402 protein-coding genes, 5 tRNA genes, 3 rRNA genes, 6 pseudogenes, 3 riboswitches and 1 other annotated feature (2 of these 420 only partly in view) are annotated in these 452,172 nt (G+C 67.3%); of the genes and pseudogenes, 193 read left to right on the plus strand and 223 right to left on the minus strand.

What is annotated here, in order from left to right; translation table 11 throughout:
- On the plus strand, window positions 1-1,253 hold the 3' portion of the coding sequence (locus AK36_RS12610; RefSeq protein WP_045578600.1) for an MFS transporter. It extends 31 nt beyond the left edge of the window; 1,253 of the gene's 1,284 nt are visible here — the last part of the coding sequence; its start codon lies beyond the left edge, outside the window; its stop codon occupies window positions 1,251-1,253.
- A gap of 81 nt (window positions 1,254-1,334) precedes the next feature.
- On the opposite strand, the gene AK36_RS12615 is transcribed toward AK36_RS12610, so the two are convergent.
- From AK36_RS12615 to AK36_RS12625, 3 genes are all read right to left on the minus strand, one after another.
- Complete coding sequence (locus tag AK36_RS12615) at window positions 1,335-1,970, minus strand: LysE family translocator (protein ID WP_014722261.1); 636 nt, start codon at window positions 1,968-1,970, stop codon at window positions 1,335-1,337.
- Between the two features lie 70 nt (window positions 1,971-2,040).
- A complete protein-coding gene (locus AK36_RS12620) occupies window positions 2,041-2,910 on the minus strand; it encodes an NAD(P)-dependent oxidoreductase (RefSeq protein WP_011882972.1) in 870 nt (289 codons plus the stop codon).
- A gap of 230 nt (window positions 2,911-3,140) precedes the next feature.
- Window positions 3,141-3,374 carry a hypothetical protein gene (locus AK36_RS12625; RefSeq protein WP_014722260.1) on the minus strand — a complete coding sequence of 78 codons (234 nt, stop codon included), beginning with the start codon at window positions 3,372-3,374 and terminating at the stop codon, window positions 3,141-3,143.
- Between the two features lie 364 nt (window positions 3,375-3,738).
- On the opposite strand from AK36_RS12625, the gene AK36_RS12630 reads away from it, so the two are divergent.
- The 4 genes from AK36_RS12630 to AK36_RS12645 are packed head-to-tail and all read left to right on the plus strand — an operon-like array spanning window position 3,739 to window position 7,997.
- Window positions 3,739-4,944, plus strand: a complete 1,206-nt coding sequence (locus AK36_RS12630) for an efflux RND transporter periplasmic adaptor subunit (RefSeq protein WP_011882970.1) — start codon at window positions 3,739-3,741, stop codon at window positions 4,942-4,944.
- Window positions 4,945-4,954: 10 nt separating this feature from the next.
- Window positions 4,955-5,653 (plus strand): ABC transporter ATP-binding protein, encoded by a 699-nt coding sequence (locus tag AK36_RS12635; protein WP_014722258.1) that lies wholly within the window; start codon window positions 4,955-4,957, stop codon window positions 5,651-5,653.
- A gap of 18 nt (window positions 5,654-5,671) precedes the next feature.
- On the plus strand, window positions 5,672-6,826 hold the full coding sequence (locus AK36_RS12640; protein ID WP_014722257.1) for an ABC transporter permease: 1,155 nt from the start codon (window positions 5,672-5,674) through the stop codon (window positions 6,824-6,826).
- 4 nt (window positions 6,827-6,830) lie between these two features.
- Window positions 6,831-7,997, plus strand: coding sequence for an ABC transporter permease (locus AK36_RS12645; RefSeq protein ID WP_045578601.1), 1,167 nt, complete (start codon window positions 6,831-6,833; stop codon window positions 7,995-7,997).
- 24 nt (window positions 7,998-8,021) lie between these two features.
- Here the strand turns inward: AK36_RS12645 and AK36_RS12650 are convergent, their stop codons facing one another.
- Together AK36_RS12650 and AK36_RS12655 are read right to left on the minus strand one after the other, a co-directional pair.
- A complete protein-coding gene (locus AK36_RS12650) occupies window positions 8,022-9,353 on the minus strand; it encodes a carotenoid oxygenase family protein (protein ID WP_045579417.1) in 1,332 nt (443 codons plus the stop codon).
- Between the two features lie 16 nt (window positions 9,354-9,369).
- A complete protein-coding gene (locus AK36_RS12655) occupies window positions 9,370-9,999 on the minus strand; it encodes a DUF2239 family protein (protein ID WP_011882965.1) in 630 nt (209 codons plus the stop codon).
- A 249-nt stretch (window positions 10,000-10,248) separates the two neighbouring features.
- On the opposite strand from AK36_RS12655, the gene AK36_RS12660 reads away from it, so the two are divergent.
- The gene (locus AK36_RS12660) at window positions 10,249-11,589 is read left to right on the plus strand and encodes an MFS transporter (RefSeq protein ID WP_011882964.1); all 1,341 of its coding nucleotides are present in this window, start codon (window positions 10,249-10,251) and stop codon (window positions 11,587-11,589) included.
- Between the two features lie 67 nt (window positions 11,590-11,656).
- The gene (locus tag AK36_RS12665) at window positions 11,657-13,051 is read left to right on the plus strand and encodes an enolase C-terminal domain-like protein (RefSeq protein WP_011882963.1); all 1,395 of its coding nucleotides are present in this window, start codon (window positions 11,657-11,659) and stop codon (window positions 13,049-13,051) included.
- A 74-nt stretch (window positions 13,052-13,125) separates the two neighbouring features.
- Here AK36_RS12665 and AK36_RS12670 read toward each other — a convergent pair.
- The 5 genes from AK36_RS12670 to AK36_RS12690 all read right to left on the minus strand — a co-directional run bounded on the left by AK36_RS12670 (window position 13,126) and on the right by AK36_RS12690 (window position 15,559).
- A tRNA-Ala gene (locus AK36_RS12670) sits at window positions 13,126-13,201 on the minus strand.
- Window positions 13,202-13,266: 65 nt separating this feature from the next.
- Window positions 13,267-13,623: a c-type cytochrome gene (locus AK36_RS12675; RefSeq protein WP_011882941.1), complete on the minus strand. Its 357-nt coding sequence runs from the start codon at window positions 13,621-13,623 to the stop codon at window positions 13,267-13,269.
- Window positions 13,620-14,402 (minus strand): BON domain-containing protein, encoded by a 783-nt coding sequence (locus AK36_RS12680; protein ID WP_045578602.1) that lies wholly within the window; start codon window positions 14,400-14,402, stop codon window positions 13,620-13,622. Before AK36_RS12680 ends, AK36_RS12675 begins: the two co-directional genes overlap by 4 nt.
- Window positions 14,403-14,419: 17 nt before the next feature.
- On the minus strand, window positions 14,420-15,004 hold the full coding sequence (locus AK36_RS12685; protein ID WP_011882939.1) for an SIS domain-containing protein: 585 nt from the start codon (window positions 15,002-15,004) through the stop codon (window positions 14,420-14,422).
- Between the two features lie 126 nt (window positions 15,005-15,130).
- Window positions 15,131-15,559 (minus strand): YraN family protein, encoded by a 429-nt coding sequence (locus AK36_RS12690; protein WP_011882938.1) that lies wholly within the window; start codon window positions 15,557-15,559, stop codon window positions 15,131-15,133.
- Window positions 15,560-15,605: 46 nt separating this feature from the next.
- Between AK36_RS12690 and rsmI the strand changes: the two genes are divergently transcribed.
- On the plus strand, window positions 15,606-16,484 hold the full coding sequence (gene rsmI / locus AK36_RS12695; RefSeq protein ID WP_011882937.1) for a 16S rRNA (cytidine(1402)-2'-O)-methyltransferase: 879 nt from the start codon (window positions 15,606-15,608) through the stop codon (window positions 16,482-16,484).
- 121 nt (window positions 16,485-16,605) lie between these two features.
- Here the strand turns inward: rsmI and AK36_RS12700 are convergent, their stop codons facing one another.
- A complete protein-coding gene (locus AK36_RS12700; protein WP_014722250.1) occupies window positions 16,606-17,217 on the minus strand; it encodes a septal ring lytic transglycosylase RlpA family protein in 612 nt (203 codons plus the stop codon).
- Between the two features lie 657 nt (window positions 17,218-17,874).
- Here AK36_RS12700 and AK36_RS12705 point away from each other — a divergent pair.
- The 3 genes from AK36_RS12705 to AK36_RS12715 all read left to right on the plus strand — a co-directional run bounded on the left by AK36_RS12705 (window position 17,875) and on the right by AK36_RS12715 (window position 19,725).
- Window positions 17,875-18,519: an MBL fold metallo-hydrolase gene (locus tag AK36_RS12705; protein ID WP_011882935.1), complete on the plus strand. Its 645-nt coding sequence runs from the start codon at window positions 17,875-17,877 to the stop codon at window positions 18,517-18,519.
- Window positions 18,516-19,175: a 3'-5' exonuclease family protein gene (locus AK36_RS12710; protein WP_011882934.1), complete on the plus strand. Its 660-nt coding sequence runs from the start codon at window positions 18,516-18,518 to the stop codon at window positions 19,173-19,175. The genes AK36_RS12705 and AK36_RS12710 overlap by 4 nt, the downstream gene beginning before the upstream one ends.
- A gap of 79 nt (window positions 19,176-19,254) precedes the next feature.
- Window positions 19,255-19,725 (plus strand): Lrp/AsnC family transcriptional regulator, encoded by a 471-nt coding sequence (locus AK36_RS12715; RefSeq protein ID WP_011882933.1) that lies wholly within the window; start codon window positions 19,255-19,257, stop codon window positions 19,723-19,725.
- A gap of 27 nt (window positions 19,726-19,752) precedes the next feature.
- Here AK36_RS12715 and AK36_RS12720 read toward each other — a convergent pair whose 3' ends face one another.
- From AK36_RS12720 to AK36_RS12730, 3 genes are all read right to left on the minus strand, one after another.
- The gene (locus AK36_RS12720; RefSeq protein WP_043290652.1) at window positions 19,753-20,910 is read right to left on the minus strand and encodes a cation diffusion facilitator family transporter; all 1,158 of its coding nucleotides are present in this window, start codon (window positions 20,908-20,910) and stop codon (window positions 19,753-19,755) included.
- A gap of 236 nt (window positions 20,911-21,146) precedes the next feature.
- Window positions 21,147-21,440: an H-NS histone family protein gene (locus tag AK36_RS12725; protein WP_011882931.1), complete on the minus strand. Its 294-nt coding sequence runs from the start codon at window positions 21,438-21,440 to the stop codon at window positions 21,147-21,149.
- A gap of 347 nt (window positions 21,441-21,787) precedes the next feature.
- Entirely contained in the window at window positions 21,788-22,465 is a 678-nt protein-coding gene (locus AK36_RS12730) for a HugZ family pyridoxamine 5'-phosphate oxidase (RefSeq protein ID WP_045578603.1), read from the minus strand.
- Window positions 22,466-22,780: 315 nt separating this feature from the next.
- On the opposite strand from AK36_RS12730, the gene AK36_RS12735 reads away from it, so the two are divergent.
- Entirely contained in the window at window positions 22,781-23,995 is a 1,215-nt protein-coding gene (locus tag AK36_RS12735; protein ID WP_045578604.1) for an MFS transporter, read from the plus strand.
- Between the two features lie 84 nt (window positions 23,996-24,079).
- Here the strand turns inward: AK36_RS12735 and AK36_RS12740 are convergent, their stop codons facing one another.
- Both AK36_RS12740 and AK36_RS12745 read right to left on the minus strand, forming a co-directional pair.
- Complete coding sequence (locus tag AK36_RS12740; protein ID WP_011882928.1) at window positions 24,080-25,222, minus strand: branched-chain amino acid ABC transporter substrate-binding protein; 1,143 nt, start codon at window positions 25,220-25,222, stop codon at window positions 24,080-24,082.
- 490 nt (window positions 25,223-25,712) lie between these two features.
- Complete coding sequence (locus AK36_RS12745) at window positions 25,713-26,792, minus strand: NAD(P)H-dependent flavin oxidoreductase (protein WP_045579418.1); 1,080 nt, start codon at window positions 26,790-26,792, stop codon at window positions 25,713-25,715.
- Between the two features lie 367 nt (window positions 26,793-27,159).
- Here AK36_RS12745 and AK36_RS12750 point away from each other — a divergent pair, with 367 nt between their 5' ends.
- Together AK36_RS12750 and AK36_RS12755 are read left to right on the plus strand one after the other, a co-directional pair.
- Window positions 27,160-27,852: a dienelactone hydrolase family protein gene (locus AK36_RS12750; RefSeq protein ID WP_034192931.1), complete on the plus strand. Its 693-nt coding sequence runs from the start codon at window positions 27,160-27,162 to the stop codon at window positions 27,850-27,852.
- Window positions 27,853-27,930: 78 nt separating this feature from the next.
- Window positions 27,931-29,403, plus strand: coding sequence for an amidase (locus AK36_RS12755; protein WP_045578605.1), 1,473 nt, complete (start codon window positions 27,931-27,933; stop codon window positions 29,401-29,403).
- Window positions 29,404-29,499: 96 nt separating this feature from the next.
- Here the strand turns inward: AK36_RS12755 and metF are convergent, their stop codons facing one another.
- The 25 genes from metF to flhD form a co-directional block, all read right to left on the minus strand.
- Window positions 29,500-30,330, minus strand: a complete 831-nt coding sequence (metF, locus tag AK36_RS12760; protein ID WP_011882924.1) for a methylenetetrahydrofolate reductase [NAD(P)H] — start codon at window positions 30,328-30,330, stop codon at window positions 29,500-29,502.
- A gap of 24 nt (window positions 30,331-30,354) precedes the next feature.
- Window positions 30,355-30,708 carry a phage holin family protein gene (locus AK36_RS12765; protein ID WP_011882923.1) on the minus strand — a complete coding sequence of 118 codons (354 nt, stop codon included), beginning with the start codon at window positions 30,706-30,708 and terminating at the stop codon, window positions 30,355-30,357.
- Between the two features lie 167 nt (window positions 30,709-30,875).
- Entirely contained in the window at window positions 30,876-32,294 is a 1,419-nt protein-coding gene (gene ahcY / locus AK36_RS12770) for an adenosylhomocysteinase (RefSeq protein WP_011882922.1), read from the minus strand.
- A 34-nt stretch (window positions 32,295-32,328) separates the two neighbouring features.
- Window positions 32,329-32,444, minus strand: a riboswitch (S-adenosyl-L-homocysteine riboswitch).
- Window positions 32,445-32,538: 94 nt separating this feature from the next.
- Complete coding sequence (locus tag AK36_RS12775; protein WP_011882921.1) at window positions 32,539-33,273, minus strand: RNA polymerase sigma factor FliA; 735 nt, start codon at window positions 33,271-33,273, stop codon at window positions 32,539-32,541.
- A 22-nt stretch (window positions 33,274-33,295) separates the two neighbouring features.
- Entirely contained in the window at window positions 33,296-34,114 is an 819-nt protein-coding gene (locus tag AK36_RS12780) for a MinD/ParA family ATP-binding protein (protein WP_011882920.1), read from the minus strand.
- Window positions 34,107-35,897 (minus strand): flagellar biosynthesis GTPase FlhF, encoded by a 1,791-nt coding sequence (gene flhF, locus AK36_RS12785; protein WP_045578606.1) that lies wholly within the window; start codon window positions 35,895-35,897, stop codon window positions 34,107-34,109. Before flhF ends, AK36_RS12780 begins: the two co-directional genes overlap by 8 nt.
- Complete coding sequence (gene flhA / locus AK36_RS12790) at window positions 35,894-37,996, minus strand: flagellar biosynthesis protein FlhA (protein WP_034192934.1); 2,103 nt, start codon at window positions 37,994-37,996, stop codon at window positions 35,894-35,896. The genes flhF and flhA overlap by 4 nt, the downstream gene beginning before the upstream one ends.
- Window positions 37,993-39,192 carry a flagellar biosynthesis protein FlhB gene (gene flhB, locus AK36_RS12795; RefSeq protein ID WP_011882917.1) on the minus strand — a complete coding sequence of 400 codons (1,200 nt, stop codon included), beginning with the start codon at window positions 39,190-39,192 and terminating at the stop codon, window positions 37,993-37,995. Before flhB ends, flhA begins: the two co-directional genes overlap by 4 nt.
- A gap of 468 nt (window positions 39,193-39,660) precedes the next feature.
- Window positions 39,661-40,152, minus strand: coding sequence for a DUF805 domain-containing protein (locus AK36_RS12805; RefSeq protein ID WP_346268761.1), 492 nt, complete (start codon window positions 40,150-40,152; stop codon window positions 39,661-39,663).
- Between the two features lie 238 nt (window positions 40,153-40,390).
- Window positions 40,391-40,888: a VOC family protein gene (locus AK36_RS12810; protein ID WP_011882915.1), complete on the minus strand. Its 498-nt coding sequence runs from the start codon at window positions 40,886-40,888 to the stop codon at window positions 40,391-40,393.
- Window positions 40,889-41,051: 163 nt separating this feature from the next.
- Window positions 41,052-42,314 (minus strand): DUF3443 domain-containing protein, encoded by a 1,263-nt coding sequence (locus AK36_RS12815; RefSeq protein ID WP_045578608.1) that lies wholly within the window; start codon window positions 42,312-42,314, stop codon window positions 41,052-41,054.
- A 16-nt stretch (window positions 42,315-42,330) separates the two neighbouring features.
- Window positions 42,331-42,837, minus strand: coding sequence for a DUF2844 domain-containing protein (locus AK36_RS12820; RefSeq protein ID WP_011882913.1), 507 nt, complete (start codon window positions 42,835-42,837; stop codon window positions 42,331-42,333).
- Between the two features lie 292 nt (window positions 42,838-43,129).
- Entirely contained in the window at window positions 43,130-43,861 is a 732-nt protein-coding gene (gene cheZ / locus AK36_RS12825) for a protein phosphatase CheZ (RefSeq protein WP_011882912.1), read from the minus strand.
- A gap of 1 nt (window position 43,862) precedes the next feature.
- A complete protein-coding gene (cheY, locus tag AK36_RS12830) occupies window positions 43,863-44,258 on the minus strand; it encodes a chemotaxis response regulator CheY (RefSeq protein WP_006754880.1) in 396 nt (131 codons plus the stop codon).
- 67 nt (window positions 44,259-44,325) lie between these two features.
- Window positions 44,326-45,417: a protein-glutamate methylesterase/protein-glutamine glutaminase gene (locus tag AK36_RS12835; RefSeq protein ID WP_011882911.1), complete on the minus strand. Its 1,092-nt coding sequence runs from the start codon at window positions 45,415-45,417 to the stop codon at window positions 44,326-44,328.
- 5 nt (window positions 45,418-45,422) lie between these two features.
- A complete protein-coding gene (gene cheD, locus AK36_RS12840) occupies window positions 45,423-46,163 on the minus strand; it encodes a chemoreceptor glutamine deamidase CheD (protein ID WP_011882910.1) in 741 nt (246 codons plus the stop codon).
- Window positions 46,163-47,143 carry a CheR family methyltransferase gene (locus AK36_RS12845; RefSeq protein WP_011882909.1) on the minus strand — a complete coding sequence of 327 codons (981 nt, stop codon included), beginning with the start codon at window positions 47,141-47,143 and terminating at the stop codon, window positions 46,163-46,165. The genes cheD and AK36_RS12845 overlap by 1 nt, the downstream gene beginning before the upstream one ends.
- A gap of 3 nt (window positions 47,144-47,146) precedes the next feature.
- Window positions 47,147-49,099, minus strand: a complete 1,953-nt coding sequence (locus AK36_RS12850) for a methyl-accepting chemotaxis protein (protein WP_045578609.1) — start codon at window positions 49,097-49,099, stop codon at window positions 47,147-47,149.
- A 37-nt stretch (window positions 49,100-49,136) separates the two neighbouring features.
- Window positions 49,137-49,652 carry a chemotaxis protein CheW gene (gene cheW / locus AK36_RS12855; RefSeq protein ID WP_011882907.1) on the minus strand — a complete coding sequence of 172 codons (516 nt, stop codon included), beginning with the start codon at window positions 49,650-49,652 and terminating at the stop codon, window positions 49,137-49,139.
- 48 nt (window positions 49,653-49,700) lie between these two features.
- Window positions 49,701-52,019 (minus strand): chemotaxis protein CheA, encoded by a 2,319-nt coding sequence (gene cheA, locus AK36_RS12860; RefSeq protein ID WP_045578610.1) that lies wholly within the window; start codon window positions 52,017-52,019, stop codon window positions 49,701-49,703.
- Window positions 52,020-52,052: 33 nt separating this feature from the next.
- Complete coding sequence (locus AK36_RS12865; protein ID WP_011882905.1) at window positions 52,053-52,430, minus strand: response regulator; 378 nt, start codon at window positions 52,428-52,430, stop codon at window positions 52,053-52,055.
- A gap of 23 nt (window positions 52,431-52,453) precedes the next feature.
- A complete protein-coding gene (gene motB, locus AK36_RS12870) occupies window positions 52,454-53,470 on the minus strand; it encodes a flagellar motor protein MotB (protein WP_011882904.1) in 1,017 nt (338 codons plus the stop codon).
- A 13-nt stretch (window positions 53,471-53,483) separates the two neighbouring features.
- A complete protein-coding gene (gene motA, locus AK36_RS12875; protein ID WP_011882903.1) occupies window positions 53,484-54,344 on the minus strand; it encodes a flagellar motor stator protein MotA in 861 nt (286 codons plus the stop codon).
- A 179-nt stretch (window positions 54,345-54,523) separates the two neighbouring features.
- The gene (gene flhC / locus AK36_RS12880) at window positions 54,524-55,078 is read right to left on the minus strand and encodes a flagellar transcriptional regulator FlhC (RefSeq protein WP_011882902.1); all 555 of its coding nucleotides are present in this window, start codon (window positions 55,076-55,078) and stop codon (window positions 54,524-54,526) included.
- A gap of 94 nt (window positions 55,079-55,172) precedes the next feature.
- Window positions 55,173-55,493, minus strand: a complete 321-nt coding sequence (gene flhD, locus AK36_RS12885; RefSeq protein ID WP_034193026.1) for a flagellar transcriptional regulator FlhD — start codon at window positions 55,491-55,493, stop codon at window positions 55,173-55,175.
- Between the two features lie 650 nt (window positions 55,494-56,143).
- Between flhD and AK36_RS12890 the strand changes: the two genes are divergently transcribed.
- A complete protein-coding gene (locus AK36_RS12890; protein ID WP_045578611.1) occupies window positions 56,144-57,208 on the plus strand; it encodes a glycosyltransferase family 4 protein in 1,065 nt (354 codons plus the stop codon).
- A 143-nt stretch (window positions 57,209-57,351) separates the two neighbouring features.
- Here AK36_RS12890 and AK36_RS12895 read toward each other — a convergent pair whose 3' ends face one another.
- Window positions 57,352-57,648, minus strand: coding sequence for an H-NS histone family protein (locus AK36_RS12895; protein ID WP_011882898.1), 297 nt, complete (start codon window positions 57,646-57,648; stop codon window positions 57,352-57,354).
- 295 nt (window positions 57,649-57,943) lie between these two features.
- Here AK36_RS12895 and aqpZ point away from each other — a divergent pair, with 295 nt between their 5' ends.
- Window positions 57,944-58,681 (plus strand): aquaporin Z, encoded by a 738-nt coding sequence (aqpZ, locus tag AK36_RS12900; protein ID WP_034192943.1) that lies wholly within the window; start codon window positions 57,944-57,946, stop codon window positions 58,679-58,681.
- Window positions 58,682-58,786: 105 nt separating this feature from the next.
- Here the strand turns inward: aqpZ and AK36_RS12905 are convergent, their stop codons facing one another.
- Together AK36_RS12905 and AK36_RS12910 are read right to left on the minus strand one after the other, a co-directional pair.
- Window positions 58,787-59,620: a Cof-type HAD-IIB family hydrolase gene (locus AK36_RS12905; RefSeq protein WP_045578612.1), complete on the minus strand. Its 834-nt coding sequence runs from the start codon at window positions 59,618-59,620 to the stop codon at window positions 58,787-58,789.
- Window positions 59,621-59,739: 119 nt separating this feature from the next.
- A complete protein-coding gene (locus AK36_RS12910; RefSeq protein ID WP_034192945.1) occupies window positions 59,740-60,621 on the minus strand; it encodes a glucosamine kinase nucleotide-binding domain-containing protein in 882 nt (293 codons plus the stop codon).
- A gap of 141 nt (window positions 60,622-60,762) precedes the next feature.
- On the opposite strand from AK36_RS12910, the gene AK36_RS12915 reads away from it, so the two are divergent.
- Entirely contained in the window at window positions 60,763-61,365 is a 603-nt protein-coding gene (locus AK36_RS12915; RefSeq protein ID WP_045578613.1) for a DNA-3-methyladenine glycosylase I, read from the plus strand.
- Window positions 61,366-61,607: 242 nt separating this feature from the next.
- Here the strand turns inward: AK36_RS12915 and rpsU are convergent, their stop codons facing one another.
- Window positions 61,608-61,820 carry a 30S ribosomal protein S21 gene (gene rpsU, locus AK36_RS12920; protein ID WP_006401410.1) on the minus strand — a complete coding sequence of 71 codons (213 nt, stop codon included), beginning with the start codon at window positions 61,818-61,820 and terminating at the stop codon, window positions 61,608-61,610.
- Between the two features lie 541 nt (window positions 61,821-62,361).
- Between rpsU and AK36_RS12925 the strand changes: the two genes are divergently transcribed.
- The 3 genes from AK36_RS12925 to AK36_RS12935 all read left to right on the plus strand — a co-directional run bounded on the left by AK36_RS12925 (window position 62,362) and on the right by AK36_RS12935 (window position 65,108).
- On the plus strand, window positions 62,362-63,180 hold the full coding sequence (locus tag AK36_RS12925) for a flagellin domain-containing protein (protein WP_045578614.1): 819 nt from the start codon (window positions 62,362-62,364) through the stop codon (window positions 63,178-63,180).
- 189 nt (window positions 63,181-63,369) lie between these two features.
- On the plus strand, window positions 63,370-64,788 hold the full coding sequence (gene fliD / locus AK36_RS12930) for a flagellar filament capping protein FliD (RefSeq protein ID WP_045578615.1): 1,419 nt from the start codon (window positions 63,370-63,372) through the stop codon (window positions 64,786-64,788).
- 23 nt (window positions 64,789-64,811) lie between these two features.
- The gene (locus tag AK36_RS12935; protein ID WP_034192949.1) at window positions 64,812-65,108 is read left to right on the plus strand and encodes a flagellar protein FliT; all 297 of its coding nucleotides are present in this window, start codon (window positions 64,812-64,814) and stop codon (window positions 65,106-65,108) included.
- Between the two features lie 222 nt (window positions 65,109-65,330).
- Here the strand turns inward: AK36_RS12935 and AK36_RS12940 are convergent, their stop codons facing one another.
- The 6 genes from AK36_RS12940 to AK36_RS12970 form a co-directional block, all read right to left on the minus strand.
- Window positions 65,331-67,817, minus strand: coding sequence for a tetratricopeptide repeat protein (locus AK36_RS12940; protein ID WP_045578616.1), 2,487 nt, complete (start codon window positions 67,815-67,817; stop codon window positions 65,331-65,333).
- Window positions 67,814-70,015, minus strand: coding sequence for an O-linked N-acetylglucosamine transferase family protein (locus AK36_RS12945; protein WP_045578617.1), 2,202 nt, complete (start codon window positions 70,013-70,015; stop codon window positions 67,814-67,816). Before AK36_RS12945 ends, AK36_RS12940 begins: the two co-directional genes overlap by 4 nt.
- Entirely contained in the window at window positions 70,012-71,832 is a 1,821-nt protein-coding gene (locus tag AK36_RS12950) for an O-linked N-acetylglucosamine transferase, SPINDLY family protein (protein ID WP_045578618.1), read from the minus strand. Before AK36_RS12950 ends, AK36_RS12945 begins: the two co-directional genes overlap by 4 nt.
- A 1,312-nt stretch (window positions 71,833-73,144) precedes the next feature.
- The gene (locus tag AK36_RS12960; RefSeq protein WP_080938662.1) at window positions 73,145-74,068 is read right to left on the minus strand and encodes a class I SAM-dependent methyltransferase; all 924 of its coding nucleotides are present in this window, start codon (window positions 74,066-74,068) and stop codon (window positions 73,145-73,147) included.
- A 79-nt stretch (window positions 74,069-74,147) separates the two neighbouring features.
- Window positions 74,148-74,825 (minus strand): class I SAM-dependent methyltransferase, encoded by a 678-nt coding sequence (locus AK36_RS12965; RefSeq protein ID WP_045578621.1) that lies wholly within the window; start codon window positions 74,823-74,825, stop codon window positions 74,148-74,150.
- On the minus strand, window positions 74,822-75,463 hold the full coding sequence (locus tag AK36_RS12970; RefSeq protein WP_045578622.1) for a glycosyltransferase family 32 protein: 642 nt from the start codon (window positions 75,461-75,463) through the stop codon (window positions 74,822-74,824). Before AK36_RS12970 ends, AK36_RS12965 begins: the two co-directional genes overlap by 4 nt.
- A 917-nt stretch (window positions 75,464-76,380) precedes the next feature.
- On the opposite strand from AK36_RS12970, the gene AK36_RS12980 reads away from it, so the two are divergent.
- A protein-coding gene (locus AK36_RS12980; RefSeq protein WP_106919311.1) for an IS3 family transposase occupies window positions 76,381-77,618 on the plus strand; the annotation gives its coding sequence in 2 pieces (ribosomal slippage) (window positions 76,381-76,672 and window positions 76,672-77,618; 1,239 coding nt in all).
- Window positions 76,662-76,778, plus strand: a sequence feature (AL1L pseudoknot). (Overlaps the previous gene by 117 nt.)
- On the opposite strand, the gene AK36_RS31045 is transcribed toward AK36_RS12980, so the two are convergent.
- The 3 genes and pseudogenes from AK36_RS31045 to AK36_RS12990 all read right to left on the minus strand — a co-directional run bounded on the left by AK36_RS31045 (window position 77,610) and on the right by AK36_RS12990 (window position 79,644).
- The gene (locus AK36_RS31045) at window positions 77,610-78,236 is read right to left on the minus strand and encodes an ImmA/IrrE family metallo-endopeptidase (protein ID WP_224383369.1); all 627 of its coding nucleotides are present in this window, start codon (window positions 78,234-78,236) and stop codon (window positions 77,610-77,612) included. The two genes, AK36_RS12980 and AK36_RS31045, sit on opposite strands and share 9 nt — an antisense overlap.
- Before the next feature lie 231 nt (window positions 78,237-78,467).
- A pseudogene (locus AK36_RS31050) lies at window positions 78,468-78,617 on the minus strand (helix-turn-helix domain-containing protein); the annotation flags it as partial.
- A gap of 951 nt (window positions 78,618-79,568) precedes the next feature.
- Window positions 79,569-79,644, minus strand: a tRNA-Arg gene (locus AK36_RS12990).
- 258 nt (window positions 79,645-79,902) lie between these two features.
- Between AK36_RS12990 and AK36_RS12995 the strand changes: the two genes are divergently transcribed.
- Window positions 79,903-80,787, plus strand: a complete 885-nt coding sequence (locus AK36_RS12995) for a c-type cytochrome (protein WP_011882857.1) — start codon at window positions 79,903-79,905, stop codon at window positions 80,785-80,787.
- 114 nt (window positions 80,788-80,901) lie between these two features.
- On the opposite strand, the gene AK36_RS13000 is transcribed toward AK36_RS12995, so the two are convergent.
- Window positions 80,902-82,989, minus strand: coding sequence for a UvrD-helicase domain-containing protein (locus AK36_RS13000; RefSeq protein ID WP_011882856.1), 2,088 nt, complete (start codon window positions 82,987-82,989; stop codon window positions 80,902-80,904).
- A 298-nt stretch (window positions 82,990-83,287) separates the two neighbouring features.
- On the opposite strand from AK36_RS13000, the gene AK36_RS30285 reads away from it, so the two are divergent.
- The 8 genes from AK36_RS30285 (at window position 83,288) to AK36_RS13040 (ending at window position 94,592) form a co-directional block, all read left to right on the plus strand.
- A complete protein-coding gene (locus AK36_RS30285; RefSeq protein ID WP_106919316.1) occupies window positions 83,288-84,787 on the plus strand; it encodes a tetratricopeptide repeat protein in 1,500 nt (499 codons plus the stop codon).
- A 382-nt stretch (window positions 84,788-85,169) separates the two neighbouring features.
- A complete protein-coding gene (locus tag AK36_RS13010; protein ID WP_011882854.1) occupies window positions 85,170-86,222 on the plus strand; it encodes an oxidoreductase in 1,053 nt (350 codons plus the stop codon).
- 218 nt (window positions 86,223-86,440) lie between these two features.
- The gene (locus tag AK36_RS13015) at window positions 86,441-86,809 is read left to right on the plus strand and encodes a hypothetical protein (RefSeq protein WP_011882853.1); all 369 of its coding nucleotides are present in this window, start codon (window positions 86,441-86,443) and stop codon (window positions 86,807-86,809) included.
- 111 nt (window positions 86,810-86,920) lie between these two features.
- A riboswitch (glycine riboswitch) is annotated at window positions 86,921-87,023 on the plus strand.
- A 33-nt stretch (window positions 87,024-87,056) separates the two neighbouring features.
- Window positions 87,057-87,189, plus strand: a riboswitch (glycine riboswitch).
- A gap of 85 nt (window positions 87,190-87,274) precedes the next feature.
- Window positions 87,275-88,393: a glycine cleavage system aminomethyltransferase GcvT gene (gene gcvT, locus AK36_RS13020; protein ID WP_011882852.1), complete on the plus strand. Its 1,119-nt coding sequence runs from the start codon at window positions 87,275-87,277 to the stop codon at window positions 88,391-88,393.
- A gap of 123 nt (window positions 88,394-88,516) precedes the next feature.
- On the plus strand, window positions 88,517-88,897 hold the full coding sequence (gene gcvH, locus AK36_RS13025; protein ID WP_011882851.1) for a glycine cleavage system protein GcvH: 381 nt from the start codon (window positions 88,517-88,519) through the stop codon (window positions 88,895-88,897).
- 60 nt (window positions 88,898-88,957) lie between these two features.
- Window positions 88,958-91,885: an aminomethyl-transferring glycine dehydrogenase gene (gene gcvP, locus AK36_RS13030; RefSeq protein WP_011882850.1), complete on the plus strand. Its 2,928-nt coding sequence runs from the start codon at window positions 88,958-88,960 to the stop codon at window positions 91,883-91,885.
- A 151-nt stretch (window positions 91,886-92,036) separates the two neighbouring features.
- Window positions 92,037-93,173 carry an alginate lyase family protein gene (locus AK36_RS13035; RefSeq protein WP_045578623.1) on the plus strand — a complete coding sequence of 379 codons (1,137 nt, stop codon included), beginning with the start codon at window positions 92,037-92,039 and terminating at the stop codon, window positions 93,171-93,173.
- A 30-nt stretch (window positions 93,174-93,203) separates the two neighbouring features.
- A complete protein-coding gene (locus AK36_RS13040) occupies window positions 93,204-94,592 on the plus strand; it encodes an L-serine ammonia-lyase (protein WP_014722202.1) in 1,389 nt (462 codons plus the stop codon).
- A 67-nt stretch (window positions 94,593-94,659) separates the two neighbouring features.
- Here AK36_RS13040 and AK36_RS13045 read toward each other — a convergent pair whose 3' ends face one another.
- Complete coding sequence (locus AK36_RS13045; protein WP_034192973.1) at window positions 94,660-95,061, minus strand: type II toxin-antitoxin system VapC family toxin; 402 nt, start codon at window positions 95,059-95,061, stop codon at window positions 94,660-94,662.
- Window positions 95,061-95,297, minus strand: a complete 237-nt coding sequence (vapB, locus tag AK36_RS13050; RefSeq protein WP_045578624.1) for a type II toxin-antitoxin system VapB family antitoxin — start codon at window positions 95,295-95,297, stop codon at window positions 95,061-95,063. The genes AK36_RS13045 and vapB overlap by 1 nt, the downstream gene beginning before the upstream one ends.
- A 278-nt stretch (window positions 95,298-95,575) precedes the next feature.
- Here vapB and AK36_RS13055 point away from each other — a divergent pair, with 278 nt between their 5' ends.
- Window positions 95,576-97,279, plus strand: a complete 1,704-nt coding sequence (locus tag AK36_RS13055) for a thiamine pyrophosphate-binding protein (protein ID WP_045578625.1) — start codon at window positions 95,576-95,578, stop codon at window positions 97,277-97,279.
- Window positions 97,276-98,397 carry a glycosyltransferase family protein gene (locus tag AK36_RS13060; RefSeq protein WP_045578626.1) on the plus strand — a complete coding sequence of 374 codons (1,122 nt, stop codon included), beginning with the start codon at window positions 97,276-97,278 and terminating at the stop codon, window positions 98,395-98,397. Before AK36_RS13055 ends, AK36_RS13060 begins: the two co-directional genes overlap by 4 nt.
- A gap of 124 nt (window positions 98,398-98,521) precedes the next feature.
- On the opposite strand, the gene AK36_RS13065 is transcribed toward AK36_RS13060, so the two are convergent.
- From AK36_RS13065 to exaC, 3 genes are all read right to left on the minus strand, one after another.
- Window positions 98,522-99,556 (minus strand): helix-turn-helix domain-containing protein, encoded by a 1,035-nt coding sequence (locus tag AK36_RS13065; RefSeq protein ID WP_034192975.1) that lies wholly within the window; start codon window positions 99,554-99,556, stop codon window positions 98,522-98,524.
- A 205-nt stretch (window positions 99,557-99,761) separates the two neighbouring features.
- Window positions 99,762-100,298, minus strand: a complete 537-nt coding sequence (locus AK36_RS13070) for a hypothetical protein (protein WP_011882842.1) — start codon at window positions 100,296-100,298, stop codon at window positions 99,762-99,764.
- A 445-nt stretch (window positions 100,299-100,743) separates the two neighbouring features.
- A complete protein-coding gene (exaC, locus tag AK36_RS13075) occupies window positions 100,744-102,270 on the minus strand; it encodes an acetaldehyde dehydrogenase ExaC (RefSeq protein ID WP_011882841.1) in 1,527 nt (508 codons plus the stop codon).
- A gap of 314 nt (window positions 102,271-102,584) precedes the next feature.
- Between exaC and AK36_RS13080 the strand changes: the two genes are divergently transcribed.
- A complete protein-coding gene (locus AK36_RS13080) occupies window positions 102,585-103,013 on the plus strand; it encodes a pyridoxamine 5'-phosphate oxidase family protein (RefSeq protein WP_045578627.1) in 429 nt (142 codons plus the stop codon).
- Window positions 103,014-103,053: 40 nt separating this feature from the next.
- On the opposite strand, the gene AK36_RS13085 is transcribed toward AK36_RS13080, so the two are convergent.
- Entirely contained in the window at window positions 103,054-104,658 is a 1,605-nt protein-coding gene (locus tag AK36_RS13085; RefSeq protein WP_045578628.1) for an MFS transporter, read from the minus strand.
- A 146-nt stretch (window positions 104,659-104,804) separates the two neighbouring features.
- Between AK36_RS13085 and AK36_RS13090 the strand changes: the two genes are divergently transcribed.
- The gene (locus AK36_RS13090; protein WP_045578629.1) at window positions 104,805-105,689 is read left to right on the plus strand and encodes a LysR family transcriptional regulator; all 885 of its coding nucleotides are present in this window, start codon (window positions 104,805-104,807) and stop codon (window positions 105,687-105,689) included.
- Window positions 105,690-105,743: 54 nt separating this feature from the next.
- On the opposite strand, the gene eutC is transcribed toward AK36_RS13090, so the two are convergent.
- From eutC to AK36_RS13115, 6 genes are all read right to left on the minus strand, one after another.
- Window positions 105,744-106,535, minus strand: a complete 792-nt coding sequence (gene eutC / locus AK36_RS13095) for an ethanolamine ammonia-lyase subunit EutC (protein WP_011882837.1) — start codon at window positions 106,533-106,535, stop codon at window positions 105,744-105,746.
- Entirely contained in the window at window positions 106,532-107,929 is a 1,398-nt protein-coding gene (locus AK36_RS13100; protein WP_011882836.1) for an ethanolamine ammonia-lyase subunit EutB, read from the minus strand. The genes eutC and AK36_RS13100 overlap by 4 nt, the downstream gene beginning before the upstream one ends.
- Window positions 107,930-108,131: 202 nt before the next feature.
- Entirely contained in the window at window positions 108,132-109,544 is a 1,413-nt protein-coding gene (gene eat, locus AK36_RS13105; RefSeq protein ID WP_011882835.1) for an ethanolamine permease, read from the minus strand.
- Window positions 109,545-109,834: 290 nt separating this feature from the next.
- A complete protein-coding gene (locus AK36_RS13110; protein ID WP_045578630.1) occupies window positions 109,835-111,298 on the minus strand; it encodes a mechanosensitive ion channel in 1,464 nt (487 codons plus the stop codon).
- A 566-nt stretch (window positions 111,299-111,864) separates the two neighbouring features.
- Window positions 111,865-112,317: a zinc ribbon domain-containing protein gene (locus tag AK36_RS31070; RefSeq protein WP_414629666.1), complete on the minus strand. Its 453-nt coding sequence runs from the start codon at window positions 112,315-112,317 to the stop codon at window positions 111,865-111,867.
- Window positions 112,318-112,345: 28 nt separating this feature from the next.
- The gene (locus tag AK36_RS13115; protein WP_045578631.1) at window positions 112,346-114,910 is read right to left on the minus strand and encodes a heavy metal translocating P-type ATPase; all 2,565 of its coding nucleotides are present in this window, start codon (window positions 114,908-114,910) and stop codon (window positions 112,346-112,348) included.
- Between the two features lie 81 nt (window positions 114,911-114,991).
- On the opposite strand from AK36_RS13115, the gene cadR reads away from it, so the two are divergent.
- Together cadR and AK36_RS13125 are read left to right on the plus strand one after the other, a co-directional pair.
- Window positions 114,992-115,423: a Cd(II)/Pb(II)-responsive transcriptional regulator gene (gene cadR, locus AK36_RS13120; RefSeq protein WP_011882831.1), complete on the plus strand. Its 432-nt coding sequence runs from the start codon at window positions 114,992-114,994 to the stop codon at window positions 115,421-115,423.
- Between the two features lie 68 nt (window positions 115,424-115,491).
- Window positions 115,492-116,064, plus strand: coding sequence for a PadR family transcriptional regulator (locus AK36_RS13125; protein ID WP_011882830.1), 573 nt, complete (start codon window positions 115,492-115,494; stop codon window positions 116,062-116,064).
- A 23-nt stretch (window positions 116,065-116,087) separates the two neighbouring features.
- Here AK36_RS13125 and AK36_RS13130 read toward each other — a convergent pair whose 3' ends face one another.
- From AK36_RS13130 to AK36_RS13145, 4 genes are all read right to left on the minus strand, one after another.
- Window positions 116,088-117,530 (minus strand): FAD-binding oxidoreductase, encoded by a 1,443-nt coding sequence (locus tag AK36_RS13130; RefSeq protein ID WP_045578632.1) that lies wholly within the window; start codon window positions 117,528-117,530, stop codon window positions 116,088-116,090.
- Between the two features lie 12 nt (window positions 117,531-117,542).
- Complete coding sequence (locus tag AK36_RS13135; protein ID WP_045578633.1) at window positions 117,543-118,331, minus strand: ABC transporter substrate-binding protein; 789 nt, start codon at window positions 118,329-118,331, stop codon at window positions 117,543-117,545.
- 115 nt (window positions 118,332-118,446) lie between these two features.
- Window positions 118,447-119,601 carry a pyridoxal phosphate-dependent aminotransferase gene (locus tag AK36_RS13140; RefSeq protein ID WP_045578634.1) on the minus strand — a complete coding sequence of 385 codons (1,155 nt, stop codon included), beginning with the start codon at window positions 119,599-119,601 and terminating at the stop codon, window positions 118,447-118,449.
- Between the two features lie 227 nt (window positions 119,602-119,828).
- The gene (locus tag AK36_RS13145) at window positions 119,829-120,497 is read right to left on the minus strand and encodes a TetR/AcrR family transcriptional regulator (protein WP_014722181.1); all 669 of its coding nucleotides are present in this window, start codon (window positions 120,495-120,497) and stop codon (window positions 119,829-119,831) included.
- A gap of 88 nt (window positions 120,498-120,585) precedes the next feature.
- Here AK36_RS13145 and AK36_RS13150 point away from each other — a divergent pair, with 88 nt between their 5' ends.
- Window positions 120,586-122,238: an acyl-CoA dehydrogenase family protein gene (locus AK36_RS13150; protein ID WP_034192982.1), complete on the plus strand. Its 1,653-nt coding sequence runs from the start codon at window positions 120,586-120,588 to the stop codon at window positions 122,236-122,238.
- A gap of 120 nt (window positions 122,239-122,358) precedes the next feature.
- On the opposite strand, the gene AK36_RS13155 is transcribed toward AK36_RS13150, so the two are convergent.
- The 4 genes from AK36_RS13155 to hemE form a co-directional block, all read right to left on the minus strand.
- Window positions 122,359-123,498 carry a branched-chain amino acid ABC transporter substrate-binding protein gene (locus AK36_RS13155; RefSeq protein WP_011882824.1) on the minus strand — a complete coding sequence of 380 codons (1,140 nt, stop codon included), beginning with the start codon at window positions 123,496-123,498 and terminating at the stop codon, window positions 122,359-122,361.
- A gap of 84 nt (window positions 123,499-123,582) precedes the next feature.
- Window positions 123,583-127,512: a trifunctional transcriptional regulator/proline dehydrogenase/L-glutamate gamma-semialdehyde dehydrogenase gene (gene putA, locus AK36_RS13160; protein WP_011882823.1), complete on the minus strand. Its 3,930-nt coding sequence runs from the start codon at window positions 127,510-127,512 to the stop codon at window positions 123,583-123,585.
- 339 nt (window positions 127,513-127,851) lie between these two features.
- Window positions 127,852-130,113, minus strand: a complete 2,262-nt coding sequence (locus AK36_RS13165; protein ID WP_045578635.1) for a primosomal protein N' — start codon at window positions 130,111-130,113, stop codon at window positions 127,852-127,854.
- A gap of 445 nt (window positions 130,114-130,558) precedes the next feature.
- Window positions 130,559-131,653 carry a uroporphyrinogen decarboxylase gene (gene hemE / locus AK36_RS13170; protein WP_045578636.1) on the minus strand — a complete coding sequence of 365 codons (1,095 nt, stop codon included), beginning with the start codon at window positions 131,651-131,653 and terminating at the stop codon, window positions 130,559-130,561.
- A 146-nt stretch (window positions 131,654-131,799) separates the two neighbouring features.
- Here hemE and AK36_RS13175 point away from each other — a divergent pair, with 146 nt between their 5' ends.
- Entirely contained in the window at window positions 131,800-132,597 is a 798-nt protein-coding gene (locus tag AK36_RS13175; protein ID WP_045578637.1) for a transporter substrate-binding domain-containing protein, read from the plus strand.
- Between the two features lie 175 nt (window positions 132,598-132,772).
- Here AK36_RS13175 and AK36_RS34280 read toward each other — a convergent pair whose 3' ends face one another.
- The 26 genes from AK36_RS34280 to AK36_RS13300 form a co-directional block, all read right to left on the minus strand.
- The gene (locus AK36_RS34280; RefSeq protein WP_164715973.1) at window positions 132,773-133,009 is read right to left on the minus strand and encodes a hypothetical protein; all 237 of its coding nucleotides are present in this window, start codon (window positions 133,007-133,009) and stop codon (window positions 132,773-132,775) included.
- A 194-nt stretch (window positions 133,010-133,203) separates the two neighbouring features.
- Window positions 133,204-134,931, minus strand: coding sequence for an AMP-binding protein (locus AK36_RS13180; protein ID WP_045578638.1), 1,728 nt, complete (start codon window positions 134,929-134,931; stop codon window positions 133,204-133,206).
- A 257-nt stretch (window positions 134,932-135,188) separates the two neighbouring features.
- Window positions 135,189-135,614 carry a F0F1 ATP synthase subunit epsilon gene (locus AK36_RS13185; RefSeq protein WP_011882817.1) on the minus strand — a complete coding sequence of 142 codons (426 nt, stop codon included), beginning with the start codon at window positions 135,612-135,614 and terminating at the stop codon, window positions 135,189-135,191.
- Between the two features lie 160 nt (window positions 135,615-135,774).
- Complete coding sequence (atpD, locus tag AK36_RS13190) at window positions 135,775-137,169, minus strand: F0F1 ATP synthase subunit beta (protein ID WP_011882816.1); 1,395 nt, start codon at window positions 137,167-137,169, stop codon at window positions 135,775-135,777.
- A gap of 65 nt (window positions 137,170-137,234) precedes the next feature.
- A complete protein-coding gene (gene atpG / locus AK36_RS13195) occupies window positions 137,235-138,110 on the minus strand; it encodes a F0F1 ATP synthase subunit gamma (RefSeq protein WP_011882815.1) in 876 nt (291 codons plus the stop codon).
- 69 nt (window positions 138,111-138,179) lie between these two features.
- A complete protein-coding gene (gene atpA, locus AK36_RS13200; RefSeq protein ID WP_011882814.1) occupies window positions 138,180-139,721 on the minus strand; it encodes a F0F1 ATP synthase subunit alpha in 1,542 nt (513 codons plus the stop codon).
- 44 nt (window positions 139,722-139,765) lie between these two features.
- Window positions 139,766-140,305, minus strand: coding sequence for a F0F1 ATP synthase subunit delta (locus AK36_RS13205; RefSeq protein ID WP_011882813.1), 540 nt, complete (start codon window positions 140,303-140,305; stop codon window positions 139,766-139,768).
- 2 nt (window positions 140,306-140,307) lie between these two features.
- Window positions 140,308-140,778 carry a F0F1 ATP synthase subunit B gene (locus AK36_RS13210; protein ID WP_011882812.1) on the minus strand — a complete coding sequence of 157 codons (471 nt, stop codon included), beginning with the start codon at window positions 140,776-140,778 and terminating at the stop codon, window positions 140,308-140,310.
- A 129-nt stretch (window positions 140,779-140,907) separates the two neighbouring features.
- Window positions 140,908-141,177 carry a F0F1 ATP synthase subunit C gene (gene atpE, locus AK36_RS13215; protein ID WP_006482730.1) on the minus strand — a complete coding sequence of 90 codons (270 nt, stop codon included), beginning with the start codon at window positions 141,175-141,177 and terminating at the stop codon, window positions 140,908-140,910.
- A gap of 75 nt (window positions 141,178-141,252) precedes the next feature.
- The gene (atpB, locus tag AK36_RS13220) at window positions 141,253-142,104 is read right to left on the minus strand and encodes a F0F1 ATP synthase subunit A (protein ID WP_011882811.1); all 852 of its coding nucleotides are present in this window, start codon (window positions 142,102-142,104) and stop codon (window positions 141,253-141,255) included.
- 110 nt (window positions 142,105-142,214) lie between these two features.
- Entirely contained in the window at window positions 142,215-142,742 is a 528-nt protein-coding gene (locus AK36_RS13225; protein ID WP_014722172.1) for an ATP synthase subunit I, read from the minus strand.
- 584 nt (window positions 142,743-143,326) lie between these two features.
- The gene (locus AK36_RS13230) at window positions 143,327-144,457 is read right to left on the minus strand and encodes an SLC13 family permease (RefSeq protein WP_174479791.1); all 1,131 of its coding nucleotides are present in this window, start codon (window positions 144,455-144,457) and stop codon (window positions 143,327-143,329) included.
- A 13-nt stretch (window positions 144,458-144,470) separates the two neighbouring features.
- Entirely contained in the window at window positions 144,471-145,364 is an 894-nt protein-coding gene (locus AK36_RS13235; RefSeq protein WP_011882807.1) for a ParB/RepB/Spo0J family partition protein, read from the minus strand.
- 31 nt (window positions 145,365-145,395) lie between these two features.
- Window positions 145,396-146,175 carry a ParA family protein gene (locus tag AK36_RS13240; protein WP_011882806.1) on the minus strand — a complete coding sequence of 260 codons (780 nt, stop codon included), beginning with the start codon at window positions 146,173-146,175 and terminating at the stop codon, window positions 145,396-145,398.
- A 50-nt stretch (window positions 146,176-146,225) separates the two neighbouring features.
- A complete protein-coding gene (gene rsmG / locus AK36_RS13245; protein WP_045578640.1) occupies window positions 146,226-146,912 on the minus strand; it encodes a 16S rRNA (guanine(527)-N(7))-methyltransferase RsmG in 687 nt (228 codons plus the stop codon).
- On the minus strand, window positions 146,909-148,879 hold the full coding sequence (gene mnmG, locus AK36_RS13250; RefSeq protein WP_011882804.1) for a tRNA uridine-5-carboxymethylaminomethyl(34) synthesis enzyme MnmG: 1,971 nt from the start codon (window positions 148,877-148,879) through the stop codon (window positions 146,909-146,911). Before mnmG ends, rsmG begins: the two co-directional genes overlap by 4 nt.
- Before the next feature lie 470 nt (window positions 148,880-149,349).
- Window positions 149,350-150,105: an ABC transporter ATP-binding protein gene (locus AK36_RS13255; RefSeq protein ID WP_045578641.1), complete on the minus strand. Its 756-nt coding sequence runs from the start codon at window positions 150,103-150,105 to the stop codon at window positions 149,350-149,352.
- Window positions 150,105-151,889, minus strand: a complete 1,785-nt coding sequence (locus tag AK36_RS13260; RefSeq protein ID WP_011882802.1) for a branched-chain amino acid ABC transporter ATP-binding protein/permease — start codon at window positions 151,887-151,889, stop codon at window positions 150,105-150,107. The genes AK36_RS13255 and AK36_RS13260 overlap by 1 nt, the downstream gene beginning before the upstream one ends.
- Before the next feature lie 4 nt (window positions 151,890-151,893).
- Window positions 151,894-152,949 (minus strand): branched-chain amino acid ABC transporter permease, encoded by a 1,056-nt coding sequence (locus AK36_RS13265; RefSeq protein WP_014722167.1) that lies wholly within the window; start codon window positions 152,947-152,949, stop codon window positions 151,894-151,896.
- 162 nt (window positions 152,950-153,111) lie between these two features.
- Window positions 153,112-154,269: an ABC transporter substrate-binding protein gene (locus tag AK36_RS13270; RefSeq protein ID WP_045578642.1), complete on the minus strand. Its 1,158-nt coding sequence runs from the start codon at window positions 154,267-154,269 to the stop codon at window positions 153,112-153,114.
- Between the two features lie 1,072 nt (window positions 154,270-155,341).
- Window positions 155,342-156,316 (minus strand): branched-chain amino acid ABC transporter permease, encoded by a 975-nt coding sequence (locus AK36_RS13275; RefSeq protein WP_011882799.1) that lies wholly within the window; start codon window positions 156,314-156,316, stop codon window positions 155,342-155,344.
- Window positions 156,316-157,200, minus strand: a complete 885-nt coding sequence (locus AK36_RS13280; RefSeq protein ID WP_014722163.1) for a branched-chain amino acid ABC transporter permease — start codon at window positions 157,198-157,200, stop codon at window positions 156,316-156,318. Before AK36_RS13280 ends, AK36_RS13275 begins: the two co-directional genes overlap by 1 nt.
- 119 nt (window positions 157,201-157,319) lie before the next feature.
- Complete coding sequence (locus tag AK36_RS13285; protein WP_011882797.1) at window positions 157,320-158,519, minus strand: ABC transporter substrate-binding protein; 1,200 nt, start codon at window positions 158,517-158,519, stop codon at window positions 157,320-157,322.
- Window positions 158,520-158,596: 77 nt separating this feature from the next.
- On the minus strand, window positions 158,597-159,352 hold the full coding sequence (locus AK36_RS13290) for an ABC transporter ATP-binding protein (protein ID WP_011882796.1): 756 nt from the start codon (window positions 159,350-159,352) through the stop codon (window positions 158,597-158,599).
- The gene (locus AK36_RS13295; RefSeq protein WP_011882795.1) at window positions 159,349-160,128 is read right to left on the minus strand and encodes an ABC transporter ATP-binding protein; all 780 of its coding nucleotides are present in this window, start codon (window positions 160,126-160,128) and stop codon (window positions 159,349-159,351) included. Before AK36_RS13295 ends, AK36_RS13290 begins: the two co-directional genes overlap by 4 nt.
- Window positions 160,129-160,581: 453 nt before the next feature.
- Window positions 160,582-162,267, minus strand: coding sequence for a GMC family oxidoreductase (locus tag AK36_RS13300; RefSeq protein ID WP_011882794.1), 1,686 nt, complete (start codon window positions 162,265-162,267; stop codon window positions 160,582-160,584).
- Window positions 162,268-162,431: 164 nt separating this feature from the next.
- On the opposite strand from AK36_RS13300, the gene AK36_RS13305 reads away from it, so the two are divergent.
- Window positions 162,432-163,331: a LysR family transcriptional regulator gene (locus AK36_RS13305; protein ID WP_034192994.1), complete on the plus strand. Its 900-nt coding sequence runs from the start codon at window positions 162,432-162,434 to the stop codon at window positions 163,329-163,331.
- A gap of 87 nt (window positions 163,332-163,418) precedes the next feature.
- The gene (locus tag AK36_RS13310; RefSeq protein WP_014722157.1) at window positions 163,419-163,952 is read left to right on the plus strand and encodes a class IV adenylate cyclase; all 534 of its coding nucleotides are present in this window, start codon (window positions 163,419-163,421) and stop codon (window positions 163,950-163,952) included.
- A gap of 79 nt (window positions 163,953-164,031) precedes the next feature.
- On the opposite strand, the gene AK36_RS13315 is transcribed toward AK36_RS13310, so the two are convergent.
- A complete protein-coding gene (locus tag AK36_RS13315; RefSeq protein ID WP_006408082.1) occupies window positions 164,032-164,517 on the minus strand; it encodes an Lrp/AsnC family transcriptional regulator in 486 nt (161 codons plus the stop codon).
- A 106-nt stretch (window positions 164,518-164,623) separates the two neighbouring features.
- On the opposite strand from AK36_RS13315, the gene phhA reads away from it, so the two are divergent.
- Window positions 164,624-165,550 carry a phenylalanine 4-monooxygenase gene (phhA, locus tag AK36_RS13320; protein ID WP_174479785.1) on the plus strand — a complete coding sequence of 309 codons (927 nt, stop codon included), beginning with the start codon at window positions 164,624-164,626 and terminating at the stop codon, window positions 165,548-165,550.
- 146 nt (window positions 165,551-165,696) lie between these two features.
- The gene (locus AK36_RS13325; RefSeq protein ID WP_011882790.1) at window positions 165,697-166,005 is read left to right on the plus strand and encodes a 4a-hydroxytetrahydrobiopterin dehydratase; all 309 of its coding nucleotides are present in this window, start codon (window positions 165,697-165,699) and stop codon (window positions 166,003-166,005) included.
- Between the two features lie 93 nt (window positions 166,006-166,098).
- Here the strand turns inward: AK36_RS13325 and AK36_RS13330 are convergent, their stop codons facing one another.
- A complete protein-coding gene (locus AK36_RS13330) occupies window positions 166,099-166,329 on the minus strand; it encodes a DUF3717 domain-containing protein (protein ID WP_014722154.1) in 231 nt (76 codons plus the stop codon).
- Window positions 166,330-166,451: 122 nt separating this feature from the next.
- Between AK36_RS13330 and AK36_RS13335 the strand changes: the two genes are divergently transcribed.
- Complete coding sequence (locus tag AK36_RS13335) at window positions 166,452-167,144, plus strand: response regulator (RefSeq protein ID WP_006401494.1); 693 nt, start codon at window positions 166,452-166,454, stop codon at window positions 167,142-167,144.
- A 129-nt stretch (window positions 167,145-167,273) separates the two neighbouring features.
- Window positions 167,274-168,758, plus strand: a complete 1,485-nt coding sequence (locus AK36_RS13340; RefSeq protein WP_011882788.1) for a sensor histidine kinase — start codon at window positions 167,274-167,276, stop codon at window positions 168,756-168,758.
- A 141-nt stretch (window positions 168,759-168,899) separates the two neighbouring features.
- Here the strand turns inward: AK36_RS13340 and AK36_RS13345 are convergent, their stop codons facing one another.
- The 7 genes from AK36_RS13345 to mnmC all read right to left on the minus strand — a co-directional run bounded on the left by AK36_RS13345 (window position 168,900) and on the right by mnmC (window position 177,767).
- Window positions 168,900-169,430, minus strand: a complete 531-nt coding sequence (locus AK36_RS13345; protein ID WP_045578643.1) for an SET domain-containing protein — start codon at window positions 169,428-169,430, stop codon at window positions 168,900-168,902.
- Between the two features lie 183 nt (window positions 169,431-169,613).
- On the minus strand, window positions 169,614-170,726 hold the full coding sequence (locus AK36_RS13350; RefSeq protein ID WP_011882786.1) for an NADH:flavin oxidoreductase/NADH oxidase: 1,113 nt from the start codon (window positions 170,724-170,726) through the stop codon (window positions 169,614-169,616).
- Between the two features lie 180 nt (window positions 170,727-170,906).
- On the minus strand, window positions 170,907-171,617 hold the full coding sequence (locus tag AK36_RS13355) for a glutamine amidotransferase (RefSeq protein ID WP_045579423.1): 711 nt from the start codon (window positions 171,615-171,617) through the stop codon (window positions 170,907-170,909).
- 28 nt (window positions 171,618-171,645) lie between these two features.
- The gene (locus AK36_RS13360; protein ID WP_011882784.1) at window positions 171,646-172,284 is read right to left on the minus strand and encodes a MarR family winged helix-turn-helix transcriptional regulator; all 639 of its coding nucleotides are present in this window, start codon (window positions 172,282-172,284) and stop codon (window positions 171,646-171,648) included.
- 504 nt (window positions 172,285-172,788) lie between these two features.
- Window positions 172,789-173,904 (minus strand): YbdK family carboxylate-amine ligase, encoded by a 1,116-nt coding sequence (locus tag AK36_RS13365; protein WP_011882782.1) that lies wholly within the window; start codon window positions 173,902-173,904, stop codon window positions 172,789-172,791.
- Window positions 173,905-173,918: 14 nt separating this feature from the next.
- Complete coding sequence (locus AK36_RS13370; protein ID WP_011882781.1) at window positions 173,919-175,133, minus strand: cation:proton antiporter; 1,215 nt, start codon at window positions 175,131-175,133, stop codon at window positions 173,919-173,921.
- A 672-nt stretch (window positions 175,134-175,805) separates the two neighbouring features.
- Window positions 175,806-177,767, minus strand: coding sequence for a bifunctional tRNA (5-methylaminomethyl-2-thiouridine)(34)-methyltransferase MnmC2/FAD-dependent 5-carboxymethylaminomethyl-2-thiouridine(34) oxidoreductase MnmC1 (mnmC, locus tag AK36_RS13375; protein WP_011882779.1), 1,962 nt, complete (start codon window positions 177,765-177,767; stop codon window positions 175,806-175,808).
- A gap of 389 nt (window positions 177,768-178,156) precedes the next feature.
- On the opposite strand from mnmC, the gene AK36_RS13380 reads away from it, so the two are divergent.
- Window positions 178,157-178,435 (plus strand): HU family DNA-binding protein, encoded by a 279-nt coding sequence (locus AK36_RS13380; RefSeq protein WP_006401505.1) that lies wholly within the window; start codon window positions 178,157-178,159, stop codon window positions 178,433-178,435.
- A 140-nt stretch (window positions 178,436-178,575) separates the two neighbouring features.
- Here the strand turns inward: AK36_RS13380 and AK36_RS13385 are convergent, their stop codons facing one another.
- Window positions 178,576-179,886, minus strand: a complete 1,311-nt coding sequence (locus tag AK36_RS13385) for a GTP-binding protein (protein WP_011882778.1) — start codon at window positions 179,884-179,886, stop codon at window positions 178,576-178,578.
- A gap of 145 nt (window positions 179,887-180,031) precedes the next feature.
- Window positions 180,032-180,478 (minus strand): lytic transglycosylase domain-containing protein, encoded by a 447-nt coding sequence (locus tag AK36_RS13390; protein ID WP_014722145.1) that lies wholly within the window; start codon window positions 180,476-180,478, stop codon window positions 180,032-180,034.
- 393 nt (window positions 180,479-180,871) lie between these two features.
- Here AK36_RS13390 and gspD point away from each other — a divergent pair, with 393 nt between their 5' ends.
- Genes gspD through gspF form a run of 3 tightly spaced genes read left to right on the plus strand, consistent with a single transcriptional unit; the run spans window position 180,872 to window position 185,899 of the window.
- Entirely contained in the window at window positions 180,872-183,181 is a 2,310-nt protein-coding gene (gene gspD / locus AK36_RS13395; protein WP_045578644.1) for a type II secretion system secretin GspD, read from the plus strand.
- Window positions 183,178-184,677 carry a type II secretion system ATPase GspE gene (gspE, locus tag AK36_RS13400; protein WP_011882775.1) on the plus strand — a complete coding sequence of 500 codons (1,500 nt, stop codon included), beginning with the start codon at window positions 183,178-183,180 and terminating at the stop codon, window positions 184,675-184,677. Before gspD ends, gspE begins: the two co-directional genes overlap by 4 nt.
- A gap of 4 nt (window positions 184,678-184,681) precedes the next feature.
- The gene (gene gspF, locus AK36_RS13405; protein WP_011882774.1) at window positions 184,682-185,899 is read left to right on the plus strand and encodes a type II secretion system inner membrane protein GspF; all 1,218 of its coding nucleotides are present in this window, start codon (window positions 184,682-184,684) and stop codon (window positions 185,897-185,899) included.
- A gap of 30 nt (window positions 185,900-185,929) precedes the next feature.
- Here gspF and AK36_RS13410 read toward each other — a convergent pair whose 3' ends face one another.
- Window positions 185,930-186,340, minus strand: coding sequence for a hypothetical protein (locus AK36_RS13410; RefSeq protein WP_011882773.1), 411 nt, complete (start codon window positions 186,338-186,340; stop codon window positions 185,930-185,932).
- Window positions 186,341-186,513: 173 nt separating this feature from the next.
- On the opposite strand from AK36_RS13410, the gene gspG reads away from it, so the two are divergent.
- The 8 genes from gspG to gspN are packed head-to-tail and all read left to right on the plus strand — an operon-like array spanning window position 186,514 to window position 192,443.
- Window positions 186,514-186,966: a type II secretion system major pseudopilin GspG gene (gene gspG, locus AK36_RS13415; RefSeq protein ID WP_045578645.1), complete on the plus strand. Its 453-nt coding sequence runs from the start codon at window positions 186,514-186,516 to the stop codon at window positions 186,964-186,966.
- Window positions 186,967-187,008: 42 nt separating this feature from the next.
- Window positions 187,009-187,539 carry a GspH/FimT family pseudopilin gene (locus AK36_RS13420; protein ID WP_045578646.1) on the plus strand — a complete coding sequence of 177 codons (531 nt, stop codon included), beginning with the start codon at window positions 187,009-187,011 and terminating at the stop codon, window positions 187,537-187,539.
- Window positions 187,536-187,943 carry a type II secretion system minor pseudopilin GspI gene (gene gspI, locus AK36_RS13425; RefSeq protein WP_043290598.1) on the plus strand — a complete coding sequence of 136 codons (408 nt, stop codon included), beginning with the start codon at window positions 187,536-187,538 and terminating at the stop codon, window positions 187,941-187,943. Before AK36_RS13420 ends, gspI begins: the two co-directional genes overlap by 4 nt.
- A complete protein-coding gene (locus AK36_RS13430; RefSeq protein ID WP_011882769.1) occupies window positions 187,921-188,625 on the plus strand; it encodes a PulJ/GspJ family protein in 705 nt (234 codons plus the stop codon). Before gspI ends, AK36_RS13430 begins: the two co-directional genes overlap by 23 nt.
- 2 nt (window positions 188,626-188,627) lie before the next feature.
- A complete protein-coding gene (gene gspK, locus AK36_RS13435; RefSeq protein WP_034193034.1) occupies window positions 188,628-189,728 on the plus strand; it encodes a type II secretion system minor pseudopilin GspK in 1,101 nt (366 codons plus the stop codon).
- Window positions 189,729-189,752: 24 nt separating this feature from the next.
- Window positions 189,753-191,120 carry a type II secretion system protein GspL gene (gspL, locus tag AK36_RS13440; RefSeq protein WP_045578647.1) on the plus strand — a complete coding sequence of 456 codons (1,368 nt, stop codon included), beginning with the start codon at window positions 189,753-189,755 and terminating at the stop codon, window positions 191,118-191,120.
- Entirely contained in the window at window positions 191,117-191,623 is a 507-nt protein-coding gene (gspM, locus tag AK36_RS13445) for a type II secretion system protein GspM (protein WP_011882766.1), read from the plus strand. The genes gspL and gspM overlap by 4 nt, the downstream gene beginning before the upstream one ends.
- A gap of 31 nt (window positions 191,624-191,654) precedes the next feature.
- On the plus strand, window positions 191,655-192,443 hold the full coding sequence (gene gspN, locus AK36_RS13450; RefSeq protein WP_011882765.1) for a type II secretion system protein N: 789 nt from the start codon (window positions 191,655-191,657) through the stop codon (window positions 192,441-192,443).
- 28 nt (window positions 192,444-192,471) lie between these two features.
- On the opposite strand, the gene AK36_RS13455 is transcribed toward gspN, so the two are convergent.
- Entirely contained in the window at window positions 192,472-194,010 is a 1,539-nt protein-coding gene (locus AK36_RS13455) for an efflux transporter outer membrane subunit (protein ID WP_034193001.1), read from the minus strand.
- A gap of 287 nt (window positions 194,011-194,297) precedes the next feature.
- Window positions 194,298-194,591: a multidrug ABC transporter ATPase gene (locus AK36_RS13460; protein WP_080938672.1), complete on the minus strand. Its 294-nt coding sequence runs from the start codon at window positions 194,589-194,591 to the stop codon at window positions 194,298-194,300.
- A 173-nt stretch (window positions 194,592-194,764) separates the two neighbouring features.
- Here AK36_RS13460 and AK36_RS13465 point away from each other — a divergent pair, with 173 nt between their 5' ends.
- On the plus strand, window positions 194,765-195,262 hold the full coding sequence (locus tag AK36_RS13465) for a MarR family winged helix-turn-helix transcriptional regulator (RefSeq protein ID WP_011882762.1): 498 nt from the start codon (window positions 194,765-194,767) through the stop codon (window positions 195,260-195,262).
- Window positions 195,263-195,437: 175 nt separating this feature from the next.
- Entirely contained in the window at window positions 195,438-197,000 is a 1,563-nt protein-coding gene (locus AK36_RS13470; protein ID WP_045578649.1) for a DHA2 family efflux MFS transporter permease subunit, read from the plus strand.
- Window positions 197,001-197,122: 122 nt separating this feature from the next.
- On the opposite strand, the gene AK36_RS13475 is transcribed toward AK36_RS13470, so the two are convergent.
- Complete coding sequence (locus AK36_RS13475) at window positions 197,123-198,049, minus strand: LysR family transcriptional regulator (RefSeq protein WP_045578650.1); 927 nt, start codon at window positions 198,047-198,049, stop codon at window positions 197,123-197,125.
- A 138-nt stretch (window positions 198,050-198,187) separates the two neighbouring features.
- On the opposite strand from AK36_RS13475, the gene AK36_RS13480 reads away from it, so the two are divergent.
- The 17 genes from AK36_RS13480 (at window position 198,188) to AK36_RS13560 (ending at window position 216,069) form a co-directional block, all read left to right on the plus strand.
- The gene (locus AK36_RS13480) at window positions 198,188-198,664 is read left to right on the plus strand and encodes a CidA/LrgA family protein (RefSeq protein ID WP_011882759.1); all 477 of its coding nucleotides are present in this window, start codon (window positions 198,188-198,190) and stop codon (window positions 198,662-198,664) included.
- Window positions 198,665-198,677: 13 nt separating this feature from the next.
- Window positions 198,678-199,400: an LrgB family protein gene (locus AK36_RS13485; RefSeq protein WP_011882758.1), complete on the plus strand. Its 723-nt coding sequence runs from the start codon at window positions 198,678-198,680 to the stop codon at window positions 199,398-199,400.
- Window positions 199,401-199,622: 222 nt separating this feature from the next.
- Window positions 199,623-200,159: a flagellar basal body-associated protein FliL gene (gene fliL / locus AK36_RS13490; protein WP_045578651.1), complete on the plus strand. Its 537-nt coding sequence runs from the start codon at window positions 199,623-199,625 to the stop codon at window positions 200,157-200,159.
- A gap of 22 nt (window positions 200,160-200,181) precedes the next feature.
- Window positions 200,182-201,180 (plus strand): flagellar motor switch protein FliM, encoded by a 999-nt coding sequence (fliM, locus tag AK36_RS13495; protein WP_011882756.1) that lies wholly within the window; start codon window positions 200,182-200,184, stop codon window positions 201,178-201,180.
- Complete coding sequence (gene fliN / locus AK36_RS13500; protein WP_045578652.1) at window positions 201,173-201,697, plus strand: flagellar motor switch protein FliN; 525 nt, start codon at window positions 201,173-201,175, stop codon at window positions 201,695-201,697. The genes fliM and fliN overlap by 8 nt, the downstream gene beginning before the upstream one ends.
- Complete coding sequence (gene fliO, locus AK36_RS13505) at window positions 201,694-202,269, plus strand: flagellar biosynthetic protein FliO (protein WP_045578653.1); 576 nt, start codon at window positions 201,694-201,696, stop codon at window positions 202,267-202,269. Before fliN ends, fliO begins: the two co-directional genes overlap by 4 nt.
- Window positions 202,270-202,305: 36 nt before the next feature.
- Window positions 202,306-203,067 carry a flagellar type III secretion system pore protein FliP gene (fliP, locus tag AK36_RS13510; RefSeq protein WP_011882753.1) on the plus strand — a complete coding sequence of 254 codons (762 nt, stop codon included), beginning with the start codon at window positions 202,306-202,308 and terminating at the stop codon, window positions 203,065-203,067.
- A gap of 15 nt (window positions 203,068-203,082) precedes the next feature.
- Entirely contained in the window at window positions 203,083-203,355 is a 273-nt protein-coding gene (gene fliQ / locus AK36_RS13515; protein WP_045578654.1) for a flagellar biosynthesis protein FliQ, read from the plus strand.
- A 28-nt stretch (window positions 203,356-203,383) separates the two neighbouring features.
- A complete protein-coding gene (gene fliR / locus AK36_RS13520; RefSeq protein WP_014722130.1) occupies window positions 203,384-204,166 on the plus strand; it encodes a flagellar biosynthetic protein FliR in 783 nt (260 codons plus the stop codon).
- A 145-nt stretch (window positions 204,167-204,311) separates the two neighbouring features.
- Window positions 204,312-205,316: an ABC transporter substrate-binding protein gene (locus AK36_RS13525; protein ID WP_014722129.1), complete on the plus strand. Its 1,005-nt coding sequence runs from the start codon at window positions 204,312-204,314 to the stop codon at window positions 205,314-205,316.
- 124 nt (window positions 205,317-205,440) lie between these two features.
- Window positions 205,441-206,238, plus strand: coding sequence for an ABC transporter ATP-binding protein (locus AK36_RS13530; RefSeq protein ID WP_011882749.1), 798 nt, complete (start codon window positions 205,441-205,443; stop codon window positions 206,236-206,238).
- Between the two features lie 45 nt (window positions 206,239-206,283).
- Entirely contained in the window at window positions 206,284-207,141 is an 858-nt protein-coding gene (locus AK36_RS13535) for an ABC transporter permease (protein WP_011882748.1), read from the plus strand.
- Window positions 207,142-207,212: 71 nt separating this feature from the next.
- Window positions 207,213-208,580, plus strand: a complete 1,368-nt coding sequence (locus tag AK36_RS13540; RefSeq protein ID WP_045578655.1) for a sensor histidine kinase — start codon at window positions 207,213-207,215, stop codon at window positions 208,578-208,580.
- Window positions 208,581-208,594: 14 nt separating this feature from the next.
- Window positions 208,595-209,272 (plus strand): response regulator, encoded by a 678-nt coding sequence (locus AK36_RS13545; protein ID WP_045578656.1) that lies wholly within the window; start codon window positions 208,595-208,597, stop codon window positions 209,270-209,272.
- 286 nt (window positions 209,273-209,558) lie between these two features.
- On the plus strand, window positions 209,559-210,689 hold the full coding sequence (locus tag AK36_RS13550; protein WP_034193009.1) for a porin: 1,131 nt from the start codon (window positions 209,559-209,561) through the stop codon (window positions 210,687-210,689).
- A gap of 335 nt (window positions 210,690-211,024) precedes the next feature.
- Window positions 211,025-213,043 (plus strand): site-specific DNA-methyltransferase, encoded by a 2,019-nt coding sequence (locus AK36_RS13555; RefSeq protein ID WP_014722124.1) that lies wholly within the window; start codon window positions 211,025-211,027, stop codon window positions 213,041-213,043.
- The gene (locus AK36_RS13560) at window positions 213,043-216,069 is read left to right on the plus strand and encodes a type III restriction-modification system endonuclease (protein WP_045578657.1); all 3,027 of its coding nucleotides are present in this window, start codon (window positions 213,043-213,045) and stop codon (window positions 216,067-216,069) included. The genes AK36_RS13555 and AK36_RS13560 overlap by 1 nt, the downstream gene beginning before the upstream one ends.
- A gap of 239 nt (window positions 216,070-216,308) precedes the next feature.
- On the opposite strand, the gene AK36_RS13565 is transcribed toward AK36_RS13560, so the two are convergent.
- The 5 genes from AK36_RS13565 to egtB form a co-directional block, all read right to left on the minus strand.
- Window positions 216,309-216,692: a hypothetical protein gene (locus AK36_RS13565; protein WP_034193012.1), complete on the minus strand. Its 384-nt coding sequence runs from the start codon at window positions 216,690-216,692 to the stop codon at window positions 216,309-216,311.
- A 208-nt stretch (window positions 216,693-216,900) separates the two neighbouring features.
- Window positions 216,901-217,155 carry a glycine zipper 2TM domain protein gene (locus AK36_RS13570; protein WP_045578658.1) on the minus strand — a complete coding sequence of 85 codons (255 nt, stop codon included), beginning with the start codon at window positions 217,153-217,155 and terminating at the stop codon, window positions 216,901-216,903.
- A 56-nt stretch (window positions 217,156-217,211) separates the two neighbouring features.
- Window positions 217,212-217,514 carry a hypothetical protein gene (locus AK36_RS13575; RefSeq protein ID WP_011882740.1) on the minus strand — a complete coding sequence of 101 codons (303 nt, stop codon included), beginning with the start codon at window positions 217,512-217,514 and terminating at the stop codon, window positions 217,212-217,214.
- A 231-nt stretch (window positions 217,515-217,745) separates the two neighbouring features.
- Window positions 217,746-218,759 (minus strand): L-histidine N(alpha)-methyltransferase, encoded by a 1,014-nt coding sequence (gene egtD, locus AK36_RS13580; protein ID WP_045578659.1) that lies wholly within the window; start codon window positions 218,757-218,759, stop codon window positions 217,746-217,748.
- Window positions 218,743-219,972, minus strand: a complete 1,230-nt coding sequence (gene egtB, locus AK36_RS13585) for an ergothioneine biosynthesis protein EgtB (protein ID WP_045578660.1) — start codon at window positions 219,970-219,972, stop codon at window positions 218,743-218,745. The genes egtD and egtB overlap by 17 nt, the downstream gene beginning before the upstream one ends.
- 554 nt (window positions 219,973-220,526) lie before the next feature.
- On the opposite strand from egtB, the gene AK36_RS13590 reads away from it, so the two are divergent.
- Together AK36_RS13590 and AK36_RS13595 are read left to right on the plus strand one after the other, a co-directional pair.
- Window positions 220,527-221,003 carry a carboxymuconolactone decarboxylase family protein gene (locus AK36_RS13590; protein ID WP_045578661.1) on the plus strand — a complete coding sequence of 159 codons (477 nt, stop codon included), beginning with the start codon at window positions 220,527-220,529 and terminating at the stop codon, window positions 221,001-221,003.
- Entirely contained in the window at window positions 221,003-221,884 is an 882-nt protein-coding gene (locus tag AK36_RS13595; protein ID WP_045578662.1) for a sigma-70 family RNA polymerase sigma factor, read from the plus strand. The genes AK36_RS13590 and AK36_RS13595 overlap by 1 nt, the downstream gene beginning before the upstream one ends.
- A gap of 173 nt (window positions 221,885-222,057) precedes the next feature.
- Here AK36_RS13595 and AK36_RS13600 read toward each other — a convergent pair.
- A tRNA-Val gene (locus tag AK36_RS13600) sits at window positions 222,058-222,134 on the minus strand.
- 874 nt (window positions 222,135-223,008) lie between these two features.
- Between AK36_RS13600 and AK36_RS13605 the strand changes: the two genes are divergently transcribed.
- Window positions 223,009-224,085 (plus strand): Imm72 family immunity protein, encoded by a 1,077-nt coding sequence (locus tag AK36_RS13605; protein WP_045578663.1) that lies wholly within the window; start codon window positions 223,009-223,011, stop codon window positions 224,083-224,085.
- Between the two features lie 496 nt (window positions 224,086-224,581).
- Here AK36_RS13605 and AK36_RS13610 read toward each other — a convergent pair whose 3' ends face one another.
- Together AK36_RS13610 and AK36_RS13615 are read right to left on the minus strand one after the other, a co-directional pair.
- Window positions 224,582-225,343, minus strand: a complete 762-nt coding sequence (locus AK36_RS13610; protein ID WP_045578664.1) for an anti-sigma factor family protein — start codon at window positions 225,341-225,343, stop codon at window positions 224,582-224,584.
- On the minus strand, window positions 225,340-225,858 hold the full coding sequence (locus AK36_RS13615) for a sigma-70 family RNA polymerase sigma factor (protein ID WP_011882731.1): 519 nt from the start codon (window positions 225,856-225,858) through the stop codon (window positions 225,340-225,342). Before AK36_RS13615 ends, AK36_RS13610 begins: the two co-directional genes overlap by 4 nt.
- A 156-nt stretch (window positions 225,859-226,014) precedes the next feature.
- Here AK36_RS13615 and AK36_RS13620 point away from each other — a divergent pair, with 156 nt between their 5' ends.
- From AK36_RS13620 to rrf, 5 genes are all read left to right on the plus strand, one after another.
- Window positions 226,015-227,103 (plus strand): catalase family peroxidase, encoded by a 1,089-nt coding sequence (locus tag AK36_RS13620; protein ID WP_045578665.1) that lies wholly within the window; start codon window positions 226,015-226,017, stop codon window positions 227,101-227,103.
- Window positions 227,100-227,633, plus strand: a complete 534-nt coding sequence (locus AK36_RS13625) for a cytochrome b (protein WP_045578666.1) — start codon at window positions 227,100-227,102, stop codon at window positions 227,631-227,633. The genes AK36_RS13620 and AK36_RS13625 overlap by 4 nt, the downstream gene beginning before the upstream one ends.
- Before the next feature lie 401 nt (window positions 227,634-228,034).
- A 16S ribosomal RNA gene (locus AK36_RS13630) occupies window positions 228,035-229,567 on the plus strand.
- Between the two features lie 447 nt (window positions 229,568-230,014).
- Window positions 230,015-232,896 (plus strand): 23S ribosomal RNA (locus AK36_RS13635).
- Window positions 232,897-233,051: 155 nt separating this feature from the next.
- Window positions 233,052-233,164 (plus strand): 5S ribosomal RNA (gene rrf, locus AK36_RS13640).
- The 16S, 23S and 5S rRNA genes sit together here, the layout of an rRNA operon.
- Window positions 233,165-233,424: 260 nt before the next feature.
- Here the strand turns inward: rrf and AK36_RS13645 are convergent.
- The gene (locus AK36_RS13645; RefSeq protein WP_043290584.1) at window positions 233,425-233,706 is read right to left on the minus strand and encodes a hypothetical protein; all 282 of its coding nucleotides are present in this window, start codon (window positions 233,704-233,706) and stop codon (window positions 233,425-233,427) included.
- 453 nt (window positions 233,707-234,159) lie between these two features.
- Between AK36_RS13645 and AK36_RS30290 the strand changes: the two genes are divergently transcribed.
- Window positions 234,160-235,161 (plus strand): T6SS immunity protein Tli4 family protein, encoded by a 1,002-nt coding sequence (locus tag AK36_RS30290; RefSeq protein WP_167343729.1) that lies wholly within the window; start codon window positions 234,160-234,162, stop codon window positions 235,159-235,161.
- A gap of 434 nt (window positions 235,162-235,595) precedes the next feature.
- Window positions 235,596-235,817: a hypothetical protein gene (locus AK36_RS13655; protein WP_224019852.1), complete on the plus strand. Its 222-nt coding sequence runs from the start codon at window positions 235,596-235,598 to the stop codon at window positions 235,815-235,817.
- Window positions 235,818-235,947: 130 nt separating this feature from the next.
- Here AK36_RS13655 and AK36_RS13660 read toward each other — a convergent pair.
- Window positions 235,948-236,181 (minus strand): annotated as a pseudogene (locus AK36_RS13660) (ATP-binding protein); the annotation flags it as partial.
- Between AK36_RS13660 and istA the strand changes: the two are divergent.
- Window positions 236,142-237,569 (plus strand): annotated as a pseudogene (gene istA / locus AK36_RS13665) (IS21 family transposase); the annotation flags it as partial. The pseudogenes AK36_RS13660 and istA overlap by 40 nt on opposite strands.
- Window positions 237,562-238,359, plus strand: a complete 798-nt coding sequence (gene istB / locus AK36_RS13670) for an IS21-like element helper ATPase IstB (protein ID WP_045578667.1) — start codon at window positions 237,562-237,564, stop codon at window positions 238,357-238,359. The pseudogene istA and the gene istB, both read left to right, overlap by 8 nt.
- A 5-nt stretch (window positions 238,360-238,364) precedes the next feature.
- Here istB and AK36_RS34675 read toward each other — a convergent pair whose 3' ends face one another.
- Entirely contained in the window at window positions 238,365-238,499 is a 135-nt protein-coding gene (locus AK36_RS34675) for a helix-turn-helix domain-containing protein (RefSeq protein WP_080938674.1), read from the minus strand.
- A gap of 1,068 nt (window positions 238,500-239,567) precedes the next feature.
- Between AK36_RS34675 and AK36_RS13675 the strand changes: the two genes are divergently transcribed.
- The 6 genes and pseudogenes from AK36_RS13675 to AK36_RS34735 all read left to right on the plus strand — a co-directional run.
- A complete protein-coding gene (locus tag AK36_RS13675) occupies window positions 239,568-240,473 on the plus strand; it encodes a DUF4007 family protein (protein ID WP_045578668.1) in 906 nt (301 codons plus the stop codon).
- The gene (locus AK36_RS13680) at window positions 240,466-243,924 is read left to right on the plus strand and encodes a hypothetical protein (protein ID WP_045578669.1); all 3,459 of its coding nucleotides are present in this window, start codon (window positions 240,466-240,468) and stop codon (window positions 243,922-243,924) included. Before AK36_RS13675 ends, AK36_RS13680 begins: the two co-directional genes overlap by 8 nt.
- Complete coding sequence (locus AK36_RS13685; protein WP_045578670.1) at window positions 243,899-244,729, plus strand: phosphoadenosine phosphosulfate reductase family protein; 831 nt, start codon at window positions 243,899-243,901, stop codon at window positions 244,727-244,729. The genes AK36_RS13680 and AK36_RS13685 overlap by 26 nt, the downstream gene beginning before the upstream one ends.
- Before the next feature lie 15 nt (window positions 244,730-244,744).
- On the plus strand, window positions 244,745-247,198 hold the full coding sequence (locus tag AK36_RS13690; protein WP_080938675.1) for a sensor histidine kinase: 2,454 nt from the start codon (window positions 244,745-244,747) through the stop codon (window positions 247,196-247,198).
- Entirely contained in the window at window positions 247,195-249,135 is a 1,941-nt protein-coding gene (locus AK36_RS13695; protein ID WP_045578672.1) for a hypothetical protein, read from the plus strand. The genes AK36_RS13690 and AK36_RS13695 overlap by 4 nt, the downstream gene beginning before the upstream one ends.
- A pseudogene (locus tag AK36_RS34735) lies at window positions 249,122-249,301 on the plus strand (IS66 family transposase); the annotation flags it as partial. The gene AK36_RS13695 and the pseudogene AK36_RS34735, both read left to right, overlap by 14 nt.
- A 397-nt stretch (window positions 249,302-249,698) precedes the next feature.
- Here AK36_RS34735 and gyrB read toward each other — a convergent pair.
- From gyrB to dnaA, 3 genes are all read right to left on the minus strand, one after another.
- Window positions 249,699-252,173 carry a DNA topoisomerase (ATP-hydrolyzing) subunit B gene (gene gyrB / locus AK36_RS13700; RefSeq protein WP_011882717.1) on the minus strand — a complete coding sequence of 825 codons (2,475 nt, stop codon included), beginning with the start codon at window positions 252,171-252,173 and terminating at the stop codon, window positions 249,699-249,701.
- 193 nt (window positions 252,174-252,366) lie between these two features.
- Window positions 252,367-253,473: a DNA polymerase III subunit beta gene (gene dnaN / locus AK36_RS13705; protein ID WP_011882716.1), complete on the minus strand. Its 1,107-nt coding sequence runs from the start codon at window positions 253,471-253,473 to the stop codon at window positions 252,367-252,369.
- A gap of 168 nt (window positions 253,474-253,641) precedes the next feature.
- Window positions 253,642-255,219 (minus strand): chromosomal replication initiator protein DnaA, encoded by a 1,578-nt coding sequence (gene dnaA, locus AK36_RS13710; protein WP_011882715.1) that lies wholly within the window; start codon window positions 255,217-255,219, stop codon window positions 253,642-253,644.
- A gap of 421 nt (window positions 255,220-255,640) precedes the next feature.
- On the opposite strand from dnaA, the gene rpmH reads away from it, so the two are divergent.
- The 4 genes from rpmH (at window position 255,641) to yidC (ending at window position 258,264) form a co-directional block, all read left to right on the plus strand.
- Window positions 255,641-255,775 carry a 50S ribosomal protein L34 gene (gene rpmH, locus AK36_RS13715; RefSeq protein ID WP_004198824.1) on the plus strand — a complete coding sequence of 45 codons (135 nt, stop codon included), beginning with the start codon at window positions 255,641-255,643 and terminating at the stop codon, window positions 255,773-255,775.
- 15 nt (window positions 255,776-255,790) lie between these two features.
- A complete protein-coding gene (gene rnpA / locus AK36_RS13720; protein WP_011886458.1) occupies window positions 255,791-256,252 on the plus strand; it encodes a ribonuclease P protein component in 462 nt (153 codons plus the stop codon).
- A gap of 75 nt (window positions 256,253-256,327) precedes the next feature.
- Window positions 256,328-256,594, plus strand: a complete 267-nt coding sequence (gene yidD, locus AK36_RS13725; RefSeq protein ID WP_011886457.1) for a membrane protein insertion efficiency factor YidD — start codon at window positions 256,328-256,330, stop codon at window positions 256,592-256,594.
- 8 nt (window positions 256,595-256,602) lie between these two features.
- Window positions 256,603-258,264 carry a membrane protein insertase YidC gene (gene yidC / locus AK36_RS13730; RefSeq protein WP_045578673.1) on the plus strand — a complete coding sequence of 554 codons (1,662 nt, stop codon included), beginning with the start codon at window positions 256,603-256,605 and terminating at the stop codon, window positions 258,262-258,264.
- 117 nt (window positions 258,265-258,381) lie between these two features.
- Here the strand turns inward: yidC and AK36_RS13735 are convergent, their stop codons facing one another.
- Complete coding sequence (locus AK36_RS13735) at window positions 258,382-258,819, minus strand: transcriptional regulator (protein ID WP_011886455.1); 438 nt, start codon at window positions 258,817-258,819, stop codon at window positions 258,382-258,384.
- Between the two features lie 336 nt (window positions 258,820-259,155).
- Here AK36_RS13735 and mnmE point away from each other — a divergent pair, with 336 nt between their 5' ends.
- Entirely contained in the window at window positions 259,156-260,550 is a 1,395-nt protein-coding gene (gene mnmE, locus AK36_RS13740) for a tRNA uridine-5-carboxymethylaminomethyl(34) synthesis GTPase MnmE (protein ID WP_014723892.1), read from the plus strand.
- A 92-nt stretch (window positions 260,551-260,642) separates the two neighbouring features.
- Here mnmE and AK36_RS34560 read toward each other — a convergent pair whose 3' ends face one another.
- From AK36_RS34560 to AK36_RS33970, 4 genes are all read right to left on the minus strand, one after another.
- On the minus strand, window positions 260,643-260,765 hold the full coding sequence (locus AK36_RS34560) for a hypothetical protein (protein ID WP_256976788.1): 123 nt from the start codon (window positions 260,763-260,765) through the stop codon (window positions 260,643-260,645).
- Between the two features lie 148 nt (window positions 260,766-260,913).
- Complete coding sequence (locus tag AK36_RS13745; protein WP_045578674.1) at window positions 260,914-262,272, minus strand: sensor domain-containing diguanylate cyclase; 1,359 nt, start codon at window positions 262,270-262,272, stop codon at window positions 260,914-260,916.
- A gap of 113 nt (window positions 262,273-262,385) precedes the next feature.
- A complete protein-coding gene (locus tag AK36_RS13750) occupies window positions 262,386-262,634 on the minus strand; it encodes a DUF2795 domain-containing protein (RefSeq protein WP_034192447.1) in 249 nt (82 codons plus the stop codon).
- A gap of 109 nt (window positions 262,635-262,743) precedes the next feature.
- The gene (locus tag AK36_RS33970; RefSeq protein ID WP_006489933.1) at window positions 262,744-262,914 is read right to left on the minus strand and encodes a hypothetical protein; all 171 of its coding nucleotides are present in this window, start codon (window positions 262,912-262,914) and stop codon (window positions 262,744-262,746) included.
- A gap of 151 nt (window positions 262,915-263,065) precedes the next feature.
- On the opposite strand from AK36_RS33970, the gene speG reads away from it, so the two are divergent.
- The 3 genes from speG to AK36_RS13770 all read left to right on the plus strand — a co-directional run bounded on the left by speG (window position 263,066) and on the right by AK36_RS13770 (window position 265,186).
- The gene (gene speG, locus AK36_RS13760) at window positions 263,066-263,608 is read left to right on the plus strand and encodes a spermidine N1-acetyltransferase (RefSeq protein WP_011886450.1); all 543 of its coding nucleotides are present in this window, start codon (window positions 263,066-263,068) and stop codon (window positions 263,606-263,608) included.
- A gap of 498 nt (window positions 263,609-264,106) precedes the next feature.
- Window positions 264,107-264,454 carry a surface attachment protein Sap1 gene (gene sap1, locus AK36_RS33820; RefSeq protein ID WP_011886449.1) on the plus strand — a complete coding sequence of 116 codons (348 nt, stop codon included), beginning with the start codon at window positions 264,107-264,109 and terminating at the stop codon, window positions 264,452-264,454.
- Between the two features lie 177 nt (window positions 264,455-264,631).
- Entirely contained in the window at window positions 264,632-265,186 is a 555-nt protein-coding gene (locus AK36_RS13770; RefSeq protein WP_014723888.1) for a YaeQ family protein, read from the plus strand.
- 10 nt (window positions 265,187-265,196) lie between these two features.
- Here AK36_RS13770 and AK36_RS13775 read toward each other — a convergent pair whose 3' ends face one another.
- A complete protein-coding gene (locus AK36_RS13775) occupies window positions 265,197-265,610 on the minus strand; it encodes a VOC family protein (RefSeq protein WP_011886447.1) in 414 nt (137 codons plus the stop codon).
- Between the two features lie 426 nt (window positions 265,611-266,036).
- On the opposite strand from AK36_RS13775, the gene ada reads away from it, so the two are divergent.
- A complete protein-coding gene (ada, locus tag AK36_RS13780; RefSeq protein ID WP_045578675.1) occupies window positions 266,037-267,128 on the plus strand; it encodes a bifunctional DNA-binding transcriptional regulator/O6-methylguanine-DNA methyltransferase Ada in 1,092 nt (363 codons plus the stop codon).
- Window positions 267,125-268,123, plus strand: coding sequence for a DNA-3-methyladenine glycosylase family protein (locus tag AK36_RS13785; protein ID WP_045578676.1), 999 nt, complete (start codon window positions 267,125-267,127; stop codon window positions 268,121-268,123). Before ada ends, AK36_RS13785 begins: the two co-directional genes overlap by 4 nt.
- A gap of 361 nt (window positions 268,124-268,484) precedes the next feature.
- On the opposite strand, the gene AK36_RS33715 is transcribed toward AK36_RS13785, so the two are convergent.
- On the minus strand, window positions 268,485-268,700 hold the full coding sequence (locus AK36_RS33715) for a hypothetical protein (protein WP_014723884.1): 216 nt from the start codon (window positions 268,698-268,700) through the stop codon (window positions 268,485-268,487).
- Between AK36_RS33715 and gshA the strand changes: the two genes are divergently transcribed.
- A complete protein-coding gene (gene gshA / locus AK36_RS13795; RefSeq protein ID WP_011886444.1) occupies window positions 268,687-270,300 on the plus strand; it encodes a glutamate--cysteine ligase in 1,614 nt (537 codons plus the stop codon). The two genes, AK36_RS33715 and gshA, sit on opposite strands and share 14 nt — an antisense overlap.
- A 54-nt stretch (window positions 270,301-270,354) precedes the next feature.
- Here the strand turns inward: gshA and AK36_RS13800 are convergent, their stop codons facing one another.
- Window positions 270,355-270,660, minus strand: a complete 306-nt coding sequence (locus AK36_RS13800) for a DUF4148 domain-containing protein (protein WP_011886443.1) — start codon at window positions 270,658-270,660, stop codon at window positions 270,355-270,357.
- 334 nt (window positions 270,661-270,994) lie between these two features.
- Here AK36_RS13800 and AK36_RS13805 point away from each other — a divergent pair, with 334 nt between their 5' ends.
- Window positions 270,995-272,635, plus strand: a complete 1,641-nt coding sequence (locus tag AK36_RS13805) for an L-lactate permease (RefSeq protein WP_011886442.1) — start codon at window positions 270,995-270,997, stop codon at window positions 272,633-272,635.
- A gap of 227 nt (window positions 272,636-272,862) precedes the next feature.
- On the opposite strand, the pseudogene AK36_RS31120 reads toward AK36_RS13805, so the two are convergent.
- Window positions 272,863-273,045 (minus strand): annotated as a pseudogene (locus AK36_RS31120) (alpha/beta fold hydrolase); the annotation flags it as partial.
- Between AK36_RS31120 and AK36_RS31125 the strand changes: the two are divergent.
- Window positions 273,044-273,238 (plus strand): annotated as a pseudogene (locus AK36_RS31125) (CGNR zinc finger domain-containing protein); the annotation flags it as partial. The pseudogenes AK36_RS31120 and AK36_RS31125 overlap by 2 nt on opposite strands.
- Window positions 273,239-273,260: 22 nt before the next feature.
- Here AK36_RS31125 and AK36_RS13820 read toward each other — a convergent pair.
- Both AK36_RS13820 and AK36_RS13825 read right to left on the minus strand, forming a co-directional pair.
- Complete coding sequence (locus tag AK36_RS13820) at window positions 273,261-274,310, minus strand: DUF3592 domain-containing protein (RefSeq protein ID WP_045578678.1); 1,050 nt, start codon at window positions 274,308-274,310, stop codon at window positions 273,261-273,263.
- Window positions 274,311-274,474: 164 nt separating this feature from the next.
- Window positions 274,475-274,550: transfer RNA gene (locus AK36_RS13825), tRNA-Lys, on the minus strand.
- 189 nt (window positions 274,551-274,739) lie between these two features.
- Between AK36_RS13825 and AK36_RS13830 the strand changes: the two genes are divergently transcribed.
- Window positions 274,740-275,144 carry a PaaI family thioesterase gene (locus tag AK36_RS13830; RefSeq protein WP_011886440.1) on the plus strand — a complete coding sequence of 135 codons (405 nt, stop codon included), beginning with the start codon at window positions 274,740-274,742 and terminating at the stop codon, window positions 275,142-275,144.
- Between the two features lie 8 nt (window positions 275,145-275,152).
- Entirely contained in the window at window positions 275,153-276,019 is an 867-nt protein-coding gene (locus tag AK36_RS13835; RefSeq protein WP_014723873.1) for a patatin-like phospholipase family protein, read from the plus strand.
- A gap of 47 nt (window positions 276,020-276,066) precedes the next feature.
- On the opposite strand, the gene AK36_RS13840 is transcribed toward AK36_RS13835, so the two are convergent.
- A complete protein-coding gene (locus AK36_RS13840; RefSeq protein ID WP_034192453.1) occupies window positions 276,067-277,080 on the minus strand; it encodes a D-2-hydroxyacid dehydrogenase family protein in 1,014 nt (337 codons plus the stop codon).
- Window positions 277,081-277,480: 400 nt separating this feature from the next.
- On the opposite strand from AK36_RS13840, the gene AK36_RS13845 reads away from it, so the two are divergent.
- Entirely contained in the window at window positions 277,481-278,530 is a 1,050-nt protein-coding gene (locus AK36_RS13845) for a LysR family transcriptional regulator (RefSeq protein WP_011886437.1), read from the plus strand.
- Window positions 278,531-278,646: 116 nt separating this feature from the next.
- On the opposite strand, the gene AK36_RS13850 is transcribed toward AK36_RS13845, so the two are convergent.
- The 3 genes from AK36_RS13850 to dprA form a co-directional block, all read right to left on the minus strand.
- Window positions 278,647-281,244, minus strand: a complete 2,598-nt coding sequence (locus tag AK36_RS13850; RefSeq protein ID WP_011886436.1) for a DNA topoisomerase III — start codon at window positions 281,242-281,244, stop codon at window positions 278,647-278,649.
- 192 nt (window positions 281,245-281,436) lie between these two features.
- Window positions 281,437-281,817: a thioredoxin family protein gene (locus AK36_RS13855; RefSeq protein WP_011886435.1), complete on the minus strand. Its 381-nt coding sequence runs from the start codon at window positions 281,815-281,817 to the stop codon at window positions 281,437-281,439.
- 36 nt (window positions 281,818-281,853) lie between these two features.
- A complete protein-coding gene (gene dprA / locus AK36_RS13860; RefSeq protein WP_045578679.1) occupies window positions 281,854-283,197 on the minus strand; it encodes a DNA-processing protein DprA in 1,344 nt (447 codons plus the stop codon).
- Between the two features lie 185 nt (window positions 283,198-283,382).
- Here dprA and def point away from each other — a divergent pair, with 185 nt between their 5' ends.
- The 14 genes from def to AK36_RS13930 all read left to right on the plus strand — a co-directional run bounded on the left by def (window position 283,383) and on the right by AK36_RS13930 (window position 296,269).
- Entirely contained in the window at window positions 283,383-283,886 is a 504-nt protein-coding gene (gene def / locus AK36_RS13865; protein WP_045578680.1) for a peptide deformylase, read from the plus strand.
- Between the two features lie 32 nt (window positions 283,887-283,918).
- Entirely contained in the window at window positions 283,919-284,902 is a 984-nt protein-coding gene (gene fmt, locus AK36_RS13870; RefSeq protein ID WP_045578681.1) for a methionyl-tRNA formyltransferase, read from the plus strand.
- 110 nt (window positions 284,903-285,012) lie between these two features.
- Window positions 285,013-285,654: a LysE family translocator gene (locus AK36_RS13875; protein WP_045578682.1), complete on the plus strand. Its 642-nt coding sequence runs from the start codon at window positions 285,013-285,015 to the stop codon at window positions 285,652-285,654.
- A gap of 98 nt (window positions 285,655-285,752) precedes the next feature.
- Window positions 285,753-286,610, plus strand: coding sequence for a zinc metalloprotease HtpX (gene htpX, locus AK36_RS13880; protein WP_011886430.1), 858 nt, complete (start codon window positions 285,753-285,755; stop codon window positions 286,608-286,610).
- Window positions 286,611-286,825: 215 nt separating this feature from the next.
- On the plus strand, window positions 286,826-288,214 hold the full coding sequence (gene rsmB, locus AK36_RS13885) for a 16S rRNA (cytosine(967)-C(5))-methyltransferase RsmB (RefSeq protein ID WP_034192454.1): 1,389 nt from the start codon (window positions 286,826-286,828) through the stop codon (window positions 288,212-288,214).
- Complete coding sequence (locus AK36_RS13890) at window positions 288,211-288,801, plus strand: DUF4390 domain-containing protein (RefSeq protein WP_011886428.1); 591 nt, start codon at window positions 288,211-288,213, stop codon at window positions 288,799-288,801. Before rsmB ends, AK36_RS13890 begins: the two co-directional genes overlap by 4 nt.
- Complete coding sequence (gene esaS / locus AK36_RS13895) at window positions 288,791-291,205, plus strand: sensor histidine kinase EsaS (RefSeq protein ID WP_011886427.1); 2,415 nt, start codon at window positions 288,791-288,793, stop codon at window positions 291,203-291,205. Before AK36_RS13890 ends, esaS begins: the two co-directional genes overlap by 11 nt.
- Entirely contained in the window at window positions 291,206-291,907 is a 702-nt protein-coding gene (esaR, locus tag AK36_RS13900) for a response regulator transcription factor EsaR (RefSeq protein WP_011886426.1), read from the plus strand.
- Window positions 291,908-291,968: 61 nt separating this feature from the next.
- Window positions 291,969-292,044 (plus strand) — tRNA-Phe (locus tag AK36_RS13905).
- 351 nt (window positions 292,045-292,395) lie between these two features.
- Window positions 292,396-293,130 carry a 7-cyano-7-deazaguanine synthase QueC gene (gene queC, locus AK36_RS13910; protein ID WP_011886353.1) on the plus strand — a complete coding sequence of 245 codons (735 nt, stop codon included), beginning with the start codon at window positions 292,396-292,398 and terminating at the stop codon, window positions 293,128-293,130.
- Between the two features lie 75 nt (window positions 293,131-293,205).
- Window positions 293,206-293,838, plus strand: coding sequence for a 7-carboxy-7-deazaguanine synthase (queE, locus tag AK36_RS13915; RefSeq protein WP_011886352.1), 633 nt, complete (start codon window positions 293,206-293,208; stop codon window positions 293,836-293,838).
- Between the two features lie 18 nt (window positions 293,839-293,856).
- On the plus strand, window positions 293,857-294,309 hold the full coding sequence (gene queD, locus AK36_RS13920; protein ID WP_011886351.1) for a 6-carboxytetrahydropterin synthase QueD: 453 nt from the start codon (window positions 293,857-293,859) through the stop codon (window positions 294,307-294,309).
- A gap of 323 nt (window positions 294,310-294,632) precedes the next feature.
- Window positions 294,633-295,418, plus strand: coding sequence for an HpcH/HpaI aldolase family protein (locus AK36_RS13925; RefSeq protein ID WP_011886350.1), 786 nt, complete (start codon window positions 294,633-294,635; stop codon window positions 295,416-295,418).
- A gap of 134 nt (window positions 295,419-295,552) precedes the next feature.
- A complete protein-coding gene (locus tag AK36_RS13930; RefSeq protein ID WP_045578683.1) occupies window positions 295,553-296,269 on the plus strand; it encodes a tetratricopeptide repeat protein in 717 nt (238 codons plus the stop codon).
- Window positions 296,270-296,368: 99 nt separating this feature from the next.
- On the opposite strand, the gene rodA is transcribed toward AK36_RS13930, so the two are convergent.
- The 5 genes from rodA to AK36_RS13955 form a co-directional block, all read right to left on the minus strand.
- Window positions 296,369-297,517, minus strand: a complete 1,149-nt coding sequence (gene rodA / locus AK36_RS13935) for a rod shape-determining protein RodA (RefSeq protein ID WP_011886348.1) — start codon at window positions 297,515-297,517, stop codon at window positions 296,369-296,371.
- Window positions 297,518-297,528: 11 nt separating this feature from the next.
- Window positions 297,529-299,799 carry a penicillin-binding protein 2 gene (mrdA, locus tag AK36_RS13940; protein WP_045578684.1) on the minus strand — a complete coding sequence of 757 codons (2,271 nt, stop codon included), beginning with the start codon at window positions 299,797-299,799 and terminating at the stop codon, window positions 297,529-297,531.
- Between the two features lie 110 nt (window positions 299,800-299,909).
- On the minus strand, window positions 299,910-300,422 hold the full coding sequence (mreD, locus tag AK36_RS13945; protein ID WP_011886346.1) for a rod shape-determining protein MreD: 513 nt from the start codon (window positions 300,420-300,422) through the stop codon (window positions 299,910-299,912).
- Window positions 300,419-301,447, minus strand: coding sequence for a rod shape-determining protein MreC (gene mreC, locus AK36_RS13950; RefSeq protein WP_045578685.1), 1,029 nt, complete (start codon window positions 301,445-301,447; stop codon window positions 300,419-300,421). Before mreC ends, mreD begins: the two co-directional genes overlap by 4 nt.
- 128 nt (window positions 301,448-301,575) lie before the next feature.
- The gene (locus AK36_RS13955; RefSeq protein ID WP_004189550.1) at window positions 301,576-302,619 is read right to left on the minus strand and encodes a rod shape-determining protein; all 1,044 of its coding nucleotides are present in this window, start codon (window positions 302,617-302,619) and stop codon (window positions 301,576-301,578) included.
- A 367-nt stretch (window positions 302,620-302,986) separates the two neighbouring features.
- On the opposite strand from AK36_RS13955, the gene gatC reads away from it, so the two are divergent.
- The 5 genes from gatC to AK36_RS13980 all read left to right on the plus strand — a co-directional run bounded on the left by gatC (window position 302,987) and on the right by AK36_RS13980 (window position 308,107).
- On the plus strand, window positions 302,987-303,286 hold the full coding sequence (gene gatC / locus AK36_RS13960) for an Asp-tRNA(Asn)/Glu-tRNA(Gln) amidotransferase subunit GatC (RefSeq protein ID WP_006407213.1): 300 nt from the start codon (window positions 302,987-302,989) through the stop codon (window positions 303,284-303,286).
- Window positions 303,287-303,354: 68 nt separating this feature from the next.
- On the plus strand, window positions 303,355-304,845 hold the full coding sequence (gatA, locus tag AK36_RS13965; protein WP_045578686.1) for an Asp-tRNA(Asn)/Glu-tRNA(Gln) amidotransferase subunit GatA: 1,491 nt from the start codon (window positions 303,355-303,357) through the stop codon (window positions 304,843-304,845).
- A 4-nt stretch (window positions 304,846-304,849) separates the two neighbouring features.
- Window positions 304,850-306,322 carry an Asp-tRNA(Asn)/Glu-tRNA(Gln) amidotransferase subunit GatB gene (gatB, locus tag AK36_RS13970; RefSeq protein WP_014723858.1) on the plus strand — a complete coding sequence of 491 codons (1,473 nt, stop codon included), beginning with the start codon at window positions 304,850-304,852 and terminating at the stop codon, window positions 306,320-306,322.
- Window positions 306,323-306,447: 125 nt separating this feature from the next.
- On the plus strand, window positions 306,448-307,287 hold the full coding sequence (locus tag AK36_RS13975; RefSeq protein ID WP_045578687.1) for a polyphosphate kinase 2 family protein: 840 nt from the start codon (window positions 306,448-306,450) through the stop codon (window positions 307,285-307,287).
- Between the two features lie 46 nt (window positions 307,288-307,333).
- The gene (locus tag AK36_RS13980; protein WP_011886341.1) at window positions 307,334-308,107 is read left to right on the plus strand and encodes an exodeoxyribonuclease III; all 774 of its coding nucleotides are present in this window, start codon (window positions 307,334-307,336) and stop codon (window positions 308,105-308,107) included.
- 125 nt (window positions 308,108-308,232) lie between these two features.
- On the opposite strand, the gene AK36_RS13985 is transcribed toward AK36_RS13980, so the two are convergent.
- Window positions 308,233-309,285 carry an NAD(P)-dependent alcohol dehydrogenase gene (locus AK36_RS13985; protein ID WP_011886340.1) on the minus strand — a complete coding sequence of 351 codons (1,053 nt, stop codon included), beginning with the start codon at window positions 309,283-309,285 and terminating at the stop codon, window positions 308,233-308,235.
- Between the two features lie 224 nt (window positions 309,286-309,509).
- Here AK36_RS13985 and AK36_RS13990 point away from each other — a divergent pair, with 224 nt between their 5' ends.
- Window positions 309,510-310,454 (plus strand): AraC family transcriptional regulator, encoded by a 945-nt coding sequence (locus AK36_RS13990; RefSeq protein ID WP_034192459.1) that lies wholly within the window; start codon window positions 309,510-309,512, stop codon window positions 310,452-310,454.
- Between the two features lie 40 nt (window positions 310,455-310,494).
- On the opposite strand, the gene AK36_RS13995 is transcribed toward AK36_RS13990, so the two are convergent.
- The 8 genes from AK36_RS13995 to argB form a co-directional block, all read right to left on the minus strand.
- A complete protein-coding gene (locus AK36_RS13995; RefSeq protein WP_011886338.1) occupies window positions 310,495-311,532 on the minus strand; it encodes a M48 family metallopeptidase in 1,038 nt (345 codons plus the stop codon).
- Entirely contained in the window at window positions 311,522-312,943 is a 1,422-nt protein-coding gene (locus AK36_RS14000; RefSeq protein ID WP_034192460.1) for an AmpG family muropeptide MFS transporter, read from the minus strand. Before AK36_RS14000 ends, AK36_RS13995 begins: the two co-directional genes overlap by 11 nt.
- 115 nt (window positions 312,944-313,058) lie before the next feature.
- Window positions 313,059-313,667, minus strand: a complete 609-nt coding sequence (gene metW / locus AK36_RS14005; protein ID WP_011886336.1) for a methionine biosynthesis protein MetW — start codon at window positions 313,665-313,667, stop codon at window positions 313,059-313,061.
- Complete coding sequence (gene metX, locus AK36_RS14010; RefSeq protein ID WP_011886335.1) at window positions 313,664-314,809, minus strand: homoserine O-succinyltransferase MetX; 1,146 nt, start codon at window positions 314,807-314,809, stop codon at window positions 313,664-313,666. Before metX ends, metW begins: the two co-directional genes overlap by 4 nt.
- 258 nt (window positions 314,810-315,067) lie before the next feature.
- Entirely contained in the window at window positions 315,068-318,058 is a 2,991-nt protein-coding gene (locus tag AK36_RS14015; protein WP_045578688.1) for an autotransporter family protein, read from the minus strand.
- Between the two features lie 278 nt (window positions 318,059-318,336).
- A complete protein-coding gene (slmA, locus tag AK36_RS14020; protein ID WP_045578689.1) occupies window positions 318,337-319,014 on the minus strand; it encodes a nucleoid occlusion factor SlmA in 678 nt (225 codons plus the stop codon).
- Window positions 318,981-319,772: a pyrimidine 5'-nucleotidase gene (locus AK36_RS14025; RefSeq protein ID WP_011886332.1), complete on the minus strand. Its 792-nt coding sequence runs from the start codon at window positions 319,770-319,772 to the stop codon at window positions 318,981-318,983. The genes slmA and AK36_RS14025 overlap by 34 nt, the downstream gene beginning before the upstream one ends.
- Window positions 319,769-320,668 (minus strand): acetylglutamate kinase, encoded by a 900-nt coding sequence (gene argB / locus AK36_RS14030; protein ID WP_011886331.1) that lies wholly within the window; start codon window positions 320,666-320,668, stop codon window positions 319,769-319,771. The genes AK36_RS14025 and argB overlap by 4 nt, the downstream gene beginning before the upstream one ends.
- A gap of 282 nt (window positions 320,669-320,950) precedes the next feature.
- On the opposite strand from argB, the gene AK36_RS14035 reads away from it, so the two are divergent.
- The 3 genes from AK36_RS14035 (at window position 320,951) to AK36_RS14045 (ending at window position 323,216) form a co-directional block, all read left to right on the plus strand.
- Window positions 320,951-321,175, plus strand: coding sequence for a cysteine-rich CWC family protein (locus AK36_RS14035; RefSeq protein WP_045578690.1), 225 nt, complete (start codon window positions 320,951-320,953; stop codon window positions 321,173-321,175).
- Window positions 321,176-321,273: 98 nt separating this feature from the next.
- Window positions 321,274-322,677 carry an ATP-binding protein gene (locus AK36_RS14040; protein WP_034192463.1) on the plus strand — a complete coding sequence of 468 codons (1,404 nt, stop codon included), beginning with the start codon at window positions 321,274-321,276 and terminating at the stop codon, window positions 322,675-322,677.
- Entirely contained in the window at window positions 322,674-323,216 is a 543-nt protein-coding gene (locus AK36_RS14045; RefSeq protein WP_011886328.1) for a response regulator transcription factor, read from the plus strand. Before AK36_RS14040 ends, AK36_RS14045 begins: the two co-directional genes overlap by 4 nt.
- Window positions 323,217-323,343: 127 nt before the next feature.
- Here the strand turns inward: AK36_RS14045 and hslU are convergent, their stop codons facing one another.
- The 9 genes from hslU to lpxL all read right to left on the minus strand — a co-directional run bounded on the left by hslU (window position 323,344) and on the right by lpxL (window position 332,595).
- Window positions 323,344-324,687 (minus strand): ATP-dependent protease ATPase subunit HslU, encoded by a 1,344-nt coding sequence (gene hslU / locus AK36_RS14050; protein ID WP_011886327.1) that lies wholly within the window; start codon window positions 324,685-324,687, stop codon window positions 323,344-323,346.
- A gap of 10 nt (window positions 324,688-324,697) precedes the next feature.
- On the minus strand, window positions 324,698-325,234 hold the full coding sequence (hslV, locus tag AK36_RS14055; protein ID WP_011886326.1) for an ATP-dependent protease subunit HslV: 537 nt from the start codon (window positions 325,232-325,234) through the stop codon (window positions 324,698-324,700).
- 233 nt (window positions 325,235-325,467) lie between these two features.
- Window positions 325,468-325,884 carry an RNA polymerase-binding protein DksA gene (gene dksA, locus AK36_RS14060; RefSeq protein WP_006477498.1) on the minus strand — a complete coding sequence of 139 codons (417 nt, stop codon included), beginning with the start codon at window positions 325,882-325,884 and terminating at the stop codon, window positions 325,468-325,470.
- 464 nt (window positions 325,885-326,348) lie between these two features.
- Window positions 326,349-327,422, minus strand: coding sequence for a CobW family GTP-binding protein (locus tag AK36_RS14065; RefSeq protein ID WP_011886325.1), 1,074 nt, complete (start codon window positions 327,420-327,422; stop codon window positions 326,349-326,351).
- A 200-nt stretch (window positions 327,423-327,622) separates the two neighbouring features.
- Window positions 327,623-328,849 (minus strand): class I SAM-dependent rRNA methyltransferase, encoded by a 1,227-nt coding sequence (locus tag AK36_RS14070; RefSeq protein ID WP_045578691.1) that lies wholly within the window; start codon window positions 328,847-328,849, stop codon window positions 327,623-327,625.
- A gap of 73 nt (window positions 328,850-328,922) precedes the next feature.
- Entirely contained in the window at window positions 328,923-329,843 is a 921-nt protein-coding gene (xerC, locus tag AK36_RS14075; RefSeq protein ID WP_011886323.1) for a tyrosine recombinase XerC, read from the minus strand.
- Between the two features lie 10 nt (window positions 329,844-329,853).
- Complete coding sequence (locus AK36_RS14080; RefSeq protein WP_045578692.1) at window positions 329,854-330,588, minus strand: DUF484 family protein; 735 nt, start codon at window positions 330,586-330,588, stop codon at window positions 329,854-329,856.
- A gap of 37 nt (window positions 330,589-330,625) precedes the next feature.
- Complete coding sequence (gene dapF, locus AK36_RS14085) at window positions 330,626-331,495, minus strand: diaminopimelate epimerase (RefSeq protein WP_011886321.1); 870 nt, start codon at window positions 331,493-331,495, stop codon at window positions 330,626-330,628.
- Between the two features lie 215 nt (window positions 331,496-331,710).
- Window positions 331,711-332,595, minus strand: coding sequence for a lauroyl acyltransferase LpxL (gene lpxL / locus AK36_RS14090; protein WP_011886320.1), 885 nt, complete (start codon window positions 332,593-332,595; stop codon window positions 331,711-331,713).
- A gap of 265 nt (window positions 332,596-332,860) precedes the next feature.
- On the opposite strand from lpxL, the gene metK reads away from it, so the two are divergent.
- Window positions 332,861-334,048, plus strand: coding sequence for a methionine adenosyltransferase (gene metK / locus AK36_RS14095; protein WP_011886319.1), 1,188 nt, complete (start codon window positions 332,861-332,863; stop codon window positions 334,046-334,048).
- A 107-nt stretch (window positions 334,049-334,155) separates the two neighbouring features.
- Here metK and AK36_RS14100 read toward each other — a convergent pair whose 3' ends face one another.
- Entirely contained in the window at window positions 334,156-334,497 is a 342-nt protein-coding gene (locus tag AK36_RS14100; protein WP_011886318.1) for a hypothetical protein, read from the minus strand.
- A 352-nt stretch (window positions 334,498-334,849) separates the two neighbouring features.
- On the opposite strand from AK36_RS14100, the gene AK36_RS14105 reads away from it, so the two are divergent.
- Window positions 334,850-335,623 carry a phytanoyl-CoA dioxygenase family protein gene (locus tag AK36_RS14105; protein WP_011886317.1) on the plus strand — a complete coding sequence of 258 codons (774 nt, stop codon included), beginning with the start codon at window positions 334,850-334,852 and terminating at the stop codon, window positions 335,621-335,623.
- Window positions 335,624-335,776: 153 nt separating this feature from the next.
- Here AK36_RS14105 and AK36_RS14110 read toward each other — a convergent pair whose 3' ends face one another.
- A complete protein-coding gene (locus tag AK36_RS14110) occupies window positions 335,777-335,983 on the minus strand; it encodes a DUF3185 family protein (RefSeq protein WP_011886316.1) in 207 nt (68 codons plus the stop codon).
- Between the two features lie 184 nt (window positions 335,984-336,167).
- Between AK36_RS14110 and mgrA the strand changes: the two genes are divergently transcribed.
- Complete coding sequence (mgrA, locus tag AK36_RS14115; RefSeq protein WP_045578693.1) at window positions 336,168-337,211, plus strand: L-glyceraldehyde 3-phosphate reductase; 1,044 nt, start codon at window positions 336,168-336,170, stop codon at window positions 337,209-337,211.
- A 131-nt stretch (window positions 337,212-337,342) separates the two neighbouring features.
- Here mgrA and AK36_RS14120 read toward each other — a convergent pair whose 3' ends face one another.
- Window positions 337,343-337,528: a hypothetical protein gene (locus tag AK36_RS14120; RefSeq protein WP_011886314.1), complete on the minus strand. Its 186-nt coding sequence runs from the start codon at window positions 337,526-337,528 to the stop codon at window positions 337,343-337,345.
- A 291-nt stretch (window positions 337,529-337,819) separates the two neighbouring features.
- On the minus strand, window positions 337,820-338,701 hold the full coding sequence (locus tag AK36_RS14125; protein WP_045578694.1) for a DMT family transporter: 882 nt from the start codon (window positions 338,699-338,701) through the stop codon (window positions 337,820-337,822).
- Window positions 338,702-339,451: 750 nt separating this feature from the next.
- On the opposite strand from AK36_RS14125, the gene AK36_RS14130 reads away from it, so the two are divergent.
- Entirely contained in the window at window positions 339,452-339,664 is a 213-nt protein-coding gene (locus tag AK36_RS14130; protein WP_011886311.1) for a hypothetical protein, read from the plus strand.
- A gap of 49 nt (window positions 339,665-339,713) precedes the next feature.
- Window positions 339,714-340,745 carry a serine/threonine protein kinase gene (locus AK36_RS14135; RefSeq protein ID WP_045578695.1) on the plus strand — a complete coding sequence of 344 codons (1,032 nt, stop codon included), beginning with the start codon at window positions 339,714-339,716 and terminating at the stop codon, window positions 340,743-340,745.
- 58 nt (window positions 340,746-340,803) lie between these two features.
- Here AK36_RS14135 and AK36_RS14140 read toward each other — a convergent pair whose 3' ends face one another.
- Entirely contained in the window at window positions 340,804-342,246 is a 1,443-nt protein-coding gene (locus AK36_RS14140; RefSeq protein WP_014723843.1) for a coniferyl aldehyde dehydrogenase, read from the minus strand.
- A gap of 721 nt (window positions 342,247-342,967) precedes the next feature.
- Between AK36_RS14140 and AK36_RS14150 the strand changes: the two genes are divergently transcribed.
- The gene (locus AK36_RS14150) at window positions 342,968-344,608 is read left to right on the plus strand and encodes a GMC family oxidoreductase (RefSeq protein WP_034192472.1); all 1,641 of its coding nucleotides are present in this window, start codon (window positions 342,968-342,970) and stop codon (window positions 344,606-344,608) included.
- Window positions 344,609-344,631: 23 nt separating this feature from the next.
- On the opposite strand, the gene AK36_RS14155 is transcribed toward AK36_RS14150, so the two are convergent.
- From AK36_RS14155 to fliF, 6 genes are read right to left on the minus strand one after another with little or no spacing between them, the layout of a single operon-like run.
- Window positions 344,632-346,044, minus strand: coding sequence for a flagellar hook-length control protein FliK (locus AK36_RS14155; RefSeq protein ID WP_045578696.1), 1,413 nt, complete (start codon window positions 346,042-346,044; stop codon window positions 344,632-344,634).
- A gap of 31 nt (window positions 346,045-346,075) precedes the next feature.
- Window positions 346,076-346,534 (minus strand): flagellar export protein FliJ, encoded by a 459-nt coding sequence (gene fliJ / locus AK36_RS14160; protein ID WP_034192474.1) that lies wholly within the window; start codon window positions 346,532-346,534, stop codon window positions 346,076-346,078.
- Between the two features lie 5 nt (window positions 346,535-346,539).
- Window positions 346,540-348,069 (minus strand): flagellar protein export ATPase FliI, encoded by a 1,530-nt coding sequence (fliI, locus tag AK36_RS14165; RefSeq protein ID WP_034192475.1) that lies wholly within the window; start codon window positions 348,067-348,069, stop codon window positions 346,540-346,542.
- Window positions 348,063-348,743, minus strand: coding sequence for a flagellar assembly protein FliH (gene fliH, locus AK36_RS14170; protein WP_011886304.1), 681 nt, complete (start codon window positions 348,741-348,743; stop codon window positions 348,063-348,065). Before fliH ends, fliI begins: the two co-directional genes overlap by 7 nt.
- Window positions 348,736-349,731 carry a flagellar motor switch protein FliG gene (fliG, locus tag AK36_RS14175; protein ID WP_011886303.1) on the minus strand — a complete coding sequence of 332 codons (996 nt, stop codon included), beginning with the start codon at window positions 349,729-349,731 and terminating at the stop codon, window positions 348,736-348,738. The genes fliH and fliG overlap by 8 nt, the downstream gene beginning before the upstream one ends.
- Window positions 349,721-351,484, minus strand: a complete 1,764-nt coding sequence (gene fliF / locus AK36_RS14180; RefSeq protein WP_014723838.1) for a flagellar basal-body MS-ring/collar protein FliF — start codon at window positions 351,482-351,484, stop codon at window positions 349,721-349,723. The genes fliG and fliF overlap by 11 nt, the downstream gene beginning before the upstream one ends.
- Window positions 351,485-351,732: 248 nt before the next feature.
- Here fliF and fliE point away from each other — a divergent pair, with 248 nt between their 5' ends.
- From fliE to AK36_RS14210, 6 genes are all read left to right on the plus strand, one after another.
- Window positions 351,733-352,077, plus strand: coding sequence for a flagellar hook-basal body complex protein FliE (gene fliE / locus AK36_RS14185; RefSeq protein ID WP_011886301.1), 345 nt, complete (start codon window positions 351,733-351,735; stop codon window positions 352,075-352,077).
- A 133-nt stretch (window positions 352,078-352,210) separates the two neighbouring features.
- Complete coding sequence (gene fliS, locus AK36_RS14190) at window positions 352,211-352,645, plus strand: flagellar export chaperone FliS (protein ID WP_011886300.1); 435 nt, start codon at window positions 352,211-352,213, stop codon at window positions 352,643-352,645.
- The gene (locus AK36_RS14195) at window positions 352,642-352,974 is read left to right on the plus strand and encodes a flagellar protein FliT (protein ID WP_011886299.1); all 333 of its coding nucleotides are present in this window, start codon (window positions 352,642-352,644) and stop codon (window positions 352,972-352,974) included. The genes fliS and AK36_RS14195 overlap by 4 nt, the downstream gene beginning before the upstream one ends.
- 82 nt (window positions 352,975-353,056) lie before the next feature.
- On the plus strand, window positions 353,057-354,457 hold the full coding sequence (gene fliK, locus AK36_RS14200) for a flagellar hook-length control protein FliK (protein WP_045578697.1): 1,401 nt from the start codon (window positions 353,057-353,059) through the stop codon (window positions 354,455-354,457).
- Complete coding sequence (locus tag AK36_RS14205) at window positions 354,454-354,777, plus strand: EscU/YscU/HrcU family type III secretion system export apparatus switch protein (RefSeq protein ID WP_014723834.1); 324 nt, start codon at window positions 354,454-354,456, stop codon at window positions 354,775-354,777. The genes fliK and AK36_RS14205 overlap by 4 nt, the downstream gene beginning before the upstream one ends.
- A 287-nt stretch (window positions 354,778-355,064) precedes the next feature.
- Window positions 355,065-355,802, plus strand: a complete 738-nt coding sequence (locus AK36_RS14210) for a PepSY-associated TM helix domain-containing protein (protein ID WP_045578698.1) — start codon at window positions 355,065-355,067, stop codon at window positions 355,800-355,802.
- 58 nt (window positions 355,803-355,860) lie between these two features.
- Here the strand turns inward: AK36_RS14210 and AK36_RS14215 are convergent, their stop codons facing one another.
- From AK36_RS14215 to rqpS, 4 genes are all read right to left on the minus strand, one after another.
- Complete coding sequence (locus tag AK36_RS14215) at window positions 355,861-356,886, minus strand: XdhC family protein (protein ID WP_014723832.1); 1,026 nt, start codon at window positions 356,884-356,886, stop codon at window positions 355,861-355,863.
- A gap of 319 nt (window positions 356,887-357,205) precedes the next feature.
- Window positions 357,206-358,612, minus strand: a complete 1,407-nt coding sequence (locus AK36_RS14220) for a branched-chain amino acid transporter BcaP (RefSeq protein WP_045578699.1) — start codon at window positions 358,610-358,612, stop codon at window positions 357,206-357,208.
- A 293-nt stretch (window positions 358,613-358,905) separates the two neighbouring features.
- Entirely contained in the window at window positions 358,906-359,562 is a 657-nt protein-coding gene (rqpR, locus tag AK36_RS14225) for a response regulator transcription factor RqpR (RefSeq protein WP_011886293.1), read from the minus strand.
- 7 nt (window positions 359,563-359,569) lie between these two features.
- Window positions 359,570-360,385, minus strand: a complete 816-nt coding sequence (rqpS, locus tag AK36_RS14230; protein ID WP_045578700.1) for a quorum system sensor histidine kinase RqpS — start codon at window positions 360,383-360,385, stop codon at window positions 359,570-359,572.
- Between rqpS and AK36_RS32950 the strand changes: the two genes are divergently transcribed.
- Window positions 360,369-360,632: a hypothetical protein gene (locus tag AK36_RS32950; RefSeq protein WP_131753889.1), complete on the plus strand. Its 264-nt coding sequence runs from the start codon at window positions 360,369-360,371 to the stop codon at window positions 360,630-360,632. The genes rqpS and AK36_RS32950 overlap by 17 nt on opposite strands.
- A gap of 169 nt (window positions 360,633-360,801) precedes the next feature.
- Here AK36_RS32950 and AK36_RS14235 read toward each other — a convergent pair whose 3' ends face one another.
- The 4 genes from AK36_RS14235 to AK36_RS14250 form a co-directional block, all read right to left on the minus strand.
- Window positions 360,802-361,572, minus strand: coding sequence for a ferredoxin--NADP reductase (locus AK36_RS14235; RefSeq protein ID WP_011886291.1), 771 nt, complete (start codon window positions 361,570-361,572; stop codon window positions 360,802-360,804).
- 289 nt (window positions 361,573-361,861) lie between these two features.
- Window positions 361,862-362,677 (minus strand): endonuclease/exonuclease/phosphatase family protein, encoded by an 816-nt coding sequence (locus tag AK36_RS14240; RefSeq protein ID WP_011886290.1) that lies wholly within the window; start codon window positions 362,675-362,677, stop codon window positions 361,862-361,864.
- A gap of 5 nt (window positions 362,678-362,682) precedes the next feature.
- A complete protein-coding gene (locus tag AK36_RS14245) occupies window positions 362,683-363,171 on the minus strand; it encodes a hypothetical protein (protein WP_034192480.1) in 489 nt (162 codons plus the stop codon).
- 145 nt (window positions 363,172-363,316) lie between these two features.
- Complete coding sequence (locus AK36_RS14250; RefSeq protein ID WP_011886288.1) at window positions 363,317-364,045, minus strand: nitroreductase; 729 nt, start codon at window positions 364,043-364,045, stop codon at window positions 363,317-363,319.
- A gap of 227 nt (window positions 364,046-364,272) precedes the next feature.
- On the opposite strand from AK36_RS14250, the gene AK36_RS14255 reads away from it, so the two are divergent.
- From AK36_RS14255 to AK36_RS14300, 10 genes are all read left to right on the plus strand, one after another.
- Window positions 364,273-365,253, plus strand: a complete 981-nt coding sequence (locus AK36_RS14255) for an AAA family ATPase (protein WP_011886287.1) — start codon at window positions 364,273-364,275, stop codon at window positions 365,251-365,253.
- 109 nt (window positions 365,254-365,362) lie between these two features.
- Window positions 365,363-366,472, plus strand: coding sequence for an NAD(P)/FAD-dependent oxidoreductase (locus AK36_RS14260; protein WP_045578701.1), 1,110 nt, complete (start codon window positions 365,363-365,365; stop codon window positions 366,470-366,472).
- 182 nt (window positions 366,473-366,654) lie between these two features.
- The gene (locus tag AK36_RS14265; RefSeq protein WP_011886285.1) at window positions 366,655-366,966 is read left to right on the plus strand and encodes a high-potential iron-sulfur protein; all 312 of its coding nucleotides are present in this window, start codon (window positions 366,655-366,657) and stop codon (window positions 366,964-366,966) included.
- A 194-nt stretch (window positions 366,967-367,160) separates the two neighbouring features.
- Window positions 367,161-368,468, plus strand: coding sequence for an MFS transporter (locus AK36_RS14270; RefSeq protein WP_011886284.1), 1,308 nt, complete (start codon window positions 367,161-367,163; stop codon window positions 368,466-368,468).
- 334 nt (window positions 368,469-368,802) lie between these two features.
- A complete protein-coding gene (locus tag AK36_RS14275; RefSeq protein WP_034192483.1) occupies window positions 368,803-370,431 on the plus strand; it encodes an ABC transporter substrate-binding protein in 1,629 nt (542 codons plus the stop codon).
- Between the two features lie 119 nt (window positions 370,432-370,550).
- Window positions 370,551-371,561, plus strand: a complete 1,011-nt coding sequence (locus AK36_RS14280; protein WP_011886282.1) for an ABC transporter permease subunit — start codon at window positions 370,551-370,553, stop codon at window positions 371,559-371,561.
- A 4-nt stretch (window positions 371,562-371,565) separates the two neighbouring features.
- Complete coding sequence (locus AK36_RS14285) at window positions 371,566-372,483, plus strand: ABC transporter permease subunit (protein ID WP_011886281.1); 918 nt, start codon at window positions 371,566-371,568, stop codon at window positions 372,481-372,483.
- Between the two features lie 132 nt (window positions 372,484-372,615).
- Window positions 372,616-373,614: an ABC transporter ATP-binding protein gene (locus tag AK36_RS14290; protein WP_034192484.1), complete on the plus strand. Its 999-nt coding sequence runs from the start codon at window positions 372,616-372,618 to the stop codon at window positions 373,612-373,614.
- Window positions 373,611-374,627: a peptide ABC transporter ATP-binding protein gene (locus tag AK36_RS14295; protein ID WP_011886279.1), complete on the plus strand. Its 1,017-nt coding sequence runs from the start codon at window positions 373,611-373,613 to the stop codon at window positions 374,625-374,627. Before AK36_RS14290 ends, AK36_RS14295 begins: the two co-directional genes overlap by 4 nt.
- On the plus strand, window positions 374,620-375,765 hold the full coding sequence (locus tag AK36_RS14300; protein ID WP_011886278.1) for a TraB/GumN family protein: 1,146 nt from the start codon (window positions 374,620-374,622) through the stop codon (window positions 375,763-375,765). The genes AK36_RS14295 and AK36_RS14300 overlap by 8 nt, the downstream gene beginning before the upstream one ends.
- Before the next feature lie 564 nt (window positions 375,766-376,329).
- On the opposite strand, the gene pxpA is transcribed toward AK36_RS14300, so the two are convergent.
- The 3 genes from pxpA to pxpB are packed head-to-tail and all read right to left on the minus strand — an operon-like array spanning window position 376,330 to window position 378,870.
- Window positions 376,330-377,094, minus strand: a complete 765-nt coding sequence (pxpA, locus tag AK36_RS14305) for a 5-oxoprolinase subunit PxpA (protein ID WP_011886277.1) — start codon at window positions 377,092-377,094, stop codon at window positions 376,330-376,332.
- 55 nt (window positions 377,095-377,149) lie between these two features.
- Window positions 377,150-378,217 (minus strand): 5-oxoprolinase subunit C family protein, encoded by a 1,068-nt coding sequence (locus AK36_RS14310; protein WP_011886276.1) that lies wholly within the window; start codon window positions 378,215-378,217, stop codon window positions 377,150-377,152.
- Window positions 378,214-378,870 carry a 5-oxoprolinase subunit PxpB gene (gene pxpB, locus AK36_RS14315; protein WP_011886275.1) on the minus strand — a complete coding sequence of 219 codons (657 nt, stop codon included), beginning with the start codon at window positions 378,868-378,870 and terminating at the stop codon, window positions 378,214-378,216. Before pxpB ends, AK36_RS14310 begins: the two co-directional genes overlap by 4 nt.
- A gap of 148 nt (window positions 378,871-379,018) precedes the next feature.
- Between pxpB and AK36_RS14320 the strand changes: the two genes are divergently transcribed.
- Window positions 379,019-379,531, plus strand: a complete 513-nt coding sequence (locus tag AK36_RS14320; protein ID WP_014723821.1) for a winged helix DNA-binding protein — start codon at window positions 379,019-379,021, stop codon at window positions 379,529-379,531.
- A gap of 65 nt (window positions 379,532-379,596) precedes the next feature.
- Here AK36_RS14320 and AK36_RS14325 read toward each other — a convergent pair whose 3' ends face one another.
- The gene (locus AK36_RS14325; protein ID WP_045578702.1) at window positions 379,597-380,205 is read right to left on the minus strand and encodes a 5-formyltetrahydrofolate cyclo-ligase; all 609 of its coding nucleotides are present in this window, start codon (window positions 380,203-380,205) and stop codon (window positions 379,597-379,599) included.
- Between the two features lie 8 nt (window positions 380,206-380,213).
- On the opposite strand from AK36_RS14325, the gene AK36_RS14330 reads away from it, so the two are divergent.
- The 4 genes from AK36_RS14330 (at window position 380,214) to AK36_RS14345 (ending at window position 385,228) form a co-directional block, all read left to right on the plus strand.
- Window positions 380,214-382,166, plus strand: coding sequence for a lytic transglycosylase domain-containing protein (locus AK36_RS14330; protein WP_011886272.1), 1,953 nt, complete (start codon window positions 380,214-380,216; stop codon window positions 382,164-382,166).
- Window positions 382,167-382,327: 161 nt separating this feature from the next.
- Window positions 382,328-383,287: a complex I NDUFA9 subunit family protein gene (locus tag AK36_RS14335; RefSeq protein ID WP_034192488.1), complete on the plus strand. Its 960-nt coding sequence runs from the start codon at window positions 382,328-382,330 to the stop codon at window positions 383,285-383,287.
- Window positions 383,288-383,342: 55 nt separating this feature from the next.
- On the plus strand, window positions 383,343-383,990 hold the full coding sequence (locus tag AK36_RS14340; RefSeq protein WP_011886270.1) for a glutathione S-transferase family protein: 648 nt from the start codon (window positions 383,343-383,345) through the stop codon (window positions 383,988-383,990).
- On the plus strand, window positions 383,987-385,228 hold the full coding sequence (locus tag AK36_RS14345) for a multifunctional CCA addition/repair protein (protein ID WP_034192489.1): 1,242 nt from the start codon (window positions 383,987-383,989) through the stop codon (window positions 385,226-385,228). The genes AK36_RS14340 and AK36_RS14345 overlap by 4 nt, the downstream gene beginning before the upstream one ends.
- A gap of 306 nt (window positions 385,229-385,534) precedes the next feature.
- On the opposite strand, the gene AK36_RS14350 is transcribed toward AK36_RS14345, so the two are convergent.
- On the minus strand, window positions 385,535-386,335 hold the full coding sequence (locus AK36_RS14350; RefSeq protein ID WP_011886268.1) for a helix-turn-helix domain-containing protein: 801 nt from the start codon (window positions 386,333-386,335) through the stop codon (window positions 385,535-385,537).
- 360 nt (window positions 386,336-386,695) lie between these two features.
- On the opposite strand from AK36_RS14350, the gene AK36_RS14355 reads away from it, so the two are divergent.
- Complete coding sequence (locus AK36_RS14355) at window positions 386,696-388,606, plus strand: M24 family metallopeptidase (protein ID WP_045578703.1); 1,911 nt, start codon at window positions 386,696-386,698, stop codon at window positions 388,604-388,606.
- A 67-nt stretch (window positions 388,607-388,673) separates the two neighbouring features.
- Here AK36_RS14355 and AK36_RS14360 read toward each other — a convergent pair whose 3' ends face one another.
- The 3 genes from AK36_RS14360 to flgA all read right to left on the minus strand — a co-directional run bounded on the left by AK36_RS14360 (window position 388,674) and on the right by flgA (window position 390,943).
- Window positions 388,674-389,114, minus strand: coding sequence for a flagella synthesis protein FlgN (locus tag AK36_RS14360; protein WP_011886266.1), 441 nt, complete (start codon window positions 389,112-389,114; stop codon window positions 388,674-388,676).
- An 85-nt stretch (window positions 389,115-389,199) separates the two neighbouring features.
- The gene (flgM, locus tag AK36_RS14365; RefSeq protein ID WP_011886265.1) at window positions 389,200-389,532 is read right to left on the minus strand and encodes a flagellar biosynthesis anti-sigma factor FlgM; all 333 of its coding nucleotides are present in this window, start codon (window positions 389,530-389,532) and stop codon (window positions 389,200-389,202) included.
- 118 nt (window positions 389,533-389,650) lie between these two features.
- On the minus strand, window positions 389,651-390,943 hold the full coding sequence (gene flgA / locus AK36_RS14370; RefSeq protein ID WP_045578704.1) for a flagellar basal body P-ring formation chaperone FlgA: 1,293 nt from the start codon (window positions 390,941-390,943) through the stop codon (window positions 389,651-389,653).
- A gap of 205 nt (window positions 390,944-391,148) precedes the next feature.
- On the opposite strand from flgA, the gene flgB reads away from it, so the two are divergent.
- From flgB to AK36_RS14435, 13 genes are all read left to right on the plus strand, one after another.
- Window positions 391,149-391,637, plus strand: coding sequence for a flagellar basal body rod protein FlgB (gene flgB / locus AK36_RS14375; protein WP_011886263.1), 489 nt, complete (start codon window positions 391,149-391,151; stop codon window positions 391,635-391,637).
- 40 nt (window positions 391,638-391,677) lie between these two features.
- Complete coding sequence (flgC, locus tag AK36_RS14380; protein WP_045578705.1) at window positions 391,678-392,103, plus strand: flagellar basal body rod protein FlgC; 426 nt, start codon at window positions 391,678-391,680, stop codon at window positions 392,101-392,103.
- A gap of 74 nt (window positions 392,104-392,177) precedes the next feature.
- Window positions 392,178-392,924, plus strand: coding sequence for a flagellar hook assembly protein FlgD (locus AK36_RS14385; RefSeq protein ID WP_011886261.1), 747 nt, complete (start codon window positions 392,178-392,180; stop codon window positions 392,922-392,924).
- Between the two features lie 28 nt (window positions 392,925-392,952).
- Window positions 392,953-394,194, plus strand: a complete 1,242-nt coding sequence (gene flgE / locus AK36_RS14390; RefSeq protein ID WP_045578706.1) for a flagellar hook protein FlgE — start codon at window positions 392,953-392,955, stop codon at window positions 394,192-394,194.
- A 20-nt stretch (window positions 394,195-394,214) separates the two neighbouring features.
- Window positions 394,215-394,973, plus strand: coding sequence for a flagellar basal-body rod protein FlgF (gene flgF / locus AK36_RS14395; protein ID WP_011886259.1), 759 nt, complete (start codon window positions 394,215-394,217; stop codon window positions 394,971-394,973).
- Between the two features lie 35 nt (window positions 394,974-395,008).
- Window positions 395,009-395,797, plus strand: coding sequence for a flagellar basal-body rod protein FlgG (flgG, locus tag AK36_RS14400; protein ID WP_011886258.1), 789 nt, complete (start codon window positions 395,009-395,011; stop codon window positions 395,795-395,797).
- Between the two features lie 20 nt (window positions 395,798-395,817).
- The gene (gene flgH / locus AK36_RS14405) at window positions 395,818-396,507 is read left to right on the plus strand and encodes a flagellar basal body L-ring protein FlgH (RefSeq protein ID WP_011886257.1); all 690 of its coding nucleotides are present in this window, start codon (window positions 395,818-395,820) and stop codon (window positions 396,505-396,507) included.
- A 5-nt stretch (window positions 396,508-396,512) separates the two neighbouring features.
- A complete protein-coding gene (locus AK36_RS14410) occupies window positions 396,513-397,685 on the plus strand; it encodes a flagellar basal body P-ring protein FlgI (RefSeq protein WP_034192572.1) in 1,173 nt (390 codons plus the stop codon).
- Window positions 397,685-398,674, plus strand: a complete 990-nt coding sequence (gene flgJ / locus AK36_RS14415; RefSeq protein WP_014723811.1) for a flagellar assembly peptidoglycan hydrolase FlgJ — start codon at window positions 397,685-397,687, stop codon at window positions 398,672-398,674. The genes AK36_RS14410 and flgJ overlap by 1 nt, the downstream gene beginning before the upstream one ends.
- Window positions 398,675-398,905: 231 nt before the next feature.
- On the plus strand, window positions 398,906-399,661 hold the full coding sequence (locus tag AK36_RS14420) for a flagellar brake protein (RefSeq protein ID WP_014723810.1): 756 nt from the start codon (window positions 398,906-398,908) through the stop codon (window positions 399,659-399,661).
- A 136-nt stretch (window positions 399,662-399,797) separates the two neighbouring features.
- Window positions 399,798-401,765: a flagellar hook-associated protein FlgK gene (flgK, locus tag AK36_RS14425; protein WP_045578707.1), complete on the plus strand. Its 1,968-nt coding sequence runs from the start codon at window positions 399,798-399,800 to the stop codon at window positions 401,763-401,765.
- Between the two features lie 22 nt (window positions 401,766-401,787).
- Window positions 401,788-403,029, plus strand: a complete 1,242-nt coding sequence (gene flgL, locus AK36_RS14430) for a flagellar hook-associated protein FlgL (protein WP_011886252.1) — start codon at window positions 401,788-401,790, stop codon at window positions 403,027-403,029.
- A gap of 260 nt (window positions 403,030-403,289) precedes the next feature.
- Window positions 403,290-404,597, plus strand: coding sequence for a solute carrier family 23 protein (locus tag AK36_RS14435; protein ID WP_014723808.1), 1,308 nt, complete (start codon window positions 403,290-403,292; stop codon window positions 404,595-404,597).
- 27 nt (window positions 404,598-404,624) lie between these two features.
- On the opposite strand, the gene AK36_RS14440 is transcribed toward AK36_RS14435, so the two are convergent.
- Window positions 404,625-405,509, minus strand: a complete 885-nt coding sequence (locus tag AK36_RS14440) for a transcriptional regulator GcvA (RefSeq protein WP_045578708.1) — start codon at window positions 405,507-405,509, stop codon at window positions 404,625-404,627.
- Window positions 405,510-405,605: 96 nt separating this feature from the next.
- On the opposite strand from AK36_RS14440, the gene AK36_RS14445 reads away from it, so the two are divergent.
- The 9 genes from AK36_RS14445 to AK36_RS14485 all read left to right on the plus strand — a co-directional run bounded on the left by AK36_RS14445 (window position 405,606) and on the right by AK36_RS14485 (window position 413,887).
- Window positions 405,606-406,220 carry a chromate transporter gene (locus AK36_RS14445; protein WP_014723805.1) on the plus strand — a complete coding sequence of 205 codons (615 nt, stop codon included), beginning with the start codon at window positions 405,606-405,608 and terminating at the stop codon, window positions 406,218-406,220.
- Window positions 406,217-406,744: a chromate transporter gene (locus AK36_RS14450; protein WP_011886248.1), complete on the plus strand. Its 528-nt coding sequence runs from the start codon at window positions 406,217-406,219 to the stop codon at window positions 406,742-406,744. The genes AK36_RS14445 and AK36_RS14450 overlap by 4 nt, the downstream gene beginning before the upstream one ends.
- A gap of 80 nt (window positions 406,745-406,824) precedes the next feature.
- Entirely contained in the window at window positions 406,825-407,697 is an 873-nt protein-coding gene (locus tag AK36_RS14455; RefSeq protein WP_045578709.1) for a YoaK family protein, read from the plus strand.
- A 416-nt stretch (window positions 407,698-408,113) separates the two neighbouring features.
- Window positions 408,114-409,235 carry a porin gene (locus tag AK36_RS14460; RefSeq protein ID WP_014723803.1) on the plus strand — a complete coding sequence of 374 codons (1,122 nt, stop codon included), beginning with the start codon at window positions 408,114-408,116 and terminating at the stop codon, window positions 409,233-409,235.
- A gap of 330 nt (window positions 409,236-409,565) precedes the next feature.
- On the plus strand, window positions 409,566-409,790 hold the full coding sequence (locus AK36_RS14465; protein ID WP_034192573.1) for a hypothetical protein: 225 nt from the start codon (window positions 409,566-409,568) through the stop codon (window positions 409,788-409,790).
- A 240-nt stretch (window positions 409,791-410,030) separates the two neighbouring features.
- The gene (gene gor / locus AK36_RS14470) at window positions 410,031-411,386 is read left to right on the plus strand and encodes a glutathione-disulfide reductase (RefSeq protein ID WP_045578710.1); all 1,356 of its coding nucleotides are present in this window, start codon (window positions 410,031-410,033) and stop codon (window positions 411,384-411,386) included.
- A 626-nt stretch (window positions 411,387-412,012) separates the two neighbouring features.
- Window positions 412,013-412,690, plus strand: a complete 678-nt coding sequence (locus AK36_RS14475) for a CsgG/HfaB family protein (protein ID WP_014723798.1) — start codon at window positions 412,013-412,015, stop codon at window positions 412,688-412,690.
- 56 nt (window positions 412,691-412,746) lie between these two features.
- Entirely contained in the window at window positions 412,747-413,202 is a 456-nt protein-coding gene (locus AK36_RS14480; RefSeq protein WP_041493910.1) for a DUF4810 domain-containing protein, read from the plus strand.
- A 10-nt stretch (window positions 413,203-413,212) separates the two neighbouring features.
- Window positions 413,213-413,887 carry a DUF799 domain-containing protein gene (locus tag AK36_RS14485; protein WP_011886242.1) on the plus strand — a complete coding sequence of 225 codons (675 nt, stop codon included), beginning with the start codon at window positions 413,213-413,215 and terminating at the stop codon, window positions 413,885-413,887.
- A 125-nt stretch (window positions 413,888-414,012) separates the two neighbouring features.
- Here the strand turns inward: AK36_RS14485 and AK36_RS14490 are convergent, their stop codons facing one another.
- The 11 genes from AK36_RS14490 to AK36_RS34290 form a co-directional block, all read right to left on the minus strand.
- The gene (locus AK36_RS14490; RefSeq protein ID WP_045578711.1) at window positions 414,013-415,314 is read right to left on the minus strand and encodes an NAD(P)/FAD-dependent oxidoreductase; all 1,302 of its coding nucleotides are present in this window, start codon (window positions 415,312-415,314) and stop codon (window positions 414,013-414,015) included.
- A 22-nt stretch (window positions 415,315-415,336) separates the two neighbouring features.
- Complete coding sequence (locus tag AK36_RS14495; RefSeq protein WP_011886240.1) at window positions 415,337-416,641, minus strand: NAD(P)/FAD-dependent oxidoreductase; 1,305 nt, start codon at window positions 416,639-416,641, stop codon at window positions 415,337-415,339.
- Window positions 416,642-416,753: 112 nt separating this feature from the next.
- Window positions 416,754-418,346: a DUF3138 family protein gene (locus tag AK36_RS14500; protein WP_014723794.1), complete on the minus strand. Its 1,593-nt coding sequence runs from the start codon at window positions 418,344-418,346 to the stop codon at window positions 416,754-416,756.
- Window positions 418,347-418,444: 98 nt separating this feature from the next.
- A complete protein-coding gene (locus AK36_RS14505) occupies window positions 418,445-419,284 on the minus strand; it encodes an ABC transporter permease subunit (protein WP_011886238.1) in 840 nt (279 codons plus the stop codon).
- Window positions 419,281-420,267 carry an ABC transporter permease subunit gene (locus tag AK36_RS14510; protein WP_041493993.1) on the minus strand — a complete coding sequence of 329 codons (987 nt, stop codon included), beginning with the start codon at window positions 420,265-420,267 and terminating at the stop codon, window positions 419,281-419,283. The genes AK36_RS14505 and AK36_RS14510 overlap by 4 nt, the downstream gene beginning before the upstream one ends.
- Before the next feature lie 10 nt (window positions 420,268-420,277).
- Complete coding sequence (locus tag AK36_RS14515) at window positions 420,278-421,432, minus strand: ABC transporter ATP-binding protein (RefSeq protein ID WP_014723792.1); 1,155 nt, start codon at window positions 421,430-421,432, stop codon at window positions 420,278-420,280.
- Window positions 421,433-421,622: 190 nt separating this feature from the next.
- Window positions 421,623-422,738 carry a polyamine ABC transporter substrate-binding protein gene (locus tag AK36_RS14520; protein WP_011886235.1) on the minus strand — a complete coding sequence of 372 codons (1,116 nt, stop codon included), beginning with the start codon at window positions 422,736-422,738 and terminating at the stop codon, window positions 421,623-421,625.
- A gap of 61 nt (window positions 422,739-422,799) precedes the next feature.
- The gene (locus tag AK36_RS14525; RefSeq protein ID WP_011886234.1) at window positions 422,800-424,233 is read right to left on the minus strand and encodes an aspartate aminotransferase family protein; all 1,434 of its coding nucleotides are present in this window, start codon (window positions 424,231-424,233) and stop codon (window positions 422,800-422,802) included.
- Between the two features lie 37 nt (window positions 424,234-424,270).
- Window positions 424,271-425,608 (minus strand): glutamine synthetase family protein, encoded by a 1,338-nt coding sequence (locus AK36_RS14530; protein ID WP_011886233.1) that lies wholly within the window; start codon window positions 425,606-425,608, stop codon window positions 424,271-424,273.
- Window positions 425,609-425,637: 29 nt separating this feature from the next.
- On the minus strand, window positions 425,638-426,423 hold the full coding sequence (locus tag AK36_RS14535) for a gamma-glutamyl-gamma-aminobutyrate hydrolase family protein (protein WP_011886232.1): 786 nt from the start codon (window positions 426,421-426,423) through the stop codon (window positions 425,638-425,640).
- Between the two features lie 282 nt (window positions 426,424-426,705).
- Window positions 426,706-426,930: a hypothetical protein gene (locus AK36_RS34290; RefSeq protein ID WP_011886231.1), complete on the minus strand. Its 225-nt coding sequence runs from the start codon at window positions 426,928-426,930 to the stop codon at window positions 426,706-426,708.
- 414 nt (window positions 426,931-427,344) lie between these two features.
- Between AK36_RS34290 and AK36_RS14540 the strand changes: the two genes are divergently transcribed.
- Together AK36_RS14540 and AK36_RS14545 are read left to right on the plus strand one after the other, a co-directional pair.
- Window positions 427,345-427,896 (plus strand): cupin domain-containing protein, encoded by a 552-nt coding sequence (locus AK36_RS14540; RefSeq protein ID WP_011886230.1) that lies wholly within the window; start codon window positions 427,345-427,347, stop codon window positions 427,894-427,896.
- An 83-nt stretch (window positions 427,897-427,979) separates the two neighbouring features.
- Window positions 427,980-429,470, plus strand: coding sequence for an aldehyde dehydrogenase (locus tag AK36_RS14545; RefSeq protein ID WP_045578712.1), 1,491 nt, complete (start codon window positions 427,980-427,982; stop codon window positions 429,468-429,470).
- A gap of 49 nt (window positions 429,471-429,519) precedes the next feature.
- On the opposite strand, the gene AK36_RS14550 is transcribed toward AK36_RS14545, so the two are convergent.
- Entirely contained in the window at window positions 429,520-429,720 is a 201-nt protein-coding gene (locus AK36_RS14550) for a heavy-metal-associated domain-containing protein (RefSeq protein ID WP_011886228.1), read from the minus strand.
- 306 nt (window positions 429,721-430,026) lie between these two features.
- Between AK36_RS14550 and AK36_RS14555 the strand changes: the two genes are divergently transcribed.
- Both AK36_RS14555 and AK36_RS14560 read left to right on the plus strand, forming a co-directional pair.
- Window positions 430,027-430,359, plus strand: a complete 333-nt coding sequence (locus AK36_RS14555; RefSeq protein ID WP_011886227.1) for a cupredoxin domain-containing protein — start codon at window positions 430,027-430,029, stop codon at window positions 430,357-430,359.
- A 12-nt stretch (window positions 430,360-430,371) separates the two neighbouring features.
- Window positions 430,372-431,208, plus strand: coding sequence for an FTR1 family iron permease (locus AK36_RS14560; RefSeq protein WP_011886226.1), 837 nt, complete (start codon window positions 430,372-430,374; stop codon window positions 431,206-431,208).
- A 72-nt stretch (window positions 431,209-431,280) separates the two neighbouring features.
- Here AK36_RS14560 and AK36_RS14565 read toward each other — a convergent pair whose 3' ends face one another.
- From AK36_RS14565 to AK36_RS14595, 7 genes are all read right to left on the minus strand, one after another.
- Complete coding sequence (locus tag AK36_RS14565) at window positions 431,281-431,499, minus strand: hypothetical protein (RefSeq protein WP_011886225.1); 219 nt, start codon at window positions 431,497-431,499, stop codon at window positions 431,281-431,283.
- Window positions 431,499-431,975, minus strand: coding sequence for a hypothetical protein (locus AK36_RS14570; protein ID WP_034192502.1), 477 nt, complete (start codon window positions 431,973-431,975; stop codon window positions 431,499-431,501). The genes AK36_RS14565 and AK36_RS14570 overlap by 1 nt, the downstream gene beginning before the upstream one ends.
- A 50-nt stretch (window positions 431,976-432,025) precedes the next feature.
- Window positions 432,026-433,843 carry a glutamine--fructose-6-phosphate transaminase (isomerizing) gene (gene glmS, locus AK36_RS14575; RefSeq protein WP_014723783.1) on the minus strand — a complete coding sequence of 606 codons (1,818 nt, stop codon included), beginning with the start codon at window positions 433,841-433,843 and terminating at the stop codon, window positions 432,026-432,028.
- Window positions 433,844-433,900: 57 nt separating this feature from the next.
- Window positions 433,901-435,262: a bifunctional UDP-N-acetylglucosamine diphosphorylase/glucosamine-1-phosphate N-acetyltransferase GlmU gene (gene glmU, locus AK36_RS14580; RefSeq protein ID WP_034192503.1), complete on the minus strand. Its 1,362-nt coding sequence runs from the start codon at window positions 435,260-435,262 to the stop codon at window positions 433,901-433,903.
- A 135-nt stretch (window positions 435,263-435,397) separates the two neighbouring features.
- On the minus strand, window positions 435,398-436,411 hold the full coding sequence (ttcA, locus tag AK36_RS14585; protein ID WP_034192504.1) for a tRNA 2-thiocytidine(32) synthetase TtcA: 1,014 nt from the start codon (window positions 436,409-436,411) through the stop codon (window positions 435,398-435,400).
- Window positions 436,408-436,812 carry a dihydroneopterin aldolase gene (locus AK36_RS14590; RefSeq protein WP_034192505.1) on the minus strand — a complete coding sequence of 135 codons (405 nt, stop codon included), beginning with the start codon at window positions 436,810-436,812 and terminating at the stop codon, window positions 436,408-436,410. The genes ttcA and AK36_RS14590 overlap by 4 nt, the downstream gene beginning before the upstream one ends.
- A 79-nt stretch (window positions 436,813-436,891) precedes the next feature.
- The gene (locus tag AK36_RS14595; protein ID WP_045578713.1) at window positions 436,892-437,635 is read right to left on the minus strand and encodes an SDR family oxidoreductase; all 744 of its coding nucleotides are present in this window, start codon (window positions 437,633-437,635) and stop codon (window positions 436,892-436,894) included.
- Between the two features lie 13 nt (window positions 437,636-437,648).
- On the opposite strand from AK36_RS14595, the gene AK36_RS14600 reads away from it, so the two are divergent.
- Both AK36_RS14600 and AK36_RS14605 read left to right on the plus strand, forming a co-directional pair.
- Complete coding sequence (locus AK36_RS14600) at window positions 437,649-438,839, plus strand: class I SAM-dependent methyltransferase (protein ID WP_045578714.1); 1,191 nt, start codon at window positions 437,649-437,651, stop codon at window positions 438,837-438,839.
- Between the two features lie 12 nt (window positions 438,840-438,851).
- On the plus strand, window positions 438,852-439,046 hold the full coding sequence (locus AK36_RS14605; RefSeq protein ID WP_011886217.1) for a DUF2905 domain-containing protein: 195 nt from the start codon (window positions 438,852-438,854) through the stop codon (window positions 439,044-439,046).
- A 133-nt stretch (window positions 439,047-439,179) separates the two neighbouring features.
- Here the strand turns inward: AK36_RS14605 and AK36_RS14610 are convergent, their stop codons facing one another.
- The 6 genes from AK36_RS14610 to AK36_RS14635 all read right to left on the minus strand — a co-directional run bounded on the left by AK36_RS14610 (window position 439,180) and on the right by AK36_RS14635 (window position 446,305).
- A complete protein-coding gene (locus AK36_RS14610; RefSeq protein ID WP_041493908.1) occupies window positions 439,180-439,401 on the minus strand; it encodes a hypothetical protein in 222 nt (73 codons plus the stop codon).
- A 119-nt stretch (window positions 439,402-439,520) separates the two neighbouring features.
- On the minus strand, window positions 439,521-440,429 hold the full coding sequence (locus AK36_RS14615) for a carbohydrate kinase family protein (protein WP_014723776.1): 909 nt from the start codon (window positions 440,427-440,429) through the stop codon (window positions 439,521-439,523).
- Window positions 440,426-441,706, minus strand: a complete 1,281-nt coding sequence (locus tag AK36_RS14620) for an AGE family epimerase/isomerase (RefSeq protein WP_045578715.1) — start codon at window positions 441,704-441,706, stop codon at window positions 440,426-440,428. The genes AK36_RS14615 and AK36_RS14620 overlap by 4 nt, the downstream gene beginning before the upstream one ends.
- A complete protein-coding gene (locus AK36_RS14625) occupies window positions 441,703-442,722 on the minus strand; it encodes a LacI family DNA-binding transcriptional regulator (RefSeq protein WP_045578716.1) in 1,020 nt (339 codons plus the stop codon). The genes AK36_RS14620 and AK36_RS14625 overlap by 4 nt, the downstream gene beginning before the upstream one ends.
- Window positions 442,723-443,167: 445 nt before the next feature.
- Entirely contained in the window at window positions 443,168-445,009 is a 1,842-nt protein-coding gene (locus tag AK36_RS14630) for an EAL domain-containing protein (protein WP_045578717.1), read from the minus strand.
- A 258-nt stretch (window positions 445,010-445,267) separates the two neighbouring features.
- On the minus strand, window positions 445,268-446,305 hold the full coding sequence (locus tag AK36_RS14635) for a bile acid:sodium symporter family protein (protein WP_011886211.1): 1,038 nt from the start codon (window positions 446,303-446,305) through the stop codon (window positions 445,268-445,270).
- A 355-nt stretch (window positions 446,306-446,660) separates the two neighbouring features.
- Here AK36_RS14635 and AK36_RS14640 point away from each other — a divergent pair, with 355 nt between their 5' ends.
- From AK36_RS14640 to AK36_RS14650, 3 genes are all read left to right on the plus strand, one after another.
- A complete protein-coding gene (locus AK36_RS14640) occupies window positions 446,661-447,164 on the plus strand; it encodes a hypothetical protein (protein ID WP_034192510.1) in 504 nt (167 codons plus the stop codon).
- Between the two features lie 340 nt (window positions 447,165-447,504).
- Complete coding sequence (locus AK36_RS14645) at window positions 447,505-448,581, plus strand: porin (RefSeq protein WP_034192511.1); 1,077 nt, start codon at window positions 447,505-447,507, stop codon at window positions 448,579-448,581.
- A gap of 177 nt (window positions 448,582-448,758) precedes the next feature.
- Window positions 448,759-449,718 carry a LysR family transcriptional regulator gene (locus AK36_RS14650; protein WP_011886208.1) on the plus strand — a complete coding sequence of 320 codons (960 nt, stop codon included), beginning with the start codon at window positions 448,759-448,761 and terminating at the stop codon, window positions 449,716-449,718.
- A gap of 215 nt (window positions 449,719-449,933) precedes the next feature.
- On the opposite strand, the gene AK36_RS14655 is transcribed toward AK36_RS14650, so the two are convergent.
- Window positions 449,934-450,893: an NAD(P)H-dependent flavin oxidoreductase gene (locus AK36_RS14655; RefSeq protein WP_011886207.1), complete on the minus strand. Its 960-nt coding sequence runs from the start codon at window positions 450,891-450,893 to the stop codon at window positions 449,934-449,936.
- 274 nt (window positions 450,894-451,167) lie between these two features.
- Here AK36_RS14655 and AK36_RS14660 point away from each other — a divergent pair, with 274 nt between their 5' ends.
- Window positions 451,168-452,064, plus strand: a complete 897-nt coding sequence (locus AK36_RS14660) for an alpha/beta fold hydrolase (protein ID WP_011886206.1) — start codon at window positions 451,168-451,170, stop codon at window positions 452,062-452,064.
- Window positions 452,065-452,166: 102 nt separating this feature from the next.
- Here AK36_RS14660 and AK36_RS14665 read toward each other — a convergent pair whose 3' ends face one another.
- A protein-coding gene (locus AK36_RS14665; RefSeq protein WP_014723769.1) for an Lrp/AsnC family transcriptional regulator crosses the window boundary here: on the minus strand, window positions 452,167-452,172 show its 3' portion. Its footprint extends 486 nt past the window's final position; 6 of the gene's 492 nt are visible here — the last part of the coding sequence; the start codon falls outside the window, past its right edge; its stop codon occupies window positions 452,167-452,169.

The following is a 452,172-nucleotide window of genomic DNA, read 5'->3' on the forward strand; positions in this document are numbered from 1 at the left end:
CCGTTCGCCGCGCGGCGCACGCCCAGCCTGCGCTCAGCGCCGGCATGACGCTGTTCTTCGCCGCGACGGTCGGCGTGATCGTGATGGACCTGTTCGCCGCGCAGCCGCTGACCGGCGCGATCAGCGCGGACCTGCGCCTGCCGGCGGGCCTCACCGGCCTGGTCGCGATGCTGCCGCAGCTCGGCTACGCGGCCGGCCTCGTGCTGCTGGTGCCGCTCGTCGACCTGCTCGAGAACCGTCGGCTGATCGTCGCGACGCTCGTGGTCTGCGCGGCCGCGCTCGCGCTGCCCGCGTTCACGCGCTCGGGCGCCGTGTTCCTGGCGGCGACGCTCGTCGCCGGCGCGGCTTCCAGCGTGATCCAGATGCTGGTGCCGATGGCCGCGGCGATGGCGCCCGAAGCGCAGCGCGGGCGCGCGGTCGGCAACGTGATGAGCGGGCTGATGCTCGGCATCCTGCTGTCGCGGCCGCTCGCGAGCCTGATCGCCGGCACGGCTGGCTGGCGCGCGTTCTACGTGCTGGCCGCGCTCGCCGACGCGGCGATCGCCGCGGTGCTCGCGCTGCGGCTGCCGTCGCGCGTGCCGTCGGTCACGACCGGCTATCGGGCGCTGCTCGCGTCGATGGGCCGCCTGCTCGCCGCCGAGCCGGTGCTGCGCCGCCATGCGCTGTCGGCGGCGCTGGCGATGGCCGCGTTCAGCGCGTTCTGGACGGCCGTCGGGCTGCGGCTCGCGCAACCGCCGTTCGGCCTCGATCTGCACGGGATCGCGCTGTTCGCGTTCGCGGGCGCGAGCGGCGCGATCGTCACGCCGCTGGCCGGTCGCGTCGGCGATCGCGGCCACGGCCCGGCCGCGCAGCGCGCCGCGCACCTGACGATGCTCGCCGCGCTGACCGTGCTGGGCATCGCCGGCGCCGGCTGGTTCGGCTTCGACGCGCCCGCGCACCGCGGCATCGCGCTGGCGCTGCTGGCCGGCGGCGCGGCGCTGCTCGATGCGGGCGTGATCGTCGACCAGACGATCGGCCGGCGCGAGATCAACCTGTTGAACCCGGCCGCACGCGGGCGGCTGAACGGCCTGTTCGTCGGACTGTTCTTCGTCGGCGGCGCGCTGGGGGCCGCACTGGCGGGCAGCGCGTGGGCGTGGGGCGGGTGGAGCGCCGTGTGTGGCGTGGGGTTCGGGTTCGGGTTCGCGGGCGCAGCCACCGTATTCGGCTTGTCGGCCGGGCGCCGTGCCGATACCGCGGCGACGCCGGGCGCGTGACGGCGGGTGCCCACGCCCAACGTGAAAACGCCCCGCCCTCGGACGAGGTGCGGGGCGTGCGGCCGGCCGCGCCGGCGGCGTTCAGTGACGGACCAGCGCCATCATCGCGCCGAAGCCGACGAACAGCCCGCCGGTCAACCGGTTGAAGACGCGCGCGACGCTCTGGCTCTTCAGCGTCGCGCCGATGCGCGTGCCGAACGACGCGTAGACCAGATACCAGCTGACCTCGATCGCCGCGAACGTGACGACGAGGATGCCGAACTGCGGCAGCGTCGGCTCGGCCGCGTTGATGAACTGCGGCAGCAGCGCGGCGGCGAACAGGATCGCCTTCGGGTTGCTGCCCGCGACCAGGAAGCCGTTGCGAAACAGCGCCCACGACGACGCCGATGCGCCCGGCGCAGACGCGGCGAGGTCGGCGGCCGGCGCGTCGTCGACCCGTGCGCGCCAGGCCTTCACGCCCAGATAGATCAGATAGGCGGCGCCCGCGAAGCGCAGTGTATTGAACATCGCCGGCCACGCCTGCAGCACCGCGCCGAGCCCGGCCGCGGAGACGGCCAGCATCAGCACCAGCGCACTGAGACAGCCGGCCATCGTCGCCGCCGAGCGGCGCAGCCCGTGGCGTGCGCCGTGGGTCATCACGAGCAGCATGTTCGGACCGGGAATCGCTGACACGACGAACACCGTCGCCACGAAAAGCCACCACGTATGCAGGTTCATGCGCGCCTCAGCGATAGAGCAACGAAACGACGATTATGCCGCGTGCGCGGCGCTTCTGTCCCGCGCCGGCTCAGCGGCCCGCGCGGCGCAGCGCGACTTCGCCGAGCACCGCGAAGTCCTGGTCGCCGCCGCCGTGCGCGAGCGCATCGAGCAGGCTGTCGCGCACGACGCTCGCCACCGGCAGCGGCACCGACGCCGCGTCGCCGGCCTGCAGCGCGAGCCGGACGTCCTTCAGCCCGAGCCGCGCCTTGAAGCGCGCCGGTTCGTAGCTGCGCTCGGCGATCATCCCGCCGTAGCCCGCATAGACCGGCCCCGGAAACACGCTGCTCGTGATCACGTCGAGGAAATCGCGCATCGCGACGCCGTGCGCGCCCAGCAGCGCGGACGCCTCGCCGAGCGTCTCGATCGCCGACGCGAGCGTGAAGTTCGCCGCGATCTTCGCGATGTTCGCGTGCTGCGGCAGCGAGCCGAACCGCCAGGTCTTCTGGCCGATCGCGTCGAACAACGGCTGCACGCGGTCGATCGCCTCGGCCGGGCCGCCGGCCATGATCGTCAGCCGCGCGGCGGCCGCGACGTCCGGGCGCCCCATCACCGGCGCGGCGACGTAGTCGAGGCCGCGCGACGCATGCGCGTGCGCGAGCGACTCGGCGAGCGCGACCGACACCGTCGCCATGTTCACGTGGATCAGGCCGCGCGGCGCCTGCGCAAGCAGCGCGTCGTCGAACACGTCGCGCGCGGCGGCATCGTCGGCGAGCATCGAGAACACCGCGTCGCCGCGAAACGCGTCGGCCGGGGTCGCGACGATCTGCGCGCCGAGCGCCGCCAGCGGCTCCGCGCGCTCGCGCGAACGGTTCCACACGCGCACGGTATGCCCGGCCTTCAGCAGGTTCGTCGCGATCGCCTGCCCCATTTCGCCCAGCCCGATAAATCCAAGATCCATTTCCCGCTCCTTCGACCCGTGAAGCGGCGAGTTAAACACAGATGCCGGCAGTCTGCAGCGCCTGCGGCCGGCCATGCGCGGTGCGATGCCGACCGCATCGACTCGGCGGGCGCATCGGGTTCCGAGGCTCGGAGGCGCCGAACGCCCGAAAAAACAAAACCCCGCATGCCGGAAAGCGTGCGGGGTCTTGCGACGGGGCGGCCGGTCGCGCCGGCCGCGGCGAAGCGTGCTTAGTTCTGCGAGCCTGCGTCGTTCGTGCCGGCGGCCGATGCTGCTGCGGCCTTCGCCTGGCCCTTCTTCGAGCCGTGGTGCTTCAGCTGGTGCTTCGGCTTGCTGTGATCCTTCTTGGCCGGTGCCGATGCGGCAGCCGACGTGTCGGCGGCCGGCGCCGACGCCTGTGCGAATGCCGAAACCGATGCGAGAGCGAATGCTGCGGTCATGATCGAAGCGAGCGTCTTCTTCATTGTTCTTCCTTTAGCGGAGAAAAAGTCAAACGTACCGGTAAGAGATGCGAGGCATCCGCATCGGAACATCAGTCGCGCCGGGGTTGCCGGTCGCGGCCGGGCGGAGCGGCGTTGGCCTTTCCGTCACGGCAAATACTGACGCACTGGCTCCATAACGCACCGCCGGCGCGGCCAGTTGACACGCAGCTTGCATCCTCCGGGTTTCCACCGAGCACTGCGACGCAGGGCCGCGGCGCCGCCGCCCCCGCACGCGCCGAACCGCCGCTTCCGCCCGTCGCGGCGACGCTATACTGGCCTCCTTCCGACTGAACGGCGCGCGGCCCGTCGCGAGACCGGAGACCGCCGCCGTCGCGAGGCGACCCAATTGCCCGAACACAATCTGGACAAACTGAAAATCGACCGGCGTCCGCTCGCACCCGCGCCGCGCCGGCGCCGCTGGGTCCGCTACGCGGCGGCCGCCGCGCTCGTTGCCGCGGCGATTGCGGCGGCGCTCGTGCTGACCAGCCGGCCCACGGTCGATACGACGTCCGTCACGACCGCCTACCCGTACCAGAACGACACGCAGCTCAACGCGACCGGCTACGTCGTGCCGCAGCGCAAGGCCGCGGTCGCGTCGAAGGGCCAGGGCCGCGTCGAATGGCTCGGCGTGCTCGAAGGCACGCGGGTGAAGAAGGGCGACATCATCGCGCGCCTCGAGAGCCGCGACGTCGAAGCCTCGCTCGCGCAGGCGCGCGCGCAGGTGCTGGTGTCGCGCGCCAATCTCGGCGTCGCGCAGGCCGAGTTGAAGGACGCCGAAATCGCGCTGCGGCGCACCGCCGTGCTCGCGCCGAAGGGCGCCGTGCCGGCCGCGCAGCTCGACATCGACACGGCGCGCGTGAACAAGGCACGCGCGACGCTCGGCAGCGATCAGGCTGCGATCGCGTCGGCCGAAGCGAACGCGCAGGCCGCCCAGGTGGCCGTCGACCAGACGGTGATCCGCGCCCCGTTCGACGGGATCGTCCTCGCGAAGCACGCGAACGTCGGCGACAACATCACGCCGTTCTCGTCCGCGTCGGACAGCAAGGGCGCGGTCGTGACGATCGCCGACATGGACACGCTCGAAGTCGAGGCCGACGTCGCCGAGTCGAACATCGCGAAGATCCGCTCGGAGCAGCCGTGCGAGATCCAGCTCGACGCGCTGCCCGACATGCGCTTCGCGGGCCGCGTGTCGCGCATCGTGCCGACCGTCGACCGCTCGAAGGCGACCGTGCTCGTGAAAGTGCGCTTCGTCGACCGCGACGCGCGCGTGCTGCCCGACATGAGCGCGAAGATCGCGTTCCTGTCGAAGCCCGCGACGCCGCAGGACCGCCAGCCGGTGACGGCCGTGCAGGCGAGCGCCGTGGTCGAGCGTGACGGCCGGCCGGTCGTGTTCGTCGTGCAGGACGACGCCGTGCATGCGCGCGCGGTGACGCGCGGCGCGCGGATCGGCGAGCTCGTCGCGATCGGCGGCGTGAAGCCCGGCGACACCGTCGTGCTCGCGCCGGAGGCGCAACTGAAGGACGGCGCGCACGTGACCGTCGCGAAGAAATAGCGTGGCGCACGTGAACGACGCATCGCCGCCGCTCGTCGAGATCCGCCACGTCGCGAAGTCGTACCGGCGCGGCAATCAGGTCGTGCCGGTGTTGACCGACATCACGCTCGACATCGCCGCAGGCGACTTCGTCGCGCTGATGGGGCCGTCCGGCTCCGGCAAGAGCACGCTGCTCAATCTCGTCGCCGGCATCGACCGGCCCGACAGCGGCGAGCTGCGCGTGGGCGGCCTCGACATCACGCGCCTGGAAGAAGCGCAACTGGCCGAATGGCGCGCGGCGAACGTCGGCTTCATCTTCCAGTTCTACAACCTGATGCCGGTGCTCACCGCGTTCGAGAACGTCGAGCTGCCGCTGATGCTCACCACCCTGTCGCGCCGCGAACGGCGCGAGCGCGTCGAGCTGGTGCTCGACATGGTCAATCTCGGCGACCGGATGAGCCACTACCCGTCCGAACTGTCGGGCGGCCAGCAGCAGCGCGTCGCGATCGCCCGCGCGCTGATCACCGATCCGGTGCTGATCGTCGCCGACGAGCCGACCGGCGACCTCGACCGCGCCTCGGCCACCGACGTGCTCGCGATGCTGCAGCGGATGAACGCCGAGCTCGGCAAGACCATCATCATGGTGACCCACGACGCGCAGGCGGCCCGCGCCGCGCGCGCGCTCGTGCATCTGGAAAAAGGGGAGCTGATCGATGGGCACGCGGCCTGACCAGCGCGAGCGCGCGACATGTTCGTATTCAAGCTGATCGCGCGCAACGCGCTGCGGCACCGGCTGCGCACGCTGCTGACCGTGCTCGGGCTGACCATCGCCGTGCTCGCGTTCGGGCTGCTGCACACCGTCGTCGACGCGTGGTACGCGGGCGCGGCCGCCGCGTCGAGCGGACGGCTCGTCACGCGCAACGCGATCTCGCTCGTGTTCCCGCTGCCGGTCAGCTACGAGAACCGGATACGCGGCGTCGACGGCGTGACCGCCGTGGTGCGCTCGAACTGGTTCGGCGGCGTGTATCGCGACCCGAAGAACTTCTTCGCGAGCTTCGCGGTGTCGGACAACTATCTCGACCTGTACCCGGAGTACCTGCTGCCGGCGCAGCAGCGCGCCGATTACGACCGCGACCGGCGCGGCTGCCTGGTCGGCCGGCAGCTCGCGACGCAGTTCGGCTTCAAGGTCGGCGACGTGATTCCGCTGAAGGGCACCATCTACCCCGGCACGTGGGATTTCGTCGTGCGCGGCATTCTCGACGGCCGCGACGATTCGACGATCACGCGCCAGCTGGTGTTCCACTGGGACTACCTGAACGAGACGGTGCGCAAGCGCACGCCCAAACAGGCCGACCAGGTCGGCGTGTTCGTGCTCGGCGTCGCGCGCCCGGACGCCGGTGCGGCGATCGCGCGCGACGTCGACGCGGTGTTCAGGAACTCGCTCGCCGAGACGCTGACCGAGACCGAGCAGGCGTTCCAGCTCGGCTTCGTCGCGATGTCGAACCAGATCATCGCAGCGATCCGCATCGTGTCGTTCGTCGTGATCCTGATCATCATGGCCGTGATGGCGAACGCGATGGCGATGAGCGCGCGCGAGCGCACCGCCGAATACGCGACGTTGAAGGCGCTCGGCTTCGGCCCGGGCTTCATCGCGGCGCTCGTGTTCGGCGAATCGGTCGTGATCGCCACGGCAGGCGGCGCGCTCGGCATGCTGGCGACGCCGCCGGCCGCGACCCTGTTCAAGCACGCCGCCGGCGGCATCTTCCCGGTGTTCAAGGTGTCGGCCGCGACGATGGCGCTGCAGGCCGCGTGCTCGGTCGCGGTCGGCGTCGCGGCCGCGCTCGTGCCGGCATGGCAGGCCGCGCGCGTGCGCGTGGTCGAAGGCCTGCGGGCGATCGGGTAGGCGCATGGCGATCCCGCTCACCTACATCGCGCGCAACCTGTGGACCCGGCGCCTCACCACCGCGCTGACGGCCGGCGGGATGGCGCTCGTGATCTTCGTGTTCGCGACGGTGCAGATGCTCGACGCGGGGCTCACGCAGACGCTCGTGTCGACCGGCGAACCGGACAACGTCGTCGTGATCCGCAAGGGCGCGGAGACCGAAATCCAGAGCGCGATCGATCACCAGCAGGCGAATGCGCTAGAAATGCATCCGGCCGTCGCGCTCGGCCCCGACGGACGGCCGCTGGTGTCGAAGGAAGCGGTCGTGCTGATCTCGCTCGTGAAGGCGTCGACCGGCAAGCCGTCGAACGTCGTGATTCGCGGGGTGTCGCCGGCCGGCCTCATGCTGCGTCCGCGCGTGAAGCTGGTGGCCGGCCGCGCGTTCGCGCCGGGTTCGTCGGAGATCGTCGTCGGCAGCGCGATCGCGAACGGCTTCAGCGGCGCGCAGCTCGGCGACCGCCTGCATTTCGCGCAGCGCGACTGGACCGTCGTCGGCATCTTCGACGCGGGCGGCAGCGGCTTCGACTCCGAGATCTGGGGCGACGTCGATCAGCTGATGCAGTCGTTCCGGCGCACCAGCTATTCGTCGATGGTGCTGCGCATCGCGAGCGCCGACGGCTTCGCGCGCTTCAAGGCCGACATCGACGTCGACCCGCGCCTCACCGACGAAGCGAAGCGCGAGCAGACCTTCTACGGCGACCAGTCGAAGGCGCTGTCGACGTTCATCGACATCCTGGGCGTCACGCTGTCGACGATCTTCTCGATCGCCGCGATGATCGGCGCGATGATCACGATGTACGCGTCGGTCGCGAACCGCACCGCCGAGATCGGCACGCTGCGCGCGCTCGGCTTCAAGCGCGTCAACGTGCTCGCCGCGTTCCTGCTCGAAGCGCTGCTGCTGGGCTTCGCGGGCGGCGTCGCGGGGCTCGCGTGCGCGTCGCTGATGGGCTTCGCGTCGTTCTCGACCACCAACTTCCAGACCTTCTCCGACCTGTCGTTCCGGTTCGTGCTGACGCCCGCGATCGTCGTGAAAACGCTGTCGTTCTCGCTGGTGATGGGGCTCGTCGGCGGGCTGCTGCCGGCGCTGCGCGCCGCGCGGATGAGCATCGTCGACGCGCTGCGCGCGCAGTGACGCGCGCGCCTGCGGCGTCACGCTTCAACGCTCGCGCGGCAGCCATGCGCCGTGGAATCCGGCCGGCACGCGGCGCGGCAGGTGGACGGTCGCGACCGGCAGCGCGTCGATCGCGCTTGCATCGAGAATCACGACGTCGCTCGTGTCGGTCGCCGCGCGGTAGACCACGACCAGCAGCCAGCCGTCGTCCTCGGCGCTGCGGCCCGGACGCGGCACGAACACCGGCTCGCCGTTCTGGTCGCCCACCGGCAGCGCGTAACGCGTGCTCGTGCCGCGCACATGGTCGTAGCGCACGACGCCGCGCATCTCGGCGCTGTCGGGCTGCTCGGCCGCATACAGATAGCGGTAGCTGCGCCCCGTGCGGCTTTCGTCGATGCGCGGCAGCTCGATGCCGCCGTCGGCGAGCGGCCCTTCGTCGATCAGCCCGTTCGCGGTATCGATCACGTAGCGCCACAGCTCGCCGACCGGATTGTCCGCAAAGCGGCCGGTGCGCGCGTCGAGCCGCAGGAACCACGGATAGCGCACCACATCGAGCACGATGCACGACGGATCGCAGTCGTACGCGTTCACGACGTGCTGGATGAAGCACGGCTCGATGCCGAACCAGCGCACGTCGCCGCCGTGGCGCGGCAGCACGCCGATCCGCGCGTCGCGCTCGTCGTGCCAGCGCAGCGGCATCCGGTGGCCCTGCTTCAGCATCGCGAAGTCGTAGCCGACGTTCAGGTCGAGCAGCAGGCTGCGGGTTTCGGTGATCGCGAGATCGTGCATCATCGATGGCGCGCGCACGTCGACGACCATGTCGACGCGCTGCACACCGTACGCGTCCGCGACGCCGTAACGCAGCCACGGTTCGCGCCAGTCCGCGCGGAACAGGATCAGCTCGCCCGTCACCGGATCGAGCTTCGGATGCGCGGTCATCGCGCCGCCCAACCCCGCGTGCCGGGCCGGCTCGCCCAACGTGTCGAGTGCGGCCGTGATCGCGAGCGGCGCACCGCCTTCGGCCAGTGCGAGCAGTTCGCCCGCATGACGCAGCACGCTGACGTTCGGATTGGCGTCGGGCAGGTGCGGCGCCTGCTCGGGCGCATGCACGCGCGCCCAGCGCTGCGTGCGCAGCCAGCGGTTGCGGTAGCCGGTCGCACGGCCGCGCTCGAACGAGATCGCGTGCAGCATCGCCGCTTCCGGCCACCACGACAGCACGTCGTTGCCTTCGAAACGGCCTGCGGGCGGATTGGGGCCGTTGCGCAGCAACGTGCCGTCGAGTTCGGGCGGGATCGCGCCGGTCACGCGCAGGTCGACGAGATCGGCTTCGTCGGCCACCGGCGCGAGCGCGCCGCGGTTCAGGTCGAAAGTCGGCATCGTATGGCGCCCCGGTTCAGCCTTCGTCGGCCGACGGCGGCAGATCGCCGCGCGCCAGCGCGAGCGCATGAGCGCTCACATCGGCCGGCCAGCCGGCGATCAGTTCGCCCATCCGCGCGAGATCGTTCGCGTACAGCGCGCGCACGGCCTCCTCGAAGCCCGGCAGATCGCCCGCGAGCGCCGACATGAAGTGGTACGCGCGCGCCTGCGCATCGCGCCGCCGATCGGCCGCCGCATGGGTGCGCCGCGCGTCCTCGACCAGCTTGCGCAGCGCCACCGACGCGCCGCCCGGCTGCGCGGCCAGCCAGTCCCAGTGACGCGGCAGCAGCGTGACCTCGCGCGACACCACGCCGAGCTTCGGCCGGCCGCGGCCGCGTTGTTCGCCCGCGCCCGGCTCGCCGGCTTCGGACGCTGCCCGCGCCTCGGCTGGCGCCGCTGCGTAGCGCGCGCGGACGTCGTCCGCCGTGCCGCGCAGGTCGAGATCGATCGTGCGGCCGGTCGCATCGTCGAAGATCGCGATCGGGCCGCTCGCAGCGTCGTCGGCCGCGCGCCGGACCGCCAGCGCGACCGTCTCCAGCGCCCCGGACGCGAGGCGCCGATGACCGTCGAACGCGGTGTAGGAAGGAACGAACAGGGAAAGCGTCATCGTGGCCGCCTTGCAGTGGAAATTGGAATGCCGCTATTTTTATCCGGGTATAAACAGACTGTCAATATCATCCGGGTAAAAAAGAATGCGCGTGGTTCTGTCGATTGATTCAAGTTCTGAATCAATCAAGTCAGCAATTGGCATGAAAACGTGAATTCCCCCGTGCCAGAATGGCCAGACGTCATATGACGAAGCGCGCATTCGACGCGCAGTAGCCCCGGCACGTTCCGCCTCTCGGAGGAGACAGATATGAATCCGCTTCACGCATTGCCGGCGTCCGCGTCGGCAACGGCCCAGCGCACGCGTGTGCGCTGGCTCGTGCTGGCCGTGCTGTTCGCGGTCACGACAATCAACTACGCGGACCGCGCGGCGATCGCGATCGCCGGCCCCGCCATCGCGCGTGCGATGCACCTGAGCCACGTGCAGATGGGCTTCATCTTCTCGGCGTTCGGCTGGTCGTACGTGATCGCGCAGTTGCCGGGCGGCTGGCTGCTCGACCGCTTCGGCTCGCGCATCGTCTATGCGTTCAGCATCTTCTTCTGGTCGCTGTTCACGCTGCTGCAGGGCGGTATCGGCTTCATCGGCGGCGCGGCCGCGTTCGGGCTGCTGTTCGCGCTGCGCTTCCTGGTCGGCGCGGCCGAGGCGCCGTCGTTTCCGGCCAACAGCCGGATCGTCTCCACGTGGTTCCCGGCCGCCGAACGCGGCACCGCATCGGCGATCTTCAACGCCGCGCAGTACGCGGCGACCGTCGTGTTCGCGCCGCTGATGGGTTGGCTGGTGCACGCGTTCGGCTGGCAGTGGGTGTTCGCGGTGATGGGCGTGCTCGGCTTCGCGTTCGTGCTGGTGTGGAACCGCACGATGTACGACCCGAGCGCGCACCCGCGCATCAACCGCGCGGAGTTCGACTACCTCGCCGAAGGCGGCGCGCTCGTCAACATCGACCGCGCGGCCGGCGCACGCGACGGCGGCCCGTCGATGCACCACGTGAAGGCGCTGCTGAGGAGCCGGATGCTCGTCGGCGTGTACGTCGCGCAGTACTGCATCAACGCGCTCACCTATTTCTTCATCACGTGGTTTCCCGTCTACCTCGTGCAGGCGCGCGGGATGTCGATCCTCAATGCGGGGCTCGTCGCGTCGATCCCGGCCGTGTGCGGGTTCCTCGGCGGGATCCTGGGCGGCATCGTGTCCGACGCGCTGCTCAAGCAGGGACGCTCGCTGTCGGTCGCGCGCAAGGTGCCGATCGTGATCGGCATGCTGCTGTCGATGTCGATGATCGTCTGCAACTACACCGACTCGCACGTGCTGGTCGTGCTGTTCATGGCGCTGTCGTTCTTCGGCAAGGGGCTCGGCGCGCTCGGCTGGGCCGTCAACGCCGACACCGCGCCGCGCCAGATCGCCGGCCTGAGCGGCGCGCTGCTCAACACGTGCGGCAATCTCTCCAGCATCACGACGCCGATCGCGATCGGCTATATCGTCGACCGCAGCGGCTCGTTCAACGGCGCGCTCGTGTATGTCGTCGCGCACGCGCTCGTCGCCGTGATCTGCTATCTGTTCGTCGTCGGCGAGATTCGCCGCGTCGAGCTCAAATGAACTGAACGGCGCGGGCGGCGCCGGTGCGTCCGGCGGCTCGCGCATGACCGGAACCAGGAGCAAACCGATGTCCGAAGCCCGCCACACCGGCACGCCGCGCGTCACGCGCATGCGGGTGATTCCCGTCGCCGGCCGCGACAGCATGCTGCTGAACCTGTGCGGCGCGCACGCGCCGTACTTCACGCGCAATCTCGTGATCCTCGACGACAGCAGCGGCCACACGGGCGTCGGCGAAGTGCCCGGCGGCGAAGGCATCCGTCAAGCGCTCGAACGGATGACCGACGTGGTGGTCGGCCAGTCGATCGGCCGTTACCAGGCGACGCTCAACGCGGTGCGCGCGGCGCTGTCCGGCGCGGGTGCGGCGGCCGGGCGCACGATCCGGCACGAGGTGACGTCGGCGAGCGAAGCGGCGGTGCTGCGCCAGCCGCACGAGATCAATCTGCGGCTCGACAACGTGATCACCGCGATCGAGGCGGCGCTGCTCGACCTGCTGGGCCAGCATCTCGACGTGCCGGTGGCCGCGCTGCTCGGCGAGGGGCAGCAGCGCGACGCGGTGCCGATGCTCGCGTACCTGTTCTACATCGGCGAGCGTCGGCGCACCGACCTGCCGTATCGCGACGAGGCGCATGCCGCCGACCCGTGGTTCCGGCTGCGCAACGAAGCGGCGCTGACGCCGGCCGCGATCGCGGAGCAGGCCGAAGCCGCGGTCGCGCGCTACGGCTTCGCCGACTTCAAGCTGAAAGGCGGCGTGATGGCCGGTGCGGACGAAATGGCGGCGATCGCGGCGATCAAGGCGCGCTTTCCCGACGCGCGGGCGACGCTCGATCCGAACGGTGCGTGGTCGCTCGACGAGGCCGTCGCGCTGTGCCGCGGGCAAGGCGATCTGCTCGCTTATGCGGAGGACCCGTGCGGGCCGGAGGCGGGCTACTCGGGGCGCGAGGTGATGGCAGAGTTCCGGCGCGCGACCGGCATTCCGACCGCGACGAACATGATCGCGACCGACTGGCGGCAGATGGATCATGCGGTGCGGCTGCAGGCGGTCGACATTCCGCTCGCCGACCCGCACTTCTGGACGATGCAGGGCTCGGTGCGGCTCGCGCAGCTGTGTCGCGACTGGGGGCTCACGTGGGGTTCGCATTCGAACAACCACTTCGACGTGTCGCTCGCGATGTTCACGCATGCGGCCGCGGCGGCGCCGGGCACGATCACGGCGATCGACACGCACTGGATCTGGCAGGAAGGCGACGCGCGGCTCACGCGCGAGCCGCTCGAAATCGTCGGCGGCCAGGTGGCCGTGCCGGAGCGGCCGGGGCTCGGGATCGAGCTCGACATGGCGCAGGTGGAGGCCGCGCATGCGTTGTATCGGCAGGTGGGCGGCACCGCGCGCGACGACGCGATGGCGATGCGGTATCTGGTGCCGGGGTGGACGTATGATCCGAAGCGGCCGAGTTATGGGCGGTGAGGGATCGGGCGGGAAACGATAGGCGGGAAAGCAAAAAGGGTTCGGTCTTGCGACCGAACCCTTTTCAAATCTGTTGGTGGAGCGGAGGAGGATCGAACTCCCGACCTTCGCATTGCGAACGCGACGCTCTCCCAGCTGAGCTACCGCCCCAACAGCTGACTATCATACACACGCATTTCTGCGCTTGGCAATAGGGGTTGTATTCTCCCGACGCGTCACTTCGACGGCGCGCCCGCCAGCACCCAGTCGACCACCGACCGCAGGTCGGCATCGCTCATGCGCGGATGCGCGGGCATCGGGATCGCCCCCCACGCGCCGGAGCCGCCGTCCTTCACCTTCTTCGACAGCTTCGCAACGGCTTGCGGGTCGGCCTTGTAGCGCGCCGCGATGTCCTTGAACGACGGCCCGACGAGCTTGCGATCGACCGCGTGGCAGCCCATGCACGCGTTGCTGCGCGCGACCCTCAGCCCGTCGCCGACATCCGCGTGCGCGGTGCCGAACGCACCCGCCAGCGCCACCACCGCGGCGCCATGCCGCACCCATTGCTTCATTCTGATCCGCGTCCGTTTCATTGCGGCGCCGCCTTCGGGTTGCCCGGATGCACGCTCGTCGAATTCGAGATCGGCGCCGGCGGTTGCAGCGGCGTGGACTGGACCGACGCGTCGGGCACCGCCCCGACCGTCGCGGCATCGGCCGGCGCAGCGGCAGCCGGCGCGGCGGACGCGGCCTGCAGCGCCTGCGCGTCCTGCGGCTGGATGTACTGGAACACCTTCACGACCTTCTCGACGCCCGGCACCTGGCTTGCCGCATCGGCGCCGCGGTTGCCTTCGTCGACCGTCACGAGCCCCATCAGATAGACGTTGCCGCGCTCGCTGACGACCTTGTAGTAATTCGCCGACAGACCCTTCGTCGCGATCAGCTCCGACTTCACGCGCCCTTCGAGGTACGAGTCGTTCGCACGCGACGACAGCGACGACGCCGGCTCGACCGACAGCTCGTTGACGATCGCGCTCACGTTGTTGATGCCGCGCACGATTTCCTCGGCACGCCGCTTCGACGCGTCGTTCGGCACCTCGCCCGTCAGCAGCACGCGGCGGTTGAACACCGTCACGTTCACGTGCGACTGGTCCGGCAGCCCGTTGTTGATCTGCGTGAGCGCCTTGACCTGGATCTCGCGATCTTCCGTCTGCGCGCCGAGCGTACGACGATCGGTCGCGATCAGCGCGCCGCCGCCGGCCGCCGCACCGAGCACGCCGAGCACGCAACCCTGCAGCGACATCGCGAGGCCCGCCGTCAGCGCGGCGAGCAACGTGGTTCTGACGAGCGTCTGTTTGACGCGACTTTGATTCATCGACGGCTCTCCTTCGTTCAATCCTCACCCAGCAGCATCGCGTCGATGCCGTCGCACAGGCAGTGGATGGTCAGCAGATGGACTTCGTGGACGCGCGCCGCACGCGAGGCGGGCACGCTGATCGCAATATCGGTGTCGGACAATGCGGCCGCGACCGCATGTCCGCTGCCGCCGGTCAGCGCGACGACGGTCATCTCGCGCTCGTGCGCTTCGTCGATCGCGGCCAGCACGCGCGGCGACGCGCCGCTGGCATCGAGCACGAGCAGGATGTCACCGGTCTGCCCGAGCACACGCACCTGCTGCGCGAACAGCTGGTCGGCGGCCGTTGCCGCCATCAGGCCGCCCTGCGACGCATCGGTGGCCAGCGCAATCGCGGGCAGGCCCGGCCGCTCGCGCTCGAAGCCGCCGACGAGCGACACGGCGAGGTAGTGCGCGGCCGCCGCGGACAGGCCGTCGCCGCACGCGACGATCTTGTTGCCGTTCGCCAGCGCGGCGAACATCGCGTCGACCGCCGCTGCGATCGGCAGCGACAGCGCGTCGGCGGCTTCGGCATGAAGCGCGGCGCTGTCGCGGAAATGTTGCTGAATACGTTCGACTGACATCGATTTCTGGTGAACTGAGCGCGAGGGTACGCCACGCGCAACGTCATGGGTGCGGCGAGTTTACCGCACTCCGGCACCGGCTCCGGGGGTCCGGCAAGAACTCTTTACATCTCGTCACAGCTCGCGTTACGCATCGTCGGCACGAAACGCGTCGCGCAGCCAGTCGAGGCGGCCGGCTTCGAACGCGACGACGTCGAATCGGCACGCGGCGCCCGCGCCGTGCCGCGCCCAGAAATCGAGCGCCGCGGCGATCACGCGCCGGCGCTTGCGCCAGCCGACGCTCGCCGCGGCGCCGCCATGCCGCGCACTGCGCCGCGCGCGCACTTCGACGAACACCAGCATGCCGTCGGACGCGCGCATCACGAGATCGAGCTCGCCGCCGCGGATCGTCACGTTGGCCGCGACGAACGCGAGGCCGCGGCGCTCGAGGAACTGCCGCGCACGTTGCTCGAAGTTGGCGCCCACGGCTCGGGATCGCACCGCGCCCGAAAATTCGCCGCCGCCGCGCGGCGCATCGCGCCCACCCGCAGGCGCGGCAGGCGCCGCGTGGCACAATGCCGACCTTGTTCCGCCTGCGCCGCGATTGCGCGCATTGCCTGCCATGACTGCCCTCCTCGAACTCGCGCAAACCCAGCACTATCCGAGCGCCGCGCTCTACGTGGTCGCAACGCCGATCGGCAACGCCGCCGACATCACGCTGCGCGCGCTGCACGTGCTCGGCCTCGCCGACCGCATCGCTGCCGAAGACACCCGCAACACCGGCCAGCTGCTCGCGCGCTACGGCATCTCGAAGCCGCTCCTGGCCGTGCACGAGCACAACGAACGCGAAGCCGCGCTGCGCGTGGTCGAGCTGCTGCGCGCCGGCGAGCGCGTGGCCTACGTGTCCGACGCCGGCACGCCGGGCATCTCGGACCCCGGCGCGCGGCTCGTCGACGCGGTGCGCGCGGCCGGCTTCGCGGTGATTCCGCTGCCGGGCGCGAGCGCGGCCGTGACCGCGGTGAGCGTGGCCGGCGCCTGGGCCGGCGCGTTCACGTTCGCGGGCTTCCTGCCGCCGAAGGCGAAGCAGCGCGCGAGCGCACTGCAGGCGCTCGTGCAGCACCCGTACGCGCTGGTGTTCTACGAAGCGCCGCACCGGATCGCCGAAACCGTCGCGGCGCTCGCCGACGCGTTCGGCCCCGCACGCCGGTTGCTGATCGCGCGCGAGCTCACCAAGCTACATGAACAGCTGTTCGAGGGCACCCTGGCCGAAGGACAGAGCTGGCTCGACGGCGATGCGAACCGGCAGCGCGGCGAGTTCGTGCTGGTCGTCGAAGGCGCGCCGTCCGATGCCGGCGCAGCCGACGACACCGCGCACGACGCGCTGCTCAAGCTGTTGCTGGAAGAAGTGCCGGTCAAGAGCGCGGCGAAGCTGGCGGCCGCGCTGACGGGCGCGTCGCGCAACACGCTGTACGCACGCGCGCTGGCGTTGAAGGAAGGCTGACGGGGCGGGCGGCGGGCACGGCCGGAAGCCATGACCGGCCGGCTCGCGGAAACGAAAAAGGGCTGCGGGGAAGCAGCCCTTTCTACCTGCTGGACGCGCGGACGAAATGCCGCGCGACCCGTTACTTCGACGACAGCGACGCGAACATCTCGTCGCGCGCCTCACGCGCTTCCTGCGGCGACAGCCCTTCGATCTTCACGCGGCCCGTGCCGGCATGCACGAGGCCGATCATCTTCGCGGCGGCATACGACAGGTCGAGCACGCGGCCGCGCTTGAACGGCCCGCGATCGTTGACCTTCACGACGACCCACTTGCCGGTCGACGCGTTGGTCACCTTGATGTACGAAGACAGCGGCAGCGTGCGATGCGCGGCGGTCAGCGCGTTCATGTTGAAGCGCTCGCCGTTCGCGGTGCGGCGGCCGTGGAAATCGCGGCCATACCACGATGCGCGGCCGGTCTGACGGAATTCGGACACATCGGCGCCGTCGATCGGCTCGGCATCGGCGAGCGATGCCTTCTTCGCGTCCTTGCTGTCCGCGGCCGGCATCGACGCCAGCGCGGAATCGAAATTCAGTTGCTGCTTGTCGTCGTCCGCCTTCGCGGCGGCAGCGGTCTTGTTGACCGCACCCTTCTGGTTGGCGCTGCCGGTGGTCTGGCTGGACGGCACGGCACAGCCCGTCAGCGCAAAAAATAAAGCAATGGTCCCGAATCGAGTCGGAAATCGAAAATTCATCGACGTGTCGCCTTCTGGTTCGGGCCGCATCGATACAACGCTGCTGAACAACGCAGATACGCGGCCCGGACGGCAAATGCGGGCACGCCCCGCTCGGATGCGAGCAGGCGGCTAGCATGGGCGCGGCTTTCGTCTCTGCCGCAACCGTCCTGATTAGTTTTCACGTCTGGCGCAACCTGTCCCCGGCAGCCTGACCAGACCCCACATGCCGCCATCGAACATGGCTCTCACGTTCGCGTGCGTCGCTTACGGCCAACGCACAGGAACGGCGGCACAGGCCTCATCCGACGGCGCAGCAGCTAGGCCGCAAGACGGGCGCGCAGCACCCGGCCGGACAAGACGTGAGCACCGAACGTCGGTGCTGGATACACCGCCGGACTCCCCGGCGGTCGATGCTTGACGGTGAATCCGACGCCCCGTTTAACGGGGCCGAAACACCAGCGAACTGCGTGAAATTCACGCACAGTGGGCCGCATTATACATAAATCAAAACGCTGTCTCGAAAAGCGCCCCCGCCGGACCATTGATTCTCTCTATGGCCGTAACAATCGGGATGCTCGGGGAATGCCCGTAGAAGCGCGCCGCGCGGCGCGGCGCCACGCCCACATGCGGCGCGTGCGACCGGTACAATCGCTCCTTTTAGCCGCCGGTGCCTCCATGAAAGTCACGCTCATTCCGGTCACGCCGTTCCAGCAGAACTGCTCTCTGCTCGTCTGCGAAAAGACCGGCCGCGCCGCCGTCGTCGATCCCGGCGGCGATCTCGAACGCATCGAACAGGAGATCGCGCGGCAGAACGTGCAGCTCGAGAAAGTGCTGCTCACGCACGGCCACGTCGATCACTGCGCGGGCGCGAAGGCGCTCGCGACGCACTACGGCGTGCCGATCGTCGGCCCGCAGGAAGACGAGCGCTTCTGGATCGAGCAGTTGCCGACGCAGAGTCAGCGCTTCGGCTTCCCGGCCGCCGAAGCGTTCGAGCCCGACCAGTGGCTGCACGACGGCGACACCGTCCGGTTCGGCGACGAGACGCTCGAGGTCTACCACTGCCCCGGCCACACGCCCGGCCACGTGGTGTTCTTCAGCCGCGCGCATCGCGTCGCGATCGTCGGCGACGTGCTGTTCGCCGGCTCGATCGGCCGCACCGATTTCCCGCGCGGCAATCACGCCGACCTCGTGCGTTCGATCAAGGAAAAGCTGTGGCCGCTCGGCGACGACGTCACCTTCGTGCCGGGCCACGGTCCGGTGTCGACCTTCGGCGACGAGCGCCGCACGAACCCGTTCGTGTCCGACAAGGTATTCGGATGAACCAGACCGCCATTCCCGAAATCTACGTCAGCACCGACGTCGAAGCCGACGGCCCGATCCCCGGCCCGCACTCGATGCTGAGCTTCGCATCGGCCGCCTATACCGAGGACAAGCAGCTGATCGCGACGTTCTCGGCGAACCTCGAGACGCTGCCGGGCGCACACGCGCATCCGGTGCAGGAAGCGTGGTGGAAAACCGAGCCCGAGGCATGGGCCGCGTGTCGGACCGACCTGCAGGCGCCCGAGAAGGCGCTCGTCGCGTACGTCGAGTGGGTCGAGGCGCTGCCCGGCAAACCGGTGTTCGTCGCGATGCCGGCCGGCTTCGATTTCACGTTCATGTTCTGGTACATGATGCGCTACGCGGGACGTTGTCCGTTCTCGTGGTCGGCGCTCGACATCAAGACGCTCGCGTTCGCGATGACTGGGCTGCCGTACCGCAAGGCGATCAAGCCGCGCTTTCCGAAACACTGGTTCGACGATCATCCGCACACGCACGTCGCGCTCGACGACGCGATCGAGCAAGGCGCGCTGTTCTGCAACATGCTCGCCGACCTGCGTCGTCAGCAGGCGGCGCTCGCCGGCCTCGCAGTCGCCGACACGGACCGTTCGGAGCAGGCAGGCGCGGGACAAAATCCTACGGATCCGCGCGCAAATTAGCGAATCTCGCTCAACCACGCGCTGCCAGATTGCCTTTCCTTTCCCGGCCCTCTAACATTGAGCGTGTTGTAGCTGCCGCATGGAGGCGCAGGTGACGCTCGATTCCTTTTCGCAAAAAATCCTTCGCCTGTTGCAGCTCGACGCGCGCCGTTCGGTTCAGGAAATCTCGGACCAGGTCGGCCTGTCGAGCACGCCGTGCTGGCGTCGCATCAAGGACATGGAACAGTCCGGCGTGATCCAGCGCTACACCGCGCTGCTCGATCGCGAGAAGCTCGGCCTGCACGTATGCGCGCTCGCGCACGTGCACCTGACCCGCCACAACGAGGGCGGCGTCGAGCAGTTCGAGCGCGAGATCTCGACCTGCCCGGAAGTGACCGAGTGCTACAGCACGACCGGCGAAGCCGATTACATCCTCAAGATCGTCGCGCCCGACATCAAGGCCTACGACGTGTTCCTGCACGAACGGATCTTCAAGATCCCGGCCGTGTCGCAGGTGCGCACGAGCGTCGTGCTGCGCGAAATCAAATTCGACACGCAACTGCCGCTGTAACGCGCTGCCCACGCACGTCGGCGCCGCTCACGCTTTCATCGGCAAGGCGCGCGTGAAGCCGATCCGGCGCGCGCCGAATTGGCGCTTCAACGCATCCAGATCGAGCCGCTCGGCGAGCGCCGCGTCGGTATCGCCGGCACCCGCGTCGAGCGTCACGTCGACCTCGAGCCCCGTGCTCAGATAGTGCAGGTTGATGGTGGCCGCATGCAGCCCGCGCTGCGCGAGCGCGGCCTCGAGCCGCGCGGTGATCTCGGCGCGCGGCGGCAGCGCGAGCGCCGGACGGCGCGCGGTGTCGTTCTCCGGGTCGACGTGGATCAGCGCGTCGAGCACGCGCGGGTCGGACAGCACGCGCGCCCGCGCGTTCTCCGCGATGTAGTGACCTTCGGATACGGAAATCATCGGGTCGACCAGAATGTGGGCGTCGACCAGCGCCGCGTCGCCCATCTTGCGCGTGCGCAGCTCGTGCACGTCGCGCACGCCGGGCGTCGCCGCGAGCAGCGCGTGGATCTCGGCCGTGGCGGTGGTGTCGAGCGCACGGTCCGACAGGTCCTGCAACGCGTCGTAGCCGAAGGTCCAGCCCATGCGCGCGACCATGAAGCCGACGATCGCCGCGGCGATCGGGTCGAGCAGCCGCACGCCGGCCAGGCTGCCGACGATGCCGATCGCGACGACCAGCGACGACGCAGCATCCGAACGCGCATGCCATGCGTTCGCGACGAGCATCGCCGAGCGCACGCGGCGCGCCTCGCGCAGCATGTAGCGGAACAATCCTTCTTTCGACACGAGCACGGTCAGCGCGACGATCAGCGCGGAAAAATGCACGGCCGGAATGTTCTCGAGATTGACCAGGCGATTGCCGGCGCGCCACAACATGCCGATACCGACCGCGATCAGGATCGCGCCGAGAAACAATGACGCGACGGTCTCGTAGCGGCTGTGCCCGTAATTGTGATCTTCATCCGGCGACGCACCGCTATGGCGATTCGCGATCAGCACCACAAAATCGGAGATCAAATCGGAAATCGAATGAATCCCGTCGGCAATCAATGCCTGCGAGTGCGCGACCGCGCCCACCGCGATCTGGAATGTCGCAAGTACGACATTCAGCACGATACTGACCAGGGTGCTCTTGCGCGCGACCGCGTGCTTATCCGCGCTTTGCGCGTCGCCTGAAAACGAGGACATGAAATACGAGATAACGGTTGAGATAGGTGATTCTATCAAACCAATCTCGCCGGGCATTCCGTTAACACGGATTTTTCCCGTTAAATCAGACGCTTATGCGAACGGGTTGCATTTCCATTCACGCCGACCGTGACGTTTCCGTGACATTTTCCTTACATTTTCGTATCACGATGCAAAAAAGGCCGCACTCCTCGACGGAGACGCGGCCTTCTTTCGGCACCGACTTAATCAGTCGTTTAAATCGCGAACTGATCGCGGTTCTTGCCGGCGATCCAGCGCGGCGGCTTGCCGCGGCCCGACCACGTCGCGCCCGATTCCGGGTCACGGTACTTTGCTGCCACACCGGCGCGCGGACGGCCGACCTTGCCCGCCTTCGCACGGCTGAGACCGAGTTCGGCGAGCGAAAAGCCGTAGTCGGCAATTTTCTGCTTCACGTCATTCAGCACTTCCGCGTATTCACGCGACTTTGCTTCTTCGATTTGCTTCTCCAGCTTCTCCCGCTGGGCGAGCAGGTCCTTGTAAGAAGACATAGTTTTCCTTTCGATATGATCAATGGCGCCGGTCTTGGGCCGGTTCACCATTCATGGAATATTTGTGCCTCGGATTTTCGAAGGCAGAGATTAGCACAAAACAGATTTGATAGAGCGCGTTTCACGAAAATACACAGATCGTTTTCAATTCGGCCGTGTCATTTTGACCTGCCGCGGCCTTATCTCAAATTTTTACGCGGTTGCATAGAGATTAGGACATTACCGATCCACTAATTGGACTTTCAACATACGCAATTACCCTGCATACGGAAAATCAAACCTTTCATCGGACGACAGGTTTGCGAAAAAGTATGCAATAAAGCAATGCTATGCGCGGCGGTGCGACGTCACGCCGCAGCGTGCGCACTCGCAATCAATTGCTCGCTCAATTGCTCGCGCAGCGCAGCCGGGCCAGCGTCGGCCGGCAGCGGCGCGAACGGCGTGCGCAGCCGTCGGCCGTCGAGGCGCCAGTCGGCGCCGTGGCGATCGACACCGAGCAGATCGAGCCCGTCGCGGCGCACGTCGCTCGACTCGTACGCATCCCATAAGGCGCGCTCGTCGTCGAATCCGAGCGGTGGCAACGCGTCGAGCGCCGCGCCGTCGACCCACCCCATCCGCCCGAACCCGGCGATATAGCGCAGCCGCTCGATGTCGAGCGCCCAGAACGTGAAATCGCCGAGCGCGAGATAACGTGCGGCGCCCGGTTCGTAACGCGTGTAACGCGCGGCGAGATGCGGATCGTCGCCGATCGGCACGAAACGCCCGACGAGTGTCGCGCGCTCGGCATTCAGCACGTCCCCGTCGCGCGCGTCGACGACGAGAAAGCCCGCGCGCGGATCGGCGACGAGATTGCGCGTGTGCTCCGCGAGGCCGCTCACGAGAATCACGGGCCGATGCGCCGCATCGGGCGCGAACGGCACGATCGTCGGATACGGAAAACCCTGCGGCTCGCGCGCGTGGGTCGCGAGCGTACCGAGCGCGCAGCGATGCAGTAAATGCAGTGGCAGGGCGGGGTCGATGTTCACGGTGACTCCTGCGGTCGAAAGGCATGGAATGGAAATGTCAGCAGCGCGCGACGCCGATATGTCGCGCGCACGCAGCTTGCTGCATCGATGTTACTCGCGGCGGTCGCCGGCCGACCATTGGCCGAAAGGCAGATGAGGCGCGCGCCGGCACGCCCGCCAAGCCGGAAACGGCAGACGACATCTCGCTCGCCCGACACACTCCGAACGCCTGGAGCACCAGCCCACAACGCCGGCAAGATCGTAAGCGCTTCGATAAAATCGGACGAATCCAGCCAGCGCCGCGCGCCCATCCATCGCCCCACCCGAGAGCGTCCCGTGTCCGAATCTTCGTCCCGATCCCCGTCCGACTTCGCCGCGCCGCCCGACGCGCATCGCGCGCTCGCGTTGCCGGTTCGCCGGCGCGCCCGCACGGCCACGATGGCGCTGTTCTTCGTGGCGGGCATGATGTACGCGTCGTGGGGCGTGCATGTCCCGACCGTGCGCGACAAGTTCGAGCTCAGCCCCGGACTGCTGTCGGTCGCGTTGTTCGCGGTCGCGGGCGGCTCGATCGCCGCGATGCTGACGATCGCGCGCTGGATCGCGCGCGTCGGCTCGCGCACCGCGTGCCTGACCGGCGGGCTCGTGATGTCGGCCTGCGCGGCGCTGATCCTCGTCGTGCCCGAGTACTGGATGCTCGTCGCCGCGCTCGCGCTGTTCGGCTTTTCGATGGCCACGCTCGACGTCGCGATGAACGCCGAGGCGAGCGCCGTCGAGATCGCGCTCGGCAGGCCGATCATGTCGGCGCTGCACGGAATGTTCAGCCTCGGCGGGATGGCCGGGGCGGCGGCCGGCGGCGCGCTGCTGTCGGCCGGCATGGCGCCGGCCGTGCACCTCGCGCTCGCGGCAGCCGTCTGTGCGGCGGTGCTGCTGGCCGCGAGCCCCGCGGTGCTGCCGCACATCCCGCATCACGAAGCGGCACACGGCGGCGGCAACCGCTGGCGCTCGCCCGCGCTGTGGATGCTCGGCGGCATCGCGCTGGTTGCGTTGATCGCCGAAGGCGCGATGTACGACTGGGCGACCGTCTATATGCGCGACGTCGTCGCGGCGAGCCCCGCGCTCGCGAGCGCCGCGTATGCGGCGTTCTCCGGCGGGATGGCGCTCGCGCGCTTCGCCGGCGACGCGGTGCGCGCCCGCTTCGGCGCGCCGCAGCTCGTGTTCGCGAGCGCGTCGCTCGGCTGCGCGGGCATGGTCGGCGCGCTGTTGCTGCCGAATCCGATCGCGGTGCTGACCGGCTTCACGCTGATGGGCCTCGGCCTCGCCAACCTGATGCCGGTGCTGTTCGCGGCCGCGGCGCGCGTCGAAGGCATTCACGCGGCCGAAGGGCTCGCGCACGTCGCCGGGCTCGCGTATTTCGGCTTGCTGTTCGGCCCGGTCGTGATCGGTGCGGTCGCGCAGGCAGCGAACCTGACGGCCGCGCTGTCGGTCGTCGCGATCTGTGCGGCGCTCGTCGCGGCGGTCGCGCCGAAGGTGCTCGCGCATCTGAAGATCTGAGCGCCCGCCGCGCACCGCCCAAAAAGAAAGCGCGCCTGCGTTTCCGCAGGCGCGCTTTCACCCCTCCGTCGGCCGCTTGTCGGCTTACATCTTCACTTCGTCGAGCAGCGTCTTCTTGCCGCTCTTGTAGTTGTACAGCGAGATCACGCCGTGCTGCAGGTCGCCCTTCGAGTCGAAGGTCGTCGTGCCGATCACGCCGGTGTACTTCGTCGCCGGCATTGCCGCGAGGATCTTCGCCGGATCCGTCGAGTTCGCGCGCTTCATCGCGTCGGCGATGATGTACACGGCGTCATACGTGAACGGTGCGTAGATCTGGATCGGCTGGCCGAAACGCTTCTCGTACTTCGCCTTGAACGCGGCGCCGCCCGGCATCTTCTCGAGCGATGCACCGGCTTCCGAGCACACGATGTTGTCGGTCGCTTCGCCGGCCAGATCGGCCAGCTTTTCCGTGCAGACGCCGTCGCCCGCGAAGATCTTCGCGCGCAGGCCGAGCTGCTTCGCCTGCTTCGCGAACGGACCGCCGGTGGCGTCCATGCCGCCGTACATGATCGCATCCGGATTCTCACCCTTGATCTTGGTCAGAATCGCGCGGAAGTCGACCGCCTTGTCGTTGGTCGCGTCGTGCGACAGCACCTTCAGGCCGAGCGCCTTGGCCTTCTTCTCGAACTCGTTCGCGAGACCCTGGCCGTATGCGGTCGAATCGTCGACCACCGCTACGCTCTTGATGCCCTTCGAGTGCGCGTAGTTCGCGAGTGCCGGGCCCTGCTGCGCGTCGGTCGCGACCACGCGGTAGGTGGTCTTGAAGCCTTGCTGCGTGTAGGCCGGGTTGGTCGCCGACGGCGAGATCTGCACGATGCCCGCGTCGCTGTAGATCTTCGATGCCGGGATCGTCGTGCCCGAATTCAGGTGGCCGACCACCGCGACGACCTTGTCGTCGACCAGCTTCTGCGCAACCTGCGTGGCCTGGCGCGGGTCGGCCGCGTCGTCCTGCGCGTCGAGTTGCAGCGTGATCTTCTGGCCGCCGATCGTGAGACCCTTGGCGTTGATCTCTTCGACAGCGAGACGCGCGCCGTTTTCGTTGTCCTTGCCCAGGTGTGCAATGCCGCCCGTCAACGGCGCGACGTGGCCGATCTTGACGACTTGATCGGCGGCCGCGTTGCTTGCAGCTGCAGCACACAGCATCGCAGCTGCGGTGATCGGCAACAGCTTTTGCATCTTGATATTCATGTAAGTCTCCAGTTTCGGTCCCATAAAACGCCATCGCCCGGTGCCCCGCTGCCATCCCTGTGTTTGCATCACTGGACGATTCGCCGGGTGCATCGTTCATGCACTTGGCCTCAAGCACGTGAAAACAGCCGCTTTTAGCCGCCGCCCGCCCGTACTTGCGCGCAAGTGTAGGTGATCAAATTAATTTGTGGGACTTTTTTGAGGTAGTGGTAACACTACCGATACGGGCGCTTTCGAGCGCTTCCTCGAATATCGCTGCAAGCCAAGCCGGATAAGGGTTTCCGATAGTTTCGCCCGCGCCGTTGCGACGGCATTTCAGTGCGTCGTCGCGCGTTTCGATTCTGTATTTTTTGCGCTGGATCATTGAATGAAACGCGCGTGACGATACGCGCGTCTGCACAATGCTCGAGCAACGGTTGCGCCGCATCCTCGATGTGCAGCCGCACCGCGCGGGCCGTGACGGTTCGCTGCGCGCGGCCCGCGCACCGCTTCATGCGGCCATCGCGCGCCATTCGGCGTCGAGCGCGTCGACGAGTTGCGCAGCGCTCAGCGCCGCGTCGCGTCGTCGCGTGAGCGGCGCGCCCTGCCCGGCCCACAGCGACAGATAGTCGCCGTCGTTGGCGCGGGCAGCCGCCTGGCGCAGCGGCTGGGTCAGCGCGTTCTGCACCGGATACGGCGGCACCTCGGCCACATGCTCGCCGAGTCGCGCCATCAGCGTGTTGCGCAAGCCGCGCGCATGGCGCCCGGTGATCGCGCGCGTGACCTGCGTCGAGGTATCGGCGCTCGCGCGCACCCGCGCCTTCCAGTCCGCCGCGATCGCGCTTTCCGCACAGGTGAGGAACGCGGTGCCGAGCTGCGCGGCCTGCGCGCCGAGTGCGAGCGCCGCGGCGATGCCGCGGCCGTCCATGATGCCGCCGGCCGCAAGCACCGGCAGGCCGGTCGCATCGACGAGTTGCGGCACCAGCGCGAACGTGCCGATCAGCGCGTCGTCGGCCGAGCCGATGAAGGTGCCGCGATGGCCGCCGGCCTCGGCGCCCTGCGCGGCCAGCGCGTCGGCGCCGGCCGCCTGCCATGCGAGGCCCTCGGCCACGTGCGTCGCGGTGCCGATCACGTAGGTGCCGGCCGCCTTCAGGCGCGCGACGTCGGCGGCGTCGAGCACGCCGAACGTGAAGCTCGCGACCGGCACGCGCAACGCGACGAGCGCATCGAGTTGCGCGCGGAAGTCGGGCGCGTAGCGCACGGGCGCCGCGCCGGGCGGCAAACCGAGCGCCGCGTTCAGCGGATCGATCGCGGCGAGTGCGCGCGCAACCGTCGCCGCGTCGGGCGACGCGGGCTGCAACACGAACAGGTTCACGGCGAACGCGCGCGCGGTCGCCGCGCGAATCGCCGCGACTTCGGCGACGAGCCGCTCGGGCTCGAACGCGCCGCACGCGAGGCTGCCGAGCGCGCCCGCATTGGATGCGGCCGCGACCATCGCGGCGGTGCTTGCGCCGACCATCGGTGCCTGCACGAGCGGCAGACGCAGGCCGAAACGCTCGGCGAACGGAGTGGAAAAGATACGGGCGGGCATGGCGGAATCCTTCGATGACGATGCGAGAAAGCGCTTTGTAATGGGATATGCGTCGACTTTATCGAAGCCGCGCTGCACCGAAAAATGAATAATCGAGATCGAAACGATCGCTGCGGGAGAAGCGGCGGGGAGTGGCTCGACACGCGGCTCGACAAACGACTCGGGACGCAGGAGGCCCTTCGAAAGCGCGTCGACAAGAGGGCCGGCCAAGCGCAACAGCGGTCCCGAGCATCTGCCGCAAAACCGAGGAAGCCACCCGCGCGCCCATCTCTGCGGCGCCCTGCACCACCCCCCGATTGATGGCACACTAGGCCGCCCTCTCTTACCCGCGGCGCGCACCGCGCGCCCGCTCGCCAGGAGTTCACACGTGACAGCCCAATGGATCGACATTCCGACCGGTAACGACAGCTTCGGCGGCTACCTCGCACTCCCCAAGCGCGGCACCGGCCCCGCCGTCGTCATCATCCAGGAGATCTTCGGCGTGAACGCGCACATCCGCGCGGTCGCCGACCAGTACGCCGCCGACGGCTTCGTCGCGCTCGCGCCCGACGTGTTCTGGCGCACGCAGCCGCGCGTCGAGCTGACCTACGACGGCGCCGATCGCGACAAGGGCATCGAGCTGATGAAGAAGACCGACATCGGCCTCGCGGTAGCGGACATCGGCGCGGCCGCCGACGCATTGCGCGCACGCGCGGACGTCGCCGGCAAGGTCGCGGCGATCGGCTACTGCTTCGGCGGCCAGCTCGCCTACCGCGCGGCGGCGGCCGGCACGGTCGACGCGGCGGTCGCCTATTACGGCGGCGGCATCCAGAATGCGCTCGACCTCGCGGATAAAGTCACGCAGCCGATCCTGTTCCACTACGCGGAGAACGACCACGCGATCCCGCTCGACGCGGTCGAGCAGGTGAAAGGCGCGTTCGCGGGCCGCGGCAACGCCTCGTTCCACGTGTACCCCGACGCGAGCCACGGCTTCAACTGCCCGGATCGCGCGTCGTACCATCAGCGCGCGTCGGCGCTCGCGCACGGCCGCACGCTGACGTTCCTCGCCGAACAGCTGTAGTCGCAGCCGGCGGCCCCGGCACGCCGCGGCCGCGTTATCCTCGCTCGATCGTCACGCGTCACAACGGGGGTGAGCGCGATGCAGTCGGACTATCTCGGATATGACGCGATCGGCCTCGCCGCGCTGGTGCGCGAGCGCGCCGCGAGCCCGCGCGAACTGCTCGACGCCGCGATCGCGCAGGCCGAAGCCGTCAACGGCGCGATCAACGCGATCGTGCTGCAGGACTACGACGCCGCGCGCCAGCGCGCCGAAGCGGCCGCCGGCGCCGACGCGCCGTTCGCCGGCGTGCCGTATCTCGTCAAGGATCTGTCCGCGGCGGTGGCCGGGTTGCCGATGTCGATGGGCAGCCGGCACTACCGCTACTTCGTGCCCGCCGACGATTCGCCGCTGATCGCGCGCAGCCGCGCCGCCGGACTCAACGTGTTCGGCAAGACCAACACGTCGGAACTCGGCCAAATGCCGTACACCGAGCCCGCGCTGTTCGGCGCGTGCCGCAATCCGTGGAACCTCGATCACACGCCGGGTGGCTCGAGCGGCGGCGCGGCCGCGGCCGTCGCGGCCGGCATCGTGCCGCTCGCGCATGCATCCGACGGCGGCGGCTCGATCCGCATCCCCGCGTCGTGCTGCGGGCTGTTCGGGCTGAAGCCGAGCCGCAATCCGCTGCTGGTCGACCAGCCGTCGAACGGCGAACTGGTGGTGCAGCACGCGGTGTCGCGCAGCGTGCGCGACAGCGCGCTGCTGCTCGACGTGACGACCGGACAGACGCTGCCGCCCGGCGCGCCCGGCACCTTTCTCGGCGAACTCGACACGCCGCCCGGCCCGCTGCGCGTCGGGCTGGTGGTCGATCCGATGCTCGCGCCGGCGCTCGCCGACGACACGCGCGCGGCGCTCGCCGATGCGGCCGCGCTGCTCGAATCGCTCGGCCATCACGTGGAACCCGCGACGCTGCACCTCGACCATGCACGCGTGGCCGAAACCTTTCTGACGCTGTGGGCGACGATCGCCGACGAGCTCGTGCTCGGCGCGCGCACGCTCACCGGGCGCACGCCGCACCGCTCGGAATTCGAGCCGGCGACGTGGGCGATGGCCGTGGTCGGCCGGCGCGTCGCCCGCGCGCGGCTGCACGACGTGCTCGAATGGCAGCGCCAGCTGACCGTGCAGGTGGCCGGCCTCGTGTCGCGCTACGACGTGATCCTGTGCGCGACGCTCGCGGGGCCGCCGGTGCGGATCGGCGAGCTGCAGCCGAGCGCCCTCGAAACCGCGCAGATGAAGCTGCTCGGCGCGCTGCCGGTGAAGCCGCTGTTGCGCGCGATGCTCGCGCGGGCGTCGCAGAAGGCGTTCGCATGGGCCGGCTGCACCGAGCTGTTCAACCTGACCGGACAGCCGGCGATGTCGGTGCCGCTCTACTGGAACGCGCGCGGTCTGCCGATCGGCGTGCAGTTCGCCGCGCGCCACACCGACGAAGCCTTGCTGCTGAAGCTCGCGCGCCAGCTCGAACAGGCGCGGCCGTGGTTCGACCGTCGGCCGCCGCTGATGCAGGCGCAGCGCTGAGCGCGCCCGGCCCGCACCGGCGCACCGGCGCGCGGCGATAAAAAAGCCCCGCCGGCTTGACCGACGGGGCTGTCGCGTGCGCGCGTCTGGCTGCGCTCACATCGTCAGGCGTTCGCAGATGGTGCGCGTCGCGGCCGCCGCGTTCAGCGTGTAGAAGTGCAGCCCCGGCACGCCCGCATCGATCAGGCGCTGGCACAGGCCCGTGACGACGTCGGCGCCGAACGCGCGGATCGCGTCGCGATCGTCGCCGAAGCTCTCGAGCCGGCGCGCGACCCAGCGCGGCACTTCCGCGCCGCACATTTCCGAGAAGCGCATCAGTTGCGAGAAGTTCGTGATCGGCATGATGCCCGGCACGATCGGCACGTCGACGCCGAGCTTGCGCGCATCGTCGACGAAGCGGAAGTACGCGTCGGCGTTGAAGAAGTACTGCGTGATCGCCGAATTCGCGCCGGCCTTCACCTTGCGCGCGAAGTTCTGCAGATCGGCCGCGGGCGAGCGCGATTGCGGGTGGTATTCCGGATAGCCGGCGACTTCGATGTGGAACCAGTCGCCGTGCTCGGCGCGGATGAAGCTGACGAGCTCGGACGCATAGCGCAGCTCGCCGACCTCGCCCATCCCCGACGGCAGGTCGCCGCGCAGCGCGACGATGTGCCGGATGCCGTGCGAGCGGTACTGGTCGAGGATCGCGCGCAGGCTGTCGCGCGACGAGCCGATGCACGACAGGTGCGGCGCGGCCTCGAGGCCGTCCTTCTGCATGTCGAGCACGGTGTCGAGCGTGCCCTGCTGCGTCGAGCCGCCGGCGCCGAACGTCACGGAGACGAATTTCGGCTTCAGCGGCAGCAGCTGCGCACGCGTCGCGCGCAGCTTCTCGACGCCGTCCGCCGTCTTCGGCGGGAAGAATTCAAACGAGAGTTCGATCGGTTTCATGATTCGCAAGAGTGGGCGCGGCCGTCAGCCGATGTCGCGCTGCCCGAAGATCAGCGCCGACAGCAGCCACGACACGATGCTGTACAGGATCGAACCGAAGAACGCCGACCAGAACCCCGACACCTCGAACCCCTTCAGCAGCGACGACGCGAACCAGAAGCACAGCGCGTTCACGACGAGGATGAAGACCCCGAGCGTGACGATCGTGACCGGCAGCGTCAGCAGGATCAGCACCGGACGGATCACCGTGTTGATCAGGCCGAGCACGACCGCGACGATCAGCGCGGTGCCGAAGCTCTTGATGTGGATCGACGGCACGAGGTACGTGATGATCAGCAGCGCGAGGGCGTTGATGACCCAGGTGAGGATGACGCTCATGGAGGGCTCCGGTTCGGTTGTCGATCTGGACGGTCAGTGCATCGGGTCGGCGCCGCCGGCCGCGCCGCGCGCGAGCGCACGCGGCGTGACGAGCGGCGCTCCGGCGCCGCGCCGCCGCACCGCGCACGGCCGAAACGGCACGCACGCGGCGCGGCGGCGGCGGTGCATCAGTAGCGGTAGTGGTTCGGCTTGAACGGGCCGTCCTTCTCCACGCCGATGTACGCGGCCTGCTCGTCGGACAGCACGGACAGGTTCGCGCCGATGCGCGCGAGGTGCAGGCGCGCAACCTTCTCGTCGAGATGCTTCGGCAGCACGTAGACCTTGTTCTCGTACTGTTCGCCGCGCGTGAACAGCTCGATCTGCGCGAGCGTCTGGTTCGCGAACGAGTTCGACATCACGAACGACGGGTGGCCGGTCGCGCAGCCGAGGTTCACCAGGCGGCCTTCGGCCAGCAGGATCACGCGCTTGCCGTCCGGGAAGATGATGTGGTCGACCTGCGGCTTGATGTTTTCCCACTGGTACTGGCGGGTCGACGCGACGTCGATTTCCGAGTCGAAGTGACCGATGTTGCAGACGATCGCGTTGTGACGCATCGCCTTCATGTGATCGTGGTTGATCACGTGGTAGTTGCCGGTCGCCGTCACGAAGATGTCGGCCTTGTCGGCCGCGTATTCCATCGTCACGACGCGGTAGCCTTCCATCGCCGCCTGCAGCGCGCAGATCGGATCGATTTCGGTGACCCACACGGTCGCGCCCAGGCCGCGCAGCGACTGCGCGCAGCCCTTGCCCACGTCGCCGTAGCCCGCGACGACCGCGACCTTGCCCGCGATCATCACGTCGGTGGCGCGCTTGATGCCGTCGACGAGCGATTCGCGGCAGCCGTACAGGTTGTCGAACTTCGACTTGGTGACCGAGTCGTTCACGTTGAACGCCGGGAACGGCAGGCGGCCGTCCTTTTCCATCTGGTACAGGCGGTGCACGCCCGTCGTCGTCTCTTCGGTCACGCCCTTGATGTGCGCGAGGCGCTTCGAGTACCAGTTCGCGTCGATGTCGAGGTGCTTCGCGATCGACTTGTACAGCGCGACTTCTTCCTCGTTGGTCGGCTTCGCGATCACCGAACGGTCCTGCTCGGCCTTCGAGCCGAGGATCAGCAGCAGCGTCGCATCGCCGCCGTCGTCCAGGATCATGTTCGCGAATTCGCCGTTCGGCCATTCGAAGATGCGGTGCGAGAACTCCCAGTATTCGTCGAGCGATTCGCCCTTGAACGCGAACACCGGCGTGCCGGTCTCGACAATCGCGGCGGCCGCGTGGTCCTGCGTCGAGAAGATGTTGCACGAGGCCCAGCGGACTTCGGCGCCGAGCGCCTTCAGCGTCTCGATCAGCACGCCGGTCTGGATCGTCATGTGCAGCGAACCGGCGATGCGCGCGCCCTTCAGCGGCTGCTGCGCCTTGTATTCGTCGCGAATCTGCACGAGGCCCGGCATTTCGGTCTCGGCGATGTTCAGCTCCTTGCGGCCCCAGCCGGCAAGCGCCATGTCGGCGACGACGTAATCGTTGGAAACTTGCGAATCGATAATGGCGTTCATCACGCCCTCCTTTCTAAAAAAGTTCTAGAAATTGGTGACGTGAGCGCCGTTCAGGAAGCGGAGCCGGCGCGAATTTCGCCGCACGGCTGCTTGGTGAAGCTTTCCGAGCCTGGCGGACACAGGCGGTCCGTCGCAACGCTCCTCGGAAAACGGGAAGGATTGTAGCAAATCGTGGCGAGAAATGGGGGGTTGGGCGGGCGGCCGCACGCGCGGCGTCGGCGCGCGCGACGCCCGCCGCTGCCGCTCAGTTCTCCGCGCCGACCCACGCCTGCTCGCGCAGCCGCGCGCGCAGGCGCGCGACCGCCTGGCTGTGCAGCTGGCACACGCGCGACTCGCTCACTTCGAGCACCGCGCCGATCTCGCGCAGATTCAGCCCGCGCTCGTAGTACAGCGACATCAGCAGCTTCTCGCGCTCGGGCAGCCGGTCGATCGCATCGACCAGCGCGCCGCGCAGATGGTCGTCGAGCAGCGCCGACAGCGGATCGGCGTGATCGACGCGATAGCGGTCGAGGAACGGCTCGTCGTCGGCCGCGCGGTCGAAATCCTCGTAGTAGATCAGCTGGCTGCCGTGCAGGTCCTGCAGCATCTCCTGATATTCGTCGAGCGGCATCTTCAGGTGCTGCGCGATCTCGGCCTCGCTCGCCGAGCGGCCGAGCTGCTGCTCGACCTGGTGCACCGCGTGTTCGACCTCGCGCGACGTCTTGCGCAGGCTGCGCGGCAGCCAGTCGTTGCTGCGCAGCTCGTCGAGCATCGCGCCGCGGATGCGCTGGGTCGCGTAGGTTTCGAACTGCGCGCCCTGGTCTTCCTTGTAGCGGCCGGCCGCGTCCATCAGGCCGATCATGCCGGCCTGGATCAGGTCGTCGAGGTCCACGCTCGCCGGCATCTTCGCGACGAGCTGCAGGCCCAGGCGCCGCACGAGCGGCGCGTATTGCGCGAGCACGTCGGCCTGGGTCATCTTTCCTTGAGCGTTGTACATCATGGCTCTCTCCTTGCGGTGGCGCTCACGCGGCGTGCGCCGCACCGGCCTCGTAAGACGGCTTGCCGCCCCCGTGCACGGCGCGGCCGGAGCCGGGGCGCGGGCGCATCGGCCAGTACAGCAGGTCGCCGGCGATCTGCCGGTAGTCGCGCGCGGCGACCGACGACGGGAACGCGTCGACCGCGGTATGCATCAGCTCGCGCGCGTGCTCGACGAGCGGATCGGCGCTCACGCAGCCGGCATCGGCGATCGACACCGTCAGGTAGCGGCTCGCGACGCCCGCGAGGTTGTCGAAGGCGGTCTTCGCGTCCGCGTGGCTGCCGACGTGATTGGTCAGCACGCGGAACTGCGCGACCGCGTGCGCGAAATGCAGGCGCTTCATGCACGCGTATGCCTCGGTGATCGCCTGCGCGGCCACGCGCGTGACGATCAGCACGTCGTGCGCCTCGCGCGCGAGCGCGGAGAACGCGCCGTCCGCGCCGAGCTGCGCATCGACCAGCACGATGTCGGCCTGGCCGTCGACGAAGTCGCTCAGCTGCTCGTCGCTGTAGCCGTCGCGTGCGAAGCCCGCGGCCGCGCACAGCGCGAAGCCGGCCGGCGTACGCGTGCGGTCGCCGTCGCGCAGCCATGCGCCCGCGAGCGTCGCCGTGGCCGAATGCACGTCGGTGCGCTCGTCGACGACGAGCACGTCCTTGCCCAGCGCGCTCAGCGCCGCTGCCAGATTCACGACGGCCGCCGTGCAGCCGACGCCCAGCGGGCCGCCCGTCACCGCGACGATGCGCGACGCCCGCCCGGCCAGCAAGCGCCGGAGTCCTTCGGCCTGGTCGATGATCCGTTTATCCAAATCGCACCTCGTGCAGTTCGGCGGTGGACCGCGCGGTCAGCGCGGACAGCAGCGTCGGCATGTCCTCGTCCTGCGGCACGAACGGCGAGCCGTCGCGCGGCACGCAGAACGCGCTCTTCAGCAGGAACCGGGTCGACGCGACGTACAGGTTTTCCGGCACCTTCTGGCCGGTCGACACGTAGTGGACCGGCAGCTTGTAGCGGATCACCGTGTCGAGCACGCCGCCGAGATGGGTCGCCTCGTCGAGCTTGGTCAGGATGCAGCCGGCCAGATCGGGCGTCGGCCCGTGCGGATGCTCGCCCGCGCTGCGGTAGGCCTGAACGACTTCGTTGAGCGTGTCGCCGTGGCTCGTCGCGTTCAGCAGCAACAGGCGCTGCACCGGTGCGTTCGCGCCGTGCAGCATCGCGATCTGGTCGGACAGCGCGCGATCGCGCTGGCTCATGCCGATCGTGTCGATCAGCACGATGTGCTTGTTGCGCAGCTCGGACAGCGCGAGCGCGAGGTCGCCCGCGTCCTTCACCGCATGCACCGGCACGCCGAGGATCTTGCCGAAGATGCGCAATTGCTCGTGGCCGCCGATCCGGTAGCTGTCGGTGGTCAGCAGCGCGACCTTGCTCGCGCCGAAGCGCATCACGCAGCGCGCGGCGAGCTTCGCGGTGGTGGTGGTCTTGCCGACGCCCGTCGGCCCCATCAGCGCGAACACGCCGCCGCGCTCCATCAGCGCGTCTTCGCTTTCGAGCACCGGCAGGTTGGCGGCGAGTACCGATTGCGCCCATTCGGCCGCCTGTTCGAAGCTCCGCGCGCCGTCGCCGGACGGCAGGTTGTCGACCAGCATCCGCACCAGCTGCGCGGAAAAGCCGGCCGAGAACAGATGCTTGGTCAGCGCGCCGTGCACCGGGCTGCGGCGCTGGCGGTCATGCCACATCAGGCTGTCGAACTGCTCCTCCATCATCCCGCGCATCGCGCCGAGCTCGTTCATCACCGTGTCGTTGACGATGCTTTCGATCCGCACCTTCACCGCATCGGCCACCGCGGCGGCCGCATCGGCGGGCAGGCGCGTGCGCTCGGCCGGCTTCTCGGCGCGGGCGTCGTTCGCACGCGCAGGCGGCGCCATCCGGCGCTCGGCATCGCGCACGATGTCGCGCGCCCAGCCGGCCGGCGCCGCGGGTGCCGCGTCGTGGCGTGCACGCGTGGGCGCGGCGGGCGCGGCCGGCGCGCCCTGCAGGCGGGCGTTGAGCGCTTCGCGCTGCTGCGTGAGGCGCTTCGCATGCTCGACGAGCCATGCGGCCGGTTCGGCCGGCGCTGCGGCGGGCGCGCCGGCGGCCGGCGCCGACGCCGGCTCGGCCGACGACGCTGCCGCGGCGCTCGACTGCGCCTCGGCGTGGTGGGCGGCATCGAAGGCGGCCGCTTCGGACGTCTGGATCGTGTCGGCGCTCGCGCCGAACACCGACGAGAACACGTCGGGCAGCCCGCCGTCGCCGGCTGCGTAGGGATTGACGGCCGGATTGACGACCGGGCGCGGGAACGTCGCGCCGGGGCGCGTCACGATGCCCGGCACGGCGGCGGCCGGCACCGATTCCGGCATGCGCGGCACGGCGGCGCGCACGCGTGCGGCGGCCTGCGGCGCGACCGCGGCGAGATCCGAGTCGGCGAGTGCGACGATTTCGACGCTGCCGTCATCGAGCGTGCGGTTCGACAGCACGACGGCATCGGCGCCGAGTGCCTCGCGCACGAGACGCAGCGCGTCGCGGCTCGTCGCGCCGGTGAATTTGCGAATGTTCAAGCGGAACCCCCGATGACGTTAACGACTTTGATCGTGCGTGTGTCCGGCACTTCGGCGTACGACAGCACTTTCAGTTGCGGCAGGCTGCGGCGCAGGAAGCGCGCGAGCATCGCGCGCAGCGCGTGCTGCACCAGCAGCACCGGCGGCAGCCCGAGATTCTGTTGACGCAGCATCGCCTGTTGCGTGCCGGTCAGAAGGTTGTGCGCGAGGCCGGGCTCGAGGCCCGGGTTCGCGCCGGTCGCGAGCGCCTGCGACAGCACGCGCTCGAGATTCGAGTCGAGGCCCATCACCTGCATCTCGCCCGCGCCCGGATACCACTGCTGCGTGATCGCACGGCCGAGCGACAGGCGCACCGCGGCGGTGATCTCGTACGCGTCGCCGCGGCCCGCGTGCTCGGACACGGACTCGAGGATCGTGCGCATGTCGCGGATCGGCACGCCTTCCTCGAGCAGGTTCTGCAGCACTTTCTGCAGCGTGGTGAGCGAGATCGTCTTCGGGATCAGGTCCTCGACGAGCGACGGCGCGTCCTTGCCGGTGCGCTCGACGAGCGACTGCACTTCCTGACGGCCGAGCAGCTCGGCCGCGTGCTGCACCACCAGATGGTTCAGGTGCGTCGCGACCACCGTGCTCGCGTCGACCACGGTGTAGCCGTACACCTGCGCCTGTTCGCGCATCGCGACGTCGATCCACACGGCCGGCAGCCCGAACGCCGGGTCCTGCGTCACCGCGCCGGGCAGCGCGGCCGTCACCTGGCCGGGGTTGATCGCGAGCCACTGGCCCGGGAACACTTCGCCCGCGCCGATCTCGACGCCCTTCAGCGCGATCCGGTATGCGTTCGGCCGCAGCTCGAGGTTGTCGCGAATGTGGATCACCGGCGGCAGGAAGCCGATCTCCTGCGCGAACTTCTTGCGGATGCTCTTGATGCGCTTGAGCAGCTCGCCGTCGCTGTTCTTGTCGACCAGCGGAATCAGCCGGTAGCCGACTTCGAGGCCGAGCGGGTCGATCAGCTGCACGTCGTCCCAGGTCGCCTCGTGGCTGTCGCTCGGCAGCGCGGCGGGCGGCGCGATCTCGGTCACGTCGCCGGCCGCCTTGCGGGCCGCCGCGCGGCGCACCTGCGTGCGCGCCAGCCAGATCGCGCCGCCGCCGAGGGCGAGGAACGCGAAGTGCGGCATGCCGGGGATCAGGCCCATCAGCACGATGATCGCGCCGGTGATGGTCAGCACGCGCGGGTTGGTGAACAGCTGGCCGGTGATCTGCGTGCCGATGTCCTCGTCGGTCGCGACGCGCGACACGATCACGCCGGCCGCCGTCGAAATCACGAGCGACGGGATCTGCGCGACGAGGCCGTCGCCGATCGTCAGCAGCGTGTAGTTGGTGCCGGCCGCCGCGAAGCTCATGTCGTGCTGGACCATCCCGACGATCAGCCCGCCGATCACGTTGATCGCCATGATGATCAGGCCGGCGATCGCGTCGCCGCGCACGAACTTCGACGCGCCGTCCATCGACCCGTAGAACTCGGCTTCCTGCGCGACGGCCTGGCGGCGCTTGCGCGCCTGCTCTTCGTTGATGAGGCCCGCGTTGAGGTCGGCGTCGATCGCCATCTGCTTGCCGGGCATCGCGTCGAGCGTGAAGCGCGCGGACACTTCGGCGATCCGCCCCGCGCCCTTCGTGATCACCATGAAGTTGATGATCATCAGAATCACGAACACGACGATGCCGACCGCGAAGTTGCCGCCGACCAGGAAGTGCCCGAACGCCTCGATCACCTGGCCGGCCGCGTCGGGGCCGGTGTGGCCTTCGAGCAGCACGACGCGGGTGGATGCGACGTTCAGCGACAGGCGCAGCAGCGTCGAGAACAGCAGCACGCTCGGGAACGCGGCGAAGTCGAGCGGCTTCATCGTGTACATGCTGACGAGCAGCACCATCACCGACAGCGCGATGTTGAAGGTGAACAGCAGATCCAGCAGCAGCGGCGGCAGCGGCAGGATCATCATCCCCAAAATCATGCAGATGAGGACCGGGCCCGCGAGGCCGCGCAGGTTCGCGCCGGCGAACGGGTTCGGGCGCTTCGCGAACAGGCCGGTGGTCGGAGTGCTCATGCCGCGTTTCCTTGCTTGCCGAGCGCGTCCTCGGCTTCTTCACGCGCGTCGTCGGCCGATACCGACGCGCCCTTGTCCAGCTCGGCCGGCACGTCGATGTCGACGGGCGCGGCGGGGAACGCGCCGCCTTCCGAGCGGAAGCGCTTCAGCTGATAGACCCACGCGAGCACCTCGGCGACGGCCGAGTAGAGCGAGCCGGGAATCTCGCGTTCGAGTTCGACGTTGTGATACAGCGCACGCGCGAGCGGCGGCGCCTCGAGCAGCGGCACGTTGTGCTCGGCCGCGAGCTCGCGGATGCGCGCGGCGACGAGGTTCACGCCCTTCGCGACGACCTTCGGCGCACGCATCTCGCCGTCGGTGTATTGCAGCGCGACCGCGAAGTGCGTCGGGTTGGTGACGACCACGTCGGCCTTCGGCACGGCGGCCATCATCCGGCGCCGCGCGATCGCGCGCTGCTGCTGGCGGATGCGGCCCTTCACGTGCGGATCGCCTTCGTTCTCGCGATGCTCGCGCTTCACTTCTTCCTTCGTCATGCGCAACTTCTTGTTGTACTGCCAGAGTTGGTAAGGCACGTCGAGACCGGCCAGCACCAGCATCCCGGCGACCGTCGTGCCGCAGCACACGGCGACCAGATGCAGCGCATCGGCGAGCGCCGCGCCGAGCGGCTGGGTCGCGAGGCCGAGCAGCTCGTCCTTGCTGCGCCAGATCGCGACTCCGCCGATGCCGCCGACGACCATCGTCTTGGCCACCGACATCGCCAGCTGGATCGGCCCCTGGATCGAGAACATGCGGCCGAGGCCCGCGATCGGGTCGAGGCGGTCGAACTTCAGCTCGAACGTCTTCTGCGAGATCAGCCAGCCGCCGAGCGCCATCGGCGCGAGCAGGGCGGCGAGGCCCGTGAGGGCGAGGATCGGCAGCACCGCGGCGAGGCCTTCGGCGCTCGCCGTGCCGGCGGCCGACAGCATCCGGTGCGTGTCGAACGCGGTCGCGCGGTCGAAGGTGAACGCACTGCGCAGCATCGTCTGCAGATGGGCGCCCGACGGCCCCGACACGAGCCACGTGCCGTAGAACCCGGCCGCGAGCAGCGCGAACGAAGCCAGCTCGCGCGAACGCGCGACCTGCCCCTCCTCGCGCGCCTTCTCGCGGCGTCTCGGAGTGGCGGCTTCGGTTCTGTCGAGATCGCTCTCGTCTGCCACGGGGCCTCCAGTCGGGTACGGCGAAATGCCGTTTTCCAGTGACACCGATTATTCATGCGCGCGTCAAACGCCGATCGGTCGAGCAAAGCCGTGAAAGGGGGGTATTTCGGGGAATCGGGTGAGGGCGTGCGGCAGGCGGTGGGCGGCGGGGGTTCGGCGATGGATGGGGGGATGCTGCGGCGGCGGGACACGCGTTCGCGGGTGGGCGATGCGGGGGAAATGCGGTGGGGATGGAGGGAGCCGAGGGTTGGCGGGCCGGCTAAGGCGGCTAAGGCGGCTAAGGCGGCTGAGGCGGCTGAGGCGGCTGAGGCGGCGGTGGGCGGTGGGAGCGGACGGCGGGCGGACCGGAGTATTTAAGCCTGAGCCAGCGACCGAATCACCGCCCCAGCGTTGGTCTGCGTGTTGGCCCCGGCGCGAGCCGGAGCCCAACCCGCCCGGAACCGGCCGCCAGGCCGCCCCCGGCCCCGCTCAGACAGCCGGGATCGGATCCGGACCGTAGCGGTTCGGGCCCTCGGTGCCGCGCGCGCACATCCACACGAGCAGCACGATCGCGCCGACGAGCGGGATGAGCGTGATCAGCACAAACCAGCCGGAGCGGTCCGTATCGTGCAGGCGGCGCACGGTGACCGCGAGGCTGGGCAATACCAGCGCAAGCGACGCGAGCGCGACGACGACCATCAGCAGCATCGCGATCGCGCTCGGGTCCTCGGCGGCCGCGGCGACCACCTGACAGACGATCGACACGATGCCCGTGAGCAACGCGAAATACCAGTATTCCGCGCGGCGCGCACGGCCGTCGAATTTTGCGTATTGATTGAGTGCGGAACGCACGGCTTCACCGAAATTCATTTTATTGCCCTCTCGTTTTATATCGTCGACCCCGGAAACAACGAAGGCATTATAAATATCAAGTTCCGCGCATTGCATCTCTTTTCGCGCATCGCTCAGTGCTTGCCGCACTTGCCGCGCCGGCGCTCCGGGAGAACCGCCAGCCGCACGCCCCGCCGCGCTTATAATCGCCGCGCCGCGCGACGAATAACCGAAAGTTAATCCACAATTCGATTACGGCAGCATGAAACGCTGCACAGCCGATAATCGGCTCGCCGATGCCGCGACGGATTTACCGCCCATTCGCAACAGGCATGCCACCAGCATCGCGCACGGGCCTGAAACGGCGCAGCAAATCGCCGTGCCGCCGCTAACCGGCCGCCGCCTGCTCCAGCACGCTCAGATCGAGCTTCTTCATCCGCAGCACCTGCGCCATCACGCGCTCGGCGCGCGCCGGGTCGCCGGCCATCAGCTCGGGCATCTGCACGGGCACCACCTGCCACGACACGCCGAAGCGGTCGCGCAGCCAGCCGCACTGCTGCGCGCGCTCGTCGCCGCCCTCGGCGAGCGCGGCCCAGTAGCGGTCGATCTCGCGCTGGTCGCGGCAGTTGACGACGAACGACACGGCCGGCGTCAGCGGAAAGGCGGGGCCGCCGTTCAGCGCGAGGAACGCCTGGCCGTCCAGCTCGAACGAGACGGTCATCACCGCGCCCTCGGCCTGCCCGGCCGCCTGCGCACCCGCTTTGCCGTAGCGCGCGACGTCGACGATGCGCGCGTTGTCGAACACCGACACGTAAAAGCGGGCGGCCGCCTCGGCGTCGCGGTCGAACCACAGGAACGGCGTGATGCGCTGGATACGCTGAGTCATGGCAGTGCCTCCTCGATGTCGTCCCGGCATCGGCGCCGGTCTTATATCGTAGGCGCTGCGCGGCGGTGGCGCGGCGCCGCGCTCCGTAGCACGCCCGGTGCCCGCGCAATGAGAAAGGGGGCGATCGCTCGCCCCCTTTCCGGTCATCGCCAGCCGCGCGCGTTCAGAACGCGACGTAAGGCTGCGCGCCGCCGCTGGCCGTCTTGTCCATCCCGAAGTAGATGGTCTTGCCGTAGAAGTGCGGCATGCCGAGGTCGAGCCAGCCGCTCGGACCGAACGGGCCGGCGATGTCGTTGTAGACGAACGTCGACGGCGCCGCGAACAGCGCATCCGCATTCCCCACCGGCATCGACACGCCACCGCTCGCGCCGTTCTTGCCGGTCAGCGTCGCCGAATAGGTGACCGTCGACGACGGGCAGTAGAACTGCGTGTTGGTCGAGCACGTCGTCTGCGCCGCATCGTTGAAGAAGTACGCGTTCGAGCCGGTATCGAAGAACGCGGTCACGCTGCTGCCGAGGAAGGTCGCATCGACGTCGCCGGCGCTCGTCGACGTCAGCTGCGTCGATGCGCCGAGCGCGTTGTTGCTCTGCGTGCCGATCCCGAACGTCAGCAGGCCCGTCGCGCTGCCCTGCCCGCTGTTCGACACGGTCGGCATCTGCACGATCACGCCGTTGTTGTCGGTCGCGAAGTGATGGACCGGGTTCGCGACCTGTTGCGACGTCGGCACGAGCGCGACCGTGCAGCTCGCGTTGCCGTTCGGGCACGCGTAGTAGTTGCTGTAGGTCGTCGACGTCGCGCAGCTCGTGCAGTCGAGCGGTGCCGGCCCGATGCCGAGGATGCCGTTCGCGCCGAGATCGCCGGTCGTGTTCGCCGAGGTCCGCGCGCCGTTGTTCGAGCACGAGGCCGGCACGTTGGCCGTGCCGAGGTCGCCGATGATCTGCACCGGCAGCGCAGGCGCCTGCTCGGTGCCGATCGACAGATCGACGGTGCGCAGCGAGCCCCACGTGTAGCTCGACACGAACTTGCCGCACTCGGCCACCGGCGCGCCGCCGCTGGTGATCTGCGGCAGGCCGTTCAACACGCCCGACGTCAGCGCGCTGCTGACGAGTCGCAGCCCGTACGACGCGGTGTCGACGAGCACGTTGTTGACCACCTGGCAGGTCGACGTGCCGGGCACGCAGATCTTCACATTGACCGTCGGGATGTTGATCACCCGCGCGGCGCCCGGGCCGACCGTGATCACGGCCGTGTTCGCGGTATTGCCGTCGGACACGTTGGAGCCGCCGCCACTGCTGCCGCCGCTACCGCCGCCGCTGGTGCTGCCGCCACTGTCGCCGCCGCCGCCGCATGCGGTGACGAGCATCGCCGTCGCGGCGGCCAGGCCCAGCACGCCGAGCCAGCGCTTGAAGGTACGAGAAATGTTCAAGGTCGCTCTCCCGCCGTCACTGGATGTCGTTGCCGGTCAGCCCGGCCGGCAATGCCGCGGGCAGCCATGCCTGGCCCGCGAACGAGCCCATGTGGCCGCCGGTGCGGATCACGAGGCCGCTGGTCGCGACCGACACGGGCGCGCGCCAGCCGTGCGCCGCGTGCGCCGCCTGCACGCCCGCCGTGTACTGCGGGAAATAGCTGCCGAGCAGCGATTCGAGGTCCGGCATGCTCGGCCCGCGCCATGCGAGCCCGAACACGCTGCCGGCCGCGCTGGTGTATTCGTGGATGACGGTGCCCGACCCGAGCGTGATCTCGCGCACGGTGTATGCGGCCGCGCTCGGCTGCACGACGCCGTCGGCGGAGCGCATCGCGCGCTGCAGCGCGCGCACGGTGGCGGCATGATCGTCCGCCGGCGGCGACATCGGTGCGCCGCCCAGTTCGGCATGTGCGTGGATCGACCACAGCACACCCGTTGCAGCCGCCGCATGCGCGACGGCCCAGCCCAAGCGTTTCAGTTTCACATTCCCCCCCAAGGGACTGGCTTCGTCGCCGCGATACCGAACCGTCCGGCACCGCCGGCCACGAATTGGAGTCTTCACAATGACGCTTCATTGCTGCTGACGCGTAGTATGCCTGCGGAGTATGTCGGAATGTCAAATGGGTGCCGCATGATGCGTCGCAGCATGTCGCGCGAGGCAGGGCAAGGCGAAGCGATGCCGCGCGGCGATCCGGGCGATGTGAATACCGCGCATGCGCGCCGCACCGGGCCGCTCCATGCAACGGAGGGGCCGCGGGCGCGATGGGTGTGCCCGGTCAGAAACCGAGGCTGGCGAGCAGATCGTCGACCTGCGCCTGATCCTGCACGACGTCGGACTTGCCTTCCGGCGCGATCTGCGGGCCGTTCAGCAACGACGCGGGGCTGCCGGTCGAGCTGACCTGCTCGGCGGCGAGCGCGGCGGCGGTGGCCGCGAACTGCTCGCGCCGCTCCGGGGCGATGTTCTCGACGAGCACGGTCAGCAGTTGCTGCTCGATCAGATAGACCATGTCCATGATCTTCTTGATCACCTGCCCGGTCAGATCCTGGAAGTCCTGCGCGAGCATGATCTCGAGCAATTGCGCGCTCGTCGCCGAGGCGGCCTCGGGCAGCGTGTGCAGGAACGTGCGCGTGTCGTCCATCAGCTCGCGCACTTCCGCGTGTTCGATCGGCGCCGCGTACCACTGCGCCCAGCGCGCGTCGAGTGCCTCGGCTTCGTTCTGGATGCGCTCCTGCACCGGCTTCGCGATCTCGATCGCGTTCAGCACGCGCTCGGCCGCCTGCTCGGTCATCGTCGCGACGTAGCGCAGCCGGTCGCGGGCGTCGGGCACGGCTTCCGCCGCGCGCTCGACGTGCTTGTCGAGCCCGAGCTCACGCATCGAATCGCGCAAGGCGCGCGTGACCTGGCCGATGCGCGCGAGGATCCTGTCGCTCGCGAAATCGGCGCCTTCGGCATGGCCGTCGGCGTTGATCGCCGCGCCGGCGAGCGCCGCATGGATCGGCTCGTTCACGTCAGCTCCCGGCCTTGGCCATCTTGTCGATGATCTTGTTCAGCTTCTCGTCGAGCGTCGCGGCTGTGAACGGCTTCACGACGTAACCGCTCGCGCCGGCCTGCGCCGCCGCGATGATGTTCTCCTTCTTCGACTCGGCCGTGACCATCAGCACCGGCAGGTGCGTGAGCGTCGCGTCCGCGCGGATTTCCTTCAGCATCGCGAGGCCGTCGAGGTTCGGCATGTTCCAGTCCGAGATCACGAAGTCGAAGCCGCCGCCGCGCAGCCGCGCGAGGCCGGCCGCGCCGTCTTCGGCTTCGTCGACGTTCGTGTAGCCGAGCTCCTTGAGCAGGTTGCGGACGATCCGGCGCATCGTCGGGAAATCGTCCACCACCAGGATTTTCATGCTCTTGTCCATCGTCGTTCCTTTGCAGATTCGTTACCGTCAGGGCATGCAGCATCGTACATGCCCGGAGACATTTCGTTCAGACGCGCTGCACGCGATCGCCCATCGTAGCGAGTCGCGCCATCACGCGCCGGCTCATTTCGGCGAGCGGCGCGACTTCGTCCGCGCCGCCGAGCGCGATCGCCTCGCGCGGCATGCCGAACACGATGCAGCTCGCCTCGTCCTGCGCGAACGTGTGGGCGCCCGCGCGCTTCATGTCCAGCAGCCCGGCCGCGCCGTCGCGGCCCATGCCGGTCAGGATCACGCCGATCGCGTTCTTGCCCGCGTGCTGCGCCGCCGAGCGGAACAGCACGTCGACCGACGGCCGATGGCGGTTCACCGGCGGATCGTCGGACAGCTGCGCGATGTAGTTCGCGCCGCTGCGCGCGAGCAGCAAGTGCGCGTGGCCGGGCGCGATGTACGCATGGCCGGGCAGCACGCGCTCGCCGTGCTCGGCTTCCTTCACCGCGATCCGGCACAGGCCGTTCAGCCGCTGCGCGAACGACTTCGTGAAGCCCGGCGGCATGTGCTGCGCGATCAGCACGGCCGGCGCATCGGGCGGCAGCGGCGTCAGCACCTCGCGGATCGCCTCGGTGCCGCCCGTCGACGCGCCGATGATGATCAGCTTCTCGGTACTGACGAGCGGGTTGTTGAACATCGGCGCGGCCGGCTGGCCGTTCGCCGCGCGTGCGGCGGCGTGCGGCTGCGGCGTCTGGCGCACGCGCGCGCGCGCGGCCGCGCGGATCTTGTCCGCGAGCTTCTCCGCGTAGTCGAGCATGCCGTCGCGAATCCCGACGCGCGGCTTCGTGACGAAATCCACCGCGCCGAGTTCGAGCGCGCGCAGCGTGATTTCGGAGCCGCGCTCGGTCAGCGACGACACCATCACGACCGGCATCGGCCGCAGGCGCATCAGCTTCTCGAGGAAGTCGAGCCCGTCCATGCGCGGCATTTCGACGTCGAGCGTCAACACGTCGGGGTTGTGCTGCTTGATGAGCTCGCGCGCGACGAGCGGATCGGGCGCGGTCGCGCACACCATCATGTCGGGCTGGCTGTTGATGATCTCGGTCATCAGACTGCGGATCAGCGCCGAGTCGTCGACGCACAACACTTTGATCTTCTGCACTGCGGTCATGCCTCCTACTTTCTCGAAAGGTTGGCCGCGTACGGGCTGGCGGCCTTTTGAACCGCCGGCTGCACGCCCGCGCCGCCGCTGCGGGCGCCGAACAGTTCGATGCGCGGCCGCGCCGGCGGCGGCGCACTCGGCCGCGGCGCGGCGAACAGTTCCACTTTCGCACGCGCGCGCGCCGCGCTGGCGCGGACGGCCTCGCGTGCGAGCGCGGCTTCGCGCTCGGCCACGCCCGGCACCTGCAGCCGCAGCTTCTTCACCATCGCGCGGCCGGTGCGCGGCATGAACGCGACCTTGCGCGGATGCACGCCCTGCAAATCTTCCGCGGTGATGCGAATGCGTTCGAGCGCGAGATAGCGGCGCACGAAATCGGCGTTGCGGTCGCCGATGTTGATCGTCGTCATGCCGGCCAGCACCGCGGCGCCGCCGAACACCTTCGCCTCGAAGCGCTCGCGGCGCCCGCCGGCCTTGATCAGTTCGTTGATCAGCACTTCCATCGCGTAGGCGCCGTAGCGCATCGACTCCGACGCGGCCGCGCCGGCATCGGCGCCGTCGTCGGGCAGCATGAAGTGATTCATTCCGCCGATGCCGGAGACCGGGTCGTGCAGGCAGGCAGCGACGCACGAGCCGAGCACGGTCATCAGCACGATGTCTTCGGACGTCGTGTAGAACTCGTTCGGCAGCAGCTTCACGCCGGGGCGGTCGAAGTGGGTGTCGAAGTAGTGGTTGGTCGCGATCGGGAGAGCGCTCATCAGCGTTCTCCGTAAGCGGGCGTCGCGCCCGCGGCGCGTTGCGCGCCCGACGGCGCTGCCGCGGAACCCGCCGCGCCGCGCGCGCGCGCGCTCTGCACGGCGTCGCGCGTGAGCTCGTACACCGTCTGCCCGCGCAGCCGGAACGCCTGCGTCACGTACGTGAAATTCTCCGAATGCCCGGCGAACAGCAGCCCGCCCGGCTTCACGAGCGGCTCGAAGCGCGACAGCACCTGCCCTTGCGTCGGCTTGTCGAAATAGATCATCACGTTGCGGCAGAAGATCGCGTCGAACGGCTTCGCGATCCCGTAGTCGGCATCGGTCAGGTTCAGCTGCTCGAAGCGGATCATCGCGCGCAACTCCGGGCGCACCTTCACGCGGCCGGCCTGCGCGCCCGTGCCCTTCAGGAAGAAGCGCTTGAGCCGCTCCGGGCTCAGGTGCTTGACCTGGTCGTACGTATAGATGCCGGCCTCGGCCTTCGCGAGCACCTGCGTGTCGAGGTCGGTCGCGAGAATCGACGCGCTGCGCGCGGCCGATTCGCCGAGCGCCTCGACCAGCGTGATCGCGATCGAATACGGCTCCTCGCCGGTCGACGCGGCCGAGCACCACACCGACACCGGCGCCGGCCGCCCTTTCACGAACTCGGCCAGGATCGGGAAGTGGTGCGCCTCGCGAAAGAACGCGGTGAGGTTGGTGGTCAGCGCGTTGGTGAACGCCTCCCACTCGAGCGGATCGTCTTCCCGCTCGAGCAGGTCGAGGTATTCGCGGAACGTGTCGAGGCCGCGTGCGCGCAGCCGGCGTGCGAGCCGGCTGTACGCCATGTCGCGCTTGTGCTCGGACAGCGAGATCCCGGCGCGTTGATGGATCAGCTCGCGTATGCGCGCGAAATCCGCGCCGGTGAATGCGAAGTCGCGCCCCGGCTCGCCCGCTCGGGGCGAGGCTTCCGGTGCATCGGATCGAAACGGTGCGCGCGCGGACAGCATGGCTTAGAAGGTCTCCCAGTCGTCATCGGACGTACCGGCCGCGGCCAGCGCCGGCTTCTCGCCGTGCAGCGCGGGGCGCACCAGTGCGGGTTTCTCGGCGGTCTTCGCAGCCGGCGCGGCGGGCGTCTTCGCGAGACGCGGGCCGTAGCCGCCGGCAGCCGGCGCTTCCTTGGACGGACGTGCGCCGGCATCGGCCGCGCGCTTCGGTTCGTGGCTCGATGCCGATGCAGCCGATGCCGCTGCGGCGCGCCGTGCGGCCGGCTGCGCGGCTGCTTGCGGCGCCGGCGATGCAGACGATGCGCTCGGTGCGGCGTCGTGACGGCTTTCCGACGACGCGGCAGCCGGCGTTGGCGTCGGCGCGGTCGCCCGTGCGACGCTGCGCGCCGGCGCGAGCGCGATGCCGCCCGCGACGCGCCATTCGGCGACGATCGCCTTCATCTGGCGCGTCTGCTCTTCGAGCGACGCAGCAGCGGCCGCCGCCTGCTCGACCAGCGCCGCGTTCTGCTGCGTGACCGAATCCATCTGGCCGACCGCGCGGTTGACCTGCTCGATGCCGGTCGACTGCTCCTCCGACGCGGCGCTGATCTCGCCCATGATGTCGGTCACGCGGCGCACGGCCTGCACGATTTCGTCCATCGTCGTGCCGGCGCGCGCGACCAGCGCCGACCCGCTTTCGACCTTCTCGGCCGAATCGCCGATCAGCTGCTTGATTTCCTTCGCGGCGCTCGCGCTGCGCTGCGCCAGCGAGCGCACTTCGCCCGCGACCACGGCGAAGCCGCGGCCCTGCTCGCCTGCGCGTGCGGCTTCGACCGCCGCGTTCAGCGCGAGGATGTTGGTCTGGAACGCGATGCCTTCGATCGTGCCGATGATGTCGACGATCTTGCCCGAGCTCGTCGCGATGTCCTGCATCGTCGACACCACTTGGCCGACCACGTCGCCGCCTTGCGTCGCGATGTCCGATGCGTTCACGGCGAGCTGGCTGGCCTGACGCGCGTTCTCCGCGTTCTGGCGCACGGTGCCGGTCAGCTGCTCCATGCTCGACGCCGTTTCCTGCAGCGACGCGGCCTGCTGCTCGGTGCGCTGCGACAGGTCGGTGTTGCCGGTCGCGATCTCGCGCGCGCCGACGTCGATCGACTCGGTGCCGCGGTGGACGGCCTGCACCATCCCCGTCACGGCGTCCTGCATCCGCTTGATGCCGCCGAACAGGCGGCCGATCTCGTTGTTGCTGAATACGGTCACCGGCTGCGTGAGGTCGCCGCCGGCGATGCGCTCGAAGTGCGCGATCGCGTCCTCGAGCGGCTTCACGATCAGCCCGCGCAGCATGAAGCGGATCGCGATCACGACGACGAACGCGATCGCGATGCCCGCGGAGATCAGGACGATCATCAGCGAGATGCGCGACTGCGTCGCGGCCTGGCGGTCTTCCGCGCGCTTTTGCAGCGCCGCGATCACGGCGGACGCGGTCTGGTCGAACGCGACGAACATCGGGCTGATCTTGGTGTCGGCGATCGCGTGGTACGCGGCCATGTCGCCCGCACGCGCCGCGGCGAATTCGGGCTCGACGCCGTCCTTGATGATGGCCGTGTAGCGCGCACCGAGGTCGTCGAGCAGCGACTGGTCGACGCCGAGCTTGGCCGTCGCCTGGAACGCCTGCCAGTTCTGGTTCGACTTCGCGTACAGCTCCTGCGCGCGTTCGAGCACCTTCGCCGCCTCGGCCGTGTTGCCGCCTTCGGTCAGCGTGCGGAAGCGGTCGAGCGCGACGCGCGAGCGCAGCAGATGCGCCGACGTGTCGTCGAGCGTATGAATTGCCGGCAGATCGGCGTGCGCGATCTCGTCGAGCGCGCTGCTCGCGCGATCGAGCGCGTAGAGGCCGAGCCCGCCGACCGCGGCGGCCAGGCAAACGAGGATGAGTCCGACCGCCGTCAGCGTCGAGCGGATCGACCAGTTGTGCAACATTGCAGAATCTCCCGAAATTACTGCGCGCGCGTGGCGCTTATGCGCCGAGCATCTCGATCAGCGCCATTTCCCGGCTCGACATCAGCTTCTCGATGTCCATCAGGATCAGCATCCGGCCGTCCACCGTGCCGAGGCCCGTCAGGTACTCGGTCGTCAGCGTCGCGCCGAATTCCGGCGCCGGCATGATCTGGTCGGTCTGCAGGGTCAGCACGTCCGACACGCCGTCGACCACCATCCCGACCACGCGGTTCGACACGTTGAGGATGATCACGACGGTCTGATGGTCGTACTCGACGCGGCCCAGATGGAACTTGATCCGCATGTCGACGATCGGCACGATGATGCCGCGCAGATTGATCACGCCCTTGATGAAGTCCGGCGCGTTGGCGATGCGCGTGACGCTGTCGTAACCGCGGATTTCCTGCACCTTCAGGATGTCGATCCCGTATTCCTCGTCGCCGAGCGTGAAGACGAGGAATTCCTGCCCGGTCGCATCGCCCTGTTCGGCGTCGCGGCGGCTTGCGACCGCGTTCGCCGCGGCCGGATTGATCATTTGGACTTCAGCAGACACGTGTGCCCCCAATCGGTTGAATGGCGAGAGTTAGAAGATCGCGAGTTCAGCGCCCACCCGGGCGCCGTGCGTCGCACGGGTTTCGCGGTTCAGCGCCGCGACGTCGACGATCAGTGCGACGCTGCCGTCGCCCAGGATCGTCGCTGCCGAGATGCCGTGTACCTTGCGGTAATTGGTCTCGAGGTTCTTCACGACCACCTGCTGCTGGCCGACCAGCTCGTCGATGAGCATCGCGAAGCGGCGCCCTTCGGTTTCCATGATCGTCACGATGCCCTGGGTCGGATCGGTGCGCGCGTCGTCGACCGAGAACACCTCGTGCAGCGCGACGAGCGGCAGGTATTCGCCGCGCACGCGCACCACGCGCTCGCCGTTGCCGACCGTGTAGATGTCGTCCATCGACGGCTGCAGCGACTCCATCACGAAGTTCAGCGGCAGGATGAAGATCTCGCTGCCCACCTTCACCGACATCCCGTCGAGGATCGCGAGCGTGAGCGGCAGCACGATCCGCGTGGTGGTGCCGCGGCCGGCCTGCGACGAAATCTCGACGTGGCCGCCCATCGACTGGATGTTGCGCTTCACGACGTCCATCCCGACGCCGCGGCCCGACACGTCGGTCACCGTCTCGGCGGTCGAGAAGCCCGGCGCGAAGATCAGCTGCCACACTTCGTCGTCGCTGACGTTCTCGGAAATCTGCATGCCCTGCTTCGCGGCCTTCGCGAGGATCCGCTCGCGGTTCAGGCCCGCGCCGTCGTCGCTCACCTCGATCACGATGTTGCCGCCGTGATGCGCGGCCGACAGCACGAGCTGGCCGACTGCGTCCTTGCCGGCCGCGACGCGCTTGTCGACGGTTTCGATGCCGTGGTCGAGGCTGTTGCGCACCAGGTGCGTGAGCGGGTCGATGATGCGCTCGATCAGGCTCTTGTCCAGCTCGGTGGCCTGACCGAACGTGACGAGCTCGACCTGCTTGCCGAGCTTGCCGGCGAGATCGCGCACCAGCCGCGGGAAGCGGCTGAACACGTAGTCCATCGGCATCATCCGGATCGACATCACCGCTTCCTGCAGGTCGCGCGCGTTGCGCTCGAGCTGCGCCATCCCGTTGAACAGGCGGTCGTGCAGCGCGGGATCGAAGGCGGTCGCGGTTTCCGCGAGCATCGCCTGCGTGATCACGAGTTCGCCGACGAGGTTGATCAGCTGGTCGACCTTCTCGACGCCGACGCGAATCGAGCTGCCTTCGGCGCCGCCTGCCGCGCCGGCCGCGCCGCGCGGACGCTTGTCGTCGTGGTGATGGTGGGCGGCATGCGCGTTGGCCGGTTCGGCGTGCGGCGCTTGCTGCGGCTGGGCTGCGGCCACCGGCTGTGCCGGCGCCTGCGGCGCGGCCGCGGCGGCCGGCGCCGCCGGTGCGGCGGGCGCTGCGGGCGCGAACACCTCGACGCGTGCGGCCGGTGCGGCTGCGGCCGCGGCCGGTTCGGCGGCAGCCGGCGGCGCGGCGGCCGGCGCCGGTGCGGGCACTGCGGCCTCTGCGGCCTCTGCTGCCGGTGCGCCCGGCGCCGCCGCTGCGGCCGGCGCGGTGCCGCGCGAGATGCGGATCTGGCTTTCGTCGATCACGAAGCAGCACACGGCGATGATGTCGTCGGACGGCACGTCCGATTCGAGCCACAGCGTCAGGTCGCCGCCCGACTGCTCGCGGCCGGCGATCCGGCCGAGATTGCTCAGCTCCTCGGTGAGGAGCGCCTGGTCCTTCGCGTCGACGCCGACCAGCGTGATCTTCAGATGCGGGCCTTCGGCGCCGGCATCGGCCCCGCCTGCCGCCGGATGGGCGGCCGCGACGGCCTGTTCGATCACGTGGTCCGGCGCGCTATCGCCGGCGGCGGCGGGCTCCGGCGCAGCCGCAGCCGGCGCAGCGGGCGCGGGTGCGGCGGCCGCAGCCGGCGCGGGCGCCGGTGCTGCCGCGGCCGTGCCGCTCGCGGCCTTCAGCTGTTCGAGCTTCGCGCAGATTTCCGCGGCGGCCGCCGCGTCCGGCTCCGCGCTCGCACGATAGTCGGCGAGCTGGTCGGACAGCACGTCCTTGGTCTCGAGGAACGCGTCGACCATTTCCTTGGTCAGCGTCAGCTCATGGTTGCGCGCGCGGTCGAGCAGCGATTCGAGGATGTGGGTCGTTTGCGTCAGCGCGGTAAAGCCGAACGTCGCCGCGCCGCCCTTGATCGAATGCGCGGCGCGGAAGATCGCCGCGAGATCCTCGGGGTCGGGTGAATCGACGTCGAGGTTCAGCAGCAGCTGCTCCATCTGCGCGAGCAACTCGTCCGCTTCGTCGAAAAAGGTCTGGTAGAACTGCGTGATGTCGAGAGTCATGCCCGGTCACCGGTTGGATTCGTCGCGTTCATGTCAGGAGGCCGTCTGCTCGGAGAGCGTCGCGACCAAGTCGATCAGCACGGCCGGGTCGATCGGTTTTTCGATCCAGCCGGTCGCGCCCGCGTCGCGTGCGGCGTCCTTGAAGGCATCGCTGCCTTCGGTCGTCAGCACGAGGATCGGCGTGGCCGTATACGCGCTGAGCCTGCGCAGCGCGGAGATCACCTCGAGCCCGCTCCTGCGCGGCATGTTCTGGTCGGTCAGCACCAGGTCGTACGGCATCGTGGCCGCCATGTCGAAGCCGGCTTCGCCGTCCGGCGCCACCGTCACGTCGTAGCCGGCCTGCGCAAGCGTCGCCTGCAGCAGCGCACGCATGGTCGCGGAGTCGTCGATGGCGAGAATGGTTCGGATCATGTCTGTCTCGGAAGCTGGAAACGTCAGGGTTTCGGCGCGACGGCCACGGCGCTCGCGAGCACCGGCCGGGCGGCCGAGGCGGCGCCCAGCTGCTGCCCGAGCAGCTTCGAGCCGGCCGCATCGGCCGACAGCGTGGTGGTCGTCGCGTCGTCGCGCATCAGCGCCTCTTCGGATTTTCGGTTCAACACGATCACGCTGATCCGGCGGTTTTCCGGATCGAGCGGATCGGCCTTGTTCAGGTTCTGCGTCGAGGCGAGGCCGAGCACGCGCAGCACCTTCGCCTCGTCCATGCCGCCTGCGATCAGCTCGCGGCGCGACGCGTTCGCACGATCGGCCGACAGCTCCCAGTTGCTGTAGCCGCCTTCGCCGCCCGCATACGGCACCGCGTCGGTGTGACCCTGCACGATGATCCGGTTCGGCACGTCGTTCAGCGTCTTGCCGATCTCGCGCAGGATGTCGCGCATGTACGGCTCGACGTTGTTGCTCGACATCGCGAACATCGGCCGCTTCTGCGAATCGACGATCTCGATGCGCAGGCCCATCAGCGTCGAGTCGATGCGGATCTGCTGGCGGAACTGACGCAGCGTCGGGTTCGCCTCGATCGCCGCCATCAGCTTGATCTGCAGGTCGTGCAGGCGCGCCTGCTCGCGCCGCTCGATCGCGCCTTGCGCCTGCGCCTGCGCGGTGTCTTCGCCCTTCTTCGCGACGCGGTCCGCGAGGCTCGTCGAGCCGTCGGTGCGGCGCGTCGTGCCGGCGTCGACGCTCGACAGGTCGCGGCCGCCGCCGTTGATGATGCTCGAGTCCTGCGAGCTGCGGTCGCCGCTGCCGAACAGCGCGGCCTGCAGCGGCGTGTTGAAGTACTCGGCGATCCCCTTCAGCTGCACCGGCGTGGCCGAGCTCAGCAGCCACATCAGCAGGAAGAACGCCATCATCGCGGTCATGAAGTCCGCGTATGCGAGCTTCCATGCGCCGCCGTGGTGGCCCTTCTTCTGCGGGGCCACCCGTTTCACGACGATTGCGCGATCCTTGCTCTTGCTCATCGAACGCTCCGCGTCACTTCGCCTTCACGCGGCGCACGTGCTCTTCGAGCTCGTTGAACGACGGACGCTCGGTCGAGAACAGCACCTTGCGGCCGAATTCGACCGCGATTGCGGGCGCGTAGCCGTTCAGGCTCGCGAGGATCGTCACCTTGATGCACTGGAACATCTTGGTCGCCTCGGCCACGCGCTGCTCCGCGAGGCTCGACAGCGGCCCGATCAGCCCGTACGACAGCAGGATGCCCAGGAACGTGCCGACCAGCGCCTGCGCGATCATCGCGCCGAGCACCGCGGGCGGCTTGTCGGCCGACGCCATCGTGTGCACCACGCCCATCACGGCCGCGACGATACCGAATGCCGGCATCGCGTCGCCGACACGCATCAGCGCGTGCGCCGGGGCTTCACCTTCGGTGTGGTGCGTCTCGATCTCCTCGTCCATCAGGCTCTCGATCTCGAACGCGTTCATGTTGCCGCCCACCATCAGGCGCAGGTAGTCGGTCAGGAATTCGACGATGTGGTGATCGGCGAGGATCTTCGGGTACTGCGTGAAGATCGGGCTCTTCTCCGGATCGTCGATGTCGGCTTCGAGCGTCAGCGTGCCTTCCTTGCGCGCTTTCGCGAGCAGCACGTACAGGAGCCCCATCAGCTCCATGTAGACGTCCTTGTTGTACTTCGAGCCCTTGAAGAGCGTCGGCAGCACGCGCAGGGTCGCCTTGATCGTCTTGATGCCGTTGCCGAGGATGAACGCGCCGACACCCGCACCGACGATCATCAGGATCTCGAGCGGCTGGACCAATGCGCCCAAATGCCCGCCTGCCAGCGCATAACCGCCGAAGACGGACAACAGCGTCACGAGTGTTCCCACGATAATCAGCACTGCCTGTCCCTCACGAAAGACCGGCGGGGAGACCGCCGTTAATCAGGTTTACGGCAGTCGGCAGGAAAACTTTCGCGGCGCCTCCGCTGCGCTGCGGCGGTGTTTACCAGCAGGCCGGAATCGGTTCGCATGCGGTGCAGCCGCTGCCGGACGCTCGCCCGCGCGCCGTCCGGCGCGGCTCAGGCCGTCGCGGCGGCCAGTTCGGCGCGCGCGGCGGCAGCCTTGCGGGTCTTGCCCGCGCGCGACGGCGGTTGGCACAGGCCGCACACGAAACCTTGATGCGGATCATGCGCATGGGCGACGAAGTGGCCGCCGCAGCGCGTGCAGGGCGTCATCTGCAGCATCCCGGAATCGAAGAAGCGCACCAGCGTCCATGCGCGCGTGAGGCTCAGCGCGGCCTCGTCGCCCGACAGATCGACGTGCTCCTGATAGAGCCGGTACGCCTTGACGATCGACTGGATCGGGTCGCAACGGCCGTGGTCCTGCATGAACCGGTAGATGTTGTAGAACAGCGACGAATGGATGTTCGGCTGCCACGTCATGAACCAGTCGGTCGAGAACGGCAGCATCCCCTTCGGCGGCGACACGCCCTTCAGTTCCTTGTACAGCTTGATCAGGCGATCGCGCGACAGGCTCGTCTCCGCCTCCAGCAGCTGCAGCCGGGCGCCCAGTTCGATGAGTTCGATCGCGAGGGTGATTTCCTTCACCTCGTTCACGACGCTTTTGCTAGCCATGGTCAATAACCGTACGCTTGACGTTGTTCGGATGTGTCGCCGATACGCCGCCCGCCGGCGCGGCGCGCCGGGGCGAACGTGGAGGCGGTGGTGATCAGCGGACGCTTTCGACCGGCTGGCCGGCCATCAGGATGGCCGAATGTGCGTGCGTGACGACGTCGCTGCGGCCTTTGTCGGCGAGCGACGACAGCAACGCGTGGTCGTCGAAGCGGAAGCGGCACAGCATCTGGTTCGATGCGGCGAGCTTCACGGTCTGCGCGAGCGTGAGGTTCGCGAGCACATCGGCGAGTTCCTCGGAAACACCCATGCGGAACATGCCCATCGCTTTGTCTTCCCGCAGCAGGCGCTGCGCGAGAAGGAGGTACGACAGGTTGACCTCTTTGATCTCACTGAGCATTTCGCTGGTGGCGCTCATCATTCCCCCGTTAGAAAACTTTGCTTTGGCCTTTCGTGTTATGAAAACGTTTGCTCTATCAGGCGCCTACTGGCGCAGCTGCCGGCACGTTTATAGTCTTACAGGGCGAATTCTGGCTAAACGGCCTTTATGCCGGTATCAGCGAAGTGGCGTATGCCGTGCAGGATTTGTCTGTAAACCGTGTAGGAATTTTTCCGACAGAAAAAATGCCCGGTGGGGACGGGTGAAACCCGGATCTGTCGGAGGAGAGGCGCTGCAGAGCGCGTAGACGGGGGAAGCTGGAACGGCGGGGCGCGAGTGAGTCAATCGGTAAAAATTATAGTGGTTTTTCACGATATCGCAACAATTATGGCCACTGTCTCGATTTCGATTCGCGTGCCCTTTTTCTCGGGGTTTTCGCGTATTTCATCGTGTAACAAGCCTTAAGTCTTTGAAAAAACACTCGAACCCCTGAAGGCGATATCCATAATGGACTCCAATGGGCGGCGGCGTGAGCCGCGCCGGCCCGCCCCGCAGCTTGCCGCCCGGCGTCCCGCATCTCCCCTCGCGGGCCGGTCACGTACCGCTCAGCGCGTGCGTCGGCGAGTTCCGCAACCTTGTATCGGACCAGCATCCGCACCGGACCCGCTGGTCGACACTGGAGAACGCCCATGCGTATTGCCCAGATCGCGCCGCTTTACGAAGCCGTCCCGCCGAAACTTTACGGCGGCACCGAGCGTGTCGTGTCTTACCTGACCGAGGCGCTCGTCGAACTCGGCCACGACGTGACGCTGTTCGCGAGCGGCGACTCCGTCACGTCCGCGCGACTCGAGGCCGCGTGGCCGCGCGCGCTGCGGCTCGACCCGTCGATCCGCGACTCGATGGCGCCCCATATGCGCCTGATCGAGCAGGTGGCGCGGGTCGCGCACGAATTCGACGTGCTGCACTTCCATCTGGACTATCTGCCGTTCCCGCTGATGTCGCGGCTCGACACGCCTTATGTGACGACGCTGCACGGCCGCCTCGACCTGCCCGAGCTGCAGCCGGTGTTCGACGCGTTCCCGGACGCGCCCGTCGTATCGATCTCGAATTCGCAGCGCAAGCCGCTGCCGCAGGCCGCGTGGGCCGGCACCGTGTATCACGGGCTGCCCGACACGCTGCTCACGCCCCAGCCGGACGTGAAGCCCGAGTACCTCGCGTTCCTCGGCCGCATCTGCCCGGAAAAGCGCGTGGACACGGCGATCCGGATCGCCGCGCAAAGCGGGCTGCCGCTGAAGATCGCCGCGAAGGTCGACAAGGCCGACGCCGACTACTTCAAGGAAGTGATCGAGCCGCTGCTGGGCGAGGCGCACGTCGAATTCATCGGCGAGATCAACGAGGCGCAGAAGCCGGCGTTCCTGTCGGGCGCCAAGGCGCTGCTGTTCCCGATCGACTGGCCGGAACCGTTCGGGCTGGTAATGATCGAGGCGATGGCGTGCGGTACGCCGGTCGTGGCGTTCAACCGCGGCTCGGTGCCGGAGGTGATCGAGGACGGCGTGACCGGCTTCATCGTCGAGGACGTCCAGGGCGCGGTCGGCGCACTGCACCGGATCGACAGCCTGTCGCGCGACGCGATCCGCGCCCGCTTCGATACGCGCTTCAGCGCCACGGCGATGGCGCGCTGCTATGTCGAAACCTACGAATCGCTTTGCGCGGCGGCGAAACGCCCGGCGTTGCGCAGGGTCGCCGGAGCCTGACGCGTAAATTCGTCACGAAATACGCCGGAAAAATTGCGTGGAAATCCGCGCGTAAAAGCTGCCGGCATCGAACAAAGAGCCGCATCGTCGATGCGGCTCTTTCTTTTTGCGCGGCGCGCTGATTGGTGCCGGCGATTGGTGGATCATTCGATCAGGAAACGATCGCGGTTTTTGCCGACGATCCAATTCGGCGGCTTGCCGCGACCACTCCAGGTTGCACCCGACTTCGGATCGCGGTATTTCGGCGGCAACGGCGCCTTTTTCGGCGGCCGGCCGCGCCGCGCCCGCTCGGCGAATCCCAGATCCTGGGCCGTCAGCCCGTATTCGGCAATCACCCGCTGGACTTCGGTGATCACTGCCGCCACTTCCTGACGGCGCACTTCGTCCGCCTGGGCCTGCAGATCGGCGATCTGCGCCTTGAGTTTCGCGTATTGAGACATATCGACTCCCTTTTTTTGCATGATGCGGCTCCGCCGACTCCGGCCGGAACGCCGACACCCGTTACGTCATCGCACTGCCGCCCTGCTCTTGCCAATTAATTCTGCCATCTTTAACCGATTCGTCTATATGGAGAATGCGGATTTATTCTAATAAAGCGAGCCGTCGGCATTCAAATTTAACAATCGTTGACCCTCGTCGGTCCGATTCATTTCCTATAATCCAGACCAATTCGGGCGACGAAGTAAATCAGCCGGCCGCCCATTGGTGTTCACCCTACTTGGACGAGGTCCCTTCATGAATCTTTCACAGCGGCTGGCCGCAGAAGCATTCGGCACGTTTTGGCTGGTGCTCGGCGGGTGCGGAAGCGCCGTGCTGGCGGCCGCCTTTCCGGGCCTCGGCATCGGCTTTGCCGGCGTCGCACTTGCTTTCGGCCTGACCGTGCTGACGATGGCATTCGCGATCGGCCATATTTCGGGTTGCCATTTGAATCCGGCTGTGAGCGTGGGCTTGACGGTCGCCGGCCGCTTTCCGGCACGCGATCTCGTCCCGTACATCGTGGCGCAGGTGGTCGGCGCCACGCTCGGCGCGTTCGTGCTGTATCTGATCGCAACCGGCAAGCCGGGCTTCGACGTGGTGGGCAGCGGCTTTGCGACCAACGGCTTCGGCGAGCGCTCGCCCGGCCACTACTCGCTCGGCGCGGCGTTCATCTGCGAAGTCGTGATGACGGGCTTCTTCCTGTTCGTGATTCTCGGCGCGACCGACAAGCGCGCGCCGGCCGGCTTCGCACCGATCGCGATCGGCCTGTGCCTGACGTTGATCCACCTGATCTCGATCCCGGTCACGAACACGTCGGTGAACCCGGCCCGCTCGACCGGCCCCGCGCTGTTCGTGGGCGGCGAAGCGATCGGCCAGCTGTGGCTGTTCTGGATTGCGCCGATCATCGGCGCAGCCATCGCAGGGGTCGTCTATCCGTTGATCGCAGGGCGCGACGCTGCCGTCCCGCTGCCCGCATCCGCTCGCACCGTCGAATAACAACGCTACGGGGTCACGCGAGCAGCGCAGCGAGCCTCACGCTGTCGAACAACACGAGGCAGGTAATTTGAACGGGCGCCGCTGGCGCCCGTTTTTCCTTTTCGTTCAGGACGCCGCGACGCCGTCGACGGCATCCGTCAGCGCGAACAGCGTGCGCAGGTGACGCGCCACGCCGGCGTCGAAGTTGTTGCCGATCCGCGGAATGTGCGGCAAGCGCGCGATCAGGTCGGGATTCGCGTTGTTCATCATGAACGCGTGCCCGGCGGTTTCGAGCAGATCGATGTCGTTCATGTTGTCGCCGAACGCGATGCAGTGCCCGGCGTCGACGCCGAGCCGCTCGAGCACCGCCCGCAGCGCGCGGCCTTTCGAGACGTTGGCGGTCATCACTTCCAGGCAATCGGGCAGCGAGTAGGTGACGTACAGCGCGTCGCCGAACTGCACGCGCATCTGCTCGGCGACCACCGCGAGGTCGGCCGGCTCGCCGATGTAGAGCACCTTCGCGATATCCGCGCCGTCGTGCGCGGCCATGTCGATCACGTCGTAGCGGAAACCGGAGTCCTGATGGAATTCGAGCAGGTGCGGGGCCTCGCGATCGATCAGCCAGCCGCGATCGGTAAACAGATTGACGATCACGCGCCCGTGCGCGCCGGCCACGGCGGGCTGCACGAGCTCGCGGACGATTGCCGGGTCGATGTCCTGCGCGTGGATCGCCGTATCGTCCGGCGCGTGCACGCGCGCGCCGTTCGACGTGATCAGGTATGGCCGGATCCCCAGCACGTCGCGAATGCCGGCGACGTCCGCATAATGCCGCCCGGTCGCGATCACGAACTGCAGGCCGTCGCGTTCGAGCCGGCGGATGGTCTCGATCGTGTACGGATCGAGCTGGTGATCGCGGTTCAGCAGGGTGCCGTCGAGATCGGTGGCAATGACTTTGTACATGGGAGGCGGTGAAGGACGCGCACGGCGGTGCGGAGCCGCCATTTTAACGTCGGGCCGGCCCGCGCGCCGGACGACCGGCGTCTGCCTCCGATCACCGGTGACTCACCACGCGCGCCCCGCTATCCGGCGCCCGCGGCCGCCAGCGCCTTCAAGGCGAGTCGCAACGCGCCGTGCGCGGAATCGTCGAGCGGCGCCCGCAACCGGGTCGCGTGGCGCTCGGGTACGGCCGGCGCGAGCGCGTCGGCCAGCCCGCCGCACAGCGCGACCGGCAGCACGTGCCGCGGGTCGAGCGCGTCGATCATCTTGCCGATCTCCTCGCCGGCCTGCGCGATGAGCGCGGCCGCATACGGATGGTCGCGATGCGCGAACACGATCGGCGCGAGCCGCGCGTAGATGGTCTGGTTCGCGTCGCACGACCACTGGACGAGCGCGTCGCGATCGTCCGCGCCCGTTGTGCCGAGCAGCGCCTCGGCAAACGCATCACGCGGCGCACGGCCATCGAGCGCCTGCTGCGCGTAAGCAAGCGCACGCATGCCGAGCCACGCGCCGCTTGCCTCGTCGCCGGACGGAAAGCCGAAGCCGCCCGCAATGCGGCAATCGCCCGCCGCATCGAGCGCCGCCGCGATGCTGCCGGTGCCCAGCGCGACGATCAGCCCCGGCGCGCCGCCGTGCGCACCGACCAGCGTCGTGTATGCGTCGCTTTCGACCGCGAGCGCGTCGAGCGGCGCGTGCGCGCGGAAGGCGGCCAGCCAGGCGGCGTTGTTGACGCCCGCCAGCCCGCAGCCAAGCGCGCATTGCGACCAGTTCAGCGCGAGTCCGGCTTGCGTGAACGCGTCGGCACAGGCCGCGCCGATCGACGCCCAGGCGCGCTCGATGCCGAGGCCGAGCCCCGACGGGCCGCCGCGCCCCTGGGCGAGTTCGCGGCCGTGCCGGTCGGCGAGCACCGCGCGGGTGCCGGTGCCGCCGCCGTCGATGCCGATTGCAAAAAGTAATGCCGTCATGCGTGGATCCTGCTGATTCGACCAGTCGCCAAGCTTAACCGCATCGGCCCCGCGCGCCCATCTGCCGTTCGGCCAGCTATGCCGCGCATGGGGCTTCCGCTATGCTGGCGCGATCGAATCGACACTGGAACGAGGCCGACGATGTCGCAGCGGTGCAACTGGGTAAAGACGGAAGCGGACGCCCACTATCACGATACTGAATGGGGCGTGCCGTCGCATGACGATCGCCACCTGTTCGAGATGCTGATCCTGGAAGGCGCGCAGGCCGGGCTGTCGTGGTCGACGATCCTGAACAAACGAGCCGGCTATCGGGAGGCGTTCGCCGATTTCGACGTCGACGCGGTCGCGCGCTTCACACCGCAACGCGTCGACGAGCTGCTCGCGAATCCCGGCATCGTGCGCAATCGCGCGAAGGTCCAATCAGCGGTGATCAATGCGCGGGCCGTGCAGCAGATTCGCGAGGAGCACGGGTCGCTGGCGAAGTTCCTGTGGTCGTTCGTCGGTGATACGCCGATCCAGAACGCGTGGCGGTCGTATCGCGACGCGCCGACGTCGACCGCCGAGTCCGACGCGCTCAGCAAGGCGTTGAAGGCGTACGGCTGCAAGTTCGTCGGCTCGACGATCTGCTATGCGTTGATGCAGGCCACCGGGATGGTGAACGATCACGAACTCGGCTGCCCTTGCCATGCGCAATGTGCGGCGCTGGCCGGCAAGCGGCCGGCACGGCGCCGCAACGCGGGCTGACGGCGAGGCGGCGGGCAGCGGAGCTGGACGGGCCGACGACAGGCCCGCCACGAAGCGGGCTGGCCCGGCGGCACGACCGCGGCAGCGGCAGCGGCGCCGGCTGGGGGGATAGCCGCAGACCGCGCCTGTCGGCAGCGCCCCCGAAGCCTTTCCCGCCCGGAACAGCCAGCCAAAAAGCAAAACGGCGGAGCGGCTTCTTTCGAAGCACGCTCCGCCGTTTCGCGGCGAACCGTCAGACGCTCTTAGTGGAGCTTCTTCGGCAGCATCTGGCTACGCAGACGCTTATGCAGGCGCTTGACGGCTGCTGCCTTCTTGCGCTTGCGGACTGCGGTCGGCTTTTCGTAGGACTGGCGTTCGCGCAGTTCAGCGATCAGGCCATTTTTTTCGATAGCACGGCGAAAGCGGCGAATCGCCACTTCGAACGGCTCGTTTTCTTTCAGAAGAATCGTCGTCATGTCGTTCCTAAAGTGCTTAAACGGTCAAAAACGTAGCGGCCAAGCGCCACGCACCGGCCATCCGGGCGTCCCCACAACAGGCGAAACGAGCGGAAATACGGCCTCGGAGGCCGGAAATGAGAGGCGGAAAGCACCGCGAGTACGCTTCACAAGCCGCGTGCAGCGCCGCGTTTGACTGCCAGCAGGAATGCCGCAACGGCAAAGGCGTGACAGAAAATCTCAATTCAGCCCGCCATCATAGCAGGAAATCACAGACAAAACCATCCTTTTGTCGTTCGCGGGGTGCTGCAGCGCGTGAAGGCTGCCGAAATGCCGTCCCGAACGGCTGCCGCACGCGCCCACAAAATCGCTGCGACCCAAGCCAGGCTTGGGCTTCGCGCCCCCATCCCACTTCCGTCCCGAATTTCCTCGACGGAGTTTCTAAAGTTTTCGCCGGGTGCCGCCGTCAACCAGGAAAGGCGGGCAGCGCCACTCGCGATAAAGCGCGACGCCGAAAACGACCCCTGTCTGTACTCAGGCATTTTCCAAAACGAGGAAGCAAATGCTGAACATCAACACCAACATCCTTTCGCTGACGACGCAGACGAATCTGACGGGCTCGCAAAGCGCACTGTCGCAAGCGATCAACCGCCTGTCGTCGGGCAAGCGCATCAACACCGCAGCGGACGACGCAGCAGGCCTGGCGATCGCAACGTCGCAAACAGCAGCCATCAACGCGCTGACGCAGGGTGTTGCAAACGCGAACAACGGCATCTCGATGATCCAGACCGCCAACGGCGCGCTGCAATCGACGATCGACAACCTGCAACGTATCCGTACGCTGGCAGTCCAGTCGGGTGACGGCTCGCTGGATTCGAGCGCCCGCTCCAACCTGCAATCTGAAGTGACGACGCGTCTCGGCGAAATCGACCGCGTCGCATCGCAAACGTCGTTCAACAGCCAATCGATCCTGGGCGGCATCTCGACCGTCTCGTTCCAGATCGGCGCAGCAGCAAGCCAGACCGTTTCGGTCGACTTCGGCTCGACGACGTGGAACAGCTCGGGCATGAGCCTGACCGGCCTGTCCGTCAGCAGCCAGTCGAGCGCGCAATCGGCGATCACGGCGATCGACGCGGCACTGAAGCAAGTCAACACGTTCCAAGCAACGCTGGGTGCGGCACAGAACACGTTCCAGGCTGCGATCTCGACGACGCAAACCCAGGCAACCAACATGAGCGCTGCTCGCGCGCAGATCACCGACGCGGACTTCGCGACGGAAACGGCGAACCTGAGCAAGGCGCAAGTGCTGCAACAAGCAGGCATCTCGGTTCTGGCGCAAGCGAACTCGCTGCCGCAACAAGTCCTGAAGCTCCTCGGTTAATAGAGAAGCACGCGCGGCGGGCCATACGCCCGCCCGCCTACGGGCACCGCGGCGTCGCCATCGGCACTCGATGCGACGCCGCCGCCCTGACCGGAATTCTCAAGGGAGGCACGCCTCCCTCTTTGCATTGAACCGCGGCGCCACCGCCGCATCGCGCTCGTTGATTGCGCGGACGACCGGAGTAACGGCATGGCCACCACCACCCCCGTCAGCAGCACCGACATCAGCACCCTCCTGTCGCAGGCCGGACAGTCGATCATCAGCGGCGCGACCAATTCGTCGCTCGACGTCAATACGCTCGTGACGACGCTGGTGAACGCGAAGACGGCCGGGCAATTGCAGACGCTGCAGACCCGGCAGACGAACGACAATACGCAACTGTCCGCGATCGGCCAGTTGAAGAGTGCGCTGTCGGCGCTGCAGAGCGCGCTTACCGGCCTGTCGGACGGCAGCACGCTCAGTGGCCTGGCGGCGACGGCGAGCGGCACCGGTATCGCGACGACGGTGACGAGCAGCAGCAGCGCGGTGGCCGGTTCGTATTCGGTCAACGTCACGCAACTCGCGACCGCGAACAAGCTGTCGTCCGCCGGCGTGACGTCCGCGGACACGATCTCGGCCGGCTCGCTGAGCATCACCTTCGGCAGCAATGCCGCGTTCAACGTCAACGTGGCGGCCGGCGCATCGCTGTCCGACATCGCGTCGTCGATCAATTCCGCATCCGGCAATGCCGGCGTTACCGCATCGGTCATCACCGGTTCGGACGGACAGCATCTCGTGATGCAGTCGAACGCCACCGGCGCGGCCAACACGATCTCGATCACGGGCACGGGCGTCAACTCGAAACTGACGTCGGGCTACACGACGGTCACCCCGGCGGCCGATGCGAAGCTGACGATCGACGGCACGCCGGTATCGAGCGCATCGAACACCGTCACGGGCGCGCTGACGGGCGTCTCGCTGGCGCTGTCGCAAGCAGCGGTCGGCACGACGCAAACCATCACGCTGTCGCAGGACACGGCCGCGGCGACGACCGCGATCACCAATTTCGCGAACGCGTACTCCAGCTTCGTGACCACGGCGAAATCGCTGTCGTCCTATGACTCGACGGCAAAGAGCGCCGGCCCGCTGCTCGGCGACGCGATGCTGAACACGATCACGAGCAAGCTCGCGACGACGCTCAGCAGCGGCGTCACGACCGGCGGCACGACGTATGCGCTCGGCAGCATCGGCATCAACGTGACGTCGACGGGCACGATGACGGTCGATACCGCCGCGCTGACCACGGCACTCAAGTCGAACAGCTCGACGGTGGCGGCGATCTTCAACCAGACGAACGGCGTGGCGCAGGCGCTCAACTCGCAGATCAACTCGTACACGCAGACGTCTGGCCTGATCGACCAGCGCACCAGCGCGATCAACGCCGATCTGACGAACGTGCAGAGTCAGGCCACGCAACTGCAGACCTACTCGAACCAGCTGACCACGCAATACACCGCGCAGTTCACCGCGCTGAACACGCTGATGGCGCAGATGGCGAACAACACGCGGTATCTGACTCAATTGTTCGGCGGCCAGAGTAGCGCCGGCGCGTTGGCCACCAACAAGTAAGCCACTACGAACCGGACCTGACCATGACGACCGACACCCTGTCCCGCGCCTTCGACCTGACCCGCGCCATGCAGTCGGCGGCCGACGCACGCGACTGGGTGCGCGTCGCGGCCCTCGTCGGCGAACGCTCGCCGCTGCTGATGAGCCTGTCCGGCGAGCAGACGCCGGATGCGCTGGACCGGGTGCGGCAAATCATGGCCATCGACGCGTCGATCACGGCGCATGCGCAGGCCGATCATCACCGTCTGACTGCCGAATTTGCGCAGTCGCAGGAGCGCATCAAGGCCGCGAGCTTGTACCAGAAGACGGGCATGCTGTAACCGGCAGGCCGTCTGGTCTGTACTGGTGTCGAACTAGAAGACGCCGCCAGTCGAGCGGACCGTAGTCGCCGTAACGTCGAGCCGCTTCAATGCGGCTCTTTTTTTCGCCGGCACGCGGGGCGCGAGCGGGATCGCGCCGGTCATCCCGCTGCGCTCACTCGGCCGGCGCGCACAGCGTCGCTTCGAACGTCGCTTCGAGCCGTGGGCCGCCCCGCTCGCGCGTCACGCGTCCGCGTCCGCCGTCTCGCCAGCCGCGTAGCTGGCCCACATGCCGTGCAGCGCGTCCTCCAGGTTGCGCGCAAAGCGCGACGCGTCGCACAGCGGCGACGCCAGCAGGCGCTCGCGCAGCGTGGCACGCAGCGTCGCCAGCCGGTCGCGGTCGCTCGCGAACGCGACCGCCTTCGCGAGATACGCCTCCTCGTCGTCGGCGATCCATTCGCCCATGCCTGCGGCGTGCAGCAGGCTCTCGCAGATGTGCGTGACGAACCGGCTGCCCTTCATCCCGAGCACCGGCACGCCCATCCACAGCGCCTCGGCGGTCGTCGTGCCGCCCGGATACGGGAACGGGCTCAACCCGATGTCGATGCGGTTGTACGCGGCGAAGTATTCCGCGCGCGGCGAGCCGCCCTCGAGAATCAGCCGGTCCGCGCTGATGCCATGCCGCGCGAAGCGCTCGACGGTCACCTGGATCGGCTCGCCGGCGCTCAGCTCATAGGCCTTCAGCAGCAGGCGCGCGCCCGGCACTGCATGCAGAATGCGCGACCACAGCGCAACGACCCCGTCGCTGATCTTGTTCAACCTGCCGAAGCAGCCAAAGGTGACGCTGCCGTTGACCGTCATCGGGAGCGCGCCGACCGCGACGTCGTACGCAGGAGGCGTGAAGCACAGGTAGCTGTCCGGCAGCCGCCACGGCCGCTCGACGAAGTGATGCGCCTCGGCGTCCGGCAGCGTGTGCGGGTCGCCAATGAAATAGTCGATCGTGCGGCAGCCGGTCGTCGCGAAGAAGCCGAGCCAGCTCGCCTGCACCGGCGCCGGCTTGTGCGCGAAGATCGGCAGACCACTCCAGCTGGTATGCCCGGCCATGTCGATCAGGATGTCGATGCCGTCGTCGCGGATCACCTCGGCGGATGCGTCGCGGGCCAGACCCGTCAGCGCCGTCCACTTCGCGAAGCTCGGCTTGAGCCGCGCGGTCACGTCGTCCTCGACGACATAGGTCACGTACGCATGCGGCTCGATGCGCGACCGGTCGATCCGCGCCAACACGCTTTCGAGGAACACACCGACCGGATGCTGCCGCAAGTCGCCCGACACGAAGCCGACGCGCAGCGGCCGCCCGCGCGCTTGCGCCACGCGCTGCTCGCGATCGTGCTCGAACGGTTGCGCGTCGCGCGCGAGGTGTTCGCCGTAGCGGCGCGCTTCCTCGAGCCATTGCTCGGGCGCGAACGCAGGCGAACTCGACATGTTGAACAGGATCCGCGAGTACGCGCGATGCAGGTCGAAGCGGATCGCCGCGCGGAACGCGTCCATTGCGCCCGCGAAGTCCCCTTTTGCCCACAGGATGTCGCCGAGCGTCATCTGGAGCACCAGCGGATCGATACCGCGTTCCCGCGCGATCTCGTAATGCTTCAGCGCGTCATCGAGCTTCTCGAGCCGAAACAGCACGGCAGCGAGGTTATGATGTGCGTCGGCATCGTCGGGGTTCAGTTCGACCGCGTGCCGGTGGCTCAGCTCCGCGGCGGCGAACAGGTTGAGGTTGTGATACGCGAACCCGAGGAAATTGTACGCGTCGGCCAACTCGGGATCGAGCTCGATCGCCCGCCTGCAGAGATGCACCGCTTGTCCGAATCTGCCCTGCTGGTTGCGCAGGTCGCCGAGCCAGGCCCATGCCCGCGCACGCGCGGGATCGATCTCGATCGCCCGTTCGAGCAGCGCGACCGCCTTGTCGAATTCGCTCATGCGCTGCAGCAGTCTTGCCAGTACGCAGTGCGCGTCCGCGTCGCCCGGATCGAGCCCTTCGCGCGCATGGTCGACCGCACCCCGCAGATCGCCTGCCGCGCGCAGCGTCTCGCTCAACCCTTGATGCGCGACGCGCAAACCCGGTTGCAGCGCGATGGCGCGGCGATAGGCATCCGCAGCCTCGTCGAATTTCTCCTGCGCGCGCAGTGCGTTGCCGAGGTTGCTGTACGCGTCGGCGTATTGCGGCTGGTGCGCGACCGCCTTGGCGTAGCTCGCCGCCGCCGCCTCGTGCTCGCCCAGATCCTGCAGCGCGTTGCCCAGATTGTTGTAGGCCTGCGCGTAGTCGGGGCGCAGCTCGATCGCGCGCGCGCAGCTCGCCATCGCCGCCGTCGGATCGCGCGCGTCGCGCAGCGCGTTGCCGAGGTTGTTGTGCGCTTCCGCATAATCCGGACGCAGCGCGACCGCGCGACGGTAGTGCGCGATCGCGTCGTCGAGCCGGCCGCTTTCGCGCAGCATGTTGCCCAGGTTGTTGAAGTACGACGCGTCCGGCCGCTCGACCAGCGATTGCTTCATCAGTGCCAGCCCAGCGTCGTACTGCTTCAGCTGACACGCCAGCAGCCCGAGGAAATGCAGCGCATCCGGCTGGCCCGGCTGCGCGGTGAGGATCGCGTCGTACAGCGTCTTCGCTTCCGCGAGACGCCCCGACTGGTGATGCGCCAGCGCGGATTGCAGCGTGTCGTGGATATCGTTCATGCTTCCTGTTCCGAGTTCGTATAGCGTTGCCACATGGCGAGGAACGCCGCTTCGAGATGCGTCGCGAACCGGCGCGCGTCGCACAGCGGCGATGCGAGCAGTTGCGCGCGCAGCCCGGCGCGCAGCGTCGCGAGCCGCTCGCGGTCGCGCACCGCCGCGATCGCCTTCGCGACGTAGGCGTCCTCGCCGTCCGCGATCCATTCGCCCATGCCCGCCGCGTGCAGCAGGCTTTCGCAGATGTGCGTGACGAACCGGCTGCCCTTCATGCCGAGCACCGGCACGCCCATCCACATTGCTTCGGCGGTGGTCGTGCCGCCCGGGTACGGGAACGGGCTCAGCGCGACGTCGATGCGGTTATATGCGTTCAGGTATTCCGTGCGCGGCGAACCGGCCTCGAGGATCAGCCGGTCGGCGCCGATGCCATGCCGCGCGAACCGCGCGACGGTCGCATCGCGCACGCCCTCGCGGCCGAGCTCGTGCGCCTTGAGCAGCAGCCGCGCGTCCGGCACCGCGTGCAGGATGCGCGACCACGCGTGCACGACGTCGTCGCCGATCTTCACGAGCTGGCCGAAGCAGCCGAAGGTCGGATGGCCGTGCGCCGCCATCGGCAGCGGACCGACCTCGACCTCGTCGGCCGGCGGCGTGAAGCACAGGAAGCTGTCCGGCAGCCGCCACGGCGCTTCGACGAAGTGATGCGCGTCGGCGTCCGGCAGCGTGTAGCGGTCGCCGATGAAGTAGTCGATCGCGTCGCAGCCTGTCGTCGCGAAAAAGCCGAGCCAGCTCGCCTGCACCGGCGCGGGTTTCCAGCCGAATGCGGCCAGCCCGCTCGACTGCGTATGGCCCGCGAGGTCGACGAGGACGTCGATCCCGTCGTCATGAATCATTCGCGCGGCGGCCTCCGGCGGCAGCGCGGCGATCGAGCGCCAGACGCTCGCGTGCGGCTTCAGTTTCGCGGTGATCGCGTCCTCCTCGTCCGTGGTCACGTACACGCGCAGGTCGATGCGCGTGCGGTCGAGGTGGGCGAGCACGCTCTCCAGGAAGATGCCGACCGGATGCAGGCGCAGATCGCCGGACACGAAGCCGACGCGCAGCGGCCGCCCCTGCGCGCGCGCGGCCCGCTCGCGCGGATCGTGCGCATAGCGCGTCGAACGCGCCGCCAGATGGCGGCCGTAGCGCAGCGCATCGGCCAGGTAATCGTCAGGGCTCACGCAAGCGGATGCCGCCGCGCTGAACAGCAAGCGGCTCAGCACCGTCGCCGCCACGTCGTCGGCGTCGTCGCGCACCAGCGCCAGCGCGTCGCGATATGCGTGGACCGCGGCATCGACGTTGCCCTGCGCGCGCAGGATGTCGCCTAGATTCACGTGCATCAGCACGGCGGGCGCGCCGGCCTGCAGCGCCTGCCGGCAATACACGAGCGCTTCGTCGAGCCGCTGCAGCTTCAGCAGCACGACGGACAGGTTGTGGCACGCGCCGGCGTCGGCGGGATTCAGCGCGACGGCGGTGCGATGGCACGCCAGCGCGTCGTCGAGCCGGTTCAGCCCGTGATACGCGTTGCCCGCGTGGTTGTGCGCCTCGCCCAGGTTCGGCGCGAGGCGGATCGCGTCCAGCGCATGGGTGAGCGCTTCCGCGCAGCGCAACTGCTTGTGACGCACCGCGCTCAGGTTCGCGTGGGCCATCGCCATCGACGCGTCCAGCTCGATCGCGCGTTCATAGTGCTTGGCGGCGCCATCGAGGTCGCCCAGGTCTTGCAGCGCGTTGCCGAGATTGTTGTAGGCCTGCGCGTAATCGGCGCGCAGCTCGATCGCGCGCGCGCTGCTCGCCATCGCCGCCGTCGGATCGCCCGCGTCGCGCAACGCGTTGCCGAGGTTGTTGTGTGCTTCAGGGTAGTCGGGACGCAGCGTCACCGCGCGCCGGTAATGCGCGATCGCGTCGTCGAGCCGGCCGCTTTCGCGCAGCATGTTGCCCAGGTTGTTGAAGTACGACGCGTCCGGCCGCTCGACCAGCGACTGCTTCATCAGCGCGAGGCCCGCGTCGTACTGCTTCAGCTGACACGCCAGCAGCCCCAGGAAATGCAGCGCATCCGGCTGGCCCGGCTGGGCGGTGAGGATCGCGTCGTACAGCGTCTTCGCTTCGGCCAGACGGCCGGACTGATGGTGCGCGAGCGCGGTCTGCAACTGCAGTGCGAGGCTCGACGTCATTGCGCGTGCCGCCCCATCGTGACGCCGCCGGCATCGCCGTCGGCCTCGATGTGTCGCGCCCACATCGCATGCAGCGCATCCTCGAAATGACCTGCGAAACGGCGCGCATCGCACAGCGGCGCGGCGAGCACCTGCGCGCGCAGCCGCGCGCGCAGCGCGGTGAGCGTGGCCGCGTCGCCGGCGCAAGCAACGGCTTTCGCGACATACGCGTCGTCGTCGTCCGCGATCCATTCGGACATGTTCGCCGCGTGCAGCAGGCTCTCGCAGATGTGCGACAGAAACCGGTCGCCGCGGCGACCGAGCACCGGTACGCCCATCCACAATGCTTCGGCCGTAGTCGTGCCGCCCGGATACGGGAACGGGCTCAACATCACGTCGACCCGCCGGTACGCGGCGAGATATTCGGCGCGCGGCGAACGGCCTTCGAACAGCAGGCTCGCCGCGCCAATGCCGTGCGCCGCGAAGCGCGCCGCGAGTGCCTCCGGCTCCCGTTCGTCATCGAGATGCGGCGCCTTCACGAACAGCTTCGCGCACGGGATGCCGGTCAGTACACGCGCCCACACCGCGATCACGTGATCGGTGATCTTCGCGAGTTTGCCGAAATAGCCGAAGGTCGGATAACCGTTCGCGAGCATCGGCGGCACGCCGACGTCCAGTTCGACATCCGGTGCGGTGAAGCACAGATAGCTGTCGGGCAGATGCCACGCGCGTTCCACGAAATGCGACGCTTCGGCGGGCGGCATCACGTGGCGATCGCCGAGCACGTAGTCGATCGCGCGCACGCCCGTGCTCGCGAAATAGCCCGGCCAGCTGACCTGCACCGGGGCAGGCTTCCATGCGAACAACGGCAGGCGGTTGTAAATCGTGTGCCCCGACGCGTCGATCAGGACGTCGATGCGGTCGTCGCGGATGCGCGCCGCCGCAGCAGCGTCGTTCAGGCCGGCCAGCGGCGTCCATGACGCGAACCGCGGCTTGATGCGGGCCGTGACGTCGTCTTCGACCACCCGGGTCGGATACGCATGCAGCTCGACGCGTGCCCGGTCGACATGCTCGAGCATCGACTCGATGAAATAGCCGACCGGATGCGACTTCAGGTCGCCCGACACGATGCCGACGCGCAGCGGTCGGCCGATGCGCGGGCCGGCGTCGACCAGCCACGTCGTCCACGGCTGTGCGCGAGCACTGACGAGCGCGCCAAAGCGCGTGGCTTCGTCGAGATACGCGCGCTGGTCGAACGCGTCGCTGTAGTGATAGGCGAACAGCAGGTTGCTGCGCGGCTCCGGCAAGTCGGGGCATAGCGCGATTGCGTGCTGATATGCCTCGAGCGCGGCCGGAATCTCGTTCAGATCGACTAACGCGTTGCCGAGATTGTTGTATGCCTGGCCATGGTCGGGCTGCAGTTCGATCGCCCGGTAGAACGCGTCGACGGCTGCAAGCGCATCGCCGGCGAGACGCTGCGCGTTGCCGAGGTTGTTGTACGCATCGACGTAGTCGGGCTGCAGCTCGATCGCGACGCGAAAGCACTCGGCCGCTGCCGCCGGACGGTTGCTCGCGTCCATCACGTTGCCGAGGTTGTAGTAATAGAGCGGATCGGGCTTGATCTCGATCGCCGCCATGATTCGTTCGGACGCGTCGTGATAGCGCCCGCGCAGATGCTCGATCAGGCCGAGCAGATGCAACGCGTCGGCGTGCCGCGGCTCGATGTCGAGAATGTGCCGATACAGCGCCTCTGCCTCGTCGAGGCGCCCTGCCTGATGGTGCGCCAGCGCCAGTCCGATGGTGGAGGCGGAGGAGTCGGACATCGCGAGATCTGTCATCGTGGGAAATCAGCGTGGTTTCGGTACGGGCCGCGCATTTGAACCCGGGCAACCGAAGCGAAGGCGCGCACACGCAACCATACACGTACGGCTTGCGTGCCGACACTCGTCACCATTCAAGTATTCTCGGCGTGCCTGTCCCGTTCCAATTGCCAGAGGAAGCGGCGGAATTGGTCACTGTTCGCTGCACTGGGCACATGCCTGCGAACGAATGCCGGAACCGACGGGCGGGAAACCGCATGAAGTGAGAACGGCGAAGTACACCGAAGCCAACGGCGCTGCCGTCCACGGCAAGCCGTCCGATTTGTCGCGCCGGCTAGTGTCGCGGTTGCGCCGCTCATCGTATCGTGCGCGGTACCGGCTTCCCGCACGGTCGGCACCGGTCGCACCGCTGCATCCGGAATCCGCCAGAGGCCGCCCGAAAATCCGGTACGTGATTGAGAAAACCACCGTGACGATGACGAACAGCAACACGGCGATGCAGGTTGCGATGTAGAAGGCGGGGAAACCAGCCCGGTGTAACTTTGGCGGGGAGGCGGGGCATCGGCGCACGAGACGCGGCGCCGCTCGCAGCAACGCGGGACAGAAGAGCTTTGTCGATCTGGCGCACGAAGTTCGATGCGACGCAGGCGCTTTTAGGCCGGCCCATGTGTCGATGGCTAGCATGTCCGTGCGCGACGATCGCGCGGCGAAATGCCGGTCGACCGGCCAGACCGGACCGATTCGTAAATTTCGCAATCGAATAGGCCGTGACAACTGTTGAGCTTGTTGCGATAGGGCTGAGGGTACACGATCGCCGCGTGCGGAGGCGGGTGCCGAGCATTTGGCGCAAGGGAGGCGGTTGCGGTGCCTCTGGAGAGAACACGCCGCAATATTCGGCCGTGCACTAGGGGTGAAAAACCACACCGCGTCGAACATGACCATTGCGCGACGGCATGCTCGGCTGCCTAAGAAAGCGCAAAGTCGTCGTATTGGTCGATCAAGGCCAGCACGTGCGCAGCCACCGGCTTGCTCTTCGGCGAAGCAGCCATGTGGCAGCGGCGCACCGGGATTAACTAGAGTCGGGGCGGACCGTTTGGCGACCATCGGGAGTAGGCGCAAGGCAAGGACGGGAAACGCTTTCGAACGTCATTGTGGAGCAATTTCACACAACGCAGGTAGCACCTGCATGACGTGTCCGCGGTCGACCGGGATGCAGGCCGGGCCACAATCAGATCGTTGGCCACCGCGCAATGGCGGCACGTTCTGCAAGGATCAGGACGACCGCCTTCAGATCGGCGGGGACACCGGAGTTTCCGACTGGCGCGCCCGACTACACCAGACCACATAGAAAATCAATTCCGGGGGCCGCAAGCCGGCCATCGCGAAGCGACAATTGCCGGCCCAAATTGGTACAGAAATGCACGAGCTTGCCAATATGCTCCCGCGACGGCAGCTCGGCCCGCTTAGTCGCGATCACGCCGATATACGACGCTTCCTTCTGGTTAAATTGCGCCGACAACTGATTGACAGACGACGCCATCGCGGGCAGCAATTGCTGCAGCATCCCGGCTGCTGGCGTTTCAGGCTGCGTTTCACTCCAGAAGCCGAAACCGCCAACCGGGCCGGCATGCAGCACATCGAATCCCAGTGCCGTAAGAAAGGTCGCCCAGACCTCGGGATACATCGAGTCAAGTACGTGGCCCTCAATGTTCTTCCGGTCGATCACCGTGTGCAGCGCGCGCTGCGTCGGCGACGCGAAGTTGGGCGCACCAATCAACACCGTTCCACCCACCTTGGTCAGCGCAGCGTGGTCATAGAGGATTTCGCAGAAGTTCTCGAAATGCTCGATGAAACCAAGAGAAAACACTACGTCGAACGGTTCAAAGCCGCCCGCCATATAGTCGGCCAGTGGCACCTGCCGGAAATGGCCGATCGTGCAGCCGCGCTCGCGCGCCCATTCGCCCACCTCTGCGACGCGTGAATAAACATCGATTCCGCTGATTGCATAGCCCTTCTGGCCAACGTGTTCGATGAACTTGCCTGGAAAGCAGCCGATCTCGATCGCGGTCATCCCCGGTCGCGTCGCTGCTGGAATGCCTGCATCCAGAAATTGAGCAAATAGGCCGGCGGCCAACGGCGACTGACGCCGAACGTCTATGCGGTCCCAAGTTTCATTCCAATCCGGACTCTTTTCCATATCGACATCCTTAATGTCATTCTGATCTGTATTGCCTCGTGCTTCCAACACCAGCATGGCGCGCCGACGCAATCGCGGTCGCGCTGAGATGCAATCGCGGGAAGTTAGCGCGCACCAGGACGGGGGATGCCGTGCATTACGTCGTCTCGGCACCCAGCGGGTCTTCCGGACGCTTGGATGCAATCAACAAAAGCGATTGACCACCTAGTCGGAACAGCCCCTTCACGTGCCACCGGGTCAAGGTTCGGATCGCGTTGGTTAGCGTATATGGCGTGAACCAGCACACGTTCTCCGCCGGCACGACTTCGACGAACACCTCCTCGAGATCGGCGAAATCAAAGTGACTCGACTGACATTGAGCGGCATCGCGAACCGTGACGACAATATTCCTGAAGTCGAGTTGGTCGACCTGTTCGAACCATTCAGAAAGATTGCCGGTACGTTCGAGCACGCCGCTTGCAAGCACGACATCGACCGGTCCGCTCACCTGCGCCAGATCCGCGTAAAGCGGCTGCTCGCAATACTGTGAAAGCGCATTCAGACCGTCACGGTCGGCGTCCACGCCGATCAGTTCCGCGCACCGATTTGCGCGCGACAACTTCAGATGCAGGTGGCTGGCCGGATCGATCGGTGCCGCGCCGACACATCCCACGTTCAACACCCGCTTGCCCGCGCTCATGTCGATCAGCGCGGACGCCTCGTCGAAATCAATCAGAGCCTGCGACAACGAAACTTTCCGCACCGACGTCGGTGCATGCAGTTGTTCAAGCAGACTCTGCGCGGGACTGATCTGCGGAATGAACGACGTATTCATTTGAATTCCAGTGTGCGGAGACGCTCGTAGTGGTTAAAGGTGCTGCCCCAGAACTGCTTTGCATAGACGGGCCCGCTACCCGTGTATTCGCGCCCCGTGTGATGTCGTGGAATGAAGTAATGACTGGGAAAAACGGTCAAGTCCGTGGGCTTGAATTCGTGGATAGCCTGAGTGAATCGCAACGGCCCGACCGTCTTCCAAGCCTTTTCGTTGCAGACCGTCGACAGGCGCCGGATGTCGGCTACTATTTTCCGAAACAGCGGGTGTCCCGGACGTGCACCGACATAGCCCGCGGCTAGCAATCCCGGCGCGGCGAATTCGCTTTCCCAGCACGTCACCAAGTCGCACTCGAACAACGTTGGATCGAGCGGACGAATGCAGACGCTGTCCGCGTCGACCGCAAAGCCCCCGTACCAATACAGAAACTGCCAACGCATCAGATCCGCAACGCCATTCAGTTCTCGCCCCCACATCTCCTGCATCTGGCGCGCATTCGGCCATTTGCAATTGAGCAAATCGTCATTGCCCCACAGGCGAATCTGCAAATCAGGATTGAGCCGGCGCCAGGTTTCGATACAGTTGTCCGGCCGTTTGTCCTGATCGCCGACCCAAATGATATGAAGAATTTTCGGAATCATCGTAAGCGTGCTGAGTGTGGCGAAGAATTACGCGACGAGCATCAGGGTCTGTCGCAGCCGGCCCGTTCCGGCGTGCAGCGGCCCTGACCGCCGAGCGGAATGGGGTCAGCGGACTAGTCTGCGGCGCACAATATTAGCGCTGGGGGCGAGAACCAATCGCGCAAACAAACCCGAAAAGTGGTATCAGTTCAAGATTTCCGATATGACGCTGGGCAGCGAAACAATGCCCTCTCAATCCGGGAAAGCGGTCCGCCAAAGTGCCCGATGAGGCACGACAATGCGATGCCGTACATCGCGGGACGAGCACCAAACGGGTGGGGAACTGTGGAGTTAAGCAGTTGTTGTCGCTCCAAGACAACCTGTTCTTGACGCTTTTGCGGCCGAATCAGGCGCTCCACAGGACCGCCCTGCCACCAACACAAGCTATTCCCCTCGTCAAAGTCAGCAGACGCTTCAAATCCTTGTGGTCGCGCCCTTCTTATTGGCACTGTAGCCATCTCGCCTGACCAACGCTTATGTAGATATCGCAAGAGCGTGCCGCCGTGGCGCTTGCTCTCAGAGACTCTACTCTGCCAGCATGTGGGCTTTGCCTCCAGCAGCCACTTCGGCGTCGGGGTTTACCTCGTCCCACTTGAATAGCCGCCTCTGGCCCCCCAAGCCCCTTCAGCGTCTCGCGAGCGATTGCTTCGTGAAGTCATCATTTCAACGTCGGTCAAGTACACGAGCACAAGCACTTCTCCGTCGCGGCCGCGAGCACTGTGCTCCATGACTTCGTACTTGTCCGCACCGTCATCGTCGAACCAGACTTCAGCGGGTTGTTTTCCCTGCGCCTCCCTACCGTGCTGCAAGACGTCGTAAGCAAAGCTATGAACCGCCCCGAGTTTTGTGGAGGCTCCAACTCTTGAGAGAATGGAGCCATGAACAAGAAGCCAAGCAAGTTTTCCCCGGAAGTCCGAGAGCGCGCAGTGCGCCTCGTACGCGAGCAGCGTAGCGAGCACCCGTCGATGTGGGCGGCAGTCGAATCGATTGCGCCGATGATCGGCTGCACGCCGCAGACGTTGTTGGATTGGGTTAAGCGCGACGAGGTCGACCGTGGAGAGCGCGATGGCGTGAGTACGGCCGAGCGTGAACGCATCAAGGCCTTGGAGCGCGAGGTCAAGGAACTGCGCCGGACCAATGAGATTCTCAAACTGGCGAGCGCGTTTTTCGCCCAGGCGGAGCTCGACCGCCGTTTCAAGTCCTGAAGGCCTTCATTGATCAGCATCGCGACACCTTCGGGGTCGAGCCGATCTGCAAGGTCTTGCGGATTGCCCCGTCGGGCTACCGACGCCATGCAGCACAACTTCGCGATCCGTCGAAGCGCTGCGCCCGCGCGAAACGCGATGAGCTTTTGCAACCGGAGATCAAGCGTGTCTGGCAGGCCAACATGCAGGTCTACGGCGTGCCGAAGGTCTGGAAGCAGATGAACCGGGAAGGCATTGCAGTGGCACGCTGCACGGTCGGACGGTTGATGAAACTGCAGGGCTTGCGTGGCGCAGTTCGCGGTAAGCGTGTTCGCACGACGATTCCCGAGGTGACCGCGCCGCGCCCGCTGGACCGAGTCAACCGGCAGTTCAAGGCTGACCGACCGAATCAGCTCTGGGTGTCGGATTTTACGTATGTCTCGACATGGCAAGGCTGGCTGTACGTGGCATTCGTGATCGACGTGTTTGCCCGCCGTATTGTTGGCTGGCGCGTCAGCTCGTCGATGACCACGGACTTCGTTCTGGATGCACTTGAACAAGCGCTGTACGCCCGCCAACCGGGTGAGGACGGGACTTTGATTCATCATTCCGACAGAGGGTCTCAATACGTCAGCATCCGCTACAGCGAACGGCTGGCTGAGGCCGGCATCGAGCCGTCGGTCGGCAGCCGGGGCGACAGCTACGACAATGCGCTGGCCGAGACGATCAACGGCCTGTACAAGACGGAACTGATTCATCGGCGCGCCCCTTGGAAAACGAGGGAATCCGTCGAACTGGCAACGCTGGAATGGGTCGCCTGGTACAACCGTCATCGGCTGATGGAACCGCTCGGCTATATCCCGCCTGCTGAAGCTGAGGCAAACTACTACAGGCAACTCAGAAATGCCGCTGACGTGTCCGCATTAACTTAAACCAACCAGCCTCCACGATTCCCGGTGCGGTTCACTATCTTCGTCTAGGCGGCGCTTGAGAAACCACTTTCTAGGCACATCTGGCGCCCTGGATAGCCATCGCAGGTCGTTGCCGCGGTAACAGGCAGCGATAATCGGTAACGTATCGATTTGTGCAAGTCGAATACACGTTGCCGTGCGACTCGTTTGGAAGATTTCAGCGAATTCGTTGATGTGCTTGAAACCAGGGCATCCAACGCTCTTAACCATCGGCTGCAGCAGCGGGCGCGGCATCAAAAGATGCGATGCATATTCATCTGCGTGCTTCTCTTGCTCACTGTTCGACGCAAGATTGTCACTCGGGTCATCAACGCGACAGCGGAATGACTTGCCCCGATGCATTTCCCAATGACCGAGTTCGTGACCAATGGAAAAGCGCTCCCGTCCGACAACGTTTGACGGTCGAATGGTCGCGATGCCTCGATTTCCGACTCCCACAAGAGTTGCCTCACACCCCTCCAAGTCGTCGAACTCAACTTCGAGACCGGCGTCGTAGGCGAAAGCCCTGACATCCAACTCGTCAGGCGCGGTAATACCAAACTCTGCTATGAGATTTTCAGCTCGCTCCCCCGGACTCATTGACCGTCATCCTCGCTTGAGTCCAGAGAGGCCTCTAGCCTCTTAAGCTGGGCATAGATTCGTCGCAGGTCGGACTCAGTCATCTCGTCCAGACCTCGCGCGGCTAGTGTATATCGGCCGTCGTTCGACGCTTTCCGTATATAGGCTTTGATGTCATCCAACTTGACTTCGGGCTGGGCAGATACCCGCAGCCACCGGCTTCGCCCTTGTGCAAACATCGCGGCGCGAAGTTCTGAGTCTACGATTGCGCGCCAGTTCTCGTGTGATCGTCGACGCGCTGCGGCCAAGCAGCCTTGCAATCGCTCTGACGCTCGTGTTCCGGGCCTTCTCGATCATGATCACCGCGCGCTCTTCGGCGCTCAGATGCTTGTAATTCGTCATCGCAACACCCTATCTCATCAAAGGTGTTGCACTTGAAGCTAGAGTCTAAGCCCGATGCAGGCGATATTCGGCTTTCGCGACCCACTGGTCCACTGGGAACGTGAGGCTCAAGCTGCGTTCCCGCCCATCGGCGCACTGCAGACCCCTTGGCGATGGCGACTCGCAGGCATGGACGCGCTGGGTGCCTGGCTACTTCAAGCCCGCGCGTCATTGCAGGCAGGTCAACCCGTGGACCTACGTGGGGCGCCAGAGGGAGTCCAGTGGGTTCAACTAACCCAAGGCACGGAGCTGCAGCAGCGACTAGTGGCCGCCCGGACAGAAGCTCCAAACCGAGATGGCCGCGTTCTCGTCATTGGCGACTCCGTCAATGTCAATGGTCGCCATCAACTCACCATGCAGACGCCGGGCGCTACTTCCGTCGAGGCAGTCGATGAGAGACCTGGTGAACTTCGCCCGCCAGTTCGATTTGGCGAGTCCTAACGCGCTGCGACAAATTGCCGAGTTCGCGACTTCACTGATGACCGGGGTGGGTGCTACAAACTTACTCACGCGAGTCCAAACGATACGAGGCGGCCGAGCCCGCACGCCCGCGACACCTGCAGAAACCGCATCGCTTCGATTCCCTCGAAGGATCGCAATGGGTGGGAAAGAACCGACAGCCGAGTGCCATTTTCTGACGTTGGACGCCGTCAGCTCAGAGCTGCGAAAAAAAGGGCGCACATCTTGCTGCGAGCAGTCGCCTTAGCCACGTAGCATCGGCGTCGGCAGTTTAGAGCCAGGTGATTTTCGGCAGGGGTAGAGCGGGGCTTCAAAGAACAGGGAGCAAAACGGAGAGCCTGAATTGGCGCGCTCCAAACATGGGAAATCTGCATCGGTCCGCGGTGCAATTTCCGTACGAGCCCACGCGGCGCCAGCAACACCCCGGCAACCCCTTGATTTTTAATGTATTTTTGGCGCGCCCGGCTGGGATCGAACCAGCAACCCCTGCCTTCGGAGGGCAGTACTCTATCCATTGAGCTACGGGCGCATATGACAGTGACGACGGTGAAACGACCCCGATAAACCAGTCGCCACCGTTGGCGAGACGGCAAGGATACCCGGTTTCCCATGACGCGTCCACCTCGCGCCCGAATCCCCGTCCGGCCGGCTTCCCGTGCGGGTAAACACGCGCCGCCGCGCCGCTCGCCGTGATGTAAACGTTCCGTCTATAATCGTCCGTGCTTCATTGGACTGCCATTTTGCCGTTGCACCGCGCACAATTCCTAATCACGGAGACGAGGCAAGCATGAGCGAAGCACCCCACGAATCTCCCGTCAAAACTCCCGGGCAGCTGATTGCCGTTGTCATCGCGTCATTCGCCATTCCGATCGCCCTGATCGTCCTGTTCGCCAGCTATGCCAACCACGCGTTCCGTTCGGGCGCGGGCACCGACGCGCTCTCCGACCAGCAGGTCGCCGCACGCATCGCGCCGATCGCGCAGGTCGAGGTGAAGGACGCCAACGCGCCTCGCACCTACAAGACAGGCGAGGAAGTCTACAAAGCCGTGTGCGTGACCTGTCACGGCACCGGCGCGGCCGGTGCGCCGAAGTTCGGCAACAAGGACGACTGGGCGCCGCGCATCGCGCAGGGCTACGACACGCTGCTGAAGACCGCGCTGTCGGGCAAGGGCGCAATGCCACCGCGCGGCGGCACGAACCCCGACGACGTCAGCGATTATGAAATCGCCCGCGCGATCGTCTACATGACCAACAACGCAGGAGCGAACTTCGCCGAACCCGCCGCGCCGGCCGCCAACGCTACACCGGCCGCGGGCGGCGCATCGGGTGCAGCAGGCGCATCGAACGCACAGGCCGCCGCGGCAATGGCCGCGATCGCCGCGATTCCGAAGGCCGGCGACACGCCCGCGGCCGCGCCGACCAGCGCCGACGCCGCCTCGGCCGGCAAGGCGCTGTACACGCAGGTATGCCAGGCCTGTCACGCAGCGGGCGTGCTCGGCGCACCGAAATTCGGCAGCAAGGAGGACTGGGCGCCGCGCCTGAAGGACTCGATGGACACCGTCTACAACTTCGCGCTGCACGGCAAGGGGGCGATGCCGCCGAAGGGTGGCTCGAACGCGTCCGACGCCGACGTGAAGGCGGCCGTCGACTACATGGTCAACGCGGCGAAGTAACGCGCTCGCCGGCCAACGGAAAAAACCCCCGCGATGCACGCGCATCGCGGGGGTTTCTTTTTACCGGGCTGGCAGATCGAGCGTCGCCTCGGAACGGCGCAACGATTCGCGGAATTACTTCTGCAACAACGCCTTCAAACTCGCGAGCCGGTCCTTCGGCGTCATCGGCGCTTCCTCCGGCGTCGGCGGCGGCGCTTCGTCGAGCCCCATCTCGGGGATGAAGCGCGACGGCTCGCACACCACCGTCTCCCGCGCCCGCTTGCGCTTCTTGCACCAGTTCAGATGCAGGCTGCGCTGCGCGCGCGTGATCGCGACGTACATCAGCCGGCGCTCCTCCTCGATCCGTTCGCTGTCGACCGGGCCGTCGTCGTCGCTGCCGCCGCGGTGCGGCATGATCCCTTCCTCGACGCCGACCAGGAACACGTGCGGATACTCGAGCCCCTTCGACGCATGCACCGTCGACAGACGCACCGCGTCCGGGTCCTCGTCCTTGCCTTCGAGCATCGACATCAGCGCGACCGTCTGAATCAGCCCGAGCAGATTCTTGCCGGTGTCCGCCAGCCCGTCCGCGTTGTGAAAGCCCTCGGCCTCGCCGTCCACGGCTTCGGTCTCCGGCTTGGTGCCCTTGCGCTTCAGCCATTCGAGGAATTCGAGCACGTTCTGCCATTTCGACTGCGCCTGCCGCTCGTCGAACGCGTCGTACAGGTACGCCTCGTAGTGAATGGCGTCCATCATGTCGTCGAGCACGACGCTCGCCGGCTCCTTGTCCGCACGCTCGGTCAGGCGCTGGATGAAGTCGCAAAACATCCGCAGCGGCTCGACCTGGCGCGCCGACAGCCGCGCCTCGATCCCGCCCATGTACACGGCCTCGAACAGCGACACCTTCGCCTGCCCCGCGAACGAGCCGAGCGCCTCCAGCGTCGTGTTGCCGATCCCGCGGCGCGGCGTCGTGACCGCGCGGATGAACGCGGGATCGTCGTCGGCGTTCGCGATCAGCCGCAGATACGCGCACAGGTCCTTGATCTCCGCCTTGTCGAAGAACGACTGGCCGCCCGACAGCACGTACGGAATCCGCTCGCGCCGCAGCACCTGCTCGAAGATCCGCGCCTGGAAGTTGCCGCGATACAGGATCGCGTAATCGCGAAACTGCGCGCGCCGCTCGAACTTGTGCGCGGACAGCCGGAACACGACCGATTCGGCCTCGTGCTCCTCGTCGTTGCACGGCGTGACGGTGATCGAATCGCCCATCCCGTGCTCGGACCACAGCTTCTTCTCGAACAGCTTCGGGTTGTTCGCGATCACGTTGTTCGCGGCGGTCAGGATCCGCACCGTCGACCGGTAGTTCTGCTCGAGCTTGATCACGTGCAGCTTCGGGAAATCCTTGCCGAGCTGCGCGAGGTTCTCGAGCGTCGCGCCGCGCCAGCCGTAGATCGCCTGATCGTCGTCGCCGACCGCCGTGAACGCGGCGCGCGGGCCGGCCAGCAGCTTCAGCAGCTCGTACTGGCACGCGTTGGTGTCCTGGTATTCGTCGATCAGCAGGTAGCGCAGCTTGTTCTGCCAGCGGTCGCGCACCTGCTCGTTGTTCGCGAACAGCTCGGCCGGCAGGCGGATCAGGTCGTCGAAATCGACGGCCTGGTACGCGTGCAGCGTCGCGACGTAGTTGCGGTAGACGAGCGCGGCCTGGTGTTCGTCCTCGTTGGCCGCGATGGTCATCGCCTCCTCGGGCATGATCAGGCCGTTCTTCCACAGCGAGATGGTGCTCTGGATCTTGCGGATCAGCCCCTTGTCGGTGGTGCCGATCTGCTCCTGGATCATGCCGAAACAGTCGTCCGAATCCATGATCGAGAACTGCGGCTTCAGGCCCACGTGCTCGGCTTCCTGACGCAGGATCTGCACGCCGAGCGAGTGGAACGTGCACACGGTGAGCTGGTTGACGGGCACCTTGCGGCCTTCCTTGCCGGGCGTGGTGAGCGTCTTGCCCTCCAGCAGCTTCGACACGCGCTCGCGCATCTCGGCGGCCGCCTTGTTCGTGAAGGTGACGGCCGCGATGTGGCGCGGCTCGAAGCCTTTCGCTTCGATCAGGTGCGCGATCTTCTGCGTGATCACGCGGGTCTTGCCGCTGCCCGCGCCGGCGAGCACGAGGCAGGGACCGTCGAGGTAGCGCACCGCTTCGTTCTGAGCGGGGTTGAGGCCTGCGGACATGATGGCGGATGATGTTGCGGTTGACGGCGGAGCGCCGGGAGGATGCCGCGCGCGCGACGGCTGGCATGCAGGCTCACGCACGGGCAGGACGCGCATGTTAACACGTCGGCGGCGGCCGGCGCAGAACGAATCCCCCGTCGGCAAGTCGAAATGGAGTCCGCATTCGCGCCCTGTTTCTGTAATCAGCACCGATGCGCGAGACGCCCGCGCGCCCCGCGTCGGAACATACGGCGAACATCGGAACAGGCAGTGCATTTCCCCTCTATTCGGTCCATTGGAACACTCAGGAATAGGCAACATGGGCGACACGTCGGCGCGTACGTCCGCCGCCCCTTCCATCTGCCATTATCGAATTCCCGCCGCCATGCACGACACCGTCATCGCCGCCCCCGAAGCCGAACTGACTCGCGCAGCCGCACTTCATGCCGCCGGCTCGCTACAGGACGCGGAGCAGGCCTTTCGCAATATCCTTGAGTCGCATCCCGAACACGCCGACACGCATCATCGGCTCGCGATTGTGCTCGAACAACTGAACCAGCGCGACACCGCGCTGCAGCACTTCCAAGCAGCCGTGGCAGCTGAGCCTTCGCAACGGCGCTACTGGACCGCATGTATCGACGCACTCGCGCGCGACGGCCAGACCGACATGGCTCGCGAACTTGTGGCCCAGGCGCGCCGGCACGGCATCGATGCACTGGCACTCGAACTTGCGCAAGCCGACGTGCCGTCTGCATCCGCCGAGGATCTGACAACTGTGCTCGCCGAATTCATGAGCACGCTCGCGGTGCTGCTCGATAAGCGACAATTCGCACAGGCGGAAAACATTGCCAGCCAACTGACTGAGTGGATGCCGGATGTGGGCTTGGGCTGGCGAGCGCTGGCTGTCGCACGCATCCAGCAGGAACGCCACGCGGAGGCTCTGGTGCCGCTGCGCAAGGCAGCTTCGCTGATGCCGGACGATGCTGATACGCAGCGCGACCTCGCGGCACTCGAAGCACACGTGACGGCCATCCTGCAGGCCCCGCAGTCAGCCGCCGACGCTGCGCTGCCAAATGCCGCACTTTGCGCTACGTTGCCAGGGAGCCGCCAGTTCCGGCATCTCGCGGGAGGTATTGTCGCGACGATACCGATATTGATTCCGACCTTCAACAATCCGACCTATACGCGCCGGATGGTCGCCCAGCTCCAAGCTCGCGGCCTGCGCAACATCTTTATCGTCGACAACGCATCGAGCGCCCCGGACATGCTCGCATTCCTCGACGCGGCGCAGGATGACGCAACTGTCGTCCGCCTCCCTCACAATGCGGGCCCGCGTGACCTGTTTCAGTCGCCCGCCAACTACGCGCGCCTGCCGGACATTTTCTGCATCACGGACCCCGATCTCGCACTGAACGAGGCCCTGCCGAACGAGTTCCTGCTCGAATTGATCGACGCAACCGAAATGTTCAAGGTCGGCAAGGCTGGTTTCGCGCTCGATATCTCCCAGCCCGAGCTGATGAAACAGGCGTCCGTCGTCTGCGGTGACCAACGCTATACGACGATCGAATGGGAATCGCGCTTCTGGCAACATCATGTCGCCAACACTGCCGCCGGCGACCCAATCTACAACGCGCCGATTGATACCACGTTCGCGGTCTACAACAAGCGCTACTTCCGCCCGGAGGCACATATCTGCGGCGTTCGGTTCGCCGGTCGCTATACATGCAAGCACCTGCCCTGGTACAAGGACACCGGTCTGCCGGAGGCGGAAATGCAGTACTACCGCGACCATCAGAAGTGGTCGAACTATCTGACGTAATGCCGGGCGCGCCGCACATCGATCAATTCCCGCGTGCCACGCTCTCTGGCCGGCTCGGTAACCCGCATATGCTCGGCACCAAGATAGATGCTGAAGCCATTGCGCGACGCCCCACCCGTGACGTTGCTCGATTCGACACGGATGCCAACCCGTTATCCGACCGAATCGCATGCGCCGATGGCTGACACGCTGAAAACGGTCGAGGCTAGCACCGGCTGCCACGCATTAGCTTCAGCCATCATCCCGTTCAGCCCATCGCCGCGTTGCGGCGCTATCCGTTCCGCCACCGCCCGCTCGTACCGGCGGGGTCGTGCCACAATAGCCGTCTACACGGCCTGTGCCCGCACCGCCTTGCCCCTTTCGTACGCAGCCAGGAATTGCCATGTCGTCATTGCTCAGGATTGGTTTGATGGGTTTCGGTTTCGCCGGCGCGACGTTCCACGCGCCGGTGATCGCCACGAGCGGCCGCACCGAGGTCACCGCGATCGCAACGGGGCAACCCGATCGCGCGCGCGCCGCATATCCGGGCGCGCGCATCGTCCCCGACCTCGAAACGCTGCTGCGGCTGGACGTCATCGACTGCGTGGTGATCGCTACGCCGAACGACACGCACTTCACGCTCGCGCGCCAGGTTCTCGAAGCCGGCCGCCACGTGGTCGTCGACAAGCCGGTCACGCTGACCGCCGACGAAGCGCTCGCGCTCGCCCGGCTCGCCAACGCGCGCAGCCGCCTGTTCGCGCCGTTCCACAACCGCCGCTGGGACGGCGACTTCCTCACCGTGCGCCGGATCGTCGAATCGGGCGAGCTCGGCCGCCTCACCTACTTCACGTCGCACTTCGACCGTTTCCGCCCGACCCCGCGCACTCGCTGGCGCGAGGAGCCGGCCCGCGGCGGCGGCCTGCTGCTCGACCTCGGCCCGCATCTGATCGATCAGGCGCTCGCATTGTTCGGCCTGCCCGAGACGGTCAGCGCGACGGTCAAGACGCGCCGCGACAACGGCACGGCGCCCGACTTCGTACACCTGATGCTCGGCTACCCGGACAAGGACGTCGCGCTGCACGCGAGCGCGCTGTCGGCGATCGAGCCCGCGCGCTTCACGCTGCACGGCACGCGCGGCAGCTACCAGAAGTTCGGGCTCGACACGCAGGAGGACCAGCTGAAGGCCGGCCTCACGCCCGACGACGTCGAATTCGGCGGCGGCAACCCGCCCGGCGTGCTGCGCACGCTCGAAGGCGAGGTCGAGGTCGAGCGGCCGGTGCCGACGCTCGACGGCCAGTACGCGGAGTTCTACCGGGCGCTCGCCGCGGCCGTCCACGACGGCGCGCCGTTCCCCGTCACGCCGCAGGACGCCGTCGACGTGATGACCATCATCGAGCTTGCCGCGCAGAGCGAACACGAAGGCCGCCGCGTACCGTTCGTACGGCGCGTCGTCTGAAAGGCGGTCGGCGCGGGCCCTTGCCGCGCCGGCCGTCGCGGCAAGCTCGATCCGCGGTCCGGCCGCACCGTGCCGCGCGGCGGCCGCTCGCGCCGCATCACGGAACAACCCCGCCGAACAAACCGTTACAAATGGTGCGGGAACGAAAGTCAGCGCTGCCCCGGTCTGACGCGTTTCTCAAAAAGTCGATCCGACACCAAACCGTCAGGAGAATTGTGATGCAACGGTTGATTCGCGCAGCGGCATGCTGCGTTCTGGTTTCCGCACTCGCGGCCTGTGTCGTGCAGCCGCAGCGATCGGTCCGGCAGGTTCCGCCGCCGCCGCCGCGCCCGAACCCGCAGGTCGTCGCCAACGAGCGCATGCAGGAAGTGCAGGGCCGGATCGACAATCTGCACCGCCGCATCGACGCGCGCGTGAACGGCGGCTACTATCCGCCGCCGTACGGCGCGCAGCTGCACCATCGCCTCGACGTGATCCGCCAGGAGGCGAGCGACATGTCGACGCAGCACAGTGGCGGCCTGTCGGGCGACGAGCAGCGCGTGCTGAACCAGGAACTCGACACGGCCGCACGCGCGATCGGCGAGTGACGCCGGGCGCGCGCGGGCGCCGGCGAGCACGTCGGCGCCCGCGCCGCGCTTGTCGCGAAGCGACATTCTTTTGCTCAAATTGACAACGCCGACCCGCTCGCGTACAGTCGCCCGCACGCGTCGGGAGAGCGCGTGACCGCATAGTCGATACGCCGGTCGCGCCGCCGAAGGGGCACACCCGCAAACTCTCAGGCAAAAGGACCGACCGCGTCGGGGAATCCCGTTCCGCGCATTGCGCGGGCCGCCTTCCCCGCACTCTGGAGAGCGGCAGTAGCCCGCTGCGCACATGCTGCGCGGGCAGGCTGCCCACCGAAGGGGCGCGCGTTTGCCGGCTTGGTCCGCAGCGCAATCTCTCAGGTATCGAGGACAGAGGGGCATGTACCGGATCGCTCGCAGGCCACACGGCCGCGAAGGTCCGCACATGGCCGTTCTGACCCGCGCGCAAGCGCCTTGCCTGAGGCCTCGATGACTGCCCTGAATCACACCCCGCTCAACGCCGCGCACCGCGCGCTCAATGCCCGCATGGTCGACTTCGGCGGCTGGGACATGCCCGTCAACTACGGCTCGCAGATCGAAGAGCACGAAGCCGTGCGCACCGACGCCGGCATGTTCGACGTGTCGCACATGTGCGTCGTCGATTTCACCGGCAGCCGCGTGCGCGCGTTCTTCGAGCATGCGCTCGCGAACAACGTCGGCAAGCTCAAGACGCCCGGCAAGGCGCTCTACTCGTGCCTGCTCAATCCGCAAGGCGGCGTCATCGACGATCTGATCGTCTATTACTTCACCGAAGACTTCTTCCGCGTGGTGGTCAACGCCGGCACGGCCGAGAAAGACATCGCGTGGTTCAACCAGCTCAACGAACAAGGCGGATACGGCCTGACGATCGCGCCGCGCCGCGATTTCGCGATCGTGGCCGTCCAAGGCCCGAACGCCCGTGAAAAAGTCTGGGCCACCGTGCCCGCCGCGCGCGCCGCGACGAGCGAGCTCAAGCCGTTCAACGCCGCGCAGGTCGCCGGCACGCCGTTCGGCGATCTCACCGTCGCGCGCACCGGCTACACCGGCGAAGACGGCTTCGAAGTGATCGTCCCCGCCGTGCACGTCGTCGCGCTCTGGAACGCGCTGCAGCAAAACGGCGTGCGCCCGTGCGGGCTCGGCGCGCGCGACACGCTGCGCCTCGAGGCCGGCATGAACCTGTACGGCCAGGACATGGACGAAACCGTGTCCCCGCTCGACGCCGGCCTCGCATGGACGGTCGATCTCTCCGCCCCGCGCGAATTCGTCGGCCGCCCCGCGCTCGAGCGCGACGGCACGCGCGCCGCGTTCGTCGGCCTGATCCTGCAGAAGGAAAACGGCAAGGCGGGCGGCGTGCTGCGCGCGCACCAGAAAGTCGTCACGCCGCACGGCGAAGGCGAGATCACGAGCGGCACGTTCTCGCCGTCGATGCAGGAGTCGATCGCGTTCGCGCGCGTGCCGGCCGCCGTCCAGCTCGGCGACATCGTCCATGTGCAGATTCGAGACAAGCAACTTCCCGCGCGCGTGGTAAAACTGCCGTTCGTGCGCAACGGCAAGGTCCTCGCTGCGTAACGACCGGGAAGCGGCCACGGCCGCCGCCCGGCAAAGCCGGGAATGGCGCCCGGCGCAACCCCATCCGGCGCACCCCGACGGCGCGCCAGCATAACGAACACATCTTTTATCCAGGAGCATCCGATGAGCAACGTCCCGGCCGATCTGAAGTACACCGACGAACACGAGTGGGTCCGCACCGAGGCAGACGGCACGCTGACGGTCGGCATCACCGATCACGCGCAGAGCACGCTCGGCGACATCGTCTTCCTCGAGCTGCCGCAAGTCGGCAAGTCGGTGAATGCGGGCGACGCGGTGGGCGTCGTCGAATCGGTGAAGGCGGCATCCGACATCTACTCGCCAGTGTCCGGCGAAGTCGTCGCGATCAACGAAGAAGCGACCGATTCGCCCGAAGGCGTGAACGGCGACGCCTATGGCGTGTGGCTGTTCAAGCTGAAGCTCGCCGACGGCGCATCGACCGACAAGCTGATCGACGCCGCCGCGTACAGCAAGCTGATCGACTAATTCCCCTACCCGAACCGCGCGCGGCCGGCCAGCCGGCGCGCGCGGGACCAGAGTCACGCCATGAAGCACGAACACCCGGACCGCCTGATGAACCGCACGCCCCTCTCGCTCGCCGCGCTCGAAACGCACGACGCGTTCGCAGAACGCCACATCGGCCCCGATGCCGCCAGCCAGCAGGCCATGCTCGACACGCTCGGCTTCGCGTCGCGCGCCGCCCTGATCGACGCCGTGATCCCCGCGTCGATCCGCCGCGCCGAAGCGCTGCCGCTCGGCCCGTTCGCGCAGCCGAAGAGCGAGGCCGAAGCGCTCGCCGCGCTGCGCGCGCTCGCGGACAAGAACCAGGTGTTCCGCTCGTACATCGGCCAGGGCTATTACGACTCGCACACGCCGGCCGTGATCCTGCGTAACGTGCTCGAAAACCCGGCGTGGTACACGGCGTACACGCCGTACCAGCCCGAAATTTCCCAGGGCCGCCTCGAGGCGCTCCTGAACTTCCAGCAGATGGTCGTCGATCTGACCGGCCTCGCGATCTCGAACGCGTCGCTGCTCGACGAAGCAACGGCCGCGGCCGAAGCGATGACGCTGCTGCAACGCACCGGCAAGCCGAAGTCGAACGTGTTCTACGTGGCCGACGACGTGCTGCCGCAAACCCTCGAAGTAGTCCGCACGCGCGCGCTGCCGATCGGCATCGAAGTGAAGACCGGCCCGGCCGCCGAGGCTGCGCAGGCCGGCGCGTTCGGCGTGCTGCTCCAGTATCCAGGCGTGAACGGCGACGTGCGCGACTACCGCGCGCTCACCGACGCGATCCACGCGGCGGGTGGCCATGTCGTCGTCGCGGCCGACCTGCTCGCGCTGACCGTGCTGACGCCGCCCGGCGAATGGGGCGCGGACGTCGCGGTCGGCAACACGCAGCGCTTCGGCGTGCCGATGGGCTTCGGCGGCCCGCACGCCGCCTACATGGCCGTGCGCGACGAATTCAAGCGCCAGATGCCGGGCCGTCTCGTCGGCGTGACCGTCGACGCGCAGGGCAAGCCCGCGCTGCGCCTCGCGCTGCAGACGCGCGAACAGCACATCCGCCGCGAGAAGGCCACGTCGAACGTGTGTACCGCGCAGGCGCTGCTCGCGATCATGGCGAGCATGTACGCGGTCTATCACGGCCCGCACGGCCTGAAGACGATCGCGCTGCGCGTGAACCGCATCGCCGCACTGCTCGCCGCGGGCGTCAAGCAGCTCGGCTTCACGACCGTCAACGACACCTTCTTCGACACGCTGACGATCGACGCCGGCGCACGCACCGCGCAGCTCCACGCCTTCGCGAACGCGAAGCGCATCAACCTGCGCCGCGTCAGCGACACGCAAGTCGGCGTGTCGGTCGACGAAACGACGACCCGCGACGACCTCGCCGATCTGCTGGCCGTGTTCGCGCAGGCCGCGGGCGGCACCGCGCCGGACGTCGACGCGCTGGACGCGGGCCTGCCCGGCGTCGCCGCGCTGCCGGCCGGCCTCGAGCGCACGAGCGCGTACCTGACGCACCACGTGTTCAACCGCCACCATTCCGAAACCGAGATGCTGCGCTACCTGCGCAGCCTGTCGGACAAGGATCTCGCGCTCGACCGCTCGATGATTCCGCTCGGCTCGTGCACGATGAAGCTGAACGCGACGTCGGAAATGCTGCCGGTCACGTGGCCCGAGTTCGGCCGCATCCATCCGTTCGCGCCGTCCGAGCAGACGGCCGGCTACCGCGAGATGATCGACCAGCTCGAGCAGATGCTCGTCGCGGCCACCGGCTACGCGGCCGTGTCGCTGCAGCCGAACGCCGGCTCGCAGGGCGAGTACGCGGGGCTGCTGGTGATCCATGCGTACCACGCGTCGCGCGGCGAAGCGCATCGCGACGTCTGCCTGATCCCGGCGTCCGCGCACGGCACCAACCCGGCGTCCGCGCACATGGCCGGCATGAAGGTCGTGGTCGTCGCGTGCGACGCGCAGGGCAACGTCGACATCGCCGACCTGAAGGCGAAGGCCGAACAGCACGCGAACGACCTCGCGGCGATCATGATCACGTATCCGTCGACGCACGGCGTGTTCGAGCAGAACGTGCGCGAGATCTGCGAGATCGTCCATGCGCACGGCGGCCAGGTGTACGTCGACGGCGCGAACATGAACGCGATGGTCGGCCTCACCGCGCCGGGCCAGTTCGGCGGCGACGTGTCGCACCTGAACCTGCACAAGACCTTCTGCATCCCGCACGGCGGCGGCGGCCCGGGCGTCGGCCCGGTCGCGGTCGGCCCGCACCTCGCGAAGTTCCTGCCGAACCAGCGTTCGACCGGCTACGCGCGCGGCGAAGAGGGGATCGGCGCGGTGTCGGCCGCGCCGTACGGCTCCGCGTCGATCCTGCCGATCTCGTGGATGTACATCGCGATGATGGGCGCGAAGAACCTGACCGCCGCCACCGAGACGGCGATCCTCAACGCGAACTACATCGCGAAGCGCCTCGCGCCGCACTACCCGGTGCTGTATTCGGGCCCGGGCGGACTCGTCGCGCACGAGTGCATTCTCGACCTGCGGCCGATCAAGGAAACCAGCGGCATCACCGTCGACGACGTCGCGAAGCGCCTGATGGACTACGGCTTCCACGCGCCGACGATGAGCTTCCCGGTGCCCGGCACGCTGATGGTCGAGCCGACCGAATCGGAATCGCAGGAAGAACTCGACCGCTTCATCGCCGCGATGATCGCGATCCGCGAGGAAATCCGCGCCGTCGAGGAAGGCCGCGCCGACCGCGAGGACAACCCGCTGCGTCACGCGCCGCATACGGCAGCCGTCGTCACCGCGAACGAGTGGCCGCATGCGTACTCGCGCGAGCAGGCCGCGTATCCGGTCGCATCGCTCGTCACGAACAAGTACTGGCCGCCGGTCGGCCGCGCGGACAACGCATACGGCGACCGCAACCTGTTCTGCTCGTGCGTGCCGATGTCGGAATACGCATAACGCGCGGCGACACCGGCCTCCGATCGTGACCGGACCGCACGCAACCGCTGGTTGCGTGCGGTTTTTGCGTTGTCGGCCGGGCCGTCCGGTGCGCGCTGGACCGCCGATCGGGCTAACATCACACGCGATCCAGCCAATCAAGGAGTTCCGCATGGTGCGTCCGATGTTTCCGGGCCATGGTGCAACGCAGGACCGGCCGGCCACGCGCCGTTCGTTGCCGTTGCTCGTCGCGTCGCTGTCGCTCGTCGTTGCCGGCCTCGGTACGGCCGGCAGCGCGCGCGCGGCCATGAATTTCTGCGCGGCGCCCGCGTTGCAGGCGAGCGAGACGACGCAGGCCGAGCCGGGCGTGCAGGCGCTGATCCGCAGCGTCGACGCGCGCATCGGCGAACAGCCGAAGGCGATGCCGCGCGTGCATACCGAAGGCACGCTGCCGCATGAAGGCATCTACGACCAGAGCAACGACGCGCTGAAGGACATGGAGCTGATGCGCGACGCCGCGCTCGCGTGGCGGGTGACCAATGCGCCGCGCTACCTGCAGCTGGTCGACCGCTTCCTGTCCGCGTGGGTGTCGACCTACGAGCCGAGCTTCAATCCGATCGACGAGACGCGCTTCGACAGCCTGATCATCGCGTACGACATGACCGCCAGCGCGCTGCCGGTGAAGACCCGCAACGCGACCGCGGCGTTCATCGCGAAGCTCGGCGCGGGCTACGTCGCGCAGATCGACGCGCAGAAGCGTCCGCTCACCGGCACCTGGCGCAACAACTGGCAGAGCCACCGGATCAAGCTGATCGCGCTGTCGGCCTTCACGCTCGGCGACCGCCGGATGATGAACGCCGCGCAGCGGCTGTTCGTCGAACACCTCGCCGACAACATCGGCGCGGACGGCAAGACCTGGGACTTCGACGAGCGCGATGCGCTGCACTACACGGTGTACGACCTGCAGCCGCTGGTGACGGCCGCGCTCGCCGCACGCCGCTTCAACCGTAACTGGCTGCGCGAGCGCGGCACGAATGGCGCGACGCTCGCGGCCGCGCTCGACTGGCTCGTGCCGTATGCGCGCGGCGAGAAGACGCACGACGAATTCGTGCATTCGGCGGTGCCATTCGACGCGAAGCGCCGAGAAGCCGGGCTACCGGGCTACACGGGGCAGTGGGACCCGAAAAACGCCACCGAACTCTTTCATCTGGCCGCGCGGCTCGACGGGCGCTATGCCCGCGTCGCGCGGCAGCTCTCCGTCATGCCGCCCGCATGGCTGGCCGCGTGCCTGCCGCTGCAGGCGCGCTAGCACTACTTTCAACGCAAGGCAGGAATCGAAATGGCAGTCAGCGTGTTTGACCTCTTCAAGATCGGCATCGGCCCGTCCAGCTCGCATACGGTCGGCCCGATGCGCGCGGCGCTGATGTTCGTTCAGGGCCTGGAGCGCGACGGGCTGCTCGACGCGACCGCCCACGTGAAGGTCGAGCTGTACGGCTCGCTCGGGGCGACCGGCAAGGGCCACGGCACCGACCGCGGCGTGATGCTCGGGCTGCTCGGCGACGCGCCCGACACCGTCGATCCGGACACCATCGACGCGCGGCTCGAACAGATCCGCACGTCGAAGCAGCTCGCGCTGCTCGGCAGGCATCCTGTGCCGTTCGTGCTGAAGGAGCACATCGCGTTCTACCGGCAGGCGCTGCCGGAGCATCCGAACGGGATGAAACTGCGCGCCGCCGACGCGGCGGGCGCGGTGCTCGCCGAGCGCACCTATCTGTCGGTCGGCGGCGGCTTCGTCGTGACGGCCGGCGCGCCGAACACGAAGGTGCTGAGCGCGGCCGAGCAGATGACGCATCCGTTTCGCACCGGCGCCGAGTTGCTCGCGCTGGCCGAGTCGACCGGCAAGTCGATCGCGCAGCTGATGTGGGAAAACGAGCGCGCGTGGCACACCGAGGAACAGACGCGCGACGGGCTGCTGAAGATCTGGGCGGTGATGCAGTCGTGCGTGTCGCGCGGCTGCGGGATCGGCAACCCGAACGCCGACGGCAACCTGCCCGGCCCGTTCCAGGTCAAGCGCCGCGCGCCGCAGCTGTATCGCGCGCTGACCGGCAACCCCGAGCGCGCGCTGCAGGACCCGCTGTCGATGGTCGACTGGATCAACCTGTATGCGATCGCGGTCAACGAGGAGAACGCGGCCGGCGGCCGCGTCGTGACCGCGCCGACCAACGGCGCGGCCGGCATCATTCCCGCGGTGCTGCATTACTACACACGCTTCACGCCGGGCGCGAACGAACAGGGCGTGATCGACTTCCTGCTGACAGCCGCGGCGATCGGCATCCTGTACAAGCTCAACGCGTCGATTTCCGGCGCGGAAGTGGGCTGTCAGGGCGAAGTGGGCGTCGCGTGCTCGATGGCGGCCGGCGCGCTCGCCGCCGTGCTCGGCGGCACGCCGCGCCAGGTCGAGAACGCGGCCGAGATCGGGATGGAGCACAACCTCGGCCTCACCTGCGACCCGGTCGGCGGGATGGTGCAGATCCCGTGCATCGAGCGCAACGCGATGGCGTCGGTGAAGGCCGTCAACGCGGCGCGCATGGCGCTGCGCGGCGACGGCTCGCACTACGTGTCGCTCGATTCGGTGATCAAGACGATGCGCGAGACGGGCGCCGACATGAAGACGAAGTACAAGGAAACGTCGCGCGGCGGGCTGGCCGTGAACATCGTCGAGTGCTGATGCGCGGCACGGCGGCAAGGCGGCGCGAATCGCCGTCGCGCCTTGCCGCCGCACGCGCCGCCCGGCGCTAATCGTTCAGCCAGTTCTCCAGCCGCAATCCCGGATAGCTCGTGAAATCGCGCTCGTCATTCGTCACCAGCACGACATCGAGCGACACCGCATGAGCGGCGATCAGTTTGTCGAGATGATCCTTCTTCCATGCGCGCGTTGCGTCACGCACGGGCCCATATGCTTGCGCGGCCGCGGCGTCGAACGGCGCGACGGGAATATCCTCGATCAGCGCCGCAAGATGGCGGCGCTCACGCGCGGGCGCCGCGCAAGCGGTGACGCCGTACTCCAGCTCGGCACACGTGATCGCCGACATCACGACGTCGCCCGTGTAGCACTGCGCAAATCGCTTCGCCACTTGCTCGGGCTGGCTCTTCATCAAGTAGATGCACATGTTGGTGTCGAGCATGTAGCGCGGCATCACAACCCCTCGCGTTCGGCCTGCTCGTGGTCGCCACGCCCTTCCGCCATGAAATCGGGCGCGAACTTCGCGAACTTCTCGAGCACCTGCGTCAACGGCCGTCGCGCCGGCCGGATGCGAATCTCGTCGCCGATGCGCTCGATCTCGAGCTCGATATCGCTGCGCTCATAAGCGAGATCCGCAGGAATTCGCACGGCCTGCGAATTGCCGTTCCGAAATACCCTCGTGGTATGCATGTCGACCTCTCGTCGGATGTACTGAGGATGTACATCATATGACGCCATGCGTGATGTAAATCCCTGTGTGTACATAAGCTCCCTCCATCGTCCGGCCCGATATTCACAGCGCCCACTTTCCACCGGCGCACGCGCCCGCACAAGCCGGCCGTCCGGCCAGTCGAAAGCGGCGCGAACGCCCGGCCGTGCTCCGGTGAACGCCCCTCGTTCCGCCCCTTTTCACCGGGCGGGCAACCGGCGTAAGCTGTACGTCCCGCTACCCAGGGAGACGGCAGCCCATGTCGCATTCCAAGGATCTCGAGCCGCGCACCACCACGGGCGCGCGACTGCTCGTCGATGCGTTGCTCGCCAATCACGTCGAACGCGTGTTCTGCGTGCCGGGCGAGAGCTTCCTCGCCGTGCTCGATGCGCTCGCGGACGACACCGCGCGCATCCAGACGGTCGTCTGCCGGCACGAGGCGGCGGCGGCCAACATGGCCGAGGCGGTCGGCAAGCTGACGAGCCGGCCCGGCATCGCGTTCGTCACGCGCGGGCCGGGAGCGACCCACGCGTCGATCGGCGTGCATACGGCGTTCCAGGATTCGACGCCGATGATCCTGTTCGTCGGCCAGTGCGCGCGCGAACACCTCGATCGCGAAGCGTTCCAGGAAATCGACTATCGCCGCATGTTCGGCCAGATGGCGAAGTGGGTCGCGCAGATCGATGACCCGCGCCGCATTCCCGAATATCTGAGCCACGCGTTCCATGTCGCGACCTCGGGCCGCCCAGGGCCCGTCGTGCTCGCGCTGCCGGAAGACGTGTTGTCCGAAGCATGTGCGCCGCAACCGGCCGTGCCGGCCGCGAAACGCATCGCGGCGTCGCCGTCGGCCGCGCAGCTCGACGAATTGCGCGAACGGCTCACGCGCGCCGAGCGGCCGTTCGTGATCGTCGGCGGCAGCGGCTGGACACCGGACGCCTGCGCGAACCTGCGAACCTTCGTCGAGCGCTGGCAGTTGCCCGTCGCGTGCGCGTTCCGCTTCCAGGACACGTTCGACAACGCGCATCCGAACTACGCGGGCGACGTCGGTCTCGGCATCAATCCCGCGCTCGGCCGGCGCATTCGCGACGCCGACCTGCTCCTCGTACTCGGCCCGCGGCTCGGCGAAGCGACGACGGCCGGCTACACGCTGCTCGACATCCCGAAGACGCACCAGACGCTGATTCACGTCCACCAGGGCGCCGACGAGCTCGGCCGCGTGTATGCGCCCGATCTGCCGATCGTGGCGGGGATGCCCGAGATCGCCGCGCCGCTCGCCGCGCTGGAGCCGCCGCCGCAACGGCCGTGGGCCGGCACGGTCGCCGATGCGCACCGCGCGTACCGCGAATGGCATGCGCCGCTGCCGATGCCCGGCGACGTCCAGCTCGGCGACGTGATGGTGCAGTTGCGCGAGCGTCTGCCGCACGATGCGATCCTGACCAACGGCGCCGGCAATTACGCGATCTGGCTGCATCGCCACTTCGCGTACCGGCATTTTCGGTCGCAGCTCGCGCCCACCAGCGGCGCAATGGGTTATGGACTGCCGGCCGCGCTCGCCGCGAAGTCGCTTTATCCGACGCGCGCGGTCGTCGCGCTCGCCGGCGACGGCTGCTTCATGATGGCCGGCAACGAGCTCGCGACCGCGATGCAGTACGGGCTGAACATCGTCGTGATCGTCGTCAACAACGGCCATTTCGGCACGATCCGCATGCATCAGGAGCGCAACTATCCGGGACGCGTGCACGGCACGGGCCTGACGAACCCCGATTTCGCCGCATATGCGCGCGCGTTCGGCGCGCATGGCGAGACGGTCGCGCACACCGCCGAGTTCGGGCCGGCATTGGAGCGCGCGCTCGGCTGCGGGCTGCCGGCGCTGATCGAGATCCGCATCCCGCAGGACGCCAGCACGCCGGCCGCGACGCTCGAGCAGATCCGCGAGCAGGGCCGTCGCGCGCGCGGCGCATGACCGCGACACCGCTGGCGGCGGGCGCGGGCGTCGGCGTCGCACTGTCGCGCGACGCTGCGCTCGCCTACCCCGGCACGCTGCTCGCGCGCGACGGCACGCTGGTCGCACCGTACGATCTCGAGCACGGCAGCGAATGGGCGGCCGAGTACCTGCCGGCCGCACCTGCGCTGGGCCTGCTGCATGCGGCCCAGCGGCCGTTCCGGCTCGACTACGCGCGTACGGCCGACGTGCACGTGATCAACGGGATGGGCGTCGCGCTCGGCGATTCGGTGATCGGGCTGAGCGCGCTCGCGGCGTTGCGCGCGCGCCATCCGCAGCTGCGCTTCACGGTGTACCGGCCGGCCCGCGCGCCGCGCTACGTCGACGCGCTGTATGCGCTCGCAGCCGACGTCGTCGCCGTGCCGCGCACGCTGCCTTGCGCGGCCGATGCTCTGCCCGCGCACGCGCGCTGCATCGATCTCGGCAATCACCTGTACTGGCCGGCGTTCGCGCGCGAGCCGATGATCGACTTCTTCCTCGCCGCGCTCGGCACCGATCCGGCCGCGGTGCCGGCCGCCGACAAGCGCAACCGCTGGCTCGCGAAGCTGCCGCTGCCTGCGCTGCCGCCCGCATGGCGGCGGCCCTACGTGCTGTTCTGTCCGACCGCGAGCACCGCGGTACGCAGCGTGCCGCCGGCGCTGCGTGCCGCGTTCGTCGACATGCTCGCGCAGCGTTACCGGATGCCGGTGGCCGGGTTCGGGCCGGTCGCGCATCCCGCATACGTCGACGTGAGCCGCGACGCGGCCGACACCGCGCACTTCATCGCGTGGATCGCCGGTGCGAGCATGCTGCTCGCGCCCGACACGGCCGCACTGCATATCGCGGACGGCTTCGACGTGCCGACGCTCGGCTGTTTCACGACGATCGCCCCCGAACTGCGCGTGCGCGACTATCCGCACTGCGTGCCGGTGGCGGTGAACGTGCCGGCCGAATTGCACGGACTGCACCGCAGCGAGTGGCCTGACGATCTCGCGGCGGTCGAGGCCGCCTACCGGGCGATCGACTGGACGGCGCTGTCGTGGCCGAGTGCGCGGGACGTGGTGGTCGCGGGTGCGGCTGGGAGTACGGCGGGGAGTTAGGGTCGAAGTGCGGCTGGAAGTGCGGCTGCAAGTACGGCTGGAACGACCGCCGCAGAGCGCGCCCGCTACGAGCGCGGCGGTCACGCCGACGCCCACGCGCGCCGCCGCATCCCGCGTCGCGCGGTCAGCCGGCCGTCACCATTGCGGCACGGTCGCGCAGCGTCTCCGACGGGCGCTTGCCGAACATCCGCCGGTAGTCGGTCGCGAACTGGCTCAGGTGCCAGAAGCCCCACGCGGCCGCGACGTCCTGCACCGAACCGGCCGCGCGCCCGCACAGGTCGCGCCGCGCGCCGTTGAGCCGCAGCGTGCGCAGATAGGTGGCGGGCGCCATCCCGAGCACATCCTGGAAGCAATACTGCAGCGTGCGCCGGCTCACGTGCAGCTGCTCGCACAGCTCCGGCACGCCGACGGGACGAGTACGGTGAGCGAGCACGTACTCGCGCGCCTGCTCGACGATCCAGCGCCGCGTCGACGGCGCACTGCCGACGCCATCGTCGGCCGGCTGCGCGCACGCGTCGAACAGCGCGGCCAGCACGCCGGCCTGCAGGTCGTCGCGCTGCGCATCGGCCAGCGGCCCGCCGGCGGCAGCCGCACCGTCGAGCCGCTGGCCGAGCAGTGCACACAGCCGCGCGAGCCGCGCGTCGCCGACCTGGATCACGCGCTGCGCGAACAGCCGCTCGTCGAGCGCGCGGTGTTCGACTTCCTCCGCGTAACGGCGCAGCACGTCGCCGCGCACGACCACGCCGTAGATCGAAAACTGCGCGGGCGTCAGCAATTCGAATTCGACGTTGCCCGGCCGGAACGCGAGCGCACCGGGCCCGATGCGGCACGCGTCGACCCGCGCGTTGCCGTCGTTCGCGAGCGGGATGCCGAACCAGTATGCGTCGCCGCGCACCTCGCAGGCCTGGCGCAGCAGATGGCTGGTCGATTCGCGAAAGAGCTTCATCGTGTCGAGCGGCAGCTCGGTCAGCGTGCCGACGAAGCGGCCGGCCGCGAGCTGGTCGTAGGTTTGCCGCCAGCCGATCAGGTTGCGCGCCTGTTCGTCGGCGTCGTGCGCGACGCTGACGACCGCCTGGCCGGCGAGCGCGTCGTCGCCCTGCGCGCTGCAGCGCGTGTTCTCGGCCGTCGGCTCGGCCGCGCACTCCACTCGTCGTTCCATCGTGTTCTCCTCTCCTGCCCAGGCGCGCGTGCGTCACGCAAGTCCCGTGCCGAACCGCGCGATCGGGCGAGAAGCCCGTCATTGCGCGGCGCACGGCCGGCGCGGGGCTGGCGCGCGCAACACGGGCGCACCCGCAGGCGGCGCGCCGCGCACCGAGCGGGTGCGCGATGCGCGGCGGCGGCCATCGACGCCCCTCGGCGGCCGGCTACGTGCCCGGTCGCAAGCGCACGACGCGCGTGCCGCAATTGCCGTACGCCTGCTGGATCGCCAGCTCGACGATCGGGCGGCCGGCGGCCCAAGGCGCCGCGTCGGCGCCGCCGAGGTCGGTGCGCAACGTCGCGCGGCCGTTGATCCGGTAACGGATGCCGCGCACGAAATCGACGAACAGCAGCCCGATGCCGACCGCCTCGTCCGCGCGCATGGCAATCCGGTTGCCGTCGTCATGGAGCGGCAGCACGAAGCGCAGCGTTTTCGTGTCGACCACGCGCACGACGGGCAGCAGATCGCCGTTCGCGTCGCGCTGGCTCTGCACGATATCGCAGGTCGCCGCGCCGTCGGACGTCGCGCCGACGAACATGAACGGCTGCGTCTCGACGAACTGGCGCACGCCGATGCTCAGGCGCGTCGTGACGACCTCGCTCATCCGTTCGGCATCGTCGGCCACGCCGAAGCGTTGATGTGCATCGAGTTCGCCCGCGTGGAACACAGGGTGATGTGGAAAGGAACGCGGCGGTTCGGCCATGCGGGCTCCGGTAGGCGCGTCGTTATGCGGTACGGGCCGCTCGCGCTCGGGCGCTCGGCGGCGTCGTTGCCGTCGCGCTCGGACGCTGCGGCGATATGCGGCCGACGTCGCGTATCGAACGCGAACCCCGAACCACGAGAAGCGGAACAATCAGCAGACGATGAAGCACCGGACACGACGGCCGGCGGCGCATGCAGCGTGCGCCACGGCGGCTTGCTGGCCGCAGACTGCACGGCCGGCCAGCGCCGCACGGCCCTTGCGCGCCGCGCGACGTCGCGTGCGGCGTGGTCCAGCCCCGGCGCCTCACCGCTGCCGCGGCGATCGGAACAACCCGAACGCCTCGACCGGTACCCGGACCAGCAGACACCGCCGCACGGCGCTCACATGCCGCACGACACCACGTGCGGCACGGTCCGGCCCCGGCGCTTCACCCCTGCCCCAGCGATCAGAAGAACCCGAGCGCCTCGGCCTGGTAGCTGACCAGCAGGCACTTCGTCTGCTGATAGTTGGACAGCGCCATCTTGTGCGTCTCGCGACCGATGCCCGACTGCTTGTAGCCGCCGAACGCCGCATGCGCGGGATACAGGTGATAGCAGTTGGTCCACACGCGGCCGGCCTCGATCTCGCGGCCCATCCGGTATGCACGCGTGCCGTTGCGCGTCCACACGCCCGCGCCGAGCCCGAAGAACGTGTCGTTCGCGAGTTCGATCGCTTCCTGCTCGTCCTTGAACGTCATCACCGACGCGACCGGCCCGAAGATCTCTTCCTGGAACACGCGCATCTTGTTGTTGCCGAGCAGCATCGTCGGCTTCACGTAGTAGCCCGCGCCGAGATCGGCTGCCGGCGCCGTGCGTTCGCCGCCCGTCAGGCATTGCGCGCCTTCGCCGCGGCCGATGTCGATGTACGACAGGATCTTGTCGAGCTGCTGCTGCGACGCCTGCGCGCCGATCATCGTCTGCAGGTCGAGCGGATGGCCGGCCTTGATGCGCTCGACACGCGCGACCGCCTTCTCGATGAAGCGCTCGTAGATCGATTCCTGGATCAGGATCCGCGACGGGCACGTGCACACTTCGCCCTGGTTCAGCGCGAACATCGCGAGGCCTTCGAGCGTCTTGTCGAGGAACGCGTCGTCCTGGTCGAGCACGTCGGCGAAGAAGATGTTCGGGCTCTTGCCGCCCAGTTCGACGGTCGAAGGAATCAGGCTCTCGGCGGCGGCGCGCAGGATGTGCTTGCCGACCGGCGTCGAACCGGTGAACGCGATCTTCGCGATGCGCTTGCTGGTCGCGAGCGCCTCACCGGCTTCCTTGCCGAAGCCGTTGACGATGTTGATCGTGCCGGCCGGGAACAGGTCGCCGATCAGCTCCATCAGCACCAGCACCGATGCAGGCGTCTGCTCGGCGGGCTTCATCACCACGCAGCAGCCGGCTGCGAGCGCCGGCGCGAGCTTCCAGGCGGCCATCAGCAGCGGGAAGTTCCACGGGATGATCTGGCCGACCACGCCGAGCGGCTCATGGAAGTGGTATGCGACGGTGTTGTCGTCGATCTCGGAAATGCCGCCTTCCTGCGCGCGGATGCAGCCGGCGAAGTAGCGGAAGTGGTCGACCGCGAGCGGCAGGTCGGCGGCCATCGTCTCGCGCAGCGGCTTGCCGTTGTCGATCGTCTCGGCCACGGCCAGCAGCTTCAGGTTCTTCTCCATCCGGTCGGCGGCGGCGAGCAGCAGGTTCGCACGCTCGGTGACGGACGTCTTGGCCCACTTGCGGCGCGCGGCGTGTGCGGCATCGAGTGCGGCCTCGATGTCCTCCGCGCCCGAGCGCGGCACGCGGCAGAACGGCTTGCCGTTGATCGGCGACACGTTCTCGAAATAGTCGCCCTTCACCGGCGGAACCCACTTGCCGCCGATGTAGTTGTCGTACTGCTGACGATACGGATATTCGACGTCGAGGCCCAGTTGTTTCAGGTCAAACGGGTTCATACATGTCTCCTGTTCATCGTGCTTGTGTGAATGCAGCGCCGGTTGGATCGCGCTGCACGGATTACGCAACATGCGTGCCAAAGCGGGCCGACAAGCAAACCGGAGCGATGCGTGCGGCCGTCCGCCGCGCGCAGTCGCTGCACGCATCGCGCAAGTGTGTCGATTCTGAACAATGCGATGGCACAGCCGCGGCGCGGGTGTTCGGATTTTCCACAGCGCAGCCGCGCCGCCGCATCGGTGTGTGACAGTCGGCGCGTGGCATGTGGCTTGCGTACGGCTCGGTGTTTCGTACGCCCAGACGCGACCACCGAACCATGACCGATGCGGCCCCTCTCAGCGACGATGCCGTCGCCTTCATCCAGGAACAGGCGTTCCTGATCGTCGCGACCGCGAACGCGGCCGGCGACGCCGATTGCTCGTATCGCGGCCGTCAGCCGCGCGCCGACGGCTCGTTCGCGCCGCTGGTCCATGTGGCCGATCGCAGGACGCTGGTGCTGCCCGACTTCGCGGGCAACAACCTGTTCAACACGATCGGCAACCTGCTCGTGAACCCGTCGATCGCGTTGCTGTTCGTCGATTTCGTGCGGCAGACGACGTGGCTCGTGCAGGGGCGCGCGACCGTAGACGAAGATGCCGCAAGCCACGCGCAGCTGTGGCCCGATGCGCGGCGCTACGTGGTCGTCGCGGTGGAGCGCGCGCAGGCACGCGCGGATGCGCGGCTGCCACCGCTGGTGCTGGCGTGACGCGGCGTGGGGCGGGCGTCGTGTCTTCGGATCGGTAGGACTACGCGGCGTTGCGCGCCGCACGCCGCGCCGCCGCATCGCCACGCGCGCGGCTGCCGTCGTCGGCGCCCGTCGTCGCATCCGGCGCCGGCCGCGCGCCGAGAAACGCGAACACCACACCCGCGCACAGCACCGTCACCACCGCGAGCGCGAGCAGCAACCGGTCGAACGCGTGCAAATAACTCGCCAACAGCGTCGCGCGATCGACGCCCGGCAACACGGCCGCCGCGCCGGCGAGATCGCCGGTCGCGAGCCGCGCGGCCGCGCGCAGCGCCGCATCGGATGCGCCAGACGCGCCGCCCGCCGGCACGCGCCGCAGATCGGCGTGCGCAAGCGTCGCCAGCACCGCGCCGACGATCGCGAGCGCGATGCCCTCGCCCGCCACGCGCGTCGTGCTGAAGATCCCCGTCGCCATCCCCGCGCGCTCCTTCGGCACGACGCTGACCGACAGCCCGTCCATCAACCCCCACGGCATCCCCGCCCCGATGCCGATCGCGAGCATCGGCCCAATCGCGGCCGGCCCGGCGCCGCCGCGCAGCGCCACATCGAGCCACACCAGGCCGGCCGCCGCGAGCAGCAGACCGAGCCCCGAGATCACGCCGGCCGACAGCCAGCGCGTGAGCGTCGCCGCGACCAGCGGCACGATGAGCATCGGCGCGGAGATCGCGAGCATCAGCCAGCCTGCGTCGATTTCGCTGAAGCCGTCGATGCCGATGAAGCGCAGCGGCAGCACGACCAGCAGCACGATGTAGCAGCAGCAGGTCGACACCGGCAGCACCTGCACGCCGACGAAGCGCGGAATCCGGAACAGCGACAGGTCGAGCATCGGCCGCGCGACGCGCGTCTCGATCGCGACGAACGCGCACGCGCCGAGCGCCGCGCCGGCCAGCAGCACGACGACGAGCGGGTCCGTCCAGCCGCGCGCGGGCGCCTCGATCACGCCGAACGTGAACAGCGTCAGCGCGCCGGTGAACGCGACGGTGCCGGGCCAGTCGAGCCCCGTCGCATGCGGATCGCGCGACTCGTGCATGCGCGGCAGCCCGAGCGCCAGCGACAGGACGCCCGCCGCCGCGCCGGTGACGAAGATCGCGCGCCAGCCGTGATGCGCGATCAGCCAGCCCGCGAGCACCGGCCCGAACGCGAGGCCGACGCCGAACGTGGTGCCGAGCAGGCTGAACGCGCGCGTGCGGGCCGCGCCGTCGAACTCCTGCGCGAGCGCGGCCGTGCCGCCCGCGAGCGCCGCGGCGGCCGCGAGCCCCTGCGCGGCGCGCAGCAGGTCGATCGCGAGCATCGACGGCGCGAACGCGAGCGCGACCGACATCAGCGTGAAGCCGCCGACGCCGATCGCGAACACGCGCTTGCGGCCGAACTGGTCGGCCAGCGCGCCCGCCGCCATCAGGCAGCTGCCGAACGCGAGCATGAACGCGTTGGTGATCCAGTTCATCGCGACGGGGCCGCCATGCAGGTCGCGGCCGATCGCCGGCGTCGCGACCGCGCCGCCCGAAAACGACAGCGGCAACGCGACGGCCGCCATGCACACGGCCGCCAGCACCCACGCGCGCCGGTGTGCCGCGCCGGTCGAACCGGCTGAAAACGGGTGATCCATCATCGCTCCTCGAAATGACCGCGCGGATGCGCGTCGATAGCGATCGAAGATAAATCGGATTGAATTCGCGAAAAACCGTGCAAGGCTCCGCATATATCGGACTAAAATTCCGCAATTCCCGATCAACCGCAGCCCGCTCCGTCTCGATGGAAAACCTCAATGGCATCGCCGCGTTCGTCCGCGCCGCCGAAGCGCTGAGCTTCGTCGCGGCCGGCCGCGCGCTGGGCATCTCGGCGTCGGCCGTCGGCAAGACGATCGCGCGGCTCGAGCAGTCGCTCGGCGTACGCCTGTTCAACCGCACGACGCGGCGCGTCACGCTGACCGACGAAGGGCACCATTTCTACGAGCGCTGCCAGCGCATCCTGGAAGATCTTCGCGACGCGGAAGCGACCGTCACGGCCTCCGCGCAGCGCCCACGCGGCAGGCTGCGCGTGAGCCTGCCAGTGATCGGCTACCGGTTTCTGCTGCCGGTGCTGCCGGCGTTTCGCGAGTGCTACCCGGAAGTGGAGCTCGACCTGGATTTCAACGACCGGATGGTCGACGTCGTCGAAGGCGGCTTCGACGCGGTGATCCGCAGCGGCCCGCTGTCGGATTCGAGCCTGATGTCGCGGCGGCTCGGCCCGTTCGCGTTCGTGCTGTGCGCCACGCCCGCGTATCTCGCGCGGGCCGGCACGCCGCGCGTACCGCACGATCTCGACACGCACGATTGCGTGCGCTACTGCTTTCCGACCACCGGCAAGCTACAGGACTGGGCGCTGGCGGCCGACGACGGCACACCGCTGAAGCTGCGCACCGCGATGACCTGCAACAACATGGAAGCGCTGCGCGGCGCGGTGATGGCCGGCCTCGGCATCGGCTACATGCCCGACTTCCTCGCGCGCGACGCGCTCGACGCCGGCACGCTCGTCACCGTGCTCGACGACTACCGGATCGCACCGGGACAGTTCTCGATCGTGTGGCCGTCGAGCCGGCAGCTGTCGCCGAAGCTGCGCGTGTTCGTCGACTTCCTGTGCGAGCGGCTGTTCAGGTAGCCGAACCGCGCGCCACCATCGGCCGCCGCGCCGCGCGCCATCGACGGCTCACCGTCACGCGGCGCCGATCCGCTCGGCCTGTTGCGGCGGCAACAGCGCGTCGCTGTCGTCCTTGAGGCCGACGCCCGTGAGCCGCAGCCGGCGCGCCTCGGTCATCAGGTAGTGCAGCTTGTGCGCCGCCGCCGCATGCGGCAGGCCTTCGGGCCGCACGTTCGAGATGCAGTTGCGCTGCGCGTCGTGGCAGCCGACCTTCGGCGCCCACGTCAGGTACACGCCGAGGCTGTCCGGCGAGCTGAGCCCCGGCCGCTCGCCGATCAGCATCGCGACGGCCCGCGCGCGCAGCAGCTCGCCGATCTCGTCGCCGAGCGCGACGCGCGCCTGCGTCGCCACCACCACCGGGCCGAGCCGCCAGCCGTCCGCGTGCAGCCGCGGGCACACGGCCTGCAGCAGCGGCAACGCCTGCTTCGCGGCCGCGAAGGCGGACAGCCCGTCGCCGACCACGAACACCACATCGGGCGCATCGTCGAGCATCGCACCGTAGCCGGCCAGCAGCGCGCGTCCGTCGTCCGACAGCTTGCGGCCGAGATCGGGGCGGCGCAGGTAATGCTGGCGATCGACTGCGGCGCTCTGCACGCCGAGCGTCGCGAAGCCGGCCGTGTCGAGCTCGCGGCGCAGCGCCTCCGAATCGAGCGGCTGATGCACGGCGTCGCGCGCCTGCGCGTGCGACAGGTTGAACGCGAGCAGCGGCGCGGTCGGCAGGCTGCTGCCCGCGCGGCCGAGCGCGATTCGCGCGTTCGTGAACGCCTTCAGCTGCGCCCACGGATTCTTCTCGACGGCGTCGCTCATGCGGAAATCCCCATCCAGTCGTTCGCGCCCGCGAGCAGCGGCACGCGTGCGTTCGCCGCGCGCAGCGCGCCGTGCGCGTCGGCGATCTCCATCGTCTCGAGCCACTCCTCGAACTCCGGCGCGCGGCGCAGGCCGAGCACCTCGCGCACGTACAGCTGATCGTGAAACGACGTGCTCTGGTAGTTCAGCATCACGTCGTCCGCGCCGGGAATCCCCATGATGAAGTTGATGCCGGCCGCGCCGAGCAGCGTCAGCAGCGTGTCCATGTCGTCCTGGTCGGCTTCCGCGTGGTTCGTGTAGCAGATGTCGCAGCCCATCGGCACGCCGAGCAGCTTGCCGCAGAAGTGATCCTCGAGGCCCGCGCGGATGATCTGCTTGCCGTCGTACAGGTATTCCGGGCCGATGAAGCCGACCACCGTGTTCACCAGGAACGGATCGAACTTGCGCGCGACCGCATACGCGCGCACTTCGCAGGTCTGCTGGTCGACGCCGAAATGCGCGTTCGCCGACAGCGCGCTGCCCTGGCCCGTCTCGAAGTACATCACGTTGTTGCCGACGGTGCCGCGCGCGAGCGACAACGCGGCGGCGCGCGCCTCGCCGAGCAGCGCGAGCGAGATCCCGAAGCTCGCGTTCGCCTTCTCGGTGCCCGCGATCGACTGGAACACGAGGTCGACCGGCGCGCCCTTGTCGATCGCCGCGATCGTGTTGGTCACGTGCGTGAGCACGCAAGACTGCGTCGGCACGCCGTAGCGCTCGCGGAAGCCGTCGATCATCGCGAGCAGCTTGACGATCGCCGCGAGGCTGTCGGTTGCGGGGTTGATGCCGATCATCGCGTCGCCGCAGCCGTACATCAGCCCGTCGAGCATCGACGCGGCGATGCCCTTCACGTCGTCGGTCGGGTGATTCGGCTGCAGCCGCACCGACATCCGGCCGGGCAGCCCGACCGTGTTGCGAAAGCGCGTGACGACGCGGCGCTTTCTCGCCGCCGCGATCAGATCCTGATTGCGCATCAGCTTCGACACGGCCGCGACCATCTCCGGCGTGAGCCCCGGTGCGATGCGTTCGAGCGCGGCGCCGTCGGCCGCCGGCGACAGCAGCCAGTTGCGGAAATCGCCGACGGTCAGATGCGAGATTTCCGCGAAGGCCTGCGCGTCGTGATCGTCGACGATCAGGCGCGTGACTTCGTCCTGTTCGTACGGGATCACCGCCTCGTTCAGGAACGCCTTCAGCGGCACGCTCGCGAGCGCGATCTTCGCGGCCACGCGCTCTTCCTCGCTCGCCGCCGCGACGCCGGCGAGCTGGTCGCCCGAGCGCAGCGGGCTCGCCTTCGCGAGCAGCGTTTTCAGGTCCGCGAACCGGTACGTGCGCGGGCCGATCGTCTCCGTATAGGACATCGTTCGAATCTCCTTGCCAGTGCTTGCGCTGCCTGCCGGGTTTGCCGGGCTCGCCGTGCGTGCACCGCCTGCACGGCTTGCCTTGCTGCCCTGCTTTCCCTGCCTTCCTTCCCACCTCTTCCGCCTGCCGAACGCCGACGGCGCGCCCGTTCCATCGGGCGCGCCGCAGGCCGTCATGCGCCGCCGTTCGGGCGTGCCAACGTCATTCCTCGAGCAGCACGTCGGCCGGCGCGCTCGCGCGCTGCGACCGGGTCGCGATGAAGTAAGCGTAGCCGACCGCCAGGAACGCGATGAACACCATCGCCACCAGCCCGTTGAAGTAGACCATGGTTCCGAGGCACACGAGGGCCGCCACGATCGCGAACGCCGGGAACAACGGGTACATCGGCGCACGGAACGGCCGCGCCATGTTCGGCTGCGAGCGGCGCAGCTTGAACAGCGCCGCCATGCTGACGATATACATCACGATCGCGCCGAACACCGACATCGTCACGATGTTCGCGGTGAGCGTCTGGCCGCCGAACTGGATCAGCTCGTCACTGTAGATCGCGGCGATCCCGACCACGCCGCCCGCGAGGATCGCGCGATGCGGGGTCTTGAAGCGCGGATGCACCTTGCCGAGCCATTCGGGCAGATAGCCTTCGCGGGCCAGCGCGAAGATCTGGCGCGAATAGCCGAGGATGATCCCGTGGAACGACGCGACCAGCCCGAACAGCCCGAGCCACACCAGCATGTGCATCCAGCCGCTGTTCGCGCCGACGATGTACTTCATCGCCTGCGGCAGCGGATCGTTGATGTTCGCGAGCTTGGTCCAGTCGCCCGCGCCGCCGGCGAACACCATCACGCCGATCGCGAGGACCACGAGCGTCAGGATGCCGGCCACGTAGGCGATCGGGATCGAGCGCTTCGGGTTCTTCGCTTCCTCGGCGGCCATCGCGACACCTTCGATCGCGAGGAAGAACCAGATCGCGAACGGAATCGCGGCGAACATGCCGTGGAACGCGCCCATGCTGAAGTGATCGGCGCCGGCCCAGCCGCCCTTCATGAAGTTGCTCCACGCGAAGCCCGGCGACACGACGCCCATGAACACCAGCAGCTCGAAGATCGCGAACAGCGTGACGACCAGCTCGAACGTCGCGGCGATCTGCACGCCGACGATGTTCAGCGCCATGAACACGAGATACGCGCCCATCGCCGCGTGCTTCGGCTCGAGCCCAGGGAACTGCACGTGCAGGTATGCGCCGATCGCCAGCGCGATGGCGGGCGGCGCGAACACGAATTCGACGAGCGTCGCGGCGCCGGCGAGATAGCCGCCGGTCGGGCCGAACGCGCGGCGCGCATACGCGAACGGGCCGCCCGCGTGCGGGATCGACGTGGTCAGCTCGGTGAAGCTGAAGATGAAGGTGGTGTACATCGCCGCGACGAACAGCGCGGTGATGACGAAGCCCAGCGTGCCGGCGCTCGCCCAGCCGTAGCTCCAGCCGAAGTACTCGCCGGAGATCACGAGGCCGACCGCGATGCCCCACAGTTGCCAGGTGCCGAGCGTTTGCTGCAGCGCGGGCTGGCCGGACGACTTGACGCCGGCTGCGGGCCGGCCATTCGACTCTGCTTTCATCGGATTCTCCTGAAGGGCGCCGGCCTGCCTGCCCGCGCGACTGAGAATCGATGCTAGAGAGTCATAAAACGACGTGTTATCGAAATTCGGCAAAGATGGCGGCTGACGTTTCGCTGACGGAAACGCCGGGCGCGTGGTGCGGGCCGTCATGCAGGCGCGCGCGGAGCGCGCCGGAGCGGGGTGTGGTCGCTCGGGCGGTGTGGACGCCTTGCGCGGCGGGGGTGGCTCGCGCGGCGTGGGTAGTCCGCGCGGCGTGAGTGACTCACGCGGCGCGGACGCCCCGTGCGGCGTTACTGACCGCCGCCGCGCTGGTTGAACCAGCGGTCGAGCAGCTTGCCGGCCGCTTCGCGGCCGCCGAGACCGAACGACAGCGCGACCGCGACCGCGACCGCGCCGAGCACGAGGCCGAACGCGAGCTGCACGATCTCGTTGGCGATGCCCATCGCGCGCAGCCCCATCGCGAACACGAGGCCGAGGATCGCGAACTGCGCGATCCGTGCGAACAGTACGCTGTGCTCACGGTCGGCCTGCTCGATCACGCGCCGTGCAAGCCCGGCGAGCCACACGCCGATCACGAGGATCACGCCGCCCATCAGCACGTGACCACCGAATTCGATGAACAGCGTGACGACGTCGCGCACCTGCGTGAAGCCGAGCCGGTTGGCCGCCTCGACCGCCGCGAACAGCATCGCGAAGAACACGATCAGCCGTGCGACGAGCACCGACGGCTGCAGCATCCCGGAGAACACGCGCTCGACGCCGAGCACGGCCGGCAGCCCGTCGGCGCCGGCGGCTTCGAGCAGCTTCTGCGCGAGCGACGCGACGAAGCGCGCGAAATAGAACGTCACCACCACGATCACGATCGCCGCGACGATGTCGGGCACCGCGCCGAGGAACTGGTTCAGCATGTTGGTCGCAGGGATCGAGATCGCCTCGATCTTCAGCGCATCGAGCGCGGAGATCAGCGTCGGCACGAACACGAACACATAGACGATCGTGCCGATCAGGCTCGACACGCGCACCGGCGTCGGGCTGTCGAGGCGCGCGGTGAGGCGGTCGGCGCCGGCCGCGACCAGCAGGTTCGTCACGAGGCCGCGCAGCACGCGCGCGACGATCCAGCCGACGAAGCCGATCATCGCCGCCGCGAACAGGTTCGGCACGATCGCGAGCAGCTTGTCGACCATTCCCTGCACCGGCGCCAGCAGTCCGGACAACGCGAACGACCCGAGAATCGCGGGCAGGAACATCAGGATGACGAGCCAGAACAGCACGTCGCCGAGATAGCCGCTCATCGGCTGCATGCCCGCGCTTTCGGCCAGCGCGGTGTCGACCTTGCTCGCCTTCAGCGCGCGGTTCGCGAGGCTGCGCAGCAGCGACGCGATGAGCCACGCGATCAGCGTCAGCGCCGCGCCGCCGATCAGGTTCGGCAGGTAGTCGACGATGTGCGTGACGAGCAGCGAGAACGGATTGGACACCGCGTACAGATTGAGCACGTTGAAGATGCCGACCGCGGTGACGAGCAGCACGAGCCAGAACAGCCCGGCAGCGATGATCCGCTCGACGCACGCGCCCTGACCGGTGCTTTCGCTGATCCGCCGGTCGACGTTCAGCGCGTTCAGCAGCCGGAGCGCGCCGGCCCGCACGGCCACGGCGATCAGCCAGCCGATCAGCAACAGGCCGATCGCGCCGGCTATCTTGGGCAGGTAGCCGCCCAGCGTGGTCTGCAGCGACGTGATGAAGCTGGAAGCATCCATTTCTTCTTCTCCCGAAAACGTGGCGTTGCGATTGAACGTCGACGAACTACCTGCGTACTTCGAAAACCGTGCGTTACCGTCCGGCGAACTTACCCGAGAAAAATGACGCGTTGATCCGATTTCACCCTCTTTAACTTTAGTCGGTGATCGGAGGGGTGAACCCCGATTCGGACAAATTAAAAGGGGGCGATTCGGGGGCGGACGATGGCTGGGAGAGGGGGCTAGCGATGACGTGGGGCGAACGCGGGTCCGGGGTATCGGGATGTCTGGGCTGGGAGGGAAGCCGGTCGATGCGGTCGCGGAGGGGTGCGGGGGTGGGTCTGTCGGTCTGTCGGTCTGTCGGTCTGTCGGTCTGCCGATCTGTCGGTCTGTCGGTCTGTCGGTCTGTCGGTCTGTCGGTCTGTCGGTCTGTCGGTCTGTCGGTCTGTCGGTCTGTCGGTCTGTCGGTCTGTCGGTCTGTCGGTCTGTCGGTCTGTCGGTCTGTCGGTCTGTCGGTCTGTCGGTCTGCCGGTCTGCCGGTCTGCCGGTCTGCCGGTCTGCCGGCAACGATACCCGTGCTTGCGCGTCTAGCCGGCCTGCGTCCCGCAGTTCGGACAAAAGCGCGCGTCGGCGGCGAGTGCTGCCTGGCAACGGCCGCACGCGCGGCCACGCTGCGATACGCCGCACTGCGCGCAAAATCGCGCGGCCGGCGCGTTGAGCGCACCGCAGCCCGCGCATACGAGTTGGCGCAACGACAAGTCGGCGCCGGGCACGCCCCGGCCGCCGGTCGGCGGCTGCCGGCCCCAGTCATGGCGATCGCGATCGCGGCCGTGCGCGTCGTGCGCGTCGTACAGTTCGCGGCCTCGCTCGCCGTGATGGCCGCCGCCATGGCCGCTCTGCGGTCCGCTGCCGTGCCCGCTGCCGTGCCCGCCGCCGTGTGAGCCGTGTGAGCCGTGTGAGCCGTGTGAGCCGTGTGAGCCGTGTGAGCCGTGTGAGCCGCCGTGCCCGCCCCCGTGCCGACCACCCCACCCGCCAAACACCCGTTTCAGCAACCCCATCGCCCGCTCCTCAGCGCTGCGTGCGCGCGCCGTCGAACACACCGGCCTTCGACAGCAGCCGCAACCCGTTGCCGACGACGATCAGGCTCGCGCCGGCGTCCGCGAACACGGCCATCCACATCGTGCCGAGCCCGGCGATCGTGAGACCGAGGAACACGATCTTCACGCCGAGCGCGAAGCCGATGTTCTGCACCAGCACGCGGTGCGTCGCCCGCGACAGCCGCACGAACGCGGGGATCTTGCGCAGGTCGTCGTCCATCAACGCGACGTCGGCCGTCTCGATCGCCGTGTCGGTGCCCATCGCGCCCATCGCGAAGCCGATATCGGCGCGCGCGAGAGCCGGCGCGTCGTTGATGCCGTCGCCGACCATCCCGACCGCGCCCGCGCCGCGCGCCGACAGCTCCTCGACCGCCGCGAGCTTGTCTTCGGGCAGCTGGTTGCCGCGCGCATCGTCGATGCCGGCCTGTTGCGCGATCGCCTGCGCGGTGTGCGGGTTGTCGCCCGTCAGCATCGCGGTGCGGATGCCGAGCGCATGCAGATCGGCGATCGCAGCGCGGCTCGTCTCCTTGATCGTGTCGGCCACCGCGAAGATGCCGAGCACGCGCGCCTCGTCGATCAGCATCACGACGCTCTTGCCCTGCCGCTCGAGCACGTCGAGCTTCGCTTCGAGCGCCGGCGAGCAGCGTTCGAGCTCCTCGACGAGCCGGTGATTGCCGAGCCAGTAGCGCGCGCCGCCGATCGTGCCGCGCACGCCGCGCCCGGCGAGCGCCTCGAAGTCCGTCACCTCGTCGAACGCAGCCGCGCTCGCATCGCGGGCGGCCGCGGCGATCGCCTGCGACACCGGGTGATCGGAGCGCGCCGCCAGGCTCGCGCCGAGCCGGCGCACCTGCGCGGCGTCAGCGTGCTCGGCATGCAGGTCGAAGTCGGTCTGCACCGGCTTGCCGTGCGTGATCGTGCCGGTCTTGTCGAGCGCGAGCCATGACAGCGTGCGGCCCTGTTCCAGATACACGCCGCCTTTCACGAGGATCCCGCGTCGCGCCGCGGCCGCGAGCCCCGACACGATCGTGACGGGCGTCGAGATCACCAGCGCGCACGGGCATGCGATCACGAGCAGCACCAGCGCACGGTAAATCCAGTCATGCCACGCACCGCCCGTGACGAGCGGCGGGACGACGGCCACCAGCAGCGCGATCGCGAACACGATCGGCGTGTAGACGCGCGCGAAGCGGTCGACGAAGCGCTGCGTCGGCGCCTTCGCGCCCTGCGCCTGCTCGACCGCATGGATGATCCGTGCGAGCGTCGAGTTCGACGCGGCCGCCGTCACACGATAGTCGAACGAACCCGATTCGTTGATCGTGCCGGCGTACACCGCGTCGCCGGTGGTCTTGTCGACGGGCAGGCTCTCGCCGGTGATCGGCGCCTGGTTCACCGTCGAGCGCCCGGCAACGACCTCGCCGTCGAGGCCGATCCGCTCGCCCGGCTTCACGCGCACGATCGCTCCCGGCGCAATCTGCGCGGCGTCGAGCGTGCGCCACGTGCCGTCGGCGTCCTGCACGGTCGCGGTGTCCGGTGCGAGCTGCATCAGCCCCTGGATCGCGTTGCGCGCCCGGTCGAGCGACTTCGCCTCGATCAGTTCGGCGATCGTGAACAGCACCATCACCATCGCCGCTTCCGGCCACTGGCCGATCGCCATCGCGCCCGTCACTGCGATGCTCATCAGCGCGTTGATGTTCAGGTTGCCGTTGCGGATCGCGATCCAGCCCTTCCTGTAGGTGGTCAGCCCGCACGCGAGGACGGCGGCGATCGCCAGCGCTGCCGACAGCCACACCGGCAGGCCGGCCCAGTTCACCGCCTCCGACGCGACCGCGGCGACGCCGGCGAGCGCGAGCGGCCACCAGGACTTCGCACGCGGCGCGTCGACGGGCGCGGCGGGCGTGTCCGCCGATGCAGCCTCGGGCGTCATCCCGAGCGTGCGGATCGCGCTTTCGATCGCCGGCTGCGCGCCGGGCACGTGGTCGACGGTCAGCATCCGCTGCATCAGGTTGAACTCCAGCGCCGACACCTGCTGCATCGCGCCTAGCTTCTTGCGGATCAGCGTCTCCTCGGTCGGGCAATCCATCTGCATGATCCGGAACGCGGAGCGCACGTGGCCCGATGCGGTCGCCCGTGCAGCGGGCAGCGGCGCGAGCGTCGGCGCGGCCGGCGCGCAGCAGCCGCCGGCCGCGTGGTCGTGGTCGTGGTCGTGGTCGTGGTCGTGGGCGTGGGCGTGGGCGTGCTCGTGAGCATGGCCCTGCGAACAAGCCGCCCCATGCACGTGCCCATCCCCCCGCGCCCCGCCCGCAGCAGCGACGCCGTGATCGTGCTGCGCACCGTGCGCGCGCGAATCGGCGTGCTCATGACCATCGGCCTCCGGACGTACGCCGCGCGCCGCCGCATCGCCGTGTGCGTGCTCGCCGGCCGCTGGCGCCGCGTCGCCGGCGCAGCACGCCTGCGTGTCGCGCGCGTCGGCGCAGCAGGTCGCGGCGCCGTCGGCATGGCGGTGTCGTGGGTCGGGGGTACGCTGGGCGTCGGTCATGAAGACCTCCTCTATGGCTGGACGAGGTAGAGTTAACACCCTGAAGCCACTACAAGGTCAACCCTTACAACGGAGCAAGCCATGAAGATCGGCGAACTGGCCAAAGCGGCCCGCTGCACGCCCGAAACGATCCGCTTCTACGAGCGGGAGGGGCTGATGCCGGATGCGGAGCGCACCGATTCGAACTACCGCAACTACACCGACGTGCACGTCGAACGGCTGCGCTTCATCCGCAACTGCCGCGCGCTCGACATGGCGCACGACGAAATCCGCGCGCTGCTGCAACTCACCGACACGCCGGCCGATCCGTGCGATTCGGTCAATGCACTGCTCGACGAACACATCGGCCACGTCGACGCGCGCCTCGCCGAACTCACGCATCTGCGCGACCAGCTGATCGAACTGCGCCGCCAGTGCGTCGGCGAACATTCGGTCGAGGACTGCGGGATCGTCCACGGTCTGACGACCATGGAGACGGTCGCGCCGCCCGCAAAACGCTCGCACCTCGGCTGAAGCCCTTGTCGGATCCGATAGTTTGCCCAATACTAGTCATGTCATGACTAGATATAGATGAACTACCCATGCCGGTCAGCCGCCCGTCACCGCTCGCCCTCGCCGTGCTGGCGACCCTCACCGAAACGCCGATGCATCCGTACGGGATGCTGCAGCAGCTGAAAGCGCGCGGCTATGACGAAGTCGTCAACGTGCGGCAGCGCACGAGCCTTTACCAGATGATCGACCGGCTGTTGCGCGACGGGCTGATCGCCGTGCACGACACCGAGCGTGACGGCGCGTTTCCCGAACGCACGCTGTACAAGTTGACGGAAGCCGGCCACAAGGCGGGACAGGCCTGGCTGCATGCGCTGCTCGCCGAACCGGCGCGCGAATTCACCGCGTTCGGCGCCGGCCTCGCGTTCCTGCCGCTGCTCGATGCCGACGATGCGCGCCGCCAGCTGGAGCGCCGCATCGACGCGCTCGAGGCCGAGCGCGAGCGCCTCGATGCGCTGCGCAACGCCGCGCAAGGCGATCAGGTGCCGCGCCTGTTCCTGCTGCAGAACGAACACGCGCTCGTGATGCTCAACGCGGAGCTCGACTGGACGCGCAGCGTCGTCGAACACCTGAAGATCGGCGCGCTGCGCTGGGTCGACGCCTGACGCGCGCCCGCCCGGCGCATCCGTCAAAGCACCTTGCCGGGATTGAGCACGCCGGCGGGATCGAGCGCTGCCTTCAGGCGCCGCATCAGCGCGATCTCGGCTTCACTGCGCGTGTGCGCGAGATAGCGGCGCTTGAGCACGCCGATGCCGTGCTCCGCCGACACCGAGCCGCCCATGTCGCGTACGACCGCGTAGACGCAATCGTCGATCGCCTCGGCATCCGCGTCGCGCCGGCCGGCGAGCGATACGCCGACATGCACGTTGCCGTCGCCGACATGGCCGAAGAACAGGCACACGATGTCGGGCCAGCGCCCGCGCAACGCCGCTTCGCAGCGTACGGCGAACGCGCCGAGCTCGCCGGTCGGCAGGCTCACGTCGAAGTTCATCAGGTGCGGCAGCGCATCGATCGCGAGGCCTTCGCGCAGCGTCCACACGTCGCGCGCCTGCCGCGCCGAGGTCGCGAGCACGACATCGTCGACGAGGCCCGCGTCGAGCGCGTCCGCGAGCGCGGCTTCCAGCGCCGCGCGCGCATCGCCGCCCGGCGCGCTCGTCGCGCACTCGATCAGCACCGCGAAGCCGTCGTCGCCCGCGAACGGCGCGACGACGCCGGGCGTATGACGCGCGACGTAGTCGTAAAAGGCCGGCCACATCGCTTCGAAACTGACGAGCTCCGGCAGCGCGCGCAGGCGGTTCCACAGCTCGACGACGGCATCGTAGCCCTGCACGCGGCACAACGCGGTAGCCGGCTCGGCCAGCTTCGGATGCAGCCGCAGCACGGCGCGCGTGACGACGCCGAGCGTGCCCTCGCTGCCGATGAACAGCTGCTTCAGGTCGTAACCGGCGTTGTTCTTCAGCATCCGGTTCATCGACGACACGACGGTGCCGTCCGCGAGCACGGCCTCCAGCCCGAGCACCTGCTCGCGCATCATCCCGTAGCGGATCGCGCGCGTGCCGCCCGCGTTGGTCGCGAGCATGCCGCCGATCTGGCACGACCCGCGCGCGCCGAGATCGACGCCGAACGTGAAGCCCGCCGCGTCCGCCGCCTCCTGCACGGTCTGCAGCGGCGTGCCGGCGCGCACCGTCATCGTGCTGGCCGCCGCGTCGATGGCCTCGACGCCGGCGAAGCGCTCCATCGACAGCACGATCTCGCCGCCCAGCGCGACCGCGCCGCGCGCGAGCCCGGTGAGGCCGCCCTGCGGCACGACCGGCTGCGCGAGCCGCGTGCACAGCGCGAGCGTGCGCGACACCTCGTCGACGCTGCGCGGCCGCACCAGCGCGCGCGGGCGCACGCCGGCCGGCTCGTTGTACGCGGTGAAGTAGCGCGGCTCGATGTCGGCCGAGCGCGTGACGAGGCCATCATCCAGCGCATCGCCCAGCGCGGCGGCGAGCGCCGTGGCGAGCGCGTCGTCCGCCTGCGGCGGCACGCCAGGGCCGTCCGGCACGCCGGCCGCGGGCAGGCTCTGCATCGTCCGCACCGCTTACTTGGCGGAGATATCGACGTCGCCGAAGTACTTCCGGCCGAGCGTCTTCACGGTGCCGTCGGCCTTCAGCTGCTCGATTGCCGCATCGAGCTTGGTCTTCAGCGCGTCGTCGCCCTTGCGCAGCCCGAACGCGATCCCGCTGCCGAGGATCCGGTCGTCGCGCACCGGCTGGCCGACGAACGCGAAACCCTTGCCGTCCGGGCGCGACAGGAAACCGCGCTGGCCGGCCGGCGCGAGCACCAGCGTCGCGTCGAGGCGGCCCGCGACGAGATCCGCGTACGCCTGGTTCTGGTCCTGATACGCGACGACCGACACGCCGGCCGGTTCCCAGTGCGCCTTCGCATAGGTTTCCTGGATCGACGCCTGCAGCACGCCGACACGCTTGCCCTTCAGCGCGTCGGGCGTCGGCAGCAGGCCGCTGCCGGTGCGCGCGATCAGCTGCGTCGGCACGCGATAGATGATCGTCGTGAAATCGATCGCCTGACGCCGTTGCTCGGTCGCGTTCATCGCCGAATTGATCGCGTCGAACTTGCGTCCCTTCAGCGCCGGGATCAACCCGTCGAACGATGTCTCCACCCACTTGCACGTGAGTTTCGCGCGCTCGCACACCGCGTTGCCGACGTCGATGTCGAAGCCCTGCAGGTCGCCGTTCGGCGCCTTCGATTCGAACGGCGGGTACTGCGCCTCGAGGCCGAAGCGCAGCGTCTGTGCGTCGGCGAGCGCGGCGCCCGCGCCGAGCGCACATGCGATTGCGAACGCGAACTTGAGGATGGGGACATGCTTCATCGTGATCTCCTGGCTGGTCGGGCGGCGCCGTGCAGCGGCACGTGCGCCGGGTCCGTCGGTGGCTTTCCGTGCGACGTGCCCGTCGCGCGCTTGGGGTGCGGGCCGCGCCCGCGCGTTACAGCGAACGCAATCGCCGCGCGCCCTCGATCAGCGTCGCGTCGTCCTTCGAGAAACTGAGGCGGATCACGCCCGTATCGGTGCCGTCCGCATAGAACGCCGACAACGGAATCGTCGCGACGCGCACATCGCGGATCACGCGCAGCACGAAGTCGCTGTCGCGTTCGTCCGACAGGTGCCAGAAGCGCGCGAGCATGAAGAACGAGCCCTCGCTCGGCAGCAGCTGCAGGCGCGAGCCGGCCAGCTCGCGCGCGAGCAGGTCGCGCTTGGCCTGATAGAACGCCGACAGGCCCAGATAGCTTTCCGGCCGCGCGAGCATCTGCGCGAACGCGACCTGCATCGGCGTGTCGGCCGAGAACGTCATGAACTGGTGGACCTTGCGGATCTCGTCCATCAGCGCGGCCGGCGCGACGCAATAACCGACGCGCCAGCCCGTCACGTGGAACGACTTGCCGAACGACGACACGATCACGCTGCGCTCGGCCAGCTCGCGATGCCGCGCGACGCTCTGGTGCTGCGCGCCGTCGAACACGACGTGCTCGTAGACCTCGTCGGACAGCACCACGATATCGGTATTGCGCGTGAGCTGCGCGAGGCGTTCGAGATCGTCGGCGCGGAACACCGTCGCGGTCGGGTTGTGCGGCGTGTTGACGACGATCATCCGCGTGCGCGGCGTGATCGCCGCGGCCACTTCGTCCCAGTCGACGCGGAAATGCTCGGGCGACAGCTTGATCGCCACCGGCGTCGCGTGCTGCATCCGCACGATCGGCGCATAGCTGTCGAACGCCGGCTCGAAATAGATGACCTCGTCGCCCGGATGCACGAGCGCGCTGATCGCCGCGTACAAGCCCTCGCTCGCGCTCGCGATCACGGTGATCTCGGTGCCCGGATCGTAACGCGCGCCGTACAGCGCCTCGGTCTTTTCCGCGAGCCGCTCGCGCAGCGACACGACGCCGGCCATCGGCGCGTACTGGTTGTGCCCGTCGCGCATCGCGCGCGCGACGCCGTCGATCAACGCGGGATCTGGCGCGAAATTCGGCGCGCCTTGCGAAAGGTTCAGCGCATCGTGCTGCGCGGCAAGCTGGCCGATCACCGTGAAGATCGTCGTGCCGACGTCCGGCAGTTTCGAACGGTGCGTGATGGCGCTTCGCATGACTCCTCCTGATGTCCGCCGGGCATGCCGGCGCGGTGCGCGGCGATGCCGGTGTCGGGCGATTTAGCCCGAGCCAATATCGACGCACAATCGAAAGTTCGTCATGACGGCCATGCGTTTTGCTCATGGCGTTCGATACGCGTGGCCCGGCATCGCGCGGGCATATGCCGTTCACGCATGCGTATCAGGCATCGTCGTGCGGAGAAGCCGCGCGGCCGCGGCGCGTGTCAGTCGTGCAGCGCCGCCAGATAGCCGCCCAGCGCGGCGTGCAGCTCGCGGCGCAGCGCGGCGAAGTCGAGCGCCGGCCCGAGCGTCAGCAGCGCCTGCGACACGCCGCCATAGCAGAGCGCGTGCGCCATCCGCGCGCACGCCTCGAGCCGCGCGGCCGGCGGCGGGTCGCCGGCCTGCGCGAGCGCGTCGCGCCACAACGCGACATAGGCCGTGTAATGGCGGCGGTACGCGGCAAGCGGCGACACCTGACGCTCCAGCACGAACAGCGCGCCCCACAGCGCCGCATCGGCGGCGATCACTTCCACCTGCAGATCGACGAGCGCGGCCGCGACCTCGGCGCGCGGCATGCCGCGCAGCCCGTGCGCGGCCGCACGCAGCCGCTCGGCGAGCGCCAGCACGCGCCGGTGGATGCACAGCGCGGCGAGGCTCTGCTTGTCGCCGAAGTATTCGTAGAAGGTGCCGACGCTCACGCCGGCGACCGCCGCGATCTCGCGGATCGTCACGTTCGCGTGCCCGCGTTCGAGCAAAAGCTGAACGAACGCCTGCTGCAACGCATCGGACGTGGCCTGAGCGCGCGACTGGCGCGGCCGGCGGCGCAACGCGGGCGCGGGTTGCGCGCCCGGCTGACCGGGCGGCGCCGGAACCTGAACATGTCGCGGCGGCATATTTGCTACTCTGAAATTCAGCGGAACACGCGGTTGACGGGAAACCGGCACACGAGCGGCCGCGAAGCACGACACCGGAGACAGCCCGATGACCGAAGCGACCCATGCCGTCACGAACCAGTTCGACGAACTGGTCGACTATAACCTGTTCGCCACCGACGCCGCGCTGCGCGACGCGCTCGCCCGCGCGGGCGCCGGCTGGGCCGCGCCGCAGCTCGACGCATACGGCGCGCGGCTCGGCAGCGCCGACACGGCGCGCCTCGCCGACGAAGCGAACCGCCACACGCCCGAGCTGAACGCGTTCGACCGGCGCGGGCGCCGCATCGACCGTGTCGAGTTCCACCCGGCCTGGCACACGCTGCTCGGCATGTACCGCAACGAAGGCCTGGTGTCGCTCGCGTTCCGCGACACACGCCGCGGCCGCTGGGCGGCGACCGCGGCGGGCTTCTACCTGCACGGCCAGATCGAGGCCGGCACGCTGTGCCCGGCGACGATGACGCAGGCCGCGATTCCGCTGCTGCAGAAGGAGCCCGCGCTGTGGGCGCTGCTGCGCGACAAGCTGTACAGCGACGACTACGATCCGCGCGACGTGCCGCTCGCCGGCAAGCGCTCGATCTGGTTCGGGATGGGCATGACGGAGAAACAGGGCGGCTCCGACGTGCGCGCCAACACGACACTCGCGACCGCCTGCGGCGCCGGTGGGCGCGGCGGCGAATACCGGCTGCGCGGGCACAAGTGGTTCTTCTCCGCGCCGATGTGCGACGCGCATCTCGTCGTCGCGCGCACCGAAGCGGGCGGCCCGTCGTGCTTCTACGTGCCGCGCTGGCGGCCCGACGGCACGAAGAACGCGGTCGAGATCCAGCGGCTGAAGAACAAGGTCGGCAACCGCAGCAACTCGAGCAGCGAGATCGAGCTGAACGACGCGTGGGGCATCATGCTCGGCGACGAGGGGCGCGGCATTCCGACCATCATCGAGATGGCGACCTACACGCGGCTGAACTGCGTGCTCGGCAGCGCGGCGATGCTGCGCCAGGGCGTCGTGCAGGCGATCGCGTACACGCGCCAGCGCCACGCGTTCGGGCGGGCGCTCGCCGAGCAGCCGCTGATGCGCACGGTGCTCGCCGATCTCGCGCTCGAGAGCGAGGCGGCGCTGGTGCTGGCGATGCGCATCGCCGACGCATTCGAGCTCGACGACTCGCCGCGCGAGCGCGCATGGAAGCGGATCGTCACGCCGGCCGCGAAGTTCTGGGTCTGCAAGCGCGCGGTCGAGCTGACCGGCGAGGTGATGGAAGTGTTCGGCGGCAACGGCTACGTCGACGACGGGCCGATTGCACGGCTGTTCCGCGAAGCGCCGGTGAATTCGATCTGGGAAGGCTCGGGCAACGTGATGTGCATCGACGTGTTGCGCGCCGTGTCGCGCGAACCCGACGCGGCGGCCGCGCTGCTCGCCGAGCTGACGGAGCTGGGCGCGGGCGAGCCGCGCATCCGCGCGGCGCTCGACGTGCTGCACGCGATGCTGGCGACGCCGGCCGACGCGCTCGAAGCCTCGGCGCGCCTGTTCGCGCAGCGGCTCGCGCTGGTGGCGCAGGCCTGCCTGCTCACACGCGATGCGCCAGCCGCGGTCGCCGATGCGTTCATCGCGACGCGGCTCGCGGCGCCGGACTGGGGACGCGTCGCGGGCGGCTTCGATCCGCGTGCGATGGATGTCGCGGCGTTGCTGGAGCGTGCGTACCGCGCCTGACGTCGCCGCAGTACCCGCCAACCCGCCAACAAAAAAGCCGCCGGGCCCGAAGGCCCGACGGCTTTCCCGCAGGATGCGCGACGCGACGCCGTTCGGCGCCGCCCGCGATCAGCATCGGGCTTACTTGCCGCCGATGCTCTTCAGCGGCTTCCACTCGCCCTTCTCGACCTTGTACATCGTGATGCCGCCGTTCTTCAGGTCGCCCTTCGCGTCGTACGCGACGTGCGTCGACGTCACGCCGGCCATGTCGGTCTTCGCGAGGACCGGCAGATACTTCGCCGGATCGGTCGAATCGGCCTTCTTCATCGCGTTCAGCATCGCCATCGCGCCGTCGTAGGCATACGGCGAGTAGGTCTGGACGTCTTCGCCGAAACGCTTCTTGTACTTCTCCGCGTACGACTTGCCGCCGGGCATTTCGTCGAGCGGCAGGCCGGCCAGCGATGCGATCGTGCCGTCGGCCGCGTTGCCCGCGATCTTCAGGAACGTCGGCGTCTTCACCATTTCGCCGCTCATCAGCGGTGCGGTGAAGCCGAGCGTCTTCATCTGCTTGACCATCGGCGCTGCCTGCGAGTCCGCGCCGCCGTAGTAGACGAGATCCGGCTTCGCCGCCTTCAGCTTGGTCAGGATCGCCTTGAAGTCGACGGCCTTGTCGTTCGTGAATTCACGATCGACGATCGTCGCGCCGGCCGCCTTCGCAGCCTTCTCGAACTGGTCGGCAAGACCCTGGCCGTAAGCCGTGCGGTCGTCGACGATCGCGATCTTCTTCAAGCCGAGATCCTTCGCCGCGAAGGTGCCCGCCACCGAGCCCTGCTGCGTGTCGGACGTCATCATGCGGAAGGTCGTCTTGTAACCCTGCTGCGTGTATTCCGGCGCCGTCGCCATCGCGATTTCCGGAATGCCGGCGTTCGCGTAGATGCGCGATGCCGGAATCGTCGTGCCCGAGTTGAAGTGGCCGAGCATGCCCTTGATGCCGTCGTCGACCAGCTTCTGCGCGACCGTCGTGCCGGTGCGCGGGTCAGCCTGATCGTCCTGCGTCTCGAGCACGAACTTCACCGGCTTGCCGCCGATCTTCGGGTTCGTCGCGTTGAAGTCTTCCAGCGCGAGCACGATCCCGTTCTGCATATCCTTGCCGTAGTGAGCCTGGGCGCCCGTCATCGGCCCTGCGTAACCGATCTTCACGTCGTCCGCATGGGCCGTCCCCGCAAGCGACATGACGGCGACGAACGTCGCGCCTGCCAGCTTTTTCATCGTGTGTTGCATAGCATCTCCTTGGTACCAGGGTAAATGGAGCGGCTTCGGGATCGCCTTGCCACTCCCTTTGTTTGATCCGAACGGCAAGGATCGTCAGCCGATCGTCATCAAATTCGCATTGCCGCCCGCCGCGGCCGTGTTCACGCTGACCGAGCGCTCGGTCAGCAGCCGCTCGAGCGCGTAGTCTTCCGCGTCGCCGTTCTCGAACGCGCCCGCCGACACGCCCTGCACCGACACGATCGGCCCCGGGCGCTGCGCGACGTCCTTCACGAGCGTCTGCAGCTCGTCGCTGTCGCCTTCGAACAGCACGGCGTCGAACGGCGCGTCGGCCTGCTTGCGCACGGCCGCATGGCCCTTCAGCGCGGCCGGCAGCGCGGCGACCAGCGCCTCGCCCGCCGAGCCGGCGAACAGCGCCCGGTTGCCCGTCGCCAGCACCGCCGCGAACTGCGCGCGCGCGCCGCTCGGCGTGGCCGCGACACACAGCACCGTGCCGCGCGGGCCGAGTGTATACGTGTTTCGCTCGCCCGTCGGCCCGGTCAGCACGGCCGTCGCACCGGCCGGCACCTGGGACAGATAGCCGTCGCAGCGCGCCGCCAGCGCCGGCTCGCGCTGCTCGATCAGCCAGTCGCGCAGCGCGGTGAGCGCCGCCGCCGGATTGCCGCGCTGCTCGCCTTCGGCCACGCCGTCGGCGATCAGCGTCTGCGCGAGCGCCTTCGGCAAGCCCGACGGACGCGTCGCGAGCAGACGCTGCAGGTACAGCGCGCCGCCGGCCTTCGGGCCCGTGCCCGACAGCCCTTCGCCGCCGAACGGCTGCACGCCGACCACCGCGCCGATCACGTTGCGGTTCACGTAGATGTTGCCGACGTGCGCATTGGCGATCACGTGCGCGATCGTCTCGTCGATCCGCGTGTGGATGCCGAGCGTGAGCCCGTAACCGGTCGCGCGGATCTGCTCGAGCAGCTTGTCGAGCTGGCTGCGGCGGTAACGCACCACGTGCAGCACGGGGCCGAACACCTCGCGCTTCAACTCGTCGATGCTGCCGATCTCGATCAGCGTCGGCGGCACGAAGGTGCCGTGCGCGCAGGCGTCGGGCATCGGCAGCTGCGTGACCGCGTGGCCCTTGTCCTTCATCGCGGCGACGTGCGTGTCGATCGTCTGCTTCGCTTCGGCGTCGATCACCGGGCCGACGTCGGTCGACAGACGGTCCGGGTTGCCGAGCGCCAGCTCGTGCATCGCGCCCTTGAGCATCGTCAGCGTACGGTCGGCGACATCGTCCTGCAGACACAGAACGCGCAGCGCCGAGCAGCGTTGACCGGCCGAGTCGAACGACGATTGCATCACGTCCGCGACGACCTGCTCCGCGAGCGCCGACGAGTCGACGATCATCGCGTTCTGGCCGCCCGTTTCGGCGATCAGCGGAATCGGCTTGCCGTCCGGGTCGAGGCGCGCGGACAGCGTCTTGTTGATCAGGCGCGCGACTTCGGTCGAGCCGGTGAACATCACCGCGCGCGTGCGCGGATCGGCGACCAGCGCCGCGCCGACGGTTTCGCCGGTGCCCGGCAGCAGCTGCACCGCGCCGGCCGGCACGCCGGCCTCGCGCAGCAGGCGCACGGCCTGCGCGGCGATCAGCGGCGTCTGTTCGGCCGGCTTGGCGAGCACCGTGTTGCCGGCCGCGAGCGCGGCGGCCACCTGCCCCATGAAGATCGCGAGCGGGAAGTTCCACGGGCTGATGCAGACCACCGGGCCGAGCGGACGGTGCGTGTCGTTCGAGAACTCGCCGCGGATCTGCGCCGCGTAGTAGCGCAGGAAGTCGACGGCTTCGCGGATTTCGGCGATCGCGTTCGGCAGCGACTTGCCGGCTTCGCGCACGATCAGGCCCATCAGCGTGTGCATCTGCGCTTCGAGCAGATCGGCTGCGCGCACCAGGCAGTCGGCGCGCGCATCGACCGGCGTCGCCTGCCAGATCGGCGCGGCCGCGACCGCGTGGGCGAGCGCCGCGCTCACGTGCTCGGACGTCGCTTCGCTGACCGCGCCGACCACGTCGCGCTGGTCGGCCGGGTTGCGCACGTCGCGCGCCGGGGCGTCGGCGAGCGCGTCGTCGGCCAGCATCGGCGCCGCGCGCCACGGATGATGCGCGCTCGCGAGCAGCGCCGACGACAGCGACGCGAGACGGTGCTCGTTCGACAGGTCGAGGCCCATCGAGTTGGCGCGCTCGTCGCCGTACAGGTTGCGCGGCAGCGGGATCTTCGCGTGCGGCGCGCCGAGCGGCACGACCTTCGACGCCTCGTCGACCGGGTCGGCGACCAGCTCCTTCACCGATACCGTCTTGTCGGCGATGCGGTTCACGAACGACGTGTTCGCGCCGTTCTCCAGCAGGCGGCGCACGAGGTACGCGAGCAGCGTTTCGTGCGTGCCGACCGGCGCGTAGACGCGGCACGGGCGGTTCAGCTTGTCGCGGCCGGTGACTTCCTCGTACAGCGGCTCGCCCATCCCGTGCAGGCACTGGAATTCGTACTGGCCCGGGTAGTAGTTCTGGCCGGCCAGGTGATAGATCGCGGCGAGCGTGTACGCGTTGTGCGTCGCGAACTGCGGGTACACGGCGTCGGGCGCCGCGAGCAGCTTCTTCGCGCACGCGAGGTACGACACGTCGGTGTAGATCTTGCGCGTATAGACCGGATAGCCTTCGAGGCCGTCGACCTGCGCGCGCTTGATTTCGCTGTCCCAGTACGCGCCCTTCACGAGGCGGATCATCAGGCGGTGACGGCTGCGGCGCGCGAGATCGATCAGGTAGTCGATCACGAACGGGCAACGCTTCTGATAGCCCTGCACGACGAAACCGATGCCGTTCCAGCCGGCGAGATCGGGATCGAAACACAGCGCCTCGAGCAGGTCGAGCGACAGCTCGAGCCGGTCGGCTTCTTCCGCGTCGATGTTCAGGCCGATGTCGTAGCGGCGCGCGAGCAGCGCGAGCGCACGCACGCGCGGCAGCAGCTCGCTCATCGTGCGGTCCTGCTGCGAGCGCGAGTAGCGCGCGTGCAGCGCCGACAGCTTGATCGAGATGCCCGGGCCCTCGTAGATGCCGCGGCCGCCCGCGGCCTTGCCGATCGCGTGGATCGCCTGCTCGTACGACGCGTAGTAGCGCAGCGCGTCCTCTTCGGTGGTCGCCGCTTCGCCGAGCATGTCGTACGAGTAGCGGAAGCCGCGCGCTTCGTACTTGCGGCTGTTCGCGAGCGCTTCCGAAATCGTCTCGCCGGTGACGAACTGCTCGCCCATCAGGCGCATCGCCATGTCGACGCCCTTGCGGATCAGCGGCTCGCCGCCGCGCCCGATCAGGCGCGTGAGCGCCGACGACAGCCCCGCTTCGCTGTTGGTCGTCACCAGCTTGCCGGTGATCATCAGGCCCCAGGTCGCCGCGTTCACGAACAGCGACGGCGCGTGGCCGACGTGCGAGCGCCAGTCGCCCTTGCTGATCTTGTCGCGGATCAGCGCATCGCGCGTCGCGCGGTCGGGGATGCGCAGCAGCGCTTCGGCGAGGCACATCAGCGCGACGCCTTCCTGGCTCGACAGCGAAAACTCGTGGATCAGCCCTTCGACGCCGCCGCCCGAGCTCTTCTCGCGCAGCGTCTCGACGAGGTGCGTCGCGAGCGTCTGCACGTCCGCCTGCAGGTTCGCCGGCAGGCGCGCCTGGCCCAGCAGGAACGGCACGCATTCCGGCTCGGGGCGGCGATACGCGGCGGTGATCGCCGCGCGCAGCACCGATTGCGGCTGCACGTTCTGCGCGAACTCGAGGAACGGATGCGGCGAGTTGTCGTCGTCCTCCGCCGCGTGGCCGTCGGCGAGCTCGGTCACGCCGCTGCTGCCCGACAGCTCGGGCGGCAACTGACCGTGCTCGATGCGCTCGAGATACGCGAAGATCGCCTGCTTGATCAGCCAGTGGGGAGTGCGCTCGAGACGCGTCGCCGCGTCTTTCAGGCGCGAGCGGAGAAGGTCGTCGACTTTGACGCCGAGAGTCGTGCTTGCCATGGTGGGTTCGTGCGCCGGCGCGGGTCCGGCCATGTGGTGTGAGAGGATGCGCGAAATCCTACGGCACGCAATAAAAAGGTGCAACCGAATTACACGGCCGGTTGCACCCATTGGATAGTCAATATAATCAGCCACTTAGGCGGTTGCAACCTAGGAGTTGCCCGTGGTCGGCGGATCGGTGTTTTCCCTGATCCGTGCCGTTTGGCCGGCGGCGGCGGCTTTTGCGGCGCGCGGCGCGTGGCCGAAGCGGGTTGCACTGGCGGTGTCGACGCGCGCGGCGGACCGGCGGACGGGAAAGGGCCATAGCGTGGCGGCGTGAAGCGGCAGCCCGCGCCGCGCTCAGATGTCGAGCGGATCGACCTCGATGCTCCACCGCAGCACGCCCTTCAACGCGCGCAGCTGCGGCTGCCATGCGCGCAGCGCATGCTGCAGCGCCGAGCGCGACGCGCTCTCGAGCAGCAGCTGCGCGCGATGGACGTTCGCGACCTTCACGATCGTCATCGGCACGGCGTCGTAGACGGTCACGCGCTCGGCGCCCGGCAGCCCCGGCAGCGCGGCGGCCGCCTGCAGCAGGAACCCGAGCGCCGCGTCGAGCGTGCGCCCTTCGGCGCGCAACAGCGCCTGGTAGACGAACGGCGGCAGGTGCGCGTCGCGCCGCTCGCCGAGCGTCGAATTGGCGAAGCCGACGTAATCGTGCCGGCCGAGCGCGTGATACAGCGCGTGACGCGGATAGCGCGTCTGCACGAGCACCTCGCCGGGCAGCCCGGCGCGGCCCGCGCGGCCGCTCACCTGCATCAGTTGCGCGAACAGCCGCTCGCTCGCGCGGAAATCGTGCGAGAACAGCGCGGTGTCGGCATTCAGCACGCCGACGAGCGAGACGCGCTGGAAGTCGTGCCCCTTCGCGATCATCTGCGTGCCGACCAGGATGTCCACCTCGCCCGCATGCACGTTGGAGAACAGCGCCTGCGCGCTGCCCTTGCGGCGCGTGCTGTCCGCGTCGATGCGCAGCACGCGCGCGCCCGGCACGGCCTCGGCGAGCGCCTCCTCGATGCGCTGGGTGCCGCGGCCGAGCGGTGCGATGTCGACGTTTCCGCATTCCGGACACGAGCGCGGAATGCGCGCTTCCCAGCCGCAGTGATGGCAGCGCAGCGCATGCTCGGGCTTGTGCAGCACGACGTAGGCGCTGCAGCGCGGGCAGCCGGCGACCCAGCCGCATGCGTCACACGCGAGTTGCGGCGCGTAGCCGCGCCGGTTCAGGAACACGAGGCTCTGTTCGCCGCGTTCGAGGCGCGCCTTCAGCGCCGCGACGAGCGGCCCGGAGAGTCCGCCCATCGACGCGCGCCCGCGCCGCCGCTCCTCTTCGAGATCGATCAGGCGCACGGTCGGCAGCGTCGCATCGGCCACCGCGCGGCGCGACAGCGTGAGCCGCGTGTAGCGGCCCTGCTCGGCCTGCCACCAGCTCTCGAGCGACGGCGTCGCCGAGCCGAGCACGACCGGAATGCCGAGATGCTTCGCACGCCATACGGCCAGATCGCGCGCCGAATAGCGCAGGCCTTCCTGCTGCTTGTACGCGGGCTCGTGTTCTTCGTCGACGACGATCAAGGCGAGCATCGGCAACGACGCGAGCACCGCCAGCCGCGTGCCGAGCACGATGCGCGCGCGCCCGGTATGTGCGGCGAGCCAGTTGCGCGCGCGTTCGCCTTCGGCGAGCCCGCTGTGCAGCGTGACGATCGCGTCGTCGGCGAGCGTGCCCGCGAAGCGCGCGCGAAACGCGGCCTCGAACTGCGGCGTCAGGTTGATTTCGGGCACCAGCACGAGCGCCTGCGCGTCCGGCCGCGCGTCGAGCAACGCGGCCAGCGCGTGCAGATAGACCTCGGTCTTGCCGCTGCCGGTCACGCCGTGCAGCAGGAACGGCGCGAAGCCCTGTGCCGCGCGAATCGCGTCGAGCGCCTCGGCCTGCTGGTCGGTCAGCGCCGGCGGCACAGATCTTCTACTGCTTGTCGACAGGTTATCCACAGCTTTGGGCACAGGCGCATCGCCCCAGCCGATTTCGTCGACGGCCACCCAGCCCCGCGCCGCCCAGTCGTCGAGCGTCGCGGCGGCCTTCGGGTGCATCGCGCGCGCATCGGGCAGCGTCAGCGAAGCGGCGTCCGCGAGTGCCTGGGCGAGCCGCCGCAGCGCGGCGCCCCGCGCGGGCAGCGCATCGGGAAGCGCCGCGCGGCCGGCGTCGGTCAGCCGATAGCGCAGCTCCGGCGCCAGCAGCCGGCCCCAGCGCTGCGCGTCGCGCAGCGCCTGCGGCAACGCGGGCAGCGCGACTTCGCCGCGCCCTCGCTGATAGTAGTCGGCCGCGAATGCGACGAGCGCCAGCCAGTCCGATCCGAGCGGCGGAAGCTCGGTACAGACCGCGTCGATCGCGCGCAAACGGGAGGGCGGCACATCCGTGTGAGTCGTCACTTCGCACACGAGGCCGACGGCCTGCCGCTTGCCGAACGGCACCTGGACCAGCGTGCCCGGCCCCGGCACCGGCTGCACGTCGCAACGATAGTCGAACAGCGTGGCCAGCGGATGGTCGAGCGCGACCCGCAGATAGGCGCCGTCCATCACCGCACTCCCGCGGCGATGGACGCAGCGCCGACGCAGTGCAGCACGCCGGGTGCGGTGGCGGACTTAAAGTAAAACTTCACATTCGGCGCTAAGTTTTGGATTCGCATTAGGAATCGCCGTATACCCTGACCAGCCTGTGGATAACTTTGTTGAGAACTCGGCGCGGAATAGCCGAGAAGGGCGTGCGGCGGCGCTTTCCGCCGATTTCGGCCGCGCTGCGCCGCGCCCCGCGGAGCCTTATTCCATAAGGCTGCTATTCAAATTCCCCAACCATAGCGAGACAATTCGACCGATACAGGCCTCTACCGCGCTGCAACGTGGAAAATGTGTATAAGTCAAGTCTTGACAAGCGATGAATCGGCATCCGGGGCGGGGTTGCGCCCTGTTTAGCGCCGGCCGCGAAACGCTGCAATTCCGCGGCGCAGCATGCCGGCGCTTGCGTTCAGCCCGCGGCTCCGCTACGCAGCTTGCGGCTGTAGCCGTGCACCTCGTCGACGAGTTCGGCGACGTGGTCGGGCGACGTGAACTGCGAAATGCCGTGGCCGAGGTTGAACACGTGGCCCGGGTGATTGCCGTAACTGTCGAGTACCGCGCGCGCCTGTTCCCGCACTGCAGCAGGCGGCGCGAACAGGATCGTCGGGTCGAGGTTGCCCTGCAACGCCACGCGCCCCGCCAGGCGCTCGCGCGCGGCGCCGAGATTCACCGTCCAGTCGAGCCCGACCGCGTCGACGCCGGTCGCCGCGATTTCCTCGAGCCACAGCCCGCCGCCCTTCGTGAACGTGATCACCGGCACGCGTTCGCCGTCGTGTTCGCGCTTGAGCTGCGCGACCACGCGGCGGATGTAATCCAGCGAGAAGCGCTGGTATGCGCCGTCGGCCAGCGCGCCGCCCCAGGTGTCGAAGATCATCACGGCCTGCGCGCCGGCTTCGATCTGCGCGTTCAGGTACGCGGCCACGGCCTGCGCGTTCACGTCGAGGATCCGGTGCATCAGGTCGGGGCGCGAATACGCCATCGACTTCACCGTGCGGAAATCGTCCGATCCGCCGCCTTCGACCATGTAGCACGCGAGCGTCCACGGGCTGCCCGAGAAGCCGATCAGCGGCACGCGCTGCCGGCCCTGACCGTCGGTCAGCGCGCGACGGATCTCGCGCACCGCGCCCGTGACATAGCCGAGCGTTTCGTCGATGTCCGGCACCGCGAGCTTCGCGACGTCGGCCTCGGTGCGCACCGGATGCGCGAACTTCGGCCCTTCGCCGGCCTGGAAGTCGAGGCCGAGCCCCATGGCATCGGGAATCGTCAGGATGTCGGAGAACAGGATCGCCGCATCGAGCGGGAAACGATCGAGCGGCTGCAACGTCACTTCGGTCGCGTAGTCGGGATTCTTCGCGAGGCCGAGGAAACTGCCGGCGCGGGCGCGCGTCGCGTTGTATTCGGGCAGATAGCGGCCGGCCTGGCGCATCAGCCAGATCGGCGTGTAGTCGGTCGGCTCGCGCAGAAGCGCACGCAGGAAGGTGTCGTTGAGCAGGGTATAGGCCACGGTAGGAGCGACGATGCGAGAGCAAACCGGCATTTTACCGGAGCGCGGCCGCGCGGCCGTCATGCCGATGCGATGGCGGCCATATGACGCGCGCGACGGCTCCGTTATGATCGAACGCTGATATCACCGAACAAAGGAGGAGACCGATGAAACGATTCGCCACACTCGCCGCGCTCGGCGCCGCGACGCTGTTCTGCTGCGGCGCCGCGCATGCGCAGGCCGCTGCGGCCACTGCCGCCGCAGGCTCGCGGCTCGACGACGTGCTCGCACGCGGCACGCTGCGCGTCTGCACGACCGGCGACTACAAACCGTATTCGTACTATCGGGGCGACGGGCGCTTCGAGGGCATCGACATCGACATGGCCGAATCGCTCGCGACTTCGCTCGGCGTGAAGGCCGAGTTCGTGAAGACGAGCTGGTCGAGCCTCACCAACGACTTCGTCGCGAAATGCGATATCGCCGTGGGCGGCGTGTCGACGACGCTCGAGCGTCAGAAGCGCGTGTTCTTCACGCAACCGTACGTGGTCGACGGCAAGACGCCGATCGTGCGCTGCGCCGACGCCGACAAATACCAGACCATCGCGCAGATCGACCGGCCCGAGACCCGCGTGATCGTGAACCCGGGCGGCACCAACGAGCGCTTCGCGAAGCAGTTCTTCACGCACGCGAACCTGAGCGTTTATCCGGACAACGTGACGATCTTCAAGCAGATCCTGGCCGGCAAGGCCGACGTGATGGTGACCGATGCGTCCGAGACGCTGCTGCAGCAAAAGCTGAATCCGGGCCTGTGCTCGGTGCATCCGGACAAGCCGTTCCAGTTCGGCGAAAAGGCCTACATGGTGCCGCGCGGCGACGTCGTGTTTCAGCAGTACGTCGACCAGTGGCTGCATCTCGCGCTGGCGAGCGGCGCGTACCAGACGATCTCCGACAAGTGGCTGAAATGATGTGATGGCCGGCGGCGGCGGGCGTCGAACATGTATCCGGCCGCCCGTCGCGCACGCCGAACCCGTTTCAAAATCTTTCTGACGATTGAATCGGCGAGCGCGGCATCTGCCGCGCAATGCGCGTTTCGCCGTGCAAATCCGCAATTCGACGACACTGAACCGCGCGAAAACCGCATTACGCGCACGCGATGAAAACTCGGCGGAAAAGATAAGTAAATATGACCTTTTTCAGGACGCCGAAAACAGCAAAAAATCCCGGAAAGCCTTGTCCGACGGGCGTTACAACCTGAAACACTTTGTTACCGCGATGGGCCGTCAATTCGCCCACAATGGCCTCAACGGTTTCAACACGGATGCGGTCTCGTGTGCCAAGTGTGAGCGGACGCGAAGCGCTGCGAGCCCAGTCGGTCACGTACCGAAGCCCTTCCCAGGGGCATCCCTGTTGGAGTCGTTTCCGGCCCCCCGCCGGATCCGGTTTCAACTTTGGTCTCCTCGCGCTAACCCCGTAGCGTGTGGTTTTTAGCGGGCTAATAAGCCCGCTTTTTTTCGTCCATCGAAAACGCAACGGCCTGCCGGCCGCCGCGTTTCCTCCGGCGCCGTACCGCTTCACGCGGTCTTCTGCACGTCGAGCTTCAACTCTTCGATCATCCGTTCGCGCATCACGAATTTCTGCACCTTGCCGGTCACCGTCATCGGCAATTCGTCGACGAAGCGGATGTAGCGCGGAATCTTGTAGTGCGCGATCTGGCCTTGGCAGAACGCGCGCACGTCGTCGTCGGTCATCTGCTCGCCGGCGCGCAGCACGATCCACGCGCACAGCTCCTCGCCGTATTTCGCATCGGGCAGGCCGAACACCTGCGCGCTCTGAATCTTCGGATGCCTGAACAGGAATTCCTCGATCTCGCGCGGATACACGTTCTCGCCGCCGCGAATCACCATGTCCTTCAGCCGGCCGACGATGTTGCAGTAGCCCTGCGCGTCGAGCGTCGCGAGATCGCCCGTGTGCATCCAGCCGTCGATCAGCACCTCGCGCGTCTTCGCGTCGTCGTCCCAGTAGCCGAGCATCACCGAATAGCCCTTCGTGCACAGCTCGCCGGTCGCGCCGACCGGCACGATGTCGCCGCCCGGATCGACGATCTTCACCTCGAGATGCGGCTGGATTCGCCCGACCGTCGTCGTGCGCTTCTCGAGCGGATCGTCGGTCGAGCTCTGGAACGACACGGGGCTCGTTTCGGTCATCCCGTACGCGATCGTGATCTCCGACAGATGCATCTGCGACACGACGCGCTTCATCGTCTCGATCGGGCAAGGCGAACCGGCCATGATCCCGGTGCGCAGCGTCGACAGGTCGAACGTCTTGAACTCGGGATGATCGAGTTCGGCGATGAACATCGTCGGCACGCCGTGCAGCGCGGTGCATCGCTCGTCGGCTACTGCCGCGAGCGTCGCGACCGGGTCGAACGCCTCGCCGGGAAACACCATCGCCGCGCCCGTCGACACGCACGCGAGCACCGCCAGCACCATCCCGAAGCAGTGATACAGCGGCACGGGAATGCAGAGCGCGTCCTGTTCGGTGAAGCGCATCGCCATCGCGATCGAGCGCGCGTTGTTGACGACGTTGCGGTGCGTGAGCGTCGCGCCCTTCGGGCTGCCGGTGGTGCCGCTCGTGAACTGGATGTTGATCGCCTCGCCGGCCGCGAGCGTCGCGCCGATCGCATCGAGCCGCGCGACATCGAGCGTGTCGCGGCCGCGCGCCATCACGTCCGCGAAGCGGAACATGCCCGCAGGCGCGACGTCTCCCATCGACACGACCGTGCGCAGGCTCGGCACGCGCGCCGCGTGCAGATCGCCGGGCGTCGCGCTCGCGAGCTCGGGCGCGATCGTCTGCAGCATTTCGACATAGGCGGAGCTCTTGAAGCGCTCGGCCGCGATCACGGCCTTGCAGCCCACCTTGTTGAGCGCGTATTCGAGTTCCGCGAGCCGGTAGGCCGGGTTGATGTTGACGAGCACCGCGCCGATGCGCGCGGTCGCGAACTGCGTCAGCAGCCATTCGCTGCGATTCGGCGACCAGATGCCGACGCGATCGCCCTTCACGATCCCGAGCTCGACGAGGCCCGCCGCCAGCACGTCGACCTCGTGAGCGAATTCGCGCCAGCTCCAGCGCACCTGCTGCTCGCGGAACACGACCGCCGGGCGGTCCGGAAAGCGGCCGGCCGTGTCGAGCAGGAAGCGGCCGATCGTCGCTTCGGATAGCGGCACGTCGGTTGCGCCGCGCACGTACGAGAGTCCGTTTTCGGGCGCGATCAGCGCCCGCATGCCAAGGTCTGCTGCCATCGATGTCTCCGTCCGTTTTTTTGTCTGATCGGCCCGGCGCGCGCGTTAGGCGCACCGCTCCGCCGCACTCGCGACGGGCGGCCTACGAGCGGATGATGCCGCGCTCCGCTGACGACACTCTGACATCGAATCGCTGCGCGCGGATGAAATAGCACGATCGGACGATACGACGCGGCCGGCACAACCGCGACGAAACCGCCGGACGAAAAAAAAGCAGCCCGAAGGCTGCTTTCTTTCGCGGGATACGCGCGCGCGGCTCAGTGCCGGCTGCGGATCTTCGCCAGACGCTGGATCGCTTCGAGCTGCGCCATCGCGGTCGCGAGCTCCGATTGCGCCTTTGCGAGGTCGAGGTCCGACTTCGCGTTCTGCAGCGTTTCCTCGGCACGCTTGCGCGCGTCCTCGGCTTTCGCCGCGTCGAGGTCCTTGCCGCGGATCGCGGTATCGGCGAGCACCGTCACGGCGCCCGGCTGCACTTCGAGGATGCCGCCCGCGACGAACACAAATTCGTCGTTGCTGCCCTCGACTTCGATGCGCACCGCACCCGGACGGATCCGCGTGATCAGCGGCGTGTGACCCGGCAGAATACCCAGCTCACCCGTTTCGCCCGGCAGCGCGACGAATTTCGCCTCGCCCGAGAAGATCTGCTCTTCCGCGCTGACGACGTCTACTTTGATGGTTGCCATATCGACTCCTGTCAACGAGCGCGAACGCCGCAAGGCGCGTGCGCTCGTCCCATGCACGGCGGGTTGAGCGTATTGCGGTCGGCGCGGCCGGCCGGCGCACGAGCCATTGACGGTTCGTACAGCCGGCCGGCGCGCGCCAGCGTGCTACTCACTCAAGCCCTTACTGGATCTTCTTGGCCTTTTCGAAGGCTTCGTCGATCGTGCCGACCATGTAGAACGCCTGTTCCGGCAGGTGGTCGCACTCGCCGTCGACGATCATCTTGAAGCCGCGGATCGTTTCCTTCAGCGGCACGTACTTGCCCGGCGAGCCCGTGAACACTTCTGCGACGTGGAACGGCTGCGACAGGAAACGCTGGATCTTACGCGCACGCGCGACCGACAGCTTGTCTTCCGGCGACAGTTCGTCCATGCCCAGAATCGCGATGATGTCGCGCAGTTCCTTGTAGCGCTGCAGCGTTTGCTGAACGCGACGCGTGATCGTGTAGTGCTCTTCGCCGATCACGTTCGGGTCGATCTGGCGCGACGTCGAGTCGAGCGGGTCGACCGCCGGGTAGATACCCAGCGAAGCGATGTCACGCGACAGAACGACGGTTGCGTCCAAGTGACCGAAGGTGGTCGCCGGCGACGGGTCGGTCAAGTCGTCCGCAGGGACGTACACGGCCTGAACCGACGTAATCGAGCCCTTCTTGGTCGACGTGATGCGCTCTTGCAGCTTGCCCATTTCTTCAGCCAGCGTCGGCTGATAGCCCACTGCCGACGGCATACGGCCGAGCAGTGCCGACACTTCGGTACCGGCCAGCGTGAAACGGTAGATGTTGTCGACGAAGAACAGCACGTCGAGGCCTTCGTCACGGAAGTGCTCGGCCATCGTCAGACCGGTCAGCGCGACGCGCAGACGGTTGCCCGGCGGCTCGTTCATCTGGCCGTACACCAGCGCGACCTTGTCGAGAACGTTCGAGTCCTTCATTTCGTGGTAGAAGTCGTTCCCTTCACGGGTACGCTCGCCCACGCCCGCGAACACGGAGTAACCGCCGTGCTCCTTCGCGATGTTGTTGATGAGCTCCATCATGTTGACGGTCTTGCCCACGCCTGCACCACCGAACAGACCGACCTTGCCGCCCTTCGCGAACGGGCAGATCAGGTCGATGACCTTGATACCCGTTTCGAGCAGTTCGGTCGACGGCGACAGCTCGTCGAACGCCGGAGCCTTCTGGTGGATCGAACGCGTATGTTCGCTTTCGATCGGGCCGGCCTCGTCGATCGGACGGCCGAGGACGTCCATGATACGACCGAGGGTCGGCTTGCCGACCGGCACCGAAATCGGCTTGGCCGTGTTCTTCACGGTCAGGCCGCGGCGCAGGCCGTCGGATGCACCCAGACAGATGGTGCGGACCACGCCGTCGCCCAGCTGCTGCTGGACTTCGAGCGTCAGTTCCGAGCCATCGAGAATAAGCGCGTCGTAGATCTTCGGCATGCTGTCGCGCGGGAATTCCACGTCGATAACGGCGCCGATGCACTGTACGATCTTGCCTTCTACCAAAGCAGCAGTACTCATCGCTTTTCCTTTAAATACCTGATTCTTTACTCGCGCAAAGGCGCAGTTGTCGTCCGGGCGCGCGCTTAAACAGCAGCTGCGCCGCCGACGATCTCCGACAGTTCTTTCGTAATCGCGGCCTGGCGGCTCTTGTTGTACACGAGCTGCAGTTCGCTGATCACCGTCTTCGCGTTGTCGGACGCGGCCTTCATCGCGACCATGCGCGCCGATTGCTCGGACGCCATGTTTTCCGCGACGGCCTGGTACACCAGCGCCTCGACGTAACGCACGAGCAGTTCGTCGACAACTGCCTGCGCGTCCGGCTCGTAGATGTAGTCCCACGACGTGGCCGGCGTACCGTCATTGGCGTCGAAGTGGTCCGCCGACAGCGGCAGCAGCTGTTCGATCACGGCTTCCTGCTTCATCGTGTTGACGAAGCGCGTGTACGCGATATAAACGGCCGACAGCTTGCCTTCCGAGTACAGATCGAGCTGCGTCTTCACGGCGCCGATCAGCTTGTCCAGGTGCGGGGTGTCGCCGAGGTGTACGACCTGCGACATCACCTTCGCGCCGAAGCGGTTCAGGAACCCGAGGCCCTTGCTGCCGATTGCGGTAGCTTCGACCTTCTGGCCCCGCTCTTCGAGCTCCTTGAACTTCTGCACCGTCGCACGCAGCACGTTGGTGTTCAGACCGCCGCAAAGACCCTTGTCCGTCGTGACGAGGATGATGCCGGCCGTCTTCGCGCCGTCGTTCGCCACCATGAACGGGTGGCGGTACTCCGGGTTCGCACGGCTCATGTGCGCGGCGATGGCACGGACCTTGTCCGCGTACGGACGAGCGGCGCGCATGCGTTCCTGCGCGCGGCGCATCTTCGATGCGGCCACCATCTCCATCGCCTTCGTGATCTTGCGCGTGTTTTGCACGCTCTTGATCTTGCCGCGAATTTCCTTCATTCCAGCCATAGCTTGCTCCTTGACCGGAGCGGCGCGGGCGCCTCAGCACCCGCGCTGCCCCGTTGTGTCACTCGCGGATCAATAGGCACCCGACTTCTTGAAGGATTCGATCGCCGCGCGCAGCGCGCCTTCGTCGTCCTTCGAGAGGTCCTTGGTGTCTTCGATGCGCTTGATGAGGTCAGCGTGGCTGGTCTTCAGGTTGTCGCGCAGGCCCTTCTCGAACGACAGCACTTGCTTGACGTCGAGATCGTCGAGGTAGCCGTTGTTCGCGGCGTACAGCGACACGGCCAGTTCCCACACCTGCAGCGGCTGGTACTGCGGCTGCTTCAGCAGTTCCGTCACGCGGCGGCCGCGCTCGAGCTGCTTGCGGGTCGCTTCGTCGAGGTCCGATGCGAACTGCGCGAATGCGGCCAGTTCACGGTACTGCGCGAGGTCGGTACGGATACCGCCCGACAGCTTCTTCACGACCTTCGTCTGAGCGGCACCACCGACGCGCGACACCGACACGCCGGCGTTGATTGCCGGGCGGATGCCTGCGTTGAACAGGTCGGTTTCCAGGAAGATCTGGCCGTCGGTGATCGAGATCACGTTCGTCGGAACGAACGCGGTCACGTCGCCGGCTTGCGTTTCGATGACCGGCAGTGCCGTCAGCGAGCCGCTCTTGCCCTTCACTTCGCCGTTCGTGAACTTCTCGACGTACTCTTCCGACACGCGAGCCGCACGCTCGAGCAGACGCGAGTGCAGATAGAACACGTCGCCCGGGTACGCTTCACGGCCCGGCGGGCGGCGCAGCAGCAGCGAGATCTGACGGTATGCCCATGCCTGCTTGGTCAAGTCGTCATAGATGATCAGCGCGTCTTGACCGCGGTCGCGGAAGTATTCGCCCATCGTGCAGCCGGCGTACGGTGCCAGGTACTGCATCGCGGCCGAATCCGACGCCGAAGCGGCGACGACGATCGTGTATTCCATCGCGCCCGTTTCTTCGAGCTTGCGAACCACGTTCATGATCGACGAAGCCTTCTGGCCGATCGCGACGTAGATACAGATCAGGTCCTTGCCCTTCTGGTTGATGATCGCGTCGAGCGCCACCGCGGTCTTGCCGCACTGACGGTCGCCGATGATCAGCTCACGCTGGCCACGGCCGATCGGCACCATCGCGTCGATCGACTTGATGCCCGTCTGCACCGGCTGCGACACCGACTTACGCCAGATCACGCCCGGGGCGATCTTTTCGATCGCGTCGGTCAGCTTGGCGTTGACCGGGCCCTTGCCGTCGATCGGGTTGCCGAGCGCATCGACCACGCGGCCGACGAGTTCCGGACCAACCGGCACTTCCAGGATGCGGCCCGTCGTCTTGACGACGTCGCCTTCCGAGATGTGTTCGTATTCGCCGAGAATCACCGCGCCGACCGAGTCGCGCTCGAGGTTCAGCGCGAGGCCGAACGTGTTGCCCGGGAACTCGAGCATTTCGCCCTGCATCACGTCGGACAGGCCGTGGATGCGCACGATACCGTCGGTCACGGAGATCACGGTGCCCTGGTTGCGAACGTCTGCGCTCGCTTCAAGGCCCTGGATCCGGCTCTTGATCAGCTCGCTGATCTCAGAGGGATTGAGTTGCATTATTCGCTCCTGATAGTCAATTCTGTTGCGTGCCGGCGTGGCGCTCAGGCGGTCAACGCAGCCTGCATCGATGCGAGGCGCGCGCGAACCGAGGTGTCGAGCACTTCGTCGCCGACCGTCACGCGCACGCCGCCGATCAGCGACGAATCGACTTCGACCGTCGGTTTCAGCTTGCGCTTGAACTTGCGTTCGAGGCCCGAGACGAGACTGTCGAGCTCCGCGCCTTCCAGCGGGAACGCGCTCACGATCTCGGCGTCGGCTGCACCTTCACGTTCGTTCTTGAGCGCCTCGAACTGCTCGGCGATTTCCGGCAGCAGCGCGATGCGATGATTGTCGACCAGCATCTGCACGAAGTTCTTCGCTTCGGCGCCAGCCGCGAGCGGCGACTTCACCGCAACAAGCAGCAGCTCGGCTACTTGCTTGCGGGTCACCTTCGGGCTCGACGCGACCGACAGCACTTCCGGCAGATGCGCAACCTGGGCCAGCTCTTGCACGAGCGTGGACCAGGCGGCGATGTCACCGCCCTCGGCCACGCGGAACAGCGCTTCTGCGTAAGGGCGGGCGATGGTTGCAAGTTCGGCCATGATCAGAGCTCGGCTTTCAGTTGATTCAGCAGTTGGGCGTGGGCCGTTTGATCGACTTCGCGCTTCAGGATCTGCTCGGCGCCCTTCACGGCCAGCGCGGCAACTTCGCCACGCAGCGTTTCGCGCGCCTTCACGATTTGCTGTTCTGCTTCCGCTTTCGCCTGGGCGACGATGCGGGCGGCTTCAGCCTGGGCGTTGGCCTTGATTTCCTCGGCGACCGCCTGGGCACGCTTTTCGGCGTCGGCGATGCGCTGCTGGCCGTCGTTACGGGCCTGCGCGAGTTCCTGGTCCACGCGCTTGTGCGCTGCGTCGAGTTCCGCCTTGCCCTTTTCCGCGGCGGCGAGGCCGTCGGCGATCTTCTTCGAACGTTCGTCGAGGGCGTTGATCAACGGCGGCCACACGAATTTCATCGTGAACCACGCGAGGACCAGGAACACGACCATTTGCGCAAACAGAGTTGCGTTGAGATTCACGGTGTTTCCTTATCTGCTATTCCGGAAAAATGAAACGGTAAGGCGCTCATCGAGTTGCATTCGATCAGCGCCCCAAGTCTCCGTTCCGCCCTGCGCCGGCTCACGCCGTGCGCATATTTCCGAGGAACCTTAGCCTGCGAGCTTCGACAGGAGCGGGTTCGCGAACGCGAACAGCATTGCGACACCAACACCGATCAGGAATGCAGCGTCGATCAGGCCGGCCAGCAGGAACATCTTGGTTTGCAGCGGGTTGATGAGTTCCGGCTGACGTGCGCAGGCTTCGATGTACTTGCCACCCATCAGCGCGATACCGATACAGGCGCCGATTGCACCCAGGCCGATGATGATGCCGATACCGATGGCGGTCAGACCCTGGATGTTGGCGATGTAAGCTTGCATGATCACTCCTTTGAGAAAAGACTTGGAACTTAGATTTAAAAAACTAAAACGGAAACTCTTGTTTGCACGTCGCGCTTAGTGCTTGTCGTGCGCCTGGCCGAGATACACCAGCGTCAGCATCATGAAAATGAATGCCTGCAACAGAACAATCAGGATGTGGAAGATTGCCCAGACGCTGCCCGCGATCACGTGACCAACGAAGCCGAGGAACGTTGCGTCGCCACCGAAGCTCCACATGCTGCCGAGCAGGGCGATCAACAGGAACAACAGCTCACCTGCGTACATGTTGCCGAACAGCCGCATGCCGAGGGAGACGGTCTTCGCGACGTATTCGACGATGTTCAGCGCAAGGTTCGGGATCCACAGCAGCGGGTGGCCGCCGAACGGCGCCGACAGCAGCTCATGCACGAAACCGCCGGCGCCCTTGATCTTGATGCTGTAGTAGATCATCAGGACGAACACGCCGAGCGCGATGCCGAGCGTGCCGTTCAGGTCGGCCGTCGGGACGATGCGGTGGTGGGAAATCACGTCCGACAGACCGAGCAGGGCGATCACGCGGCCCGGCAGGTCGACCGGCAGGAAGTCGAGGGAGTTCATCAGCGCGACCCACACGAACACGGTGAGCGCGAGCGGAGCGATGAACGTGCGATTGCCATGGACGATGGCCTTCGATTGATCTTCGACCATCTCGACGAGCATTTCGATCGCGCACTGGAAACGGCCCGGCACGCCCGACGTCGCCTTGCGGGCGGCCAGACGCAACACGACGATCGTCACGATCCCGCACACGATCGACCAGAACAGCGTGTCGATGTTCCAGACGTGGATGTCGAAAATCGACGTCTGATGCGAGGTGGAAAAGTTCTGCAAGTGGTGCGCAATGTACTCGGACGGATCCGGACCGCGCGTGCCTTCGCTAGCTGCCATATCGTTAATGCCACCCAAATTGTCGAAAATCGTTTCCCCCGTTTCCGCAATACGCTATTGCGGGAACGGGCCGGTGCGGTTCCTGTCGAAAACCGCACGCTGCTTGTTGCTTACCGCCAGGCCAGCGCGATCCAGTACGTCTTCAGCACGACGAGGTAGGTGACGAGGAGCGCCGGCCAGTGCACGCCGGCATAGCCGTACGCCACTGCGGCGAACATTCCGATCGTCACGCCGAGCTTCAGGGCTTCGCCCATCACCCAGCTCATCACGGTGGCCGAGCCACCTGCCTTCAGTCGTGCCACGAACAACGCGCTTGGCACCCAGCCGATCGCCCCGCCCAGAAACGCGGATTGCGCAGCGGCGCCCGGCGACTTCGAAAACAGCCACCACGCCAGCGTTGCAACCAGGGACAAGACCACCTGCGCGATCACCACCTTGTAGGGAGTGACGCGCGGCGGCTTGCTCACGTTCGGACCGAACAACCTCTCGGCTTCCGTCCGCGTGAGCGGAACGATGTTGTCATCTTGCTGCTCGGCATCCCAGTCGCCGCCGTCGGATTCGCGCCGTTCGCCGGCCGCTGAAGCGGTGCGTTGCGCTCGGGGACCATCGTGCCTGTCGTTCGGCGCCTGACCCGCCATCGCAATCTTCCGCAAAATCCTTGAACCCGGCCCCAAGCTTTCTGAAAGCTTTCAGGGGTGCCTAGCTAACAAATCCGGGCGATTGTAAGCGATAGTTGCAAGTGATTCAAGGCTTTAGACGCGACAAAAAGCTTCGTAAAACGCCGCCTCATCATGTGAAAAACGCGCGAATCGACGACGTACGATGACAGTTGTAAGGTGGTTTTTTCGCGTCGCACATTTCGCGGGCGGAAATGCGCGTTTCAGCGGAAATCAACGGCCGGAAATGGGGGCTGTGACGCGGCGTCGCGGCGTCGCGGCGGGCTGATTGCAATGAAATTCCGCGAAGGCGGAACGAATGGAAACGCGGCGGCCGGTGCTGTGCGACAACCGCACCTCGCCGACGTGCGCCGCTTGGCAGCACGAAGAAATGCGATCAGCCGTGCAGATGAAGCGGCGAGCGGCGTTGCGTCGCCACAGTAGATCGACTGTGAATCGGCGCACTTATCAACAGGCGGGGTGTTTCGAAGGTCGCTGCTGCTGCCGCCCTGCCCGGCCACGCTTTTGCAGGCGGCCGACGTCGCCGCTACCGCTGGCCGCGGCGCTCAACCGTGGACGAGCAACCACGCGCCGAGTGCCGCGCTCGCCAGCGCGAACGGGATCGACACCGCGTGAAACGGCAGCCACATGCGCGGCTCCTTCGCGAGACGCACGGCGATCAGGTTCGCGAGCGAGCCGATCGCGAAACCGAAGCCGCCGACCGAGACGCCGAACGCGAGTGCGCGCCAGTCGTGCGTGAATTCCGACAGCAGGATCGCGGCCGGCACGTTGCTGATGCCCTGCGACAGCACCGCGCCCGCGGCGAACACGCGCAACGGCGTATCGAGATGGCTGCTCGCAATCGTGTCGTGTATGACCGGCAACGCGGCCGCGCTGCGCAACACGACGAACATCAGCACGAAGATCAACAGCAGCAGCCAGTCGATTTTCAGGACTGCGTCGCGCTTCGCCACCAGCAGCGCGAGCACGACGGCGATCAGGCCCGGCACCGGATGGTGCGCGTCGGCGAGCAGCACGAAGCCGCCGAACAGCACGGCCGCGAGCAATGCATGCATGCGTTGCACGGGCACCGCCTGCACGTCTCCCGACAAGTCGAGCGGTTTGGCGCGAAACGCGCACGCCGTGACCACGAGCAGCAACGCCATCAACGCGAGCGCGAGCGGCCCGAGCGCGACGACGAAGCCGCCGAACGACACGCCGCTCAATTGCCACAGAAACAGATTCTGGGGATTGCCGAGCGGCGTCGCGACGGACCCGGCGTTGACCGCCAGCGCGACGACGATCACCAGCCGTCGAAACGGCAGCGGCGTCAACGCACGCAGCGATACCATCAGCGGCACGACGACGAACAGCGCGACATCGTTGGTGAGCCACATCGCAAGCGCCGCCGCGAATATCACCAGCAGCATCGCGAGCCCGCGCTCGGAGTGCACGTGGTGCACGATGCGATGCGCGAGCCACATCAGACAACCGGACAGCTCGAGCGCCTTGGTCAGCATCAACAGGCCAGCGAGCGTGACCACCGTCTGCCAGTCGACCAGACCGGCCAGTATCGCGAACGGTTGCGGGCGCAACCATTCGAGAACGATCAGCGCAACGGCCAGTACCGTCAGTACGGGCTCCTGCAAAAGCCAGCCGAGCCACCGGCGCGGCGCCGGCGCGCCCGTGCTTTCGATCAATTGAACCTCGTCACTCTTCAGTTGCGACGTTACCGCGCAGCCGCGCGAGAATGCCCTCGAGCGCATCGAGGTTGCCGAAATCGATCAACACCTGCCCTCGGCCGCGGCGGCCGAGCTTGATCTTCACCGTGGACGCGAGCAGGTCGGACAACTCCTCCTCCAGCCGGCGCGTGTCGCGGCCGCCGTCGTCCTTCGCGCGCGCCTTCACGGCCGGCGCTTCCTTCGTCGTGTGTGCGACCAGCTTCTCGGTCTCGCGCACCGACATGCGCTTGTTGACGACCTGATGCGCGAGCGCGATCTGCGTTGCCGCATCGACGGCGAGCAGCGCACGCGCGTGACCCATGTCGAGATCGCCGGCCAGCAGCATCGTCTGCACCGGCGACGCGAGGTTCAGCAGCCGCAACAGGTTCGACACCGCGCTGCGCGAGCGGCCGACGGATTCGGCGGCCTGCTCGTGCGTGAAACCGAACTCGTCGAGCAGACGCTGGATGCCGTGTGCCTCTTCCAGCGGATTCAGATCCTCGCGCTGGATGTTCTCGATCAGCGCCATCGCCGCGGCGGCCTGATCGGATACGTCCTTCACCAGCACCGGCACTTCTTCGAGGCCGGCGAGGCGCGCAGCCCGAAAACGCCGCTCGCCCGCAATGATCTCGTATTTGTCAGACGAAACGGGCCGCACCAGGATCGGCTGCATCACGCCTTGCGCGCGAATGCTGGCGGCCAGCTCCTGGAGGTTGCCTTCGTCCATCCGCGTGCGCGGCTGATACTTGCCGGCCTGCAGCTTGCCGAGCGCAAGCGTGTTCGGAGCGCCTTCGATCTTCACCGCTTCGGTGATGTCCGCACTGCCGCCGAGCAACGCTTCGAGGCCACGTCCCAAGCCCTTCTTCTTTGGTACCGCGTTCATGTCTTTCTTCCTCGCTTCGCTCATGTCCGGCTCACGACACCTCGAACGCGCGCACGCGGTCGATCATCTCGGCACCGAATTGAAGATACGCCTGCGCACCGCGCGAGTTACGGTCGAATACGACGCCCGGCAACCCGTAGCTCGGCGCTTCCGCCAGACGCACGTTGCGCGGAATCACCGCGTCGAACACCTTGTCGCCGAAATGCGCTTTCAGTTGATCGGAAACCTGCTGCTGCAGCGTGATGCGCGGATCGAACATGACGCGCAGCAAGCCGATGATCTTCAGGTCGCGGTTCATGTTCGCGTGAACCTGCTTGATCGTGTTGACGAGATCGGACAAGCCCTCCAGCGCGAAGTACTCGCACTGCATCGGGATCACCACGCCGTGCGCCGCGCACAGTCCGTTCAGCGTCAGCAGCGACAGGGTCGGCGGGCAGTCGATCAGCACGAAATCGTAGTCGTCCGCGACGCGCTCGAGCGCGGCCTTCAGCCGGCGCTCGCGGTTGTCGATGCCGATCAGCTCGATCTCCGCGCCGGACAACTCACGGTTGGCCGGCAGCACGTCGTACGTGACGCCTTCCGGGCGCACACGTGCGTCCGACACCGGTACGCCGTCGATCAGCACTTCGTACACGGTCGACTCGCATGCGGCCTTGTCGATCCCGCTGCCCATCGTCGCGTTGCCCTGCGGGTCGAGATCGATCAGCAGCACGCGCTGCTCCTGCGCTGCAAGGCTTGCGGCGAGATTGACCGATGTCGTCGTCTTGCCGACGCCCCCCTTCTGGTTTGCAACGCAGAAGATCTTTGCCATCGTTGGGTGTTCCTCTTACCTTCAAACAAACGGCGCGCATCCGCGCGCCTTCAATTCGCTTCGTCGACGGCGACTTCGATCAGATGCCGTTCGGCATCGAGCATCGGGACGACCAATCGTATCGTCTGCTTCACGCGGCTGCCTTCCGGCAGTCGCGCAATTTCGTCGTCCGGGTGGACGCCCTTCATTGCCCAGATCGATCCGCCCGGTGCGACGAGATGACGAGCAAGTTTAACGAAGTCGGATAGATCCGCGAAGGCGCGGGATACGATCATGTCGAATTTTTCCGGCACTTCGAAGCCCGGCTGCAGCGATTCGACGCGCCCGGTGACGACGGACAGGTTCGTCAGCTTCAGTTCGGCGCGCATTTGCGTCTGGAATGCCGATTTCTTCTGCACGATATCGTTCAGCGTAACCTGCCAGCCCGGCTGGACGATCGCCAGCACGATGCCCGGCAGCCCGCCGCCGGAGCCCACATCAAGCACGCGCGCATCCGGGCGGCCGCGCAGATGCGGAACGATGGAAAGCGAATCGAGGATGTGCTGGATCAGCATCTGCCTTGGGTCGCGGATCGCCGTCAGGTTGTAGACCGCGTTCCATTTACCGAGCAGCGCCACATAGTCGAGCAACTGGTTGCGCTGAGCGTCCGTCAATACGATGTCCAGCGCGGCCGTGCCGTCGATCAACATCTGCTCAAGTACGTCCCGATTAACCGCCGGCGCGCGACGCGCCGTCATTGCTGCGTCGGGACGGTATCGCCCCCCTGCTCGGTCGTTTCTGCTGCGGCGCCGTTACGGCGGCCGAGGCCACGGCGCTTCAGGTGCACCATCAGCAGCGAGATCGCGGCCGGCGTCACACCCGAGATACGCGAGGCCTGGCCGATCGTTTCGGGGCGGAACTCGTTGAGCTTCTGACTCACCTCGAACGACAAACCGCGAACCTCACGGTAGTCGATACCATCCGGCAGGCGGGTATTCTCGTTCGCATCATTGCGCTCGATCTCGTTGGCCTGGCGCTCGATATAACCCTGATACTTGATACCGATCTCGACCTGCTCCTTGATCTGACCCAGCAGCACCGGCTCATCGGCCAGCGGCTCCACGGGGCCACATTCACCGCCCTTCAGCCCACATACGCCGTCGTAGCTGATACCAGGCCGCCGCAGCAGTTCGGCCAGGCTGTATTCGTGGTCGATCGGCTTGCCGAGCAGCGCGGTCGCCTCTTCCGGCGGCAGCGTCTTCGGCGTCACCCAAGTCGACTTCAAGCGTTCGGTTTCACGTGAAACAGCGTCGCGCTTCCGGCTGAACGCGTCCCAGCGCACGTCGTCGACGAGGCCCAGCTCGCGACCAATCTCGGTCAACCGCATATCCGCATTATCTTCACGCAGGCTCAGCCGGTATTCGGCGCGGCTCGTGAACATCCGGTAAGGCTCAGCCACGCCGCGCGTGACGAGGTCGTCGACCAGCACGCCAAGGTACGCCTGATCCCGACGCGGGCACCATGCGTCCTTTTCCTGCACGTAACGGCCGGCATTCAGGCCAGCGAGCAGGCCCTGCGCCGCCGCCTCTTCATAGCCGGTCGTACCGTTGATCTGGCCCGCAAAGAACAGCCCGTTGATCGCCTTCGTTTCCAGCGACGCCTTCAGCGCACGTGGGTCGAAATAGTCGTACTCGATCGCGTAGCCGGGGCGCAGGATGTGCGCGTTCTCGAGGCCGCGCATCGAGTGCACGAGTTCGAGTTGCACGTCGAACGGCAGGCTCGTCGAAATGCCGTTGGGATAGAACTCGTTGGTCGTCAGCCCTTCCGGTTCCAGGAAGATCTGGTGCGACTCCTTCGACGCAAACCTGTGAATCTTGTCCTCGATCGACGGGCAGTAACGCGGGCCGACGCCTTCGATCACGCCCGTATACATCGGCGATCGGTCGAGCCCACCGCGAATGATGTCGTGCGTGCGCTCGTTCGTATGCGTGACCCAGCATGGCAGCTGCTGCGGATGCTGCTCTGCGCGGCCGAGGAACGAGAACACCGGGATCGGATCGAGGTCGCCCGGCTGCTCGTCGAGCTTCGAAAAGTCGATCGAGCGGCCATCGATACGCGGGGGGGTGCCGGTCTTCAGGCGGCCCTGGGGCAGCTTCAATTCCTTCAGGCGGGCCGACAGCGAGACGGCTGCCGGATCGCCCGCACGGCCGCCGGTGTAGTTGTTCAAGCCGACATGGATCTTGCCGTCGAGGAACGTGCCCGCCGTCAGCACGACAGCGCGCGCCCGGAAACGGATGCCGATTTGCGTGACCGCACCGACCACCCGGTCGCCCTCGACCATCAAATCGTCGACGGCCTGCTGGAACAGCCACAAGTTCGGCTGATTCTCGAGCCGATGGCGGATCGCAGCCTTGTAAAGGATGCGGTCGGCCTGTGCACGCGTTGCGCGTACGGCCGGACCCTTCGACGAATTGAGGATCCGGAACTGAATACCGCTCTCGTCGGTCGCGGCGGCCATCGCACCGCCGAGCGCATCGACTTCCTTCACGAGATGGCCCTTGCCGATGCCGCCGATCGACGGATTGCAGCTCATCTGGCCGAGCGTTTCGATGTTATGGGTCAGCAGCAGCGTCTTCGCACCCATGCGGGCCGATGCCAACGCGGCCTCCGTGCCGGCGTGCCCGCCGCCGACGACGATGACGTCAAATTCTGTGGGAAAAAGCATGGTGGATTCCGTACGCAGGACAGCGCACGAACCTATCAGAGAAATGTATGGGCCGAATTATAGCGGGTTCGCTTTTACGCCGAAGACCGTCCGAATGGTAGGGTGCGTTCATTTGACGGTTTTTTCGACCGCTGTGGCGTGCAGTGATGCTCAAAGGAGCCATCGCGGCCGTTGGTCGGGCGGAAATACGTGAATTTCTGTGAAGCCTCGTTAGCTTGCGGTGGCGCTCACAGCACTTGCACTCGGCCCGCAACAAGTTATCCCCCTGTGCCGCCTGGCGCGTCGCCATAGCTCCGCCCTCAGTGGCGACGCAGAGTGACGCTTGCCGGTCACGCCACAGTATTTCTATAAGACCGGCAGACTCTTATCCCCACCCGCTTCCGTTCCCCGGTCCGCCCAACAAAAACGGCGTGTTTCACGTGAAACACGCCGTCCGTTTCCCGGTTCCGCCTCCACTGCCCAAGCAGGCGTCACGCCGATTTCTTGGCTAACCCGAGGTAAGTCTCGATCACCTGCGGATTCTGTGCCAACTCGGCCGCCGGGCCTTCCAGCGCAAACTCGCCAGTCTCGAGCACATAGCCGTAGTCCGAAATCTGCAGTGCAGCGCGCGCATTTTGCTCGATGAGCAACGTCGCGACGCCCGTACCGCGCAGCGCGCTGATGATGTGGAAAATCTCCTTCACGATCAGCGGCGCCAGCCCGAGGCTGGGCTCATCGAGCATGAGCAAGTCGGGCTTGCCCATCAGCGCGCGTCCGACCGCCAGCATCTGCCGCTCACCGCCCGACAACGTACCGGCAGCCTGCCTGCGTCGCTCCCTGAGCCGCGGAAACAGCGCGAAGACATGATCGAGCTGATCGAGAAAGTTCGCCTCGCCTGCCTGCTTGCGGCGGTAGGCGCCCAGCACGAGGTTATCCTCGACCGTCATCGTGCTGAACAGCTCGCGCTTTTCCGGCACGAGGCACATGCCATGCGCGACGCGTTGCTCGATCGGCAACGCGCCGACGTCGCGGCCGCGATACAAGACCTGGCCAGACGCATGCCCCGTCACCGGCAACGCGCCCATGATCGCGTTCAGCAGCGTCGACTTGCCTGCACCGTTCGGCCCGATCACGCTGACGATCTGGCCCGCGCCGACCTTGATCGCCGCGCCGTACAACGCCTCGACCTTGCCGTACCGCACGGCCAGCCCACGTACCTCGAGAATCGGCATCGTCGTGTCCGCCATCACTCCACCCCGCCCAGATACGCCTCGAGCACCGCCGGATCCTGCTGCACGTCCTGCGGCAGCCCTTCCGCGATCCTCGTGCCGAATTCCATCACGACCAGCCGGTCCGTCAGGTTCATCACGAAATCCATGTCATGTTCGACGAGCAACACGCTCATCCCCTCGCCCTTCAGGCGCCGCAACAGCTCGGCGAGCTGCTGCTTCTCCTGATAGCGCAACCCGGCGGCCGGCTCATCGAGCAGCAGCAGCGTCGGATCGCAGCACAGCGCGCGGGCGATTTCGAGTATCCGTTGCTGGCCCAGCGCGAGGCTGCCGGCTTCGTCGTACATGTGCTTTTCGAGCCCGACACGGCGAATCTGCTGCGCCGCCTCGGCCAGCAGCTGCGCTTCCTCGTGCGCATTGAGCCGCGCGATGCTGCGCCACACGCCGGTGTGACCGCGCAGGTGTGCGCCGATCGCGACGTTCTCGAGCACCGTCATCGTCGGAAGCAACTTCACGTGCTGGAAGGTCCGGCCGATCCCACGGCGCACGATCTGCCGCGACGTGAGCCCGTCGATCCGCTCGCCACGGAACGTGATCGCGCCGCCGGTCGGCTTGAGCACGCCCGTCACCAGATTGAACGTGGTCGACTTGCCGGCGCCGTTCGGGCCGATCAGCCCGATGATCTGCCCCGCTTTCACGTCGAAGCTCACGTCGTTCACGGCCACCAGCCCGCCGAATTGCTTGCGCGCGCGATCGACCACGAGCAGCGGCTCGCCCGCGACCGGCTTCGCCCGCTGCGGCAACGGATCGGCGTACTCGGGCGCATGGGCGCGCGGCCCGCGCGGAAACAGCTTCGCGACGAACGGCCATACGCCCTGGCGCGCGTACTGCAGCAGAACGACCATCAGCACGCCGAACACGATGATCTCGAAGTTGCCCTCCGAGCCGAGCAGCTTGGGCAGCAGCGTCTGCAGGTAGTCCTGCAGCACGGTGAGGATCGCGGCGCCGAGCACCGCGCCCCACACGTGCGACACCCCGCCGACCACGGCCATGAACAGGAATTCGATCCCGTGGTTCAGGCCGAACGGCGTCGGGTTCACCGCACGCTGAAGATGCGCGTAAAGAAAGCCCGATACCGCAGCGAGCACCGCCGCATAGACGAAGATCACCACGCGCATCCAGGCGGTGTTCACGCCCATCGCCTCGGCCATCACGCCGCCGCCGCGCAGCGCGCGAATCGCGCGGCCCGGCCGGCTATTGAGCAGGTTCTGCACCGACACGATCGCGGCGAGCACGACGGCCCAGATCACGAAGTACAGGCTGCGGCCGCTTTCGAGTGCGACGCCGAACAGGTTCAGCGCCGGAATCCCGCTGATCCCGTCGTACTTGCCGAGCAGTTCGAGGTTGCCGAACAGGTAGAACAGCGCGAGGCCCCATGCGATCGTACCGAGCGGCAGGAAGTGCCCGGACAGCCGCATCGTGACCGCGCCGAGCAGCAGCGCGACCAGCGCCGTCAGCACGACGCCGACGACCAGCGCGAGCCACGGCGACACGCCGTAGCGCGTGGTCAGAAGCGCGGTTGCATACGCGCCGATGCCGACGAACGCGGCCTGGCCGAAGCTCGTCATCCCGCCGACGCCGGTCAGCAGCACGAGGCCGATCGCGACGATCGCGTAGAGGCCGATGTAGTTGAGCAGCGTGATCCAGTATTCGGGCACCTGCAGCGCGCCGGGCAGCACCGGCAGCGCGAACAGCACCACGAGAAACACCCAGAAGGCCTTGTTGCGTACCATCGTCGTCATCGCGTCACTCCTCTTCATCTTCCGCATGCGGCGTCGCGAAACTGCGCCACAGCAGCACCGGGATGATCAGCGTGAACACGATCACTTCCTTGTACGCGCTCGCCCAGAACGACGAATACGACTCGAGCACGCCGACGAGCAGCGAGCCGGCCGCCGCGAGCGGATAACTGACGAGACCGCCGATGATCGCGCCGACGAAACCCTTCAGCCCGATCAGGAAGCCGGAGTCGTAGTAGACGGTCGTCAGCGGGCCGACCAGAATGCCGGACAGCACGCCGAGCCCAGCTGCCAGCGTGAACGCCAGCCGCCCGGCCTCGGTCGTGCCGATGCCGACGAGCCGCGCGCCGAGCCGGTTCACCGACGTCGCGCGCAGCGCCTTGCCGGCGATCGTGCGGCCGAAGTACACGTAGAGCGCGCCGATCAGCACCAGCGCGGTCGCGACCACGACGATGCTCTGCACCGACACCGTCATGCCGCCCAGGGCGAGTGACGCATCGGTGAATCCGTTGGTGCGCGAGCCTTCCGCGCCGAACATGACGAGCCCCAGCCCGACCATCGCGAAATGGACGGCAACCGACACGATCAGCAGCAGCAGCGTCGTGCCTTCGGCGATCGGCTGATACACGAGCCGATAGACGAACGGCCCCATCGGCACGACGATCGCCAGCGTCAGCGCGATCTGCGCGAGCATCGGCAGCGGCTGCGCGGCGAAGTTGCGCGTGAGCGCGAACATGGCGAGCGGCAGCAGCACGTAGCGGCTGCCGAGCGTCGCGAGCGTCCGGCCGAGCTGATGACGGCGTTCGCGATGGCGGATCAGGCCGCCCGCTTCGAGCAGAAAGCACGCGATGCCCATCACCAACAGGAGCCAGCAGGTGGCCGGAAATTTCTGCGCCTGCAGCGCCGCGAGCGTCAGCGCACCGTAGGCGACGAATTCGCCCTGGGGAATGAAGATCACTCGCGTGACGGAAAACACCAGCACGAGCGCCAGCGACAGCAATGCATAAATGGCGCCGGTCGTGATGCCGTCTTGCGCGAGGATCGCCGCAATCGAGAGATCCATACGTTTCGTGTATCGAGAATGCTGCGAAGAATCGGTGACGGGACAACGCCCCGCAAGCGGAAACGGCATGGCGGGAACGCGGCGCGCCGTTCCGCGGTGTTCCGGAAAACATGCAGCGGGCCCGGTGCCGTTCCCACCGGGCCCGCCAGTTTCACGTGATGCTTACTCGGCCTGCAGCTTCCACTTGCCGTCGACGATCTGCACCATCACACGCGCACGCGTGTCGAAGCCGTTGTGATCGGTCGGCGTCATGTTGATCACGCCGTGCGACACCGGCAGATCCTTCACGCTCTCGAGCGACGCGCGCAGCGCCTCGCGGAACGCTTCGGTGCCCGGCTGCCCCTTCTTCAGCGCCTCCGGAATCGCGCGCTGCAGCAGCAGCCCTGCGTCCCATGCGTGGCCGCCGAAGGTCGACAGCGAACCCGCGCCGTAGGCCTTCTCGTACGCCGCCTTGTAGCCGAGGGCCGGCTTCTTCACCGGGTTCGAGTCGGGCAGCTGGTCGGTCACGAGCACGGGGCCGGCCGGCAGGATCTCGCCTTCGCAATCCTTGCCGCACACGCGCAGGAAGTCGTTGTTCGCGACGCCATGCGTCTGGTACACCTTGCCCTTGTAGCCGCGCTCCTTCAGCGTCTTGGCCGGCAGCGCGGCCGGCGTGCCGGAGCCGGCGATCAGCACCGCGTCCGGCGTCGAGCCCATCAGCTTCAGCACCTGCCCCATCACCGACGCATCGGTGCGGTTGTAGCGCTCGTTCGACACGACCTTCAGCCCGTTCTTCGCCGCGGCGGCGTTGAAGGTGTTGTACCAGCTGTCGCCGTATGCATCGGCGAAGCCGATGAAGCCGACGGTCTTCACGCCGTGCTTCGCCATGTAGTCGGCGATCGCGTCGGCCATCAGCTGATCGTTCTGCGGCACCTTGAACATCCATGCGCGCTTCGCATCCATCGGCGCGATGATCTGTGCGCTCGCGGCCAGCGAGATCGTCGGCGTCTTGCCCTGCGACACCGGATCGAGCATCGCGAGCGAGTTCGGCGTGACGGACGAACCGATGATCGCGTCGACGTGATCCTCGTCGATCAGCTTGCGCACGTTCTGCACGGCGCGGCTCGTGTCGGACGCGTCGTCGAGCACGATGTACTGGACGCTCTTGCCCCCGATCTCCTTCGGCAGCAGCGCGATCGTGTTCTTTTCCGGGATCCCGAGCGATGCGGCCGGCCCGGTGGCCGACAGCGTCACGCCGATCTTCACCTGGGCGGACGCCGTCGCCGCCACGCACACGAGGCCAGCCGCAAGCAGAGCCTCCATCCATCGATTCATTTTCATTTACGTTGTCTCCAAACGCTGCTCGAAAAATCCGCGGGTCGCTCTGGCGGCTCCCGGTCCTCAAACAATTTAATAATTTAACTATCCCGCTGTGCCGCGCCTACGCTCGTTTTCCCGCGAGGCATCGTCGCGCACAGCAGAACGGCCATTCGACCGCAACGATGCGCGACGGCGATGTCGTCGAAATGAAGCAAGCGAAAAACAGAAGCGGCGAAGCGGCCGCGATGCACGCGCAACGACGGCGGCAACGCGCCCGGTGCGGCGCCGTCGCCAGGGGCGAACAAAGGCCGCAATCGGCCGCTCATGCGACGGTGAACGAGGCATCGGATCTGGCGAGCACCGCGCCAACCTGCGCGTTGCCGGCGCTTCCCGCGGCAACGGACGTCGCACTCGCCCGGCGGCGCCCGCAAGCCGCAAGAAGCCCGCGCCGCCCTGCTCCCGAACGGCCGCCCTCGACCGTACGCGATACCGCGATCCAACGTCCTGCGCGTCTCATCCAACCGTACTCCCTGTTCTGCGTTGCGCTCGTAGGAGAACTGCCGACCGATTTTCCCGACCGCTCGGTCGGCGAAAGCCGAGTGTAACGGACGCCTTTCATGCACGCTAACCGGGTAAGCCCGAACCGCGCGCAGGCGCGCGCGTGCCGTCGACGGCTCGACAGGACGATCGAAGAAAAATACGGGGCGGGATGAACGGTGCGATGCGAACGCGCGAAATGGCGCGCATTGAGGGCGATGCGCGCCATGCACCATCGATGCAAATTCGCGCACGCAAATGAAAAAGCGCTGTTGGATTCCGTCCAACAGCGCTTTGGGGTCCGGGCACTTTGTGCCTCGATTGTCTCCTCGTTCTCCACCTGCAAATTCGTTTCGCGGTGCATCAGAACTGAAACGAAGATTAAAGGACCTTTCACCCTGCGACAACTTAGCATTTACCCCTATGGTGCATCGCCGCACGAAAATGGGGCAGCAATCTGGCCGTGCGGCGCGGCCCGGGCGAGCGCAAAACGCCTCTGCGCAAGGCGCCGGATGGTGCTTCGCATCAACGCCGCCGCGCACCGAATGCAACGCGATCAGGACGGCCGCAGCGTCTTCACGCGCGCGACCATCTCGCCGACGATGCCGCGCCGGAACGCAAGCACGCATGCGATGAAGATCAGCCCGGTGACGATCGTCGCCGATTCGCCCAGCGAGTGGAACCAGCCGACGCCCGTGAGCGATGCGAGCCACTCGCCGATGTCGCCGAGCCGGTCTTCGAGCGCGACGATCAGCGCCGCGCCGAGCAGCGGCCCGAACAGCGTGCCCATCCCGCCGACGAGCGTCATCAGCACGACGAGGCCCGACATCGTCCAGTAAGCGTCGGACAGCGTCTCGAAGCCGAGCACCAGCACCTTCAACGCGCCGGCCAGCCCGGCGAGCCCGGCCGACAGGATGAACGCGAGCAGCTTGAAGCGGTCGGTGTCGTAGCCGAGCGAGATCGCGCGCGGCTCGTTCTCCTTGATCGCGACGAGCACCTGGCCGAACGGCGAATGCACGACCCGCACGATGAACGCACACGCGGCGACGATCACCGCGAGCACGACGTAGTACAGCGTGACGTCGTTCGACAGGTCGAGCACGCCGAACAGGTGGCCGCGCGGCACGCCCTGCAGCCCGTCCTCGCCGTGCGTGAACGGCGCCTGCAGGTAGATGAAGTAGACCATCTGCGCGAACGCGAGCGTGATCATCGCGAAATAGATGCCCTGCCGCCGGATTGCGAACAGGCCGACGACGAGCCCCAGCAGCGTGGCCGCCACCGTGCCGGCGAGCACGCCGAGCTCCGGCGTGAAGCCGAGCGTCTGGATCGTGTAGCCGGTCGCGTAGCCGGCGCTCGCGAGGAACATCGCATGGCCGAACGACAGCAGCCCCGTATAGCCGATCAGCAGGTTGAACGCGGCCGCGAACAGCGCGAACGTGAGCACCTTCATCACGAACACCGGATACGCGCCGATGAACGGCGCCGCCAGCAGCGCGGCGAGCAACGCGCCGTAGAGCACTTTTCTCTGCATCATTTTTCCTTGCCGAACAGGCCCGCCGGACGGAACAGCAGCACGATCGCCATGATCACGAACACGACGGTGGCCGACGCTTCCGGATAGAACACGCGCGTGAAGCCCTCGATCACGCCGAGCAGCAGCCCGGTGACGATCGAACCGAGTATCGAGCCCATCCCGCCGATCACGACCACCGCGAACACGGTGATGATCATCGGCTGGCCCATCAGCGGCGACACCTGGATCACCGGCGCCGCGAGCACGCCCGCGAACGCCGCGAGCGCGACGCCGAAGCCGTAGGTGAGCGTGATCATCATCGGCACGTTCACGCCGAACGCCTCGACGAGCTTCGGGTTCTCGGTGCCGGCGCGCAGATATGCGCCCAGACGCGTCTTCTCGATCACGAACCAGGTCGCGAGACACACCGCGAGCGATGCGACGACTACCCACGCGCGGTAGTTCGGCAGGAACATGAAGCCGAGATTGGTCGCGCCCGACAGTTGCGCGGGCACGTCGTACGGCTGGCCCGACGAACCGTAGATCGAGCGGAACACGCCTTCGACCACCAGCGTGAGGCCGAACGTGAGCAGCAGCCCGTACAGGTGATCGAGCTTGTACAGCCAGCGCAGCATCGAGCGCTCGATCGCAATCCCGAACGCGCCGACGATCAACGGCGCGAGCACGAGCATCGCCCAGTACGGCAGGCCGAAGTACGACAGCCCCATCCACGCGAGCATGGCGCCCAGCATGAACAGCGCGCCGTGCGCGAAGTTGATCACGTTGAGCAGCCCGAAGATCACCGCGAGCCCGAGGCTCAGGATCGCGTAGAACGAGCCGTTGACGAGGCCGAGCAGCAACTGGCTCAGCATCGCCGGCAACGGAATGCCAAAGATTTCCATCGACTTAGCCGTCAGTATGAGTTTGGTTGCGCGTGCAACCTTCAGGCCGGCGCGCATGCGCGGCCCGGCGGCCACGTCGCCCGGGCCGCCGGAACCGCCGCAGCGCCGCTACGCCGCGCCTACTTCCACAGCGCGCAGCGCGATTCCTGCTTGGTGCCGAACGCCTGGTCGCCCGGGATCGTCGCGAGCACCTTGTAGTAATCCCACGGCTCCTTCGACTCGGACGGCTTCTTCACTTCCATCAGGTACATGTCGTGGATCATGCTGCCGTCCTGACGGATGTAGCCCTTCGCGTAGAAGTCGCTGATCTTGAGCTTCTTCAGCTCGGCCATCACCTTGTCGGAGTCGGTCGTGCCGGCCGCCTGCACGGCCTTCAGGTAGGTCGTCACCGACGAGTAGTCGGCCGCCTGCAGGCTCGACGGCATCTTCTTCATCTTGCCGAAGTAGCGCTGCGCCCACTGGCGCGACGCGGCGTCGCGGTTCCAGTACCAGCTGTCGGTCAGCACGAGACCCTGCGTCGTCTCGAGGCCGAGGCTGTGCACGTCGTCGATGAACATCAGCAGCGCGGCGATCTTCATCGTCTTGGTGATGCCGAATTCCTTCGCGGCCTTGATCGAGTTGATCGTGTCGCCGCCCGCGTTCGCGAGGCCGAGGATCTGCGCCTTCGACGACTGCGCCTGCAGCAGGAACGACGAGAAGTCCGACGCCGACAGCGGGTGCCGCACCGCGCCGAGCACCTGGCCGCCGTTCGCCTTCACGACGTCCGACGTGTTCTTCTCGAGCGCCTTGCCGAACGCATAGTCGGCGGTCAGGAAGAACCAGCTCTTGCCGCCTTGCTTGACCACGGCCGAACCGGTGCCCTTCGCGAGCGCCATCGTGTCGTATGCGTAGTGGACCGTGTACGGCGTGCACTGCTCGTTGGTCAGCGTGTCGGCGCCCGCGCCGATGTTGATGTAGACCTTCTTCTTCTCGGCCGCGACCTGGTTCATCGACAACGCGGTCGCGGAGTTCGTGCCGCCGACCAGCAGGTCGAGCCCGCCGCGATCCATCCATTCGCGCGCCTTCGACGCGGCGATGTCGGCCTTGTTCTGGTGATCCGCGTAGACGACCTCGATCGGCTTGCCGAGCACCTTGCCGCCGAAGTCGGCGACTGCCATGCGGATCGCCTCGAGGCCGCCCTGCCCGTCGATGTCCGCGTAAAGCCCCGACATGTCCGTGATGAAGCCGATCTTCACGCTGTCGGCGGCATGTGCCGCGCCGACGCTGAATGCTGCGGTCGCGACCGCGAGACACGCGTGTGCGAGGGTCTTCATTTTCATTGACGTCTCCTGTTGTTCTGATGCGTTGTGGTTGTTCGTGCGCCGCCACGGCCAGCGGCAAGTGAAACGGGGCGGCGTCACACCCCCAGCAGGTCGTGAAGGATCGGCATCTTTCCTTCCAGTTCGGACGAGCGGAAATGCTCGACGATGCGGCCATGCTCCATCACGTAGAAGCGGTCGGCGAGCGGTGCGGCGAAGCGGAAGTTCTGTTCGACCATCACGACCGTATAGCCGCGCGCCTTCAGCGCGACGATCATGCGCGCGAGCGCCTGCACGATCACCGGCGCGAGGCCTTCCGAGATTTCGTCGAGCAGCAGCAGGTTCGCGCCGGTGCGCAGGATCCGCGCGACCGCGAGCATCTGCTGCTCGCCGCCCGACAGCCGGGTGCCCTGGCTCTGCCGGCGCGACGCGAGATTCGGGAACATCGCGTAGATCTCGTCGAGCGACATCGCGTGCTCGCGCGGGCCGATCGGCGGCGGCAGCATCAGGTTCTCCTCGCACGACAGGCTCGCGAAGATGCCGCGCTCCTCCGGGCAATAGCCGACACCGAAATGCGCGATGCGGTGCGTCGCCAGGCCGATCGTCTCGTTGCCGGCCACCTTGATCGAGCCGCTGCGGCGCCCGGTGAGCCCCATGATCGCGCGCAGCGTCGTGGTGCGCCCCGCGCCGTTGCGGCCGAGCAGCGTGACGACCTCGCCGCGATGCACGGTCAGATCGACGCCGTGAAGAATGTGGGATTCCCCGTACCAGGCTTCGAGGCCCGAGATTTCCAGCGCGGGCGCGCCGCTTTCGACGCCGCTCAATTCGCGTTCCTCCCGTTCGCTGTGCTTCATGCGTGCGCCCCTGCGAGCGCCGCGTCGGCGCTGCCCATGTAGGCCTCGATCACCAGCGGATTCTTCGACACTTCGGCATACGAGCCTTCGGCAAGCACCTCGCCGCGCTGCAGCACGGTGATCGTGTCGGAGATGCCGGCGATCACGTTCATGTTGTGCTCGACCATCAGGATCGTGCGGCCCGCTGCGACTTTCTTGATGAGCGCGGTCACGCGATCGACGTCCTCGTGGCCCATCCCCTGCGTGGGCTCGTCGAGCAACATCAGTTCGGGCTCCATCGCGAGCGTCGTGGCGATTTCGAGCGCGCGCTTGCGGCCGTATGCAAGCTCGACGGTCGGCACGTGCGCGAAATCGCTGAGGCCGACCTGCGTGAGCAGGTCCATCGCGCGATCGTCGAGGCGCCGCAGCGTGCGCTCGCTGCGCCAGAAATGGAATTCGGTGCCGAGGGCGCGCTGCAGCCCGATGCGCACGTTCTGCAGCGCGCTCAGGTGCGGGAATACCGCAGAGATCTGGAACGAACGGATGATGCCGCGGCGCGCGACCTGCGCGGGCCGCTCGCCGGTGATGTCGATACCGTTGAAGACGATCTGGCCGGCCGTGGGTGTCAGGAACTTGGTCAGCAGGTTGAAGCAGGTGGTCTTGCCCGCGCCGTTCGGTCCGATCAACGCGTGGATCGCGCCTCGGCGCACGCGCAGGTTGACGCCATTGACGGCAGTGAAGCCCCTGAATTCCTTCGTCAGTCCGCGTGTTTCGAGAATCGTGTCGCCGAGAATCATGTTCCCTTCCGTACGAAGTCGGGCGAAGCACCGGGGAGCGTCGCACTGGCGATCGCGATCGGCGCCGCAGATCGGCGGGCCGCCCCCGGGCGCCGTATTACACGTCGAGGGTGGTCTCCCCGCACCGACGCGTATGCACACTGCGGGACATTGTCGCCTCGTTGGTGCAGTGCAATCATCGGGATTTGCACTTATAGGGCTGGCCGCCATATCGCATGCGGTGAAGCGCGAAGGTTCGACACGTGCGCGCTGCGCACGGCGCGTGCCTGTGAAAACAGCGCGCGTCAGGTCATCGCGACCACGCGCCGATCGTGACCCATGCGCGGGTTCAACGTGATCGTTCGCACGCGCGCGCTTCCAACCGCCGCATATGCGAACCCGTTTCGCCGCATAGCTCGAAGGTCGCCGCAGACACGCGGCCGCCGCGCGTGTGGCGCCGATATCACGCCGATATCACGCCGGCGTCATCGCCGCTTCCGTGCGCACCTGCGTCGCGTCGCGCGCCGTGCGGCGATCCTCGCGGATCATGTCGCTCGCGCGCTCGGCGATCATCAACGTCGGCGAATTCGTGTTCCCCGACGTGATGAACGGCATCACCGACGCATCGACGATCCGCAGCCCCGCGATCCCGCGCACGCGCAGCCGGCTGTCGACGACCGCGCGTTCGTCGTCGGCGCGCCCCATCCGGCAGGTGCCGACCGGATGGAAAATCGTCGTGCCGATCGCGCCCGCCGCTTCGACGAGCTCGGCCTCGGTCTGATAGCGCGTGCCCGGCAGAATCTCCTGCGGGCGATAACGTGCGAGCGCCGGCGCAGACGCGATGCGGCGCGTGAGCCGCAGCGCATTGGCGGCGACGTGACGATCGTGATCGGTCGACAGATAGTTCGGCGCGATCGACGGCGCGACGCCCGGATCGGCGCTCGCGATATGCACGCTGCCGCGCGAGCTCGGCCGCAGCTGGCAGACCGACGCGGTGAATGCGTTGAAGCGGTGCAGCGGCTCGCCGAAGCGCTCGAGCGACAGCGGCTGCACGTGATATTCGAGATCGGGACGCGTGAGCGCCGGGTCGTCCGGATCGGATTTCGCGAACGCGCCGAGCTGCGACGGCGCCATCGACATCGGCCCGCGCTGCAGCAGCGCGTATTCGGCGCCGATCATCAGCTTGCCCCACCAGTTCGCCGAGCGCGTATTCAACGTGCGCACGCCGTCGACGCGAAACGCCATCCGCAGCTGCAGGTGGTCCTGCAGGTTTTCGCCGACCGCGGGCAGATCGTGCACGACGTCGATGCCGAGCGCCTGCAGCCGCGCGCCCGCGCCGATGCCCGACAGTTCGAGCAGCTGCGGCGAATTCACCGCGCCGGACGTCAGCAGCACTTCGATGCGCGCGTGCGCGACGTAGTCGACGCCGCCGCCGTGGTATTCGACGCCGACCGCGCGCCGGCCGTCGAACACCACGCGCTGCGCGTGCGCGCCGGTGATCACGGTCAGGTTCGGGCGCGCCATCGCGGGCCTCAGGAACGCCTTCGACGTATTCCAGCGCACGCCGCGCTTCTGGTTCACTTCGAAATAGCCGACGCCGGTGTTGTCGCCGCGGTTGAAATCGTCGGTGGCCGGGATGCCCGTCTGCTGCGCGGCCTGCGCGAACGATTCGAGAATCTCCCAGCGCAGCCGCTGCTTCTCGACGCGCCAGTAGCCGCCCGCGCCGTGCGCGTCGCTCGCGCCGGCGTGATGGTCCTCGCTGCGCTTGAAGATCGGCAGCACGCTGTCCCACGACCAGCCGGCGTCGCCGGTTTCCTGCGCCCAGCCGTCGTAATCCTCGCGCTGGCCGCGCATGTAGATCATTCCGTTGATCGACGAGCAGCCGCCGAGCACGCGGCCGCGCGGATACGACAGCGCGCGGCCGTTGAGCGCCGCCTCGGGCTGCGTCTTGTACAGCCAGTCGGTGCGCGGATTGCCGATGCAGTACAGATAGCCGACCGGGATATGAATCCAGTGGTAATCGTCCTTGCCGCCCGCTTCGAGCAGCAGCACGCGGATGTCGGGATCTTCGGTCAGGCGGTTCGCGAGCACGCAGCCGGCCGTGCCCGCGCCGACGATCACGTAATCGAATTCGCCCTCGAGCGTGCGTTGAGTGGTCACGACGTGTCTCCTGAGTTGTTGTGCGCCGCGCGGGGCGTGCCGCGCGCCTTTTTCAGCATAGTGCGCCGCGGAGCGACGCGATCGTTGCAGCGTACTCCGGCCGCGCGCTGCCGATCCAATGAGTTATGCTGAACTGCGTTATAAGCCGCACTCATATCACGACGATGGATCTCACTCTGCTGCGCGCGTTCGCGACGGTCGCCCGTGAAGGCAATCTCACGCGCGCCGCCGTGCAGCTGCACCTGACGCAGCCGGCCGTCAGCCTGCAGATCAAGCATCTGCAGGAAGCGCTCGGCGTCGTGCTGTTCACGCGCACGTCGCGCGGGCTCGCGCTCACCCGCGACGGACAGACGCTGCTGCCGCACGCGGAGCGCGCGCTCGCCGCGGCCGTCGACGTCGAGCGCGCCGCCGCCGCGCTGCGGCACGAGGTGCGCGGCCGGCTGCGGATCGGCACGATCCTCGATCCGGGTTTCCTGCGGCTCGGCGGCTTCCTGCGCGCACTGGTCGAAACGCATCCGCAGATCGAAACGGCGCTGCGGCACGGGATGTCGGGCTGGGTGCTCGAACAGGTGCGCGGCGCGGCGCTCGACGTCGGCTACTACATCGGCCGGCCGGGCGAAGACGATCCGCGCGACGACGCCCTGTTCCACACGGTCACGCTGACCCATTTCGAGTACCGCGTGCTGGCGCCGGCCGGCTGGAAGGAGCGCGTGCAGCGCGCGCACGACTGGCGCGCGCTGGCCGCGCTGCCGTGGATCTGGACGCCACCGGCGTCCGCCCATCATCGGCTGCTGACGCGGCGGTTCGCGGCCGCGGGCGCACAACCGGTGAAGGTCGCCGAGGTCGATCAGGAGCAATCGATGCTCGATCTCGTGAAATCGGGGATCGGTTTGACGCTCGCGCGCGATTCGACCGCTCTGGCCGAAGCGCACGCGCACGCATTGACGATCGTCGAACAGGTGACGGTGCCGACCGAGCTCACGTTCGTGACGCTCGCCGAGCGCCGCGACGAACCGGCCATCGCCGCCGCGCTGCGGTTGATCGACGCGCAGTGGGCGAGATGAGGCCACCGCGCGTCATGCCACCGTCGCAGGCTTTTTGCTAGATTGTGCGTTCGCACACCGCGAGACCCCTGACCGAAGGAGATCCGCATGGCCCGCAACATCGAGATCAAAGCCCGCGCCCGCGAATTCGACCGGCTGCGCGAACAGGCGGCGACGCTCGCGACCGAAGCGCCGCTGTTCTACCGTCAGCAGGACTTCTTCTACGACGTGCCGCGCGGCCGGCTGAAGCTGCGCCGCTTCGAGGACGGCACGCCGGCCGAACTGATCTTCTACCAGCGCGACGACCGTGACGGCCCGAAGGCGTCGTACTACACGCGCAGCCCGGTGACGAACCCCGACGCGATGCATGCGCTGCTCGCGACCGCGCTGACCACGCGCGGCATCGTGACCAAGGAACGGCACGTCTATCTGGCGGGCCGCACGCGTATTCACCTCGATCGCGTCGACGGCCTCGGGGACTTCATCGAACTCGAAGTGGTGCTCGCCCCCGACGACGACGAAGCCGACGGTGAAGCCGAAGCGCATCGCGTGTTCGCGCAGCTGGGCGTCGCGCAGGAGGACCTCGTCGCGGTCGCATACGTCGATCTGCTGAACGCCGACGCCCAATCGGAAGCCGCATAAGCGGCGACAATAATGGCGGCATGACCGCCGCCGGCGCGTCATGTGGCGGCGGCACCGCCATCACCGCCCTGCCGGTCGATCACGCCGCGCCGGGCGCCAGATGCGCGAGCGGCAGCGCGCCGTTGCGCTTGAACGTGGTCAGCACGATGTTCGAGCGCACGCTGTCGACGCCCGGCACGCGCATCAGCTTCTTCATCACGAACTGCGACAGCGCGTTCAGATCGGGGGCGACGATCCGCAGCAGATAGTCGGCGTCGCCGACCACCGCATGACACTCGAGCACCTCGGGCAGCACGTCGATCTGCTGCTGAAACTGCTCGATGATCGAATCGCCGTGATGCTTGAGCTTCAGGCTCGTGAACGCGGTGACGCCCAGGCCGAGCTTTTCCGGCCGCAACATCACGCGATAGCCTTCGATCACGCCGGCCGCCTCGAGCCGCTGCAGCCGCCGGCCGATCTGTGACGGCGACAGCGGCACCTCCTCGCCGAGCTGCTGATGCGTGGCACGGCCGAAGCGCTGCAGCACATCGAGAAGCGCGAGATCGAAGTGGTCGAGTTCCAGCATGAATGCCCTCCGCACAAAACGATGAAATGATGCGGGATTATCGCATCGGATGGAGAATCGACGCCATCTTTGCGCCCATCACGCGCGCGCCCCGCTCTACACTCGCATGGTCATTCACCCAAGCATGCAGAGCGTCACCATGTCCACCGTCGTCACCGCGAAACTGCAGGAGCAGTTCGACGCGGGCCTCGAAACCCGTGCCGATTTCACCATCGACCAGCCGCTCGAACGCTACGGCCAGGTCGATCACGCGGTATGGCAGCAGCTGTATGCGCGCCAGGCGGCGCTGCTGCGCGGGCGCGCATGCGACGCGTTCATCGGCGGGCTCGGGAAGATCCGCTTGCCGGCCGACCGCGTGCCGTCGTTCGCTGACGTGAACCGCCAGCTGAAGCCGGCCACCGGCTGGGAGATCGTCGCGGTGCCGGGCTTGGTGCCCGATCGCGTGTTCTTCGAGCATCTCGCGCACCGGCGCTTTCCGGTCACCTGGTGGATGCGCCGCCCCGACCAGCTCGACTATCTGCAGGAGCCCGACTGCTTCCACGACCTGTTCGGCCACGTGCCGCTGCTGATCGAGCCGGTGTTCGCCGACTACATGCAGGCCTACGGGCGTACCGCGCTCGCGGTCGCGGACGACGACGCGGCGCTCGCACGGCTCGCGCGTCTCTATTGGTATACGGTGGAGTTCGGGCTGATCCGCGATCCGCGCGGCACCAACGGGCTGTCGATCTACGGCGCGGGAATCGTGTCGAGCAAGGGCGAGAGCCTCTACAGCGTCGAGAGCGCGGCGCCGAACCGGCTCGGCTTCGACCTGGAGCGCGTGATGCGCACGAAGTACCGGATCGACACGTTCCAGAAGACCTACTTCGTGATCGACGACTTCGCGCAGCTGTTCGCGCTGGCCGACGTCGACGCGCGTGCGCTGGCCGAGCGGCTCGCCGCGCTGCCCGAGCTGTCCGCCGGCGCGGTGCTCGATACCGACGTCGTGCTTCAGCGCGGCACCGGCGAAGGCTGGCCCGACGACGACGACGCATGACGCATGAGGCATGATCCAGCCGCGGACGCCGGCAGCCTTCGGCGCCGGCCGCGATGCGCGCCGCCCAACTATGAAACAATGACCGGAGCCGGCTTTGCCGCGCGGCGTGTGCCGCGCGCGAGCGCCGCTACCGAACGAGGTGCAACATGATCCACAAGCTCACATCCGAAGAACGCAAGACGCGGCTCGAAGGCCTGCCGCACTGGACGGCCGTGCCGGGCCGCGACGCGATCCAGCGCAGCCTGCGCTTCGCCGATTTCAACGAGGCGTTCGGCTTCATGACGCGCGTCGCGATCAAGGCGCAGGAAATGAACCACCATCCGGAATGGTTCAACGTGTACAACCGCGTCGACGTGACGCTGTCGACCCACGACGCCGACGGGCTGACCGAGCGCGACATCGAACTCGCGCAATTCATCGACCGCGTGTGTGCGCACACGCTGCCGGCGGCCTGACACGTTGCGCGAGCCGCCGCGCCGGTTTTGCCGCGCGGCGCGTCAACTTTTCATTTCGCTGAACGTTTTCTAGGATGTATTGAGCGAAAGCCTTCAGCTTTCCAAGCCATCCTTAAGGCGCACGTAAGTCTCGAACGCATTCCGCGCCTTGGGGTCCAAACCTTCCAGTTGCAGCGCGCTTCCGCGCTGTACAATCAGCAGCGCATACGGCTTGGAGAGCGCGCTGGCCTCTTCGCAGAGTTTGAGTTCGTCGCCGCTGGATGGCGAGCGGGCGCGCCAGAAATTGATCGCGGCTTCGAGGTCGTGAATCGAAATATCGGACATGATTGAATTTGTTCGTTCGCTGGCCGCCATGCTTGATGTCAGGCGATGCGGCGCCCCTGTGGAAACGGCGTCGTGCTGTCCGCGTGCCTGAACCGCCAACCCATTGTACTTGAGCGAACTTCATGCGACTCCTTCTGATCGAAGACGACCGCCCCATCGCACGCGGTATCCAGAGCAGCCTCGAGCAGGCGGGCTTTACCGTCGACATGGTGCACGACGGCATCTTTGCCGAACAGGCGCTGGCACAAAACCGCCACGAACTCGTGATCCTCGACCTCGGCCTGCCGGGTATCGACGGGATGACGCTGCTCACCCGCTTTCGCCAGACCAATCGCCACACGCCGGTCATCGTGCTGACCGCGCGCGACGAACTGAACGACCGCATCCAGGGCCTGAACTCCGGCGCCGACGACTACATGCTCAAGCCGTTCGAGCCGGCCGAGCTCGAAGCGCGCATCCGCGCGGTGATGCGCCGCAGCGGCCCGCACAGCGACATGCCGCGGCCGGAAGTGTCGCTCGGCGGCGTCCGGCTGTCGGGCGTCGATCGCCGCATCTTCAACGACGACAAGCCGCTCGAGCTGTCGCCGCGCGAATTCGCGGTGCTCGAAATGCTGCTGCTGCGCCACGGCCGCGTGGTCAGCAAGGCGCAGCTGCAGGATCACCTCACGCATTTCGGCGGCGATCTCGGCGACACCGCGATCGAAGTCTACGTGCACCGCGTGCGCAAGAAGCTCGAGCAGTGCCGCGTCGAAATCGTCACGGTGCGCGGCTTCGGCTACCTGCTGCAGGAAATCCGCCAGACCGCCAGCGTCTGAGCGGCCGGGCGCGCCGGCCGGCCGCCTGCGGCCGGTGCGTCGCACCGCGCCGTTGCCAGTCGCCCGTCGCCGTCCGGTGCCCGACCGCGCCGCTCCCCGTGAGCGGCGCTCATCCATTTGCCCGTCGAAATGTCTGCTGATCCGGCCGTGACCTCCAGCCTGCGCCGCTCGCTGCTGCGGCGCCTCGCCGCGCCGCTGTCGATGCTCGCGCTGATGAGCGGCCTGATCGCCTACTGGCTCGCGTGGCAATACACGCAGCACGTGATCGACCGCTCGCTCGCCGATCTCGCCACCGCCATCTCGAAACAGATCCAGATCGCCGGTCCCGACGCGCCGTTCACCGTGCCGCCGCTCGCGCAGGCGATGTTCTCCGATCCGGCCGAAGCGCTGATCTACCGGATCAGCGACGGCGAACAGGAGCTCGCCGGCGATCCGAAGCTGCCGCTGCGCGGCATCAACGTGCGCCGCATGCATCACGCGTACGTGTTCGAGGCCGAGTACGACAATCGCGCGGTGCGCGTCGCCCAGGTACGCGTCGAAGACGTCGAGGGCGGCAAGCCGATGGTCGTCGAAGTGGCGCAGCCGGTGCGGCACCGCTACAGGATCGCCGCCGAATTCCTGGTCGCCATCATGATGCCGCTGCTGCTGTTGCTGCTCGCCGGCTGGGGCATCGTGTGGCGCGTCGTGAACCAGCAGCTCGGCCCGCTCACGCATCTCGCCGATTCGCTGAACCGGCAGACCCACACGTCGCTGGAGCCGGTCGACGAGACCGACGTGCCGCTCGAAATCCGGCCGCTCACGAGCGCGATGAATGCGCTGCTCGGCCGCCTGAAGACCGCGCTCGACGCGCAGCGCAAGTTCATCGCCGACGCCGCGCACCAGCTGCGCACGCCGCTCACCGCGGTGAAGCTGCATGCCGAGCAGGCGGCCGTCGCGCGCGATCCGCAGCAGACCTATACGGCCGTGCGCGAACTGCGCGCGGCTGCCGATCGCGCGGTGCGGCTGTCCAACCAGCTGCTGTCGCTCGCTCGCGCGGAGCCGGGCGAACAGGTTGCGCGTTTCGTCGACGTCGACCTCGCCGCGATGGCGTTCGAGACCGGCGCCGAGTGGGTGCCGCGCGCGCTCGCGTCGCACGTCGATCTCGGCTTCCAGCGCAGCGACGAGCCCGGCGACGACGAAACATTGAACGTGCGCGGCAATCCGGTGCTGCTGCGCGAAGTCATCGCGAACCTGCTCGACAATGCATTGAAGTACGTGCCGCTCGCGCGGCCGGACGGCGCGCGCATCACCGTGAACGTCGCGCGCGGTACGCTCGACGACGGCCTGCCGGCCGCGGAGATCGTCGTCGAGGACAACGGCCCCGGCGTGCCGGCGAATCAGCAGGCGGACCTGTTCAAGCGCTTCTTCCGCGGCGACGCGCAAAGCGGCAACGGCGTCGAGACGGGTGCGGGGCTGGGCCTCGCGATCGTGCACGACATCATCGCGATGCACGGCGGCACGGTGTCGTACGAGGATGCACCCGAAGGCGGCTCGCGCTTCGTGGTGCGGGTGCCGCTCGCCGAGCGAACCAGCAAGCCGGCGAGCGAAACGCCGGCGGCCGTGCCGACGCACTGAGCGGCGCGTAACGCGCGCATAACGCGCGCGTAGCGGATCTCGAGCGAACCCGGCGGAGCCATCGAGCCTGCCCGGCCGCGCAGCAACGCAGCAACAAGGCCCGCCGGCGCAACAGCCGCGCGAGCTCGCGCGGCGCGTCGATCACGTCTTCTTTTTCTTGTCCTTCGCGCCGGACTCGGCCTTGCCGTCCTTCTTGTCCTTCTTCTTTTTCTTCTTGCCGTCGTCGTCCGGCGTCGCGAGCAGCGTGCCGCGGCACGTCTCGGCGCCGCAATGGCACGCGTATTCGCGCTTGAGCTTCTTCGTCAGCTTCTCGTCGATCACGAGGCCGTAGTCGTAGAACAGCTCCTCTTCCGGCTCGATGTCGCGCAGCGCGTGGACGAACACGCGGCCCTTGATCTCCTCGGCCTCGCAGTTCGGCGCGCACGAGTGGTTGATCCAGCGCGCGCTGTTGCCGTTGACCTTGCCATCGATCACGCCGCCGTCTTCGAGTGCGAAGTAGAACGTATGGTTCGGGTCGTTCGGATCGTGCGGATGACGGCGCAGCGCTTCCTTCCACGAGATCCGCTCGCCCTTGTATTCCACTACGCGCTCGCCGGCCTTGATCGGCTCCACCGCGAACACGCCCTTGCCGTGTATTCCCGAGCGGCGCACCGCGATCCTGCGTGAACTCATCGAACGAATCCTTGTGAAGTCGACTTGAATGAAAGACGGCCGTGCTCACGGCCCTGCGTCGCGCCAAACGAAAACGCGGCACCGACGGTGCCGCGTCCGGGCATGCAGCGAATCATCCGCATGCTACACGTTCGAGATTGCTTCGTTCAACATCGCGCGACGTCGCGCGCACGACGTTCAGCGTCAGCGCTGGCCGAACGCGACGTCGCCGAACAACGCCTTGTGCTCGCGCGGTTGCGAACGCCAGTACTGCGGCGGCGCCGACACCTGCGCGCCGAGCTCGGCCGCCGCATGCCACGGCCAGCGCGGGTCGTACAGCATCGCGCGCGCCATCGCGACGAAATCCGCGTCGCCGGCCTCGATCAGCCGGTTCGCATGCGCGGGCTCGCTGATCAGGCCGACCGCAACCGTCGGCATCCCGACCGCGCGCTTCACGGCCTGCGCGAACGGCACCTGATAGCCCGGCGACAGCGGAATCTTCTGCAACGGCGACACCCCGCCGGACGACACGTCGATCCAGTCGCAGCCGCGCTGCTTCAGCGCATGCGCGAACGCGATCGTGTCGTCGAGCTCCCAGCCGCCTTCGACCCAGTCGGTCGCCGACACGCGCACGCCGACCGGCCGATCGTCGGGAAACGCCGCCCGCACGATGTCGAAGATCTCGAGCGGAAAGCGCATCCGGTTCTCGCGCGAGCCGCCGTACTCGTCGGTGCGCCGGTTCGCGAGCGGCGACAGGAACTGATGCAGCAGATAGCCGTGCGCCGCATGCACCTCGATCGCGTCGATGCCGAGCCGCGCCGCGCGTTTCGCCGCCGCCGCGAACGCGTCGCGAATCCGGTTCAGGCCGGCCGTATCGAGGGCCAGCGGCGGCGTCTCGCCGTCCTTGTGCGACACGGCCGACGGCGCATGCGGCAGCCATCCGCCGTCGGCCACCGAGACGAGCTGGCCGCCCTTCCACGGCACCTCGCTCGAGGCCTTGCGGCCGGCATGCGACAGCTGCATCGCGACGCGCACCGGCGAATGCTTGCGAATCGCCGCGAGCACCGGCGCGAGCGCGGCTTCGGTCGCGTCGTCCCACAGGCCGAGGTCGCCGGCGGTGATGCGGCCGTCGGGCTCGACCGCGGTCGCTTCGATGCAGAGCAGGCCCGCGCCGGACAGCGCGAGATGGCCGAGGTGAATCATGTGCCAGTCGGTCGCCTCGCCGCGTTCGGCCGAATACTGGCACATCGGGGAGATCACGATCCGGTTCGGAAGCGTCACGCCGCGTAGCGTGAACGGGGAAAACAACGCAGTCATGGAGGCCGCTCGCGTGCAGAGGAAAGAGCGGATCAGCGTAGCACGCACGTCGCGCGCATGCAGGCGGGCGGTTGGTCAGTAAGCGGATGGTCAGCTAGGGGGTTGCCGCAGATGTGGGAACAGCACTGCGCCGCATGCCGGCTCGCCGATCGCGCGGTGCCAGCGGTGCCGCGCGCGCGATCACACCCCGACGCTGTCGAGCCACTCCGAGAACATGCGTCGCGCGGCCGTCTCGAGCGCGGGGCCGTGCTGCGCGGTGTCGGCCCGCAGACGACACGCGTCGATGCCGGGCGTCGCCGCGATCTCGCCGGCATTGCCGATCAGCCAGGGCTCGAAGCGGTCGGTGCGGATTTCCGGATGGCATTGCAGCGCCAGCACATGCCGGCCCCATGCGAACGCCTGGTGGCGGCACGCCGGTGTCGATGCGAGATGGATGGCGCCGCCCGGCAGGTCGAACGTGTCGCCGTGCCAGTGCAGCATCGAGGTGGCCGCAGCGTCCAAATGACGCAGCGGCGAGGCGCGGCCCGCGTCGGTGAGCGCGAGCGGCGCCCAACCGAGTTCCTTCTCGGCGGCCGGATAGACGCGCGCGCCGAGCGCGCGGGCGATGAACTGTGCGCCGAGACAGATGCCGAGGATCGGCAGGCCCGCATCGATGCGCTGGCGCACCAGCGCCGCAAGCGGCGCGATCGACGGGTACTGCGCATCGTCGTACACGCTGAGCGGCCCGCCGAGCAGCACCAGCAGCGACGGCTGCAGCGCGTCGAGCACCTCGACGCGCGACGCGCCGACGTCCACGTAACGCACGCGGCGCCCGCGTTCGCCGAGCACCTGCTCGAAGCTGCCGAGATCCTCGAAATGCACGTGGCGGATCGCCACCACTTCGGCATGCATCATCGGCCTCCCGGTCGATCGGCGGACTTCAGCCGGCGAATACCTTCCAGGTCTTCTTCTGGGTCGCGACGTCGGCTTCTTCGTGCCCCGAGCAGTCGAGGCGCAGGTCGCTGTCGGTCATCGCCTGGTCGAACACGGCGCAGTGATGCACGGTCTTCTTCGACTGCTTGCCCGGCTGGAAGTGCGCGCACGTCAGGCACATGCGCTGCGGCGGCGTCGCACCGGCCACCTGCAGCTCGCGCAGCGTCTTCAGCAGCGCGCGGTAGAGCGCGCCCTGCTCGTCCGCGCCGAGCTTGCCGACCGCTTTCGACAGGAACTCCGGCCATTGCAGCGCCTTCTTCGCCGCGGTGCGGCCGCGGGCCGACAAACGCACCGCGAGCGCGCGGCCGTCGTCCAGTGCGCGACGCTTCTCGACGAGCCCCTTCGTCTCGAGCGTGCTCACCGCATCGCTGGTGGTCGCGGCCGTGAGCTGCGTCTCGCGTGCGATTTCGCCGAGGCGCATCGGCCCCTTGCGTTGCAGCAGCAGCACGAGGATCTCGCCCTGCGTCGGCGTGAGGCCTGCGCCCTCCGCCCAATCCCACGCCTGGCTCCGCATGGCCGTGCTCAATCGCAGCAAGCTGTGGGTCACACGTCCCGAAGCCTGATTCCCGTAAACGCCTTCGCTCATAGTCTTTTCGCTTTGCCGCCGCCCGGATGCCGAGCAGCCGTAGTGTGGAGATCCGATGTCTATCTCAAAATAAACGCCCACCGAGGAGCGTCAACACGGCCGTCGCGAGGCACACGCGGCGGTCGCATTCGCGGCGACCGGTGAGAGACCCGTCGTTCCGGTGTCCGCAGAGTCGCCATTCTAAGCGAGAGCGGAAAATCGTACAGCTAAGTTATCCACAGCATTCTGTGGGGAATACCTCGATAACCGTAACTTTTCGTTGTGCCGCCAATTGCCGCGGGTGGTGCGACAAAACGCGCAAACATTTTCGTGTCCGGATCGGACATTTGTCTGGCGATACCGGACGAAGGGGTTATCCAGTGCGCAGAGCGTTGACTTTGAAGCGGAATATCGGGTTATCCACAGATTTTGAGGAACACTGGGGACGCGACTGGCCCGAAATGGCGGCGAATACCGTTCAGTGAATCGCCGCGCGGTCGAGTCTGCAATCTGCAAAACATTTTTTCATTCGCGCCAGCGCAAACACTGCTGTCTGACCGTTTCGTTCAGCGACTTCTCCTGTTTGAAAACGGTTCTCAACCACGACGCGTCATTTACGCGCGCTTTCGCGAGCGCACCGATCTCGTCGAGGGCCGCGCGCGAGCCGAGCGCCGCCGCGTGTGGGGCGATCCGGTCGAGCGTGTCGAGGATGTCCTCCGCGATCGTGCGGCGCTCACCCGTCTGAGGATTCACGCAGGTCCCCTCGAGCCCGAAGCGGCACGCTTCGAAACGGTTGAACGTGTAGACGAGATAGTCGTCCTCCGACAGCTTCAGCGGCCGGTCGGTCAGCAGATAGCGCGCGAGCGTCTGGATGTAGCACGCGATCGCGGCCGCGCGGTCGACCGACAGCGGCGTGTCCATCACGCGCACCTCGATCGTTCCGTAGCCGGGCTTCGGCCGGATGTCCCAGTAGAAGTCCTTCATCGAGTTGACCACGCCCGTGTTGACCATCTTCGTGAAGTACTCCTCGAAGCTGTCCCAGGTCAGCACGAACGGCGCGCGGCCCGACAGCGGGAACGCGAACACCGAGTTCAGGCGCGCCGAATGGAAGCCGGTGTCGACGTTCTGCACGAACGGCGACGACGCCGACAGCGCAATGAAATGAGGAATGAAGCGCGACATCGAATGCAGCAGGAACAGCGCGCTGTCCGGGTCTGGGCAGCCAATGTGCACGTGCTGGCCGAACACGGTGAACTGCTTCGCGAGATAGCCGTACAGCTCCGAGATGTACTGGAAGCGCGGCGCGTCGTAGATCTGCCGGTCGCTCCACTGCTGGAACGCGTGCGTGCCGCCGCCGCAGAGCCCGACGTTCAGCTGGTCGGCCGCCTTCACGAGCACGTCGCGGATCGCGTGCAGCTCGGAGAGCGCCTGTTCGTGCGAATGACAGATGCCGGTCGACAGCTCGATCATGCTTTCGGTGATTTCCGGCGTGATGTTGCCCGGAAAGGTCTCGCCCTGGATCAGCCGCATCAGGTCGGACGCGGCCTTGGTCAGGTCGTAGTTGTGCGTGTTGACGACCTGGATCTCCAGCTCGACGCCGAAGGTGAACGGTTCGGAATTGACGAAGGTTTCGAGTGCCATGGCGGGTTCCGGAATCAGTTTCTGTCGCTGCGTTCGCTGACCGCCGACAGGCAGCGGTACACGACGAACGGGCTCACGAGCTGCAGGACCACGATCGTGCACATCACGATCGCGCGCAGGTGCGGGTCGAAATTCGGATACATCTGATAGGTGTCGTCGACGAGCAGGTACGACAGCGCGGACATCGGCGTGAGCGCGATGCCGAGCGCGACGCCCTGCTTCATCCCGAGCCCGCTCGGCTTCGCGAACGCGACCACACCCGCCAGCTTGGCGACGAGCCGCGTGACGATCAGCACGATCGCGAGCAGCCCGCCGAGCGCGATGTCGCCCCACGTGAACGACGTGAGCGTCAGCACGAACAGCACCACCGTGAGCAGCCAGCCGGCCGTGCCGAAGTGCTCGGGCCACAGCTGCGGACGCGCTTCGAGGTTCTTCACGATGATGCCGGCGAGCAGCAGCGTGAGCAGCGTCGACAGCTTCAATGCCTGGGCGACCGCGATCGCCAGCATCACGAGCCCGAACAGCGCGACGAACGAGTGCTCGTCGCGCATCGTCGAGGTCATGTGGCGGAACAGGTAATTGCATGCGCGCGCAACGAGATAGGCGACGATGAACGAACCGGCGATCAGATACACCGGTTGCAGGATCGTCGCGAACACGTTGCCGTACGCTTCCTGATGGAGCCAGCTCGTCACGAGCTTGGTCAGCACGATCGCATACACGCTGTTCAGCGCGGTCAACGTGATGAGCCGCTGCGACACCTGCCCTTCCGCGCGCAGTTCGGTCTTCAGCTGGATCACCATCGACGGCGAGGTCGCGATCGCGATCGCCGACAGCACCAGCGCGACCATGCCCGACACGCCGAGCGCGAGCATCACGAACAGCACGAGCACGAAGGTCAGCGTCGCTTCGGCGAGGCTCGACGCAATCAGCCACGGATTGCGGCGAATCCACTTCAGGTCGAGCCGGCTGCCGAGCTCGAACAGCAGCAGGCCGAGCGCGACGTCGATCAGCAGACGCGAGGTTTCGTCGGTACTCGCGTCGATCACGCCGAATCCGAGCGACCCGGCGATCAGACCGATCACCGCATAGCCGGTGATGCGCGGCAGCCGCCAGGCGCGATAGCACAGCTCGCCACACAGACCGGCCGCAAACAACGCGAGACCGGCCCAGAACACGGCATCCGGCGCGAGCGGCCAGTTGGGCAGAAATGAGAACGCCGACTTCATCGTGGTGACTTCTCCTTTGGAAGCAATCGCCAGCGGCGCGGGGTCAAGCGTCAGAAATGAGATGCACGCCGGCTGGGTATCGCCCCGAATGTGATTGTTGTGGTCGACGACGGCGGGACATGGGATCCGCCTCTTCCGCCATCCGGCGGAGTGTCGTACAGGCTGCCGATCTGGATTGTCGGCCTGGTGTGTGAACGGACTGCGCAGTCTCGAAGATTCAGATTCGAAATCGTGCCGACCGTTCCATTGATGCATGTCCGGCGCAGGGCCGGACGAACGCGAAGGAAACCGATTGTGCCACAGCTTTTTCGTTCCGGAACCCGCCCGATCGACTCGCGGCGCTGTGAGGCGCCACAGGTCTTTGGTTTCAACTGTTTACTCGTATACATACGTAGTAGAAGTTAACAAGGCACGCACAGTTCTGTGGATAACGCAGGTTTGTGTAGAAAGATCAAGGCATTGGCGTGCGCGTAACCCGTTGCACACGTTGTTTGCTCACAGCGGTTCGAGTTGAGCAACTTTCGGGCCGCATCGCGGCTGTGCGAGTTACCCAGTTTACGTCCACTGTGATTGCACACGGACTGCGTACGGATTCCGCGCAGTTATCCACAGCGGTGCGTGGATAAGTTTGCGCGGGCGAATCGCGGGACTGTGAGGCATGGGCCGGCCAGGTCAGCCGAGTTTGCGCCCGCGCAGGGCGCGGATCAGGAACCGGGCGGGGTCGACGGCATCGACGAGCTCGCGCTCGAGCGGCAACGGCTCGCCTTCGAGTTGCGACGCGATCAGCTCGGCACCGAGCGACGCCCACACGAGGCCGCGCGAACCGAAGCCGAACGCGCCGTACAGGCCGGCGGTGCGCGGCAGGTCGCGCGCTTTCGCACCGCTCAGCGCCCGCGCGTTGGCAACGGCCTGCGCTTCGTCCGCGAGCGGGCCGATCAGCGGCACGCGATCGGCGACGACCCAGCGAAACGCGACGCGCCCGCGCAACGTATCGACGTCCGGCACGTCGCCGACGAGGCCCGGCAGCAGATGCCGGATGCGCGCGAGGTTTTCGAGGTGGCCGGCGTCGCGAATCTCAGGATCGACGTCGTCCGGTTCGAAGGTCGCGCCGATCAGCAGCGTGCCGTCGTCGAGCGGCACCGCGTAGCCGTCGCCGATCGCGGGGCACGGCAGCGGCGCCGTCGTGCCGGGCGGCAGCAGCGTCAACTGGCCGCGCACCGGCTGTAGCGCGACATGCCGCAGGCCCGCGAGCCGCACCGCGTCGCCGGCATTCGCGAGCACGACGACCGGCGCTTCGGCGATCGTCGCGCCGTCGGCGCCGATCGCGCGCCACGTGTCGCCGTCGCGTTCGAGCCGCGCGACCTCGGTGCCGGTGCGCAGCGTCACGCGCTCGCCGGCCGCGGCGACCTGGGCGGCACAGAGTCCGGCCGGCCATACGGCGCCGCCGTGCGGAAACAGCAGGCCGCCGTGCGCGACCGGCAGATTCAGATGCGCGCGCGCGGCGTCGGCATCGAGCAGCGTGACATGGTCGGCCGGTGCGCCGAGCGCGTCGAACGCATCGCGCATTCGCACGAAGTCGTCGGCCGATTCCGCGAGATGGATCATCCCGCGCGTGCTGCGCGCGAACGTGTGGCCCGCATGCTCGAGCGCGCGCCAGCGCGCGAGCGCATGCAGGAAACCGCTGCGCGTGAGGCGGCTCGCGACGTTGTCGTCGCGCGTCATCAGCGGATGGAACACGCCGGCCGGATTGCCCGATGCCTCGCTCGCGATCTGCGCGTGTCGCTCGATCAGCGTGACGTGCCAGCCGCGCGCGGCGAGCCGCTCGACGAGCGCACATCCGGCGAGGCCCGCGCCGATCACGATCGCCTCGCGCACGGCCACCGGCAACGCGCGCGGCGGCTCGTGCCGGCGCATCCGCCACCGCGGCGCGTATTCGCCGACCAGCATCGCAAACTTGCCGGCCAAACCCGGCATCTTGCGATAGGCGAAGCCCGCTTCGACGAGCGCCTGCTTCACGACGCCTGCGCTCGAATACGTCGCGAACGTCGCGTCGTCGGCTGCGACGCGCGCGAGCGCGCGGAACACGTCGGCCGACCAGAGGTCCGCGTTCTTCGCCGGTGCGAAGCCGTCCAGATAGAACGCGTCCGCGCGTGCGACGAGCTTCGGCAGCAGCTCGCGCGCATCGCCGAGCGCGAGCGTGAGCACGACGCGTCCACCTTCGAATTCGATCCGATGAAAACCGGGCACGGCCGGCGGCCACGCATCGGCAAGCAACGTGGCCTGCTCCGACAAAGTTGTGCCCGCAACGATGTGGGAAAGCGCGCGGCGCAGGTCGTCGCGCGTGAACGGATGCTTCTCGAACGACACGAAATGCAGCCGCTCGCAGCGCGCGGGGTCGTCGCGCCACGCGGCCCAGGTCGCGAGGAAGTTGGTGCCGGTGCCGAACCCCGTCTCGACGATCGTGAACGTGCGGCTGCCCTGCCAGCGTGCGGGCAGCCGGTTGCCGGCGATGAACACGTAGTTCGCCTGCGCGAACGCACCGGCGACGTTGTAATAGATGTCGCCGTACTCGGGCGAGATGAGGGTGCCGTCGTCGCGAAACGCGAGCGTGGCCGGGACGAGTCGGTCGGGCATGCGAAACAAAAAACGTGGCGGCCAAGCCTGGCAAGGGATTGCGCGGACGCCCGGCGCGCCGCGTTGGCAAAAACCAACGAGCTGGCGCGCGCGTGGAGCGAGCTGCGTATCCTCTGCGCTTGGCGCAGGTCAAAAAATGGGCAATCGACGATTCATTCGGCGAAATACCGATGAAAATCTTTGAAACCCTTGTCGTTATTGGGTTTGCGCTGCGCTATCATAGCAACGCCGTACCGCGGGGTGGCCGCCGGCAAGCCGGACGGCGCGTCGCGCGGGCCAGGATTCGGCGCTGTGTCGTCGGAGTCTGTCTCTCGACGGCACGGTTCGCGCACGTATAATCGGCGCGTTCGCGCTGTTCGTGTCAAACCTAACCTGAAAAAGGAACCTTAATGAACAAACAGGAACTGATCGACGCCGTCGCCGCCCAAACGGGCGCCAGCAAGGCTCAAACCGGCGAAACGCTGGACACGCTGCTCGAAGTCATCAAGAAAGCCGTGTCGAAGGGCGATGCGGTTCAGCTGATCGGCTTCGGCAGCTTCGGTTCGGGCAAGCGCGCAGCACGTACGGGCCGCAACCCGAAGACGGGCGAAACCATCAAGATCCCGGCAGCCAAGACGGTCAAGTTCACGGCTGGCAAGGCGTTCAAGGACGCCGTCAACAAGCGTTAATACCGCGCTCGTTCCAGAAAAAAACCCGCCGGAAGGCGGGTTTTTTGTTTGGCGCGCGCGGCATTTTCACCACAGTGTGCGCCGCGCTTGCAAGATTTAACGTTGTGTCGGCCGCTTGCCAGCAGCGTGTTTACCGCGTGTTACGCATGCACGATCTGCCCGTCGGGATCGTCGTCATCATGCTCGTCGACGTCCCACGCCGGGAACGGATCGTCGAATGCGGCCCATTGTTCGGCGCCCAGCGCGAATTCCGCATCGGTGAGCAGGCACGCGTCGAGTTTCGCGCGCCAGGCATCGGCGTCGAGCCCGATGCCGATCAGCACGAGCTCCTGACGGCGATCGCCGATCGAGCGATCGTCGAGATCGCCCTGCCACTCCGTGCGAATTTCGGCGAGCAATTCGTCGTCTTCCGGCCATTCCGCGCGATCCTGCGCGGCCCACCAGAGGCCGGCCGGCCCGTGTCGGCACACGCCGCCCGCCTGCGACAGCGAGCCCGCGATGTCGTTGCGCGTCGCGAGCCAGAAGAAGCCCTTGCTGCGCAGCACGCCCGGCCATTCCTGATGCAGCAGCGCCCAGAGTCGCGCCGGATGAAACGGCCGGCGTGCGCGGTAAACGAAATTGCCGATGCCGAATTCGTCCGCTTCGCCGTGCACGTGCGCATGATGCGGATCGTGGCAGTCCGGATCGTCGCACTGCGTATGATCGTGATCGAGCGACGCGAGCCATCCCGGCGCATTCGCGGCCTCGTCGAAATCGAAGCGGCCGGTGTTCAGCACTTCGTCGAGCGGCACGTTGCCGAACGTCGAGACGACCTGATGCGCGCGCGGGTTCAGCCGCGCGAGGATGTGCTGCAGGCGCGCGAGTTCGTCCGCGCCCACCAGATCGGCCTTGTTGATCACCAGCACGTCGCAGAATTCGATCTGCTCGATCAGCAATTCGACGAGCGTGCGATCGTCTTCGTCGGAAGCGGCGATTCCGCGCGTCGCGAGCGCATCGTCGGAACCGTAGTCGCGCAGGAAGTTGTACGCATCGACGACCGTCACGAGCGTGTCGAGCCGCGCGACGCTCGACAGCGAGGCGCCGTCGTCGTCGACGAACGTGAAGGTTTCGGCGATCGGCATCGGCTCGGCGATGCCGGTCGATTCGATCACGATCGCATCGAAGCGGCCGTCGGCGGCGAGATTGCGGATCTCGACGAGCAGATCGTCGCGCAGCGTGCAGCAGATGCAGCCGTTCGACATCTCGACGAGCCGTTCCTCGACGTGCGACAGCGCCTGCGCATCGCGCACGAGCGACGCGTCGATGTTGACCGCCGCGAGGTCGTTGACGATCACCGCGACCTTCAGGCCCGCGCGGTTCGCGAGGATGTGATTGAGCAGCGTGGTCTTGCCGGCGCCGAGGAAACCGGACAGCACGGTGACGGGCAACGGCTGGTTCATTGCCGGATTCATAACGATTTGCACCAACGGAAAGGATGAAAAAGCGGCCGCGGCGCCCTTGCGGGGCGCGATCGGCCCGCGGGGCCGGTCGACATGGCGGCGTGAGTCCGCATTGTGCATCAAACGCGCGCCGGCCGAGCGGCTGCGCGCCGCGGCGTCACTGCTGCGGCAGCAGCTTCCACTGCGACAGGATGCCGGCGATCTGCCGCGCATACTTGTCGCGCAGCGACGGCGTTTCCGAATGATAGGCGCCCACCGCCTGCCAGCTGTTGCCGTAGCGATTCATCTTCTGGCGCAGATGCCACGCGGCGATGTAGACGTTCTTGCACGGCTCCATCAGCGTGTCGCGGCCGATGCCGTAACGCGACAGCGTCTGCAGATGGATCGAGTTGATCTGCATGAGCCCGTAGTCGACGGAGCCGTTCGTATTCTTGTTCAGCGCGTCGGGCCGGTTGTGCGACTCCTGCCACGCGATCGCGCGCAGGATCAGCGGATTGACCTTCTGATACCGGGCGGCTTCGTCGAAACAATCGGCGCGAGCGTTGCCGCAGGCGAACCCTGCGCCGGCGGCGATCAGCGCGATCGAAGCGAACCGTCTGTTCATAGTGCGCAAGCGGTGACGAATAGGTGAAATGCTCGGGAAAACCCGTGTCTGTTCGGCGTACGACTGGAAACGCGTCGCCCGTATCATACCGACAGACCGTCACGTGGCGACATCCGACGGACGGCAGACCGTTTATACCGCATTTCCGTGTCGATCTCGATAGCGCGACAAGGCGATGGCGGCCGGAATCTCGCAGTGATGCCGAAAATATTACATTCTGCATACATTGCGCCAGCAAGATGTCGTATGTGAGACAGTCTTCGGATCAATGTGATATTTCGGACATGAAAAACTGCTAATGTCGCGCCTTTAGGACTTGGATCCCAGCACTACCGCCGGAAGTGGCCTGAGCCGGCATCGACCCATTCATCCATGACAAGAACTCGCTTCGCTATGCGGCGCATCGCCACGACCCTGGTGGTCGCCGGCATCATCGTCTCCCAGGCCGCCTACGCTCAGGTCACGCTCAACTTCGTGAATGCGGACATCGACCAGGTCGCGAAGGCGATCGGCGCCGCGACCGGCAAGACCATCATCGTCGATCCCCGCGTGAAGGGGCAGCTCAATCTCGTGGCCGAGCGGCCGGTGCCGGAGGAGCAGGCGCTGAAGACGCTGCAGTCGGCGCTGCGCATGCAGGGCTTCGCGCTGGTGCAGGACCACGGCGTGCTGAAGGTCGTGCCGGAGGCCGATGCGAAGCTGCAAGGCGTGCCGACCTATGTCGGCAACACGCCGCAAGCGCGCGGCGATCAGGTGATCACGCAGGTGTTCGAGCTGCACAACGAATCGGCCAACAACCTGCTGCCGGTGCTGCGCCCGCTGATTTCGCCGAACAACACGGTCACCGCGTACCCGGCGAACAACACGATCGTCGTGACCGACTATGCGGACAACGTGCGCCGCATCGCGCAGATCATCGCCGGCGTCGACAGCGCCGCGGGCGCGCAGGTGCAGGTCGTGCCGCTGCGCAACGCGAACGCGATCGACCTGGCCGCGCAACTGCAGAAGATGCTCGACCCCGGTGCGATCGGCAACAGCGACGCGACGCTGAAGGTGTCGGTCACCGCCGATCCGCGCACCAACTCGCTGCTGCTGCGCGCGTCGAGCGCGTCGCGCCTCGCGGCGGCGAAGCGCCTCGTGCAGCAGCTCGATGCGCCGAGCGCGGTGCCGGGCAACATGCACGTGGTTCCGCTGCGCAACGCGGACGCGGTGAAGCTCGCGAAGACGCTGCGCGGGATGCTCGGCAAGGGCGGCAACGACGGCGGCTCGTCGGCGTCGTCGAACGATGCGAACAGCTTCAACCAGAATGGCGGCTCGTCGTCGAGCGGCAACTTCTCGACCGGCACGTCGGGCACCCCGCCGCTGCCGTCGGGCGGCCTCGGCGGTTCGTCTTCGTCGTATGGCAATGGCGCTTCGGGCAGCGGCAGCCTGGGCAATGCCGGCTTGCTCGGCGGCGACAAGGACAAGAGCGGCGACGACAACCAGCCCGGCGGGATGATCCAGGCCGACGCGGCGACCAACTCGCTGATCATCACCGCATCCGATCCGGTCTACCGGAACCTGCGCTCGGTGATCGACCAGCTCGACCGGCGCCGCGCGCAGGTCTACATCGAGGCGCTGATCGTCGAGCTGAACTCGACGACGGCTGGCCAGCTCGGGATCCAGTGGCAGGTCGCGAGCGGCGCGCTGCTCGCCGGCACGAACCTCGCGGCCACCGCCGGCACCGTGGCCGGCAACAGCATCATCAACCTGACGACGGGCACCGCGGGCAGCACCGCGATCGGGCTGCCGGGCAACCTCTCGAATCTGAACCAGGGCCTCAACATTGGCTGGCTGCACAACATGTTCGGCGTGCAGGGGCTCGGCGCACTGCTGCAGTACTTCGCGGGCGTGAGCGACGCGAACGTGCTGTCGACGCCGAACCTGATCACGCTCGACAACGAGGAGGCGAAGATCGTCGTTGGCGAGAACGTGCCGATTCCGACCGGTTCGTATTCGAACCTGACGAGCGGCACGACGAGCAACGCGTTCAACACCTACGATCGCCGCGACGTCGGCCTCACGCTGCACGTGAAGCCGCAGATCACCGACGGCGGGATCCTGAAGCTGCAGTTGTATACCGAGGATTCCGCGGTCGACACCGCGACGTCGAATTCGCAGACGGGCCCGTCGTTCACGAAGCGTTCGATTCAGTCGACGATCCTCGCCGACAACGGCGAAGTCATCGTGCTCGGCGGCCTGATGCAGGACGCATACAACGTGTCCAACAGCAAGGTGCCGCTGCTGGGCGACATCCCGTGGATCGGCCAGCTGTTCCGCTCCGAAAGCAAGCAGCGCAAGAAGACCAACCTGATGGTGTTCCTGCGGCCGGTGATCATTAGCGATCGCAACGTCGCGCAGGAAGTCACCGCGAACCGCTACGACTACATCCAGGGCGTGACGGGCGCGTACAAGTCGGATAACAACGTGATCCGCGACAAGGACGATCCGGTCGTCCCACCGATGCCGCTCGGCCCGAGCCAGGGCGGCACGCCGGCCGGCAACCTGTTCGATCTCGACAAGATGCGGCGCCAGCAGATGCAGCGTCAGGTCGCGCCGGTGCCGGCCCAGCCGCTGCCGGAGCAGACGCCCGTACAGCCGCAAAGCGTGCCGCAGCAGACGGTGCCGCAGCAACCGTTGAGCGCCACGCCGGGAGCCTCGCAGTGAGCGACGTGCTCGCGTCCGCGCCCCAGGACGGCGCGCCGGGCGAACGGCAGCCGCCGTCGCCGCTCGCCGCCCGCCTGCTGCCGTACGGCTTCGCGAAGAGCGGCCAGGTGCTGATCGCGCACCAGCTCGACGATACGCTCGAGGTGTGGATCAGCGAACGCACGAGCGACGCGGCGCTCGCCGAGATCGCCCGCAACTTCGGTTCGATCGTCGTGCAGCGCGTGCCGGCCGACGAGCTCGCGCAGGCGATCAACCACGCGTACGCGCGCCAGGACGGCAGCGCCGCGCAGATCGTCGGCGAGGTCGAAGGCGAAGTCGACCTGTCGCGGCTGATGCAGGACATCCCCGAAGTCGAGGATCTGCTCGAATCGGAAGACGACGCGCCGATCATCCGCATGATCAACGCGCTGCTCACGCAGGCCGCGCGCGAGCAGGCGTCGGACATCCACATCGAGCCGTTCGAGAATGCGTCGGTCGTGCGGTTTCGCGTCGACGGCACGCTGCGCGACGTCGTGCGCCCGAAGAAGGCGCTGCACGGCGCGCTGATCTCGCGGATCAAGATCATGGCGCAGCTCGACATCGCCGAAAAGCGCCTGCCGCAGGACGGCCGCATCACGCTGCGCGTCGGCGGCCGCCCGGTGGACGTGCGCGTGTCGACGCTGCCGACCGGGCACGGCGAGCGCGCGGTGCTGCGTCTGCTGGAAAAGGACGCGCAGCGCCTGAACCTCGAAGCGCTCGGGATGGGCCGCGACACGCTCGTCCAGTTCGACAAGCTGATCGCCCGCCCGCACGGGATCGTGCTGGTGACGGGGCCGACCGGCTCCGGCAAGACGACGACGCTGTACGCGTCGATGTCGCGGCTCGAAACGGCGACGACCAACATCATGACGGTCGAGGATCCGATCGAATACGACCTGTCCGGCATCGGCCAGACGCAGGTCAACGAGCGGATCGGGATGACGTTCGCCCGCGCGCTGCGCTCGATCCTGCGCCAGGATCCGGACGTCATCATGATCGGCGAAATCCGCGACCTCGAAACCGCGCAGATCGCGGTGCAGGCGTCGCTCACGGGCCACCTGGTGCTGGCGACGCTGCATACGAACGACGCCGCGTCGGCCGTCACGCGGCTGACCGACATGGGCGTCGAGCCGTACCTGCTCGCGTCGTCGCTGCTCGGCGTGCTCGCGCAGCGGCTGGTGCGCCAGCTGTGTCCGGTCTGCAAGGAAGAGCGGCACGAGGACGGCCGCAGCGTGTGGCATCCGGTCGGCTGCGACAAGTGCGGCCATTCGGGCTACACGGGCCGGCGCGGCGTGTACGAACTGCTGGTGGTCGACGATGCGATCCGCTCGCTGATCCATCGCAACGCGGCCGACGCGGAGATCCTCGCCACCGGCCGCGCGCAAGGCATGCGCACGCTGCGCGACGATGCCGAGCGCTGGCTCGCGGCCGGCGCGACGTCGCTCGAGGAAGTGCTGCGCGTGACGGGAGGCGCATAGCGCGATGCCGGCATTCCGTTTCGAAGCGATCGACTCGGCGGGGCGTGCGCAGAAAGGCGTGATCGACGCCGACAGCGCGCGCGCCGCGCGCGGCCAGCTGCGCACGCAGGGGCTCACGCCGCTCGTGGTCGAGCCGGCCGCCAGCGCGACGCGCGGCGCGCGTTCGCAGCGCCTCGCGTTCGGCCGCAAGCTGTCGCAGCGCGAGCAGGCGATCCTCACGCGCCAGCTCGCGAGCCTGCTGATCGCGGGGCTGCCGCTCGACGAGGCGCTCGGCGTGCTCACCGAGCAGGCCGAGCGCGACTACATCCGCGAGCTGATGGCCGCGATCCGCGCCGAAGTGCTCGGCGGCCATTCGCTCGCGAATGCGCTCGGACAGCATCCGCGCGATTTTCCAGAGATCTACCGCGCGCTCGTCGCCGCCGGCGAACATACGGGCAAGCTCGGCATCGTGCTGTCGCGCCTGGCCGACTACATCGAGCAGAGCAACGCGCTCAAGCAGAAGATCCTGCTCGCGTTCACGTATCCGGGGATCGTCACGCTGATCGCGTTCGGCATCGTCACGTTCCTGCTGAGCTACGTCGTGCCGCAGGTCGTCAACGTGTTCGCGAGCACCAAGCAGCAGTTGCCGCTGCTGACGATCGTGATGATGGCGCTGTCCGAGTTCGTGCGGCACTGGTGGTGGGCGATCCTGATCGCGGTCGCGCTCGTCGTGTGGATCGTGAAGTCGACGCTGTCGCGCGCCGGGCCGCGGCTGGCGTTCGACCGCTGGGTGCTGACCGCGCCGCTCGCGGGCAAGCTCGTGCGCGGCTACAACACGGTGCGCTTCGCGAGCACGCTCGGCATCCTGACCGCGGCCGGCGTGCCGATCCTGCGCGCGCTGCAGGCGGCCGGCGAGACGCTGTCGAACCGCGCGATGCGCGCGAACATCGACGATGCGATCGTGCGCGTGCGCGAAGGCTCCGCGCTGTCGCGCGCGCTGAACAACGTGAAGACGTTTCCGCCGGTGCTGGTGCACCTGATCCGTTCCGGCGAAGCGACCGGCGACGTGACGACGATGCTCGACCGCGCGGCCGAAGGCGAAGCGCGCGAGCTCGAACGGCGCACGATGTTCCTGACGAGCCTGCTCGAGCCGCTGCTGATCCTGGCGATGGGCGGGATCGTGCTGGTGATCGTGCTGGCCGTGATGCTGCCGATCATCGAGCTGAACAACATGGTGCAGTGACGGCGTGGCCGGCGCGTGCGCCGGCGCCGCTCAGCGCATGTAGATCGCGGGGGACGGCGTGTTGGCCGGGAGCTGGACTTCGGCGCGCGCGCCGTTGCGGTCGACGATGATCGAGCGGCTGCGCACTTCGGCGAGCTTCGCGCCGGGCGCGAGCTCCGCGCCGAGCGACACCGCGCGCGGCGGTTCGCCGCCGATGCCGACGATCGCGGCGCCGCCGTGATCGAGCGCGAGAATGCCGAACAGGTGGATGTCCTGCACGGGATTCTTGTCGAGCTGTCCGCCGAAGAGCGCGGCGGCGTCCTCGGTGCGGATCGGCAGCCGCGCGGCGGCGGCAGGCAGCGGCGCTTCGCGGGCCGACAGCGTGACGACCCAGTAGGTGGCCGTCGCGCACAAACCCGCGAAGAGGGCGAGGGAGAGGATCCGGATCGAGAGCGCGTTCATGCGCGCTATTGTACGGATCTATATGAAATTTGCGTTGAGTGAAAGCCCTCGGCGATGCGCGCCTTACAATGCGTGCTCCGCGCCCCGGGTATCGGAAGCCTGCCGTCAGGTATGCGGCCGCGATGCGCAGGGCGCGTCACTCAATCGACGACATTTTTTGGAAAGAGGTAGTCATGCAAACGTGGATCACTCGCCGTAATGCGGCCGTGCGCCGTCAGCGCGGTTTCACGCTGATCGAGATCATGGTGGTGGTCGCGATCCTCGGGATCCTGGCGGCACTGATCGTGCCGAAAATCATGAGCCGTCCCGACGAGGCGCGCCGTATCGCCGCGAAGCAGGACATCGGCACGATCATGCAGGCGCTCAAGCTGTACCGTCTCGACAACGGCCGCTATCCGAGCCAGGAACAGGGGCTGGCCGCGCTGACCCAGAAGCCGACCACCGATCCGATCCCGAACAACTGGAAGGACGGCGGCTATCTCGAACGCCTGCCGAACGATCCGTGGGGCAACGCGTACAAGTACCTGAACCCGGGCGTGCACGGCGAGATCGACGTGTTCAGCTACGGCGCCGACGGCAAGGAAGGCGGCGACGGCAACGACACCGACATCGGGTCGTGGCAGTAAGCCCGCGCTGACCGGTCCCGCCTTCGCCGCATTCTTCCCCTCATGCCCGCCCCTCGCACGCCGTCGCGCCCCGCTGCCGCACGCCGCGCCGCCGGCCGCGTGCGCGGCCGCATCGCACGCGCGCAGGCGCGCGGCTTCACGCTGCTCGAGATGCTGGTCGTGCTGGTGATCGCGGGCCTGCTGGTGTCGCTCGCGTCGCTGTCGCTCACGCGCAATCCGCGCACCGACCTGCGCGAGGAAGCGCAGCGCATCGCGCTGCTGTTCGAGTCGGCCGGCGACGAGGCGCAGGTGCGCGCGCGGCCGATCGCGTGGCAGCCGACCGCGCACGGCTTCCGGTTCGACGTGAGCTCGCCCGACGGCTGGCGCACGCTGCGCGACGATCTGCTGCGTCCGCGCGACTGGGACGGCGGCGTGACGGGCGCCGATATCGACTATCCGGGTTCCGACACGCGCGCGAGCCGCGTCGTGTTCGGTACCGAAAGCATCGACACGCCGGTGCGCGTGACGCTGCATTCCGCCGCCGGCAGCGCGACGATCGTCGGCACCGGCAACGGCCGCTACGAGGTGCAATGACGATGCGTCGTCGCCTGCGCTTCCCGGCCGCTTCCTCGCAGGGCTTCACGATGATCGAGGTGCTCGTCGCGCTCGCGATCATCGCGGTCGCGCTCGCCGCGTCGATCCGCGCGGTCGGCACGATGGCGACCAACGCCTCCGATCTGCATCGCCGGCTGCTCGCCGGCTGGAGCGCCGACAACGCGCTGGCGCAATTGCGCCTCGCGCATGCGTGGCCGGAGGTCGGCGAGCAGAGCTTCGACTGCTCGCAGGGCAACGTGCAGCTGGTGTGCACGCAGCGCGTGAGCACCACGCCGAACCCGGTGTTCCGGCGCGTGCAGGTGTCGGTGAGCATGCCGGGACGCGCCGGCGTGCTCGCGCAAATGGTGACGGTGGTCGCGAATGAAACCAGCCGTCCGCTCTGACGCGCCGCCGCGCCGCCAGCCGGCGCGCGCCGCCGCCTCGCGGCGCGTGCGCGGCTTCACGCTGATCGAGCTGATGATCGCGATCGCGATCCTCGCGGTCGTCGCGATCCTCGCGTGGCGCGGGCTCGACCAGATCATGCGCGGCCGCGACAAGGTCGCCTCCGCGATGGAGGACGAGCGCGTCTTCGCGCAGATGTTCGACCAGATGCGCATCGACGCGCGGCTCGCCGCGACCGACGACGAAGCCGGCCAGCCGGCGATCGGCGTCGCCGGCAATACGCTGCAGATCGTGCGCGAACTCGACGTGCCGGGCGCCGCGCCGCGGCTGCAGGTGGTCCGCTACCGGATCGCCGGCGGGCGCGTCGTGCGCTACGCATCGCCGCCGCTCGACGACGCGAACCGCCTGCGCGACGTGCTGAAGGACAGCAGCGTCGACGGCTGGAGCTGGGTCGCGCTGATGGGCGGCGTCGGCGCGATCGACGCGAAGCTGTACGTGCCGCGCGTCGGCTGGACCACCAACCTGCAGACGGCCAACGACGCGCTGGCGCAGAACAACGACGCGCTGAAGGTGCCGCAGATCGGCAACGCGCCGCCCGCGCGCGCGGTGACGGGCCTGCAGGTCAGCATCGGCGCGACGTCGCTGCGCGTGCCGGTCACACGCATTTTCCTGGTCGGGGAATGACGATGCGCGCCCGCCCTTCCCGCTTCCGGTTCGCCGCGCGCGCGCAGCGCGAGCGCGGCGCGGCGATCATCACCGCGCTGCTGGTGGTCGCGCTGTCGGCGATCCTTGTCTCCGGGATGCTGTGGCGCCAGCAGGTGCAGATCCGCCGCATCGAGAACCAGCGCGTGCTCGCGCAGGCGCAGTGGGTCGCGCGCGGCGCGCTCGACTGGACGCGCATGATCCTGCGCTCCGAAGCCGACACGGCGCCCGGCATCACCTATCTCGGCGGGATCTGGGCCGTGCCGATCGCGAAGACCAAGCTGTCGGACTTCCTCGGCCGGATCGGCGCGCCGAACGACAACGGCGGCGAGGACACCTACATCTCCGGCTCGATCGAGGATGCGCAGGCGAAGTACAACCTGCGCAATCTCGTGTCGTCGCCGGCGCCGGGCGTGCTGCAGCTCAACGTCACGCAGCTGCAGGCGTTCCAGCGGCTGCTGGCGACGCTCGGTTACGACGGCGCGCTCGCGAAGCGGATCGCGCTGCAGATGCGCGCCGGGCTGATGCATTCGGCGACGCGCTTCCAGACGCCGGCGCTGCCCGGCGCCGGCACGGCCGCGACCGCGCCGGTGCCCGGCGGCGACATGGCCGGCAACTTCACCGACGAACCGGGCATGTCCGACACCGAGCGCGGGCCGGCGCCGCTCGTGATGACGAGCGTCGACAGCCTGCTCGACGTCGACGGCGTGACGTCCGAGATGATCGCGCGGCTGCGCCCGTTCGTCACCGTGCTGCCGACCACGACGCCGGTGAACATGAACACCGCGCCGGCCGAGGTGATCGCCGCGCTGGTGCCGGGGATGAGCGTGTCGTCGGCGCAGGCGCTGGTGTCGCGCCGCGAGACGGTGTTTTTCCGCAACGCCGGCGACGTGCAGCTCGCGCTGCGCGGCGCCGGTGCGCCGAACGCGACGATCGACTCGAGCCTCGTCGACGTCAATTCCAGCTATTTCATCGTGCACGGCCGGATCCAGCACGATCGCGCGGAGGTCGATCGCACCTCGCTCGTGTATCGTGATCCGACCACGCATTCGACGCGGGTCGTGCGCATCCGCGACCAGCTATAACGACGCCATTCGGGAGAGGAGCTCTTGAGCACGCTGATTGTTTCTTTGCCGCCGCGCGAGCCGGCCGTGCCGTTGCAGGAATGGCAGTGGCCCGAGCTGCCGTTCACGCTCGTGGACAAGGCCGGCCAGGTGCAGCGCGCGGGCCGCGCCGCGCTCGCGCTGCTGCCGCGCGCGAACGCGACGGTGCTGATCGTCGCCGCGCGCGACGTGCTGCTGCTGGCCGCGACCGTGCCGCCGCTCAAGGGGCCGAAGCTGCGCCAGGCGCTGCCCAACATCGTCGAGGATCAGCTGATCCAGGATCCGCTCGGCTGCCATATCGCGCTCGATCCGGTCGCGCTGCCCGACGGCCGCCGCGTGCTGGCCGTCGTCGATCGCGCGTGGTTCCGCACGATCTGCGACGCGTTCATCGCGGCCGGCCACCGGCACCTGAGCGCGGTGCCGGCCACGCGCTGCCTGCCCGCGCCGCGCGCGAGCACGGCCGACGCCGCCCTGCCCGCCGACGGCGACGCCGCGCCTGCCGCCGCACTCGCAGCCGACGCCGCGCCGCTCGCACGGCCCGCGCCGGTGGCCGCGGTGCTCGGCCTCGCGACGACGGTCGAACCGGCGCTCGTCGAAGCCGGCGCGCAGCCGGGGGCGGCCGTGGCGCCGCGCTACGAATTCGCGATCGCGCGCGGTGCGCTCGGCGAAGGTTTCGCCGCGCCCGCGGCCCGCGCGGGCGGCACGCTGGCCGCGCTCGCGGGCGGCGCCGACGTCGAACTGTACGAACTCGGCGAGCCGGGCGCGGAGCCGCGCCTCGCGTCGGTCGGCCGCAGCGACGCCGCGCTGTTGCCCGGGGCGCAGCCGCTGGCGTTCGACGTGTTCGCGCGGCGTGCGCTCGACGAGAAGTTCGATCTCTGCCAGTTCGAATTCGAATCGCAGCCGTGGCGCTTCGATCGCGCGACGGTGAAGCGCCTGCGCGTGCCGATCGCACTCGTGGCGGCGACGCTCGGCGTCGCGGTGATCGGGATGAACCTGCACTGGTGGAAGCTGTCGCGCGAGCGCGATGCGCTGTCGGCGCAGATCACCGAGACGCTGCTGTCCGCGTTCCCGAAGACGACCACCGTGCTCGATCCGCCCGCGCAGATGCAGCGCCAGCTCGATCAGCTGCGGCTCGCGGCCGGCGAGCTGTCGCCGAACGATTTCCTCGCGCTGGCGAGCGGGCTGTCGCGCTCGATGGGCGCGCTGCCGCAGAATGGCATCGCCTCGCTCGATTATCACGACCGGCGGCTCGACGTCGGCTTCAAGCCGGAGGTCAAGGTCGACCCCGATTTCCCGCAGCGTCTCGCGCGCAACGGGCTGGCCGGCGAAGTCGACAGCAGCACCGGCAAATGGACGATCCGGAGCCGCTCATGAACACCGCACAACTGAACGAGACGCTGGCCCAGTTCTGGGGCGAGCGCACGCCGCGGGAACGCACGCTGCTCGGCTGGGGCGGCACGGTGCTGGCCGTCGCGATCGCGTATTCGGTGCTGTGGTCGCCCGCGCAGGAAGGCCGCGCGCGCATCCAGCACGAGTTGCCGACGCTGCGTCGCGAGCTCGCGCAGATGACCGCGCAGGCCAACGAGGCGAAGTCGCTGACCGCCGCCGCGCAGGGCGTCGCGCCGACCGGCCTCGCGCTGAAGGACGCGCTCACCGCGTCGCTGTCCGATCACGGGCTGCAGGGCGCGCAGGTGCAGGTGGTCGGCAACGGCGTGCAGGTCCAGATGAAGAACGTGTCGTTCCCGGCATGGACGCAGTGGCTCGACGATGCGCGCCGGCAGTTCAAGGTGCAGGTCGGCGAAGCGCACGCCACCGCACTGAAGGATGACGGTCAGGTCGACCTGACGGCCGTGATGCAACCCTCGATGCAGAAATGACGCAGTGAACGAAACAAGCGACGCCCGGCCGATGCGGCCGGCACTCAGGCGGCTCGTCGCCGTCTTGCCGTGGCTGGCGGCCGGCGCGCTGGCCACGGCCGCCACGCTCGTCGCGCTCGCGCCGGCCGCGTGGATCGCGCCGCAGTTCGCGCGCGCGACCGGCGGTCACGTCAATCTCGTCGATCCGGACGGCTCGCTGTGGCACGGCTCCGGCACGCTGATGCTGGCGCCGGGCGCGGACCAGAGCGCCGCCACGCTGCTGCCGGGCCGCGTCGAATGGACCACGCGCTTCTGGCCGCTCTTGACCGGCCGCGTGCAGATGCGCATGCGGCAGACCGAGGCGATGCCCGATGCCGTCACGCTCGACGCGACGTGGCGCGGCGCGGTGCTGTCGGCCGGTGCGATGGCCGTGCCCGCATCGCTGCTCGCCGGGCTCGGCACGCCGTTCAACACGCTCGACCTGCAGGGCGACGTGCGGCTCGGCTGGACCGACTGGCGGCTGATCGGCAACAACGCGTTCGGCCAGCTGACGGTGACGATCGATTCGATGAGTTCGCGCGTGTCGCGCGTGAAGCCGCTCGGCTCGTACCGCGCGGTGCTGCAGGCGAAGGGCGCGGACGCCGATCTCGACCTGTCGACCACGCAGGGCCCGCTGTTCCTCGACGGACACGGCGGCTTCGGCCCCGGCCACGGGTCGTTCCGCGGCACCGCGCACGCGGCGCCGGAGCAGCAGGCGAACCTCGCGGGGCTGCTGAACCTGCTCGGACATCCGATCGGCAACAACCAGGTTTCGCTGATCTTCGGCGACGCGATGCGCTGAGCCGCCGCGGCCCGCGCCGCGATTCCCGCTACTGCTGCGCGAGCGGCGCGGCGGCCGTCGCGCCGGACGCCGGCATCGCGGCGGGCGCCGCCATGCCGCCCGTCTCGCGCGCCATGTCCGACGTATCCCAGCCGCCGCCGAGCGCCTTCACGAGCCCGACCGACGACACCATCCGCTGGCCGCCGAGCGTCGCGAGCTTCTGCTGCGCAGTGAACGCGGTGGTCTGCGCGGTCAGCACGTTCAGATAGGCGACCGTGCCGGCCTTGTACTGGTTCGTGACGATCGCCAGCGCCTGCTCGGCGCTCGCGACGGCCTGCCGCTGCACGTCGACTTCCTGCGCGAGGATGCGCTGCGACGCGAGGTTGTCCTCGACGTCCTGGAACGCGGTGAGCACCGCGAGCCGGTACGCGGCGACGTCCTGATCGTAGGTCGCGCGGGCCGCGTCGGTCTGCGCGGCCCGCAGGCCGGCGTCGAACAGCGTCGCCGCGAGCTGCGGGCCGACCGTCCAGAACCGTGCGGGCAGCGTGAACAGCTGCGACCACACCGAGCTCTGGAAGCCGCCGCTGGCCGACAGCGTGAGCGTCGGAAAGAATGCGGCGATCGCGACGCCGATCTGCTCGTTCGCGGCGGCCGCGCGGCGCTCGGCGGCCGCGATGTCGGGCCGGCGCTCGAGCAGCGCGGACGGCACGTCGACCGGCGTGACCGGCGGCTCCTCGGCGAGCGGGTTCGGCGGCAGCGAGAAGGTCGATGCCGGTTCGCCGATCAGCGTCGCGATCGCATGCTCGTATTGCGCGCGCGCGACGCCGTTGTCGATCGACGCGGCCTGCGCGCTCTGCAGCTGGGTCTGCGCCTGGATCACGTCGGCGCGCGCGGCCACACCCTGTGCGTACTGGTTCTGCGTGAGCTTCAGCGAGTCGCCGTACGACTTCACCGTGTCGTCGAGCAGCTTCTGCAGCGCATCGGACGTGCGCAGCTGGAAGTACGTCTGCGCGAGCAGCGCCTGCTGCGACAGCCGCGCGTTCGCGAGATCGGCCGCGGCCGCCGCTTCGCCGGCGCGCTGCGCGCTGACGTTGCGGCTCACCTTGCCCCACAGGTCCGGCTCCCAGCTCGCATCGAGGCCGACGCTGTAGCTGTTGCCGATCGCCGAGCCGCCGCCGAACGTGGACGAGCCCGACGACGACGACGCGCGTCCCGTACGCGAGCGCGTGCCCGACGCCGTCAGCCCGACCGTCGGGAAGTACGCGGCGCGCGCCTCGGTCACGAGCGCGCGTGCCTGCCGGTACGCGGCGGCCGATTGCGCGATGGTCTGGTTCGACGCGTTGAGCTTGCCGATCAGCGCGTCGAGCTGTGAATCGCCGTAGACGGACCACCACGGCCCGCGATCGGCCCGGTCGGCCGGCTGCGCGACCTTCCAGCCGGCCGGCGCTTCCTTGAACGCGGCGGGAATCGTCGTGTCGGGCCGGTGATAGTCGGGCCCGACCGCGCAGCCGGCGAGCAGCACGGCCGTTGCAACGGCAACGGCGGCGCTCAGCGGGCGAAAGGCGCGCGGGAAGGAGGCGTACGGCATCGTGAGGTTCCTGTCTGGGTGCGGCGGCCGGCGAGCGGCGTCGCGCAACGCGCGCGGTGCGGACGTTCAGCCGCTGGCGGACAAATGGTAACTGACGGCGGGAAAGCTGCGCAGCCGTAAGGGTAAGGTGCGCGGCCGCACGCATGTGTTACCGGTGCGGACGGCCGGTTTACCGGTCGTTACGGCGGGCTTGCGTGCAAAACGGGCCGGCGGCGCCGACCGCACCGCGCGTTGCGGCGGGCCGATTCAACGGCGAAGGCAACGGCGACGGCGGGCGCCGCGCCGCGTCAGTGGCAGCGCGCGGGCACCGGCAGGGGATCGGCGGCGGGCCGCCATGGCGATGGGTCGGGTGCCGCCGTCTGAGCCGTGCGGTGCCCGGCGCGGCCGGCCCGTTTCGCGCTGCGCTGGCGCCGATGATCGAACCACGCGAACCCGAGCGCCGCGAGCGAGCCGCCCGGCACCACCAGCATCGTCACGTACAGCGCGATCTTCCAGCCGCGGTGCGGGCCGGCGAACGCATGATGAGCGGTATCGGTCAGGTTGCGGCGCAGTGCGCCGGCGGCGTTTTTCAGGAACAGCATGGGGAACATCCTCGGGTGCCCGGCAGGGCGGGCGCGGCGGTCAGAACATAGTCTCCGGCGGTGCGACATGCACGTCGTAACTGGTTGCCTGAAATAATATTGACCAAGCAATCATTTTTCAAGATACTGGGCGCGTTTTGTCCTGAAACGCACTGTTGCTGCGCGCAATCGCAATGAACGGCGGCCTTTACGATCCCGACACCATCGAGCTGGAAACGAGCCTCGGTTATTTCCTGACCAAGGCTCGGCAGGCGCTCGTCGAGCGGATGGATCGCGCCCTCGAGCCGTACGACCTCACCGCGCAGCAGATCGGCGTGATCCTGCTGCTGTCGCGCGGCTATGCGCGCACGCCGTTCGAGCTGTCGCGCAAGATGTCGTACGACAGCGGCTCGATGACGCGGATGCTCGACCGTCTCGAGCGCAAGGGCCTGGTGGCCCGCGCGCGCAGCGAGCAGGACCGCCGCGTGATCGAGCTGACGCTGACCGAGCGCGGCGCCGAGGCGGCGCGGGCGTTGCCGTCGCTGATCGCGACCGCGCTGAACGCGCAGCTGGCCGGCTTCTCGGCCGACGAGCTCGCGACGCTCACCGGCCTGCTGCAGCGCTTCATCGCGAACGGCCCCGGCGACGCCGGCTGCCCGAAGCCCGACGAATCCGACGAACCCCACTGTTGAGCGCGGAGGCCCGATGTTCCGGTTTAAGCATTCGCTTATTTGTCTGTCTGGGCAGAAGATGACCGTGCAGGTGCCCCGCGCGCCCCTTCATTCGTTCCACCCGGTCGCGCCGCACGGTTCCGTGTGCCCGCGCCTTGTGCCGACGCGTTGCGCGCGTCGCGTCTAGGAGATTCCGATGTCCACCACCACGGCATCTGCCGCGTCCCCTGCCGCCGAACCGGCGCCGCTCACCGGCGGCGCGCTCGCGCTGCTCACCGTCGGGCTCGCGCTCGGCACTTTCATGGAAGTGCTCGACACGTCGATCGCGAACGTCGCGGTGCCGACCATCTCGGGCAGCCTCGGCGTCGCGACCAGCGAAGGCACGTGGGTGATCTCGTCGTACTCGGTCGCATCGGCGATCGCGGTGCCGCTGACCGGCTGGCTGGCGCGGCGGGTCGGCGAAGTGCGGCTGTTCACGCTGTCGGTGCTCGCGTTCACGATCGCGTCGGCGCTGTGCGGCCTCGCGTCGAACTTCGAGACGCTGATCGCGTTCCGGCTGCTGCAGGGCCTCGTGTCGGGGCCGATGGTGCCGCTGTCGCAGACCATCCTGATGCGCAGCTACCCGCCCGCGAAGCGCGGGCTCGCGCTCGGGCTATGGGCGATGACGGTGATCGTCGCGCCGATCTTCGGCCCGTTGCTGGGCGGCTGGATCAGCGACAACTACACGTGGCCGTGGATCTTCTACATCAACCTGCCGATCGGGATCTTCTCGGCGACCTGCGCGTACTTCCTGCTGCGCGGCCGCGAGACCCGCACGAGCAAACAGCGGATCGACGCGATCGGCCTCGCGCTGCTCGTGATCGGCGTGTCGTGCCTGCAGATGATGCTCGACCTCGGCAAGGACCGCGACTGGTTCAACTCGAGCTTCATCGTCGCGCTCGCGCTGATCGCGGTGGTGTCGCTCGCGTTCATGCTCGTGTGGGAAGCCACCGAGAAGGAGCCGGTGGTCGACCTGTCGCTGTTCCGCGACCGCAACTTCGCGCTCGGCGCGCTGATCATCTCGTTCGGCTTCATGGCGTTCTTCGGCTCGGTCGTGATCTTCCCGCTGTGGCTGCAGACGGTGATGGGCTACACGGCCGGCAAGGCCGGGCTCGCGACCGCGCCGGTCGGGCTGCTCGCGCTGGTGCTGTCGCCGCTGATCGGGCGCAACATGCACCGGCTCGACCTGCGGATGGTCGCGAGCTTCGCGTTCATCGTGTTCGCGGGCGTGTCGGTGTGGAATTCGACGTTCACGCTCGACGTGCCGTTCAACCACGTGATCCTGCCGCGGCTCGTGCAGGGGATCGGCGTCGCGTGCTTCTTCGTGCCGATGACGACGATCACGCTGTCGAGCATTTCGGACGACCGGCTCGCGAGCGCGTCGGGGCTGTCGAACTTCCTGCGCACGCTGTCCGGCGCGATCGGCACCGCGGCCAGCTCGACGTTCTGGGAGAACGACGCGATCTACCACCATGCGCGGCTCGCGGAATCGGTGAGCGTCTATGCGCAGAACACGACGGACTACCAGGCCGCGCTCGCGCAGCTCGGGGTCGTCGGGCAGACGGCCAACGCGCAGCTCAACCAGCTCGTCACGCAGCAGGGCTTCATGATGGCGACCAACGACTTCTTCCACCTGTCGGCCGGCGTGTTCATCGCGCTCGCGGCGCTCGTGTGGATCACGAAGCCGAAGAAGGGCGCGGGGCCGTCGATGGGGCATTGAGCCCCGCCGCGGCCGGCGTCGCGTGCCCGGCCGCCGGCCGCGGGCCGCACACGTCGCCCACGCCCACCGCCCACGGCACGCATGAGCCGCACGGCCGCCGCGTGCCGATGTCCCGGCCCGCATCACTCGCGCGCGAGCAGACCCCCGAAGGCGAGATCATCGCCGGACGCGATGGGCAGCGTCGCGCGCGCAACCTCGAGCCACGCGCGCGCCGCGTGCGACAGATAACCCTTCTTCAGCCAGCCGAGCGCGATCGCCCACGTGATTTCCGGCTCGACGATCGGCCGGCACGTGAACTGCCGCGCATCGAGCCGCCGGCAGTACGGCTCGGGCAGCAGCGCGATGCCGACGCCCGCGTGCACCAGCGCGGCCATGAAGTCCCAATGGCCGCTGCGGCTCACGATCGACGGCGTGAAGCCGGCCTGCCGGCACGCGTCGAGCACCGCGTCGTGCAGCGCGAGGCTTTCCGCGTAGAACACGAACGACTCGCGCGCGAGGTCGGCGAGCGGCACGGCCGTGCGGTCCTCCCAGCGCGACTCGCGCGGCGCGACCAGCCACAGCGGCGCGCGCACCATCGGCAGCCGCTCGAACGTGCCGGGGTCGACCGGCTCCAGCAGCCCGCCCAGCTCCAGCTCGCCCGACATCAGCGCCGCCTCGATCATCCGCGCGCCCTGCTCGAACAGCTTCAGCTCGATGTTCGGATAGCGCTGCTTGTACGCGGCGATGATCGGCGTGAACAACGAGCCGCCGAGCGGCGGAATGCCGATCGTCAGCTCGCCGCGCCCGAGCGTGCCCAGATCATTCAGCTCCGACTGCAGCTGCGCCTGCGCGGCGAGCACGTCCTGGCCGCGCTGGAACACGATCCGGCCCGCGTCGGTCAGCACCATTTGCCGGCCGTCGCGCAGCAGCAGCGGCGAGCCGATCTCGTCCTCCAGCGCCTTCACCATCTTGCTGATGGTCGGCTGCGTGACGAACAGCCGGTCGGCCGCCGCCGTGAAGCTCTGCTGGCGGACCACTTCGACGAAGTACCGCAGCGCGCGCAATTCCATCGCTTCTCCCCAGATTGGTGCAGCGTTTACAGACAGGATTCCGAACTGGAATGATAAGGATAGAGACAAGTCATTTTATTTATGGTTAGGGGAAACCCTATACTCCTACCATCAACCGAATCTCTGCAGGAGCCAGCCATGAGCCACTCGACCGCGTCTGTCGCCGTCCTTCCCGCCACGCCGGGCAAGCTCACGCGCACGGGCCGCATCGCGCTGCAGTCCGCCGCGCTCGGCGTGCTGTGGCTCGCGGTCGACTGGGCCGTGCGCGCGGTCGGCCTGCCGGTGCCGTCCGGCGTGGTCGGGCTCGCCGTGCTGCTGGTGCTGCTGTTCTCGGGGCGCGTCGCGCCTGCATGGGTGAAGGACGGCGCGAACTGGCTGCTGTCCGACATGCTGCTGTTCTTCGTGCCGGCGGCCGTCGCGGCCGTCCAGTACGGCGGGCTGTTCCGCGAGGACGGCTGGCGCATCGCGCTCGTCATGCTCGCCGGCACCGCGTTCGTGATGGTCGCGGTGGCCGTCGCGGTCGACCTCGCCGCGAAGCTCGAGCGCCGGCTCGCCGCGCAACGTATGTTCGCCGAACGCCGCCGCGCGCGTCTGGCGACCGTGTCGGTCCACTGAGCCGGAGCCCGTCATGCATGCGCTGCTGTCGCGCCTGAGCGTCGACCAGGTGAATACCGCGATCTCGATCGGCTGCTTCGTGCTGACGGTCGCGCTGTATTTCGCGTCGAAGCGGCTCTACGCGTACCGCAAGACGCTGCTGTTCTCGCCGCTGGTGTTCGTGCCGGGCGTGCTCGCGCTGCTGGTCGTGCTGACCGGCATCCCGTATTCGGTGTACTTCCGCGACACGCGCTGGCTGATGTGGCTGCTCGGCCCGGCGACCATCGCGTTCGCGGTGCCGATCTACGAATACCGCGAGCTGATCCGCCGCCACTGGCTGTCGCTGTCGGTCGGTGTCGCGGTCGGGATCGCGGCGGGCGTGTGCGGTTCGCTGCTGCTCGCGAAGCTGCTGCACCTGTCGCCCGAGCTGCAGCGCTCGCTGATGACGCGTTCGGTCTCGACCCCGTTCGCGCTCGCGGTGTCCGACAAGATCCACGCGCCGAAGGACCTCACCGCGCTGTTCGTGATCGCGACCGGCATCTGCGGGATGCTGCTCGGCGAACTCGTGCTCGCGCTGGTGCCGATGCGCACGCGGCTCGCGCGCGGCGCGCTGTTCGGCGCGGCCGCACACGGCGTCGGCACCGCGAAGGCGCGCGAGATCGGCAGCGAGGAAGGCGTCGTGTCCAGCCTCACGATGATGATCGCGGGCGTCGCGATGGTGCTGATCGCGCCGTTGCTGTCGCTGCTGCCGATCTGAGCACGCGCCGAGCCCGTGCGGGCGGCCGGCCGTCCGCATCGCCGCCCGGTCCTGCCTGCCGCCGGCCGCCGCGCCGCGGCCCTTCACCGTTCTCCCGCCGCTCCCCCACCCTCCCCGCGCCGAATCGAGCCGAAGCGATCCCGCAGCCGGCCGACAATCTGCTGAGATAGCCGTAATTCCCCCCTCTTTTCCGCCCATCGGCTTCGGCCCGGATGCCGAACAATGCATGCTACGAGACACCACGCACGCATTCACATGGCCTCCACGACTGCAAACCCGCCTGCCGACAAGCCGGCTTCGTCCGGCAAGTTCAAGCGCATCGCGCTGATCGCCGTCATCGCGCTGGGCGCGGCCGCCGCCGCAGCCGGCGGCATGTACGTGTTCCTGAGCAAGGCGGGCGTCGGCCATTCGAGCGCGCCGGCCGAACCGCCGCCGCTCGCGGCGCCCGTGTTCTTCCCGCTCGACCCGCTGACCGTCAACCTGCAGTCGGACGACGGCATCCAGCACTATCTGCGCGTCGGGCTGTCGCTGAAGCTCACCGACCCGAAGGCGCAGGAGGAGCTGACCGCGCGCATGCCGGAGATCCGCAGCCGGATCCTGCTCGCGCTGTCGAACAAGCATCCCGAGGAGCTCGCGACGCCGGACGGCAAGCAGCAGCTCGCGAAGCAGCTGCGCGAGCTGGTCGAGCAACCGACGCAGCCGGGCAACCAGCGCGCGAAGGTGGACGCCGTGCTGTTCACCGAATTCGTCGTCCAGTAACGCGGCCGCAAAAGGAGCGCGCATGGGCCACCAGGAGTTCATGTCCCAGGAGGAGGTCGATGCCCTCCTCAAGGGCGTCACCGGCGAAACCGACTCGATCGACGAGCAGCGCGACACGTCGGGCGTTCGCCCCTACAACATCGCGACGCAGGAGCGGATCGTCCGCGGCCGGATGCCCGGCCTCGAGATCATCAACGACCGCTTCGCGCGTCTGTTGCGGATCGGCATCTTCAACTTCATGCGGCGCACGGCGGAAATCTCCGTGAGCCAGGTGAAGGTGCAGAAGTACAGCGAGTTCACCCGCAACCTGCCGATTCCGACGAACCTGAACCTGGTGCACGTGAAGCCGCTGCGCGGCACGTCGCTGTTCGTGTTCGATCCGAACCTCGTGTTCTTCGTCGTCGACAACCTGTTCGGCGGCGACGGGCGCTTTCACACGCGCGTCGAGGGCCGCGACTTCACGGCCACCGAGCAGCGGATCATCGGCAAGCTGCTGAACCTCGTGTTCGAGCACTACACGACCGCATGGAAGAGCGTGCGGCCGCTGCAGTTCGAATTCGTGCGCTCGGAGATGCACACGCAGTTCGCGAACGTCGCGACGCCGAACGAGATCGTGATCGTCACGCAGTTCTCGATCGAGTTCGGGCCGACGGGCGGCACGCTGCACATCTGCATGCCGTATTCGATGGTGGAGCCGATCCGCGACGTGCTGTCGTCGCCGATCCAGGGCGAGGCGCTCGAAGTCGACCGCCGCTGGGTGCGCGTGCTGTCGCAGCAGGTGCAGTCGGCCGAGGTCGAGCTGACCGCGGATCTCGCGGAAATCCCGGCGACCTTCGAGAAGATCCTGAACCTGCGCGCAGGCGACGTGCTGCCGCTGGAGATCGACGACACGATCACCGCCAAGGTCGACGGCGTGCCGGTGATGGAATGCGGCTACGGCATTTTCAATGGTCAATATGCGTTGCGCGTGCAGAAGATGATCAGCGCGGGCGACACGATGAAGGAAGGTGGATATGAGTGAGCTGAACACGACGACGCCCGAACTCGACGCGCAGGCCCTCGCCGACGCGGCGCTCGCGGAATCGGCCGCAGCGGCGACCCCGGCCCCGGCCGCGCCGGCGGCAGCGGCAGCGGCAGCGCCTGCCGCGGACGAAGAACAGGGCCTCGACGACTGGGCCGCCGCGCTCGCCGAGCAGAACGAGCAGCCGGTGGTGGCCGGCGCGACCGGCGCCGGCGTGTTCCAGCCGCTGTCGAAGGCCGCGGCGAGTTCGACGCACAACGACATCGAGATGATTCTCGACATCCCGGTCAAGATGACCGTGGAGCTGGGCCGCACCAAGATCGCGATCCGCAACCTGCTGCAGCTCGCGCAGGGTTCGGTCGTCGAGCTCGACGGCCTCGCCGGCGAACCGATGGACGTGCTCGTGAACGGCTGCCTGCTCGCGCAGGGCGAGGTCGTGGTGGTCAACGACAAGTTCGGCATCCGGCTGACCGACATCATCACGCCGGCCGAACGCATCCGGAAGCTGAATCGGTGAACGTCGTGAAGGCCGCCCGCCGTGCCCACCGCTTCGCCGTCGCCACCCTCCCGGCCATCCTGGCCGGGGCGGCGGCGCTCGCGAGCACCGGCGCCGGCGCGGCCGACATGAACGCGGTGAACCACGCCGGTTCGATCGCGTCGAGCGTGATGGTCGGCTCGGCCGCGCCGTCGCTCGGCGTCGGCGCGGTGCTGCAGACGCTGGTCGGGCTCGCGGTCGTGATCGGCCTGGTGTTCGGCTGCGCGTGGCTCGCGCGCCGCTTCGGGTTCCAGCCCGCGCGGCGCGGCGGCCCGCTGAAAGTCGTGTCGAGCGTCGGGCTCGGCGCGAAGGAAAGCGCGACGATCGTCGAGATCGGCGACACCTGGCTCGTGCTCGGCGTCGCGCCGGGCAACGTGCGCCTGCTGCATACGCTGCCGGCCGGCTCGGTGCCCGACGCGGCCGTCGTGTCGACGTCGCCCGGCGCCGCCTCCGCCTCCGCCGACGCGAACGCGTCCGGCCCGTTCGGCGCGCGGTTTCGCGACGCGCTCGCCGGCGAAGCCGCGAAGCGCTTCGGGCGCGGCAAGGAGCGCTGACATGGCGCCGCGTCACCCATCCGTACCCGCATTCCGATGAAACACGACTTCCTGCGTCACGCGGCGCGCTTCGCGCCCGTGCTGATCCTCGGCCTCTTCCCCGCGCTCGCCTGCGCGCAGGCGGCCGGCCTGCCCGCGTTCAACACGAGCCCGGGCCCGAACGGCGGCACCACCTATTCGCTGAGCGTGCAGACGATGCTGCTGCTCACGATGCTGTCGTTCCTGCCGGCGATGCTGCTGATGATGACGAGCTTCACGCGCATCATCATCGTGCTGTCGCTGCTGCGCCAGGCGCTCGGCACCGCGACGACGCCGCCGAACCAGGTGCTGCTCGGCCTCGCGATGTTCCTCACCTTCTTCGTGATGTCGCCGGTGCTCGACAAGGCCTACAACGACGGCTACAAGCCGTTCTCCGACGGCTCGCTGCCGATGGAGCAGGCCGTGCAGCGCGGCGTCGCGCCGTTCAAGGGCTTCATGCTGAAGCAGACCCGCGAGACCGATCTCGCGCTGTTCGCGAAGATCTCGAAGGCCGCGCCGATGCAGGGGCCGGAGGACGTGCCGCTGTCGCTGCTGGTGCCGGCGTTCGTCACGAGCGAGCTGAAGACGGGCTTCCAGATCGGCTTCACAATCTTCATTCCGTTCCTGATCATCGACCTGGTGGTCGCGAGCGTGCTGATGTCGATGGGGATGATGATGGTGTCGCCGTCCACCGTGTCGCTGCCGTTCAAGCTGATGCTGTTCGTGCTGGTCGACGGCTGGCAGCTGCTGATCGGCTCGCTCGCGCAGAGCTTCACGTAAGCGGAGGAAGACGCGATGACACCCGAACAGGTGATGACGCTGGCGCACCACGCGATGATGGTCGGCCTGCTGCTGGCCGCCCCGCTGCTGCTGGTCGCGCTCGCGGTCGGCCTCGTCGTGAGCCTGTTCCAGGCCGCGACGCAGATCAACGAATCGACGCTGTCGTTCATCCCGAAGCTGCTCGCGGTCGCGGCGACGCTCGTGATCGCCGGCCCGTGGATGCTGACGACGATGCTCGACTACCTGCGGCAGACGCTGCTGCAAGTCGCGACGCTCGGCGCCAGCTGAGCGGCCCGCGCGGCCCCGCTTCCCCGCGATGTTCTCGGTTACCTACGCGCAGCTCAACGGCTGGCTGACCGCCTTCCTGTGGCCGTTCGTGCGGATGCTCGCGCTCGTCGCGACGGCGCCCCTGGTCGGCCACGGGGCGGTGCCCATGCGCGTGAAGATCGGCCTCGCGGCGTTCATGGCGCTGGTCGTCGCGCCCACGCTCGGCGCGATGCCCGGCGTGACCGTGTTCTCCGCGCAGGGCATCTGGATCATCGTCACGCAGTTCCTGATCGGCGTGTCGATGGGCTTCACGATGCACCTCGTGTTCGCGGCCGTCGAGGCGGCCGGCGACTTCATCGGGCTGTCGATGGGGCTCGGCTTCGCGACCTTCTTCGATCCGCATTCGAACGGCGCGACGCCGGTGATGGGCCGCTTCCTGAACGCGGTCGCGATGCTCGCGTTCCTCGCGGTGGACGGCCATCTGCAGGTGTTCGCGGCGCTGGCCGCGTCGTTCCAGACGCTGCCGGTGTCGGCCGAGCTGCTGCATGCGCCCGGCTGGCATACGCTCGCCGCGTTCGGCGTGACCGTGTTCCAGATGGGGCTGCTGCTCGCGCTGCCGGTCGTCGCCGCGCTCCTGATCGCCAACCTCGCGCTCGGCATCCTGAACCGCGCGGCGCCGCAGATCGGCATCTTCCAGATCGGCTTCCCGGTCACGATGCTGGTCGGGCTGTTGCTCGTGCAACTGATGATCCCGAACCTCGTGCCGTTCGTGTCGCACCTGTTCGACATGGGCCTCGACGGGATCGGCCGCGTGCTGCAGGGCTGGCGCTGACGCGGCCCCGCCCGCCCCATTTGCTGGAAAACCCCTAACCGAATCGCCGCGTCGCGAAAGGTTGCGGAAGGCTTCGCGTCCCTATACTCGTCGTGACGATGCGCCACGCATCGCGCCATACGAATACAACGAAGGAGACGACCCGATGCGACCCATCCTGCGCACCCTCGCCGTTGCAGCCAGCCTGAGCTGCGCGCTCGCCGCTCACCCCGCGCTCGCCGACGACGGCGGCAAGATCACGATCATGGTCGGCGGGATCGCCAAGCTCATCTATCTGCCCGCGCGGCTCACGCAGGAACTCGGCTACTTCAAGGCCGAAGGGCTCGACGTCGAGCTGCTGTCGCAGCCGGCCGGCGTCGATGCCGAGAACGAGCTGCTGGCGGGCGCCGTGCAGGGCGTCGTCGGCTTCTACGACCATACGGTCGACCTGCAGAGCAAGGGCAAGGAAGTGAAGGCGATCGCCGTGTTCGGCCAGGTGCCCGGCGAGGTCGAGATGGTGTCGACCAAGGCCGCGCCGACGTTCAGGACGATGGCCGACGCCAAGGGCAAGACGCTCGGCGTGACGGGCCTCGGCTCGTCGACCAGCTTCCTCACGCAATATCTCGCGCTGCAGCGCGGCGTGCCGTCGACGCAGTACACGATGCTGCCGGTCGGCGCCGATGCGAGCTTCATCGCCGCGATCAAGCAGGGCCGCATCGACGCCGGGATGACGACCGAGCCGACGGTGTCCGCGCTCGAGAAGATGGGCGACGCGAAGGTGCTGGTCGACATGCGCACCGTCGAAGGCACGCGCGCCGCGCTCGGCGGCACCTACCCGGCCGCGAGCCTGTACGTGCAGTCCGCGTGGGCCGATGCGCACAAGGCGGAAGCGACCAAGCTGGCGCACGCGTTCGCGAAGACGATGCAGTTCATCCACACGCACAGCGCCGAGGAGATCGCCGCGAAGATGCCGGCCGATTACCAGAAGGACAAGGCGCTGTACGTGGCCGCGCTGAAGGCGTCGCTGCCGATGTACACGGCCGACGCGAAGATGCCGGCCGACGGCCCGGCGACCGTGCTGAAGGTGCTGTCGGCGTTCAACCCGTCGGTGAAGGGCAAGCACATCGATCTGGCGCGCACCTACACCAACGACTTCGTGAATGCCAAATGAGCGCGCCATGAACGCGCACGGTGCCCGCGCCGGCGGCCGGCTGCCGCCGTGCGCGCACCGCAGGCCCGGCTGACCGGCCCGGCGCCGCCGCTGCGGCGCCCTCTTCACCCGCAGGACGAATGCGATGAACCAGGCAGTTTCCCCGAGCACACCGGCGATCGAGTTTCGCAACGTGTCGTGCCGCTTCATTTCGCCGGAAGGCCGCGCGACGGTGGCGCTGCGCGAATTCAGCATGAGCGTCGCGCGCGGCGAGTTCATCGCGATCGTCGGCCCCACCGGTTGCGGCAAGTCGACCACGCTGAACCTGATCACCGGGCTGCTGAAACCGGCGTCGGGCGAGGTGCGCGTGATGGGCCGGCCGGTCGACGGGATCGACCCGCGGATCGGCTTCGTGTTCCAGGCCGACGCGGTGTTTCCGTGGCGCAACGTGATCGACAACGTTGCGGCCGGCCCGCTGTTTCGCGGCCGCTCGAAGGACGTGGCCTACGCGCAGGCCGACGAATGGATCCGCAAGGTCGGCCTCGACAAGTTCGCGAAGCACTACCCGCACCAGCTGTCGGGCGGGATGCGCAAGCGCGTCGCGCTCGCGCAGACCTTCATCAACCAGCCGGAAATCCTGCTGATGGACGAGCCGTTCTCCGCGCTCGACATGCAGACGCGCACGCTGATGCAGGACGAGCTGCTGCAGCTGTGGTCGGCGAACAAGGGCTCGGTCGTGTTCGTCACGCATGATCTCGAGGAGGCGATCGCGCTCGCCGACCGCGTGTTCGTGCTCACCGCGCGCCCCGCGACGCTCAAGCGCGTGTACGAGATCGACCTGCCGCGCCCGCGCGTCACGTCGGAGGTGCGCTACGACGCGCGCTTCATCGAGATTTCGAAGGACATCTGGCACGACCTGCGCGAAGAAGTGCAGATCGGCTGACGCCTGCGCCGCCCGCGCACGCGACCCACCGCCAAGGACAGGAGCATGACCGACATGACGCTTCCCCCCACCGCCCTGCCGGCGACCACGCTCGAGGACGACGAGCGCGCCGCGCAACGCCGGCTGCGCCGCCGGCGCAATCTGATCGTCGCGCTGCGCATCGCCGTGCTCGTCGTCGTGCTCGGCGGCTGGGAGCTCGCCGCGCGCCTGAAGTGGATCGATCCGTTCTTCTTCTCGATGCCGTCGCTGATCTTCGAGCAGATCCAGGACTGGTTCGTCAACGGCACGTCGCAAGGCCCGTTGCTCACGCAGGTGTGGGTCACGCTGGAGGAAACCGCGATCGGCTTCGTGATCGGCTCGGTCGCCGGCGTGATCTGCGGCATCGTGCTCGGCCGCAACAAGCTGATGGCCGACGTGTTCGGCCTGTACATCCAGATCGCGAACTCGATTCCGCGCGTGGTGCTCGGCTCGGTGTTCGTGATCGCGCTCGGCCTCGGGATGGCGTCGAAGATCGCGCTGGCCGTCGTGATGGTGTTCTTCGTCGTGTTCGGCAACGCGTTCCAGGGCGTGCGCGAAGCGGACCGCTACCTGATCGCGAACGCGCAGATCCTCGGCGCGTCGCGCCGGCAGATCACCACGTCGGTCGTGATTCCGTCCGCGCTGAGCTGGATTCTCGCGAGCCTGCACGTGAGCTTCGGCTTCGCGCTGGTCGGTGCGGTGGTCGGCGAATTCCTCGGCTCCAAGCAGGGCATCGGGCTGCTGATCTCCACCGCGCAGGGCGCGTTCAACGCGAGCGGCGTGTTCGCGGCGATGATCGTGCTGGCCGTGGTCGCACTGGCCGCCGACTACCTGCTGACGCGGATCGAGAAGCGCCTGCTGAAATGGCGTCCCGCCGCGTTCTGAGCCGCGCCCGGCCGACCGCATCCACGAACCGCGCCGGCCGCCCCGGCGCGGTTCGGCATTGAGGAGACGCCATGGCGCACAGCCTGCGCGGGCGGCTGCTATGGTGGTTGCTGCTGCCGCTCGCGGCCTTCGTGCTGATCGCCGGCGCGATGTCGTACGACACCGCGCGGCGCACGGCCGCGCTCGTGCAGGACAGCGCGCTGATCGCATCGGCGCGCACGATCGGCGAGGACGTCGAATGGCGCAACGGGCTGCCGGTCGCCGACGTGCCGCCGGCCGCGCTGGAGATCTTCGAGTCGCCGTCGCGCGACTCGGTGTTCTACAAGGTGATCGACGGCCACGGCCGGCTGCTCGCGGGCAACCCGGCGCTCGATGCACCGGCGCGGCACCGCGCCGAGCCGACGCTGTACGACACGACGCTCGAGCATGTGCCGCTGCGCGCCGTCGCATACGATCGCCAGCTGTACGACGAGGGACGCGTCGAGACGGTCACGGTCGTCGTCGCGAAGACGGCGCGCTCGTACGACGCGATGGTCGCGACGATCTGGCGGCCGCAGCTGCTGCGCCTGTCGCTGATGCTGGTGCTCGCGATCGTGCTCGTCTATCTCGGCCTCACGCTGGAGCTGCGGCCGCTGATGAAGCTGAAGGACGACGTCGCCGACCGCGGGCCGATGGAGCTGGAGCCGATCCGCCCGGAGCGGCTGCAGCACGAGCTGCGGCCGATCGTCGATGCGATCAACCAGTGCATCGCGCGGCTCAACACGCACACGGCGACGCAGCGGCGCTTCATCGCCGACGCCGCGCACCAGCTGCGCACGCCGATCGCCGTGCTCGACACGCAGATCCAGTACGCGCGGCGGCCCGATCATGGCGACCGCGAGCTGGCGGCGGTGCTCGACAGCATGCAGCGCGGCAGCCGCAAGATGGCCGACGTGACCGACAAGCTGCTGCTGCTCGCGCATGCGGAAGCCACGCCGTCGACGCTGCTCACGCAGCGCGTCGATCTCGCGGCCGTCGTGTCGAGCGTGCTGGAGGAAGCGATCGTGCTCGCGCAGCGGCGCGCGATCGACCTCGGCGCGGATCTCGGCGAGCGGCTCGACGTCGCCGGCAGCGACAGCCTGCTGAGCGCGCTGGTGTCGAACCTCGTCGACAACGCGGTGCGCTACACGCAGCCGGGCGGCTGCGTGACGGTCGCCGCGCGCCGCGACGGCCGCGCGGTCGTGCTCGACGTGATCGACGACGGCCCCGGCATTCCGGCCGAGGCGCGGCCGCACGTGTTCAAGCGGTTCTACCGCGTGTCGGCCGATACCGAGGGCTCCGGCCTCGGCCTCGCGATCGTGCGCGAGATCGCGCAGGCGCACGGCGGCAGCGCCGTGCTCGCGCCGGGCCCGGGCAATCGCGGTATCGTCGTGACCGTGCGGCTGCCCGCTTACGACTGAAGATACGAATCGCCATGAAACTGCTGCTGGTCGAAGACAATGCCGAACTCGCGCACTGGATCGTGAACCTGCTGCGCGGCGAGGACTTCGCGGTCGACTGCGTCGGCGACGGCGAGCGCGCCGACACGGTGCTGAAGACGGAGCGCTACGACGCGGTGCTGCTCGACATGCGGCTGCCCGGCATCAGCGGCAAGGAAGTGCTCGCGCGGCTGCGGCGCCGCAACGACAACGTGCCGGTGCTGATGCTGACCGCGCACGGCTCGGTCGACGACAAGGTCGACTGCTTCGGCGCGGGCGCCGACGACTACGTCGTCAAGCCGTTCGAATCGCGCGAGCTGGTCGCGCGCATTCGCGCGCTGATCCGGCGACAGGCCGGCGTCGGCACCGCGCAGCTCGTGTGCGGCGACCTCGTCTACGCGTTCGGCACGCGCGAGTTCCGCTGCGGCGACGCGCTGCTCGCGCTGCGGCGCCGCGAGCATGCGATTCTCGAAACGCTGATGCTGCAGCAGAGCAAGACGGTGTCGAAGGCGCGGCTGATGGACAGCGTGTTCGCGCTCGACGACGAGCCGAGCGCCGATGCGATCGACATCTACATCCACCGGCTGCGCAAGCATCTCGCGGGCAGCACGGCCGAGATCATCACGCTGCGCGGCCTCGGCTATATCCTGCGCGCGAAGCCCGCGCAGCACTGACGCGCGCGCTCTCTTGCCTCACGCGCCTCGCGCAACAATTCGTAGTACGGAAATTCACCACCGACCCGGCGATGCATCGCGCGGCTCGCCGCCGCTCGCGTGCGCGACCTGCCTTCGTCGCGGCTTCGGTGTTTTCACCGACGCAGATGCTTGCCGCGGGAAAGCGACGTGAAGGATTGCACCTTCTACGATGCTACGCGTCGGCCCCATGCGGCCGTCACCATGCGGCGTACGTTTCGTACCGCCAACGAATTGACTTCAATGCGGCAGCCCGGAGGAGACGATCTTGAAACGAACCACCCTTGCCCTTTCCATCGCGGCGACAGGCCTCTGCGCCGGCACCCACGCGCACGCGCAGTCGAGCGTGCAGCTGTACGGGCTGATGGACCTGAGCTTTCCGACCTACCGGACCCACGCCGATGCGAACGGCAATCACGTGATCGGCATGGGCAACGAAGGCGAGCCGTGGTTCAGCGGCAGCCGCTGGGGCCTGCGCGGCGCGGAAGACATCGGCGGCGGCACCAGGATCATCTTTCGCCTCGAGAGCGAATACGTGGTCGCCAACGGCCAGATGGAAGACGACGGCCAGCTGTTCGACCGCGACGCGTGGGTCGGCGTCGAGGATCCGCGCCTCGGCAAGCTGACGGCCGGCTTCCAGAACACGATCGCACGCGACGCCTCGGCGATCTACGGCGACGCGTACGGCGCCGCGAAGCTGACGACCGAGGAAGGCGGCTGGACCAACTCGAACAACTTCAAGCAGATGATCTTCTACGCGGCCGGCCCGACCGGCACGCGCTACAACAACGGCGTCGCGTGGAAGAAGGTGTTCGGCAACGGCATCTTCGCGAGCGCCGGCTACCAGTTCAGCAACTCGACCGCGTTCGCGACCGGCTCCGCGTACCAGGTCGCGCTCGGCTACAACGGCGGACCGTTCGCGGTGTCCGGCTTCTACAACCACGTGAACCACGGCGGCTTCACCAACCAGACGTTCTCGGTCGGCGGCAACTACGCGTTCAGCATCGTGCGCCTGAACGCCGGCTACTTCCGCTACAACGGCGACCAGGGCTCGCTCGGCCAGCGCCACGACGATTCCTGGACGGTGTCGATGAAGATCGCGCCGCGCGGCCCGCTCGACTACGAGCTCGGCTACCAGCAGATGCGCGTGAAGAACGCCGCATACAACGCCGACGGCTTCGTGCCGAACGCCAACCTCGGCGCGTTCAGCCTGACCAGCGGCGTCGGCAACGGCTTCAAGGAGACGCTCTACGGGTCGGTGTTCTACCACCTGAGCAAGCGCACCGAGGTGTACCTCGCCGGCGACTACATGAAGCTGCATGGGGGCTACACGGTGGCGTCGACGTTCGGCGCGAAGAACCAGCTCGAGCTGACGTCGGGGATTCGCACGCGCTTCTGACCGGACCGGGGCCGCCCGGCCCCGTATCGCGCGCGCCCGATGCGCGCGGCGGGCACGGCGACGCCCTCGCGCCGACCGTGCCCCTTTTTTCTGCCGTCGCTGCCGCAGCACCGCATCTGCCGCGACCCGCGCGTCGTGCGCCGGCCGCGAGGCCCGCCCCGACTCGCCTCGCGGGCCGCCCGACGGGCGTTTCCCGGCCGATGCGCGCACGCTCGCCTCACATCGGTGCTTGACCTGCGCCGACCGACTCGCTAGCGTTTCGGGTTTGCCCGGGCGGCCCTTGCCGCCGGTGCCGCGAGTGCGCCCGATGTCCTGGCGCACGCGGCCGGGCTCCGATGGAAAAGACGATGCAGAAACTCGATGCGGCGAGCCCGCTGGCGATGTCGACGGATTTCACCGCCGACAACGTCGCGCGCCTGAAGGCGCTGTTCCCCGAACTCGTGACCGAAGGCCCGCACGGCGCGTCGGTGGACGTCGACGTGCTCAAGGCGCTGGTCGGCGAGCACACCGTCGGCGCCGCCGACGAGCGCTACGGCTTCCACTGGCACGGCAAGCGCGGCGCGCGCCAGGCCGCGCTCACGCCGTCGACCGGCACGCTGCGCCCGTGCCCCGACGACAGCGTCGCGTGGGACGACACGCGCCATCTCGTGATCGAGGGCGACAACCTCGACGTGATGAAGCTGCTGCACAAGAGCTACGCGGGCAAGGTGAAGCTCGTCTACATCGACCCGCCGTACAACACCGGCAGCGATTTCGTCTACGCGGACGACTTCAGCGACAGCATCCGCCATTACCTCGCGATGACGGGCCAGACCGACGCCGGCGTGAAGCGCAGCACCAACACCGAGGCGAACGGCCGGTTCCACACCGACTGGCTGAACATGATGTATCCGCGGCTGAAGCTCGCGCACGCGCTGCTGTCCGACGAAGGGCTGATCGCCGTGCACATCGACGAGCACGAGGTGCATGCGCTCGTGCTGATGCTGCGCGAGATCTTCGGCGAGGAGAACGAGCTCGGCGTGGCCGTGTGGGACAAGCGCAATCCGAAGGGCGACGCGCGCGGCATCGCGTACCAGCACGAGTCGCTGGTGCTGTTCGCGCGCAACGCCGAGACGCTGCTCGAACAGGCGCCGCTGAAGCGCCCGAAGCGCAACGCGCAGCGCATGCTCGATGCCGCGCACGACGCCGTGTACCGCAGCGGCAACGCAAAGGACGCGCAGAAGGCGTACCGCGCGTGGATGAAGGCGCAGACCAACCTGTCCGGCGGCGAGGTGATGTACGACCGGCTGTCCGCCGACGGGCGCGTGTACCGGCTCGTGTCGATGGCGTGGCCGAACAAGAAGAAGGCGCCGGACGAGTATTTCACGCCGCTGATCCACCCGGTCACCGGCAAGCCGTGCGCGATGCCGGCGCGCGGCTGGCGCAATCCGCCCGCGACGATGCAGGCGCTGATCGAGCGCGGCCAGATCGAATTCGGCCCCGACGAGACCACCCAGCCGCAGCGGATCTACTACCTCGACGAGAACATGTACGAGAACGTGCCGTCGGTGCTGCCGTTCGCCGGCTCCGACGACGCGCTGCTGAAGGCGCTCGGCATCCCGTTCGACCAGCCGAAGCCGGTCGATTTCGCGGCGGCCGTGATCGGCTGGTGCACGCGCGGCGACGACATCGTGCTCGACTGCTTCGCCGGCTCCGGCTCGACCGGCCACGCGGTGATGCAGGTGAACGCGACCGACGGCGGCGCACGCCGCTACATCCTCGTGCAGCTGCCCGAAGCGCTCGACCGTCGCGACAAGGCGCAGCAGGCGGCCGCCGATTTCTGCGCGAAGCTGAAGAAGCCGGCGACGCTCGCCGAAGTCACCAAGGAGCGGCTGCGCCGCGCCGCGCAGCAGGTCGCGCGCGACTATCCGGAAAGCTATGGCGACCTCGGCTTTCGCGTGTATCGCCTCGACACCACCAACGTGATCGAGTGGGATCCGCGCCGCGACGACTTCGACCATGCGCTGTTCGCGTCGGTCGAGCACGTGAAGACCGGCCGCAGCGAAGACGACCTGCTCGCCGAGCTCACGCTCAAGCTCGGCCTCGATCTGTGCACGCCGGTCGAGCATCACCAGGTGGCCGGCAAGACGGTGCACCTGATCGGCCGCGCGATCGTCGCGTGCTTCGACGCGCGCATGTCGCGCGACGACGCGGGGCCGCTCGCCGACGGCATCGTCGAGCTGCTCGATGCGACCGGCGCGACGCGCGACGTCACGTGCCTGTTCCGCGACAGCGGCTTCGTCGACGACGTCGCGAAGCTCAATCTCGCCGCGCTGCTCGAGCAGCACGGCGTGAAGCGCGTGCGGAGCCTCTGATGCGGCTGCATTTCGAAGCGGATCTCGACTACCAGCGCGACGCGATCGACGCCGTCTGCGACCTGTTTCGCGGCCAGGAATCGTATCGCGGCGACTTCAGCGTGCTCGCGAACGCCGCGCCCGGCACGACGGCCGCCGCGCAAGGCTCGCTCGGCTTCGCGGTGTCGGAGCAAGGCGTCGGCAACCGGCTGTCGCTGACCGACGACGCGCTCGCGCGCAACCTCGCCGACGTGCAGCTGCGCGGCGGGCTGCCGCCGTCCGGCCAGCCCGGCTCGCGCGACTTCACCGTCGAGATGGAAACCGGCACAGGCAAGACCTACGTGTACCTGCGCACGATCTTCGAGCTGAACCGCCGCTACGGCTTCACGAAGTTCGTGATCGTGGTGCCGTCGATCGCGATCAAGGAAGGCGTGCACAAGACGCTGTCGATCACCGAGGATCATTTCCGCGCGCTGTACGCGGGCGTGCCGTACGACTACTTCCTGTACGACTCGGCGAAGCTCGGCCAGGTGCGCCACTTCGCGGCGAGCGCGGCGATCCAGATCATGGTGATGACCGTCGCCGCGATCAACAAGAAGGAAATCAACAACCTCTACAAGGACAGCGAGAAGACCGGCGGCGAGAAGCCGATCGACCTGATCCGCGCGACGCGGCCGATCGTGATCGTCGACGAGCCGCAGAGCGTCGACGGCGGCCTCGAAGGGCGCGGCCGCGAGGCGCTCGCCGCGATGGCGCCGCTCTGCACGCTGCGCTACTCGGCCACCCACGTCGACCGGCATCACATGGTGTATCGGCTCGACGCGGTCGACGCTTACGAGCGCAAGCTCGTCAAGCAGATCGAGATCGCGTCGGCGATCGTCGAGGACGCGCACAACAAGCCGTACGTGCGGCTCGTCGGCGTGTCGAACCGGCGCGGCGCGATCAGCGCGCGCATCGAGCTCGACGTGGCGACCGCGGCCGGCGTGAAGCGGCAGATCGTGTCCGCGACCGACGGCGACGATCTCGAACGGCTGACCAAACGCGCGCTGTACGCCGGGCTGCGCATCGGCGAAGTGCATGCGGTCAAGGGCGCCGAATACGTCGAGCTGCGCCATCCGGAAGGCGACGCGTTCCTGTCGCTCGGCGAGGCGTTCGGCGACATCGACACGCTCGCGGTGCAGCGCGAGATGATCCGCCGCACGATCCGCGAGCATCTCGACAAGGAGCTGCGCCTCGCCGAGCGCGGCGTGAAGGTGCTGTCGCTGTTCTTCGTTGACTCGGTCGAGCGCTATCGCCGCTACGACGAGAACGGTACGCCCGTCAAAGGCGACTACGCGCTGATCTTCGAAGAGGAATATGCGCGCGCCGCGCGGGTGCCGGCCTATCGCGCGCTGTTCGACGGCGTCGACATCGCCCGCGAGGTCGAGCGCGCGCACAACGGCTACTTCTCGATCGACCGCAAGGGCGGCTGGACCGACACGAGCGAGAGCAGCGCCGCCGCGCGCGAGAACGCCGAGCGCGCGTACGGGCTCATCATGCGCGAGAAGGAAGCGCTGCTGTCGTTCGACACGCCGCTGAAGTTCATCTTCTCGCACTCGGCGCTGAAGGAAGGCTGGGACAACCCGAACGTGTTCCAGATCTGCACGCTGCGCGACATCCAGACCGAACGCGAGCGCCGTCAGACGCTCGGCCGCGGGCTGCGCCTCGCGGTCGACCAGGACGGCGAGCGCGTGCGCGACCCCGGCGTGAACACGCTCACCGTGATCGCGACCGAGCGCTACGAGTCGTTCGCGGAGAACCTGCAGAAGGAAATCGAGGCCGACACCGGCATCCGCTTCGGGATCGTCGAGCAACACCAGTTCGCGGCGCTGCCGGTGCAGGAAGGCGACGGCCCCGCGCATGCGCTCGGCATCGAGCTGTCGCGCATGCTGTGGACGCATCTGCACGAGCAAGGCTACGTCGACGCGCAGGGCAAGGTGCTCGACCGCCTGAAGGACGCGCTGCGCCGCAGCGCGCTCGTGCTGCCCGACGCATTCGAGACGCTGCGCGCGCCGATCGTCGCGACGCTTCGCAAGCTGTCGGGCCGCTTCGCGGTGCGCAACGCGGACGAGCGGCGCGCGATCGCGCTGCGCCGCGATGCGTCCGGCAAGGCCGTGATCTTCGGCGACGCGTTCCGCGCGCTGTGGGAACGCATTCGCCATCGCACCGTGTACAGCGTGGACTTCGACAACGCGAAGCTGGTGCGCGACTGCACGACGGCGCTGCGCGACGCGCCCGACATCGCGCGGGCGCGGCTGCAATGGCGCAAGGCCGAGATCGACATCGGCAAGGCCGGCATCGAGGCGATCGAGGTGGCGGGCGCCGGCACGGTGCTGCTCGACGAAGGCGAACTGCCGTTGCCGGACCTGCTCACCGAGCTGCAGGACCGCACGCAGCTCACGCGCCGCTCGCTCGCGACGATCCTCGCCGACAGCGGCCGGCTCGACGACTTCCGCGTGAATCCGCAGCAGTTCATCGCGCTGGCCGCCGACGCGATCAACCGCTGCAAGCGGCTCGCGCTCGTTGCGGGGATCTCGTACAGGAAGCTCGGCGATCGTCACGTGCACGCGCTCGAATCGTTCGAGAGCGAGGCGCTCACCGGCTACCTGCGCAGCCTGCGGCTCGATGCGCGCAAGTCGATTCACGAGGCGGTGGTGTGCGAGACGGACGCGGAGCGCGCGTTCGCCGATGCGCTCGAAGCGCACGACGGCGTGAAGCTGTACGCGAGGCTGCCGGCGTGGTTCCGCATCGCGACGCCGCTCGGCGGCTATCACCCGGACTGGGCCGTGCTCGCGGAACAGGATGGCGGCGAGCGGCTCTATTTCGTCGTCGATACGCCGAACGCCGACGACGCCGTGCCGAGCGAGCACGAGCGCGCGAAGCTCGCGTGCGGCGCCGCGCATTTCCGCGCGCTGGCCGATGGCGAAGATGCGGCGCGGTTCGTGCGCGTCGCGCAGGTCGATGCGCTGTTCGAGCCCGGTGCGGCGGCGGGCGGCCGCGCGGGTTGATGCGAAGGGCGGCGCGAGCCGCCCTTTTTTCATTTGGGGGGACGCGCTTCCCTCCTTCGATACGAACGATCCGTCCGTCGTCCGCGGGAAAGCGGTTCGTATTCCGACGCGTTCTCACGCGCCGTTACGGCTGGTTGCAAATCAGGGTCGAGACGGCGAGCAACGACCGGCCTGCGATGCCGCGCGCGCCCATGAAAAAAGCGCGCCGAAGCGCGCTTGTTCCGTCCGCACGGGCACGCTTACAGCGTGCGGCCGAGCGCGTTGCGATGCCCGTGATGCGTCGAGGTCGCCGTCGTCGCATGCGCGGTATGGCCGTGCGTATGCGCGTGACCGTGGCCGGGCTGCACGCCGGCGCGGTCGGCGATCGTGTCGGAGCGATCGGCCGCGCGTGCGAGGCCCTTGTCGCGGTCGCCCGAGCGGAAGCCGTTCGAATTGCTCAGCGCGTCGCCGCTCATGTGGCTGCCGGACATCCCGCCCGCGTTGCCGCCCATCCCGCCCATCCCGCCTGCGCCATGGCCGCCGCCACCACCACCGCCATTGCCGCCAGCAGCCGCCTGTGCGCCGGCGGCCCCGAGTGCGAGCAGCGCCGCTGCCAGCACGGACAGATATCGTTGAGTTTTCATCGTTTGCTCCCTGAAGCGCGTTCGGATGACTGCATTCTACGAACGCGCGGTTTTCGCGCGGCGCGACGTTGTAAATGATCGTAACGCGGCGTGTGCACGCATTCGTCCGATCAATTTCCGGCCCACCGGCGTGCGACAACGACAGCGACCGGCGGCGACCGGCGGCGACCGGCGGCGACGGTGTCGCGGCGCCGCCGGTCGTCGTGGTTCACTGCGCCGTCTGCGATGCGGCCGCGGCCGCCTTGCGCTGCGCCGCCTGCTCCTGCTCGTGCTTCTTCGCCAAATGGCGGCCGACGAGACAGCCGCCGACCGCGCCTACCACCGCATGGTGCCCGACGTAGTGGCCGGCAACGCCGCCCACCGCCGCGCCCTTGATGCAGCCGGCAGCCTGCGCGCTACCGATCGTTGTGAGCGCAACAGCCGCGGCGGCCGTCAACGTTCCGATGTATCGAATGGGGTTCATGCGATCACGCTCCTCGTGTCGATGCGATCAATGTTGTCGTGTGCGTGTCGCGGCGCTCAGTCCCAGCGGCCGCGCCAGCCGCCGCCGTCGCGCCAGCCGCGCTCGCGCCACTCGTGTTCTCGCCATTCGCGGCGGCGCCATTCATGTTCGCGCCACGCGCGCGCACGCCAGTCGTCGTCGCGATAGCCCACCGGCGCGTACATCACCGGCGGCGGCGGTGCGACGTAGACGGGCGCCGGCGCCGCGTAGACGCCCGGCACGCCGATCCCGACCGACAGGTCGACGTGCGCCGACGCGACGCCCGACGCTGCGAGCGCCGCTACACCGAGAACTGCACCGAGAATAAGTTTCTTGCTCATTTCGCGACTCCCTGCACGTATCGTGCGTGATGTGACTACGGTTCGGAGTCTAGGCAGCGCGGGCCGACACAGGTGAAACCGGTCTGCGAGACCGGTAACGGGCGATTACGGCGCCCGTGAAGCCTTGCTGCGCAAGGAGACGCGCGATTCGACACGCCGTTGCGACGGCGCATCGAATCGACGGAGACGGAAATTATTGCCGCAAGGCGGCCGGTGCGGCGTGCCCGGCCGCTACGCGCGGATATCGTCGACGCTGCGCAGCCAGTGCACGCTGAACAGCTCGTCGGCGTCGGTCCACACGGTGTCGGGCTCGAAGCCCGCGCGCCGCGCGATCGCATGGAAGCCGTCGATCGTGAACTTGTGCGAGTTCTCCGTGTGGACGCGCTCGCCGGCCTCGAAGCAGAACGCGTGGCCGCGCACGTGCACCGTCTGCGCGACATCGCTGACGAGATGCATCTCGATGCGCTGCCGCTCGCGATCGTAGAACGCGCAATGCGAGAAGGCGTCGACGTCGAAATCCGCGCCGAGCTCCGCGTTCGCGCGCACCAGCAGGTTGAGGTTGAACTGCGCGGTGACGCCCTGCGCGTCGTTGTACGCACGATGCAGCGTGCACTCGTCCTTCACCAGATCGGCGCCGACCAGCAGGCCGCCGCCGCGCAGCAGCCGTGCGGCGTCGCGCAGGAACGCATCGGCTTCTTCCGGCGAGAAGTTGCCGATCGTCGAGCCGGGGAAAAAGCCGATGCGTCGCCGCGGCGTGTTCGTGAGCTCGGCCAGTTGCTCGGCCTTCGTGTAGTCCGCGGCGAGCGGCGCGACGTCGAGCCATGGATACGCGGCGCGCAGGCGCGCGGCCGCGCCGTGCAGATAGTCGGCCGAGATGTCGATCGGCACGTAGCGCGCCGGCGCGTTCGCATAGTTGTTCGCGCAGGCGTCGAGCAGCACGCGAATCTTCTCGAGCGAGCCCGCGCCGAATTCGACGATGTCGGCATGCGGGCCGACGCGCTGCACGATCTCGGCCGCGCGGTCGCGCAGGATGCCGAGCTCGGTGCGCGTCGGGTAGTACTCCGGCAGCTCGCAAATGCGGTCGAACAGCGCGGAGCCGGCCGCATCGTAGAAGTACTTCGGCGGAATGCTGCGCGGCGTGCGCGACAGCCCGTCGATCAGGTCGCGCTCGAACGCGCTCGGCCGCGCCTCGCGGGCGGGTTGCTGGCCACCGCTCGTGGCCGTCAGGTCAGACGTCTCGCGCAAGTCGCACTCCCGTGAATTGCCAGCGCGCGGCCGGCGGAAAGAAATTGCGGTACGTCGGCCGCGCGTGGCCCGGCGGCGTCGCGATGCTGCTGCCGCGCAGGACCTGCTGGCCGACCATGAACTTGCCGTTGTATTCGGCCGCGACGCCGGCCAGCGGCCGAAAGCCCGGATACGGCTCGTACGACGAACGCGTCCACTGCCACACGTGGCCGAGCATCTCGCGCACGCCGTCCACGCCAAACGCGGCTTCCCATTCGAATTCGGTCGGCAGGCGTGCGCCGGCCCATTCCGCGTACGCGGCCGCCTCGTAGAAGCTCACGTGGCACACCGGCGCATCGGGCGCGAGCGGTTCGACGCCATGCAGGCCGAACGCGCGCCATTCGCGTACGGTTTTCGCGGTGCGGTCATCGTCGGCGATCCAGTATGCCGGCGCGCACCACCCTTCGCGCTGCACGGTCGCCCAGCCGTCGGACAACCAGAGTTCGGCGCGCGTGTAGCCGCCGTCCGCGATGAAGGCCGCGAATTCGGCATTCGTCACGAGGCGGTTCGCGATCTCGCACGGCTGCACGAGCGCCGTATGGCGCGGCCGCTCGTTGTCGAACGAGAACGCGTCGCCGTCGTGGCCGATCTGGACGAGGCCGCCCGGCTGACGCAGCCAGCGCAGCGCGCCGGCGTCGCCCGCGGCGAGCGCCGCTTGCGCGTGCGCGCCGTCGCGCGGCCGGAACGCAGGCTTGAGCGGGTTGCACGAGAACGCGTGCAGCATGTCGGTGACGATCAGCTCCTGATGCTGCTGCTCGTGATGCAGGCCGAGCTCGACCTCCGGTGCGATCGCGGCCAGCAAGGCGGGATCCGCAGCGTCGAGTGCGTGCTGCAGCGCTGCGTCGACATGCTGCCGGTACGCATGCACGCGCTCGAGCGACGGACGCGTGAGCAGCCCGCGCTGCGGCCGTGGATGACGCGGGCCGAGCGCTTCGTAATACGAGTTGAACAGGAACTGGAACGCGTCGTCGAACGGCGCGTAGCCGGGCACGCGGCGCATCAGCACGACGGTTTCGAAGAACCAGGTGGTATGCGCGAGGTGCCACTTCACCGGGCTCGCGTCGGGCATCGACTGCACGGCCTGGTCTTCGGCCGACAGCGTCGCGGTCAACGCGAGGCTATGGGCGCGCACTTCCTGGTAACGGCGCTGAAGCTGGGATGCAAGGAGGCTCATCGGTTTACCGTCCACGTCGCGATTCGCTGCGTTGCGTTGCCGGGAAAAGGACAGCGTTGCGCTCGGATGCGCGCGGCTGACGTGCGACCTTCGTTGCTGCGTCGTCGGGCGGTAGATTCTGCGTCACTTCGTCTGCCCGTGCAGAACAGTATGGGCCAGAAATGTGACCGTCGCGAATCGGATTTCGGGTGAAACGATAGCGAAAGAGGAATGAAAGCATGGGTTCCACGAAGCTCGGATGGGCGGCGGGCGGTCGAATGCAGGTAGCGCAATGTGTCGCAACGCGCCCGCAATTCGCATGCCCGAGCGTCGATTCTGCCGACATCTGGTGACAAGCGCCCTGAGCGCGTGAAAGCTGCGATGACGCTGCGGCGTCTCCATGCGCGCGATACCGGGCGCGCTGCGCTTCGGATTGGACGCTCGTCGCACATGACCTGCAATCGCGCTGCATCGCCCCGCCGCTTCCGTTCGTTGAAATTTTTTTCGCGTCGATGTCACACGCGGCAGGTGTCGCTCGTCATGTCGTCTGAATCCACCCGAAAGGAGAAGCAACCATGACAGCGAAACTCAATCCGTTTGCCGCCGCGCCCGCGCTGATGAAGAGCTGGATGACCGTATCGGTCGCCGCTGCCGGCAGCCTCGAGCCGACGCTGACCGAGCTCGTCAAGATCCGCGCGTCGCAGATCAACGCGTGCGCGAACTGCCTTAACATGCACACGGTCGAAGCGCGCGCGCGCGGCGAGACCGAGCAGCGCATCAATCTGCTGGCTGCGTGGCGCGAGGCGCCCTGCTACACCGATCGCGAACGCGCGGCGCTCGGCTGGACCGATGCGCTGACGCGGCTGTCCGAAGGCCACGATGCGCGCGCAGCCGCGTATGCGGCGCTGGTCGATCAATTCAGCCAGGAGGAACAGGTGAAACTCACGCTGATGATCAACGTGATCAACGGCTGGAACAGGCTCGCCGTCGGCTTCGGCTTGTGGGTCGATCCGGCCGAAGCGAAGGCTGACGCCGCGAACCTGGTGGCCTGATGACGAACGTCGATCCGTCCGCGGGCGGCGCCGAAGGCAGTGACGACGCAGCGACGAGCTTCGATCCGCTGCGCCGTACGTTGATCCGCGTCGCGTACCGGATGCTCGGCTCCGTCGCCGATGCCGAGGACGTCGTGCAGGACGCGTTCATCCGCTGGATGGACGTCGATCGCGACGACGTGCGCGTGCCCGAGGCGTTCCTGCGCCGGATGGTGACGCGCATGTGCATCGATCAGCTGAAGTCCGCGCGGCATCAGCGCGAGACCTATATCGGCCCGTGGCTGCCCGAGCCGATCGTCGACGAAGACGTGCAGGGGGACGTGACGCTGCCGCTGCTGCTCGCGCTCGAACGGCTGTCGCCGCTGGAGCGCGCGGCGTTTCTGTTGCACGACGTGTTCGGTCTCGAGTTCGACGAGATAGCGACGACGATCCAGCGCGAACCGGCTGCGTGCCGCCAGCTCGCTGCGCGGGCGCGCACACACGTGCGCGACGCGCGGCCGCGTTTTCATGTCGAGAAGCAGCGCGGAATCGAGTTGGCCGAGGCGTTCTTCGCGGCGTCGCGCAGCGGCGACATGCGGGCACTCGGCGCGCTGCTCGCCGAGGACGTGAGCCTGCATTCGGACGGCGGCGGCAAGCGCTCGGCCGCGGGCAAGCCGGTGTTCGGGTTCGACCGCGTGATGAAGGTGCACGCGTTTCTCGCGCGGCTGTTCGCGACGCATGCATCGAAGCTCGTGCGGGCCGGGTTCATCAACGGCTTGCCGGGCTTCGTCACGCTGGAGGCCGACGGCGAGTTGCAGACCACGGCGCTCGAAGTCGACGACGGGAAGATCGTCGCGATCTATGTCGTGCGCAATCCGGACAAGCTGAAGCATCTGCATTGAAGGCGCGCGGCGGGCGATTCGTGCGCCCGCTTGGCTGCTTGCAGCGCACGCGTATGCGTGATTTCGACCGCAAAAAGAAAAACGCCACGCGATGTTGCCGCGTGGCGTTCGTATGTTTGGCGAGCCGACTGCCTGTAGGCAATGCGTGCTGCCAGACCCCTTCATTTATTCGTTGGTAGGCTCGATTGGATTCGAACCAACGACCCCCACCATGTCAAGGTGGTGCTCTAACCAACTGAGCTACGAGCCTAAGAAGCCGCGAATTATAGAGAGGGTTTTCAGACAGCACAAGCCCCTTCGTGAAAATTTTTTGAACCGGTGTGCGGGGCGGCTGGCGGTTGGTGTCGGGGCGGCGAAGTCGGGACGTTGCGCTCGTGTCGTCGCGTCACAGCAAAACGTGTCGGTGCGCTGTGACGTTATGCACATCGCCCTCTGGATAACCGGCTCGGAAGCCTCTGGATTCACAGTGGAACGATTGGGGATACGTCGGCGCGGCTGTGAATCGACGAAAAGTTGTTCTGTGCTGCACAGAGATTTGCGTCTGCTTTGCGGCGGGTTATGCGTTGCGGTTCGGGCTTTGGATTCAGGGGGTTAAGGAGGTTATCCACTGTGAGGCCGTGCGCTTGTTAACTATCACTACGTATGTATACGAATCCTGTTAACACCTTTGGATAAGCACAGTCCGGAGACTGTGATCCGGGGTGGATGTGCACTGCGTGCGGTGGGGGAGAACCTAATCTGGGCGCTGTGAGCGGGGCCAAGGTCTGGATGGGACGCACAGATCAATTGTTTGATAGCTTGGGGCCGGAGCTAGCTTGGCGAGCTCAAGCTGCATTGGGTGATGTGCTGCCTGGTAAAGCCGCGTAGCTCGGAAGCGGCGCGGCAGGCGAAGCGTCCTGGGGAGTGGTCTGCACAGGAAACGCTCGTGCCGGTGATGCGGCTCTCCATCACGTTTGGTTAACCGGAAGCAAACCAGTTCGAAGCGCTGTGCAGCTCGCCGGCCGGCTGTGCAAGCCGCTGCATGGAGGCGTCGTTGGCTCGAGAATGAAGAGACCCATACAAAGATGAGCGACAGCAACGTGAGTCCCACGACGCGAATTGGAAGCGTGGTACGAAGTTCAACGATGACGAAGACGATCAAGCAATACGACATGGCCGACGATGCGACCCGGCGCAGAATTTTCTGGCTGCTTCAACGGCTGACCAGCTTCTCGCTCTGGAAGCGCAAGCGCGAAGACTTTGCGATCTTCGCGAACGAGTACGAGAACGCGGTAAAGACTTGGCCCGAAGATGATCCGGAGCGCGTGCACGCAGATCATTTGCCAACCATCTTCGAAATTCTCGCTTCTTACGATCGAGGCTTGACCGAACTAGCCCGCGGGTATCGATTCGTGTGGCAGTGTGGCGAGCCGCTGGAATACGCGATTGATCGGTATAACTATTTGAATGCATATTTTTTCCCCCACCAGGATTACTGGGAGCGTGGTGCGCAATTCGCCGCTTACCCGCCAAAGATCGATGCGCTGGCCAAACTTCTGCATGCATCGGAATACCAGATGGAGAACGCTCCGTTGGAGCCGTCGAGTTTGAACAACGATCTCGCACAACTGCGCTCGGTCGGACTGCTGCTGTCTCCCGGTGCATACGACTACACCTTCTACACGCTTCCGTATCCGGTATTTCCAGCGAACCTGCCGGAGGTTCCGGAACCCGTGGGCCCGGTGGTCAAATCTGGTGACAAAGTGCCTTGTGACGGCATCTGGGAGCCCGTTACCGTCGAGCAATCGAAGTTGCTGGGCGTTGTGCCGGTCGGCAATCGCAGCTTGCACAACAACGGCTGCTTCAACTATTTCATTCGTGACATCCGCGCGCCGAACCTCCGGGATGACGAGACGCGAACGCCCGTCAAGACGCACTGGCGGCTGTTGTGGGAAGACAAGCGATACGCGGACGGCATCATCCCCGACGAATCGGAGTACTTCCTCGATCCGCCTTCAGCGCCGGCGTCCGACCGCGACCCCGTCGCGCAGGTCCGCACGAGCGATATCTGCCCGGTGACCGGCGATTGGCAGACGGACGAATACGGCGGCAAGGTGCTGCGCGTCGAAGCCGGGGCGGCGATGCCCGACATGCTGGTCCGGGACAATCTGGGGGAGCTCAAGGTGCACTGGGTGACGTGGCGTCTGGTGAAACGCGCGTAGTGCGCAGACGGCAAGGGCGCGCAAATGCCGCCCGTGCTGCCGTAGCGCTTGGCTTCTGAGTGTGGACAACCGGCACGCAACACAATCGGAAACGCTGTGCCCGTCGACAAAAAGCACGAGTTCGAAGCACTGACGCGCATGCGAACACCGCGAGCGCAGCCGAACCGAGATCCGCTATGCCGGCTCAGTGAAAGCTGTGTGGATATCGCCGCCCGAAGTCACTCGAAACGCTGTGTAACCCGAAGATGGGCGGTTCGACGAGAGGCTGCATGCAGAGTTGCCGAGACTGATGTTGATATCCCGCGCGCAGAAGACGCCAAACCGCACGACACCGGAATCGTGCAAGACACGCCGATCTGCGAACGCACCGAGACGAGACTCTCTGTGTGGACAACCGCCACAAAAGCGACTCCCAACGCTGTGGATCTGAACGTCTCACATGAGCGCTTTGAGCGCTGGCCGAGCTCCACCAGCCGGCCCGCCGACATCACCCCCCTCAAATCTGCTGATCCAACGCCCTCGCAACGGCTTGCTCACCGAGATTGCTCGCCGGCCCGACCACCGCATAGTTGAGCCCGTTCACCGACCCATACCGCGCCATCAACGCGCCGTCCACGCGTTGCCCCGCGGGCAGCAGCCGATTTTTCGCTTCCGCTGGCCGCAGATAGAAGCTCAGCGTCCGCCCGGCATCGTCCTCATAGAGCACCATCGCGGCCGCGGCGCCGCTGTCCGTCATGAACAACCGCGCGCCGATCGGCTTGAACCCTGCGGCACTCAAGTCCGGCAGCTTCGCCGACGCGCCGACGCGCCTGGTGAGCCACCCATGCAGATCCTTCGCACTCGTCGGCCGGAAATCCACCTTCGCGACCTGATCGACCACCATCATCCGGTAAGCCTCGACCGCATCGCTCATCGGCGCGACGGGCGGCGGCGCGTTCCACCCGCGCGCCTGCCAGCCGCCGAAGGTGCCGAGCCCGATGCAGAACACGAACGAAGCGGCCATCGCGAACCGCATCCGCGAGCGTTCGGCGCGGCGCGAACGAATCGCGGCCGGATCGAGCTCGGGATTCCCGGCGGGCATCCGCACGCTTTCGAGCGCTGCCCGCAACCGCTGCGCATCCTGCTGCCACTGCTTCACCTGCTCGGCGCTCTCCGGATGCAGCGCGAGATATCGCTCGACCGCGGCGCGCGCATCGTCGTCGAGCTGGCCGTCGACATAGGCCTGGAGATCGTGTTCGTCGGGGCGGAGGTCGTTCATTTCATCAACCGGAGAGAAGGAGCGGGAAGCTCGCCGTCGCTGAGCTGGCGCAGCGCCTGCCGCGCGCGCGACAGGCGCGACATCACGGTGCCGATCGGCACCTCGAGCAGATCGGCGACTTCCCGATACGTGAAGCCTTCGACCGCGACGAGCAGCAGCAGGCTGCGTTGCTCGTCGGAGAGCCGGCCGAACGCTTCGAGCGTCGCGCGCGCGGCGAATTCGCGTTCGGCGGACGGCCAGTGCGCGTCTTCATCGTCGCGGATGCGGCCGAGCAGCCACGCGTAGCGCTTCGCGCTGCGCTTGCCGTCGAGAAACTGGCGGTAAAGGATCGTGAAGAGCCAGCTGCGCAGCGATGCGTCGTCGCGGCGGCTCGCCCAGCGCGACAACGCGCGCTCGAGCGTCGACTGAACGAGATCGTCGGCTGCGTGGACGTCGCGCGCCAACCACAGCGCGAAGCGTCGCAGCCTGGGGATGAGTTCGCGCAACGCGTCGTCGTCGGGGGCGTTTGAAGGCATGGCCGGGGGCGAGCCGAAAGGCGTGGAGATGCCGGGTAAGACGCCGCCCGGCATCGCTTATTCCATCAGCATACGAAAAATTGTTTCGTGGAATAAAGCGACGCGGGCGGCGTCCTATTCCCGTTCGACAATGATCAGACGATCGGGAGTGCATCCATGAAGCAATCTTCTTCTTCGCCGCCGCGCGAGCCTGGGCGCGGATGGTGGCGCTGGGCCGTGATCGGCGGCGCGGCGGCCGGCGTGGTGGTGGCGTTCGGCTATGTCGGCGGGTGGCTCGCGCCGGCGCGGCTGACGCCGCATCGGCTCGTCGACGCGCTGCAGACGGCCGGCGGCGGCGTCCATCCGGGCTTCCGGCGCAATCACGCGAAGGGCGTGTGCGTGACCGGCTACTTCGAAGGCAGCGGCGCCGCGAGTGCGTATTCGGTGGCGCCGTTCTTCAAGCCCGTGCGCACGCCGGTGGTCGGCCGGTTCGCGCTGCCGGGCGGCAATCCGTATGCGCCGGACAGCAGCGTGCCGATCCGCAGCCTCGCGCTGAAGCTGACCGCTCCGGACGGCGAGCAATGGCGCACCGGGATGAACGCGATGCCGGTGTTCCCGGTCGCGACGCCGAAGGCGTTCTACGAGCAGCTGCTCGCGACCGCGCCCGACCCGGCGACGGGCAAGGCCGATCCGGCGAAGGTGAAGGCGTTCTTCGCCGCGCATCCGGAGACGGCCGCCTTCCGCGCATGGGTGAAGGGTGCGAAGCCGAGCGCGAGCTACGTCACCGAAAGCTATTACGGGCTGAACGCGTTCTACTTCGTCGACGCCGCCGGCCAGCGGCACGCGGTGAGATGGCGCGTCGTGCCCGAGCAGACGGCCGGCGCCGCGGACGTCGCGACGGCGGCCGATCCGAACGTGCTGCAGCAGGACGTCACGCGCCGCATCGCTGGCGGTGCGCAGAAGTGGAAGCTGCTCGTCACCTTGGCCGACCCCGGCGATCCGGTGGACGACGCGACGAAAACCTGGCCCGCGCAGCGAACGACGATCGACGCGGGCACGCTGGTGCTCGATCGCGTCGAGCCGCAGGACAGCGGCCCGTGCCGCGACGTGAACTACGACCCGACGGTGCTGCCGCGCGGGATTCAGGTGTCGGGCGATCCGTTGCTGGCGGCGCGCTCGGCCGCGTATGCGGATTCGTATCTGCGCCGCACGAGTGAAGAGGCCGGCGTGGCCGGGGCCGCGCGATTGACTGCGGAGGGACGATGATGAAGGGAACTACGACGTTTGGCTTGCCGGCAAGGCTGCTGCATTGGGTGATGGCCGCGATGATCGTGACGATGCTGTTCGTCGGTGTGGGGATGGTGGCGTCGATTTCGCGGCGACACGATTTCCTGGTGGCGTTGCACAAGCCGTTGGGGATCGCCGTGCTGGTGCTGGTGTGCGTGCGCATCGCGGTGCGGCTGTCGACGAAAGCGCCGGCGCTGCCGGACGATCTGCCGTGGTGGCAGAAGTTCGCCGCGCACGGGTCGCATCTCGTGCTGTATGCGCTGATGGTCGCGATGCCGCTGATCGGCTGGGCGATGCTGTCGGCGGGCGGATACCCGGTGACCTTGGGCGGCGGGGTGCAATTGCCGGCGCTGGTCTCGGCGGATCCGGCGACCTTCGCATGGCTGCGGGTCGCGCATCGGGTGTTGGCTTACCTGTTCTTCGTCACGTTCGTCGCGCACTTCGCGGCGGCGCTCTATCACGGGCTGATCCGGCGCGACGGGGTGGTGAGGGCGATGGTCGGGCGTTGACTTGCGCGGGGTGCGCGCGATGCGGCGGGGCTGTCGGCGGCGCTCGAGGGCGCCGCCGCTGTCTCGATTTGACGGCTGCGGAAGGCTGCTCAACGGACCCCGCCGCACCGCTTGTCAAAAAATTTTCAAAAAGTGCTTGACGCCGATGCTGGGGAAAACCATAATTCGGCCTCTCTTGATTGAGACGCGAAACAAACGAGACGTTTGAAACGCGACGTTCTTTAAAAATTAACAGCCGATAAGTGTGGGCGCTTGATGGAAGCGAGCTGATCTTCGGATCAGAAAGCGAAAGTATCAAGAGTCTCACACTAAAGTAAGTCAGGTTTATGAAGAGATTCATATACCTGTCAGCTTTGAGTGAGCGACCGGTTCTTAACGGAACCGAAAACAGTAACAGGTTTAAACTGAAGAGTTTGATCCTGGCTCAGATTGAACGCTGGCGGCATGCCTTACACATGCAAGTCGAACGGCAGCACGGGTGCTTGCACCTGGTGGCGAGTGGCGAACGGGTGAGTAATACATCGGAACATGTCCTGTAGTGGGGGATAGCCCGGCGAAAGCCGGATTAATACCGCATACGATCTATGGATGAAAGCGGGGGACCTTCGGGCCTCGCGCTATAGGGTTGGCCGATGGCTGATTAGCTAGTTGGTGGGGTAAAGGCCTACCAAGGCGACGATCAGTAGCTGGTCTGAGAGGACGACCAGCCACACTGGGACTGAGACACGGCCCAGACTCCTACGGGAGGCAGCAGTGGGGAATTTTGGACAATGGGCGAAAGCCTGATCCAGCAATGCCGCGTGTGTGAAGAAGGCCTTCGGGTTGTAAAGCACTTTTGTCCGGAAAGAAATCCTTGGCTCTAATACAGTCGGGGGATGACGGTACCGGAAGAATAAGCACCGGCTAACTACGTGCCAGCAGCCGCGGTAATACGTAGGGTGCAAGCGTTAATCGGAATTACTGGGCGTAAAGCGTGCGCAGGCGGTTTGCTAAGACCGATGTGAAATCCCCGGGCTCAACCTGGGAACTGCATTGGTGACTGGCAGGCTAGAGTATGGCAGAGGGGGGTAGAATTCCACGTGTAGCAGTGAAATGCGTAGAGATGTGGAGGAATACCGATGGCGAAGGCAGCCCCCTGGGCCAATACTGACGCTCATGCACGAAAGCGTGGGGAGCAAACAGGATTAGATACCCTGGTAGTCCACGCCCTAAACGATGTCAACTAGTTGTTGGGGATTCATTTCCTTAGTAACGTAGCTAACGCGTGAAGTTGACCGCCTGGGGAGTACGGTCGCAAGATTAAAACTCAAAGGAATTGACGGGGACCCGCACAAGCGGTGGATGATGTGGATTAATTCGATGCAACGCGAAAAACCTTACCTACCCTTGACATGGTCGGAATCCTGAAGAGATTCGGGAGTGCTCGAAAGAGAACCGGCGCACAGGTGCTGCATGGCTGTCGTCAGCTCGTGTCGTGAGATGTTGGGTTAAGTCCCGCAACGAGCGCAACCCTTGTCCTTAGTTGCTACGCAAGAGCACTCTAAGGAGACTGCCGGTGACAAACCGGAGGAAGGTGGGGATGACGTCAAGTCCTCATGGCCCTTATGGGTAGGGCTTCACACGTCATACAATGGTCGGAACAGAGGGTCGCCAACCCGCGAGGGGGAGCTAATCCCAGAAAACCGATCGTAGTCCGGATTGCACTCTGCAACTCGAGTGCATGAAGCTGGAATCGCTAGTAATCGCGGATCAGCATGCCGCGGTGAATACGTTCCCGGGTCTTGTACACACCGCCCGTCACACCATGGGAGTGGGTTTTACCAGAAGTGGCTAGTCTAACCGCAAGGAGGACGGTCACCACGGTAGGATTCATGACTGGGGTGAAGTCGTAACAAGGTAGCCGTATCGGAAGGTGCGGCTGGATCACCTCCTTTCCAGAGCTATCTCGCAAAATTGAGCGCTCACGCTTATCGGCTGTTGGTTTAGAAAGAAAGGCTGTCTGTTAGCGGTTTTATCGGTTATAATACCGGCCGCTTTCGATAATCTTCAATGAAAAATATTCGAACGATGTTTCGTTCGAGTCTTTCTCATTGGCGATTGAGCCAGTCAGAGCGGTACGAAAGTATCGGCTGTCGTTCTTTAACAATCTGGAAGAAGTAAGTAATTTGGATAGTGGAAGCGTCTTGAGATGGACGTGAAAACTATCCGGGTTGTGATTGTATCGATGTATCTCAAGATGATTCGAACTTCATGTTCGGCTCAATTGGAATACGGCACAACGCGAGAACTCAACCTGTAGCGACTGTCGTCCCCTTCGGGGATGGGCCCCTCGTAAGCGCTAAAGCGCTAACGATGGCCGACATGAGACAGACTCGTTATAGGGTCAAGCGAACAAGTGCATGTGGTGGATGCCTTGGCGATCACAGGCGATGAAGGACGCGGTAGCCTGCGAAAAGCTACGGGGAGCTGGCAAACGAGCTTTGATCCGTAGATATCCGAATGGGGAAACCCGGCCCTTTTGGGTCATCCTGGACTGAATACATAGGTCCAGAGAAGCGAACGCGGTGAACTGAAACATCTAAGTAACCGCAGGAAAAGAAATCAACCGAGATTCCCAAAGTAGTGGCGAGCGAAATGGGATGAGCCTTGCACTCTTTATTTGTATTGTTAGCCGAACGCTCTGGAAAGTGCGGCCATAGCAGGTGATAGCCCTGTAGGCGAAAACAGTATGAAAGAACTAGGTGTGCGACAAGTAGGGCGGGACACGTGAAATCCTGTCTGAAGATGGGGGGACCATCCTCCAAGGCTAAATACTCGTGATCGACCGATAGTGAACCAGTACCGTGAGGGAAAGGCGAAAAGAACCCCGGGAGGGGAGTGAAATAGATCCTGAAACCGCATGCATACAAACAGTCGGAGCCTCGTAAGGGGTGACGGCGTACCTTTTGTATAATGGGTCAGCGACTTACGTTCAGTAGCAAGCTTAACCGTATAGGGCAGGCGTAGCGAAAGCGAGTCCGAATAGGGCGTTCAGTTGCTGGGCGTAGACCCGAAACCAGGTGATCTATCCATGGCCAGGATGAAGGTGCGGTAACACGTACTGGAGGTCCGAACCCACTAACGTTGAAAAGTTAGGGGATGAGCTGTGGATAGGGGTGAAAGGCTAAACAAACCTGGAAATAGCTGGTTCTCTCCGAAAACTATTTAGGTAGTGCCTCGTGTCTCACCTTCGGGGGTAGAGCACTGTCATGGTTGGGGGGTCTATTGCAGATTACCCCGCCATAGCAAACTCCGAATACCGAAGAGTGCAATCACGGGAGACAGACATCGGGTGCTAACGTCCGGTGTCAAGAGGGAAACAACCCAGACCGCCAGCTAAGGTCCCCAAATATAGCTAAGTGGGAAACGAAGTGGGAAGGCTAAAACAGTCAGGAGGTTGGCTTAGAAGCAGCCACCCTTTAAAGAAAGCGTAATAGCTCACTGATCGAGTCGTCCTGCGCGGAAGATGTAACGGGGCTAAGCTATATACCGAAGCTGCGGATGCGTGCTTTGCACGCATGGTAGGAGAGCGTTCCGTAAGCCTGCGAAGGTGCCTTGTAAAGGGTGCTGGAGGTATCGGAAGTGCGAATGCTGACATGAGTAGCGATAAAGGGGGTGAAAGGCCCCCTCGCCGTAAGCCCAAGGTTTCCTACGCAACGTTCATCGGCGTAGGGTGAGTCGGCCCCTAAGGCGAGGCAGAAATGCGTAGCTGATGGGAAGCAGGTCAATATTCCTGCACCATTGTTAGATGCGATGGGGGGACGGATCGCGGAAGGTTGTCCGGGTGTTGGAAGTCCCGGTCGCTGCATTGGAGAAGGCACTTAGGCAAATCCGGGTGCGTAATTCAAGGGTGTGGCGCGAGCTCCTTCGGGAGCGAAGCAATTGGAAGTGGTTCCAAGAAAAGCCTCTAAGCTTCAGTCTAACGATGACCGTACCGCAAACCGACACAGGTGGGCGAGATGAGTATTCTAAGGCGCTTGAGAGAACTCGGGAGAAGGAACTCGGCAAATTGGTACCGTAACTTCGGGATAAGGTACGCCCTTGTAGCTTGACTGGCCTGCGCCAGGAGGGTGAAGGGGTTGCAATAAACTGGTGGCTGCGACTGTTTAATAAAAACACAGCACTCTGCAAACACGAAAGTGGACGTATAGGGTGTGACGCCTGCCCGGTGCCGGAAGATTAAATGATGGGGTGCAAGCTCTTGATTGAAGTCCCGGTAAACGGCGGCCGTAACTATAACGGTCCTAAGGTAGCGAAATTCCTTGTCGGGTAAGTTCCGACCTGCACGAATGGCGTAACGATGGCCACACTGTCTCCTCCCGAGACTCAGCGAAGTTGAAGTGTTTGTGATGATGCAATCTACCCGCGGCTAGACGGAAAGACCCCATGAACCTTTACTGTAGCTTTGCATTGGACTTTGAACCGATCTGTGTAGGATAGGTGGGAGGCTATGAAACCGGAACGCTAGTTTCGGTGGAGCCGTCCTTGAAATACCACCCTGGTTTGTTTGAGGTTCTAACCTTGGCCCGTGATCCGGGTCGGGGACAGTGCATGGTAGGCAGTTTGACTGGGGCGGTCTCCTCCCAAAGCGTAACGGAGGAGTACGAAGGTACGCTAGGTACGGTCGGAAATCGTGCTGATAGTGCAATGGCATAAGCGTGCTTAACTGCGAGACCGACAAGTCGAGCAGGTGCGAAAGCAGGTCATAGTGATCCGGTGGTTCTGTATGGAAGGGCCATCGCTCAACGGATAAAAGGTACTCTGGGGATAACAGGCTGATACCGCCCAAGAGTTCATATCGACGGCGGTGTTTGGCACCTCGATGTCGGCTCATCTCATCCTGGGGCTGTAGCCGGTCCCAAGGGTATGGCTGTTCGCCATTTAAAGAGGTACGTGAGCTGGGTTTAAAACGTCGTGAGACAGTTTGGTCCCTATCTGCCGTGGGCGTTGGATATTTGAAGGGGGCTGCTCCTAGTACGAGAGGACCGGAGTGGACGAACCTCTGGTGTACCGGTTGTCACGCCAGTGGCATCGCCGGGTAGCTATGTTCGGAAGAGATAACCGCTGAAAGCATCTAAGCGGGAAACTCGCCTTAAGATGAGATATCCCTGGGGACTAGATCCCCTTGAAGGGTCGTTCGAGACCAGGACGTTGATAGGTCAGGTGTGTAAGCGCAGTAATGCGTTCAGCTAACTGATACTAATTGCCCGTAAGGCTTGATCCTATAACAAGTCTGCCTTGTAGATCGGCGCCGTGCGAAAGCACTGGCCGCGATCCAGAGCGACATGTTGGATTCTCGTGTGTGATACACACAACTCAAGATTACTGCTTCTTCCAAGATTGGTTCTGTTGGCCATGCCAGCAGAACAACCCTCTTTGCCTGATGACCATAGCGAGTCGGTCCCACCCCTTCCCATCCCGAACAGGACCGTGAAACGACTCTACGCCGATGATAGTGCGGATTCCCGTGTGAAAGTAGGTAATCGTCAGGCTCCCCTAAGCCAGAAACCCCCGCCCGAAAGGCGGGGGTTTTTGCATTTGTGGCCTCCGAAAATCCGGCTACCGAAGATCATCAGCATCTATCTGTTGACCGTTGGTGTGACGGTTGTTGACGATGGCTGTCGAAAACTGCGCTGCGTTCCGCGCTCGGGAAGAGCGCATGGAGATGGTCTCTCCGGGGGGCGGGCCGTTGCGGAGGCAGTGAGGGCCGCGTAACGCGGCCCTTGACCCTTTAGCGCTCGAATAGTCGCCGTCAATCCGGTTGATGGTAGGGCTGCTCGCGGAAATCGAGATCGCCATAGTGCGGCGTGATGTGCATTTGCCGGGTATCGTGGTTGATCTCGAAATAGACGCGGTCGCCGGGCTCGAATCCGAACAGCTTGAAGTGCGCGTCGATGACGGCCATCCAAGGCAAGTACGGCCAACCTCGCTTTGGCTTGTCAGGCGTGCTGCGGAGGATCAACTGAAGCACGGTGGTAGGGTCGCGCTGGAGCTTGCGTTTCTTGGGAAGCGATTTAATATTCGGGACAGCCATTTCCGACTCCTAGTGTGAGTTGGTTGTGGTCAGCGGGTCGTATGGGTGGCAGCCCATGCGGCCCGCGCTCTTACTGCTTTGCTCTCTCTTCAGCGGTTCTTCTGATCCGCTGTGTCTAGCGATGCGATCTTCTATATATCGCACGCCGCGTATAGTTTAATTCGTGATGCATCTCACAAATCGATTTAGGCGCTCAATAGCCAAACGGGAGATGTATAAAAAAGACGTATCGAACGGAGGCAGATTTTCGTATCCGTCCAATGGTTCGCTGGCTAAGCGGGTGGTATGGATCTGCATAATTGGTAAAATAATGCAAATAACTTAAAATTTGTCTAGTTACGATCACCCGTAGACGCGCTTGCCTGTGATTTATAGTATTGTGCAGTTCGCGTTGAACACACGGGAGTCGGAATGTTGAGACATGCCAGTACTATTTCGATAATTGTCGCAGGTATGTGTATCTGCTCAGCTGCCTTCTCTGGGGAGTTGGCGGTGACTAATCCTTTGTTATCCAAGTTGAGGCCGTGGTGTGTCGGCCGCTTTGTGTTTGATCGCCCAGTGGCAAGCCGAATATATAATCAATCATACGAATTCCGTGGTGAAAGGATTGATGTTAAGCATAACTCGTCGGCGGCCGAGTACGATTCGAAGGTAAGACTCTTGAGCTCTAGGTTGAATGGTTTGCAGCGAGTAAATCCTGGAACCGGTATAAAAGTCAATCATTCGTGGTTGGAGACGGAGTTGCGCCCAAGAGAAAATTCGGCGGTATTTGTTTATCAAGAATATTATTCAAAATCTGGCCTTGATTTCAAAACAGAGGGCTATTTGTTGGATGGTGGAAATCTTTTTCACACTGTTGGCGGAATTGGAGTAGAGGCGCTGAGACAGGCTGGGGAGATCTATAACGACACGTATCGTCGAATTAGGAGCCGTGACAACTGGTCGGTACCGACAGAGTCAGGATTCTGCATTGATGGTGGAATCGTGACTGGTTCGTCGACCTACTCTGAGGAGGTTACCCAGTCGTTCGTGTTGATGCCGGAAAATCGCCCGGCACTTCTAGTGATTCAGATGCGCGATTCCGTTAGTCAAGACCGCGATTCTTCCGCCTCGCTCCTGAAAACCTTGCCTGATTTGCGTGCGAAATTGGATAGTATCGGTACACACTACCGTATTTTGCGCCAAGGCCATCGCAAAGTCGCGGGCATTGAAGCCGAAGAAGTACTGTTTGAGGCTAAAGACGGGGCGGTTACCGAATACCGCTTCTCTCTGCTTGCCCCGGGTGACCCGAGTACGTTGGCAAAGCCGCATACTTCGATTCAAATGATTCTTGGCAATATCAGTAACCACGATATGCCAGCTGAAGAACGAACCTCTCCGGTTGATGAGGCACAGGCATTACAGGCTTGGGATATATTGCTGAACAGCTTGAGGCTGCGACCCGGCGTGGTTTAAAGGATGGAGGGCGATAGGGCATTCTAAAAAATGACATGACGACGGTCGGTGGCATCGTGCAGCGAGGTAACGGAGAGGACATACTGCAGCCAAGCGAGCCGCTTCTGGTCCGACCGGACGAGCCTCGTCGGGCGGTAGGAGCCCCCAGTGAGAGTTTGGGAAGCATAGTGTGAGATTGTCTATCTCGACGTTGCGGTACTCTAGGCCGCCAGGCAGGGGAGCATAATAGCTGGCGGCACGATTGCTGGAAGCCTCGCACAGTTCACGGGGTTTCATTCGTTTGCGGCCTGCTGAGCCCGCTCGCACTATCGCGCTGGTGTTTGTCGGGAGTGACGTTGGGTAGATGGGGGCCGAGGTTGGAAGCGACATGTACAAGAAGAGCTGGCTGTTTTCATGCACTGGATGAACGATTAAGGGGAACGCCGAAAATGTCGATGCCAATATTCGTTGTTCTTCTCGGGCTCTTTGTCTGCTCTGCCTTGTTGATTATCGTCAATCTCACTGGCGACCCGGGCATCGACTACTGGGACCTCGACGGAGAGAACGAGCCGCCGACGTCCAAGCTCGATGTCCTCCGAAATTGGCCGGTGTTCTGCGGCGCTGGGGTGGTGCTCATCGCAACGTTCGTTACCTACCATTGCTACGTGGCTGAATGAACGTCTTGGAGTCCCAGCGGTTCGTCGGGTGCTTTGACGCCCGCCGCTTAGCGCAGCTCCGCGGTGTCAAACGCATTTGAAATCTGAGCCACTTCGCGCCTGATCGCGCAAAGTAAAACTGAGCCAGTCGTTACTTCTTCGATGTCGGGACGTGCCCGGCTTTGCGTTGCTGTTTCAGTCTGTAGCTGTCTCCTTTGATCTGGATGATGTGGGCATGGTGGGGGATGCGGTCGAGCATCGCTGCAGTGAGGGTGGTGTTGCCGCCGAAGGTTTCGTCCCACTGCGCAAACGGCAGGTTGCTGGTCAGGATCATCGAGCCACGCTCGTAGCGCTTGGCGACGATCTGGAAGAAGTGACTGTGTTGATGCCGTTGAGCCGAAGTACCCGAAGCGCGTCAGCCCGAGCGTCGTCGACGAGTGGGCCGCGCAACTGACGGGCTGGCTGCGGGCAGACAGTCATCGCCCGAAGCGTGACCGGCGCACGGCCCGGTTCATGTTCGAGGCCATCCGCGGCGAGGGCTACGCCGGCAGCTACGGCCGCGTCAGCGCCTTCGTGAGACGCTGGCACGAGGAGCAGGCTGAAGCCCCGCGCAGGAAGGCCTATGTACCGCTGGCCTTCGAACCCGGCGAAGCATTCCAGTTTGACTGGAGCTGCGAATACGCCTTCATCGGCGGGTTGCGGCGACGCCTGGAGGTCGCCCACGTCAAGCTCAATGCCAGCCGGGCGTTCTGGCTGGTCGCCTATCCGACCCAGAGTCACGAGATGCTGTTCGATGCGCACGCCCGCGCATTCGCCGCGTTCGGCGGCGTGCCGCGCCGCGGCATCTACGACAACATGAAGACCGCCGTGGACAAGGTCGGCCGCGGCAAGGAGCGCGCGGTCAACGCCCGCTTCGAGGCAATGTGCGGCCATTACCTGTTCGAGCCGGAATTCTGCAACCGTGCCGCCGGCTGGGAGAAGGGCATCGTTGAGAAGAACGTGCAGGACCGGCGCCGCCAGATCTGGCACGAGGCTGCGCTACGACGCTGGGAAACGCTGGAGCTTCTGAACGAATGGGTCGCGGGCCAGTGTCGTCAGGCCTGGCAGATGCGGCACCCGCAGTGGCCCGAGCTGACGGTCGAGGACGTGCTGCAGGACGAGCGCACCAGGCTGATGCCCAATCCACGCCCGTTCGACGGCTATGTCGAGCAGACCCTGCGGGTGTCGTCGACCAGCCTCATCCACTTTCAGCGCAACCGCTACAGCGTGCCCACCGAGTATACGAACCAGCTGGTGAGCGTGCGCTGCTATCCGGCATATCTCAGCGTCGTCGCCGACGCCCAGGAGATCGCACGCCACGAACGCAGCTTCGAGCGGCACATGACCTTCTACGACTGGCGCCATTACATCACGCTGGTTGAGCGCAAACCCGGCGCGTTGCGCAACGGCGCTCCGTTCGTCACGATGCCACAGCCGCTGCAGCAGTTGCAGCGACACCTACTGAAGCACCCGGGAGGCGATCGCATCATGACGCAGGTGCTCGCCGCGGTGCGCGAACACGGACTCGATGCCGTGCTGCTTGCCGTGCAGGCAGCGCTGGACTCGGGACGCCCCAGTGGGGAGCACGTTCTGAACGTGCTGAGCCGGTTAAAGGCGCCCACCACGAGTACCAACCTCGCGACGACGAAACTCCAGCTTACCGAAGAGCCGGCTGCCGACGTGAGCCGCTACGAAACCCTGCGCGCCAACCCACCGGAGGACCGTCATGTCTAACGACATCGCCGCCCAACTCAAGGGGCTCAAACTGCATGGCATGGCGAGCACCTGGCCAGAGCTGCTGGCGCAGTCGCGTCACACGGAGTTCGACCCGGAGCGCTTCATGAAGCAGCTGCTGATGGCTGAGACGGCGGAGCGACAGGTGCGCTCGATCGCCTATCAGATGACCGCCGCTCGCTTCCCGGCTCACCGCGACCTGAAGGGCTTCGACTTCGCGCAGGCGCACGTCGACGAAGCGCTGGTTCGAGAACTCAGTGACCTGTCGTTCCTCGCAAGCGCACACAACGTCGTGTTCATCGGTGGCCCCGGCACCGGCAAAACGCACCTCGCCTCAGCGATCGGAATTGAGGCCGTGCAGCGCCACGGCAAGCGCGTGCGCTACTTCTCGACCGTCGAGCTGACCAACGCACTGGAGCAGGAGAAGTCCATCGGCAAACAAGGCCAGATCGCCCATAAGCTGATGTACGTCGACCTGGTAATCCTCGACGAACTGGGCTACCTGCCGTTCAGCCAGACCGGTGGCGCATTGCTGTTCTACTTGCTCTCGAAGCTGTATGAACACACGAGTGTCGTGATCACCACCAACCTCAGCTTCGGCGAGTGGGCGACCGTGTTCGGGGACGCAAAGATGACGACGGCGCTGCTGGACCGCGTCACCCATCACTGCCACATCGTCGAAACGGGCAATGAATCCTGGCGCTTCAAGTCCAGTTCTGCCAAGGCGAAGGCAACCAGAAAGAGAGCAGCAAAAGCAGCAGGCAGTGAGGAGTTATCCACACCGGAATAGATGTACTACGCTGTCTCGGGGTGGGTCAGATTTAGATGAAAACGGTGGGTCAAGATTCGGTGAAAATCAACAATCGCACTGATATATGCGTCGTCTACGCCGAGTCGGCGTGCGAGTTCGGTCTGCGTGAGCTTGAGCATTTTGCGGCGAGCTCGGACAAATTTTCCAAAGTCTGTCACGTGGAATTCAACGACAAGGTTTTCTCGAATTTTGGAAGAATAAGATCGTAAAAGACGAGGGTCAACGTGTGATTTTCGAGAAAATGCGACGAAGGAAGCACAAATATTTTTTTAAATTGTGGTGAGCGTAAATTAATATATGTTTTTGGTCGCTCGAGCGCGTTTGGATGTCAGGATTGGCATTTGTGGATCCCAATTGACAAAATTCATCGTCTAGACGTGTGAGCCGCGGACTATCACGATTGATCATTCAGAGGAAAAATCCATCGCTGTACCGGTGCATTGACGTTGCGGACCGCTCTGGACATGGGCCGGTCGTCTATTTCCTTTTGCAAGTGCCACCCCTATATCGTTTGTGGTGCTAGCGGTCGACCTTGCATTCGTAGTTGCCGAGCGTGTGGGTATCGAGCTGCTTGCCAATCGCGTTGCCAGCAGCACAACCGACGGCATCTCCGGACAGAGCGTCCATTAGACCTTCAGCGAGGCCACCAAAGAATAAGCCGATGGGACCGGCGACGATCAGGTTATGCCGCCAGCTTCAGCATCGCTGAGCGTGGCAGCGGCGCTTCCGGCGTGCCGGCGACGGCTCCGGTGGCGCCCCCAGGGCAGATGCTGCTCGATCCGATAACCCTCGGCAGGCGAAGATGGACAACCGGCGTTGTCCCGGGACTCGATGTTTCGGGGCCGGTACGGGAGCATTTACGGCCCACGGAGAAGCCGAGCTTAGTTCAGGATAGATGCCGCACATCCATCGCGACATAAAGCCACGCGATGGTGGGAAGGTTGGACGGTGTCCTTAAGCGGTTAACGGCTACGTTGATGCATCGGCTGGTGGCTCATGGCGGGGTTGCGCGCAAACGTCTAGTGGGAACGAAACCCCAAGAGCGGACACTATTGCATAATACCGCTTTAGGGGAACGGTCGTTATATGCGGTTACAGCTGCGGGCCTCATGCACGACCGGGGCGTGGTTCGCGGCGGGTGTGGCCCCAATAAATTCTGTACAGACCATCAAGATCAAGACAAGGACATGAGCCAACTTCCGAGCGAGCGTTTCTCCGGCCATGAATCATTCGTGTGCCGGTTCGGCTGGCTGCCCAAGGTGTTCAGGGCCGTCCAATCAACACCCGACTTGTTGCGTAACGATGAAGCGGCGACGAACGCGCTGGGAATCGGGCGGAATATGGTCAGGTCAATCCAGTTCTGGGCGGAAGCTGCCGGGATTATTCAACCCGACGAAGGTGGTGGACATGTTCCCGCCCCGATTGGTCTGAGGCTGCTTTCTGAGACGGGCTGGGACCCTCATCTTGAGTCGCTGGAATCCTTGTGGCTTATACATTGGCAGTTGAGCACGAATGCAGCGCTGGCGGCGTGGAATGAGGTCTTCGGCGAAGGTCGATTGACCCGCTTCGACCGGCAATCCTTGATCGAAGGACTGAGGCGGCGTGCGGAGAGTGCCACCAGACCACTGGCGGTGACCACAATCGAGCAGCATGCGGGCATTTTCCTGCAGACGTACTTTCAGGAAGATCGCAACTCTGATGACTCTTCGTGGTGCCCCCTTCAGGATCTTGGCCTGCTGCGGGCCAGCAAAATCGATGGGGGACGCCCAGTTTTTAGCGTTGATGCCTCCACCCCGATTGGTCTCACATTGCGAGTATTTGGCATGGCCTTGCTGGAGTTCGTATCCCGGCAAAGCAGTGCCTATTCGGCCGACTTCGGCCAGGTGCTCAAAGGCGCATACAGTCCCGGGCAGGTGTTCCGATTGGACGAGTATCAGTTGAGGCTCTTCATCGAACGCTTGAGCGATGGGCCCTTCCAGGGGGCCATGACTTTCATTGACACCGCTGACACCCAAAGTGTCGTGTTGAAACCGGAGCGCATCGACGCTTCGTATTGGCTGCGGGCACCGCAGAAGGCCAACGCATATGCATGACCGAATCATCGACGGACTGAAGCTGGAAGGGCGCCATACTCGCTCAATTTCGCTCGATCGCGACCTTCGCGACGCGCAGGCGATCGATGGCTATCTTCTGACTCCGAATGCGCTGTCGGCACTGAAGCAGATTGGCGAGTCGCTCACGCATGGGTATGCCCAGCGGGCTTGGAAACTGGTCGGTCCATATGGAAGTGGCAAGTCGGCTTTGGGAGTTTTGCTCGCGCAGGTCATGGCGGGCAAGGCTGCTTACCCGAAGGCTTGGCAGGCACTCAACAAGGCCGCCCCTGGGGTTGCGCGTCATTATCACGATTGTTCTCGGTATCCAATCGCTCTCGTCGGCGCTCGCGTGTCTATCGGGCAAGCCTTGGCGATGGCCGTTGGTCAAGCTTTGGAAGGGTGGGGCAAGAGCAAGGCCGCGGCCGGCATCCGGCGACATCTCGACGTGGAGCAGCGCACATACAAGGGGATGCCCCTGAACGCGCGTGTCGGGGAACTGCTCGACGATCTTGCGGTGGCGGCTCAGACGCAAGGATTCCGAGGGCTCGTGTTGCTGATCGATGAGGTGGGTAAATTCGTCGAACACGCGGCGTTGTACCCGGACCAGGGTGATCTAATCGCCCTGCAACAGATTGCAGAGCACGCAAGCAAGGCCGACGACGATAAGCTTATGGTCGTGGCGATGCTCCACCAGCATTTTGCGAGCTATGCAGCCGGAGTCGGTCGGGCGTTGAGCGATGAATGGCACAAGGTTGCATCTCGCTTTGAGGAAATCCCTTTCGACGAACCGATTGAACGCTACGCCCACTTTGCAAGTCATGCACTCGGGGTCAAGCCCAGGCTGCTAGAGAACGATGGCCTGAGAAATACCGCGCAGAGCTTGTACGATACCGCACTAGATCTTGGCGTGTTGCGCGCGACCACCGCCGCTGACAAGGCGCTCTTTGAACAGCCAGCATGCTTGTATCCTTTGCATCCGCTCAGCGTTGCGAGCTTGGCGGTGATATCGAAGCGCTATGGTCAGAGCGAGCGTTCGTTTCATGCGTTTTTGCGAGGCCACGAGCCGCAAGGGCTGGTCGATTTCGTGCATCGAACGGACTTGGACTCGCAGGCGTGGCTTCGCCTGCCCGATGTATTCGACTATTTGGCCGCAGGTTATGGGTTGCGGTTTAGGGATTTAGGCAGCGAGCGACGCTGGGCATTCGCGGTGGCTGCTGTCGAGCGCCATTCAGACCATCCAATCACAGCGCAAGTCCTCAAGAGTATCGCGGTACTCGAATTGGTACAGTCCGACTTGGCACAGGAGGTGACGTCGAGCGTCATCTCTTTCGCATTGGGTTCACAGGTAGCTGGGTCTCGGATCGACGAGACTCTGGCTCAATTGGTCGAACGCGGGGTGCTGATCCATCGCCGCAGAAAGACAGAATTTGCGTTCGCGGTTTCCGATGCGGTAAACGTTGAGGCTCTTTACGAGCGCGCGGCGCGCTCTGGTGAATCGGATCTCATCCTCCGCGGCATCTCGCGACTGCTATCAAAGCGATTGGTCGTCGCCAATAAGCATTACGACCGTACTGGCACTATACGAACTCTCGGCATTGCCGTCGGAGTTGTCGGGGCTTGGCCAGCGGTCGCGACGACGGCAGGCGACGACTTGCAGCCTGACGCATGGCTTAAGTTGGTGCTTCTGTCTGGCGATGAGGATGCCGCCGCAGCGGCGGCTTGGTTGCAAGACCAGACGCAGGAGCTGGAGCTTTGCGGCTGTCTGCGCCTATCCGCCGAGGGGCGCGCTGCCCTGGTGGAGTTCTCGATCTGGCAAGAAGTGCTGCAGACGGTTAACAGCAAACACCTCGATCCATGGACGAGTCGTTATGTTGAAGGCCGACTTCAGCATGCGCATGAGGCAGTCGGACGCTTGGTGACTTCGGAGTTGATTCCTACGCCTGGCAGAGAAGGGCCAGCGTATTGGCATCAGGGCCGTCCCATACCTGATAGCACTCTCATGAACACCAATCAGCTCGCCTCTTGGTTGTTCGATAAAGTGTATTTTCAAGCGCCGAGAATCATTAACGAGCTGATCAACAAGGATAAGCCGACTTCGGCGATCGTCTTGGCGCGGCAGCGCATGTTCGACGTGCTACTCGGAAACGACCAGACACGGCAGATCTGCGGTCCTAGTGAATTTCCCCCCGAACGATTGATCCACACAAGCCTTCTGCGCCAGACCGGGATCTGGGAGGAAAGCGGCGGACGTTGGCGGCTTGTACCGCCATCTGCTAAAGCGGAAAACGACATCAGTGCTGTATGGGCCAAGCTCTCGTCATTGCTTTGCAAAGACGAGCCCATCAGCTTCGGGGATGTGCTCGGCACATTGGCTGCTCCCCCGCTAGGTCTTCGTGCTGGGCCCGCTGGTATCTGGGTCGCGTTGTACGTGATGATTCACCGCGGACGATGTGCGGTGTTTGAGCGCGGCACCTTGTTGCTTGAAGTCAGTGCAGAACACCTGCAACGGATGTTCAAGAATCCTCAGGCGTTCAAGCTACGCGAGATGACAAACGCCGAAAGCAACAAGCGGCTGCTGGCTGATTACCGCGCGGTGCTCGCATCTATCGGTTGTTCATTCGACGGCGAGCCCTCGTATCTGGAGCTTGCACGGAGCCTGTATCGGTGGTCGGCGCGATTGCCCGACTTTGCCAAGCAGACGCAGCAAATCAGCAAGGACGCTGCGTTGCTGCGTTCGATGTTGAAGACGGCAGCGGACCCGATTGAATTGTTGACGCAGAGCATTCCGGCCCTCCACGTGCAGGTGAAATCCAAGAAGCCGTTAGGTACTTGGCTAACTGCGACTCTGTCGGATCTTGGCATGGCGCATCGTCGCTTGCAGGACGCGGTGACTCAGGAGCTAAGTTCAGGGTTTGCGATTTCCGGCCCTCTTAGCCGTGTTCGGAGCCAGTTGCAAGCGGAGTGCGCCGCCTCTGCTTCGCACTTGGCCGACGCACGCCTACGCGGTTTCCTGCTACGTTGTACGGATTTGTCGTTAACGGACGAGAAGTGGCTCGACTCCGTCGGTAGCCTGATTGTTCAACGGCCATTGGATGCATGGGATGACGAGACCCTTGGGAAGTTCGCTCAGGCATTGACAGAGCTGTGTGCTCATTATCGGCGCTGGATGAATGTGGTGATGCAGCGCGGAAAGGCGCCACGCGCTGCCGAGCGTTTTATGGGGCTCACCTTAACTCTACCCGGAGGGCAAGAGACCTCCGTTTTTGTGGCAACGACAGACGCGGCCCGCCAGGTGGCGGACCATGTGCTCGATATGATCATCACATCAACGGGCGATGATCATGAACTTGCTTCAGCGGCGCTAGCGCAGGCACTGCTCGACTTACAGGCGCGCACGCGATCCCCTTTGGAGGAACGAACACACCATGACGACCAAAAAGAAGCCGGTTAGACACATTTTGAGCCTGTCGGGGGGCAAGGATAGTGCCGCGCTTGCGATTTACATGCGCGATCGCGTGCCGGACATGGAGTACATCTTCAGTGACACTCTGAAGGAGTTGCCTGAGACCTATCAATATCTGGATCGGATCGCTGCTTACTTAGGTAAAGAGGTCACGCGCCTCAATGCTGATATCGGTTTCGACCATTGGTACGAGATGTACGGAGGGATGATCCCCTCGAATCACCGCCGGTGGTGCACGCGCGCACTGAAGCTCAAGCCGTTCGAACAGTACTGTGGCGATGACGAGATCATCAATTACGTTGGGCTGCGAGCCGAGGAAAATCGCAGTGGCTACATCAGCCACAAGCCCAATATCAAGGCGGTCTATCCTTTTAAGGACGATGGCCTGGTTTTGCGCGACATCGAGGAAATCCTCAAAACGTCCGGCGTCGGTATGCCGCCCTATACAAATTGGGGGCGCACGCGTTCGGGTTGCTATTTCTGTTTCTACCAACAGAAGATTGAATGGGTGAGGTTAAAGGAGACGTATCCGGACCTTTACGAGAAGGCGAAGGCCTATGAGAAGCCATATGAGAAGACGGGGAACTTCTTCACGTGGAGCCAAGGAGAGAGTTTGGCAGAACTGGAAATGCCCGAACGTATGGAGCAGATCCGTCGCGAGCACGTTATCCGGATGGATCGCCTGAAGGCGCGCAAGGAGAACGTGACGCTCGCCGAAGTCTTTGCCGAGGCCGACCGTGGAGAGGAACTAGATGAAGACGATGACCAGGGGTGTCTGGTCTGTCAGCTATAACTACAGCTAAAACAGATGGCTATCAGATTTAAGGCGCGGGTGCTCCTGGAATTGGGCGCAGAGCTCATCAGTTCGGACCCGATTGCACTTTACGAACTCGTCAAGAACTCTTTGGACGCTAAGGCCGCCAGAGTGGAGGTTCGTGTCACCGTCGTGCTTGGGCGAACGGAATTCCTGCGGGTGCGTAGCCAACTGTCTCAACGTCAGAATCGCTCTATAAAAAAAGGGAGCGTCACGAGACACACTTTCGATGAGGTGCGGGATATTCTTGTCGGCTCATTCGAGGATTCCGCGTCCGATGAATTGAAGCAGCAGTTTCTTGATGAGATGGAGAAAGAAACGGAGGATGATTGGACTGGTCGCTTGGATGCTGTTTATGCACAGAGCAATTCAATCCAGATCCTCGACAACGGCTCGGGCATGTCGTTTGAGGATCTTTCTTCTGTTTACCTGACTATTGGTACGCCAAACCGTCTTTTCGAAAAGCAGCAGGCACCTTCGGCAACTAACCCGGCGACGACTGTTCTTGGCGAGAAGGGTATTGGCCGACTGTCGGCCATGCGGTTAGGCGACTTATTGGCGGTACGGAGCACGCAGTCAGGCAGCACGAACTGGAGTGCTCTCAACATCGACTGGTCCATTCTCCGCAGAAATCCCGATTTGGATATAGAGGATTTTCATGTTGATCCGGAGGTTGGTGATCGCAAGCGGGATCAGTCGGTCAGAGGGACATCGATTACTATCCGCGGACTGTCGAGTGACTGGGACTATGCGAAGCTCGTCGGTCTTGTGCAGACAGACTTTGCCAAGCTGGTGGATCCGTTCCGGGTAGATATGCCGCGACCAGATATCCGTTTGTGGTTCAATGACCAGCGGGTGGTCACGCCGGCGTTCCAGCTGTCCAAGCTGACTTTTGCTCACGCCGTATGTAAAGCGTCGCTGTCTTATCGGCCAGTCGAGTTCGATGGTGACGTGGTGCTGGACGACGATGGCCAAGTAGAACTGGAGCCCGTGCTGACGGGTACGGTCGAATATAAGCTCTATGGACGATCCAAACGGTTTGAGCTTCGGGGTGCTCATTTGTACAGTGCGTTAGCCGTCAAACCTGGTCGAAAGAAAGTGAAGGCCAATACGCAGCTCTTGCTAAGTGCGAATGTCCGGCAAGGCGTGATGGATCTCGGTCCGTTCGAGATGGAGGCGTACTGGTACAACAGGCAACGACTCCGCAATGACAAGACGCCCGATCTGCCGGAGTTGCTTTCTTGGCTGTCATCTTGGGGCGGCGGCTTGCTGCTCTACCGGGATGGATTTCGCGTGTACCCCTATGCCGAAGTACGTGATGACTGGCTCGATCTTGATGGCCTTGCGTTAGGCAGCTCAGGCTACAAGATGAATCGCAAGCAGCTTGTCGGCGCCGTGCGCATCAGTACAGCGAAAAATCCGTTTCTGCAGGACCAGACCAATCGAGAAGGGTTACGCGACAGCGACGAGAAGAGCGCATTAATTCATCTGTTGCGGCATACTCTGCTTACCGAATTCAAGACATTTCTCGATAGTTGCGAGGCTGACGTTACCGAGTCAGCTGTGAAAGAGTTTCCTCGGTTGGATAAGCGATTTGATGAGGCGCAACGTGATGCAGTTGAAAAGGCGAAGCGTCTGCGGACCCGTGTTGCGAAAGAGGATGTCGCAGTTGTAAACGGGCTCCTAGATCGCATGCAGGACATAGCGCTGGCGTGGGAGCGTGCCAAGCTCGCCGTGAAGAACTACGAAAACGAGATGGACCAATATGTTCATCTCGCTGGCGTTGGGTTGATGACGGAATTCGTGTTCCATGAGCTGGGCCGTATCAGTACGAACGCGCTCAAGACACTGGGTGAATATAAGGGAACTGGGCCAGAGCGGGCGCAGATGCGCACACTTAGGGAGCAGTTGAAAAGCCTCGACAAGCGCATCCGGATCTTGGATCCGCTCTCGACACCTGGTCGTCAACGCAAGGAGCCGGTCGATTTGACGAGAGTGCTTGAGGAAATCGTGGAGGCTCATCAGGCCCAATTCGAGCGGCATGGAGTCAAAGCGGAAATTACCTTTCGGGGCGCTAGAGAACCACTGACCATCAATGTGGTAAGAGGGCAACTGATCCAGATATTCGAGAATTTCATTGCAAATTCAGTCTATTGGCTCAAGCAGGAAATGATGCTGCGCGTGTTCGAGCCGAAGATAAGCATCGTCGTAGATACTCGGAACCGACAGGTCGAAGTGATAGACAATGGTCCGGGTATTTCCGCCGAACGCGGCGAAGAAGTTTTTGATGCATTTGTATCGACCAAGCCGCCTGGAGAGGGGCGGGGGCTCGGCTTGTTCATTGCCCGCAAATTGGCCGACTATAATGGCCTGACGATCGAGCTGCTTGAGCCGGGCAGTGACAGACGACATCACGGATTTACCGTGGGGTTCGGGGAAGCAAAATGACTGTTGCAACATTACTCAAAGAAAATGAAGTGGCGCAGGTGCTCGTTGTCGACGATGCTTTTGGTGCGCCAACGCCAAAGCTGATTTCTCCGGAAAGCATTACGCTATTCAGCGAATCGTTGCGCGATGATGTCACCCGCGTTGATTTGCTCGGAAAGTTGGTCGCGTTGCCTGATCAGTTCGATCCGGGGCGAACTGATACGCTACAGATCCTGATCGACAACGAGGAAGTTCTTACGTCTCTTTGGGGCGTCCACACTGAGACCGAGTGGGCGTGGCTTAACGATGGCCTTTTCAAAAGCTTCTTGGAAACCAAGGGCCCGATGCTTGGTACGTTGATACCTTTACAGGATTACATTGACTCACTGGGCATCGCGCGGCACGAGTTCGACTCCATTGATTTCGAAAACCCCGAGCTTTTGCTGTACAAGATAATCTTCTTGGATTTTTACCTCGAAGGCGAAAATGGTCCGGAAAATGCTTATGCGAGAGCATCGAGGCTGCAGGAGGCCCTGCTTCGGCAAGCTGAGATGGGGACTCTGGAAAGTTACCCGACCATCGTGCTGATGTCTTCGCGAAAAGAGGCGGAGCGCTTGTCGGTGGAGTTCAAGAATCGAACAGGTTTGCGTGGGGATTTTTTCCGATTTGTCGACAAGGATGAGAACATCGCACGAAATGTGCAAACAGCGCTGGAAGATGTTCTGCCGCGGCGAAAAACAGCACTGGGCTTTGTGATGGTGCTGGACCAGTATTGGCTAGCTGCACGTCGGTCAGCCGATATTGTTCGAGAGTCGCTGCTCAAGGTGGAACCCTCGGAACTGGCGTTGCTGCATCATGCAGCCTTAGTCGCTGAGCGGGAACCGATGTGCGATTATCTTTCGTGGCTCACCGCGGCGTACCAATACCACCTGTTGCTGGGTGATCCGAAGCTGAAAGAGGCTAGTGTCAACTTTCCCGCCACTGTCGAAAGCCTTCGACCGCCCGGTGCCATTCCTCCCACGTCCCGGTTATCGGATATGTATCTGCGTGCCTCCTTCCAGCAGGAACTATCCGATCAGGTTCCGGAGTCCCTACAAGTTGCGGTGTCATTGGGAGATGTCTTTGCGGAAGAAAAAGACGGTAAGCCCGCATACGAGAAGTTTCTGATCGTGCTGGATCAGAGTTGTGACTTGCGTCATGGCTCGAAGGAGCGCGTCATCGTCGTCCGGGCGAACGATGTGAAAGCCGTGAATGACCTGACGACGGTTTTGTCGGCCAATATCCCAAGTGCGAGTCTGCTCCCATTGTTGATTAACGGTGAACGCAACGTCTATCAAGTGAATTGGCAGGTAACAGATCCAGACGTGGTTCCATTTGCGCATCTGAAATCGCGGACGGGTTTCCATCGGCTGGGGCGGCTGTCGCGACTGCCGGCCTTGGCTTTGCAGGAAAAGATGACCCAGAACGTCGGACGGGTGGGGTTGCCCGTGTCCCCTCCGGCTACCGTCCAGTATCACGCGAAGCTATTTTTGCGCGCAGAGAACGGGCAGGAGACTAGCATCGATGCACTTGGCAAACCTTGGGCCTCGATTATCGTCTTCGACGGACGGTTTGATAGCCGGAGGCCACGCTCCTCAAAACTCAGCTTTACTGAGAATTTTGCTAGTCTGATTCGCGAGACGCTCGGTGCAGCGCAGATCACCGATAACCAGCTTGCCGGAATCAAGCAGACCGTGGTGCAGCACGTTAGTGACCACGGTTACGTAGATATGGAGTACAAGCGGCACGATAAGCTGATAGCCGATGGGGTTGATGTCTGGCATGCCAACTCGCCGAATTCGCCCCAGCCCAAGGATGTCTATACCTCATTTACTGAAAAGGGGGTAAACGAGATTCTTGGTATGGGCAAGAAGCTAGTGGTTCTTCTCCAAGAATTTCGGGAGCGGACCACTCACTGAATCGTCACTTGCGTTGGGGGGTGAGTTCGTTCGCCGATGCGCTGCCGCTGTATCGCACCGCTGCATTACTGCACCGTTTCGGTGGCGACCTGTCGTGCGGCATGCTGACAGCCAGCGTGGTGCATGTTGGCACGGCGGTGTAGAGCCGCCTATCAATTTGACGCGCGTGATCACCTTCCCGCAGCGGAAACGCCTGGCTCGTCTCGCAGTATGTGCCCAAAGATGATCGACTTCGGGCAACTCTACGTGAAGTCGTCGGGCGCGGGTTGCGCGCTGGCCAAGGACATGGGTCGATATTGGTCGATGTGTCCCCATAAATCCTCCACGGTACCTGCGGGGAATTCAGAAAGTAAAAAGCCCAGCAGTGTATAGGCTGGGCTAAGTGCTTGAATTCCTTGGTGGGCGTGGTGACGCGAATACTCGACCTGCGGATTAAGAGTCCGCATGGCGAGCCGCGCCGATGTGCCGACAACGTGTAGGGCAGTCGCAATAAATTCGTCACGCGGTCGCAAAACTTTGGCGCCAGTCGCACATACTCTGGCGCCCTACGGCTACACTATGAGTTAAACATCAATATTCCCCGCCCGCAACGCATTCGACTCGATAAACGCCCGACGCGGCTCGACCTCATCCCCCATGAGGGTAGTAAAGATCCCATCCGCCGCGATCGCGTCTTCGATCTGCACGCGCAGCAGACGCCGCACGGTCGGATCCATGGTGGTTTCCCACAGCTGCTCGGGGTTCATCTCCCCCAACCCCTTATAGCGTTGCTTCGACACATTCCGCTCAGCATCGGCCAGCAGCCACTTCATCGCGCTCTTGAAGTCGGTCACGGCCATGCTGCGCTCACCGCGCTTGATCACCGCACCGGCCTGAATGAGCCCTTCGAACGTCTTGGCAGTAGTCACCAGCTGCTGATAATCCGCCGTATGCTGGAACTCTTCATCGATGACGGAAACGCGCACGTTCCCGTGATGCGCCCGCTCAACGCGCAGCGACCGCAGCTCCCGCACCGGATCATACGAAGGCACCACGCGCACTTCATTCTTCAGCGTCTCGTCATGCAGCGCCGCATGCAGAGCCTTGGCCGAAGCCTCCGTCGATTCCTCGCTGGAAAGATCGATGGAAACCCCGTCCATGATCGCCTCGAGCGCGGCCGGGTCATACAACCGGCTCAACCGCCCGATGACGCTCTGCGACAGCAGATACGACCGCGCCAGCTCGCCGAGCGCATCGCCTGAAATCGCCGCGCCGTTCTCGCTAGGCACCAACTCCGACCCTTGCAGCGCCAACCGCAGCATATGCGCGTTGAGTTCCGCGTCGTCCTTCAGATACCGCTCGTCCTTGCCGGCCTTGATCTTGTAAAGCGGCGGCTGCGCGATATACACGTACCCGCGCTCGACCATCTCCGGCATCTGCCGATAGAAGAACGTGAGCAGCAGCGTCCGGATGTGCGCACCGTCGACGTCCGCGTCGGTCATGATGATGATGCGGTGATAGCGGAGCTTGTCGAGGTTGTAATCGTCCTTGCCGATGCCGCACCCGAGCGCGGTCACGAGCGTGACGATCTGTTCCGACGACAGCAGCTTGTCGTAGCGCGCCTTCTCGACGTTGAGCACCTTACCGCGCAGCGGCAGAATCGCCTGGAACTTGCGATCACGGCCTTGCTTGGCCGAGCCGCCTGCCGAGTCACCCTCGACGATGTAGATTTCGCACTTCGCCGGATCCTTCTCCTGGCAGTCCGCGAGCTTGCCCGGCAGGCCGACGCCGTCGAGCACGCCCTTGCGGCGCGTCATCTCGCGCGCCTTCCGGGCAGCATCCCGCGCCCGCGCAGCTTCGACGATCTTCCCGCAGATGATCTTCGCGTCGGTCGGCGTTTCGAGCAGGAATTCTTCGAGCGCCTTCGCGACGACTTCCTCGACCGGCGCCCGCACTTCGGACGAAACCAGCTTGTCCTTGGTCTGCGAGCTGAACTTCGGCTCCGGCACCTTCACGGACAGCACGCACGACAGCCCTTCGCGCATGTCGTCGCCGGTCGTCTCGACCTTCGCCTTCTTCGCGATTTCGTTGTCGGTGATGTACTTGTTGATGACGCGCGTCATCGCCGCGCGCAGGCCGGTCAAGTGCGTGCCGCCGTCGCGCTGCGGAATGTTGTTCGTGAAGCACAGCACGTTTTCGTTGTAGCTGTCGTTCCACTGCATCGCGACTTCGACGCCCACGCCGTCCTTCTCGCCGTTGGCGAAGAACACGGTCGGGTGCAGGTTGGTCTTCGTCTTGTTGATGTACTCGACGAAGCCCTTCACACCGCCGGCGAACGCGAAATCGTCTTCCTTGCCCGAACGCAGGTCGGTAAGACGAATCCGCACGCCGTTGTTCAGGAACGAGAGCTCGCGCATCCGCTTCGCGAGGATGTCGTAGTGATACTCGACGGTCCCGAAGATCGTCGGATCGGCCATGAAATGCACTTCGGTGCCGCGGTTCTCGGTGTCGCCGGTGACGAGCATCGGCGACACTTCGACGCCATCGACCTGCTCGAGCACACGATCCTGTGCGATGCCGCGATGGAACTCCATGAAGTGCTTCTTGCCGTTGCGGCGCACGGTGAGCCGCAACCAGCTCGACAGGGCGTTCACGCACGACACGCCCACGCCGTGCAGCCCGCCCGACACCTTGTAGCTGTTCTGGTCGAACTTGCCGCCCGCATGCAGCTCGGTCATCACGATCTCGGCGGCGCTGCGCTTCGGCTCGTGCTTGTCGTTCATCTTCACGTCGGTCGGAATCCCGCGGCCGTTGTCGGTCACGGAAATCGAGTTGTCGGCGTGAATCGTCACGTGGATGTCGTTGCAGTACCCGGCCAGCGCTTCGTCGATCGAGTTGTCGAGCACCTCGAACACGAGGTGGTGCAGACCGGTGCCGTCCGACGTGTCGCCGATGTACATCCCGGGGCGCTTGCGCACCGCTTCCAGACCTTCGAGGATCTGGATCGACGAGGCGCCGTAGCTGCTGTTATCGGGTTGCGTATTGTGCTGTTCACTCATGGATATCTTCCGGTTCTGCGAGGCCACTCTCGTGGCGGCGCGGTGCGTTTCAGCGAGGAGAAATCGCCGGCCGCTCCAGTTTCCTGGCTCGCCCCCGGCGCCCAAAAGACGCCAAAGGGACGGGTTGTCGGTTCGCCATAAAAACGCCAAAGGGGCTTGCCGCCCCCTGGTGTGTATCGCGATGTCGAGCGCGTCAGATGCGCATCGGCATCACGACATACTTGAATTCGTCGTTCTCGGGCACGGTGATCAGCGCGCTCGAGCTGGCGTCGCCGAGGCTCACCTGCACGGTGTCGACCTTCAGGTTCGCGAGCACGTCGAGCAGATACGTGACGTTGAAGCCGATGTCGACGGTGTCGCCCTGGTACGCGATTTCGAGTTCTTCCTGCGCCTCTTCCTGATCGGCGTTGGTCGACATGATCTTCAACTGGCCCGGCGCGATGATGCAGCGCACGCCCTTGAACTTGTCCGAGGTCAGGATCGCCGCGCGTTGCAGCGAACGCTGCAGCTCTTCACGGCCGATCTCGAACGTGTTCTTGTGCGCCTTCGGGATCACGCGCTGGAAGTCGGGGAACTTGCCCTCGACCAGCTTCGACACGAGCTCGACGCCGCCGAACGTGAACTTCGCCTGCGTCTGCGCGATGTCGATGGTGACGGTGTCGTCGATGTCCTCGAGCAGGCGCTGCAGCTCGAGAATCGTCTTGCGCGGCACGATCACTTCCTGGCGGCCGAACGTGCCGCCTTCGATCTTCATCGACGAGAACGCGAGGCGGTGGCCGTCGGTGGCCACGGCCATCAGCTGGTCGCCGTCGACGACGAGCAGCATGCCGTTCAGGTAGTAGCGGATGTCCTGCTGCGCCATCGCGAAGTGCACCATGCCGAGCAGCTGGCGGAACGACTTCTGCGGGACGCTCAGGCTCGCGGCGAAATCCTTGGCCTGCGCAACGGTCGGGAACTCGTCCGCGGCGAGCGTCTGCAGCGCGAAGCGGCTCTTGCCGGACTGGACGGTCAGCCGCTTGTCGGCGAGCGACAGCGTGACCTGGCCGTCAGGCATCGCGCGCAGGATGTCCAGCAGCTTGCGGGCCGCGACCGTGGTCGCCACCTGGTCGCCGCCGACGCCGAAATCGGCGCGCGTGGTGATCTGCAGCTCCAGGTCGGTCGACAGGAAAGAAACGTCCGGGCCGTTCTTGGTGATCAGCAGGTTGGCGAGGATCGGCAACGTATGGCGGCGTTCGACGATGCCGCTGACCGTTTGCAGCGGCCTGAGGAGGGTGTCTCGTTCGGTCTTGACCAGTTGCATAGAGTTCCTTCGTTGAGTAACGGCCTGCAGCGCAGCAGCCTCGCAGCGCCCCGCCAGCCGGGCTCTTGGCCCGCCGCCGCCGGGGCGGTCAAACCTGTATTGTGCCTCAAAACCGAACCGCCCCAATTAAATTGGGGCGGAGGCCGAATTATCAAGTGCGCGCGGCGCTCAGCCCTTCAGCGTCTGCTCCAGCACGTGCAGCTCGTGGTTCAGCTGCGCGTCCTTGCCGCGCTCGTCGGCGATCTTGCGCACCGCGTGCAGCACGGTGGTGTGATCGCGCCCGCCGAACAGCTCGCCGATCTCGGGCAGGCTCTTCTGCGTCAGCTCCTTCGCCAGGTACATCGCGATCTGCCGCGGCCGCGCGATGTTCGCGGGACGCTTCTTCGAATACATGTCGGCGACCTTGATGTTGTAGAAGTCGGCGACGGTCTTCTGGATGTTCTCCACCGAAATCTGCCGGTTCTGCACGGTCAGCAGGTCCTTCAGCGCTTCCTTGGTCAGCTCGATCGAGATCTCGCGGCCGTGGAACTTCGAATACGCGAGGATCTTGCGCAACGCGCCTTCGAGCTCGCGCACGTTCGAGCGCAGATGCTTCGCCACGAAGAACGCGACGTCCTCCGACAGGTTCACGCCCTCGGACTGCGCCTTGCGCATCAGGATCGCGACGCGCATTTCCAGCTCGGGCGGCTCGATCGCGACGGTGAGGCCCGAGTCGAAGCGCGAGATCAGGCGATCGTCGATGCCCGAGATCTCCTTCGGATACGTGTCGCTGGTGATGATCACCTGCGCCTTGTTCGCGACCAGCGCCTCGAACGCGTAGAAGAATTCCTCCTGCGTGCGCGACTTGCCGGAGAAGAACTGGATATCGTCGATCAGCAGCAGGTCGAGCGAGTGGTAGTAGCGCTTGAAGTCGTCGAACGCCTTGCGCTGATACGCCTTCACGACGTCGGACACGTATTGCTCGGCGTGGATGTAGCGGATCCGCGCGCCGGCCTTGTCGAGCAGCAGCTGGTTGCCGATCGCATGGATCAGATGGGTCTTGCCGAGGCCGACGCCGCCGTACAGGAACAGCGGGTTGTACGAGATTCCCGGGTTGTGCGCGACCTGGATCGCGGCGGCGCGCGCGAGCTGGTTCGCCTTACCGGTCACGAAGTTGTCGAACGTGAGCACCGGGTTCAGCTTCGAGCGCTCGTACATCGAATCGGCTTCGGCGCCGTTTGCCGGCGCGGCGCCGGGGCCCGGGCGCCAAGTGCGGCGGCCGGCCGCCGCTTCGTGCGCGGGCAGGCTCGGCAGGTCGATGTCGGCGTCGTCGCCGTGCAGGTGGTGTGCGGCGGCCGCCGACGGCGTCAGCGGCACGTCGGCCGGCGCGCTCGGCGCGGCCGATGCATGTGCGGTCAGGTTTGCGGCAATCGCGGCGACCGCCGCGGCGGGGCCGTTCGGCGTGAGCGGCATGCGCGGCGCGGCCGGAGCGACGCCCGCGGGCGCGCCGCGCATGCCGGCCTTCGGATCGAGGACGAACTGGACTTCGATCGGCGTATTCCAGAATTCACGGGCCAGATCGGCGATGCGGCCCGAAAACTGGCTCTTGACCCAGTCCAGCTTGAAGCGGTTCGGCGCGGCGATGGACAGCGTGTTCGCCGACGCATCGAAGGCCACCGGGGCCAAGGGTTTGATCCACGTCACGTACTGCTGGGGCGTCAGCTCGCGCTCCAGCAGTGCGGAACAGTGTTGCCAGAAATCGTTCATCAAGTAGCTGTCGTTTTTTGCGTGCACAGGGCAGCTCGCCGGCGCCCTTGTCGCGGTCGCGTGACAAGGCCCGAAGCGGTCGTGCGAGCGTGCGTCGGGCGCCTGCGTCACAGTGGCGGACGGGCAGGCGAACACCGAAGCGGCGTGCGGGATTCTTGGAGATAAGGCGAGATTCTAACGCCAAACGCAGCCACAGCGGGACTTATCCACAGGCTGCGGCTGTGGGGTGTGGGGCCGGATCGGAACGGGCCGGCACAGGCGGACGACTCGTAAAGTATTGACCGTCAAGAGAAAAACGGTTTAAATAACGGGTTCCGCGAAAACCAATCCTGTATTCCCGGCGATTGCGTTCGCCCGAATGCCTACGGTTAAGGGCACGCGGTCCCCTGAATTTCGACATTCTCGAACAAGTGAGAACATCATGAAACGTACTTACCAACCGTCCGTGACGCGCCGCAAGCGCACCCATGGCTTCCGTGTCCGCATGAAGACTGCAGGCGGCCGCAAGGTCATCAACGCTCGCCGCGCGAAGGGCCGCAAGCGCCTCGCCATCTAAGGCAGGTTGCGCGCTGTGTCCGCCGTCCGCAGTGCCGCGGAAGGTGCCGTCGAGCCGGGTGCGAATCCGTCGCAGACGAAAGCCGCCTTCCCGAAAGCTGCGCGACTTCTGAAAACGGATGAATTTTCATCCGTTTTTCGTTTGCGCCCCTGGCGGCGCTCCGCGCACTTCGTGATCTACGGCAAGCCGACCGGCCAGCCCGCCCGTCTGGGGCTCGTCATCGGCAAGAAGTATGCGCCGCGTGCAGTGACCCGCAACCTCGTGAAGCGGCTGGCGCGCGACGCGTTTCGCCTGCGCCGGGCCGAATTCGCCGGCTACGACCTGCTGCTGCGGCAGCACACGCGCTTCGACAAGAAAGCGCTGCCGAGCGCGGCGTCCGCCCCGCTCGCGGCGATGTGCGCGGCCGAAATCCGCGAGCTGCTCGACAGGGCGGCCCGGGAGATCGCGCGCCGGGCGTCGAAGCCCGCGTCCGAGTGACGCATCCGTCCGTGGTGCGGCGTGCGCGCCCGCCCGGCCGGTTTTGACGCGGCGTCTCACGGCGCCGCCCAAGGTATGAAAACGGTATTGATCGCGTTGCTGCGCTTCTACAAGGTTGCCGTGAGCCCGATGCTCGGCGACCGCTGCCGTTTTTATCCTTCCTGTTCGGATTACGCGCGCGAGGCAATCCAGTATCATGGCGCCGCGCGCGGCACGTATCTCGCCGTCAGGCGCGTGTGCCGATGCCATCCGTTTTCCGCGGGCGGCATCGACCTCGTCCCGCCGCCCAACTCCGACATTCGCGCTCGCGGCGAAGCCGACGCGCGGTCCCATCGACTCTGAGACAACGCATGGATATCAAACGCACCGTCCTATGGGTGATCTTCTTCATGTCAGCTGTCATGCTGTACGACAACTGGCAGCGCGACCATGGACGCCCGTCGATGTTCTTCCCGAGCGCCACGCAGACGGCCCCCGCGGCCGCGAGCGGCGCATCGGGCACGGGCGCGACGACGACCGCAGGTGAAGCGCCCGCCGCCGCAGCCGGCGCCGCGCCGGCGACGACGGCACCGGCCGCGCAGGCGCAGCTCGTGAAGTTCTCGACCGACGTGTACGACGGCGAAATCGACACGCGCGGCGGCACGCTCGCGAAGCTCACGCTGAAGAAGCAGGGCGACGGCAAGCAGCCGGACCTGTACATCACGCTGTTCGATCACACGGCCGGCCACACGTATCTGGCGCGCACGGGCCTGCTCGGCGGCGACTTCCCGAACCACAACGACGTCTACACGCAGCTGAATCCGGGCGCGACGTCGCTGACGGGCGACCAGAACACGCTGAAGCTGTCGTTCGAGTCGCCGGTGAAGGGCGGCGTGAAGGTCGTGAAGACCTACACGTTCACGCGCGGCAGCTACGTGATCGGCGTCGACACCAAGATCGACAACGTCGGCACCGCGCCGGTCACGCCGACGGTCTACATGGAGCTGGTGCGCGACAACACGGCGGTCGAAACGCCGATGTTCTCGCATACGTTCCTCGGGCCGGCGGTCTACACGGACGCGAAGCACTTCCAGAAGATCAACTTCAGCGACCTCGACAAGAACAAGGCCGACTACGTGAACTCCGCCGACAACGGCTGGGTCGCGATGGTGCAGCACTACTTCGCCTCGGCATGGATTCCGCAGCAGGGCGTGAAGCGCGACATCTACGCTGAGAAAATCGACCCGTCGCTGTATCGCGTCGGCGTGAAGCAGCCGGTGGCCGCGATCGCGCCGGGCCGGTCGGCCGACGTGCAGGCGCGCCTGTTCGCCGGTCCGGAAGAAGAGCGCATGCTCGAAGGCATCGCGCCGGGCCTGGAGCTGGTGAAGGACTACGGCTGGGTGACGATCATCGCGAAGCCGCTGTTCTGGCTGCTCGAGAAGATCCACGGCGTGGTCGGCAACTGGGGCTGGGCGATCGTGCTGCTGACGATCCTGATCAAGGCCGTGTTCTTCCCGCTGTCGGCCGCGAGCTACAAGTCGATGGCGCGCATGAAGGAAATCACGCCGCGCATGCAGGCGCTGCGCGAACGCTTCAAGAGCGATCCGCAGAAGATGAACGCCGCGCTGATGGAGCTGTACAAGACCGAGAAGGTGAATCCGTTCGGCGGCTGCCTGCCGGTCGTGATCCAGATCCCGGTGTTCATCTCGCTGTACTGGGTGCTGCTCGCGTCGGTCGAAATGCGCGGCGCGCCGTGGATTCTGTGGATTCACGACCTGTCGCAGCGCGATCCGTTCTTCATCCTGCCGGTGCTGATGGCCGTGTCGATGTACGTGCAGACGAGCCTGAACCCGACGCCGCCGGACCCGGTCCAGGCGAAGATGATGAAGTTCATGCCGATCGCGTTCTCGGTGATGTTCTTCTTCTTCCCGGCCGGCCTGGTGCTGTACTACGTCGTGAACAACGTGCTGTCGATCGCGCAGCAGTACTACATCACGCGCAAGCTCGGCGGCGTAAAGAAGAAGCCGGCCTGAGGCCCGTTGCACGCGCGGGCGGTCCGGCCGCTCGCGATGCACGTAAAAAAACCGCATGGAGCGATCCATGCGGTTTTTTGTTTTGGGCGCGGCCGCTGCCGGTTCGGCTGCTGACGTTCAGGCCTTTTTCGCGTCGGCTTTCGCATCGCCGCCGTAGAACTGCTCGATCAGTTCCTGAACGAGGTAGCGCTGATGCGGCGCCAGCGCCTCGATCTTCGACGCGAGTTCGATCGTCTCTGCAGTCGGCGGATAGCGCTCGTCGCGCGGTAGCGGTTGTGGCGTCGCGTGCTCGTTCAGGCTCGGCGACGGGCCGTAGTGCAGCCAATGCAGTTCGACGCGCAACCAATTGGCCAGCGTTTCGAGTTTGTCCGGCGTGGGAATCGTGCGGCCCGTCAGCCACTTGTGCGCGGTTTGCGGCGAAACCGGCTGCTCGCCGCGGTGGCGCAGATTGAAGCGGTTGGCGAGTTCCGTCGCGCCAGTGACCTTCTCCGGGCTGCGCCGCAGGGCGAATTTCAGGCGTTCCGAGAACGCAGCTTTTTCTTCGGGTGTCGGCATGGGGTGATTGTGCAATTCCCCTGTTGCTTATCAGACAACCGCACGGGCTAAACATAGCCTGTTCAGACGAATCCCATCCTGTCGACGTATGCGCAATGGAATTGGGGACCCGAGCGTTCGCCCGTTCTGGTGGGCAGACGTGTCCGAAACAAGCAGGCTAGGTCAGGCTGTGTTGGTACTCGACTTATCCCTGGCGGGATAAATTCGGCCGAGTTCGAGGCCCACGCAACGGGCGGTGGCATGAGGGCCGGCACGCTACAATGCCGGCGTCCTGCTGCCCAAAGTGTTGTACGGGCGCAGCATTCACCGTCCGCTCACCAGATTCATCCGACTCCCATGCTCGCTACCGATTCCGATCCGATCGTCGCCATTGCCACTGCCGCCGGCCGGGGCGGCATCGGCGTCGTCCGCGTGTCGTTCGGGCGCGGCGGCGAGGCGGCCGCGCAGGCGTTGAGCGACGCGTTGTGCGGGCAGCGGCTCGCGCCGCGCCACGCGAGCTACGTGCCGTTCGTCGACGCGCATGGCGCGCCGCTCGACCGCGGGATCGCGCTGTATTTCCCCGCGCCGCATTCGTACACCGGCGAGCATGTGCTCGAGCTGCAAGGTCATGGCGGGCCGATCGTGATGCAGCTGCTGTTGCAGCGTTGCCTCGATGCCGGCCGCGGCTTCGGGCTGCGGCTCGCGGAGCCGGGCGAATTCACGCGTCGCGCGTTCCTGAACGACAAGCTGGACCTCGCGCAGGCCGAGGCCGTCGCCGATCTGATCGAAGCGAGTACCGAGGCGGCGGCGCGCTCGGCGGGCCGCTCGCTCGACGGCGCGTTCTCGCGGCAGATCCATGCGCTGGTCGAAGACGTGATCACGCTGCGGATGCTCGTCGAGGCGACGCTCGATTTCCCGGAAGAGGAAATCGACTTCCTCGAGGCGGCCGATGCGCGCGGCAAGCTCGCGAAGATCCGCGAGCAGCTCGCGCACGTGCTCGGCGACGCGCGGCAGGGCGCGCTGCTGCGCGAGGGCCTGTCGGTGGTGCTCGCGGGGCAGCCGAACGTCGGCAAGTCGTCGCTGCTGAACGCGCTCGCCGGCGCGGAGCTGGCGATCGTCACGCCGATCGCGGGCACGACGCGCGACAAGGTCGCGCAGACGATTCAGGTCGAGGGGATTCCGCTGCACATCATCGATACGGCCGGCTTGCGCGAGACCGAAGACGAAGTCGAGCGGATCGGCATCGCGCGCACGTGGAGCGAGATCGAGCGCGCCGACGTCGTGCTGCATCTGCTCGATTCGCGTACGGGGATGACGCCGGAGGACGAGACGATCGCCGCGCGTTTTCCGGACGGCGTGCCGGTCGTGCGCGTGTTGAACAAGACCGACCTGACCGGCGTGCCCGCGTGCGTCGAGCATCCGGCGGCGGCAGGCGATCTGACGGAAGTGCATCTGTCGGCCAAGCGCGGCGACGGCATCGACATGCTGCGCGCGGAACTGCTGCGGATCGCCGGATGGCAGGCGGGCGCCGAAGGCGTCTATCTGGCGCGCGAGCGGCATCTGATCGCGCTGCGCGCGGCGCAGGAACATCTGGCGCAGGCGGCCGATCACGCGGAGCAGCGCGCGCAGTCGCTGGATTTGTTCGCGGAGGAGTTGCGGCTCGCGCAGGAGCAGCTCAATGCGATTACGGGGGAATTTACGTCGGACGATCTGCTGGGGGTGATTTTCAGCAGGTTTTGTATCGGCAAGTGACCGGTTCCGAGGCCGGCTGCTGCGAGCCAATCGCCGGCCTCGGCCCGCCGCGCCGCTCAGGTCCGCCGCGAAGCGGCCGGACCTTCACGCAATCAATCCCAATGACGATGGTGATGGTAATACCCGTCACCGTAATACCCGCCACCATCAGGCACCACGATGCAGCCGCTCAACAGCACGGCTACACCGGCAATCAGCAAAAGGGTTTTCTTCATCGTGCTCACCTGCGCGGATTCGAGATGAATCGAGCATAGCGAGCGCGGTCGGCACCGGCTGTAAGCGATCGTTTCGCCGAACCGCAATCGGTAACGGCGGATTATTCCGGTCACATTGACCGTAACAACTGCGATTCCTCCGACGTTTTCACCCCATCACCACGCAGTTGCGCCCCGCATCCTTCGCGCGGTACAGCGCGCCGTCGGCGGCTTCGATCAACGCATCGGGTGTCGACAGTTCATCGGCCGACACGGTCGCGCAGCCGATGCTGACGCTCACGCGGCCCGTCGGCGACGAGGGCATCGGCAGGTCGAGCCGCAGCACGGCTTCGCGTGCTTCGTCGGCCACGATGCGCGCCCCGCGCGCGCCGGTGTTCGGCAGCACGATCGCGAACTCTTCGCCGCCGTAGCGCGCGACGATGTCGGCCGGCCGCCGCACCGCGCCCGCCAGCGCCTGCGCGACCGCGATCAGGCACGCATCGCCCTTCACGTGACCGAACGCGTCGTTGTATGCCTTGAAGTGATCGACGTCGACCATCAGCAGCGACAACGGCTCGCTCTGCCGCCGCGCCTGCAGAAACAGCGTATGAAAATGATCGTTGAAGTGACTGCGGTTGAACGCGCCCGTCAGCCCGTCGCGTGCCGATGAGCGCACGAGCGTCGTGTGGGCCTCGAACAGCTGCTGATACAGCTTCGTCACTTCCCAGGCGAGCACGCAGACCAGCACGCCGGGCGTGAACATGCTGAACACGCGCGCGAGATACCAGCCGACCGTGAAGCGATGAGTCGTCAGCAGATTCAGCGTCGTGTCGGTGACGCAGGCGAGCATGGCGATCGCGAGCCACAGGTCGAGCGTGGTGCGCAACCGGCCGGCCGCCAGCACCGTCACCAGCGCGAGCGCATTGGCGATCCACACCGCGAGCCCGATGCCGTTCACGGGCAGCAATGCGGCGGCGTCCGGCGGTTGCAGCGCGGGCGGCAACGCCACGTTCAGCGCGAGCACACCGAGCAGCGCCGCCGCGACGGCCGGTCCGCCGACCAGGACGAGCGCCCACAGGCGCGTCTGCGCCGCGCCGACGGGCACGCGCGTGAACCGCTCGCGCGCGACCAGCGCGGCCATCACGAAGCACGGGAAGCCGGTGTGCCAGAAGACCCACATCCACGCGGCGCTTTGCGGGCGCGCGCCGAGCAGGCCATGCGGCGCGAACACGCCGGGGAAGGTGAGCAGCTGCAGCGCGACGGCCAATGCGGTGAACGCGTAAGCGCCGCCGAGCGCACCGAGCACGGGCTGGCGCGTGACGGTGAATTGGGCGCCGAGGAAGAACGCCGCGATGCTCGCGGTGGTGAACACGGTGAGCGCGCACATCGGCATGAACGGCTCGACGGCCGGCAGCGCGACGTTCGCCTGCGGCACGGCGATCGCGAGCGCGAGCACGATGACGAGCGCCGTCAGTGCGCCGAACCACAGCTGACGGCCCGTCGTATGCTGGATCAGGATGCCATCCATCGCGCCCCCTGCGCTCTCGTGCCGGAACGCCCGGCTCGATGCCGGGCGCGGCCATGCATCCGGCCGCGGTGCGACGGGTGCGGCCCCGATCCTATCGCGTTATTGGTGCGCGCTCAAACGCCCAGGCCCGGCCCGTAGTTGCCGGCGACCAGACGGGTGACTTCGTCGACGCTCGCGTAGTCCTGTTCCGGGAGGCCATCCAGCATCGACAGCACTTCGTTGCTCGCGCCGGCGTCGCGCGCGGCGTCGACGAGCGCATCCTTGTTCGCCGGGTAGCGAACGGTCGCGAGCACGTCGGCGATCTGCAGGTCGATCGCTTCGGCGGGGATATCGTGGGAAGGCAGAACAGGTTTGTCGTTCACAGCGGAGTCTCGTGGGTTGAGCGGCAATGGGTGGTCATGAGGGCACGGCAACGGCGCCCGCATCGCTGCGGCCGACCGGCAGCCGGACGCAAACCGCACGGCGAGCGATTCAATGGCCGCGCCGTACGCGACGCCACGGATGTTTCCAGTCGATGTGCGGCGCGTTCTCGTCGCGCGGATGCTGGCGCCGGTGTTCCTGCCACAGTTCATCGGAGAACAGCGCGGCCACGATCACGAGTGGCAGTACGAGGAAGATGCCGAGTATGACTTGCTCGATCACGATAGCCTCCGTGCGGTGGCAGGAACCGTCCTTTCCATTCTAGGCTCTGAGCTTCACCCGCGGTCAACTTCTTACAGTGCGGAACGCGGCGTTAGAACGTCGCGTCTCAGCGGCGTTTCGCGCGTACGCGGGCATCGAAAAGGAAACCAACATGCAACTCCAGAACGACAAGCACACGCTCGCGCTACGGCCGCTCGAGCGCCAGGATCTGCGCTTCGTACACGAATTGAACAACGACGCGAAGATCATGCGCTACTGGTTCGAGGAACCGTACGAAACCTTCTCCGAACTGTCGCAGCTGTACGATCGCCACGTGCACGATCAGCGCGAACGGCGTTTCGTCGCGGTCGATGCGCGGGACGACCTGGTCGGCCTCGTCGAGCTGATCGAGCTCGACTACATCCACCGCCGCGGCGAATTCCAGATCATCATCGCACCGCAATGCCAGGGCCGCGGGTACGCGGGGCAGGCCACGCGGCTTGCGATCGAATATGCATTCAAGGTGCTGAACCTGCGCAAGCTGTACCTGATCGTCGATACGTCGAATGCGGCGGCGATTCACGTGTACGAGAAATGCGGATTCCAGCACGAAGCGGAATTGAGGGAAGAATTTTTCGGAAACGGGTCTTATCACAACGCGTTTCGGATGTGCATCTTCCAGCGGGACTATTTCGAACGGCAGCCGGCCGACTGAATAACCTATGGTAAAAGCGAAAATGCGCGGGGGCGGATGGCCGGCAATGGACCGTCTGCGCATGCGGGAAAATACGGATAAATACGCGCGCGCTTATAGCTGGCATTTTTCTTGTTAGCGGATTTTGTGCTGCGGCAATGCGGTAAATTCATATCGTTGTCCGCGACTTTATGTGCGTTGCACCAATCAGGTCGCGCGACTGAAATGAATTATCCAAACCGTTCAGGCGGCACGGCGTAATTCAGCTGAAAGGGTTGCTGGATAACGCTGCAGGCGGGGCGCCGCGGCGTCGCGTGCCGTACCGGATAATCCGGCACCCGGCCGCGGACCGCCAAAAATCAGGTGTGTGCCGGGTGCGACAATCCGCCGCTATTGCGATCGCACAACAAATGTGCTTGCTATCGCTTTCCGGTCTTCTAAAGTGAAAAACGCGGGTGTGCGATCACCTTTAAACACATAGCTAAACCAGGCTGGCGCCCGCAAGCATGGAGACAGAACATGATGAAGCGAACCGGTATTCTTTTTGCGGTCGTCGGCGCATTTTGCGCGGTGTCGGTGGCTCAGGCCGGCGGCGATTCGGCCGTCAAGCCGACGCAGGAAATCCAGCTGACGAAGAATGCATGGGGTTGCCTGTCGAAGGACAATCTGGACTCCGTACTGAGCCACGAGCGTGACGGCCAGTCGCAGGCGAAGCAGCAGTACTTCGACGACTACCGTTGCCTGTCGGTGCCCGAAGGCCAGCGTTTCCGCGTGGTGTCGGTCGACCAGGGCGACGTGCAGTTCGTCAGCGCCGAGAACAGCGATCAGCAAGGCCTCTGGACCGACTCGCGCTTCGTCAAGCAGTAACCGCACGCGTTCCTCTCGCACCCGCACGCCGGCGCCGCAGCGTCGGCGGCGCGGCTCGACTACGGCCCGGTTCCCGCCGGGCCGTCGTGCTGTGACGCTGCCGCCCGGCGACGCACGCCGCGCATTCGGTATCATCACGACCCGACCGAACCGAATGCCCGCCCGGGCCGCATCCGCATGGCGCTGAAATCCACGATCTACAAAGCCGAACTGCAAATCGCCGACATGGATCGGCATTACTACGCCGATCACGCGTTGACGGTGGCCCGTCACCCGTCGGAGACCGACGAGCGGATGATGGTGCGCATCGTCGCGTTCGCGCTGTTCGCGCACGAGCGCCTCGAATTCTGCAAGGGGCTGTCGGACGTCGACGAACCGGACCTGTGGCAGAAGGACCTCACGGGCGCGATCGACGTATGGATCGAGGCCGGCCAGCCGGACGAGCGGCGCATCGCGAAGGCGGCGGGCCGCGCCGGCCAGGTCACGGTGATCGCGTATGGCGGCAAGACCTCGGACATCTGGTGGCAAGGCGTGCGCAGCAAGGTCGAACGGCTGCGCAACGTGCAGGTGCTGTCGCTCGACGACGGTGTCGCGGCAGCGCTCGGGCGCCTCGCGGAGCGCACGATGCGCCTGCAGTGCACGGTGCAGGACGGCGCCGCCTGGATCTCGAGCGCCGACCACGATCCCATCGCCGTCGAATGGACGGTGCTGAAGGCGCGCGGCGACGCGTGACGGCCGACGCCTAGCCGTGGGCGGGAGGCGGCCCCTTGAACTCGAGCATGTTGCCTTCGGGATCGAACAGATAGATCGACGGCCCGTAGCCGCCGGCGCCGTAGCGTTCGGCCGGCGTGCCGGGGCGCGCGCCATGCGCGGCGAAATGCTCGATCAGCGCGTCGGGGTCGAACGGCTCGACGCGCAGGCACAGATGGTCGAGATTGCGGCCGGTGCCGGGCGGGCCGCTGTCGGGCCGGTCGATCGGGCCGCCGACCGACAGCAGGTCGATCAAGGCATCGCCGGCGCGTAGCTGCACGAGGCCGAGATCGGGTTGTTCCTTCTCCACGTGGCAGCCGAGGGCGTCGCAGTAAAAGCGCGTCATGGCGGCCATGTCGGCCACGCGCAGCACGACGTGATCGATCGCGCGGATGGTCGGTTTCATGAGCGGGCACTCCTTCGCGAATGGCGTGCACCGAGTGTAGACCGCGCCCACGACGGCTGCCGGCGCGCGGCCCGATCGCCGGACGAAAAAAAGCCCGCTCACGCAATGCGGAGCGGGCTTAATCCATATCAGGAGGAGACATGGAGGAGACAGTTCCAACTATACACACGGTCATGGTGCGTTGCAATATTCCGAGTGCAAAAAACCGTCAGGACGGCGATTTGTCGCAGCCGCATTGCAACAAAACGGTGACGCGGTGATGACTAAAGTGCTGCCATAGAAGCGCCTGCCCGATTTTTTCGTCGCACTGATCGTCGGCGATGCGCCCCGATTTTCGGCGCGAATCACAGAGCAAGATCCGGGGCGCGACGGCCGGCGCCGATGTCTAGAGTAGGCACCGTCTACACTGGAAGGTGCGAGGTTCAGATGAATACCCCCTATTCGACCGACGATTCCCGCTGGGCCGCCGTCACCACGCGCGACGCGCATGCGGACGGCACGTTCTTCTATGCAGTGCGCACGACCGGCGTGTTCTGCCGCCCGAGCTGTGCGTCGCGGCTGCCGCGGCGCGAGCACGTTTCCTTTTTCGCCGATCCGGCCGCCGCGCGCGCGGCGGGCTTCCGCCCGTGCAAGCGCTGCCGGCCGGAGGGCTTGCCGCGCGAGCTCGAAATCGTCGACCGCGCGTGCGCGGTGCTCGACGCGCATCCGGAGCAGCTCACGCTGCAGCAGTTGAGCGACGCCGTCCACCTGAGTCCGTTTCATCTGCAGCGGCTGTTCAAGCGGGTGGTCGGCGTGTCGCCGCGGCAGTACCAGGCCGCGCAGCGCGGCGCGGCGTTGCGCGACGCGCTGCAAAGCGGGCAGCCGGTCACGCAGGCGGCCGTCGACGCGGGCTTCAATTCGCCGTCGCGGCTCTATGCGTCGGTGCCGCGCGAGCTGGGGATGGCGCCGTCCGCGTTTCGTCGCCAGGGCGCCGGCCTGCGCATCGACTATGCGAGCGCGGCCACGCCGCTCGGCATGGTGCTCGTCGCCGCAACCGCACAGGGCATTTGCCGCATCGCGTTCGGCGACGAGGCGGCGGCGCTCGTCGCCGAGCTGAAGCTCGCGTTCGCGCGCGCCGAGCTCGTCGAAGCACCGTCGCGCGTCGCACCGTTCGTTGCGCAGATCCGCGCGTACCTCGACGGCACGCGCCACACGTTCGACCTGCCGCTCGACATCGCGCCGACCGCGTTCCAGCAGCGCGTGTGGGAGGCGCTCACGCATATCCCGTACGGCGAAACGCGCAGCTATTCGGACATCGCCGAAGCGCTCGGCGCGCCGCGCGCGGTACGCGCCGTGGCGGCGGCCTGCGCGTCGAACCCGGTCGCGCTCGCGATTCCATGTCATCGTGTCGTGCAGAAGGGCGGCGCGCTCGCCGGATATCGGTGGGGCGTGCGTCGCAAGGCGACGCTGCTGGCGGCCGAGGCGCGCCATGCGGGTGCCGATGAAACCGAGGTCATCGAGGAGGGCAACGCAGTTTGAGCATCGAACAGACCACGCTCGCGGCGAGCGAGTGCGATAGCGGTGATAGCGGCGACCGCGGCGGCGCGGTGCCGTCGCCCGCGCGGCTGGAGCTGCGCTTCAACGCGCCGTACGACTGGGCGCGCGTGCTGCGGTTCTTCAGCGGCCGCGCGATTCCGGGCGTCGAGCAGGTCGCCGACGGCGTTTATCGTCGCGTCGTCGACCTGAACGGCGACGCGGGCCGGCTCACCGTGTCTAAGCATCCGCGCCGGCATTGCCTGATTGCGACGGTCGACGGCGCGGCTGCGCGCCATGTCGATGGCGCGTTCGCGCGCCGTGTCGCATCGATGTTCGACCTCGCTGCCGATCCGGCCGCGATCGGCAGCGGGCTCGCGCGCGATCCGTGGTTCGCGCCGCTCGTCGACGCCGCGCCGGGGCTGCGCGTGCCGGGCGCATGGTCGGGATTCGAGCTGGCGGTGCGTGCGATCGTCGGCCAGCAGGTGAGCGTGAAGGCCGCGACGACGATCGTCGGGCGGCTCGTCCAGCGCGCCGGCGAGCGTGTCGTGCGGGACGACGGGACACCTGACGACGACGGCGCGCCGGCATGGCGTTTTCCGACGCCCGACGCGCTTGCCGCGTGCGATCTCGTGAAGATCGGGATGCCCGGCAAACGAGCGGCCGCGCTGACGGGCATGGCGCGCGCAGTGGCGGACGGACACGTGCCGCTCGACCCGGCGCATGCGGACCTCGCGACGTTGCGGCGCGCATGGCTCGAGCTGCCCGGCATCGGGCCGTGGACCGTCGAGTACATCGCGATGCGCGCGTGGCGCGATCCGGATGCATGGCCGGCGTCCGATCTCGTGCTGATGCAGTCGATCGCCGCCCGCGATCCGTCGCTCGACCGGCTCGCGAGCCAGAAACGCCGAACCGAAGCGTGGCGGCCGTGGCGCGCGTATGCGGCGCTTCATCTGTGGAACGACGTGGCTGACCGGGCGGGAGGCGCGCGCGGGGGATGACGCTCGCGGCGGTTGGTGGGCGGATGCGACCGGCGAGCGACGTCGCGCAGTCGGTATCGGCGCGGTGTGATTCGCTTCGGGGTGCGCGTGGGGGCGGCGTGCCGAGGCTCTAACGACGTGGGTAAGATGCGGGCGGCGAGTAGGTGCCGTGCGGTGGCATCTGCACCAACACATAGCAGCCCCAGCCCACCGCAGTAACCGTCTGCATCGCGGGCGTGGTCATGGTCGAGGTGCGCCAGCAGCGAGGTGGGCGGGGCAGCGCCAGCAGCGACGGCACCAAGGCACCGGTTCCACCTCTTCGCGCCGCATCCTGCACCGCGCAATCCTCCCGACGAAAGCCGCGCGAGGGCCGCGCCCGGCGTTATAGCGGATGCTCGTCCGCGCCAGCGGCAATCGCCGCGATCGCCCGCGCGGCGGCCCGCTGCAGGCGGCCGGGCCGGCCGTGAGCCACCTCAAGCGCGTGTGTCGGCGAGATGTTAAAGTGCCCGCTACCAATGAAGCGACCCATAATCCAGCCGGCCCGCGCGGCGCTCTGCGCGCGGCCGTCACGCACTTGCGTCTCCATGCCGAACACCATGACTCACCGCCAGTCCGAACTGCTGCTGAATCGTCTCGAAGCGCTGAGCTCGGGCCCGACGCGGCAGCATCTGCCCGACGGCCTGCGCGGCATCGAAAAGGAAAGCCTGCGCGTGACGCGCGACGGGATGATCGCGTTCACGCCGCATCCGCGCGCGCTCGGTTCGGCACTCACGCACCCGTCGTTGACCACCGATTACTCGGAAGCGCTGATCGAGCTGATCACGCCGGCCGAAAGCGACGCGTCGCTGACGCTCGCGCGCCTCGACGATCTGCATCGCTACGTGTATGCGTCGCTCGACGACGAGATGCTGTGGAACGAGTCGATGCCGGGGCTGCTGCCGGCCGACGACGAAATCCCGATCGCCGACTACGGCACGTCCAACATCGGCCGCCTGAAGACGGTGTACCGCCGCGGCCTCGCCTATCGCTACGGCCGCACGATGCAGTGCATCGCCGGCATTCACTACAACTACTCGCTGCACGAGGAAGTGTGGCGGCGCCTGCATGCCGAAGAAGGCTCCACTGCCACGCTGGTCGACTATCAGTCCGAGCGCTATCTCGCGCTGATCCGCAATTTCCGCCGCCGCAGCTGGCTGCTGATGTACCTGTTCGGCGCGTCGCCGGTGCTCGACACGCGCTTCCTGCGCGGCAAACCGCACCGGCTCGACACGTTCGACGCCGACACGCTGTACCGGCCGTATGCGACCAGCCTGCGGATGAGCGATCTCGGCTACTCGAACACGACCGCGCAGGCCGCGCTGCACGTCGACTACAACACGCTGCCCGGCTATCTCGACGCGCTGTCGAAGGCGGTCAGCGAGCCGTATGCGGCGTACGAGGCGATCGGCACGCATCGCGACGGCGAGTGGATTCAGATCAACACGAACGTGCTGCAAATCGAGAACGAGTTCTACTCGACGATCCGGCCGAAGCGCATCACCTATTCGGGCGAGCGTCCGCTGCATGCGCTCGCGTCGCGCGGCGTGCAGTACATCGAAGTGCGGTGCCTCGACATCGACCCGTTCGAGCCGACCGGCATCGCGCTCGACACCGCGCGCTTCATCGACGCATTCCTGCTGGCGTGCGCGCTCGACGACAGCCCCGCGCTCGACTGCGATGCGTACAAGGAAGCGAACGAGAACTTCGGCAGCGTGACGATGGACGGACGCAAGCCCGGCCTCACGCTGACGCGCGACGGCCAGCCGGTCACGCTGCAGGCATGGGCCGACGACCTGATGGCCGATATCGAAACCGTCGGGCGCCGTCTCGACGAGATCCGCGGCGGCGATGAGCATGCGCGCGCGATCGCCGCGCAGCGCGAGAAGCTGGCCGATCCGGAACGCACGCCGTCGGCGCGTGTGCTGCGCACGATGCGCGAGAACGGCCAATCGTTCCTCGCGTTCGCGCTCGCGCAAAGCGAAGCGCATGCGGCCCATTTCCGGGCGAACCCGCCGTCGGCGGAGGCGATGCGCGCGGAGCAGGCGCTCGCGGCGAAGTCGCTGGCCGAACAGGCCGAGCTCGAAGCGAAGGAGGCCGGGTCGTTCGATGCGTTCGTCGCCGCCTATCGCGCTTATACGCTGAACCGCTTCAGCGTTTGATTGCCGCAGCCGAAGCTGCCGTCCGTCGCGGTTCTCGCGCCGGCGGCACCTGCTTCAGTGATGCGCGTACGTGCTGCGATCGACCACGGCCGGCGTAGCCGGCTTGCCCGCTTCGACGCTCGCATGACCGTCGTTGCCGTGGCCGGCGGCGTCGGCGCGGGCCTGGGCGGCGCGCTGCATGACGGCCTGCATGTTCTCCGGAAAGTCAGGGCTGCTGACGAGGCTCGGCCGGTAGCCGGCCGCCTGTAGCTCGGCGAGTTCCTGGCGTACCTGGGCGCGCGTCAGCGTCGACTCGGCGTGGGCAGCGAGCGCCGGGCCGATCAGCAGCAACGCGCAGGCCGCAAGTTTCAGGTTTTTCATCGTGTCTGCTCCGTGAAGTTTCCGGAGCCGCGTCGTCGCCGGCGCGGGCGGAATCGATGCAGCGAGTCTAGGCTTCGGAGCCCAAACGAAACATCCCGCTCGCCGTCACGCACCTTTTCCCGCTGTGCAACATTGCTCGGACCCTTCGCCGACGCCCGCGCAACGATTCGGACGCGCATCGGGCTTGCCCTCCTTGTACAAGCGCGACCGGCCTCCTAACCTCATTTGAGCGACCGGTCGGTCGGCCTTGCCGCATGGTTGCATGCGCAAGCGTCGGCCGGGCGTAGCGGCCGCCGAATGTACGTCTGGTACTGGATCGGAGACACGACACACGATGAATCCCACCGCAGCCCTGCCGCCCGGCATCCTGTTCGTCCAGCCGTTGACGCCCGTCGCCGACTCGCTGCTCCTGTCGTTCGTCGTCGCGGTGATCCCGATCGCCGTCGCGCTGATCGCGCTCGGCGTGCTGCGCCGGCCCGCGTGGCAGGCGTCGCTGGCCGGCCTCGTCGCCGGCCTCGCCGTCGCGATCGGCGCGTGGGGCATGCCGGCCGGCCTTGCGTTCAACGCGGTGGGCGCAGGCATGGCGCTCGCGGTCGTGCCGGTGATGTGGATCGTGTTCAATGCCTTGCTGCTGTACAACATCGCGGTGAAGTCGGGCCGTTTCGACCAGTTTCGGCAGTGGATGCTCGACAACCTGCCCGACGATCGTCGCCTCGTGCTGCTCGTCGTCGCGTTCTCGTTCGGCTGTCTGCTCGAAGGGATTTCCGGGTTCGGCACGCCGGTCGCGATCACCAGCGCGCTGCTGATCGCGCTCGGCTTCCCCGCGCTCGAAGCGCTGACCTACACGCTGGTGTTCAACACGGCGCCGGTCGCGTTCGGCGCGCTCGGCGTGCCGATCACCGTGCTCGGCGCGGTCACGTCGCTGCCGCCCGCGACGCTCGGCGCGATGGTCGGCCGGCAACTGCCGTTCTTCGCGCTGCTGCTGCCGTTCTACGTGGTCGGCGCATACGGTGGGCTGCGCTCGATCGCGAAGCTGTGGCCGGCGCTGCTCGTGTCGGGCGGCAGCTTCGCGATCGCGCAGTTCGTCACGTCGAATTTCCTCGGCTACCAGCTCACCGACGTGCTGTCGTCGCTCACGTCGCTGATCGTCACGATCGGCTTCCTGCAGCTGTGGAAGCCGCAGCCCGATCCGCAATACGCGCTCGCGCGCAGCGTGCCGGCCACGGCCGGCGCCGCGCGCGCGGGCTTCGGCGGCTGGCTGCCGTGGCTCGTCGTGTCGGTGGTCGTGATCTTCTGGGTGCACGCGAACATCGCGGCGATCGGCGACGTCAAGATCAAGTGGCCGGGGTTGCACAACGCCGTGTTCGTATCGCTGTACCACAAGCCGTATGCGGCGATCTGGGACTTCCAGCCGCTCGGTACGGGCACCGCGATCCTGGTGTCGGCGATCATCACGGCACTGCTCACGCGCACGGGCATCGGCGCGTTCTTCGAATGCGTGGTCAAGACCTGGCGACAGACGTGGATCGCGATCGTCACCGTGATGATGATCGTCGGGCTCGCGTACCTGCTGAACTACTCGGGCATCAGCTACACGCTCGGTACCGGCGTCGCGTCGACCGGCGCGCTGTTTCCGCTCGTGTCGGCGTCGCTCGGCTGGATCGCGGTGTTCCTGTCGGGCAGCGACACGTCGGGCAACGCGCTGTTCGGTAATCTGCAGGTCGTTGCGGCCCGGCAACTCGGCCTCGATCCGGTGCTGATGGCCGCGACCAACTCGTCGGGCGGCGTGATGGGCAAGATGATCTCGCCGCAGAACATCGCGACGGGCGTGTCGACCACCGACCTGAAAGGGCAGGAGGGCGTGGTGTTCGCGCGCACCTTCTGGCACAGCGTGATCCTCACGCTGCTGCTCGGCGTGCTCGTGTTCCTGCAGCAGCACGTGCTGACGTGGATGATTCCGGCGTTGCCGAAGTAGGGGGGCGGGCGACGTTGGCGTGAGCAGACGTTTGGAAGGCGCAGGCGAGTGCGAGGATGGCGGCGGGCGTTTGCTGTCGCAATATCGATGAACGCGATCGGGATTTCGAACGGCGGCGACTATGTGTTGCCGTCGTCGGTATGCACGAATCATTTCCATCACATCGCGGGCTTCATCACGGAGCTAGGTCGGCAGCGTCAACGTGCGAGAAGCGCCGGCGCGAGCGTTCACCGATCGAACATGGCGGCGACGATCGCCTCGGGCGCATCTTCCTGAACCAAGTGCGCTGCTCGCGGCACCTTGATCAGCTTGCCGTGCGCGATGCGATCGGCGAGCGCCTGCCCCTGTTCGAGCGGAATCCACCCGTCGTCCTCGCCCCATACGATGCGCACTGGAAAGCCCGGGGGCGCTGCGTCGCGCTGGATCGACGTGGCCGCGCTCGGATTCGAGCAACTGCTGCGCAGCGATGACTTCGCGCGCGTGCGCCAATGTGCCCGCTGCACGTGGTTCTTCATCGATCGCGGCCGCGGCGCCGGCCGCCGCTGGTGCGACATGCGCACGTGCGGCAACCGCGCGAAGGTAGAGGCATTCAGGCAGCGGTGAAGCGTGCGGCGCGCCCCATCCGTCATTCGACGATTTCGTGCAGTCGCGGTTCGGGCCACAGCGCGCTGGCCGCGACCAGCCCGGCGACGAACAACGGTGCGCCGATCGCGAACAGAATTGCGGTCACGCTCCACCGGTCCCAGAACTGGTCGATGATCGCGCGTTCGGGCGCGACGGGGTCGTACAGCACGTTGACGCGTTCGCCTTCGTACAGCCGCGGATGCGGGGAGGCCGAGCTTTGCTCGAAGGTCACCGCGCGGCCGCTGTCGGTCGTGAACGCGACGCTGACGGAATCGAGCGACGCGCGGTTGCGGGACGCGCCCGCGGGTTCGGCGATCTCGACGACGTGGCCGGTCGAATGCGCGTAATGGCGGGCGGCCTGCCACTGGCGCAAGCCGGCAGCGCCGGCGCCGGCCATGAACGCGGTGCCGAGCGCGAGCGGAATCAGCACGATCGCGATGTTCCATCGCCGCCGCGCGGCGTCGCGGGCCGATGCGGCGAACGGTGCGCCGGGGCGGCGATTGCGGCGCTCGTCCACGTACAGCACGCAGCCGATCGCGAGCGACACGACCGCGAGCAGCGCCGGCACCGCGACCGGCGACCAGCGTTGCGCAAAATCGTCGATCAGCACGGGGCGGTTCGGATGGGCGGGATCGACCAGCACGTCGACGTTCTCGCCGATGTCGTAGGCCGGGACGGCCGACGCGGTGTCGCCGGCGACTTCGCGTCGGCGGCCGTCGCTCGCCAGATACGCGACGATCGGGCGGTAAGCGCGCATCGCGTCGCTGTCCTGCACGATGCGCACGATGGTGCCCGATGCGCGGAGCAGCCCGCCGGTCGCGCGGCTCGCGGTAACGGCGAGCGCCGCGGCGATCACGAGCAGCGCGATCCCGAGCGCGAATGCAACGAGCGCGTCCTTACGCAGCATGACCGGATCCGCGACGCGCGTCATGTAACGGGGGCGGATGCGATCGGGGGGATAGCGCGCTTCGACCCGCGCGCCGATTTCTGTCTGACCATGCCCTCTCAATGGTCGCGTCTGGTTCACGTGCTTCCATGTCTGACGTCCCATGCTCTCTCAGTGCCGGCCACGATGCGGCGATCGTCGTGCCGGTTATGTGATTTTTGTCGGACGATTCTAACGGAAAGCTACTGCGGCGGGGCGCGCGGAGAGGCCGATGGGCGCCGGAATGGAAAAAGGCCGGTCAGCTTGCGCTGACCGGCCTTTTGAATTCCTGGTGGGGCGTGAGTGACTCGAACACTCGACCTACGGATTAAGAGTCCGCTGCTCTACCAACTGAGCTAACGCCCCCAACAGAAGAAAGATTATGCACGGGTATTTCATCCTTGGCAAGCCCTTTCTGCAAATTTCCCCAAAATATTTCGTCACCGTGCGTGCGGCTGCCGGCGCGCTGCCAAGTGATCGCAGTTGGCCCGCTCCCGGTATGATGACGTCCATCTGTTGCGCGGCGGTCGCGCAACATTCTCTGGACATTCGAAGATGGACGAAAACGCAGTCCGCGAATTGCTGGACCGCCTGCTGGCCCCGTGGGTCCGCTCGCTCGGCCTGGTTCCCGTGTCGATCGGCGACGACAGCGTCACGATGCGTCTGCCGTTTTCCGGCGAATTCCGCCATTCGGGCGGCATCATCTGCGGCCAGGTCTTCACCGCCGCCGCCGACACCGCGATGGTGGTCGCGATCTCGGCCGCGCTCGGCGAGTTCCGGCCGATGACCACCGTCTCGCTGAACACGAACTTCATGCGTCCGGTGCGCAAGGGCGACGTGCTGGTCACCGCGCGCGTGCTGCGGATGGGCCGCAACCTCGTGTTCGGCGAAGTCGAGCTGTTCGACGAGGACGGCAAGATGGCCGTGCACGCAACGTCGACCTACGCGCTGGTCAGCTGAGTGGCGCGATGTTCGACCAGATCGTGTTCGCGGGCGGCGGCAACCGCTGTTGGTGGCAAGCCGGCTTCTGGGACGTCGTGCAGCCGGCGCTGGCGCTGCGCCCGCGCGTGATCGCCGGCATCTCGGCCGGTGCGGCCACGGCCTGCATGCTGTATACACGCGACGCCGCGTGGGTGATGCGCTATTACGAGCAAGCGCTGCGCCACAACCGCAAGAACGCGTACTGGGGCAACCTGTTCCGCCGCGAGCCGGTGTTTCCGCACTATCGGATCTATCGGCAGGCGCTGCTCGACATCTACGGCGAGCCGTTCGCGCGGCTCGCGGACGCACCGGAGATCCGCATCGGCGTGTCGCACGTGCCGCGCTGGCTCGGCGCGCGCAGCGCGGTGGCCGCGGGCCTCGTCGCGTACAACATCGAGAAATACGTGCGCAAGACGCTGCACCCGACGCTCGGGCGCGCGCTCGGCTTTCGCCCCGAATTCGTGCGCGCACAGGCGTGCGCGACGGTCGACGATCTCGCTGACCTGATCCTGCAGTCGTCGTGCACGCCGCCGTTCACGCCCGTGCTGCGGCGCGACGGCCGGCCGGTGCTCGACGGCGGGATGGTCGACAACGTGCCGGTGGGCGCACTCGACACGTCGCCGGGCGACGTGCTGGTGCTCGTCACGAGGCTGTATCCGCGCCCGCAGATGTTCACGGTCGCGCACGGCGACCAGCGGCGGCTCTATATACAACCGTCGAGCAAGGTGCCGATTTCGAGCTGGGATTACACGAGCCCGTCGCAGATGCGGCACGCGTACGACCTCGGGCGCCGCGACGGCGAGCATTTCCTCACGCGCGTCAGCGCGATGACCGGCGGCCGCGTGGCCGCCTGACGCCATGATCGGACAGAGAAGCCGCGCCGCGGGCGCGGCGGCGCGGGTCAGCGCGCGCGGCGCGGCGTCAGCGCTTCCGGATTGACGACGCTCGACAGGTCGCCCTGGTCGAACGCGAGAATGTTCCTGAACGCCGCGCTGAAATACAGCTCGTAGCTCTCGCGCTCGACGTAGCCGATGTGCGGCGTGCAGATCACGTTCTCCATCCGCAGCAGGCTGTAGCCCTGCAGGATCGGCTCGCTCTCGAACACGTCGATCGCGACCATCCCCGGCCGGTTGTGCGACAGCGCGTTGACGAGCGCATTTTCCTCGAGCAGCTCGGCGCGGCTCGTGTTGACGAGCAGCGACGTCGGCTTCATCCGCAACAGGTCTTCCTGCTTGACGATCCCGCGCGTGTCGTCGTGCAGCCGCAGGTGCAGCGACAGCACGTCGCTCTGCTCGAACAGCGCCTCGCGACTGTCGGCGGCCGTGTAGCCGTCGGCGCGCGCGGCCTCGAGCGAGTGCTCGCGGCCCCAGATCAGCACGTTCATCCCGAACGCCTTGCCGTAGCCGGCGACCAGCCGGCCGATCTTTCCGTAGCCCCAGATGCCGAGCGTCTGGCCGCGCAGCACCTGGCCGAGCCCGAAGTTCGGCGGCAGCGCCGACGTCTTCAGGCCCGACTGCTGCCACGCACCTTGCTTCAGGTTGGCGACGTATTGCGGAATGCGGCGCTGGGCGGCCATCACGAGCGCCCACGTCAGTTCGGCCGGCGCCACCGGCGAGCCCGTGCCTTCGAGCACTGCGATGCCGCGATCGGTACACGCTTCGAGGTCGATGTGGCTGGAGATGCGGCCGGTCTGGCTGATCATCCGCAGATTCGGCAGTTTTGCGAGCAGTTGCGACGAAATCGGCGTGCGTTCGCGAATCAGCACGAGCGCCTCGACTTCCGCCAGCCGGCTCGCGAGTTGCCCCAGGCCGCGCACCGTATTGTTGAAGACCTTCACGTCGTGCTCGGCGAGCATCTCGAAGCAGTTCAGCTTGCGGACGGCGTCCTGGTAGTCGTCGAGGATGGCAATTTTCATGTTCAGCAGGGAAGTCGCGCGTTGAAAGCAGCGGCCGCGGCGCGCGGGGCGCGCCCGTGCCGCCCGGCCGGGGCCGACATGATGCTACGCCGGCACACGGCATGGGGTCTTTTTAACAGGTTGTTACGCTCCGCCGCAATCGGCGTCGGTCGCAGCAGGGTGCGCTGCTGTGTCGCATCAGACATGTCCTTTCTGATTCGGCCCGTTTCGCGGACGACGTTCACCTAATTGTTGTCGAGATCAGAATAATTGGATCATCCATTCGCAATCGGTGAGGATTTTTGCCCATTTTTATCGTCAACGCGGCAGTTGTTGAGCAACTCTGCATCATTTCCGCTGTCGTAGGAGAATTACGCATTTGCTTCAACTTTTTGAAGTTGTAACAGCGGCAGGAGTCGTTATGGATCATTTGCAGTCGATGCGCGTGTTCGTCAAGGTTGCGGATCTCGGCAGTTTCGCCCGGGCGGCGAGCGCAATGGACATCTCCAATGCGGTCGCGACGCGTCATGTCGCCGATCTGGAAGGCCGGCTCGGCACGCGCCTGCTGAACCGTACGACACGCAGCCTTTCGCTGACGGAGTCGGGGCAGGTCTATCTCGAGCGCGCGCGACAGATTCTCGACGAGCTCGAAGATGTCGAGCAGATGGTGGTCGCGCGCAATCACGAGCCGGTCGGCACGTTGCGGATCGTCGCGCCCGTCGTGTTCGGGCTGCACAACCTCGCGCCCGTGCTGCAGTCGTACACCGAGAATTTTCCGAAAGTCGTGCCGGACCTTACGCTGGTGGACCGCCAGGTCGATCTCGTCGAGGAGGGGTTCGACGTCGGCATCGTCGTCACGCGGCAGATGCGCAGCGCGAGCATCGTCACGCGCCGGCTGACCACCGGCTGCATGACCGTCTGCGCGACGCCGAGCTACCTCGAGAAGCACGGCGTGCCGACCCACCCGGAACAGCTCGCCGAGCACCCGGCGCTGAGCCTGCCGACCGAATACTGGGGCGACGAGCGCGTATTCACCGGCCCGGACGGCGAAGTGCGCGTGCGCCCGACCAACGTGATCGTCGCGAACAACACCGCGATGCTGCGCCAGTTCGCGCTGCTCGGGATGGGTGTTGCGATCCTGCCGAGCTACCTGATCGGCAGCGACATCGCGCGCGGCGCGCTGGTGCGGCTGCTGCCGGATTTCCGGCTGCCGCAGGTCGAGATCAACATCGCGTACCCGAGCCGGCGCCATCTGCCGGCAAAGGTGCGCACGTTCATCGACCATCTCGTCGAATATTTCAGCCGCGCCACCGATGCGGTGATCGGCGAGCAGTGGGCGGCCCAAGGTACGTCGTCCGCGCCGATCGGTGTCGAGATGCGCGCCGACCCGGCCGAGTCGACCGACCCGAACCTGCAGCCGCGGCTTGCGCGCGCGCCGCGCGGGCGAGCCGCGGTGCCGTCGCCGCTGTAACGGCGGCGCGGCCGGCAGCCCACAGCGCCGACGCAAATAAAAAACGCGGATCGAGCAATCGATCCGCGTTTTTTTGTCGATGCGTGCCGCAGCGGGCGGCTGCGGCGGTCGCGCCGTTACGAGCCCGTCTTGCGCGCCGTCGTCTTGCGGGCGGCGGTCTTGCGAGCCGGTGCCGGTTTCTCGTCGGCGCCTTCGGTGACGGTTTCTGCATCCTTCGTCGCCGATTTTGCCGTCTTCTTCGCCGCGGCGGCCTTCGGCTCCTTCTTCTCGAACTCGAAGCCGATCTTGCCGTCCGGCTGTTTCACGAGGAATGCCTTGAAATTGCGGCCCGTGCGCGACGACTTGAAGTTCGGCAGCAGATCGGTGCGGCCGTCGGCCAGCAGCTTCGCCATCTGCTCGCGCGTGATTTCCTGCTGGAGGATCACCTTGCCCGAGCGGAAGTCGCAGGTCTTCGGGTTCGCGACCGAGTGCTCGCACACATAGCTCATCCCGTGCTCGAACACGCGGCCGTTGCACTTCGGGCACGCGCCGACCGGCTCCTGCGCGGAGAAGTCGGGCGCTTCGCCCTCGTCGCCGCCCTGGTCCTGGCCGAAATCGAACTCGAGCTTGTAGTTCTTCGTTTCATCGTCGAACGACAGCTTGAGGATCGCCGAGAACGGCCGCCCCATCTTGCTGCGGAAGCCGGACAGCGGCCCGATGGTCTTCTCGCGCAGCAGCTCCTCGACTTCCGCGATCTCGAACTGCCGGCTGCCCGGAATCTTCGAGATCGAGAACTCGCACTTCGTGCAGGCGAAGCGGCGGTAGTTCTCCTTCACCTGACCGCCGCAGTTCGGGCACGGCGTCTCGAGCGTCGCGTAGTCGCCCGGGATCGTGTCGGAGTCGTATTCCTTCGCGCGCTTGACGATCTGTTGCGTCATGCGGGCGATTTCCTGCATGAACGCGTCGCGCCCGAGGTTGCCGCGCTCCATCTGCGACAGCTTGTATTCCCATTCGCCGGTGAGCTCGGGCGCGGTCAGCTCTTTCACGCCGAGCCCGCGCAGCAGCGTCATCAGCTGGAATGCCTTCGCGGTCGGGATCAGCTCGCGGCCTTCGCGCACCAGGTATTTCTCGCCGAGCAGGCCTTCGATGATCGCCGCGCGCGTGGCCGGCGTGCCGAGGCCCTTCGCGGCCATCGCCTCGCGCAGCTCGTCGTCCTCGACGAGCTTGCCCGCGCCTTCCATCGCGGACAGCAGCGTCGCTTCCGAGTAGCGTGCGGGCGGCTTCGTGACGAGCGCGACCGCCGCGATCTCGTCGGTCTTCACCTTCTCGTCCTTCTGCACCTGCACGAGGTTCGCGTCCGCGCCTTCGGCGTCGCGACCGTATACCTGCAGCCAGCCCGGCTCGACCAGCACCTTGCCTTCGGTCTTGAAGTGATGGCCGGCTACTTCGGTGATCCGCGTCGTGACGCGGAACTCGGCCGCGGGGAAGAACACCGCGAGGAAGCGCTTCACGACGAGGTCGTACAGCTTCTGTTCCGGCTCGGACAGCGACTTCGGCGCCTGCAGCGTCGGGATGATTGCGAAGTGATCGCTGATCTTCGAATTGTCGAAGATCCGCTTGTTCGGCTTCACCCAGCCCTTGTCGAGCACCTGCTTCGCGTGCGGCAGGTAGTTGTGGCTCTCCTTGAGCATCTCGAGCGTGGACTGCACCGTCGCCAGATAGTCTTCCGGCAGCGCGCGCGCGTCGGTACGCGGGTAGGTCAGCACCTTGTGCTTTTCATACAGCGCCTGCGCGAGGCCCAGCGTGTTCTTCGCGGAGAAGCCGAAACGGCCGTTCGCCTCGCGCTGCAGGCTCGTCAGGTCGAACAGCAGCGGCGACAGTTGCGTCGACGGCTTCGATTCCTCGCTGACCGTGCCGATCTGGTCGCGACATGCGGCGACGATCGTTTCGGCGGCCGGCAGGCTCCAGAGGCGCGAGTCGCGCTTTTCCGGATCGAACTCGTCGCGCTTGAACTTCGGATCGAACCACTTGCCTTCGTAGAAACCGGCCGCGCACGCGAATTCGGCGCGCACTTCCCAATAATCGCGCGGGACGAATCGGCGGATTTTCTCTTCACGTTCGACGACGATCGACAGCGTTGGCGTCTGAACGCGACCGACGGTCGTCAGGAAGAAGCCGCCGCCCTTGCTGTTGAACGCGGTCATCGCGCGCGTGCCGTTGATGCCCACGAGCCAGTCGGCTTCCGAGCGGCAACGTGCGGCATCGGCGAGCGGCTGCATGTCGTTGTCGCTGCGCAGGTGCGCGAAACCGTCGCGGATCGCCTGCGGCGTCATCGATTGGAGCCACAGGCGCTGGACCGGCTGCTTCGCCTTCGCGTGCTGCACGATCAGGCGGAAAATCAGCTCGCCCTCGCGCCCCGCGTCGCATGCGTTGATCAGGCGATCGACGTCCTTGCGCTTCATCAGCTTGGTCAGGACTTTCAGTCGCGATTCGCTTTTTGCGATCGGGTTCAGGTCGAAATGCGGGGGGATGACGGGGAGATGGGCGAAACTCCATTTCCCGCGCTTGACCTCGTACTCTTCCGGGGCGGCGATTTCCAGCAGATGGCCGACTGCGGACGAGAGCACGAATTCGTCGCTCTCGTAGTATTCGTCATGCTTGGTAAAGCCGCCCAAAGCGCGCGCGATGTCGTTCGCGACAGAAGGCTTTTCCGCAATGATCAGTGCTTTGGACATGACAGGTGTGTGTTGGTAGACCGGGTTCGCCGGTGTGGGGACCCTTTTACGACGGCTTTATAGCACACGCCGCAGCGACGGCGGGTTGGCGTGTAAAAAAGCGGCCCATCATAGAGGGGGGCTGCAGCGGCGGCAAGCGCCTGGCCCGGCAGCACGCGTCGCGGCGTGCCGCGGGGCCGGGCGGACGCCCGCTCAGGCCTCGACGTTCAGGATATTGCGCAATTTCGGTGCGTGCGGCGCGCCGGGCACCGCGCTCAGGTCGGACAGCATCCGCTCGACGATCGCCGCGTGCGGCAGCACCGTGCCGAAGAAGCGTGCGGTGTGCGCATCCTCGATCAGGATCGTCGGGAAGTTTTCGACGTCGAGGTCGTCGAGCTGGTCGGCATGGGTTTCGATGTCGATCCACGCGAAGCAGGCGTCCGGATGAGCGTCGGCGAGCTGGTCGAAGGCCGTGCGGTAGTCGCGGCAGGTGCCGCACCACTCGGCGCACAGGCAGGCGACCAGCAGCGTGTCGGGATCGGCGAGGCGCTCGGCGATCCGATCTGCATCGGTGTCGAGATTCAGCGCGGGCATGGAATTCCTTCGATATCGTCGGCGGCGCGGCCGCCCCTATGCCGGGGACTGTAGCACGCCGGACGGCGGTGGGGTGGGCGCCAAATCAAGCCGCGCGAAGCGTCCGCCGGCCACGCTGGCGACGCGGCCGGCCAGCTCCAGCGCGAGCAGCGCGCGGTGCAGCACGTCGTCCGGCAGGTCGCTGTGCTCGGCGAGCCATTCGTATGTGACGGGGCCGTATCCCAATGCGGCGAGCACGGCTCGTTCGGCTGGATCGTTCGCGGGCGCGCATGCGGTTCGTGGTGGGACGGCGGGGGCATCGGCCACGGTGTCGGTGTCGGGAGATGCCGCTGCGCCAGTGCGGCGCTCGCCCGCGCGGGGCGTGGCGGCGCCCGATGCATCTTCGCGATCGGAGCGGGAACCCGCACCGACTGCCGCGCCGCCGGCCTGGGCCGCGGGTTCCCCGAGCCCGTACTCCTCGAGCACGTCGAGCGGTGTGGCGGTGAGCTTCGCGCCGTCGCGGATCAGCGCGTGGCAACCCTGGGCGAGCGGTGCGTGAATCGAGCCGGGCATCGCGAACACGTCGCGGCCGAGTTCGTTCGCGAGCCTTGCGGTGATCAGCGAGCCCGAGCGCGGGGCGGCTTCGACCACCAGCGTGCCGACCGCGAGCGCGGCGATCAGCCGGTTGCGCTGCGGGAAATGCGACGCGCGCGCGGGCGTGCCGAGCGGCCATTCCGAGACGATCACGCCGTGCGCGGCGATCTCATGCGCGAGCATGCGGTGACGCGCCGGATAGACGAGATCGGCGCCGGTCGCGATGACCGCGATCGTGCCCGAGCGGCCGTCGAGGCCGCCGCGATGCGCGGCGCCGTCGATGCCGAGCGCGAGGCCCGACGCGATCGCCAGGCCGGCGTCGGACAGCACCTGCGCGAAACGCGTCGCATCGGCGAGGCCCTGCGGCGTCGCGTGGCGGCTGCCCACCACGGCGATGCTGCGCGCGTGCAGCAGGTCGACCCGGCCCTTTACATATAGCAGCGATGGCGGATCGTGCAGGTCGCGCAGCCGCGGCGGGTAGGCCGGATCGGTGAGCGTGACGATCGCGTTGCCCGGCGCGTCGAGCCACGCGAGCGCGGCGTCGGTGCGCGCGTCGAGGTCGTCCCGGTCGCTCGCGTGCACGGCCCGCGCGGCGGCCGGGCTCGTGTGCTCGGCAATGGCCGCGTCCGACGCGTGCAGCAGCGCCGCGGGCGTGCCGAATGCGTCGAGCAACACGCGCAGCACCGCCGGCGCGATGCCGGGCGCATGCGCGAGTTGCAGCCATGCGCGCAGCATGGTCGCGGTCAGCGTTTGCGGCGACATGAGATTGCGCCCGAATGCGACGACCAGCGCAGCGCGTGGCGCCATGATAAAATTTTCATCATCCGAAATACTCGACGGGGCCGCGCGCATGGGCGTCCGGCCAGTTGCAGAAGGCATGACGTGCGGCATTGATATGCCGTGCGTTCGCCTCATCTTCATTGCATCCCGGCAATGGCGCCACTCGGCCCGATGGCCGATACGGCACGCCGCCCACCCGAATACCGAACACCATGGCTTTGCTGAACATTCTTCATTACCCCGACAAGCGACTGCACAAGGTCGCCAAGCCCGTCGACAAGGTCGACGACCGCATCCGCAAGCTCGTCGCCGACATGGCAGAAACCATGTATGCGGCGCCCGGCATCGGCCTCGCGGCGACGCAGGTCGACGTGCACGAGCGCGTGATCGTGATCGACGTCTCCGAAGAAAAGAACGAGCTGCGCGCGTTCATCAATCCGGAGATCGTCTGGTCGAGCGACGCGAAGCAGGTGTACGAGGAAGGCTGCCTGTCGGTGCCCGGCATCTACGACGAAGTCGAGCGCCCGGACCATGTGCGCGTGCGCGCACTCAACGAGCGCGGCGAGCTGTTCGAGCTCGACTGCGAAGGCCTGCTGGCGGTGTGCGTGCAGCACGAGATGGACCATCTGATGGGCCGCGTGTTCGTCGAATACCTGTCGCCGCTGAAGCAGACGCGTATCAAGACGAAGATGAAGAAACTCGAACGCGCGATGTAACGCGTGCGCGCCAAGCCCTCTCGAACGCTGTCATGACCCATACGTTGCGCGTGATTTTTGCCGGCACGCCGGAATTCGCCGCGGCCGCACTCGCCGCGATCCACGAGGCCGGTTTTCCGGTGCCGCTCGTGCTCACCCAGCCCGATCGTCCTGCCGGGCGCGGAATGAAACTGCAGGCGAGCGCGGTGAAGCGCTACGCCGTCGAGCACGGCATGCCCGTCGCGCAGCCGCCGTCGCTGCGCCGCGCCGGCAAGTTCCCCGCCGAGGCCGCCGAGGCGATCGAGCTGCTGCGCGCGACGCCGCACGACGTGATGGTGGTGGCCGCATACGGCCTGCTGCTGCCGCAGGAGGTGCTCGACATTCCGCGCGCCGGCTGCATCAACATTCACGCGTCGCTGCTGCCGCGCTGGCGCGGCGCGGCGCCGATTCATCGCGCGATCGAAGCCGGGGACGCCGAAACGGGCGTCACGCTGATGCAGATGGACGTCGGCCTCGATACCGGTGCGATGATCGACGAGGCGCGCATCGCGATCGCGCCCGACGACACGACCGCGACGCTGCACGACCGGCTCGCCGCCGACGGCGCACGGCTGATCGTCGCCGCACTCGAGCGGCTCGAGCGCGACGGCGCGCTGCTCGCGACGCCGCAGCCGGCCGACGGCGTGACGTACGCGGAAAAGATCGGCAAGCACGAAGCGGCGCTCGACTGGCGCAAGCCGGCCGACGTGCTCGCGCGCCAGGTGCGTGCGTTCGACCCGTTCCCGGGCGGCGTCGCGACGCTCGACGGCGCCGCGATCAAGCTGTGGGCCGCCGAGCCCGTGGCCGCGCGTGGCGATGCGGCGCCCGGCACGATCGTCGAAGCAGCCCCGGAAGGGGTGATCGTCGCCTGCGGCGCGGGCGCGCTGCGCGTGACGCAGCTGCAGAAGCCGGGCGGCAAGCGCTTGCCGGCGCGCGAATTCCTGGCCGGCTCGCCGCTCGCCGCGGGCCAGCGTTTCGCATTGCCCGACGCCGCCTGAGCATCATTCGACACGGGATGCCGGCCGGGCGCAATCGGCCGGATGGCCGAGTCGCGCCGCACGGCGGGCGCGCGTAGAATTCCCGTGCGTTTCCCGGTTACGAGGCTCCCATGTTCGGCATCACCCACTTCGGCTTTTTCGTACTCGCGGTTTTCCTGCTCAACATCACGCCTGGCCCCGACACCGCGTACATCGTCGGCCGCAGCATCGCGCAGGGCCGCGGCGCGGGGCTGATGTCGGCGCTCGGCATCTCGGCCGGCGCCTGTGTGCACACGCTCGCATGCGCCTTCGGGCTGACCGCGCTGCTCGCCGCGTCGGCCGCCGCGTTCACGGCGATCAAGCTCGCCGGCGCCGCCTACCTGATCTATCTCGGGGTGCGCATGATCGTCGCGAAGCAGGGCGGTGCACCGGCCCCTGCCGCCGCCGCGCAGGCCATCGCCGTGAAGCCGCTGCGTCAGCTGTTCATGCAGGGTTTCTGGACCAACGTGCTGAACCCGAAGGTCGTGCTGTTCTTCGTGTCGTTCTTCCCGCAGTTCGTGTCGGCGGGCAGCCCGCACAAGGCGCTCGCGTTCCTCGCGCTGGGCTCGGTGTTCGTCGTGATGAGCACCGTCTGGTCGTGCATCGTCGTGTGGATCGCCGGCGGTGTCACGCAACGCTTTTCCGGCAAGCCGGGCGTCAAGAAGTGGCTCGACCGCACGGTCGGCAGCGCGTTCGTCGGCCTCGGGCTGCGGCTCGCGGCCGCGCAACGCTGAGATTGAATTTTTCCGGCGCGACCTTATCTAACAAATCGCTTACAATTTTTCGCCGCCCGTGACGGTGCGGCGGGTCCCCTGACGGATAAGGAGTGGGTATGTTCAATTGGGTCAAAACGGCGATGCTGATGGCCGCGATCACGGCCCTGTTCATCGTGATCGGCGGGATGATCGGCGGCTCGCGTGGCATGACGATCGCGCTGCTGTTCGCGCTCGGCATGAATTTCTTCTCGTACTGGTTCTCCGACAAGATGGTGCTGCGCATGTACAACGCGCAGGAAGTCGACGAGGCCACGGCGCCGCAGTTCTACCGGATGGTCCGCGAGCTCGCCACGCGCGCCAACCTGCCGATGCCGCGCGTCTACCTGATCAACGAGGATGCGCCGAACGCGTTCGCCACGGGCCGCAACCCCGAGCACGCGGCGGTCGCCGCGACGACGGGCATCCTGCGCGTGCTGTCCGAGCGCGAAATGCGCGGCGTGATGGCGCACGAGCTCGCGCACGTGAAGCACCGCGACATCCTGATCTCGACGATCACCGCGACGATGGCCGGCGCGATCTCGGCGCTGGCCAACTTCGCGATGTTCTTCGGCGGCCGTGACGAAAACGGCCGGCCGGCCAATCCGATCGCGGGGATTGCGGTTGCGCTGCTCGCGCCGATCGCCGGTGCGCTGATCCAGATGGCGATCTCACGGGCGCGCGAGTTCGAGGCCGATCGCGGCGGCGCGCAGATTTCCGGCGATCCGCAGGCGCTCGCCACCGCGCTCGACAAGATTCATCGCTATGCGGCGGGCATTCCGTTCCAGGCGGCCGAAGCGCATCCGGCCACCGCGCAGATGATGATCATGAATCCGCTGCACGGCGGCGGCCTGCAGAACCTGTTTTCCACGCACCCGGCGACCGAGGAGCGCATCGCGCGCTTGATGGAGATGGCGCGTACCGGCCGCTTCGATTAGGGCCCCCGCAAGCCCGTTATCAGCGTGAACAGGCTCTAAGCCGCCCCTCATTCATCGCCCACACCCCGCATGCCTCGCGCTGCGGGGTGTTTCATTTGCCGCGCCCGCAAAGGGGCCGCATGGCCTCACGCTACAATGCGCGGTTTGGAATCGCGATGCCCACGCGGCGGCCCGGTTCCCGCCGCTCGCGGCGCCCGTTTGCCGATTTCGCTCCGATGACACGAACCCGTTCCTCCGCCCCGTCTTCCTCCGGCCGCGCTGCGCGCCCGTCCGCGCTGCGCCTCGCGCCCGATTCGCTGGGCTTTGCGCTCGACGCGGCCGCGCAGGCCGTCGATGCCGTGCGGCGCGGCACCGCGTTGCCGGCGGCGCTCGCCACGGTGTTCGCGCAGATGCCGGCCGATGTCCGCGCGTTCGCACGCGGCGCGACGCAGGACGTGGCCTATCGAACGATGCGCCGCCTCGGCAGCGCCGACTGGCTGATCGGCCGGCTCGTCAGCAAGGCGCCGCCCGCGCACGTGCACGCGGTGCTGGCCGGCGCGCTCGCGTTGCTGCTCGATCCCGCCGATGCGGCGGCGTATCCGGCCTTCACGGTCGTCGATCAGGCCGTGACGGTGATCGGCGCACGGCGCGAATACGCGTTCGCGAAAGGGCTGGTCAACGCGGTGCTGCGGCGCTTCGAGCGCGAGCGCGATACGCTCGTCGCGGCGCTGCAGGACGATCCGGTCGCACGCTGGAATTACCGCCCGTGGTGGATCGACGCGGTGAAGCGCGCGTGGCCGGATGCATGGCAGGCCGTGCTCGCGGCCGGCGATCGGCAGGGGCCGCTCACGCTGCGCGTGAATGCGCGGCGCGCGAGCGTCGACGCGTATCTCGACACGCTGCGCGCGAACGGAATCGACGCGACTGCGATCGGCCGTCATGCGGTGCGGCTCGCGTCCGCGCTGCCGGTCGATCGCATTCCGGGCTTTGGCGACGGCGTCGTGTCGGTGCAGGATGCCGGCGCGCAGCTCGCGGCCGAATGGCTCGGCGCGCGCGACGGCATGCGCGTGCTCGACGCCTGCGCGGCGCCGGGCGGCAAGACCGGGCACATCCTCGAGCTGGCCGATGTCGACGTCGTCGCGCTCGAAAGCGATGCGGCCCGCGCCGAGCGCATCGGCGAGAATCTCGCGCGCCTGTCGCTGTCCGCGGACGTGCGCGTCGGCGATGCGGGCGCGCCGCAAGCGTGGTACGACGGCCGCCCGTTCGATCGCATTCTGGCCGACGTGCCGTGCTCGGCGTCGGGCATCGTGCGCCGTCATCCCGATATCCGCTGGTTGCGCCGCGAAGCCGACATCGCCGCGCTCGTCGCGGAGCAGCGCCGCATCCTGAGCGCGTTGTGGCCGCTCGTGAAGCCGGGCGGCGAACTGCTCTACGTAACCTGCTCGATCTTCCCCGATGAAGGCGAGCTGCAGGCGCGCTGGTTTGAAGCCGCCTGTGAAGATGCGGTACGATTGGACGCGCCCGGCCAACTGCTGCCGGGCGGCGTGCGCGGCGCGACGGCCGGCGCACTCGACCCGACCACCGATCACGACGGATTCTTCTACGCGCGGTTTCAGAAACGGTGACGATCAAACACCCTTTTCCACTTCGGCTCGCGGCCGTCCTGTTGGTGGCGCTGGCGCTGTGCCTGACCGTCGTGCGGCCGGCGCGCGCCGAGTCGATCGCCGTGCAGCGTGCGTCGCTGCAGGCTGACGGAAGCGGCTGGAGCCTCGATGCCCGCTTCGACTTCGAGCTGAATCCGAACCTCGAGGATGCGGTGAACAAAGGCATCCCGCTTTACTTCACGACCGACTTCGAACTGAGCCGCGCCCGCTGGTACTGGTTCGACGAGCAACCGGTGTCGGTGGCGCAGACGATCCGCCTGTCGTTCCAGCCGCTCACGCGCGAGTACCGCGTGTCGACCGGCGGCCTGCAGCTCGGCTTCCCGTCGTTGAAGGACGCGCTCGCGGTCGTGCGCCACATCACGTCGTGGCACGTGATCGAGCGCAACCAGGTGCGCGCCGGCGAAACCTATACGGCCTCGGTGCGCATGCAGCTCGACACGGCGCTGATGCCGAAGCCGTTCCAGGTCGACGCGGTGAACAACCGCGACTGGACGCTCGTATCCGACTGGAAGCGCTTCAACTTCACGGTGACCGAACGTGCTAAATAAAGTGCGCCGCGCGGCCAGCGGGAAGAGCCTGCTCATTCGCGTGATCGTGTCGACCGTCGCGCTCACCGCGCTGCTGCTGCTCGTGCTGCTCGCCGCGGCGAGCGCGAACACCGAGTTCTTCGACCGCTACTACTCGTGGCTGTACGCGATGAACATCATCGTCGCGATCGTGTTCCTGCTGGTCGTGCTCGGGCTGATCGGGATGATCGTCGTGCGGCTGAGGAAGGGCAAGTTCGGCACGCGGCTGCTCGCGAAGCTCGCGGTGTTCTTCGCGCTCGTCGGCGTGGTGCCGGGCGGCATCATCTACATCGTGTCGTACCAGTTCGTGTCGCGCAGCATCGAGTCGTGGTTCGACGTGAACGTCGAAACCGCGCTCACCGCCGGCCTGAATCTCGGCCGCGGGATGCTCGACGCGTCGCTGTCCGATCTGCAGACGAAGGCGCGCCTGATGTCCGATCAGCTCGCGAGCGTCGATGCGAACACGAACGGCACGACGCTCACGCTGCTGCGCCTGCGCGACCAGTTCGGCGTGCAGGACGCGACGATCGTCGAGCCGAGCCGCGCCGGCTCGGGCGCGGCGCCCGACCTGCACATCGTCGCGCAGGCGTCGGGCAATTTCGCCGCGCTGATTCCCGACGACCTGCCGACGCCGCTGATGCTGAGTCAGGCGCGCGAGCACGGCGCGTACGCGGCGATCGAAGGCGAAGTCGACGGCGACCCGCGCGCGCACGGCGCGAAGGGCGCGCTGCGGCTGCGCGTCGTGCGGCCTATCCCCGACGCGTCGACGTCGCTGCTGCAACCGGCGGAGCGCTTCCTGCAGCTGACGCAGCCGGTGCCGCCGACGCTCGCGCACAACGCCGACGCGGTGCAGCGCGCCTATCGCGAATATCAGGAAAAGTCGCTGGGCCGCACCGGCCTGCGCAAGATGTACATCGGCACGCTGACGCTCGCGCTGTTCCTCGCGACCTTCATCGCGATGATGCTCGCGCTCGCGCTCGGCCAGCAGCTCGCGCGGCCGCTGTTCCTGCTCGCGCAGGGCACGAAGGAGATCACGGAAGGCGACTACACGCCGAAGCGCGAGATCAAGTCGCGCGACGAGCTCGGCTTCCTCACGCAGTCGTTCAACGCGATGACGCGCCAGCTGTCCGAGGCGCGGCTGGCGGTCGAGAAGAACCGCATCGCGCTCGAGCATTCGAAGACGTATCTCGAAAGCATTCTCGCGAACCTGACGGCCGGCGTGTTCGTGCTCGATCGCCAGTTCCGGCTGACGACCGCGAACCGCGGCGCGGAGCGGATCTTCCGGCAGCCGTTCGGCTCGATGATCGGCACCGCGCTCGACCGGATCGGCGTCGTCGCGGAATTCGGCGCGATGGTGCGCAAGGCGTTCGCCGATCGCGAGGCGGCGTCCGACGGCGCGAGCGGCGATCGCGGCCATTGGCAGCAACAGTTCGCGGTCGTCGTGCCGGGCGAAGCCGATCCGCTCACGCTGCTCGTGCGCGGCACTCGTCTCGTCTCGACGGTCGCGGGCGAGGCCGACGATCCTCAGACCTCCGGCTACGTGGTCGTGTTCGACGACATCTCCGACGTGATTTCCGCGCAGCGCTCGGTTGCATGGGGCGAAGTCGCGCGACGGCTCGCGCACGAGATCAAGAACCCGCTCACGCCGATCCAGCTGTCGGCCGAACGGCTGCAGATGAAGCTGTCCGACAAGCTCGAGCCGCACGATGCCGACGTGCTCAAGCGTGGCGCGACGATGATCGTCAATCAGGTGGCGGCGATGAAGCGGATGGTCGACGACTTCCGCGAATACGCGCGCACGCCGCCCGCGGTGCTCGCGAGCCTGCAGCTGAACGAGCTGGCGAGCGAGGTGCTCGGGCTGTATGGCGTCGGCGAAGGCAAGAGTGCGATCGTCGCGGAGCTGGCGCCGTCGCTGCCGGTGATCCGCGGCGACGCGACGCAATTGCGTCAGGTGATTCACAACCTGCTGCAGAACGCGCAGGATTCGGTCGCGGAGGTCGCGCATCCGCGTGTGTTGATCGAAACCAAGACAGTAGAATATGGCGATCCCGACGCCGAGGGCAAAACGCGCGTCGCGGTACGTCTGACCGTGTCCGACAACGGGCCCGGTTTTCCGGCACGCATCCTGACCCGTGCGTTCGAGCCTTACGTGACGACGAAGGCGAAGGGCACGGGGCTCGGACTGGCCATGGTCAAGAAAATCGTGGACGAGCACGGCGCACGGATCGATCTGCGCAATCGCATGCACGGTGAGATCGTCGAGGGTGCGCAGGTGTCGATCCTGTTCCTGCAGATGGCGAGCGATGCGCCAGGCGCCGAACCCGGCGCGCAGGGCGGGACGGCACCCGCCAACACAAAAGCAAGTGTGCAGACAAAGGCAGCGTAAATGGCAACCATCCTGGTGGTAGATGATGAAATGGGCATCCGGGAATTGCTCTCGGAGATCCTCAGCGACGAAGGACATGTCGTCGAGGCGGCGGAGAACGCGCAGGCTGCGCGGGAATACCGGCTGAATCAGGCGCCCGATCTCGTGCTGCTCGATATCTGGATGCCCGATACCGACGGCGTCACGCTGCTCAAGGAATGGGCGGCGCAAGGGCTGTTGACGATGCCGGTGATCATGATGTCCGGGCACGCGACGATCGACACCGCCGTGGAGGCGACGAAGATCGGCGCACTCGATTTCCTCGAGAAGCCGATCGCGTTGCAGAAGCTGCTGAAGTCGGTCGAGCACGGGCTCGCGCGCGGCGCGGCGCCGGTGTCCGTGAATGCGGCGGTGAAGGCGGGCGCTGGCCAGGCCGCGGGCCCTGCGGCGATCGCATCGGCGGCCGCGCTGCCGACGCTCGGCGACGAGATGGCGTCGGCGCTCGGTCTCGCGGGCCAGATGGCCGCGATCCCGTTCGACATCCCGTTGCGCGAAGCGCGCGACGCGTTCGAGCGCGCGTACTTCGAATATCATCTGGCGCGCGAGAACGGCAGCATGACGCGCGTCGCCGAGAAGACGGGCCTCGAGCGCACGCACCTGTATCGCAAGCTCAAGCAGCTCGGCGTCGAGCTCGGCAAGAAGCAGTCGGAAGGCGCGGCATAAAAATATTTCACGAAAACCCTTGTGCAAGTATCGGGGGCTCGATATACTTTCATTCTTCGTTGGCCCGGTAGCTCAGTTGGTAGAGCAGCGGATTGAAAATCCGCGTGTCGATGGTTCGATTCCGTCCCAGGCCACCAGCAGTTCCAACCCCAAGAATCGGAAGATTCTTGGGGTTTTTCGTTTGTGGTGGGGTTTCGCAGGCACCGCGGCCGGCCCGGCAGTGTTCGTCGGCACGTGATAAAATCCGTGCCCGCTCAATGACTTAGCGCATCGCTAACCGATGCGCGTCCGGGCTGTCGCAACGTGCGGCCGTGGCGCGCGGCAACGCTGCCGCGCGATGGGCGGTATAAGCGCACGGCCGCGTTTGCGGCCGACCGCGCTGCCTATACTGGTCGAGCCGGCAAGGGCCGGCACGCGTCGGGCCGCCCGGCGGCAGCCGGCCCCGCGGCGCAGCGCGACGCGAGCCTACACATTCACGGAGTATCACGGTGATTCGGACAGACGCTAAAGACGGCGCGCTCGTGTTGTTTTCCGGCGGCCAGGATTCGGCCACGTGCGTGGCCTGGGCCCTCGAACGCTACCAGACGGTCGAGACGCTCGGCTTCGATTACGGCCAGCGCCACCGCGTCGAGCTCGAATGCCGGGAAGGCGTGCGCGACGCACTGAAGCACCGCTTCCCCGCGTGGGCGGGCCGCCTCGGCGACGATCACATGATCGACCTGTCGGTGCTCGGCGCGATCAGCGACACCGCGATGACGCGCACGATCGAGATCGAGACCGCGGCGAACGGCCTGCCGAACACGTTCGTGCCCGGCCGCAACCTGTTGTTCATGACGATCGCGGCCGCGATTGCGTATCGCCGCGGCTTGCGCGTGCTGGTCGGCGGGATGTGCGAGACCGATTTCTCGGGCTACCCCGACTGCCGCGACGACACGATGAAGGCGCTGCAGGTGGCGCTGAACCTCGGCATGGACACGCGCGTCGTGCTGGAGACGCCGCTGATGTGGCTCGACAAGGCGCAGACGTGGCAACTCGCCGAACAGCTCGGCGGCGCCGCGCTGGTCGAGCTGATTCGCGTCGAGACGCACACGTGCTACGTGGGCGAGCGCGCCGAACTGCACGACTGGGGCTTCGGCTGCGGCGAATGCCCGGCCTGCAAGCTGCGCAAGCGCGGCTACGAGGCCTACCTGAAGGGCGAGCGGGTGACCGAAGCGCCGCTGTGAGGCGGCAGCGCCGGCAGCGCTTGATGGACAACCGATTCTGATCGACAACGAGCGGCGCGAGCCGGACGAAGCACGATGACTTACGCGGTCAAGGAAATTTTCTACACGTTGCAGGGCGAGGGCGCGAACGCGGGCCGTCCGGCCGTGTTCTGCCGGTTCGCCGGCTGCAATCTGTGGTCCGGCCGCGAAGAGGATCGTGCGGACGCCGTGTGCCGCTTCTGCGATACGGATTTCGTCGGCACCGACGGCGAGAACGGCGGCAAGTTCAAGGACGCCGCCGCGCTCGTCGCGACGATCGCCGGCCTGTGGCCGCACGGCGAAGCGCACCGCTTCGTCGTCTGCACCGGCGGCGAGCCGATGCTGCAGATCGATCAGCCGCTCGTCGACGCGCTGCACGCGGCCGGCTTCGAGATCGCGATCGAGACCAACGGCTCGCTGCCGGTGCTCGACACGATCGACTGGATCTGCGTGAGCCCGAAGGCCGACGCGCCGCTCGTCGTCACGAAGGGCAACGAGCTGAAGGTCGTGATTCCGCAGGACAACCAGCGGCTCGCCGACTACGCGAAGCTCGATTTCGAGTACTTTCTCGTGCAGCCGATGGACGGTCCGTCGCGCGACATCAACACGAAGCTCGCGATCGACTGGTGCAAGCGGCATCCGCAGTGGCGGCTGTCGATGCAGACCCACAAATATCTGAACATTCCCTGAGCGACGGCTTTTGACATCGTGCTGATTACCCGAAAACTCGAATTCGACGCGGGCCACCGCATTCCCGATCACCGCAGCCAGTGCAGGAACCTGCACGGTCATCGCTACGTGCTCGAAGTCACGCTGCGCGGCGATCTCGTCGATACCGAGGGCGCGCCCGACCGCGGCATGGTGATGGATTTCGCCGACGTGAAGGCGCTCGCGGTCGAGCATCTTGTCGACAAGTGGGATCACGCGTTCCTCGTCTACGCGCGCGACGAGGTCGTGCGCTCGTTCCTCGAGCAGATGGCCGACCACAAGACCGTCGTGCTCGACCGGATTCCGACCGTCGAGAACCTCGCCGCGATCGCGTTCGACATCCTCGCGCACGTGTACGACGCGCACTACGGCGTGAACCTGCGCCTCGAGCGCGTGCGCCTGTACGAAACGCCGAACTGCTGGGCCGACGTCGAGCGGGAGCCGTCGCGCTGACGGTGGGTCGGCGGCGCGGGTGGGTCGCTGGCTCGTTTGATTTTATTGATTGGTCGATTCGCAGGCGCGCCGAACTGCTAGCCTGCTGATTCTCTAGCTCGATGACTCGCTGACCCGCCAACGTGGTCGACCCGCTGACCCACCGCCCCCTCGCACCTCCCTCCGCACCCGCATCACCACGCTTCGCCGCACATCCCACATTTCGCCCGACGGCGCGCTATGATCGACGCGTGGCGCCGCCTGCGCGTCCGCTCGGGCGCTGCCGTCCGGCCGTTCCCCAGTGCTGTTCCGTTCGACTGCCTGTCCGCCGGGAGGCTGTATCGATGAGCACGCTCACCAACACCATCAAGCAACGTCTACACGACGGCGACGAGCCGTTGTACGGCCTGTGGCTGTCGCTCGGCTGCGACTCGGTCGCGGAAGCGCTCGCACACGCCGGCTACGACTGGCTCTGCATCGACATGGAGCATGCGCCGAACGACAGCCGCGACGTCGCATCGCAGTTGCGGGCGCTCGCTGCCGCGCATCTGCCGACCGAGCCGGTCGTGCGCGTGCCGGGGCGCGAGCCGTGGCTCGTGAAGCGCGCGCTCGACGCCGGCGCGCGCACGCTGATGTTTCCCTGTATCGAAACGCCCGAAGAAGCCGCGCACGCCGTGCGGCTCACGCGCTTTCCGTCGCCGGAATCTCCCGATGGCCTGCGCGGCGTGGCCGGCATGGTGCGCGCGGCGGCGTTCGGCATGCGCCGCGATTATCTGCAGACGGCGAACGCGCAAGTCGCGGTGATCGTGCAGATCGAATCGGCGCGCGGCATCGACGAGGTCGAGCGGATCGCCGCGACGCCCGGCGTCGACTGCCTGTTCGTCGGCCCGGCCGATCTGGCGGCGAGCATCGGGCATCTGGGCGACAGCCGCCACCCGGACGTCGCCGCCGCGATGGCGCGCGTGCTGGCGGCGGGCAAGCAGGCCGGCGTCGCGGTCGGCATCTTCGCGAACGATGTGGCGGGCGCGCGCCAGTACCGCGACGCCGGCTACCGGATGATCGCGCTGTCGGCCGACGTGAGCTGGCTGCTGCGCGCAACACGCCAGGCGCTGCAGGAGGTGCGGTCATGAACGACGTCGATCGAAACGGAGCAGGAGCCGGCGCCCCGACTGACGCAGGACCAGGCACGCCCCCAGAACCAAGCACCGATGCCCGCGCCCGATCCGCACGCCACGCGGTCGGTCCGCGCGAGCGGCTCGGCGCGATGCTCGGCCTGTGCGTACTCTGCGCGGCAACCGCCGCCGCAGCCACCGCCCAAACCACCCCGCACCCGAAACCCGATCCCGCGCACGAGACGCAATCCGCGGTAGCCGACTACAACGCCGGCGACTATCGCGCCGCGCTCGTGCAGTTCCACGACGCGGCCGAGCGCGGCGACCGGCTCGCGCAGTTCAATTACGCGATGATGCTGCTCACCGGCGTCGGCGTGAGCGCGAACGTCGACGAGGGGCTGCGCTGGCTCAAGCGGGCGGCCGACGCCAACATGTCGCACGCGCAGTACGTGTACGGGCGCATGTTCGACGACGGCGAGTTCGTCGCGCGCAACCCGGCCGAAGCGCACCGCTGGTTCCTGCGCGCGGCGAAGCAGGGGCACGTGCAGGCCGAGCTGTCGCTCGCGAACCAGTTTCTCGACGGGCGCGGCACGCCGCGCGACAACCGGCAGGCGTTCGTCTGGTACAAGCAGGCGGCCGATTCGGGCGAGCCGACGGCGCAGTACGTGACCGCATCGTTCTACGAGCGCGGCGGCGACGGCGTCGTGCAGAACCTGAACATCGCGCGTGCCTACTACGCGGCGGCCGCCGCGCAGGGCGACGAGACGGCCGGGCTGAAATTCAAGGAGCTGAGTGCGCGGCTGAAGGCGCAGGAACCAGCGGCGGGCGGCGGCGCGGACCATGCGAGCCCGCGCGCGGCGCCGCAGTGAGCGCGCGACCGGCCGCGACCGCTCGTCGAGACGAAAAACGGCGCCGAGGCGCCGTTTTCGCTTGCCGCGGCCGCATGCGGCCATCCGTCGTGCGGGCGCTCAGCTCTTCATCAGCCGCCGCTGCCGCGCGACGCTCATGATCATCCCGATCGCGATGCCGAGCGTCGTGAGCGCGGTGCCGCCGTAGCTCATGAACGGCAGCGGCACGCCGACGACCGGCAGCACGCCGCTCACCATGCCGATGTTCACGAACGCATAGACGAAGAACGCGAGCGTGAGCGAGCCGGCGAGCAGCCGGCCGAACAGCGTCGCGCCCTGCGCGGCGATGTAGAGCCCGCGCGCGATCAGCGCCATGTACAGCGTCAGCAGCACGAGCCCGCCCGCGAGCCCCCATTCTTCGGAGAACACCGCGAAGATGAAGTCGGTGTGCTTCTCCGGAATGAATTCGAGGTGCGCCTGCGTACCCTTCAGATAACCCTTGCCGAGCACCCCGCCCGAACCGATCGCGATCACCGCCTGAATGGTGTGGAAGCCCTTGCCGAGCGGGTCGGAGGTCGGGTCGAGCAGCGTGCACACGCGGTGCTTCTGATAATCGTGCATCAGCGGCCATTGCACTTCCGGCTGGCAGATGCGCTCCTCGAACACCGCGATCGAGCCGACCGCGATCACGCCCGCGACCAGCACCGGCACGATCAGCTTGAACGACAGGCCGGCCAGATAGATCACGAAGAAGCCGGCCGCGAACACCAGCAGGCCGGTGCCGAGGTCGGGCTGCTTCGCGATCAGCCCGACGGGCACCAGCAGAATGCCGAACGCGGCGAGGAAGTCGTACCAGCGCAGCCCGCCTTCGCGGCGCTGGTAGTACCACGCGAGCATCAGCGGCGTCGCGATCTTGAGGATCTCGGACGGCTGGATCACGACGCCGACGTTCAGCCAGCGCTTCGCGCCCTTCTTGGTCATGCCGAACAGCGCGACCGCGACCAGCAGCGCGACCCCGACCGTATAGAGCGGGACCGCGAAGCGCATCAGCGTCGTCGGCGGGATATTGGCGATCACCCACATCAGCACGAACGTCAGCAGGATGTTGCGCAGTTGATCCTCGACGCGTCCCGGCATGTCGATGCTCGCGCTGTACAGCGTGACGATGCCGACGCACATCAGCAGGAACACGATGAGGGCGAGCGGGCGGTCGAAGCCCGCGAACATCTGCTTGATCTTGTCGAGCCAGGCGCGCTTGTCGAATTGCATGCCTTTCTCCGTTAATGAGCGGTGCCGGCGTTCGCCGCCTTCGCGGCGGCTGCGGCTCGGGAATTGTCGTCGCGCGGCGCAGCCGCGAGCGGCTGCGCATCGCTGGCCGGCCGGCGCGGCCGGTGCGGGCGCCGGATCGGCGGCAGGCTCGCGGGCCGCGGCGCCGCGGCGCTCGCCTCGGTCGCCGGCGCCGCGCTGGCGGCCGCCGCAGCACCCGGTGCCGATGCAGCCGACGCGGCCTGCGCCGCGCTCGGCACCACCGGTTGCGGCAGCGCCGTGAAGCCGGCGGCGACGGTGACGGGCTTCGTCGCGTCGCCGATCACGGGCGCGCTCACCGGCTCGGTCGCCGATGCGGCGGCGGCCACGGCCGCGGCCTCGTTCTTCGGGTTCTGGCGCTCGACCAGGTAGTAGTCGAGCACGCGGCGTGCGATCGGGCCGGCGGACTGCGCGCCCCAGCCGCCGTTCTCGACGACCAGCGCGAGCGCGATCTGCGGATGGTCGACCGGCGCGTACGCGATGAACAGCGCGTGGTCGCGCAGATGCTCGGCGAGCAGGTGGCCCTTGTAGTTCGAGCCCTGCAGCGAGAACACCTGCGCGGTGCCGGTCTTGCCCGCCGCGACGTACTGCGCGCCGCGGAACACCTTGTACGCGGTGCCCGACGGGTTGTCGATGACGTTCTCCATCCCGCGCTTCACGACGTCGAGGTCGGCGGCCTTGAGCGGGATGACCTCGCTTTCCTTCGGCACCGTCAGGTGGCGCGCGCGCGTGATCGGATCCTCGACTTCCTTCACCAGGTGCGGCTTCATCACGACGCCGTTGTTCGCGAGCGTCGCGGTCGCATGCGCGAGCTGCAGGATCGTGAACGAGTTGTAGCCCTGGCCGATCCCGAGGCTGATCGTCTCGCCGTCGTACCACTTCTGCTGCGCAGGCTTCTTGAACGCCTTCTTCTTCCATTCGGTCGACGGCAGGATCCCGCGCGCCTCGCCCTGGATGTCGATGCCGGTGATCTGGCCGAACCCGAACGGCTTCATGAAGTTCGCGATCGCATTGACGCCGAGGTCGCGCGCGAGCATGTAGAAGTAGGTGTCGTTCGACACCATGATCGCCTTGTTCATGTCGACCCAGCCCTGGCCCGAGCGCACGTCGTTGCGGAACGTGTGGCCGCCGAACGTGAAGTAGCCGGGATCCTGGAAGCCCCAGCCCGGCGTGCGCTTGCCGAGCGTCAGGCCGGCCAGCGCCATGAACGGCTTGTACGTCGAGCCGGGCGGGTAGGTGCCGTGCAGCGGGCGGTTCAGGAGCGGCTTGTCGGGCGAGTTGTTCAGCTCGTCCCAGGTCTGCTGGTCGATGCCGTCGACGAACGAGTTCGGGTCGAAGCTCGGCGACGACACGAACGCGAGCACGTCGCCCGTCTTCGGCTCGATCGCGACGAGCGCGCCGCGCTTGCCGGCGAACGCCTGCTCGGCCACCTGCTGCAGCGCGATGTCGAGCGACAGCACGAGGTTGTCGCCGGGCGTCGCCTGCGTGCGCGACAGCGTGCGCACGGGCCGGCCGCCGGCCGTCACCTCGACTTCCTCGAAGCCCGTCAGGCCGTGCAGCTCGGTCTCGTAGCTCTGCTCGACGCCGATCTTGCCGATGTAGTCGGTGCCCTTGTAGTTGTTCGCGTCGCGGCGCGGATCGTAGTGTTCCGGATCGCTGTCGTTGTCGTCGCTCATCGCGTCGATGCGATCCTGGTCGCGCTTCGAGATCCGGCCGATATAGCCGATCACGTGCGCGGCCGTCATGCCGAGCGGATACTGGCGGAACAGCCGCGCGCGCACGTCGACGCCGGGGAAGCGGAAGCGCTGCGCGGTGAAGCGGGCGACTTCGGCGTCGGTCAGGCGCGTGCGGATCGGCAGGCTCTCGAAATTCTTCGAGTCTTCCTGCAGCTTCTTGAAGCGGCGGCGGTCGCGCGCGTCGATCGGAACGATCTCGGACAGCTTGTCGATCGTGTTGTCGAGCGTGTCGTCGAGCTTCGACGGCGTGATCTCGAGCGTGTACGCCGAGTAGTTCTTCGCGAGCACCACGCCGTTGCGGTCGGTGATGATGCCGCGGTTCGGCACGATCGGCGCGACCGAGATGCGGTTTTCCTCGGCCTGCAGCGCGTATTTGCCGTGCTGCAGCAGCTGCAGGTAGAAGAAGCGGCTCGCGAGCAGCCCGAAGCAGACGAACACGAACACGCCCGCCGCCGCGACGCGCAGGCGGAACTTCGAGAGCTGCTGTTGGGTGTCGTTGAATTCGGTCATGCGCTTACAGTCGATCCGGCCCGCGCACGTCGAGCGCGCGGGCGAGGGGCCGCCTCGGGGCGCTTGGGGCGTGGGGGCGGCAGGTCATCAAGGGGCGGTTCCGGTGCGGCTCAGATCGGACGCGTGTCGTCCGGGTCGACCGGGCGGCGTTGCGGCATCAGCAGCAGATGGCTCGCGATCGGCCACAGCGCGGCCTCGACGAAGCCGTCCACCAGATAGCGCCAGCCGGGGAACGCGGCGCCCATCATCAGCCGGATCACGAACGGCACCAGTTGCGCGCCGACCAGCAGCGGCGTCACGTACAGCACCTGCACGCCGATCGGCATCCACAGCACGCGCCGGTGGATCGTGATCGCACCGTACGACAGCAGCGTATAGGCGAGCGCATGCTCGCCGAGCAGCCCCGCGTCGTGCACGTCCATCAGGATGCCGAGCGCGAACGCGACGCCCATCCCGACCTTGCGCGGCTGATGGATGTTCCAGAACAGCAGCACGAGCGCGACGAAGTCGGGCACGCCGGGCAGGCGGCCCCACGGCATCAGGTTCAGCAGGAACGCGGCGGCGAGGCTGAAGACGATGAAGTACGGGTTGACCGGCTGCAGGATGTATTGCGGGCGATTCATCGCTGGGCTCCTGGTTGCCCGGCCGCGGGCTGCGCGGGCGCCGCCGGAGCCGCTGCCGCAGGCGTCGCGCCCGGTGCGGCGGCCGGCTTCGCGTCGGCCTTCTCCTTGTCGACCTTCGCCGCGCCCTTCACGCCTTTCTTGCCCTTCGCGTTCTTGTCGGCCGGCTCGGGCTCGGCCGGGCGCGGCGGGACGTCGCTGCGGTAATGCAGCACCAGCATCTCGCGCGCGCCGCGCACCGCGGCGATCGGCGCGCAGGTCACGCGCGCGAACGCGGTATCGGCGAGCTTGTCGACGCGCACGACCTTCGCGACCGGCAGGCCGGGCGGATAGACGCCGTCGAGGCCGCTCGTGACGAGCTCGTCGCCCGCGACGAGGTCCGAGCTGGTCGGCACGAAGCGCAGATCCAGCGCATCGCCCTTCGGCGTGCCGTAGATCACGCTGCGCAGGCCGGTGCGCAGCACCTGCACCGGAATCGCGAGATCGCGGTCGGTGATCAGCGTGACTTCCGCCTGCAGCGGGAACACGCGCGTGACCTGGCCGACCACGCCGTCCTCGCTGACGACCGGCGCGCCGTGCTGGATGCCCTGTTGCGAGCCTTGCCCGATGACGATCTTCTGCGTGAACGGGTCGCTCGTGTCGTACTGGATCTCGACCGGCGTCGATTGCGTCGCGATGTGCTGGCGCAGCTCGAGCACCGCGCGCAGATGGATGTTTTCCTGCGCCAGCACCGCGGCCTGGTTGGCCTGGGTGGACAGCTGCAGGTTGCGCTTGCGCAGCGCGTCGTTCTCGTGGCGCAGCGACGCGCCGGTGACCGCGATGTCGGCCGCGCCCATGAACAGGTCGCGCGGCACGAGCGCCGCGCGCTGCAACGGGTACAGCACGGTGCCGAGCACGCCGCGGACGATTTCGAGCGTGCTGAAGCGCGCGTCCGACACGAGGAGCGCGATGGCGAGGGCGACGAAGAAGATGAGCCGCGCGAGCGCAGGCGGACCTTGCTTGAAGAGAGGCGGCGGACTGTATTCCATGGTCGGCGCCGGGCGCGTGGTGATCGGTTAAATAATGCTCAGACGCGCAAACGGCGTGGCGGTTCGTTCTGAGCGAGCGATCCGGCCACGCCGCGCGTGCGTCATGTCAAACGGGACTGCCTAGGCGATCACTCGTACGAGAAGATGCTGCCCAGCTTGTCCATGCGCTCGAGCGCCATGCCCGAGCCGCGCACGACGCAGGTGAGCGGATCTTCGGCGACGAGCACCGGCAGGCCGGTTTCTTCCGCGAGCAGGCGGTCGAGGTCGCGCAGCAGCGCGCCGCCGCCCGTCAGCATCATCCCGCGCTCGGCGATGTCGGCGCCGAGTTCCGGCGGCGTCTGCTCGAGCGCGATCTTCACCGACGACACGATCTGGTTCAGCGGGTCGGTCAGCGCTTCGAGGATTTCGTTGCTGGAGATCGTGAAGCTGCGCGGAATGCCTTCCGACAGGTTGCGGCCCTTCACTTCCATTTCCTTGACTTCGGAGCCCGGGAACGCGGAGCCGATTTCCTTCTTGATCGCCTCGGCCGTCTGCTCGCCGATCAACATCCCGTAGTTGCGGCGGATGTAGTTGACGATCGCTTCGTCGAATTTGTCGCCGCCGACGCGCACCGAGCCCTTGTAGACGATGCCGCCGAGCGAGATCACGCCGACTTCGGTCGTGCCGCCGCCGATGTCGACGACCATCGAGCCGGTGGCTTCCGACACCGGCAGGCCCGCGCCGATCGCGGCCGCCATCGGCTCCTCGATCAGGTAGACCTGCGACGCGCCCGCGCCGTGCGCGGCTTCCTTGATCGCGCGGCGCTCGACCTGGGTCGAGCCGCACGGCACGCAGATGATGATGCGCGGCGACGGCGAGAACATGCGAGACTCGTGCGCCGTCTTGATGAACTGCTTGATCATCTGCTCGGTGACGGTGAAGTCGGCGATCACGCCGTCCTTCATCGGGCGGATCGCCTCGATGTTGCCCGGCACCTTGCCGAGCATCTGCTTGGCTTCCTTGCCGACTGCCTGGATCGTCTTCTTGCCGTTGGGGCCGCCTTCCTGGCGGATCGACACCACCGACGGCTCATCGAGCACGATGCCCTTGCCGCGCATGTAGATCAGGGTGTTTGCGGTGCCGAGGTCGATCGCGAGATCGTTGGAGAAATAGCTGCGCAAAAAACCGAACATTCAGAATCCTGTTTCGCTCTGAGCCGGCCCTGGATAGCGAGCGCTGAGGGCGGCAGCGGAAAAAATAACAGCCTCGGGAAGCGTGGCGGAAGCGGCCGCCGCGGCGCACGAAGCTGCGAGTGATGTCTACCGGGAACCGCACGAAGCACGCACGGCTTGCCGAAGCGGCGAAACGGTGCGGGAAAAGGCTGGCCGGGTTTGGGTCGAACGCGTAATGATACCTTATAATTTCGCGGTATTTGAACCGAAACGGACGGTATTTTTGCCGCTTCGGTCCCGATTTTTGAGGGTGGGATCGCACCCTCCAACCCCCCGCCGCAGCGCGGTTTCAGATTGCGCTGCGCAGTCTTGTTTTTCCGGTGATCGCATGGCCCTGACCCTGACCGATGTGAAACGCATCGCGCACCTGGCGCGACTCGAAATGGCCGACGCCGACGCCGAGCACACGCTCGGCCAGCTCAATGAGTTCTTCGGCCTCGTCGAGCAGATGCAGGCGGTCGACACCGCCGGCATCGCGCCGCTCGCCCACCCGATCGAACAGATCCAGGAAGTCGCGCAGCGCCTGCGCGACGACGCCGTGACGGAAGTCGTCAATCGCGACGACAACCAGCGTCCGGCGCCGGCCGTCCAGGACGGCCTCTATCTCGTGCCGAAGGTGATCGAGTAAGCCTTCGACGACACGCGCGCCGGCGCCACGCCGCGCGCGCGACCCAGAATTCCCAGGAAAACCACTCAATGCACGCAAAAAGCCTGACCGAACTGCGCGCCGCGCTCGCCGCCAAGGAATGCTCGGCCGTCGAGCTCGCGCAGCTGTACCTGAAACGGATCGACGCGGCACGCGACCTGAACGCGTTCGTCCACGTCGACGCCGACCTCACCCTCGCGCAGGCGAAGGCCGCCGACGCCGAGCTCGCGCGCGGCGCGGGCGGCCCGCTGACCGGCGTGCCGATCGCGCACAAGGACGTGTTCGTCACGCGCGGCTGGCGCTCGACCGCCGGCTCGAAGATGCTCGAAAACTACCAGAGCCCGTTCGATGCGACCGTCGTCGCCCGCCTGCAGGCGGCCGGCATGGTCACGCTCGGCAAGACCAACATGGACGAGTTCGCGATGGGCTCGTCGAACGAAAACTCCGCGTTCGGCGCGGTGAAGAACCCGTGGGACACCCACGCGGTGCCGGGCGGCAGCTCGGGCGGCAGCTCGGCCGCCGTCGCCGCGCGCCTCGCGCCGGCCGCCACCGGCACCGACACCGGCGGCTCGATTCGCCAGCCCGCGTCGTTCGCGGGCGTGACGGGCATCAAGCCGACCTACGGCCGCGTGTCGCGTTACGGGATGATCGCGTTCGCGTCGTCGCTCGACCAGGGCGGCCCGATGGCGCAGAGCGCGTCCGACTGCGCGCTGCTGCTGAACGCGATGGCCGGCTTCGACGAGCGCGACTCGACGAGCCTCGAGCGCGACGACGAAGACTTCACGCGCCACCTCGGCCAGCCGTGGACGGCCGGCAGCGACGCGGCCAGGCCGCTCGCCGGGCTGCGCATCGGCCTGCCGAACGAGTATTTCGGCGCGGGCCTCGCCGACGACGTGCGCGCGACGATCGACGCGGCGCTCAAGCAATATGAAGCGCTCGGCGCGACGCTCGTGCCGGTGTCGCTGCCGAAGACGGAGCTGTCGATTCCCGTCTACTACGTGATCGCGCCGGCGGAAGCGTCGTCGAACCTGTCGCGGTTCGACGGCGTGCGCTTCGGCCACCGCGCCGCGCAGTACGGAGATCTGCTCGACATGTACAAGAAGTCGCGCGCCGAAGGCTTCGGCCCCGAGGTGAAGCGCCGGATCCTGGTCGGCACCTACGTGCTGTCGCACGGCTACTACGACGCCTACTACCTGCAGGCGCAGAAGATCCGCCGCATCGTCGCGCAGGATTTCCAGGAAGCGTTCAAGTCCTGCGACGTGATCATGGGCCCGGCGTCGCCGACGGTCGCATGGGATCTCGGCGCGAAGGGCGACGATCCGGTGCAGATGTATCTCGCCGACATCTACACGCTGTCCGTGAGCCTCGCCGGCCTGCCCGGCATGAGCGTGCCGTGCGGCTTCGGCGCCGGCGCGAACGCGAAGCGCCCGGTCGGTCTGCAGATCATCGGCAACTATTTCAACGAAGCCCGGATGCTGCAGGTCGCCGATGCGTTCCAGCGCGCGACCGACTGGCACAAGCAAGTACCGGCAGGGGTGTAAGCATATGACTCAATGGGAAGTCGTCATCGGTCTCGAGACGCACGCGCAACTGTCGACCGTCTCGAAGATTTTCTCCGGCGCGCCGACGCAGTTCGGCGCCGAGCCGAACACGCAGGCCTGCCCGGTCGATCTGGCGCTGCCGGGCGTGCTGCCGGTGCTGAACCGCGGCGCGGTCGAGCGGGCGATCCGCTTCGGCCTCGCGATCGGCTCGACCATCGCGCCGCGCAGCATCTTCGCGCGCAAGAATTATTTCTACCCCGATCTGCCGAAGGGCTATCAGATCAGCCAGTACGAGATCCCGGTCGTCCAGGGCGGCCAGATCACGATCCAGGTGCCGGCCAACGAAAAGGCCGGCAAGCCGGCGTACGAGAAGACGGTCAACCTGACCCGCGCGCATCTCGAGGAAGATGCGGGCAAGTCGCTGCATGAAGACTTCGCCGGGATGACCGGGATCGACCTGAACCGCGCGGGCACGCCGCTGCTCGAGATCGTCACCGAGCCGGAAATGCGCAGCGCGGCCGAGGCCGTCGCCTATGCGAAGGCGCTGCACGCGCTCGTCGTGTGGCTCGGCATCTGCGACGGCAACATGCAGGAAGGCTCGTTCCGCTGCGACGCGAACGTGTCGGTGCGCCCGGTCGGCCAGGAGAAGTTCGGCACGCGCGCCGAGATCAAGAACCTGAACTCGTTCCGCTTCCTCGAGGAGGCGATCAACTACGAAGTGCGGCGCCAGATCGAGCTGATCGAGGACGGCGGCGAAGTCGTGCAGGAAACGCGCCTGTACGATCCGGACAAGCGCGAGACGCGCTCGATGCGCAGCAAGGAAGACGCGCACGACTACCGCTACTTCCCCGACCCCGACCTGCTGCCGCTCGTGATCGGCCAGGACTGGATCGAGCGCGTGCAGGCCGGGATGCCCGAGCTGCCGGCCGCGATCCAGCAGCGCTTCGTCGACCAGTACGGCGTGTCCGCGTACGACGCCGGCGTTCTGACGTCGAGCAAGGCGATGGCCGCGTACTTCGAGGCGGTGGTCGCGAAGGCCGGCGCGGCGAACGCGAAGATCGCCGCGAACTGGCTGATGGGCGACGTATCGTCGCAGCTGAACCGCGACGGCATCGAGATCGACGCGATTCCGGTGTCGGCCGCGCAGCTCGCGCTGGTGCTGCAGCGCATCGCCGACGGCACGATCTCGAACAAGATCGCGAAGGAAATCTTCGCGACGATCTGGGACGAGAAGGCAACCGATGAAGGTGCGGCCGACCGCATCATCGACGCGAAGGGCCTCAAGCAGATCTCCGACACCGGCGCGCTGGAGGCGATCATCGACGAGGTGCTCGCGGCGAACGCGAAATCGGTCGAGGAATTCCGCGCGGGCAAGGAGAAGGCGTTCAACGCGCTGATCGGCCAGGCGATGAAGGCGACCAAGGGCAAGGCCAATCCGCAGCAGGTCAACGAGCTGTTGAAGAAGAAGCTCGGCTGAACGTGGCCGCGCACCTGAGCCGCGTGTGACGACGGGCCGCCGCCGAACCTGTTCGGGGCGGCCCGTCGCTTTGGCGGATGCGCTATCGTGTGCGACTGACCGCGCACCGTCCAACGGAGGAACGAATGGCGAAACAACCGTCGCTCGACGATTTCCGCGTGCCGTACGGCACGCGCGACAAGGCAGCTGCCGCATTCACGCTCGACGCGTTCGATCCGGCGGCGAAGCCGTTCTCGTCGGGCTCGAAGGACACCGACCGCGAACGGCTGTCGGCCGTGTCGACCGAACTCGACACGCATCAGGAACGCCTGCACGCGCAGCACAAGAAGCGCGTGCTGCTGGTGTTGCAGGGCATGGACACCAGCGGCAAGGACGGCACCGTGCGCGCGGTGTTCCGCGAAGTCGATCCGCTCGGCCTGCGCGTCGTGCCGTTCAAGGCGCCGACGCCGATCGAGGCCGCGCACGACTTCCTGTGGCGCGTGCATGCGCAGGTGCCGGCCGCGGGCGAGCTCGCGATCTTCAATCGCAGCCACTATGAAGACGTGCTGGTGCCGCGCGTGCTCGGCATGATCGACGCGAAGGAATGCGAGCGCCGCTACCGGCAGATCCGCGATTTCGAGACGATGCTGGTCGAGAGCGGCACGACGATCGTCAAGTGCTTCCTGCACATCTCGAAGGACGAGCAGCGCGCGCGGCTGCAGGCGCGCATCGACGATCCGACCAAGCACTGGAAGTTCGACATCGCCGATCTCGACGCGCGCAAGCACTGGGATGCGTATCAGTCGGCATACCGCGATGCGCTCGCCGCGACGTCGGTCGAGCATGCGCCGTGGTACGTGATTCCGGCGAACTCGAAGACGCACCGCAACGTGATGATCGCCGAGCTGCTGCTGCGCACGCTGACCGACATGAAGCTCGAATTCCCGCCGCCGAAGCCGGAGCTCGAAGGCGTGAAGATCAGCTAGCGATCCCGTCAAACCCATCGAAACGAACAGAACCACGGAACCCGACATGATGCGAGTGATTACCGCCAACCTGAACGGCATCCGCTCCGCCGCGAAGAAGGGCTTCTTCGACTGGCTCGGCGAACAGAACGCCGACTGCGTGTGCGTGCAGGAAATCAAGGTGTCGGCCGACGACCTGCCGGCCGAATTCGTCGAGCCGCACGGCTTCAAGAGCTATTTCCATCACGCGGCGAAGAAGGGCTACAGCGGTGCGGGCGTGTACAGCCGCCGTGAGCCCGACGACGTGATCATCGGCTTCGGCAGCAGCGAATTCGATCCCGAGGGGCGCTACGTCGAGGCGCGTTACGGCAAGCTGTCGGTCGTGTCGGTGTACGTGCCGTCCGGCTCGAGCGGCGAAGAGCGCCAGCAGGCGAAGTACCGCTTCATGGACGAATTCATGCCGCATCTCGCCGAGCTGAAGCAGCAGCGTGAGGTGATCCTGTGCGGCGACGTGAACATCGTCCACAAGGAAATCGACATCAAGAACTGGAAGAGCAACCAGAAGAACTCGGGCTGCCTGCCCGAGGAGCGCGCGTGGCTCACGCAGCTGTTCGACGAGGTCGGCTACGTCGACGTGTTCCGCACGCTGGACCCGCGCCCCGAGCAGTACACGTGGTGGAGCAACCGCGGCCAGGCGTACGCGAAGAACGTCGGGTGGCGCATCGACTACCAGATCGCGACGCCGGGCGTCGCGGGCACCGCGAAAAGCACGTCGATCTTCAAGGACATCAAGTTCAGCGATCACGCGCCGCTGACGGTCGATTACGACTACAAGAAGTGAGCGGCGGCATCGGCGTAACGCGAGATGCGAATTGCGCGTTACGCGGCCGTCGGGCCGTTCCGACGGTCGATGAAAAACGGGCCGCATGTCCTTCGACATGCGGCCCGTTTTCGTTGCGACGCCGGTTACTGCGCGAGCGACGCCATGTCGACCACGAACCGGTACTTCACGTCGCTCTTGAGCATCCGTTCGTACGCGGCATTGATCTGCTGCATCGGGATGACCTCGATGTCCGACGTGATCCCGTGCTGCGCGCAGAAATCGAGCATCTCCTGCGTTTCGGCGATCCCGCCGATCAGCGAGCCCGCGAGACGGCGGCGCTTGAAGATCAGGTTGAACACCTGCGGCGACGGATGGTCGTGCTCGGGTGCGCCGACGAGCGTCATCGTGCCGTCGCGCTTCAGCAGGTTCAGGAACGGGTTCAGGTCGTGCTGCGCGGCGACCGTGTTGAGGATGAAGTCGAAGCTGTTCAGGTGCGCGTTCATCTGCGCTTCGTCCTTCGAGACCACCACTTCGTGCGCGCCGAGCCGCTTGCCGTCTTCGATCTTCGACGGCGACGTCGTGAACAGCACGACGTGCGCGCCCATCGCGCGGGCGAGCTTCACGCCCATGTGGCCGAGGCCGCCCAGGCCGACGATCCCGACCTTCTTGCCGGGGCCGGCGTTCCACTGGCGCAGCGGCGAATAGGTCGTGATCCCCGCGCACAGCAGCGGCGCGGCGCCGGCCGGATCGAGCGACTCGGGCACGCGCAGCACGAACGCCTCGTCGACGACGATCCGCGTCGAATAGCCGCCGTACGTGACCTCGCCCGTCACGCGGTCCTGGCCGTTGTAGGTGCCGACGAAGCCGTTCTCGCAATACTGCTCGAGGCCTTCCGCGCAACTCGGGCAGGTGCGGCACGAATCGACGAGACAGCCGACGCCGACCAGCTCGCCGACCTTGAAGCGCGAGACCTGCGGGCCGGTCGCGCTGACGCGGCCGACGATTTCATGGCCCGGCACGACCGGGTAGATCGTGTTGCGCCACTCGTTGCGGGCCTGATGAAGGTCCGAGTGGCAGACGCCGCAGTACAGCACCTCGATCTGCACGTCGAGGTCGCGCAGCGCGCGGCGCTGGAGTTCGAAAGGGGCGAGCGGCGAGCGCGCGTCGGTCGCCGCGTAAGCGTAGGTTGTGCTCATGCAATGGGCTCCTGATCCGGAAATCCGGCAAAACGGGCTGCCGCCGCGTCATGTGGCGGCGCGGCGAGACAGGCTCCCATCCTAAGGAGCGCGCCGCGCCGGCGAAATACACGAAGGTCTGGAAGATTTGCCTATTCCTCTCGAATTTGGCGCGGACAGCCGCCGGGACGCTTTCCCGGTGCTACATTGCGAGCCTGATTCTCTTGCCGGACAGGACGACGCCGATGAGCTTCCAGCCCCTTTTCGACGACTCGGGCGAGCGCGTTCGGCGCCGCATGATCGAGCTGCATGCGCGCCTTGCGCCGCACGAAGGCGACACGCTCGCGGCGCTCGACGGCGTGCGCTTCATTCGCGTGAGCCGGCCCGTGCCGCGCATGCCGGTGTTGTACGAGCCGAGCATCGTGGTCGTGTGCCAGGGCCGCAAGCTCGGCTATCTCGGCGACCGCTCGTTCGTCTACGACGCGCAGCAGTATCTGGTGCTGTCGGTGCCGCTGCCGTTCGAATGCGAGACTTTCGCGAGCCCGGACGAGCCGTTTCTCGCGATCTCGATCCGCATCGATCTGGCCGTGATCGCCGAACTGGCGATCCTGCTCGACGAGACGCTCGGCGCGGCGGCGAGCGAGCCGCATGGCGTGTATTCGACCTCGCTCGACGCGCCGCTCGCCGACGCGGTGCTGCGGCTGCTCGAAGCGCTCGCGTCGCCGCACGACACGCGCGTGCTCGGGCCGGCCATCATGCGCGAGATCGCGTATCGCGTGCTGACCGGCGCGCAGGGCGACGCGATTCGCGCGGCGCTGGTCCAGCAGCATCATTTCGGACGCGTCGCGAAGGCGCTGCGGCGCATTCACGCAGACCTGAGGGCCGATCTCGACGTCGACACGCTCGCGCGCGAGGCCGGCATGAGCGTCGCGGTGTTCCACGCGCAGTTCAAGCACGTGACGGCGACTTCCCCGATGCAGTACGTGAAGGCCGCGCGCCTGCACCAGGCGCGGCTGATGATGATCCAGGACGGTTTGGGGGCAGGCGCCGCCGCCGCGCGGGTCGGCTATGCGAGCGCGTCGCAGTTCAGCCGCGAGTTCAAGCGGCTGTTCGGCCGCAGCCCCGGCGACGAGGTGCGCTCGATGCGCGACAGCGGCAGCCGGCCGGTCGAGTCGGAACTGGACGCGTAGCGCGCGGCCGGCCCGACGGATCAGCCGCCGCCGCTGGCGCTCAGCGCCGCGCGACCTTGCGCCGCTGCGCGCTGATGCCCGCGTAGTCGGGCAGCGCGTCGACGCGTGTGCCGATCGCCTTCGCATACAGCGGCATCAAGTCGGGCAGGCGGTTCAGCAGGTCCTGCCGGCGCGCGGCGCTGTACGGGTGCAGGTAGATGAAGCCCGACGTGCGGTTCGCGCGGGTCGCCGCGGCGAGCTTGTCCCACAGCGTGATCGCCGCGCGCGGATCGAAGCCCGCGCGGGCGGCGATGTCGCCGCCGATCACGTCGGCTTCGGTTTCGTCGGTCGGGTCGTAGCGCAGCGTCTGCAGACGCGCGCCCAGGTTCAGCGCCTGCGGCAGCGGATCGCCGACGCCGAACAGCGGCGGCAGCGTGGCCGCGCGCAGCGACGTCTGCGTCGTCGCGCCGAAATTGCTGCGCGCATGTTCGCGCAGCGCATGCGCGATGCCGTGCGCGAGCAGCACGCCGAGCTCGTCGTCGTTCAGGCGGATGCGGTCGAGCAGCCCGCCGTACACCAGCACCTTGCCGCCCGGCAGACACATGACGCGAATCTCGCGCGAGCGGATCGCGTTGACGTCCCATTGCCAGCTCTTCACGCGATCGTTCCACTTCACCGAATACGGCGCGAGCTTGTCGACGATCGCGCGCAGGCGCTTCACGCCCGGCTGCGTCGCGGGCAGCAGGCGGTTGCCGTCGGCGGCGGTCTGGACGATCTGCGCGTATTCGCTCGCGGTGAGTTGCTCGAGCAGCGGCGACGGAATCAGCGTGCGGAACGCGATCGCGTTGCCGTAGCGCACCTGCTGCGCCGCCGGTGTGTAGGCTTTCGCATGTGCGGCCGCGCCGCTCGGCTGTGCGGCTTCCGCGCCGGACGGTGCGACCGGCGGCGCGGCGGCGGACACGGCCGCGGGCGTCGTGGCGGGTGGGGGGCTGGCCGATGGCGCGCTGGCGTCGGCAGCATGGGCGCTGCCAGCGCCGCCCAACAGCACGAGGCCGGCGCTCAGTGCGGCGGCGACCCGATGCCGACGCTCACTGCGCACGGCTCGCCTCGCCGTTGCGCGCGACGCCGTTCCACGGCGCGATCTTGAACAGCAGCAGCATGCCGGGAATCGCGAGCGCGGTGCAGACGAGGAAGTAGTCGAACCAGCCGATCTTCGCGACGATGAAGCCGCTCGCGGCCGACGCGAGCGTGCGCGGCACCGATGCGAGGCTCGTGAACAGCGCGAACTGCGTGGCCGTGTAGCGCGGATCGGTCGTGCTGGCGATGTAGGCGACGAACGCGGCCATCGTCAGGCCGGTCGCGAAGGTCTCGACGCCGTAGACGATCGCGAGCGCGACCGTCATCGGGCTGAATTGCGGCGTGACCGCGATGCCGAACGTCGACAGCGCCGCGGCGATCGCATGGCTCGTCGACAGCGTGACGTCGTACAGCGCCGCGAGCACCGGCGAGCCGGGGCCGAGCTGCGCGAGCCATGCGAAGCCGAGCGTCGACACCATCTGCAGCGCGCCGAAGATCCACAGCCCGCGGCCGATGCCGATCTTCACGAGCCAGACGCCGCCGACGATGCCGCCGGCGACGCTCGCGACCAGCGCGGTGGTTTTCGCGACGATGCCGATCTCGGTGCGCGTGAAGCCGATGTCGAGGAAGAACGACGTCGACAGCGTGGTGGCCATCGTGTCGCCGATCTTGAACAGGAAGATGAACGCGATGACGAGCAGCGCGCCGGACCAGCCGTCGCGCTGGATGAATTCGCGAAACGGCAGCACGATCGCGTCGCGCAGATTGCGCGGCGGCGTGCCGGCCACTTCGGGCTCGCGCACGACCAGCGTCATCAGGATGCCCGGCAGCATGAACGCGCCGGTGATCGCGAACACCGCATCCCACGGCAGGTGGTCGGACAGGATCAGCGCGAGCGAGCCGGGGATCAGCGCGGCGAGCTTGTATGCGTTCACGTGCACCGCGTTGCCGAGGCCCTGTTCGGTGTCGCGCAGCAGCTCGCGGCGATACGCGTCGATCACGATGTCGGCGCTCGCGCCGAAGAATGCGACGAGTGTCGTGAGCGCCGCGACCGTCCAGATCGAGTCGCGCGGCGACACGAAGCCGAGCGTGGCGATCGCGCCGGCGACCAGCAGCTGCGTGAGCAGCAGCCAGCCGCGCCGGCGGCCCGGCCGCCAGCCGGGCAGGCGCGGCACGTAGCGATCCATCAGCGGCGCCCACAGGAACTTCCACGTATAGGGGAACTGGATCAGCGCGAACAGGCCGATCTCCTTCAGGTTCACGCCCTCGGAGCGCAGCCATGCCTGCACGAGGTAGACGAGCGTGAAGAGCGGCAGCCCGGACGTGAAGCCGAGGAACACGCAGATCAGCATGTGCGTGTTCAGATAGGCGCGCCAGCCGGGATGATCCTCGTGAGCGGTAAGGGCGGGCGCCTCGTGTGGCGTTTTCGACATGGACTGGGACTGGGTAGCGTTGACTGATTGCGGCCGCGGCGCAGGCGGCGCGGGCGGCGCAGAACGGACGGCCGCTCGCGCGTGCGGGCCGGATCGTCCGTCGACGGCCCGCCGCTCAGCTGCGCTTCACGCGGTAGACAGCAAGACTACCACGCCAGTTCGCTCCCCACCGAATCAGCTGGCCTTCGTGCAGCACGATGCGATCGAGGATCGTCACGCCGACTTCCGGCGCGAGCGCCTCGAAGTCCTTGATCGTCAGCACCCGCACGTTCGGCGTGTTGTGCCATTGGTAAGGCAGCGATTTCGACACCGGCATCCGGCCGCGCAGCACCGACAGCCGATGCGCCCAGTAGCCGAAGTTCGGGAACGACACGATGCATTCGCGCCCGACGCGCGCGGTCTCGCGCAGGATTGCGGCCGTCTGGTGAATCGTCTGCAGCGTCTGCGACAGGATCGCGATGTCGAAGCTGTGATCCTCGAACAGGCGCAGGCCGTCTTCCAGATTCTGCTGGATCACGTTGATGCCGTTCTTCGTGCTCGCGAGCACGCCGGCGTCGTTCAGCTCGATCCCGTAGCCGGTGACGTCCAGTTCTTCCATCAGCAGCGACAGCAGCGAGCCGTCGCCGCAGCCGAGATCGAGCACCGTCGCGCGCGGCTCGACCCAGCGCGCGATCGCACGGAAGTCCGCGCGTGCGGACAGGGAATTCAGCGCTTGCTGGTTCATGCTCCCACCTCGTTGGCGATGCGTTCGTAATACGCGCGGATCAGGTTGTGATAGCGCGCGTCGTCGAGCAGGAACGCGTCGTGGCCGTGCGGCGCGTCGATTTCCGCGTAGCTGACGGTGCGCTTGTTGTCGAGCAGCGCCTTCACGATCTCGCGCGAACGCGCGGGCGCGAAACGCCAGTCGGTCGAGAAGCTCGCGATCAGGTATTTCGCCTGCGTGTGCGCGAGCGCGGCGGTCAGGTTGCCGTCGAACGCCTTGGCCGGATCGAAGTAGTCGAGCGCGCGCGTGATCAGCAGGTAGGTGTTCGCGTCGAAATAATCGGCGAACTTGTCGCCCTGGTAGCGCAGATACGACTCGACCTCGAACTCGACGTCGAAGCTGAAGTTGTAGGCATCGAGCGCGCCGTCCGCGCGGCGCAGCGCACGGCCGAATTTCTCGGCCATGTCGTCGTCGGACAGATAGGTAATGTGGCCGATCATCCGCGCGACGCGCAGCCCGCGCTTCGGTTTCACGCCGTGCGCGTAGTAGTTGCCGCCGTGGAAGTCGGGATCGGACAGGATCGCCGAGCGCGCCACTTCGTTGAACGCGATGTTCTGCGCGGACAGCTTCGGCGTCGATGCGATGTCGATGCAATGCGCGACGCGATCGGGATACATCAGGCTCCACGCGAGCGCCTGCATCCCGCCGAGGCTGCCGCCCATCACGGCGGCGAAGCGGTCGATGCCGAACGCGTCGGCGACGCGCGCCTGCGCATGCACCCAGTCCTCGACGGTCACCACCGGGAAGCGCGCGCCGTAGGGCTGGCCGGTCGACGGATCGTCGCTCATCGGGCCGGTCGAGCCGAAGCACGAGCCGAGGTTGTTCACGCCGATCACGAAGAAGCGGTTGGTGTCGAGCGGCTTGCCCGGGCCGACCATGTTGTCCCACCAGCCGGTGCTGCGCGGATCGTCCGCGTAGATGCCGGCGACGTGGTGCGACGCGTTGAGCGCGTGACAGACGAGCACCGCGTTCGAACGCGCGGCGTTGAGCTCGCCGTAGGTCTCGACGACGAGCTGATAGTTGCCGATCACGCTGCCGCTTTGCAAGCGCAGCGGTTCGGCGAAGTGCATGGTCTGTGGAGCGACGATGCCGATCGATTCCATTCGTTCCGCCTTATGACTGGGGCGGCTAAACGGTGTCGGCGATGCGCGGAGGCGAAATTGCGCGGCTGACGACCTCTTTAGCCGCATTTGTAGTGAACCGCCGGGTCGCTCGTACTTCGCGCCCCGGCCGGTTCGCGCGCCCGCAATCGAGTCAGCAAATCGGCGCGCTTCCGACCTGCCGCCAGTGGCGGCAGTCGGCAGAGTATAGCGGAATTCGCCGGCCCACGGATTGCGTGGGCCGGCGACGGCCGGCTCGGCTCACCAGCGATACTTCGCCGACAGTTGCCCGCGAACCAGCGCGTAGTCGGACAGATTGCCTTCGACGCCGACACTCGCCGAGACCGAGAAGCGCCGGCTCAACTGGCCGGTCGCGCCGATCCGGATCGCCGCCCGATCGCGCGGGACGTTGAACGAGAACGCATTGCCGTCGAGCGTCAACGCACGCGAGCCGGGGCCGTGCCACCAGTTCGCCTCGAAGAACGGCCGCAGCTCGCGTCCCGCGGCGATCGCGGTGACGCCGTGCACGCGCACGCCGACGCGGGTCAGCAGGTCGGTCGAGCGTTGGCCGTCGATGCGGCCGCCGGGCGTCGCATGTGCGTCCGCGCCGTAGTCCGAGACGACCAGCTGCACCTCGGGCTCGACGAAGAAGCGCGAGTCGCCGCGCTCGTAGAACGGCAGCGAATAGCCGGCTTCGAGCGAGCCCGTGACGGTGCGCGACCGGTACGAATCGGCGGCGAGGCTGCCGCCGACGCTGTTCGCATAGGCGCCGTACATGAACCACGCATCGGCGTACGGCCCGGACAGGATGTCGCGGCTGCCGTACCACGTGCCGTACACGCCGACGTTGTAGCCGGACACGCTGCCGCGCGCGGTCGCGTCCCTCGTCCGGCGCTCGAGGGCGTTCCACAGCGGGCGCGTCGACCAGTTCGTCTGGCTGCTGTACATGCCCATCGCGCCGACCCGGACGCTGCCGCCGCGACCGTCGTCGAAGCGCAGCAGGTCGGCGCCCGCGTGCAGCAGGCGGCCGTTGCCCGACACGCTGCGGCCGCCGCCCGACATCGAGGTCATCTGGCCTTCGGCGCGCAGCCACACTGCGCCGTCGAGCGGGCCGGCGGCTGCGGTGCGCAGCGAGCGATCGTCGCGCTGATGCAGCGTGTGGACCGCCATCCACGACGCCGCATCCGCATTCGCGAGATAGGCGTCGGGCTCCGGAGCGGTCGAGTGCGCAGGTGGTACGGCTTCGGGTTCGATCGGCGCGGCGGGGGTCACCGGGGCCGGCGGTTGCGATGGTGGCGGCGGTTGCTGCGGCTCGGGTTCCGGCTGCGCTTGGGGCTGCGCCGCGGATACGAGATACCAGTCGTCGGTCCGGCCGCCGCGGCCGCCGCGCTCGAGCATGTAGTCGTAGCCGCCAGCGGACAACGTGCCGAAGCCTGCGCGGTAGCCGTCCGATCCTGCATCGAGCGTGAATGCCGACACGTCGGTGGTGCCGCCGTTGCGCGTTTCGACGATCGGGATGCCGACGGTCGTTTGCGCACCGGTGCCGCCCGCGCGCTTGACGACGATGCCGGTGTCGCCCGCTGCATGGCCGCCGTCGATCACGAGGCGGTCGGTCGGAGATGCGTCGTCCTGCAGCGTCGTATGGATCACCAGCTTGCCGTTGTGCGCCGCGTAGTCGCCCGTCACGACGAGCGTACGCGGTGTCGCCAATGCGCGGGCGGTCGGCTCTGCGAACGCGATCGTCGAGTCGTTCAGCGCGACGGAGCCGACCGACGAATCCGCGGTGACGGTCCAGCGGCTGTCCGAGTCGAGCGACAGCGTGCGCACCGCATCGGTCGCGCCGGTCCACGTGGACGCGTTCGACAGCGCGACGTCCGTCAATGCCGGCGTCGGGCTGCCGTCGTCGGCCGGATGGTTCACGATGTCGCCGTACGCATGCGAGCCGGTGTCGAGCGTCAGCCGCACGGGCGCATCGTATTGCGCATGGACGGCCAGCAGCGTGCCGTCGCCGCCGGTCGCGCGCGCGCCGTTGCGCAGCGCGATGCTGCCGCCGGCCGCGTCGAGCGCGCCGTATCGGTCGCTGACGAGCGAGCCGCCATCGACGTTCAGCGCGCCGCCGTAGACGCTGGCCGCATAAGCGCCGTCGCCGCGCGTGCGTGCGTCGCTGCGCAACAGGTCGATTCGGCCGCCGGTGCTGGCGTGGAGCGCGACGGCGCCGTCGCCGTACGTGTCGACGCTCATGTCGGTGGCGGTGACGACGGAGCCGCTGTCGGACGACATCGCACCGGGCGAGCCTGCGCCGCGCGTGTCGATGCCGCCGCGCGTCATCGCGATCTTGCCGCCGCGCCGCGCAATCGCGCCGGCCGCGCGCTCGCCGGTGGTCGTCACGCGCGTATCGGTCGCGTCGATGACGGGCGTGTCGGCGTATTCCTTCGATGCGTACAGCCCGTGCGCGCTGGTGCCTTCCGTGATCACGCGCGTGCGTGCGAGTGCGACGTCGCCCGCGCGCATATCGACGCCGAGCGAGCCTACGCCGCTGGCGTGCAGATACGAGTCGCTGAACGCGACCGTGGACGTGCTCGGCAGGAACAGCACCGGCGCGTAGTTGCCGTCCGTCCGGATCTCGGTGCGATCGAGCGTCGCGTGTGCGCCGTCGTAGCTGATCGACAGGCCGGAGGCGTACAGGCCGCTGGTCCGGATCGACGTAGTGGCGACATCGATCGTGCCGCCCGGCGTCCCGATCACGTTGATGCCGGCGCTTTCCTTGCCGCGCGTGACGATTGCGCTGTCCGCGATGCGGAACTCGCCGTTCGCGCCGTAGAGGTATGCACCGTGCGCGTAGTCGCCGTCGGTATCGATCGACACGCGTTCCGCCGACGCGCTCGCGCCGCCGCGCACGTCGATGCCGACGCTGTTGCCGCCGCGCGTGCGGATTTCCGTATCGCGCAGTTCCACGCGCGAGCCCGCTCCCGATGCGGCGGCGCCGGCGGCGACGGGGCCCGTCGAAAACGCGCGGGTTTTGGCCGTCGTCGTCAGATGTCCGCCGTTGATCGCGGACAGCACCGCGCGGCCGACCTGGGTCGTCGAATAGTCGCCCGGCGCGACCTCGAGCGCGACGCCGTTGGCCTGCTGCGGGCCGCCGGCGATTTGTGCACTGGACGCCCACGGCATCACGGCACCGGCGATCAGCGCCGAATGGGCGAGACGGCGGCCGGTGCGGGTTCGAGAAAGTGGAAAGCTGCGATGGTTCACCCGTTCACCTCTGTTTGGTAACGGGCTAAAAGTAGTTAGTATGGGAGAGATTGGAAATTGGACGAGTTCGAATTTTGCCGCGCTGACGGGCAAAAGGGGCGAGGTTGGCCATTCGGTGGATGGAGCGACCGGGGCGTTCGACGCGTGCTGCGTGCGTCGAACCGTCGATAGCCGTCGATGGCCGGCGACGATGCCGGTGAACGGCTCCGCATCGCGCAGGTTCGAGCGGATGCGCCCGGCGCATCGATCCGTCTATCGCCGGCGCGCGCCGGCATTGCCTACTGCAGAATCAGCCGCAGTTGCGCATCCGCATATTCGGTCGGCGATTTGCCGAAGCCGCTTTTCGCGTAGCGATGCCAGCGGCCGAGCACGTAGCTGACGATCAGGCTCGCGCGCATCGTCGGGTCGTAATCGCCCGGCAGCGGCGTCGTCGTGGTCGATCCACCGTCCGCGCCCGCGCCCGCGCCCGCGTCGGCGCGTGCCAGCCGCAGCGATTGCCTGAGCGACGCTTCGACTCGTTCGAGCATCTGCTCGACGCGCTCGGCCAGCCGCCCGTCTTCGCCGACCAGCGCTTCGCCGGTCAGCACGCGCGTCATTCCGGGGTTCTTCACCGCGAAATTGAGCAGCATCATCGCGATCGCGCGCGCCTGCAGCACGCCGTCGGGCTCTTTAGCGGAGATCTGATTGACGAGGCCGAAGAAGGTCGTCTCGATGAACTCGATCAGTCCTTCGTACATCTTCGCCTTGCTGGAGAAATGCCGGTACAGCGCGGCTTCCGACACGTCGAGGCGGGCGGCCAGCGCGGCCGTCGTGATTTTCTCCGGCTTCGGCGCCTCGAGCATCGCGGCGAGCGTCTGCAGGATCATCACGCGCCGCTCGCCCGGCTTCGGGCGCGGGCGGGACGGCGTGGCCTGGTGTTCCGTTACGGCAGGGTCCTGCGGATAAGTCGGCTGCATTTCTGTCGCCCCGATCGTGTGCCCAGTCGCAGCGATTTTAACGAACGAATGCGCTGGTCGACATAATGCGGACGGCCGGTGCTCGGCAGATGGCCGGGCAGGTGGCCGGTGATCCATACGGTACCGACGCCGAGGCGCTTGTAGCGCTTCAGATGGCTGCGCGTGTCTTCGACGAGGATCGCGTCGGCCAGCCGCGCATGCGCGGCCCGCATGGTCCGGCGCAGCATCGTGTGGTCGGGCTTCGCGCGCCACGCGCGGCGGTCGCGCATGTGCTCGATCGCGATCACGCGCTCGAACAGCCGCTCGATGCGCAGCGCGCGCAGCACCGCGCGCGCGTAGTTTTCCGGCGCGTTGGTCAGCACGAACTTGCGGCCCGGCAGCGCGGCGACGAGGCGTGCGAGGCCGCGCTCGGCGCGCAGCATCGCCGGCAGATCGGCAAACGTGTGGACGACCTTCAGGAAGTCGTGCGGGTCGATCGGATGATGGCGCGTGAGGCCGAGCAGCGCGGCGCCGTAGCGCTGCGTGTAGCCGGTGCGCAGGCGGTCGGCCTCGGCGCGCTCGACGTTCAGCGTGTCGATGATGTACTGCGTCATCGCGCGGTTGATCTCCGGGAAGATCGCATGCGATGCGTGGTGCAGCGTGTTGTCGAGGTCGAACAGCCAGACGGGCGCGCCGGCTTGCGGCCGGCTACGGGAGACGCGCCGGCGTCGCAGCGACGCCGGCAGTTCGACAGCGGGGGGCGGGCGGCGCGCGCTCAATGCGAGCGGATCATCGTGCCGAACGGCTGGTCGGTCAGGATTTCGAGCAGCACCGAGTGCTCGATGCGGCCGTCGACGATGTGCACCGACTTCACGCCGCTCTTCGCCGCGTCGAGCGCCGACGAAATCTTCGGCAGCATGCCGCCCGAGATCGTGCCGTCTTCGAACAGCGCGTCGATCTCGCGCGCCGACAGGTCGGTCAGCAGGTTGCCGTCCTTGTCCATCACGCCGGGAATGTTGGTCATCATCAGCAGCTTCTCGGCGTTCAGCACCGTGGCTAGCTTGCCGGCGACGAGGTCGGCGTTGATGTTGTACGACAGGCCGTCTTCGCCGAAGCCGATCGGCGAGATCACCGGAATGAACGCGTCGTCCTGCAGCGCCTTCACGACCGCCGGGTTGATCGCCTCGACTTCGCCGACCTGGCCGATGTCGATGTACTGGCCCGGATTGTCGCGGTCCGGCATCAGCAGCTTGCGCGCGTGGATCAGGCCGCCGTCCTTGCCCGTCAGGCCCACCGCATGGCCGCCGAAGTGGTTGATCAGCATCACGATGTCCTGCTGCACTTCGCCGCCCAGCACCCATTCGACGACTTCCATCGTCTCTTCGTCGGTCACGCGCATGCCCTGGATGAAGGTGCCGGCCTTGCCGATCTTCTTCAGCGCATGATCGATCTGCGGGCCGCCGCCGTGGACGATCACCGGATTGATGCCGACCAGTTTCAGCAGGATCACGTCGCGCGCGAAGCCTTGCTTGAGCCGCTCTTCCGTCATCGCGTTGCCGCCGTATTTGATCACCACGGTCTTGCCGTGGTAGCGGCGGATGTACGGCAGCGCTTCGGCAAGGATTTCTGCCTTCAGCGTGGGGGCGATCTGCGAGAGGTCGATGGGCTCGGACATGGCGGCAGCTCTGGCTGGGAACGGTTGAAACAGGCCGAATTGTACAGGAGTGGCGCAGCGCAGCATCGGGTTTTTGGGCCGGCCGGACGGCCGATGAAACGCGCCGGGCGGCCCGCCGGCCATGGCGCCGCGCATGGCCGGGGCGATCCGCGCGCGGTGTCGCGCGACGCATCCGGCACGATGCGCCGCGCCCGTTGGCCGGATGGCCGACGTGCAAAATCCGGGCGCCGCGCTATGCTTGTCCGGTAGGGCGACGTTCGTGCCCGCTTCTGCGCTCCGCCGATGACCGATACTGCCGCCGACGTCCGTTCGACCCCGCACCGCGCGCGCTGCCCGCAGTGCGGGCGCAGCTTCGACTGCGGCGCCGGCACGCAGCCGTTCGAGTGCTGGTGCACGGCGATGCCGGCCGTGCCGGGCGCCGCGCCACCGGCGGCCGGTGCGCAGTGCCGCTGCCCCGAGTGCCTCGCCGACGAGATCGCGAAGCGCGTCGCCGGTGCGGCCGGATGAGCGGGGGAGCGCGGTCGCGGCCCGTCGGGCAGCGCGGGCGCCGGCGCCGATCCGGCCCCTGGTGGAGCCGCCGCCCGCTAAACGGGTAAACTGCTCGGATGCAAAGAATCACCACCACCGGGCGCGTCAACCTCAGTCACCTGTTCTGGCTGCGCAATCTGGCGATCATCGGCCAGCTCGTGACGATCGGCGTCGTTCAGACCTATTTCGGCGTGCATCTGCCGTTGCCGGCGATGCTGATGGTCATCGCGCTCGAGATCGTCTTCAATGCGCTGACGTGGCTGCGCGTGCTGCGCGCGCGGCCCGAGACCAATTTCGAGCTGCTCGGCCAGCTATGGGTCGATCTCGGCGCGCTGTCGGCGCTGCTGTTCCTGTCTGGCGGCACGACCAATCCGTTCGTGTCGCTGTATCTGCCATCGCTGGCGATCGCGGCGGCCGTGCTGCCGTGGACGCTGATGGTCTGGCTCGCGGCGTTCGCGGTCGCGTGCTACGCGGCGCTCGGCTTCGACTCGGTGCCGCTGAACATGGACAACCCGGCGAACCTGTTCGACTACTACCGCACCGGGATGTGGGTGAACTTCATGGTGAGCGTCGGGCTGATCGCGTGGTTCGTCGCCCGGATGTCGAACGCGCTGCGCCAGCGCGACGCGGCGCTCGGCGAAGCGCAGACGCACCTGCTGCGCGACGAGCGCGCGGTCGCGCTCGGCGTGCAGGCCGCCACCGTCGCGCACGAGATGGGCACGCCGCTGTCGACCATCGCGATGCTGACCGAGGAGCTGCGCGACGCGGCGCGTGCCGACCCGGGGCTCGCGCGCTACGAGGCCGACCTGAAGGTGCTGGAAGAACAGATGACGCTCTGCACGTCGGCGCTCGCGCGGCTGCGCAGTCGGGCGAGCGCGCCGGCGAGCCGTCAGCCGGTCGACGACTGGCTCGACACGTTCGTCGAGCACTGGCGCCTGCGGCATCCGCACGTGCAGTTCGAGCTGCTCGGCGCGCGCCCGTCGGGCGTCGCGCTCGACGACACGGTCGCGGCCGGCCAGATCCTGACGATCCTGCTCGACAACGCGGCGCGGGCGAGCCCGCAGCGCGTGACGCTGGCCGCGAAGCTCACGCATCACGACCGCGTGGCCGACCAGATCGAATTCGAAGTATGCGACGATGGCCCCGGCATTCCTGCAGCGTTGCGGGAATCGCTCGGCTCGATGCCGGTCGACAGCACGCAAGGCGGCCACGGCGTCGGCCTGTATCTCGCGTTCAGCGCGGCGGCGCGTCTGGGCGGCGACATCGAGCTGTCCGACGTCACGCCGCGCGCCGCGGGCAACGGTCGCGCGGGCGGCGCCCATCCGCAGGCCGCTGCCGCGGCGGGCCAGCGCCTCGACGAGCGTGCGCTCGAACGCATGGCGGCGGCCGGCCGCGGCACGCGTGCCGTGCTGCGGCTGCCGGTCGCGCGCATCACGGCGCCGGCCGCCTCAAACCAACACGTAGACGGAGAAACGACATGAGCGAGAACAATTTCCTGGTGATCGACGACAACGAGGTGTTCGCGGGCACGCTCGCGCGCGGTCTCGAACGACGCGGCTATGCGGTCCAGCAGGCGCACGACAAGGACACGGCGCTGCGGCTCGCGGCCGGCGGCAAGTTCCAGTTCATCACCGTCGATCTGCATCTGGGCGAGGACTCGGGCCTGAGCCTGATCGCGCCGCTGTGCGACCTGCAACCCGATGCGCGAATCCTCGTGCTGACCGGCTACGCGAGCATCGCGACCGCCGTGCAGGCAGTGAAGGAGGGCGCCGACAACTATCTGGCGAAACCCGCGAACGTCGAGTCGATCCTCGCCGCGCTGCAGACCAACGCGAGCGAAGTGCAGGCCGACGAGGCGCTGGAGAATCCGGTCGTGCTGTCGGTCGACCGGCTCGAATGGGAGCACATCCAGCGCGTGCTCGCGGAGAACAACAACAACATCTCGGCCACCGCGCGCGCGCTGAACATGCATCGCCGCACGCTGCAGCGCAAGCTCGCGAAGAAGCCGGTGCGGCAGTAAGCCGCGGGGCACAGGTCGCGAGGCATCGGCCGCCAAGCACCTGCCGCTAGGCACCGGCCCCCCGGCCCCAAACGAAAACGGGCGGCCCATCGGGCCGCCCGTTTTCAAGTCGCTGCCGCCCCGCGCGTTACAGCACGTAGCGCGACAGGTCCTCGTCCTGCGACACTTCGCCGAGCGCGCGGTCGACATACTGCGCGTCGATCGTCACGCGCTCGCCGGCGTGGTTGCCGGCCGAGAACGACACTTCCTCGAGCAGCTTCTCGATCACCGTGTACAGCCGGCGCGCGCCGATGTTCTCGGTCTTCTCGTTGACCGCGTACGCGATCTCGGCGAGGCGGCGAATGCCGTCCGCGGCGAAGTCGAGCTGCACGTCCTCGGTGGCGAGCAGCGCCTGGTATTGCTTGACGAGGCTCGCGTCGGTCGCGACGAGGATCGATTCGAAATCCTCGACCGACAGCGAATCGAGCTCGACGCGGATCGGGAAGCGGCCCTGCAGCTCCGGAATCAGGTCGCTCGGCTTCGCGAGGTGGAACGCGCCGCTCGCGATGAACAGGATGTGATCGGTCTTCACCATCCCGTACTTCGTGTTGACGGTCGTGCCTTCGACGAGCGGCAGCAGGTCGCGCTGCACGCCCTGGCGCGACACTTCGCCGCCGCTGCCTTCGTTGTTGCGCGACGTGATCTTGTCGATCTCGTCGAGGAACACGATGCCGTTCTGCTCGACGTTCTGCACGGCCTTCGTCTTCACTTCCTCGTCGTTGAGCATCTTCGCCGCTTCCTCGTCGGTCAGCAGCTTCAGCGCTTCCTGGATCTTCACCTTGCGGCGCTGCTTCTTGCCGCTGCCGAGGTTCGAGAACATCGAGCGGATCTGCTCGGTCATCTCTTCCATGCCCGGCGGCGCCATGATGTCCATGCCGGCCGACGGCTGCTCCAGGTCGAGCTCGATTTCCTTGTCGTCGAGCTGGCCTTCGCGCAGACGCTTGCGGAACGTCTGGCGCGTCGCGTTGTTGTCGTCGTTCGCGTGGTCGGCGTTGCCGCCGAAGCCCACCGCGCGCGGTTGCGGCAGCAGGATGTCGAGGATGCGGTCTTCCGCCTGGTCGGTCGCCTTGCTGCGCACCTTGCGCATCTCGGACTCGCGCGTCTGCTTGACCGAGATCTCGATCAGGTCGCGCACGATACTGTCGACGTCGCGGCCGACGTAGCCGACTTCGGTGAACTTGGTCGCTTCGATCTTGATGAACGGCGCATCGGCGAGCTTCGCGAGGCGGCGCGCGATTTCGGTCTTGCCGACGCCCGTCGGCCCGATCATCAGGATGTTCTTCGGCGTGATTTCCTGGCGCAGCGGCTCGGTGACCTGCTGACGCCGCCAGCGGTTGCGCAGCGCGACCGCGACGGCCTTCTTCGCCTTCGACTGGCCGATGATGTGCTTGTCGAGTTCCGAGACGATCTCGGCAGGGGTCATGGTGCTCATGGGGCGGTCCTTACTCGATCGTTTCGATGATGCGGTTGTGGTTCGTGTAGATGCACATGTCGCCGGCGATCTCGAGCGACTTCTCGACGATCTCGCGCGGCGACATGTCGGTATTCTCGGCCAGCGCGCGGGCCGCGGCCTGCGCGTAGGCGCCGCCCGAGCCGATCGCGCAGATGCCGCCTTCCGGGTCGAGCACGTCGCCGTTGCCGGTGATGACGAGCGTGGTGGTCGCATCGGCCGTGATCAGCATCGCCTCGAGGCGGCGCAGCATCCGGTCGGTGCGCCAGTCCTTCGCGAGCTCGACGGCCGCGCGGGTCAGGTTGCCCTGGTGCTTCTCGAGCTTCGCCTCGAAGCGATCGAGCAGCGAGAACGCATCGGCGGTGCCGCCTGCGAATCCGACCAGAACCTGGTTGTTGTAGATCCGCCGCACTTTCCGCGCGCCACCCTTCATGACGATGTTGCCGAGGGTTACCTGGCCGTCGCCGCCGAGCGCGACCTTGTCGCCGCGCCGGACCGAAACGATGGTCGTGCCGTGAAATTGCTCCATCTGCGTTCCTTGAGAAAAACGGGGAAGAGTCGGGCGGCGCGGGACGCGCCGCCGCATGAATCGCAGTGCGCCGGGAGCGGCCCGGCGCGCGTCCGATTCATTTTAGGGCGCGCGCCGGGATATCAAGAGGGGACGCAAATCGCCGGCAGCCGGGAACCGGTGCCGGAAAACAAAAAGCGCGCGGCAGGCCGCGCGCTTCCGGGAAGCAGCGTGTGGGGGCGGAACGCCGCGGATCAGTCGCCGAACAGCTTCTGGCGCAGCTCGCGGCGCTCTTGCGCCTCGAGCGACAGCGTCGCGGTCGGGCGCGCGAGCAGGCGCGGGATGCCGATCGGTTCGCCGGTTTCCTCGCACCAGCCGTAATCGCCGGAATCGATGCGGGCGAGCGACTGCTGAACCTTCTTGAGGAGCTTGCGTTCGCGATCGCGCGTGCGCAGCTCGAGCGCGTGCTCTTCCTCGATCGTCGCGCGATCGGCGGGATCGGGCACGATCACCGTCTCGCGCAGGTTCTCGGTCGTCTGGCCAGCGTTCTTGAGGATGTCCGCCTGCAACTGTTCGAGCCGATTTTTGAAGAAGGCGAGCTGATCCTCATTCATGTAATCCTTGTCGCTCATCTTCAGGATTTCGGCTTCGGTCAAGAGTTTCTTCGTCATCTGCTTGCTTCTTCAATGTGCGGCAAATCCGGAGATATTGCCTGCACTTTGGGATTACCCGCAACTGCGCTAGCAATCATTTGCGATTAGCCGCCGCGGGGCCGAAAGCCTCTGGAAAACCGGTTCTCAAATACCAGGACGGGCCTGGCGCGGATCTGCGCGCGGCGAACCGGTGTGCTGCGCGGTAGATCGCATCGGCCGCAGCCGGTGGCGGATGGGCGATCCGGCGCGGTTGCGATGCCCGGGTAATGGTTCTGCAAGAACCGGGCCTGTTATTGCCGTACTCCAGCGGGCACGTATTGTAACTGAATCGCAAGCGGCCGCCGTATCGGGTCGATCCCCGTCGGCCGCGCCAATATCTAGAAAATATAACGCGCAAATCGCGAAAAAGCGATGACGGCGAAACCCTGCCCGGCAAAGGCGCGCCGCCAGCGTCACGGCCGCCCGCCGGGCGGCCTGCGAGTTCACGCGAGACAGGCGTCGAGGCCGTCGGTGATCAGGTCCTGCGGCAAGTCGACGCCGATGAACACCATCTTGTTGGTCTTCTTCTCGGCCGGCAGCCACTTCGCCGCCAGGTCGCTGCCCATCATCTGGTGCACGCCCTGGAACACGACCTTGCGATCGACGCCCTTCATGTACAGCACGCCCTTGTAGCGCAGCATCCGCTCGCCGTAGATCTGCAGGATGCCGCCGAGGAAATCCTCGAGCTTGTTCGGATCGAACGGGCGGTCGTTGCGGTACACGAACGACTTGATCTTGTCGTCGTGGTGCGCGTGGTGGTGGTGACCGTGGCCGTGATCGTGCGTGCATTCGCCATGATCGTGGTCGCAATGCGCGTGATCGTGATCATGGTCATGATCGTGGTGATGGTGCGCGTGGTCGTCTTCCGCGAGGAAATCCGGATCGATCTCGAGCTTCGCGTTCAGGTTGAAGCCGCGCAGGTCGAAGATTTCCTTGATGTCGGCTTCGCCGAAGTTCACGACCTTGACGGTCGCCTTCGGGTTCATGTGCAGCAGGCGGTGCTTGAGCGCCGCGACGGTTTCGTCGTCGACCAGATCCGACTTCGTGATGAACAGGCGATCGGCGAAGCCGACCTGGCGCTGCACCACCTCGTGTTCGTCCAGCTGCGCGTTCGCATGCTTCGCGTCGACCAGCGTGATGATCGCGTCGAGCAGGAAGTCGTCGGCGATCTCGCTGTCGATGAAGAACGTCTGCGCGACCGGGCCCGGGTTCGCGAGGCCGGTCGTCTCGATCACGATGCGATCGAAGTCGAGCTTGCCGTCGCGCTTCTTCGCGGCCAGATCGCCGAGCGCGCGCGCGAGGTCGCCGCGGATCGTGCAGCAGATGCAGCCGTTGCTCATCTGGATGATCTGCTCGTTGGTGTCCTGAACGAGGATCTCGTTGTCGATGTTCTCTTCGCCGAATTCGTTCTCGATCACGGCGATCTTCATGCCGTGTTGTTCGTTCAGGATGCGCTTGAGCAGCGTCGTCTTGCCGCTGCCGAGGAAGCCGGTGAGGATGGTGACGGGAGTGGCCATGTCGATCGCCTGTGGTTCGTGAATCGGGGTCAAAACCAGGATGGGTACGTCGCGCCGCGAGCCGGCTGGGCCGGGCGCACAACCATCCATTGAAACATACCTGTCAAGCCTTCGCCCGTCGTCCGGACGACGGGTTGCAGCGCGCGTCGGCCGGCGCCCGACGCGCGGCCGGCGACGAGTGGGCGGATAGATCGGGGCGATCAGACGATTTGCAACAGCAGCCCCTTCAGATATTCGCCTTCCGGGAACGCGGCGAGCAGCGGATGATCGACGCCCGCGCCGAGGCGCTTCAGGATCCGCGCGTCGACCTTCGCGTCGGCCGCGGCGCCCGCGACGATCTTCTGGAACAGCTCCGCGTCGATCGCGCCCGAGCACGAATACGTGAACAGCAGGCCGCCCGGACGCAGCAGCTTGAAGCCGCTCAGGTTGATGTCCTTGTACGCGCGCGCGGCGCGCTCGACGCTGTCGCGGTTCGGCGCGAACTTCGGCGGATCGAGCACGATCAGGTCGAACCGCTCGCCTTCGTCGACGAGCCGGCGCAGCGTCTTGAATGCGTCCGCGTCGAGCCAGCTCGCGCGCGCGGCGTCGAAGCCGTTCGCCGCCACGTTCTGCTGCGCGAGCGCGAGCGCGTCGCCCGACGAATCGATCGACACGACCCGTTGCGCGCCACCCTTGAGCGCCGCCAGCGAGAAGCCGCCGGTGTAGCAGAAGCAGTTGAGCACGTCGCGGCCGGCCGCGTATTGCGCGACGAGCGCGCGGTTGTCGCGCTGGTCGACGTAGAAGCCCGTCTTGTGGCCGTGCGGCACGTCGACGTGATAGCGCACGCCGTTCTCGTCGACGATCAGCGTCGCGGGCGGCGCGTCGCCCGCGAGCACGCCGGTGGTCTGCGCGAGCCCTTCCTTGTCGCGGATCGACACGTCGGAGCGCTCGTACACGTTCGGGCAGCCGGTCGCGCCGATCAGCGCCTTCACGATCGCGTCCTTCCACGCTTCGACGCCCGCGGCCATGAACTGGCACACGAGCTGGCCGCGCGGCGCGGCGTCAGGTTCGGCGCCCGGTTCGGCGGTATCGGCGACGTAGTAGTCGACGATCAGCCCCGGCAAGCCGTCGGCTTCGCCGAACACGAGGCGCACCGCGCCCGTGTCCGACACCATCGCGTTGCGGTGCGCGACCGCGCGCTGCACGCGGCGCTTGAAGAACGCGTGGTCGATCGGCTCGGTCTCGTCGAAGCTCCACACGCGCACGCGGATCTGCGACTGCGGGCTGTACGCGCCGCGCGCGAGGAAGCGGCCGTCGTGTGCGCGCACGACCACGGTGGCGCCCGGCGCGGGCTGGCCGTCGACGCGGTCGATCGCATTCGCGTAGATCCACGGATGCCGGCGTTGCAGCGATTTGTCCTTGGACGGTTTGAGGGTGACGGTGTGCATGATGGAGTCTGAATGAGTCGTGCGGCGGCGGCCGTTGGCGGCCGCGCGCGGGGCGCATCGAACGGTACGCGCGTCAGTCGCGCTTCTTCGCGCGCGGATGCGCGCTGTCGTAAATCTTCGCGAGATGCTGGAAGTCGAGCGACGTGTAGATCTGCGTGGCCGCGACGCTCGCGTGGCCCAGCAGCTCCTGCACCGCGCGCAGGTCGCCGCTCGATTGCAGCACGTGCGTCGCGAACGAGTGGCGCAGCACGTGCGGATGCACGTTGGCCGGGATGCCGGCGGAGAGCGCCGCGCGCTTCACGCGCTCGCGCACGACGCCCGGCGCCATCCGGTTGCCGCGCACCGACAGGAACAGCGGATGCGGATCGTGCTTCACGAATTCGCCGCGCACCGCGAGCCATGCGTTGAGCGCGGCGATCGCCTTGCGGCCGACCGGCACCTTGCGCTCCTTGTTGCCCTTGCCGCGCACCGTGACTTCCGCTTCGGCGAGATCGAGCCAGCCGGCCGAGCGGTAGCCGTCCGCCTGCGTGTACATGGCGTCGAGCCCGACCAGTTCGGCGAGGCGCAGCCCCGACGAATAGAACAGCTCGAGGATCGCGTGATCGCGGATGCCTTCGGTCGTGTCGGGCAGCGGCGCGTCCATCAGCGCCGATGCGTCGTCGACCGACAGAGCCTTCGGCAGCGTCTTCGGGCGCTTCGGCGCGCGCACCGCGGCCACCGGGTTGGCGGGCATCTCGATGCGCAGCGCGAGCCATCGGTAGAACGCGCGCCACGCGGAAAGCCGGTGCGAGATCGAGCGCGCCGACAGCCCGCCCGCGTGTGCGCGCGCGACCGCGCCGCGCACGTCGGTGGCCGTCAGCGTTTCCAGCGGGCGGCCGGCCGCGAGCTTCTTCAGTTCGTCGAGCTCGTGCGTGTATCCGCGCAGCGTGTGCTCCGACAGCTGCCTGACGTGTTTCAGGTTCGACAGGTAGGCGGCGATCGGATCGTCGAGCATGGGCGCGGTGTCAGTGCGGCAGCAGGCGCGTGAGCGCGGCGCTCGCGAGCGTCGCGATCTGCGCGAGGAAGTCGGTGGCCATGCCGTCGTGGAAGCGGCGCGGATCGGGCGAGCCGAGCACGAGCAGCCCGAACGCGGGCGCATCGACGCCGGCGAGCGGCGCACGCAGCGCGAGCAGCGCGACCGACTTGGGCGAACCGTCGCCGGCCGGCGCGGTTTCGGCGGTGTCGGCCGAGGCCGCGGCGTTGGCGGCCGGCGCCGCGACGGCCGGTGCGAGCCACTGGGCCGCTTCGAAACCGGTGTTCGCGCCGCAGTACGGCGTCGCCAGCCCGTTCGTGAACAGGCGCACTTCCTCGCCGACCTGGCGCGCGAAATCGGCTTGCGCGTAGGTGTCGGCGACGTCCCAGACGCGCAGCGCCGTTTGCGGCACGTCGAACACGTCGGCGATGCCGTCGGCGATCGTGCGCGGCAGCGCGTACGGGTCACGTTCGGCGATGACGCGGGCGGTCCAGCGGCTGAACTTCGCGGACAGGCTGTCGTTCTCGTGGCCGTAGCGCACCAGCTCGGCGAGCCGGCGCTCGAGATGCTTGTTCTTGTCGCGCAGCATTTCCATCTGCCGCTCCTGCAGCGAGATCGCGGCCTTGCCGTGCGGGTTGGCGAGACGGATCGTCGCGAGCAGTTCCGCGTGTTGCGCGAAGAATTCGGGATTGGCGAGCAGGTAGTCGGCGACGTCGCGTTCGTTCATGTGGCAGGAGCGTTCAGTGGTTCAGGACGTTGAAGGGTCAGACGTTCAGCTCGATCTCGCCTTCGAACACGGTCGTGGCCGGGCCGGCCATCGTCAGCGCGGCGCGTTCGTCGTGCGCGCCGTCCCAGCTGATCGTCAGCGTGCCGCCGTGCGTGTGGACGGTGACCGGCGTGTCGAGCAGGCCGCGCCGGATGCCGGCCGCGACCGCCGCGCACGCGCCGGTGCCGCAGGCGAGCGTCTCGCCCGCGCCGCGCTCGTAGACGCGCAGCTTCACCTCGTGGCGCGACACGATCTGCATGAAGCCGGCATTCACGCGCTTCGGGAAGCGCGCGTGGCGCTCGATCAGCGGGCCTTCGGCGAGCACCGGATACGCTTCGGCGTCGTCGACGACCTGCACCGCATGCGGATTGCCCATCGAGACCGTCGACACCCAGCGCGTCGCGCCGCCGACGTCGAGCGGCCACAGCGTGTCGTTGCCGTCCGTGCGGCCGTCGAGGCCGCTGGCGTCGAACGGCACCTGGGCCGGCTCGAACACGGGCGCGCCCATGTCGACGACCACTTCGCCGTTGTCCTGCATCGTCAGCGTAATCAGGCCCTTCATCACCTGCACGCGCACGCTGCGCTTGTCGGTCAGGCCGCGATCGGTGACGAACTTCACGAAGCAGCGCGCGCCGTTGCCGCAGTGCTCGACCTCGCCGCCGTCGCAATTGAAGATCCGGTATTTGAAATCGGCGCCGTCGACGGTCGGTTTCTCGACGACCAGCAGCTGGTCGGCGCCGATGCCGAAGTGGCGGTCGGCGAGCGCGCGCACCTGCACGTCGGTGAGCGGGGGCAGCGTGTGCGAATAGCCGTCGAGCACGACGAAGTCGTTGCCCGCGCCGTGCATCTTGGTGAACGAGAGTTTCACTGGGTCCGGAATTCCATGGCGAACGAGGCGGCCGGCACGATCGACGTGGCGACGGTCGCCCGCGCGGGCAGCGTCGTTCGTCGTGCCGATCTCAGCCGTAAATGATACATGCAGCGGGCAGGGGCGTCCCGCGCTGGCCGGCGGCGCAGCGCCCGCGGCGCATGCGCAGCGGATGTTGGACGGCGCGCGTTCGGCGGCGCGCCGGCGGATGGCGTTCAGTAGAGGCTCGGCTCGCCGGGCGGGCGCGTCTTGAAGCGCTTGTGAACCCAGTAGTACTGCTCGGGCATCAGCGGGATCTGCTCTTCGAGGAATTCGTTCATGCGCCGCGCGTCGAGGTCGTCGTCGCCGGTCGGGTAGTGATCCCACGGCTTGAACACCTTCAGCCGGTAACCCTTGTAGTTCGGCAGCACTTCGCCGATGAACGGCACGACCTGCGCGCGGCCCGTCTTCGCGAGCCGGCCGACGGCCGTCAGCGTGCAGGCGGGCACGCCGAAGAACGGCACGAACGTCGAATTGCGCAGCCCGTAGTCCATGTCGGCGCCGAGCATCACCGGCTTGCGGTCGCGCAGCCAGCGCAGCACGACGCGCGCGCTGTCCGCGCGGCCGACCATCTCGGCGTCGAAACGCCCGCGCGCCTTCTTCGCTTCCGCTTCGAGCACTTCGTTCGAGAACGGCTGGTACAGCGACCCGCAGCGGCGGTGCAGCGACCGGTTCAGCCAGATCGAGCCGGCCTCGATGCCGACGAAATGCAGGCCGAGGAACAGCGTCGGGGGCAGATCGGGATCGGTGAGGTCGACCGCGCTGTCGACCTGGATCAGCTTCGCGAGCTTGCGCTCGGAGCCGAACCACTGGACGCTGCGCTCGACGTAGCTGCGGATCGCATGGCGGAAATGCAGGCCGGCCACTTCCTCGCGCCGCGCGTCGCTCCAGTCGGGAAAGCAGAGTTTCAGATTGATATGTACGATGCGCTTGCGCCGGCTGGGGATCTGGTACAGCAGCCAGCCGAGGCCGTCGCCGAACCGCGCGGTCAGGCCGTACGGCAGCAGGGCGAGCAGCTTCAGGAAGCCGATGGCGAGGTGCGTGCCGAGGCGGCCTAGCATGCGGAATCTCCGTTGGGCCGGCTGGCCGGCGCGTGGCAGACAGGGGAGGAGGACAGCGGACGATACGGCACGGGCGGCGCTCTGTGACAATTCACGAAAGCCGCTATAATACGGGCTTCGCCGAGTTAACTGACAACTTGCGGGGCGAAGCCGGCTGGCGCGAAGCGCGCTGCCCGGTCCTGGTAATCCGCTAAAGCGTCGCCGCTTCAGGCCCAACGAAGCTGGCTACGTGAAACCGACCGTAACCACACAGGAGCCTGAAAAAGTGGCAAACGATTATTTCTTCACGTCCGAATCCGTCTCCGAAGGCCATCCGGACAAAGTCGCGGACCAAATCTCGGACGCGATTCTCGACGCCATCCTCGAGCAGGACAAATATTCCCGCGTTGCCGCAGAAACGCTGTGCAACACGGGTCTCGTCGTCCTGGCCGGTGAAATCACCACGACGGCCAACATCGATTACATCCAGATCGCGCGCGACACGATCAAGCGCATCGGCTACGACAACACCGACTACGGCATCGACTACAAGGGTTGCGCGGTGCTGGTCGCGTACGACAAGCAGTCGCCGGACATCGCGCAGGGCGTCGACCGCGCGCATGACGACAACCTCGATCAGGGCGCGGGCGACCAGGGCCTGATGTTCGGCTACGCATGCGACGAAACGCCGGAACTGATGCCGCTGCCGATCTACCTGTCGCACCGTCTGGTCGAGCGCCAGGCGAGCCTGCGCCGCGACGGCCGTCTGCCGTGGCTGCGTCCGGACGCGAAGTCGCAGGTCACGATCCGCTACGTCGACGGCAAGCCCGATTCGATCGACACCGTCGTGCTGTCGACGCAGCACGCACCGGACATCGAACTGCCGGCGCTGCGCGAAGCCGTGATCGAGGAAATCATCAAGCCGACGCTGCCGGCCGACCTGATCAAGGGCGACATCAAGTTCCTCGTGAACCCGACCGGCCGGTTCGTGATCGGCGGCCCGCAGGGCGACTGCGGCCTGACCGGCCGCAAGATCATCGTCGACACCTACGGCGGTGCCGCACCGCACGGCGGCGGCGCGTTCTCGGGCAAGGATCCGTCGAAGGTCGACCGCTCGGCCGCCTATGCGGGCCGCTATGTCGCGAAGAACATCGTCGCCGCGGGCCTCGCTTCGCGCGCGCTGATCCAGGTGTCGTATGCGATCGGCGTGGCCGAGCCGACCTCGGTGATGGTCAACACGTTCGGCACGGGCCGCGTGTCGGATGCGGTGATCACGAAGCTCGTGCGCGAGCACTTCGACCTGCGCCCGAAGGGCATCATCAAGATGCTCGACCTGCTGCGCCCGATCTACGAGAAGACGGCCGCTTACGGTCACTTCGGCCGCGAAGAGCCGGAATTCTCGTGGGAAGCGACCGACAAGGCGCTGGCGCTGGCCGAAGCAGCCGGCGTCGAGCCGACCGCACGCGTCGCATAAGCGCTCCGCTGCAAACGAAAAACCCCGGCATGCCGGGGTTTTTTTATGCGCGTCGTTCGCAGTCGAACCGACGCCGCATCGTGGCGATGCCGGCCGGCGCGGCGGCGTCAGCGTGCGCCGAAGCCGAACCAGCCGTGGCTCGCCGCCAGCCGCCGCGGACGATTGACGCGGCGCTGCGGGCCGAGCGTGCGGCGCAGCGCGAGCGCGCGCAGCGACGACGGCTTTTGCAGCAGCGAGCGCAGCCCGGCGCGGCGTGCGAACGCTTGCGCGTTCATCATCGAGAAGAACGCGTGGAACCACGCGCGGATGCCGTCCAGCCGGCTGTGCGCGTGCGTGTGCCCGGCGAGCGCGCGAGCCCGCGCGCGATGATGGCGCAGCGAGCGGGCGGGAGCGGACGGCACGACGCGCTTGGCAGCGCGGTTGAAACGGGAAGTCAGACGGAATGGCATGTGAACGATGCTTCGCTTGTATGGGTGGCGCCTTGCAGAGCGCACTGGTATCGACGGCCTCGGATGGCGCAACGGATCTTACCCAAACCCGCTGCGCGTCGCGCCCGCCAGAATTGACAGGCCGCGACAGGCTACCGGGCTTTCGTGACGCGCAAAAGTCGCGATAAACCCTCGTGCCGCAAGCGAATTGCCGCGTGCAGCCTGTCGCTGAGGCTCGCGCCGCGCCACACAGTTCCCTTGATCCGAATCAAATCAGCGATTGGCATGCCCATGCGCACGGCAATGGCGCTGTTCGCGGTCTTCGGCGCCGATTTACAATCGTCACATTCACACAATAAACGTCTGGCATCCCATGTCGTCACCATTGCAGTCGGAATCGATCCGCGCGCAGGTCGCGGAATTGCGCGAACACGGCTTCGTCGTTGCGCGCGGCCTCGTCGGCGAAGCGCAGTGCGCGACGCTCAAGCGGATCGCGCAGCGGCAGTTGCAGGAAGCGGCCGAGCCGATCGAATTCGAGGCCGATCTGCGCTATCCGGGCGCGCCGGACTCCCGGCACGCGCCGGGCGGCCATACGGTGCGGCGGTTGCTGGATGCGTACTCGCGCGACCCGGCGTTCGCCCAGCGCGCGATCGCGCCCGAGATCGGCGCATGGATGCGCGAGTACTTCGGCGAGCAGCCGGTGCTGTCGCGCGCGCATCACAACTGCATGATGACGAAGCATCCAGCGTACGGCAGCCTCACCGGCTGGCATCGCGACTTCCGCTACTGGTCGTTCGAACGCGCGGACATGGTGTCGGTGTGGCTCGCGCTCGGCACGGAAACGAACGAGAACGGCGCGCTGTGGCTGGTGCCGGGTTCGCACACGGCCGAATTCGGGCCGGAAGCATTCGACGACGCGAAGTTCTTCCGCAGCGACCTGCCCGCCAACCGCGTGATGATCGACGCGGCGATTTGTCCGCCGCTGCAGACCGGCGACGTCGTGTTCTTTCACTGCAACACGCTGCATTCGGCCGGCCAGAACCGCTCCGACGACGTGAAGTTCTCGCTGGTTTACACCTATCACGGGATCAGCAACCGGCCGCTGCCGGGCACGCGCTCGGCGGCGAAGCCGGAAGTGCAGTTCTAGCGGTGCGTCGGTCCGGCGCGCCCGTCGTGGTGCCGGGCCGTCGGGCTACCGGCCCCGGCGCGGCGCTTCGGCCGCGCGGGCACAATGACGAACGGGCGGCCTGGCCGCCCGTTTCGTTTGGTCGACCCGCTCGAGCGAATCGCGCCGGCGTGCTCAGCGCTTGTTGCCCGGCATCGCGAGGCCGATCAGACCGATCAGCATCGCGACGGCGCCGCCGGCGATCAGCAGGATCGTCTTCGTCGCGGGCGAGCCGGTGAAGAAGCGCGACACGTTGTCGTTGATCGAATGGAACGACTGGCCGCCGAAATAGAGCAGCACGACGCCGCCGACCAGCAGCGCAACCGAGATGACCCGGGACATACCAACCTCGCTGTAACGGTGATTCGAGACGCCGCAGTGTAGGCGACGCGCGCGGGCGCGTCCATGGCCGTGCGCGCTTCGGCCACGTTCGCTACCATGAACGCCGTACGTGTCCTTCGCCGCCGTCGCGCGATGTCTGCGCGCGGCGCGCGTCCCTTCCCCGACGTCCAGACGGAACCGACTCATGGCCTACGAAGCAGCTACCGAACGTTATGCCGACATGCAATACCGCACCTGCGGCAAATCCGGGCTCAAATTGCCCGCCCTGTCGCTCGGCCTGTGGCACAACTTCGGCGACACGACGCCGATCGCGACGCAGCGCGAGATTCTGCGCACCGCGTTCGACCTCGGCATCAATCACTTCGACCTCGCGAACAACTACGGGCCGCCGTACGGCAGCGCCGAAATCAACTTCGGCCGGCTGCTGAAGGAGGATTTCCGGCCCTACCGCGACGAGCTGCTGATCTCGACGAAGGCCGGCTGGGACATGTGGCCGGGGCCGTACGGCAGCGGCGGCGGATCGCGCAAGTACGTGCTCGCGAGCCTCGACCAGAGCCTGCAGCGCATGGGCCTCGACTACGTCGACATCTTCTATTCGCACCGCTTCGACGCGCATACGCCGCTCGAGGAAACCGCCGGCGCGCTCGCATCGGCGGTTCAGCAGGGCAAGGCGCTGTATATCGGCATCTCGTCGTACTCGGCCGCGAAGACGCGCGAGATGGCCGAACTGCTCGCCCAGTACAAGGTGCCGCTGCTGATCCATCAGCCGTCGTACAACATGCTCAACCGCTGGGTCGAGCACGAGCTGCTCGGCACGCTCGATGCGCTCGGCACGGGCAGCATCGCGTTCACGCCGCTCGCGCAGGGGCTGCTGACGTCGAAATACCTGAACGGCGTGCCGGCCGATGCGCGCGTGAACAAGCCGGGCGGCGGTTCGCTGAAGCAGGATCACTTGAGCGCAGCAAACCTCGAGCACGTGCGCAAGCTCGATGCGATCGCGCAGCGGCGCGGCCAGAGCCTCGCGCAGATGGCGCTTGCATGGGTGCTGCGCGGCGAGCGCGTGACGTCGGCGTTGATCGGTGCGAGCCGGGCGGAGCAGGTGCGTGAAAACGTCGGCGCGCTGAAGAACCTCGAATTTTCGGCCGACGAACTCGCTGAAATCGATCGCTACGCGACCGAAGGCGGGATCAATCTGTGGGAAAAGCCGTCCACCGATCAGGCTATCTGACCGGTTGCATCGGCACGCGATACGGGCTCCGAAACATCGGGCGCCGTATCGCAGATAACTGCGTGCGGCAACTGCGCGCGAGCCGCTGCGTCGCTGCGATGCAGCGACGTGAACCACGCATGGGCGTGTCGCTACAGCAGCGCAGGCAGCCCTTCGACGAGCAATACCGCGACGCCGACGCCGAGGATCACGCCCAGCACGCGCAGCAGGTTGTGGCGGAACTGCGTGGCGCACGGCACCGCGCCGAGAAACAGCGCGCCGGCCAGCGCCATCGGAATCAACAGGATGAAGTCGCCGATCGTGAAATAGGTGGTCATGCGTGTCTCCGTAGTCGGCCGGCACAGGCACGCGCCTGCACCGGCCCCATGCCCGGTATTTCTAATGTGGGGCCGACCCGCTCGCAAGCGGGCCGGACAATTCGAGTATAGGCAACCGCGCCGCGTTTTTCGCTATCCGAACCATTAAAAGCAGCGGGAAAACGCCCGAATGTCGCCCGTTTCGCTGCGAATCGGACGAATACCTTGCGCCAGCCTTTCCTGTTGCTTTCGGTTTGCGCGAAAGCGCAGTCCGGGATCGGCGATGCCGACCCGGTAAGCGGCCCGTGTCGGCTATGCGCGGCCGCAGCGCGGCCGACGTGCCGACGGGCGAAACACGAGCACGAGCCCCGCGACGATGGCGCCCATGCCGGCGAGCGCGAGCGGCGCGGGGCGGTGGCCGAGCCACAACGCGTCCATCAGCGTGGTGACGACCGGCACGAGATAGAACAGGCTCGTCACGTCGACGAGATCGCCGCGCTGCATCAACCGATAGAACAGCAGCTGCGCGATCACCGAAATCACGATGCCCAGCCACAGCAACGGTACGACGAATGCCCAACCCGGCTCGAGCGACACGCGCTGGAACGGCAGGATCGCGACGCATAGCGCGAGGCCGATCGCGTTCTGCAACGGCAGCACGTCGGCGGGCGCCGCGCGCGTGCGTTTTTGCAGCAATGCGCCGACGGTCAGCGCGACGAGCGCGGCGAGTGCGCACGCGACGCCCGTCAGCGGCATGCCCGCGTCGCCGACGCCGCGGCATACGACCAGCGCGAGCCCGGCCAGCGACAGCCCGAGCCCCGCGACGCGCATCGGCTGCCAGCGCCGCTCGACGATCGCGAGCGTGACGATCGGCTGGACGCCGAGGATCGTCGCGAGCACGCCGGGCGCGATCTCGCGCTCGAGCGCGAGCAGATAGAAGATCGAATAGCCGCCCATCATCAGCAAGCCGGTGAGCGCGGCCATGCGGCGCTCGCCGCGCGGCGGCAGCCAGCGCCCGCGCACGCAGGCCAGCACGGCGAGCACGAGCGATGCGAGCGCGAAGCGCGCGGCGAGGAAAACGAACGCGGACGCGTGACGCAGCCCCAGTTCGGCGAAGATCGCGCCGCTGCTCCACAGCAGGACGAACAGCGACGTTGCGCCATGCGCGGCGAGCGCGCGTTTGAACGAAATCATGTGAATTCACCTGTCGAACGGATCGAGACGTTCCATGCCGCGCGCGGACGTACGACACGCGATACGCGAGCGCGTACCGCGTGTGTCACGCGGGCGGATGGAAAGCGGAATACCGGCTGGTCAGCCGGCGCGCGTCGCCGGTGGCGGCGGCGCGGCGCCGACGAGCGGCGTTGCGACAGGCGGAGGGGGAGCCGACGAATGCGCGCACGCTTGCGGCCGCGAGTCGAACTGCGGCCGGGATTCTGCAGGTGCGGACGTGAGCGAATGCATCGTGTCGAAATGCGTTCGAATGCGAATGAACGTCAAAGGTACCGCGACGCGGCCATCCGGCGCAACGGGGTAGGAGAACACCCGCACACCCGCGCGCCAGCCGTACGCGATCCGACGACGATCGCGATCGCCGCGCACGCGGCCGCGCAGCCATCGCAGGCACGTCGCGCATCGCACGGTTCACCGGCGCAACACGCGTGACGACACGCGTGACGCACGCGCCGGGCGCTTTCCGCGGACGGTCACGTGCGACAGGGTATGATGGGGTTGATCGGGCGTGCAAGCGCGCGCACGACGCAGTGGTTGATTGGAGACATTCGACGAATTCGCGGCACTTCACCCGCTTCTTCTTCTTTTCGCGCTTCGATAAACCGTGAACAATGGGATCACGCGCAACATCCCCGGCGAGGGCGGCGCGGATCGTGCATTTGCCGGCTCGTCCGCGAGCCGGGTTTCAAGTTTCAAGAGTGGGGAACCATCATGCATGTCGGGTCGATTGTCTGCACTACCCATATCGCAGTGCCGAAGGGCGCGCGCGGCATCGTTCAGCGCGTTCTGGGCGACATGGCCATGGTGACCTGGTACGCGGGCGTACCGGGCGAGTCGAAGGAACTCAACACCGAGCCGTTCTTTCTCGAGGACCTGATCGACACCGGCGAATCCGTGCTGCCGGCCGGCGCCGCGATCCACTGAGTCCACGCATCGCAGCCAACGCTCGTGTTTCGGCGCGGCTGACGGCACAATGCGGGGCATGACAGACGTTACTTCCGCCTCCGCTGCTCCCGCCGGCCCGCCGTTCGCCGGCCTCACGCCCGAGTGCGTGCTCGACGCGCTCGACAGCGTGCTGATGCCGGCCGGGCTGCGCACCGACGGGCGCCTGCTCGCGCTCAACAGCTACGAGAACCGCGTCTACCAGGTCGGCATCGAGGACGGCCCGGCCGTCGTCGCGAAGTTCTACCGGCCCGCGCGCTGGTCGGACGACGCAATCCTCGAAGAACACGCGTTCGTCGCCGAACTCGCCGCGCGCGAGATTCCGGCGGTGCCTGCCCGCGTCTTCGACGGTCGCACGCTGCACGCGTTCGGCGGCTTTCGCTTCTCGATCTTCGAACGTCGCGGCGGCCGCGCGCCGGACCTCGACCGCAGCGACACGCTCGAATGGCTCGGCCGCTTCATCGGCCGCATTCATGCGGTCGGGGCGACGCAGCCGTACGTCGCGCGTCCGGCGCTCGACATCGGCACGTTCGGCTACGAGCCGCGCGACTACCTCCTCGCGCACGATTTCATTCCCCACGATGTGCGGCCGGCGTACGAGACGGCGGTCGCGCTCGCACTCGAAGGCGTCGAGGCCGCGTTCGACCGCGCGGGCGACGTGCGCATGCTGCGCACGCACGGCGACTGCCATCCGAGCAACGTGCTGTGGACCGATGCCGGCCCGCATTTCGTCGACTTCGACGACAGCCGGATGGCGCCGGCCGTACAGGATCTCTGGCTGCTGCTGCCGGGCGATCGCGAAGGCGCGTCGCGCGCGCTCGCGGACCTGCTCGCCGGCTATGAGGATTTCTGCGAATTCGAGCCGCGCGAGCTGCATCTGATCGAGGCGCTGCGCACGCTGCGCCTGATCCATTACGCGGCGTGGCTCGCGCGTCGCTGGGACGATCCGGCGTTTCCCGCGGCGTTTCCGTGGTTCAACACGCATCGCTACTGGGAAGCGCGCGTACTCGAGCTGCGCGAGCAGATCGGCGCGATGCAGGAAGGGCCACTCTGGCCCGTGTGACCGCGCGGGTGGCCAACCGCGCCGCGCTCCGGCGCGAGCGCCGCGCCGCCCCCGCCGCTCAGAACTTCAGCATCATCCGGATCACCGCGGCGAAGCGCTTGCCGTACGGCGGCGCGATCAGCCCGCGCGTGTTCAGCCGCGACTGCGTGAGCACGGGCTTCATCTTCGAGAACGTCACGAAGCCGTCGTAGCCGTGATACGCGCCCATCCCGCTCGCGCCGACACCGCCGAACGGCAGGCTGCCGCACGCGATGTGCATCAGCGTTTCATTGACGGTCACGCCGCCTGAAATCGTTTCGCGCAGCACGCGGTCGATCGTGCCGCGATCCTCGTCGAACAGGTACAGCGCGAGCGGCCGCGGCCGCGCGTTCACGTAGCCGATCGCCTCGTCGAGCCGTTCGTACGGCACGAGCGGCAGCAGCGGCCCGAAGATTTCCTCCTGCATCACCTGCGACGCGTCCGGCACGTGCGTGAGTGCGCACGGCACGAAGCGGCGCGATGCGGGATCGGATGGCGCATCCGACAGCGGGTGCAGTTGCGCGCCGGCCGCCTGCGCGTCGCTCGCGAGCTGCTGCAGCCGCGCGTAGTGGCGCGGCGACACGATCGTCGTGTAGTCGCCGTTGTTCGACAGGTCCGGATACAGCTTCGCGAAGCGCGCCCGCGCGCGCTCGATGAACGCGCCTTCCATCCCGCGCGGCAGCAGCACGTAGTCGGGGGCGATGCAGGTCTGCCCCGCGTTCAGCGTCTTGCCGCCGATGATCGCGTCGACCGCCGCATCGAAGCGCGCATTCGGGCCGATGATCGCCGGCGACTTGCCGCCGAGTTCCAGCGTCACGGGCGTCAGGTTGTCGGCAGCGGCGCGCATCACGTGGCGGCCGACGTGCGTCGAGCCGGTGAACAGCAGATGGTCGAACGGCAGCGCGCTGAAGGCGGCGCCGAGCTCCGCATCGCCGTTCACGACCGCAACGTGGTCGCGCGAGAAGGTCTTCGCGATCAGCTGCTCGAACAGCGCCGACGTGCGCGGCGTCAGCTCCGACATCTTGACGATCGCGCGGTTGCCGGCCGCGAGCGCGCAGATCAGCGGGCCGGCGGCGAGCAGCACCGGATAGTTCCACGGCACGACGATGCCGACCACGCCGAGCGGCTGCGGCACGACCTTGGCGCGCGCCGGCCGCAGCCACTTGTTCATCCGCTTCGCCATCGGCTTCATCCAGCGCTTGCCGTGCTTCAGCGCATCGTCGATCTCTTCCTTCGCCATCCAGATTTCCGACAGCAGCACCTCCTGTTTCGCGCGATGCCCGAAGTCGGCGCTGATCGCATCGGCGAGCGCATCGGCGTGCTCGATCAGCATCGTGCGCAGCGCGCGCAGGTGCTGCGCGCGCGTATCCCATTCGGGGTACGGGGCGCGCAGGTAAGCCGCGCGCTGATCGCGCAGCAGCGACGTGAGCGCATCGAGCGACGGCAGCGCTTGCGGGGCCAGTTCGGGCAGGTCGTTCTTCATCGCATGTTCTCCAGGTGAGCGTGGCGCGTCGGCCAGCAGTCAGGCCGCACGTGTGCGCTCGGCGAGCGTGGCGGGTCGGGTCGGGGCCGCATGCGCGACGCAGCGTGGGGCCGGATGCGTCGGGTGAGCGAAAACGGCATGAAGCGGCAGGCAAGCGTCGCGTCCGCGCGACGGTATCCGGATGCGGAATCGGGGCGACGAGGTGCGCGCGAGCGGCGCGAGCCGATCGTCGTCGCACGTGTGCACGGCCGCGCCGGGCGCTCGCCGGTGCGGCGAAGCGCAGTCGCGCAGCATGGGCAGATGCGTATGTGCAGGCGCAACACGCCGCGCGTTCGACGGGCCGTCCAAACGGTCGGCCATCTGCGACGTCGTTCGATTTCGGCTGCTGCTGCATCGGCTGCAGCACGTCGCCGTGGTGGCGTCCGTTTGAATTGAAATGCGGGCGGCGCGCGGCGCGATCGGATCATCCGGTCGGCACGCGGCTCGCAGAGCTTCGCGCTGCATCGTCGTCTCCCCAGTTTTGCGACGGCGCGGCGTCTGGCGGCCGTTGCATCGCGTCGCATCGATCGACACATCTTAAATTTAGTTCACGCGTGCGTTTAGAGGAATCGCTCTTTAACGGACCTGCCGCGCGCGCGATGGCCGTTCCTACAATGCCCGAACATTACAAGCGGGAGCCGGCGCGAACCGGGCGCCGTTCATGACACGAAGGAGACGTGACGTGCAATACGACTACATCATCGTCGGCGCGGGCTCGGGCGGCTCGAGCCTCGCCGGCCGCCTCGCCGACGCCTGCCCCGATGCGACGATCGCGCTGATCGAAGCCGGTTCGCACACGGAGCGCAATCTGCTCGTCAACATGCCGGTCGGCATCGCGGCGCTCGTGCCGTTCAAGCTCGGCACCAACTACGGTTACGAGACGGTGCCGCAGCCGGGCCTCGGCGGCCGCCGCGGCTATCAGCCGCGCGGCCGCGGGATGGGCGGCTCGAGCGCGATCAACGCGATGATCTACACGCGCGGCCATCCGGGCGACTACGACGAGTGGGCGGCGCTCGGCGCGACGGGCTGGGGCTGGCAGGAGGTGCTGCCGTATTTCCGCCGCGCGGAAGGCAACCAGCGCGGTGCCGACGCATGGCACGGCGCGGACGGTCCGCTCACGGTTTCCGATCTGCGCTTCCGCAATCCGTTCTCCGAACGATTCGTGCAGGCCGCGCATGCGGCCGGCTATCCGCTGAACGACGACTTCAACGGCGCGACGCAGGAAGGCGTCGGCTTCTACCAGGTCACGCATCGCGACGGCTCGCGCTGCAGCGTCGCGCGGGCGTACATCTACGGCCGCAACCGGCCGAACCTGCACGTGATCACCGATGCGACGGTGCTGCGCGTCGGCTTCGACGGCAAGCGCGCGGTCGGCGTCGTGGTGTCGCGCGACGGGCGCGTCGAGACGCTCGGCGCGCGGGCTGAGGTGATCCTGTCGGCCGGCGCGTTCAATTCGCCGCAACTGTTGATGTGCTCGGGGATCGGTCCGGTCGAACAGCTGCGCCGGCACGGCATCGCGGTCGTGCACGATGCGCCGGAGGTCGGCACGAACCTGAGCGACCACATCGACTTCATCGTCAATACGCGCGTGAATTCGTCCGAACTGGTCGGCATCTGTCTGCGCGGCATCGCGAAGATGACGCCCGCGCTCGCGCGCTACCTGTCGAGCCGCACGGGGATCATGACGAGCAACGTCGCGGAGGCCGGCGGCTTCATCAAGAGCGATCCGTCGCTCGATCGTCCCGACCTGCAACTGCATTTCTGCGCGGCGCTGGTCGACGATCACAACCGCAAGATGCACTGGGGGTTCGGTTATTCGCTGCACGTGTGCGCGCTGCGTCCGTTCAGCCGCGGCACGGTCGCGCTCGCGAGCGGCGATGCGCGCGACGCGCCGCTGATCGATCCGCGCTTCTTCAGCGATACGCGCGATCTCGACCTGCTGGTGCGCGGCGCGCACGCGATGCGGCGGATCCTGTCGCAGGCGCCGCTCGCGTCGCAAGGCGGCCGCGAGCTGTACACGCGGCCAGACCAGAGCGACGCCGAGCTGCGCGCGACGATCGTCGCGCACGCCGACACGATCTACCATCCGGTCGGCACCTGCCGGATGGGCTCCGATGCGCGGGCGGTCGTCGATCCGCAACTGCGCGTGCGCGGCGTCGACGGGTTGCGGGTCGTGGATGCGTCGGTGATGCCGACGCTGATCGGCGGCAACACGAATGCGCCGTCGGTGATGATCGGCGAGCGCGCGGCGGACTTCATCGTCGCGGCGCGCAACGGCAGCGCGTCGCGCAGCGCGGCGGCCGCGGCCGTGCACGGCCGCTGAGCGCCGGTCAGCGCACGCGATGCTCAGGCAAACGTATCGACGAGGCCGGCGCGGCTCACGGTTGCGGCGGCCGCTGCGGATGGCGCGGCGTCGAGCGGTGCGTCGGCGCCTGACGATCCGGCGCGTGCGCGCGACGCCGGTCGTCCGCCGGCGAAGGCCTGTTGCTGCGCGTTCTGCTGCGAGCCGAAGCCGCCGTCGCTGACCGTCGCGCTGCCCAGCCCGAGACCGCCCGCTTCCATCGCTTCGCGCAGCTTCGGCAGCGCCGCCTCGACGGCATCGCGCACCTGCGGGTGCTGCGACACGAACAGCGCGTGCGCATGATTGTCTGCCACGCGCAGCACGACCTGCAGCGGCCCGAGATCCGGCGGGTTCAGCGTGAGCTCGGCGCTCTGCTGATGCGCATTCGACAGGAACACGACCTTCTGGCTCAGCGCATCGGTCCAGTCCGCGGTGCCGACGTGCGGCGCGAGCACGTGCGCATTGGCCGCGGCGATCGAGCCGGCGACCGGAGACGCCTGCACGTTCGCCTGTGCCGCAGCCGCGGCCGTGGCCGCTGCGGTGGCGGCGGCCGCCGTCGCATCGGCTGCCGGGCTGGCGGCCTGTTCGCCGGACCCGAATCCATGCTGCGCGGCCGACTGGCCGCCCGCGCCGGCCTGCAGCGCCGAGGCGGCCGCTTGCGCGGGCGTCTGTTGGGTTGCGAGCGCACCCTTCGCGTCCGCGAGCGTGCGATCGAAGGTCGGGACGGTCGGCGTGGACTGCGCGCCTGCGGCCGTCGGCGCAGCCGCCGACGACGTGCCCGCGGCGCCGGCGGGCAGCGCGATCGCGCCCGCGTCGCCGCTCAGCTTCGCGAGCGCGGCCTGCAGCGCATCGCGGGCCGCTGCGGGCGCGACCGGCGTGGCGGCGGCATCGGTGCCGGCCTGATGTGCGAGCGCGGCCGTCGCGTCGGGCTGGCCCGCTGCGACCGCCGTCCCGGCGAGCGCGGCGGCGCCGGCAGCCGTCGCCGCGGCATCCGCGGCGGCCGGCGCCGGATTGTCCACGCGCGCCTGCAATTGCGCCTGCATGGCGACGGCCGCGGCCAGCGCGGCCGCATCCGGGTTCGGCGTCGCGTTCGCGTCGTCGGTGGACTTGTCGTCGTGGTTGCCGGACGGCTTCGACGGGTTCGTGCCGGTAGTCGAGGTCGACGAATTCGGCGCCGACGTCGATGCGGCCGATGAAGTCGCGCCATCCGACGTGTCGCCGCTGGCGGCGTCGTGGCGGCTGGCGACGCTTTGCTTGAGCGTCTGCGCGAACGGCACGGCGGCCGGGCCGCTGGCGGAATCGTTGCCGGCCGACGCGGCCGGCGTGGCGGATGCGGCCGACGAGCCCGAGTTGCGAACGGCCTTGATGGCGGCGCCGGCGGTGTCGATCAGGGCGCCGAGCAGGGGAAGAGGGAGCATGACGATTCTCTGGTTCGAAAGCGTTGAGCGGTTAGGCCGAACGGGCCGCGTCGGCCCGCATGCGCAGAATCTTCGCGGCGTGTTCGTCGGCGTCGCGCTGTTCGCGCTTCGCGGCGCGCTGCGCGTCCTGCGCGACGCCGCGCGCCTGCAGGATCTCGTACGAGCCGACGGTGCGCTTCTTCTGCTGCCAGTTCGGGCGTGCCTCGTCGATGCGCACTTCGGCCGCGGCCAGCACGCCGCGCTGCTGCGCGATCGCCGCGTCGAGCGTATCGATGAACGCCTGGAAATTGCGCCAGTTGCCGGCCGGCATGCCGTGCTGCGCCGACTGCGAGAAGCGCGCGTGGTATTCGTCCCGATAGCGCAGCAGCGCGTCGAGCTGTTCGGCGGCCGCGCTGCGATCGCGCTGCGCGGTGCCGAGCTGCTTGGCCGCGGCGTCGAGGTCTTCCTGCGCGCGGTCGAGCAGCAGTTGCAACGGAAATCCATGTGCCATCGGCGTCAGCCTCCGTATTCGTCGAACAGCGCATCGAGCGCGGCGAGGCTCGATGCGAACGGCGCGCATTCGCGAAAGCCCTGCTGCAGGAACGCTTCGATGCGCGGGTAGAGCGCGATCGCGCGGTCGAGCTGCGCGTCGCGGCCCGGTGCATAGGCGCCCACCGCGATCAGGTCGCGATTGCGCTGGTAGCGCGACAGCATCTGCTTGAACTGCCGCACGCGGTCGAGATGCCCTTCGTCGATCAGCGCGGTCATCGCGCGGCTGATCGACGCCTCGATGTCGATCGCCGGATAGTGGCCGGCCTCGGCGAGCGAGCGCGACAGCACGATATGGCCGTCGAGGATCGCGCGCGCGGAGTCGGCGATCGGGTCCTGCTGGTCGTCGCCTTCGGTCAGCACCGTGTAGAACGCGGTGATCGAGCCGCCGCCTTCCGGCCCGTTGCCGGTGCGCTCGACGAGCGCGGGCAGCTTCGCGAACACCGACGGCGGATAGCCCTTGGTCGCGGGCGGCTCGCCGATCGCCAGCGCGATCTCGCGCTGCGCCATCGCGTAGCGCGTCAGCGAATCCATCAGCAGCAGCACGTGCTTGCCCTGGTCGCGGAAATATTCGGCGAGCGAGGTCGCATAGGCGGCGCCCTGCATCCGCAGCAGCGGCGACACGTCGGCCGGCGCCGCGACGACGACCGAGCGCGCGAGGCCGTCCTCGCCGAGGATCTGCTCGATGAATTCCTTCACTTCGCGGCCGCGTTCGCCGATCAGCCCGATCACGATCACTTCCGCGCTCGTGTAGCGCGCCATCGTGCCGAGCAGCACCGACTTGCCGACGCCGGAACCCGCGAACAGGCCCATGCGCTGCCCGCGGCCGACGGTGAGCAGGCCGTTGATCGCGCGTACGCCGACGTCGAGCACGTGATGAATCGGTTCGCGATCGAGCGGGTTGATCGACGGCGCGGACAGCGGCGCGTCGACCTTCGCCGCGAGCGGGCCGAGGCCGTCGAGCGGGCGGCCCGACGCGTCGACGACGCGCCCGAGCATTTCCCAGCCGACCGGCAGCCGTTTCGCGCCCGCGAGCGGATCGGCGACGGGGGCGGCTTCGAGCGGCCACACGCGCGCGCCGGGCAACACGCCGGCCACGTCGGTGGTCGGCATCAGGAACAGGCGCTCGCCGGAGAAGCCGACGACTTCCGCTTGCGCGTACGGCAGCGTGCTGCCGGGGGGCAGCTCGATCGTGCATTCGGCGCCGACCGACAGCCGCAGGCCGATCGCTTCGAGCACGAGCCCCGCCGCGCGCGTGAGGCGCCCGCAGGGCCGCAGCGGCAGCGCGCGCTGGCTGCGCGTCGCGAGCGTGTGCAGATGCGTGCGCCAATGTTCGAGGTGCGGATTGTGCGGCGCGTGCCGCGTGTCGGCCGGCGCGCTCGCGGCGGCGGGCTCTGCGCCCGGCGCGCCTTCTGGCCCGAACGACGCGAGCGCGAGTTCGCGCTCGAGCGGCGTCAAGCCGTCGTGCGCGAGCTGCTCGGGCGAGCGCGTCACCACGTGCTCACCTTGCCGATCGCGGCGGCGACGCGCTGCCAGCGGGTGGGCAGCGTCGCGTCGACCTCGCCGGTGGCGGCGTGCGCGCGGCAGCCGCCGCGTTCGATCGACGCGTCGGTGCGCACGCTCCAGCCGAGCGTGTCGAGATCGTCCTGCAGATAGGCTTCGACGACGGGCAGGTCGGCCGGATTCACGACGAGATGCGGGGCGCCGGACAGCGCCGGTTCGGCGGCGAGCACGTCGCGCACGGCCGCGACCAGCGCGGCGGGATCGTGCTTCACGTGCTGACGCACGACCTGCTGCGCGATGTCGAGCGCGAGCTGCGCGAGATCGGACGCGAGATCGTGCTCGGCCTGCGACACGGCCTCGCGAAACGATACGGCCAGCGCGGCAAGCTGCGCGGCCTGCTCGCGGGCTTCGGCCTGGCCGGCCGCATAGCCCTGCTCGCGGCCCTGCTCGAAGCCGGCCTGGTAGCCGCGCGCCTGGCCGTCGACGTGGCCGGCCGCGTGGCCTTCCGCATGGGCGGCGTCGCGCACGCGCTGCAGTTCCTCGGCGAGCGCGGCGGCCGCGGCGGCCGCGTCGTCGGGCGGCGGAGGCGGCGGGGGCGGGTCGAACGACGCCATCTCCCACCGCTGGTACGCGGTGAGCGTGGCGCGATCGCGCGCGGCATCAGACATATGCGTCTTCCGCCTTGCCGCCTAGCACGATCTGGCCGCTCTCGGCGAGGTTGCGCACGATCTGCAGGATGCGGCGCTGCTGCGTCTCGACTTCGGACACGCGCACCGGGCCGCGCGCGTCGAGATCCTCGGCGAGCAGCTCGGCTGCGCGCTGCGACATGTTCGCGAGGAACTTCTGGCGCAGCGCGGGCGGCGCGCCCTTCAGCGCGATGATCAGCGTCTCGGATTCGACTTCCTTCAGCACCATCTGGATCGCGCGATCCTCGAGGTCGAGCAGGTTCTCGAACACGAACATCTGGTCGACGATCTTCTGCGCGAGATCGGCGTCGTACTGGCGCACGTTTTCGAGCACGCCTTCCTCATGATGGCTCGTCATGAAGTTCAGGATCTCGGCCGCGGTGCGGATGCCGCCCATCGGGCTGCGCTTCAGGTTGTCGCTGCCGGACAGCAGGCCGGTCAGCACGTCGTCGAGCTCGCGCAGCGCGGCCGGCTGGATGCCGTCGAGCGTCGCGATCCGCAGCAGCACGTCGTTGCGCAGCCGTTCGGTGAAGCACGACGCGATTTCCGACGCCTGGTCGCGGTCGAGGTGCACGAGGATCGTCGCGATGATCTGCGGATGCTCGTTCTTGATCAGCTCGGCGACGGCGGCCGAATCCATCCACTTCAGGCCTTCGATGCCGCTCGTGTCGCTGCCCTGCAGGATCCGGTCGATCAGCACGCCGGCCTTGTCCTCGCCGAGCGCCTTGGTCAGCACCGAGCGGATGTAGTCGCCGGAATCGAGCGACAGCGCGGTGTGCTGCTCCGCTTCGCGCGCGAACTCCTGCAGCACTTCCTCGACCTGCTCGCGCGTGACGTTCTTCAGCGCGGCCATCGCGGCGCCGATCTTCTGCACCTCGCGCGGCGCGAGGAACTTGAATACTTCAGCGGCCTCTTCCTCGCCGATCGACATCAGCAGGAGCGCGCTCTTGTTCAGGCCTTCAGCGTTCATCGGACACCCAGTTCTTCACGACGGTGGCGACGATCTTCGGATCCTGGCGGGCGATCGTGCGCGCGTAGTCGAGGTTGCGTTCGTAGCGGTTCTTCTCGTTCTCGAAGCCGAGCAGCATCGGATCGGGCTCGGCGGCCGCCTCCGGCGCGGGCAGGCCGTCGAGCACGACCGTGTCCTCCGGCGCCGCGAGCGCCGGCGCGGGCGGCTCGGGCGGCGGGAACGCGCGGCGCATCGCCGGGCGCACGAACATGAAGTAGAGCGCCGCCGCGGCCGCCGCGATGCCGAGCCACTTCGCGGCTTCCTTCGCCATCTCGATCATGTCCGGCTGGCGCCACCACGGCAGGTCGGCGTACGGGTCGTTCGCGGTCGAGAACGCGCTGTTCACGACGTTCACCGAGTCGCCGCGCTTCTCGTCGTAGCCCATCGCGTCCTTCACGAGCTGCTCGATCTGCGCGAGCTTCGCGGGCGGCAGCGGCTGCATCGTCACGTGGCCCTTCGCGTCGGCCACCGGCTGATAGTTGACGACCACCGCGACCGACAGCCGCTTCACGTTGCCCATCGGCTGCTCGACGTGGCGGATCGTCTTGTCGAGCTCGTAGTTGGTCGTCTGGTCCTTGCGGTCGCTCACCGGCGTCGACTGCGGCCCGCTCTGGCCGTTGCCCGCGACGATCGGCGCGGACGCCGGCTGCGGCGGCGTGTTCGACAGCGCGCCCGGCACGCCCGACGCGCCGCCCTGCGCGAGTTCGGTCGCGCTGCTGGTCTGCTGGCTGCGGATCGCGGCCTGCTGCGGCGTGCCGTTCGGGCCGTAGCTTTCCGAGGTCTGTTCGAGCTTCGAGAAATCGATGTCCGCGCTGACCTGCGAGCGCGCGTTGCCGGTGCCGAAGATCGGCGCGAGGATCGAATCGATGCGCTTCTGCGTATTGCGCTCGACCTGCTGCACGTACTTGAGCTGGCTCGCGTCGAGGCCGGACGCCGAGGCCGGCTGCGTCAGCAGGTTGCCGTCCTGGTCGACGATCGTCACGTTCTTCGCCGGCATGTCGGGCACGCCCGACGACACCATTCGCGTGATCGCCTGCACCTGGCCCTCGTCGAGCACGCGGCCGGGGTAGAGGTCGATGAACACCGACGCGCTCGGTGCTTCCTTGTCGCGCACGAACACCGACGGCTTCGGGATCGCGAGATGCACGCGCGCGCCGCGCACGGCGTTGATCGATTCGATCGTGCGCTGCAGCTCGCCTTCGAGCGCGCGCTGGTAGTTCACCTGCTCGGCGAACTGGCTGATGCCGAATTTCTGGTTGTCCATCAGCTCGAAGCCGACCGAGCCGCCCTTCGGCAGGCCCATCGCCGCGAGCTTCAGCCGCGTTTCGTGCACCTGGTTCGACGGCACCAGGATCGCGCCGCCGGCGTCGGCGAACTTGTAGGGAACGTTTGCCTGCTGGAGCGCGGCGATGATCGCGCCGCCGTCACGGTCGGACAGGTTGCTGTAGAGCACGCGATAGTCGGGCGTGCGGCTCCACAGCACGAGGGCGGTAATCGCGGCGATCGCAAACGCGACGGCGATCAGGAACGGCAGCTTCGGGTTGCCCTTCATCCGTGCGATGCCCGGAATCCGTTCCGCGAAGCCGCCGAACCCGAAGTCAGCGCCGGCAGCGCCCGCGCCCGGCAACGCGGCGGCCGCGGTTGCGCCTGGCACCGGGCCGGCGAGGCCCGTGCGAGCGTCGGGGTTGATCAGCGAGTTGGCCTGCGAATCCATGCGAGGAGTTTCTCCGGAGCGGGACGACTGAGCCGCTCAGGCGAGCGGACGGACAATGACACGATGCGATTATCGGGACCGGAGCGCGACTCCGATCGCCCGAAAAGAGCCGGGTTTCCCCCGTACTTTCTCGGCTTTGGCGCGGGCCGCGCTGCTATCCTTTTTCGCTATCCGGCATGGTGCGCATGGTGCGGCGCCGGCGGGTCGCCCGGGACGTCCGGGTCTCTTCTCTTGTGTCTGGGGACAGCATGGTTGCCAACGTCAGCGGAATCGGGTCGGTATTGCAACAAATGCAGGCGATGGCCGCGCAGGCGAACGGCGGCGTGGCCAGCCCGGCGGCGGCGCTCGCCGGCTCGGGCGCGGCCACGGCGGGGACCTTCGCGAGCGCGATGAAGGCGTCGCTCGACAAGATCAGCGGCGACCAGCAACATGCGCTCGGCGAGGCCCGCGCGTTCGAGGTCGGCGCGGCGAACGTGTCGCTGAACGACGTGATGGTCGACATGCAGAAGGCCAACATCGGCTTCCAGTTCGGCCTCCAGGTCCGCAACAAGCTGGTGAGCGCTTACAACGAGGTCATGCAGATGTCGGTGTGATGTCCCGCGGGCGGGGCGGCCGCGTGCGCGCCTAAAGGTTTTCAATTCCCTTCCGATAACTCCGGAACAGGGCCGCGTCGTGCGATGCAGGGCGGCGGCTACCGCATAGCCAACGCATCACAAGGAGAAGCGCATGTTTTCGCCAGGGCACGCTGGAGCCAGCGCATACGCGCGCGTCGGCGTCGAGACGGGCGTGATGGGCGCGTCGCCGCACCGGCTGATCGCGATGCTGTATCAGGGCGCGCGCCAGGCGATCGCACTGGGGCGCATGCATTTGCAGCAGGGCAACGTGGCCGCTCGCGGCGAAGCGATCGGCAAAGCCATCTCGATCGTCGAGAGCGGGCTGCAGGCGTCGCTGAACCGCGACGTCGGCGGCGAGATCGCCGCGCGGCTCGACGCGCTGTACACCTACATGGGCCGCCGGCTGCTGCAGGCCAACGCGCAGGGCAGCGACGCGATGCTGGTCGAGGTCGACGGGCTGCTCGCCACGCTCGAGGAAGCTTGGACGGGCATTGCGCCCGAAGTCGCCCGGATGGCCGCGCAGCAGGCTGCGGATGCGGCCAGATGAACGGCAAGGCCCAATACTTCGCTAGCTACGAGGCGCTCGCGGCCGTGTCCGGCCAGATGCTGAGCGCTGCGCGCGCTGCCGACTGGAGCGTGTTGCCGGCGCTGCAGGTGGAGTTCCTGCGCCTCGTCGACGAGTTGAAGGAGGCCGCACCGGGCGTTGCGCTCGACGAGCCCGAGCGGGGCCGCAAGCTCGAATTGATTCGCCGGATCCTGGCCGACGACGCCGCGATCCGCGATCTCGCCAGCCCGGACATGGCCCGGCTGTCGGGGCTGTTCGAGGCGCGCCGCTCGAGCCGCGTATTGACCGATCTGTATCGCGCGCGCGGGTAAGGCCCGTTTGCCGGGGCGGCGCTTGCCGCGGGCCCCGATTCCGGATTTGCAACGAAGTGGCTGAGGTGAGCAGGCTCCGATCATGACCGGTATCGACCCCGTTGCGGCCGCCTTGCTGACGAGCCGCATCGACAGTCTGCTGACCACCGTGACGGCGCCCGCCGGCAGCGGCGCCGCGCAGGTCGGCACGCCGGGCGCCGGCGTGGCGTCGGCGGCGCCTGCGCTCGCGCAGCCGGCCGCGCCGCCCGCTTCGGCGCAGACCGCGCTGTCCGACGTCGCGCTGGTGCTCGATGCGATCTCGCGTTCGGGCGTCGTCGCGACGCCCGCGATCGCCGGGCGCGCACCGCTGCTGGCCGATCCGACCGTGCTGCTGAATGCGCTGACTGCGTCGCCCGACGGCGCGCAGCCGGGTGCGGCCGCTGCGGCGGCGTCTGCGCCTGCTTCGTCCTCGCCTGCTTCGTCTTCTTCTCCTTCTTCTTCAACGCCATCGGCCGCGACCGCCGCGAACGCCGCCGCGGCCGTGCGCGATACGCCCGCCGCGCCGCCCACGGCGGCGCTGCGCGCGGCGCTCGCGCAGGCCGTGAGCGAAAGCGGCCTGTTCTACGAATCGCATCTCGCGCAGTGGCTTGCCGGCCAGCGTCCGCTCGCCGCGCTGATGCGCGAACCGCAGGCGCGGCTCGCGACGGTGCCGGTGCAGACGGCCGCCGACGCCGCGCAGCACGACGCACCCGACCCGCTCGACGAACTGCTCGCGCAGCGCGCGCCGCTGCCGGCTGCGCGCGCCGCCGTGTCGTCCGGTGCGTCGGCGGCGGGCAGCGCCGCGCCGCATGCATCGATGCCGAACGCGTCGGCGGCCGCGCGCGGTGGTGCGCCGGGCGCGGCCGGCATGGCCGATCCGCTCGGCGAACTGCCCGACGCGCACTGGGCGACGCCCGCGCGCGCCGCGCTGGCCGCCGCGTCGGCCGATCCGCAGGCGCAGCCGCAGTCGTCGGCGGCCGTGCATCCGGCGGCCGTCGCGATCGTGAGGCAGCAACTCGATGCCCTCGCGACCGACCAGTTCCGCTGGACCGGCGAAGCATGGCCGGGCGCGCGGCTCGACTGGACGATCGAGCCGGACGACCCGGGCGGCCGTGCGCCGCGCGGCGGTGACGGCGACGCGGGCGACGGCATCGCGTGGCGCACGCGGCTCACGTTGACGCTGCCGTCGCTCGGCACCGTCGATGCCGAACTGGTGCTGAACGGCGCGCAACTGGTCGCGCGCCTGCGCGCGAATTCGGCCGGCGCGGGCCGGCTGACGCGCAACGAGGCCGCGCTGCGGCAGCGCTTCGAAGGCTCGGGGCTGCAGCTCGGCGGCCTGTCGATCCGCGCGGTCGGCGACGCGCCGGACGGCTTCGACGCGTTCGTCGCGCAGGCCGCCGCCGCCGCGTATGCGCGGGGCGGCGCGGGCGGCACGCCGGACGTCGACGAAACGGTGCCGCGATGAGCATGGGTTCCCGCAAGCGCGCGGCCGCGCTGGTCTACGATCCGAAGGGCGGGGACGCCGCGCCGCGCGTCGTCGCGAAGGGCTACGGGCTGGTCGCCGACATGATCGTCGAGCGCGCGCGCGATGCCGGCCTGTACGTGCATACCGCGCCGGAGATGGTGTCGCTGCTGATGCAGGTCGACCTCGACGACCGGATTCCGCCGCAGCTTTACCAGGCCGTCGCCGATCTGCTTGCCTGGCTGTACGCGCTCGATCGCGCCGAGCCGGAGCGTGAGCCGGACGGCGCCGCGCACTTTCCGCTGCCGGCACTGCGACGCTGAGCGTCGCGCGGGTTCGCTCGTTCGTTTCGTTGCTTGCCTGCGCTGTTGCGTCGGTGTCGGCTGGCGCGGGCTTTCTTCCCGTATCTCGCCGTAAATCTGCCCGATCAGCCGCCGATCGGTGGGCATTCCCGTCTATTCGCTCCTCGTTCCGCGCGCGCCGTGCGATGCAGACGGATTGAGCTGCATCCCGCTTTATGTAATGATATCCATTCTCATTATCATATTGACCGGGCGGCGCACGTTCCACGTGGCGCCGCTCGTCGTGTCGAACGAATGGAAGCTATTGCGTGAACGCGCCTGAAACGATCGCCCCGCCGCGGGCCGACCACCAGCCCGCCGCGGGCGTCACCGTGCTGCGACCGGCCGTGCGTCCGGCGAGCGACGCCGAGCTGGCGGCGCGCCGCCGCCGTTCGCGCCGCGCGACCTTCATCAAGTGGCTGCGCAAGGTGCACGGCTGGGTCGGACTGTGGGGCGCGGTGCTCGGCCTGCTGTTCGGCGTGACGGGCGTGCTGCTCAACCATCGCGCGGCGCCGTTGAAGATTTCCACCGGCGAGCCGCAGGTCGAGCAGCTGCAGCTCGCGCTGCCGGATCCGGCGCCGCGCTCGCCCGCGGCGATGACCCGCTGGCTGCAGCAGGAACTGCACTTCGAAGGCCGGCCGGGCCGTGTACGCAAGGAGCCGGCGCAGGCGGTCGCGTGGGGCGACCGGCGCGTGATGCAGCCGGAGCACTGGCAGATCGGCGTGTTCGGACCGCACCAGAACGTGCAGGCCGACTACTGGGTCGGCAACGGCTACGTGTCGGTGAAGCGCACCGCCAATACGTTCGCCGGCACGTTGAGCAGCCTGCATCGCGGCGTCGGCATGGGCATCGGCTGGGTGTTGCTGATGGATACGATCGCGGGGTCGCTGATCCTGTTGTCGCTGACGGGCGTGTTGCTGTGGACCGAGCTGAACAAGCGTCGCACGGTCGGCGTCGTGCTGGTGGCCGGCTCGGTTGCCGCGGCGCTTGCCGCGGGATTCGCGTAAGGCGACCGGATCGACGCTGCGGCGACCCCGCACACACCGCTCATCGCGCCCGCCAGCGTCACGACCCGCAGGTCGCGCCGCTGCTCGCCGCGAGTTCGCGCGCGGCCTTCGCGCCTTCCACCTGCAGGATCGTCGGCAGCGACACGTTGTTCTTCGCGGCCGTCACCTCGGCGAGGATCGAGATCGCAATTTCCGGCGGCGTGCGGCTGCCGATGTAGATGCCGGCCGGCCCGTGCAGCCGCGCCAGCTCGGCCTCGCTCAGATCGAATTCGCGCAGCCGCTCGCGCCGCGCCGCATTGTTGCGGCGCGAGCCGAGCGCGCCTACGTAGAACGCGGGCGTCTTCAGCGCCTCCATCAGCGCGAGATCGTCTAGCTTCGGGTCGTGCGTGAGCGCGATCACGGCGGAGCGCGCGTCGAGCTTCATGTCGAGCACCGTGTCGTCTGGCATCGTCCGCACGACCCGCGTGCCCGGCACGTCCCATCCATCCGTGTATTCGTCGCGCGGATCGCACACCGTCACCTGATAGTCGAGCCCCGCCGCGATCTGGCACAGGTAGCGCGACAACTGCCCCGCGCCGATCACGAGGATCCGGTAGCGCGGCCCGTGGATCGTCACGAGCCGTTCGCCGTCGAACGCGAGCGCGTCGGCGGCCTGTGCCGGCGACAGCGACGCGTGGCCGGTCGCGAGCGTCATCGTGCGCGTGACGAGGCGGCCGGCCTCGACCTGTGCGCACAGCTCGGCGATCCCGCTGTCGCGCGTGAGCGGCTCGAGCACCAGCTGGATCGTGCCGCCGCACGGCAAGCCGAAGCGATGCGCTTCTTCGGCGGTGACGCCGTACTTCACCGCCTCCGGCCGCGCGTCGGCCGCGATGCCCGCGGCATGAACGCGCGCGATCAGATCGTCCTCGATGCATCCGCCGGACACCGAGCCGACCACCAGCCCGTCTTCGCGCACCGCGAGCATCGCCCCCTCGGGGCGGGGCGACGAGCCCCAGGTCTTCACGACCGTCACGAGCAGCACGCGGCGCCCGTCGGCGAGCCAGCGCGCGCTGGATTTCAGTACATCGAGATCGACGCTGTCCATGATGTTTTCCCGTTGCCGGACGGTCTGCGGCTCCCGACCGTCGTTCGATGGCGGGATTATGAACCGCACCGCGCGCGCGTGCTGCCAGCGTGCGCGTGTGGGGCGCAAATGGCGAGGATCGGGCAAGAGATCGGGACGATCAGGCAGCGCCCGTGCGCGGCAATGGCGCGGCGGGGTTGTGGCGGAGGAGGAAGGCGGAGGCGGAGGCGCTGCGCGCCGCACGGGGCCGGGCGGCCCGGTGCGACGTTGCAGCCGCACGCGCTGCGTGGGTGCGCGGCTGCATCTGCCATTTCACGTGCGAACGCACGTGCGCGTGGCGTCAGTGCGCGTCGTGCTGTCCGCGCGCCAGCTTCGAGTGGTGGCGCGAGTACAGGAAGTAGATCACGAGGCCGATCACGAGCCAGATGCCGAACGCGGCCCACGTGATGGGCTGCAGGTTCAGCATCAGGAACAGGCACGCGCCGACCGCGAGGATCGGCACCACCGGCACGCCGGGGCAGCGGAACGCGCGCGGCAGCTCGGGGTGCGTGCGGCGCAGCACCAGCACCGCGATCGACACCATCGAGAACGCCGCGAGCGTGCCGATGTTGATCAGCTCGGCGAGCACGTTCAGCGGCACGAGCGCCGCGATCAGCCCGAAGAACAGGCCGACCAGCCAGGTCGTCAGGAACGGCGTCGCGTAGCGCGGATGCACGTGCGACAGCATCGCCGGCAGCAGCCCGTCGCGCGACATCGCGAAGATGATCCGCGTCTGGCCGTAGCTCATCACGAGGATCACGGTCAGCATGCCGAGCACCGCGCCGAGGTCGATGAAGCCGGCCACCCACTTCTCGCCGGCGATCTGCAGCGCATACGAGATCGGGTGCGACACGTTCGCGTACTGCGCCGACGGCACGATGCCGGTCGCGACGGCCGCGACCGTCACGTACAGCACCGCGCACACGGCCAGCGACGCGATGATGCCGATCGGCAGGTCGCGCTTCGGATTCTTCACTTCCTCGGCCGCCGACGACACCGCGTCGAAGCCGATGAACGCGAAGAACATCACGGCCGCCGCGCCGAACACGCCGTTCCAGCCGTGCGGCATGAACGGCTTCCAGTTCGCGGGCGTCACGTGGAACAGGCCGACGGCGATCACGAGCAGCACCACCGACACCTTGATGAACACCATGACGTTGTTGATGCGGGTCGATTCGCGGATGCCGATCGACAGCAGCGTCGTGATCACCAGCATCACCAGGAACGCGGGCAGGTTGAACCACGTGACGGTGCCGGGGATCGCGCCTGGCGCGGCGGTCAGCACGGTCGGCAGCGACAGCCCGAAGCCCTGCAGCAGCGACTGCAGGTAGCCCGACCAGCCGACCGACACGGCCGATGCCGCGAGGCCGTATTCGAGCATCAGGTCCCAGCCGATGATCCACGCGACCAGCTCGCCGAGCGTCGCGTACGAATAGGTGTAGATCGAGCCGGCGACCGGAATGGTCGACGCGAACTCGGCATACGACAGCGCCGCGAGGCCGCACGCGATCGCGGCGATCACGAACGACAGCATCAGCGCGGGGCCGGCCTGCACGGCGCCGGTGCCGGTCAGCACGAAGATGCCGGTGCCGATGATCGCGCCGATGCCGAGGAAGGTGAGATCGATGGCGCCGAGCGCTTTCTTGAGCCCGGCGGCGTGTGCGCCGGCGATCATGCGATCGACGTTTTTCTTGCGGAAGAGGGACATTGCGGGGTAGGTCTCCAGCGCGCGCGAACACGGCCGCGCCGACTGAGTGAAAAACCCGGAATTTTAGCCGATTTGGCGCAGAAGACCCGTTGCGGCGCAGCGGCGCGCTGCGAAATCGTCCGATAAAACAAGCGCTTGCGCGCTGCGCGGGCGGGGCGTCGCCGGTGCGGGGGAGGCCGCGGCGCGGGTCGAACCCGCGCCGAACGGGTGAAGCGGGTGAAACGTGCGGCGAGCATGAGATCCCGCCGAACGAAGCGAAGCGCCCGATGAAGCGCCCGCCAAGCGGCAGTCGCTCAGCCGCCCGACGCGGGCGCCATGTCGACGAGCCGGTTGCTCATCACGTAGAACGTCAGCTCCGCGTTGTTCGACAGCCGCATCTTCTCGAGCAGCCGCGAGCGGTACACGCTCACCGTCTTCACCGACAGCGACAGCGTGTTCGCGATGTCGGTGAGGCGCTTGCCCGACGCGAGCATGCAGAGCGTCTGGTATTCGCGGTCGGACAGCTTCTCGTGCGGCAGCGGCTCGTTCTCGAACGACACGTATTCGGCGAGCGCCTCGGCCATCGCCGGGCTCACGTACTTGCGGCCGGCGGCGACCTGCTGGATCGCGCCGATCATCTGCGCGGCGTTCACCGTCTTCGACAGATAGCCGGCCGCGCCGGCTTTGAGCGCGCGCACCGCGTACTGATCCTCGCGGTACATCGAGAACATCAGCACGGGCGCGTTCGGCAGCTTGCGCTTGATGCGCTTGAGCACCTCGATGCCGTTCGTATCGGGCAACGAAATGTCGAGCAGGATCACGTCGAAGGTCTGGCGGTCGACGGCGGCCATCGCGTCGCTGCCGGTCTCGGCTTCGGTGACCTCGCGCGCGATGCCGCGATCGATCAGCAGGTGGCGGATCCCTTGCCGGACGATCGCATGATCGTCGACGAGCAGGATGTTCAAGCTCATGTCGACCTCACGAACGCGACGCGCGGCGCGCGACGGCGGGCACCGCGAACAGCGAATCCCATGCGAAGCGCGCGACCACGCGCGTGCCGCGGCCCGACGCCGGCTTGCCGGCGTCGAAGCTGCCGCCGAACGCTTCGCAGCGCGCGCGCATGCCGGCGAGGCCGTAGCCGACGCGCCGGCCTCGCGCGAAACCGCGACCGTCGTCGCTGACGATCAGGGCCAGATGGGTAGCGTCGGTGTCGATGCGCACGTCGGCGGACGTCGCGCGTGCATGCTTGGCGACGTTCGACAGCGCTTCCTGCGCGACGCGAAAGATCGCCAGCGCGCTCGCGCCCCCGAGCTGGGTGAGGCGGCCGTCGGCCGCGCACACGAAGCTGGTGCGCAGCCCGGTGCGGGCCGCATGGCTGTCGACCCACGTCGACAGCGCGCCGACCACGCCGCCATCGAGCGGCGGCGTGTCGCGTTCGTCGATCAGCCGGCGATTCGCGTCGGTCGCGGCGTCGAGCGCGCGCTGTGCGAGTTCGACCGCGCGCACGCAGCCTTCCGGCGCATCGGCCGGCAGCCAGGTCAGAACGTTGGCGAGCGCGAAACGCGCGGCGGTGAGTTCGGCGCCGAGCCCGTCGTGCAGCTCGCCGGCCAGATAGCGGCGGGCGGCTTCGTCGGCGGCCATCAATTGCGTGGACAGCGCCGCGATCCGTGCAGCGGATGCGTCGCGTTCGGGGAGAGTGTCAATCATCGGATCGGCAGCGGCGCCGCGGGGCGCGAACGGCTGCGACTGGAACGGGGCGTGAGCGCCGGAGGGCGCATTGAGCAACGTATCCATGATTCTCCCTGCTGTCAGAAGCGGTTCAGACACCGGCTGGCTGAGTGGCCCGATTGCCGTTTCCATGACGGTCGCCGCCAGAGAATCGCCCATCGCCGAAGTAACAAAAGTTACAACTCGTAACGTTTTTGTCCGACCCTTTCATGACCCTCCGAACAGCAACCGCTCGGGCCGCATCATATCTCAAAATTTTCGAAAAATTCATGACAGGCGGACATTTAAGGGTAAATGTGCACAATCGGCTTGAAGGTGTTGTAGGAAAAACACCGACGGGAAAATACCGGTTCCACCCGTATCGAAATGTAACTATTTCGGGATGAATAGTCTCAGTTTGTTACGAATTCGCCAAGTGGGGACAAAAAAAAACCGGAGCCAAAGCTCCGGTTTGTTGACCGCGGACAATTTCCGGGGACCGATCAGTCCACGAAGGCGCGCTCGATCACGTAGTGTCCGGGCGCGCTGTTCTTGCCCTCGACCAGGCCGGCCTGCTTCAGCAGGTCGGTGGTGTCCTTCAGCATCGCGGTGCTGCCGCACAGCATCACGCGGTCGTGTTCCGGCGAGAACGGCGCCACGCCGAGATCGGTGAACAGCTTGCCGGTCGCGATCAGATCGGTGATCCGGCCTTCGTTGTCGAACGCTTCGCGGGTGACCGTCGGGTAGTAGACGAGCTTTTCCTTGATGATGTCGCCCAGGTACTCGTGGCCCGGCAGGTCGTGCTTGATGTAGTCCATGTACGCCAGCTCGCCCTTCAGGCGGCAGGTGTGCGTCAGGATGACCTTGTCGAAGCGTTCGTAGATGTCCGGATCGCGAATGATCGACATGAACGGCGCGAGGCCCGTGCCCGTCGACAGCATCCACAGCGTCTTGCCCGGCAGCAGGTTGTCGGCGACCAGCGTGCCGGTCGGCTTCTTGCCGATCAGCACCGTGTCGCCCACCTTCAGATGCTGCAGGCGCGACGTCAGCGGGCCGTCCTGGACCTTGATGCTGAAGAACTCGAGGTGATCCTCGTAGTTCGGGCTGACGATCGAGTAAGCGCGCGCGAGCGGCTTGCCGTCGACCTCGAGGCCGACCATCGTGAATTCGCCGTTGTTGAAGCGCAGGCTCGGTTCGCGGCTGCAGGTGAAGCTGAAAAGCGTGTCGGTCCAGTGGTGGACGGATTGGACGGTGGCGGTGTCGTATTTGCTCATGGCTTTGAAAGCGGACGCGCGTCGCTAACGCGTGTAACGAGCCCAAAAACGGGCAAAAAAACCGAGTGCAGCGGCCCGATCGCGGATCGGCCGGCCGGCGCGTCGGACACGCGCCTTCTCGATGACAGACGTTTGAGTAACTCGGTATTTTACCCTGCTTGGGGCAGATGCGGGCTTGACCCGCGCGGCTGCGCGGATTTGGCGCAACGAATCATTTCATCCGGCTTGCGCCGGGCGGCCCCGCGCGCGGCGCTGCGCGCGGGCGCGCGCGTCACCGCGGTTACCGCCGTTACTGCGGATCGAGCCGCAGCCGCGCGATGTAGGGCAGGTGGTCGGACAGCCAGGCCGTCTCGCCGGACGGCGCCTGCCATTCGAGCGGCGTCAGCCCGCGCACGAACATCTTGTCGAGCGCGAGCGCCGGCGAGAATGCCGGGAACGTGCGGCCCGACTCGCCGAGCAGCGTCGCGACCTCGGACAGCCCGATCTCGCCGAACAGCGCCACCGAATCGTTGCGCCAGTCGTTGAAGTCGCCGGCCAGCACGAGCGGATCGTCGCCCGCGTTGCGCACGATCCAGTGCGCGATCCAGTGCATCTGGCGCAGCCGCGCGGCGCGCGTGAGCGCGAGGTGCGCGCACAGCAGCGTGACGGGCCGCGCGCCGGCGAGCGTCGCGCGCGCCACCAGCAGCCCGCGGCGCTCGAAGCGGTGCGCGGAGATGTCCCAGCGGCCGCCGAGATCGAGCGGATGCGGCGACAGGATCGCGTTGCCGTGCCGCCACGACGGTTTGAACACGTTCGGCCCGAGCGCGATCTGCCAGTCGAGCGCCTGCGCGATCTCGGTGGCCTGGCAGTGCCAGACGTCGTCGCCGGCCTCTTCCATCGGCGCGCCGAAGCCCGGTGCGAGCATCGGGCGCGGCATGCGGCGGGCCATCGCTTCCTGCAGGAAGTACACGTCGGCGTGCGTCGACTGCATCCAGTTGCGCATCGCGTTCCACGCGGTGAAGCCGAGCGGCGAGCGGCCCTTGTGCAGGTTCCAGCTGACCGCGGTGATTTCGTCGGGCGCCGCGTGCGGTTCGGCGAACGGCAGGGATAGTGCGTCTGCGGACATGGCGTTCAGTCCCTGGCGACGTGCCCACGCACGCGATAGACGAGATGCGGATGCTGGTCGACGAGCGTCCAGTCGGTCCATGCCTCGCCGCCGACCGCGAGCCCCGGATGACTCGCGGCGATCTGCCGCGGCGACGCGGGCACGCACGGATCGCCGCGCGGCGTGTCGTCGTCGTCGAGGGTCTCCTGCACGTCGAGCGCGAGCGAGACGGTGTGCGCGGCGTCGTCGACGGACAGCGGCGCGACCGTGACCGCGCGCGAGCGCTCGGTCGGCACGACGCGCGCGGCATTGCCGCAGCCGACGGGCACGGCGGACGGATAGCGATGGGTATCGGTGCGGGTTTGACCGACGGTGGTGCGCTGCTGGAACGTGTCGATGGTCTGACCGTCGCGCACCACCTGGATCTCCCATGCGACGACGGCCGGTGCGGGGCTTTGCGCATGGGCCGCGAGCGCGCAGCTCGCGAGCAGGACGGCCAGGCCGTGCTTCAGCATGAAACTTCTCCGGAAAACGCGGGTAGCGTGGAACGGACGCACATCTTACGCCCGATCGATCGGCGCGGTCGCGCGAGCGAATGCACCGTCCGGGGGCGTAGCACGATCCGGTCCTGATCGAAAGGTAGGTGCGGGCCGCGTGTTTTCAAGCGAAAAAGCGGGTGAACTCGGCGACGCTCGCACGCTCGGTGACGAGACGGTTCTCGATCGCGTGCGGGTCCGCGTGGCCGAGCGACATTCCGCAGACGAGCTGCTCGTTGGCCGGTATCCCGAGGTGCTCGGCGACGATCCGGTGAAACGGCACGAACGCGGCCTGCGGGCAGGTGTCGAGACCGCGTGCGCGCGCGGCCGTCATCACGGCCTGCACGAACATCCCGCAGTCGAGCCACGCGCCGAGCGCCATCACGCGATCGAGCGTGAAGAACAGCGCGACCGGCGCATCGAAGAAGCGGAAATTGCGCGCGTGCTGCGCATGCATGCGCGCCTTGTCGTCGCGGCCGATGTTCAACAGGCCGTACAGGTCCCAGCCGACCTTGCGGCGCCGGTCGACGTACGGCGACACCCATTCGCGCGGGTAGTAGTCGTACTCGGCGACGTATTTCTCGTCGCGCGCGGGATCGTCGTACGCGGCGGTGAGCGCCGCCGCGAGCGCGTCGCGCGTCGCGCCGGTAGCGACGTACACGCGCCACGGCTGGATGTTGGTGCCGGACGGCGCGCGGCTCGCGGCTTCGAGGATCGCCTCGAGCGTGTCGCGCGGCACCGGGGTCGGCAGGAACGCGCGTATCGCGCGGCGTGACTTGAGCGCGGCATCGACCGCGTCCACAGTGCGGAGCGCGTCGGCGTCGACGCGCGAGGCGGCATCGGGAAAGGACATCGGCAACCCTTCGGAACGAAACGCGCCGCGTCGTGCGGGCGCAGTGCGCGAGGACGGCGAGGCGGCCCGTGAACCGTCGATCATACGCTGCGGCGCGCGCCGCTGCAGCGTGCGCGCGTGTTAGCAGCAGAGCGTGGCGGCTGCTTGCTTGCGCGCCGACGCGGGATCGTTACACTGAAATCGTCGGGGTCCGATGGCCGGGCGACGGCAGCACGAGCGAGGTTGGTATGACGACGGCGATGGTGAAACAGGAACTGGCGGTGGCGTCCTTCAGCACGGTGTACGACCTCGAGCAGGTCGAGACCGCGCTGAACGATCTGAACGAGAGCGCGAGCGATGCGCTGCGCGCGACCTACGAGCGGATGCTCAAGACCGGCAATCTGCGCTTTTGCGTGAAGCCGAACCGGATGCCGTCGTTCGACGCGCTCGGCGAAGCGCTGCCCAATTTCACCGAGCCGCTCGACGACATGCGCAAGCAGGTCGCGCTGTGTCTCGAGACGGACGACCGGCTCGAGCTGATGCCGATCCTGCTGCTCGGCCCGCCGGGGATCGGCAAGACCCATTTCGCGAAGGCGCTCGCGCAGCTGCTCGGCACCGCGTATCACTACGTGCCGATGAGTTCGCTGACGGCCGGGTGGATTCTGTCGGGCGCGTCGTCGCAATGGAAGAACGCGAAGCCGGGGAAGGTGTTCGATGCGCTCGTCAACGGCAGCTACGCGAACCCGGTGATCGCCGTCGACGAGATCGACAAGGCCGGCAGCGACGCGCAGTACGATCCGCTTGGCGCGCTGTACGCCTTGCTCGAGCACGACACCGCGCGCGCGTTCGTCGACGAATTCGCCGAGGTGCCGATCAACGCGGGCAACGTGATCTGGATCGCGACCGCGAACGACGCGCATGCGATTCCCGAGCCGCTGCTGAACCGGATGAACGTGTACGAGATCGCGCCGCCCGACGCGGCCGGCGCGCGCCGCATCGCGCAGACGATCTACGACGAGATCCGCACGTCGCATGGATGGGGACGGCGCTTTCCCGAGACGCTCGATGCCGACGCGCTCGACGTGCTCGCGGCGACGCCGCCGCGCACGATGCGCCGCGCGCTGCTGCATGCGTTCGGCGCCGCGCGGCTCGACGGGCGCGACGTGATCGCGCCGGCGGACATCCGCGCCGACGAGGGCGCCGCGAAGCGCAGGCCGATCGGCTTCTGAGTCGGCGGCGGCGCGCGGCCGGCCACGACGTGTGCGCGGCCGGCACGCGCGCGAACCGGGACGTACAATCGCCGTGTGTTCCCTCGACGCGTGAGCGACGCGAAATGCCATGGAGCAGACGGATTGTGTGGTGATCGGCGCGGGTGTCGTCGGTCTGGCGATCGCGCGCGAGCTTGCCGCGCGCGGCCGCGAGACGATCGTGCTCGAAGCGGCCGATGCGATCGGCACGGGCATCAGTTCGCGCAACAGCGAGGTGATCCACGCGGGGCTCTACTATCCGCGCGGCTCGCTGAAGGCGACCTCGTGCGTGCATGGGCGCGATCTCCTGTATCGATTCTGCGAGACGCATCACGTGCCGCACCGGCGCGTGGGCAAGCTGCTGGTCGCGACGAGCGCCGCGCAGGTGAAGCAGCTGAAGGCGATCGCGGCCCGCGCGGCGGAAAACGGCGTGCTCGACCTGTTGCCGCTCACGCGCGCCGAAGCGCAGACGCTTGAACCGGCGCTCGAATGCGTGGAAGCGCTGTTCTCGCCCGAGACCGGCATCGTCGACAGCCATCAGCTGATGCTCGCGCTGCTCGGCGACGCGCAGCGCGACGCCGCGACGTGCGCGTTGCAATCGCCGGTCGAGTCGATCGACGTGTTGCGCGGCGGGCGCTTCGTCGTGCGCACCGGCGGCACCGCGCCGACCGAAATCGAGGCCGCGTGCGTCGTCAACAGCGCGGGGCTCGGCGCGCAGGCGCTCGCGCGCCGCACGCGCGGGCTCGACCCGCGCTGGGTGCCGCCGCTCTACCTCGCGCGCGGCCACTACTTCAGCCTCGCCGCGCGCGCGCCGTTCTCGCACCTCGTCTATCCGATGCCCGATCGCGCCGGGCTCGGCATCCACTTGACGCTCGACCTGGCCGGACAGGCGCGTTTCGGCCCCGACGTCGAATGGGTCGACGCATTGCGCTACGACGTCGATCCGGCGCGCGCGCAGGGGTTCTACGCATCGATCCGCGCATACTGGCCCGGCCTGCCCGACGGCGCGCTGCAGCCCGCGTACGCCGGAATCCGGCCGAAGCTCGCCGGGCCCGGCGAGCCGCCGGCCGACTTCGTCGTGCAGGGGCCGGCGCAGCATGGCGTGCGCGGGCTCGTCAATCTGTTCGGCATCGAGTCGCCGGGGCTGACCGCGGCGCTCGCGCTCGCGCAGCGCGTCGGCGACATCGCGTCGCGCACCTGACGCGCACCTGACGCGTAGCGTCCGCGCGCGGCGCGCGCGGGCCGCCCGACGCGGCTTCGCTGCGCCCGTGAAATCCGTTATCTCCGGCATTTCGGCGCGCACATTTGCTCGCCGCGCGGTTATTCTGTCGAGCGGCCGTCGCCAGAACGGCTTTCAAACCGATAACGTTGGAGCGAGTCCCCATGAAAGCAACCCGTCGGAGTTTCCTGATCACGAGCATCGGCGCCGTGTCCGCGCTTGCGCTGTCGCGCGAAGCGCTGGCCGATGCGCCGATGCTGTCGGAAACCGATCCGACCGCGGTGGCGCTCGGCTACAAGTCCGATGCCACCAAGGTCGACAAGGCGAAGTATCCGAAATACGCGGCGGGCCAGGATTGCGCGGCCTGCATGCTGTATCAGGGCAAGAAGGGCTCCGCGTCGGGCCCGTGCGGTGCGTTCCCCGGCAAGCAGGTGTCGGCGAAGGGCTGGTGCAGCGCATTCTCGAAGATGGGCTGACGTCGGTGGCGGCATCGTGCGATGCCGCAATGTGGCGAAAACCGCAAAACGCCCGCCATCGGACGATGGCGGGCTTTTTTATGCTTGAAATCGGTTTCTTCGCTTTCTACACTCGCTGCACACCAGCGCGCCGCGAACGCTCCCGTGCGATCCGCGACCGCCCGACACGGCGAATTCACGAGGACGAGGCACGCATGGCGACGATTGCGAATTCAACCAAGACGGTCCGGCCCGAGCGTGCGCTGAACCGGCGCGCGGTCGCGGCGGCCGTGATCGGCAACGCGCTCGAGTGGTACGACTTCACCGTGTTCGGCCTGATGACGGTCGTGATCGCCGAGCTGTTCTTCCCGACTTCCAGTGAATACGCGTCGCTGCTGCTGACGACCGCGACGTTCGGCGTCGCGTTCTTCATGCGCCCGGTCGGCGGCATCGTGCTCGGGCTGTACGCGGACCGCGCGGGCCGCAAGGCCGCGCTGTCGCTGGTGATGCTGCTGATGACGGCCGGCATCTTCCTGCTCGCCGCGGCGCCGCCGTATGCGGCGATCGGCATCGGCGGCCCGCTGCTGATCGTGCTCGGCCGCCTGTTGCAGGGCTTCTCGGCCGGCGGCGAATTCGGCAGCGCGACCGCGCTGCTGATCGAAGCCGCACCGTTCTCGAAACGCGGCTTCTACGGCAGCTGGCAGATGGCGAGCCAGGCGGCCGCGCTGCTGATCGGCGCGCTGGTGGGCGCGGCCGTCACGCGCGGGCTGTCGCACGACGCGCTGCACAGCTGGGGCTGGCGCGTGCCGTTCGTCCTCGGGCTCGTGATCGGGCCGATCGGTTTCTATATCCGCCGTCATCTCGACGATTCCGAAGCATTCCTGCATGCCCAGCAGAGCGCGCGCCGCGCGACGCTCGGCGAAGTCTTCACGCGTCATCCGCGCGAGGTGCTGTGCGGGCTCGGCTCGGTGATCGCGCTCACCGTGACCATCTACGTGCTGATCATCTATCTGCCGACCTTCGCGGTGAAGCAGCTGAAGCTGCCCTATGCTCAGTCGTTCTACGCAGTGATCATCGGCAACCTGCTGCTGATGGTGCTGTCGCCGATCGCCGGCGCATGGTCCGATCGCATCGGTCGCAAAGGGCTTTCGCTGTGGTCGCTCGTGCTGACGCTCGCGTTGATGTATCCGCTGTTCGTGTGGCTCGACGGGGCGCCGAGCATCGGCCGGCTGATCGTCGTGCACGCGGTGCTGGCGGTCACGCTCGCGGGCTACTACGGGCCGTTCGGCGCGATGATCGCCGAACTGTTTCCCGCCAACGTGCGCTCGACCGGGCTGTCGATCGCATACAACATCGCGGTGATGATGTTCGGCGGCTTCGGCCAGTTCATCGTCACGTGGCTCATCAAGACGACCGGCTCGCCGCTCGCGCCGACCTACTACGTGATGGCCGGGCTCGCGCTGTCGATCGTCGCGGTCGCATTCGTCCCCGCGCGCAGCGCCGACCTCGACGCACCCGCCTGACGATGCGCTGCAACACGCGCACCGGCGCCGTTCCGGGCGTGCAGCCATGCGCGCGCGGAGCGCAACGAGCGCGATGAGCATGACTTCGACGTGACGGCCCGTCCGCGCACGCAGCCGAATTGTTTAGTTGTAGAAGGAAACAGGCGCACGATTGGCGCATCCGCCGCTCGCGCATGCGGCGCGACCGTTCCGCGCCCGCGCTACCCCGGCAAAAAGCCGCGCGCACGCAACTAAAAGAGTTTTTTCTCCAGCTTGTTGCGCAATCCATAGCTCAAGTAATATCCGCGTACCCGGCCCATGGGGACCGGTTCCGATCTGGAGACCTGGAGGAAACATGGAATACAACCGTCTGTTGCACAGCCTGCGTGTTACCGCCATTGCAGGCGTGGCAGCAGCATCGCTCGGCGTCGCGGGTTCTGCCTTCGCGCAGATTCCGAACAAGACGCTCGTCTACTGCTCAGAAGGCAGCCCGGCGGGTTTCGATTCCGCGCAATTCACCACCGGCGTCGATTTCACCGCCGCCACGTTCACCGTGTACAACCGTCTCGTCGAATTCGAGCGCGGCGGCACCAAGGTCGAGCCGGGCCTCGCGGAGAAGTGGGACGTGTCGTCCGACGGCAAGGTGTACACGTTCCACCTGCGTCACGGCGTGAAGTTCCACACGACCGACTTCTTCAAGCCCACGCGCGAGTTCAACGCGGACGACGTCGTGTTCACGTTCGAGCGCATGCTCGATCCGAACCAGCCGTTCCGCAAGGCGTACCCGGTGTCGTTCCCGTACTTCACCGACATGGGCCTCGACAAGCTCGTCACGAAGGTCGAGAAGGTCGATCCCTACACCGTGAAGTTCACGCTCGCCGAGCCGAACGCGCCGTTCATCCAGAACATGGCGATGGAATTCGCGTCGATCCTGTCGGCCGAATACGCGGATCAGCTGATGAAGGCCGGCCGCGCCGCCGACATCAACCAGAAGCCGATCGGCACCGGTCCGTTCATCTTCCGCAGCTACACGAAGGACGCGACGATCCGTTTCGATGGCAATCCAGACTATTGGAAGAAGGGCGCGGTGAAGCTGTCGAAGCTGATCTTCTCGATCACGCCGGATCCGGGCGTGCGCGTGCAGAAGATCAAGCGCAACGAATGCCAGGTGATGAGCTATCCGCGTCCGGCCGACATCGCGACGCTGAAGGCCGACTCGGGCATCGACATGCCGTCGCAGCCGGGCTTCAACCTCGGCTACCTCGCGTACAACGTCGAGCACAAGCCGGTCGACAAGCTCGAAGTGCGTCAGGCGCTCGACATGGCGATCAACAAGAAGGCGATCCTCGAATCGGTCTACCAGGGCGCCGGCCAGGCCGCGTCCGCACCGGTGCCGCCGACCCAATGGTCGTATGACAAGAACCTGAAGATGGCGGCCTACGACACCGCGAAGGCGAAGGCGCTGCTCGCCAAGGCAGGCTTCCCGAACGGTTTCGAGATCACGCTGTGGGCGATGCCGGTGCAGCGCGCGTACAACCCGAACGCGCGGCTGATGGCCGAGATGATCCAGGCCGACTGGGCGAAGATCGGCGTGAAGGCGAAGATCGTCACCTACGAATGGGGCGAGTACATCAAGCGCGCGCACGCCGGCGAGCAGGACACGATGCTGATCGGCTGGACCGGCGACAACGGCGACCCGGACAACTGGCTCGGCACGCTGCTCGGCTGCGAGGCGATCAAGGGCAACAACTTCTCGCACTGGTGCTACAAGCCGTTCGACGAGCTGGTGCAGAAGGGCCGCACGACGACGGGCCAGGACGCGCGCACGAAGATCTACATGCAGGCGCAGCAGATCTTCGCGCAACAGCTGCCGTTCTCGCCGATCGCGAACTCGACGGTCTACCAGCCGGTGCGCAAGAACGTGGTCGACATGCGGATCGAACCGCTCGGCTACGCGCGCTTCGACGGAGTCGGCGTGAAGTAATACGGCCCGTATAAGCTGTCCAGAAGACCGAGACCGGCTCATACCTCATCCGGCGGCGGGAAGCCAAAAGCTTCCCGTCGCCGGTCGCACATTTCCCACAAGAAAATACGAGACGCATCATGTTCACATTCGTGTTGCGCCGCGTGGGGATGGTGATCCCGACCTTCATCGGCATCACCATCCTGGCGTTTGCGCTGATTCACCTGATACCGGGCGACCCCATCGAAGTGATGATGGGCGAGCGCGGCGTCGATCCCGCGATGCATGCAGAGGCGATGAAGCGCCTTGGGCTCGACCAGCCGTTGCCCATGCAATATCTGCACTACATCGGCCGGGCGCTGCATGGCGACCTCGGCACGTCGATCATCACCAACACCAGCGTCGCGGGCGAATTCTTCGCGCGCTTTCCGGCGACCGTCGAACTGTCGCTGTGCGCGCTCGTGTTCGCGCTCGTGGTCGGGCTGCCGGCCGGCGTGATCGCCGCGCTGCGGCGCGGCTCGGTCGTCGATCACGGCGTGATGGGCACCGCGCTCACCGGCTACTCGATGCCGATCTTCTGGTGGGGGCTGATCCTCATCATGGTGTTTTCGTCGTATCTCGGCTGGACGCCCGTATCGGGCCGCATCGCCGTCGAATACGACTTCCCGCATCCGACCGGCTTCATGCTGATCGACGCGCTGCTCGCGCCGGACGAAGGCTCGTTCAAGTCGGCGGTCAGCCACCTGATCCTGCCCGCGATCGTGCTCGGCACGATCCCGCTCGCGGTGATCGCGCGGATGACGCGCTCGTCGATGCTCGAAGTGCTGCGCGAGGATTACATCCGCACGGCGCGCGCGAAAGGGCTGTCGCCGGCGCGCGTGGTGGTCGTGCATGCGCTGCGCAACGCGCTGATCCCGGTCGTCACCGTGATCGGCCTGCAGATCGGCACGCTGCTTGCTGGCGCCGTGCTGACCGAGACGCTGTTTTCGTGGCCCGGCGTCGGCAAGTGGCTGATCGATGCGATCGGCCGCCGCGACTATCCGGTCGTGCAGGGCGGCATTCTGCTGATCGCGACGCTCGTGATCGTCGTGAACCTGGTCGTCGACCTGCTGTACGGCGTGCTGAATCCGCGCATCCGCCACACGAGGTAACTCCATGAGCAATCTGCAAAATACCCTGCCGACCGAATCCGCGCCGGCCGGCGGCCGCGCGCTCGCGCTGCGCGAGTTCTGGGCCAACTTCTCGCGCAATCGCGGCGCGGTCGGCGCCGGCCTCGTCGTGCTCGTGCTGATCCTGGTCGCGCTCCTCGCGCCGCTGATCGCGCCGCACAGCCCCGTCGAGCAATACCGCGACTACGTGAAGATTCCGCCCGCGTGGCTCGCCGGCGGCAACTGGCAGTTCATCCTCGGCACCGACGAAGCCGGGCGCGACATCCTTTCGCGCCTGATGTTCGGCGCGCGCATGTCGTTCTGGATCGGCTTCGTGTCGGTCGTGCTCGCGCTGATCCCCGGCATCGTGCTGGGCCTCGTCGCCGCGTTCTTCCAGAAATGGGCCGACACGCCCGTGATGCGCATCATGGACGTGCTGCTCGCGCTGCCGTCGCTGCTGCTCGCGGTCGCCGTCGTCGCGATCATCGGGCCGGGCCTCACCAACACGATGTTCGCGATCGCGATCGTCGCGCTGCCGGCCTACGTGCGCCTCACGCGCGCGTCGGCGCTCGGCGAGCTGCAGAAGGAGTACGTGACGGCGTCGCGCGTGGCCGGCGCCGGCACGCTGCGCCTGATGTTCTCGCAGGTGCTGCCGAACTGCACGGCGCCGCTGATCGTGCAGGCGACGCTCGGCTTCTCGTCGGCGATCCTCGACGCGGCCGCGCTCGGCTTCCTCGGCCTCGGCGTGCAACCGCCGACCGCCGAGTGGGGCGCCATGCTCGCGTCCGCGCGCGACTACATCGACAACGCATGGTGGATCGTGACGATGCCGGGCCTGTCGATCCTGATTTCGGTGCTCGCGATCAACCTGCTCGGCGACGGGCTGCGCGACGCGCTCGATCCCAAACTGAAACGGATGGCCTAAGATGAAACGAACCCCACGCTTGCTTCGTTCGCTGCCGACCGGAGTTGGCGCTTCGGCGCTTACTCCGCTCCCATGCACGGCGCCCCCCAAGGGGGCGGTCATCCTCTTTGGGACGGCCCGGCGGAGGACGACATGAGCAACCCGCTCCTGACCATCCGCAATCTCGCGGTGAATTTCAACGGCCTGCCCGCCGTCGACCGGATCAACCTGTCGATCGCGCCGGGCGAGGTGGTGGGCGTCGTCGGCGAATCGGGCTCGGGCAAGAGCGTGACGATGATGGCGCTGATGGGCCTGATCGACGCGCCCGGCAAGGTGACGGCCGACGAGGTCACGTTCAACGGCGTGGATCTCTTGAAGGCGTCGCCGAAGGCGCGCCGCAAGATCGTCGGCAAGGACATCGCGATGGTGTTCCAGGACGCGCTGACGAGCCTGAACCCGAGCTACACGGTCGGCTACCAGATCAAGGAGGTGCTGAAGCTGCACGAAGGGCTGCGCGGCGACGCTCTGCACCGGCGCGCGCTCGAGCTGCTCGACCAGGTCGGCATTCCCGATGCGAAGAACCGGATCGCGGCGTTCCCGCACCAGATGTCGGGCGGCATGAACCAGCGCGTGATGATCGCGATGGCGGTCGCGTGCAATCCGAAGCTGCTGATCGCCGACGAGCCGACCACCGCGCTCGACGTGACGATCCAGGCGCAGATCATGGATCTGCTCGTCAAGCTGCAGAAGGAGCGCGGGATGGCGCTGGTGCTGATCTCGCACGATCTGGCCGTGGTGTCGGAGGTCGCGCAGCGCGTGGCGGTGATGTACGCGGGCGAGATCATCGAGACCAACCGCGTGCCGGACATCTTTCGCGCGCCGCATCACCCGTACACCGAAGCGCTGCTCGCGGCGATTCCCGAGCACAATCAGGGGGCGCGTCGCCTTGCCGCATTGCCCGGCATGGTGCCGGGCCGCGATGATCGCCCGTCCGGATGCCTGTTCGCGCCGCGCTGCAAGTACGTCGTCGACGATTGCCGCAAGGCGCGCCCGGCGCTCGATCCGCTCGTGGCCGGCAACGATGCGATGCGCGCGCGCTGCATCAAGCCGCTCAATGTTTCCAGCTTCGACCTGACGGGAGGCGCACGATGAATGCTGTCAACGAAACGCGCCGCGCGTCGCCCGACGGGCAGGCCGTGCTGGTTGCCGACCAGCTCGCGAAGCACTACACGGTCAGGCGCGGGATGTTCGGGCAGGGCACCGTGAAGGCGCTGAACGGCGTGTCGTTCACGCTCGAGCGCGGCAAGACGCTCGCGGTGGTCGGCGAGTCGGGCTGCGGAAAATCGACGCTCGCGCGCCAGCTCACGATGATCGAGACGCCCACCTCGGGCAGCCTGATGATCGACGGCAACGACGTGGCCGGCGCCGGCCGCCACACCGTCGCCGACCTGCGCCGCCGCGTGCAGATGGTGTTCCAGAACCCGTTCGCGTCGCTGAATCCGCGCAAGACCGTCGAGCAGACGCTCGCCGAGCCGCTCGAGATCAACGCAAACCTGTCGGCGGCCGAACGCGCGGCGCGCATCGCGCAGATGATGCGCACCGTCGGCCTGCGCCCCGAGCACGCGAAGCGCTATCCGCACATGTTCTCGGGCGGCCAGCGCCAGCGCGTCGCGATCGCGCGCGCGATGATCCTCGAGCCGCGCATCGTCGTCGCCGACGAGCCGGTGTCCGCGCTCGACGTATCGATCCAGGCGCAGATCCTGAACCTGTTCATGGATCTGCAGGAGCAGTTCAACACGAGCTACGTGTTCATCTCGCACAACCTGTCGGTGGTCGAGCACGTCGCGGACGACGTGATGGTGATGTACTTCGGCAGCGTCGCCGAACTCGGCGACAAGGCGACGATCTACGCGCGGCCGCGCCATCCGTACACGCGTGCGCTGATGTCGGCGACGCCGGCGATCTTCGAGGAAGACCGCCGCGTGCAGATCAAGCTGCAGGGCGAACTGCCGTCGCCGCTCAATCCGCCGTCGGGCTGCGCGTTTCACCAGCGCTGCCCGTACGCGGTCGAGCGCTGCCGTGTCGAGGAACCGCAGCTGCGCGACGTCGACGGACGTCGCGTGGCCTGCCATCGCGCCGAGGAGGTGGGGGAGGCGAATGCCTGACGGGTTGGCGGCGCGCGCGCCTCGCGTGCGCCGGTCGGGAGCCGGCCGCGCGCGCATGCTGCGCGCGTGCCGCAACGCAAGACGCTGGAGCGTGCGCACGGTCACGGGCGCGGCGCTGGCCGGCGCCTGCGTGGCCGCGAGCGTGCTGGTGCCGGCCGCGGCCGCGCGCGCGCAGGAGCGCATGCCGAGCAGTTCGCCGATTCATCGGGCGCAGGCGCCGTCGCCGGGCATGACGCTGCCGGGCTTCCACGCGCCGTCCGTGTCGAACGGCACGGTCGCGCGCGGTACGGTGCGCGTGCAGCCGGCCCGCATGCCGTTCTACGTCGCGACGCGCGGCAAGGTCACGCTGTACGTGCTCGGCACGCTGCATACGGGCGACCCGTCCGACTACCCGAGCGCGCAGCCGTTCCGGCCCACCATCCTCGCGGCGCTCGCCGCCTCGCCGACGCTCGCGCTCGAGCTGTCGCCGGACGATCTGCTGGAATCGCAGGACGACGTGTCGAAGTACGGCGTCTGCCGCTACCCGTGCCTGCAGCGCCTGCTTCCCGAGCCGTTGTGGCAGCAGCTCGCCGCGCGGCTGCGCGGTAACCCGGCCGCGCTCGCCGAAATCCGCCGGATGCGGCCGTGGCTCGCCGCGCTGGTGGTCGAGACGTACGACTCGTTGTCGGCCGGCCTGCAGACCGAGTACGGCACCGAGGCGCAGCTGCAGAACGTATTTCTGAAGAAGAAGGGCGGCCGCGTGATCGGCCTGGAGACGCTCGCCGAGCAGATGCGCGCGTTCACCGGCCTCACGCTCGCCGAGCAGCGCGAGATGCTCGCGCAGGACATGGTGCAGACGCCCGCGCAGAACGCCGCCGACATCGGCGCGCTGCACCGGCTGTGGCGTATTGGCGACGCCGACGCGATCTCCGCATGGGCGGTCGCGAAGAGCGAGCGGCTCGCACGGTCGAAGGCGCTGTCGGCGTCGATCGACAACAAGATCCTGTACGAGCGCAACCGGCGCTTCGTTGCACGGATGACGGCAATCGCGGCGCCGAACCGGCCGGTGTTCGTCGCGATCGGCGCGCTGCACCTGGGTGGCCAGCGCGGCGTGCTCGAATTGTTGCGCCAGCAAGGGTACCGGGTCGACGCGAACTGAGCGCGCCCGACGCCGCTCGCCGATCCTCCGCCATTCGATCGGCCGCGCGCTTGCGTGTCGATGCGCGTAAGCGGCCGCGCGAGCCGATAAGGAAAACCCTCGAACCGTCTGGAAATAGCGTTTAAAGCCATTGACATCCGGTTCTGCCAATCTCTATTCTTCACCCCACAAGTTGAAAAAATGCAAAGAATAGAAAAGTTCTACGGGGTAGCAGAAAACAAAGCGCGGGGTTGGCGTAGCCGGCACGTAATCAGCGTGCCGGCCGCGGAGTGTCTGCATGCACGGCGGGGCCAAACATCGTCGTACAGCACATGCATGCGGCAGACTTAGCGGTATAAGCGACGTTCCGTCGTCCGACCGGGGGAAGCAGCAATCGGGCGGCGGCGGACGTTTTTTCATCCGGAGCAGCGTTCCGGTCACCGTCGCAAGACGGTTTCGGGAGGCGAATCGACAGACGGCGAAGCCGCGGCGATTGCGCCAACAGTGAAGCGCCACGAGGGCGCTTTTTTCTTTGGTGCGGCCGATCGGATGCGGCACGCGATGCGTGCGCGTGAGCGTGCCGCGTTACGCGTCTTCGCCGGCCTGCAGCGCGCCGGGCGCGATCACGTCGATGCCGGCCGTCTCGAGCGCCGCGCGAATCCGCTTCGCGAAGGCGAGCGCATGCGGGCCGTCGCCGTGCAGGCAGACGGTCTGCGCATTGAGCGGCACCCACTCGCCCGTCACCGCGCGCACCTGCCGCTCGCGCACCATGTCGAGCGTGCGCGCGAGCACCGCATCTTCGTCGTCGATCAGCGCGCCGGGCTGGCTGCGCGGAACCAGCGTGCCGTCCGCGCGGTAGCCGCGATCGGCGAACACCTCTTCGATCGCGACGAGGCCCGCATGCCGCGCGGCCGCGACGAACACGCTGTTGGCGAGCCCGAACACCGACAGCGACGGATCGAAATCGTGGATGGCCGACACGACCGCGTCCGCGATCGTCGGATCGCGCGCGGCCTGGTTGTACAGCGCGCCGTGCGGCTTGACGTGCGCGATGCGGCCGCCTTCGGCCTGCGCGATCGCCGACAGCGCGCCCAGCTGGTACAGCACGCCGGCATAGATGTCGCCGGGCGGCAGCTGCATTTCCTTGCGGCCGAAATTCTCCGGATCGTGAAAGCTCGGATGCGCGCCGATCGACACGCCCTTCTGCACGGCCCAGCGCACGCAGTCGCGCATCGCATTGGCGCCGCCTGCATGCCAGCCGCATGCGATGTTCGCCGACGTGACGAGGTCGAGCAGCGCCTCGTCCGATCCGCATCCTTCGCCGAGATCGGCGTTCAGATCGATTTCCATGATGTTCCTCGCCCGCGGGCTGCGCGGGCCGTGTTGCGTACTGCTTGCGCCATTGTCACGCTGCGCGCGATTGCGCGCGGCGACGCGTCTCCTCGCGCATCTCGATCGCGACGTCGATCTGTCTCAGATATGCGCGTTCCGCGTTCAGCGCGGCGCGCGCGGCCTCGGGCGTCGTGCGCACGAAGCGGATCGGCAGGTTGAGCCGCGCCTGCGCGAGTTTCCACAGGTCGGCGCGAATCACCGTGCCGATCTTCGGGTAGCCGCCGGTGGTCTGCGCGTCGTGCATCAGCACGATCGGCTGGCCGTTCGGCGGCACCTGGATCGTGCCGGGCAGCACCGCGTGCGACAGCAGCTCGACCGGCCGCTCGCGCACGAGCTCGGCGCCGGCGAGCCGATAGCCCATCCGGTTGCTGTTGGCGGTGACGAGCCATTCCTCGTCCCAGAGCGCCTGCTGCGACTCGGCCGAGAACGACGCGTAATCGGGGCCCGGCAGCACGCGCACGGGCATCGCCCACGGTGCATGCGCGGGACGGTGGCGGCGCGGCGGTTCGTCGACGCGCACGAACGCGCACCACGCCGGCGCCTTCACGCCGAACTCGGGCGCATCGGACGCGAGGCAGCCGGCGCCGGCCGGCGGCACGCCGACCGGCAGCCGGTCCCCGTCGCGCAGCGCGCGGCCGCCGAGGCCGCCGAAGCGCGCCGCGAGATCGGTGCTGCGCGAGCCGAGCACCGGCAGCACGTCGATGCCGCCCGCGATGCACAGGTAGCCGCGCATCCCGCGTTTCGCGGCCGGCAGCACGAGCGTCTGTCCGGCGTCGACCGGCAGGCTCCACCACGAATACACCGGCTTGCCGTCGAGCGTCGCGCCGAATTCGGTGCCGGTGATCGCGATGCGCGTGGCGCGCGTGAAGCGGAACGCGGCCGGGCCGATCGTGATTTCGACGGCCGCCGCATCGGGACGGTTGCCGACCAGCCGGTTGCCGACTTCGAGCGCGAGGCCGTCGAGCGCGCCGCCTTGCGCGACGCCCAGATGGCGCATCCCGCGGCGGCCGAGATCCTGCACGGTGGACAGCGGGCCGGCGCGCACGACCTCGATCGTGCCGGGGGCGGTTTTCTGGGTCATGTCGCGTCGACTCCGGCAATGGTGAAGCGCACGCGGTCGCCGGGCAGCAGCAGCGTCGGCTGCGGCCGGGCCGGATCGAACAGCACCTGCGAAGTACGGCCGATCAACTGCCAGCCGCCCGGCGCCGTGGCCGGATAGATGCCGGTTTGCGCGCCGCCGATGCCGACCGAGCCGGCCGGCACCTCGAGCCGCGGCGCGGCGCGGCGCGGCGTGTGCAGCGCCGGGTCGAGGCCGCCGAGATACGCGAACCCCGGCTGGAATCCTACGAAGAACACGACGTATTCGCCGCCCGCGTGGCGCGCGACCACTTCGTCGGCCGACAGCCCGGTGTGCGCGGCGACGGCCGCCAGATCGGGGCCGGCGGCACCGCCGTACTCGACCGGGATCTCGACGTCGCGGCCCGGCACGGGCGCGACGTCGGCGCTGTCCCACGCGTCGCGCAGCGCCGGGGTGAGCGACTCGGCGGTTGAGGCGAGCGCGTCGAACACGATCGTCAGATTGTTCATGCCCGGCACGACGTCGATCACGTCGGGCCACGCGCGCGCGGCTTCGGCGACGGCCCACACGCGGCGCTGGCAATCGAGCGTGGCGGGCGCCGGCATCTCGCAGACGAGGGCGGCATCGCCGAGTGGATAAATGCGGGGTTGCGTCATCGGACTGGCACGGTTCGGACGGCAATGTTAGCGTACATTCTCAATAAAATATCGAGAATTTCCCAATAAGCGTTTTCGCCTAGCTCTTATACAGAGGCTTCTGTCGTACACTCGGCTCACCCTGACATCCTGCTTGCGCCGCCCTTCCATGAAGCGTTCTCCGACCAAGATCGTGTCATCCGAACACCTCGTTTCCGAGTCGAGCGTGGAGCTGTCGGAGCTCGAATACGGGCTCATCATGGCCGGCAACGCGTTCAACCGCTGGATGGTGCGCTGCATGTCGGCCGCCGGCGCGAAGGACATGACGGCCGTCGAGGTGTCGCTGCTGCATCACGTGAGCCACCGTGAGCGCAAGAAGAAGCTCGCCGACATCTGCTTCGTGCTCAATATCGAGGATACGCACGTCGCGACCTATGCGCTGAAAAAACTGATCGCGCGCGGCTATGTGAAAAGCGAGAAGAGCGGCAAGGAAGTGTTCTTCTTCGCGACCGATGCGGGCCGCGCGCTGTGCATGAAGTATCGCGAGGTGCGCGAGCACTGTCTGATCGAGACGCTGAAGGACAGCGGCCTCACCAACGAGCAGATCGGCGACGCCGCCCAACTGCTGCGCAACGCATCGGGCCTGTACGACACCGCCGCGCGCGCGGCCGCCTCGTTGTAAACGATTGCGGCTCGGACGCCGAGCGCGGCGACGCGCGGGATGCCGGCGCGGCGTCGCGCGTCGCGTCATCCGGCGTCCGGGTAGAGCGCGCGGTCGGTGACGATCCAGCCCATCGCCAGATCGTGCGCCTCGGCCGGCAGCGCGTCGACGCGGCACGCGTCGTACGCGATGCCGACCGTCACCGGCAGCGTGTCGCCCGGCCATGCCGCGAGCGTGCGGTCGTAATAGCCGCCGCCGTAGCCGAGCCGGTAGCGCTGCAGATCGAATCCCACACACGGAATCAGCAACAGGTCGGGCACGACCGCGATGCCCGACGCGGGCTCCGGAATCCGGTGATGCCCTTCGCGCATCGGCGTGTGCGCATCCCATGCATGGAACGCGAGCGGCGTGTGCTTCTCGCCGATCACCGGCAGCGCGGCGCGGCGGCCGGGGCCGGCGGCGGCCCACGCGAGCACGGCGTCGCGCGCGTCGAATTCGCCGGGCAGCGGCCAGTAGAAGCCGACCGTGCGCGGCGCGAGCTGTTCGAGCAAGCCGCGCAGCCGGGCCTCGAGCGCGGCGTTCGCGGCCGGCTGCGACGCGGCGTCGCGACGCGCGCCGGACAGCGTTCTGCGCAGTGCAACCTTCGGGTTCGGCACAGGGTTGCATGCTATGCTTTCGCTCACTTCGTGCTCCATTCAAAACGATGTCGAACAGCCTTTTCCGAGTATATCGCGCGGTCGCGCTCACGCTTTCGGCCGCCGCGCTCGTGGCGGGCACGAGCGCGTGCGCCGCACCGGGCGACGACACGCTCGCCGGGGACGATCAGATCTTCGTGCAGCTGCGCGAAGCCGCGCGCCGCAACGATGCCGCGAAGGCCGCGCAGCTCGCGTCGATGATCCCGAACTATCCGGTGCCGTCCTACGTCGAGTATTTCCAGATCAAACCGCAGCTGTTCGATTCGACCGGACGCGCGCGCGTCGATGCGCCGGACGCGCCGGTGCAGTCGTTCCTGCAGCGCTACGACGGCCAGGCGATCGCCGATCGCCTGCGCAACGACTACCTGCTCGTGCTCGGCGCGCGCCACGACTGGCGCGGCTTCGACGATCAGTACAAGCGCTTCGTGCTCGACGACGACACGCAGGTCAAATGCTATGCGCTCGAATCGCGCGCGGCGCGCGGCGAGAACGTCGCCGATGCCGCCCGCGCGCTGCTCGTCGAGCCGAAATACTACGGCGACGCCTGCGTCGACCTGATCACGGCGCTCACCGTCAACCAGCAGTTCACGAGCGACGACGTGTGGCAGCAGGCGCGGCTCGCTTTCGAGCAGAACTACACGACGCTCGGCGGCAAGATCGTCGACGCGCTCGGCCCGCGCCCGGCCGGTTTCGACCAGGCGACGAGCGCGCCGCCGCTGTACCTCGCGCGCGGCGTCGGCGCGGACGCCGCATCGCACCAGCTCGCGCTGATCGCGCTCGGCCGGATGGCGCGCAACGATCCCGATGCGGCCGCCGGAATGCTCACCTCGCTCGCCGGTTCGCTGACGAAGCAGGAGCAGGCGATCGCGTGGGGCGCGATCGGCTACCAGGCCGCCATCAAGCGCTCGGCGCTCGCGTCCGACTGGTATGCGAAGTCCGCCAACGCGCCGCTGTCGAACCCCGGCTACGAATGGCGCACGCGCGCCGCGCTGCTGGCCGGCAACTGGCCGATGGTGCGCTGGTCGATCGAGCAGATGCCGCCGTCGCTGCGCAGCGATCCCGCATGGATCTACTGGCACGCGCGCGCGCTGAAGCAAAGCGGCGACACGCTGCAGGCGAACCAGGAATTCGAGCAGGTGGCCGGCCAGTACAACTTCTACGGGCAGCTCGCCGGCGAGGAGCTGGGCCAGCGCACGTCGGTGCCGCCGCGCACGAAGGTGAGCGACGCCGAGATCGACGCGATGAGCAAGATTCCGGGCTTCGCGCTCGCGCAGCGCTTCTACGGCCTGAACCTGCGCCTCGAGGGCAACCGCGAATGGAACTGGCCGCTGCGCGGGATGACCGATCGCCAGCTGCTCGCCGCCGCCGCGTACGGCAAGCGCGTCGAGCTGCTCGACCGCACGGTGAATACGGCCGACCGCACGAAGGCCGAGCACGACTTCACGCTGCGCTATCCGTCGCCGTACCGCGACATCGTCGAGCGCTATGCGCAATCGACCGGGCTCGACGTCGAATGGGCGTACGGGCTGATCCGCCAGGAGTCGCGCTTCATCACGAACGCGCGTTCGTCGGTCGGCGCGGGCGGGCTGATGCAGCTGATGCCGGCCACCGCGCAGCTCGTCGCGAAGAAGCTCGGGATGGGCACGATCACGCGTGCGCAGATGCACGACATCGACACCAACATCCAGCTCGGCACCTGGTATCTGGCCGACATCTACAACAACTTCGACAGCTCGCCGGTGCTGGCGACCGCCGGCTACAACGCCGGGCCGGGACGGCCGCGCCAGTGGCGCCAGGTGCTGACGCGGCCGGTCGAAGGCGCGATCTTCGCCGAGACGATTCCGTTCAACGAGACGCGCGAGTACGTGAAGAACGTGCTGTCGAACACGGTCTACTACGCGGCGCTCTTCGAGGGCAAACCGCAGTCGTTGAAGAAGCGCCTGGGCACGATCTCGCCCTGATCCGCAACCTTCGTGCTGCACGCGCGCCGCGCGGCAGCGTGAAGGGGCCGTTCACGCGAATGGCCGGCTCGCGAACGCCCGGTGCACGCCGTTTCGTGCGCGCGCGTGCCACGCGCCACGCACGCCGTCATCGGCGTGAACCGTCCATCGGAGGACCGAACATGGAACGCCAGACCGTCGCGCTGCTGGGCGGCACCGGCTTCATCGGCAGCCGGCTCGTCAATGCGCTGATCGAAGCCGGCAAGCACGTGCGGGTCGCCACGCGGCGGCGCGAGCATGCGCGCCACCTGCAGATGCTGCCGATCGAGATCGTCGAGCTCGACGCGCTCGATGCGCGCACGTTGACCGGCTTCGTCGCCGGCGCGCATGCGGCCGTCAATCTGATCGGCGTGCTGCACGGCGGGCGCGGCTCGCCGTACGGGCCGGGCTTCGAGCGCGCGCACGTCGCCGTGCCGGCCGCGCTCGGCGCCGCGTGCGCGCAGGCCGGCGTGCGGCGCGTGCTGCACATGAGCGCACTCGGCGCCGATTCGAACGGCCCGAGCATGTACCAGCGCTCGAAGGGCGACGGCGAAGCCGCGCTGCGGGCGGCCGCGGCGGCCGGCCCGCTCGCGCTGACGATCTTCCGCCCGTCGGTCGTGTTCGGCCCCGGCGATGCGTTCCTCAATACGTTCGCGAACTTGCAGCGCACGCTGCCGGTGCTGCCGCTCGCGATGCCGGACGCGCGCTTCCAGCCGGTGTTCGTCGGCGACGTCGTGCGCGCATTCGTCAACACGCTCGATCTGGCGGCCGCGCACGGCAAGACCTACGAGCTCGGCGGCCCGACGGTGTACACGCTCGAGCAGCTGGTGCGCTATTGCGGCACGCTGGTCGGCCGGCACGCACGCATCGTGCGGCTGCCCGATGCGCTCGCGCAGCTGCAGGCGCGCGTGTTCGAATGTCTGCCGGGCGAGCCGGTCATCACGCGCGACAATCTCGCGTCGATGTCGCAGCCCAACGTGCTGTCCGGGCCGCTCGCGCCGGAACTCGGGCTCACGCCCGCGAGTCTCGAAAGCATCGCGCCCGCGTACCTCGGCGCCGCCGCGCAGCGCTCACGCTTCGACTGGTTCCGCGCGCGCCGCTAGGCGCCGCCGGCCGTCGCTTTCCGTCGTCCAACCTCGCGCTAATCGGAACACCGCCATGAAACTCGTCATTGGAGACAAGAACTACTCGTCGTGGTCGATGCGGCCCTGGCTGCTGCTCGCGCATTTCGGCATCCCGTTCGACGAGATCGCGATCGAACTGCGCCGCGACGACACGGCCGCGCGGATCCGCGAGTATTCGCCGACCGGCAAGGTGCCGTGCCTGATCGACGATCACGGCTTCGCGATCTGGGATTCGCTCGCGATCGCCGAGACGCTCGCCGAGCGCTATCCGCAGTTTCCGATGTGGCCGGCCGATCCGCTCGATCGCGCGCACGCGCGCTGCATTTCGGCGGAGATGCACGCCGGTTTCACCGCGTTGCGCACGGAAATGGTGATGAACGTGCGCGCGTCGGCGCCCGGCCGCGGCGCGACGCCCGACGCGCTCGCCGACGTCGCGCGCATCGACACGCTGTGGGGCGCCTGCCTGGCGGCGTCGGGCGGCCCGTTCCTGTTCGGCGAATTCGGGATTGCCGATGCGATGTATGCGCCCGTCGTGATGCGCTTCAACACCTATGCGCCGGAGCTGTCGCCGGAGGCGGCCGGGTATGCCGCGCGCGTGACGGCGCTGCCGGCGGTGCAGCGCTGGATCGAAGGCGCGCGGCGCGAAACCAACGTGATCGCCGAGTACGAATCGACGCCATGAACATTTACGCAGTAGGCGGAGCGATCCGCGACGCATTGCTCGGCGTGCCGGTGCAGGACCGCGACTACGTGGTGGTGGGCGCGACGCCCGAGCAGATGGCCGCGCAGGGCTTCCGGCCGGTCGGCAAGGATTTCCCGGTGTTCCTGCATCCGGACACGCAGGAGGAGTACGCGCTCGCGCGCACCGAGCGCAAGACGGCCGCGGGCTATCACGGCTTCCAGTTCTATTACGCGCCGGACGTGACGCTCGACGAGGACCTCGCGCGGCGCGACCTGACGATCAACGCGATGGCGCGCGAAGTGAGCCCGGACGGCACGCTGGTCGGGCCGGTGATCGACCCGTTCGACGGGCAGGCCGATCTGCGCGCGCGGGTGTTCCGGCACGTGAGCGACGCGTTCGTCGAGGATCCGGTGCGGATTCTGCGGATCGCGCGCTTCGCCGCGCGCTTCGCGGATTTCACGGTGGCCGACGAGACGCTCGCGCTGATGCGGCGCATGGTCGACGCGGGCGAGGCGGACGCGCTGGTGCCCGAGCGCGTATGGCAGGAAATCGCGCGCGGGCTGATGGAGGCGACGCCGTCGCGGATGTTCGACGTGCTGCGCGAATGCGGCGCGCTCGCGCGCGTGCTGCCCGAGGTCGATGCGCTGTGGGGCGTGCCGCAGCGCGCCGACTACCACCCGGAAGTCGACACGGGCGTGCACGTGATGATGGTCGTCGACTACGCGGCGAAGCAGGGCTATTCGCTGCCGGTGCGCTTCGCGGCGCTCACGCACGATCTCGGCAAGGCGACGACGCCGGCCGACGTGCTGCCGCGCCACGTCGGCCACGAAGGCCGCAGCGTCGAGCTGATCAAGCCGTTGTGCGAGCGGCTGCGGGTGCCGAACGAATGCCGCGACCTCGCGCTGGTGGTCGCGCGCGAGCACGGCAACCTGCATCGCGTGATGGAGATGGGCGCGGCCGCGCTGGTGCGGCTGTTCGAGCGCAGCGACGCGCTGCGCAAGCCGGCGCGCTTCGCCGAGATGCTGCAGGCGTGCGAATCGGATGCGCGCGGCCGCCTCGGGCTCGACACGCAGCCGTATCCGCAGGCCGAGCGGCTGCGCGTGGCGCTGGTCGCGGCGCGCAGCGTCGATGCCGGCGCGATCGCGCGCGGTATCGGCAACGATGCGATGCAGATCAAGGACGCCGTGCATCGCGCACGGATCGACGCGGTCAAGCAGGCGCTGGCGATCGCGGAATAGGCGAGGGGCGGGTGGTGGGGTGGGGGCCGGGTGGCTCGTCGCGGCGGGGGGGATCGCGGCCGGGTCGATTACGGCGCGGCCGGTTACGCCCGGATGAGCGCGGCGCGGCTTGTTGAGGCTCGGCCCGTCTGGGTCATGCGTGTGTTGGCCCGACGGATCACGACCCGGCGCATCCTGGCCCAACGAATTTCGACCCGTTGAATCCCAGCCCGCCCAATCCCGGCCCGGCCAATCGTGGCCCGGTTAATCGCGGCCCATCCAGTCACGGCCGGCTTGTCGCGTCTCGTCAATCCCAGCCCGGCCGATTCACTGCTTCGTCCGCGCGCGTGCCGCGGCAACCCGGCCCTTGCCCGCGGCCGCGCGTGGTTTCCCGCCGGCCGGCTGTGTCGTGCCACGCGCCGGTGTGCCAGCGGCTGAGGCGGCCGGCTCGTCCTCGGCCCGCACGCCATTCGACACCGATTCGCGCCGGCTCACGCGCGGCTCGCCGGGCGTCGCGCCGGCCTCGCGCGCGAGCAGCCTGATCTTCATGGCCGCCGAGCCCAATTCCGCACCGTCGTCGAACAGCGGCAGCGTGCCGACCGCGATCAGCTCGGCCGGCCCGTCGCCGACATTGGCGACGCGATGGCGCTTCCTCGCATCGAAATGCAGCGAATCGCCGGCCGACAGCGGGTAATCGCGCTTGCCGATCGTGTAGCACACGCGGCCGGCGAGCACGTACACGAACTCGTCGCCGCCGTGCGCGACCCACTCCGACCGGTAGCCCTCCATCATCCGCACCTTCAGCGCATTGATCTGGCTGCCGTCGAAGGTCGTCGACAGCCGCTCGTACCACTGCGACGCCGCGTCGAGCGCATAAGGCTCGCGGCGGCCCGCGTGCGAATCGGGCTTCGCCTGGCGCGGCTGGTCGATCAGCGTGCCGAGCGGCACCTTCAGCGCGTTCGCGACGTTGACCAGCGACGACAGCGAGATGCCGGTCAGATTGCGCTCGACCTGCGACAGGAAGCCGACCGACAGGTGCGCTTCGGTCGCGACTTCCAGCAGCGTCTTCTTCGCTTCCCGGCGCAGGCGCCGAATGCGCTGGCCGATACGCATGATGTCTGAATCCATGAATCTCTTTCGTGGCAACTCGTGGCAACGAACCGGAAAGCGCGCAACACGCGGCGCGGCGGCCGCGCCCCAGCATGCCGCGCATCGCCCGCGGCACGGCCGTCGGGCGGCGATGCCGGCGCATTGTACCCGCGGCATCGTGACGCCGCCCGTAGCCGTCGGTGGTCGCCGAGCGGGCCGCCGCGTCACGATCGGTAATTTTAGCCCTACGAAAATTTGCGCTTGACCGCCCTGTATGCGTGCTCTAGATTTTGTCCCTCATCAAACAAAGTTAAGTAGGACAAAAATTGAGCCGCAGCGTCGGGGCGTTCGCCGCCACGCCGCCGCCGGCCGTCGACAACAATCAATGACGGGTATCCGATGATCGATCGACTCCAATTCAGCTTCTCCGGCCTTGCCGCGTACGATGCGCGCGTCGCCGACACGCAGGCCGGCCTGTCGCGCCTGCTCGACGCCGCGCGGCTCGATGCGGTCGTGGTCACGTCGCAGGACGAGTACATCACCGAATACCTGCCGCGCTGCAACAACCCGCGCTATGCGCTGTCGGGCTTCGACGGCTCGGCCGGCTGCGGAATCTTCCTGAGCGCGGCGACGGCGCACGCGCTCGGCATCCCGCCGTTCGTGCTGTTCGTCGACGGCCGCTATCACCTGCAGGCCGAACGGCAGTGCGACCCGGCGCGCGTGCAGGTCGTGAAGCTCGGCATCGACGTGACGATCTGGCAGGCGCTCGCCGGCTGGCTGGTCACGCACGCGGCGCGGCTCGCGCGGGTCGGCTACGACGCGTGGCGGATCAGCATCGCGCAGCGCGACCGGCTGCTCGCGCAGACGCAGCCCGCGTCGCTCGACTGGGTGAGCCTCACGTCGCGCGAAATCGATCGCGCGATCGCGCTGCCGGGCTGGGTCGTCGAACGGCCGATCTTCGGGTTGCCGGAGGCGACGACCGGCGTGAGCGTCGCGCAGAACCTCGACGCGCTGAACGGCCGGCTCGCCGCGCACACCGCCACGGCGAGCGACACGGCGAGCGACACGGCGACCGCCACGGCGACCGCCACGACGAGCGACACGACGCCCCCCACGACTGCCTTCCTCACCTGCGCGTCCGACGATCTCGCCTATCTGCTGAACAGCCGCGGCTATCACATCCCGAATGCGTCGTCGCATCTCGGCTTCCTGTTCGTGCTCGGCGAGCAGGTCGCGCTGTTCCTGCCCGAAGGCTGCGACCGCTGTGCGGTCGACCTGCCGTCGTACCCGGCGTTGCACGTGATCCGGCGCGACTTCGCCGAACTGGAGCGCTTCCTCGCCCGCTTCGCCGTCGAGCACGTCTGCTACGGCTTCGAATCGGTCAACTGCGCGCTCGTCGAATCGGTGCGGCGCGTCTGGCCGCATGCGCGCCACGCCGATTTCAACCCGGTCGAGGCGCTGCGGGCGAGCAAGACGCCGGCGGCGCTCGAGCGCTTTCGCGATGCGTTCGCGCGCAGCTCGGCAGCGATCGCCGAGACGATGCGCTGGGCCAAGACCGGCGAGCCGGGACGGCGCCACACCGAATACGACCTGGCGCGCAAGATCAACGACGCGTACGGCGCGCGCTCGGCCGTCGCGCTGACGTTCCCGTCGATCGCCGCGAACGGCGCGAACAGCGCGTTCGCGCATTACACGGAGGCGAGCGCCGACGTCGAACTGACCGAGGGCGAACTCGTGCTGCTCGACAGCGGCGCGTACTACGACGCCGGCTTCGCGACCGACTGCACGCGCGTGGTGCTGCGTCGCACGCGAGCGGAGACGGTCGCGCAGCCGTGGCAGCGCGAAATCTACACGGTCGCGCTGAAGGCCTGCATCAAGGGGCTCGTCACGCGCTTCCCGAACACGGCGACGTGCGGCGACGTCGATGCGACGGTGCGCCAGGTGTGCCGCGACCACGGCTACGATTACGGCCACGGCACCGGTCACGGCGTCGGCATCCACGTGCACGAGGGCGGCGTGCGCTTCGCGCCCGGCGCGTCGTACGGGCTGGTGCCGAATGCGGTGATTTCGGTCGAACCGGGTATCTACCTGCCGGGCAAGGGCGGCGTGCGGATCGAGAACATCGTGATCGTCCACCCGGACGACGCCGAAGCGGGCACCGTCGCGTTCGAAAACCTCGTCACCGTGGGCTACGACTGGGACCTGATCGACGTCGCGCTGCTCGACGACGACGAGCGCGCGTATCTGCGCGACTACGAACGGCTTTGCGCGCAACGCGGCACGCAGGTCACCGCGTGTCCGTTGCTGTAAAGGAAGGGTAGTGCGGCGCGGCCGCGCATGATGCGACGGGGCGCCGGCGCTGCGGCGCGCGCGGCGCTCAGCGCATCAGCGCCGACACGCGTCCGTCCGGCCCGTAGACGCCGGCCGGCGCGGACGCCGAGCGCAGCACCGCGAGCGCGCGATCGTTGTAGTCCATCCGGATCCGGATCAGCATCCCGTTGGTCGCATTGGCCTGGCGCGCGCGTTCGGTGGCCTGCAGCAGCAGTTGCCAGCGGCCGGCGAGACGCGCGTCGCGCTCGGCGGCCTGATCCATGCCTTTCTTGCCGGCCGGAAAGCCGAGCGCCGACAGCTGCGCGTCGCGCGTGCGCTCGAGCTGCGCGAGCCGATCGATCAGCTCGCTCTTCTTTTCGACGATACCCGGCAGCATGTCGAGCGGCTGCGGCGTCGTCAGCGCCTTTTCTTCATACGCGAGCAGCGACGCGAACGCTTCGACCGTCGCGTGTTCGTCGTTGACCGTGGCCAGCAGCTCTTCTCTCATCGCGTCATGCTCGTCGCGCCGGCACGCGTTCCCGCATGCCGGCCATCCAGGGGACCGGTCAGGGCGTGACGGGCCCCGGGCCGGCTCAGTTGCTCTGCGAGCGCTGCCGTTGCAGCAGGTCGCGGGCGGTATTCAGTACGCCGTCGGCGATCTTGTTCACGTCGATCGTCAACGAGCCGTCCTTCAATGCGTCCTTGATCGACTGGACCAGCGCCGTGTTGATGTCGGCGCTGCCGGAGGCTGACAGCGAACGCAGCTGTCCCGACAGACCCGACAGGTTCACGCTCGTGTCGCCGCCGGTCGATCCAGCGTCGCCGGCCTGCGCGGACGACGACGAAGCCGCGCCGGATTGCGCGCGGGTCGCGCCGTTGCCGGTGGGCGCGAGTGGGCTCGGGTTCGGAGTGGAATCGATTTTCACGATGGTTTTCCTGTTCGGTTTGACCCAGATAACGGCCGGGCCGGCCCGAACTTTAGCATCGCGGGTGCGAAATTCTCCGAATAAACAATTCTTTGCAATGTTGCGGTGGGTTCGGTCCCTATAGCGGAATTTCCACCGTGCCGGCGTCCTTGACGATCGCCGTGACGATCTGACCGGCCGCCATCCTGACCCGCACCGACTGGCCCGGCGCCGCGTTCGCGAGCGCGTTGCCCTCGGCCGAGATCGTGAAACCGGGGCCGGCCGCGACCACCCGCACCGTCTGGCCGGCCGACACCGACGCGGCGCTCTTGAGCATGTCCTGGCGCAACGGCAGCCCGGCCGCGATCCGCGCGAGCGAGGTCGCGCCGATCGCCTGCGCCGGATCGGTGATCACCGCGAGCGGCAGCACCGTCAGGTCGCCGTTGCGGGCGATCAGGTCGGCGGCGGTGAGCGGCTCGCCCGGCGCGATCTGCCGCGCGGCGACGTAATAGGTGGCCTGCACGGTGACCTTCGCCTGCAGATAGACCGTCCACGGCCGCGCGCCCGCGCAGCGCACGCCGACCGTCGTGCGGCCCCACAGGCGCGCGCCGGTCGGCAGGAACGGCTCGAGCGTCGTGCATTCGGCGAGCCCGCGCGGAAACGCGGCGGCGACCGTCGTGGTGGTCTTGCCGGGCAGCCCCGCGATCTGCTGCTGCAGGAACGCGAGCGCGCTGCGCCGGATCGATTCGGGGTCTTGCTGGCCGGGCGGGGTCGCAGGCTGTGCCGCGGCGGCCGGCTGGGGCGCGGGCGCGGCAGGCGCCGGCGCAGCGTAAGCGGTGCGCACGGCGGCCGCGCGGGCGAAGGCCGGCCGCGTCGGGTTCGACGCCGGTTCGGGCGCGCCGGCGACGACGGTCGCCACGGCGCCCGGATCGGCAGCGCGCGGTGCGGCGTAGCGGGAACCGGCGAAATTGGAGGCGTTAGCGGCGTGCGCGGCATAGGCGCTGCTGACGGAATTGGCGCGCGCGTCCGCGTAGGCGGCGCGCGGTGCGACGCTCGGCACCGCAGCCGGCGCCGGGACGTCGACCACGACCATCGTGCCGGCCGGCTGCGCGGCAGGTGCAACCGTGCCCGCGCCGACCATGCCGGCACCGGCATTCCCGACCGGCGCCGCGCCGCTGCCCGCGACCGTTGCAACGCCCGCGCCGCCGCGGCCCGGTTGTCCCACGCCCGCCACGCCCGCCACGCCCGCCACGCCCGCCACGCTCGCATGGGCGAGCGCGGTCTCGACCGTCTCGCCGCGCCCCGGGATCACGATCATCGCGTCGTCCGCGTGCGCGCCCGGCGCCGCGAGCCACAACGCCGCGGCGAGCGCGAACGCACGCCGCACGCGCTTGCCGCGTGCGCCGTCGTTGCGAAGTGCGCTGCCTGTCATCGCCGTGTCCTCGAAACCGTTGATCCGATTCGCATTCTAGGCAGCGGGGCCGTCGCGCAAACGATGAATAGAGGGGGCCTTTGGCGCGTTATTCGTCCGATTGCGGGTTGTGCCGCACCCCTACCATCGGTGTCATGGAAAAAAGCCCCTTGGGTCGCCATCCGGCGCGGGGGGCGTGCAGCGCTTCATCTGGAGAGACGCACACATGCTGGACAAACTCGATGCCGAATTCGCGTTCGGCCGACAGGCGCTCGACGTGCGCGCCTATCGGCAGGAACTGTTGTCGTCGAACATCGCGAACGCCGACACGCCGGGCTATCAGGCGCGCGACGTCGATTTCGCGTCGGCGCTCGCGCGCTCGCTGAAGCAGACGGACGGCGGCCTCGCGCCGAGCAACGCCGCGCAACTGCCGATGGCGCAGCCGGCCGGCGTGACGAGCGGGATGACGATGGTGTCCACCGCGCCCGGCCACATGGCCGGCGCCGCGAAGCTGATCCCGACCGGCGGCCCGGCCGACGACTACGGTCGCGCGCAGTACCGGATGCCGCTGCAGCCGTCGCTCGACGGCAACACGGTCGACCTCGACGTCGAGCGCGTGCAATTCGCGAACAACGCGCTGCACTACGAGAGCGGCATGACCGTGATGACCCAGCAGATCAAGACGATGATCGCCGCGATCACGAGCAACCAGTAACGGCGCGCCCCGCCATCGAATCCGAGCACCAGGAGCCACCATGCCCTCGTTGATGAACATTTTCGGCGTCGCCGGTTCGGCGCTGTCCGCGCAATCGCAGCGCCTGAACGTCACCGCGTCGAACCTCGCGAACGCCGACAGCGCGACCGGCCCCGACGGCAAGCCGTACAAGGCCAAGCAGGTCGTGTTCGCGACCGACCCGCTCGGCGGCGCGCGCACCGCGTCCGGCCAGGGCGTGGGCGGCGTGCGCGTGACCAAGGTCGTCGACGACCCGTCGCCGATGAAGTCGACCTACGACCCCACGAACCCCGCCGCCGACGCGAACGGCTACGTGCAGATGCCGAACGTCGACCCGGTGCAGGAGATGGTGAACATGATCTCGGCGTCGCGCTCGTACCAGGCCAACGTCGAGACGCTGAACACCGCGAAGACGCTGATGCTCAAGACGCTGACGATCGGCACGTAAGCCGCGCGCCGCGCCAGATTCGACAGTTCCGACAGTTCCGACAGTTCCGACAGTTCCGACCCAAGGCCACCAGGATGACATCCTCCAACACGACGATCGGCAGCAACGGCACCAACGTGTCGACGTTGCCGACCGACACGATGAACACCAACAAAGTGTCGACGACCGGCACGTCGGCGAGCGACCTGCAGGCGACGTTCCTGAAGCTGCTCGTCACGCAGCTGCAGAACCAGGACCCGACCAGCCCGGTCGACAGCTCGCAGATGACGTCGCAGCTTGCGCAGATCAACACGGTCAGCGGCATCGCGCAGCTGAACTCGTCGCTGTCGTCGCTGTCGACGCAGCTCGCGGCCGGCCAGCAGACGCAGGCCGCGCTGCTGATCGGCACCAACGTGCTCGCGCCGGGCAACGACGTCTCGGTGAAGAGCGGCGCGGCGTCGCCGTTCGGCGTGTCGCTCGCGAACGACGTGTCGAACCTGACCATCACCGTGAAGAACAGCGCGGGCGTCGTCGTCAACACGATCGACGCGGGCAAGCAGTCGGCCGGCACGGTGCCGTTCAACTGGACGCCGACCGATGCGGCCGGCAATGCGCTGCCGGACGGCAAGTACACGGTGAGCGCGCAGTACACGGGCAGCGACGGCAAGACCTATGCGCCGACCGTGCTCGCGGCCGCGCAGGTACAGAGCGTCATCAAGCAGGCCGACGGCACCGCGGGGCTGGTGCTGTCGAACGGCACGACGGTGGGCTTGACCCAGGTCGCGTCGATTTTCCCGAACACCGCGTCGTCGTCGTCCGGCGGCACGACCACCACCAACTGATCCAGCTTTCTCGCAAACGGAGACCGAAATGGGTTATCAACAGGGTCTGAGCGGCCTCGCCGGCGCATCCAACGCGCTCGACGTGATCGGCAACAACATCGCGAACGCGAACACGGTCGGCTTCAAGTCGAGCACCGCGCAGTTCTCCGACATGTACGCGAACTCGATCGCGACGTCGGTCAACACGCAGATCGGGATCGGCACGACGCTCGGGTCGGTGCAGAAGCAGTTCGGCCAGGGCACGATCAACACGACGAATTCGTCGCTCGACGTCGCCATCAACGGCAACGGCTTCTTCCAGATGTCGAACAACGGCGTGACGACCTACTCGCGCGACGGCACGTTCCAGCGCGACAAGAACGGCTACATCGTCAACGCGCAGGGCATGAACCTGATGGGCTACGCGGCCGACAAGAATGGCGTGGTCAGCACCGCGCAGACCGTGCCGCTGCAGGCGCCGACGTCCAACATCGCGCCGACGCCGACCACCAAGATCGTCGGCCAGTTCAACCTGAACTCGCAGGACGTGGTGCCGACCAAGACGCCGTTCAACGCGACCGACAGCGCGACCTACAACTACTCGACCGCGATCCAGGTGTACGACTCGCTCGGCGGCTCGCAGGCGGTCAACATGTACTTCGTGAAGTCGGCGGCCGGTGCGTGGGAAGCGTACGCGGGCGTGCAGGGCGGCACGATGACCGATCTCGGCACGGTCAAGTTCGATTCGTCGGGCGCGATCACGAGCACGACGCTGCCCGCGTCGGCCACGCCGACCGCATCGCTCGGCCAGTTCCAGTTCAGCGTGCCGACCACCGACGGCTCGTCGACGCCGCAGGCGCTGACGCTCGACCTGACCGGCACCACGCAGTACGGCGGCAAGGACGGCGTGAACAACCTCGCGCAGGACGGCTACGCGAGCGGCACGCTGACGACCTTCTCGATCGGCGCGGACGGCAAGCTGACCGGCAACTATTCGAACGGTCAGACGGCGGTGCTCGGCCAGATCGCGATCGCGAACTTCAACAACCCGAACGGCCTGATCAACCTCGGCGGCAACCAGTATGCCGAGACGGCCGCGTCGGGCGTGCCGCAGATCTCCGCGCCGGGCAGCACCAACCACGGCACGCTGCAGGGCAGCGCGCTGGAGAACTCGAACGTCGACCTCACGTCGCAGCTCGTGAACCTGATCACCGCGCAGCGCAACTACCAGGCGAACGCGCAGACGATCAAGACGCAGCAGACCGTCGACCAGACGCTCATCAACCTGTAAAGCGCGGATAACCGGCAGCCATGGACCGACTGATCTACACGGCGATGACGGGCGCGTCGCAGTCGCTCGACCAGCAGGCGATCGTCGCGAACAACCTCGCGAACACGTCGACGACGGGCTTTCGCGCGCAGCTCGCGAACTACCGCGCGGTGCCGATGAATTTCGGCGACGGCAGCACGATCGACCCGACGACGACGCGTACCTACGTGCTCGCGTCGACGCCCGGCGCGGACTACGCGCCGGGTCCGATCACGCGCACCGGCAACCCGCTCGACGTGGCCGTGCAGGGCGCCGGCTGGCTGTCGGTGCAGACCGCCGACGGCGGCGAGGCGTACACGCGCGCCGGCAACCTGCACGTCGACGAGAACGGCCAGCTCGTCAACGCGAGCAACCTGCCGGTGATCGGCAACGGCGGCCCGATCTCGGTGCCGCCGAACGCGGAAGTCACGATCGGCAAGGACGGCACGGTGTCCGCGCTGATGCCGGGCGACCCGCCGACCGCCGTTGCGATGGTCGATCAGATGAAGCTCGTGAACCCCGACCCGACCACGCTCACGCGCGGCAACGACGGGCTGTTCCGCACCGCCGACGGCAATCCGGCCGACGCCGACCCGAACGTCGTCGTCACGCCGAATTCGCTCGAAGGCAGCAACGTGAACCCGGTGACCGCGATGGTCGCGATGATCGACAACGCGCGGGCGTTTCAGCTGCAGTCGAAGCTGATCCAGACGGCCGACCAGAACGAGCAGTCGGCGAACCAGCTGCTCAACTTCAGCTGAGCGGCACGGCCCTCGCTACCAGGAGAAGATTCAACATGAACCGATCGCTCTACATTGCCGCCACCGGCATGAACGCGCAGCAGGCGCAGATGGACGTGATCTCGAACAACCTCGCGAACACCAGCACCAACGGCTTCAAGGCGTCGCGCGCGGTGTTCGAGGATCTGCTGTACCAGACGATCCGCCAGCCGGGCGCGAACTCGACGCAGCAGACCGAGCTGCCGTCGGGCCTGCAGCTCGGCACCGGCGTGCAGCAGGTCGCGACCGAGCGCCTGTACACGCAGGGCGGCCTCACGCAGACCGGCAACTCGAAGGACGTCGCGATCAACGGCGCGGGCTTCTTCCAGGTGCTGATGCCGGACGGCACCAACGCCTACACGCGCGACGGTTCGTTCCAGACCAACGCGCAGGGCCAGCTCGTCACGTCGAGCGGCTATCAGATCCTGCCGGCGATCACCGTGCCGCAGAACGCGCAGTCGCTGACGATCGGCAAGGACGGCGTCGTGTCGGTCACGCAGCCGGGCTCGAACAACGCGGTGCAGATCGGCTCGCTGCAGATCGCGACCTTCATCAACCCGGCCGGCCTCGAGGCGAAGGGCGAGAACCTGTTCGCCGAGACCACCTCGTCGGGCGCGCCGAACGTGTCGCAGCCGGGCCTGAACGGCGCGGGCGTGCTCAACCAGGGCTACGTCGAGGCGTCGAACGTGAACGTCGTGCAGGAGCTCGTCAACATGATTCAGACGCAGCGCGCGTACGAGATCAACAGCAAGGCCGTGACGACGTCCGACCAGATGCTGCAGACCGTCACGCAGATGAAGACCTAACCGGAAGTCCCGCCGTCGCCATGAAGCAGGTCCGCCTCCTCCCGTCAGCCACCGTCCGCGCCGCGTGCGCGGTCGCGGTGGCCGCGCTCGCCGGTTGCGCGCAGATTCCGCGCGATCCGATCATCCAGCAGCCGATGACGGCGCAACCGCCGATGCCGATCGCGATGCAGGCGCCCGGCTCGATCTTCAATCCGGGCTTCGCGGGCCGGCCGCTGTTCGAGGATCAGCGGCCGCGCAACGTCGGCGACATCCTGACGATCGTGATCGCGGAGAACATCAACGCGACCAAGTCGTCGGGGGCGAACACCAACCGGCAGGGCAACACCGACTTCAACGTGCCGACGGCCGCGTTCCTCGGCGGGCTGTTCGCGAAGGCGAACCTGTCGGCGACCGGCGCGAACAAGTTCGCGGCGACCGGCGGCGCGAGCGCCGCGAACACGTTCAACGGCACGATCACCGTGACGGTGACCAACGTGCTGCCGAACGGCAACCTCGTCGTGAGCGGCGAGAAGCAGATGCTGATCAATCAGGGCAACGAGTTCGTGCGCTTCTCGGGGGTCGTCAACCCGAACACGATCTCGGGCGCGAACTCGGTCTACTCGACGCAGGTGGCCGACGCGCGGATCGAATACTCGGCGAAGGGCTACATCAACGAAGCCGAGACGATGGGCTGGCTGCAGCGCTTCTTCCTCAATCTGGCACCGTGGTGATCCCGATGCAGCAGCCTCTTTTCCACCGCCTGTCGCGGCGCGCAGCGCGCGCGCTGGCCGGCGCATTCATGCTGATCGCGTGCGCGTTCGGCGCCGCCGGCGCCCATGCGGAGCGCCTCAAGGATCTCGCGCAGATCCAGGGCGTGCGCGACAACCCGCTGATCGGCTACGGCCTCGTGGTCGGCCTCGACGGCACCGGCGACCAGACGATGCAGACGCCGTTCACGACGCAGACGCTCGCGAACATGCTCGCGAACCTCGGCATCTCGATCAACAACGGCTCGGCGAACGGCGGCTCGTCGTCGCTGAACAACATGCAGCTGAAGAACGTCGCGGCCGTGATGGTGACCGCCACGCTGCCGCCGTTCGCGCGGCCGGGCGAGGCGCTCGACGTGACGGTGTCGTCGCTCGGCAACGCGAAGAGCCTGCGCGGCGGCACGCTGCTGCTCACGCCGCTGAAGGGCGCGGACGGGCAGGTGTACGCGCTGGCGCAGGGCAACATGGCGGTCGGCGGCGCGGGCGCGAGCGCGAACGGCAGCCGCGTGCAGGTGAACCAGCTCGCGGCCGGCCGCATCGCCGGCGGCGCGATCGTCGAGCGCTCGGTGCCGAACGCGGTCGCGCAGATGAACGGCGTGCTGCAGCTGCAACTGAACGACATGGACTACGGCACCGCGCAGCGGATCGTGTCCGCGGTGAATTCGAGCTTCGGCCCGGGCACCGCGACGGCGCTCGACGGCCGCACGATCCAGCTCGCGGCGCCGGCCGACCCGTCGCAGCAGGTCGCGTTCATGGCGCGCCTGCAGAACCTCGACGTGAGCCCGGACAAGGCGGCCGCGAAGGTGATCCTCAACGCGCGCACCGGCTCGATCGTGATGAACCAGATGGTCACGCTGCAAAGCTGCGCGGTCGCGCACGGCAACCTGTCGGTGGTCGTCAACACGCAGCCGGTGGTGTCGCAGCCGGGGCCGTTCTCGAACGGGCAGACGGTGGTCGCGCAGCAGTCGCAGATCCAGCTGAAGCAGGACAACGGCTCGCTGAAGATGGTGACGGCCGGCGCGAACCTCGCCGACGTCGTGAAGGCACTGAACACGCTCGGCGCGACGCCGGCCGACCTGATGTCGATCCTGCAGGCGATGAAGGCGGCGGGTGCGCTGCGCGCCGATCTGGAGATCATCTGATGGCGAATCTTCCGAACGCAAACGACCTGACGCAGCGCTTCGCGCTCGACGTGCAGGGTTTCGACGCGCTGCGCGCGCAGGCGAAGGCGTCGCCGCAGGCCGGCGCGAAGGCGGTCGCGGGCCAGTTCGACGCGATGTTCACGGAAATGATGCTCAAGAGCATGCGCGACGCGACGCCCGACGGCGGGCTGCTCGACTCGCACACGTCGAAGATGTACACGTCGATGCTCGACCAGCAGCTCGCGCAGCAGATGTCGAAGCGCGGCATCGGCGTCGCCGATGCGCTGATGAAGCAGCTGCTGCGCAACGCGGGCCAGGGCGCCGATCCGGCGGGCGATGCCGGCGCGGCCGGCCTCGGTGCGACGGGCCTGGGCGCGGCCGGCGCCGGCACGTCGGGCAACGAAGGCAGCCTCGCCGCGATGAACGCGATGGCGCGGGCCTACGCGAATGCGGCGAACAACGGCGCGCTCGCCGGCACGCGCGGCTACTCGGCCGGCAGCGCGCTGACGCCGCCGCTGAAAGGCTCGAGCGGCGTGCAGGACGCGGACGCGTTCGTCGACCGGCTCGCCGCCCCCGCGCAGGCGGCGAGCGCGGCGACCGGCATTCCGGCGCGCTTCATCGTCGGCCAGGCTGCGCTCGAATCGGGCTGGGGCAAGCGCGAGATCCGCGCGAGCGACGGCTCGACCAGCTACAACGTGTTCGGCATCAAGGCGAACAAGGGCTGGACGGGCCGCACGGTGGCGGCGCTCACGACCGAGTACGTGAACGGCACGCCGCGCCGCGTGGTCGCGAAGTTCCGCGCGTACGACTCGTACGAGCACGCGATGACCGACTATGCGAGCCTGCTGAAGAACAACCCGCGCTACGCGGGCGTGCTGAGCGCGAGCCGCAGCGTCGAGGGCTTCGCGCACGGCATGCAGAAGGCCGGTTACGCGACCGACCCGCACTACGCGAAGAAGCTGATCTCGATCATGCAGCAGATCGGCTGACGCGCCGCGCCGCCACGGCCGCGCGGCGTGATTTCCTGCCGTGTTCCCGACCGCGCCCGGCGTCCGCCGCGCGCGGTTTTATCGTTTGCGCGGAAAATAATCCGCGATTCGATCTAAACTTTCGGTCAGCACTGCCGCTAAGTGTGAGAGACCAGCAACCGGGCCCATGTTCAGGCCCGGTTTTATTGCGTCCCGGTTGCCGGGGCGTCCATGACAAGAAACCGGCTAGCCATGAATATCGAAACGTCGACCGACCCGAGCCTGGATGCGGGCCATTCCGGACCCGACTACGCCCGCCGCAATCCGCTCGAGATCGGCGTGCAGTTGCGCAACCTCGTGAACCGGGGCGACTTCCTGACCGTCCAGTATCCCGGCGGGCAGCTCGTCACGCGCCTGCTCGACGTCGACGTCGGCGCGCGCACCTTCACGTTCGACTGGGGCGCGCTGGCCGAGCAGAACGCCGGCATCCTCGCCGCGTCGCATTGCACCTTCGCCGCCGCGCCGGACGGCGTGCGCGTCGAGTTCACCACCGGCACGCCGCGCGAGACGCGCTACGAGGGGCTGCCCGCGTTCGTCGCCGAATTCCCCGAAGTGCTGATGTGCATCCAGCGGCGCGAGTACTTCCGCGTCGATGCGCCGGTCGTCGATCCGTTCCAGTGTCGCGGCAAGCTGCCGGACGGCGAGGGCTTCGTGTTCGAGGTGCAGAACCTGTCGCTCGGCGGCGTCGGGCTGCGCACGATCGACGAGCGAGTCGAGACGCTCGAAGTCGGCACGCTGCTGCCGGAGGTCGAGCTCGAACTGAACGGTCACGGCAAGCTGTCGCTCGACCTGCGCCTCGTGTCGCAGCGCTCGACGCAGCTGCCGAACGGCTCGCGCCGCTATCAGCTCGGGTTTCGCTTCATGTCGCTGCCGGGCAGCGCGGAGAACACGCTGCAGCGCCTGATCACGCAGCTCGAGATGAAGCGCCGCTCGCTCGCGCGGGCCTGACGCACCGCCTCGCGGCCGCCGCGCGCACGCGCGCGCCGCGTGCGCATTTTTCCCTCAATTTTTTCGATCCGCGGCCGTTATACCGGGAGTCACGCAACCCGGCGGCCGCAGCGCGGCCGGCTCATCAGGATCGCGCATGTCCAACACATTCATGAACCTCGGCGTCAGCGGCCTCAATGCCGCGCTCTGGGGCCTCACGACGACCGGTCAGAACATCAGCAACGCCGCGACGCCCGGCTATTCGGTCGAGCGTCCCGTCTATGCCGAAGAGAGCGGCCAGTACACCGCGAGCGGTTATCTGCCGCAGGGCGTGAACACCGTCACCGTGCAGCGGCAGTACAGCCAGTACCTGAGCGACCAGCTGAACGCCGCGCAGTCGCAAGGCGGCGCGCAATCGACGTGGTATTCGCTCGTCGCGCAGCTGAACAACTACGTCGGCAGCCCGACGGCCGGCATCTCGACCGCGATCACGAACTATTTCACCGGGCTGCAGAACGTCGCGAACAACGCGTCGGACCCGTCGGTGCGGCAGACCGCGATCAGCAACGCACAGATCCTCGCCGACCAGCTGAAGGCCACCGGCCAGCAGTACGACGCGCTGCGTCAGAGCGTGAACACGCAGCTCACCAGCACCGTCTCGCAGATCAACACCTACACCGCGCAGATCGCGCAGCTGAACCAGCAGATCGGCGCCGCGAGCAGCCAGGGGCAGCCGCCGAACCAGCTGCTGGACCAGCGCGACCTCGCGGTGTCGAACCTGTCGTCGCTCGCCGGCGTGCAGGTCGTGCGCAACGACAGCGGCTACAGCGTGTTCCTCGCGGGCGGCCAGCCGCTCGTCGTCGCCGACAAGAGCTACCAGCTCGCGGCCGTCGCGTCGTCGTCCGATCCGAGCGAGCTGACCGTGGTGTCGCAGGGCATCGCCGGCGCGAATCCGAAAACGCCGGACCAGTCGCTGCCCGATGCGTCGCTGTCGGGCGGCACGCTCGGCGGCCTGCTCGCGTTCCGCCGTCAGACGCTCGATCCGGCGCAGGCGCAGCTCGGCGCGCTCGCGACCAGCTTCGCCGCGCAGGTCAATGCGCAGAACGCGCTCGGCGTCGACCTGTCAGGCAATCCGGGCGGCAGCCTGTTCGCCGTCGCGCCGGCGACCGTCTTCGCGAATCAGGGCAATACCGGCAACGCGGCGCTGTCCGTGTCGTTCACGAACCCCGCGCAGCCGACGACGGGCGACTACACGCTGTCGTTCGACGGCACCAACTACACGCTGGCCGACCGCGCGAGCGGCTCGGTGATCGGCCAGTCGACGTCGATGCCGGCGTCGCTGGGCGGGCTGCAGCTGTCGTTCTCGTCCGGCGCGATGAACGCCGGCGACCAGTTCACCGTGCTGCCGACGCGCGGCGCGCTGACCGGCTTCGGGCTCGCGACGACGAGCGGCGCGGCGATCGCGGCGGCGTCGCCGGTCGTCGCCTCCGCGTCGACGACCAACATCGGGACGGGGAAGATCGTCTCGAACGGCGTGAGCTCCGGCTATCAGATTCCGGCCACCAAGCTCACCTACGACGCGGCGACGAACTCGCTGTCGGGCTTCCCGGTCGGCACCACGGTCACGATCGCGGGCACGCCGCCCACCTCGGTGACGATCGCCAACCCGACCGACAGCGTGCCGTACAACGCGAGCCAGGGCGCGAAGATGACGATGTCCGGCACGCTGAACGGCGTGACCGTCACGTTGTCGGGCGCGCCGTCCGACGGCGACTCGTTCTCGATCGGGCCGTACGCGGGCGGCACGAGCGACGGCGACAACGCGCTCGCGCTGTCGCAGCTGGTGACGGCCAAGTCGCTCGGCGGCGGCACGACCACGCTCACCGGCGCGTACGCGAACTACGTGAACGCGATCGGCAACACGGCGAGCCAGCTGAAGTCGTCGAGCGCCGCGCAGACGTCGCTGGTCGGCCAGATCACCAGCGCGCAGCAGTCGGTGTCGGGCGTGAACCAGAACGAGGAAGCGGCGAACCTGATGCAGTACCAGCAGCTATACCAGGCGAACGCGAAGGTGATCCAGACCGCGCAGACGCTGTTCCAGACCGTTCTCGGCCTGTTCAACTGACCGGATTCGAGGGATAGAAGCGATGCGGATTTCCAGCGCCCAGTTTTTCCAGCTGAACGTCTCACAGATGAACGATCAGCAGGCGCAGCTCTCGCAGCTGTACCAGCAGATCGCAAGCGGCGTGAGCCTGCAGACGCCGGCCGACAACCCGGTCGGCGCGGCGCAGGCCGTGCAGCTGTCGATGACGTCGGCGACGCTGTCGCAGTACACGGCCAACCAGAGCACGGCGCTCGCGTCGCTGCAGGCCGAGGACCAGACGCTGCAAAGCGTGAGCACCGTGCTGACCGGCGTGCAGACGCTGACCGTGCGCGCCGGCGACGGTTCGCTCGCCGACAGCGACCGCGCGGCGCTCGCGACCCAGCTGCAGGGCTATCGCGACCAGCTGATGACGCTCGCGAACACGAACGACGGCGCGGGCACCTATCTGTTCGCCGGGGTCAACAATTCGTCGGCGCCGTTTACGAGCAGCCCGAACGGCACCGTGTCGTATGTCGGCGATTCGGGCACGCGCCAGGTGCAGATCGGCGATTCGAGCAGCGTCGCGCAAGGCGACACCGGCGCGGCCGTGTTCATGTCGGTGCAGTCGCTCGGCAGCGTCCCGGTGCCGGCGGCGGACGCCGCCAACACGGGTACCGGCCGGATTACCGCGGTGACCGTCACGAGCCCGTCGGCCGCGACCAACGGCCATCATTTCGCGATCACGTTCGGCGGCACGCCGGCCGCGCCGACCTACACGGTCACCGATTCGTCGGCCAAGCCGCCGACCACGACGCCCGCGCAGGCGTACACGGCCGGCGCGTCGATCGCGCTCGGCGGCGGGATGACCGTCTCGGTGTCCGGCACGCCGTCGGCCGGGGACTCGTTCTCGGTCACGCCCGGCCCGCAGGCAACCGGCGGCGCGGACATCTTCTCGACGCTCGACTCGATGATCGCCGCGCTGAAGACGCCGGTGACGGGCAATCCCGTCGCGGCCGCCGCGCTGTCGAACGCGATGATGACCGGCTCGATCAAGGTCGGCAACACGATGCGCAACGTGACGACGATCCAGGCGTCGGTCGGCGGCCGCGAGCAGGAAGTCAAGGCGATGCAGGCGGTCACGCAGACGGCGTCGCTGCAGACCACCAGCAACCTGACGGACCTGACCGGCACCAACATGGTGACGACGATCAGCCAGTATCTGCAGGTGCAGAACGCGCTGACCGGCGCGCAGAAGGCCTACGTGCAGCTGCAGAACCTGTCGCTGTTCCAGTACGTCAATCCTTGATCGGCGCGCAGCATCGCGCGATGTGAGCCTTCGCTCACGTCGCGCGGTGCGCGTGCCGGTCGCCCGCGCGGCGACCGGCGCGGTGACCCACGGCCGCCCGGCCGACTCGTTCCCCCGTCATACCGCAAGCCCGCTCCCGGCGCGCCATTGCCGCGCGTGCGGCGGCGCGCTTGCCAGCCCCATTTCCGCTCCGTAAACTCGCGCCAGATTCCAGGCCGGCGCACCGTCCGCCGCCGGCGACCGACAGGAGCCCTTTCCCCATGTCCGATTCCTACTTCCCGCGCTGGCGGGTGCAACCGGCCGGCGCGGCGTCGCGCGTGGTCGGGCCCGACGAGCGCCTCGCGTGGCCGCAGATGGTCGCGATGGGCGTGCAGCACGTCGTCGCGATGTTCGGCTCGACCGTGCTCGCGCCGCTGCTGATGGGCTTCGATCCGAACCTGTGCATCTTCATGTCGGGCATCGGCACGCTGCTGTTCTTCGTGCTGGTCGGCGGCCGCGTGCCGAGCTACCTCGGCTCGAGCTTCGCGTTCATCGGCCTGGTGATCGCGGTGACCGGCTACGGCGGCAGCGGGCCGAACCCGAACATTCCGGTGGCGCTCGGCGGGATCGTCGCGTGCGGCGTCGTGTACGTCGCGCTCGGCGCGCTGGTGCAGGCGATCGGCACGCGCTGGATCGAGACGCTGATGCCGCCGGTCGTCACCGGCGCGGTGGTCGCGGTGATCGGGCTGAACCTCGCGCCGATCGCGGTCAGGGGCGTGTCGGCTTCGACCTTCGACTCGGTGATGGCGCTCGTGACCGTGCTGTGCGTCGGCGGCGTCGCGGTGTTCGCGCGCGGGATGGTGCAGCGGCTGCTGATCCTGGTCGGGCTCGTGATCGCGTACGCGATCTATGCGGTCGCGACCAACGGCATGGGCCTCGGCAAGCCGATCGACTTCTCGATCGTCGCGCATGCCGCGTGGTTCGGCGTGCCGCGCTTTCGCGCGCCGGTGTTCGATCCGCACGCGATGCTGATGCTCGCGCCGATCGCGGTGATCCTGGTCGCCGAGAACCTCGGCCACATCAAGGCGGTCAGCGCGATGACGGGCACCAACCTCGACCGCTACGTCGGCCGCGCGTTCATCGGCGACGGGCTCGCGACGATCGTGTCGGGCAGCGTCGGCGGCACGGGCGTGACCACCTACGCGGAGAACATCGGCGTGATGGCCGTCACGCGGATCTATTCGACGCTCGTGTTCGCGCTCGCCGCGCTGATCGCGATCGGGCTCGGCTTCTCGCCGAAGTTCGGCGCGGTGATCCAGACGATTCCGGGCCCGGTGCTCGGCGGCGTGTCGATCGTCGTGTTCGGGCTGATCGCGGTGACGGGCGCGCGGATCTGGGTCGTCAACAAGGTCGACTTCTCCGACAACCGCAACCTGATCGTCGCGGCCGTCACGCTGGTGCTCGGCGCCGGCGACTTCTCGCTGAAGTTCGGCGGCTTCGCGCTCGGCGGCATCGGCACCGCGACGTTCGGCGCGATCATCCTGTACGCGATCCTGCGCAAGGAGAAGGAGCCGGGCCCGGTGGTGTGAGCGGGTAGCGGGGCCGCCGGCGCCCGCTCATGCGCCGGTGTTCGACTGCCCCTGCAGCCACGCGCAGAACTGCGCGACGAGCGGATCGTCGGCGGACGCGCCCGGCGCGATCCACCAGTAGCTGCGCGTCGCGATGCGCGGCCCGTCGAGCGGCATCACGAGGCGGCCGCTCGCGAGCTCGTCGTCGATCAGCGGCAGCGGGCCGAGCGCAACGCCGAGCCCGTCGACGGCCGCCTGCAGCGCGAGATAGAAGTGGTCGAACGACTGCCGCTTGCGCCCCTTCATCGTCAAGCCGGCCGCGGCGAACCAGTCGCGCCAGCCTTCCGGCCGCGTATCCGAATGCAGCAGCACGTGCCGCGCGAGATCTTCCGCGCGGGCGATCGGCGCGCGCTTGAGCAGCGCGGGGCTGCAGACCGGAATCACGCTTTCGTCGAGGAAATGGCCGCTGCGCCAGTTCGGCCCGGGGCCGGGCTCGCGGCGGATCGCGACGTCGAAGCCGTCGAGCGTGTCGAGCGCCGCGTTCGACGTAGACAGCTTCAGCTCGACGTTCGGCACGTCGCGCTGGAACCGCGATAGGCGCGGCAGCAGCCACTTCATCGCGAAGGTCGGCAGCGCGTTGATGCGCAGCACGCGCGTCGCGCCGGCGTTGCGCAGCTGCTCGGTGGCGAGCGCGATGCTGTCGAACGCGGCGCGCACGGTGTCGAGATAGCGGCGCCCGTCGTCGGTGAGCTTCACGCGCTTGCCGTAGCGCTGGAACACCGGCTTGCCGAGCCACGCCTCGAACCCGGCGATTTGCCGGCTGATGGCACCGTGGGTCACATGCAGCTCGTCGCCGGCGGCGCTGAAGCTCTCGTGTCGGGCCGCTGCTTCAAAGGCACGAAGCGCGGAAAAGGGCGGTAGGTCGCGTGGCATGCTTGTGATTCTAGATCACAAGGACGCGCCGATAAAATCGTTTTGCCGTCCTCCGCGACGGCGGTAACCTCGTGGCACCGCTTGATGAGGATCCCCATGCAATCCGTTTCCCCACCGCCCGCCGCCGCGCCGCGCCCGATCGGTCTCGCCGAGCTGTTCACCGGTTTTCTGTCGCTCGGGCTGATGTCGTTCGGCGGCGCGCTACCGTTTGCGCGGCGCACCATCGTCGACGAGCGCAAGTGGCTGTCCGCCGACGAATTCACCGATCTGCTCGGCCTGTGCCAGTTCCTGCCGGGCGGCAACGTGATCAACCTGTCGGTCGCCGTCGGCATGCGCTTTCGCGGCGTCGCGGGCGCGTTCGCCGGCATTCTCGGGTTGATCGCGGGGCCGACGCTCGTCGTGGTCGCGCTCGGCGTGCTGTATGCGAAGACGCAGGCCGACCCGCACGTGCAGCATCTGTTCGGCGGGCTCGCGGCCGCAGCCGCGGGGCTGCTCGTCGCGATGGCGGTGAAGGTCGCACGGCCGCTGCGGCAGGCGCCGCGCACGGCCGCCGGCATCGCGGCGCTCGCGTTCGTCGCGATCGCGGTGCTGCGCGTGCCGCTGCTCCCGACGATGCTGGTGCTGACGCCCGTCAGCATCTGGCTCGCGTCGCGGCGTCGCGACACGCCGGCGCAGCCGCGCGCCGAGGCACGCGACGGAGGCGGCCGATGAACGACACGTTGATTGCGATCGCGACGATCTTCAGCCAGCTGTCGCTGCTCGCGTTCGGCGGCGGCAACACGATCCTGCCGGAGATGCAGCGGCAGGTCGTCGACGTGCATCACTGGATGAGCGCGCACGAGTTCACCGCGCTGTTCGCGCTCGCGCAGGCGGCGCCGGGGCCGAACATGATGATCGTGTCGCTGGTCGGCTGGCACGTGGCCGGCTGGGCCGGGCTGCTGGTCGCGTCGATCGCGAAGTTCGGGCCGTCGTCGATCGTGACCGTGCTGGCGCTGCACGCGTGGGAGCGCTTTCGCGACCGGCCGTGGCGCCGCTACGTGCAGCAGGGGCTGATGCCCGTCACGGCCGGGCTCGTCGCGGCCAGCGCGATGCTTATCTCGCAGGCGTCGAACCGCAGCGCGATCCAGTGGGGCATCACCGCCGCATGCGCGGTGCTCGCGTGGCGCACGCGCATTCATCCGCTGTGGCTGCTCGCGGCGGGCGCGTTGATCGGGCTCACCGGCATCGGCCAGTGAAGGGCGGCCGGCCGCCGCGCCGACGCCGATGAATCGCCCGCCGTCCGCGGCGGCCGGGCGGCACACCACACGGAGGATCGATGAATCTCGACGGCGCCAGCCGCAACCTCACCGTCGCCGCGCTGCTCACGCTCTCGGGCGGCTATCTCGACGCGTACACGTACGTCGGCCACGGCCACGTGTTCGCGAACACGATGACCGGCAACGTCGCGCTGCTCGGCATCAACCTGTCGGCCGGCGAATGGGCGGCCGCGCTGCGTCACGTGCCGCCGCTCGGCGGCTTCGTGGTCGCGGTGCTCGTCGCGCACCTGCTGGGCCTCGCCGCCCAGCGCGGCTGGATGCGCCACACCGCGTTCGCGAGCCTGATCGTCGAGATCGCGTTTCTCGGCCTGGCCGCGAGCGGGCTGGTGGGCGCGTCGAGCGCGTGGCTGATCCCCGGCATCACGTTCGTCGCGACGCTGCAGACGCTGTCGTTCACGCATCTCGAGGCGCTGTCGTACACGTCGGTGATGACGACCGGCAATCTGCGCCGCGCCGCGCAGAAGCTGTTCGTCGGGCTGATACCGCGCTACGACGCCGGCGCGCTGCACGATTCGGCGCTGCTCGCGACGATCAGCTTCTGCTTTCTCGGCGGCGCCGTGTGCGGTGGACTCGTCACGCGGCTCGCGCCCGATGTCGCGCTGTGGGGCGCGGTGTTGCCGCTCGTCGGCGCGTTCGCGGAGATCGTGCGGCGGGCGCGGCAGCGGGCGGGGGATCCGGCAGGCGGCGCGGGCGGTGATGGAGGCAACGGCAGCGATGGCGGCAATGGTAGCGATAGCGGTAACGGCAGCAACGGCAGCAACGCCACCAACGCCACCAACGGCACCAACGGCACCAACGGCACCAACGGCACCAACGGCACCAACGGCACCAACGCCGCCGCACCGGAGTACGTAGCATCGCGGCGGGCGTGACACCCAGGGGCGTCCCAGCGAGCCGCCATCTCGGTACGTTGCTGCAGCGCACTCATCGCGCCACTGATCAGCCGCCGCACCCGATCGCCCGAGCCCTGGCGCGCCGCCTCCGATGCCGGCAACCGAAGCACTCCTGCACGTGCACGACGGCGCGCCGCGACGCAGCTTCATCGCCTCCAACCCCGCACGGTCCTCGCCGCGCTGCGCCCGGCCTCCCGCCGGCGCAATCCCCGCCCGCCCAATCGACCGTTGTTCGCTGACGACAATCGCGCGTGCGCGGACGTTTCAATTTCTTTCGTTCCGCGTACTGGTCTTATGATTCTGCCGACATCGCGGGCGCCATGAGCGCCCGCGATTGCCACCCGGCTGCACACGCGGCCGGCCATGAACGGAGACACCTACAAATAGGAAAGCTCATGAAGCAGACCACCCGGCTCGCAGCCATCGCAGGGGGCGCGGCACTCGCCGTCGCCAGTCAGTTCGCCGAAGCACAAAGCTCGGTCACGCTGTGGGGCGTCGCCGACGCCAGCATCCGCTACCTCACCAACGCCAATGCGAAGAACGACGGCCTGCTGTCGATGACCAACGGCGCGATCACCAACAGCCGCTTCGGCATCTACGGCTCGGAAGACCTCGGCGGCGGCCTGAAGGCCGTGTTCAACCTCGAAAGCGGCGTGAACCTGCAGAACGGCGCATTCGCCGACAGCGGCCGCCTGTTCAATCGCGCCGCGTACGTCGGCCTGCAGAGCCCGTACGGCACGGTGACCCTCGGCCGCCAGAAGACCCCGCTGTTCGACCTGCTCGCGGACACCTACGATCCGCTCACGGTCGGCAACTACCTCGAGAACGCGTGGCTGCCGGTGGCGCTGGGCGGCGGCCTGTATGCGGACAACCAGATCAAGTACACGGGCACGTTCTCGGGCCTGACCGCGAAGGCGATGTACTCGACCGGCACGAACTACGAGTCGACCGGCGCGGGCGGCTTCTCCGGCCAGATCCCCGGCTCGCTCGGCAAGGGCAATGCATGGGGCGTATCGCTGTCCTACGTGATGGGGCCGCTGAGCATCGCTGCCGGCGCGCAGCAGAACAGCGACAACTCCGCACGCAAGCAGACCATCTACCACGCGAACGTCGTCTACGCGTTCAGCAAGGCGAAGGTCTACGCGGGCTACCTGCGCTCGAAGGACGACACCGGTTTCGTCGACAGCCTGCTCGCGCAGCAGTCGATTCCGGTCGCGAAGGGCACGGGCCGGATCGACGACGGTCCGTTCGCCGGCGTGAGCTGGCAGGTCAGCACGCCGCTGACGCTGACCGGCGCTTTCTACTACGACCACATGCGCAACGCGATGACCGCCAACGGCACGCTCGCGAGCGGCAACCGCTACGCGATCGTCGGCATCGCCGAATACGCGCTCAGCAAGCGCACGGAAGTCTACGGCACCGTCGACTTCAACAAGACGAACGGCGCCGCGAACGTCGAGCTGCCGGGCCGCAGCAACCAGACCGGCATCGCGATCGGCCTGCGCAATATCTTCTGACGAGAACCGTCGCAGCTGCGCCGCGCCACGCGCGGCGCGCATCCGGGAGGCTCCTGTGGAGCCTCTTTTTTCGCCCGCCCGCGCCGCCGCGGGCGCTCGTGCTGCCCGTAAGCGTTCCGTCGGCAATCCAGAACATACTTTGACAGTGCGCGCGACGCGTTTGCGCTACGCTGCGCGCATGGTCCGCGGTGCGCGCGGGCGTCGTTCCGGCGCGCGGGTTCGCGCGCGGCCGGCCTGATGGGTAACTTGTGTATCCGGCGATGACAAACGCGGTCCGCCGGTTTTTTTCGTGGGACGATGCGCTCACGATTTTCTTCGAAGGGGATGACGATGGGTATCCTGAATACCGTGGGTGAAATCGCTGGTGCCGTTGCGGCCGTCGAGGCTGCGGAGAAGGTCGATCCCGATGCGGGCCTGCTGACCAAGGCAGCCGCGGCGATCGCCGGCTTCAAGGGCGCGGAGGCGATCGAAGGCATGCTCGAGAAGAAGGACGAGCAGCCGCAGCAAGCAGACGACACGCAGGCGACGGACGGCAGCGACACGTCGCAGGCCTGAGCATGGCGGCCGGTCCGCGGGCGCGCCGTTCGCGCGTGCGGGCGGACCGGCGCCGCGCGGCCGGCTGGCCGGGCATGCGCTCGATCGGTGACGCATGGCACACCCGGCAACCGGGTTGAGCGGCGAGAGGCAAGGTCTCTCGCCGTTTTTTTTCGTGGCGCGCGCCCTGCGTCGGCGCTTCCCGCACGAACGCCGGAATCTTGTTATCGTGCCGTCATCCGAACTGCGATGAGGCTTGCGATGGATTTCGACTACGACCTGTTCGTCATCGGGGCCGGCTCCGGCGGCGTGAGGCTCGCCCGGATGTCGGCGTCTTACGGCGCGCGCGTCGCCATAGCGGAACAGGAGCAGATCGGCGGCACCTGCGTGCTGCGCGGCTGCATCCCGAAGAAGCTGCTCGTCTACGCCTCGCACTATCCGCACGAGCTGGAAGACGCGCAGGGCTTCGGCTGGCGCTTCGACGCCGGCACCCACGACTGGCCCGCGCTGATCGCCGCGAAGGATCGCGAGATCAACCGCCTCAGCGACATCTACATCAACCTGTTGCGGCAATCGGGCGTCGACATGCACGCCGGCCGCGCGACGCTCGTCGACGCGCATACGGTCGCCGTCGGCGAGCGCACGTTCCGCGCGCGCCACATCGCGATCGCCACCGGCTCGCGCCCGTCGCTGCCGCCGCGGCCCGGCATCGAGCATGCGATCACGTCGCGCGAGGCGCTGTCGCTGCCGGCGCTGCCCGGACGCATCGCGGTGGTCGGCGGCGGCTACATCGCGGTCGAGTTTGCCGGCATCTTCAACGGCTTCGGCAGCCGCGTCGACCTGTTCTATCGCGGCGAGCGGATCCTGCGCGGCTTCGACGACGACGTGCGGCAGTTCCTCACCGACGAGATGACGAAGCAGGGCGTCGCGATTCATGCGCACGCGGTGGTCGAGTCGATCGCGCGGGCCGACGACGGCACGCTCTCCGTGCAGGTCGGCGACGCGACGCACGGGCGGTACGATGCGGTGCTCTACGCGACCGGCCGCGTGCCGAACGTCGACGGGCTCGGCCTCGAGCGCGCGGGCGTGCTGCTCGACGCGCGCGGCGCGATCGCGGTCGATGCGTATTCGGCGACGTCGGTGCCGTCGATCCACGCGCTCGGCGACGTCACGTCGCGGCCGCAGTTGACGCCGGTCGCGACGCGCGACGGCAGCCTGCTCGCGCGCACGTTGTTCGGTGGCGCGCGCGTCGCGACCGACCACGAATGGGTGCCGTCCGCGGTGTTCAGCCAGCCGGAAGTCGCGACGGTCGGGTTCACCGAAGCGCATGCGCGCGGCGTGTACGGCGAGCTCGACATCTACCGGACGTCGTTCCGGTCGCTGCGCCACACGCTGTCGGGGCGCGACGAGCGCACGCTGATGAAGCTGGTGGTCGCGCGCGACAGTCAGCGCGTCGTCGGCGCGCACATGGTCGGCCGCGACGCCGGCGAGATCATCCAGGGCATCGCGATCGCGATTCGCGCCGGCGCGACGAAGGCGCAATTCGACGACACGATCGGCATCCATCCGACCGCCGCAGAGGAATTCGTGACGATGCGCCAGAAGGTTGCCGACTAGGGGCGATGGAGTGGCGCGATGTCGCGCCATCGGCGTGTGGGGTCTAGCGGGGCTATGAAGTCCGGGGCGTTGGCGCAGTCCGCATAGCTCGCGGAGTTCGAGCCTTCGACGCCGTCGCATCGGACGCGTCCATCGCATCGGTTGAGTCGGTCGAGTCTGACGAGTCGGTCGCATCCGACCCATCCATCGCATCCGACCCATCCATCGCATCCGACCCATCCATCGCATCCGACCCATCCATCGCCCCGTCGCATCCACGATACGCAGGCAACGCAAAAGTTCGTCAATTCGTGCCGGGACGATGCCGAGTCGGCGAAGAGCTTGGTATGATCGGCCAAAAGCATATACGGGGCCAATCATGCGCGATCAACAGCGCAATCACGCACACGACCACATCCACGACCACATGAGCGGCGCATACCGGCGCGCCGCACGCTCGCCTGTCGCCGCAACCCGTCCGTTGCGCGCGCGCTCCCAACGCATGCCGTCACCGTCGCTATCGCCATTGCCGCGATGACGCGGCGCGCGCCGCTGCGCGTCCACGGCATTTCCATCGCTTCCTCCGCCGGTTCGCTCGCGAGCCGGCGCGCCCGTGTCGGGCAATCTTTTTCGCAAGGAGACCAGCAGTGAACATTCAGACACGACGCACCGTTGTCGTCGCGGCGGCACTCGTCGCGGCGCTGTCGGGCTGCGCGACCGAATCGTCGCGCACGCTCGACGTGCCTGCCGTGAGCAGCGCGCAGAAGCCGTATGCGGGCAAGCCCGTCGCGATCGCGATCGGCAAGTTCGACAACCGCTCGAGCTACATGCGCGGGATCTTCTCCGACGGCATCGACCGCCTCGGCGGCCAGGCCAAGACGATTCTCGTCACGCGCCTGCAGCAGAGCCGCCGCTTCAACGTGCTCGATCGCGAGAACCTCGACGAGATCAAGCAGGAAGCCGGCTTCATGAAGAAGGCGCAGGCCGTGAAGGGCGCGAACTACGTCGTGACCGGCGACGTGACCGAGTTCGGCCGCAAGGACGTCGGCGACCACCAGCTGTTCGGCATTCTCGGCAGCGGCAAGACGCAGGTCGCGTACGCGAAGGTCAATCTGAACATCGTCGACACGACGACGTCGGAAGTGGTCGCCTCGAGCCAGGGCGCCGGCGAATTCAGCCTGTCGAACCGCGAAGTGATCGGCTTCGGCGGCACCGCCGGCTACGACTCGACGCTCAACGGCAAGGTGCTCGACCTCGCGATCCAGGAAGCCGTGAATCACCTCGTCGACCAGGTCGACGCGGGCGTGCTGAAGGCGACGAAGTAAGCGCGGTGCGCCGTACGGCGCACCGGATCAATCATCGAATCACAAGAGACCAAACAATGAAACGGGGAATCTGGCTGCCGGCGACGGCAGCCGCCATGCTGCTCGCGGGCTGCGCCGCGCCGACCACGCCGCCGCTCTATCAGTGGAACGGCTATCAGCCGCAGGTGTACGAATACTTCAAGGGCCAATCGTCGCCGCAACAGCAGATCGACGCGCTCGAAAAGGCGCTGCAGGAAATCCGTGCGAAGGGCAACAAGCCGCCGCCCGGCTTCCATGCGCATCTCGGGATGCTCTACGCGAGCGTGGGCAGCGAACAGCAGGCGGGCCAGGAGTTCGAGGCCGAGAAGGCGCTGTTCCCGGAATCCGCGTCGTACATGGATTTCCTGATGAAGAAGAAGGCCGCGCCGAGCGGCGCTGCGACCACCGCGGCTGCAAGCGCGCCGACCCCGTCGGCCGCCGGCCAGACGCTCGCCGGCCGCAAGAACGCCGATACGACTTCCGCCAAACAGTAACGCGCCCGCCATGTTCAAGACACTTTCATTCAAGCTGATGTCCGTGCTGTCGCTCGTCGCGCTGCTGAGCGCATGCGCGCAGCCCGTCAAACGCGCCGACTACACGGCGTTCAAGAACAGCCATCCGCGCTCGATCCTCGTGCTGCCGCCGATCAACGAAACGACCGACGTCGGCGCGACCTACGGCGTGCTGTCGCAGATGACGCTGCCGCTCGCCGAGTCGGGCTACTACGTGGTGCCGGTCGCGGTGATGGACGAGACGTTCAAGCAGAACGGCCTCACCAACGCCGCGGAGATCCAGGGCACGTCGCCGGCGAAGCTGCGCGAGATCTTCGGCGCCGATGCCGCGCTGTACACGAAGATCACGAAATACGGCTCGGTCTACCAGGTGCTGGACAGCACGACGGTGGTCGCGGCGTCGGCGAAGCTCGTCGACCTGCGGACCGGCGACGTGCTGTGGCAGGGCGCCGGCCGCGCGACCGGCAAGGAGCTCGGCAACAACGTGAACGTCAACGCGTTCGGTCTCGTCGGGATGCTGGTGCAGGCGGCGGTCAAGCAGATCGCCCATTCGCTGACCGACGAGGCGCACGACGTCGCCGCGCTGACCAGCAACCGCCTGCTGTCCGCCGGCCCGCCGAACGGGCTGCTGTACGGGCCGCACTCGCCGAAGTACGGCACCGACTAAGCGGGGCGCTTCCGCACCTCGGCAACCCCGCTTGCCCGTTGCGCGGAAGCCGCGATAGCCGATGAAACGGCCGCGCATGCGCGGCCGTTTTGCGTTGCAGCGCGAGCGCGTGCCGCACGCGCCGCTCAGTGCACGCCGAACGCGTCCAGCAGCCTGTACCAGCTCATCGCGAGCACCAGCGCCGGCGTGCGCAGCATCGCGCCGCCGGGGAAGTCGCGGTGGCGGATCTTGTCGAACAGGTCGAAGCGGCTCGCCTGGCCGTCGATCGCTTCGGCGATCAGCTTGCCCGCGAGCGCGGTCGTGTTCACGCCGTGCCCCGAGAAGCCCTGCGCGAAGTAGGTGGTCGGCGTCACGCGCCCGAAATGCGGCGCGCGGTTCATCGTGATGTCGACGAAACCGCCCCACGCATAGTCGATCTTCACGTCCGCGAGTTGCGGGAACGTCTTCAACATGTCCGCGCGCATCGCGGCCGCGAGGTTGCGCGGCGGCCGCGTCGAATAGCTGACCTTGCCGCCCCAGACGAGCCGCGTGTCCGGCGCCGGCCGGAAGTAGTCGAGCACGAAGCGGCTGTCGCAGACGGCCGCGCGCGCCGGCATCAGTGCGGCGGCGCGCGCGTCGCCGAGCGGCTCGGTGGCGATCACGTAGGTGCCGACCGGCATGATCTTCTTCGCCAGCGCGGGCGCCAGCGTGCCGACGTAGGTGTTGCACGCGAGCACCACGAAGCGCGCGCGCACGTGGCCTCCAGCGGTCTCGACGACATGGCCGCCCGCCACGTCGCGCACGCGCGTCACGCAGCTGTCCTCGTGGATCCGCACGCCGGCGTCGGTCGCCGCGCGCGCAAGCCCGAGCGTGTAGTTGAGCGGATGCAGATGACCGCTGTCGGGGTCGTACAGGCCGCCGCGATAGCGCGCCGACTGCACGAAGTCGCCGAGCGCGTCCGCTTCGACGAAATGCAAGCGCTCGTAGCCGAAGCGCCTGGCGGCCTCGTCGCGCCAGCGCTTCAGCGCATCGGCGTCGCGCTCGGTGTTCGCCGCGGTCAGGTAGCCGGGCACCAGCGCGCAGTCGATCGCATGCTTGTCGATCCGCGCCTTCACGAGCGACAGCGTTTCGAGCCCCATCTCCCAGATCCGCTTCACGTCGCTGTCCGGCATGAAGTTGCCGAACGTATCGATGTCGCACGCGAAGCCGCCGATCAGCTGCCCGCCGTTGCGCCCGCTCGCCGCCCATCCGACCCGCGACGCCTCGAGCACGGTCACCGAATGGCCGCGCTCCGCGAGGTTCAGGGCGGCCGACAGGCCGGTGAGGCCCGCGCCGATCACGCACACGTCGGCGTCGGTCGCGCCGGCGAGCGGCGCATGGCGGGTCGTATCGTTGACGGTCGCCGCGTAGTACGACACGACGTGGGGCTGGTTCGCGAATGTCTGCATGATGTGGATGTGATCGATTGGCTCAGAACAGCTCGCGCACGCGGTGATACAGCATGCCGAGTTCGAGCGCCGGCTGGCGCCACGCGTCGCCGCCCGGAAAGCGCCGGTGGCGCAGCTGCGCGAACAGGTCGAACGCGCGCGTGTCGCCCGCGATCGCGGCGGCCACCGCGCGTCCGGCGATGCCGGTCAGCGCGACGCCGTGGCCGCTGAAGCCTTGTACGTAGAAGAAGTTGCGATCGAGCGCGCCGAAGTCCGGCGCGCGGTTGCGCGTGACGTCGACGAAGCCGCCCCACGCATGCTCGACGCGCGCGTCGGCGAGTTGCGGGAACACGCCGGTCATGCGCTGGCGGATCGCTTCGGCGAGCACCTCGGGCGGCGCGCCCGCCGAGCTCGCGCGGCCGCCGAACAGCATCCGGTGGTCGGCCGACAGCCGGAAGTAGTCGAGGAAGACGTTGTTGTCGCACACGGCTTCGCGCTGCGCGATCAGCGCGTCGGCGCGCGCGCGCCCGAGCGGCTCGGTCGCGATGATGTACGACGCGACCGGCGCGATGCGCGCGGCCGTCGCGGCCGGCAGGATGCCGCCCGGCCCCGCGTTGCAGCACGACACGACGAAGCCGCAGCGCACCTCGCCCGACGGCGTGCGCACGACCGGCCGCGCGCCGCGCGCGACGTCGAGCGCCGGCGTGTGCGCATGCAGCGCGACGCCTTCGCGCCGCGCGGCGTCGGCGAGGCCCAGGCAATACTTGAGCGGATGCAGATGGCCCGACAGCGGATCGTGGACGCCGGCCAGATAGCGCGGCGACGCGATGCGCGCGCGGATCCCGGCGGTGTCGAGCCATGACAGCGACGGGTGGCCCCAGCGCGTGCGCGCCGCGTCCATCCACGCACGCAGATCGCCGACGCGGCGCGGCTTGGTCGCGACCGTCAGGTAGCCGCGCGTGAAGTCGCAGTCGATCGCGTAGCGCGCGATGCGCTCGGCGATCAGCTCGACGCCGTCGAGCGACAGCGACCACGCGGCCCGCGCGCCGGCCGCGCCGAGCTGCCGCTCGATCACGCCGTCCTTCGCGAAGCCCGTGATCGCCTGGCCGCCGTTGCGGCCCGACGCGCCCCAGCCGGGGCGGTGCGCGTCGATCACCGCGACCGACAGCCCGCGCGCGCGGCATTCGAGCGCCGTCGACAGCCCGGCGAAGCCCGCGCCGATCACGCAGACGTCGACGTCGATCGCGCCGTCGAGCACCGGATCGTTGGTCGGCGGCCGCGTGACGCTGGCTTCGTAATACGAGTCGTGCGCGAGCGCATCGGCGCGGCGGGTGAAAGACTGCGGCATCGAACCGGCTCCCTCGGAGATGGCCGGAGGCGGTGCGCGACGCACCGCGATCCGGCCGGTTGAAATGACGCGGGACGCCGTGCTCGCGGCACGGCGTCCCGCGCGGCCTGCGTCAGAACGAATAGATGAACTGCGTCGCGAGCAGGTCGTTCGACTTGCCGTACGAACCGTCGTTGCGCAGGAACACCTTGTTGTTCGCCCAGTCGTGGCGGTATTCGACCTTCACGGTGATCTGCTGGGTCGGATAGAACAGCAGGTCGAGCGCGACGTCCTGACGGATCGCACCCTTGCAGTCGAAGCCCAGACCGCCGTTCGCCTTCGACGTCGCGAGACAGTCGGCGTCCACGCCGAAGCCGTTGTACGGATCCATGCCGTTGCCGTTCAGCGCGATGCCGCCGCCGCCGCCGCCGTTCTTGCTGTTGACGAGCGCGTCGTAGCGCAGCGTCACGCCCATGCGGCCGACCACCGGCGCGTTGAACTTGCGGTGCGCGAGCAGCGACAGCCCGTACCACTGTGCGAGCCCGCCGTTGTACGCCGCATTCTGCTGCTGGCCGTAGTCGAGCTCGGCGTTGTACTGCGTGTCCGCGAGCATGTAGGTCGCATCGAGTTCGCCGAAGAAGAACGTGCCGTAGCCGCTCCCGCCGTTGCCGCCCGGCCCGTAATGCACGACGCCGTTCGAGTCGATCGCGCTCGCGAGCGTCTGCCGGCCGATGTTGATCGAGCCGCCGAGATCGAGCGCGCTCGACCACGTGTAGTCCGCGCGCGCGGTGAAGGTCGGCACCTTGTTGCTGGTCGTGATCGGATCGCCGAGCGCGTTGGTGCCCGTCTGCGTGACCGAGCCGTAGGTGCGGTACTGCTCGTTGCCGACGAAGAACTTCCACGCCCAGTTGCCCTTCGTGTAGTTCGCGCCCGCGCCGACGTAGCTGCCCGGATCGGAGAAGTCGTACAGCAGGTTGTGCGTGAGCGTGAGCATCTGGTTCGACTGCTGCACCTCGTAGCCGCCGAAGCTCGGGATCAGACCGGCGACCAGCGTGGTGGTCGCGCTGATCGGCACGTTGATGACCGCGGTGTTCAGCAGGTTGTCGGTGATCGAGCCGCGCGAGTTCTGCAGCAGCGTGATGCCGTTGCCGCGGTTCGGCATCAGCGTGATCTCCGCCGACGGCGCCATCGGGCCGACGCCGAAGGTCTTCTTGATGTCGAGGTACAGATCGCCGAACGTGCTGTTGAAGTAGTTGTACGCGTTCTCGTGGTTCGCGAACAGGAACGACGACGAGCCGGCCGCGCGGTTGTAGATGTAGGTCGGATCGAGGTAGCCCGTCACCGACAGGCCCGCGAGCGGCCCGGTGGTGGCCGCGTCGGTCAGCGAGTCGACCTTCAGCTGCTGGTTCGCGATCTGCTGCTTCATTTCGCTGACTTCGTCGTTGGTCAGCGCGGCCTGCGCCTTGCCGTAATCCGGCGACGACGGGTCGGCCGCCACGATGGCCGGCCGCGCCGTGCCGCCGGAGCCGGCCGCCCCGGCCGCGCCGGCGTGGGCGACCGCGGCGCCGCCCGGCTGCGCGGCGAGCTGCGCCTGCATGGCCTTCATCTGCTTCTGCAGCGCGGCGACCTGCGCCTGCAGCGCCTTGATCTCGGCGGATGTGGAGCCGGCCAGCGCGACGCCCGGCAACGCGCCGGCCACCAGCAGGCAGATCAGTTTCTTCTTCATTGCGGACTCTCCTTGTCGTGCACCTGTCAATGTGTGATCTGTATTGCGCGCCGCATCGCGCGGCGCGCGGTCATGTTATGAACAGCTGGAAACGCAACTCACGCGGCCGCGAACGCCGCCTTCATGTCGGCCACGCGGCGTCGCTCGCGCGCGATCATCATCTGGTTGACGACGATCACGCCGATCGTCACGGCCGAGATGAACAGCGTCGCGAGCGCGTTCATCTCCGGGTTCAGCCCGAGCCGCACGCGCGAGAACACCACCAGCGGCAGCGTGGTCGAACCCGGCCCGGACAGGAACGCCGACAGCACCAGATCGTCGATCGACAGCGTGAACGACAGCAGCCAGCCGGACAGCAGCGCCTGCGAGATCAGCGGCAACGTGACCACGAAGAACACCTTCAGCGGCGTCGCGCCGAGATCGAGCGCCGCTTCTTCGAGCGACTTGTTCATCTCCTTCACGCGTGACTGCACGATGATCGCGACGTAGGACACGCAGAGCATCACGTGGCCGATCCAGATCGTCACCATCCCGCGGCCCTTCGGCCAGCCGAACATCTGCTCGAGCGCGACGAACAGCAGCAGCAGCGAGATGCCCTGGATCACCTCGGGAATCACCAGCGGCGCGTTGATCATCCCGGTGTACAGCGTGAAGCCCTTGAAGCGGCCGAAGCGCGCGAGCACGAAGCCGGCCCACGTGCCGATCACCACCGATGCGGTGGCCGTCAGCAGCCCGATCTTCAGCGACAGCCACGCGGCAGTCAGCAGCTCGTCGTCGTCCAGCAGCGCCGCGTACCACTTCAGCGAGAAGCCCGACCACACGGTCACCAGCTTCGACTCGTTGAACGAGTAGACGACCAGGCTGATGATCGGGATGTACAGGAACAGGAAGCCGAACGCGAGAACGCCGGTCGACAGCGGTTTGCTTGGCTTGATCATTTCGCTTCCTCCAGTTCCTTGACCTGGTAGTACTGGAACAACGCCATCGGCACCAGCAACAGCAGCACCATCGCGACCGTCACCGCGGACGCCATCGGCCAGTCCATGTTGTTGAAGAACTCGTCCCACATCACGCGGCCGATCATCAGCGTGTCGGCGCCGCCGAGCAGTTCCGGAATCACGTATTCGCCGACCGCCGGAATGAACACCAGCAGGCTGCCGGCGATGATCCCGTTCTTCGACAGCGGCAGCGTGATGCGCGTGAACGCGACCCACGGCTTCGCGCCGAGGTCGTACGCGGCCTCGAGCAGCGTGAGGTCCATCTTCACGAGGTGCGCGTACAGCGGCATCACCATGAACGGCAGATACGAATAGACCATCCCGATGTAGACGCCCGCGTCGCTGTGATAGAGGCGCAGCGGCGTATGGATGATGCCGAGCGCGATCAGCGCGTGGTTCAGCAGGCCGTCGTCCTTCAGGATGCCGATCCATGCGTACACGCGGATCAGGAACGACGTCCAGAACGGCAGCATCACGGCCATCATCAGCACGTTGCGCCGGCCGGGCTCCGCGCGCGCGATGTAGTAGGCCATCGGATAGCCGATCAGCAGGCACAGCAGCGTCGACACCGCGGCCATCTTCAGCGAGCTGAGATAGGTCGCGATGTACAGGTCGTCCTGCAGCAGGAACGCGTAGTGCGACAGTTGCAGCACGAAGTGCACGGCGCCGTCCTTCATCTCGACGAGCGACGTGTACGGCGGGATGCTCATCACCTGGTCGGCGAAGCTGATCTTGAACACCAGCACGAACGGCAGCGCGAAGAACACGGTGAGCCACAGGAACGGCACGCCGATCGCGACGCTGCGGCCCGACGGCAGCAGGCGCGACAGCGCGGCGAAGCGGCTGCGGCGCGCGCGGCCGGCGCCGGTGCTGGCCGCGCCGGCGGAAACCGGCGCGGACGGAGTGGAAGCGGAGGTTCTGATCATGGCGTCCTCATTGCGTCAGCACGACGCCGCTCGCCGGCGACCACGACACGAACACGTCGTCGTTCCACGACGGCGCGTCGTCGCGCATCAGGTTCGAGCTCGACAGGTTCGACACGACCGTCTTGCCGCTCGGCAGCCGCACGTGATACAGCGAGTAGCTGCCCATGTACGCGATGTCGGTCACCACGCCGCGCGCCCAGTTGTGATGCGAGCCGGGCTTCTCGCGCGACACGTTCACGCGCTCCGGGCGCACCGAGATGCCGACCGGCATCCCGAGCGGGCCGGTCACGCCGTGGCTCACGTACATGCGCGCCTCGAGGTCGTCGCTCTCGACGAAGATGTGATCGGGTTCGTCCTCGACCACGCGCCCCTCGAACAGGTTCGTCGAGCCGATGAATTCGGCCGAGAAGCGGCTGTTCGGGTATTCGTAGACTTCGCCGGGCGTGCCGATCTGCACGATCTTGCCTTCGCTCATCACCGCGAGCCGGCTCGCCATCGTCATCGCTTCTTCCTGGTCGTGCGTGACCATCACGCAGGTCACGTCGACCTTCTCGATGATGTTCACCAGTTCGAGCTGGGTCTTCTGGCGGATCTTCTTGTCGAGCGCCGACATCGGCTCGTCGAGCAGCAGCAGCTTCGGCCGCTTGACCAGCGAGCGCGCGAGCGCGACGCGCTGCTGCTGGCCGCCCGACAGCTGATGCGGCTTGCGCTTCGCGTACTTGCTCATCTGCACGAGCGCGAGCGCGTCGGCCACGCGCTCCTTGATCTCGTTCTTCGGCGTGCCTTCCTGCTTGAGCCCGAACGCGACGTTCGACTCGACCGACATGTGCGGAAACAGCGCGTACGACTGGAACATCATGTTCACCGGCCGGCGGTACGGCGGCAGCGACGCGAGGTCTTCGCCGTCGACGAAGATCTTGCCGGAGGTGGCCGTCTCGAGGCCGGCCAGCATGCGCAGCAACGTCGACTTGCCGCAGCCCGAGCTGCCGAGCAGCGCGAACAGCTCGTTCTTCGCGATGGTCAGGTTCACGTTGTCGACGGCCGTGCTGTCGCCGAACTTCTTCACGACGTTTTCGATGCGCACGAACGCGTCGTTCTTCGAACGGGCCACGGCGGCCGGCTGGGCCTGGCGTGCAGCAGCGGAAGAGGGTATCGATTGCATGGGATTCACCATTCGTTCTTCACGGATTGCAGGCATGAGCGTCCCCGCACGAGGCGCGCAACGCGACTCGCGGACGAACGGCTCGTGCCGGATGGAACCGGGCGCGCGGTGCGCGCGGGCGGACGGACGGTCCGCCGATTCAGGCGGGCACGCGTTCAGTACGCGCGTGCGCCGCCATGACGAAGCCGGCTCAGTGGCCCGTCTTCAACTGCGCCCACAGACGGTTTTCGAGGCGCAGGATGTCGGCCGGCATCGGCTTCATCAGCACCATCTTCTTCAGCACGTCCTCCGGCGGATAGACGGTCGGGTCCTGCGCGACGGCCGGCGTGACGAACTGGTGCGCCGCCTTGTTCGCGGTCGGATAGAACACCGTGTTGGTGATCGCCGCGTTGACCTTCGCGTCGGACACGTAGTTGATCCACTTCATCGCGGCCTCGGGGTGCGGTGCATCCTTCGGCACCACCATCACGTCGAACCACAACAGCCCGCCTTCCTTCGGGTTCGAGAACTTGATGTCGTACGCGCGTTTCGCCTCGGCCGCGCGGCGATGCGCGATGCCGACGTCGCCCGACCAGCCGAGCACGACGCACACGTCGTTGTTCGCGAGGTCGTTGATGTAGCCCGACGAGTTGAACTGCGTGATGTACGGGCGAACCTTCTTCAGCACCTCGAACGCGGCCTGGTAGTCGCCGGGGTTCTTGCTGTTCGGATCGCGGCCCATGTACTGCAGCGTCGCCGCGAACACGTCGACCGCCTGGTCGAGGAACGACACGCCGCAGCTCTTCAGCTTCTCCATGTTGGCCGGGTCGAACACCAGCGCCCAGCTGTCGACCGGCGCCTTGTCGCCGAGCGCCTTCTTCACCGCCTGCGCGTTGTAGCCGATGCCGTCGGTGCCGTATGCCCACGGCACGCCGTACTGGTTGCCCGGATCGGCGTCCGCGATCATCTTCATCAGCAGCGGATCGAGGTTCGCGAGATTCGGGATCTTCGACTTGTCGAGCTTCTGGTAGACGCCGGCCTGGATCTGCTTGGCCATGTAGTTCGACGTCGGCACGACGATGTCGTAGCCCGAGCTGCCGGCGAGGAGCTTCGCCTGCAGCGTGTCGTCGCTGTCGTAGTTGTCGTACTTGACGTGGATGCCGGTCTGTTTCTGGAAGTTCGGGATCGTGTCCGGCGCGATGTAGTCGGACCAGTTGTACACGTTCAGCTCGTCCGCGTGGGCGCACGGGCTGGCGACCGACGTGAACGCGGCAGCGGCGGCGAGGGCCGCGATGGAACAGGCTTGGCGAAGAAAGCAGGCACGCATGGTGGAGTTCCCCTGGTTATGGCGGCGTGCGGCGCCCGCCGCACGCCCGTAGTCAAAGCCGTTACGAAAGGCCCAGCTGCTGGGCGGTTGCATCGACGGCTTTCTTCGCCTTCGATACGAGTTCGTCGATTTCCTGACGCGAGATCACGAGCGGCGGCGACAGCAGCATCCGGTCGCCGGTCGCACGCATGACCAGGTTGCCGTTGAAGCAGAAGTCGCGGCAGATCGTGCCCACCTCGCCGCCGTTCGCGAAGCGGCGGCGCTCGGCCGGCGCCTGCGCGAGCTGCAGGCTCGCGACCATCCCCTGGCCGTGCACCTCGCCGACGATCGGATGCTGCGCGAAGGTGTCGCGCATCAGCGCCTGGAAGTACGGGCCCGTGTCGCGCTTCACGCGCTCGACGATGCCTTCGTCGCGCAGCAGCTTCAGGTTCGCGACCGCGACGGCCGCCGCGACCGGGTGGCCCGAGTACGTGAGGCCGTGATTGAACTCGCCGTTGTCGATGATCGGCCGCGCGACGCGCTCGTGAATGCCGACTGCGCCCATCGGCACGTAACCGGACGTGAGGCCCTTGGCCATCGTGATCAGGTCGGGCTCGAAGCCGAAGTGCTGGTGTGCGAACCATTCGCCGGTGCGCCCGAAGCCGCCGATCACTTCGTCGGCGACCAGCAGGATGTCGTACTTGCGGCAGATCCGCTGGATCTCCGGCCAGTACGTCGACGGCGGGAAGATCACGCCGCCCGCGCCCTGGAACGGCTCGCCGATGAACGCGGCGACGTTCTCCGCGCCGAGCTCGAGGATCTTCGCCTCCAGTTGCTGCGCGCGGGCGAGGCCGAACGCTTCGGGCGTCTCGCCCGCTTGCGCTTCGCCGAAGAAGTACGGCTGATCGATGTGCACGATGTGCTCGACCTTCGACGGCATCTGCTCGTGCATGTAGTCCATCCCGCCGAGCGTCGCGCCGGCGATCGTCGAGCCGTGATAGCCGTTGTGGCGCGAGATCACGTACTTCTTCTGCGGCTTGCCCTGCACGCGCCAGTATTGATAGACGAGGCGCAGCACGGTGTCGTTGCCTTCCGAGCCGCTGTTGCAATAGAAGAAGTGGTTGAAGCCCGCGGGCGTGACTTCGGCGAGCATCGCCGACAGTTCGATCACCGGCGGGTGCGTGGTCTTGAAGAACGTGTTGTAGAACGGCAGCTCCTGCAGCTGGCGATACGCGGCGTCGGCGAGTTCCTTGCGGCCGTAGCCGACGTTCACGCACCACAGGCCGGCCATCCCGTCGATGATCTTGTTGCCGTCCGAGTCCCACAGGTACACGCCGTCGGCCTTCACGATCACGCGGCTGCCCGCGCGATTGAGCGCGCCCATGTCCGAGAACGGATGGATGTGGTGCGCGGCGTCGAGCGCGCGGTATTCGGCGGTCGTGCGCGCCTGCGTGGTGCGCGGTGCGGTGGCCGGCGCGGCCGGCTGGACCCAGGCGGATTCGTTGCGGTAAGTCATGTTTTCTCCGTATTTCCTTGATGCGATCGTGCGCTGCTTACACGTGCAGCAGCAGATGGCGGCGTTCCCACGAGCTGATCACGCGGAAGAACGCTTCGTATTCGGTTTCCTTCAGCGCGAAATACGCCTTCAGGAACTTGTCGCCGAGGATGCCGGCGAGCGGCTCGCACGCGGCCATCAGCGTGAGCCCTTCCTCCAGGTTGCGCGGCAGTTGGTACGGCAGCGAGTAGCCGTCGCTGACGAGCGGCTCGGTCGGCTCGAGGCGCTGCGTCATCCCGAGGTAGCCGGCTGCGAGCGTCGCCGCGAGCGCGAGATACGGGTTGCAGTCGACGCCCGGAATGCGGTTCTCGATGCGGCGCGCGGCCGGCCCCGAATGCGGAATGCGGAAGCCCACCGTGCGGTTGTCGTAGCCCCACTGCACGTTGATCGGCGCGGCCATGAAGCGCGACAGCCGGCGATACGAGTTGATGTACGGCGCGAAGATCGGCATCAGCGCGGGCGTGTACTTCTGCAGCCCGGCGAGGTAGTTGTAGAACAGCGACGTCGCGCCGCCCGTCTCCGGCGACGTGAACAGGTTGCGGCCCGTTTCCTCGTCGACGATGCTCTGGTGCACGTGCATCGCGGAGCCCGGCTCGCCTTCCATCGGCTTGGCCATGAAGGTCGCGTACATGCTGTGGCGCAGCGCGGCCTCGCGCACCGTGCGCTTGAACAGGAACACCTGGTCCGCAAGCGACAGCGCGTCGCCGTGCATGAAGTTGATCTCCATCTGCGCGGCGCCCACTTCGTGGATCAGCGTGTCGATGTCGAGGTTCTGCATTTCGCAGTATTCGTAGATGTCCTCGAACAGCGGATCGAACTCGTTGACGGCCTCGATCGAATACGACTGGCGGCCCGTCTCGGGGCGGCCCGTGCGGCCGACCGGCGGACGCAGCGGCAGGTCCGGATCCTTGTTCATGTCGACCAGGTAGAACTCCAGCTCGGGCGCGACCACGGGCTTCCAGCCCTTCGCCTTGTACAGCTCGAGCACACGGCGCAGCACGTAGCGCGGCGAGATCTCGACCGGCGAGCCGTCGAAGTGCACGCAGTCGTGGATCACCTGCGCGGTCGGATCGACGGCCCACGGAATCAGGCGGATGGTCGACGTGTCGGGCACGCACACCATGTCGGGGTCGGTCACGCCGGTCAGCGAACCGTCTTCCGGATATTCGCCGGTGACCGTCTGCACCATCACGGCCTGCGGCAGCCGCATCGATTCGCCGGACGTGAACTTGTTGCGCGGCGTGATCTTGCCGCGCGCGATGCCGGCCATGTCGGGGATGATCGCTTCGATCTCGGTGATCCGGTGCTGCTTCAGAAAGTCTTCGATGTCTTGCATGTTCGTTCTCGTTATGTGGGTCGGCGCGCTCATGCGAGCGCAGCGGAGCACGCGGCCTGCGTGCGCGCGTGGCGGCGTGCGCGGCATGCGTCGCCGAACGCGCGGAAGATCGCCGTGGACAGCGGGTCCTGCGCGTGCCGCCATTCCGGATGCCATTGCACGGCGAGCGCGAACGCCGGTGCGTCGACGACGCTGACGGCTTCGATCAGACCGTCCGGCGCGACGGCTTCGACGGCGAGGCCGGCGCCGAGCTGCGCGATGCCTTGCTTGTGCAGCGAGTTGACGTGGACGTCGTCGCGGCCGCCGGCGAGCGTGTGCAGCAGGCCGCCCGGCGTCAGATGCACGACGTGCGCGGGGCCGTACTGCGTGTCCATCGGCGCGTCGTCGTCCTCGCGGTGATCGTCGAGGCCCGGCACTTCGTGCACGCGCTGATGCAGCGTGCCGCCGCAGACGACGTTCAGCTCCTGAAAGCCGCGGCAGACGGCGAGCACCGGCACGCCCGCGTCGAGCGCGGCGCGCAGCAGCGGCAGCGTCGTCGCGTCGCGGGCCGGATCGTGCTTGGTGCCGGGCGCGCTCGGCTCGCCGCCGTATCGATGCGGCTCGACGTTCGAGTAGCTGCCGGTAAACAGCAGGCCGTCGACCGTCGCGAGCACGTCGTCCACCGACTGGCGATCGCCGAGCGCGGGCAGCACCATCGCAAGCGCGTGCGCGCCGTCGACGATCGCCGCGACGTACTTGTCGCCGACCGTATGCGACGCGTGAGCGCCGATCTGCGTGAGGTCGGCAGTGATGCCGACGAGAGGTTTCCTTTCCATGACGTCTATCAGTTGTGCGTAGGGCGTGTGCGTGCGCGGTTCCCGAACGTGCAGGAACGCAGGCGCGACACGGCCCCGCAGCCGCGCGCAACACGCGAGGCCGCTGATGAATGGGCACGACGGGACGATTGGCGACCCGTGCTGTGCGCGACGGTCAGGCCGTCGTTCGTTTCGCTGCGCGACGCGACGCAGCAACGAATGCGCGAACGCGTTCCGTCACCGCGCGGATGGCGCGGTTAGCGAGCAGGCAGCAGAAACGAACGACGAAAAAGGGGAGAGGCGCTACGGCAGCAGCGACGCGACTTCGTCGGTGTCGACGGCCACGAATGCACGTGCGGAAACAGCGTTGTGACGCCGAACGGAACGACGGGACAGGATGGTGTAGATCGACAGGTGCAGCAGGCGAGGACTATGCCAGCCGCAACTGCCATCGGAAGCGGGTCCGGCGCTGCGCGAACTTCGCGCATCGCGTCGATCCCACCTCACCAGAGGGCCACGGACTCTCACGATTACACTCGACTGGGTTGTTGAAAGTATTGAACACCTGATCGTTTCGGCGCGCGAGGCGTTTAAAATAATCGAGGTGCCCGATCCGCATCATTGACGTCGAACTGCACCGGTTTTTGCGTTGCGATAACGCTTTTGGTGCGGATGATCCACGAATGACGCTGACCTGAGAGCCAGCATATACGAGCCAAAAACGCCGTCAAATGTTTTTTGTCGGTGTCGTGTCAGGGCTTTCCCGAGGCATTCCGAATAAAAGATTCTTAAATGGAATGACCCGCTCGCTGTTCATTATTTCGAACGCCTTTCAGGGTTTTCCCCGCTGATCCGGGCGATAAAGTGATTAGAATATTCAACGGCAGCCAATGCGTCGCTTCACTTTTTTCCCGCACTCCTATCGTGTCCGAAACCGAATCGATGTCCACTGAAGTCGCCGAGCGTCTGCGTTTCGTGCGCAACAAGCATGGCCTGTCGCAGCGCGAGCTCGCAAAGCGCGCGGGCGTGACCAACGGCGCGATCTCGCTGATCGAACAGGGGCGCGTGAGCCCGTCGGTCGGCTCGCTGAAGAAGCTGCTCGAATGTATTCCGATGAGTCTCGCCGAGTTCTTCACGTTCGAACTGGTCGAGTCGCGCTCGGTCGTGTCGCGTCGCGATCAGATGCCGAACCTCGGCAACGACGCGCTCGCGTTTCATCTCGTCGGCGCGGGCGTGAAGGATCGCAACATGTGCATCATGCGCGAGATCTATCAGCCGCTCGCCGATACCGGCGCGGAGATGCTCGCGCATGCGGGGCACGAGGGCGGCGTCGTCGTGTCGGGGCGGCTCGAGCTGACCGTCGACGGCGAGACGTGGCTGCTCGATCCCGGAGACGGCTACTACTTCGAAAGCCGTTTGCCGCACCGTTTTCGCAATCCCAGCGCGGAGCAGCTCTGCGAGGTCGTGTCGGCCAATTCGCCGGCCACCTTCTAACCGCGCATCACCGCATTCGCCGCCGGCAGCGTTGCCGTTGCGCGGCGTGCCGCAGCGCGAATGCCAAACAATGAGAAATCCTGATGAACAAGTTGACTTTGGCTGACTGGCAGGACAAGGCGGCGTCGCTCCGGATCGAAGGGCGCGCATTCATCGACGGCGCGTCGCGCGACGCGCACGGCGGCAAGACGTTCGACTGCGTGAGCCCGATCGACGGCCGCGTGCTCGCGAAGGTGGCCGACTGCGGCGAAGCCGACGTGAACGCGGCGGTCGCGGCCGCGCGGCGCGCGTTCGACGCCGGCGTGTGGGCCGGGCTGAACCCGCGCGCGCGCAAGGCCGTGCTGCTGCGCTGGGCCGCGCTGATGCGCACGCATCTCGACGAACTCGCGCTGCTCGAGACGCTCGATGCGGGCAAGCCGATCGGCGACACGACGACGGTCGACGTGCCGGGCGCCGCGTATTGCGTCGAGTGGTTCGCCGAAGCGATCGACAAGGTTGGCGGCGAGGTCGCGCCGGCCGATCATCATCTGGTGGGCCTCGTCACGCGCGAGCCGGTCGGCGTGGTCGCGGCGGTCGTGCCGTGGAACTTCCCGATCCTGATGGCCGCGTGGAAGTTCGGGCCGGCGCTCGCGGCCGGCAACAGCGTCGTGCTGAAGCCGTCGGAGAAATCGCCGCTGACCGCGATCCGGGTCGCGCAGCTCGCGTACGAGGCCGGCATCCCGGCCGGCGTGTTCAACGTCGTGCCGGGCGCAGGCGAGCCGGGCAAGCTGCTCGCGCTGCATCGCGACGTCGACTGCATCGCGTTCACCGGTTCGACCGCGGTGGGCAAGCTGATCATGCAGTACGCCGCGCAGTCGAACCTCAAGCGCGCGTGGCTCGAGCTCGGCGGCAAGTCGCCGAACATCGTGCTGCCCGATTGTCCGGATCTCGAGCGCGCCGCGCAGGCCGCCGCGGGCGCGATCTTCTACAACATGGGCGAGATGTGCACGGCCGGCTCGCGCCTGCTCGTGCATCGCGACATCAAGGACGCGTTCATCGAGAAGCTGGTCGCGGCCGCGCGTGCGTACGTGCCGGGCAATCCGCTCGATCCGTCGGTGTCGATGGGCGCGATCGTCGACGGCATCCAGCTCGAGCGTGTGCTCGGCTACATCGAAGCGGGGCGCAGCGAGGGCACGCTGCTCACCGGCGGCGCGCGCGTGCGGCAGGAGACGGGCGGCTTCTACGTCGAGCCGACCGTGTTCGAAGTGAAGCCCGACGCGAAGATCGCGCGCGAGGAGATCTTCGGGCCGGTGCTGTCGGTGATCGTGTTCGACGATGTCGACGAGGCCGTGCGGATCGCGAACGACACCGAATACGGGCTCGCGGCCGCCGTCTGGACGTCGGACCTGACGACCGCGCACGACGTGTCGCGCCGGCTGCGCGCGGGCACGGTGTGGGTGAACTGCTACGACGAAGGCGGCGACATGAACTTCCCGTTCGGCGGCTACAAGCAGTCGGGCAACGGCCGCGACAAGTCGCTGCATGCGCTCGAGAAATACACCGAGCTGAAGTCGACGCTGATCCGGTTGCGTTGAGGTGGGAGCGGGGCGCGTGGCGCCGTACCGCCGCCGCGCCCCGTCTGCGTCAAGCCGCGCGCAGCGTCGGATGGAAGCCCGCGGCCTCGATCACCGATTGCACGCGTTCGGCGCCCTGCGCCGATTCGACCTTGACCGTCTTCGCGGCCACGTCGATGTCGAGCTTCGCGGCGGGATCGGCGGCCGTCACCGCGCGCGTGATCGCATTGGCACAGCCGCCGCAGGTCATGTCCTGGACTTCGAATTCCATCGTGTTCTCCTGAGTTGACGATTGACGAGTAGGTTCAGCATGAAGCTTGCCATGGTGGGAAGGTCAAGCGGCGCGCGAGGGTTTTCGTCAGCGTGAAGTCAGACGAATCGATCGCCTCCGCCCGTCCGAATTTTTCCCGATTGACGGTGCGATGACGGGGCCAAAACGCGGCGCTCGCGTTGCCCGGCGCGGTGCGGCACGTGCGCGCACCCATCGATCTTCCCGATTGCTTTAAGGATACGCCAGGGTGAAAATGCGAATCGCTCTTAATATCAATCCGCTTCGGCATTTCACCTCATGATGCACATGAATCGTTTCGTTCTCGGTTTCGCCGTCGCCCTGCTCGGCGCATCGGCCAGCTCCGCATTCGCCGCCGACGACGTCGTCAACCTGACGTTGAAGGACCACAAGTTTTCGCCCGACGGCGTGACGATCCCGGCCGGCAAGCGCGTGAAGTTCGTCGTGAAGAACCTCGACGCGACGCCCGCGGAATTCGAGAGCGACGACTTCAAGGCGGAGAAGGTCGTGCCGGCCGGCAAGTCGGTCGAGATCCTCGTCGGGCCGCTGAAGGCCGGGACTTACGAGTTCCACGACGAGTATCACGAAGCGCAGTCGAAGACGCACCTCACCGTCAAGTAAGCGGACGCCGCCATGCTGTCAACTGCCCTGATCGTGTTCCGTGAAGTGCTCGAGGCCGCGCTCGTCGTGTCGATCGTGATGGCCGCCACGAAGGGCGTGCCGCGCCGCGGCTGGTGGGTCGGCGGCGGGCTCGTCGGCGGCGTGATCGGCGCGGGCCTGATCGCGGCGTTCGCCGACGCGATCTCGCAGTGGGCGTCCGGCATGGGGCAGGAAGTCTTCAACGCGGGCGTGATGTTCGTCGCGACGCTGATGCTGGCGTGGCACTGCATCTGGATGAGCCGGCACGGCCGCGAGATCGCGCTGCAGATGGGCGAGGTCGGCCGCGCGGTGGCGGCCGGCAGCCGGCCGCTGACGGGGCTCGCGATCGTGGTCGGCGCGGCAGTGCTGCGCGAAGGCTCGGAGGCCGTGCTGTTCCTGTACGGCATCGCGGCCGGCGACCCTGGGCAGACGCCGCAGATGATCGCCGGCGGCCTGCTCGGCGTGCTCGGCGGCGCGGGCCTCGGCTACGCGATGTACGCCGGCCTGCTGCAGATTCCGCTGAAACGCCTGTTCTCGGTCACCAACGTGCTGATCGTGCTGCTCGCGGCCGGGATGGCGAGCCAGTGCGTGGGCTTTCTGCTCGCCGCGGGCCTCGTGCCGTCGTGGGGCGATGCGGTGTGGGACACGTCGTGGCTGCTGAAGGAATCGAGCGTCGTCGGCAAGGCGCTGCATGCGCTGATCGGCTATACCGCGCGTCCGGCCGGCATCCAGATCGCCGCGTACGTCGGGACGCTGGTCGCGATCGTCGCGCTGGCACGGCTCGTCGGCCGGCCGCAGCCGGCCGTGCGGCCGCCGCGCGCCGCGGCCTGAATTTCCGCTATCCGAATGCAACAAGGGGCGTCGTCGACGCCCCTTGTTGCATGCGCCCGTCGTGCGGGCCGTTCACTGATGACCGTCGATCCACGCGCGGGCCCATTCGAGGCCGGCTTCGCGCGCTTCGTCTTCGGTATCGAACACGCCGAGCACGCCCGACGCTTCGACGAGCCGGTTGTTCTGCGTGATCGTGCCGCTCGCCGCGAACCGTTCGGGTTGCAGGATCTCGTCTTGCTGCAGGATCGCATGGCCCCAGATCTGGTAGCCGTGATAGGTCTGCGCTTCCATTATCGCGTCACCTCCGCGGAACGGCTGCCGGTGCCGACGCGCAGCACGTTGCCGTCCGGCGTGTATTGCCGCGGGATGTCGGAGAAGCCCAGCGCGTGCTGCGGGTCCGGCGCGGCCGGCTGCATCACGGTGAGCCGGCCGGGCGCGGGCTGCGCGACCGGGCGCGGCGCGGCCGGCGCGTCGGCCGCCGCGGCAGGCGGTCGATGCGGCGTGGCTTTGACGGCTTGCGCGACGCGGCGCTTGTGCGGCTTGACGGAAGCCTTCGGTTGAGCGCTGGCGTGCTTTTCCGCGGTCTTGCCGCCGGCATGCGAGTCGGCACTGCTGCCGGTACGTGCGGTAGGCGTACGGGCATCCGCCGCGTGCGCGGCCGGCGTGCGCGCCTCGGGCGGGTTCCAGACCTCGACGTAGTGCTCGGCCGCCCAGCCCGTCGACGCGACGCTCAGCGCCAGCAATCCGCATCCAAACAGTCTTACCATGGTCTCTCCGTCAGTCTCGTCGGCGCGCCGGGCTGCGCTGCGCCGATTGCTTATTCCACCGTCACCGACTTCGCGAGGTTGCGCGGCTTGTCGACGTCGGTGCCGCGCGCGCACGCGGTGTGATACGCGAGCAGCTGCAGCGGCACCACGTGCAGGATCGGCGACAGCTGCCCGTAGTGTTCCGGCATCCGGATCACGTGCAGGCCGTCGTCGTTGACGATCTGCGTGTCGGCGTCGGCGAACACGTACAGCTCGCCGCCGCGCGCGCGCACTTCCTGCATGTTCGACTTCAGCTTCTCCAGCAGCGTATCGTTTGGCGCGACCGTGACGACCGGCATCGCTTCCGTGACGAGCGCGAGCGGCCCGTGCTTCAGCTCGCCGGCCGGATAGGCTTCGGCGTGGATGTACGAGATTTCCTTCAGCTTCAGCGCGCCTTCGAGCGCGATCGGGTAATGCAGCCCGCGGCCGAGGAACAGTGCGTTTTCCTTGCGCGCGAATTCTTCCGACCACGCGATGATCTGCGGCTCGAGCGCGAGCACGCTGTTCAGCGCGGCCGGCAGGTGGCGCAGCTGCTTCAGGAATTGCGCTTCCTGCGCGGCGTCGACGTGCCCGCGCAGCTTGCCGAGCGTCGCCGCCAGCACGAACAGCGCGACGAGCTGCGTCGTGAACGCCTTGGTCGACGCGACGCCGATCTCGGTGCCCGCGTGCGTGAGGAACTGCATCTCGGTGAGCCGCACCATCGCGCTCGTCGCGACGTTGCACACGGCGAGCGTGTGCGTGTGGCCGAGCGACTGCGCGTGCTTGAGCGCCGCGAGCGTGTCGGCCGTCTCGCCCGACTGCGAGATCACGAGCACGAGCTGGCGCGGGTTCGGCACCGACTCGCGGTAGCGGTATTCGCTCGCGATCTCGACCTGGGTCGGGATCTTCGCGATCGATTCGAGCCAGTACTTCGCGGTGAGGCCCGAGTAGTAGCTGGTGCCGCACGCGAGGATCAGCAGGCTGTCGATGTTCGCGAACGCAGCGCTTGCCGCCGCGCCGAACAGCGTCGGCTCGAACGCTTCGGTTTGCGGCACCGTGTCGCTGATCGCGCGCGGCTGCTCGAAGATTTCCTTCTGCATGAAGTGGCGATAGGGGCCGAGCTCGACCGCGCCGCCGTACGCGCTGACCACGCGCGTCTCGCGCTCGACGAGCGCGCCGTGGCGATCGACGATCTTCACGCCGTCGAGCGACAGTTCGCAGACGTCGCCTTCTTCGAGGAACGTGAAGCGGTCGGTGCTGCCGGCCAGCGCGAGCGCATCGGACGCGAGGAAGTTCTCGCCGTCGCCGTGGCCGACCACGAGCGGCGAGCCCTGGCGCGCGCCGACGACGGTGTGCGGCTGATCCTTGTGCGTGACCGCGATCGCGTATGCGCCGTGCAGCTGCTGCACGGCCTCGCGCACCGCTTCGAACAGATCGCCGCGATACAGGCTGTGCACCAGATGCGCGATCACTTCGGTGTCGGTCTGCGACACGAACTCGTAGCCCTTCGCGCGCAGCGCGTCGCGCAGCGTCTCGAAGTTCTCGATGATGCCGTTGTGGACCAGCGCGAGCGCGTTCGACGAGAAGATCGGATGCGCATTCTGCGTGACGGGCGCGCCGTGCGTGGCCCAGCGCGTGTGCGCGACGCCGGTCGTGCCTTCGAGATGGGCTTCGTGGACCTGCGCGTCGAGATCGGCGACGCGCGCGACGCTGCGCGCGCGGCGCGGTGCGTCGGGTTCGAGCACGGCGACGCCGCACGAATCGTAGCCACGGTATTCGAGGCGCCGCAATCCTTCGATCAGCACCGGAACGATATTACGCTGCGCAACTGCGCCGACAATGCCGCACATGAGTCGTCAATCCCTGTAAGTCGAAGCGGGCGCCGTGCCGACGCCCGCCGTAGATGTTCAGCTTTTCTTCTTGACCGGGCGGACGTAGCCGCTCTTCGCGGTCTGCGTCTTCTCGTTCAATGCGAGCGTGCCTTCGGCGACGTCCTTCCAGACCGTCGTGCCGGCCGCGATCGTCACGCCCCGGCCGACGCGCACCGGCGCGACGAGCTGCGTGTCCGAGCCGACGAACACGTCGTCCTCGATCACGGTGCGGAACTTGTTCGCGCCGTCGTAGTTGCAGGTGATCGTGCCCGCGCCGATGTTCACGCGCGCGCCGATGTCGGCGTCGCCGATGTAGGTCAGGTGGTTCGCCTTCGAGCCGTGGCCGATCACCGCATTCTTCACCTCGACGAAGTTGCCGACGTGCGCCTCGTCCGCGAGCTGCGCGCCGGGGCGCAGCCGCGCGTACGGGCCGATCACGGTGTTCGCGCCGAGCTGGGCGCCGTCGATGTGCGTGAACGCGTCGATGCGCGTGCCCGCGCCGATCGACGCGTTGCGGATCACGCAGTTCGGGCCGACCGTCACGTCGTCGGCGAGCGTCACGTCGCCTTCGAACACGCAGTTCACGTCGATCGACACGTCGCGGCCGCAGCGCAGCGTGCCGCGCACGTCGACGCGCGCCGGATCGGCCAGCGTGACGCCTTCGACGAGCAGCGCATCGGCGACGTTGCGCTGATGGATGCGCTCCAGCTCCGCGAGCTGCGCCTTGCTGTTCACGCCGAGCGTTTCCCAGTCGTCGTCGGGCTGCGTGGTGACGATCTCGAAGCCGGCCTCGATCGCGAGCTCGACCACGTCGGTCAGGTAGTACTCGCCCTGCGCGTTCTCGTTCTTCAGCGCCCCGAGCCACATCGACAGCTGCGCGGTCGGCGTGACGATGATGCCGGTGTTGATCTCGGCGATCTTCAACTGCTCGGGCGACGCGTCCTTCTGCTCGACGATGCGCGTGACGAAGCCCGCCGCGTCGCGCACGATGCGGCCGTAACCGGTCGGCTCGTCGAGCGTGACGGTCAGAATCCCGTAGCGGCCGTCGTGTGCCGCGTCGACCAGACGCTTGAGCGTCGTTGCACGCGTGAGCGGCACGTCGCCGTACAGCACGAGCGTCGGTTGCGCGGGATCGAGCAGCGGCAGCGCCTGGCGCACCGCATGGCCGGTGCCGAGCTGCTCGGCCTGCACCGCGAACTGTACGTCGGGCGCGGCGACCGCGGCCTGCACCTGCTCGGCGCCATGCCCGACGACGACGACGAGCCGGGACGGCTGCAGCGTGCGCGCGGTAGCGATGACGTGGGAGAGGAGCGGCCTGCCGGCCAGGGGATGGAGCACTTTCGGCAGCGCGGAACGCATGCGCTTGCCGGTGCCTGCCGCCAAAATCACGATATTCATGGCGCCAGCTTGTCAGAGGAGTTCGAAGCCGTCCATTTTAGCATGCGGCCCCTGGCGTCCCGGGCCTGTCGCGGCGCGGCGACAGCGCCGCAACGGGCGCTCGCGCGCCGTCGCGACGCGCGTTCCGGCCCCTGCTTACAGGTCGTCGAACTGGACGATGGAGATCGGCCGCGCGGCGCCGCTCGTCGTGTTGCCCGCCGCGTCGCCCGCGGCATCGCCGGACGCGCACGGCTCCTCGTCGAACGCGATGTCGCCCAGCGGATCGGCCACGCCGGTCGCGCGCAGCGACGCGAACGGGAACAGGCCGGTATCCATCAGGTGCGACGGCACGACGTTGGCGAGCGCGCTGAACATGTTGTCGACGCGGCCCGGGAAGCGCTTGTCCCATTCGCGGATCAGCGCCTTCATTTCCGCGCGCTTCAGGTTCGGCTGGCTGCCGCACAGGTTGCACGGGATGATCGGGAATTCGCGCAGCTCGGCGTATTTCTCGAGATCGGTTTCCTTCACGTACGCGAGCGGGCGGATCACGACGTTCCTGCCGTCGTCCGACTGCAGCTTCGGCGGCATCCCCTTCAGCTTGCCGCCGTAGAACATGTTCAGCAGCAGCGTCTGCAGGATGTCGTCGCGGTGATGGCCGAGCGCGATCTTGGTCGCGCCGAGCTCGCCGGCCACGCGGTACAGGATCCCGCGGCGCAGCCGCGAGCACAGCGAGCAGGTCGTCTTGCCCTCCGGCACGAGCCGCTTGACGATGCTGTAGGTGTCCTGGTTCTCGATGTGGAACGGCACGCCGATCTGCGTCAGGTATTCCGGCAGCACGTGCTCGGGGAAGCCCGGCTGCTTCTGGTCGAGGTTGACCGCGACGATGTCGAAGTCGATCGGCGCGCGCTCGCGCAGGCGCAGCAGCACGTCGAGCATCGCATAACTGTCCTTGCCGCCCGACAGGCAGACCATCACCTTGTCGCCGGCCTCGATCATGTTGTAATCGCCGATCGCCTGGCCGACCTGGCGCGCGATCCGCTTGAACAGCTTGTTGTTTTCGTACGCTTCCTTCTGCTCGCGGCGCGTCAGCGCGCGGCGGCCGGAGTCGGCGGCGATGGCTTCGGTGGCGGCGCCGTCGGCCGCCGTGTCGTTCGTTTGGGGGGCGTTCATGCGCGCTCCTCGTCCTTGATGCGAAAGACTTCGACGCCGACGGCGTCGCAGTCCGGATAGGCGTCCGGTTTCTCGGTACAGACGCGTACCGCGCGCACGGCATCGTGCGCCAGCAGGGTCGCGGCGATCGCGTCGCACAGCGTTTCCTGCAGATGGATGTGGCCGCGCGCGAGACATTGCGCGACGCTTTGCTTCATCAGATCGTAGTCGACGACTTCATGCAGCCGGTCGTCGATCGGGGTCGACTGCGCGAGCGGCACGAACAGGTCGACGTTGATGACGACGCGCTGCTCGCCGCGCTTCTCGTGTTCGAAGGCCCCGATGTTGATGTGCACCTCGTAGTCGCGCAGGTAGAGCCTGCGGCAGTCCGCGAGGCGGGGGTGCAGGAGAGCGGAAAACATGGTCGTCCCAGTCAAATTGGCGTGCGCACACGCAAAGCGGCGCGGGCGGCGGCCCGCGGGCCGCGCGCTCGCGCGCGATTCATTCATTCGGGCCGGCGTCCGGCGGCACCAGGTGCTCGCCGCCGTCGACGGTCAGCGTCGCGCCCGTGACGCCGGGCGCGCTCGCCAGATAGCAGGCGGCCGCGGCGATGTCGTCGGCCTGCGGCGCGTGGCCGCGCACCAGCGCCGCGACCCGCACCTTCGGCGCGAGCGACAGCGCCAGCGCGGCGGTCGCGCGGTTCAGCGCGGCCTGCATCAGCGCATGCGAGAACTGCGCGGGCGCCGGGTGAAACAGTGCCTGATCGAGCACGTGGATCGCGCACGCGCGCAGCGCCTCGTCGTCGCGCGCCGCGTCGGGCGTCGTGTCGGCGAGCGCGCGGGCCAGCGCGAGCGCGGCCGTCACGTTGCGCGCGAGCGCGCCGGCCAGCGCCGCGCCGTCGGCCGTGTGCGCGTCGTCGGCGCCCGCGCACGCGCTGACGAACACCGCGCACGCCGGGCGGCCCAGCGCCGCGCCGCACGCGGCGACCAGCCCGCCGGCGTCGGCCTCCCGCGCCAGATCGGCGTCGAGCACGACCGCGCGGCGGCCGCGCGCGGCGACTTCGGCGATCAGCGCGTCGGCCGCCGCACGCGGCGCGCCGGGGCTGCGCTGCAGCGCGACGTCCCAGCCGCGCTGCGCGAATTGCGTCGCGAGCGCACGGCCGAGCGTGGCGGCGTCGGCCGCGCTGCCGAGCGCGCCGGCGACGAGCGCGATGCGCGGGGGCGACGTATCGGCTGAAACGGTCATTTACAATGCCGGGATGAACCCGAAAGCTCACGAACCCGCTAGTTTACCTGCTCCCGGCCCCGACGCGCTCGCGCAGTCCGAAACCCTTGCCGCGCAACTGCGCGCCGAGATCGCGGCGGCCGGCGGCTGGCTGCCGTTCGATCGCTTCATGGAGCGCGCGCTGTATGCGCCCGCCCTCGGCTATTACAGCGGCGGCGCGCGCAAGTTCGGCCGCCGCGCCGACGACGGCAGCGACTTCGTGACGGCCCCCGAGCTGTCGCCGCTGTTCGCGCAGACGCTCGCGAATCCGGTCGCGGACGCGCTCGCGGCGAGCGGCACGCGTCGCGTGATGGAATTCGGCGCGGGCACCGGCAAGCTCGCGGCCGGGCTGCTCGCGGCGCTCGACGCGCTCGGCGTCGAACTCGACGAATACCTGATCGTGGATCTGTCCGGCGAGCTGCGCGAGCGGCAGCGCGAGACGATCGCGGCCGCCGCGCCGGCGCTCGCCGGCAAGGTGCGCTGGCTCGACGCGCTGCCGGAGCGCTTCGACGGCGTCGTGGTCGGCAACGAGGTGCTCGACGCGATGCCGGTGCGCCTGTTCGCGAAGGCGGGCGACACGTGGCTGGAGCGCGGCGTCGCGCTCGACGCGCGGCACGCGTTCGTGTTCGAAGACCGCCCGGCGGGCGCGGCCGGCGTGCCGGCGGTGCTCGCGACGCTCGACGTCGGCGACGGCTACGTGACCGAGACGCACGAAGCCGCGCTCGCGTTCACGCGCACCGTGTGCACGATGCTCGCGCGCGGCGCGGTGCTGCTGGTCGACTACGGCTTTCCGGCGCACGAGTACTACCATCCGCAGCGCGAGCGCGGCACGCTCATGTGCCACTACCGCCACCACGCGCACGACGATCCCTTCCTGTATCCGGGGCTGCAGGACATCACCGCGCACGTCGAATTCACCGGCATCTACGAAGCCGGCATCGCGACCGGCGCGGACCTGCTCGGCTACACGTCGCAGGCGCGCTTTCTGTTGAACGCGGGCGTCACCGACGCGCTGGCCGCTATCGATCCGTCCGATATCCGCGCGTTCCTGCCGGCCGCCAATGCGGTGCAGAAGCTGATTTCGGAAGCGGAAATGGGCGAGCTGTTCAAGGTGATCGGCTTTTCGCGCGGCATCGACGGCACGCTCGACGCGTTTGCGCGCGGCGACCGCTCGCACGCGCTCTGAAGGGAGCCGGCGATGCTGCGCTGGCTGATGACGTCGTTCGTCGCGGTGATGATCCTGACGCGTTGCTGGCCGTGGCTCGGCAAGCTGGGCGTCGGGCGCCTGCCGGGCGACGTCACGCTCACACTGGGAGGCCGGCGCTACCCGTTCCCGTTCATGTCGACGCTGGTGCTGACGATGCTTCTGTCGATGGTCGCGCGGCTACTGTGAGCGGCCCGCAACGGCGGCGGCGCGCCACGGCCGGAGTCGTGGCGCGCGCGTGACGGTTGGGTTGGTTGCGGCGCGTGAGTCGAAGCTCGAGGTTCAAACTCGAGGTTCAAGCTCGCGGATCAAAGCGCACACCTCAAAGCTCGATCTCGCCGAGGATCCGGTGCGCGAGCGCGATCGCTTCCTCGAATGCCTCTTCCTCGCTCGTGCTCGTCGTATGGACGTCGTAGCGCATGTTTTCGGTCTCGCTGCCGTCGTCCCGGGCGAGGATCACGTAGCCCTGGAACTGACCGTTGGCGGCGTGGTGCGTATGCGCCTTGGCCGTGTAGATGCCTTTCGTGAACGTGTTCGTGTCCATCATCGTGCCTCTCCCGCAGTAGGACGCCTCATCGTAGCACTGCGGCGCAGCATGTACAGCGCCGCGAAACGGCGACCGATCGACGCGTCGCCGGTGCCCCGTCCGCGCCCCGTCACGCGTCATCGTTCGAGCAGCGCCACGACCTCGTCGAGCGTCGGCGCGTGGGCGCCCGTATGCCGGCACGCTGCCGCGCCGGCCGCGAGCGCGAATGCGAGGTGCTCGCGCCACGAACGCTGCGGCGCGGCCATCAGGCTGAACAGCATCCCGCCGATCGACGCGTCGCCCGCACCGACCGTATCGACCACTTCGACGCGCGGCGGGCTTGCCTCGAGCACGTCGTCGCCGGCGTAGAGCGTGGCCGCTTGCGCGCCGCGCGTGACGAACACCGCCGCACGCGGGTTCAGCGCGCGCACGGCGGCGATCGCATCGGGGCCGTCGCCGCCGAACAGGTGGCGCAGGTCCTCGTCGGACACCTTGATCAGGTCGGCGAGGCCGGCCATCTTCTCGAGCGTCGGCCGATACGCGGCCGTCATCAGGTTGCGGTAGTTCGGATCGAAGCTGATCTTCACGCCGCGCGCGTGCAGCTGCGCCGCCAGCGCGACCAGCGTGCTCGCGAGCGGCTCGCGCACCAGGCTGATGCAGCCGAAGTGCGCCCACTTCACGTGCTCGGCCCAGCCCTGCGGCAGCCGCGCGGGATCGAACGCGAGGTCCGCGCTCGCGTCGCCGATGAAGAAGTATGCGGGCGGGCGCGTCTCGTGCACGATCGCGAGCAGCGGCGCACGCGGCACGCGCTGCAGGAACCGCAGGTCGAGGCCGGCGGCCTCGCTCGCGCGCCACAGCACGTCGGAGAAGCAGTCCTCGCCGATCGCGCCGGCCAGCGCGCTCGGCAAGCCGAGCCGCGCGACCGCGCGCGCCACGTTCCAGCCGGCGCCGCCCGGCACCGAGGTCCATTGCGCGTCGCCTGCGCGCACCATGTCGGTCAGGATGTCGCCCGCCGACACGAAAGCCGGGAAGGTGCCGCCGCTCATTGCGTCGTCTCGCTGCGCGCCGCGCGCGCCAGGGTCGCGAGCACGTCGTAGCACGCGCCCATCGTGTGATAGTCGGTCTTGCCGGCCGGGCTCTTCTCGTCGCTGTACTTGCGGTTGTCGCAGGTGAGGATGCGGTACCACGCGCCGTAGCGGTGATCGACGAAGTGCGCCCAGCTGTAGCGCCAGATCTCGTCGTACCAGTCCCAGAAACGCTCGCTGCCGGTGCGCGCGCCGAGCATCGCGGCCGCCGCGAAGGTCTCCGCCTGCACCCAGAAATACTTGTTGTGATCGCAGATCGTGAAGTCGGGGCCGAAGCCGTAGCAGAGGCCGCCGTGATCGGCGTCCCACGCGTGCGCGAGCGCCGCGTCGAACAGCTCGGTCGCGCGCGGCACCAGCCAGTCGAGCGGCCGGTGGCGTTCGAGGATCAGCAGCAGCTTCGCCCATTCGGTCTGGTGGCCGGGCTGGAAGCCCCACGGCCGGAAGATGTTCGAGCTGTCTTCCTTGTTGTAGTCCCAGTCGACCGACCAGTCCGCGTGGAAGTGCTCCCACACGAGGCCGCCCGACAGCGCCGCCTGACGCTGCGTGATGTGGCTCGCGACCTTTTCCGCGCGATCCAGATACGTGAGATGGCCGGTCGCCTCGTACGCGGCGAGCAGCGCTTCGGTCATGTGCATGTTCGCGTTCTGGCCGCGGTACGACGATACGTGCCAGTTCGGCGTAGCGTCGTCGGCATAGAGGCCGGCGGCGGCGTCCCAGAAGCGGTGCTCGGCGAGCTCGAAGGTCGATGCGATCAGCGCGCGGGCTTCGTCGATGCCCGCCATCGTCGCATGCGCGGCGGCGAGCAGCACGAACGCGAGCCCGTAGCAGTGGCGCGTGGCGTCGAGCGTGGCCTGCTTGCGGCCGTCGCGCCACTCGAGTTCCCAGTCGTAGCCCTGCAGCGCGTCGTCCCAGTGCGCGTCGCGCAGGAAGCGCAGGCCGTGGCGCGCGTAGTCGAGGTGGCGCGCGTCGCCGAAATGCCGGAAAGCCATCGCGTAGTTGTAGACGAACCGGCAGCTGCTCACCAGATGCCGCGACGTGGGGTTGTAGATGCTGCCGTCGTCGCGGAAATAGTGGTGGAAGCCGCCCGTCGGGTCGAACGCGTTCGCCGCGTAGAAGCGCAGCGTGTCCTCGACGTGCGACAGCAGGAACGACGGATCGCGGAAGCTCGCGACGAACGGCGCCGCTTGCGCGTGACCGGCCGGCGCGGCCGGAGTGGGTTGGACCGGAGGCATGTTCATGATTCGTGGACCGTGGCGGTATCGAGTGCCGGTGAGCCGGCGGGCTGGCTGCTGGCCCGCACGATCAGCTCGACGGGCAGGGAGATCTCGGTGTGCTCGGGCGCTTCCGCGAGCAGCAGTTCGACGCCGCGGCGGCCGAGCGCTTCCTTGTCGACGGCGAGCGTCGTGAGCGGCGGGTTCGCGTGCGCGGCGGCCGGGATGTCGTCGAAGCCGACGATCGCGATGTCCTGCGGAATCCGCAGGCCGCGCGCGATGCAGACGCGCTGCGCGGCGAGCGCGGCGGCGTCGTTGTACGCGAACACCGCGTCGGGGCGCGGGCCGGGCGCGTCGAGCAGTTGCTCCATCGCGCGCGCGGCGCCGGTGTCGGGGTCGAGGCCGGCGTCGATCGTCAATTCGTAGGCGGGATCGAACAGCTTGCCGGCCTCGAAGAACGCGCGCCGATAGCCGATCGCGCGCTGCGCGATGCTGTAGTGCGCGGCCGAGCCGCCGATGAACGCGATGCGCGAGCGGCCGGTGGCGAGCAGGTGGCGCATCGCGAGCGCGGCGCCGGTCGCATTGTCGATGTTCACCGAACGCAGGCCGGGCGCCCACAGGTCGATCAGCACGAGCGGCCGGCCGGTCGCCGCGAGCGCCTCGATCGTCTCGGGCTCGATGAAGCCGGCCACCGCGATCGCGTCGGGCGCGTGCGGACGCATCTGGCGCAGCACGTCGTCGTTCGGCCCGACCGTGAGCAGCGTGGGTACGATGCCGCGTTCGCGACAGGCGTCTTCGACGCCGTGCAGCACGTGCGAGAAGAACGGGCTCGCGGGAAAGCGGTTGTGCTGGCGATGCAGCAGGAAGGTGAGCCGGCGGATGCGCGGCCGCAACTGCGCCTGGTCGTAGCCGAGCCGGTGCGCGATTTCGACGATGCGCGCGCGCGTGGCCTCGGACAGGCCGGGCTGGTTTTTCAGCGCGCGCGAGACGGTGCCGATCGAGACCTCTGCCGCCCGCGCCACGTCGCGAATGGTGGTGCCCATCGTTCGGGTCCGGTTTGTTTAGGATGAAGGCGATTGTATAGTAAAAATCCGGGCGCAATTCGGGCCGAATAACCGGGGAATACCCGGAAATAACGGGTTTTTAGGTGCTAATCTGCGAAAACGACGTAACTAAAAATACTAAACAAAACGCGGGAAAGGCAAGGTTGGTGTGGGGCGGTGTTGCGGTGCGCGGGTGGTCGGCGTGAAGTTGCTCATGGGAGCGGCGGCCAGAGAAGGGGCGCGGCGCGGTGGCGGGGGCGAGCGCGGGCGAATGAGACGAACGAAGCGGACGCGGCGAACGAAGCGGACGCGGCGAACGAAGCGAACGAAGCGGACGGGGCCGGACGTGGCGAATGAAGCGAACGAGAGCGAGCGCAAGCGTACGAAGCGCGCGCCGGCTACCCGATCCCGCCAACCGCCCGCCCCGCCGGTCTCCGCCCGTCGTTCAGCAGGCCACCGCGGCGCGCGGCGGCTCGCCGCGCTCGCGCAGCGCGGCGCGGCCGGCGTCGAGGTCGACGACCGCGAGTCCGCCCGGTTGCTGCTTCGCGCGTCGCTTCGCGAGCGCGGCGACCGACGCGATCTCGTCGCTGCCGTAGCGCATCGCGTCGTTGGCGCCGGGCGGCACGCCGACCGCGCCGATCGCCATCGTCACGAAGCCAAAGAACGCGGCGTTGCCGTGGCGGTCCTCGCCGCGCAGCCCGCCCGCCAGCCGGTCGGCCTGCGTATAGAAGCGCAGCGCGCCTTCGTTGAAGCGCGCGATCGCCTCGGTCGCGCGCGCCTGCCAGTCGTCGCGCTGGAACAGCACCAGGAAATCGTCGCCGCCGACGTGCCCGAGAAAGTCGCGCTGCGGATCGCACACGCCGGCCAGCACCGTCGCGGCGAACTTCAGCACTTCGTCGCCCTGCCAGTAGCCGTACTGGTCGTTGAACGGCTTGAACTGGTTCAGGTCGACGTAGCACGCGTGGAAGCCGGCGTCGCGCGCGAGCAGGCGGTCGATATGCGCGCTGATCGGGATGTTGCCCGGCAGGAACGTCAGCGGATTCGCGTAGCGCGCGGCCTCGATGCGCATCTCGGTCACCGCGCGCACCAGGCTCTCGCCGGTGCCGAGCCCGACGTAGCGGCCGTGTTCGGTGATCACGAAGCCGTCCGCCAGATAGCGCTGGTCGTGGCGCGCGAGCAGCATCGCGAGCTGCTCGACCGTCGTCGCGTTGTCGATCATCAGCGGCGCATCGTTCGCGAACTGCAGACACGGCTTCTTGCCGAACACCTCGCGGTGATACGGCAGCGCGAAGCGGTCGATGAAGCCGTGCCGGTTCACCAGCGCGACCGGCCGGCTGGCTTCGACGAGCGCGACCGCGTGCAGGCCGGGCATCCGGTTGAACAGATCGAGCACGTCGTTGTTGGTCGCGTCGCGCGGCAGCGCCGGCGCGGGCACCAGCATCTTCGCCGCAATCGTCGCGGCTGGACGCACGCTGCGCGTCGCGCCGGGAAACACCGCGATGTGCGGCGTATGAATCGCGTCGCGGGCGGCCGGCGCGAGCAGCGCCGACGGGCGCGCGCTCGGCCGGCCGAGCAGGAAGCCCTGCACGCAGCAGATTCCGATGTCGCGCACGACGGTCAGGTCGCTTTCGTTCTCGATCCCTTCCGCGATCAGCTTCGCGCCGCTTGCTTGCGCGAAGTGCTGCATCGCCCGGACCGCCTCGAACTTGAGCGGATCGCGCGCGATGTCGTGAATGAAGAAGCGGTCGATCTTCACGACGTCGGGATGCAGGCGCAGCCACAGGTTCATGCTCGCGTTGGCGGTGCCGTAATCGTCGAGCGCGAACTGGATGCCCGCATCGCGCAGCGTCTCGACCGCCGGCCCGATGCGCGCGATGTCGGGCATCGTCGCCTGCTCGGTGAGCTCGATCACGATGCGCTCGGCGGACACGCCCGCGCGGGCGAGCAGCTGCCGCGCGCGCTCGCGTTCACGCGCGAGCTGCACGATCGTGCGCGCACTGAAGTTGAGGAACAGCTTGCCGTCGCAGCCGAGCGCCGCGAACGCGTCGATGCAGGTGAGCGCGGCCGCCTGTTCGAGCGCGATGGTGGCGCCGTCGCGGGCGGCCTGCGCGAACAGCGCGTTCGGCGCTTCGAGATCGGTGCCGCGCGGGCCGCGGATCAGCCCTTCGTAGCCGACGACGGTGCCCGACGCGAGATCGACGATCGGCTGGAATACGGCGGCGAGCGCGCGCTCCGCGATCAGGCGCGTGGTGACGGCGGCAGCGGAGCCGGAAGAGGGCGGAGGCATGGGCGGGCTGAAGCGAGGGTACGCCAGACTTTAACGGCAACTCGCGCGGACAATTGAGTGAAGATTTCGTGACCTGATGCACGTGGATGGTGCATCGGTGTGCGGCGAGCGGCGAAGAGGGCACGGCGCGCAGGCGAGCAGCCGCAAGCGAGAGCGAGCCGGGACCGCAAAACCCACAACGCCGCAGCCCGCGAACCCCGCCCGCGGCAAGCACCCAGCCAACCGCCTCCTACCGCTACGCCACTGCGCCCGCCCGCGTCAGCGCCTGCCCGCGTTCAGCCCGCGGCCGCCGCGTGCGCTCGCGGCGACCGGTTCCCCATCTTCGCCGCTCGTGTCGCGCGCGCCCCAGCGTTGCGCGAGGGCCGCGCATGTCATCAGCTGGATCTGATGAAACAGCATCAGCGGCAGCACGATCGCGCCGACCGCCTGCGCGGAGAAGATCACCTTCGCCATCGGCACGCCGGCTGCGAGGCTTTTCTTCGATCCGCAGAAGATGATCGTGATCTGGTCGGCGCGGTTGAAGCCGAGCCGCTTGCCGACGAAGGTGGTCAGCAGCAGCGCGATCGCCAGCAGCACGATGTTGACGATCAGCAGGCCGCCCAGCGCGCGCGCCGGAATCTGATGCCACAGCCCCTGGTTCACGGCCTCGCTGAACGCGACGTAGACGACCAGCAGGATCGAGCCCTGATCGACGAAGCGCAGCACGCCGCGATTGCGGTCGATCCAGCGGCCGATCACCGGACGCAGCAGCTGCCCCGCGATGAACGGCACGAGCAGCTGCATCACGATGCTGCCGACCGTGCTCCACGGCGACGCGGCCGCGGCCGACTGCGACGTGATCATCAGCCCGACGAGCGCGGGCGTCACGAAGATCCCGAGCAGGCTCGACGCCGAGGCCGCGCACACGGCGGCCGGCACGTTGCCCTTCGCGATCGAGGTGAACGCGATCGACGACTGCACCGTGGATGGCAGCGTGCAGAGGAACAGCACGCCGGCGTAGAGCGTCGGCGTGACGAGCGGCTGCAGCACGGGTTTCAGCGCGAGGCCGAGCAGCGGAAACAGCGCGAAGGTGCTGAGCAGCACGACCGCATGCAGCCGCCAGTGGGTCGCGCCGGCGATGACGGCTTCGCGCGACAGCTTCGCGCCGTGCAGGAAGAACAGCAGGCCGACCGCGACGTTGGTCGCCCAGTTGAACGCATGCGCGGCCGCGCCGTGGCACGGCAGCAGGCTCGCCAGCACGACGGTGCCGACCAGCGCGAGCGTGAAATTGTCGGGAAGAAAGCGTGGACGGGCCATGGTGAAACTCGAGTCGGAAACAACGGCGGGGGCAGGCGCGCGTGTCGCGCGCGCGAAGCCGCTATTGTCCGGCCAGCGAATTCAATACACAAATTCATTGTGGGAATCGATTGATGATTCCATTGCGCGGGAGCCGGTGTCGCGGCGGGTCGAAATCTGCGCCAATCCACCGAAGAATGTTCTGCGACGATCGCGTCAGGAAGTGAAAAAACCTAGCAGTAACATGGTGTTACACCGATGCCGGCGACCTAACACTTTTTGGCTCGACACCGTTTCGGGCCACCCATAAATTACTGCTGAAAGGCTTGCGTCGGCCGGGGAGTGTCCGGCTGCGGGCCGCAACAGGCACTGAGCGATGGCGGAACGGGCGAAACGGAAGATCGGACGATGGGTGGCAGGGGCGCTCTGCGCGCTGCTGGTGCCGCTCGCGCTTGCCCAGCCGCCGCGCGGCGGCGCAGGTTTCGGCGCCCAGGGTTTCGGTCACGGCTTCGGTCATGGCCTCGGCGCCGGCACGCGCGCATACGGCCAACCGGCCGCGGGCGTACCGGTATGGCGTCGCGGTGCGCCGGCCGGCGGCGTGCGCAGCGGCGGCGTGAACGGCTACGGCGCCCGCTGGGGGCTGCGGCCGACGCCGTCGTATGGCCACTACGCCGCGCAGAACCCGTACCGGCCGATCAGCGCCGATTCGCGCCAGGTGCCGCATCCGTCCGGCGGCGGCAACGTGCCGCTGCGCGCGGGCTCGATCCGCGCGGACGTCGCGCGCTACAACGAGGAGCGCGGCGGCCGTCCGATGCCGCCGCCGCGTGCGCAGGAAGAATCCGGCCGCTCGCCGTTTTTCTCGCCGTTCTACCGAAACTGAGCGCACCGCGGGCTCGTCCCCCGCGCTGTGATGCGAATTCGCCACAGTCGCCCACACATTTCCGCTGATTTTCCCGACGCATTGCGCTATCTTTCGCGCCCGGCACGCGCGCCGCGCGGCCGGCCGGCCGCGTGTCCGTCCCGCGCCGGGCTGCCGCGATGCGCCGCCGCGCATGTTCGCGCCGAGAAGTTAATGCCGCCGCTATACCCGCAATAAGTGCGCGCAATTTTGGTCAGATAAATCTTCCGTAAAGATGGCTGCGCCCCACACGACGCAAGCACTCGGCCCCAAAAACAACGCTCGCGCCGCTTATCGACTATCGACAAAACCTGGAGATCCCATGAAAGCATTCGCTCGCCGTGCGTCGCGCACGTCCGTCAACCTGATCGCCGCGGCCGCCTGTGTCGCTGCCGCCGCACCCGCCCATGCGCAGTCGAGCGTGTCGCTCTATGGTCAGGTCGACGAGTGGGTGGGCGCGACCAAGTTCCCGGGCAGCGATCGCGCATGGAACGTGTCGGGCGGCGGGATGTCGACGTCGTACTGGGGCCTGCACGGCGCGGAGGATCTCGGCGGCGGCTACAAGGCGATCTTCACGGTGGAGAGCTTCTTCCGGGCGCAGAACGGCCAGTTCGGCCGCTTCCAGGGCGACACGTTCTTCGCCCGCAACGCGTACGTCGGCGTCAGCTCGCCGTACGGCACGGTGACGGCGGGGCGCCTGACGACGCACCTGTTCCTGTCGACGATCCTGTTCAACCCGTTCTACGACTCGTACACGTTCTCGCCGATGGTGTACCACGTGTTCCTCGGCCTCGGCACGTTCCCGACCTATCCGAGCGACCAGGGTGCGGTCGGCGATTCGGGCTGGAACAATGCGCTGTCGTACACGTCGCCGTCGTTCGGCGGCCTGAATTTCGCGGCGATGTATGCGCTCGGCAACACGGCCGGCGACAACCGCTCGAAGAAGTGGAGCGCCCAGTTCAACTACGCGAACGGCCCGTTCGCGGCGACCGCCGTCTACCAGTACGTGAACTTCAACAACGGCCCGCAGGATCTCAGCTCGCTCGTGACCGGCCTGAAGAGCCAGGGCATCGGGCTCGTCGGCGCGACCTACGACCTGAAGTACGTGAAGCTGTTCGGCCAGTACATGTATACGAAGAACGATCAGGCAAGCGGCAGCTGGCACGTGAACACCGCGCAGGGCGGCGTCTCGGTGCCGCTCGGCGTCGGCAACGCGATGGCGTCGTACGCGTACTCGCGCGACGCCGGCGGCCTCGACCAGACGCGCCAGACCTGGGCCGTCGGCTACGATTACCCGCTGTCCAAGCGCACCGACGTCTACGCCGCGTACATGAACGACCACATCAGCGGGCTGTCGAACGGCAACACGTTCGGCGCCGGCATTCGCGCGAAGTTCTGATTCGCGCATTCGCCGCGCGCGCAGACGCTGCGCGCGCGGCCGGCATGTCGGCCTGCCCGCCCACGAACGGCGCCGCTCACCGCGGCGCCGTTTTGCGTTTGTTGACCTTTATGTTTCCTCGCCTTTGTTACCCTATTGCCAAATTGCATGATTACCTAGGAATTGCGGGCTAGTTCGATGGATACCCTCGTCAGCATGAATGTGTTTCGGTACGTCGTCGAAGTAGGCAGCTTCGTGGGCGCGGCCGAGCGCATGCAGATGTCGGCCGCGATGGCGAGCAAGCACGTGATGCATCTCGAGCAGCAGCTCGGCGCGCGGCTGCTGCATCGTACGACACGACGCGTCGCGCCGACCGAGGCGGGACGCGAATACTACGAGCGCCTCGTGCAGGCGCTGTCGGAACTCGACGAGGCAGGGCAGGCGGTGGGCGCCGCGAGCGTCGTGCCGCAGGGGCGGTTGCGCGTGACGTCGCTGTCGGCGTTCGGCTTGCGGCACGTGATGCAGGCCGTCACCGACTATGCGGGCCGGTTCCCGGACGTGACCGTCGACATGACGCTGTCCGACCGTGTCGTCGATCTGATCGAGGAAGGCTATGACGTCGCGGTGCGCGCGGCGCCGAATGGGTTGAAGTCGTCGTCGCTGGTCGCGCGGCAGATCGCGACCGCGCACATTCTGCTGGTGGCGTCGCCGGATTATCTGGAGCGGCGCGGCACGCCGCAGACGATCGCCGATCTCGCGTACCACAACTATCTGCGGCGCGAGTCGAGCGCCTCGGCGCTCGATGCGCTGGTGATCGACGCGGCCGCCGCGTCGCGCGTGAACCTGAACGGCAACCTGATCGTGAACCATCTCGAAGGGCTGCGCGCGGCCGTGCTCGCGGGCGCGGGCATCGCGCTGCTGGGCACCGAGGTGGTCGGCGACGACATCGAATCCGGCCGGCTCGTGCCGCTGCTGCTCGACGCGGTGCCGCCGCACGAGGCGCCGATCTATGCGGTGTACGCGAGCCGCCGTCACGTGTCGGCGAAGGTGCGCTCGTTCGTCGATTTCCTCGCCGCGCGCTTCGAAGGGCAGTCGCTGTGCCCGTCGATCGAGGCGCGGCTGCGCGTGCTGCCGATCACGCGAATCAAGCGAGCTTGACTGGGTTTGCACGCGAGCGTGCGTCGATGAAGAAAGCGCGAACCGTAACTGGGTTCGCGCTTTTTTTATTGCGGCGCGGTTGACGCCAGTGACGCGACGCGCTCGCGGTGCGTGCGACTTGCAGTGGTCCGCGTGATGGCGCACCCGCAACGTCTGCGTGACATCCGCGCGACCTCCGCGCGACGCACACGCGGCGCCCGCGCCGCGCGTATCCGTCAGCGTGCGATGCCGAGCCGCGCCTTCGCGTCGTCGTACTCGCGTTTCAGCCGCTCGACGAGCTCGCCGACGCTCGGCAGGTCGTCCATCAGGCCGACGCCCTGGCCGGCGCCCCAGATGTCCTTCCACGCCTTGGCCTTGTCGTTGCCGAAATTCATCTTCGACTTGTCCGATTCCGGCAGCGCGTCCGGATCGAGGCCGGCTCGCTCGATGCTCTCGCGGATGTAGTTGCCGTGCACGCCGGTGAACAGGTTCGTATAGACGATGTCCGACGATTTCGCGTTGAGGATCGCGTGCTTGTACTCGTCGACCGCGTGCGCTTCCTGCGTCGCGATGAAGCGCGTGCCCATGTACGCGAGATCCGCGCCCATCGCCTGCGCGGCGAGGATCGAGCCGCCGTTCGCGATCGCACCCGACAGCACGATCGGCCCGTCGAACATCCTGCGCACTTCGCCGACGAGCGCGAACGGCGACGTCGTGCCCGCATGGCCGCCGGCGCCGGCCGCGACCAGAATCAGCCCGTCGACGCCTGCTTCCAGCGCCTTCTGCGCGTGGCGCAGGTTGATCACGTCGTGCAGCACGATGCCGCCGTAGCTGTGTACCGCGTCGACGATCTCGCGCGCCGGCGCGCGCAGGCTCGTGATGAAGATCGGCACCTTGTGTTCGACGCACACGCGCACGTCGTGCTCGAGCCGTTCGTTGGACTGGTGGACGATCTGGTTCACCGCGATCGGGCCGATCACCGCATCCGGGTGCTGCGCCTTGTGGTCGGCCAGCGCCGACTGGATCTGCGTGAGCCACTCGTCGAGCAGTTCCGCCGGGCGCGCATTGAGCGCGGGGAACGATCCGACGATCCCCGCCTTGCATTGCGCGAGCACGAGTTCGGGATAGCTGACGATGAACATCGGCGACGCGATGACGGGCAGCGTCAGATTCTGCAGGACAGCGGGCAATGCCATGTGATTGTCTCCAGTCTCGAGGGCGGCCGGGTCGTGTGCGTGCCGACGCCGGCATCGGTGCTTGCAGTCGAACGAAAGTTCGAGTGTAGCTGCGCAGCGGCGCGTCCGTATTGATACGAACGATCGTGCGATTCTACGCGAGCTTAGCAAAGCGCACGGCGTGCCGACAATCGAGGGAGTGTTCTGTCTCTACGCATTCGGCTGTTGATTGCGCGCAGCGATGTGCCAAGCCTCCTACAATACCGGCCAATAACAAACCGACGAGAAACAAACCATGTCGTTCGACGCGTTCGCACCGTTTCGCGTGACGGTGCAGGACACCGACATCTTCGGTGTCAAAGGAGGCGCGGGGCCGCCGCTTCTGCTGCTGCACGGTCACCCGCAAACCCACATGATCTGGCATCGCGTCGCCGCGACGCTCGCTCGTCATTTCACGGTGATCGCCACCGACTTGCGCGGCTACGGCGCGTCCGGCAAGCCGCCGAGCGATGCGCAGCATGCGCCGTATTCGAAGCGCGCGATGGCCGCCGATCAGCTCGCGGTGATGCGCCATTTCGGCTTCACGCAATTTCACGTGTGCGCACACGATCGCGGCGCGCGCGTCGCGCATCGGCTCGCGCTCGATCATCCGGCGGCCGTCGAGCGGATGATGCTGCTCGACATCGCGCCGACGCTCGCGATGTACGAGCAGACCGACCGCGCGTTCGCGACCGCGTATTTCCACTGGTTCTTCCTGATCCAGCCGGAGCCGCTGCCCGAAACGCTGATCGAAGGCCGCACCGACGCGTACATCGAGCGCGTGATGGGCAATCGCTCGGCCGGACTCGCGCCGTTTGCGCCGCAGGCGCTCGACGCCTATCGCGCGGCGCTCGCGCAGCCTGGCGCCGTGCATGCGATGTGCGAGGACTACCGCGCCTCGGCGACGATCGATCTCGAACACGATCGTGCTGACCTCGAGCGCGGCAACAAGGTCGCGTGCCCGCTGCGCGTGCTGTGGGGCGCGAACGGGACCGTCGCACGGTGCTTCGATCCGCTGGAAGAATGGCGGCGCGTCGCGCGCGACGTCAGCGGCCGCGCGCTCGACTGCGGCCACTACATTCCGGAAGAAGCGCCCACGGCGCTGATCGACGAACTGCTGGCGTTCTTCGACGCGCGCGACGCGGCTGCTTGAGCGGCAGTACAAGCGGCAGTATGCGCGCCCGGCGCGCTCGCATTGGTCACGCGCGCTGGCGCTGAGTGGCGCCGAGTGGTACGTAGTCGCTTTCAGTGCCCGTCAGCG

It is taken from the genome of Burkholderia vietnamiensis LMG 10929, from assembly GCF_000959445.1.
Lineage (GTDB): Bacteria > Pseudomonadota > Gammaproteobacteria > Burkholderiales > Burkholderiaceae > Burkholderia > Burkholderia vietnamiensis.

What these genes read in the sequence shown, in the direction of transcription:
- AK36_RS14300 (WP_011886278.1), top strand. Translation starts at nt 374,620, where the DNA reads ATGCCTGACGGGTTGGCGGCGCGCGCGCCTCGCGTGCGCCGGTCGGGA.
- AK36_RS14205 (WP_014723834.1), top strand. Translation starts at nt 354,454, where the DNA reads ATGAGCATGGGTTCCCGCAAGCGCGCGGCCGCGCTGGTCTACGATCCG.
- AK36_RS13990 (WP_034192459.1), top strand. Translation starts at nt 309,510, where the DNA reads ATGAGCTTCCAGCCCCTTTTCGACGACTCGGGCGAGCGCGTTCGGCGC.
- AK36_RS14565 (WP_011886225.1), bottom strand. Translation starts at nt 431,499, where the DNA reads ATGGAAGCGCAGACCTATCACGGCTACCAGATCTGGGGCCATGCGATC.
- AK36_RS13595 (WP_045578662.1), top strand. Translation starts at nt 221,003, where the DNA reads ATGACGAACGTCGATCCGTCCGCGGGCGGCGCCGAAGGCAGTGACGAC.
- AK36_RS14195 (WP_011886299.1), top strand. Translation starts at nt 352,642, where the DNA reads ATGAACGGCAAGGCCCAATACTTCGCTAGCTACGAGGCGCTCGCGGCC.
- atpE (WP_006482730.1), bottom strand. Translation starts at nt 141,177, where the DNA reads ATGCAAGCTTACATCGCCAACATCCAGGGTCTGACCGCCATCGGTATC.
- cadR (WP_011882831.1), top strand. Translation starts at nt 114,992, where the DNA reads ATGAAGATCGGCGAACTGGCCAAAGCGGCCCGCTGCACGCCCGAAACG.
- AK36_RS14120 (WP_011886314.1), bottom strand. Translation starts at nt 337,528, where the DNA reads ATGACCACCTATTTCACGATCGGCGACTTCATCCTGTTGATTCCGATG.
- AK36_RS13985 (WP_011886340.1), bottom strand. Translation starts at nt 309,285, where the DNA reads ATGAGCACAACCTACGCTTACGCGGCGACCGACGCGCGCTCGCCGCTC.
- AK36_RS14480 (WP_041493910.1), top strand. Translation starts at nt 412,747, where the DNA reads ATGAAACGGGGAATCTGGCTGCCGGCGACGGCAGCCGCCATGCTGCTC.
- AK36_RS14035 (WP_045578690.1), top strand. Translation starts at nt 320,951, where the DNA reads ATGACCGATACTGCCGCCGACGTCCGTTCGACCCCGCACCGCGCGCGC.
- AK36_RS14215 (WP_014723832.1), bottom strand. Translation starts at nt 356,886, where the DNA reads ATGGACAGCGTCGATCTCGATGTACTGAAATCCAGCGCGCGCTGGCTC.
- flgA (WP_045578704.1), bottom strand. Translation starts at nt 390,943, where the DNA reads ATGACAGGCAGCGCACTTCGCAACGACGGCGCACGCGGCAAGCGCGTG.
- AK36_RS13065 (WP_034192975.1), bottom strand. Translation starts at nt 99,556, where the DNA reads ATGGAACGACGAGTGGAGTGCGCGGCCGAGCCGACGGCCGAGAACACG.
- AK36_RS14125 (WP_045578694.1), bottom strand. Translation starts at nt 338,701, where the DNA reads ATGATTTCGTTCAAACGCGCGCTCGCCGCGCATGGCGCAACGTCGCTG.
- AK36_RS14420 (WP_014723810.1), top strand. Translation starts at nt 398,906, where the DNA reads ATGAATATCGAAACGTCGACCGACCCGAGCCTGGATGCGGGCCATTCC.
- eat (WP_011882835.1), bottom strand. Translation starts at nt 109,544, where the DNA reads ATGAAAGCAGAGTCGAATGGCCGGCCCGCAGCCGGCGTCAAGTCGTCC.
- gspF (WP_011882774.1), top strand. Translation starts at nt 184,682, where the DNA reads ATGCCGGCATTCCGTTTCGAAGCGATCGACTCGGCGGGGCGTGCGCAG.
- AK36_RS13735 (WP_011886455.1), bottom strand. Translation starts at nt 258,819, where the DNA reads ATGCCGACACCCGAAGAAAAAGCTGCGTTCTCGGAACGCCTGAAATTC.
- AK36_RS14140 (WP_014723843.1), bottom strand. Translation starts at nt 342,246, where the DNA reads ATGAAGAACGACCTGCCCGAACTGGCCCCGCAAGCGCTGCCGTCGCTC.
- AK36_RS34560 (WP_256976788.1), bottom strand. Translation starts at nt 260,765, where the DNA reads ATGAAGAAAACCCTTTTGCTGATTGCCGGTGTAGCCGTGCTGTTGAGC.
- AK36_RS12650 (WP_045579417.1), bottom strand. Translation starts at nt 9,353, where the DNA reads ATGCCGACTTTCGACCTGAACCGCGGCGCGCTCGCGCCGGTGGCCGAC.
- AK36_RS13130 (WP_045578632.1), bottom strand. Translation starts at nt 117,530, where the DNA reads ATGCAGAGCCTGCCCGCGGCCGGCGTGCCGGACGGCCCTGGCGTGCCG.
- AK36_RS14040 (WP_034192463.1), top strand. Translation starts at nt 321,274, where the DNA reads ATGCAAAGAATCACCACCACCGGGCGCGTCAACCTCAGTCACCTGTTC.
- AK36_RS14295 (WP_011886279.1), top strand. Translation starts at nt 373,611, where the DNA reads ATGAATGCTGTCAACGAAACGCGCCGCGCGTCGCCCGACGGGCAGGCC.
- AK36_RS14530 (WP_011886233.1), bottom strand. Translation starts at nt 425,608, where the DNA reads ATGCAAGACATCGAAGACTTTCTGAAGCAGCACCGGATCACCGAGATC.
- AK36_RS14590 (WP_034192505.1), bottom strand. Translation starts at nt 436,812, where the DNA reads ATGTTTTCCGCTCTCCTGCACCCCCGCCTCGCGGACTGCCGCAGGCTC.
- cheY (WP_006754880.1), bottom strand. Translation starts at nt 44,258, where the DNA reads ATGGACAAGAGCATGAAAATCCTGGTGGTGGACGATTTCCCGACGATG.
- AK36_RS13325 (WP_011882790.1), top strand. Translation starts at nt 165,697, where the DNA reads ATGATCCACAAGCTCACATCCGAAGAACGCAAGACGCGGCTCGAAGGC.
- mnmE (WP_014723892.1), top strand. Translation starts at nt 259,156, where the DNA reads ATGCTCGCTACCGATTCCGATCCGATCGTCGCCATTGCCACTGCCGCC.
- AK36_RS13695 (WP_045578672.1), top strand. Translation starts at nt 247,195, where the DNA reads ATGACTGTTGCAACATTACTCAAAGAAAATGAAGTGGCGCAGGTGCTC.
- AK36_RS14385 (WP_011886261.1), top strand. Translation starts at nt 392,178, where the DNA reads ATGACATCCTCCAACACGACGATCGGCAGCAACGGCACCAACGTGTCG.
- queE (WP_011886352.1), top strand. Translation starts at nt 293,206, where the DNA reads ATGACTTACGCGGTCAAGGAAATTTTCTACACGTTGCAGGGCGAGGGC.
- AK36_RS13240 (WP_011882806.1), bottom strand. Translation starts at nt 146,175, where the DNA reads ATGGCAAAGATCTTCTGCGTTGCAAACCAGAAGGGGGGCGTCGGCAAG.
- metW (WP_011886336.1), bottom strand. Translation starts at nt 313,667, where the DNA reads ATGAACCAGCAAGCGCTGAATTCCCTGTCCGCACGCGCGGACTTCCGT.
- AK36_RS13675 (WP_045578668.1), top strand. Translation starts at nt 239,568, where the DNA reads ATGAGCCAACTTCCGAGCGAGCGTTTCTCCGGCCATGAATCATTCGTG.
- AK36_RS13035 (WP_045578623.1), top strand. Translation starts at nt 92,037, where the DNA reads ATGGTGCGTCCGATGTTTCCGGGCCATGGTGCAACGCAGGACCGGCCG.
- AK36_RS12700 (WP_014722250.1), bottom strand. Translation starts at nt 17,217, where the DNA reads ATGAATTTTCGATTTCCGACTCGATTCGGGACCATTGCTTTATTTTTT.
- AK36_RS14550 (WP_011886228.1), bottom strand. Translation starts at nt 429,720, where the DNA reads ATGGAATTCGAAGTCCAGGACATGACCTGCGGCGGCTGTGCCAATGCG.
- AK36_RS13455 (WP_034193001.1), bottom strand. Translation starts at nt 194,010, where the DNA reads ATGCCGTACGCCTCCTTCCCGCGCGCCTTTCGCCCGCTGAGCGCCGCC.
- AK36_RS12645 (WP_045578601.1), top strand. Translation starts at nt 6,831, where the DNA reads ATGGCGATCCCGCTCACCTACATCGCGCGCAACCTGTGGACCCGGCGC.
- cheA (WP_045578610.1), bottom strand. Translation starts at nt 52,019, where the DNA reads ATGACTCTCGACATCACGCAGTTCTACCAGACCTTTTTCGACGAAGCG.
- flhD (WP_034193026.1), bottom strand. Translation starts at nt 55,493, where the DNA reads ATGAGCGCCACCAGCGAAATGCTCAGTGAGATCAAAGAGGTCAACCTG.
- AK36_RS14080 (WP_045578692.1), bottom strand. Translation starts at nt 330,588, where the DNA reads ATGAACGAACGCGACGTCGCCGACTACCTGCTCGCCAATCCCGAATTC.
- AK36_RS13165 (WP_045578635.1), bottom strand. Translation starts at nt 130,113, where the DNA reads ATGGACGGCGCCTATCTGCGGGTCGCGCTCGACCATCCGCTGGCCACG.
- fliH (WP_011886304.1), bottom strand. Translation starts at nt 348,743, where the DNA reads ATGTCTGATGCCGCGCGCGATCGCGCCACGCTCACCGCGTACCAGCGG.
- hslU (WP_011886327.1), bottom strand. Translation starts at nt 324,687, where the DNA reads ATGAGCACCATGACCCCTGCCGAGATCGTCTCGGAACTCGACAAGCAC.
- AK36_RS30290 (WP_167343729.1), top strand. Translation starts at nt 234,160, where the DNA reads ATGTGTATCTGCTCAGCTGCCTTCTCTGGGGAGTTGGCGGTGACTAAT.
- AK36_RS12895 (WP_011882898.1), bottom strand. Translation starts at nt 57,648, where the DNA reads ATGTCTCAATACGCGAAACTCAAGGCGCAGATCGCCGATCTGCAGGCC.
- AK36_RS14000 (WP_034192460.1), bottom strand. Translation starts at nt 312,943, where the DNA reads ATGTCGAAAACGCCACACGAGGCGCCCGCCCTTACCGCTCACGAGGAT.
- AK36_RS12965 (WP_045578621.1), bottom strand. Translation starts at nt 74,825, where the DNA reads ATGAATACGTCGTTCATTCCGCAGATCAGTCCCGCGCAGAGTCTGCTT.
- AK36_RS13545 (WP_045578656.1), top strand. Translation starts at nt 208,595, where the DNA reads ATGAAACTGCTGCTGGTCGAAGACAATGCCGAACTCGCGCACTGGATC.
- rsmI (WP_011882937.1), top strand. Translation starts at nt 15,606, where the DNA reads ATGACTGCCCTCCTCGAACTCGCGCAAACCCAGCACTATCCGAGCGCC.
- gatC (WP_006407213.1), top strand. Translation starts at nt 302,987, where the DNA reads ATGGCCCTGACCCTGACCGATGTGAAACGCATCGCGCACCTGGCGCGA.
- AK36_RS13930 (WP_045578683.1), top strand. Translation starts at nt 295,553, where the DNA reads ATGCTCGGCCTGTGCGTACTCTGCGCGGCAACCGCCGCCGCAGCCACC.
- sap1 (WP_011886449.1), top strand. Translation starts at nt 264,107, where the DNA reads ATGATGAAGCGAACCGGTATTCTTTTTGCGGTCGTCGGCGCATTTTGC.
- flgG (WP_011886258.1), top strand. Translation starts at nt 395,009, where the DNA reads ATGAACCGATCGCTCTACATTGCCGCCACCGGCATGAACGCGCAGCAG.
- AK36_RS13235 (WP_011882807.1), bottom strand. Translation starts at nt 145,364, where the DNA reads ATGAACGCGGTACCAAAGAAGAAGGGCTTGGGACGTGGCCTCGAAGCG.
- AK36_RS12950 (WP_045578618.1), bottom strand. Translation starts at nt 71,832, where the DNA reads ATGACAGATCTCGCGATGTCCGACTCCTCCGCCTCCACCATCGGACTG.
- egtB (WP_045578660.1), bottom strand. Translation starts at nt 219,972, where the DNA reads ATGAGCCTCCTTGCATCCCAGCTTCAGCGCCGTTACCAGGAAGTGCGC.
- rpmH (WP_004198824.1), top strand. Translation starts at nt 255,641, where the DNA reads ATGAAACGTACTTACCAACCGTCCGTGACGCGCCGCAAGCGCACCCAT.
- AK36_RS14350 (WP_011886268.1), bottom strand. Translation starts at nt 386,335, where the DNA reads ATGGATTCAGACATCATGCGTATCGGCCAGCGCATTCGGCGCCTGCGC.
- atpG (WP_011882815.1), bottom strand. Translation starts at nt 138,110, where the DNA reads ATGGCTGGAATGAAGGAAATTCGCGGCAAGATCAAGAGCGTGCAAAAC.
- AK36_RS13875 (WP_045578682.1), top strand. Translation starts at nt 285,013, where the DNA reads ATGTTCGGCATCACCCACTTCGGCTTTTTCGTACTCGCGGTTTTCCTG.
- AK36_RS14525 (WP_011886234.1), bottom strand. Translation starts at nt 424,233, where the DNA reads ATGACTTACCGCAACGAATCCGCCTGGGTCCAGCCGGCCGCGCCGGCC.
- AK36_RS14600 (WP_045578714.1), top strand. Translation starts at nt 437,649, where the DNA reads ATGAACCCGAAAGCTCACGAACCCGCTAGTTTACCTGCTCCCGGCCCC.
- aqpZ (WP_034192943.1), top strand. Translation starts at nt 57,944, where the DNA reads ATGAATCTTTCACAGCGGCTGGCCGCAGAAGCATTCGGCACGTTTTGG.
- AK36_RS14320 (WP_014723821.1), top strand. Translation starts at nt 379,019, where the DNA reads ATGAAGCGTTCTCCGACCAAGATCGTGTCATCCGAACACCTCGTTTCC.
- AK36_RS14240 (WP_011886290.1), bottom strand. Translation starts at nt 362,677, where the DNA reads ATGTCCGCAGACGCACTATCCCTGCCGTTCGCCGAACCGCACGCGGCG.
- AK36_RS34675 (WP_080938674.1), bottom strand. Translation starts at nt 238,499, where the DNA reads ATGCTCAAGCTCACGCAGACCGAACTCGCACGCCGACTCGGCGTAGAC.
- AK36_RS14615 (WP_014723776.1), bottom strand. Translation starts at nt 440,429, where the DNA reads ATGAGCGGCGGCACCTTCCCGGCTTTCGTGTCGGCGGGCGACATCCTG.
- AK36_RS13645 (WP_043290584.1), bottom strand. Translation starts at nt 233,706, where the DNA reads ATGGCTGTCCCGAATATTAAATCGCTTCCCAAGAAACGCAAGCTCCAG.
- AK36_RS12810 (WP_011882915.1), bottom strand. Translation starts at nt 40,888, where the DNA reads ATGACTCAGCGTATCCAGCGCATCACGCCGTTCCTGTGGTTCGACCGC.
- AK36_RS13360 (WP_011882784.1), bottom strand. Translation starts at nt 172,284, where the DNA reads ATGAGCGAAGGCGTTTACGGGAATCAGGCTTCGGGACGTGTGACCCAC.
- yidD (WP_011886457.1), top strand. Translation starts at nt 256,328, where the DNA reads ATGAAAACGGTATTGATCGCGTTGCTGCGCTTCTACAAGGTTGCCGTG.
- gshA (WP_011886444.1), top strand. Translation starts at nt 268,687, where the DNA reads ATGCCGAACACCATGACTCACCGCCAGTCCGAACTGCTGCTGAATCGT.
- fliK (WP_045578697.1), top strand. Translation starts at nt 353,057, where the DNA reads ATGACCGGTATCGACCCCGTTGCGGCCGCCTTGCTGACGAGCCGCATC.
- AK36_RS13305 (WP_034192994.1), top strand. Translation starts at nt 162,432, where the DNA reads ATGGATCTCACTCTGCTGCGCGCGTTCGCGACGGTCGCCCGTGAAGGC.
- gspG (WP_045578645.1), top strand. Translation starts at nt 186,514, where the DNA reads ATGCAAACGTGGATCACTCGCCGTAATGCGGCCGTGCGCCGTCAGCGC.
- speG (WP_011886450.1), top strand. Translation starts at nt 263,066, where the DNA reads ATGCAACTCCAGAACGACAAGCACACGCTCGCGCTACGGCCGCTCGAG.
- AK36_RS13575 (WP_011882740.1), bottom strand. Translation starts at nt 217,514, where the DNA reads ATGAGCAAGAAACTTATTCTCGGTGCAGTTCTCGGTGTAGCGGCGCTC.
- AK36_RS14620 (WP_045578715.1), bottom strand. Translation starts at nt 441,706, where the DNA reads ATGAACATGCCTCCGGTCCAACCCACTCCGGCCGCGCCGGCCGGTCAC.
- AK36_RS14325 (WP_045578702.1), bottom strand. Translation starts at nt 380,205, where the DNA reads ATGGAGCACGAAGTGAGCGAAAGCATAGCATGCAACCCTGTGCCGAAC.
- AK36_RS14455 (WP_045578709.1), top strand. Translation starts at nt 406,825, where the DNA reads ATGAATCTCGACGGCGCCAGCCGCAACCTCACCGTCGCCGCGCTGCTC.
- AK36_RS14105 (WP_011886317.1), top strand. Translation starts at nt 334,850, where the DNA reads ATGTCGTCACCATTGCAGTCGGAATCGATCCGCGCGCAGGTCGCGGAA.
- rpsU (WP_006401410.1), bottom strand. Translation starts at nt 61,820, where the DNA reads ATGACGACGATTCTTCTGAAAGAAAACGAGCCGTTCGAAGTGGCGATT.
- AK36_RS13370 (WP_011882781.1), bottom strand. Translation starts at nt 175,133, where the DNA reads ATGAAGTCGGCGTTCTCATTTCTGCCCAACTGGCCGCTCGCGCCGGAT.
- gspN (WP_011882765.1), top strand. Translation starts at nt 191,655, where the DNA reads ATGCGGCCGGCACTCAGGCGGCTCGTCGCCGTCTTGCCGTGGCTGGCG.
- dksA (WP_006477498.1), bottom strand. Translation starts at nt 325,884, where the DNA reads ATGACGAAGAAACTCTTGACCGAAGCCGAAATCCTGAAGATGAGCGAC.
- AK36_RS13185 (WP_011882817.1), bottom strand. Translation starts at nt 135,614, where the DNA reads ATGGCAACCATCAAAGTAGACGTCGTCAGCGCGGAAGAGCAGATCTTC.
- AK36_RS12655 (WP_011882965.1), bottom strand. Translation starts at nt 9,999, where the DNA reads ATGACGCTTTCCCTGTTCGTTCCTTCCTACACCGCGTTCGACGGTCAT.
- gcvH (WP_011882851.1), top strand. Translation starts at nt 88,517, where the DNA reads ATGAGCAACGTCCCGGCCGATCTGAAGTACACCGACGAACACGAGTGG.
- AK36_RS13570 (WP_045578658.1), bottom strand. Translation starts at nt 217,155, where the DNA reads ATGAACCCCATTCGATACATCGGAACGTTGACGGCCGCCGCGGCTGTT.
- AK36_RS14270 (WP_011886284.1), top strand. Translation starts at nt 367,161, where the DNA reads ATGGCGACGATTGCGAATTCAACCAAGACGGTCCGGCCCGAGCGTGCG.
- AK36_RS12915 (WP_045578613.1), top strand. Translation starts at nt 60,763, where the DNA reads ATGTCGCAGCGGTGCAACTGGGTAAAGACGGAAGCGGACGCCCACTAT.
- motB (WP_011882904.1), bottom strand. Translation starts at nt 53,470, where the DNA reads ATGAGCAAGAGCAAGGATCGCGCAATCGTCGTGAAACGGGTGGCCCCG.
- AK36_RS14255 (WP_011886287.1), top strand. Translation starts at nt 364,273, where the DNA reads ATGACGACGGCGATGGTGAAACAGGAACTGGCGGTGGCGTCCTTCAGC.
- AK36_RS12640 (WP_014722257.1), top strand. Translation starts at nt 5,672, where the DNA reads ATGTTCGTATTCAAGCTGATCGCGCGCAACGCGCTGCGGCACCGGCTG.
- AK36_RS13955 (WP_004189550.1), bottom strand. Translation starts at nt 302,619, where the DNA reads ATGTTCGGTTTTTTGCGCAGCTATTTCTCCAACGATCTCGCGATCGAC.
- phhA (WP_174479785.1), top strand. Translation starts at nt 164,624, where the DNA reads ATGGTCATTCACCCAAGCATGCAGAGCGTCACCATGTCCACCGTCGTC.
- flhC (WP_011882902.1), bottom strand. Translation starts at nt 55,078, where the DNA reads ATGGCTAGCAAAAGCGTCGTGAACGAGGTGAAGGAAATCACCCTCGCG.
- AK36_RS13110 (WP_045578630.1), bottom strand. Translation starts at nt 111,298, where the DNA reads ATGGATGCTTCCAGCTTCATCACGTCGCTGCAGACCACGCTGGGCGGC.
- gspD (WP_045578644.1), top strand. Translation starts at nt 180,872, where the DNA reads ATGCGGCGCATCGCCACGACCCTGGTGGTCGCCGGCATCATCGTCTCC.
- AK36_RS12940 (WP_045578616.1), bottom strand. Translation starts at nt 67,817, where the DNA reads ATGAACGATATCCACGACACGCTGCAATCCGCGCTGGCGCATCACCAG.
- AK36_RS14650 (WP_011886208.1), top strand. Translation starts at nt 448,759, where the DNA reads ATGGATACCCTCGTCAGCATGAATGTGTTTCGGTACGTCGTCGAAGTA.
- putA (WP_011882823.1), bottom strand. Translation starts at nt 127,512, where the DNA reads ATGGCAAGCACGACTCTCGGCGTCAAAGTCGACGACCTTCTCCGCTCG.
- pxpA (WP_011886277.1), bottom strand. Translation starts at nt 377,094, where the DNA reads ATGGAAATCGATCTGAACGCCGATCTCGGCGAAGGATGCGGATCGGAC.
- AK36_RS13340 (WP_011882788.1), top strand. Translation starts at nt 167,274, where the DNA reads ATGTCTGCTGATCCGGCCGTGACCTCCAGCCTGCGCCGCTCGCTGCTG.
- AK36_RS14285 (WP_011886281.1), top strand. Translation starts at nt 371,566, where the DNA reads ATGAGCAATCTGCAAAATACCCTGCCGACCGAATCCGCGCCGGCCGGC.
- AK36_RS13820 (WP_045578678.1), bottom strand. Translation starts at nt 274,310, where the DNA reads ATGGGACGTCAGACATGGAAGCACGTGAACCAGACGCGACCATTGAGA.
- cheW (WP_011882907.1), bottom strand. Translation starts at nt 49,652, where the DNA reads ATGATCAATCCGGCCGCGGCGAACGCGGTCGCAAGCCGCCGCGACGCC.
- fliR (WP_014722130.1), top strand. Translation starts at nt 203,384, where the DNA reads ATGTTCTCGGTTACCTACGCGCAGCTCAACGGCTGGCTGACCGCCTTC.
- AK36_RS14465 (WP_034192573.1), top strand. Translation starts at nt 409,566, where the DNA reads ATGGGTATCCTGAATACCGTGGGTGAAATCGCTGGTGCCGTTGCGGCC.
- AK36_RS13225 (WP_014722172.1), bottom strand. Translation starts at nt 142,742, where the DNA reads ATGGCGGGTCAGGCGCCGAACGACAGGCACGATGGTCCCCGAGCGCAA.
- AK36_RS13335 (WP_006401494.1), top strand. Translation starts at nt 166,452, where the DNA reads ATGCGACTCCTTCTGATCGAAGACGACCGCCCCATCGCACGCGGTATC.
- mreD (WP_011886346.1), bottom strand. Translation starts at nt 300,422, where the DNA reads ATGAATCGCCCGCAATACATCCTGCAGCCGGTCAACCCGTACTTCATC.
- AK36_RS12745 (WP_045579418.1), bottom strand. Translation starts at nt 26,792, where the DNA reads ATGCCCGCCCGTATCTTTTCCACTCCGTTCGCCGAGCGTTTCGGCCTG.
- atpD (WP_011882816.1), bottom strand. Translation starts at nt 137,169, where the DNA reads ATGAGTACTGCTGCTTTGGTAGAAGGCAAGATCGTACAGTGCATCGGC.
- fliE (WP_011886301.1), top strand. Translation starts at nt 351,733, where the DNA reads ATGGTTGCCAACGTCAGCGGAATCGGGTCGGTATTGCAACAAATGCAG.
- fliL (WP_045578651.1), top strand. Translation starts at nt 199,623, where the DNA reads ATGCATGCTACGAGACACCACGCACGCATTCACATGGCCTCCACGACT.
- eutC (WP_011882837.1), bottom strand. Translation starts at nt 106,535, where the DNA reads ATGAGCGACGCCGTCGAGAAGAATCCGTGGGCGCAGCTGAAGGCGTTC.
- AK36_RS14070 (WP_045578691.1), bottom strand. Translation starts at nt 328,849, where the DNA reads ATGCACACCGTCACCCTCAAACCGTCCAAGGACAAATCGCTGCAACGC.
- AK36_RS13275 (WP_011882799.1), bottom strand. Translation starts at nt 156,316, where the DNA reads ATGCAGAGAAAAGTGCTCTACGGCGCGTTGCTCGCCGCGCTGCTGGCG.
- AK36_RS13845 (WP_011886437.1), top strand. Translation starts at nt 277,481, where the DNA reads ATGGATCATTTGCAGTCGATGCGCGTGTTCGTCAAGGTTGCGGATCTC.
- AK36_RS13115 (WP_045578631.1), bottom strand. Translation starts at nt 114,910, where the DNA reads ATGACCGACGCCCAGCGTACCCCCGACCCACGACACCGCCATGCCGAC.
- metX (WP_011886335.1), bottom strand. Translation starts at nt 314,809, where the DNA reads ATGGAATCGATCGGCATCGTCGCTCCACAGACCATGCACTTCGCCGAA.
- AK36_RS13070 (WP_011882842.1), bottom strand. Translation starts at nt 100,298, where the DNA reads ATGGCCGAACCGCCGCGTTCCTTTCCACATCACCCTGTGTTCCACGCG.
- AK36_RS13925 (WP_011886350.1), top strand. Translation starts at nt 294,633, where the DNA reads ATGAGCACGCTCACCAACACCATCAAGCAACGTCTACACGACGGCGAC.
- htpX (WP_011886430.1), top strand. Translation starts at nt 285,753, where the DNA reads ATGTTCAATTGGGTCAAAACGGCGATGCTGATGGCCGCGATCACGGCC.
- AK36_RS13655 (WP_224019852.1), top strand. Translation starts at nt 235,596, where the DNA reads ATGCCAATATTCGTTGTTCTTCTCGGGCTCTTTGTCTGCTCTGCCTTG.
- AK36_RS14310 (WP_011886276.1), bottom strand. Translation starts at nt 378,217, where the DNA reads ATGACCCAGAAAACCGCCCCCGGCACGATCGAGGTCGTGCGCGCCGGC.
- glmU (WP_034192503.1), bottom strand. Translation starts at nt 435,262, where the DNA reads ATGAATATCGTGATTTTGGCGGCAGGCACCGGCAAGCGCATGCGTTCC.
- AK36_RS13485 (WP_011882758.1), top strand. Translation starts at nt 198,678, where the DNA reads ATGCATGCGCTGCTGTCGCGCCTGAGCGTCGACCAGGTGAATACCGCG.
- AK36_RS14555 (WP_011886227.1), top strand. Translation starts at nt 430,027, where the DNA reads ATGAATCGTTTCGTTCTCGGTTTCGCCGTCGCCCTGCTCGGCGCATCG.
- AK36_RS13565 (WP_034193012.1), bottom strand. Translation starts at nt 216,692, where the DNA reads ATGAAAACTCAACGATATCTGTCCGTGCTGGCAGCGGCGCTGCTCGCA.
- fliM (WP_011882756.1), top strand. Translation starts at nt 200,182, where the DNA reads ATGGGCCACCAGGAGTTCATGTCCCAGGAGGAGGTCGATGCCCTCCTC.
- AK36_RS13345 (WP_045578643.1), bottom strand. Translation starts at nt 169,430, where the DNA reads ATGAGTTCACGCAGGATCGCGGTGCGCCGCTCGGGAATACACGGCAAG.
- AK36_RS13055 (WP_045578625.1), top strand. Translation starts at nt 95,576, where the DNA reads ATGTCGCATTCCAAGGATCTCGAGCCGCGCACCACCACGGGCGCGCGA.
- AK36_RS14635 (WP_011886211.1), bottom strand. Translation starts at nt 446,305, where the DNA reads ATGGCCCGTCCACGCTTTCTTCCCGACAATTTCACGCTCGCGCTGGTC.
- AK36_RS12675 (WP_011882941.1), bottom strand. Translation starts at nt 13,623, where the DNA reads ATGAAACGGACGCGGATCAGAATGAAGCAATGGGTGCGGCATGGCGCC.
- AK36_RS13830 (WP_011886440.1), top strand. Translation starts at nt 274,740, where the DNA reads ATGGACGAAAACGCAGTCCGCGAATTGCTGGACCGCCTGCTGGCCCCG.
- mnmC (WP_011882779.1), bottom strand. Translation starts at nt 177,767, where the DNA reads ATGCCCGACCGACTCGTCCCGGCCACGCTCGCGTTTCGCGACGACGGC.
- pxpB (WP_011886275.1), bottom strand. Translation starts at nt 378,870, where the DNA reads ATGACGCAACCCCGCATTTATCCACTCGGCGATGCCGCCCTCGTCTGC.
- AK36_RS14485 (WP_011886242.1), top strand. Translation starts at nt 413,213, where the DNA reads ATGTTCAAGACACTTTCATTCAAGCTGATGTCCGTGCTGTCGCTCGTC.
- AK36_RS14500 (WP_014723794.1), bottom strand. Translation starts at nt 418,346, where the DNA reads ATGAAGAAGAAACTGATCTGCCTGCTGGTGGCCGGCGCGTTGCCGGGC.
- gcvT (WP_011882852.1), top strand. Translation starts at nt 87,275, where the DNA reads ATGACTGCCCTGAATCACACCCCGCTCAACGCCGCGCACCGCGCGCTC.
- AK36_RS12715 (WP_011882933.1), top strand. Translation starts at nt 19,255, where the DNA reads ATGGAGGCGCAGGTGACGCTCGATTCCTTTTCGCAAAAAATCCTTCGC.
- AK36_RS14625 (WP_045578716.1), bottom strand. Translation starts at nt 442,722, where the DNA reads ATGGGCACCACCATTCGCGACGTGGCGCGGGCGGCAGAGGTCTCGATC.
- dnaN (WP_011882716.1), bottom strand. Translation starts at nt 253,473, where the DNA reads ATGCAACTGGTCAAGACCGAACGAGACACCCTCCTCAGGCCGCTGCAA.
- AK36_RS13390 (WP_014722145.1), bottom strand. Translation starts at nt 180,478, where the DNA reads ATGAACAGACGGTTCGCTTCGATCGCGCTGATCGCCGCCGGCGCAGGG.
- AK36_RS13855 (WP_011886435.1), bottom strand. Translation starts at nt 281,817, where the DNA reads ATGCCCGCGCTGAATCTCGACACCGATGCAGATCGGATCGCCGAGCGC.
- AK36_RS13175 (WP_045578637.1), top strand. Translation starts at nt 131,800, where the DNA reads ATGAAACGATTCGCCACACTCGCCGCGCTCGGCGCCGCGACGCTGTTC.
- mnmG (WP_011882804.1), bottom strand. Translation starts at nt 148,879, where the DNA reads ATGCTTTTTCCCACAGAATTTGACGTCATCGTCGTCGGCGGCGGGCAC.
- fliN (WP_045578652.1), top strand. Translation starts at nt 201,173, where the DNA reads ATGAGTGAGCTGAACACGACGACGCCCGAACTCGACGCGCAGGCCCTC.
- dprA (WP_045578679.1), bottom strand. Translation starts at nt 283,197, where the DNA reads ATGGCGCCACGCGCTGCGCTGGTCGTCGCATTCGGGCGCAATCTCATG.
- AK36_RS12720 (WP_043290652.1), bottom strand. Translation starts at nt 20,910, where the DNA reads ATGTCCTCGTTTTCAGGCGACGCGCAAAGCGCGGATAAGCACGCGGTC.
- AK36_RS14110 (WP_011886316.1), bottom strand. Translation starts at nt 335,983, where the DNA reads ATGTCCCGGGTCATCTCGGTTGCGCTGCTGGTCGGCGGCGTCGTGCTG.
- slmA (WP_045578689.1), bottom strand. Translation starts at nt 319,014, where the DNA reads ATGCAGCCGACTTATCCGCAGGACCCTGCCGTAACGGAACACCAGGCC.
- AK36_RS12845 (WP_011882909.1), bottom strand. Translation starts at nt 47,143, where the DNA reads ATGCTGTCCGCGCGCGCACCGTTTCGATCCGATGCACCGGAAGCCTCG.
- AK36_RS12765 (WP_011882923.1), bottom strand. Translation starts at nt 30,708, where the DNA reads ATGAGCGTCATCCTCACCTGGGTCATCAACGCCCTCGCGCTGCTGATC.
- gspK (WP_034193034.1), top strand. Translation starts at nt 188,628, where the DNA reads ATGCGCGCCCGCCCTTCCCGCTTCCGGTTCGCCGCGCGCGCGCAGCGC.
- AK36_RS14640 (WP_034192510.1), top strand. Translation starts at nt 446,661, where the DNA reads ATGGCGGAACGGGCGAAACGGAAGATCGGACGATGGGTGGCAGGGGCG.
- AK36_RS13145 (WP_014722181.1), bottom strand. Translation starts at nt 120,497, where the DNA reads ATGCCGCCGCGACATGTTCAGGTTCCGGCGCCGCCCGGTCAGCCGGGC.
- AK36_RS13265 (WP_014722167.1), bottom strand. Translation starts at nt 152,949, where the DNA reads ATGGATCTCTCGATTGCGGCGATCCTCGCGCAAGACGGCATCACGACC.
- fliP (WP_011882753.1), top strand. Translation starts at nt 202,306, where the DNA reads ATGAAACACGACTTCCTGCGTCACGCGGCGCGCTTCGCGCCCGTGCTG.
- AK36_RS13835 (WP_014723873.1), top strand. Translation starts at nt 275,153, where the DNA reads ATGTTCGACCAGATCGTGTTCGCGGGCGGCGGCAACCGCTGTTGGTGG.
- AK36_RS13140 (WP_045578634.1), bottom strand. Translation starts at nt 119,601, where the DNA reads ATGCGAAGCGCCATCACGCACCGTTCGAAACTGCCGGACGTCGGCACG.
- gyrB (WP_011882717.1), bottom strand. Translation starts at nt 252,173, where the DNA reads ATGAGTGAACAGCACAATACGCAACCCGATAACAGCAGCTACGGCGCC.
- gatB (WP_014723858.1), top strand. Translation starts at nt 304,850, where the DNA reads ATGACTCAATGGGAAGTCGTCATCGGTCTCGAGACGCACGCGCAACTG.
- AK36_RS13465 (WP_011882762.1), top strand. Translation starts at nt 194,765, where the DNA reads ATGAACGGCGGCCTTTACGATCCCGACACCATCGAGCTGGAAACGAGC.
- AK36_RS13590 (WP_045578661.1), top strand. Translation starts at nt 220,527, where the DNA reads ATGACAGCGAAACTCAATCCGTTTGCCGCCGCGCCCGCGCTGATGAAG.
- AK36_RS13125 (WP_011882830.1), top strand. Translation starts at nt 115,492, where the DNA reads ATGCCGGTCAGCCGCCCGTCACCGCTCGCCCTCGCCGTGCTGGCGACC.
- AK36_RS14435 (WP_014723808.1), top strand. Translation starts at nt 403,290, where the DNA reads ATGTCCGATTCCTACTTCCCGCGCTGGCGGGTGCAACCGGCCGGCGCG.
- atpA (WP_011882814.1), bottom strand. Translation starts at nt 139,721, where the DNA reads ATGCAACTCAATCCCTCTGAGATCAGCGAGCTGATCAAGAGCCGGATC.
- AK36_RS14155 (WP_045578696.1), bottom strand. Translation starts at nt 346,044, where the DNA reads ATGCTCCCTCTTCCCCTGCTCGGCGCCCTGATCGACACCGCCGGCGCC.
- AK36_RS13310 (WP_014722157.1), top strand. Translation starts at nt 163,419, where the DNA reads ATGGCCCGCAACATCGAGATCAAAGCCCGCGCCCGCGAATTCGACCGG.
- AK36_RS14265 (WP_011886285.1), top strand. Translation starts at nt 366,655, where the DNA reads ATGAAAGCAACCCGTCGGAGTTTCCTGATCACGAGCATCGGCGCCGTG.
- AK36_RS12925 (WP_045578614.1), top strand. Translation starts at nt 62,362, where the DNA reads ATGCTGAACATCAACACCAACATCCTTTCGCTGACGACGCAGACGAAT.
- AK36_RS14490 (WP_045578711.1), bottom strand. Translation starts at nt 415,314, where the DNA reads ATGCAGACATTCGCGAACCAGCCCCACGTCGTGTCGTACTACGCGGCG.
- AK36_RS14135 (WP_045578695.1), top strand. Translation starts at nt 339,714, where the DNA reads ATGCGGGGCATGACAGACGTTACTTCCGCCTCCGCTGCTCCCGCCGGC.
- istB (WP_045578667.1), top strand. Translation starts at nt 237,562, where the DNA reads ATGTCTAACGACATCGCCGCCCAACTCAAGGGGCTCAAACTGCATGGC.
- AK36_RS12725 (WP_011882931.1), bottom strand. Translation starts at nt 21,440, where the DNA reads ATGTCTTCTTACAAGGACCTGCTCGCCCAGCGGGAGAAGCTGGAGAAG.
- dnaA (WP_011882715.1), bottom strand. Translation starts at nt 255,219, where the DNA reads ATGAACGATTTCTGGCAACACTGTTCCGCACTGCTGGAGCGCGAGCTG.
- fliF (WP_014723838.1), bottom strand. Translation starts at nt 351,484, where the DNA reads ATGGATTCGCAGGCCAACTCGCTGATCAACCCCGACGCTCGCACGGGC.
- AK36_RS13010 (WP_011882854.1), top strand. Translation starts at nt 85,170, where the DNA reads ATGTCGTCATTGCTCAGGATTGGTTTGATGGGTTTCGGTTTCGCCGGC.
- fliJ (WP_034192474.1), bottom strand. Translation starts at nt 346,534, where the DNA reads ATGGCACATGGATTTCCGTTGCAACTGCTGCTCGACCGCGCGCAGGAA.
- AK36_RS12945 (WP_045578617.1), bottom strand. Translation starts at nt 70,015, where the DNA reads ATGACGTCGAGCCTCGCACTGCAGTTGCAGACCGCGCTCGCGCACCAT.
- AK36_RS14410 (WP_034192572.1), top strand. Translation starts at nt 396,513, where the DNA reads ATGCAGCAGCCTCTTTTCCACCGCCTGTCGCGGCGCGCAGCGCGCGCG.
- AK36_RS13480 (WP_011882759.1), top strand. Translation starts at nt 198,188, where the DNA reads ATGAGCCACTCGACCGCGTCTGTCGCCGTCCTTCCCGCCACGCCGGGC.
- flgJ (WP_014723811.1), top strand. Translation starts at nt 397,685, where the DNA reads ATGGCGAATCTTCCGAACGCAAACGACCTGACGCAGCGCTTCGCGCTC.
- AK36_RS14630 (WP_045578717.1), bottom strand. Translation starts at nt 445,009, where the DNA reads ATGCCTCCGCCCTCTTCCGGCTCCGCTGCCGCCGTCACCACGCGCCTG.
- def (WP_045578680.1), top strand. Translation starts at nt 283,383, where the DNA reads ATGGCTTTGCTGAACATTCTTCATTACCCCGACAAGCGACTGCACAAG.
- rqpR (WP_011886293.1), bottom strand. Translation starts at nt 359,562, where the DNA reads ATGAGCTTGAACATCCTGCTCGTCGACGATCATGCGATCGTCCGGCAA.
- AK36_RS13090 (WP_045578629.1), top strand. Translation starts at nt 104,805, where the DNA reads ATGGAAAACCTCAATGGCATCGCCGCGTTCGTCCGCGCCGCCGAAGCG.
- AK36_RS13605 (WP_045578663.1), top strand. Translation starts at nt 223,009, where the DNA reads ATGACGAAGACGATCAAGCAATACGACATGGCCGACGATGCGACCCGG.
- AK36_RS13770 (WP_014723888.1), top strand. Translation starts at nt 264,632, where the DNA reads ATGGCGCTGAAATCCACGATCTACAAAGCCGAACTGCAAATCGCCGAC.
- AK36_RS12620 (WP_011882972.1), bottom strand. Translation starts at nt 2,910, where the DNA reads ATGGATCTTGGATTTATCGGGCTGGGCGAAATGGGGCAGGCGATCGCG.
- AK36_RS13460 (WP_080938672.1), bottom strand. Translation starts at nt 194,591, where the DNA reads ATGCTGTTCCTGAAAAACGCCGCCGGCGCACTGCGCCGCAACCTGACC.
- AK36_RS14540 (WP_011886230.1), top strand. Translation starts at nt 427,345, where the DNA reads ATGTCCACTGAAGTCGCCGAGCGTCTGCGTTTCGTGCGCAACAAGCAT.
- AK36_RS12865 (WP_011882905.1), bottom strand. Translation starts at nt 52,430, where the DNA reads ATGATCCGAACCATTCTCGCCATCGACGACTCCGCGACCATGCGTGCG.
- AK36_RS13530 (WP_011882749.1), top strand. Translation starts at nt 205,441, where the DNA reads ATGAACCAGGCAGTTTCCCCGAGCACACCGGCGATCGAGTTTCGCAAC.
- gcvP (WP_011882850.1), top strand. Translation starts at nt 88,958, where the DNA reads ATGAAGCACGAACACCCGGACCGCCTGATGAACCGCACGCCCCTCTCG.
- AK36_RS13975 (WP_045578687.1), top strand. Translation starts at nt 306,448, where the DNA reads ATGGCGAAACAACCGTCGCTCGACGATTTCCGCGTGCCGTACGGCACG.
- AK36_RS13000 (WP_011882856.1), bottom strand. Translation starts at nt 82,989, where the DNA reads ATGTCCGCAGGCCTCAACCCCGCTCAGAACGAAGCGGTGCGCTACCTC.
- AK36_RS13330 (WP_014722154.1), bottom strand. Translation starts at nt 166,329, where the DNA reads ATGTCCGATATTTCGATTCACGACCTCGAAGCCGCGATCAATTTCTGG.
- AK36_RS13525 (WP_014722129.1), top strand. Translation starts at nt 204,312, where the DNA reads ATGCGACCCATCCTGCGCACCCTCGCCGTTGCAGCCAGCCTGAGCTGC.
- AK36_RS13315 (WP_006408082.1), bottom strand. Translation starts at nt 164,517, where the DNA reads ATGCTGGAACTCGACCACTTCGATCTCGCGCTTCTCGATGTGCTGCAG.
- AK36_RS13085 (WP_045578628.1), bottom strand. Translation starts at nt 104,658, where the DNA reads ATGGATCACCCGTTTTCAGCCGGTTCGACCGGCGCGGCACACCGGCGC.
- AK36_RS14100 (WP_011886318.1), bottom strand. Translation starts at nt 334,497, where the DNA reads ATGCCATTCCGTCTGACTTCCCGTTTCAACCGCGCTGCCAAGCGCGTC.
- AK36_RS12970 (WP_045578622.1), bottom strand. Translation starts at nt 75,463, where the DNA reads ATGATTCCGAAAATTCTTCATATCATTTGGGTCGGCGATCAGGACAAA.
- AK36_RS13745 (WP_045578674.1), bottom strand. Translation starts at nt 262,272, where the DNA reads ATGGATGGCATCCTGATCCAGCATACGACGGGCCGTCAGCTGTGGTTC.
- AK36_RS12615 (WP_014722261.1), bottom strand. Translation starts at nt 1,970, where the DNA reads ATGAACCTGCATACGTGGTGGCTTTTCGTGGCGACGGTGTTCGTCGTG.
- AK36_RS14560 (WP_011886226.1), top strand. Translation starts at nt 430,372, where the DNA reads ATGCTGTCAACTGCCCTGATCGTGTTCCGTGAAGTGCTCGAGGCCGCG.
- xerC (WP_011886323.1), bottom strand. Translation starts at nt 329,843, where the DNA reads ATGCTCGACGATCCGATCGCCGCCTACCTGTCGAACCTGAAACACGTC.
- AK36_RS12905 (WP_045578612.1), bottom strand. Translation starts at nt 59,620, where the DNA reads ATGTACAAAGTCATTGCCACCGATCTCGACGGCACCCTGCTGAACCGC.
- ada (WP_045578675.1), top strand. Translation starts at nt 266,037, where the DNA reads ATGAATACCCCCTATTCGACCGACGATTCCCGCTGGGCCGCCGTCACC.
- AK36_RS14505 (WP_011886238.1), bottom strand. Translation starts at nt 419,284, where the DNA reads ATGATCAAGCCAAGCAAACCGCTGTCGACCGGCGTTCTCGCGTTCGGC.
- AK36_RS13555 (WP_014722124.1), top strand. Translation starts at nt 211,025, where the DNA reads ATGGAAAAGACGATGCAGAAACTCGATGCGGCGAGCCCGCTGGCGATG.
- AK36_RS13625 (WP_045578666.1), top strand. Translation starts at nt 227,100, where the DNA reads ATGATGAAGGGAACTACGACGTTTGGCTTGCCGGCAAGGCTGCTGCAT.
- AK36_RS12960 (WP_080938662.1), bottom strand. Translation starts at nt 74,068, where the DNA reads ATGCTGGTGTTGGAAGCACGAGGCAATACAGATCAGAATGACATTAAG.
- AK36_RS13420 (WP_045578646.1), top strand. Translation starts at nt 187,009, where the DNA reads ATGCCCGCCCCTCGCACGCCGTCGCGCCCCGCTGCCGCACGCCGCGCC.
- mrdA (WP_045578684.1), bottom strand. Translation starts at nt 299,799, where the DNA reads ATGACCGAATTCAACGACACCCAACAGCAGCTCTCGAAGTTCCGCCTG.
- AK36_RS13060 (WP_045578626.1), top strand. Translation starts at nt 97,276, where the DNA reads ATGACCGCGACACCGCTGGCGGCGGGCGCGGGCGTCGGCGTCGCACTG.
- AK36_RS14250 (WP_011886288.1), bottom strand. Translation starts at nt 364,045, where the DNA reads ATGTCCTTTCCCGATGCCGCCTCGCGCGTCGACGCCGACGCGCTCCGC.
- AK36_RS14605 (WP_011886217.1), top strand. Translation starts at nt 438,852, where the DNA reads ATGCTGCGCTGGCTGATGACGTCGTTCGTCGCGGTGATGATCCTGACG.
- exaC (WP_011882841.1), bottom strand. Translation starts at nt 102,270, where the DNA reads ATGAACCCGTTTGACCTGAAACAACTGGGCCTCGACGTCGAATATCCG.
- AK36_RS12995 (WP_011882857.1), top strand. Translation starts at nt 79,903, where the DNA reads ATGAGCGAAGCACCCCACGAATCTCCCGTCAAAACTCCCGGGCAGCTG.
- AK36_RS12705 (WP_011882935.1), top strand. Translation starts at nt 17,875, where the DNA reads ATGAAAGTCACGCTCATTCCGGTCACGCCGTTCCAGCAGAACTGCTCT.
- AK36_RS13410 (WP_011882773.1), bottom strand. Translation starts at nt 186,340, where the DNA reads ATGAACGCGCTCTCGATCCGGATCCTCTCCCTCGCCCTCTTCGCGGGT.
- AK36_RS14445 (WP_014723805.1), top strand. Translation starts at nt 405,606, where the DNA reads ATGCAATCCGTTTCCCCACCGCCCGCCGCCGCGCCGCGCCCGATCGGT.
- flgE (WP_045578706.1), top strand. Translation starts at nt 392,953, where the DNA reads ATGGGTTATCAACAGGGTCTGAGCGGCCTCGCCGGCGCATCCAACGCG.
- ttcA (WP_034192504.1), bottom strand. Translation starts at nt 436,411, where the DNA reads ATGAACGCCCCCCAAACGAACGACACGGCGGCCGACGGCGCCGCCACC.
- fliQ (WP_045578654.1), top strand. Translation starts at nt 203,083, where the DNA reads ATGACACCCGAACAGGTGATGACGCTGGCGCACCACGCGATGATGGTC.
- gspI (WP_043290598.1), top strand. Translation starts at nt 187,536, where the DNA reads ATGACGATGCGTCGTCGCCTGCGCTTCCCGGCCGCTTCCTCGCAGGGC.
- fliG (WP_011886303.1), bottom strand. Translation starts at nt 349,731, where the DNA reads ATGAACGCTGAAGGCCTGAACAAGAGCGCGCTCCTGCTGATGTCGATC.
- mgrA (WP_045578693.1), top strand. Translation starts at nt 336,168, where the DNA reads ATGGCCTACGAAGCAGCTACCGAACGTTATGCCGACATGCAATACCGC.
- AK36_RS14335 (WP_034192488.1), top strand. Translation starts at nt 382,328, where the DNA reads ATGGAACGCCAGACCGTCGCGCTGCTGGGCGGCACCGGCTTCATCGGC.
- AK36_RS14610 (WP_041493908.1), bottom strand. Translation starts at nt 439,401, where the DNA reads ATGGACACGAACACGTTCACGAAAGGCATCTACACGGCCAAGGCGCAT.
- AK36_RS13255 (WP_045578641.1), bottom strand. Translation starts at nt 150,105, where the DNA reads ATGGCGGACACGACGATGCCGATTCTCGAGGTACGTGGGCTGGCCGTG.
- ahcY (WP_011882922.1), bottom strand. Translation starts at nt 32,294, where the DNA reads ATGAACGCCATTATCGATTCGCAAGTTTCCAACGATTACGTCGTCGCC.
- AK36_RS12740 (WP_011882928.1), bottom strand. Translation starts at nt 25,222, where the DNA reads ATGAATATCAAGATGCAAAAGCTGTTGCCGATCACCGCAGCTGCGATG.
- vapB (WP_045578624.1), bottom strand. Translation starts at nt 95,297, where the DNA reads ATGCATACCACGAGGGTATTTCGGAACGGCAATTCGCAGGCCGTGCGA.
- flgK (WP_045578707.1), top strand. Translation starts at nt 399,798, where the DNA reads ATGTCCAACACATTCATGAACCTCGGCGTCAGCGGCCTCAATGCCGCG.
- AK36_RS13385 (WP_011882778.1), bottom strand. Translation starts at nt 179,886, where the DNA reads ATGAATCCGGCAATGAACCAGCCGTTGCCCGTCACCGTGCTGTCCGGT.
- AK36_RS14345 (WP_034192489.1), top strand. Translation starts at nt 383,987, where the DNA reads ATGAACATTTACGCAGTAGGCGGAGCGATCCGCGACGCATTGCTCGGC.
- AK36_RS13290 (WP_011882796.1), bottom strand. Translation starts at nt 159,352, where the DNA reads ATGAAGCACAGCGAACGGGAGGAACGCGAATTGAGCGGCGTCGAAAGC.
- AK36_RS13015 (WP_011882853.1), top strand. Translation starts at nt 86,441, where the DNA reads ATGCAACGGTTGATTCGCGCAGCGGCATGCTGCGTTCTGGTTTCCGCA.
- AK36_RS12660 (WP_011882964.1), top strand. Translation starts at nt 10,249, where the DNA reads ATGAATCCGCTTCACGCATTGCCGGCGTCCGCGTCGGCAACGGCCCAG.
- AK36_RS14235 (WP_011886291.1), bottom strand. Translation starts at nt 361,572, where the DNA reads ATGAGCAAATACGACACCGCCACCGTCCAATCCGTCCACCACTGGACC.
- rsmB (WP_034192454.1), top strand. Translation starts at nt 286,826, where the DNA reads ATGACACGAACCCGTTCCTCCGCCCCGTCTTCCTCCGGCCGCGCTGCG.
- flgL (WP_011886252.1), top strand. Translation starts at nt 401,788, where the DNA reads ATGCGGATTTCCAGCGCCCAGTTTTTCCAGCTGAACGTCTCACAGATG.
- AK36_RS33715 (WP_014723884.1), bottom strand. Translation starts at nt 268,700, where the DNA reads ATGGTGTTCGGCATGGAGACGCAAGTGCGTGACGGCCGCGCGCAGAGC.
- AK36_RS13685 (WP_045578670.1), top strand. Translation starts at nt 243,899, where the DNA reads ATGACGACCAAAAAGAAGCCGGTTAGACACATTTTGAGCCTGTCGGGG.
- metF (WP_011882924.1), bottom strand. Translation starts at nt 30,330, where the DNA reads ATGAAACCGATCGAACTCTCGTTTGAATTCTTCCCGCCGAAGACGGCG.
- AK36_RS13980 (WP_011886341.1), top strand. Translation starts at nt 307,334, where the DNA reads ATGATGCGAGTGATTACCGCCAACCTGAACGGCATCCGCTCCGCCGCG.
- AK36_RS14275 (WP_034192483.1), top strand. Translation starts at nt 368,803, where the DNA reads ATGGAATACAACCGTCTGTTGCACAGCCTGCGTGTTACCGCCATTGCA.
- AK36_RS14330 (WP_011886272.1), top strand. Translation starts at nt 380,214, where the DNA reads ATGTCGAACAGCCTTTTCCGAGTATATCGCGCGGTCGCGCTCACGCTT.
- AK36_RS13150 (WP_034192982.1), top strand. Translation starts at nt 120,586, where the DNA reads ATGACCGAAGCGACCCATGCCGTCACGAACCAGTTCGACGAACTGGTC.
- AK36_RS13270 (WP_045578642.1), bottom strand. Translation starts at nt 154,269, where the DNA reads ATGAAAATGAATCGATGGATGGAGGCTCTGCTTGCGGCTGGCCTCGTG.
- AK36_RS14045 (WP_011886328.1), top strand. Translation starts at nt 322,674, where the DNA reads ATGAGCGAGAACAATTTCCTGGTGATCGACGACAACGAGGTGTTCGCG.
- flhA (WP_034192934.1), bottom strand. Translation starts at nt 37,996, where the DNA reads ATGAGCACTCCGACCACCGGCCTGTTCGCGAAGCGCCCGAACCCGTTC.
- flgF (WP_011886259.1), top strand. Translation starts at nt 394,215, where the DNA reads ATGGACCGACTGATCTACACGGCGATGACGGGCGCGTCGCAGTCGCTC.
- AK36_RS14220 (WP_045578699.1), bottom strand. Translation starts at nt 358,612, where the DNA reads ATGTCCCTCTTCCGCAAGAAAAACGTCGATCGCATGATCGCCGGCGCA.
- AK36_RS14450 (WP_011886248.1), top strand. Translation starts at nt 406,217, where the DNA reads ATGAACGACACGTTGATTGCGATCGCGACGATCTTCAGCCAGCTGTCG.
- AK36_RS13045 (WP_034192973.1), bottom strand. Translation starts at nt 95,061, where the DNA reads ATGCCGCGCTACATGCTCGACACCAACATGTGCATCTACTTGATGAAG.
- gatA (WP_045578686.1), top strand. Translation starts at nt 303,355, where the DNA reads ATGCACGCAAAAAGCCTGACCGAACTGCGCGCCGCGCTCGCCGCCAAG.
- AK36_RS13775 (WP_011886447.1), bottom strand. Translation starts at nt 265,610, where the DNA reads ATGAAACCGACCATCCGCGCGATCGATCACGTCGTGCTGCGCGTGGCC.
- AK36_RS14660 (WP_011886206.1), top strand. Translation starts at nt 451,168, where the DNA reads ATGTCGTTCGACGCGTTCGCACCGTTTCGCGTGACGGTGCAGGACACC.
- AK36_RS14340 (WP_011886270.1), top strand. Translation starts at nt 383,343, where the DNA reads ATGAAACTCGTCATTGGAGACAAGAACTACTCGTCGTGGTCGATGCGG.
- AK36_RS14495 (WP_011886240.1), bottom strand. Translation starts at nt 416,641, where the DNA reads ATGCCGCAGTCTTTCACCCGCCGCGCCGATGCGCTCGCGCACGACTCG.
- AK36_RS12890 (WP_045578611.1), top strand. Translation starts at nt 56,144, where the DNA reads ATGCGTATTGCCCAGATCGCGCCGCTTTACGAAGCCGTCCCGCCGAAA.
- AK36_RS12910 (WP_034192945.1), bottom strand. Translation starts at nt 60,621, where the DNA reads ATGACGGCATTACTTTTTGCAATCGGCATCGACGGCGGCGGCACCGGC.
- rsmG (WP_045578640.1), bottom strand. Translation starts at nt 146,912, where the DNA reads ATGACGGCGCGTCGCGCGCCGGCGGTTAATCGGGACGTACTTGAGCAG.
- AK36_RS13690 (WP_080938675.1), top strand. Translation starts at nt 244,745, where the DNA reads ATGGCTATCAGATTTAAGGCGCGGGTGCTCCTGGAATTGGGCGCAGAG.
- AK36_RS13295 (WP_011882795.1), bottom strand. Translation starts at nt 160,128, where the DNA reads ATGATTCTCGGCGACACGATTCTCGAAACACGCGGACTGACGAAGGAA.
- AK36_RS13610 (WP_045578664.1), bottom strand. Translation starts at nt 225,343, where the DNA reads ATGAACGACCTCCGCCCCGACGAACACGATCTCCAGGCCTATGTCGAC.
- AK36_RS13205 (WP_011882813.1), bottom strand. Translation starts at nt 140,305, where the DNA reads ATGGCCGAACTTGCAACCATCGCCCGCCCTTACGCAGAAGCGCTGTTC.
- yidC (WP_045578673.1), top strand. Translation starts at nt 256,603, where the DNA reads ATGGATATCAAACGCACCGTCCTATGGGTGATCTTCTTCATGTCAGCT.
- AK36_RS12665 (WP_011882963.1), top strand. Translation starts at nt 11,657, where the DNA reads ATGTCCGAAGCCCGCCACACCGGCACGCCGCGCGTCACGCGCATGCGG.
- AK36_RS14355 (WP_045578703.1), top strand. Translation starts at nt 386,696, where the DNA reads ATGATCGATCGACTCCAATTCAGCTTCTCCGGCCTTGCCGCGTACGAT.
- AK36_RS14130 (WP_011886311.1), top strand. Translation starts at nt 339,452, where the DNA reads ATGCATGTCGGGTCGATTGTCTGCACTACCCATATCGCAGTGCCGAAG.
- AK36_RS13365 (WP_011882782.1), bottom strand. Translation starts at nt 173,904, where the DNA reads ATGGCACTCGAAACCTTCGTCAATTCCGAACCGTTCACCTTCGGCGTC.
- flgB (WP_011886263.1), top strand. Translation starts at nt 391,149, where the DNA reads ATGCTGGACAAACTCGATGCCGAATTCGCGTTCGGCCGACAGGCGCTC.
- AK36_RS13155 (WP_011882824.1), bottom strand. Translation starts at nt 123,498, where the DNA reads ATGCAACACACGATGAAAAAGCTGGCAGGCGCGACGTTCGTCGCCGTC.
- argB (WP_011886331.1), bottom strand. Translation starts at nt 320,668, where the DNA reads ATGTCCGAGCCCATCGACCTCTCGCAGATCGCCCCCACGCTGAAGGCA.
- AK36_RS12755 (WP_045578605.1), top strand. Translation starts at nt 27,931, where the DNA reads ATGCAGTCGGACTATCTCGGATATGACGCGATCGGCCTCGCCGCGCTG.
- AK36_RS14545 (WP_045578712.1), top strand. Translation starts at nt 427,980, where the DNA reads ATGAACAAGTTGACTTTGGCTGACTGGCAGGACAAGGCGGCGTCGCTC.
- AK36_RS12850 (WP_045578609.1), bottom strand. Translation starts at nt 49,099, where the DNA reads ATGTTGCACAACTGGTCGATCCGCTCGACGCTGACGGCGGTCGGACTC.
- AK36_RS13355 (WP_045579423.1), bottom strand. Translation starts at nt 171,617, where the DNA reads ATGCATGCCGAAGTGGTGGCGATCCGCCACGTGCATTTCGAGGATCTC.
- fliD (WP_045578615.1), top strand. Translation starts at nt 63,370, where the DNA reads ATGGCCACCACCACCCCCGTCAGCAGCACCGACATCAGCACCCTCCTG.
- fliS (WP_011886300.1), top strand. Translation starts at nt 352,211, where the DNA reads ATGTTTTCGCCAGGGCACGCTGGAGCCAGCGCATACGCGCGCGTCGGC.
- AK36_RS13280 (WP_014722163.1), bottom strand. Translation starts at nt 157,200, where the DNA reads ATGGAAATCTTTGGCATTCCGTTGCCGGCGATGCTGAGCCAGTTGCTG.
- AK36_RS13615 (WP_011882731.1), bottom strand. Translation starts at nt 225,858, where the DNA reads ATGCCTTCAAACGCCCCCGACGACGACGCGTTGCGCGAACTCATCCCC.
- AK36_RS14245 (WP_034192480.1), bottom strand. Translation starts at nt 363,171, where the DNA reads ATGCTGAAGCACGGCCTGGCCGTCCTGCTCGCGAGCTGCGCGCTCGCG.
- AK36_RS14570 (WP_034192502.1), bottom strand. Translation starts at nt 431,975, where the DNA reads ATGGTAAGACTGTTTGGATGCGGATTGCTGGCGCTGAGCGTCGCGTCG.
- AK36_RS13540 (WP_045578655.1), top strand. Translation starts at nt 207,213, where the DNA reads ATGGCGCACAGCCTGCGCGGGCGGCTGCTATGGTGGTTGCTGCTGCCG.
- AK36_RS13560 (WP_045578657.1), top strand. Translation starts at nt 213,043, where the DNA reads ATGCGGCTGCATTTCGAAGCGGATCTCGACTACCAGCGCGACGCGATC.
- AK36_RS13475 (WP_045578650.1), bottom strand. Translation starts at nt 198,049, where the DNA reads ATGGAATTGCGCGCGCTGCGGTACTTCGTCGAAGTGGTCCGCCAGCAG.
- AK36_RS12775 (WP_011882921.1), bottom strand. Translation starts at nt 33,273, where the DNA reads ATGATGTACAACGCTCAAGGAAAGATGACCCAGGCCGACGTGCTCGCG.
- AK36_RS12935 (WP_034192949.1), top strand. Translation starts at nt 64,812, where the DNA reads ATGACGACCGACACCCTGTCCCGCGCCTTCGACCTGACCCGCGCCATG.
- AK36_RS14280 (WP_011886282.1), top strand. Translation starts at nt 370,551, where the DNA reads ATGTTCACATTCGTGTTGCGCCGCGTGGGGATGGTGATCCCGACCTTC.
- AK36_RS13350 (WP_011882786.1), bottom strand. Translation starts at nt 170,726, where the DNA reads ATGACTGCGTTGTTTTCCCCGTTCACGCTACGCGGCGTGACGCTTCCG.
- AK36_RS14655 (WP_011886207.1), bottom strand. Translation starts at nt 450,893, where the DNA reads ATGGCATTGCCCGCTGTCCTGCAGAATCTGACGCTGCCCGTCATCGCG.
- AK36_RS30285 (WP_106919316.1), top strand. Translation starts at nt 83,288, where the DNA reads ATGGGCGACACGTCGGCGCGTACGTCCGCCGCCCCTTCCATCTGCCAT.
- gspM (WP_011882766.1), top strand. Translation starts at nt 191,117, where the DNA reads ATGAACACCGCACAACTGAACGAGACGCTGGCCCAGTTCTGGGGCGAG.
- AK36_RS12835 (WP_011882911.1), bottom strand. Translation starts at nt 45,417, where the DNA reads ATGACCGCAGTGCAGAAGATCAAAGTGTTGTGCGTCGACGACTCGGCG.
- glmS (WP_014723783.1), bottom strand. Translation starts at nt 433,843, where the DNA reads ATGTGCGGCATTGTCGGCGCAGTTGCGCAGCGTAATATCGTTCCGGTG.
- AK36_RS14290 (WP_034192484.1), top strand. Translation starts at nt 372,616, where the DNA reads ATGAGCAACCCGCTCCTGACCATCCGCAATCTCGCGGTGAATTTCAAC.
- AK36_RS14520 (WP_011886235.1), bottom strand. Translation starts at nt 422,738, where the DNA reads ATGCGTGCCTGCTTTCTTCGCCAAGCCTGTTCCATCGCGGCCCTCGCC.
- AK36_RS13680 (WP_045578669.1), top strand. Translation starts at nt 240,466, where the DNA reads ATGCATGACCGAATCATCGACGGACTGAAGCTGGAAGGGCGCCATACT.
- AK36_RS12685 (WP_011882939.1), bottom strand. Translation starts at nt 15,004, where the DNA reads ATGTCAGTCGAACGTATTCAGCAACATTTCCGCGACAGCGCCGCGCTT.
- AK36_RS14535 (WP_011886232.1), bottom strand. Translation starts at nt 426,423, where the DNA reads ATGGAAAGGAAACCTCTCGTCGGCATCACTGCCGACCTCACGCAGATC.
- fmt (WP_045578681.1), top strand. Translation starts at nt 283,919, where the DNA reads ATGACCCATACGTTGCGCGTGATTTTTGCCGGCACGCCGGAATTCGCC.
- AK36_RS13180 (WP_045578638.1), bottom strand. Translation starts at nt 134,931, where the DNA reads ATGGCAGCAGACCTTGGCATGCGGGCGCTGATCGCGCCCGAAAACGGA.
- gor (WP_045578710.1), top strand. Translation starts at nt 410,031, where the DNA reads ATGGATTTCGACTACGACCTGTTCGTCATCGGGGCCGGCTCCGGCGGC.
- AK36_RS14260 (WP_045578701.1), top strand. Translation starts at nt 365,363, where the DNA reads ATGGAGCAGACGGATTGTGTGGTGATCGGCGCGGGTGTCGTCGGTCTG.
- AK36_RS14460 (WP_014723803.1), top strand. Translation starts at nt 408,114, where the DNA reads ATGAAGCAGACCACCCGGCTCGCAGCCATCGCAGGGGGCGCGGCACTC.
- atpB (WP_011882811.1), bottom strand. Translation starts at nt 142,104, where the DNA reads ATGGCAGCTAGCGAAGGCACGCGCGGTCCGGATCCGTCCGAGTACATT.
- AK36_RS12710 (WP_011882934.1), top strand. Translation starts at nt 18,516, where the DNA reads ATGAACCAGACCGCCATTCCCGAAATCTACGTCAGCACCGACGTCGAA.
- flgC (WP_045578705.1), top strand. Translation starts at nt 391,678, where the DNA reads ATGCCCTCGTTGATGAACATTTTCGGCGTCGCCGGTTCGGCGCTGTCC.
- AK36_RS14645 (WP_034192511.1), top strand. Translation starts at nt 447,505, where the DNA reads ATGAAAGCATTCGCTCGCCGTGCGTCGCGCACGTCCGTCAACCTGATC.
- esaR (WP_011886426.1), top strand. Translation starts at nt 291,206, where the DNA reads ATGGCAACCATCCTGGTGGTAGATGATGAAATGGGCATCCGGGAATTG.
- mreC (WP_045578685.1), bottom strand. Translation starts at nt 301,447, where the DNA reads ATGGAATACAGTCCGCCGCCTCTCTTCAAGCAAGGTCCGCCTGCGCTC.
- AK36_RS13380 (WP_006401505.1), top strand. Translation starts at nt 178,157, where the DNA reads ATGAACAAACAGGAACTGATCGACGCCGTCGCCGCCCAAACGGGCGCC.
- AK36_RS13260 (WP_011882802.1), bottom strand. Translation starts at nt 151,889, where the DNA reads ATGACGACGATGGTACGCAACAAGGCCTTCTGGGTGTTTCTCGTGGTG.
- AK36_RS12625 (WP_014722260.1), bottom strand. Translation starts at nt 3,374, where the DNA reads ATGAAGAAGACGCTCGCTTCGATCATGACCGCAGCATTCGCTCTCGCA.
- AK36_RS14595 (WP_045578713.1), bottom strand. Translation starts at nt 437,635, where the DNA reads ATGACCGTTTCAGCCGATACGTCGCCCCCGCGCATCGCGCTCGTCGCC.
- flgH (WP_011886257.1), top strand. Translation starts at nt 395,818, where the DNA reads ATGAAGCAGGTCCGCCTCCTCCCGTCAGCCACCGTCCGCGCCGCGTGC.
- lpxL (WP_011886320.1), bottom strand. Translation starts at nt 332,595, where the DNA reads ATGCTAGGCCGCCTCGGCACGCACCTCGCCATCGGCTTCCTGAAGCTG.
- AK36_RS13620 (WP_045578665.1), top strand. Translation starts at nt 226,015, where the DNA reads ATGAAGCAATCTTCTTCTTCGCCGCCGCGCGAGCCTGGGCGCGGATGG.
- rodA (WP_011886348.1), bottom strand. Translation starts at nt 297,517, where the DNA reads ATGCAATTCGACAAGCGCGCCTGGCTCGACAAGATCAAGCAGATGTTC.
- AK36_RS13430 (WP_011882769.1), top strand. Translation starts at nt 187,921, where the DNA reads ATGAAACCAGCCGTCCGCTCTGACGCGCCGCCGCGCCGCCAGCCGGCG.
- rqpS (WP_045578700.1), bottom strand. Translation starts at nt 360,385, where the DNA reads ATGGATACGTTGCTCAATGCGCCCTCCGGCGCTCACGCCCCGTTCCAG.
- AK36_RS31045 (WP_224383369.1), bottom strand. Translation starts at nt 78,236, where the DNA reads ATGAGTCCGGGGGAGCGAGCTGAAAATCTCATAGCAGAGTTTGGTATT.
- AK36_RS14440 (WP_045578708.1), bottom strand. Translation starts at nt 405,509, where the DNA reads ATGCCACGCGACCTACCGCCCTTTTCCGCGCTTCGTGCCTTTGAAGCA.
- AK36_RS14065 (WP_011886325.1), bottom strand. Translation starts at nt 327,422, where the DNA reads ATGGCCACTCCCGTCACCATCCTCACCGGCTTCCTCGGCAGCGGCAAG.
- AK36_RS12680 (WP_045578602.1), bottom strand. Translation starts at nt 14,402, where the DNA reads ATGAATCAAAGTCGCGTCAAACAGACGCTCGTCAGAACCACGTTGCTC.
- AK36_RS14360 (WP_011886266.1), bottom strand. Translation starts at nt 389,114, where the DNA reads ATGAGAGAAGAGCTGCTGGCCACGGTCAACGACGAACACGCGACGGTC.
- AK36_RS13840 (WP_034192453.1), bottom strand. Translation starts at nt 277,080, where the DNA reads ATGAAAATTGCCATCCTCGACGACTACCAGGACGCCGTCCGCAAGCTG.
- AK36_RS14515 (WP_014723792.1), bottom strand. Translation starts at nt 421,432, where the DNA reads ATGCAATCGATACCCTCTTCCGCTGCTGCACGCCAGGCCCAGCCGGCC.
- AK36_RS13805 (WP_011886442.1), top strand. Translation starts at nt 270,995, where the DNA reads ATGAATCCCACCGCAGCCCTGCCGCCCGGCATCCTGTTCGTCCAGCCG.
- AK36_RS13470 (WP_045578649.1), top strand. Translation starts at nt 195,438, where the DNA reads ATGTCCACCACCACGGCATCTGCCGCGTCCCCTGCCGCCGAACCGGCG.
- hslV (WP_011886326.1), bottom strand. Translation starts at nt 325,234, where the DNA reads ATGGAGCAATTTCACGGCACGACCATCGTTTCGGTCCGGCGCGGCGAC.
- AK36_RS13850 (WP_011886436.1), bottom strand. Translation starts at nt 281,244, where the DNA reads ATGTCCAAAGCACTGATCATTGCGGAAAAGCCTTCTGTCGCGAACGAC.
- AK36_RS13800 (WP_011886443.1), bottom strand. Translation starts at nt 270,660, where the DNA reads ATGAAAAACCTGAAACTTGCGGCCTGCGCGTTGCTGCTGATCGGCCCG.
- AK36_RS13100 (WP_011882836.1), bottom strand. Translation starts at nt 107,929, where the DNA reads ATGTCCTATACGGAGACGATCGGCCCGCGCACGTACCGGTTCGCGGAC.
- AK36_RS13080 (WP_045578627.1), top strand. Translation starts at nt 102,585, where the DNA reads ATGACCGATGCGGCCCCTCTCAGCGACGATGCCGTCGCCTTCATCCAG.
- AK36_RS13135 (WP_045578633.1), bottom strand. Translation starts at nt 118,331, where the DNA reads ATGAAGCATGTCCCCATCCTCAAGTTCGCGTTCGCAATCGCATGTGCG.
- AK36_RS13535 (WP_011882748.1), top strand. Translation starts at nt 206,284, where the DNA reads ATGACCGACATGACGCTTCCCCCCACCGCCCTGCCGGCGACCACGCTC.
- AK36_RS13040 (WP_014722202.1), top strand. Translation starts at nt 93,204, where the DNA reads ATGGCAGTCAGCGTGTTTGACCTCTTCAAGATCGGCATCGGCCCGTCC.
- cheD (WP_011882910.1), bottom strand. Translation starts at nt 46,163, where the DNA reads ATGAGCGCTCTCCCGATCGCGACCAACCACTACTTCGACACCCACTTC.
- AK36_RS13285 (WP_011882797.1), bottom strand. Translation starts at nt 158,519, where the DNA reads ATGAAAATGAAGACCCTCGCACACGCGTGTCTCGCGGTCGCGACCGCA.